Source organism: Xanthomonas sp. WHRI 8393 (assembly GCF_040203315.1).
GTDB classification, from domain to species: domain Bacteria; phylum Pseudomonadota; class Gammaproteobacteria; order Xanthomonadales; family Xanthomonadaceae; genus Xanthomonas; species Xanthomonas arboricola.
Window position 1 is genome coordinate 342107 of the sequence record NZ_JBEGGL010000002.1, and the last position, 452911, is coordinate 795017.

Sequence of the window (452911 nt, forward strand, 5' to 3'; positions counted from 1 at the left end):
GATGAAGATCCAGTACAAGGGGCGGCCGCTGCGCACCACGTGTACGCAGCAGGCGGCCTGCAATACCAGCGACAGCAGAAGTAGCGGGCTCATATCTGAACAGGTCCTTCCATGGTGGGCAATCGTCTTGCTGGCTGGCAATGCTGCGTGCAGCACCATCGCCCCGGCAGACCTCCGATCAGTTGCCTTCGTAGGCGCCGTAGCTGCGCAGGCGCTCGTAACGACGCTGCAGCAGGCCCTCAACCGGCAGCTTTTCCAGCGCTTCCAGCTCGTTGAGCAGCACCGCCTTGAGGCGCTTGCCCATCTGCTCGGGATTGCGGTGCGCACCGCCGGTGGGTTCGCGGATCACCTTGTCGACCAGGCCCAGGCCTTTCAGGCGCTTGGCGGTCAAGCCGAGCTGCTCGGCCGCGTCCTTGGCCTTGGCCGCGTCCTTCCACAGGATCGAGGCGCAGCCTTCGGGCGAAATCACCGAATAGGTGCCGTATTCCAGCATCAAGGTGCGGTCGCCCACGCCGATCGCCAGCGCGCCGCCGGAGCCGCCTTCGCCGATCACGGTGCAGATCACCGGGATCTTCAGTTCGGCCATCTCCAGCAGGTTGCGCGCGATCGCTTCGGACTGGCCGCGCTCTTCGGCGCCGATGCCCGGATAGGCGCCCGGGGTGTCGATGAAGGTCAGCAACGGCAGGCGGAAGCGCTCGGCCAGCTTCATCAGGCGCAGCGCCTTGCGGTAGCCCTCCGGGCGCGGCATGCCGAAATTGCGGGCAACCTTGCTCTTGGTGTCGCGGCCCTTCTGGTGGCCGATGATCACCACCGCGCGGCCATCGATACGGCCCAGGCCACCGACGATCGCCTTGTCGTCGGCATAGGCGCGGTCGCCGGCCAGTTCCTGGAATTCGTCGCAGATGGTGTTGATGTAGTCCAGCGTGTACGGGCGCTGCGGGTGGCGCGCCAGCTGCGAGACCTGCCAGGCCGACAGGTCGCGGAAGATCTGTGCGGTACGCACGCGCAGCTTGTCGCGCAGCGCGCGCACCTCGGTGTCCACGTTGACTGCAGGACCGGTGCTGGCCTTGCGCAGTTCCTGGATCTTTGCTTCCAGATCGGCGATGGGTTGCTCGAAGTCGAGGTAGTTAGGATTCATGCAGTGGTGTCGTCGACGTAAGGCGGGGAGTGTAGCTGAAGCGCTGCCTTCGACCCGTACGGGGCCGTTCGGATGCACGGCAGGGATTCGGGAGTGGGGATTCGGGATTGGCAACAGCGGCGCTGCTGCGTCCGGGCTGCTGTTGCCAACCCCGAATCCCGAATGTCCAATCCCCGCCCCTCAAGCCCATGGAGGGCTGTACTTGATCTTCAAGGTCCGCACCGCGGGATCGGCGCGCAGGTTGTCCATCAGCTGCTGGTCGATCCGCACCGAGTGGCTGCCGTTGAGGTCGAGCATGCCGGCCACGCCGCCGGTCGGGGCGCGCAGCAGCAGGTCCAGGCGCAGGGGGGTCTTGCCGGGGCGGTGCTTGGCCAGCAGCGCGTCGATGCGCTTCCAGGCCTGTTTCTCGCGCAGGTCCAGGCGCAGCGACAGGCGCTGTGCGTGGTCGGCGCAGATCTGCTCGTAGTCCCAGCATTGGCGGATGCGCAGGCTGTAGCCGCCGTTGAATTCGTCCTCGCGCAGGCCGCCCTTGACGATCAGGATGCGGTCGCGAGTGAGCAGATGCCCGAACTCGGCCATCGCATCGGAGAAAGCGCTGCATTCGACCCGGCCACGGCCGTCTTCGAGCTGCACGAATACCTGGCTGTCGCCCTTGCGCCGCACGCCGATCACCTGGCCGGCCAGGATCGCGCTGACTTCCGGGCGCCAGGCGCGTTTCTCGCCATCGCCACCGCCGCCACCGCCGCGTTGTTGCGAGGCGAGGATCTTCTCCAGCGCGCCCAGGTCGCAGCCGACCAGCTCGCGCACTTCGTCGCGGTGCGGGTCGAACGGGTGACCGCTGAGATAGAAGCCCAGCGTTTCGCGCTCGCCGGTGAGCAACTGGCCCAGCGGCCATTCCTTGCTTTCGGGCAGGTCCAGACGCAGCGCCGGCGCGCTCGGGTCCGGCCCGCCGAACAGCGAGTTCTGGCCCGAGGCGCGTTCGCGCGCCAGCTGCTCGGTGGCCTTGACCACTTCCGGCAGCTGCAGCATCAGCGAGGCGCGGTTCTTGCCCAGCCCGTCCATCGCGCCGGCGTTGATCATCGCTTCCAGCGTGCGCCGGTTGAGCTTGGCGGTGCCCACGCGCGTGCAGAAATCCAGCAAGGTGGTGTAGGGGCCGCCGCGCTGGCGTTCTTCGACGATCGCCTCGCAGGCGCCCTGGCCGACGCCCTTGATCGCGCCCAGGCCGTACTGGATGGTGTCCGGGCTGGCGGCCTCGAACATGTAGGCCGACTCGTTGACGCGCGGCGGCTTGACGGTCAGGCCAAGATTGCGCACCTCGTCGAGAAAGCCCACCACCTTGTCGGTGTTGTCCATGTCCGAGGACAGCGTCGCGGCCATGAATTCGGCCGGGTAATGCCGTTTCAGCCAGGCGGTCTGGTAGCTGACCAGCGCGTAGGCGGCGGCGTGCGACTTGTTGAAGCCGTAGCCGGCGAACTTCTCCATCAGGTCGAAGATTTCGTCGGCCTTGGCCGCGCTCACTCCGCCCTTGGCCGCGCCTTCGCGGAAGATCTCGCGGTGCTTGGCCATTTCGGCCGGCACCTTCTTGCCCATCGCGCGGCGCAGCAGGTCGGCGCCGCCCAGCGAATAATCGCCGACGATCTGCGCCATCTGCATCACCTGCTCCTGGTACACCATGATGCCGTAGGTGTCCTTGAGGATGACTTCGGTGCGCGGATCCGGGTAGACGATCTCCTGCTGGCCGTGCTTACGCGCGTTGAAGTCCGGGATCAGGTCCATCGGGCCGGGGCGGTACAGCGACACCAGCGCGATCAGGTCTTCGAAACGGTCCGGGCGCGCGTCCTTGAGCAGGCGGCGCATGCCCGAGGATTCGAACTGGAACACCGCGCCGGTATTGCCCGAGGCGAATACGCCCTTGTAGGTGGGGGCATCGTCGAGCGGAATGGCGCTGATGTCGACCGGGTCGATGCCGGCGCGTGCGTGGCGCACGTTGATCGCCTTGACCGCCCAATCGATGATGGTCAGCGTGCGCAGGCCGAGGAAGTCGAACTTGACCAGGCCGACCGCTTCGACGTCGTCCTTGTCGAACTGGGTGACCTGGTTCTTGCCGCGTCCGTCTTGGTCGTGTTCGGCGAACAGCGGGCAGAACTCGGAGAGCGGCTCGGGCGCGATCACCACGCCGCCGGCGTGCTTGCCGGCGTTGCGGGTGAGGTCCTCGAGCTGACGGGCCAGATCCATCAGGTCGCGCACGTCGTCCTCGACCTGATAGCGCTGGATCAGGTCCGGCGAGGCCATCTCCGAGTCCTTGCCTTCGCCCATCGCATCCTTGAGCGTGATGCCCAGGATGTTGGGGATCAGCTTGGCGACGCTGTCGACCAGACCGTAGCTGAAGCCGAGCACGCGCCCGGCGTCGCGCACCACCGCCTTGGCCGCCATGGTGCCGTAGGTGATGATCTGGCTGACCCGGTCGCGGCCGTACTTGCGCGCCACGTAGTCGATCACCTCGTCGCGGCGATCCATGCAGAAGTCGATGTCGAAGTCGGGCATCGACACGCGTTCCGGGTTGAGGAAGCGCTCGAACAGCAGGTTGTACGGCAGCGGATCCAGATCGGTGATCTGCAGCGCCCAGGCCACCAGCGAGCCGGCACCGGAACCGCGGCCCGGGCCGATCGGAATGCCCTGGTTCTTGCCCCACTGGATGAAGTCGGCCACGATCAGGAAGTAGCCGGGAAAGCCCATCTTGATGATGGTGTCCAGCTCGAATTCCAGCCGGTCGACATAGTCCTGGCGGGTCTTGCCGGGCGCGATCGGGTTCTTTTCCAGGCGTGCGGCCAGGCCCGCGCGCGACTGGCTGCGGATCCAGCTGTCCAGCGTCTCGTCTTCCGGCACCGGGTAGGCGGGCAGGAAGTAGGTACCCAGGCGCATCTCGATGTTGCAGCGCTGTGCCAGCGCCAGCGTGTTGTCGATCGCGTCGGGCACGTCGGCGAACAGCGCGGCCATTTCGTCGCCGGACTTCAGGTACTGCTGGTCGCTGTACTCGCGCGGACGTTTGGGATCGTCGAGCACGCGGCCGGAGGAAATGCACACCCGCGCCTCGTGGGCATTGAAGTCGCTGGCGTACAGGAAGCGCACATCGTTGCTGGCCACCACCGGCAGGCCGCGCACACCGGCCGCATGCAGCGCGAACTGGTTGAAGCGTTCCTCGCCCTCGCGCCCGGTGCGGGTCAGTTCCAGGTGCAGGCCATCGCCGAACACGCGCTGCCAGTCGGCCAGTTGCTGCTCGGCCAGGTCGGCGCGGCCCTCGCCGAACAGGCGCCCGGCCAGGCTGTCGCGCCCGGCCAGGGCGAACAGGTTGGCGTGGCCGCTCTGCAGCCACTCCGGGTGGATCGCCACGCCGCCTTCGGGGCGGTGGCCTTCCATCCAGGCGCGGGTCAGCAGGCGCGACAGGCTCAGGTAGCCTTCGCGGTCCCGGCATAGCAGGGTCATGCGCCAGGGCGTCATGTCCGGGGTGGCGATCATCACGTCGGCGCCGGCGATCGGCTTGATGCCCACGCCTTCGGCGGCCTTGTAGAACTTGACCAGCGCGAACAGGTTGTTGAGGTCGGTGACCGCCAGCGCGGGCATGTCGAGTTCGACCGCGCGGCTCAGCAGGTTGGCCTGCTTGGCCTTTTTCGGGTCAGCCTGATCCGGTTTCTCGGGCACACGGATGGTGGAATCCGCCAGCGAGAACTCGGTGTGGACGTGCAGATGGACGAAGCGGGAAGTGGACATGCGAGACCGGAATAATGCGTGGTCAGGGTAGCGAGCGTGGTCGGGTCGAACAAGGCTTGACAGCGCCGGCGCAGGGCCGCGGCCAGCTGCCACGGGGGCTGGGCGGTGCGGCCGATTCAGGCTTTGGCTAGCTGCGCGCAGCGCGACGGTGGCGATTGCGCGGATCGGCAGGCGTGCGGGGCTGCGTATGCGGGACGCGACGCTCCAGGCCATGGCCGCAGCGGCGGCATGCGCGCCAAGCGATGGGAGGACGCCATTACCGTTCCAGGTTCACCTGGAGGGCGGTCGGTCAGTCGGCCAGCAGCAGGTCATCGGCCGGGGCCGCGCAGGGCACGTCCCACGGCGACTGCGTCGCCTCGATGCCCAACGCACGCCGCACCGGGGCGAAGCTGCGGCGGTGCTGCGGGCAGGGTCCGTGGCTGCGCAGCGCGGCCAGATGCACCGGCGTGGCGTAGCCCTTGTGCTGGTCGAAGCGGTATTCCGGATGCTGGGCGTGCAGGGCGTGCATCAGGCGGTCGCGGGTGACCTTGGCCACGATCGAGGCGGCCATGATGGCGCGATCGAGCGCATCGCCGCCGATCAAGGCCTCGGCCGGGCAGGGCAGGCCCTTGGGCACCCGGTTGCCGTCGATGCGCGCAAACCCGGCCACATGCGACACGCCCTCCACCGCACGCCGCATGCCCAGCATGGTCGCCTGGTAGATGTTGATGCGGTCGATCTCCTCGCTGTCGATCAGCACCACCGACCACGCCAGCGCCCGCTCGACGATGCGCGCATACAACTGCTCGCGCCGCTGCGCGCTCAGCTGCTTGGAATCGTCCAGCCCGTTGATGCGCGGCTTGCTCGGGTCGAACACCACCGCCGCCACCGCCACCGGCCCGGCAAGCGGGCCGCGGCCCGCTTCGTCGACACCGGCAATCAAACGCCGGGATTCGGCATTCGGGATTTGGGATTGGCCGAACAAGGGCGACTGGCGCGCCTCGGCTTGAGCGCCCGCAGCGATGATCTTCATGCCTTTGCTCCTGCCGAATCCGCAATCCCCACTCCCGAATCCCGGCCCTCCAGCAGCCCAGCCACCGCATCGGCTGCGCGTGCCGATGCGTCGCGGCGCAGTTCGGCGTGCAGGGCGAGATAGCGCGGTTGCAGGGCGGCGACCTTTTCCGGGTGCTTGAACCAGTCCAGCAGGGCCACGCACAGCCGTTCCGGGGTGCAGTCGTCCTGCATCAGCTCGGGGGCGAGATCGTCGTTGGCCAGGATGTTCGGCAGCGCGTAGCGGTTGACTTTGAGCAGGCCCAGCGTCTTGACGATGCGGTAGGTGAGCGGGGCGACCTTGTAGCCGACCACCATCGGGCGCTTGACCAGCATCGCCTCCAGCGTGGCGGTGCCCGACGCCAGCAGCACCACGTCGGCGGCCAGCATCGCGGTGCGCGCCTGGCCATCGAGCAGGTGCGAACGCAGCACCGGCAGCGACGACCGCGACAATTGTTCGGCCAGCAGCTGCTTGCAGCCGGGGTTGGCCGCGGGAACCAGCACGTGCAGGTTGGGCAGGTGCTCGGACACCAGCCAGGCGGCCTGGAAGAAGGTATCGCCGAGCTTGCTGATTTCGCCATGCCGGCTGCCGGGCAACACCGCCAGCACGGTGCTGGACGCGGACAGGCCCAGCTTGGCGCGCGCGGCTGCGCGATCGGCCTGGTAGGCGATGTCGTCGGCCATCGGGTGGCCGACAAAGCGCGCATCGATGCCGTGCCTGGCATAGATCGGCGGTTCCATCGGAAACAGGCACAGCACCAAGTCGGCGCTGGCGCCGATCTTTTCCGCACGCTTCTCGCGCCAGGCCCAGACCGACGGGCTGACGTAATGCACGGTACGCACGCCGCGCTGCTTGAGCCAGCGCTCGACCGACAGATTGAAATCGGGTGCGTCGATGCCGATGAACACGTCCGGCTTCCACGCCAGCACCCGCTCGCGGAAGGCCCGGCGCAGCTTCAACAGCCGCGGCAGATGCTGCAGCACTTCGGTCAGCCCCATCACCGCCAGTTCGCTGGCATCGAACCAGGTCTGGCAGCCGGCACCACGCATCGCATCGCCACCGATGCCGACGAATTCAGCGCCCGGATAGCGGCGCCGCAGATGTTCGATCAGGCCCGCACCCAGGATGTCGCCGGAGGCTTCGCCGGCGATCAGCGCGATGCGTGGAGAGCGGAGATTGGGGATTGGGGATTGGGGATTGGCCAGCGCGTCGTGCACGACTTCGCCCGGTGTGGTGTGGACGCTTTGCATCCCCAATCCCGAATCCCGAATCCCGGCCTTCATCGCAACAACGGCCTTTCCGCCGCCTCGATGAACTCGAGTAGCCCGCGCACGTCTTCGCTGCTCTTGGCCTGTTCGGCCAGTTGCAGTTTGGCTTCGGCCAGCGGCAGGCCGGCGACGTACAGCGTGCGGTAGGCGCGCTTGATCGCAGTGATGCGCTCGGCATCGAAGCCGCGCCGCTTGAGCCCTTCGCTGTTGATGCCGCGCGGGCGGCCCAGCGATTCGCTGCCGACCATGGTGAACGGCGGCACGTCGCCGTTGGTCAGCGCGCCCATGCCCAGGAAGGCGTGCGCGCCGATCCGGCAGAACTGATGCGCGCCGGCAAAGCCGCTGATGATCACGTAGTCGCCCACGGTGACATGGCCGGCCAGCGTGGTGTTGTTGGAGAACACGCAGTGGTTGCCGACATGGCAGTCGTGCGCCACGTGGGTGTAGGCCAGCATCCAGTTGTCGTTGCCAACAACGGTGATGCCACCGCCGCCACCAGTGCCGCGATTGATGGTGACGAATTCGCGGATCACGTTGCCGTCGCCGATCACCAGCTCGGTGCGCTCGCCGGCGTACTTCTTGTCCTGCGGTTCGCCGCCGATCGCGGCGTGGCCGATGAAGCGGTTGTTGCGGCCGATCCGGGTCGGGCCGTGGATCGAGCAATGCGGCCCCACCTCGGTGCCCGCATCGATCTGCACATCGGCGCCGATCAGTGAAAACGCGCCCACGCGCACATCGCTGGCCAGTTGCGCCGACGGATCGATGACGGCGGTGGGATGAATCAAGGGTGCTTGATCACGCATCGTGTCTCACCTCCAAAACGGTTATTCCTTGGCGCCGGCGCACATGACTTCGGCACTGGCCACGACTTCGCCGTTGACCTTGGCCTCGCCGTAATAGCATCCCATGTTGCGGATCAGGCGCTTCATCTGCACTTCCAGCATCAGCACGTCGCCCGGCACCACCTGCTTGTTGAAGCGGGCGTTGTCGACCTTGACCATGTAGAACAGCTTGGACAGCGCGTCGCGCCCCAGGCCGAGCTGGGTCATCACGCCGCCGGCCTGCGCCAGTGCCTCGATGATCAGCACGCCGGGCATCACCGGGCGGGTGGGGAAATGGCCCTGAAAAAATGGCTCGTTGATGCTGACGTTCTTCTGCCCGACGATGCGCTTGGCATCCAGGTCGAGCTCGATGACCCGGTCGATCAGCAGGAACGGATAGCGGTGCGGGATCAGCGTCTGGATCTGGTTGACGTCGATCGGCAGCTCGTAAGTGGGGTGACTCATTCTTTCTCCTTGCCCACAGCCAGGATGCGCCTTGCCAGCACATCGAGTTGTTTGAAGCGCGCGGCATTCTTGCGCCACGTGCGATTGTCGGTGAGAGGGGTGCCGGACGAATACTCGCCCGGCTCATGGATGGAATTGCGCACTACCGACTTGCCGGTGATCACCACCTTGTCGCAGATCTCCAGATGCCCGACCACGCCGACATGCCCGCCGAGCAGGCAGTAACGACCGATCTTGGCGCTGCCGGCGATCCCGGTACAGCCGGCGATGGCGCTATGCGCGCCGATGTGGCAGTTGTGCGCGATCTGCACCAGGTTATCCACGCGCACGTCTTCTTCCAGCACGGTGTCTTCCAGTGCACCGCGGTCGATGCAGGTGTTGGCGCCGATCTCGCAGTCGTCGCCGATCACCACGCCGCCCAGTTGCGGGACCTTGATCCAGTGCCCGGCATCCATCGCCAGGCCGAAGCCGTCGGCACCGATTACCGCACCGGGATGGATACGCACGCGCTTGCCCAGGCGCACCCGGGTGACCAGGGTGACGCGGGCGAGCAGCTCGCTGCCGTCCTCGACCACGCAGTCTTCGCCGATGATGCTGCCGGTGCCGATCACGCAGCCATCGCCCACGCGGCTGCGCGCACCGATGCTGACGAACGGGCCGACGTGGGCGTTCGGCGAAACCTGTGCGCTGGGATCGATCACCGCGGAAGGGTGGATCCCCGGTTCGCGCACCGGCGCCACATCGAACAAGGCCGCGATCTTGGCAAAGGCGGTATAGGGATCCTTGGCGACCAGCGCGGTGCCGCGTGCATCCGCCGCATCGTCGGCGCGCAGGACCACCACGGCCGCCTGGCTCTGGCCCAGTTGCGGCCGGTAGCGCGGATTGGACAAAAAGCTCAGTTGCCTGGCGCCGGCATGCGCCAGGGTGGCGACGCCACTGACTTCGACGGCGCCATCGCCAACGACGGTCAACCCAAATTGTTCGGCAATTGCACTGGCGGTCAAGCGCATCGGGGTGAACCTCTTGTAAATGTGGGAGCGCCGCTTTAACGGGGAAAAAACACCATTAAACAGTTCCCAACAAAGCCTGCGTATCTAGGGTCCTGTCGCAATCAAGCGGCGAATCCAGGAGCAAGCATATGAAAACCGTTCTTTCCATCCTTGGTGGTCTGGTCATGATGGGCGCGGTCGCGAGTGCATCGGCCCAATCCTTCGATATCGAGCAGGGCAAGGCGATCGGTGAGCAGCAGCTGCAGTGTCTCAGCCTGCCTGCCGGCGACATCGCCAGCTGCCTGTCCAACACCGTGTCCACCTGGTTCGACAGCTGGTTCTGACCGGCCGACACCCCACCTGCGATACACGGGCGGCCCGCACGCGCGGGCCGCCTTTTTGTTGCCGTTGGCTGTTAGAACTGGCCGCCGAAGGTGAACTGCAGACGTTCGATCTCGTCGTTGTCTTCCTTCTTCAGCGGGAACGCGTAGCTGATCGAGATGGGGCCGACCGGTGCGCGCCACAACAGCGCCACGCCGGTGGACGCACGCAGCTCGTTGGCCTTGAAGTTGTCCACGCCGTCGTAAACGTTACCGAAGTCGAAGAACGCCGATACGCGTGCCGACGGGCTGTCGAACAGCTTGGGGAAATACATTTCCACCGAACCGACGGTCTTGAACGAACCACCCAGCGGCTGGCCGCGCGAATAGTTCACCGTCCGTTCCGAACGCGGACCCAGCGTGTTGTCTTCGAAGCCGCGTACCGAATTGGTACCGCCGGCGTAGAAGTTCTCGTAGAACGGCAGGCCGGTGGCGGTGATGGTGCGCGACACGCCATTGGCGTCGGTCACCACGCGCGTGCTGTCATTGCCGTAGCTGTCGCCATAGCCCAGCTCGAAGCGGGTGTTCAACACGATCGCCGGGATGATCGGCCAATAGTTGGAGATCTGGTAGTTGAGCTTGTAGTACTCGACCGTGGAGCCGGGCAGGGTGGTCTCCAGGCCGACGCGCTGGTACATGCCGCGGGTCGGCATGAAGAAGTCGTTGCGGGTGTCGCGTGCCCAACCCAGCTCGGTGCGCCAGGCATGGAAGGTGCGCGTGCCGACCGCATCGATGTAGTCGATGATCGCCTGCGGGGTCTGGCCCTGGAACGTGTTGATCTGGTTGCTGTCGATGCCGACCATCGCCGAGACGGTGTCGTTCTCGGTGATCGGCACGCCGAACACCACCTGCGCCGAGCCATTCTTGCTGTTGTACTGCGCGGTGTTGAAGTCCGAGTAGTCCAGCGAGCGCCACGACAGGTTGTAGCCCAGCGACACGCCGTCGTCGGTAAAGAACGGGTTGGTATAGGAGAACGCGTAGCGCTGCTGGTAGCTGCTGCGCGAGGCTTCCACCGCCACCCGGTTGCCGCCGCCCAGGAAGTTGTTCTGCGACAACTGCACCGAGGTGGTCACACCGAAGCTCTGCGAGTAGCCCAGGCCGAACACGAAGCTGCCGGAGGTGGTTTCCTTGACGTTGTAGACCACGTCGACCTGGTCGTTGCTGCCCGGCACCGCCGGCGTTTCCACGTCCACGCTCTCGAAGTAGCCCAGGCGCTGCAGACGGATCTTGGAACGGTCGATCGCCGCCTGCGAGTACCAGGTATTTTCGAACTGGCGCATTTCGCGGCGCAACACCTCATCGGAGGTGCGGCTATTGCCCTTGTACAGGATGCGGCGCACGGTCACGCGCGGTCCCGGCACCACCTGCAGGTTCACCGCAACGGTGCGGTCCTCGCGGTTCGGAGTCGGGATCGGGTTGACCTTGGCGAACGCGTAACCGACGTTGCTCAGCGTGTTGGTGATCGCATCGGAGGTGTACTCCAGCAGCGCACGCGAGAAGATGTCGCCGGCCTTGGGGATGACCAGACGCTCGATGTCCGCCTGCGGCAGCACGGTGTCGCCGGTGACCTTGATCTCGGAAATCTTGTACTGCTCGCCCTCGGTGACGCCGGCGCTGACGAACATGTCGCGCTTGTCGGGGCTGATCGACACCTGGGTGGAGTCGATGCTGAAGTCCACGTAGCCGCGGTCCAGGTACCAGGAGTTGAGCTTCTCCAGGTCGCCGGACATCTTTTCCTTGGAGTACTGGTCGTCGCGGCGGTACCACGAGGCCCAGTTGTGCTCCTTGGATTCCCAGTTTTCCAGGATGTCCTCGTTGGCGAACTTCTCGGTGCCGATCAGGTTGACATGGCGGATCTTGGCCGCCTTGCCTTCCTTGATCGCGATCGCCACATCCACGCGGTTACGGTCCAGCGGGCTCACCGTCGGGGTGATCTCGACGTTGTACTTGCCGCGGTTGTTGTACTGGCGGGTCAGTTCCTGGGTCACGCGGTCCAGGCTCAGGCGATCGAAGGTGCCGCCTTCGGTCAGGCCGATGTCGCCCAGGCCCTTGAGCAGCTCCTCGGACTTGATGTCCTTGTTGCCGGTCACGGTGAGCTTGTTGATCGCCGGACGCTCCTTCACGGTGATCACCAGGATGTTGCCCTGGCGATCCAGCTGCACGTCCTCGAAGAAGCCGGTGCGGTACAGCGCACGGATCGAGTCGGCGACCTTGGCATCGTCCACGGTGTCGCCGCGGTTCACCGGCAGATAGGTGAACACGGTGCCGGAGGCGATGCGCTGCAGGCCGTCGACGCGGATGTCGCTGGCAACGAACGGCTCTGCGGCCAGGGCAACGACTGGCAGGCTGAGGCCGGCGGCAAGAGCGAGGGCAAGCAGGCGGCGAGTGGGAAGACGCGTCATGTCACATCCGGTTGGAGTCGATTTCGGGTGTTGCTGGATGCCGACGTATGACGACGACAACAGGCGGAAAGAGTGGAGCAGCTTCATCGTGGAACCAGGCCGAGGATGTCGTTGTAGAACGCCAGTCCCATCAGCCCGGCCAGGACCGCCAGGCCGACATATTGCCCGGCAATCATGGCCCGTTCGCTGATCGGGCTGCCCTTGACCAACTCGATAAGGTAATACAGCAGATGCCCACCGTCCAAGATCGGGATCGGCATCAGGTTGATGATCGCCAGGCTGAGCGACAGCAATCCGAGGAAATACAGGAACCAGTCGAGCCCGCGTTCGGCCGAGGCGTTGGCCGCACGCGCGATCGTGACCGGTCCGGAGATGTTCTTGACCGAGGCCTGGCCGGTCAGCATGCGCTTCATCATGCCCAGCGAATCGGCGGTCATCCGGCCGGTTTCACGGATCGCCGCCGGCACCGCGGCGAACACGCCGTACTGCTGGCGGCTGTCGTAGGCCGGCGCCTGCGCTGCCGCAAATCCCACGCCCAGCAGCCACTGGCCCTGCGGCGACCGGCGCGGGGCGATTTCCAGCGCCAGCCGGTCTTCGCCGCGCGCGACCTCGATCATGCCGGTGCCGCCCTGCGCGCCCAGTGCCTGCAGCTGGGCGGGAATCTCGTCGGCCGAGCGGATCGGCTGGCCGTCGATGGCCACGATGCGGTCGCCCGGCTGCAGCAGCCCCTGCGCCGCAGAGCCGGCGACCACCTGGCCCACCACCGGCGGCTGTAGCATGAACTGCCAGCCGATGCCGGCCAGCGAGGCCACGCGGCGCTCGTCAAAGCCGGCCGGCAGCTGCGACAGCCGCAGCGTGTGCTCGCGGTTGCCGGCGCCGTCGGTGGCGGTCAGCACGCGGATATCGCGCTTGTCCATGGCTGCGGTGGTGAGCTGCATGCTGGCATCGCTCCAGCTGCTGACATCGCGCCCATCGATGCGCACGATGCGCTCGCCCGGGGTCAGGCCGGCTTCGGCGGCCAGGCCATCGGCACGGCCGACGGTGGCCGAGTAATCCTGTTTGCCGACCACGAACATCGCCCACAGCATCGCCATGCACAGCAGCAGGTTGGCGATCGGGCCGGCGGCCACGATGGCGATGCGCTGCCACACCGTCTTGCGGTTGAAGGCCTGGTCCTGCTCGGCCGGATGCACGTCGCCTTCGCGCTCGTCGAGCATCCTGACATAGCCGCCCAGCGGGATGGCCGCCACTACGAACTCGGTGCCGTGACGGTCGCGCCGCATCCACAGGGGTTTGCCGAATCCCACCGAAAAGCGCAGCACCTTGACGCCGCAGCGGCGCGCGACCCAGAAGTGGCCGAATTCGTGGAAGGTCACCAACACGCCCAGGCTGACGATCATCCACCAGACCGAACCGATGAAATCACCCATGGATGCAACTCGTCTGCGTAAATCGATCAGGCATGAAGGCGGTGATGGGCGAGGGCGCGTTCGGTGATCTGCCGCGCTTGCGCATCGGCAGAAAGCAGGGTGTCGAGGGAGTCGGCATTGTGCCGTGGGAGCGTTGCCAGTGTGTGTTCGACCAACGCGGGAATCGCTAGGAAACCCACCTGGCCCTGAAGAAACGCTGAAACAGCCACTTCATTGGCCGCGTTCAGGATCGCAGGGGCGGTTCCACCGGCCTCCAGCGCCTCCCAGGCCAGGCGCAGGCACGGAAATGCGGCGGTGTCCGGCGCCTCGAAATCCAGCCGCCCTTGGGTCAGCAGGTCCAGCCCTGCAACCCCGGACTCGACCCGCTCCGGCCACGCCAGGCCGACCGCCAGCGTGGTGCGCATGTCCGGCAGGCCGAGCTGGGCAAGGGTGGAGCCGTCGACGAATTCCACCAGCGAGTGCACCAGGCTCTGCGGGTGCACCAGTACATCGATCTGCGCACCGGGCAGGCCGAACAGGTGATGCGCTTCCATCACTTCCAGGCCCTTGTTCATCAGCGTCGCCGAATCCACCGAGATCTTCGGCCCCATCGACCATTTGGGATGGGCGACCGCCTGCGCGGGCGTGACGGCGCCCAGCGCGGCGCGGTCCCAGCCGCGGAACGGCCCGCCGGACGCGGTCAGGATCACCCGGCGCACGCCGCGACTGGCGTCGCAGGACCGCAGGCACTGGAAGATCGCGCTGTGTTCGCTGTCGATCGGGATGATCTCGGCGCCGGCCGCCGCCGCGGTACGGGTCAGCAGCTCGCCGGCCAGTACCAGCGATTCCTTGTTGGCCAGCAGCAGGCGCTTGCCGGCGCGGGCCGCGGCCAGCGTGGAGGGCAGGCCGGCCGCTCCCACGATCGCCGCGACCACGGTGTCGCACGCATCGCTGGCGGCCAGCGCGTCCAGGGCGTCGGAGCCGGCGTGCGCCTGGGTGGCCAATCCGGCCGCGCGCAGACCGTCGCGCAGTGCCGGATACAGGAATGGGTCGGCGATCACCGCGTGCGCAGGGCGATGGGTGACGCAGAGCGCCAGCAGCTCGTCGACCTTGCTGCCGGCCGACAGCACGCTGGCGCGCAGCCGCTGCGGATGACGGGCGATCACATCCAGTGCCGACGCACCGATCGAGCCGGTGGCGCCGAACACGGCGACCTGACGGAGAGGGGAGCCAGCCATGCCTAGAATCCGAGAATTTCCTTGCCGAGTGCGAACACCGGCAGGGCGGCGAGCACGCCGTCGATACGATCCAGCACGCCGCCATGGCCCGGAATCACCGCACCCGAGTCCTTGGCGCCGGCGTGGCGCTTGAGCAGGCTCTCGAACAGATCGCCCAGCACCGAGGCCAGCACCGCCACCGCCGAGACCAGCACCAGCTGCGGCACATGCGCCAGGGTCAGCCCGGCCAGCCAGCCGAATGCGCAGGCGACCACGATGCCGGCGACCATGCCGCCGAGCAGGCCTTCGATGGTCTTGTTGGGGCTGACCCGCGGCGCCAGCTTGTGCTTGCCGAACGCGCGGCCAGCGAAATAGGCGCCCGAATCGGCCGCCCACACCATGGTCAGCGCGGTCAGCAGCCACAGGTTGCCCTTGTCCGGGTTGGCGTGCAGCAGCACCAGCGCGGCCCAGGCCGGCAGGACCGCCAACGTGCCGGCGGCGAGCTTGAGCGCGCGCGCCTGACCGTTGCCGTGATCGGCACCGAAGGTGAAAAAGCGCAGCCACAACAACGCCAGCAGCCACCAGACCACCCCCACCAGGGCGGCGATCTGGAACAGCACCATGGAGCCGGCCGAGGCCCACACCATCAGCACCATCAGCAGCAGATTGAGCATCAGCAGCACGGTACGCGGCAGGCTGTCGTCGATGCCGGAGAGCTTGAGCCACTCCCACAGGCCGGTCAGGAACAGGACCGCCGCCAGCGCCGCCAGCCATTGCGTGGGCAGCAGCACGATCGCGCAGATGGCGAGCGGCGCCATGATCAGCGCGGCAATCACGCGGGTCTTGGTCATGCGGAGGAGCTCTCCGTCGCCTTGTCGGCGATCTGGGCGCTGGTCAGGCCGAAGCGACGTTCGCGCCCGGCATAGTCATCCAGTGCCTGCTGCAGTACGCCGGCATCGAACTCCGGCCACAGGGTTTCGGTGAACCACAGTTCGGTATAAGCCAGCTGCCACAGCAGGAAATTGCTGATGCGGGTGTCGCCGCCGGTGCGGATGAACAGGTCCGGCGCCGGCAGATCGGCCAGCGCAACGCGGCTGGCCAGCAGCGCTTCGTCGATCTGCTGCGGCTGCAGACGGCCGGCGGCCACTTCTTCGGCCAATGCCCGCGCGGCCAGTGCAATGTCCTGGCGGCCGCCATAGCTGGCGGCGATGCTCAGCACCAGCCGCGCATTGGCGGCGGTCATGCGCTCGGCGGTAGCCATGCGCTCGCGCAATGGCGCCGCGAAACGGCTGCGATCGCCGATGAAGCGCACCTGCACGCCGCGCCGCTGCAGTTCGTCGACCTCGCGATCGAGCGCATGCAGGAACAGCTTCATCAGTGCATCGACTTCCTCCTGCGGACGGCCCCAGTTTTCACTGGAAAACGCGAACAGGGTGAGCGCCGAGACGCCTTTTTCCAGGCAGAAATCGATGGTGCGATTGACCGCGCGCGCGCCGGCGCGATGACCGATCATGCGCGGACGCCGCCGACGCTGCGCCCAACGCCCGTTGCCATCCATGATGATGGCAATGTGGCGCGGCACGGCGGCAGCGGAAGGTGCTGGATGCATGGCAGGCGATGCCACGATCAGACCGTCATCAGTTCCTGTTCCTTGGCCTTGACGACCTCATCCACATCCTTGATGGCCTTGTCGGTGAGCTTCTGGATGTCGTCTTCGGCGCTGCGTGCCTCGTCCTCGGTGACCGCCTTGTCCTTGAGCAGGTCCTTGACCTGCTGATTGGCGTCGCGACGGATGTTGCGGATGGCCACCTTGCTGTCTTCGCCCTCGCCATGCACGGCCTTGCTGAGCTCCTTGCGGCGCTCCTCGGTCAGCGGCGGCAGGTTCAGACGGATCACGGTGCCGACCACGGTCGGGGTCAGGCCCAGATCCGAGGCGTAAATCGCCTTTTCCACGTCCTTGATCATTCCCTTGTCGAACAGGCTGATGACCAGCGAGCGGCCTTCGGAGACGCTGATGCTGGCGACCTGGTTGAGGGGGGTGTCGGTGCCGTAAGCCTTGACCTTGATGCCGTCCAGCAGCGCCGGAGAGGCGCGGCCGGTGCGCACGGTGGTCAGGGAATGGCGCAGAGCATCGATGCTCTTGGTCATGCGCGTCTGCGCGTCTTGTTTGATCTGGTTGAGCATCGCCGGAATCCGTGTGGAGCTGAATCCGGAGATTATAGCCGGGACTGCGTTTTGAGACTTGCCGGCCGGCAGAGTCCTGCGCAGCCGGTTCACCTGGGGTGCCACTCCACGCCCGGCATCGCCATCGGTCAGGCGTCAGCGCAGTCTCCGGGACCGCGCCTTTGCGATTCCCGAATCCCGATTCCCCACTCCCGGCCTCAACTCCGACCCTGCACCAACGTGCCGATCTGCTCGCCATGCAGGATGCGCAGCAGCACCCCGGGCTCGCTCATGCCGAAGATGCGCAGCGGCAGGTCGCTGTCGCGCGCCAGCGCGAAGGCGGCAGTGTCCATCACTTCCAGGCCCTGCAGGATGACTTGGTCGTAGGTCAGGCTGTCGTAACGCACTGCGTCAGAATGCTTCTTCGGGTCCTTGTCGTACACGCCGTCGACCTTGGTTGCCTTGAGCAGCAGGTCGGCGCCGATCTCGATCGCGCGCAGCGCCGCGCCCGAGTCGGTGGTGAAGAACGGATTGCCGGTACCGGCGGCGAAGATCGCGATGCGACCCTTTTCCAGATGGCGGATCGCGCGCCGGCGGATGAAGTCCTCGCAGACATCGTTGATCTTGATCGCGCTCATCACGCGCACCTTGGCGCCGAGCTTTTCCAGCGCGTCCTGCATCGCCAGCGCGTTGATCACGGTGGCCAGCATGCCCATGTGGTCGCCGGTGACGCGGTCCATGCCGCTGGCGGCCAGGCCGGCGCCGCGGAAGATGTTGCCGCCGCCGATCACCAGCGCGACCTGCGCACCGGCCTGCTGAGCTTCGATCACTTCATGGGCGAGGCGGTTGATGACCTTGGGATCGATGCCGTAATCCCCGTCCCCCATCAGCGCCTCCCCGGAAAGTTTGAGAAGAATGCGGCGATAGGCAAGTTCAGACATGGGGGAGACCTCGGTGTGGGGAATCGGCAAACGCCGGCAAGTCTAGCGGAAGCCTGTCACCGGGCGTGGTAAAAATTCGGTAGTTGGCGATGCCGTGATGCGTTGCTCAGTGCGCGCGCGGAGGTTGCGGCGTCGGCATGTCGGTCGCATCGTAGGCGGTGACGCGGTTGCGGCCGCGATGTTTGGAGCGATACAGCGTGCTGTCGGCGGCCTGCAGCAGATGCTCGATGCTCTCGAACTGCCGGTCGCCACCGCCGTGGGTGGCCAATCCCGCCGAGAAGGTGATGTGCAGCGGGCCGCCCTGCAGTTGCGCCATCGGCGTGCGTGCGGTCTCGGCCAGGATGCGCTCGACCACCATCAACGCCGCCTCGGCCGCGGTGTTGGGCAGGATCACCAGGAATTCCTCGCCGCCATAGCGGGCGACCAGGTCGCTGGTGCGCACCATGCGCTGCAGCGTCTGCGCGAAGTTGCGCAGCACCTCGTCGCCGACCAGATGGCCATGCGCATCGTTGACGCGCTTGAAGTCGTCCAGATCGATGAAGGCGATCGACAGCGGCCAGTTCTGGCGCGATGCCAGCTCGAACTCGTGCGCGAGCGCGGTGCCGAGCTGGTGGCGATTGAACACGCCGGTTAATGCATCGCGGCTGGCCTGTTCGGCCAGATGGCGCATGCGGTTTTCCGATTCGTCGGCATGCCGGCGCGCTTCGGCCACGTCCTGCAGCTCGCGCAGGCTGCGCAGCATCGCCAGCTCGCGGGCCTGCTCGAAGATCATCTGGATGTGCTCGGGCTGCGGCACGCGGATGTCGAACAGGGCTTCCAGTTCCGGCAGCGACTCGGCGATGCGTTCGATCACCTTTTCGAAGCGTTCGGCATCCAGTTCCAGCACGTCCTGCGCCTGGCGCTGCGCGTGTTCGGTGGCGGCCACGGCACTGGCCGACAGCCAGATGTCCGCCAGGCGTCCGGACAGCGCGACACAGGCCATGAACGGCTCCAGGCTGGCGGGCTCTTCCTCGCTCTGCGCGATGGCGTTCTGCAGGTAAGGCGGCAGTTGCCATTGATGCGCGAGCCAGGCGCCGACTTCGGCATGGGTGGCGCCCAGATGCGCGCGTTCGGCCTCGATCAGCGCGGCGTTGTCGGGCGCCTGTTCCAGCAGCGGCGCATACAGCTCGGGCGCGCCCTGCAGCAGGGCGAGCTTGCCGATGTCCTGCAACAGGCCGGCCAGCATGAGTTCTTCGGGTTTGCGGATGCCGTAGGCCTGGCCGAGGATGCGGCTGGCCAGCGCGCATAGGCCGGCACGGCGCCAGATGCGCTCATGCAGCGGATGCGCGGTAAAGGTGCTGCGCACGCCATGCACCATCGAAAACCCCAGCGCCAGGCTCAGGGTCGCGTTGAGGCCGAGCATGGTCAGTGCCTGGCCGAGGTTGTCGATGCGGCGGCGGCTGGCGTACAGCGGCGAATTGGCAACCCGCAGCATGCGCGCGCTCAGGGCCATGTCCATGCCGATGACGTTGGCCGTGGTGGTCATGTCCACGTCGGGGTCCTGCGCCAGCTCGATGACGCGTAGCGCAACGCCCGGGGGCGATGGCAGGTTGCGGCAGTAGTGCAGGGCGGCCTGTAGATCTGGTTGCATGGGTCATCGCCGACGGTGGGCGCAAGCATACCGCTGCGCTCGTTAATGGGGCACGCCATGCTCCGCCGTCGCCGCGCGGCAACGCGTGCGCGATAGGGGCGGAAAAGCCTGGTCGGCATCCAGTTCTAGCGGCAACCGCCACGACATCTGTAGAGTTGAGGCCGGTCGCGGGCCCGGCGGATGCGTTCGCTTCAGCTTCGCGCTTTCATGGGCCTGCGCGACAGTGTCGGGCCCAAAAAAAAAGCCGCGGCAGGCCGCGGCTTTCTCTATGCAGTGGCGAGGATCAGGCCAGGCCGGCCTGCTTCATCACTTCGGCGGCGTAGTCTTCCACCACCTTCTCGATGCCCTCGCCAACGGCCAGGCGCTGGAAGCCGACCACTTCGGCACCGGCAGCCTTGACGGCCTGCTCGACAGTCTGGTCGGTGTTCAGCACGTACGGCTGGCCGTACAGGGTCACTTCGTTGACGATCTTGCTGATCTTGCCGCTGATGATCTTTTCCAGGATCTCGGCCGGCTTGGCCTTGTCCTTCTCGGACATCTTGGCCAGTTCGATTTCCTTTTCCTTGGCGACGAACTCGGCCGGGACATCGGAGGCCTTGACGTGCGGCGGGTTCATCGCGGCGATGTGCATGGCGATGCCGCGTGCCAGCTCGATGTCGCCACCCTTCAGCTCGACCAGCACGCCGATGCGGCCGCCGTGCACATAGGCCGCGACGTTGTTGGCGCTGTCGATGCGGACCAGGCGACGCACCTGCAGGTTCTCGCCGACCTTGGCGATGACTGCGGCGCGACGCTCTTCGATGGTCTCGCCGCTGTCGAGCTTGACGCTCTTGAGCGCTTCGGCATCGGCGGCATCCGAGTTCAGCGCGGCGGTGGCCACGGTCTCGGTGAAGGCCAGGAAGTTCTCGTCCTTGGCGACGAAGTCGGTTTCGGAGTTGACTTCGACCAGCACGGCCTTGCCGCCGGCCTGTGCGGTGGCGATGCGGCCTTCGGCGGCAACGCGGTCAGCCTTCTTGTCGGCCTTGGCCAGACCCGACTTGCGCAGCCATTCGGCAGCGGCGTCGATGTCGCCTGCGTTTTCGACGAGTGCCTTCTTGCACTCCATCATGCCGGCGCCGGTGCGCTCGCGCAGTTCCTTGACCAGGGAAGCAGTGATTTCCATGGAATTACCTCATATGGACGAATGCGTGCGGCGGAGGGTTCCGCCAGTAGGGGGCGGCGCAGCCAGGCCGGCCGCCCCCCGTAGAAATGTTCAGTGGCCTCGGCGACGGGCCGCGCTGGACCCGTCGGGGCTGCGGCCGCACAGCATGGTGCGGCCGCATTGCAGGCCGATTACTCGGCAGCCGGAGCGGCAGCGTCGGCCGGTGCGTCAGCCTTCTTGTCGCCCTTCTTGGCCGGAGCGCGACGGCCCTTGCCTTCGTCGGCGGATTCGGCCGAGAACTCTTCTTCGCGGACCGAAGCGGAGTTCGGCGCAGCAGCCTTGCCTTCCAGCACGGCGTCGGCAGCGGCGCGTGCATACAGCTGCACGGCACGGATGGCGTCGTCGTTGCCCGGGATGGCGTAGTCGACCAGGGCCGGGTCGTAGTTGGTGTCGACCACTGCGATCACCGGGATGCCGAGCTTCTTGGCTTCCTTGATGGCGATGTCTTCATGGCCGATGTCGATCACGAAGATCGCGTCGGGCAGGCGGTTCATTTCCTTGATGCCGCCCAGCGAGGCGTCCAGCTTCTCGCGCTCGCGACGCAGGCCCAGCACTTCGTGCTTGACCAGCTTGTCGAAGGTGCCGTCGGTCTCGGCCGACTCCAGTTCCTTCAGGCGGGCAACCGACTGCTTGACGGTACGGAAGTTGGTCAGCGTGCCGCCCAGCCAGCGCTGGGTCATGAACGGCATGCCGCAACGCTCGGCTTCTTCCTTGATGGACTCGCGCGCGCTGCGCTTGGTGCCCAGGAACAGCACGGTGCCGCGCTTCTGCGCGATCGAGGAGAGGAAGTTCATCGCGTCATTGAAGAGCGGAACGGTCTTCTCGAGGTTGATGATGTGGATCTTGCCGCGCGCGCCGAAGATGTACGGCGCCATCTTGGGGTTCCAGTAGCGGGTCTGGTGACCGAAATGGACGCCGGCTTCCAGCATCTGACGCATGGTGACTTGGGGCATTGAAGTAACTCCTGATAGCGGAATCTACGTGCGCGGACTGGACTTTGAAGAGTCCGCGCATGGATGTGCGGGCCCTTGCGAAAGGATGCGCACAAACGATTCCGGGGTTGGGCTTCCCTGTCGCCTCCGTGACGAACCCCTTGCGAGGCACCCCGGCACGGATGGCGGCGGCAGGTGTGAATTCGTCGGTGACGTCCGACGTGAACGACGCAATGCGCAAGAGACGCAAAACAGCCGGCGGAGTATAGCCGGCTGAGCGGGCGGGCGCAATTGGCGAATCGGGATTGGGGAATAGGGATTCGGGATTCGTGATTGGCGGGCCGTGTGTCGCGGCAGTTGTTCGCTGTCGGTCCAGGATGGTCAAAGCGCCAGCACTTGCGAATCCCCAATCCCGAATTCCCAATCCCCAGAGCTCACGGCTCCAACGCCAGCGTCGTCTCGATATCGCTGTTGATCCGCGCCACGAAGCGGCCATTGCCGGCGGCCACGTTGGCGGGCAGCGACCATTGGCGGGTCTGGCCGGGAAGCACATAGCCGGCAAGGTCGTCGCGGATGCTGCGGCGGGTGCCGCCGGCATCGATGTAGGCCAGGTCGGCCAGCCTGGCATGGCCGAGCCCGGCGTTATGGACCTTCAGCGCGCGGCCGCTGCCCTGGCCGGACAGGCTGGCCTGCAGCAGCGGGCGAAGGTCGCCGGGCTGGCTTGGCAGGGCGAACACCGGCGTGGAATAACGCAGCAGTGCGGTGTCGCTACCGGAGGCATGCTGGGTCACTACCAGGCGGTAGCTGTCTTCGCTCTGCACCGGGCTGGGGCCCAGGCGGATCACCCGCAGCAATTGCCGGCCTTGCGGAGGAATTTCGAATTGCGCCGGGCTGACGGTGGCGGCGGTGGCCGGTTCAAGCAGTTCGCGGTCGCCATCCTGGCGCCAGCGGTAGAGTTTGGCTTCGGCGCGCCATGGCAGGGCTGCCTGGTTGTAGAGCCAGACGGTGGTCTGGTCGCTGTCGGCGGGAATGCGGGCGGTGGTCGGGGCGATGGCGATCTCGGCGGCAACGGCGCTGCCACCGATGGCAAGGCCGGCGAGTGTCAGTGCCAGCAGGCCGCGACAGGAGCGGGACGCGGCCATGGTCAGAACGCGATCGTGGTGATGGGCGCGTTGCCGGCAGGCGTTGGCCCGGCGAGTGCGCTGGCATCCTGCCCGGTGCTGGCGGCGGTTGGGGTGTCGGCGCTGCCGGCCGGCGGGGCGATCGCCATCGGCGTGCCCCTGGAGCAGCTGGCGCGCGGCGGCGCAGTGCGCAGTTCGCAGCCGCTGAGCAGACGCAGGCCGATGTGCAGGGTGAAGTTTTCCGGGCCCGGAGCGGTGGCCGCGTTGGCCGCGGTAGAGCTCGCGCTGCAGACGAGGGCGACCAGCGTCAGGCGCTTCAACAAAGTGACCAGCGTCATGAAGGCAATCGTTTGCATTGGAGACGTAACAAATAGCGACGCCCCCAATGCGAACTTTATTAACTGTCAGTAAGTGATCGAGACGGTCACCGTGTCGTTGTAGGCACCCGCGATGGGCTGTTGCGGTGCCGGCGCGCGGCCATAGACGGTCACCGTCTGCGCGACTCCGTTGCCGGTGCCGCTGAGCGTATCGACGCCGATGCTGGTGCCCCAGCGGTTGCCGCGGCCGGCGTCCCGATACAGTTCATAGGCGATGTAGTTGGCACTGCTGGCGTGGCGCATGCGCCGGACGTTGCCGGCGGCATTGATGCCATCGCCCAGCCCGATATTCCAGGCAGTGCGGTTGGTGCATGACAGACTGATGGTGGAGGTGCGGTCGATGGCGGTATCGATGGTGCCGGCGATGCTGCCGAAATCCAGGTCGGTGGTGACGTAGGTACTGCAGCGTGCCGGCACGTTGGCCGAGGCCGTGAACGGAAAGGCGTTGCTGGCGGTCTTGGCACCGCTGCCGCCGGCCGTGCAACTGCTCGGCGCCGGCGGCATACCGATGACGCTTTCGTTGTAGGAGTAGCGCAGCACGGTGTCGGCACCGCCGAAGCTGCTGCTGTGGTTGCCGACCGACAGCGTCTGGTTGGCCGGAATGCGCCCGTACAGGGTAATGCTGGCCGTCTGCGAGCCGCCGGTGACCACCGGAACGCCGTAGGACAGTGTCACCAGGCGCGGCGAGGGTGTCGTCGACCCGGTGGCGCCCCAGACCTGGGTCCGCGTGGCCTCGCTGTAGATCTGGAAGTCCAGGCTGTCGCTGGTGGGGTTGAGCATGCGGCGTGGCGCGTACAGCCCGTTGCTGGCGCTGCCCGGCCCGAGGTCCAGGCACAGACTCACCTGGGCATAGCCGAGCACGCTGAGCGCTGCGGTCGCGCAGGAGACGTTGAGCGTTGCCACCGCATCGGTGGTGCCGTTGGCCGCCACGTTGCCGAACGCCAGCGGGGTACCGAGGGTGACGCTGCAGGTGGTGTCCGCGTGCGCGCCCTGGCAGGGGGCAAGCCACAACGTTGCGATCGCCAGCGCAACGACCAGGCGCCACAGTGCGGGCAGGCTCATGGGGTTTGCTGCTCGAGAACGCAGGGCAGCGGGCCGACCCGCGGGATGCCGCCGGGGTTGATCGGGTAGGTGAAGCGCGCGCTGCAGCGGCCATCCGGCAGCTCCACCAGGATGCGGTTGTCGATCTGCAGATTGTCCAGATAGGTTTCGCCGTCGTAGCCGACCACCACGCGTTCGGCGTTGCCCTCGCGTTGCACCACGCTGCCGACCGGCAACGGCACGCCCTGGGCGTCGTGCAGCACGATCATGGCCGCGCGCACCCGGGTGATGCCGAAGCGCACCGCCACCCCGGACTGCTGGCGCGGTGTCACCGCGGTATCGACGCGGTCCACGCGCAGGTCCGCCGGCAGGTTCAGGGTGTCGATGGACAACTGGTTGCGCTGCCAAGACTGCAGCGGGGTGACCAGCAGCATCCCGCGCGCATCGGTGACGCCGATCAGGCGATTCTCCAGCCGCACCGGAATGCCGGGCTGGCCGTCGGTGGAGACCACCGCAAAGGCATCCTGGATATCGCGCGCGGCAAAGCCGCGGCCATTCATCCACACCAGGCTGCCGCTGGCGCTGGCATAGCCGAAGTTGGCGCCATCCTGGTTGGCGACGCCGAGGTTGTAGCGGCCGATGCGGTTCAACCACCCCAGCTCGGCCAGGCCGCCGTTGGCATCGTCGCCGGCACGCCCTTGCAGGCGCCAACCGATCCCGCCCAGGTCGCCGTCGCCGGGCAGCGGCTGGCTCAGATCGGCCACGAACCCGGTGCGGTTGCCGTTGCGTTGCATCGAGGCGCTGGCCTGGCGCAGCTCGCCGAACGTGGTCGACAGCGACAGGTACAGGCTGCGGTCGCTGCGCACATCCAGGTTCTGGTTGCCGGACAGATTGGCCGCCCAGTTGCGCCCGAAACTGCGCGACCAGAACAGGCTCGCATACCGCGAGGTGTCGCCTTGCGGGTAGCTCAGCCGCACATAGCTGGTGCCCAGCGAGCCGATCGGATTGACGTTGACGCCGAACACCGCGCGGTCGCTGATGCGCGCCGGCAACGCGCCCTGCAGTGCGCCCAGGTCGCGATAGTCGCCGTGGGTGCGCTGGGTGCCGGCAGTGAAGTTGAAACGACGGTTGTTCCAGGCATACCCCAGCACGTACTGCCCGCCGCGCAGCGCATCCATCCGGCTATGCGCGTAGGCCGCGTTGACCACGCCGCCTGCGCCGAGCAGCCACACGCCGCCGGCACCGGCGTTGACCACGCCGCCGCCGGCCTCGGTATGCGCTTCGATGGTGAAGTCATCGCGTAGGCCCTTGCGCAACGTGGCGCTGGCGACCGTGCGCGACTCGTAGGAAAACGAGCGCACGCCGTAGTCCTGGCGCAGATGGCCGATGCCGGCCGACCATTCGGAAATGCCGCGCGCCAGCAGTTGCGGCGTGCCATAGAAGGCGAAGTCCAGCCGGCGCACCTGGCCGAACGCATCGGTCACCACGATCTGCGCCTGCCCGGTGCCGCTGATGCCGGGTTGCGCGGCCAGCTGGAACGGGCCGGCCGGCACCTGGCCGCTGTACTGGCGCAGCCCATCGACGTAGAGCTCCACCGTCGACGGCACCACCGCCTCGCCCAGGAAGCTTGGTGTGGGGGTGAGCACGCGGTACGGCTGCAGGGCGTAATTGCGGCCGATCTGTATCCCGCCCAGGCGGATCGAGCGGCTCCAGTCGACAAAGCCGCTGTAGAAATCGCCGACCGTCAGGCTGGTGGCGCTGTCGGGGAAATCCATCTGCCAGGCGCTGTCCAGACGCACCGCTTCGCTGCGCCAGCGCTGGTCCTGCGGGCGGTCGTAGGCCAGGAACACCGCGGTGGTGTCGACCATGCCGCGGCCGATGCCGAAGCCGCGCACTTCGGTGGCCAGCGACACGCTGCTGGCCCCGGCATTGCGCGTGGCATAGAAGTCGTAATTGAGCAGCATGCCCGGCGAGGCAGTGGCGCTGGGCGGTGAGACCTGTTCGGCCTTGAGTACCGTGGTGGAGAGCGACAGCTGCGCCAGCGGCACCTGCAACGCAAGCCGTTGCAGCGCAGCGTCGTAGCGCACCTCCACATCGGGCAGGCGATCCAGATCGACCAGCTCGCTGGCGGGGCGGTCGGCCAGGAGGAAGCCCAGCTTGCGCAGCGTGTCGACGGAGCCGCGCAGGTGGCCGTCCACCAGTTCGAACGGTGCCAGGCCGCGCTCGGCCTGGTTGAGGCTGACATCCAGGTACAGCGTCTGCGGCAGGGCCGCCACGTTCTGCGGCGCCTGATCGGACAGTGGCGCCATGTCGGCCAGATCGCCGGAGGCGGCGTGTGCCAGGCAGGTGGCGGCCGCAAGCAGCGTCATCGCCAGCCGGCCCGCATCACGGCGCTGCTGGCGCGGCCAACAAGGTGCGTTCGTCCGCCTCACCATTGATCCTTGCGATGATGGTGCCGCGGCCGAACTGGGCCAGCGGTGCCCCCAGCGACCAGCGCATGGTCTGGCCGGGCAGGACATAACCCACCAGCCCGTTCAATGCCGTCCTGGTCGTGCCATCGACCCGATGCTGCAGGTCGGCGACCTGGGCGTGCCCATTGCCGGTGTTGCTGATCTGGATCTGCGCATTGCCGTCGCTGCCGGCAATCACCTGCGTGCTCAGGGTCGGGGTGGATTCGGTCTTGCCCGGCGGCAGCAGGAAGATCGGCACCGAGTAGCGCAACACGAACTGCATGCCCTTGCGATCCGCATCGGCGTTGGGCAATTCGTCGACGATGATGCGGTAGCAGGCTTCCTCGCCGGTCGGCGCGGGCCCGGCGCGAATCACCCGAATCAGCTGGCGCTCGCCGGCGGCCAGCGTGCGCATCGGCGGGCTGACCAGCAGTTCCTGGGTGGGGTCGAGTTGATCCTTGCCGTCACGCTGGGTCCAGCGATAGGCGCGGGTCTGCACCTGCACCGGCGCGCTGCCGCTGTTGCTCAGCCAGAGCCCGTCGGCGGACTGCTGTGCGCTCAGCGTCAGCGAGGTCGGCGCCAGCTGCAGGCTGGCCGCATGGGCCGGCTGCAACGGCACGCCGCTGCCAAGCGCCAGCATCAGGCTCAATCCGGCCGTGACCAGCCAGGCCGGCATCCGGTACGACAGGCGGTGGTGCAGTGGCATGCGCGCGCTCAGTAGACGATCGTGGCGGTGATGGTGTCTTGGTAGGTACCGGTCGCGGGATTGTTGGCCGACGGGTTGGTCACGCGGCCGTAGACCGGATAGACCTGGTTGATGCCGGTGGCGGTGCGGCTCAGCGTATTGGTGCCGGTGGTGCTGCCCCATACCGTGCTGCGGCCCAGATCCTGGTACAGCTGGTAGGCGATGAAGTTGTTGGTGGTGACCAGCGCATCGGTGTTCTTCATGCGGCGGGTGGTGACGTCGTTGGCGGTGCCGGCATTGCTGCCCGCGCTCAACGCAATGTTGTACGGCGTCAGTGCGGTGCATTGCGCGGTCACGCTGCCGTTGGCGTCGGCATTGGCGGTGGAGGTGGACAACACCGAGCCGAAGTCGACGTCCGTCGCCGAGGCAGCGGTGATGGTGCAGGCCTTGGTGACGGCGATCTTGACGTTGAATGTGGTGGTATCTGCTGCGGTGGCAACGCCAATGGTCGAGAGCAGGCCGAGGGACAGCAGGACAGGGCGGACAGTACGCATGGACATTTCCTTGACCGGTCTGGTCATTGGTGACGCGACGACTCGTCGCCCTGCCTCCAATGCATCAGCTGTGCCAAAGATTACCCTGAATGATTTGGCTATCTCGCTGTTTATCCTCAGAGTTTTCCCGAAATTGCGATGTCTCTCGGATGACCCCGTTCATTGAGTTTTTGACGCGCGCGGTAGTGCGTCACACATGAATGCGCGGTGCCGCCAGATTCTTGCTGCCCGGTCCGTCTGGGCGCTTGATCGGCTGCGGCATGAAAAACAACCGCGCGGGTCGTTCAGATTCAGCCCGAATCGGCGATAATCGCTGCCATGAGCGTCAATCTGAAAACCAAAGAAGAAATCGAACTGATGCGCGTCGCCGGCCGCCTGGCCGCCGAGGTGCTCGATGTCGTGGCGCCGTATGTGCAGGCGGGCGTGACCACGGCCGAGCTGGACCGCATCTGCCACGACCACATCGTCAACGTGCAGGGCACCATTCCTGCCAACGTCGGCTACCGCGGCTTTCCCAAGAGCGTGTGCACTTCGGTCAACAACGTGATCTGTCACGGCATCCCGAGCGCGGCCAAGGTCCTGAAGGACGGCGACATCGTCAATATCGATGTCACCGTCATCAAGGACGGCTGGCATGGCGACACCAGCCGCATGTATTACGTCGGCACGCCGTCGGTGATGGCCAAGCGGCTGGTGGAAACCACCTACGAGGCGATGTGGCGCGGCATCCGTGCGGTCAAGCCGGGCGCAACGCTGGGCGATGTCGGCCACGCGATCCAGAAGTTTGCCGAAGCCGAGCGCTTCAGCGTGGTGCGCGACTACTGCGGCCACGGCATCGGCAAGGTCTACCACGACGAGCCGCAGGTGATGCATTACGGCCGTCCCGGCGAAGGCCTGGTGCTCAAGCCCGGCATGACCTTCACCATCGAACCGATGATCAACGAAGGCACCTACCACCATAAGACCCTGCCGGACGGCTGGACCGTGGTGACCAAGGACCGCAAGTTGTCCGCGCAGTGGGAACACATGGTCGCGGTGACCGAAGACGGCGTGGATGTGCTGACGCTGTCGCCGAACGCTCCCGCTCCGGTATGACGGCCACGCCGGCGGACCGACCCGACCCGGGTGTCGCCGGCGATGCCGAGTGGGCCGCGCAAGCGCGCCCGCTGCTGGTGCATGCCGACATGCGGCTGTGCAAGCGCTTCGACCAGGGCGAGCCGATCGAACGCCTGGTGGCCTTGCGCGCCCGCGCGGTCGATCAATTGATGCGCAATGCGTGGACGCGCTGCATCCCGGCCGATGCCGGGCTGTCGTTGCATGCCGTCGGCGGTTACGGGCGCGGCGAACTGTTCCCGCGCTCGGATGTGGATGTGCTGGTACTGGGCGAGACCGGCGTGCAGCAACAGCTCGAGCAGGCCCTGGCGCGGCTGTTCGCCTTGCTGTGGGATGTGGGCCTGCCGATCAGCCACGCGGTGCGCTCGCCGGCGCAGTGCACCGCCGCGGCGGCCGATCAGACGGTGCTGACCGCCTTGATCGAGTCGCGCCCGCTGGTGGCCGGCAGCCAGGCGCGCGCCGCGCTGGCGGCAGCGATCTCGCCGCAACTGGTGTGGCCGGCGCGCGAATTCTTTCAGGCCAAGCGCGAAGAGCTGCTGGCGCGGCATCAGCGCTTCGGCGATACCGCCGACAATCTGGAGCCGGACATCAAGGACGGCCCCGGCGGCCTGCGCGACCTGCAGACGCTGGGCTGGATGGCGCTGCGCGCGTTCGGGGTCAAGGATCTGGAGGCCCTGGTCGGGCTGGGCCATGTCGGTTTCGACGAGGCCGTAGCGCTGCGACGCGAGCGCGAGGAGCTGGCGCGCTTGCGCTTCGGCCTGCACCTGGTGGCCAACCGGGCGGAAGAGCGGTTGGGGTTCGATTACCAGAAGACGCTTGCCGAGCGGCTGGGCTTTGCCGACGACCCGGAAAGCCTGGGCGTGGAAAAGATGATGCAGCGCTTCTACCGCAGCGCTGCATTGATCCGCCGCATCAGCGACCGCCTGCTGCAGCGTTTCGAAGAACAGTTCGACGGCGAGGCGGTGCCGGAGCCGCTCGGGGAGGGCTTCAGTCTGCGCCGCGGCTATCTGGCTGCGGATGCAGAGGACTGGCCGGCCGGCGACGTGCTGCAGGTCTTTGCGCTGTTTGCGCAGTGGGCGGCGCATCGCGAGGTACGCGGGCTGCATTCGCTGACCGCGCGCGCGCTGGCCGAGGTGCTGCGCGATTTGCCCGCCTACGACGTCGCCGACGCGACCGCGCGCGACCGCTTCATGGCGCTGCTGCGCGGCCCTCGGGCGGTGGAGTCGCTCAACCGCATGGCGCGTTTGGGCGTGCTGGGCCAGTGGATTCCGGCATTCGCCAGCGTGTCCGGGCGCATGCAGTTCGACCTGTTCCATGTCTACACGGTGGACCAGCACACCTTGATGGTGCTGCGGAACATCTCGCTGTTTGCCGCCGGTCGCGCCGACGAGCGTTTTTCGATCACCCATGAAGTCTGGCCGCGCCTGCGCAAGCCGGAATTGCTGCTGCTGGCCGGCCTGTTTCATGACATCGCCAAGGGCCGCGGCGGCGATCATTCCGAGCTGGGCGCGGTGGATGCGCGCGCGTTCTGCCAGGCGCACCGGCTCAGCGAAGGCGATACCGCGTTGGTGGCCTGGCTGGTCGAACAGCATCTGCGCATGTCGGTCACCGCGCAGAAGCAGGACATCTCCGACCCGGAGGTGATCCACCGTTTCGCCACCCTGGTCGGCACGCGCGAGCGCCTGGATTACCTGTACCTGCTGACCTGCGCCGATATCGCCGGCACCAGCCCCAAGCTGTGGAACGCGTGGAAGGACCGGCTGCTGGCCGACCTGTATTTCGCCGCGCGGCGCGCACTGCGCGAGGGCCTGGAGCATCCGCCGCCGCGCGAAGAGCGCCTGCGCGAAGCGCGCGAGTCCGCCCGCGCGCTGATGCAGGCGCAAGGCCACGACGATGCCACCATCGACCGCCAGTTCGCCGGCATGCCGGATGAAAACTTCCTGCGCTTCCGTCCCGAGCAACTGGCCTGGCAGGCGGTGTCGCTGATCGAGGTGCAGATCGGCCAGACCCTGGTCAAGGCGCGGCGCGCGGTACCGGACAACGACGCGCTGGAAGTGTTCGTGTATTCGCCCGATCGCGACGGTTTGTTCTCCGCGATCGTCGCCACGCTGGATCGCAAGGGGTATGGCATCCATCGCGCCCGCGTGCTGGATGCGCCGCACGATGCGATCTTCGACGTGTTCGAGGTGCTGCCGCAGGACAGTTCCGCCGATGGCGACCCGCAGCGCCTGGCCGCGGCCTTGCGCCAAGTGCTGGCCGGCGACCTGCACAAGGTGCGTCCCTCGCGGCGTGCGGTGCCGCGCCAGCTGCGCCACTTCCGCTTTGCGCCGCGCGTGGAATTCAGCGAAAGCGCCGGTGGCCGCCGCACCCGCATCAGTCTGGTTGCGCCCGATCGCCCAGGCTTGCTGGCCGATGTGGCCAATGTGCTGCGCCTGCAACACCTGCGTGTGCATGATGCGCGCATCGCCACCTTCGGTGAGCGCGCCGAAGACCAGTTCCAGATCACCGACGAGCACGACCGCCCGTTGCCCGAATCCGCCCGGCAGGCGCTGCGCGATGCGCTGTGCGCCTGCCTCGATCCCACCTGAGTAGTCCGTTCGGAGACCCCCATGGCCACCAGCAAGAAGACCGCGCGCAAGCAGGGCGCGACCCCCACCGGCGCAGCGCCCAAGCGCGCGCCGAGCAAGAGCGGCAAGGCGCCTCAGGCACCGGCCGTCGACAGGCGCAAGGCTCCCGCGGCTGCTGCTAAGCCGGTGGCCGCCAGCAAAAGCGTTACCAAGCAGGTGACCAGGAAAAGCGCGACCAAGCCGGCGACCAGTGCGGCCCCGCGCGTGGCCAGGCAGCCGGCCAGCGTGGTGTCCGCACCGGCCGCCAAGAAGGCTGCAGCCGCGAAGAAACTGCCGATCGCCGAAAAGACCGTGCGCGGCGCTGCAACGCCGGTGGGCAGTGACGAGCTCAAGTTCGGCATCGAAAGCGCCTTCGAGCGCCGCGCCAGCCTGACCGTCGACGAGATCGACGGCTCCACCCGTGCCATCGTCACCCGCGTCATCGACGGCCTGGAGACTGGTGAGTTCCGCGTCGCCGAGCCGGACGGTCAGGGCGGCTGGAGCGTCAACGAGTGGTTGAAGAAGGCCGTACTGCTGTATTTCCGCGTCAACGAGATGGCCGTGATCGACGCGCAGCCGGCACCGTTCTGGGACAAGGTGGAGTCGCGTTTTGCCGGCTTCGGCGAAGCCGAGTTCCGCAAGGCCGGCGTGCGCGTGGTGCCGGGTGCGGTGGCGCGGCGCGGCAGCTACTTCGGCAAGGACGTGGTGCTGATGCCGAGCTTCACCAATATCGGCGCGTATGTAGGCGAAGGCACCATGGTCGATACCTGGGCCACGGTGGGGTCGTGTGCGCAGATCGGCGCGCACTGCCATCTGTCCGGCGGCGCCGGCATCGGCGGCGTGCTCGAACCGCTGCAGGCCAGCCCGACCATCATCGAGGATCATTGCTTCATCGGTGCGCGGTCGGAAGTGGTCGAAGGCGTGGTCATCGGGCACCACAGCGTGATCGGCATGGGCGTGTTCATCGGCCAGAGCACACGCATCTACAACCGCGCCACCGGCGAGATTTCCTACGGCTACGTGCCGCCTTACAGCGTGGTGGTGTCCGGCCAGCTGCCGTCGAAAGATGGCTCGCACTCGCTGTATTGCGCGGTGATCGTCAAGCAGGTGGATGCCAAGACGCGCAGCAAGACCAGCGTCAACGAATTGCTGCGCGGCCTGGCCGATTGAGCACTGCGCAGCCTGCACGCGGCACCATGCTGTCGCGGCCGCTCAGTGGCTGGGTGCGTTGGGGCATCCCGGCCCTGTGGTTGGGATGGGTGGCGCTCTACGTGGCCGGCTCGCTGGCGCGCGATGGCGTGCCGCAGCAGCTGGAGGTCCTGCGGTGGCTGGCGCCTGCGCTGGTGGTGCTGATGACCCTGCGTCTGGCATGGGCATCCAGCCGCTGGGCACAGGTCCGCGATGCGGGCGATGCGCTGGAGATCGTGCAGCAAGGACGATCGCAGCGTGTGGACCTGGCCGAGCTGCGCTCGGTCGATGCCGCATGGCTGATCCCGCCACGGCGGATGGCGCTGAAATTCCACGGCACACGTGCCGATGTGGTGTTCCTGCCCGCCCATGGGCAGGAACACAATCAACTGGTAACCACCCTGTTGGCGCGTGCAAGCGCGCGCCGCGGAGTCGAAAAGGCGACGACATGACCACGCTCTACGGATTGAAGAACTGCGACACCTGCAAGAAGGCGACCAAGTGGCTGGACCGCTTCGGCGTGGCCTACAGCTTCGTCGATTACCGCGAGCACACGCCCGCGCCGGAGACATTGGTGGATTGGGCCAGCAAGGCCGGCGGATTCGAGGCCTTGATCAACAAGTCCTCGACCACCTGGCGCCAGTTGCCCGACAACAAGAAGACACCGGGTTCGGACGCCGAATGGAAGCTGCTGCTGCGCGAATACCCGCAATTGATCCGCCGCCCGTTGGTGGTGAGCGACGATGGCGCGCTCAGCCAGGGCTTCTCTGACAACGGGTTCAAGGCACGCTTCAACATCGCCTGATGGCGCCATCGCGTCATCGGTCCGTACAGGCCTGTGCGGGGCGGGCGCATGGACGGCGGGCGACCTGCCGATCCGGCAGCCCAGGTGCATTTTTACCGGAAGGACGAACATGACCAGCGACGTACTGCAACTGACCTGCGAGCTGATCGCGCGCGCCTCGGTCACACCGGACGACGCCGGCTGTCAGGTGCTGCTTGCGCAACGCCTGGAGGCTGCCGGATTCGCTTGCGAGCATCTGCGCCTGGGCCAGGTCGACAATCTGTGGGCCACGCATGGCAGCGGTGCGCCGGTGCTGGTGCTGCTTGGCCACACCGATGTGGTGCCGCCGGGGCCGCGCGAGGCCTGGACCAGCGATCCGTTTGATCCGCAGATCCGCGATGGTGTGCTGTACGGACGCGGCACGGCCGACATGAAGGGCAGCGTGGCCGCCTTCGCGATCGCTGCCGAACAGTTCGTCGCCGCCCATCCGCAGCATGCCGGCACGCTGGCGGTGTTGCTGACCTCCGATGAAGAAGGCGATGCCATCGACGGCGTGCGGCGCGTGGCCGAGCTTTTCCGTGCGCGCGGGCAGGCGATCGACTGGTGCATCACTGGCGAGCCGTCGTCCACCGAACGGCTGGGCGACCTGCTGCGCGTGGGCCGCCGCGGCAGTCTGTCCGGCACGCTGACGGTGAAAGGCGTGCAGGGGCACGTGGCGTATCCGCATAAAGCGCGCAATCCGATCCATCTGGCCGCGCCGGCCTTGGCCGAGCTGGTGGCGCGGCAGTGGGACGAGGGCTTCGAAAGTTTTCCGCCGACCAGCCTGCAGGTGTCGAACATCCATGCCGGCACCGGCGCCAATAACGTGATTCCGGGCGAGCTGCAGGTGGCCTTCAATCTGCGCTACACCCCGCTGTGGGATGCGCCGCGGCTGGAAGCGGAAATCACCGCATTGCTGGATCGCCACGGGCTGGACTATGCGCTGCGCTGGCATCGCAGCGGCGAGCCGTTCTACACCCCGGAAGGCCGCCTGCGCAGCGTCGCACGCGAGGTGCTGGGCCAGTTCGCCGGCGCACCGCCGGAAGAAAGCACCGGCGGCGGCACCTCCGATGCCCGCTTCATCGCGCCGCTGGGCGCGCAATGCATCGAGGTCGGCCCGGTCAACGCCAGCATCCATCAGGTCGACGAGCATGTGCGCGTGGCCGATCTGCAAGCCTTGCCGGCGCTGTACTGCACGCTGATCGAACGCCTGCTGGTCTGAGTTGCCAGGACATGCCCAATGCCACGCGCTGGTTTGCACACTACGCAGTCAGCGCACTGCATGCGTTCACTTGCGGCGGCATGCCGATGCTGCTGCGCGACGCGGGCATCGCCAAGCTGCACTAAGACCTTTTGGATTGCAGCAGCATCGCGCTTGCATTGCATTGCATTGCATTGCGCTGCCAGGCGGCATGGACGCACAAGGCTCGGGGGGCTAGTCGAACGTCCAGAACGGCGGTTTGATCGCCTCGCGCCAATGCGATTCGTCCGCGATATAGAACGTCTGTGCGGACGCCTTGGCAAACCAGGTTGCCGCCGTCTCCACGTCGCGCGTCACGCCGCTGCTGCCGCGTCCGAGCAGCAGACCAGAGAAATACTGACCATACACATTGCCCTGGTCCGCCGCGCGCCGGTACCAGCGCAGCGCCTCCGTACCATCTCTGTCCACGCCACCCATTCCTTTTTCATGGAGTGCGCCAAGATCGACCTGCGCCTCGGCATCGCCGTTACGGGCGCGGCGCTGGATGTCGCGTACCAGCGGGTGCAATGCACTTTCACTTGGCGCGATGGCGGCGGGAAGCCCCGACGATCCTGATGCGGAGCGCTCATAGATCGTCGCGCGCAGATCCCAGCGCAACGCCGCAGCCGCCTCCCCACGGTCGCGGTGAAACTTGGCGAGCTCGGCGATGGCATACGGGTTTCCATGCATGGCCGCTGCCAGGTACCAGTGCTCGCCCTTGCGCGGCGACGCACGTAATGCGACGCGTTGGTCGATGTACGGGCTGTCGGGATGGAAGAGCGTCCCGCTTGCCCAGATCCGTCCCAGCGCCAGTTCGGCGCGGGTGTTGCGGAACGTCCACGGGGCGATCGCAGCGGCACGTTCGTACCAGTGGATGGCGCGCGGGTCGTTGCGTGCCTCCAGGCGTTCGGCCGCATTCCACGCGCTATCGAAACTGCCATCGGCCGCGTGTTGTTCCAACTGCTGCAGATAGACTGGATCGGTGCGCGGAGGGGCGCTGCTGCACGCCTGCAGCAACACTGCAAGCAACAGGGCCAGGGGCGGCATGCGTCCGATGCGTGGGGTCATTCCATTACTGCCGATTGTTGGGGCGGTCATTATCCTCGCAATACGCCGGTGCGAACGCGGCGTGGTCTGCGATGCCTGGCTTGGTTGCTATCGCAACAGTTGCGCCGCCGTCGAAAGCGGGATACGGTCGAGTCATGTCATCGCTCCTGCCCAACCTCGTCAATAACGCCAACCGCAACAATCTGCGCGCGAACAATCGTGCGCGGCCGATGCGGGTCTGCGACTAGGCGAAGTAAAACCAAACGCCCAGGAATCAGAAAACCCGCATCGGCCGATGCGGGTTTTTTTATGGGTGTCATTCTCGTGCAGCACGCTTGCCACCGGCCGCCAACCCCCGCAGTTTCATCCAGGAGTGTTTCCATGTGTTCCATCTTCGGTATTTTCGGCCTGCAACCCGGTGACGATCTGCAGGCATTGCGCCGGCAGGCGCTGGAATGTTCGCAGCGGCAACGTCACCGTGGCCCGGACTGGAGCGGCGTGTATGTCGACACCGGTGCGATCCTGGTGCACGAGCGCTTGGCCATCGTCGACCCGGCCGGCGGCTCGCAGCCCTTGTTGTCCGAAGATGGCGCGCTTGCGCTCGCGGTGAATGGCGAGATCTACAACCATCGCGAGCTCAAGCAGGAGCTGGTGCAGCCATACGCCTTCCAGACCGGCTCCGATTGCGAGGTGATCAATGCGCTGTACCGGGAGGATGCGCCGGCCTCCTACCTCAACCGCCTCAACGGCATCTTTGCATTCGCGCTATGGGACAAGGCGGCTGGGCGGGTGCTCATCGCGCGCGACCCGATCGGCGTGGTGCCGCTGTATTGGGGCCACGACCGCGAAGGCCGCTTGCGGGTGGCTTCCGAACTGAAATCGCTGGTGGACGATTGCGCCGATGCGGCGCAGTTCCCGCCCGGCCATTGGTACGACAGCGCCACCGGTGCACTGAGTCGCTACTACGAGCGCTCCTGGCGCGAATACGCCGAGGTGGAAGGCGTGCAGGTGCAGTTGCAGGAATTGCGCGAGGCCTTCGAGCGCGCGGTGCACCGCCAGTTGATGACCGATGTGCCGTACGGCGTGCTGCTGTCCGGCGGGCTGGATTCGTCGCTGGTCGCCGCGGTGGCGGCACGCTACGCACGCCATCGCATCGAGGAGAACGACACCACCGAAGCCTGGTGGCCGCGCCTGCATTCGTTCGCGATCGGCTTGAAAGGCTCGCCGGACCTGGCCGCGGCCGAAGTCGCCGCCGCCGCACTGGGCACCGTGCATCACGGCTTCGAGTACAGCTTCGAGGAGGGCCTGGATGCGCTGCCGGAGGTCATCCGCCATATCGAGACTTACGACGTCACCACCATTCGCGCGTCCACGCCGATGTTCCTGCTGGCGCGACGCATCAAGGCGATGGGCGTGAAGATGGTGCTGTCGGGCGAAGGCAGCGACGAAATCTTCGGTGGCTACCTGTATTTCCACAAGGCACCCAGCGCACGCGAATTCCACGAGGAACTGGTACGCAAGCTGGATGCGCTCAACAATTACGATTGCCTGCGCGCCAACAAGTCGATGATGGCCTGGGGCGTGGAGCCGCGCGTGCCGTTCCTGGATCGCGAGTTCCTGGATGTGGCCATGCGCATGGACGCCAGTTTCAAGATGATCGACAAGACCAGCAGCGGCGCCACGCGGATGGAAAAGGGCGTGTTGCGCGAAGCGTTTGCCGGCTATCTGCCCGAGTCGATCCTGTGGCGGCAGAAGGAGCAGTTCAGCGATGGCGTGGGCTATGGCTGGATCGATGGACTCAAGGCGCACGCCGCCGCGCATGTCAGCGACCGCGAGCTGGCTGCCGCCTCCAGACGCTTTCCGGTCAATCCGCCGCAGACCAAGGAAGCCTATTTCTATCGCACGCTGTTCGAGCAGTTCTTTCCCAGCCAGGCGGCTGCGGAGACGGTGCCGGGCGGCAAGTCGATCGCGTGTTCGTCGCCGACCGCGATCGCCTGGGATGCCAGCTTCGCCGCGATGGCCGACCCGTCCGGCCGTGCGATTGCCGGCGTGCACGCACAGGCCTTGGCGTCGTAACGCTGCTGCATCGAAGTTGAAACTCCAGCGGCCGGCATGCGCTCACGCGCTGCCGGCCGCGGCTGCGATCACTCGTGGCGCACGCAGTATCCGTAGCGTTGCGGCTCGATATCCACACCGGCCACGTCGGCCTGGTTGTTGCGCCACAGGTTCGGCTTGAAGTCGGCCGCCGTGCAGTTGGCAGCGCGGTCCACACCGATGGTGTAGGTGAACGGCGTATTGGAGAAGCGGTTGTTCTCGAACACGTTGTCCTGGCTCATGCTGTTGTCCCAGCAAAGGATTTCCGGTGTGCGGTAGCGGATGGCGCAGGCCAGGAACACACCGGCGACCTTGTTGCCGTCGAACTGATTGTTGCTGAAGCGGTTGCGGCGCGCGTCGGACAGATAGATGCCCTGGCTGCCGTTGCGCTCGAAGCGGTTGTTGCGGATCTCGCTGTCTTCCAGATGCTCGGTGGTCAGGCCTGCAGCCACGTTGTCGTGGATGTAGTTGTTGACCATGGTGACCTTGGCGGTGCGGTTGAACGACACGCCGTCCCAGATCGCGCCGGACACATCGTTGTTTTCGATGGTGATCTCGCGGGTGTCGTACTCGCTCAGCAGGCAGGCGCTGCGGCACTTGTTGACCTGCAGGCCGGCGAGCCGGATGCCCTGGCCGGAACGCACCACCACCGCGCTGTTGCTCAGGTACGGACGCTCGGGCATGAATTCCTTGTCGCCGGTGCTGGCGACGATCTGCATGTCTTCGATGCTGACATTGCGGATCACGCCGGTCGGCTGCTGGTTTTCGTAGTCGCCGACCACCAGCGCAGGTTGCTGCACGCCATCGGCCATGCGCAGCACCGTGGTCGGGCCCTTGCCGCGCAAGACGAGATTGCCGCGGTGGATCGAGACCAGCCCATTGAGCGGAAATTCGCCTTTTTCCAGGCACAGCACCGCAGGCGCATCGCCTTGCGGGAGCTTGTCGATGGCTTTCTGCAGATCCTGCCCGGGGCGCAGCTTGGCGGTACAGGCGGCGACCGGCGCATCCGGCGGGCCGGATTTGGCGGGCGGCGCTGCCGAGCAGGCAGTGGCAACGAGCAGGGGCAACAGGGCGGAAACGGAGCGGGCAAGCTGAGGCATGCGGATTCCGGTCAGTGGGGGGAGGAGGGCGATCGTGCGCAGATACGCTGCAGATCGCGACGGCCTCTAGTGTGTCCCACCGGACGTTAAAGTCTGGCTGATTCCGGCCTGCCTGATTCGGCGCAGGTTCATTGCACTGCCTTGGTCAGGGCCGCAACTGTGCGTGCAGTGGCCGCTTTGGCCGACCAGCGTCACAGTTGCGGCATTGCTCAAGGCTCGGGCAGGCGCCCGTTCGCCCCGCTTAAAAACTGTAGGCCAGCTGCGCGTAGATACGGCGCGGTTCGCCAGGAAAGTGCCCGGTGCGTTCGGTGAACCCGCTGGCAGCGTAGACCTTGTCGAACAGGTTCTTGACGTTGACCTGCAGTTTCCAGGCATCCCACTGCGTCTGCCAGCTGATGTCGAAGATGGCGTACGGCTTGACGCGCTGGCCTTCCAGGCTGACCCGCTCGCCCACGTAGTCGGCACCGAAAGCAATTGCCGAATTCCAGGCCGGCAGGTCGTAGCGCGTCCACAGACCGAAGGTGTTGCGCGGTGCATTGGCGAAGCGGTCGCCGGACGCATTGGTGATGCCGTTGGTGCCGGCATCGAGCACGCGTGCATCGTTGTAGGCGTACGTCAGGTTGAGCACCCAGCGTTCGGTGAGGTCGGCCAGCAGATCCACCTCCAGGCCTTCGCTGCGTACCAGGCCGAGCGCGGAGAGCTGATTGACGCCATCGACGATACTGCCGTTGGCCTGCACGATATTGCTGCGTTCGATGCGATACAGCGCGGTGTTGAGCGTCAGCCCGCCATCGTTGAGCGCGGTCTTCAGGCCCACTTCCCACTGTGTGCTGCGCTCGGGATCGAACGGCCCGCCGACGCTGCTGTCCTGATTGGCCGCATCCTGCGGCAGGAAGCCGCTGGCATAACTCGCGTACGCGTTGATGCCATCGCGCAGCACGAAGGTGCTGCCCACACGCCAGCTGAGATCGTTGCCGGTGACGCGCGAGCCGTCCAGACGGTTGTCGTCCTTGAAGCCGTCCCAACGCAGTCCGGCCATCGCAAACCAGCGCGGCGTCAGCGTGAGTTCGTCCTGCAGATACGCGCCATAGCGCTGGCTGCGGGTGCTGGTGGCGCGCCAGGGCAGGCTGTCCAGGCCGTAGTCGTAGAAGCCGCTGCGGCCATACACCGGGTTGAACAGCTCGATGCCCGGCACCGGCCCACGCACGCGGCCGGTGTCTGCGGTGTTGGCGGTCTGCGCGCGGAAATCCGCATCCAGCCGATAGTAGTCCGCGCCCATCAGCAGCTTGTGCTCGATCGCGCCGATGCGGGTGCGAAACACCGCGTTGACGTTGCTGGAGATCGCATCGTTGTCGCGGAACTGGTTGCGCAGCTGCCGCGTCATCCATTCGGCGGTGCCGTCGCCATCGCGGTCGATCAGGCCCATCGGCTCGTGATAGATCTGATGCTCGTCGTTCTTGAACCAGCGCATCGCCATGTCCACATCCCACGCATCCGATGGCGCAAAGCGGTACTGCGCGAACGCCACCTTGGCGCGCATGTCGAGGAAATCGGTGGGCTCGTTGTGGTTCCAGCGACGGTCGGTGAGGAAGTTGCCGTCGTCGTCCACCGGCACGCCGCGCAGGCGATTGCCGCCCAGGTTCTGGGTGATGTCGGTGTACTGCAGCGTGAGCTCGCCGGTCTGGCCGATGTCGAACGCCACCGACGCATCGCCGATCTGGCTCTGGCTATCGGTGTTGCGGCGAAAGCCATCCTCGCCATCGGCATAGGCGCCAACGCGGTAGCGAATGCGCCCGTCCGCGCGTGCCGGCCCGGTGGCCTCGAACGAGGCCGCCCCGAAGGATTGATTGCCCACCTGCAGCTCCACCCGACGCGCGGCCTGATGGCCGGGCTTGCGGGTGACGTAATTGATGACGCCACCGGGTTCGCCGCCGCCGTACAACGCACCGGCCGGGCCCTTGAGCACTTCCACGCGTTCGATATTGAACAGCTGCGGCACCGAGAAGCCGGCATACGGATCGCCACGCAATCCGTCGTAGAGCACGTTTTCCTGGCGGAATCCGCGCAGGGTGACGCCGGCATAGCTGAAGAAACTGATGCCGCTGATGCTGCGATACAGATCGGTGATCTGGCGCGCGGCCTGGTCGTCGATCAGTTCGCGCGGCAGCACCTGCACCGACTGCGGCACCAGCGACAACGGCGTATCGGTGCGTGTGGCCACTGCGGCATCGTCGGATTTGTACAGCGTCTGCGCACGGCCGACGACGTCGACGCCATCGAGGTCGGTGACGGTTGCAGAGGTGCTGGTGTGTTGCTGGGCGAAGGCGCGGGGCGAGGGTAACGCCAAGACAGCGGCGAGCGCGGTGACAAGGAGCGTGGGGCGCATTGGTCACTAATGGGAATGGTTATCAAATGCATCTTAGCATGTTGTGCTCGCTTGATTGGGCAGATCGGTGGGCGGGCGTGGTTGCGGATACTTGGGTATCCAGATGTGCCAGGTGCAAGGTGCGGGGTGCGATCTGCAGAACGCAGACACCGATTTTGCGTTCGTCCAGCCCCCCAACGACGGTCGAAACCTGTGTCGACACTCGAAACATCAATGACCCCGCCTACTTCGGCTGCAGTTGCAACGTATAGCGGGTCGCGGTCGGCAGGAACGGGGTCGGCCGGCCGTGTACCCAGTCGTCGTGGCCTGCGCCCCAGAACGGCGACAACGGGTGTCCGCTCTGGCCGCCTGGCATGTGCACGATGCCGTCCTGTTCGTGGCCGGGCGACACCACCATGCGTTCGGAGGCGCCGAAGGCCGGGCCTTGCACGCGCGGCATGTCGCGATCGCCTGGCAGTTGGTCGGGCGGCATGCACAGCCAGCGCTTGGCGAGCGCAGGCAATGCCCGCGCGATCGGGTGACAGATGGCGGCGGTGTTGCGTTCGCCCCAGGTGCGTTCGCTCAAGGCGCCGTCCTGCGCAGCGAGATCGGTCTGCGCATTGCGTGCAGCCGCGGCAAGCAGCTGATCCCAGTTCGCATAGGCGGGCGGCAGCAGATGCGCCGGGCGCTGCTGCAGCAACGGCCAGACGATGCCTTCCAGCTGCGCGCGACGCGGCGGCAGGAAGTCCTTGCCAAGCGCGGCTTTTGCCGGCGCCAGCAGGCCGGCTTCCACTGCGTCGATGGTCATGCCGCGAAAGCCGCGCACGATGCGGTAGCTGGTCGAGCGGGTGGATGCGTGCCCGTCCCACTGCCGGGTGGCGGCTTCGATCTGCTGCAAGGCCGGGTCCTTGCTGTGCTCGACCACGCTGCGCAACAACTGCCACCACCGCGTGAGCAGCACGGCGCGATCGTCGAGCTGGATGGCGAGCAGGTCCAGCTCGTTGAAACGTTGCCTGGCGAACAAGTCGTCGCGGATCTGCTGCGCACGCGCACCCAGGTCGTAGCCGGCATTGCCGAGCGTGGCCAACTGCTGCGCATCGACGACGCGGCTGTTTGCGGTCCACAGCCGGTGCGAGGGAGGATCGATCAGGGCGGGGGCAGCGTCGCTGCGCACCGGCCAGGGCAGGCAGCCGCCCTGCGCCGATGCCGCCGTTGCCGCAACCGAAGGCGATGCCGCGTCCGCACCCTGCGCCGAGCTTGCCAGTTCGGCGATGCCGCTCGGGCCACAGCCGGCATTGCGCACCGGGCGCGCACCGATCAAGCGCCAGGCGATGCGCCCGCTGCGATCGGCCAGCAACAGGTTCTGTGCCGGAATGCCAGAGCGATCCGCCACCGCGAAGGCGGCCTGCACGTCGGCCGCCGTACTCATCTGCGCAAAGTCCAGCCGGATCGCGCCGGGCAGCTGCGCGGCCCAGCGCAGTGCGAGCAGGCTGCCATCAGCGTTGTCGTGCAGGACCGGGCCCCAGGCGCTCTCGCGCACCGCAAAGCGCACCGGCGCGGCGCCGGCCACGCGAATGGTCTCGACATGGGTGGTGAGCGCTTGCGGATGACCTGGCATGGCCGGCGCAATCCGCGCAAAGTCGGCGGTGTCGATGTAGCTGTTGGTAAAGGCCCAGGCCACATGCCCGTTGCTGCCGACCACCACCGCCGGCAAGCCGGGCAGGGTGAAACCGGTGACGTCCACCTTGCCGTCGGGCGCACTGGTGTCCGGGTAACGCAGGCGTGCGCGGAACCAGATGTTGGGCGCGCGCAGGCCCAGGTGCATGTCGTCGGCGACGATGGCGCGGCCGTCGCTGGTGAGGCTGCCGTCCACGGCGAAGTTGTTGCTGCCCGGCGTCGGCGGCTCGGCGCCTGCGGTGGCGGCTGCATGCGGCAGGCGGCGCAGATCCAGCATGGCGGCGTCGGGCAGCACGGCGTCGCCTTGCGCGGGGCCGAACAGCGGCGCATCCCAGCTGGAGCCTTGATGGTCGAGCAATGCCGCCAGCGCCGCCGGCACCACCGCACGGATGCGGGCGGCTGCCAGTTCGGTCTGGTTGTCGTTGTCCTGCAGGTCGGCATACATCGCCATGCCGGTGAGGATGGAGTCGTCCAGCGTCCACGCGCGCGGTGTCTGCCGCAGCAACAGGTACGGCCAAGGGCGCACGCGCAGTGCAGCCAGCCCGGCATTGACGCCCTCGGTATAGGCCTGCAGCGCGGCGCGCTGGCTGCCGGCGGCGACATCCAGGCTGGCATGCACGCGCGCGCGCAGCCGGTGCACGCGATTGCGTTTGTCCAGGTCCAGCGCTGCGGCGCCGAACAGCTCGGACAACTCGCCGGCCGGTGCGCGGCGCATCAGGTCCATCTCGAAGTAGCGCTCCTGCGCGTGCACATAGCCGAGTGCGCGCATGGCATCGACCTGGCTGGCCGCATCGATGGTGACCACGCCACGCCGGTCGCGTTGCACGCTGACCGGTGCCGCCAGGCCCTGCAATGCGCTGTTGCCATCCAGCTGCGGCAGGCTGCCACGCATCAGCAGATACACGGCCAGCACGGCCGCCACGATCAACACCACGATTGCCAGCAGCAGCCGGCCCAGCCATTTGCGCATTGTCGAGTCCTTGAGTTCGGTCACAGTGTGGCGGCCGCTCATGACCATGGCGGGTCTGGCCGCAAGCGCAACTGAAAGTGATTCCGATTAGATCATTGCGCTGCGGCTTAGGGCACCATGCGCGCATTGCGTCGCTGGAGCACATCATGAAAGGCCATCCCGAAGTCGTCGACTACCTCAAGCAGCTGCTGCGCGGCGAACTGGCGGCACGCGACCAGTATTTCCTGCACTCGCGCCGTTACGAGGACCAGGGCCTGATGGCGCTGTACGAGCGCATCAACCACGAAATGGAAGAGGAGACCGAGCACGCCGATGCGCTGCTGCGGCGCATCCTGTTCCTGGAAGGCGACCCGGACATGCGGCCGGCCGAGTTTGCGCCAGGCAAGACCGTGGTGGAGATGCTCGAGCGCGATCTGGTGGTGGAATACGAAGTGCGCGCCAATCTCGCCGCTGGCATGAAGCTGTGCGAAGAGCACGGCGATTACGTCAGCCGCGACATCCTGCTCAAGCAGCTGCAGGACACCGAAGAAGACCACGCCTGGTGGCTGGAGCAGCAGTTGGGTCTGATCAAGCGGATCGGCCTGGAGCTGTATCAGACCTCGAAGATCGACAAGGGCCACGTCGCCGGCTGAGCCCGGTGACTGGGCGCTGCGCAGCCGCCGAACAGGCGCAGCGCAGGTTTTGCAATCGGCAGGTGCCGCCCGGTGCGTTGCCTTGCTGCGTGGTCTGCGTCAGCTGCCGGCGGTCTGCGGCGGTGTTGCTCGCGCATTTCGCTGTTGTGCGAACCATTGCGTGGCGCAACGCCGCGCGGTCCTGAGCGGCTCGCGCGGCGCTAGCTGTGCGACGCCTGCGTCGCCCGACTGGGGCGTCGGCAGCGCTCGCCGATGACAAAGTTCGCCCGCGACCGTCAGTTGCGTTGCAGACGATAGACGCCGGTCGACAGGGCAGTGACGCCATCGGCGCGGAAGCGCGGCTCCTGATCGAGGATGTCGCGGCGTTCCAGTGGCTGCACCCGCCATTGCGTGTCGAACAGTGCGTGCACCGCGGCAGCGTCCACCGAAAACGGCGGCCCGGCCTTTTCGGCCTGCGGGTATTCCAGGGTGATCAACAGCCCGCGGCATCCCGCAGGCAGGCGCGCGTACGTGGTGTGCAGATACTGCTGGCGCAAGCCGGCCGGCAGGGCGATCAATGCGGCGCGGTCGTAGACGGCGCTGCAATCGGCCAGCACGCTTGGCTCCAGTGCAAACGCGTCGCCGCAGATGATTTCGATCGGGCCGGCGATAAAGTGCTCGCCCGCGCGGCTGCTGTGGCGCTGCGGTTGCAGGCCGGCATCAGCGAAGAATTGCGTCACCGCCAGCGGCGATATCTCCACGCCCAGCACGCGATGGCCTTGTGCGGCCAACCAGTGCAGGTCCAGCGTCTTGCCGCATAACGGCACCAGCACGCGGGCAGCCTTCGGCAGCTGCAACGCCGGCCAGTGCTTTTGCAGCAACGGCATCACCTGGTCCTGATGGAAGCCGGTCTGACCGTTCTGCCAACGCTGCAGCCAGAAATCTGTGTCCATGATGTTGTCTTGTTGGTTTGCGTTGACGAGTGACGTGATGCAGGCAATGGCAATGGCACTGCAGATCGAAAGGAACCGCTCAGACCACACCGCACCGCCGCGCGACATGCACTGCGCACAACCACGCACGCCGCGCTCGCAACCACCCATACCGACCATCTCGACCGGTCCTTGTCCGCCCACCGTCGCGGGACCTTACGCGGCATGGATGCCGCGTAAGAGCCTACAGGGATGTACTTGCGGCGTGTCCTGCGATGGTGGGCGGGCAAGGGCCCCGCAGCAAGGCCGCAGTCTCTCGCTCTACAGCCGACGCATCCGCACCGTTCGATTACCTCTCAAGGCGATGCAGAGCTTGAGCCTAGCGTAGCCTCGCCGTTGCAAGCCAACCTGGCCGAGGGCACGATGCCGTAACGCCGGCAGCGTCCAGCTGGCGGTAGTTTTGTGGGTCGCTCAAAACCGCACGGCAAACGCGCCATCGCGCGGTGCGTCAGCGAATCACCGTTACTGCACTTCCAGCCCGTCCACCTTTTGCCGCGCCTCAGTAAATCGAGGCAGCGGCAGCGTCGAACGCGCCGCTGCGCGCCACGTCGGTGAACAGCCGTTACTGCACTTCCAGCCCGTCCACCTTTTGCCACCCTCGCGGCAACAATGCACCGCGACTCGCACGCGCGCCCACATAGCTATCCAGATCCTTGAACGACAGGCTCATGGTGCGTGCACCGCTGCGCACCAGCAGCGTGTTGCCCGGAGCCACCGCCACCACCGCGACCACGCGCTCGGTGCCGAGCTTGGCCTTGGGGATGTCGATGATCTTGTTGCCTTTGCCCTTGTCCAGCTCGGGCACATCGCTGGCGGTCACCGCCAGCAGATTGCCGGCACTGGTGACAGCGACGATGCGGTCGCTCTGCGGATTGGTCACCTGCGCAGGCGTCAGCACATGCGCGCCGGTGGTCAGGTTGAGCATCGCCTTGCCGGCCTTGTTGCGGCCGGTGAGGTTTTCGAAGCGGGTGACGAAGCCATAGCCGTGCGATGACGCCAGCACGAAGCGGGTGGCGTTGTCGGCGCTGGCCATGACCTGGAACGCCGCGCCCGAGGCCGGCGAGAAACGTCCGGTCAACGGTTCGCCGTTGCCGCGTGCCGAGGGCAGGGTATGCACGGCGGTCGAATAGGCGCGTCCTTCCGAATCCAGGAACGCCACCTGATGGGTGCTGCGGCTGCGCACCGCCGCCAGCAGGCTGTCGCCTTCGCGGTAGGACATGCCGGCCGGGTCGACCTCGTGGCCCTTGGCCGCGCGTACCCAGCCCTTCTCCGACAGCACCACGGTCATCGGTTCGCTGGCGACCATCTCGGTTTCGTCGATCGCCTGCGCGGCGCCACGCTGCACCAGCGGCGAGCGGCGTGCGTCGCCGAACTTCTTGGCGTCGGCGGTCAGCTCGTCCTTGATCAACTTCTTCAGCTTGGTCTTGCTTTCCAGGATGGCCAGGATCTGCGCGCGTTCCTTGGCCAGCGCCTCCTGCTCGCCGCGGATCTTCATTTCTTCCAGGCGCGCCAGCTGGCGCAGCTTGGTTTCCAGGATGTATTCGGCCTGTTCCTCGCTGAGCGCGAAGCGCGCGATCAGCACCGGCTTGGGTTCGTCCTCGCTGCGGACGATGCGAATCACTTCGTCCAGGTTGAGGAAGGCGATCAATAACCCTTCCAACAGGTGCAGACGGCGCTCGACCTTCTGCAGGCGATGGTTGAGGCGGCGGGTGACGGTGTCGCTGCGGAAGCTCAGCCACTCGCTCAGCAAATGCCTGAGGTTCTTGACCTGCGGGCGGCCATCCAGGCCGATCACGTTGAGATTGACGCGGTAGCTGCGCTCAAGGTCGGTGGTGACGAACAGGTGCCCCATCAGCTGCTCGGCATCGACACGGTTGGAGCGCGGCACCAGCACCACCCGCACCGGGCTGGTGTGGTCGGACTCGTCGCGGATGTCTTCCAGCCATGGCAGCTTCTTGGCGCGCATCTGCTGGGCGATCTGTTCGATCACCTTGGACGGCGAGACCTGGTACGGCAACGCATCGATGACGATGTTGGCGTGTTCTTTCTTGTAGGTGGCGCGTGCGCGCACGCTGCCGTGGCCGGTCTCGTAGATTGCGCGCAGATCGGCCGCCGGGGTGATGATCTCGGCGGTGGTCGGGTAGTCCGGGCCGAGCACGTGTTCGCACAGCTCGGCGACCGTGGCATCGGGGTTGTCGAGCAGGCGCAGCAGCGCGCTGACGATCTCGTTGAGGTTATGCGGCGGCACGTCGGTGGCCATGCCCACCGCGATGCCGGTGGTGCCGTTGAGCAGCAGGTGCGGCAGGCGCGCCGGCAGCCAGGTCGGCTCTTCCAGGGTGCCGTCGAAGTTGGGCGCCCAATCGGTGGTGCCCTGGCCGATTTCGCCCAGCAGCACCTCGGCGATCGGGGTCAGCTTGGATTCGGTGTAGCGCATCGCCGCGAACGACTTGGGGTCGTCGGTGGAGCCGAAGTTGCCCTGGCCCTCGATCAGCGGGTAGCGATACGAGAACGGCTGCGCCATCAGCACCAGTGCTTCATAGCAGGCGCTGTCGCCGTGCGGATGGTACTTACCGATCACATCGCCCACGGTGCGCGCGGATTTCTTCGGCTTGGCAGCGGCATTCAGGCCCAGCTCGCTCATCGCGAAGATGATGCGCCGCTGCACCGGCTTCAGGCCGTCACCCAGGAACGGCAGGGCGCGGTCGAGCACCACGTACATCGAATAGTCGAGATAGGCGCGTTCGGCGTACTCGCGCAGCGGCAGCTGCTCGAAGCCGTGGAAGGTGGGGCGGGTCAGATCGGTCATGTAAAGCCAGGTCCTACGAAAGAGGAGCCCGCGCCGTGGCGCGAGCTCGAAGAGCGCCGATTATCCGGATGCGGCGGGGGATGCCAAGCCGCGCGCATGCGTGCCGGCCAGATAACGCGTGGGTGGAGCGCCGAAATGGCGGTGGAACACACTGACGAAGGCGCTGGGGCTGCTGTATCCGAGCTGGTCGGCGACCTGGGCGACCGGGCTGCCCTGGCTGAGCCGCCGCAGCGCCTCTGCCAGCCGGGCCTGCTGCCGCCACTGCGCGAAACTCAGCCCGGTCTCGCTGCGGAAATGCCGGCTCAGGCTGCGCGCCGACAGCCCGCCCCAGTCGGCCCAGGCGTCCAGCGGGCGCGGGTCGGCCGGGGTATCGAGCAACTGCCGGGCGATGCGCAGCAGCCGCCGGTCGGCCGGCATCGGCAGGTGCAGGTGGTCGATCTGCACCTGGTGCAGTTCGTCCAGCAGCACCGCGGCCAGGCGTTGCCGGGCGGGGTCGAGCGGCTGGCCCAGCGGCCAGTCGGCCGCGCGCATGATCACCTCGCGGGCGAGCCCGGTCAGGCGGATCACCCCGCCTTGCGCGGGCAACGCGGCGCAGGCGTCCGGCCGGACCACCACGCCCCAGCCGCGCAGCGGCCCGGCCAGTTCCACGGTGTGCTGCTGGCCGGGCGGCATCCAGCCGGCGCAGCCCGGCGGCAGCGACAGGGTTCCCTGCTCGGTGTGCACCGTCAGCACGCCGTGCTCCACATACATCAGCTGCCCGCGGACATGCGCATGCCGAACCGTCTCCGGCGCCCATACCGCGCGCAGGTCGGCCAGGAACGCGATCACCTCCGGTCCATCGGCCCATTCGAAGCTGTCGCGCACGCCGGGCGGCAGGGCATCGCGTGTGGTTGGCGGATTTTCGACAGTCATTGGCGCAATTGTATTACCAGGCCAGCGCCACAGGCACGTAAGGTGACGATCCTTGCTGGCGGTTTAATCCCGTTAGAAATATTTGCGTTGACAAATATATTTTTCGGAAGAAAATAGCCCGCCATGAATGACCTCTCCACCGCCTCGCCGTCGTTCGGCCTGCTGTTGCGCCAGGTGCGCGATGCGCTGATGCGTCAGCTCGATGCCGAAATGAAGGGCGAGCTGCCGGACTTCGGCTTTAGCCACTACGTCGGCCTGAAGATCCTGGCGGTGCGCTCGCCCTGCACGGCCAACGAACTGGCGCTGGCGCTGGACCAGACCCCGAGCGCGGTCACCCGCCTGCTCGACAAGCTCGAAGCGCTCGGTGCGGTGCGACGCGAGCCACACGCGCAGGACCGGCGCGCGCTGCAGATCGTCATGACCGAACAGGGCGTGGCGCTTTGGGAGCGCCTGAAGCTGCGCGGCGAGCGCGCCATCGAGCATGGCTTGCGCGATCTGGCCCCGCCCGAGCGCGAGCAACTCACCTCTCTTCTCATCCGTGTCCGCGATGCACTCAACTCATGAACGCTGCTAGTTCCCCGATCCAGATACTGCGCCTGCGGTCCACGCAGCTTGCGCGGCCGCTCGTCCTCACTGCGCTGACGCTGGCGCTGGCCGCCTGCGCCAGCAGCCGCGGGCTTGCCCCGCAGGGCACCATGCTGGAGCCGGGCGCAGTGCATGCCGAGCGCACCCTCGCGCAGGCCAACCTGAGCCCGGCCGCCTGGCCGGCCAGCGACTGGTGGCGCGCCCTGGGCGATGCGCAATTGAACGCGCTGATCGCCGAAGGCCTGCAGCACAGTCCCAGCCTGGCGGCGGCCGATGCGCGCCTGCGTCAGGCGCAGGCACGCATCGGTAGCGCGCAGGCCGATCGCGGCCCCAGCCTGTCGGTGTCCGGTGGCTATGCGGGCGTGCAGTTGCCCGAATCGATGGTGGGCGATGAGCGCGGCGGCAAGTTCGGCGGCAACGGCCAACTGGTGCTGGACTTCCGCTATGGCGTGGACCTGTGGGGCGGCAAGCGCGCCACCTGGGAAGCGGCGGTGGACCAGGCGCATGCGGCCGAGGTGGACGCACAGGCGGCACGCCTGAACCTGTCGGCGGCGATCGCCGAAGCCTATGCGCAGCTCGACTACGCATGGCGCCTGCACGACGTGGCCAACGATGAGTTGACCCGCGTACAGAAGACCCTGGAGCTCACCCGGCAACGCCGCGGCGCCGGCATCGACAGCGATCTGCAGGTGCGCCAGGCGCAGGCCCGCGTACCGTCGGCGCAGCAGCAGCTGCAGTCCGCGCAGCAGCAGATCGACGAGGCCCGCAACGCCCTGGCCGCGCTGGCCGGGCAGGGCCCGGATCGCGGGCTGGAGATCGCGCGCCCGACGCTGGGGGCGGCCATCGCCACGCAGCTGCCGAGCAACCTGCCTGCCGACCTGTTGGGCCGCCGCCCCGACGTGGTCGCCGCGCGCTGGCGCGTGGAGGCCGCCGATCAGGATATCGCCGCCGCCAAGACCCGCTTCTACCCCAGCTTCAACATCACGGCGCTGGGCGGTGTGGTGAATCGCGATGTCGGCCAGTTGCTGGAAAGCGCCTCGGTGTTCGGCGTGGTTGCGCCGGCGCTGAGCCTGCCGATCTTCGATGGCGGCAAGCTGCGCGCCAATCTGGCCGGCAGCGATGCGCAATACGACCTGGCGGTGGCCGATTACAACCAGAAAGTGATCGACGCCCTGCGCGAGGTAGCCGACCAGGTCAACGCCGTGCGTTCGCTGGAGCAGCGTGCGCGCGCGCAGGACGACGCGGTGCAGACCGTAACCGCCGCCTTCGAACTGGCGCAGCAGCGCTACCGCGCCGGCATCGGCAGCTACCTGGAAGTGCTCAGCGTGCAGGAGCAATTGCTGCTCGCACGCCAGCGCATGGCCAGCCTGCAATCGCAACAACTGTTGGCCTCGGTGAGGTTGCAGCGTGCCCTGGGCGGCGGATTCACGCCGGAACCTGCGCGCGATACCGCACACGCCGCGACCACTTCCGCACAACCGAATTCCTGAGACAGCGACGATGAGCCAGACGACTCCAACTTCTTCCCAACCTGCGCCGGCCGCGCCCAGCAAGCGCCGTGCGGCGCTGCGCATCGTGGCCATTGTGGTGATCCTGGCGATCATCGGTCTTGTGGTGTGGTACTTCCTGGTCGGCCGCTGGCACGAGGACACCGACGACGCCTACGTGCAGGGCAATCAGGTGCAGATCACCCCGATGGTCGGCGGCACCGTGGTCAGCATTGGCGCCGAAGACGGCATGCGCGTGGAGCGCGGTCAGTTGCTGGTGCAGCTGGACCCGGCCGACACCGCAGTCGCGTTGCAGCAGGCCGAGGCCAATCTGGCCAAGACCGTGCGCCAGGTGCGTGGTCTGTACCGCAGCGTGGAAGGCGCGCAGGCCGAACTGTCCTCGCGCGAGGTGAGCTTGCGCAGCGCACGTGCCGACTTCGCACGCCGCAAGGATCTGGCCGCCAGCGGCGCGATCTCCAACGAAGAACTGGCGCATGCCCGCGAGGAACTGGCCGCGGCCGAAGCGGCGGTGAGCGGTTCGCGCGAGAGCTTCGAACGCAACCGCGCGCTGGTGGACGACAGTGCGGTGGCCAACCAGCCGGACGTGCAGACTGCCGCCGCGCAGCTGCGTCAGGCCTATCTCAACCATGCGCGCACCGGTGTCATCGCGCCGGTGTCCGGCTACGTGGCGCGTCGCTCGGCGCAGCTGGGCCAGCGCGTGCAGCCCGGCAGCGTGCTGATGGCGGTGGTGCCGCTGGAGCAGGTGTGGGTGGAAGCCAACTTCAAGGAAACCCAGCTCAAGCACATGCGCCTGGGCCAGGAAGTGGAACTGCATTCGGATCTGTACGGCGGCGGCGTGGACTACACCGGCCGCATCGAAAGCCTGGGCCTGGGCACCGGCAGCGCGTTCTCGCTGTTGCCGGCGCAAAACGCCAGCGGCAACTGGATCAAGATCGTGCAGCGCGTGCCGGTGCGCATCGCGGTCGATGCCAAGCAACTGGCCGGTAATCCGCTGCGCATCGGTTTGTCGATGAAGGTCGACGTCAACCTGCACGACCAGCAGGGCAGCGTGCTGCCGACCAAGTTCGCCAATGGCGCGGTGTTCTCCACCGACGTGTATGCGCAGCAGTTGCAGGCCGCCGACGCGGACATCCAACGCATCATCCAGGACAACCTGCCTGCGCAGGCTGCGTCCAAGGCGGGCTAAGCCAGCATGTCTTCGCAAGCTCCCACCGCGCCAGGCGGTCCCTCGGCACCTGCGCCCGCCGCCGGCTTTCGTCCGGCGAGCGTGGCGCTGTGCACCGTGGGCCTGGCGATGGCCTCGTTCATGCAGGTGCTGGACACCACGATCGCCAACGTCTCGTTGCCGACCATCGCCGGCAATCTCGGCGCCAGCTCGCAGCAGGCCACCTGGGTCATCACCTCGTTCGCGGTCAGCACCGCGATCGCCCTGCCGCTGACCGGCTGGCTGAGCCGCCGCTTCGGTGAGACCAAGTTGTTCGTGTGGTCGACGCTGGCCTTTACCGTGGCCTCATTGCTGTGCGGCCTGGCCCAGAGCATGGGCATGCTGGTAGTGTCGCGCGCGCTGCAGGGGTTTGTTGCCGGGCCGATGTACCCGATCACCCAGAGCCTGCTGGTGTCGATCTACCCGCGCGAAAAACGCGGGCAGGCGCTCGCCTTGCTGGCGATGATCACCGTGGTGGCGCCGATCGCCGGGCCGATCCTGGGTGGCTGGATCACCGACAACTACAGCTGGGAATGGATCTTCCTGATCAATGTGCCGTTGGGCATCATCGCCAGCAGTATCGTCGGTTCGCAGTTGCGCCATCGCCCCGAGCAGCTGGAAAAGCCGCGCATGGACTACATCGGCCTGATCCTGCTGGTGGTCGGCGTCGGTGCGCTGCAGCTGGTGCTGGACCTGGGCAACGACGAGGACTGGTTCTCTTCCGACAAGATCGTGGTGCTGGCCTGCGTCGCTGCCGTGGCGCTGGTGGTGTTCGTGATCTGGGAACTCACCGACAAGGATCCCATCGTCGATCTCAAGCTGTTCCGGCATCGCAACTTCCGCGCCGGCACGCTGGCGATGGTGGTGGCCTATGCGGCGTTTTTCAGCGTGAGCCTGCTGATCCCGCAATGGCTGCAACGCGACATGGGCTACACCGCGATCTGGGCCGGCCTTGCCACCGCGCCGATCGGCATCCTGCCGGTGCTGATGACGCCATTCGTGGGCAAGTACGCGCTGCGTTTCGACCTGCGCATGCTCGCCACCGTCGCCTTTATCTTCCTGTCGTTCACCAGCTTCCTGCGCTCCAACTTCAACCTGCAGGTGGACTTCAGCCATGTGGCCACCGTGCAATTGGTGATGGGCGTGGGTGTGGCCTTGTTCTTCATGCCGGTGCTGCAGATTCTGCTCTCGGACCTGGACGGTCGCGAGATCGCGGCAGGTTCCGGCCTGGCCACCTTCCTGCGCACCCTGGGCGGCAGCTTCGCCGCATCGCTGACCACCTATCTGTGGGCACGCCGCACCCAGGTGCACCACGCGCACATTACCGAACACATCTCGGTCTACACCCCGGGCATGCAGGAGCAGGTCACCGCGATGGGGCAGGGCGACCTGCAACGCGGCGCGGCCTCGCTCAACAACATGATCAACCACCAGGCCTCGCAGATGGGCTTCAACGACATCTTCTACCTGCTCGGCTGGACCTTCCTTGCGATCATCTTCTTCCTGTGGCTGGCCAAACCGCCGTTCGGTGCGGGCGCAGGTGGCGCAGCGGCGGCGGGTGGGCATTGAGCGCGGGTGACAAGGTGCTTGGCCGCTCTAACATCGGCTAAGACCACGACTTCATGCCGGTGGAGTGCAGAGCGGGTGATCTGCGACTTGGCTGCAGGGCCCTTGCCCGCCCACCCTCGCAGGACACGCCGCAAGTACGTCCATGTAGGCGCTTATGCGGCATCCATGCCGCGTAAGGTCCCGCGCCGGTGGGCGGGCAAGAGCCAGTCGGGATGGTCGGTGTGCGTAGTGCTTTTTGAAGCAACCAACGAACCGTTTGGAGCGGTGAGGGCGCTGCGGCTTCGACCGGCGCAGATGCGGCGATTCGTGTGTTCGCGCTTAATGTGTTGCTGTTTCCGGCGTTCCGCAATGCGCTGGACAGCCTTGCCGAGGCGTATGAGGCAAGCGGAGATCTCGCCCGTTCGAGTGCCATCCGGAAGGGCATCAAGGACATGCCCGCCCCGCCCAGGAAACGATGATCAGACCGAGGGCGTGAGGCCTCAGCTGTTTGTTGCTGGTTGCAGCCCGACTGCGCGGTTCGGTGGCGCGTCGCCGTTGTCGGGCTTCGGTTCGGCCTGTTCGGTGTCATGGCGCGGCGTGTCGTCCTGCAGGGGTGCGAGCAGTTGCAGCCGCTTGCCCTGGTAACGGAATTCGAGCGCGTCCTCTAACTGACGCAGTGCTTGCACCTGGGTGCATAGCGCGTTGGCGCTAGCCTCGATGGTGGACGCCTGGGCATCCAGCCTTGCATCCAGTTGGCCCTCCATTTGTTGGGCGCGTTTGTCGATTCCGTCCGAACGCCCGGTGACGATCTGCCAGAGCATGTGGCGCGCGATGCTGCCCTTGAATTGCTCGGCTTCGTGTTCGACGTAGTTTGCGAAGTTGCCGTCGAAGGCCTTCTGCTCCCAACGCCCCTTGCCCAGGGTGCCGTCGACATATGCGCGTGCGCGTTTGCGCAGCCGTTCGATCTTGCGGGCGTTGAGCGCACTGCCGGTCATGACCTCGATGACACCGCCGAGTGCGTCGTAACTGAGGTCGATCACCTGATAGGCAATGCCGGCAACCTGCGGCATCAGTGCGCGGGTGCGCTGTTCCATCTCCCCAAGGCGTCGTGCATCGGCCGTGCTGGTCTGCTGCAGCTTGTGGTCGATGCTCAGCTCGCCGCCGTGGAAGAAAATTTCGCGTGGCCAATCGCTGTCGCGGTAAAGCCAGATGCCGCCGCTGTCGGCGAGCACGTTGAACGGCGTGCCCAGACCGCATTGCTGCGAAGACACCTGCGCGCGATGGCGCGGGGCATCGTGTTTGTCGGTCTGCTGTGCCCGTGCATGCGGACTGACAACGGCCGGCAGCAGGGCAAGCCAGAGGAGGATGCGCATGGGGCGTGCTGCCGTCGTGGAGGCGTTGCGCATGGTCGCCACAGCGGCAACAGGTGGTCGCGTGTCGAAAGTCACTGACGCCGCGCCCTTGCGACGCTGCCGATCTGCAGACATCACCGATGCCGCACACCATCGTGCAATCGTATGGCCCAGACGCAAAAAACCCCGCCAGAGCGGGGTTTTTTACGATCTACCGTGAGTCGTGGTGCCCAGGAGAGGACTCGAACCTCCACGAAGTTGCCCTCGCTAGCACCTGAAGCTAGTGCGTCTACCAATTCCGCCACCTGGGCGACTCAGGAGGCGAATTGTGCAAGTTGCGCGCGACGCTGTCAACGCATCCGGCACAAATTTTTCGTGGTGGCCGGTGCCTGCCGGCGACGGGAGAAGACAGCGTGGCGGACATGCGCACTGCATGCCCGCCACCACACCGGATTACGGCAGCTGCGCCGCCTGCAAGCTGACCTCCGCACTCTGCACCGGTTCGCCTGCCGAACGTGCCAGCTGCACGCGATAGGTGCCGGCGGCAATCGTCCAGTGACGCGCCTTGGCATCGAAGTCGGCCAGCGTCTTGGGTTCGGCGATCACCTGCACGGCGCGCTTTTCGCCCGGCTTGAGCGTGAGCTTCTGCCAGCCGATCAGGCGCAGCGGGGTGGCATGGCCGTCGGGCAGGGTGACGTAGAGCTGCGGCACGGCGGCGCCTTCGCGCTGGCCGATGTTTTCCACCTCGAAGTTCGCCTTGAGCTGGCTGCCGTTGGCTTCCACGCGCAGCCCGCCCATGCGGAACTGCGTGTACGACAGGCCATGGCCGAATGGATAACGCGGGGTCAGCTTGCGGGCGGCAAACCACTTGTAGCCGACGTTGGCGCCTTCGATGGCGTAGTCGATGCTGTCTTCGCCCGGCTTGGCCGGCTTGAAGCCCAGGCCCGGGATCGAGGGACGCGGCAGCTGCGATTCGTCCACCGGCCAGGTCACCGGCAGATGGCCGGAAGGGTTCACCGCGCCGGTCAGCAGGTTGGCGATCGCCTCACCGCCGCCGATGCCGGGATACCACGCCTGCAATACCGCCGGCACGCGCTCGGCCCAGGGCATGCGCACCGGGCCGTTGGTTTCCAGCACCACGGTGGTCTTGGGGTTGGCCTTGGCCACCGCCTCGATCAAGGCATCCTGGTTGTCAGGCAATTGCATGTCCGGCAGGTCCACCGATTCGGCCGACCATTGGGTGGCGAACACGATCGCCACATCGGCGGCCTTGGCCGCGCGTGCCGCGGCAGCGCGGTCCTTGCCGTCGACATAATCGATCTGCACGTTCGGCAACGCGGCGCGCAGCGCCTGCAGCGGCGAGGACGGATGGATGATCACCGGGCCGGGCCAGGTGGTCGGGTTGAGGCCGGGTACGGCGTTGCCACCGTTGATGGTGTAGTCCACACGCGAGGAACCGCCGCCGGACATCACGCCCTTGTCGGCATACCCACCGATCACCGCGATGCGGCGCACCTCCTTGGATAGCGGCAAGGTGGCCTGCTCGTTACGCAGCAGCACGCTGCCTTCCTCGGCAACATGCTGCGCGGACAGCTGCCCGGCCTTGCCATCGATCGGCTGGCGCTGGGTGGGATGATCGAACGCGCCATGCGCGAACAGGCTGCGCAGCACGCGCTTGACCATGTCGTCAAAGCGCGCGCGCGGCACCACGCCGGCCGACACCGCCATGCGCAACGGCGCGTCGAAGAACACCGCCGCATCGAACACTTCGCCAGCCGATTGCTGATCCAGCCCGGCCAGGGCCGCCTTGGAGCCGCTGTGCACGCCGCCCCAGTCGGACATCACGTAGCCGGGGTATTTCCACTCCTGCTTGAGCACCTGGTTGAGCAGGTAATCGTGCTCGCAGCCGTAGATGCCGTTGATCTTGTTGTAGGAGCACATCACCGAGGCCGGGTCGCCGATCTTCAAGGCGATCTCGAACGCCAGCAGGTCCGATTCGTGCATCGCCTGCTCGCCGATCTCGGCGCTGTGGAAATTGCGTCGCGTCTCCATATCGTTGAGCGCGTAGTGCTTCATCGTCGACAGCACGTGCTCGCTCTGCACGCCGCGGATCGACTCGCCGACCATGGTGCCGGCCAGCAGCGGGTCTTCGCCGGCATATTCGAAATTGCGTCCGTTGCGCGGGTCGCGCTGCAGGTTGACGCTGCCGGCCAGCAGCACATTGAAGCCCTGCTGCCAGGATTCGCGGCCCATGGTCTTGCCGCCGGCATAGGCCAGCTGCGGATTCCAGCTCGACGCGGTCGAGGGGCCGGACGGCATCGCGGTGGCGGAGTCGCCCTTGCGGATGCCGCCGGGATTGGTCACGCCCACGCCGGCATCGGCCAGTTGCTGCGCCGGGATGCCCAGCCGTGGGACGCCGGGGACATAGCCGGCCGAGCCCAGCGCGCCCTCGGGCTTGGGAATCTTGTCGGTGCCCAGGCCGAAGTAGCTGCGCAGCATCTGGAATTTTTCGTCCTCGCTCATCTGCGCGAGCAGGCGGTCGGCGCGCTGGTCCGCGGTCAGCGCGGTGTCCATCCACGGCTGCGTTGCAGCGGTCTGTGCGCCGAGCGGGGCGGCAAACGCGGTACTGACGCCAAGGGCGATGGCCAGCGCAAGACGGCGTGGACTGGAGGGTGTAAACGGTTTCATATCGAGATGTGGCACGGTGGTCCTTGTGGTGCGGTTGCAATCAGGGAGGGCACCGCGGTGCCCGGGTTCGAAAGGCGCGCGTGCGCGCCGAATCAGGTGCTTGCCGGAAGCGGGTGCCGGCTCAGAACTGCGTCTGTGCCGTGCGGAGTACCGGATACAGGCGGTAGCGCTCGTCCCAGGAGGCGTGCAGGCGCGCGAAGAATTCCAGGCGTGCCTTCGGGTCGGCCGCGAAGGCCGCATCGCTGGCCAGACGCTGTTCGAATTGCGCCTTCACTGCCGGGTCGCGCTCGAGCATGTCGCGCGCGACCTCTTCGGCGACGTAGTCCTCCATGTATTCCTTGCGCTCGAATGCGGTGTTGAACAGGCCCCACTGCAGCAGCGAATCCGGCGCCTGCGGTTCCAGCATCGCCATCACCAGGCGCGACCTGGCCTGGGCGATCGGCACGAACAAGGAGCCGGCCGGCACGGTGCGGGTTTCATCGCGCCATTGCCCGGTGATCTCCAGGTTCTGGTGGCCTTCGTTGGAACGCGCGGCAAACGTTGCCTTGTCGGCACGGAAGCTCTGCACCGGATGGGCGGCAGTGGTGGCGATGGTGTCGAAGGCGATGCCGTGCAGGCGCAGTTTCTCCGCCACCAGCGCCGCTTGCGCGGCAGGCACCAGGTAGCCGCCGCGTGGCGCATCGACCACCACGTCCGGCTTGATCTGATCGCGTAACGGCACCTTCCAGAGTTGTGGCCTGGTCTCGTCGTAGCGCGTCATCAACGCGCCGGAAATCGGCGAGGGCGTCCGCGTGTAGGCGTAACCACGGAAGGCCACGGTGCGTGCGGCCGGGCCGGCAGCGAAGCTCAACGGCTCCATCTCGCCGGCCAGCCTGGTGGCGCGCTGATCGGCCGCCAGCGCATCGGCGCGCCAGCGGGCGCCGTTGCGCGCGGCCTGCTGCAGCACCGACACGATGGCGTTGCGGGTGACGCGTACGCGCACCGGGTAGGTCTTCCACGAGTGCGTTTCCACCAGCATGCCGAAGCGGTTGCGCAGCAGGAAATAGCCATGCGAAAACCGCGGCGGCGACACGTCGTCGGCAAAGCCCGAGGTCGGGTCGTCCTCGTGCACGAACGAGGGGTAATACGGCAGCGGCAGCGAGCCCTGTCTGGACAGGTCGGCAATCACCGCATCGCGCCAGCGCGTGCCGTCGCGTTGCAGCGTGGCATCGCCGGCGTGCACGGGCTCCACCTGCACCGATACGTCGTGCTCGAACTTGGCACCATCGGTGACGTGCAGGTCCACGTACATCAACGGATCCCACTGCTGCACCAGTCGCAGCATCGCCTGCATTTCCGGCGCGTCGGCCTTGAGGTAGTCGCGATTGAGATTGAGGTTCTGCGCAGTGGTGCGCCAGCCCATCTGCTCGGGGCCGCGCTGATTGGGTCGGTTCCAGGCGCCGAAGCGCTCATGGCCGTCGACGTTGAACACCGGCACGAACACCCAGACCAGTTTGTCGAGCACGCCTTTGCCGGTTTTGCCGTCCAGCAATTCGCGCAGGGCCAGAAAGCCCGCGTCCTTGCCGTCGATCTCGCCGGCATGGATGCCGCCTTGCACCAGCACCACCGGTAACTTGCGCTGCGCAGCGCTGTCGGCATCCAGTGCGCCGCTGGTGGAGACGATCAGCGCCTTCATCGGCCGGCCTTCCGGGGTGGTACCGAACTCGATGCAGCGCACCGCCTGCGGGTAGCGCTGCGCAAAGGCATCGCAGAGCGCGATGACTTCATCGTAGCGTCCGGTCTGCGCGAACCCGCTGCGCTCGGCCTGGGTGGTCAGCGGTTCGGCGGCCAGTGCGGCAGGGGCGGTGGTCAGCAGCAACAGGCTCAGGGCCAGGCGGGTGAAGCGGGGCATCCAGCGGTCCAGTGTTCCAGGAAAACGTTTGCAATGTAGCCGAGCCGGCGCAGCAGGCCAATCTGCACTGCGTCATGACTTGCGTGTGATCGGCGTGGTTGCGGCGTACCGACAGCGGTTTTCTCGGCGCGCCTGGGCCGGACGGCGTGTCAGGCGCACCGCAACGGCGGCAACGTGCGCAGCGGCGTCGATGCATGCAGCGCGCATCCAAGGCCTTATCCCATGGTCGCGATGGCGGCCAACCGGCGGCCGCCGGTACGATAGCGCGTGTTTTCTGCTCGACCGGACTGCCATTGACCACTTCCACCTTGCCGGGCCCGACTGCCGGTGCGCGGCTGCCGCGCCAGATTCCCTTCATCATCGGCAACGAAGCCTGCGAGCGTTTCAGCTTCTACGGGATGCGAAACATCCTGGTGCAGTTCCTGATCACCTCGCTGCTGCTGCAAGAGGTCAGCGGACCCGGCCGCGAGGCCGAGGCCAAGCACATCCTGCACAGCTTCATGATCGGGGTGTTTTTCTTCCCGTTGCTCGGCGGTTGGCTGGCCGATCGCTTCTTCGGCAAGTACAACACCATCCTGTGGTTCAGCCTGGTGTATTGCGCCGGGCATGCCTGCCTGGCGCTGTTCGAAGGCAGCCGCAACGGCTTCTTCCTCGGGCTGGGCCTGATCGCGCTGGGTGCGGGCGGCATCAAGCCGTTGGTGGCCTCGTTCATGGGCGACCAGTTCGACCAGTCCAACAAGCACCTGGCCAGGGTGGTGTTCGACGGCTTCTACTGGATCATCAACTTCGGCTCGTTGTTCGCCTCGTTGTTGATCCCGCTGGCGCTGAAGAACCTGGGCCCGGCGTGGGCATTTGGCATTCCCGGCATCCTGATGTTCGTGGCCACGCTGGTGTTCTGGCTGGGCCGCAGGCGCTATGTGCGGGTGCCGTTGCCGCCGAAGGACCCGCACGGCTTCGGTGCGGTGGTGCGCACCGCATTGCTGACACAGGCGCCGGGGCAGGGCCGTCCGGGCCTGATGCTGGCAGTGGTCTCGGTGCTGCTGGCGCTGGCCTGCTTTGCGCTGGTCGACCAGCTCGGCATCGTCATCTGCCTGTGCATGGCGCTGGTGCTGTTGCTGGCCGGCATCGGCGGCGGCACCTGGTGGCAGCTGGAGCGCGCGCGCGGCATCCATCCCGATACCGCGGTCGAAGGCGTGCGCGCGCTGCTGCGGGTGCTGGTGATCTTCGCGCTGGTGACGCCGTTCTTTTCGCTGTTCGACCAGAAGGCCTCGACCTGGGTCCTGCAGGGGCGCGAGATGACGATGCCGGCCTGGTTCACCGCCTCACAGATGCAGGCGCTCAATCCGCTGCTGGTGATGCTGCTGATCCCGTTCAACAATCTGGTGCTGTACCCGCTGCTGCGGCGTGGCGGCTGGGAGCCCACCGCGCTGCGCCGCATGACCTGCGGCATCGCGTTCAGCGGCCTGGCCTGGATCGCGGTCGGTGCCATCCAGATCAGCATGGACGGCGGCGAGCCGATGCATATCGCCTGGCAGATCCTGCCCTATGCGCTGCTGACCTTCGGCGAGGTGCTGGTGTCGGCCACCGGGATCGAGTTCGCCTACAGCCAGGCGCCGCCGTCCATGAAGGGCGTGGTGATGAGCTTCTGGTATCTGACCACCACGGTGGGCAATCTATGGGTGCTGCTGTCGAACGTGGCGGTGCGCAACGCCACGGTGACCTCCCACATCGCCGATACTGGGCTCAGCGAAGCGGCATTTCTGATGTTCTTCTTCGCGGCCTTCGCGTTCCTGGCGGCACTGGCCTTCGGCCTGTACGCGCGCGGGTATCGCATGGTCGACAATTACCGTTCTGCCTGAGGTCCGCATGATTACCCTGATCCTGATCGCCATCACCGGCATCGTCTCGTGGATGGCGTTCAACAACCGCAAGCTGGCCGACCGCCTGATCCTGTGGCCGCCGGCGCTGGACAAGCACAAGCAGTACGACCGCCTGGTCACCTACGGTTTCATCCATGCCGACCTGGGCCACCTGGTCTTCAACATGATCACGCTGTTCTTCTTCGGCCGGGTGATCGAAAACGTGATGACCCAGCTGACCGGCAGCGTGCTGACCTATCCGCTGTTCTATCTGGCAGCGCTGGTGGTCTCGATCCTGCCCAGCTATCTGAAGAACCAGAAGAACCCGAACTATCTCAGCCTGGGCGCCTCCGGCGCGGTGTCGGCGGTGTTGTTCGCCTTCATCCTGCTGCAGCCGTGGACCATCATCCTGGTGCTGTTCATTCCGGCGCCGGCGATCATCTACGCGGTGTTCTATGTCGGCTACAGCCTGTGGATGGACCGCCGCGGCGGCGATCGCATCAACCACAGCGCGCACCTGGCCGGTGCCGCGTTCGGCGTGATGTTCATGCTGATCATGGAGCCGCGCGTGCTGCAGGTATTCCTGGAGCAGCTGTCCCATCCGCGTTTCGGCTGACCGGTTGGCAAACCGAGCGCCGGTCGCCGGTGGCACGCGCGGTTAGGTCAAAGGTGTCGGGATGGGCGGGTCGCCTTCGGCGACCGGACCAGGACCATCGCGGCGAGTGCGCGAGCGGTCCTGGCGAGTGATGCGATGCCGGCTCAGGCCGCGTCGCGGTTCTGGTCGCCAGCGACGCTGCCGGTGGGCACCGACCCGTAGGCCTGCTGCAGGCGCTGGTACACCGTGTCGTTGAGCTGCGCGAAGTCGGGGTTGTGGGTGTCGCCCTTGATGGCGAACTGGAACAGGCCTTCCAGCAGCGAGCTATCGCTGTCTGCGCCGTGTCCTGCCGAATCGTTGTGCATGCGGTGACTCCTCGTAGATAAGGCGAAGGCATCGGCGGTCGCGCCGGCCCGGCTTGCAACGGGCGCCTTCGGCTCAGCTATCGGCGCGGTGCGAGCGAACTTAAGTGCCGGTTCGGCAGGCTGCGCGTGCGGTCACAGCATCGATTCATTTTCACGCAGGCGCGGCGCCGCGCTGGTCACACTGCTTGCCATCGTCACTGCCTCGTGCAGACCACCATGGAGGCAGCGACAGTGCAGGCAGACCACGATTCCACGCAGCAGCGCTTCAGCGTAGACACCGATGGACAGCATGCCGAACTGGCATACCGTCTGGAAGGTGAGCGCATGACCATCACCCATACGCATGTGCCCGACGCGATCGGTGGACGCGGTATTGCCGCAGTGCTGGTGGAGGCTGCCTTGGCACATGCGCGCCAGCAGGGCTACAAGGTCGTGCCTGCCTGCAGTTACGCCGAGGCGTATGTCCGGCGGCACCAACAGTTTCAGGATCTGCTGGCCTGATCGCCGGCAGCGTGTCTTTGCAGATGTATCGATGGGGAGCAGGTGGGAATGGGGCGGTTGTCAGGAGTGAACGCAGTCCGGGGCTTGCTGGTGCTGGCCGTGTTGGCAGGATGTACGCAGCGCGAGCCGACGACGGCCGAATCGGCACAGCCGGCCGCTGACGCCGCCGCCGCTGCGGCACCGCCGGCCGAGCCCGTGCTGGTGCAAAGCGGCCCGCTGGAGGATGTGATCGAGCACGCGCCCGCCTATATGGTGGGTATCAGTTATCCGCGCGGGCTGGACGCGTTTCCCGAGCTGACCGCACTGATCCGCAGCTATGCGCAGGCAGCACGTACCGAGCTCATGGAAGCGGTCTCCGGGCTCGGCAACGACAAGCCGGCCGCACCCTACGAGTTGTCGCTGGCGTTCGAGACCGTGTTGCAGACACCGGACCTGATCGTCGTATCCGCCGACGGCAGCCGCTATACCGGTGGTGCACATGGCGAGCCGTTGGTGGCGCGCTTCGTCTGGCTGGTCAAGGAGCGCAAGCAATTGACCGCGCAGGCCTTGATTCCGGATCCGGCAGGCTGGGAAAGGATCGGGCGCGAGGTGGCCGTGCAATTGCACAACGCCGCCAGCCAGCGCGTGGAGGCCGATCACGTGCCGGTCGAAGAACAGGCCGAGCAGCTGGCCTCTGCCGATCGCATGATTGCCGAAGGCACTGCCGCGCAGGTCGACAACTTTGCCCAGTTCGTACCGGTGCTCAATCCGGCAGGGCAGATCACCGCGCTTCGGTTCGTGTTTCCGCCATATCAGGTGGGGCCGTATTCGGATGGGACGCAAACGGCCGAGGTCGCTGCCTCGACAGTGTTGGCCTCGGTCGCGCCGGAATATGTACATCTCTTCGCACGCTGAGGTGTCACCCCACAGATGATGTGATTGAATGGCTTGGCCATTCAGTAATGTAAGCAAACGGGTGATATGAGTAGTTTCGATCCAACCGCAAGTCGCGTGGACCACACCTGTGTGCGCTATCCGGCGTTTCCGCGTGAACCGGCCGTCCTGGTGCGGCTGATCAAGCACCTCTACAAGCGACTGCATACGCAGGGGTGCGCGCGGTTGAAGCCATACGGCATCAGCCCGCCGGAATACGAGATTCTGATGATGCTCTACGGCACCCCGGAGCAGGCGATCACGCCCACCGAAGTGGCCGAAGCCGCCAGCGAAAAGCCGGCCAACATTACCCGGCTCACCGACCAGTTGTGCGAGAAGGGCCTGATCGCGCGTGGCAGCAGCCCGGACGATCGGCGCAAGATCATGCTGACCTTGCAGCCGGCAGGCCTGGCGTTGATCAACAGCCTGCTTCCCGACGCCTGCACGCTGCTCAATGCAGAGACCTCCAGCATCAGTGATGCCGAGCAGGTGCGGCTGGAAAAGCTGTTGAGGAAATTGCTCGACGGCGTGGATTCGGTCGAGCTCTGAGTGCGGCGGCTGCGGCTCGCGCAGCACGTTTCAGCGCGACCATCAAAAACGCCGCCCGGATCGCTCCGGGCGGCGTCTTGGTTTCAACGCAGTGCGATTACGGCTTGGACTGCGGCGCTTCCGGCGTGGCGCCATCGCCACCTTGCGCACTCAGGCCGCGCTTCTCGAGCAGGGGCTCGATCTGCGGCGCATGGCCGGCAAAGTTCTGGAACAGTTCCATCGCATCGACGCTGCCGCCGCGCGATAGCAGGGTCTGACGGAAGCGGTCGCCGTTGGCGCGGCTCAGCCCGCCGTGCTGCTTGAACCATTGCTGGGTGTTGGCGTCGAGCACTTCCGACCAGATGTAAGCGTAATAGCCGGCCGCGTAACCGCCCATGATGTGGCTGAAATACGGGGTCTTGTAGCGCGGCGGCACCGGCGCATAGGCGATGCCGTCCTGCTGCAGGGCCTTGGCTTCGAATGCCATCACGCCGGCTGCGTCGGGCACCTGGCTGGCGCTGATCTGGTGCCAGTTCTGATCGAGCATGGCCGCACCCAGATACTCGGTGGTGGCAAAGCCCTGGTTGAACTTGGAGGCGGCAATCACCTTGTCCAGCAGCGCCTGCGGCATCGGCGTGCCGTTCTGGTAATGCTTGGCGTAGTTCTTCAGGATCGACGGCTCGTCGGCCCACATCTCGTTGACCTGCGAGGGGAACTCGACGAAGTCGCGCGGCACGCTGGTGCCGGAGAAATACGGGTATTTGACGTCCGAGAACATGCCGTGCAGCGCATGGCCGAACTCATGGAACATGGTGGTCACCTCGTCCCAGGTCAGCAGCGTCGGCTGGCCGGCCGGCGGCTTGGGGATGTTGAGGTGATTGGCGACCACCGGCTTGAAACCGGTCAGCGCCGACTGCGACACGTAGGAGTTCATCCAGGCACCGCCGCGCTTGGATTCGCGTGCATACATGTCGGCGATGAAGATAGCCAGCTGCTTGCCGTCGGCGTCGAACACGTCATAGACGGTGATGTCGTCGCGGTAGGTCGGCAGGTCGGTGCGCTGCTTGAAGGTCAGGCCGTATTCCTGATTGGCCGCATAGAACACGCCGTTTTCCAGCACGTTCTTCAGCTCGAAGTACGGCTTGAGCTGGGATTCGTCGAAGTTGTACTTGGCCTGGCGCACCTTCTCGCTGTAGTAGGCCCAGTCCCAGGCTTCGAGCTTGAACGTCGGCTTGCGCGCGGCCTTCTGCTCCTTGTCGATCATCGCCTGCAGATCGGCCGCCTCGCGCTTGGCATTGGCCACCGCCGCCGGCGCCAGCTTGCCCAGCATCGCGTTGACCGCCTCCGGTGTCTTGGCGGTCTGGTTTTCCAGCGAATAGGCAGCGTAGGTCGGGAAGCCGAGCAGCTTGGCCTTATCGGCACGCAGCTTCATGATGCGCGCCACCAGTGCGGTGTTGTCGTACTGGCCACCGTGGCTGCCACGCGACACCGAGGCGTCGTAGATCTTCTTGCGTAGTTCGCGATTCTTCAGCTGCGTCAGCGGCGGCTGGCCGGTGGTGTTGAGCAGCGCGATCACGTACTTGCCGTCGAGCTTGCGCGCCTTGGCGGCTTCGGCGGCAGCCGCAATCTGCTCCTCGGACAGGCCATCGAGCTGCTTGACGTCATCGACGACAACGGCGGCGGCATTCACTTCCGCCAGCACGTTCTGGCTGAAGGTGGTGCCCAGGTTGGCCAGCTCGGCATTCATCGCCTTGAGCGTGGTCTTGTCGGCATCGGAGAGCTTGGCGCCGTCGCGTACGAAATCGCTGTAGTACTTCTCGACCAGGCGCACGCCCTGGGCGTCCAGGCCCAGCTTGCTGCGTTGGTCGTACAGGGTCTGGATACGCGCGAACAGCTTGCCATTGAGCGAGATCGCATCGCGGTGCGCGGCGAACTTCGCCGAATAGTCGGCCTGCAGTTTCTTGCGCGCGTCGTTGGTGTCGGCACCGACCAGGTTGAAGAACACCGTGGTGGCGCGATCCAGCGTGGCGCCGCTTTTTTCCAGCGCGATGAGGGTGTTGTCGAAGCTCGGCTTGGCCTTCTGGTTGGCGATCTTTTCCACTTCCTTCAACTGCTCGGTCATGCCGGCGTCGAAGGCGGGTGCGAAATCGCTGTCCTTGATCTTGTCGAACTGCGGGTAGTGCAGCGGCAGCGTGCTGTCGGCAAAGAAGGGGTTGGCTTGGGTGGCGGCCTGCGTGGTGGCGGGTGCGGCGATGCTGTAGGACGGCATGGCAAGTCCCAGGGAGGCGGCCAGGGCAAAGGCGAGACGGGTGGTCAAGAGGATGGCTCCAAAGTGCGAACCGCCGAGGCTACCCCAGCCGGGCCGGACAGGCGTGTGACAAAAGGCATGGCTGCACGGTCATTACGATGCCATCAGGCGGGCACGAGCGGTGCTGGTCTTGTGGGCACACGACCGATGACACCATGCGCGTGCCGCCGCCGGGCGGGCGCTGCCTGTCTACGGTGCGGCGTGTTCCACCCGGCTGCATTCCGGCTGCTCGGCGGGCAGCGATGTCTCGATCGGTCTGCCTGACGGATGCTGGCCGGTAGCGCGCCGTGGCAACGGCCGGGACCAGCAGGAAGGGTCAGCTGGCTGCGGCGACGCATCCGTTGAAAACCGCCTCTCCCGGCTGACGCGCTCGGCGACCGCGATGCGACGCTGCCGGCTGCTGGGTTACGCTGCCCACCTCGCATACTTCAGGGCAGCCATGAGCGATATCTCCACGTTCGAATTCACCGACCTGGAAGGCCGGCCCCGCTCGATGCGCGATTACGCCGGCAAGGTGGTGCTGGTGGTCAATGTCGCTTCGAAATGCGGATTTACTCCGCAGTACGCAGGCCTGCAGGCGCTGTGGCAGCGCTATCGCGAGCGTGGTCTGGTGGTGATCGGGTTTCCCTGCGATCAGTTCGGTCATCAGGAGCCGGGCGATGCCGCGCAGATCCGCCAGTTCTGCTCGCTCGATTACGCGGTGGATTTTCCGCTGGCCGAGAAGGTCGAAGTCAATGGCAGCGGCGCGCATCCGCTGTGGCAATGGCTCAAGCGCGAACAGCGCGGCGTGCTGGGATCGGAGGCGATCAAGTGGAATTTCACCAAGTTCCTGATCGGCCGCGATGGCACGGTGCTGGAGCGTTACGCCCCGACCACCAAACCGGACGCGCTGGCTGCGGACATCGAGCGCGCGCTAGTTGAATCGTAGGAGCGCACCTGGGCGCGATGAAGCCTTCCCGCGAACGCTTCGTCTCGCCCGGGTGCGCTCCTACGACAGTGCATGCCGGCGTCGCGGTCTGCGTAAACGCCGCATCGCGCTGACTTCTCACTCGCGCCGCATCACTTCTCGACGAAGGCGCGCTCGAACACGTAATGCCCCGGCGTGCCGATGCGCGGCGAGGTCTGGAAGCCACGTGCATCCAGCAGGCTGCGCAGGTCGGCCAGCATCTGCGGGCTGCCGCAGATCATGAAGCGGTCGTTGGCCGGATCCAGCGGCGGCAACCCGAGCGTCTGCTGCATGCGGCCGTCGGCCATCAGCTCGGTCAGGCGGCCCTGGTTGGCGAACGCCTCACGCGTCACCGCCGGGTAGTACAGCAACTTCTCGCGCAGGATGTCGCCGAGGAATTCGTGCTGCGGCAGCTCGCGCTCGAAGTAGTCGCGATAGGCCAGATCCTGCACGAAGCGCACGCCCTGGGTCAGGATCACCTTGTCGAAACGCTCGTAGGTTTCCGGGTCCTTGATCACCGACAACCACGGCGCCAGACCGGTACCGGTGCCCAGCAGGTACAGGTTGCGGCCTGGGTGCAGGTCGCTGATCAGCAGCGTGCCGGTGGGCTTCTTGCCGACCAGTACCTTGTCGCCCGGCTGGATGTGCTGCAGCCGCGAGGTCAGCGGGCCGTCCGGCACCTTGATGCTGAAGAACTCCAGGTGTTCTTCCCAGTTGGCGCTGGCGATCGAGTACGCACGCAGCAGCGGCCGCGTCTCGGTCTCCAGACCGATCATCACGAACTGCCCGTTCTCGAAGCGGAAGCCGGCATCGCGGGTGGTGGTGAAGCTGAAGTAGGCATCGGTCCAGTGGCGGACCTCAAGCACCGTTTCGGCGCCGAAAGCGGAAGACATACCGGTAAGTGTCGTGGGAAGAGTACCCGGCAATTCTACCTCAAGCCGGCCAAATGAGAGGGGCTCTCATTTGGCCGGCTGGGATTCGGGAGTCGGGATTGGGGATTCGCAAGAGCAGATCCTGGGTCCCGGACGCGCCGGGCTCGCGCATGAGCCAGCAGCTCTTACCAATCCCCAATCCCGAATGCCCAATCCCCGGCCTCACCGATACCCCGCCGCCTGCAATTCGAACAGCTCCGCATAGCGCCCGCCCTGGGCCATCAGTTCGGCATGGGTGCCGTTGGCCTCGATGCGGCCCGCGGCCAGCACCAGGATGCGGTCGGCCATGCGCACGCTGGAGAAGCGGTGCGAGATCAGCACCGCGGTGCGGTTGTCCGACAGCTCCTTGAAGCGCTGGAACACCTCGAACTCGCTGCGCGCATCCAGGGCGGCGGTGGGTTCGTCCAGGATCATCAGCTGCGCATCGCGCATGTAGGCGCGCGCGATGGCGATCTTCTGCCATTGCCCGCCGGACAGGTCCACGCTGTTCTTGAAACGGCGCCCGACCAGTTGGTCGTAGCCATCGGGCAGGCTGTCGATCAGCTCGCCGGCCATCGCACGCTGCGCGGCGGCGCGGATGCGTGGCGCATCGTCCATCGCATCGACCTGGCCGACACCGATGTTCTCGCCCACGCTCAGGTGATAGCGCACGAAGTCCTGAAAGATCACGCCCAGGTTGGCGCGCACATCGTCCAGGTCGTAGTCGCGCAGGTCGCGGCCATCGAGCAGGATGCGGCCCTCGTCCGGGTCGTACAGCCGCGCCAGCAGCTTGACCAGGGTGGTCTTGCCGGCGCCGTTTTCGCCGACCAGCGCCAGCACTTCGCCGGCACGCAGCTCGAAATCCAGATGCCGCACCGTCCACTGTTCAGCATCCGGGTAGCGGAAGCCCACGTCCTCGAACACGAAGCCCTGGCGGATCGGTCGCGGCACCGGCAGCGCGTTCGGGCGCGAGCGGATCTCCGGCACGATGTTGAAGAACGAATACAGATCGTCCAGATACAAGGCCTGGCCGGCGACCTGCGAGAACCCGATCAGCAGGCCTTCCAGCAACTGGCGCAGGCGCAGGAAACTGCCGGCCAGGAAAGTCAGATCGCCGATGCTGAAATCGCCGCGCACGGTGCGCCAGGCGATGTAGCCATAGGCCATGTAGTAGCCCAGCGTGCCCAGCGCAGCCAGCAATGCGCCCCACAGCGCACGCTTGCGCGCCAGCGCGCGATTGGCCTGGAAGAACTTGTCGGCCAGCCGGCGATAACGCGCGATCAGGAAGCGGTGCAGGTTGAGGATCTTGACTTCCTTGGCGGTCTCGACGCTCGCGCCGACCTGGCGCAGGTAGTCGAGCTGGCGCCGCTCCGGTGTCCACTGGAAGTTGAGCGAATAGCCCAGCGCATTGAAATGCGCCTCGCCGATGAAGGCCGGGATCAGCGCGATCGCCAGCAGCAGGATCAACCATGGCGCGTACACCACCAGGCCCACCGCCAGGCTGACCACGGTGATGGCGTCCTGCACCTGGCCGAACAGCTGGCTCATCAGGTTCATGCGGTTCATGGTCTGGCGCCGCGCGCGATCCAGCTTGTCCTGCCGGTCGGGGTCTTCGAAGTCCTCCAGATCCAGCTGCGCGGCATGCTCCATCAGGCGCACGCTGGCGGCGTTGTTGAACAGCTCCGACAACAAGGCATCGGCGTAGCCGACCAGCCGGCCGAGCAGGTCCGAGCCGATCGCCAGGGCCAGTTCCAGCGCCAGCAATTCCAGCAGCCGGTTCAGCCGGCCGCTGCCCAGCGCCTGCGTCAGCGAGTCGAAGGCCGGCGGTTGACCGACCAGGTGGATCGCCTCGTCGATGATCAGTTTGCCGATATACAACGAGGCCACCGGCATCAACGCGCGCAACACGCGCAAGCCGATGCTGCTGGCGCTCAGCCAGCGGCTGGTCTGCCAGATCTGGCGCAGGAAGGGCGGCAGGTTGCGCAGCGCATCCAGGCGCTCGCGCAGGGTGGGGCCGGTACGGGGAGCGGCAGGCGCAGGGGCGCCGGAACGGGAGGCTGACATCGGCTTAGTGTGCAGCGCCACGCGTCGGCGCGGGGTGTTGGTGGTGCGCCGCGCCCACGGCGGAATGGGTGCGCTGCCGACTGCACGCGTGCAAGGCAATGCGGTCGATGGCCTGCAGCGTGCCCATACTGCAGGGCAGCTACGCGCGCGACCGCAGGCCCGATCAATCGCCTCGATTGACGCAACGCCCGGACACGCCGGGAGTTTCGACTAAAATGGCCGGATTGCCCCCGCCAGCCGTAGAGCCAGCCGTGACCTCGATCAAGCAGGAAGACCTCATCCAGTCCGTCGCCGACGCGTTGCAGTACATCAGCTACTACCACCCGGTCGACTACATCAGGAACCTGTCCGCTGCCTACGAGCGCGAAGAATCGCCGGCGGCCAAGGACGCCATCGCGCAGATCCTGATCAACTCGCGCATGTGCGCCGAAGGCCATCGCCCGATCTGCCAGGACACCGGCATCGTCACCGTGTTCCTGGAGATCGGCATGCAGGTACGCTGGGACGACGCCACGATGGGTGTGGAAGACATGGTTAACGAAGGCGTGCGCCGCGCCTACAACCACCCCGACAACAAGCTGCGCGCCAGCGTGCTGGCCGACCCGGCCGGCAAGCGCAGCAACACCCGCGACAATACCCCGGCGGTGGTCAACACCAAGATCGTGCCTGGCCACCATGTCGAAGTGATCGTCGCGGCCAAGGGCGGCGGTTCGGAGGCCAAGAGCAAGTTCGCCATGCTCAACCCGTCCGACTCCATCGTCGACTGGGTGCTCAAGACCGTGCCGACCATGGGCGCCGGCTGGTGCCCGCCGGGCATGCTCGGCATCGGCATCGGCGGCACTGCCGAAAAGGCCATGCTGTTGGCCAAGGAAGCGCTGATGGAGCCGATCGACATCGTCGACCTGCAGGCGCGCGGCGCCTCCAATCGCGCCGAAGAGCTGCGGCTGGAACTCTACGAAAAGGTCAACGCGCTCGGCATTGGCGCGCAAGGCCTGGGCGGCCTGACCACGGTGCTGGACATCAAGGTCAAGGATTACCCGACCCACGCCGCCAACCTGCCGGTGGCGCTGATTCCCAACTGCGCGGCCACCCGCCATGCGCACTTCACCCTCGACGGCAGCGGCCCGGTGATGCTGGACCCGCCGTCGCTGGAAGACTGGCCCAAGCTCACCTACAACCCGACCAACGCGCGCCGGGTCAACCTGGACACCATCACCCGTGAGGAAGTGGCCAGCTTCAAGCCGGGCGAGGTGGTGCTGCTCAACGGCAAGCTGCTGACCGGCCGCGACGCCGCGCACAAGCGCATGATCGACATGCTCAACAAGGGCGAAACCTTGCCGGTCGACTTCACCAACCGCTTCATCTATTACGTCGGCCCGGTCGACCCGGTGCGCGATGAGGTGGTCGGCCCGGCCGGCCCGACCACCGCCACGCGCATGGACAAGTTCACCCGCCAGATGCTGGAGCAGACCGGCCTGCTGGGCATGGTCGGCAAGTCCGAGCGCGGCGATGCGGCGATCGAGGCGATCCGCGACAACAAGGCCGTGTATCTGATGGCGGTCGGCGGCTCGGCCTATCTGGTGTCCAAGGCGATCAAGGCCGCACGCGTGCTGGCATTCGAAGACCTCGGCATGGAAGCGATCTACGAATTCGAGGTCAAGGACATGCCGGTCACCGTGGCGGTGGATTCCACCGGCGAATCGGTGCACAAGACCGGCCCGCGGCAATGGCAATCGCGCATCGGCAAGATTCCGGTGGTGGTGGAATAAGGGCGCCAGCCAGCGCGCTCGCAGTGGCGGGCTATTGCATCGCGCAGTGCAACCAGAGTGCCAGGCAATGCCGCGCCGACCGGGCCGGCGAGCGCAGGTGCAGCGCCTTGGTGGCGCCGCGCCGAAACCGCTGCGACGATGTACGGAATCCGTCGCAGCGGGCCAACTGCTCCCGCCCGGATCTTCGATGGCATCCACCAGGGCGAGGACAATCGCTGTGAACCACGCAAGCTCGCCTGCACCAACCGACTCAGGAATCCGTATGAGCGCCACGCTGTACCACACCCCCAGCACCGCAGCCCTGGTCGTGCATTGGCTGCTGATCGAACTCGACGTACCGCACGTACTGCATCCGCTGGATTTCGAACGCGCCGAGCAGAAATCGCCGCAGTATCTGGCGCTCAATCCGGCCGGCGTGGTGCCGACGCTGGTGCTCGACGGACACGTGCTGACCGAGGCGGCCGCGATCGTGCTGCATCTGGCCGACCTGCATCCGCAGGCAGGGCTGGCACCGCCGCTCGGCACTCCCGAGCGTGCGGCGTACTACCAGTGGATGTTCTTCTGCGCCAACACCTTGCAGCCGGCGTACCGGGCCTGGTTCTATCCGGACGAGCCGGCCGGTGCCGCGCACGCCGAAGCCGCGCAATCCCAGGCGCGCGCCAGACTGGAGGCGGCCTGGGCCCGGGTCGATACGCACCTGCAGGCCAACGGCCCGTATCTGCTCGGCCAGACCCTGTCGGCGGCCGATTTCATGCTGACCATGATGATGCGTTGGTCGCGCAACATGCCCCGTCCCAGCGATAGCTGGCCGGCCTTGCAGGCGCATGCGCAGCGAATGAAAGCCCGCCCGGCATTTCAGGAAACCTATCGCCGCGAGGGGCTGACGGACTGGACCTGAACCCGGGGGGCGCGGGCTGCGAAATCGTGTCGACATAAGCTCCAGCCGTGCCGTGGTGCCGCGCCTGCCGCGGTGTACGATCGCGCCACAACCAGAGAGCAGGGGCTCGTCCATGTCGCATTCCGCATCCCGTCGAAAACTGCTGCAATGTGCCTGTTGTGCGCCGATCGCGGCCGCCGCCGCGTCACTGCCGTTCGCCGCAGGCGCGGCGCCGTCGAAGAAGACCGATCTCAATGCCGAGCAGGCATTGCAGGTGCTGCGTGACGGCAACGCCGCCTTCGTGGAAAACCGCCCCAAGAAGGTCATTTCCGACAGCAAGCGCCGTCTGGAACTGGCGCTGGGGCAGACCCCGTTCGTGATTCTGGTGTCGTGCTCGGATTCGCGCGTGCCGCCGGAGCTGCTGTTCGGGCGCGGCCTGGGCGAGATGTTCATCGTCCGCAATGCCGGCAATACCGTCGACACCACTGCATTGGGCTCGATCGAATACGCGGTCAGCCAGCTTGGCGTGCCGCTGGTGGTGGTGATGGGCCACGAGAGCTGTGGCGCGGTCGCTGCGGCGGTGTCGGTGGTGGAAAAGAACGCATTCTTCCCGGGCGCGATCGGCGCGATGATCGAGCCGATCGTCCCGGCCGTGCTGACCGCCAAGAGCAAGGGCGGCGACGACCTGCTGGCGGCCTCGGTCAAGGCTAACGTCAAGCGCACCGTCGACCGCCTGCGTGGCGCGTCTGAGCCGGCGCTGCTCGAACCGCTGCGCGCAGGCAATGTCCGTGTAGTCGGTGCGTACTACACCTTGAAAGATGGCAAGGTCGATTTCTTCGACGTCTGATCGCTGCCAAAACCGTTTCATGAAGACAGCGCAGGATGATCTCCTGCGCTGTCTTTTTTGTATGTGGGGAGTGTGCGGAGCAGCCTATATATATGCGGGGCAGCGTGATCGTCAGCGCTGCAGAACCTGAAGCGGCTATCAAGCTGCTGCTTTCACCGCCGGGCAGGCGTGGGCCGCGTCCTGAATCGGCATGCGCTGCAATTCCTGCGCGCCGAGCTGACGACTGCCTGCCACGTCTACCGCTCCAGGCCTGCAATCCGGACGCAAAAAAGCCGGCATGCGCGCATGCCGGCTTTTCAATGGTCTCGACGTTGCTCAGCGCAGCGGTGCGATGTGCTTAGAACCACTCCAGCAACGACACGCCCAGGCCGATGTAGGTGGCCTTGTGGTTGTAGTCGATCAGGCTTTCGCCGTAGCCGTCGAACACCTGCACGTGGCCGCGCAGCAGGTTGGTGATCGGGAAGCCGTAATCCAGCTGCACCGAGCCATGCGAGCGGTCGCCGCCGCGCAGCGAATGCCGCGCAATCAACGCCACTTCATGCCCGTCCTTGTTGTAGACCAGGGTGGCGTCGCCACGGCCCATGTAATCCTCGATATCGGGATTATTGTCGTCGGCGCGGTCTTCCTTGATGCGGAACCACGGGCGCAGCGTCAGTGCCCAGTTCTCGCGATCCAGCCCGATGTTGAGGATGACCCGGTTCCAGGAGCGCGACAGCGGATCTTCGCGGCCGTTGGACATGTGGTTGATGCTGATGCCGCTCATGCGGCCCTTCCAGCCGAACAGGCTGTAGTTGTTGCGGAACACCAGCATCGCTTCCGGCTCGTAATTGGTTTCGCGGAACGGGCGCGAGGCATCGGTGTTGTAGGCCTGCCAGCGCGAGCTCTGGGTGTAGCCCATCCAGATGTCGCCATTGTCGCCGAACAGATCCTCGACCACCTTGGTCTTGAAGCTGAGCTGGAACTTCAGTTCGGTGCTGTCCAGTTGCTGCGGGGTGGACACCGAGTTGGCCGGGTTCGGCGACTGCGGGGTGCGGTTGGAGTCGCTGGTCCAGAATGCCGGCAGCAGGTAGACCGGCTTGTAGCCGCGCAACTGGAAGGTGCCCAGCTTGGAGTCCTTGGCCAGCTCCCAGCGGCGGTCCAGCAACGAACCGCGGCCGGCATTGGCGACCGCCTCGGCCTTGGGCTGATCCTGGCCGTCGGCACGGAAGAAGTCGCCGACGCGGCTGATGGCGCGTTCGTCCTGCGGCTTGGACTCTTTTTGCTTGGCGATCTGCGCAGCGGCATCGGCCTCGGCGGTCAGCTGCGGGGTATAGCCGAGCGCCTGGTCATAGCAGGCCAGGCGTGCCGCGTCCGAGGTGACGGAGGTGCAGGCCTGCGGCGAAGCGGGGGTGGGGGCGATTTCCTGTGCGTGCGCCAGTGGCGCCGCCGCCAGGGCAATCAGCATCAAGGGACGGGTGCGGTGCTTGGACATGGGCAGTCTGGCCGAATAAAGGCGCCAGGCAGGCGCGTCAGATGCGAAGCTTAACGGTCGCGCCTGCATACGCGGTGTGTACACGGTGGCATAACATCCGGGCGACGCCTGCAATCGGCTGCTGTCTGCGAGCGTGTGGGCGGCTGGGTTGTCGTCGTCCAGGCGATCAACCGACCCAATCAGCCTCGGTGAGCGCTGGAAATCCGCTAGAAAAACCAGGCGATGGCGAACACGCCTAGCATGCACAGGCCCAGTGCCAGCTTGGTCGCGGTGCCGAATACGATGCCCAGCCAGGTGCCGAAGCCGACCTTGGTGGCCTGGTCGGATTTGCGGGTCTGCCAGTACTCGCCGAGCCACGCGCCGGCGAACGGGCCGACGAACAAGCCGATCGGCATGAAGAAGATGCCGACGACCGAGCCGATCACCGAGCCCCACAGTGCCGCCTTGCTGGCACCGACTCGCTGGGCGCCATACACGGTGGCCAGGAAGTCGATCGCAAACGACAACGCCGTCATCAGGCCCAGGATCACCAGCGCCACCCAGCCGATGTGGGCAAAGCCATCGGCCCAGGCGGCCACCAGCAGCCCCGCGAACACCAGTGGCAGGCCTGGCAGCGCCGGCAGGACCACCCCGGCAAGGCCGATCAGGACCAGCACGCCAGCCAGGACGTAGTAGACGACGGTGGTATCCATGATGTTTAAAAATGTCCTGTTTCAGGCTTGACAAAATTGCGCAAGGGCTGCTTGAAAATTCGTTTGGTGCGGGTTAAGTTGCCAGCGCTGCTGTTTGCAACGGTCACCGTGAATCGTGGCCTGATGCGGTAGATCGTTCGATCCGCTACATCCTTGTACCTCGCTTCCTCCTTGCAATCACAGCCATCACCGTCAGTCCATCACAGTGTCGTAGGGAGTCAGTCGAGATGTCCAATATCGAACGCGAGAATGGTGTCGTGAAGTGGTTCAACGATGCCAAGGGCTTTGGCTTCATCAGTCGCGAAAACGGCGAGGACGTCTTCGTCCATTTCCGTGCGATCCAGATCCAGGGCTTCAAGAGCCTTAAGGAAGGCCAGAAGGTCAGCTTCACCGTCGTGCAGGGACAGAAGGGCCTGCAGGCCGATGCGGTGCAGGTGGTCTGAGCGCGGCGCAACCCGGCAGGCCATCGCGCAGACAGCAGAAAGGCCCGTTGCCGGGCCTTTCTGTCATTCGCCAACACGGCGAATCGAACGTAGCGAGCAGGCGTCAGGCGGGCACGAAGAAATCGAAGTACACGTGGATGCATGTCGATTCCGGGCGCCGACTGCGCCGCCTGACGGTGAGCGCAGTGACTTACTGGCCGCTACTGGTAAGCGCGCCGATCAGCGCAGCACGACCTTGCCGTTGACCACGCGCACGTAGGCGTTTTCGCGCACGCCAGCCAGGTCGCGCTGGTTCACCACGATCACGCGGCCGTCGTCCATGCGCACTTGCACATCGAAGCTGTCGCTGGTGACGTTGTTCTGGATCGCGTTGCCCGCCAGCGCGCCGGCGGCGGCACCGGCCACGGCCGAGACGTTCTTGTTGCCCTTGCTGCCACCGGTCTCCTTGGAGATCTGGCGACCGGCCACTGCGCCGACGATGCCGCCGAGCACCGCACCGGTGCCGGTAGGGGCGCTGCGGGTCGGGCCGACTTCATCGATGCGGGTCACGATGCCGCAATCCACGCAGCGTGCCTGCGGCTGCGAATAGCCCTGGTCGTAGCCGCGGTCGCCGCGGTAGCTGCCGTACTGGGGCTGGGAGGTGGCGCAGCCAACCAGCGTCGCGGTTGCAGCCAGGCCAATGACGAGCAGTCGAGTCTTCATGAGGTCTCTCCGGGGTGGTTCGAAAAAGCGGTCAGGGCCGCGGCGACGTCATCCTGTGTTGGTCAGGGTGAACGGTCTGCCAACTGGATCACTCCAGGCTTAACGAAACCCGAGCGTCCTGTACACCGCCGCTGCCGTGCGCGTCGATGCGGCGGTGCGATACCGGGTCAGCGGAAGTCGCGATGACAGGCCTCGCAGGCGTCATTGATCTGTGTCCTGACTGCGGCAAGCGCGGCGCAATCGGCTGGCGGCGTGCGCCGTGCCTGGTCCAGGACGGTGCGCAGGGCGCTGGCATGCTCTTCGAAGCGGCGGTCTTCGCCGATGTCCGGAAAGGCCGGTTCCAGTTCGCCGGCAAGCAGGCGCAACGATTGCAGTCTCGCTCGCTGCCGCGCCTGGTTGCAGCCGCCATCGGCATCGGGTTGCAGGGCGCGCAGCTGGTAAGCCATCACCTGCATCAGGCTGTCCGGCACCGGGTTGCGTCTGGCCTGCAGCACGCGCGCCACGATCACCGTGCACACCAGCCCGATCAGGATGCCCAGCACCAGCAGGAAGGCATAGCGGGACGCGCGCGATTGTTCGGTGGGCGGGGCGGGCATGGACGGAACTCCGGTGGGCGCGGACATCAGTATGTCGATGGGCGCGCGCTGAGCAGCGCGCGTAAAATAGGCTGATGAAAGCACAATGGCGTGAACGCTTTGCCGGTATCGACCGGCTGTACGGAGTCGGCACGGTGGAGCGGCTGGCCGCCTGCCGCGTGGCGGTGGTGGGGATGGGCGGCGTGGGCTCGTGGGTGGTCGAGGCGCTGGCGCGTACCGGCGTCGGCCATCTCCGCCTGATCGATGCCGACGACCTGTGCGTGTCCAACACCAACCGGCAGCTGCCGGCGCTGGCCGGGCAGTACGGACGCAACAAGGCGCGTGCGATGGCCGAGCGCTGCGTGGCGATCAACCCGGAAATCGAAGCCGATGCGGTGGAGTCGTTTCTCACCGCCGGCAATATCGAACAGCTGCTCGGCGATGCGTTCGACCTGGTGATCGATGCCTGCGACAGCTTCCGGGTGAAGGTGGAAACCATCGCCTGGTGCCGTCGACGCAAGCTGCCGCTTCTCACCGTGGGCGCCGCTGGCGGGCGCACCGATCCCACCCTGGTGCGGGTACGCGATGTCTCGCGCACCGAACACGACGCGATGCTGGCGCTGATCCGCAAGAAGCTGCGCAGCGAGTTCAACTTCCCCAAGAATCCGCAGCGCTATTTCGGCGTGCCGGCGGTGTACTCGCTGGAGAACGTCAAATACCCGCAGGCCGATGGCAGCGTCTGCGGCATCCGTCCGCAGCTGGATGCCGACGCCACGCTCAAGCTGGATTGCGGAGCCGGGCTGGGCGCAGCCACGCATATCACCGGCACCTTTGCGTTTGTCGCGGTGGGCAAGGCGCTGGAGATGTTGCTCAAGCCGAAGGTGGCTGCTGCCAGACCTGTTGCCGAGGCTGCCTCGGCGGGGTGAGTGCGCGTTGCCGTGTCATGCGGCAACGGGCAGTGCGCTCAGCCCGGCAACCCGAACAACCGCCGTGCGTTGGCGGTGGTCTGCGCGGCGATGTGCTCGGCCGCCTCGCCGCGTAGCTGTGCGATGCAGTCCAGCACCGTGCGCAGGTAGGCCGGCTCGTTGCGTTGGCCGCGGATGCTGGCGTCGGGCTGATCCGGCGCATCGGTTTCCAGCAGCAGCCAGTCCAGCGGCATCGTTGCGGCCAGGCCGCGCAGGCGATTGGCACGCGGGTAGGTCACCGGGCCGCCCAAGCCGATCATGAAATCCAGCTTCCACAATTGCTGCGCCTGTTCGGGGCTGCCGGCAAAGCTGTGCACCACACCACGCAGGCCGCCCACGGCCTTGATGCGGGCGATGACCTCTTCGGTGGCGCGCCGCGCATGCACGATCAGCGGCAGCTCGAAGCGCTTGGCCAGCTGCAGTTGCCCGTCGAAATAATCGCGCTGCGTCTGCGCGTCCAGCCCGTCCAGATAGAAGTCCAGCCCGCACTCGCCGATGGCGCAGGGCCGCTCGCGCTCGATCCACTCGGCCAGCAGCTCCAGATGCTCGGGGCGGTGCTGATCGAGAAAGATTGGGTGCAGCCCGTAGGCGGGGTGCAACCCGGGGGCCTGGGTGCAGACGGAGCGCAGCGCCGGCCAGCTGGCGGCGGTGATCGCCGGGATCACCTGCTGTACGACACCGGCCGCCTGCGCGCGTGCGATCACCGCGGCGCGGTCGTGGTCGAACTCGCCGGCATCCAGATGGCAGTGACTATCGACCAGCTGCATCAATCGCGGCGCACCGGCGCGGGCAGCGGTGCCTTGCGGGTCTTCCAGTTGGCGAGCAGCAGCGTGGTCAGGCCGAACAGCAGCTCGTCCAGGAACGGGATCGGATCGGGCATCACCAGGTCGACCAGAAACAGCGCCGCCGCCAGCTTGAACAAGGTGGGGTAGCGCAGGGTGCTGGCCCACTCCAGGGCGCGCGAGGTGACGGGATTGCGCATGCGGATGCTCCGGCTGTTAGAAGTGCATGAAATAACCGCTAGCTGAACTTAACTGCGGCGTTCATGAGCGAGGGCGTTTTTGTTCAGGGTTCGCGTGCTGGAATCACGCCGTCAACAACGCGGCGTGTCCGCACGGAGCTGGATCATGAAGAGCAATACGACAACTATACTGGTCGCTGCTGGTGCGTTGCTGGTTGGAGGCGTGGCCACGGCCGCCTTCATGAACAATCGCCCGTCGTCCGGCGATTTCGTCGCCAACGGCGAGCCGGCACCGCGTGGTCTGGAATATGCCGACGTGGTCAAGGTCGCCCCGATCACCGAGCGCGAGCCGCAGTATGCGCAGGTCGTCAACAGCGCGGCCATCCGCGAAACCACCACCAGCTCCTCGCCGCGCGAAGTCTGCCGCGACGTGGTGGTGCAGGAACGTCTGCCCGAGCGCGACGGCAATGTTGGCGGCACCGTCGCCGGTGCGGTGATCGGCGGTCTGCTCGGCAATCAGGTCGGCGGCGGCAACGGTCGCAAGCTGGCCACGGTGGCCGGTGCGGTCGGTGGCGGCATGGTCGGTAACCGGGTCGACCGCAACCATGTCGGCGGCCGCGTGGTGGATCGCACCGAGCGCCAGTGCCATACCGAAAATGCCAATTCGCAGTCCTCGCGCGTGGTCGGCTATGACGTGACCTACCGCAATGCCGACGGCACCACCGGCACCATGCGCATGGACAGCAAGCCGGGCGAGCGCATCTCGCTGGGCGATGCGGACAACGTGGTGGCCTACGACGTCACCTACCGCTACGACGGTTTCGAGAAGACCGTGCGCATGAACGACAAGCCGGCCAGCGATCGCCTGCCGGTGGTCGACGGTCAGCTGGTGACCCAGACCGCTTCGACCGCCGGTGACAGGGGCGTTCGTGTGGATGCGGGCAGCACGCGTCAGTAAACCGCTGGCAGCGATCCACCCAGGATCGCTGGTTGGCAAGAAAGGAGCCGGCATTGCCGGCTCTTTTCGTTTTCAGGCGCTGGTGACGACGTCCGTGCGCTGAACAAATCGCCGCCATGTTCGGCCGGCAACTGGCTGATAATCGCCACTTCTCCTGGAGTGGAAGCCGACATGCCGGTGCGCCCCGATGATCTGTTCGATGTGCGTGCGCTGCTGACCGACGAAGAGCGGGCAGTGCAGGATGCAGTGGCGCGCTTCACCGATACGCGGGTGCTGCCGGCGATCGGCGATGCCTTCGACGCAGGGCGCTTTCCGCGCGAATGGGTACCGGAACTGGCGGAGCTCGGCCTGCTGGGCGCCAGCCTGCCGGTCCGCGATGGCGGCGCGGGCCTGGGCGCGGTGGCGTACGGATTGATCTGCCAGGAACTGGAGCGCGGCGACAGCGGCCTGCGCAGCTTCGTCAGCGTGCAGTCCTCGCTGTGCATGTACCCGATCCATGCCTACGGCAGCGACGAGCAGCGCCAGCGCTGGTTGCCGGAGATGGCAGCCGGCCGTCTGATCGGCTGTTTCGGGCTGAGCGAAGCGCAGGGCGGCTCGGATCCGGCCGCGATGACCACGCGCGCGGTGCGGCAGGGCGACGGCTGGCGCTTGAACGGGGCCAAGATGTGGATCACCAACGGCAGCATTGCCGGCCTGGCGATCATCTGGGCGCATACCGATGACGGCGTGTGCGGCTTTCTGGTGGAGACCGGCAGCGCCGGCTTCAGTGCGCAGGACATCGCGCACAAGATGAGCCTGCGCGCATCGGTGACCTCGGGCTTGTTCCTGGACAACGTCTACGTGCCGGAGCAGATGCGCCTGCCGAACGCGGCCGGTCTGAAGGCGCCGCTGGGGTGCCTCAATCAGGCGCGCTACGGCATCGCCTGGGGCGCGATCGGCGCGGCGGTGGCCTGTCTGCGCGAGGCATTGGCTTACAGCGGGCAGCGCATCCTGTTCGGCCGGCCGCTGGCGGCCACGCAGAGCGCGCAGATCAAGCTGGCCGACATGGCGCGGCGGATTTCCACCGCGCAGCTGCTGGCGCTGCAGCTCGGGCGGCTGAAGCAGGCCGGCCAGCTGCGGCCAGAACAGATCTCGCTGGCAAAGTGGAATAATTGCCGCATGGCCCTGGATGTGGCGCGCGAGTGCCGCGATCTGCTGGGCGCGGCCGGCATCACCACCGAACATGTGGCGATCCGGCATGCGCTGAACCTGGAATCGGTGATCACCTACGAGGGGACCGAGACCGTGCATCAGTTGGTGGTCGGGCGTGCGCTGACGGGACTCAATGCGTTTTGACGAGGAGTGGGTGTTGATCGACAGGGATGGGAGGCGACGCCTGCGTGGCGTGTTCTGGATGAGTTGCGTGCTGGCCGTGGTTGCGAGCGTGATCGCACCGGCACAGGCCAGCGAGGCGCCGCGCATGGCGCCGCCACCGGACTGGGTCATCGCCGATGCGGTGCCCGACAAGGTGCCCGGTGCCAGCGGGCTGCGCTATGAGCTGGTATCCGACCAGGTCGATCTGACCGGCGCGGCGCCGCAGGCGTATCGCCGCCTCAGTTACACCGTGCAGCGTGCGAAAAGTCTGGACGAGGCCGGGCAGATCTCCATCGATTACCAGCCGCAGTACCAGCAGCTGGCGCTCAACAGCCTGGAGGTCTGGCGCGACGGCAAGCGTATCGACATGCGCAAACAGGCGCACTACGCCCGGTTGCGCCGCGAAAGCGGACTGGAAGACGGTCTGATCGATGGCGCGCTGACGCTGTCGATCACCTTGCCGGACCTGCGCGTGGGCGACCGGGTCGATTACGGCGTGACCATCACCGGCAGCAATCCGGTGTTCGGCAAGGGCTATTACGACGTGTTCGATGCGCGCTACGGCGTAGCGCTGGGCGAGCGCCGGGTGCGGGTGCGGCATCCGGCCGGCATGGGATTGCAGTGGCGGGTGACTGCGCCAGGCTTCAGCCGCAACGTCAGCCGCACCGGCGATGTGGCGACACTGGACATCGCCGCACGCGACCTGCCCGCCGTGCAGGAGGAAAAGGACACCCCGGAGGATGTCGATCCGTATGGCCGGATCGAAGTCTCCACTGCCGGCAACTGGGCGGCAGTGGCGGCATGGGCAGCGCAGTTGTATCCGCACGCGTTCAAGGACGCGCGCGTTGCCGACGGGATGGTGCAGAACCTGCAGCTGCGCCGCGACGATCCGCAGGGCGCACTGCTGCGTGCAGTGGCCTTCGTGCAGGGCGAGATCCGCTACGTCGGCCTGGACATGGGCGAGAACTCGCATGCGCCGCATACACCGGAAGTGACGCTGCGCAATCGCTACGGCGACTGCAAGGACAAGGCGACGCTGTTGATCGCGCTGCTGCAGCTGGCCGGCATCCGCGCCGAGCCGGTGCTGGTCAGCAGCGACAAGGGCCACGGGCTGGATCTGCGCTTGCCCAGCCCCTACGCGTTCGACCACGTGGTGGTGCGCGCGCACCTGCCGCAGGGCGAGGTATGGGTGGATGCCACACGCGACCGCGAAGAGGGCCCGCTGGCGCAACGCCGGCCGTTGCCGTTCGTGCGCGGCCTGCCGGTCGTGGCCGGGCAGCGCGACCTGGTGGCGGTGCCATCGCCGATGCCGACGCTGCCGCAGGTCGAGGTGGACGAGGAGGTCGTGATCTCGCTGCGCAAGCCGCAGCGCGTGGCGACCTTCACCGTGGACACCACGTATCGCCAGGGACGCGGCGAGCGCGTGGCGACCAGCTTCGACGACAACGGTGCGCAGGCGGTCGGCGAGCACTACCTGGAATTCATGCAGCAGTACTACACCGCGCTGACCCAGGTCGGCGTGCCGACCATCGACGCGACCGATGTGTTGAACGTGCGCACGCACGAGGCCTACCGCCTGGAGTGGCCGACCGACGAGGGCGACGAGCTGGGTTTTCCGCTGTTCCAGCTCGGCGAATGGATGGACGACCTGCCCACGGCGGCGCGCAAGAGCCCGCTGGCGCTGGGCGGCCCGCGGCTGGCGCGGCAGACGGTGCGGGTGCGGGTCGACCCGGCGGTGCGGGTGGAAGCCGATACGCAGGTGGTCGCCAACCCGTGGTTCCGGTTCTCGCGCACGGTCTCCACGCACGAAGGACGCATCGTCATCGTCGGCGAGTGGCAGCGGCTGTCCGACCGCATTCCCGCCAGCGGCGTGAAGCGTGCAGCCGCCGACATGGAGCGTGCCCGCGACCTGCTGTACTTCAATCACGACCTCAAGCCGCAGCCGCGCAGACAGCCGCTGGAGATGCACGTCTTCGTCTATCCGCTGGCCGCGCTGCTGGCGCTGATCGTGCTGGTGCTGGCATGCCTGGCCTGGTGGCGCGGCGGTGGCTTGGGCGGGATGCTGTTCGATCCGCACACCGTTGCGCAGCGCCTGCACACGCAGGCCGGCGCGCGCTGGAGCGCGTGGTGCGTGTTCGGCCTGATCCTGGTGCTCTCGAGCTGGATGTGGGTGTCTCCGCAGCCGTTGTGGGTGCACGCCATCGCCGTGGCGATCATGCTGGCCATTGCGCTGGTGGGCTGCGTGCTGTTGCATTGGATGCTGCGCTGGATGGGCGGCACTGCAGAGTTTGCGGTGTTGCTGCCGGCGCTGCTGGGCAGTGCCTTGCCATGGCTGGTCTGCCTGCTGGCGGCACTGGCCGCGCTTGGCGGCGATATCGTCCTGTTCGGAACCGGTGTGCATGATCCGGCCGGGCTGGCGCAGCTGACCATGGCGGTGCTGATGTTGCTGCTGGGCGGGCTGTGGTGGTCGATCGCTGCGGTCCAGGCGGTTGCCGGTGCGACCGGCTGCGCACGCGCGCGGGCCTTCGGTGCGCTGGCATTGACGTTGTCGGTGCTGGGCATGCTGGTCGCCGTGCTGGGTGTGCCGGTGGCGCTGGTGGTGATGCGCTGAGCCGCGCTGCCGGCAGCGCACGCAACCGCGGCCACGCCTTGCAGCAGAATCGGTGCAGGGCTTTGCAAAGGCCCCCGGGGCTGTGACACTGCCAGCCCCTCGTTGCTGCCGCGGAGCCAGCTTGATGTCGACCGTGCGTCCCCCGTTGACCGTCCATGGCATGTCCAGTTCCGGCAACTGCTACAAGGTGCGCCTGCTGCTGGAGCAACTGGGCAGCCGCTATCACTGGGTCGAGGTCGACAGCGTCGCCGGCGAAACCCGCACGCCCGCGTATCTGGCCAAGAATCCCAACGGCAAGGTGCCGATGGTGGAGCGCGACGACGGCCGCGTGCTGACCGAATCCAACGCGATCCTGTTCTGGCTGGCCGAAGGCACTCCGTATCTGCCCACCGACGCGTGGCAGCGCGCGCAGGCCTTGAGCTGGATGTTCTTCGAGCAATACAGCCATGAGCCGTACGTCGCGGTGGCGCGGTTCATCAGCCTGTGGACGCCGCGCGATGCCGCGCGCCGCGCCGAACTGCCGCAGCTGCGCGCCCGCGGCGAGCAGGCGCTGGCCGTGATGGAGCAGCATCTGCAGCAGCACCGCTGGTTTACCGGCAGCGACTACGGCATCGCCGATATCGCGCTGTTTGCCTACACCCATTGCGCCGAGGACGGCGGCTTCGATCTGGAGCGCTGGCCGGCGATCGGTGCCTGGCTGCAGCGCGTGCAGGCAGTACCCGGTTTTATCGCAATGCCGGCGCCTGCGCCCGGCGCGGTGACGGCATGAGCGGCATGCGCTGCCGGCAGGAGCACTGACGATGTGCGGATTGGCTGGACTGCTGCTGGCCTCGCCACGCATGCATGGCGAACAACTCGATGCGCTGGTGCGGCCGATGGGCGCGGCCTTGCGTCATCGCGGCCCCGACGATGCCGGCACCTGGTGCGATGCGCAGGCCGGCGTGGCGCTGGCGCATCAACGCTTGAGCATCCTGGATCTGTCTCCGCTGGGCCATCAGCCGATGCGCTCGGCCGATGGCCGGTATGTGCTGGCCTACAACGGCGAGATCTACAACTTCGCGCAGCTGCGCGCGGCGCTGTCCGCACTCGGGCACCGCTTCCGCGGTCATTCCGATACCGAAGTGCTGCTGGCGGCGGTGGTGGAGTGGGGGCTGGACGACACCCTGACCCGCTGCAACGGCATGTTCGCGCTGGCGTTGTGGGACGAGCGCGACAACTGCCTGTATCTGGCCCGCGACCGCGTCGGCAAGAAGCCGCTGTACTACGGCTGGGCCGGCGACACCCTGGTGTTCGGGTCCGAACTCAAGGCGCTGTGGCAGCATCCGGCGTTCGATAATGGGGTCGATCGCAATGCGCTGACCTTGCTGCTGCGGCTGGGCTACATCCCGGCGCCGGCCTGCATCCACGAGCGCACCTTCAAGTTGATGCCCGGGCGGGTGCTGCGGCTGGATGCGCAGATGGTGGCGGCCGGCGCGGCGGCGCATCGGCCGGACCAGGCGCAGCAGCCGTTCTGGAACGCGCGCGAGGCGATGCAGCGCGCGCTGGCGGCGCCGTTCACCGGCAGCGATGCACAGGCCGAGGAACAGCTCGACGCAGTGCTGCGCGATGCGGTGGCGTTGCGCATGGTGGCCGACGTGCCGGTGGGCGTGTTCCTGTCCGGCGGCACCGATTCGTCGATCGTCACCGCGATGATGCAGGCGCAGAGCACCCAGCCGGTGCATACCTTCAGCATCGGCTTCGAAGGTTCGCATCACGACGAGGCGCCGCTGGCGCGCGAAGTGGCCACGCATCTGCACACCGATCACACCGAGCTGTATGTCAGTGGCGCCGACGCGCTGGCGGTGGTGCCGACCCTGCCGGACATGTTCGACGAGCCCTTCGCCGATGCCTCGCAGGTGCCGACCGCGCTGGTCGCACGGCTGGCGCGTGGCGGGGTGACGGTGGCGTTGTCCGGCGATGGCGGCGACGAGTTGTTCTTCGGCTACGGCCGTTACCAGCGTGCGCTGCGCAACTGGCGCATGCATGGGCTGGTGCCAGGGCCGCTGCGGCGCTTGATGGCGCTGGCGGCGCGCCGCAACGGCGAGTCTTCGCGTACCGGCGGCCTGGCCGCGCTGGTGGCCGAGGCCGGCGCACGCGGCATCGGCGACATCTACCGCAACCGCATCTCGCGCTGGCGCGATCCGGCCGCGGTGGTGCTGGGCGCGACCGAGCCCGACAGTTTCTACAGCCTGGCCGACCCGCTGCACGGTTCCGGCACGCCGGCCGACGCGATGATGCTGGCCGACTTCGCCGCCTATCTGCCCGACGATCTGCTGTGCAAGGTGGACCGCACCACCATGGCGGTGGGGCTGGAAGCGCGCGCACCGTTGCTGGACTGGCGGGTGGCCGAGTTCGCTTGGTCGCTGCCGCTGTCGCTGAAATACCGCGACGGGGTCAGCAAGTACCTGCTCAAGCGCGTGCTGTGCCGCTATCTGCCCGATCCGATGGTCTACCGCGGAAAGCGCGGCTTCGGCGCGCCGGTCAGCGCGTGGCTGCGTGGCGACCTGCACGGCTGGGCCGACGATCTGCTGGCGCACGCCACGCTCGAGCGCGACGGCGTGTTCGCCGCCGACACCGTGGCCGGGCTGTGGCGCGACTTCAACGGCGGCGAGCGCAAATGGCATACGCACCTGTGGACGGTGCTGATGTTCCAGGCCTGGCAGGTGCATTGGCGCGCCCAACGCGCCGCGATCGGCCGCTGAGGCAGGCGCGTTTCACCGGGTCTGAGCGCCAGGCTGACTAGAGTCGGGCGCTGATTCCCCCAATGGAGCGTTCCCCATGAGCAAGATCACCATCGCCGTGCTGGTCGGCAGCCTGCGTGCCGCGTCCTACAACCGCCAACTGGCGCATGCGCTGGAGCATCTGGCCGGCGACAAGGCCGTGTTCGAGTATGTGGAGATCGGCGACATCCCGCTGTACAACCAGGACCACGATGGCGATTACCCGGCAGAGGGCACGCGGCTGAAGCAACAGATCCGGTCGGCTGACGCGGTGCTGTTCGTCACCCCGGAGTACAACCGCTCGATTCCCGGCGTGCTCAAGAACGCCCTCGATACCGGCTCGCGCCCCTACGGCGACAGCGCGTTTGCGGGCAAGCCGGCCGCCGTGGTCGGCATCTCGGTCGGGGCGATCGGCACCGCCACCGCGCAGCAGCACCTGCGCAATGTGCTGTCGTATCTGGACATGCGGGTGCTTGGCCAGCCGGAAGTCTTCCTGCAGTACAAGGACGGCCTGTTCGGCGCCGACGACCAGGTCGCCAACGCCGACAGCCGCAAGTTCCTGCAGGGCTTCGTCGACGCCTTCCTGGGCCTGGTCGAACAGTCTAAGCGCTGAGTTGACCACAGCGGCGTTGGGCCTGGAGACAGCCGCCAACCGGCACCGGTGACGCGGTGCAAACCCCGGCGCAGCAAGCGTCTCGGCGGTTGCGACAGCGGTCGCGTAGAACGGTGATGCACCGGCTGTCCACCAGTTATCCACAGAGTTGTGCATGGTCGTCGGCGCCGCCGATGACTATGCTTCCTGCCCTCGTCTCCCTCGCGTCAGGTCTGTTTGTCCATGTCCGCTCGTCCTGGTTTCCGTTCCAAGCGCAATCGCGATCGCGACGACGACGATTACGATCGTCCCGAGCCGCGACTTGACCAGTTGCGGGTACCGCCGCATTCGGTCGAGGCCGAGCAGGCCGTGCTCGGCGGGTTGATGCTGGCGCCGGATGCGTTCGACCGGGTCAATGACCAGCTGACCGAAAACGACTTTTACCGCCGCGATCACCGGCTGATCTACCGTGCGATTCGCGAACTGAACGAGAAGGACCGCCCCTTCGACGCGGTGACCCTGGGCGAGTGGTTCGAATCGCAGGGCAAGCTGGAGCAGGTCGGCGATGGCGCGTACCTGATCGAGCTGGCCAGCACCACGCCTTCGGCAGCCAATATCGCCGCATATGCGGAGATCGTGCGTGACAAGGCGGTGTTGCGGCAGCTGATCGAAGTGGGCACCACCATCGTCAACGACGGCTTCCAGCCGGAGGGGCGCGACAGCGTGGAGTTGCTGTCGTCGGCGGAAAAAGCGGTGTTCAAGATCGCCGAGGCCGGCGCGCGCGGGCGCACCGACTTCGTGGCGATGCCGGGCGCGCTGAAGGACGCCTTCGAGGAATTGCGCAGCCGTTTCGAAAACGGCGGCAACATCACCGGCCTGCCGACCGGCTACAACGATTTCGATGCGATGACTTCCGGTCTGCAGCCGACCGACCTGATCATCCTGGCCGCGCGTCCGGCAATGGGCAAGACCACGTTCGCGCTGAATATCGCCGAATATGCCGCGATCAAATCCAAGAAGGGCGTGGCGGTATTCTCGATGGAAATGTCGGCATCGCAGCTGGCGATGCGCCTGATCTCGTCCAATGGCCGCATCAATGCGCAACGCCTGCGTACCGGCGCGCTGGAAGACGAGGACTGGGCACGCGTGACCGGCGCGATCAAGATGCTGAAGGAAACCAAGATCTTCATCGACGACACGCCGGGCGTGTCACCGGAAGTGCTGCGCTCCAAGTGCCGCCGACTCAAGCGCGAGCACGACCTGGGCCTGATCGTCATCGACTACCTGCAGCTGATGTCGGTGCCGGGCAACAGTGAAAACCGCGCGACCGAAATCTCGGAAATCTCGCGTTCGCTCAAGGGCCTGGCCAAGGAGCTCAACGTGCCGGTGATTGCGTTGTCGCAGCTCAACCGCTCGCTGGAAACACGTACCGACAAGCGCCCGGTGATGGCCGACTTGCGCGAATCCGGCGCGATCGAGCAGGACGCGGACATGATCGTGTTCATCTATCGCGACGACTACTACAACAAGGAAAATTCGCCGGACAAGGGCCTGGCCGAGATCATCATCGGCAAGCACCGCGGTGGGCCGACCGGGTCGTGCAAGCTCAAGTTCTTCGGCGAATACACCCGGTTCGACAATCTGGCCCACGATTCGGTGGGCAGTTTCGAATAAACCTCCTGCGTGATGCCGGGCGACAATCCGTCGCTGCGGCATCGCGCCATCCTTGCATCTGCTGGCTTATGCTGCGCGCCTCATCGCCGCTGCCGAGCTTGTATGTCCTACGCCATCGTCTGGTTCCGTCGCGATCTGCGCCTGCAGGACAACCCGGCCTTGCAGGCTGCGCTGGATGCGGGGCACCAGCCGATTCCGCTGTATATCGATGCGCCGCACGAAGAGGGCGAGTGGACGCCTGGCGCCGCCTCGCGGAGCTGGCGGCATCGCTCGCTCGCGGCGCTGGATGCGGCCTTGCGCGCACTCGGCAGCGGTCTGGTGCTGCGCGCCGGTGACAGCGCGCAGGTGCTGGATGAGGTGATCGCGCAGACCAAGGCGGTGGCGGTGTACTGGAACCGCAAGTACGAGCCGGCCACGCAGCCGCGCGATGCGCAGATCAAGCGCAGCCTGCGCGAGCGCGGGATCGAAGTGCAGAGCTGCAACTCCGCACTGATGGTCGAACCATGGCAGTTGACGACGCAGCAGGGCGGCCCCTACAAGGTGTTCACCCCGTTCTGGCGCAATGCGCTTACGCAGCTGCAATTGCCGGCTGCCGTGCCGGCACCGCGCAGCCTGCCGCCGTTGCCTGCGCACTTGAAGAGCGCTGCGCTGGACACGCTGGGGCTGCTGCCGGCGCTGGACTGGGACCGAGGCTTCTGGGAGCACTGGCAGCCCGGCGAGGCCGGCGCGCACGAGATGCTGGAAATCTTCATCGATGGCGCGCTGTCCGGGTATCGCGAAAACCGCGACCGGCCCGACCGGGTCGGCACCTCGCAGTTGTCGCCGCATCTGCATTTCGGCGAGATCGCGCCGTGGCGGATCGCCGGCACGCTGGAAACCAATCGCAACGCACGCAACGGTGCCGAGATCGACGGCTACATCCGCCAGCTTGGCTGGCGCGATTTTGCGTATCACCTGCTGCACCATTTTCCCGACACCACCAACCAGAATCTCAACCCGCGTTTCGAAGGCTTTGACTGGGCCAAGCTGGACCCGGTCGCATTGCAGGCCTGGCAGCGGGGCCGCACCGGCATTCCGATCGTCGATGCCGGCATGCGCCAGCTCTGGCACACCGGCTGGATGCACAACCGCGTGCGCATGATCGTGGCGAGCCTGTTGTGCAAGCATCTGCGCGTGCACTGGATCGAAGGCGCGCGCTGGTTCTGGGACACGCTGGTGGATGCGGACCTGGCCAACAACACCCTGGGGTGGCAATGGGTGGCCGGTACCGGCGCCGATGCAGCGCCGTATTTCCGCGTGTTCAATCCGGTCACGCAGGCGGAGAAGTTCGATCCGCAGGCCGCCTACATCACGCGCTGGGTACCTGAGCTCGGCAAGCTTGCGGTCAAGGAACGCTTCGCGCCGTGGCTGCATCCGTTGTCGCTGGCGCGGCTGGCACCGGAGTATCCGCGCACGCCGATCATCGGCCTGGCCGAAGGCCGCGATGCGGCGCTGGCGGCGTATGCAAAAACGCGCGGCTAAGCGCGAGCGACATCCTGATTGCGTGGTCAGCTGATGCTCGCTTCTGCGTGTTCTCTTCTGCAAGGCTGCAGCGTTGCATGCGTGCGCTGCGACGCTTGTTTCGCACATCACCGAATGCGTTACGCGGATACATGGTGCTGTCCACGCAGAAAACGTTTTCCTGAATGCAGCACTAGCCGCGCGCGATCGGAGGTCGGTTTCATCATGCGCCAGTCGCGTTGGCCTGTTTATCCTCGCCGACACGATTGAGTGCCGGATGGTCCGGCCACAGGAGAACACCATGTCCCCAGCAGCCACCAAGAGCCTTGCCGTTGCCCTGGCCAGCGCCATTGCGTTGTCCGCCTGCGCCACCGGCGGCTCGTATGTGCAGCGCGACCAGTACGGCGAGCAGACCCAACAGCAGAACCGCACCGGCCGCAATGCGCTCATTGGCACAGCGATCGGCGTGGCCGCTGGTCTGCTGACCGGCGACAGCGCCACCGAGCGTCGCCAGCATGCGATGGTCGGCGCCGGCATCGGCGCGCTCAGCGGCGCGGCGGTTGGCCAGTATCAGGATCGCCAGGAGCGCGCACTGCGTGAGCGCACCGCCAACACCGGCATCGAAGTGCAGCGCCAGGGCGACAACATCACCCTGAACCTGCCCGACGGCATCACCTTCGACTTCGGCAAGTCTGCATTGAAGCCGCAGTTCTACAGCGCGCTCAATGGCGTGGCGTCCACACTGCGCGAGTACAACCAGACCATGGTGGAAGTGGTCGGTCACACCGACAGCGTCGGCAGCGACGCAGTCAACCAGCGCCTGTCCGAAGAACGCGCCGGCGCGGTCGCGCAATATCTGACCGCGCAAGGCGTGCAGCGTGAGCGCATGGAAACCATGGGCGCCGGCAAGCGTTACCCGATCGCCGACAACAGCACCGATGCCGGCCGCGCACAGAACCGCCGCGTCGAAATCCGCCTGATCCCGCTGCGCTCGGAGGGTGCCGGGAACAACACGGGCATGCGTTGAGTCTGCCTCACTGAATCGTGGCGAGTCGATTGACGAGCCGCGATGAGTAACCAAGACGGGCCGCGAAAGCGGCCTGTTTTTTTGCGCTGTGAATTTTTTTGATCAAGTGCGACGCGTCAGTCTCTTGATTGCTGTTTTGGCGGGTGCGGTGCCATTGCGGTTTTGCGGGATCCATGGGCGGCATGGAGCCTTCTGTGGATGGATTCACGGCGTGCATGAAGAAGCGAGGGGAGAGCATCGCGACCTTGGCTAACCGGCTTGAACATTCCATCACCGCAGAAGTTCGGGTTTTGGTCGCCTTTGTGGTGATTGGATGGTGGGATGCGTCGAGTGCGAAAGCTGCCGATCTGCGAGTTTTTTGCAGGGCCCTTGCCCGCCCACCATCGCAGGACACGCCGCAAGTACGTCCATGTAGGCTCTTACGCGGCATCCATGCCGCGTAAGGTCCCGCGACAGTGGGCGGGCAATGACCTGTCGGGATGGTCGGTGTGCGTGGTTGTAAGCAAGGCATGCCGTACGTTGTTCGGAGCACTAAGTGTTCGATCAACCTCTCATCATTTTCCCGTCGCAAGCCGAGCAGCAAACGGGCTTTCAACACGCAAGCTACAAACGTCGCATCTGCTATCGCAGGCCGAGTAACAATCTTTAAAAAGCAGCCGACCAACTTTCTGGTGCGGTGTCCTTGCCGGTTGCGGGACCCTCGGCGGCATGGATGCCGCCGAGGAGCCTCCACGGACGGATTCACGGCGTGTCCCGCAAGCGGTGAGGGCACCGCGCACTCGACCGACTGGTCTTTTGACTTGCAGCTGGACGTTATCGCTAGGCGTTGACCAACGCAGTTTCGGATCTCCAGACCACCCTAAAGCTCGCGCGTTCGGTCGCTTTAAGATTGCATCGGTCGATAGCGGTGTTGGTGATTCGCCACGACAAAAAGCACCGGCGCCGGATGGCACAACATTCCTGCAGCGATTCGGGAATGGAGAATGGAGATTTGTAGCAGCCAGGAAGTTTTCGCTCGTATGGGCAAAATGCCTCCTCATCCGCCATTCGGACACCTTCTCCCGAGAGGAGAAGGCTGCTCCATTGAGCGAATACTAGAGTGCAGACTACGCCGTGACGTTTTCCAGGATGCGCTTGCCTTCTGCACGCAGTTCCGCGTCTGCGCCGACCTCGATCTTTGCATCGTTGTCGGCCTTTTGCGCGGCCAGACGCGCGGGGCATTGCGCCATCATGTAGTCCGCGTCGAAGTTCATCCGCGTCACCAGGAAGTCCACGAAGGCGCGCACTTTCGGCGAGACCAGGCGGCCGCCGGCGAACACCGCGTTGAAGTCCACCTCCGGCCCGGTCCAACCCGCGAGCACCCGGCGCACCAGACCCGATTGCACGAAGGGCTTGGCCATCACATCGCCGGTCAACAGCAAGCCTTCGCCGCATAGCACCGCGCCATTGAGCGCAGCCGGATCGTTGGCCACCATCAACGGATTGACCGGGAAATCGCGCACATCGCTGCCGTCGCTGAGCGACCAGAAAAAGCGGTTGTTGTGCACGTTGCGGTTCTTGCGCAGCGCCAGCGTGCGATGGAACTGCAGCTCGTCCGGATGCAGCGGCTCGCCATAGCGCTCGATGTAGGACGGGCTGGCGAAGACCTGCGTGCGCAGGCTGCCGAGCTTGCGCGCCACCAGATTGGAATCGGGCAGCGCGCCGACGCGCAGTGCCAGATCGGCTTCGCCGCCGATCAGGTCCAGTTTCTCGTTGCCCAGATGCATGTCCAGCTGGATTTCCGGGTACTGCGCATGGAACTCGCCCAGCAACGGTGCGATCCAGGTGATGCCCAGCGAGTAGGGCACGGTGAAGCGCAGCCAGCCGCGCGGGCCGGACTGCAATTGCCCGACGGCGCTCTCGGCTTCTTCCAGTTCGCGTGCGATGCGCTGGCAATGTTCGTGATAGACCGAGCCGGCTTCGGTCAGGCCGATGCGGCGCGTGGTCCGGTGCAGCAGGCGGGCACCCAGGCGGGTTTCCAGTTCCTGCACCTTGCGGCTGACGGTGGTCTTGGGCAGGCCAAGCGCGTTGGCGGCTGCGATGAAGCTGCCTTGTTCGACCACCTTGACGAAGATCAGGGTGTCGTTGAGATCGTGAGTCATGGGGACTGCCTTCCGGGGGTCAGGAGGGATTAGACCGCTTACGGGACGATTATTCCCCTAAATCAGGACTAATCAAGTGCTGGTTTGGGGCCTAACTTATGCGGCATCCCCTCCATGCAGGAGCACGGCCATGTGGTTGTGCAATGTTTTCGGCTTGTCGTCGACATCGCGTAGCGCCATCGAAGGTGCCTTCGATCCAGTGGTTTCCACGGCGAGAAGCCCGCGTGCCGGCGTTTCGCGCGCTTTTTCGACATCGCCCCGGCGTCAGGCCGGCGGCGCTCCGACACAGCGGACTGGACTGTCGGCGCGTCTGGCGCAGCGCGGAATTGTCCCGATATCGGGAGTGAAAGTCCCATGACCGGGATGGTCCAATCCGAGACGGCCGTCATCGGCGGCGCGGGCAATGTCGGCGCCGGTATCGTCGCCGCCTTGCTCGATGCCCGGATGCCGGTGTTGGTGATTGGACGCGACGCCGCCAAGCTCGACGCGTTGCGCGCGCAGCATGGCCACACACCGCTGCTGGAGACCTTGCAGGGCTCGGTCGCCGACGACGCTTCGGCGCAGGCGCTGGCCGGCGAACTGGCCCAGCGCCCGCGTCCGCTGGCAGCGGTGATCGCCAGCGTGGGCAGCCCGCTCAAGGCCGGCCGCCTGCTGGACCGCCCGGTCACTGCGCTGCGTCGCCGCATCGAGCGCGACGTGCTGCCGCACCTGGCGGCCGCGCGGCATCTACTGCCGCTGCTGGCCGAGGCCGAGGGCGGCGGCCGCTATCTGCTGCTGGGTAGCCCCTGCGCGCTGCGTGCCTGGGCCGCGCACGGCGATACCTCGATTGCCGCTGCCGCCACCCGCATGCTCGCCCAGGTCCTGCACGAGGAAGCCAAGCCGCTCGGCGTCCGCGTGCACCTGCTGTCGGTCGAGCAGCCGGTGTGTACGCCGGGCCGTGCCAAGGATGCGTGTCCGGAATGGATCCGCGCCGTGGATGTCGGCCGCGCGGCGGTCTCGCTGATCGCCGGGCCTGGCCAGCCCGGGCAAGCCATCGTGACCGTCAGCCGTCGCCTGCACGCCGCTCCATCGGCCGACCGGCTCGCCGGTCTGCATTTTCCCATCCCCACCCGAGAGATTTCCCCATGACCCCGAACGCCACCCCGTTCCGTTTTCCCTTGCGTACTGTGTTGACGGGCGCCGTACTCGCGGTTGTGCTGGCCGGTTGCGGCAGCAAGGCTGCCGAGACCGGCGCGCCGCCGCCGCCCAGCGTCAGCGTCGCCCCGGTGTTGCTGAAGGAGATCAGCCAGTGGGACGAATTCAGCGGCCGCATCGAGCCGGTGGAAAGCGTCGAGCTGCGCCCGCGCGTGTCCGGCTATATCGACAAGGTCAACTACGTCGAAGGCGCCGAAGTGAAGAAGGGCGATGTGCTCTTCAGCATCGACGACCGCAGCTACCGTGCCGAATTCGCGCGCGCCAACGCGGCGCTGGTGCGTGCACGCACGCAGTCCACGCTGGCCCGCAGCGAAGCGGCACGCGCCCGCAAATTGTCCGACCAGCAGGCCATTTCGACCGAGACCTGGGAGCAGCGCCGCGCTGCCGCCGATCAGGCCGATGCCGATCTGCTGGCCGCGCAGGCCGCGCTGGATACCGCCAAGCTCAACCTGGACTGGACCCGCGTGCGTGCGCCGATCGATGGCCGCGCCGGGCGTGCGATGGTCACCGCCGGCAATCTGGTCACCGCCAGCGACAGCGCCAGCGTGCTGACCACGCTGGTGTCGCTGGACAAGGTGTTCGTGTACTTCGATGCCGACGAAGGCACCTTCCTGCGTTATTCGCAGATGGCCCGCAACGGCGAGCGTCCGGATGCGCGCGGCGGCGAGTTGCCGGTGCGCATCGGCCTGGTCGGCGAGCAGGGCTTTCCGCACACCGGGCGTGTGGATTTCCTGGATAACCAGGTGACCCGCAGCACCGGCACCATCCGCGTGCGCGCGGTGCTGGACAACGCGCAGCGCCAGTTCACGCCGGGCCTGTATGCACACGTGCAGTTGCTGGGCAGCGGCCAGTTCAAGGCCATGCTGGTCGACGAAAAGGCCGTGCTGACCGATCAGGACCGCAAGTACGTGTACGTGGTCGACAAGGACGGCAAGGCGCAACGGCGCGACATCGAGCTGGGCCGCAATGCCGACGGCCTGCGCATCGTGCGCAAGGGACTGGCCGCCGGCGACCGCGTGGTGGTCGATGGCGTGCAGAAGATCTTCATGCCTGGCATGCCGGTCGATGCCAAGACCGTGGCCATGGCCGCCGCACCGGACAAGCGCACCGCGTCGAACTGATTCATCGCTGCATCGCGTCCGTGACCACCGGCCTTGAAACAAGGCCGGTCCGGGGCCGCTGTGCCGCGCCGCCACCCGGCGGCAACCTCTTTCAGGACCACCCCAATGGACTTTTCCCGTTTTTTCATCGACCGGCCGATCTTTGCCGCGGTGCTGTCGATCATCATCTTCGCTGCCGGCCTGATCGCCATGCCGCTGCTGCCCATCAGCGAGTACCCGGAAGTGGTACCGCCGAGCGTGCAGGTGCGTGCGGTCTATCCGGGCGCCAACCCCAAGGTCATCGCCGAGACCGTCGCCACGCCGCTTGAGGAAGCCATCAACGGCGTGGAAGACATGATGTACATGAAGTCGGTCGCCGGCTCCGATGGCGTGCTGGTGGTCACCGTGACCTTCAAGCCGGGCACCGATCCGGACCAGGCGCAGGTGCAGGTGCAGAACCGCGTCAGTCAGGCGCAGGCGCGTCTGCCCGAGGACGTACGGCGCCAGGGCGTGACCACGCAGAAGCAGTCGCCGACGCTGACCATGGTCGTGCATCTGACCTCGCCCAAGGGCAAGTACGACTCGCTGTACCTGAGCAACTACGCCACCTTGAAGGTCAAGGACGAACTGTCGCGCCTGCCGGGCGTGGGCCAGATTCAGATCTTCGGTGCCGGCGATTACGCCATGCGCATCTGGCTGGATCCGGACAAGGTCGCCGCGCGCGGGCTGACCGCCAGCGACGTTGTGGCGGCCATCCGCGAGCAGAACGTGCAGGTTTCTGCCGGCCAGCTCGGTGCCGAGCCGATGCCCAACAAGAGCGACTTCCTGCTGTCGATCAATGCGCAGGGCCGCCTGACCACCGAAGAAGAGTTCGGCAACATCGTGATCCGCAGCGGCAACAGCGGCGAGATCGTGCGCCTGTCGGATGTGGCGCGTCTGGAACTGGGTGCGGGCAACTACACCCTGCGCTCGCAGCTGGACAACAAGAACGCGGTCGGCATGGGCGTGTTCCAGTCGCCGGGTGCCAACGCGATCGAATTGTCCGATGCGGTGCGCGCCAAGATGGCCGAGCTGGAAAAGCAGTTCCCGCAGGACATGGCGTGGTCGGCTGCGTACGACCCGACCGTGTTCGTGCGCGACTCGATCAGCGCGGTGGTGCACACGCTGCTGGAAGCGGTGCTGCTGGTGGTGCTGGTGGTGATCCTGTTCCTGCAGACCTGGCGCGCCTCGATCATTCCGTTGCTGGCGGTGCCGGTGTCGGTGGTCGGTACGTTCGCCGCGCTCTACCTGCTGGGTTTTTCGATCAACACGCTGAGCCTGTTCGGCCTGGTGCTGGCGATCGGCATCGTGGTCGACGATGCGATCGTGGTGGTGGAAAACGTCGAGCGCAACATCGAAGAAGGGCTGGCCCCATTGGCTGCTGCGCATCAGGCGATGCGCGAGGTGTCCGGGCCGATCATCGCCATCGCGCTGGTGCTGTGCGCGGTGTTCGTGCCGATGGCGTTCCTGTCGGGCGTGACCGGCCAGTTCTACAAGCAGTTCGCGGTGACCATCGCCATTTCCACGGTGATTTCGGCGATCAATTCGCTGACCCTGTCGCCGGCACTGGCCGCCATGCTGCTCAAGCCGCATGACGCACCGAAGGATGGCCCGTCGCGGTTGATCGATCGCTTGTTCGGCTGGTTGTTCCGTCCGTTCAATCGCTTCTTCAACAGCAGTTCGCACAAGTACCAGGGCGCGGTCTCGCGCACCCTGGGCAAGCGTGGCGCGGTGTTCGCGGTGTATGTGCTGCTGCTGGTGGTCACCGGCTTCATGTTCAAGGTGGTGCCGGGCGGCTTCATCCCGACCCAGGACAAGCTGTACCTGATTGCCGGTACCAAGTTGCCGGAAGGCGCCTCGCTGGAACGCACCAACGAAGTGATCCGTCAGATCACCCAGATCGCGCTGCAGACCGAAGGCGTGGACCACGCGATTGCGTTCCCGGGCCTGAACCCGCTGCAGTTCACCAACACGCCCAATACCGGCACGGTGTTCCTGACGCTCAAGCCGTTCAGCCAGCGCAGCCGCACTGCGGCGCAGATCAACGCGGAGATCAACGCCCGCATCAGCCAGATCCAGCAGGGCTTTGCGTTTGCGTTCATGCCGCCGCCGATCCTGGGCCTGGGGCAGGGCTCGGGCTACTCGCTGTACATCCAGGACCGCGCCGGCCTGGGCTATGGCCAGTTGCAGAGTGCGGTCAATGCGATGTCCGGTGCGATCTCGCAGACGCCGGGCATGCAGTTCCCGATCGGCACGTATCAGGCCAATGTGCCGCAGCTCGACGCCAAGGTCGATCGTGACAAGGCCAAGGCGCAGGGCGTGCCGCTGACCAACCTGTTCGACACCTTGCAGACCTATCTAGGTTCGTCCTACATCAACGACTTCAATCGCTTCGGTCGCACCTATCAGGTGATCGCCCAGGCCGACGGACAGTTCCGCGACAGCGTCGAAGACATCGCCAACCTGCGCACCCGCAACGATCGCGGGCAGATGGTGCCGATCGGCAGCATGGTCACGCTGGGCCAGACCTACGGCCCGGATCCGGTGATCCGCTACAACGGCTACCCGGCCGCCGACCTGATCGGTGAAGCGGACCCGCGCGTGCTCTCCTCCACCCAGGCGATGCAGACGCTGTCCGGCATGGCGCCGAAGGTGTTGCCTAACGGCATGAATATCGAGTGGACCGACCTGAGCTATCAGCAGTCCACCCAGGGCAACTCGGCGCTGATCGTGTTCCCGATGGCGGTGCTGCTGGCGTTCCTGGTGCTGGCTGCGTTGTACGAGAGCTGGACGCTGCCGCTGGCGGTGATCCTGATCGTGCCGATGACCTTGCTGTCGGCCTTGTTCGGCGTGTGGCTCACCGGCGGCGACAACAACGTGTTCGTGCAGGTGGGGTTGGTGGTACTGATGGGCCTGGCGTGCAAGAACGCGATCCTGATCGTGGAGTTCGCCCGCGAACTCGAAATGCACGGCAAGGGCATCGTCGAGGCCGCGCTCGAAGCCTGCCGCCTGCGTCTGCGTCCGATCGTGATGACCTCCATCGCCTTCATCGCCGGCACCGTGCCGCTGGTGTTCGGGCATGGCGCCGGCGCCGAAGTGCGCTCGGTCACCGGCATCACCGTGTTCGCCGGCATGCTCGGTGTGACCTTGTTCGGCCTGTTCCTGACCCCGGTGTTCTACGTGGCGCTGCGCAAGTGGGTCACCCGTCGCGAACCCGCTGCACCGGCCACCGTCGCGCACGATCACGTCAAGGCGTGAGTGCGTCGTCCCCAATTCCCATTCGCAGTACAAGGACATTGAAATGAGCAACCACAAGATCGCATTGGTCACCGGCGCCACCCGCGGCATCGGCCTGGAAACCGTTCGGCAACTGGCCCAGGCCGGCGTGCATACGCTGCTGGCCGGGCGCAAGCGCGACGATGCCGTCGCCGCCGCACTCAAGCTGCAGGCCGAAGGCCTGCCGGTGGAAGCCATCCAGCTCGACGTCAACGACGACATCAGCATCGCTGCGGCAGTCGGCACGGTGGAGCAGCGCCATGGCCACCTGGACATCCTGATCAACAACGCCGGCATCATGATCGAGGACATGCAGCGCACGCCGTCGCAGCAGAGCCTGGAGGTGTGGAAGCGCACCTTCGACACCAACCTGTTCGCGGTCGTCAGCGTCACCAAGGCGTTCCTGCCGCTGCTGCGTCGCTCGCTGGCCGGGCGCATCGTCAATGTGTCCAGCATGCTCGGCTCGCTGACCCTGCACACCCAGCCCGGTTCGCCGATCTACGACTTCAAGATTCCCGCCTACGACGCCTCCAAGAGCGCGGTCAACAGCTGGACGGTGCACCTGGCCCATGAGCTGCGCGACACCGCCATCAAGGTCAACACCGTGCATCCGGGCTACGTCAAAACCGACATGAACGGTGGCGGCGGCGAGATCGAGGTGGAGCAGGGCGCGCACAGCAGCGTGCAAATGGCATTGCTCGACGCGCACGGCGCCACCGGCAGCTTTACGCATCTGGGAGAAGTGTTGCCATGGTAAGAACCTTTCTGAGCGTGGCACTGGCTGCGCTGGTGCTCAGCGGCTGCGCGGTGGGGCCGGATTACCGGCCCGACCCGCCGGCCGCGGTGACCTTGCAGGGCGCGCAGGATGCGGCCTTCAGCGGCGAATCGCCGGTCGGTAATTGGTGGTCGCAGTTCGACGACCCGGTGCTGGAACAACTGGTGCGCGATGCCTTGTTCGCCAACCACGATCTGCGCATCGCCGTGTCGCGCGTCAAGCAGGCACGCGCGGTGTTCGTCGAGCGTCGCCTCGACCAGGCCCCGCACATCACCGCGCAGGGCAGCTTCGATCGACGCGAACAACAGCAGGTGGTTGCCGGCAACCAGCGCTTCCTCACCGAGCAGACCACCCTGGGCCTGGATGCGGCCTGGGAGCTGGATCTGTTCGGCCGTCAGCGGCGTGCCTCGGAAGCGGCGCGTGCGGATCTGGAAGCCGAGCAGGCCGGCCTGCTCGACGTGCAGGTCACCGTCGCTGCCGAAGTGGCGCGCAACTACTTCGAGTTGCGCGGCACGCAAAAGCAGCTGGAGGTGTCCAAGCGCACGCTGACCAACCTGCACGACACCCAGCGGCTGACGCAGACGCGTTGGGACCTGGGCGCCGGCAGCGAACTGGATGTGCAGAGCAGCCTGGCGCGCCTGAAGGCGATCGAGGCGGACATTCCGTTGCTGGAAACCGCCGAGGCGCAGTACCGCCATCGCCTGGCGGTGCTGCTCGGCCAGCCGCCCAATGCCCTGGACGCCACCCTGGTGGCGCGCACCACGCCCGCGTTCGCACGTGCATTACCGCTGGGCGATACCGCCGGCTTGTTGCGTCAGCGCCCGGACGTGCGCAGCGCCGAACGTCGCCTGGCAGCGGCCACCGCGCAGGTCGGCGTGGCCACCGCGGATCTGTTCCCGCGCATCAGCGTCAGCGGCTTTGTCGGCTTCCTGTCCGGCGACGCGGCCAGGCTGACCGAGGGCAGCGGCAAGGCCTGGTCGATCACCCCGTCGATCAGCTGGGCGGCATTCGACTTTGGCACCGTGCGTGCCCGCCTGCGTGCCAGCAAGGCGCAGGCCGACGGTGCCTTGGCGCAATACCAGCAGACCGTGTTGCTGGCGCTGGAAGACACCGAGAACGCCTTGATCGGCTACGGCCGCCAGCAGGCACGCCTGGCGATCGTGGTGGAGCAGGCCAATGCGGCGCGACGTGCCGAACAACTGGCGCAGATCCGCTACCGCGAGGGTTCGGAAGACTTCCTGACCCTGCTGGACGCGCAACGCACCCAGCTGGCCGCCGACGATGCATTGGCGCAGGCCGAGGCCGCGGTGAATGTCGGGGTGGTCGGTGTGTACAAGGCGCTGGGCGGCTGGAAGCAGGGCGAAGCACCTGCGGCACCGGTGGCCGTGCTCAATCGGTAAGGCAGGCCTGCAGGGCGGCCGTCAGGTCGCCCTGCAGGGACCCGGCTGCGCCAACGCCTCGTCGGCCGATACGGCGGCTGGATTCCGGGCGACGGTCGGCATGCCTGCCGACCGGCTGATCACACGAGGGCTGCGCTCAGTCGGCCACCCGCACGCTGTCGCGGCCGCCGTTCTTGGCCAGATACAGCGCCGCATCGGCACGCGAAAACCAGTCCTGCCAATGCGTTTCGCCATCGTGGCGCGCCGCGCCCAGCGACACTGTGATCCGCCCACCCGGGCCACGCAGCCCGTTGCGGATCACCTTGCGCAAGCGCTCGGTGGCCGCTTCCAGTTCCTGCAGGGAGCCGGCACGCAACAGCACCACGAATTCTTCGCCGCCGAAGCGGAACACCTGGTGTGGCTCGCGCACTTCGAAGCGCAGGATGGTGGCCAGATCCGACAACGCGGCGTCGCCTGCGGCGTGCCCGTAGAGATCATTGACCTCCTTGAAATGGTCCAGATCCAGAATGATCAGGCTGTTGAGCCGTTCATTCGGCTGGCGTCGGTCGATCTGATGGGTGAGCGCACGCTCGAGCATGCGCCGGTTTGGCAGGCCGGTCAGCGCATCCAGCGAGGCCAGCTCTTCCAGATGCACGCGGTCGTCCTGCATGCGCAGCGAGAACGCGTACCCCACCGCCAGCGTCACCAGCGTCACCACGACCGTCGACACGCCCTGGCCGGGGCTGACGATCAGGCCCGGCAACAGCAGCAGCGCCGCCAGCAGCGGCAGGCTCAGCAGCACGGCGCGTTGCGGGCCGCACAGGAAGTAATTGGTGGCCAGCACCGGAAACAGCCAGGGCAGGGCGCCATCGCCGCCGGTCCAGCAGGCCACCAGACAGCCACCCACATTGATCGAGGCCAGCCACACGCCGCCGGCGCCGGTGCGCTCTGCATCGCGCATCTTCCAGCCACGCCATATCGCAAGCACACCGAGCGATGCGGTGATCAGGCAGGCCAGCGCCTGACCGGTAATGGCCAGGTACACCGCATAGAGGCAAAGCAACAGCGCGGTGATCGGCCCCAGCATCTTGACGATGCCGAGACGGAAATCCCGCCGCAGGTGGAGGATCACAGGGAAGGTTCTATAGGAGTCGGCATCATTATCGGCGGAGCCTTGCGAAAGTTGAGCGTGCACGCGCCGCGGCAGCGGGTCGGAAAATGAAGCGTTGCCGGGTCGGGCTTCGCACATCCTTGACGGCCGTGCCGCAACCGTAGCGTCTTTGCCGTCGGAGTCTGCCATGCCCACACGCGAAGAACTCGACATGCGCCTGGACGCGCTGCAGGACGAACTGCCGCAGCTATCGGCCGATGAAGACGCGGATTTCGACTATCTCGATTTTCAGGCGCGTGCCCAGGCCGTGCTCAGCAGTGCCGCGGCCGAGGACGCGGCCTATGTGCGGACCCGCGTCGACAACATGCTGGCGGGTGCCGGCCTGATTCCAACCGATGCGGATGGGCGCAGTTGCGCTTGATGCCCGCTACGCGCGGTCAGTGCAACGCCTGCATTGCGGGCGCGCGTGGCGCGACGGTATGCCCGCAGACGCAGGTCCAATCTGATAAAGGCATGTCTCAGCCTGCGGCTGCGGCGCCCGCACTCACTACCTGATTGCGTCCGGCCTGCTTGGCGCGGTACAGCGCCTCGTCCGCGCGACGCAGCAACTGCGCCATATTGCCCGCATGTTGGGGAAAGCTGGCCGCACCGAACGAGGCGCTGACCTTCGGCAACGACACGCCATCGGCCATCACCTGCAGCGTTTCGATGCCGGCACGCAGCTTCTCGGCCATCCTGCAGGCGGTCGCCAGATCCACTTCCGGCAGGATGATCGTCAACTCCTCGCCGCCATAGCGGCAGCAGATGTCTTCGCCGCGCGTCTGCGCCAGCAGGAATTCGCCGATCGCCGCCAGCACGCGGTCGCCGCCGCTGTGGCCGTGCAGATCGTTGAACTGCTTGAAGTGGTCCACGTCCAGCATCAGCACCGACAAAGGGAGGGCCCGCCGCGTGCAGCGCGCCAGTTCGTGATTGAGCGCTTCTTCGAGATAACGGCGGTTGTACAGACCGGTCAACGGATCGCGAATGGATTGCTGGCGCAGCGTCTCGCGCAGGCGCAGGTTGTGCAACGCCAGCGACAATTGTTCGGCTGCGGCCTCGGCCACGGTCAACGAGGCCAGATCGCGCGGATCCTCGCTGCGTAGCGCCAGCATCCCCAGTTGCGTGCCTTGAGCCGATAGCGGGATGCAGGCGGTGCTCGCATGCGCCGGAAGATTGGCGCCGACGTGTTGGCAGAGCATGCCCTGGCTGGCGTCTTCCACCACATGCGTGCGGTCGCGGCGCAAGGCCCAGCACGTGTCCGGGGCGATGCTGGCGCTGTCGTCGTCGGCCATCGTGCCCCAGGCCACCACCTGTTCGGCACGATCGCGCGAGGCGCGCAGCAAATAGACCGCGCCGGCCGCGCCCGGGATCAGCGGGGCGATCGTGCGGGCGGTGATTTCCAGCGCTTCCTCGGCATTGCGGCAGTTCTGCAGCAGGCCCGAGTAACGTGCCAGCGCCTCCAGCCCGGCCGACGTGCGTTCGAGCGTGGCGAACGATTCGATCAGGCGTTCGCTGGTCGTGCTGGCCGCGTCTTCGGCGAGCACGCGTCGTTCCAGTTCGCGCGACAGCAACCGGTAGGCCAGCAACATCACCAGCAAGCCGCTGAAAATCCCGACCACGGTCACCCACAGCACCCACTGCGCGCTGCGCGCATTGGTGTCGGTACGCTTCACCAGTTGCTGGCGCTCCAGTTCCGTCATGGTCTGCACCTGGCGGCGCAGCGACGACGAGGTCTGGAACACGCCGCGTGCGATCGAGGCGCGCGCGCCATCCAGGCCCTGCTTGCGATAGCTGTGCAACAGGTCATTGATCTGGACCAGGCGCATGTCCACCAGGCGTCCGAGCGCCACGACGTTGCGCCGCTGCACCGGGTTGTCCTGCACCAGGGCATCCAGTCGCACGATGCGCTCGGGAAGCCGCCCGATCGCATCAGCGTACACCCCGAGAAACGCTTCATTGTCGGTCAGGACATAGCCACGCACCGACGACTCTGCCGACAGCATCCCGGCCTGGATCTCGTCGATGCTGGCGATCACTTCCTGCGTATGCGTCACCCAGCCGGCATCGGCCAGCGAGCGCTGCGTGGTGAAATAACCGCCCACCCCGATCAGGACGAAGATCACCCCGCCAAGCAACAAGGCGCCGGCGGCGTGACGTTTTGCGTTCCTGGTTAACACCGTGTTCCCCTGACATCGATTGTCTGGTTGAGGCTGATGCAAGTCGCGTGCCCATGCTCCACTTCGCTTGTCAGTCAGCTGCGGGACGGGCTTGAGGTCGCTCCGGCGCCGGCACGACGGTATCCTTCATGCTCGTCACCGAGCCGGGCAACAGAGTGGTCATTTTCCTTGGTAGCTATCGATTGACCTGTCGCGCTGCCCGGGGCGATGGCCCCAGCCGCGGCTGGGTCGCCGACTGGCAGATCGCCCAGATTGGGGCCGGCAGCGCCGGCGACCTGGCGGGCAGCGCCCTGTCGGCCACGTTTCCCGACCACCGCAGCGCCATGGCCGCCGCCCGGGTTGCCGGCATGGTGACGCTGGAAGCGATGCATGCCGAAGCGCAGCGGCAGCTCGAGTCCGCGTGAGCGGCATGCGTGCCCGGTCGCATCGACCACGCCGGCACCGCACCAGCTGGCATACGGTTTGCTTCCAGCCCTGAGCAACGCTGGGGAGCGTCTTGGACGGAAGCGACATGCAAGAGCCCAACAAAAGTGCCCTGGCCCTGCTGCAGCAGGAAGCCACCGAACTGCTCGCGCTATTCGATCAACTGCGTGGCGATGCAGTGCCGGCGCATGACGCGGACAGCGTCGTCGCAACCGCATCCACCGAATGCACCGAACAGACCGCCCACGTCACTAATTGACTCAGCAGGTAAGCCCGCCGACGTCTGCGATGCAGGGGCTGTCGGGCGAGACGCGATGCGACATTCTGTCAGCGCGATGTCGCTGCCGATCATGCGTCACCACGGCAGGGTATCGCCCATGAAAAAGGCCGGAAGCCCTCTGCATCGAGGAGTCCCGGCCTTAGTCGGTCGTCTTAGGACCGTTGTTTGGTGGAGGTGGGCTCTACGTCCGATTAGCCGTAAGGCATTGAATGGAAAGGCGTTGGCCTATCCAATGCGGGCCAGATGCCCCCACAGATACCCCCAGCTCAAGCGGCCTTGTCCCGCTGGGCGATTTGTTGGTTGATCCAGTCGGCGACCTCGGACTCCACCCATACCGACGATGTGCCCAAGTGGAGGGGCTGCGGGAAGGTCTTATCCCGGATGCGGCTATAGAGAGTGGACTTCGACATGCCGACGCGCTGAAGCACGTCGCGCAGCCGGAGCAGCCGCTGGGTGGCGGTCGGGGTGTTGCTCATCGTTTGGTCTCCTGTTGGTATGCCTGCCAGGCGGACTGCACCCGCTGGAAGGTATCGGCGTTGCCGCGATTGTCGGGATGGTGCTGCGAACGCAGCCGGCGGTAGCTGCCCTCCGGGTCGGCCGGGTCCAGGACATCGCGCCAGGACAGCGCAACCGGCGCGGGCAGGGCCGCGAAGCCGGTAAATGCCCGCTCCATCATGTCGGAGCTGCCCCAGCGCTCAATGCCGCGAATCGCGCCGATCGTAAGGGTGATGGCCCGCAGATTGGCCTCGCGCTTGGCGAACTTGTCGCAGGCCAGGACCATCTCCACACCCTTGCGGGTGAAGTAGACGGCGATCCCCTCGTCGTCGTTGCGAGGCTGCTGGCTGTACGGCATGCCGTCCTGGCGCAGCTTGAGGTTGCTGCTGACGATGATGTTGCGCGCGCCGAGCCTGCCAAGCTCGTCTACAAGGTCGCGGAATGCGCGGTCGGTGCTCTGCGCCTTGAACGGACTGTGCGCGCGGAGGTGGCCGGGCGTGCACGGCCATCCCGCCGGCCACGTCAGCGGGTAGCGCTGGTCGGGGCGCTCAGCCATTGCAGCCTCCCAGCACGCCGCGCTCGGCACTGCGCAGTGCTCGCGCCAGCTTTGGCGCCCACCAGGCCGGCTTGCCGATGATGGTGCCGGGGGGCATCTCGCGCTCCAGCCACTGGACGAACAATTCCGGCACGCCCGCGGCAGCAGGGGCTGCCTGCAGCTCGGAGAGGGCTTCCAGCATCTCGATCCAGTTGCGGATGGCGACCGGCGCATGGCCTTGCGTGACTTCGCAATCCTCTGCGACGCCAGCATAGTTGCGCATCGACGCGATGATGTCGGACAGAGTCGGCGTCTCGGGGGTGATGGTCGGGGTCATGCTGCTTTCTCCTGTTTCGCCAGCGCGGCGCGAAGCTGCTCGGCCTGGCCCTGGCATGTGTTAATGGCTTCTGCGCAGATGGCACGCAGAGCCTGGTTCTCGGCGGTGACCCGCTCGATGTGGTCGGCGGCCATGGCCAGCTGCTGGCGCAGCAGATCCTTGGCCGGCTGTTTCATCCGGCGGGGCTCGCGCGGGAAGAGCTGGGGCTTCATGGCTGCCTACCGCTGGAATAAGCGAGCGGCTTCGATATAGGCTCTGCCGTATGGACGAAAAGAATCTCTATCTCGCGCTCGCTTGCGTGGCCGGTAATGCTCCAAGCCACTCGCCAATCGTTATCCCAGATCTGATCTCTGCGCGTTGGGTGGCCCCCGGCGGCCCGCCACATAGGCTGACGGCTGCGGGTAAAAGCGAGCTGCGGCGCCTGCGTCCGATTTACGGTGGATCTAGCCCGATGGGTGCCATTTTTTAAAAGGACTATCTGAGCTGTCGGCGTGGCCGCTGCTAGAATCCTGGAGCGGCACGATGCCGTCTTAAATGCCGAGGAATGGTCATGCTGTGCAATCTCTGCGAGAAAATTAAGGCGCAACCGGAGCGCGACCATTACTACGATCACTTGGAAGACCAAGGCACACCGCGTGCGCCTATCGGACGAGAAATTGCCTCTCTTGTTTGCGCGGATTGCGGAAGTAGCTGGACAAGGGCTCTGTACAAGCCAACTGGTCAAGTGAGCTGGACTCTTCAGGCCGAGGCATAGCACATTTCTTTGGCCAATTCTTTCGGCCGGGCGATAGTCGGGGGGGGCGTAGCCAGGCATGTTCGTGATGTAGATCAGCACCACGTTGCCAGCCTTACTCGCCAGGACGCTGGGGCAGTCGCCGACGTGGATCATGCGGCGTCCCTCAGCAGCGTCATGGCAAGCGCCTTCGCAGTGCGGTTCGGCACCGCATTGCCGATTTGCTTCGTGATCTCGGTGGCATTCCCTGCGAAGTCGTAGACCTCGCCCTCGTCGTCGAATGACGTTGCGCGCGCCAGCTCTCGCCAATGCAGCATCCGATAATTGATGTCGATGCGGACCTCGTCGCACTCCTGCGTGGCCGGCTGAGCTAGGCCCAGTTCGCCACGGTTGGCACCGGTGATTGTCGGCAGCGGTTCGTCCATGCCATGGGTGCGCGTGTCGCCGTGATGGGTCACGGGCAAGGCGAATGCCAGCGATTCGGATGTCGTGATCGTCGGCAGAGGGTCGGTTGCGCTGCGCATGTCGCGCGTGCGGCCGATGCCTACGTTGCCCCGCATGACGATCGGCTGGGCGATGGCCACTTCGTTGGAGCCGGTCAACGCGGGCACCGGCGCGTCGGGATTGAGGATGCGGCTGGCTGGATCGCGACCGTCGCTGTCCCCGTGGCCTGCACGCATCAGCACAGGCTCGGCCAGGCCGAAACGTGCTTTCGTGGTCACGCTGGGCACTGGCTCGCTGACCGCAGCAGCGGTAAGGCCTGAGCCTCCACCGTAGTAGGGCGCCACGAGCGGCACTGCCATTGCCTGATCGCCGCCCTTCGCGGTGGTAACTGTGCGCAGCGGTTCCTCGGTGCTGCGCGGCGGCGCCTTGTTGCTGCTGTTCGACACCGGGACGATCAGCGGGTCAGCGAGGAAGCCGCCACCGGCGGTGCAGATCGTGGGCAGCGGCTCATCGATAGGACGCGAGGTCCGCCCGCCATCGCTGTTGGTGCGCATCACGATAAGCGGCTCCACCAGCTGAGGACGTGCACACCCAGGGCGCGCGCCGCCGGCGCCGCCGGTGGTGATGGTTGGCAGTGGCTGGTCGAGATCTCGCGCGACGCCACCGCTGGCCGTGGCTAACACTATCCCCATGCCATCCGGCGCGACCAGACCGCGTTCGATCGCCTCGGCGCGCGGGAATGTCAGGCGCGGCACGCTACCATCGAACAGCGCCTGGAGCGCTTCGACGTAAGGCGCGGGCCAGCTGTATTTCACCGCTCCTGCCAATATCCGGCGGATCGTGTTGGGCTTCAGCGGCTTCTTGCGAGTGAAGATGCTTGCGCCGGTCATGCTCCAGTCGATGACCTCGCGCGCACCGCGCCACTTCGCGCGTGTGCCGACCAGATCAGAGGATGCTGAACGGGCGTGCGACGGCTCTGGCCATTCGAGCGGGCCGCGATCGCTGCGACCGATCAGGAAGAACCGGCGGCGGGTGGTCGGGTCGCCATAGTCCGCGCAGCAGAGAATGCGCCAATCCAGGCGGAAGCCGATTGCTTCGAGCGCGGCGACCCATGCGCGGAAGTACTCGCCTTTGCGGCTCGGGATCGGCCTGCCGGTCACCAGCGAGCACGGACCCCAGTCCATGAACTCGGGCACGTTCTCTACTTCCAGCCGCTTGACCCTCAACTCAGTGCACCAGCGCACCACATGCCACGGGTCCATGCGCTGCTGGTCGTGCACGGGCCGGCCACCACGTGCGCGGCTATGGAACACGCACGACGGCGCCGCGATGAGCAGATCCAGATAGCCCTCGGGTACATGATCCAGCGGCAGTGCCGTCTCTAGGTTCGCGCAGGCGATGCGTGCAGCGTGCTCGGGATGGTTGCGCCGGTTCGTCTCGATCGCGACATCCCAGTGGTTCACGCCCACCAGCTTCATGCGCAGGCCGAGCTCGCGCACCGCGCGTGCCACTCCATTGCTCATGCCGCCGGCGCCGCAGAACAGATCGGCCACCAGCAGGGGACGCGTGCGCACGCGTGGCTGCACCTCAATGTGTGCGGGGTAAGAGCCGTCAGCCACCGCGAGACTCCCGCTGCGCTTCGTCGCGCAGCTGCTGTAGCGCCGGCAGGTGGGTGAGCCGGATCAGCTCATCGCTTGCGGCTGCTTCGCGCGCGCGGCTCAGCGCCCAGTCCAGCGCGGCGAGCTTGTCGTTCGGGTGCAGATTGGTCATGGCAGAATGCCCACGTCACGAGGGGGCAGATGAATGGAACTTGATTGGGTAAGCGGTGTTACACAGTGCGTTCGCCTGGGAAGCCAGTGCACAGTGTGGTGGGAAGCCTGGAGTGCGATTGCAGGATTAGCTGGGTTATTCGTTGCCATTGCAGCGCTTTTTATTTCGCTTGCCTCGACGCTCGTCCTCGCATACATCGCATATCGAGCAAACTCGATTGCGCGAAATGCCCATCGAGAGACTGCCGAGCTAGTGCATCGTGAAGCCCAATTGCTCATGCTGTTGCTTGAGCCTGAAACAACTTTCGTTGCCAATAGGCTTCGGGCCTTGGTGGACCAGTTGAGTTCCGATCCTCCTTGTAAGCACGAAAACGTTGAGGCTTTACTCACGAGCCTCAGTAGATTGAATATGCAGCTCGTGACCCCCTCCATGGACCTGAGAATTGAACGCCTGCATGTGCTACCAAACGACCTGGCCAATCGGTTAGCTCGCTTGAAAGGTTTAGTCTCCACGGTTCTTATGGGCTTGCCGCTCTGCGACGAGACGAGCTTGACCACTGCGGGGGATAAGGACGTAGCGCTGTTTCGGAGAGCTGTCCAAGTTGCATTCGATTTATCGCTGACGGTCAAAAAAGATGTGCAAAATGCTCGATTTATTCTTGTGCCTAATGACGGCGCATAAGGCGAAGAGCTTCTAGAAATTAGGTGTCGCCTGTAGAGCTTCCATACTGTCTTAGTCATGCGAAGTTCCTCAGCAGGTGAGTGCGCTGCACCGGGCCATGCCACAGCGCAGCGACGTTGTTGAGCCGGATCTGCTCGGGGTCACGGCGGATCGGTGCGAGCCTGGTCTGCGCCCGCTTGATATCGTTCCGGCAGAGCACGCAGACGTTGACGACGCGCCCGTTCTGCACCGGAAACTCCGAATCGCTGAGCGACCTTTCACAGCTGGAGCAGACGCGCGACATCAGGCGGCCTGCTGGTAGCGGTCGGCGGCCGCACGGGCGAACACCTGCTGCATGGCGTTGAACATGGCCGGCAACTGGGCCGCGTCGTACAGCTTCGAGGCGCGCTCGATGGTCACCGGCTGGAAGCCGAGCTGCGCCAGGCCATCGGCGGTGATCGTCAGCGGTGCGATCTTTGCGTTGATGTCGCCGAGCTTGATGCGCACTACCTGGGCCGGTGCCGGTGCGGCCAATGACTTGACCGCTTGAGCGAGGGCAGGGGAGAGGTCAGCAGGAGCCGCAGCCACCGGTGCCGGTGCCGGTGACGACACTACGGCCGGGGCGGGAGCAGCAGCGGCGGGCGCCGGCGCAGCAGCAGCGTTACGTGCTGCCTCGGCCTGTGCATCGGCGCGGCGCTGTTCTTCCTCGCGCTCCTGCTGCTCGCGCGCCAGCTTGTCCGCTTCCTCCTGACGGATCTTCTCGCGCTGGGATTCCAGTCGCTGCTCGTCGACACGCTTCTGCTCCGTGATGCGCGCGGTGATCAGGTTGCGCAGATCCTCCGGCGACTTCGTGGCGCACAGCTGCACGCGGTCATGGAACAGGCCGGCGAAGGTGCCCATTTCCATTTCCAGCACGCGCACGTTCGCGCGCACGCGCTCGGCCTGCTGGCTGGCGGCGATCTTGGCGTTGGCGGCAGCGGTGCCGACGGCATCCTGCATGCTGCTGATCGACTTCTTGCCCTTAATCACCGCGCCGATGTCGGCCTGCAGCGAAGCCGGTATCGCCAGCGCATGCGCATCGAGTCCCGCGTTGATGGACGCGTAGTGATCCCGCACCGCCTGCACGCCGTTGGCGACGATCTGGGTGCGGCGGTTGTCCTTCTCGACCTTGACCAGCTTGTCCAGCTCCAGGCGGACGCGGCGCGCTTCAGCGGCGACGTCATCCATGGTCCGGAACACCGCATCGATGTCGGCGGTTTGGCCGAGGATCTGCTGCTTTGTCGCCTCCAGCCGCTCCTCGACGCCCTTGCACCACTTCACCGTCTGCTCGGCATTGGCGAAGTCGTCGTCGGTCTGCAGGTCGCGGTTGATGCCGCTCAGCACGGCCATTGCCGATGCCTTGAACTCGGCGAGGTTGGACGCGGTCACCATGCCGGTTACGGCGATGTGCAGTGACGGCAACGTTTCGGGCGCGCGGCCGCTGACGGCCGGTTCCGCTTTCTCGACATGTTCGTAGGCGGCGACATCGGCCTCGAACTGCTCCCAGCCAGCGACCAGCTCGGCGCGCAGATCCGGATTGCTGGCGTACCAGCAGTGCCGTTCTTCGACCAACTCATCGCCGTGCCACTTCGACGCCATGAACAGCACACGCGCCGCGCCGGAGACCAGAAGCTGCTGCTCCATCTGCACCTGGTAATGCTTTGGCAGGCTCCAGCCGTTGCCCTCGTCACGCATGCAGGCACGCAAGTCGTTGTTGAGGCTCTTGTGCTCGAACGCGGTTTCCTCGAGCAGCGTCAGGCCGTCGAAGCTGGCCGAGTACTTGCCCTCGGTGCCGACGCACGGGTACAGATCCTCGCCGATGATCTGCTCTGCGATCGGACGTGCGAGGGCTTCGTAGCGGTGGCCATCGGCAAAGCGCTGCAGGGTGGCGTCGTCGTGTTCCTCACCGATGCCGGTAGCGACTTCGCGCACCAGCTGCGCGCGCGTCTTGTACGGGCTGCAGCCAAGCATCGCCGGTGCGTCGCTGGCGTTGAGGTGCGTGGCACGGTGGGCATGCCATTCCGGCGTGCCCTGGATCAGGTTGACCATCTTCATGCTTGATCTCCGGTTGCTTCGGCGGTGTGGGTGTCGGTACCGGCCGGCTTCTCGCACGCGTGGATTGCTGCGCGTTGTTCCGCAGTCAAAGCGCCCTTCGTTTCGGCCATCGCAATGATTTCGTCAGCAGACTTTTTGCCGGCCTGTATCGCGGCGCTCCACGTCTTCATGGACGCCGTGAAGGCTTCGGGGGTGTAGCCAGTGGGCTTTTGCGTGCTTGCAGTGGCGGTGCCTGCGAAGGCGTCTTCCGGAGTCGTGTCGCCTTCCTTGATCGCGGTCACGATGCCGCGCAGCAGGACCAGGTGCTCCAGGCCGATGTCCTCGACGCCAGCAACGTCCAGCTTGGCGCAGACCTGATCGGCCGAAACCCCAAACCGCTGGAAGTGCGCCAGCGCATCGGCGCGACGGTTCGCCAAGGTCTTGATGTCGCCCATGATCACCTTACGGGCCTCGACGTACATGTCCTCCCAGAACGCCTTCGGCACACCCTTAAGCACTGCGTTGCGCAGCGCGATCGAACAGGCAGCGTTTGCCGTCACACCGATCATGTCGGCCTTGAAGCGGCGCCCCTGGCGGTCGACGATCCGGCGCTGCACCTCGTAGGTGATTGCCACGTTACGCTCCAGGTCATGGAAGACGCCCTGCGCGGTGATGAACTCGCCCTTGTCGTCGATGACGCGTGCTCCTGCACGGTTGTTTCCCCACGCGGATGCGACGATCTCGGCGAAGCGTGCAGACGGGCCTTCGATCGTCTTGCCGTCTCGAGGCAGGGCGTAGACACACTGCTCGGCGATGCTCTGGCTCAGCGTGACCATCTGGATGGCCTCGTCGCGGAAGCGCTTGAGCGAGCGCGGGAATCGGCGTGCGGTGGAGATCTGCTGCTCGATCTCCGAGCGGCTGATCATGGCGGCCATGCCTTCCTCGGGGACGAGCTGGCCTTCTTGTACTTGTGCGTTCATTGCGTGCTTGCTCCAGCCGGCGATTCCGGCGAGGTGGGAATGAGGTGCCCCGTCAAGCCGGGGCCACGCTGGGCTCGCTCGCGCCCTACGCGTCGGGGTGTGGTGGAGGGGCCGGTGGTGTTATCCCGGCGGCGGCTTACCAGGTGTCCGCCTCAGTCGTGCCATCGCTTTTGCGGATGTGCTGGTGTCACGTTTGAGCGCATCACCACTGCGCATTCCCTCCATAGCGGAGCGGCCTGGTCTTCGATACGCAAGACATGGACGCTCGTTGATCGCAAGCCGCTCCGCTATGGATAGAGGCCGGTCTTTCCCGGCGGTCAGCGGCGTTGCATCCGCACCACTCGTTCACCCATGAGCTTTCGCTGGGGCCGGTCTTTCCCGGCTGCATAGGCTCTCGCCTCCCGCTCCTTCTCGCGCACATATCGGCGGTGCGTGCGGTTCCCTTCCTGCCTTTAACGTCTGACCTTCGAGAGTCAATGCGCGGTGCGATCGCGTCCGTGGACACCTGCCACGGATCAGGGTTTGGGATCAGGCCGCGTCGGAGAGCGGACGGTCTTCGACCTTGCGGTAGGGCCAGCGCACAGGGTCGGCTTTGATCACCTTGTTGAAGTGGCCGCCCTTCGACTCGGCCGCCTGCAGCGCGGCGTAGTCCTCAGCGGTGACGTTGTCGTAGTGGTAGAGCGAGGTGATCTCGGCCTTCCAGTTCTTGAAGCGCACGGCCAATGTCTGGCTGGCGGCGTCGTGGCCGATCGCCGCGATCTGGCGGCTTTCCACGTCAATCAGCGGGATGCGGACGGGCGCGTTCATGCCGCCACCTTCTTGCCGGCGTCGATCAGGCTCGCGGCTTCGGCAGCAGCTGCCGCGGTGTCCTGCGCATCCAGGGTGTCGCCGCCTTCGGTCAGATCCTCGGCAGCCTGGCCGGCGCGCTTCGGCGCGATCAGCGACAACAGCACGTCTTCGCGGATCAGCGCTTCCGACAATTCGGCCAGTTCCTGCGGGTCTACCTCAGACGAGGCGGTAAATGACATCGCCAAGCTGCCGCCTTCCTTCGGCTCGATCACGAAGCGCTTGAGCTTCACGTCGACCAAGACGATGGGATCCCCGGCTTCCAGCAGGCCGGCCAGGTGCATCTCGTAGCCGGTGAACTCGTGGCTCAGCTTCAGCGGCTCCAGTGCCGGATGCTTCACTGCGGTCAGGCCATCACCGCCGATCTGCGGCAGATCCTGCTGCTCGCCCTTCGCCGGCTTGCGGAACAGGTCGTGCCGCAGCGTGGAGTCGAACGAATCGAGCGCTTCGTTGCTGACACTCAGGACGAACTTGATGTCGGCGGCCAGCTGGCGTTCTTCGCCGTGCCGTTGGATGCGTTGGTTGACGTTGGCGATGGACGCCTCGTGCCTTTCGAGCTGAAACATTGGATACCTCGTCGGTGGTGCCGGCGGACCGGCGGGGATCAGCGGATGCCGCGGCGCGGCGGTTCCTGAAAATCGGGCGTGCTGCCGGTGGCCGGCTGCGCCTGGTCGCGATGGGCACGTGCTCGGGCATTGCGCCAGCTCTCCGGCACGTGCAGCGACAGCACGAAGGCAACAATCAGCAGGGCGGAGCAGATCGCGTGCGCGCCCTGTTCGTAGGCAAAGATCGCCAGCGCGGCCAAGAACAAAATCGACTCGCCGAGGAACAGGAAGCGGTAGTAGTGGCGGCCAGTCACGAGAACACCGCCTGGGCCAGCAGCGTCAGCACAGCGCCCACAACCATGCAGACGATCGCGAACGGAATGTCCTCGCGCAGCATGTGGCGTTGAAATTCTTTGTCAGTCACGGCTGCACTTCCTTTGCCTTCAACTTGGCGATGAATGCGTTGACCTTGCGGTGGCCGTAGACCATTTCCCTGCCGTTGATCTGTGCCTTGCCAGCGCTAGGCCACCAGTCGATACGCTTGGCGCCGAACATCCGGGAGAAGTGCCACGGTGTGTGCTGCTTCCAACCGGTCGTATCTGCCTTGCCCAGCATCTCGGCACGATGTTCTTTCGTTGCCGCGCGTTGCGCGTTGAAGATGTCGCCCATGTCTCCCATCACGCAGCCTCCGGGCCGTCGAAGTAGGTCGTTGCCGACTCGCCCGGATCGCGCACGTGCTGCGATGCCTGCACGCGCAGAGGGCGCACGTTGTCGGGATTGAAGGTGCGCACCAGCTGCGCCACGGTGATCGCGCCATAGCCACGATCAAGCGCGATGTCGCGCACCAGGTCGGCGCCGCGCGCAGCGGTGGGGAAGGGGATGACGGCGCTCATGCGGTGCGCTCCATCGCCGAGTTCATCCAGCGATCCCAAACGCGTTGCGGTATTTCGAATACCGCTCGCTTCGCCTCTCCATACCAGTGGGTGCCGCAGGTCAGGCACATGCGGTTGACCATCGGGGTGCAGTCAAGGTTGCCGCTGCCCACCGTGTGGTCCATGTTTGCGATTGCGGGGCGTCTGCAGTCGTGAAAGGCGCTCATGCGGCCACCCGCCACGGCATCACGGCGACCGGCGCCGGCTTGGCTTCGTACACCGTCAGGTAGTGCTGCACCGCCTCGATGCGCGAGCAGTCCACGTCGTCCATGCGGCCGGTGATCAGCTGCGACAGGTAGTCGGTGACTGCGGCGCGCAGGATCTCGGCAGCGCCTTCGTCGTTGCCTTGGGCTAGGTGGCCGGCGATCGGGGCCAGCTGCTCGGTCGTCAGCTCGCCCAGCGCCTCGCTCAGTACGCTGCCATCGCGGTGCAGGGCCAGCGCCAGAACGTCGGCGCGCTCGTCGGACAGCTCATGCCGGCTGCAGGTCGCGCAGCCGCATTGCGGGTGGTACGGGTGGCAGCGGGTGCTGGACATCTACGTTCTCCGTCGCACGTCCCCGGCGGGATCCGGGTGGTTCGTTGCGATGGACGTAGATTACCAAACGGTAATTGCATGTCAATACCAGATGGTAATTATTTTTGGCGCGGCTTAGCCCGCTTCAGGGGAGCGTCGACGGGAGTTAGAACGTTCCTGGCTTCTGTGGGGCAGGAGCCGAGCGCTGTAGCCACTCTTTGTAGGAGGTCGACCTGGCGACGATCCTTACCTTGTAGGGCATTGGGGCTGGGTAGTAGATGACGTCCATGTTTGGTTGATGCCAGTACACATCCCGCTCCGAGGTAAACCCCGCGAGCTGGCCGTACTTTTTACTAAGCAATGGGATGAATGCCTTCCTGTCATCGTAGGAGGCATCAGCAGACTGCTCGACGGCTACCTCGGCCAATCTGCCGGCCTGGATAATTCCAGCTGCTCTCGTGTCTATGCCTGCCGGAACCTGCTCTGCTCGAAACAGGATGGCGATGTTCTTGGGGAAGTCCGCCGGTCGCTTTACCTCAACACCATCAATAGCAACTACTTCATTGAGGGGCGGTATAAAGCACGGAGTGACAGGCTGCAGGCTTGCCACTTGATAATCCCCGTCTGGGGTATACCGAGCGCATTCCGGCATGGTGTTTGATGAGCCGATCTCGAGCCCAACGAAGCTCGTTGCGGCTGGGAGCGGTCCAGGCGGCGAGGCGTTGCTGCTGTCCTGCCTGCTGCAGCCGAGTATGCACATGCAGGCCAGAGCGCTCGTTATCAACTTCATTTTGTTGCCTTGCTCCTAATCTCTAGAACCTGCGAAACCCGGCGTGTACCAGCGCTTTTCCGCGAACGGCCAGATCCATCGGATCACAGCGCCACTCTTTAAATTCAGGATTCGCGCTCACTACATACAGACCATCGCTTCTCTTTTGCAGCATCTTGATCTGTGTCTCACCGTCGTAGCTGATCAGGTAGTAGTCGTCACCGTCGAAGTAGTCGATTGACGTGTCGATCCATACGATGTCGCCATCTTCAATCTTGGGACGCATTGAGGGCCCGCGGCCAGTGATGATTTGGATTCGCCCAGGTTTTGGGAGAAAGCCGAGCTTTCGGCGCACCTCCCATTCGGCCACCTCCATGACCTTCATAACCTCAGGAAAATCTTGGTTCACCACCCCTTGCCCCATACCTGCTGCTCCTTCAAAAAGCTGGAAGCGAAGGTAGCCCTGAGGGGTCTCAGCAGCTAAGACGGTTGAGGTCGGCGACGTGGACGTCGCATCACTGTCGAGGTAGCCACTTGGCATGCCGGCGGCTTGCTCGAGCGACCTGGCCTTCTTCTCCCCAAACGACTTCTTCCCGTTGAGCAGTCCTGACAGCTCGCCTTGGTTGATGCCAACGGCGCCTACGAATGATGCCTGTACGCCAGCATGGCGGTCATCGATCCAAGCACGCAGACGGGCGCGACGCAGCGCAACGATGGTGGGGTCTGTAGAGGTCATGACCGATTTTCCCTTACCTATCGGTAATTGACCAAAAGGTATTGACTCAGAATTACCAAAGAGTAATATTTGGCGCATGGACACTCTGCGCAGCTACCTCACGACCTTGACCCCAGCCGAGCAGGCCGACTATGCCGCTCGCGCTGGCACTTCCATTGGCTATCTCCGCAAGGCGATGAGCAAAGGCCAGCGTTTCGATGGCGGCCTGGTGCGCCAGCTGCACGTTCAGAGCCAGGGAGCCGTCTCTCTGACCGAACTGCGGCCTGATATCTGGCCGCCGGCCAGCCCCGCTGGGGAGGTGGCCGATGCTGCCTGACCGCTTCAACCCGCGAGTGCGGCTGCGTGACTGGCTCAACAAGCCCAGCCGCGCCGACAAGGCACGCCCGTCGCTGCAGGAACTGATCATCTCGACGGTTGCCAACGACATCGCTGTTGCTGGTCGCGTCAACCAGGCGCTCAGGAGCAGGTTCACGGTCGCTGTCGATCCTAACAACGGCCGTGTGGTGGGCACCCGCATTCTTGGGGGCACTGACATCAACTTCTCTCTGCCCGAAGGGGTGGAAGCCCGCCGGCACAAAGCAGCCGACGGGACCATCCACATCGATTTAGTCGAGCGCGCGCGGCCCGAGGGGTTCTCCGCCCATGACGTCCACCTCGAACGAGGTGATGTCGCCCTGAGACACGACAGTGACCGTACCGGTGGGAGGGAGGACGACACGAATGGTTGATCCGCCCTTGCTCGTTAGGCGCACTGCCAAGGCTGTGGGGTGGTGATTGTTGATAGTGCACGACTCTCCGATCTCCATCGGATACGACGTTACTGAGTTCGCTTCCATGTCGCCCTCCTTGCGGGCTGCTCGTGTGGAAACAGCAGCCTACCGCAAGGGGGGCGACACCTTCCCCGGCCATGTCTTACCCCTTCCGCAACAGCTTCACGAGCATGCGGCCGTCCACCCACCGCAGCCCAAACACGTTGCCGCCCACACGCACGATCGTCGTGACGTTTGGGGCCCTTCTTCTCGCTGACTTTATCCGTCGTTGCAGTGCGTCCATGGCGCAAAGCGTGGCGGATGTTCCCTTCACGTTCCCCGTTCAGGTGTCCCGCCAATGAACATCTCCGATGCAGCACACAAGACCGTCAAAGACTATCCCGGCGGCAGCCTTGCCCTGGCTACACGCCTGATCTCGATCAACGACAAGGGCGAGGAAAAGCAGATGTCTGCGGCTGTCCTCCGCAGCAAGGTCAACCCGAACACGCGCACGCACCACCTGACCCTGGCCGAAGCCAGCGAGATCATGGGGCTGAGCGGCGACTTTCGGATCCTGCACGCGCTCGCCGCCGAGCACGATTTCATCGTCCAGCGCGCCGACGTGACGCTGGCCGGCGGCGTTGTCGAATCGCTGCTGGATGCCGGCGAGCTGAAGGGCAAGCTCTGCAAGCTCATCGCCGATTCGTACGCAGACCAGGTGCTCACGCTCAACGAGGCGAAGGCACTGGCAACGCTGTGCGGCCAGCTGCAGGCGATCTTCGGCCAGATGGCGCAGGCCGCATTCGCCGAGGCCAAGGTCACGAGGGCCGCAGCATGATCCTGCAGCTGCTCGAGGACTGGCGCCGTGAGCGCCGCATTCGCCGCTTGGCCGAGCTGCCGCGGCAGGCGCAGGGGGCCGGCAAGAAGGGCCTCGCACGCGCCTACTGGCTGGACCTCAAGAGCGAGTGCGAGGGCCGCAGCGACCGTCAGGTAAAGCGCATGGAGCGGGCGGGCGGGATTGTCTGATGGCCAGGATCCGCACCATCAAGCCCGAATTCTGGAAGCACGAGGATCTGAGCGCACTGCCAGAGATCACACACATGCTTGCCGCCGCGTTGCTCAACCACGCGGATGACGAGGGCTACTTCAACGCCAACCCGGCACTGGTTAAAGCCGAGTGCTTACCGCTCCGTGAGTCCTCAGTGAGTACTCACGACAGCCTCCAATCGTTGGCAAAAGTCGGCTTCATCGAGCTCGGCGTCGGCGAAGACGGGAAGCGCTATGGCCGCGTCGTGAAATTCGATGAGCACCAGCGGGTCAACAGGCCAACACCCAGCAAAATCAAGGCGATGCAGGTTGTGTGGGAGTCCTCAGTTACGACTCACGCACAACTCAGTGAGTCCTCACCACCTGAAAGGAAAGGAACAGGGAAGGGAAAGGAACAGGGAAGGGAAGAGGAAACATCCTCGCTTCGCTCGGATTCGTCCGCGTCGTTGACGCTGACCCCGCCTGGTCCCCCACCTGCAGACCTGAGCAAACGCAAAGCCGAGCGGATCCAGCAGATCGCCGAGGAAGCACAGGCCGCCTACAACCGCGTGCTGGCCAAGCCCAACGGCGAACTGACCGCATGCACCGTGCTGAACAAGCCGCGGCTCAAGGCCGTCGAGAAGGCCCTGCCGACCGTCCGGGCGATCTGCCGGCAGCTCTACGGCAACGAGCGTGTCACGGCCGAATTCTGGACCGCGCTGTTCGAGACCGCCGCTGACGACGAGTTCCATTCCGGCCGCAAGCCTGGCGGTGCCGGCCATGAAAACTGGAAGCCCGACTTCGAGTACCTGCTGCGCGAGAACGTCATCGCGAAGCTGTTCGATCGAGCGATGACGGAGAACGCCGCATGAGCACGAGCTACGACTACGACCACCACGCCGACGAGTCGCAATTTCTCGACCAGCTGGACGCCGAGCGCGCCGAGAGCGCGTCTATGTGGCACGACCGGCCTTCGGAGGCACTGCGCATGCCGCCGCACAGCGTGGAAGCCGAGCAGGCTGTGCTCGGTGGTCTGATGCTGGTCAACCGCGCATGGGACGACATCGCCGACCTGGTGGAGGAGGGCGACTTCTACCGCCGCGACCATGTGCTGATCTTCCGCGCCATCCGCGAGATGGCGACAGCGAACCCGCGCCGGCCGTTCGACATGGTGACCATGGGCGACTGGTTCAAAGCGCAGGGTCTGCTGGAGCAGGTGGCCGATGGCGCGTACCTGATCGAGCTGGCCAGTACCACGCCGTCGGCGGCCAACATCCGAGCCTATGCGGAGATCGTGGCGGACAAAGCGCGGCTTCGCCGGCTGATCCAAGTCGGCACCGACATCGCCAACGCAGGCTACAACCCGGAGGGGCAGAGCAGCATCGAGCTGATCGGCGCCGCCCAGTCGCGCATCGGCTCGCTCATGGACAGCCAGCCGTGCGAGCTGGAAGCGGTCGCTCCAGTGATGGATCGCGTGTTCGAGCGCCTGGGCGAGCGCTCCCGCGACGGCGGCGGTATCCACGGCATCACCACCGGCATCGACGACCTGGATGACCTGCTGGGTGGCCTGAAGCCGGGCGGCGTGTACGTTCTGGCGGCGCGCCCGAAAATGGGAAAGACCACGCTGGCGCTGAACATCGCCGAGCACGTCGCACTGCACCTGCGCAAAGCGGTCGCGGTCTTCAGCTTCGAGATGCAGGCCGAGGAGCTGGGCGACCGCATGCTGGCGTCGGTCGGCGGCATCGATGGCAACCGGATCCGCTCCGGCGACCTGGACGACGTGGACTGGACGAACGTCACCAGCGCGATGCGCAAGCTGCGCGCGGCGGACATCTTCGTCAGCCGGCCGCGCCGCGCACGCGTCGAGCACGTCAGCTCGCAGGCACGCCGGCAGCACGCCCGCAAGCCGCTGGGCTTGATCGTCATTGACTACCTGCAGCTGATGGAGATCCAGGGCGACAACCGCGCCAACGGCGTAGGCGATATCAGCCGCGGCCTGAAGCTGCTGGCCGGCGAGCTGGGCGTGCCGGTGCTGCTGCTATCGCAGCTCAATCGCAAGCTGGAGGACCGCCCCGACAAGCGCCCGCAGCCTGCGGATCTGCGTGACTCCGGATCGATCGAGCAGGACGCCGATGCGGTGATCTTCATCTACCGCGACGAGGTGTACCACCGCGACAGCCGCTGGAAGGGCACCGCCGAGCTGCTGGTTCCGCTGCAGCGCAGTGGCCCTCCTGGCGAGGTGCGCGTGCTCTACATGCCGGAGCGCTTCAAGTTCCAGAACCTGCCCGAGTACTGGGAGCCGGCGCCGATCGAAAGCGACGACGGAAAGCCGGTCCCGCGCTCGCGCGGCTTCCGCAACCTTAAGCCGCGCGCGCCGCGGCAGGACGTCGACGCATGACCATGACCAAAGCCGCGAAGAAGGTGCGGGCCAAACGCGCTGCGCGCCCGATCTACCTGGTGGTGCGCAAGCTGATAGATCCCGACACCGGTGAGCTGGTCGGCGCGCTGGTACCAGCCAACCAGATCGATAGCCGGCTGCTGCGCGAGCGCCGCTTCAACGTCGGCCGCGAGATCCGCGCGGAGCTGAAGCAGCCGCGCAACCCGGCATTCCATCGCATGGTGCATGCGCTCGGGCATCTGCTGGTGGACGGCATCGAGGGCTTTGAGACGCTGACCGCGCATGACGCGATCAAGCGTGTGCAGACAGAGGCAGGCGTGTTCTGCGAGCCGTTCGAGATCGACCTGGGGCCGCTGGGCAAGGCGTCTGTCGCGCAGCCGCGCTCCATCGCATTCGACGAGATGGACGAGGGCGAACTCGGAGAGTTCTTCCGCGGCATCTGCGACCACATCGACAAGCGGTACCTGCCTGGACTGACGGACACGCTGCGCGCCGAGTATCTGCTGATGGCGGGCGAGGAAAGGAGGGCCGCCTGATGGCCGCCCCCTCAGACACCATGGACTTCCCGAAGCTTGGAGATAGCACGTGCCGCCGCACCTTTCGCCGCATCGAGATGCTCTTCAACGCTTGGGACGGGCTCTGGAATCGGGTACGCCTTGCCGTGCTCGTCGACATACTCGCCGCCGTACCGCCAATGGGCATCTTGCGTGTTCACAGCGTCGATAAGCCTGTTTGTGGCGACTATGGCGACGTGAATTGGTCGTGCGGCCTCGCCCAGAATGTGAAGGTCGACGAGACGCTCGGTCAGTGCGTCAGGAAGAACCAAGGCCACTCCGTCACCTTGGACGAACCTGACCGGCGACTCTTGCCACTGCCCTGCCGCTTGGGAAAGAGTTCCTCGGAGATTTTCCAACGCCGGTTCCAAGACGAACGCCAGGCTGCTGGCACGGTAGGCGTTCTCTCTTTCGATCCGACGCCGGTCCTTCTTGGCGATGCTTGCAGGGATCCAAACCGCCACCAATATGGCCAGGACCGAACCCGCTGCTTGCCACCATGCCGCCCACACCTCCGGCTTCATGCACGGTGCGCCGAGGATCCAGGGGCAGTAGGTTGGGTCGGCCATGGCAGTCCTTTTAGGCTTGGACCTGCATCGTGCCGCGCGGCCGGCAGGCAGGCAAGCGCAAGGGTTGAAAGCTGATGCGCCGCGCTATCAGAACCGCCAACAGGGCAGAGCAGGCCTACCAGGATGCCGCACGCGCCCTCGGCTGCGTCGTCTGCCGCTGGCGCATCGCCGCCGGCCTGCAGCGCGCCATCCAGTGCGGCCAGACGCAGATCCATCACCGCAACCTCGGCGACCTGCACGGCCAGAAGCAGATTGGCCAGCACGCGGTCGTCGCGCTCGGCGCTTGGCACCACGACGGCGACCAGATGCCCGGCATGACCCGCGACCGCATGCGCGAGGTCTTCGGACCCAGTTTCAAGCACCACGCCCGCGAGTTCCGCATCTGGACGTTCGATGTCCTGGGCGGCCGCGGCACTGAAGCCTGGCAGACCTACCAGGACCACCTACTCAACATCCCGAGGGCAGCATGAACCAGCAGCAATGCGAGAACGCCCGGCTCGCCGGCCACCGCGCGCGTCAGGCCAGCAAGAAGCGCGACGACTCACCGAAGTACGCCATGGGCGAGGAGGGCGCGCTGCTACGCGAGGCGTGGCGCGAAGGGTGGGACGAAGCCGATGAAGAGCGGAGGAAGGCGGCATGAGCATCCAGCAATCAGCGAAGCTGATCTCGAACGGCGATCAGCGCGTGGATACTCTGACCAAGCGCGAAGAGTTCGCGAAGGCAGCAATGCAGGGGATCGTCGGCAGCATCCAGAGCGAGGACGGCTACAACCGTTTGGCGCGGCATGCGGCCGTGAACGACATGAAGGTCAGCCAGTGGATTGCGCACGACGCGGTGAAGCAGGCCGACGCGCTGCTGGCCGAACTGGAGAAGCGGCCATGACCGCCACCCCGATCCGATTCGAGGGCAAGGTGTTCGCCAGCGTCGCAGAGTTCTCGCGCACCTATCCGGCATATGCGCGGTGCATCGACGCAATCCGCGACGGCGCCGAGACGATTGCCGAGGTGGAACGGCGAGTCGCCGTCGGTAAGCAGAAGGCGATCTCCAGTACACGCGAGCGGGCGCAGCAGGCCTATGCGCTGAAGGCAGGTGCACGATGACGCTGCGCGTGGTGTTCGGAATTGACCCCGGCATGTTCGGCGCCGTGGCCGCGCTGATCGACGGCGAGGCTGGCCCGATCCTGGACATGCCGACAATGACGGTCGGCAAGAAGCAGGAAGTCGATGCGCGTGCGATCGCGGTCTTCATCCGCGAGGTCCGTAGCCAGCACCCCGGAGCGGTATTCGCCGGCTGCGTGGAACGGGTGCGCGCGATGCCGCCAAAGGACGGCCGGCAGGCCGGCGCGCAATCCTCGATGAACTTCGGCGAGAGCTACGCGAAGGCGAAGGCCGTGCTCGAGGTGATGGGCATACCTTTCAGCTTGGCTGAGCCGCAGAGCTGGAAGCGCCATTTCGGGCTGATCGGCCAGGACAAGGATGCATCGCGGCAGCTGGCCATCCGCCGCTTCCCGTCCGCCGCGCCGCAGCTGCAGCGCAAGAAGGACGACGGCCGTGCCGAGGCGCTGCTGCTGGCCCTGTGGCACGAGCAGAAGAGCCAGCCGGGAGCCCTCGTTGCATGAAGCTCAACCCGACGAACCTGAGCCGGCCCGAGGCCTATTACGAAAAGCTGCTGCGGAAGCGGTACGCGGCGGCAGTCCGCAAGCGCGGGCTATGCGCGTTCTGCAGCTGCCGCGACCGGACGCTGGGGATCGTGCACTGCCAGGGCAACGAGAGCCGGCAGATGGGGATGTGCCAGGACGACGGCAGGCTGCCGCAGTTCCGGTTGGATGATGAAACGTTGGAGGAATTTCGCCATGCGGCGTAATGAAGATCCGCTGCTCGCTGAGCTGCGCAGGTGGGGATACGCCCATGCAAACCGCTACACCCTGAGCCGCGCCGACCGCAGCCGGCACGTGCTGGAGAACGCCAAGGACTATGCGCCGAAGACGGTGGAGCAGGCCTTCTGCCAGTTGGTCGAGCGCGATGGCCGGCAGCGGCGGCGCTTCATGGCCGAGCGGGCTGGGCTGACAGCGCTGGGCGAGATACCGGCCTGGGCCGTTGATCCGGTGCGTGCCCGGAACGACGCCGACCGGCCGCACGACAATCCGGAGGTTGCCGTCGACATCGGCATCCCCGATGACCTGCGCTGGATCGACCGCGCCCTGGCATCCATGTCCAGGCAGTTCCCGCTGCGGGTGCTGGTGATACGTACCGAGTTCACCGTGGCGGCAAGCCAGGCGGTAAAGACTCGAATGGTGGCTGAGCAATACGGCGGAGATCTGACTTTGAGGCAGTATCGATACGAGTTGGCTAAAGCCTTAGACTGGACCAGGGGCCGCGCCGCGGCATAGGGGAGGGAGTGCTGAAATGCTTGAATCTAAGGATGGCGTGGCCGCAAGTCTCGCAAAAAAAGAGACGCTTGTTATCGGTCCTTGGGGCCGTTTTTGGAAGCTGATGAGTGAGCCTTGGACATTAAGCCTTTTGTTTGCGTCAATCGGCCTATTTGTGCTCGGACAGCAGAAATATTCCGCAGGTGTTATGGCACTTGTGCAGATCCTATTGGCTGTTTCTTCGGGTGTGTTGGGTGCGCGCGTCACAAATCAATTGGAGGCTGCAACTGGTAAAACAATTCTCGAGGCGAGAGGCCGGGTTGCAGTCCGCGGACTCAAGTTGATGTTGGTCCAGACGGGTGCTTTTCAGCGACGACTTCAGAAGTTTCTCGCAAATAGGGGGCACATTGAGTTGCATCCCGAAGTGACCGAAAGAAACTATGAAGAGGCCATCGAATTCTGCCGTCGAATCCAGGAAGAAGCTGCGAGTGCCATGGAGAATTGGGCAGACATCGTGCCGAGCGCTGATCTATCGTCACTAATTGGCCGAATTACCGAGGCGGAAGATGAGCATGAGGTGACAAAAATTGAGTTGTCGGCTGCTCGGAAACTGTTGGAGTCTGCTAAGGAGGGCGCTGAAGACACCAAGAAATTGCAGGGTGTTATCGAGACACTTGAAGGTAAGTTGGCCGATTCGGAAGGTCGGATAATGACTTTGAACAGGCGTTTGATTGGGCGAGCCGTAAGTGACATTGCTACATCAAAAGCCCAAGCAGGTACTCAATCCCGGTTTACTAAGGCGATGTTCGACGCGCAGAAGCGGCAGATTGATGCTCTGTCGAAAAAGCACTCCGCGGATGCGTTGCAGGCTTTGGCAGAAGATCCTATTGACAGTGACGATAAGAAATGAGCTAATTCTGCAACTGTCAAAAGTTCCCCCTGAAACCCGGCCCAGCGCCGGGTTTTCGCGTTTCTGGGGCCCCAATACCGACCGCTGCCAGCGTGCCAGGTCCTCGTCGAGAAGCGAGGCGCTGCGCGCCGGGATCGCGCACGGGCGGCGTCATGTCGCCGCCCACCAATCCGCCGGCGGCGGTCGGTACCTATCGGAGAGCACTGCCGCGATCTACCCACCTGGGCGGGACCAGCGCGGCGTAGCGGACCTGCTGAAGAGACAAGTCCACGCGGCGGTGCTCGCCGTACTAAGTAGAGCCACCGATCTGCTCTGAGATCGCCGCGACGATCGGGACCAGAAACTGCATATGGATTAGCCATGCGATCAGTACTGATCCGGCCAACGCGCCGAAGAATAAATATTTTTGCGTGGCTCGCTTTCTGGGTGCATCAGTGAGGCGCATCACAACCAACGTAATGCCGCTAGTGACGTACGCATAAAGGGCGAGGACGAATATGACCATTGCCACAGCTGCGTGCGGTGAGCCGTACTTCTTTGCAATGAGTTGAAACAGGCCGGCTAGACCCGCTAGCTCTGCGCTTGTTTTTAAAAAGTTGATGACTCCGTTCACTGCGAGGTCACCGAAGGGTCGCGCGAAGCGGTCTTTGAAGCGTTTTTCGTCATCTTCCATCGCTCTACCTCTCAAGTCTGCTGAAGGCACCTTATCGGCCAACAGTAGCTGTGGTTTAGCGCACAGCACTTTGCAGCGCCGCTCGTAGGTCGGTATCCCAGGTATGAGCCTTTATGGCTGGCGGCTGGGGCGCTGCATTTATTCCAAGCCTCGCCATTCGGCGGGGCTTCTTCGTTTATGGAGAAGGTCATGGCGGTCATCACGCCCGAACAAGCCGGTGGCCGCAACGTCGTGGCTTTCCTGGACATGCTGGCGCATTCCGAGAGCACGTCCACCAGCCCGGCTACGAAAAACGACGGGTATGACGTCATCGTCACCGGAGCCGATCGCAAGCCGGAGGTCTTCACCGACTACAGCCGGCATCCGTTCGCCGGCGGCCGCAAGTCGAAAGCGATCAACTCGAAGGGGCTGACCAGCAACGCGTCTGGCCGCTACCAGTTCATGCTCAAGGATTACGCGCACTACCGCGACCTGCTGAAGCTGCCGGACTTCGGCCCGCTCTCGCAGGACCGGTGGGCGCTGCAGCTGATCAAGGAGCGGCGCGCGATCGCCGACATCCAGGCCGGTCGCTTCGTGGAAGCGGTGGCGAAGGTGCGCAACCTGTGGGCCAGCCTACCGGGTGCCGGCTACGGCCAGCCCGAGCACGCGATCGAGAAGCTCATCGCCGCGTACAAGAAGGCCGGCGGCAAGGTTGGGAGCGCATGACGATGCCGGACCTGGACGACGAAGCCCTGCTGATCGCAGAGCGCGAATCGCTCAACGAGGCCGTGCTGCTGCTGCAGGAATGCTGGGGCCGGACAACCCGCCCACGTCGCGACAGCCGGCACGTGCTGCGTCTGGGCTACGGCCGGGCGATCGAAACCCGTGAGCAGAGTGAGCGCGCCGCCACCCTGGAGCTGACCGAGGACGTCATGGAAGCCCAGGAGACATTGCGCGGTCGATTCTTCGAGCTGCTGGCGGTGCACCCGGAAATGCGCGGCTCGCTGCCGTACATCATCGCCATCGCCGACATCATCGGCGCCACCGTGGTGCGCGACAGCGCCGACCTGTGGGCAGCTGCACGCAAGGGCGACTGGCTTGAGTTCGGCTCAGTGATCCAGGAGTTCCGCTGGGAGATGTTCAGCGATGCCACCGAGCGCGATAAGCGCGCAGTGTCGCGCCTGGTCATGCGCCTGGTGATGGGAGCATCGGCGGTCACGCCATGACCTTCATCACCCGAAACATGGGCACAGCACGACTCGGCATCGCCCTGATCGTGTTCCTGCTCTACGGCTTGGCCATCGCGGTGCTCGTCAACTCGGAAATCCCGGCGGGCAATAAGGACGTGCTGATGCTGCTCCTGGGCAACCTGGGCCCGCTGATGGGTGCCATCGGTGGCTACTACTACCGGGCGCAGCGAGAGGCTGGCTCCTGACATGGCCGACAACTGGGACCGCGGCCTGCCGCCGCCACGCGATCCACCCGGCTGGCTGATCACCACGCTGTGCGGCCTGCTGCTGGCCGCGCTGGCCTGGATCTGGATCACCTACACCAACACGAGGATCTGAGCATGTACGGGAACTCATTCGACGGAATGATCGGATGCTTCGCGACCGCCTGTGCCTTGGCTGGTGGCGCCATTTTCGCAGTGGCCTTCTGGCTGATTCCATGGCTTTGGGAGCTGCTGAAGCCCTGGCTGCACACGGTGACCGCATGAACCGCATAGCGATCGCCATCATCGCCGCGCTGCTGTGGTCGGCCGCCATGTTCGGTGCCGGCTGGGCCTGGCGCGGCGACCGTGCCGAGACGGCAGTCGCCACCGATGAGGCGGCAACTGGTAAGCAGGCCTTACAAGTTGAGCAGGCCGCGCGTGCCACCGAACACCAACAGGCCGAGGCACTGGCCGACATTGGAGCCAAGCATGAAGAAGACCGGCAGGCGGCCCAGGCCGTCCCTGATGCTGTTGTGGCTGACCTGCGCAGTGGTGCTCTCAGGCTGCGGGACGGGTGGGCCAGCTGTGAAACCCAGCGCCTCACCGAGGCTTCCGCCGGCGCCGCCGAACGTGATGCGGCCGCCGAGCGCCGAGACGAGTTTGCGGGCGCTGTTGTTCGAGTCGGGCGGGATGCGGACGATCAGCTTGCCGCCTGTCAAGCAGTGATCAGGCAACTCTGACGCCACTCGGGGAGCGTTTACGAGCAGGCAGCTGAGGCCGACCGAAGAATTGAGTACGTGTATGATCCGACAACAACTTCAGCTTGGACGCGGAACCATGCCCTACTCTTACGGCGACCCTTCTCTGCACACCCGTTCCGCTGTGAGGCGAGCCGGAGAGCGGGTTGCGCAAGACGCAGGGAATATGGAAGACGAAGAGATTGTCCGAAATTGGCGCAATTCGCATGCTTTCGTCATGACAACGTTTCGTAATACTTTGACTCGTTACATAAATAATCAGGATGAGTTCTCAGTAATCTTTGCGCAGCGCCTGAAACGCCTTAACACTATTATAGACAAGTTGAAAACGGGTCGCGCCCGCGATCTCTCAACCATGCACGATCTGGCTGGGTGTCGATTAATTTTCGATCGAGTGGAAGATCTGGCCGAATTCCGTGAGAAATTTCATCAAAGTCGCGCTAGACACAAGCGGTTACATCCGGAGAAGTACGACTATATCGCGACGCCTAAAGAGACCGGCTATCGTGGTATTCACGATGTATTTTCTTATCATGTGGATGAGAGTAGCAACGGTAGCGCATATAACGGCCTTCGAATCGAAATTCAGTATCGGACCAAAGCTCAGCATGCTTGGGCGACGGCTGTCGAAATTAGCGATTTGCTTGACGGGCATCGAATTAAGTTCGACAAGGGTGTCAATGTGCAGCGCGAGCGACTGTTTGTGCTGGCTAGTGAATACATCGCCCGGACTAAAGAGGATCGACGTGGCTTTTGTCCGACGCTATCCGACGCCGATCTAGTCCATGAGATGCAGGAAATTGAATCGAGCCTGCACACTATTTCGAATCTGTCTCTTGCGCGCAGGATTACGACGGAAATCCCGCGGCAAGCCAACATTGTATTGCACTTCACTGGCGACGAGTTGCGTGTTCAAGGATTTACAAAAAGTCGTGCAGCTCTCGCGCATCGAGATCGCATGGAAAAGCAGTATCCTGAAGATGATGTGGTCTACGTAAGCGGCGAAAATCCTGCTGCAATTCAAAACGCTTTCCGCAACTACTTTAAGAATGCAGCAGACTTTGTGGATATGCTTGCGCCGGCATTCGAAGGGCGGATACGTTTGGGTTAACTGTTTAATAAATGGAATGCAGAAGGGTCCCGCAAGGGACCCTTTTTTATTAGGCACTCTTTCGTGCGCACAATGAAAACGAACCTGACCCCTAAGCAGCAGCGCTTCGTCGCCGAGTACTTGAAGGACCAGAACGCCGCGCAGGCGGCGATCCGTACGGGCTACAGCGAGAAGACGGCCAAGCAGCAGGGGTCCCGTTTACTGACTGTCCCGGCCATCGCCGCAGCAGTGCGCGCGGGACAGAAGCGCGCGGCCACCAAGGCGGAGGTAACGGTTGATAGCTTGATGGCGGAGCTCGAGCAGGCGCGCCGCATGGCGCTGAAGGAGAAGCAGCCCAGCGCGGCAGTCACCGCGACCATGGGCAAGGGCAAGCTCGCCGGCCTGCTGGTCGAGAAGCGGCATCACACCGGGGCGATCGGCACCTACGACCTGAGCAAGATCACTGACGATGAACTCGACCGCCTCGAACAGATCCTCGGTCCGCTTGCCGACGCTGGCGGAGATCCGAGCGGAGAGGGCCAGGCGGGCAGCTGAGCGCGAGCGCCAGCGTATTGCCGAGGATGTCGAAGGGATCAGGGCACGCTCGCAGTCGCTGGAGGGTTTCATCCGCGAGCACTGGCGGGTGCTTGAACCGACCCGGCCGCTCAAGATCGGCTGGGCACTGCGGGCGATGTGCCTGCACCTGGAGGCGGTCACAGAGGGTCGCATCCAGTTCCTGCTGATCACCGTGCCGCCGGGCATGATGAAGTCGCTGGTGCTGGTGTTCTGGACTGCCTGGGAATGGGGTCCATGCGGTCGCGCCGACCTGCAGACGCTGGCCACCTCCTACAGCCAGCCAAACGTCCTGCGCGACAACCTGAAGCTGCGGCGCCTCATCGAGAGCGACCAGTACCAAGCGGCGTGGCCGCTGAAGCTGCGCGGCGACCAGAACGCCAAGGGCAAGTTCGAGAACACCGGCAACGGCTTCAGTGAGGCCCGACCCTTCAGCTCGATGACGGGCGGACGCGGCGACCGGGTCAAGGTCGACGATCCGCACTCGACCGAAACAGCCGAGAGCGATGCCGAGCGCAAGACCGCCGTCCGCATCTTCCGCGAGGGCATCACCGACCGCCTCAACGACATCACGTCGTCGGCCATGGTCATCATCATGCAGCGCCTTCACCAGCAGGACATTGCTGCGGTGGCGATGGAGCTGGACCTGGGCTTCGTCCACCTCAATCTCCCGATGGAGTTCGAGGAGGAGCGGACGGACAAGGACGGCAAGAAGACCGGCGGTCCGTGCCGCACCTACGTCGACGGCAAGCTGTTCTTCGAGGATCCGCGCACCCAGGAGGGTGAGCTGCTGTTTCCGGAGCGCTTCCCCCGCGCCGAGATCGAACGGCTGAAGCGCGCCAAAGGCACCTACGCGTATGCCGGCCAGTACCAGCAGCGGCCAACACCGCGCGACGGTGGCTCGTTCAAGCGGGATTGGTTCGAGGTCGTGGAAGCGGCGCCGGCCATCTCGACCGCGCGCAAGGTTCGGCGCTGGGACTTTGCCGCCACCGATCCGAAGGAGAAGACCAGCAGCGATCCCGACTACACGGTCGGCCTGCTGCTGGGCGAGGCCGGCGGCATCTACTACGTGCTCGACGTGGTGCGCGACCAGGTGTCGCCCGCCGGCGTGGAGCGGATGCTGACGAACACCGCGCGGCAGGACGGCAGAACAGTCAAGGTGCGCATCCCGCAGGATCCTGGCGCCGCCGGCAAGTCCAACGCCGCGCACCAGGTCAAGCTGCTGGCCGGCTGGGACATCAAGGCCGCGATCGAATCCGGATCGAAGGAAGTCCGCGCAACACCGGTGGAGGCACAGGCCGAGGCCGGGAACATCAAGCTGGTGAATGGCCCATGGGTGGCCGCCTTCCTCGACGAGATCGCCGAGTTCCCCAACGCCAAACACGACGACCAGGTCAACGCGCTTTCTGGCGCATTCGCTGAGCTAGTCACAGGCAGCACCTACAACCTTGGAAACGCACTCTGATGGGCAAGCTCGCACAACTGAAAGACGGGCTGGTCAATCTCGTGGCCAACCTGGGCACCTCGCGCGACAAGGCGCTGCACAGCCACTACACGCTCGCGCCGCTGAGCGACATTGATGCCAGCAACGCCTATCGCGGCACGTGGCTCGCTCGCAAGATTATCGACATCCCTGCACTCGACGGCTGCCGCAACTGGCGGACATGGAACGCCGATCAGAGCCAGATCAGCGCCATCGAAGCGGAGGAGAAGCGGCTGGGGCTGCAGGTGAAGCTGCTTCAGGCGCACACCAAAGCACGGCTGTTCGGTGGCGCTGCGATTTACATCGGTACCGGCGACTCGGATGTCAGCAAGCCGCTGGACCCGACGCGCGTGAGGAAGGAGGGCGTCAAGCACCTCAACGTGCTGACCAAGCGCATCCTGAGCGCAGGCGAGCTGGATCGCGACGCTGAGTCGCCCAGCTTCGGCCAGCCTGCGTTCTACACGCTCACCTCAGCCCGAGCTGGCCAGGTCCAGATTCATCCCTCGCGGCTGGTCATCCTGCACGGTGCCAATCGGCCGGATCCGGATATCGATCACGGTGACGGCTGGGGCGACTCGGTTCTGATGGCGACCAGCGACGCGGTGAAGCAGGCGGACAGCACGAGCGCCAACATCGCCAGCCTGGTATTCGAGGCGAAGGTCGATGTGTTGAACATCCCGAACCTCATGTCGCAGCTGGCAGATCCAGTGTATGAGGCGCAGCTGCTCCAGCGCCTGCAGCTCGCGGCGATGGCCAAGGGCATCAACGGCATGCTGGTGCTGGATGGGGAGGAGACCTACACGCAGAAGTCGGCGTCCTTCAGCGGATTGGTCGATGTGATGCTGGCCTTCCTGCAGCAGGTGTCGGGCGCGGCGGATATCCCGCTAACGCGTCTGCTGGGCCAGTCGCCCGGTGGCTTGAACAGCACCGGCGACAACGACATCCGGAACTACTACGACCGCATCAAGTCAGGCCAGGAGCTGATCTACACGCCTGCCATGTCGGTGCTGGATGAATGCCTGATCTACTCGGCGCTCGGCAGCCGACCGAAGGACGTGTTCTACTGCTGGCGCAGCCTGTGGCAGACCAGCGACACCGAGCGCGCCACCAACGGCAAGACCACGGCCGACACGATCAAGACCCTCGCCGACACCAAGCTCATTCCCGACGAGGTGCTGGCCGAGGTGGCGGTGAACATGCTGACCGAGGCAGGCGTGGCGCCTGGCCTGGAGTCGGCGATGGACGACTTCACCAGGGCGAATCCGGACTGGCAGGAGGATCAGGACGAGGAGGAGCGTGCAGCGGCCGCGCTGGCAGCCACGCAGGGCAACCAGGGCAATCCGCTGACCGACGCCGAGCCTCGCTCGCTGTATGTGCGCCGGGACGTGCTCAACGCGGCGGAGATCGAAGCCTGGGCACGGGAGCAGGGCATCACGGACGTCGCTGACGACCTGCACGTGACGGTGGCTTATTCGTGCCAGCGTTTCGACTGGATCAAGGCGGGCAACGCGAGTGAGTGGAGCAGCGATAGCAGCGGTGAGCTGATCATTCCGCGCGGTGGCCCGCGTGCCATCGAGCCGTTGGGCGGTATGTCGGCGGTGATCCTGTTCGCGTCCACGCAGCTCGCTTGGCGCCATGAGGAGATCGTCCGGGCAGGCGCCTCGCACGACTTCCCGGACTACACCCCGCACATCAGCCTGACCAAGGCGCCCATCGACCTGTCGAAGGTTGAGCCGTACCGGGGCCGCATCGTGCTGGGCCCGGAAATCTTCGAAGAGCTCCGCGAGGACTGAACCATGTTTCTGAAAGATCGAGTCTCGGTGTCGGCGCCACGCCGCACCGCGGACGGCTACCTCGTGGCCGAAGCATTCGTCGCGCGCACGGGCATCCAAGACTACCTGGGCAGCGAGCTCGGGCGGCCTGACCTGGAGGTGGTGCGGTTGTATCGACCGCCGGAGGAGGTGTTCTCCGACGAGACGCTGCGCAGCTATGCGCATCGGCCCATGACGAACGACCACCCGCCGGAACAGGTCAACGCTGACAACTGGAAGAAGTACGCGGTAGGGCAGACCGGCGACGAAGTTGCCCACGACCAGACGCGCGTTCGCGTGCCCTTGGTCTTGATGGATCAACAGGCCATCACCGACTACGAGGCCGGCAAGCGCGAGCTGTCGCAGGGCTATTCGGCCGAGATCGACTGGACAGCTGGAACCACGCCGGAAGGCGAGCACTACGACGCGGTGCAGCGAAACATCCGCAACAACCACCTGGCCCTGGTCCGCCGTGGCCGGGCCGGCTCTCAGTTTCGCATCGGGGATGGGCGCGCCCCCGGTGGAAAGGATCGCGCCGACAACCCAACGAGGAACAACACCATGAGCAACACCAACACCCGGACCGTCATGGTCGATGGGCTGCCGGTCGAATGCACCGACGCCAGCGCCATCGCCATCGACAAGCTGCAGCGCCAGCTCTCCGACTCCAACGCAGTTGCCGCGCGCCAGGCGACCGAGCACACCGCAGCCCTGGCGCTGAAGGATGCTGAGATCGCCAAGCGCGATGCCCAGATCGACACGCTGCAGGGCCAGGTCATGAGCGATGCCGCCCTCGACGCAAGGGTGCAGGCCCGCTCGGCGCTGGTCACCAAGGCCAAGTCGCTGCACGACGCCGACTACACCGGCAAGTCCGACATGGACATCCGCAAGGCCGTGCTGGTCGCCAAGCTTGGCGATGCCGCGGTGGCCGGCAAGTCCGACGCCTACATCGAGGCGCGCTTCGATGGCCTGACCGACAGCGTGCAGCCCTTCGACCCGGTCGCGCGCGCACTGAGCGATGGCGCCGCACACCGCACCGTCGTGCGGGACAACGGCTACGGCGCGTCCGTCGCCGGCCTCGATTACCGCACCAAGACCCAGGAGGCCTAAGACATGGCACTGCAAACCAACTATCCGGACATCCAGCCCGCAGCCACGCTCGGCATGCAGGCCACGATGATCCCGGCCACCGTCATCTCCCGCACCGTCGAGGACGTCGCCGGTCTCGCCTTCGGCCGTGCCGTGGCACAGGGTGCGGCGGAGAAGGGCATCGTCGCGTTCGGCGGCGCCAACCTGAAGTACGTCGGCATCACGCTGCTGGATCGTTCGGCCACGGGCCTGGACCTGTTCCCGCAGCGTGCATCGGCGCGCGTCATCACCAAGGGCGACATCTGGGTGACCGCTTCGGTTGCCGTCGCCGCTGGCGATCCGCTGTACCTCACCGCAGCCGGCGCGTTCACCAACGTCGCCACCAACAACACCGCCATCACCGGCGCCCGCTGGGACACCAGCACCACCGCGGCGGGCCAGTTGGCTGTCGTCCGTCTCGGCTAAGGAGCTAGAGCAAGATGAGCGCAATTCCATTGTTGGACGCCCAGGTCACCCTGGGTTTCATGGTCGCGCAGACGACCATCATCGAGCCTGGTGTCTATCGCACTGTCTACCCGGACATCCAGTACCGCGAGCTGATTCCGGTGGATACGTCTGGCAGCGAGTTCGCCACCTCGGTGACGTATTACTCGCAGGACCAGTACGGCAAGGCCGACTGGATCAACGGCAACGCCGACGATGTCCCGAAGGCGGGCACCAACCGCTCGCAGTTCCAGACCGGCGTGCACCTGGCCGGTATCGGCTATGGCTACGGCTGGCAGGAAATCGGCCGCGCTCAGCTGCTGGGCATCAATCTGCCGACCGAGGATGCCGCCGCCGCGCGCCGTGCATCGGAGGAGATGGTGGATCGCGTGGCGCTGCTGGGCGACAGCAGCAAGGGTTTCAGCGGCCTGTTCAATGCCGCTGGCGTGACGCCGTCTGCCGCGCCGACTGGCAATTGGGGCACCCTGCAGGCCGCCGGTACTGCCACGCCCGACCAGATCGTCGCGGACATGAACTCGGCAATCCTCAACGTATTCAACGGCACGAACACCACCGCGATCGCCGATCGCCTGCTGCTGCCGTGGTCGAAGTTCATGCTCATCTCTACCAAGAAGATGAGCGACTACAGCGACATGACCATCCTGCAGTACTTCCTGGCCAACAACGTCTACACCGCGACGACCGGCCAGCAGCTGACGGTGCGCGGCTTGCGCGGCCTGGATAACGCCGGCGTCGGCAATGTGGCGCGCATGGTCGCGTACCGCTACGACGCCAACGTGCTGAAGCTGCACATGCCGATGCCGCACCGCTTCCTGCCGGTGTACCAGAGCGGCCCACTGCGCTGGGATGTGCCTGGCGTGATGAGCCTGGGCGGCCTGGACGTGCGCCTCCCGAAGCAGGTCGTCTACGTCGACGGCATCTGATCCACAACGGCCCCGCGCGTCACCGGCGGGGCCACACCGGAGCATGCAATGAAGATCAGCAACAACCACAAGACGCCGCTGGCGTTGCCGGACGGCACCGAGATCATTCCCGGCTCGCCGGCCACCGTGCCGAACTGGCCGGCCATCAAGAAGAACGCCGTCGTGCAGGCGTGGCTCGCCGCGAACATCCTCAGCGAGTCGGAGGACGACGCCGCGCCGTTCCTGCTCGGCACGTTCAACCTGCCCGACAGCATCCTGCTCATCGAAGGCGGCGATAGCGTCACGCGCGACGACGTCGTGCAGCACGCGTTCAAGGCCTCGGCGCTGTCGCTGGAGGACTGGAATTCGCTGGACGAGGTGGACCGCGAGGCACGTATCAGCGCATCGCTCGACGCGCTGAAGGCCGAATCCGCTGCTGCCGCTCAGGCAGTGATCGACGCGAAGGCCGCCGATGACCAGAAGAAGGTCGATCTGATCGCCAAGCTGGAAGCCGGCGGCATCAAGCACGACAAGCGCTGGGGCGTGGAGAAGCTGCAGGCCGCGCTGGACGACGCCGAGAAGTCCAAGACCGGGAGCTGACCATGTACGGCACGCTGGAAGGAGCAGACGCGTATCACCTGGTCCGTGGCAACGCGGCATGGGCGGCAGGCAGTGAGGAGGCCCGCAGGGCGTCCCTGGTGCGCGGTACCGACTACATCGACGGACGGTACCGGGTGCTGCTGTCTTCGGGCCGGTGGCAGTCGATGTTCCCCGGCGTGCGTACTGACGGGCGGGGCCAGCCGAACGAATGGCCCCGCACAGGCGCAGTGGATTACGACGGCAACCCGATTGCCGCCAACGTGGTGCCGATCGAGGTTGAGCACGCGGCGTACGAAGCAGCGCTGCGCGAGCTGATCGAGCCCGGCAGCCTATCGCCGGACTACGTTGCGAGCGCGCAGGTCACGCGCGAGAAGGTCGGCCCGATCGAAGTCTCATACGGTGCCAGTACCGCTGCAGGCAGCACGCCAAACCGTCCGGTCATTCCGGGCATCGACGAGATCCTGGCGTCGCTGCTGCGTCGCCCGATGGTGATGCCAGCCGTGAGGGTGGTCTGATGGCCGCCGCGCTCTATGCACGACTGGAAGCGACCGCTCGCAGGCTGATCGGTGCCTATGGCTACCTCACACAGCTGGAGCGCGACGGCGCCATCACCGGGCCGCCGCACAACCCGCAGCAGGGGCCGCCAACGCGACACGACTGCAAGGTGGTGGAGCTGGAATACAGCCTCACCAATCGGGATGCCACCCTGGTGCTCAAGGGCGACAAGCTGGGACTGATCAGCACCGCGAGCGAAGTGGCGCCGACCCTGAGCGACCGCATTGTGCTGGGTAACGATCTGTTTACCTTTATTGACCTGCAGCCGCTGTCCCCTGGCGGGCAGGTGCTGCTCTACGAATTCCACGCGAGACGCTGATGGCCGCAACGACTTCCCGCCAACTTGAACAGCTGGCGGCGAAGCTGGAGCCGGCCATCGCGCGCGCCTTCCTCAAGGCGATATCCGAGGTCACCAGTCAGGCAGGCGTGCAGCTCATCGCGGACCTGCTGCAGGCCGGACGGATCGACGACGTGCTCACCGTCATGGGGCTGAACGAGCCGCGCTTTGCGGATCTGGGCGAAGCGCTGCGCAACGCCTACGCGGCAGGCGGACAGCAGGGTGTGTCGGAAATGCCGAAGATGCGGCTCAGCCTGGATCCGATCATCACCGGCAACTACAAGCCACGGCAGGACGTGCGTTCGCCCGCGCTGCGCCCGAGCTTCGACCTGCGCAACCCCACCGCCGAGGCCTGGCTGCGCGACAAGTCCAGCAACCTCATCACCGGCATCGTCAACGACCAGCGAACGCTGATCCGCAACGTGCTGGAGAGCGGCATGGTCGCTGGCCGCAATCCGCGTCAGAGCGCGCTGGACATCGTGGGGCGCGTAGGAGACACGGGCCGGCGCACCGGGGGCGTGCTGGGCCTGACATCGCAGCAGGGCCAGTTCGTGCAGAGCATGCGCGGGGAGCTGGCCAGCGGTGACCCGAAGGAGATGGCGAAGTACTTTGGCCGTAAGCGCCGCGACAAGCGCCTCGACGGCATCGTCAAGCGGGCCATCGCCGCCGGCAAGCCGGTATCGCAGGCGGACATCGACAAGATCGCTGGACGCTACGCCGACCGGCTGCTGCAGCTGCGTGGCGAGATGATTGCGCGCACCGAGTCAATCACCAGCATGAATGCCGGACGCGAAGAAGCGTATCGGCAGCAGATCGAATCCGGCGCGCTGGCGCCGGAGAACGTAGTCGGCACGTGGTCGGACACAGGCGACAAGCGGACCCGGCACACGCACAAGGCAATGAACGGTCAGAAGCGGGCATTCGGCCAGCCGTTCCAGTCGCCGAGCGGTGCGCTGATGAACTACCCGGGCGATACGAGTCTCGGCGCCGGCCCGGAAGAGATTGTCGGCTGCCGCTGCACGAAGCAGTACCGGATCGACATGACGGCGGAGGTGCTACGTGGCAAGCAAGTTCGGTGACCAAGTGCGGGCCTTCGCGGAGAAGGCGAAGCAGCGGCAGACGGCGATCTTCCGCGAGTCCGCGCAGGCGGTGATGGACCAGGCGAACACGCCGAAGGCCAAGGGCGGCAAGATGCCGATCGATACAGGCACGCTGCTCAACTCCAGGGCTGCGTCGAAGGACGGCCCGGCGACATCGGAGAGCGGCGACCCTGCGCTGATCTTTGCAGCCCTGCAGCTGGGCGAGGCCGTCTGGGCCGGCTGGACCGCCGCCTATGCGATGCGCATGGAGCATGGATTCAGCGGCAAGGACAGCCTGGGCCGGCAGTACGAACAGGCCGGCAATGGCTTCATGCGAGCCGCCGCGCAGAATTGGGACTTCATCGTCAACGAGGTCACCGCGAAGGTGAAGGCACGCATTCCATGAGCGACACCGCAATCTACGACGCCTTCGCCGGCCTGGTTGGCGCCTTCGCCGCGAGTATCGGCCTGCCGTGCTCCTATCCCGGCATCAGCTTCACTCCGCCCGCAGCCGGATCCTGGCTTGAGCTGCAGTGGTTCCCCAACCAGACGCAGAATTACGGCATGGAGGACGACGGGCCGTCGCTGATGCAGGGCTTCGGCCAGCTGGCGGCATGCTATCGGCCAGGCGCTGGCATCATGGTCGGCACGCAGCTCACCGACCAGATCATCGCGGCATTCGGCAAGGGCACGACCTTCGCCGGCGTGCGCGTGTACCGAAAGCCGTGGACCTCAACCATCATCCAAGACCCGGAGCGGCACATGCATCCCGTGACCATCATGTGGCGCGGCCTCTCTGAAGGTTGAGCTACTTGCAAAAGGCAATGAAGGCCTGGCACGTTTGAGCTTAAACCGTGCCGAGGATTCAGATTTGGAATACAGAATTCGACTACGTCACCAGCTGGCTGACGACGACCACGCAGCGGAGACCCTTGTCTTTCGGATGGAGCGCCTTACCATGCCTACCATGCTGCAGCAATGGGATGGAGCATCCGGCGTCTACACCCCCGACTATCCGCCTGATGTGTCTACGCTGGTGCAGCTCGCAGTTGATCCAAGCGACAAGCATAACGCCACCATTTCGAGCGTCCCCGGCGTGACAATTACCATTCCGTCACAGCGCTTAGTACTCGCCGGAGATTTCATCGTCGGAGCCGAGGTTTATATATCTGCCGAAGATGGTGAGAACTCAAACCAAAGACTGTTTCGTGTGACTGCTTTGGGACCACTAAGGTAGCAATGGACTAATTTCAACGAGATGTCCGAACCCGCCAAATGGCGGGTTTTTTTTATTTCCAACGCGAGGAGATATCAGCAATGGCTGAGGCACAAACCAACAGCGGTTCCAAGCTTTACATCTGCGCCACGCCGAAGAACGAGGATCTGACCCAGACCCAGTTCGCGGCGCTGACCTGGGTGCAGGTCAAGAAGGTCGGCAGCGTGGGTGAGCGCGGTCTGACGACCAACATCGTCACCTACGACACGTGGGACACCGCCGTCGCACTGAAGGGCAAGGGCATCTCGAATGCCGGTGATCCCGAAGTGGAAGTGGCACGCGTGTTGGACGATCCGGGCCAGGTCGCCATGCGCGCGGCCGGCTTGCCGTCGGTCACCGACGCGTATGCCTTCAAGGTCGAGCGCCCATCGGGCGAAATCGAGTACCTGCGCGGCTTGGTCACCGGCCCCCGCACGCCTGGTGGTCGCAACGAGGACTTCGTGCTGCACGTCTATTCGCTGGCGCTGAACCAGGTGCCAGTGGAGGTGCCGGCGCCAGTGGTGCCCTGACAGAGAGTCCAATCTGTTGGCCAACTTCTGCAGGCACACAGCAGGAGCGGGGGCGGCAGTAGTTAAACCCCTCCCTATTCCCTAAGATGGTGAAAAAAGGGGGGGGTATGTCAGACGAAGCCAATAACGCGCTATCTGAGTTCAAGAACGAGTTGAAGGGGGCAATAAATGTCAGGCTGCGCAGCCCCGTTGCTGGCTTGTTCGCACTAAGTTGGTTACTAATTAACCATAGGGTTGTTTTTGTACTATTTTCTGATCTCAAGGTTGGAAAGAAGTTTAACTTTATCGATGACGAGATTTATGGCACCCCAGGTGCCTGGATTTCCATGAACGTTGTCTTGCCTCTAATGTCAACTGCATTTTTTTTATTGGTGATGCCATGGGTAAGTGCGCTGGTGCATCGATGGAATCTGTGGCACCACCGCAGGCAGCGTGCCATCGAATTGCGGTCAGATGGATTGTCGCTATTGACAGAAGAACAAACCAGGGACTTAAGAGGATCCCTGGCCGTCAGAGACCAAAAGATTTTTGAACTTAAGGCAAAAGTTGGGGAATTGGCAGCCCGCAGCGCTCGGTATGCATCAATGTCGCTTGTCCTGGGAAGCAATTCATCCGACGAGATATCGGAAGCTTTGCGCAGCTATTTAATTCTTCATCGCTTCTCTTTGGAGCTGGCTAATCGCGAATTTGTCAGGCAGATTCACACCTTTGATGACGATGGTTTCGTGGAGACAGAATGGAAGCAAGGGAGAGACGCGTCCAAGCCAGATACGTGGTCCGTTAATGGGCCTCAATTGACATTGTTTGTGGGGAATGAAGTTTATTTTTCAGCCGATTTTAATGGAAGGGCGGGTTGTTTCGAAGGAGTTCTTAATGGCTTTACATTCGTGATGAAATCGATCCCGCGGAAGTGATATCAATCGTTATCTATTTGTTACCACCCGCTTTCCGGCGGGTTTTTTTTTGGAGATTTTTATGACCGAATTAACTAGCATCGTGGCCGCCGAGCGCGCCATCGATGTCAAACACCCCGCCACCGAAGCTCCTGTGGGGCTGCGCATCACGCTGCTGCCCGACAGCCACCCGAAGGTGCGCGAGGCCAGCCGCAAGGCGCTGGATGACCGCCTGATGGGCAAGGGCAAGCTCACCGCCGCGAAGATGGAACAGGGTCGCACCGACATGCTCGTCGCGTCTGTGGGCGGCTGGGAGTGGAAAGAGGATCTCACCTTCCACGGCAGCAAGCCGGATCTGACCGACGAAGCCCTGCGCAAGGTGCTGAAGGAGCTGCCGTGGATCAGCGACCAGCTTGAGGTGGAGCTGGGGAACCGCGCGGAGTTTTTTCGCAGCCCTGAAGGCGAGGATCTCTGACGCCACGTATCTCACCGTCCGGTACGACATGCCGGACGCGAAGGGCGAGACGCGGCGGCAGCGCAACGCCCGCTTCGACGAACCGGCGCCCGCGGTCGACATGCCAGAAGAAGCCACCCACGTGTGGGACTGGTTCTGGTTGATCTCAGGCCGGCGCCGATCCGGCCCTGAGGCGCTGTCCTACGCCGAACTCGACGCGTGGCAGCGACTGCTGCTGCGCGATGTGCTTCCCGAAGAGGTGGAGATGCTCATGGCGATGGACGACGCCTACCTGCGTGCCGTGCGCGAAGAACAAGCAGCGGCGCGCGAGCGGCCGCCGGAACCGAGCAACACCTGGAGCTGATTGATGGATATCGCCGAACTTGGCTTTAAGGTCGATTCGAGTGGCCTGGTCGAAAGCACCAGGGCGCTGGACCAGAACGCCGCCGCCGCCGACAAGGCCAGTGGATCAGCAGATCGGCTGGAGCGTTACTTCCAGTCGATGTCCCGCTCGATCGACCGCTCAGCCGTCGCGCTGGGCGACCGTTTGGGTGGAGCGCTTGAGCGGATCGGCGTCTGTACTGGCACGGTAATCACCGAGCTGCAGGCGATGAACCGCGCGCAGGCGGAGATTGTCTCGGCGTTGGCAGCCATGGAAGGCCGTCTCACCGGCGCGGCGGCTGGACTGCAGGCCTACAGTGCGGCGGGCAAGAGTGCCGCTGCCGATGCGAGTGCGTCTGCCGCGGCGTCGGAGAAGCTGGAACGGCAGCTGGCCGAGCAGGAGGCGCGCTACCGCAGCGTCGCGCAGCAGGCGATGGCCTATGCCGAAGCAGGCCGCACGACGAACCTGTCGGATCGTGCCCTGGCTGAGGCTGCGCGCGATGCGGCGGCGGGCATCGACGTGCAGGCTGCGGCGATGTCGCGCGCCGGTACCGAGCAGGAACGCATGGTGGCGCGTGCGCGTGCGCTGCAGGAGGCCGAGGCACGCACCGCCAACCAGGCACGTGCAGCAGCTGAGGCGGCGCAGGCGCAGGAGATCAACCTGAAGCGTCTGCTCGCGCAGATCGATCCCACCGTTGCCGGTTTGAACCGGCTGGCCGAGATGGAGGAGCGGTTGGAGCGTGCCGGCGACCTGGGGCTGATCAAGCCGCAGGTGATGCAGCAATACCAGGCGCAGATCGAGGCAAGCCGGCAGGCGCTGCTGAAGTCCAAGAACACCACCGAGCAGTACGGCATGACCGCGCGCCAGACGGCTGCGGCGATGCGCATGATCCCGGCGCAGATGACGGACATCGTCACCAGCGTGGTCGCCGGACAGCCGATCTGGATGGTGGCGATCCAGCAGGGTGGACAGCTGAAGGACCAGCTCGGCGGCATCGGCCCGGCTGCGAAGGCTGTGTCCTCGTATGTGCTGGGCATGGTCAATCCGATGACCGTGTCGGCTGCCGCTGCACTCGCGCTGGCGGTCGCGCTGAAGCAGAGCCAGGACGAGCTGTTCGAGTTCCAGAAGAACCTGATCCTCACCGGCCGCAATGCGGATATCAGCGGTGGCCAGTTCCGCGGCTTGGTTTCGGAGCTGGACAATCTGAAGGGCGTGACGCGAGGCGGGGCGCTTGATGCGCTGAATGCTGTCGCTGCTTCCGGCCAGTTCGCCGGCAAGCAGTTCACGATGGTGGCCGAGGCAGCCGCACGCATGGAGGCGTCCACCGGCCAGGCCACCAGCAAGACCGTCGAGGCGTTCCAGCGCATCGCACGTGATCCTGTGGATGCGTTGGTGGAGCTCAACAAGCAGGAAGGCTTTCTCAACACCGCACAGCTGCAGCGCATCATCACGTTGCAGGAAGAGGGGCGGCAGCAGGAGGCCGTGGCCGAAGCGCTGCAGCTGTACTACGAGCGATCCATCAACGTCGCGAACCAGACCGAGGCCGTCATGCCCGGGATGGCGCAAGGGTGGCGCACCATCAAGGACGAGATCAGCGGCGCCTGGGGAGCACTGGTCAATTTCAGCGGCGCGCTCACGGATGTTGGCCGGAACAGCGGGCTGCAAGATTCCTGGATCGCGAAGCTGGCCAGCACAGGTCCGCGTGCCGGCTTCGCCCTCTTGGCCGGCCTGAAGGATGAGATGGGCCGGCTGTCGGCTGAGGCGCGCAATCCATACGGACTGCCGGCGGCCGTCAACGAAGGGGCTCCCGACAACCGTAAGGCGGTCGAGGACTACAACAAGGTTTTGCACGACAGCCAAGCAGCTGAGAAGGCTGCGTCCGAGGCTCTGAACGCTCGAATGGCAGGCTTGGATCGGGCGAGCGCAAAGCAGGCGGCGCTCAACAAGATCATCGAGATCTACAACAAGCTTCCAGACAGCGACGCACGCCACTTCGACGGATCGATGCAACGGCTGATCGCGCAGTCGAATGCGCAGGTGGACAAGCAGTTCAACCAGCGTGAGGGCATCGGCAAGGCGAACACAGACGACAACGCGGCGCAGAGCTTCATCGCCAGCGTGCAGCGGCAGATCACCGCCAACCAGCAACTGGCGGAGAGCGGCGACAAGGTGTCGGCCAGTGATCGCATGGTGATCCAAGCGCGGCAATTGCTGGCCGACAAGACCAACACGATGACGGCGGCGAGCAAGCAGCTGCTACAGGCGATGATTCCGCAGCTGCAGGCGAGCGATGCGCAGGCCGAGAAGGCGAAGCAGACACAGCGTGATCTGGTGGCGCAGGCGGCTTTGACCGAGCGGCTGGCGCAGCTGGAGAAGCAACGGCAGGAGCAGTCTGATGTCGATCTGATGGGCATCGGCCGCGGCGCTGATGCCACGCAGATGCTGCAGCGGCAGTTGGACATCCAGCGGGAGTACTTGCGCGAGCGGGAGAAGCTGGAGAAGGAGCAGCGCGGGCAGAACCCGCTCAGCCAAGGCGAGTACCAGAACGAGATCGCGATGCTCGAGGCGAGCAGGGAGCGCTCGCTGGAGATCGAGCGGAGCTACCAGCAGCAGCGCATGCAGTTGCTCGGTGACTGGCGCACGGGTTTCACCCGCGTGTGGGAGGACTACGTCTTCGCCGCGCAGAACGCATCAGAGCAAGCTGGATCGCTTCTCGTGAATGGCCTTAGCGCCGGCGAAGACGCGTTCGTGCGGTTGGCGCAAACCGGGAAGCTGTCCTTCAGCAGCTTGATTGATTCGATGATCGCTGACTTGGCGCGCTACGCGTTCAAGCAGCGGGCGGTCGGTCTGATCGGTGCGTTTATGGGTGGTGGAGTTGGAGCAGCAGGATCCGCAGCCGTCACTGGCGGCACGCAGTCGATCACCAGCAGCCTGGGTGAGTCGCTGGTCGGTGGCGTCAGCTTTGGCGGTGGCCGCGCCAACGGCGGCCCAGTCGCACCGGGCTCGCTGTACGAAGTGGGCGAAGGCGGCGATCCGGAGCTGTTCCAGCAGGGTGGCCGCAGCTACTTGATTCCCGGCAACCGCGGGCAAGTGGTTCCGGCCGCGCCAATGGCTTCGGGCAGCGCAAGCTCCGCGAGCTCCGAAGCGAAGATCGAAATCAACAATTACGGAGGTGCGCAGGTGCAAGCGCGCGAGCAGCGATCAACGATGCCCGACGGGACCGAGCTGAAGAAATTCGTCATCGATATTGTCGCTGGTGACATGTCGAGCGGCGGACGCACGGCCGGCGCAACGAAGAGCCGATTTGACGTGAGGGAGCGACGCTGATGGCCACCTTCCCAGCGGGAGTGCGACTGCTCACGGGGGATCTCGGCGAAGAGCCGGATCCGTCCGTGCAGCGCACCGAGATGGAGCGCGGCCCGGCCAAGCAGGCAATCATCAACACGCGCGTCATGGTGGAGCTGCCGATCACCATGGTGTTCCTGACGGCTGAGTCGATGGTCGCGTTCGACGGCTTTTACTTCGACGAAATCGGTCGCGTGGGCTACTTCGACATGGTGCATCCGCGTACTCGCAAGCAGATCTCCGCGCGCTTCAAGGGTGGCGCCATCGGTCGGCTTCAAGCCACCAATTCGGCTTTCACCCAGGGAACGCGGCAGGCCGTCGTGGAGTACCTGCGATGAGCAACTTCCTTGAACGCCGGCAGCGCGTCACGGATCCTGATGGGCCGCTTGAGCTGCTGGAGATGACGGCACCCTCTTTCGGCGCGGTTCTGCGCATCGCCAACGACACGCAGGATTGGGTGAGCAACGGAAACACCTACGTCGGGTATCCGTTCCGCTTCACGCCGCCAGCTGACCAGGCCGGCCAAACGCCACGCGCACAGCTCGAAGTGGACAACGTGGGGCGCGGGATCACCGATGACCTGGAGCGCATGCAGCCTAACGAAATGGTGATGTGCCGTGTCCTGGTCACGGACCGTGTGCAGCCCGACGTCATCGCCCGGAGGTTCTATCTGCCGCTGACACAGGTGCGTGCTGCCGGCCCGCTGATCACCGCGCAGATCGGCGTGGACTTCTTCATGCGACAGCAGGCAGTGAAGCTCCGCGCCAATCCACACACGCTGCCGGGGATTTTCTGATGCGCATCAGCGAGGTTGAGCGTTTCCTCAACATCCCCTACGACGCCGAAACCTACGACTGCGCAGACCTGGTGGTGCAGGTGCAGCGCGAGCTGTTCGGCCGCGACGTGCAGATGCCGGCGCGGCGCCCACGTGGTGCTGTCGGGCAGGTGGCGCTCGGCGAGTTGTCCCGGGCGTACGCCGTGCCCACCGATAAGCCGGTCGACGGCGACCTGGTGCTGATGTTCGACAAGGGCCAGAGCCGGCCCGGACACGTCGGCATCTTCTTCTACCTGGCCCACGAGGGTTGGGTGCTTCACACAACCAGCGCGCTCGGCAGCAGCTGGCTGCACCGGGTGCGCGAGCTGCCGGATTACGGCGCACGGATCGAGGGGTATTACACATGGGTCTGATGACCACGCCTGCCAATAACGGCCAGTTGGTGCTGACGCCGCATCCGGTCACGCTGGATGGGCAGCGCCACATTGCGATGGACCTGCAGCCGGGCGAGCGCCTGTGCGATTTTCTGCATCGGCATGTGATCGATCTGGATCAGAGCGACTGGACCGTACACATAGGCGGTCGCGCGGTGCCGCGCCACCTGTGGGCCTATGTCTATCCGAAGGATCGTCAGGTCATTGAGGTGCGCGGCGCCGTCGGCAGGAACGCGCTGTACATCGTGGCAATGGCCGCGCTGATCTACTTCACCGGTGGCGCGGGTGCGACGTGGGCCGCAGGGCTGGGCACCACCGGTGCGGCTGTCGCGTACACCGCAGCCTTTGTGGCTGGCTCGCTCCTGATCAATAAGACACTCGGGCCGAAGGTTGAAAGTCCGACCGGCCCGAGTACCGCCGGCACGGTTTACAGCCTGGCAGCGCCGCGGAACCGTCTGCGCCCGTATGAGCCGGTGGGCCTGCTGTTTGGTCGCATGCCGATCGCCCCCGACTTCGCCAGCAAGCCCTACACGTTTTACGAGGGCGACAATCAGTACATCGGCATGGTGCTCACGCCGGGTATCGGCGTCGGCCGCGTGGGCGCGTTCACCAATGCCGGCACACCACTGTCCAGCTACGAGGGCGTGAGCGTCTACCACTCCGGCTATAGCCAGATGCCGGATGAAACCATCCCGCTTTACAGCAACGTAGACACCACCGATGGGGGCGAGCTGCCGGATACGGCCGACTTCGTCACGCGTACCACCAGCGCAGACACCGTGCGCATCCAGATCAACCTGGAATACGTGCTGGGCGGTGTGGGAACCTCGGGCAAGGCGTACAACGTCTCCGAAACAGTGCAGGTGCAATATGCGCCGGCCGGCACCGGCATCTGGGCCACGCTGGCCACGCAGACGTTCACTGGTGACAAGCTGGACGTCAGCAAGCGCGCGACGCTGTCGGCGGATGTGGCCAAGGGCCAGTACGACGTGCGCGTGCGCATCCTGGGGCAGGGCAACTACGAGGGCGATAACACCCAGCGAAACGACTTTCAGTGGTCGACGATGGGCAGTGTGCAGGCCGACACCGCGACGTACGCCGGCCTTGCGCGCAGCGGCATCCTGATGAAGGGCACGGGCCAGCTCAATGGCCAACCCGATGAGTTGGTGGCCGAGCACATCGCTGCGCCGATCCCTGTGTGGCGTAACGGCTCCTGGGTCAACGAAGAGACCAGCAACAACGGCGCCCACATCCTCAAGTACGCCCGCGGCTATTACGACCAGAACGGCAAGCTCATCGCCGGAATGGGCAAGAGTGACGAGGAGATCGACATTGAGTCGCTGCAGGGCTTCATGGGCCACTGCGAGGCAAACGGCTACACCTACGACTACTGGCTGACCGAAGAGCGCAACCACGACGAGGTGCTGCAGGCGATCGCGCTGGCGGGCATGGGGCAGGTTACCTGGGCCGGCGGTCGACTTTCTGTGGTGTGGGCCGCCGATGAGCAGCCGCTCTCGGGCGTGGTCAACATGGCGGAGATGAAGAAGGGCAGCTTCAGCGTGGACTACACGCTGGCCAGCGCTGCCGACGGCATTGAGTACAGCTACTTCGACAGCACGACCAAGAAGGTCGAAATGCTGCGTGTGCCGGCACCGGGCATCAAGGTCGAAGACATGATCAGCCCGGCGCGGCTGACCGGTGAGGGCATTGGACGTGAGGCACATGCGGCTGAGATGGCGCGTTACCACCTCGCGCAGAGCCTGTTCCAGTACAAGGACATCGGCTTCGCGCAGGATCTGCAGTACCTGTCCTATCGCCGCATGTCGATGCTGTCGATCTCCCACGACCTCACGCAGTGGGGATTCGGCGGGCGCATCGTGGCGGCAGAGCGGAGCGCGCTGCTGGGCACCGTCACGCTGACGCTGGACGAGCCAGTCCCGCCTCCAGATGCGCGCAGCGCCTTTATCGGCCTGCGCATCCCGGGCGAGGCGGTGTATCGCACCTTCCGCGTGCGCAACTTCACCGAGGCGACGGACACCATCCAGCTGATCGAAGAGTGGCCGGACGATGCGCCGCTGCCGGGTGAGGGTTATGAGGATTCGATGGTGCAGGGGGGCTGGCAGGACAACCCGGCCCATGACACGGTGTGGATCTACGACTTCAAGGCCACTCCCGGCCTTCGCGCGCGCGTGGTGGTGATCGAGCCGGAGAGTGATCTCAAAGGCGCAAGCATCAACGTGGTGCCGGAGGGCCCCGAGTTCTGGATTTACGTCAAGACCGGACAGTACATTCGGCCGGAGAATGGGTCATCGCTTGCAACCCGGTCGATCCTCAGCAACCTGGCAATCAACGAGGACCTGATCACCACCGGCGACGTCACGGCCACCGATCTGGTGGCCAGCTTCGACATCACCGGCCCGTTCGATCACGCGGTGGTGTACGCCTCGGCGTCGGACGGCAATGGCGAGCTCGTGGAAGTGGCACAGACGCGTACCCGCACGGCGCGGTGGCGCATCCCGCGCGCCGGCACCTACACGCTCAACGTGCGCCCGTTCGGCCCGGATGGGCAGATGGGCGTGGGCGCCTCGCTGATCTACACGACCATCGGCGCCGACGCACCGCCAGTGAACTACGACCTGTTCGACGTGGAGGAGATCTCCGGCGGCATCCGGCGGTACACCTGGGGCTTCTTCAACGACACCATCCAGTCGGCCAACCTGGCCGGCGCGGAGATCCGCTACGCTCAGGCCCCGGAGCAGGGCGCGCCGATGCCGGCGTGGGACGCCATGACGCCGGTCGGCGACAGCGGTTACCACACCGGTGCATTCGATTCGCCGATCCCGTCCTCGGGCAAGTGGACGTTTGCCATCCGCGCGCGCAATACCAACGGCACGCTGTCGGTGGCGGCCAAGTACGTCACGAAAACGCTGGGCAAGAACCTGGGCGAGCTGCAAGAGGAGATGCAGCAGGCGATCGACAAGACGACCGAGGAAATCCGGCAGGGCTTCCTGGAAGCGGCGGAGCGCGACAGGCAGATCGCAGAGCAGGCACTGGCTGCGGCGAACAAAGCTCGCGATGACGCCATCGCACACGCCGACGCGCTGAACGCTGCTTTGGGCGATCTGGTCAATGCGGACGAGTGGACCTCGACCGCGTCGTACCCGGAGGGCGACTTCGTGCGCTACGACGGGCGCCTGTATCGGGCGCGGGCGGCCAATTCCGGAGTGATGCCGGCCGACAATCCGTCGACCTGGCAGAACGTGGGCAACTACTCAAGCGCGGGTGAAGCAGTCGCCGCTGCCCTTGATATCGCCAACCAGACGGCAAACGAGCTTGAGGCGGAATCCACCCGCCTAGCAGCCGTGGTCGCGCGCCTGCCCGCCGGGAACGGACAGCTCGCAACGTCCTCATCCGTGAGCGACGAGGCGACCGCGCGGGCAAATGCGGATGGTGCGTTGGGACAGCGCACCAGCGTCGTCGAGGCGCGGATGCCGGCCGGGAATGGAGGCCTCGCCACGGCGGCAAGCGTGACGTCCGAGGCAACCGCACGCACGAACGCAGATAGCGCGCTGGGTCAGAGAATCGGCGTGGTGGAGGCGCGCATGCCGACCGGCACAGGCTCGCTGGCAACATCGGCGAGCGTGACGTCGGTCGAGACCGCAAGCGCAGACCGGGATACTGCGCTTGGTCAGCGAATTGACAGCACGAATGCCGCGATAGCGGGGAAGGCCGACACTAACGCGCTGAATGCTCTGCAATCGCAAGTGACGCAGGTTGGTAATCAAACGACCGCAAACAGCACTGCTATTACCCAAGTCTCCGCCTCCGCAAGGAACGGAGATAATTTTATCAAGACGACTGTCTTTGATTCTGGCGCGGGCACTTGGTTGAGTCCTGCCTACACAGAAGCTGTGAATACAGGCATTCCGCAAACGGCCAACACGTTCTATGGTGCCAAGCTGGTTCTTGGTCCTGGCGCCGGAACGTATGACAACTTTTGGACTGACGTCACTCCGGGCGATGTGCTGGATATTTCGGCAAACGTCTACAACACATCAGCCGCCACTGGGGTATTTGGGGTGCATGTGGTTGATGCTTCCGGCAACAACGTAACGTGGTTGACTGCGCCCGGAGTGAATTCGGTGGGCAGCTGGACAAAAGTTGCTACCAGTGTCGTTGTGCCTCCTAATGGCCGGCGTGTGCGAGGTTTTTTCAATAATCCAGGGAACAACTACGCCCTACTGACTCAGCCGAAGGTCACACGCCAGTCCGTTAGCGACTCTGTGAACGCATCCGCGACACAATCTCTGACGGCGCGAATGACCGTTAACGAAAATGGCGTTGCAAGCTACTACGCGTCTTACACCTGGGCGCTGGATGTGAATAAGAAGGTGGTCGGCATGCGATCAGTAAACGACGGTGTGCTGGGCAAGATCACCTTCTCTGCGGACGTGGTCGAAATCATCGGCGCCACACCTGGAGGTGGTCGCAACGAGTTCGTCGGCGGGAAGTTCTACGCCTATGCGCCCAACGGCCGCCGTGTGGTGGCGCTTGGCTATGGAGTGACATGACCAACGTCCTGATCATCAACGACGCTGACACCGGCGTCGTGCTGTTGCAGATCACCGATCAGCCCGACTCGGACCTGTTGACGCAGCACATGGGAGCCATTGCGATCGCCAGCGGTAGCAATGGCTCGGTGCCGGTACCGGTCACCGGAAGCGCCAACCAGTTGTACTACTGGTTCGTAGCCGACACCGGCGCAGGCAACAGCCTGCTTCCGTACTTCAGTGACGACGGCAACACCATCAGCTGGGTGTCGCCTTCTGCAACGTTGACGGCACGCGCCGGCGGCACCCTGTTTTATGGGAGGTTCTGATGGCCTATGCAATTTTCGAGGCCGGCCCCAACCGCGTTGTCATCTCTGAGACCTGGAAGAACTTGGCGCTGGCGTCGAAGCAGACGATCACACCCACAGGCAGCGGCGTGCTCAAAACCTGGAACCTGACGGTCGCCGGCACCAATCCTGCCCTCGCGTTTCTGGGGGAGAGCAATGCCGTGCTCGCCACGCGCACCCAGAGCGGGAACAGTTTCACGTTCACCGGCTTCACCACCAGCGGCAGCTTCACCGCCTACGTCTTCGACGAGCCGAACTTCGGCCGCCGGGACTACCTGGTGATCACAAACCCCGATACGGATCAGGTGCATTTCGACGCAACGCTCAAGTACATGAAGGTGCGTGCGTTGCTGCAGGGCAATGCCAACCAAGGCGGATCGATCACGCTGCCCGAAGGTCGTACCTATGCCGCGCTGGCCGGCTCTACCGGCAACATTATGCTGGCCATCGGTGGCCTGATCGGCGGCGGCCCGCAGTGGCAGGTGCAGGTGCTTTGGCGCAAGGGCGTGGTCAACATCAACGGCAACGTCGCATCTATCTCTGCCATCGATACTGCACAGGATTTGCGCACCGGCACCGACCGAAATCCGCAACCGCCCCCTGGTAATTACGGCCAGGCCTGGGTGCGCGCTCCCATCCTCGATGTTACAGGCTACTGACATGCTCATCAGCGAAAACCAAACCTTCGGCACGCAGACCAGAATCGTGTCGCCGCGCATCGAGATCCGATGGAACCCGGCCACCAACGACGGGCCGGTCGAGTTCCACCTTGAGCAGATGACCACCAAGCCGCACCCGGACGGCTGGACGCAGACGCTGGAGCGCTTCTTCCTGCGCGTGCTGTCGGTGCAGATCAGCGACCTGATCGGCCGCAGCTACGAGATCACCGCGCCCTCGACGACCCAGGCTGACCCAGCCACCGGCGTGGTCGTGGAGGTGCCGGGCGAGGCGGTCAACGAGCCTGGCGCGCATCTGTTGCTGGGCATCAAGGCGGCTACTCGCGCCGCCTACGATGCCAACGTGGTGGCGCCGGACCCGGATGCGGACCCGCTTGCGCAGCAGATCACCATCATCTGGAACCCGATCAACGACACCGGCACTGTGACGTTTCAGGTTGAGGACCGCGGCGCCGCCCTCGGCGTGCTGGCGGCGCCGATCGCCGAGCTGATCGCGCCCACCTACGCCATCCGCTATCCCGGCGCGGAGGCGACCCAGGCGCTGGAGGGCTGGAAACTCCAGGCGTTGATCAAGGCGGCAACGAACAGTGCGATCGCAGCCAGTCTGGCGCAAGCCGAGCGCGCCGCTGCCTGACCAGCTGGAGCGCTCTCTCAGCGTCCGACGGCGTCGACCTTGCGCACGCTGCTGCGGTCCTGGAACTTGATGGACCACGGTGTGACCAGATAGCCGGGACGGAACCGGTTTTCGATCGAGAAGTGGTCGGCGCGCGCATCCTTCGCGATGCCGTTCACCAGTAAATACGGCGCGGCGGTTTTCGGCACGCGGCAGTCGTCGGGATACCCATCGGTCTTGAGTGCCACGGTGTAGGGGCCGCTGCCCAGGATCTCGCCGCAAACGATCGCTCGCGTGCTGACGGATGCAGCGCGTGCGCGCGGTGCGATGCGGGTGACGAAGGCATCCAGCGTCTCGCCGGTGGCCGACGTTTCCTGGTACAGCTGGGCGGCGCGGCCGAATTGACTGGGTTCGCTGGCGGCGGCAGGGATGGCGACGCCAATAAGCGCCGCGGCGGCGGTGATCAGCAGTGCGTGCATTACGTTCTCCGAATGCGCTGCGCCGGTCACTGCCGGCGGCCCGAGGTCATCTCGGCGCAGGGCCAAGATGCATGGCCAGCACACGCAAAAAAACGTTCATTTGAGCTATGCCTGGACGCTTCGCTTGCTCAGGGAAAACCTGATGCACCTCACGATCGCGGCCTATCAATTCGATAAGATTCCACTGCCCGCTGCTCACGGAGACGGCCATGGAATGGATCAAGATCGAAGCTGGTTGTGAGATGCCTGCGGAGGAGGAGACTGTCCTAGCGCTGGATAGCCACCGTTTCTGGAGCGAAGCAGTGCACTCTGCCGCCAGGTTCTACTGGGACGAACACAACGAGATCGAAGGCGTTACCCATTGGATGAGGATCGAGCTTCCTGCATGAGAGCGGTCAGGCAAATCTGACGCCACCATGCGGCACAAGCCGATATGGGAAATCCCATATCGCTGCCAATCTTCAGTTGCCGGACCCGGGACCGCTGGTCGCTCAACCCGGGGGCGCCTGAGCAACGCTAGGCCGGCCCCTATTTCCGTGTGATCGGGGAGAAACCTATGGATCGCTTCGTAGTCGCAAACGGATAGCGACAATCACGCTAATGCCATGCAGATGCGTAATGCTGCTTATGGAGTCGGCCAGAAGCTGAACTTCTGGCCGACGCAACCCAAACAGAATTCAGCTCAGGACTCGCGACTGCGATGAATATAAATCAAAGCCAGACATAGCCCATAATTCCGTCCATCACTGTGTTCGGGCGGCCTTCGCACCTTGCATCAGTTGTATCGAAATGGTCGATCCAGTTGTTAGGCTTCAGGCCGCCACGATAGCAACGGTAAAGCGGAACTGTGCCAGGCAGCTGTGTGTTGGCGATATAGCCAGTAAAGAAAAGGTCACGCTGGCGCATTTGCCCTTCGCAGCCCGGATCTCTTGATGAAAAAGAGTCCAGGTAATTCGTCATCAGGCAAGAATATAGCTCGACAGATCCTTCAAACGGGGTGCTGGAAATGAATCCCAAAAGCCCTTGACGGGTTCCGGCGTGCTGCATGTAGTAGTCCCGCGGAAGGGGATACACCGACTTCATGTCGTCTCGAAATATCCGGCGTTCCAGTTCACGAAGCGTGACGCCTGGTGGAACAACTGCCGGCTGTGCGCGTGCTTCGGCAGCCACTGCTGGGGTCAGGCCAAGATAATCGGGTCTATCTGTTGCGGTACAGTTAGATGCAGCCAGCAACAGTCCTACAGTGGCGGTAAAAAAAAACTTCATCTTCAACTCCGTTCGTTGATTGAAGAAGACCTAGGTCTTCCGTGGGCATCTTGCCCACGCGCAATTGTACGGTGTTCGGCACCCATAGTTTCACGCGTAACCCCAGGGGCTTCGGGGTGGCAAATGCGCGACGGCAGGTCGGGCGAGCTTGTGATTGCCGGACGCGCGCAACGAGGCAGCTCACGCGAGAGGCACCTGAGCAGTGCCAAGCCGGCACCCTAGACGTAGCCTTGAAGGTCGTCGTGTGTGAGCACGCCCAGACGATGCCCCCAGGACGCGACCAGCTCAATAATCACCGTCGCCTCGGCAGGGAACGCGTACAGCAGCTCCGCTTCGAACTGGTTGAGCACTTCCAGTGGCTCGGAAGCGCACGCCAGACGCTGCTGCAGCTGTTCGAAGAGGCTGGGGGTGGTGGTGTCCATGCATGCAGTCTACGGCCACCTGTCTCACGCCCTGAGACAGCCCTGCCGATACTGCGGGCATGGACAGATCCCGACTCCGCACCCATCTGGAAAACCTTGATGCCGCAGTGCCGGCGCTGCTGAAGAGCAGCCCCGACCGTTGCCACTTCTGGCAGGCCTTTGCCGGCATGGCAGACGTCATTGAGGACGGCGCCATCACGGGCGAGGATGCCCAATTCGTCTCCCGGCGGCTCGATGAGATCTTGGCCTGGCATGGCCTCCAAGATCCCGACCGCGACTGTGAGAGGCGGCCATGTGTTACTCCGCGCTGATCCGAGCCGAGTTCAAAGAGTTCCAGCGGGCATTTGGCGCCGTGATGGACATCGATACATACGTGAAAACCTTCTGGTGGGGCGATGGCGCCCAGGCGCGCCGGATCAAGGCGCCGCGCGCGATGGTGCGTGAGCTGCTGGAGATCGGCCCGCCCGAGCTGCAGGAGAACCTGCGCGCGGCGGATGCGGCAGAGGCTGACACGCTCACCCGTGAGATCTTCGACCAGAAGCGCCGTGTCGGCGAAGCCGAGCGGGCGCTGCAGGTCAGGGAGACGAAGAAGGCACGCGAGGACGTGCGCATCGGCACGAACAAGATCCAGCAGGCCCAGCGGCGCCTCGATACGCTCAAGGGCACGCGCGGCCAGGACGACAGCCGGATATTCCCGGGCGTCTACTGCCCGGTGCTGGTGGTGGAGAACGGCCAGCGTGTCGTCAAGCCGATGCGCTACCAGTGCCGTCCGGCCGGCACGCCGTCGGTCTACGACCGGAAATTCCCCGGCACCTACAACGCCCGCCGGGACAACCTGCAAGGGTTCTGGCGCCGGCAGTTCGGCTACACCCACGGGCTGATGGTGGCCGACCGATTCTACGAGAACGTCGAAGGCCCAGACGGGCAGAACCAGCGCATCGAGTTCGTGCCGCGCACCGGCGAGCCGATGCTGGTGGCGTGCCTTTGGTCGCACTGGCGCGATCCTGCAGGCGTCGAACCCGACCTGCTGTCGTTCGCCGCGATCACCGATGAGCCAGAACCCGAGGTCGCCGCCGCTGGCCACGACCGCACGATCATCAACATCAAGCCCGAGCACGTCGACGCCTGGCTCAATCCGGATCCCCGCAACCTGGATGCGCTGCACGCCATCTTCGACGACAAGCGGCACCCGTTCTACGAGCACCGGCTAGCAGCGTGACCAGCAGCAGCCACAACCAGGATAGATAGCCATGCCATCCCGATCTGCGCACCGCGCTGCGCTTCAGCGATCTAAGGAGCCGAGCGTCATTGCTCCCGAAGGTGTGACGCTGCCGCCTCTCCCTCCCAACATGACCTGGCACAACCCCGTCATCGGCGGGGACGTCGATCGAGGTGAATGGTGCCTTTTGCGTGTCGGTCCAGGAGGGGCTGATGTCCTGGCAAGGGTTCGGCGTAATGGGGAAGCTGAGGCAGCTGTGTGGCTGACGATCGCCGGAAGCCCAGTAATACCGCCGCCTGTGACGCTGCCAATCGCTCAGGCCTTCGAAGTGGCGGCCGAGTTCGCGCGCAACTCGTCCAGGTAATCGGCCCATCGCTGCATCATTCGCACGCGCTCCGCGAGGTGTGTCGTGCGGTTGTAAGCCCGGCCGTTGGGATCCTTCACTGCATGCGCCAGCTGGTGCTCAATGATGTCCGGCCGAAATCCCAGGACCTCGTCGAGGATCGTGCGGGCTGTGGCGCGGAAGCCGTGGCCGGTCACCGTGCCTACCTCGTAGCCCATGCGGCGCAGCGCCGCGTTCACCGCGTTATCCGACATCGGCCGCAGCTTCGTCCTGGTGCTGGGGAAGAGGTAGCGGCCGGCACCGGTGAGCCTCTGCAGGTCTGCCAGAACAGTCAGCGCCTGGCGCGAGAGCGGGACAACATGGGGCTGGCGCATCTTCATCTTGTCGGCGGGGATGTTCCACCTGGCGGCCTCGATATCGAGCTCTGACCACTCGGCCTGCCGCAGCTCACCCGGGCGCACGAATAGCAGGGGTGCCAGCACAAGAGCGCAGCGCGTGACGTGGCTGCCCTTGTAGCCGTCCATGGCGCGCAGCAGCGGCCCCAGCTCGTCCGGATCGGTCACCGCCGGAAGGTGGCGTTCGGGCGTTGGCTTCAGCGCGCCGCGCAGATCCGCCACTGGGTTGCGGCTGGCACGCCCGGTGGCGATGGCGTATCGCATGACCTGGCCGCAGTTCTGCATGATCCGATGCGCCGACTCGAAGGCGCCGCGCTTCTCGATGCGTCTGGCCACGGCCAGGAATTCGGGCGCTTCCAGTTCCGCCGCCGGCCGCGCGCCGATGTAGGGGAACACGTCGTTCGTGAACCACCCGACGACTTTCACGCGGTACCCATCCACCCAGTTGCGCTTCTCCAGCCACTCGTTGGCGATCACCTCGAAAGTGTTGGCGCCGAGGATTGCACGCGCAGCCGTTGCTGCTTTCCGGTGCTCGCCCGGATCGATACCCTGAGCCACCAACTGGCGTGCTTCGTCCCGCCGCTGCCTGGCCAGTGCTAGCGGCACCTCTGGGTAGACGCCAAGGGCCAGCCGCTTTTCCTTGCCACCGAATCGATACTTCAGGCGGAACCAGCGCCCCCCCTTGGGCGAGAGCTCCAAGTACAACCCGTCGCTGTCGTACAAGCGCTGGGTCTTCGCGGTAGGTTTGGCGCGGCGTATTGCGAGATCGGTCAGTGGGGGCATCTGTTCGGCAGTTGGGGGCAAGTGCCCCAAAATATGCCCCCAGAGTCTCCGATCCTGCGACGTTCACGTGCGCACCGCAGTGCACATAAAAAAGGCCGAGAACCCTTGATTTACGGGGGTTCCCGGCCTTCTTCGGATCTTCAAGATCCGCTCATTGGTGGAGGTGGGCGGAGCCTGAAGACACCCTTTCGCAAGCCATTGACCCTAAAGCATTTCGGGTCTTGCAGCTGAGCCTGCTTTGATACCTCGAATGATACCTAAAGTCCTGAGCTGAGTGAGTGGGGAGTGGCGCTGCTGATCGGGTGCAGCAAGCCAGCCGGCTGCACCGCTTGGTCGGTAGCCCCTTCTAATCGGACTAGGGCGAGCACCAGAAGGTCAAAACCGAAACGAGTCTACACACGGTGCCGCTGCATCCGGATCTGCTGGCACTAGGGTTTTGGGACTGGGTGGAAGGCCGAAAGACTGCTGGTCACAAGCGCTTGTTTCCCAGGCCAGAGCAGACGCATATTGATGGACCCTTGATACGAGATGTCGCGCCACCGTGCACTGGTCACCCGAACGAGTGGGCTCGCCTGCGTTAGTATTGGTGCAGGGAGCCTTAGCGGCCTTGGCTGGCAAAGGGTATGTCCAAAAGAGGGCAAGGAAAGCTAGGCGTGACAACTATTTCTGTCGAATACGTAGATATGTCGTCCGGGGATATCCTGGGGCGAGAAGATTATTCAGAAATCCTTGGGGTGACTATTCCTCATATTACTGGGAAAGTCACCATTTGCTGCAAGGCTTTCTCAGGGCAGCAGACAACGCGCTGGCAAGTCATGTCCATCGAACCTTGTGTAGGGGCTTCACCTACAGTCGTGCGTATTATCCTTCAGCGACACAATGCAGCAGTCAGGAATTTGGCGGAGACGGTCGCTAAAGTCGGCGTGAAGCTCAAGGAGTTAATGCACCCAGGAAAGTTAGTTGAAGTGGAGTATGGCCATATTCCCCAAGTCGTTGGGGTGGATGGTTTATTCGCCGGCAACACATCATTCTTCGATATGCACTTGCGAGGAGAGATGCACAAGCGACGCTTAGCTGTGGTTTTGAGTATTGGTAACGGAACTCTACAAGTAGCTCCGGTTACGTCCAAGGCAGGATATCCCGCAGACCCCACGCGAGTGCCCATTAGTCGGGACACTTTGGCAAGCTTGCCGTTTTACGCCAATAGCGGGTTAGAGAGCTGGGTGCTATGTGGGATGGTCACCAGTGTTGCATTCGCTCGCGTTTTGCCTCCCAGTTATGCTGGTCACAGAGGCGAGTCTCGGGACCACAGCTACCCGGCACGCGTCTCCTCGGCTGAGCGGCGTGAAATCATGTTGGGCGTGTCTCACTCTGTCGGAATGAGGCCAGAGAAGCCTCATAGAGGTGAAGTAAAGCGTGAGAAAAAGCTTGAGGGTAAAATCGCCGCTCTGGAACGGGAGCTTGAGTTGGTTCGCGAGGTGGCCCGAGGATGGGAAGAGGCGGTTAAACTCTCGCTGGATCAAGAGGTTGAGGAGCTTCGTAAGCTCAATGCTGAATAGCCTGTCCCATGTGCTTGACAGTGCGTTACGCGACCGTTATAGTCCTGTCACTTGGTGGAGGACGCGGTGCAGTGACGGCCTTCATGACGGCGTTAAATCGCCCACTGCGATGTGAAATTTAACAAAAAACCGCCTTAGGGCGGTTTTTTGTTAAATTTCACATGGAGTGTCGAATCTCCCAGGCTGGTCTTCTGGTGCTGCTGAGCAAGGCCTTTTACAGCCGCGTGCGTAAACAGCGGCGTGCGTAAATGGAGAAATGACCGACTTTGCGTATCCCTCAGCGCTTGGGCACCAAGGACACATCAGTCCACGACGCGGGACCGATGGTCGCTCACCTCACGAGACGCCTTGAACAGCGTCGTGCCGGCACACAGGCAGCCTCTGTCGTGGGAGTGCCTCCATTGGTGCTGGCTGCGTGGCTGTCTGGTGTAGCCAGGACAAGGTGATGCATCAAACCTTCACCTGTATCACTTCCTTACTTTACTGGGACTGGCATGTGTCTCAGCCGATGCGACAGGGGTGCTGATACTCATTGCAATGGACAGAGCTGAGTTGCGCATCCACCTTGATCACCTGGACGACGCAGTGCCCACGTTGAGGGCGTCGAGCTCCGACCGTTGACACTTCTTGCGAGCGTTCCCGGGCATGGCGCAGGTCGTTGAGGCAAAGGCTCTCACTGCTCAAGATGCTGAATTCGTCAGATGGCGTCTTGACGAATTCCTGGCTTGGCATGGGCTCACCAGCACTGACGAACCAAGCTAAAAGCGCAAATGACCAGGGCGCTGCACGTTAAACACGCTTGGCTAACGGCCACCCTTAAACGTGAAGCTGAAACGTGCGGTGGATGAAATAGCGGTGTCCCCGCTGATGGGCAGGGTATGGCGTCCACCAGCGTTAACATGCCATCGCCGACAGGCACCGGAACGCCAAGCGTGAGATCAATCTGCTTGGACCAGCCGCCGCCCATCACGGCCGCCCTGACGATCAACCGCCCGGCATGAATGCATTGAACATCGATCGGGCAACGGCTGTCTTCAATCACTTGGTCGGGACGCACCTTGGGACCGTCGACCGCTGCAATCTCGCTCAGACGCACGGGCCCTTCGATAGGCTTGATCTTGGCGGGGGCGGCCGCTGTGCATCCCGTAAGCGAGATGACCACCAGTGCTGCAAGCATTTGCACTCGCATTCAAGAAGCCAGGGTAGCTTTTCGTTGTTTGATTGGCATGGTTGGGGTCGGCTCTGAAGGTGGTCCGAATGTCCCATAACTCTGCGATGCACGGCTGAGATGCGCGCCATGGGCTATCGAATTTGACCGCTGTGAGCATAAGCACTCTCGGTGAGCGAACGCTAGCGACAGCAAGCAAGCAAGCAATCGAGCAAGCAAGCAGCCGGCAAAGTGCGCGAGGATTAGGAACAAAAGTTGCGCGCACACAGGACTCGGATCTCCTTGGCTTTTCGATCGCCGGCAGGGGAGTCGCCCATCAATGCTATCCACCAGCGCTGGGCCTCTGAAAGGGACCTTAGCTTCGCTGTCCCGACCGCAAGGGCAGGCCTCCTTCTCGACGCTGGCGCTTTGTTGCGGCCCTTCGCTGTGCGCCGTGCACGGTGCTCACTCCCGGGTGCGGTAGGGCCGGACGCTTCGCCTGTCGGGTCCCACGAGGCGCACAACGCGCTGGTGGAGAAGAACCGATGAAGCGCACCAGAGACATCAAAGCCCAATACCAAATTCAGATGGACGAAAAGGGCATCTTGCTCGCAGCAGCCACCATCCTGGAACAACGCCTTCATCGGCAAGGTCGCATTGACAGCCCGGACCAAGCCGGCGACTACCTGATTGCCCGCTGCGCTCACCTGCCGCACGAAGTCTTCGGGGTCGTCTTCCTGGACATCAAGCATCAGATCTTGGCAACCGAACATCTCTTCTTCGGCACCATCGACGGCTGCGACGTGCACCCTCGGGTGGTCGCCAAGCGCGCCCTGGGCTTGAACGCCGCTGCCGTGATCCTTTTCCACAACCACCCGAGCGGCAATCCGGAGCCAAGTGAGGCCGACCGCAAGGTCACCGAGCGCCTGCAGCAGGCTCTGGGCCTTCTCGACATCCGGGTGCTGGACCACTTGGTGATCGGCGGGCGTCAGCACACCAGCCTTGCAGCAAGAGGGTGGGCGTAGCGCCCCTCTTTCATCGGTTGTTGGCATAGGACCACCAGTGCACCTGCTCTTGCAAGAGACATCACGCTGCGCTTGAGGCCGGTCGTCAGGCTTCTTTTGCTGCTTACGCCATTACGGCAAGATTCAAATGAGAAATCAAAGGAGGCGACTGCTGATGCGCCAGGATGCGATCCAACTGTTTCAATGCTTGGAGAAGCACGATGTCTGAGCCGGTTGAGAAGCTCTTTGATGGGTCTGACGCACTGTTGCAGGCATTGACATCGATCACCAAGCTTCCGGGCTTCCATCAAAGTGATCGACTGCAAGTCTGTCGCGCCCTTTGCCTGCTTTCCATTGAGCATGCCGTTGCGAGTCGCTGTCTTCTTGCGGTTCGTGCGGGACCATCGACGGTCATCATCCACCGTGCGCAGTTCGAAGCGCTGGTGAGAGCCGTCTGGGTCCTTTACTGTGCAAGCGATGATGAGGTGGCCTGCTTGAAGGAAGAGCTGACACCGACAAGTGAATCATTAGCTGCTCGCTTGCCGATGCTCTCCAAGATGCTCCAAGCTCTGGAAACAGTGAAGCAGGCAACCGAGCCGCTACGGGCGTTTTTGGAGTTCAAGAAATACTCTTGGGCGGCACTCAACTCGTTTGTCCACGCGGGTGCACATGCACTTCATCGGTTACGAACGGGCTTCCCGCTTGAACTCGTGGAACTAATCGTCAAACAAAGTAACGCGCTCGTAGTGATGGCTCACATGCAACTCGCGATCATAACTGGTAGTCAAGACGCGGTGCGCTGGGTCGCCAAGACGGCGGATGGCTTTTCCGATGTGCTTCCTCTGCGAACACGTTAGGCTATGCTCAATAGCATCGGTCGCGGACTTTAAGGCTGGCGAGTGGCAAAGCTTACGATGCAAAGTTCTCGCATTAAGGCCTGAACAAGTGAGGGGGGCGGATGACGAATATCAGCAAGGCGGAAAGCTTCGATGACGGATTTCTCCGCGCAGCACTTGAAGTCATCGCCAAGCGCGATGAGCGTAAAGTCACCATCGACAGCCAGGACTTCGATGGCCTGAAACAGCGACTTGATCGCTCACCGAGCACGACGCGCTTCACGCAGCCGATGGCCGAGTTCTACCTCGGTATCCCGAGACGACAGTTCGACAAGCTCAAACGAGAGCAGGGCAATCCCTTTGCAGCCAGCAAAAGCTCGCCACGATTCATCACCAAAGCCGAGCTTTTGACGTGGTATGCCAAAATCACGAAAGCACGCGAAAAGATCCAAGAGCCTATCTCGGGCAAGTTTGGCAGAACGGGGAAGGGCATTCCCTTCATTGTGATCCGCGAGTCCTCAGAAAAAATCAAGAGCGTGATCTCGCATGCGGGCATCACGGACCTTGATATGAGTGCGATTGAAGAAGCCTTCCGCGATGGGGCAACGGTGGTGGCTCTGACCATTGATCAAGCCTTAGCGCTACCTTGGCAGTCAAATGGCGAGAAGCAACTTTGGCGGAAGGCTTACAGAACCCACCTGATGGCGGTTCATGCAGCCCAGATGGCCTTGCTGGATCGCCAGGAGTTAGACGAAGACACGAAGCCCGTGTAGCGTGACCACCCACCCTACGTAACGGCTGCCTGGCGCATCTTATCGTCAGGATTGTAGGCAACGGATGAATGGTTGTTCAGCGACCCGGGACGACCTCGTCCTTTAGCTATCCGGGCCTGATGCATAGATTGCGTTCCGAAGCTTGGTGGGTTACCAGGCACGGAGAGCAGCATGAAATACACCATCGAGATTAATGCGTATGCCCAAATCGTCCACTGGGCAACGATTGAGGCGAGCTCGCCAGAGGAAGCACTTTCCAAATGCGATATCGACGCGATCGCTTACAGCGACTTTGATTTCGACCAATGGCACAGCGCGCCTGAGATCCTTCGCATCGAAGATGAAACCGGCTCGCTCATTGCGTGCGACTACGAGGATGATGTTCCTGACATCAATGATCTGTAAGTCCCGTTGGGCTTATCCAATCGACTGACGCCATCACGCTGTGATCTTGACGAAAGACGTGATGGCGTTAAGTTGAAGGGGGAGGAGAGAAAATGGACCAGGCACTTAAAAGAAAGATTAGACAGGCTGTGAAGCAGGGGAGTGAGACGTATGTGACGTCGCTTTGTCAGGCTCAAAGTGATAGCGATGCTGCGGCACGCTACGCCATTGAGGTAGTGATCAAGAGCGGCAAAGAAAGCTTGATTGATCAACTGGTGCCACTGTTGTCGAAGTCGTTTTCGGTCTATCCGCTTGATGTCGCTGCCAAGGCGGGTTCAGCGCGGGCAGTTGAGCAGCTCATGGCGTTTTGCGACGCAGAAGATGACGAGGCATTGGTGCTTGCTGCTAGGCGCGGGCACACGGAGTGCGTCAAACGACTGCTCAAAGAGTGCAGTCCTCTGCAACACGACTCACTTGCGCTGTATGAGGCTGCGCGCCATGGTCATGCAGATGTCGTCTTTCAATTGGTCCTGTTCTCAGATGCCAAAGCGCAGGACAGCCGGGCGCTGATCGCCGCTTGTCGAGAAGGCCACTTGGAAGTGGTCAAGCATCTGTTGCCTTATTCATCCAAGATCCAATGTGCGCAGCACGGCTTGGCAGCGGCAGCCGAGAACAACCATGTCGAGGTCGTTGAGTTCTTGATAGAAGCTGGTCTTCCGGATCCGGAAGATACCTTTTCGTTGGGTCTCAATGCTGCCGCCTCTAAGGGACATGCAACTTTGGTGGGGCGTCTGCTTTGGGCGATCGTCAAAACAGGCCACGCGCCTCGCGACTTTGGCGAGAAAGCACTGTTCGCTGCAGCAACGAAGGGCGATGCAGGAATGGTCAAGTCGATCTTGGAGTTCGCCCACAAGACCGCTTATCCGGAGGCAGGCTTGTTTGCTGCACTCCAAAATGGCCATGATGAAGTGGCGGATGTTCTGGTTCGCCGAGTGAACTTAGATCACGTGCGGGACCTGATCACAGACGAAGCGATTGAGGCGAAGCTTGATGAGGCGATTGCCAGAGTTGATACGGCCAAGCAGCGCAGGGAGCTTCAATCCAACGAGCGCAAAAGGGTGGCGCAGAGTGATACGGCAGGGCCGGTGATGATGAACTCATCTCGTAGCGTGCGCTTGTAAGCAGATGTTGCCGAGATAAGACCAGATGTTGCCAGCATCCTGACACCTATGCTTCTAAGGACCTACTCTTCGTATTTCCCAATCGCCACGCGATAGCGTTCGGACCTGATGGAGATCGATGTCGTAGATGGCGATCAGGTCAGAACTGCTGGCAATGATGTGGCCTCGGATCTTTCGCTCACCCTTTTCCCAGAGTTCTGAATCGCCTCGCGATACCGGACCAAGGAGTCGACCCTTTTCTGTGTTTGCGTCATCTTTACCAGCATGCTCGCCAAGCAAACCCGGCAGGGTCGCCACCAACAGGCCGACGAGAAATAGTGTCAGTGAGAGATAAACCCCCGAGGCAGCAATGCCGGCCGATGAGGAAATATGCTTGATCCATGGACGTCGCAAGAAAAATTCTTTAATTCGACCTTCGCCAACTGGTCGAGTGGGCAGCCGGTAGATCAAAACTGCGATCCACACAAAAACAAAGGCTGTTGCTACGGAAAACCAGGGGAACGAGCGAAACATTCCAAGCCCTTGCAGCACGATGGCATAGTAACCGCGAACAACCTTCCAGTCGGCCGATTGGGGAAATAGGTCGGCTTGAACGCCCCAGGCTTTGAGATAGCTTGTGTAGGCGACATGCCCACAGCCATGAAGCACGATCCCAGCCAGTGTTGTCACGGCAGCCAGACTACCGACGAAGCGGGTGATGGACCACGACCTCTTGGAAGATGCAGTGTTCGCGTCTTCTGGTGACGGGGTGGAACGCTTCGATCGGACAATTTCGATATGGCGCATAGTTTTCGTAGATCAACTTCGAGATGGGAAGGAGCTGCGTAGCCAACCCATCGCCTCATCAAGGTCTAGGTTAGAGCTGGCATAAGACACTTGAAGCAAGTGGGGCGAAAGCAAACTGTCCCACTTTTGGCTGGCCAGATTTTTCGCACCTGCCAATAGCACTTCAATGGACGGGGTTGGTGTAGCGGCAATCGCTCTGAGCGCTGTCTGGATGTTCTCAAGGGCATTCGGACCCCGCGTGATCTCGACCCCCAGGCGGCTACCCTGTGCCTTGAAGTTCCTAGCATTGAGTAAGCAAGCGATTGCATCGTTGGCCGCATCGCCCAGCCAAGTGAGAAGCAGGATGTCGCTTCCCCGATCCAGGAAAAGCTGGTCATCCAAGCCATGGTGCTGGTAGCTGGTCCGTCCTTCGTCGATGAAGCGCTGCGCACACGCATCCACAAAAGTCGGCGTCAGTGTTCCCTGATAGATCGCTCGCATGGTTTGACGCACTTTGGTATGCACGCGTCCGCCGCCGCCGCTGAACATCGGTGGCGCGCCACTCTTGGTGGCAGACACATAGATCGTCCTCTGGCCTTCGTCGATTTGCTCGACCAGCCAGGTGCGCCCACCAAACAAGATACGCTGGCCGGTTGTGAGCATCTGGGAAATGGGCAGGGTGCCAAGCGGTTTGCCAGCAGCGACAATCCGGAATTCTTCGTCGACCGTGAACGCTGCATAGAACGAGTAGTGGTTGACGATCCGGTCACCGGCAGGTCCGTGCAACAAGAGCCCAGATCCATCTTGGATCAAGATGTCTCTCTGACTCAAATGGCGCAGCAGCTCGACAAATGCATCACGAGACACTTGATTGAAAGGGGCATTGGGGGCACATAGCAACTGAAACGCCTGGGCTGCGGTCAAGCCGCCATACTGCGCAATGGTGGAAAGAAGCTGCTGGATGAAGGTGGAAAGATGCGCACCTTTGACCACAGGCGGCTCATACCATTTTTCGGTAAGCAGCATGACCACGGCCAAAGTCTGAAACGTATCGAGCCTCAGGCGTGTTCGAAGATCCGCCTGCGAGTCAATGGCATCTTCAATCACATAGCCGCGCAAGATCGCAGCTTCACCTTTGCGTCTTCCGGATCTGCCCATGCGTTGACGAAGACTGGCAATGGTAGGGGGCGTGCCAATCTGGGCAACGCTCTTGACCGCTCCGATATCGATGCCGAGTTCCAATGTGTTGGTGCAGACGGCAGTCGCTGGCTGATCCTTTTGTTTGAGCGCAGCCTCAGTGTCGTAGCGAATTTCTTTGGAAAGACTGCCATGGTGCGGCCAGAACTCGCGCGCCACACCACTTTTTTCGCAAAGCTCATTGAGCAGGTGGGTATAGCGCTCGACCTCACGGCGGCTGTTGGGAAAGACCAGATTGTTGCTGCCGCGAAGGGTTTTGAACAAATGCTCGGCCACAGCCAATGGTGCTAACTCTTGCTTCTCCTTCTTGTCATCAGCTTCGCCCTTCTGAGGCACAGGTTCTTCAAAGCCCTTGATGATAAGGAGAAGTTCTGACGCATCGGAAGGGGCGTCGACAATCGCGGCGGTCCCCGCTGGACGCAAAAAGCGCGCCGCCGCCTGCATATCACCCAGTGTTGCCGATAGCCCAATGCGAGGCACTTTGCGACCAACGACGGTATCGATCCTGTGCAGCAAGGATTGAAGCTGTTTGCCTCGCTCGCTGCCGATGAAGGCATGCAGCTCATCGATCACAAAGTAAGCCAGGTGCTTGAAGATGCCGGCAATCGAGGTGCCTCGGTTGCACAGCATTGCTTCTAACGACTCTGGCGTGATTAGAACGACGCCATGTGGTTTCTTGAAGAAGCGCTGTTTGCTTGTGCTGCTAATGTCGCCATGCCACGGCCACACAGGGATGTCGAGGTCTTCGCACAATCGCTCCAATCGCCCAAACTGATCATTGATCAAGGCCTTCAAGGGGCTGATGTAAACGATCAAGCCTACTGGGGTCTGCTGTTCAAGATAGGTCAGCGCCGGCAGGAAAGCAGCTTCCGTCTTGCCCGAGGCGGTGCTGGCGGCAACGATCACATCTTGATCGGCAGGCAGGATCAGTGGGATGGCCATTTCCTGCACATCCCGCAAGGCTTCCCATTGCTCCGCCCACAAGTAGCGCTGGATGCCTGGCGAAAGAAGAGAGAACGCGCTTGACTGGCTCATCGATCAGAGCTTGAACGAAGCCAGTTCGTCATCCGCTTGGACCGTTAGGTCTTCGTCGCCGCCATGGTCTTCCTTGACTTCAATCTCTCCGATCAAGGTTTGCCAAGCCGTGCCGGGATTTTGCTCCAAGACTGCCAAGAGATTGATGAACGCGGTAATCGTGGTGCGAGGCGTGCGGAAGAAGCTGTCACCAATCCGATTGGCGCAGTGTTCCATGAATTGCTGAATCGCTTCGTCAGGCAGCAGATATTTTTCCACATCACCGCTTGCGTAGACGTGGCGGATCTTGGTCAAAAGCACATAGAAGTCTTCCGCAGTGAGGCTCGAAAGGCGCACGACAGGCCCAGAGAAGTCGACCAGCCCTTCTTTGGCAAAGGTGTTTTGGGCCAAGCGGCTTTGGAGGGCTTGGTAGCTGTAAACGCCGCGACGGGGATCCATCAAGAATTCCGGCGTGCCACCCAGCACGAAGCCAAGACCGACCGCCGTTCCTTGGAAAGAGTCATTGAGCATGCGCAAGATCTGCTCGTAGTTCGAGTTGCGCGCCTGGGCGTTGGCAAGCTTGTAGAGATTAACGAGCTCGTCCAGGCAAACCAAAAGCCCGCTAAAGCCGGCCAGTCGCACGAAGCGTCCCATCAGTTTGAGCTGATCGTAGACCGAGGCATCATCAACAATCGAGCGCACACCAAGCGCAGCTTTGGCGTCGGTCTTGGTGGAGAACTCGCCACGCAACCAGCGAATGGCATCGGATTTCAGTTGCTCATTGCCTTGTTCAAAGCCCTTGCAATAAGCCGCAATGACATCGGCAAAGTCATAGCCATTAACGAGTTCCGTCAGCTGTTCAAGCTTGGCGCGGATGACTTGCTCGGTGGGAACATCCTTTGCTTTGGCTTCGGTCTTGGCGGTTGCGATGAATTTCTCAACGACTCCTGGCAGCGCGCCACCGTCAGGCTTGGTGCGCGTGGCCAAGTTGCGCATCAGCTCTGCATAAAGCGAACGGGCTTGGCCACCGGAGGCATGCAAACGCCGATCGGGATTGAGGTCAGCGCTTGCCACGACGAGCTTGCGCTCCATCGCGATGGCGCGCACCAGGTTGAGGAAGAAGGTCTTGCCAGCACCGTATTCACCAACGACCAGTCGGAACGAGGAGCCGCCATCGGCCAAGCGATCAATGTCGCTGACCAGCGTTTCAACTTCGCGAATGCGCCCGACCTGGATCAGGTGCTGACCAGCACGAGGCACGACACCTGCACGCAATGACTGAATGACCGCATCACGATCCTTGGCACGAATAGGGTTGCTCATTGCTCTATTTTCCCGATGAACTCTGGGTTGATCTCCACCGGATCGTCTCCTTCAGAGAATGGGATGTCATAAGCATCAAACGATGCATCATTGATGTGTTCAAGTGCGCCATCGAGCATCAGCTCCAGATCTGAAGCGCCATCTTCCAGTTCGGAGCGCGTCCAATTGGGTCGAGAGAGCATGAGGCGCAGCAGTGCGCTGTGTGCTTCATCCAAGCCCAACAGGCCGGGAGTAGCAGCAGGTTCTTGACTGGGGAGTATTGGTGCTTGGGGCTCGATGACGGGTTCGGCGACATCCTCTGTAAAGATGCCCGCCAAGAGGGCAGAGACCTTGGCGGTATCATGTTGGAGTTCGGCAATACGTTTGGGGTCCAGGCGAAACTGCTTGGCTGGCTCTACCTTGGTGGTGCTTCTTCCCGCGCTCACGGCATGGACGTCACTAAAGACACGCTTGGTCTCCACGCCGAGCGTCTTGTAGACCTTCTCCAAGAAGCGCATTTCGTCTGGCGAGACGGTGCCGTCACTTTGCGCAAGGCTTGCCATGGAGGCGGCGATCACTTCCTTGGTGGTTTGATCCAACGGATCAAGCTTTTTCTTGAGCGAGGTTAGGGTGATGGGCGCTTGGCTCAGCCAGACAAGATGCGCACGAAGACGCTTGTGGTCGGCGGGACTGAGGTGACTCCATGCATCAATCTCTCGGCCAAGATGGTCAATTTCGTGTGCACTGAAATCGCCATCGGCCTGTGCAACCGTGGAAGCAAGTTGCAAGGTCAACAGGGCGATTTGATACGCGCTGCTTTGGGCTTGATGGGTTTGGCCGGGCAACAACGCGAAGAGGACCACAGGATCAGTATCGCCAGGCGCCCGCGCGCCTTCGAGCACGTTAGGCTCCATGCCGATGTGAGCCGCTTCGAGCGTCCTGGCAAGATCTCGGATCTTTTCTCGGTTGAGCGACGCTCCACCATTGCCAAAGCGATCGGCAAGCTGAGTCAGGGGCAGGGTGATCGCACGATCTTGAACCTCGTCCACCAGCAATTGGAGCGCTGCTTTGCGCGGTGCCGGCCAAATGCTGGTTGGCAGGTGTAGCAAGCCATCCAGCGTATTCCGAGCCTCGGGGTTCTTGTTGATAAGGCGACTCAGCGGGCCGAGTTCATCCGTGCATTGCTGGACGATTTCGTTGAGTTTCTTGATGGGCGCGGTGAGCGCGGTGACATCAGGTGTTTCGCCAAAGGTCTTGGGTTTGAAGCTGCTGCCATAAAAGGCAGGGGAAAATGTTTGTCTCGAAAATTTCAGCTTGGTGCGGTTCTTGGGCAGGACCAACCCTGCATCAAAAAGCTCCCGGTAGCGCTCAACGAAGAGCTGATCGAATTCCTCTGCGCAGCGCGTTGTGGCAGTTCTGAGGGGGATTTCGGGGCTCAGGCGTGCCCATGCGAGGGCCAGTTGTGCTGGAATCGGGGCACGATCCAAGGAGCATTGACCCAACGCTAGGCGTAGGTAGAAGGGAAGTTCATGGGTGCGCTGAAAGCGGGGGAGCGGCTTGGTGTAAAGCTTTTCTCCAACGTCATCGAGTTCCATCCAGTCGAGCAAACTGTTGATCTGGAATCGGATAACGGTGTAGATCTTGCCGTAGGCGGCTTCTAGATGCCGCAGTGCTGCTTTGATGGCTGGCCAACCCTGCTTTGACTCTGGCTCATCGACCCCATCGATCAAGACCCGCCGTTCAATGCCATACAAGAACAACATCACGTATCGGTAGTTGCATTCGGGATCGGATCGATCAGAAGCGAGCCAATTGATGTAGGCGCGGCGCTCGGTTGCAGATAGGTCAGCGTAGTCTTCCTGGTAGCCGACTGGCTCGCGGTAGTTGCCAGTCGGTGCAACGGCGAGAACGCCATTGACCAAGCTGGGTTCAGTCCCTCCCCTTGGTGTGGCGAGCCTGACCCCAGAGTAGAACAGTCCGCCTGAGATTTTTACCCCACGAATTTCGATGATCTCGCCTGGCTGCACCCAGCGTGTTTTCTCCCAACCCTCAGGAGGCTTGGGCACAGAGAATTCTTTGGCGGGTGCACTGCCGGCGATGCTGGTGCGATGAAGCTCGTCCATGGTCCTGGGTGCTTCTGTGCGGGAGGCCTCAGGCAACGGTGGTGGGGTCGATGGCCCATGTGCCTCGCGCTGCAGAGCAGGAGCAGGAGTAGGCGGCACAGTAGGTGTCAGAGTCTGGATCGCCTCAATTCTTTCTGCAGATGGGCTTGGCTGGCTTGCGATCGGTGCGATCGCGCCCTGATCTTCAAGATTGGCGTCGGCAAAAGCTTGAGCTGGCCCAGGCATGGATGCTTTAGCGGCGACCGCACGCATGGCGTCGAGAAGATTGCTCTTCGGTTGCTGCGGCGATGACGTGGTTTCCGTAGGTGCAGAGGCGATGTTGTGGACGTCAGGTGTTGCGGTTACTCCCAGATCGCTTGGACTAGGCAAGGCAGTGGAGCGCGGGCGGCTCGGGGTGGGCACGATAATGCGCGGAGCGTCTAATGCGGCGTTAATGGCAGAGTTCGCTTGCCGACTTGTTGATGGTTGCTCAGCCACAGCGCGCATTGCTTCAAGCAAATTGCCGTTGGGCTGCCGGGAGACGGGACGATCCTGAGCATTTCCGGTAGCGCTCGGTTCAAGTGCGGCACGTGTGCCTGAAAGAATGATCGGAGACGTTTCCGCCTGCCCGGGAGGGGTAGGAGTCGGCGGTGCTATTGGCGTCGTCGGGCCGTGCTCGGCAATGTGTGCCATCGCGTTCCGTAAGTTCCCCAGCCGGTCGGTTTCAGCCAAAGCTGGGTTTTGTGGAATCGCCACCTGGGGAGCAGGGGGGACTGACTGGCTCAACGCTATGGTGGGGTCCGCGACGAACTCACTGGCAAGCCGGTTGCTCTGCGAAGGCGATGGAGCAATCGGCGATTGAGCTGCCTCTAGCATGGAAGACAGGATCTTCCGGTTGGCGCTGGCGAGAGCAGGCGCTGTAGAGCTGCGAGGTTTGCTTTGAGCTGACTTCAACCCAGTCAGTTCGGCGAGCGTCGGCTCACGCACGATCGGGGCTGCTGGCTTCCTCCGAGTCTGCCACTTAACGAAGAGGTAGAGCCCGAAAGCGACCACAACAGTAATGCCGAGGGCAATCCACACCTGTCTCGGCACCATCGCGATGATCGCTAATGCGATCATCAATGCGATCACGGTAAGGTCTGAGCCTTGCTTTTTCCTGCGTCTCGCCACGTGGCCCCCTGCCTACGGCGTATTCCTAAACCATTGTAGTGCGGAAAAAGCCGGATGGATTTGCTCGCCATATCATCCCTGTGCCCAAGGCAATGGGGACCAGCACCAGGTGCAGCACGCTCAGAAGCGATGAACGAGTGATGTGAGCATGTCGGGCAAGCGTGGCCATAGGAAGCGTGTCGGCAACACAAGCGAGAAGCACAGTGATCCCACTAAAAAGCCCTCAAGCAGCCGTAGCAGTTTAAAGGAATAAGTGATCTAATCAGATTAAAAATGGTAAGCGAGGATTGGAATGAAGCAACTCGACTTATATCTGCAGGGTCCACAGCCTGGCTACGCTATGCTGATTGGAGGAAGTTGGGGCGTGGGAAAGTCCTTTGTTTGGCAGCGATATGCTAGGCAACTTGAGGAAATCACACCAATTACGATTTCAGCCGCGGGTCTTCAGACAGCAGAAGATCTTGAGCGTGCTCTATTTCAGGCCTCAATCAGTGATTTGGGTCCAAAGCCAATGATTGAGTTAGGCTCAGTAGTGGGAAGAGCTCTGCTGCGCGTCGTGAAGGTCGATCCCAACGACATCAAGCTAAAGGCTGATGTGACAGGTGGACGTAGTGTCATATGTATAGACGATATTGAGCGGTTTGCAGGTGATTTCAACGTCATCTTCGGGTTTGTGGTTAATTTGATTGATGTTAATGGCGTTCACTGCGTGCTTATCGCCGATGAGGAGCGAGCCAATGAGCGATTTAAGAATGAGTATGGGAAATATAAGGAGAGGATTGTTGGCAAGACAATCGTGTTGCAGCCAAACATTCATGATTTTTGTGATCAGGTAATAAAAGGATTTGCTAATCAGCAAGTTCGCGAGGCAATGCTTGCTGGCGCTGAAAGACTCGTTGCCCTGATTGAAGGTGCTAAATTGAGAAATCTTCGGGCAGTTAGATTTTTTCTAACTGAAATGGAGATTGTGTTGAGGTCACTGTCGCCTGATCTTATAAGCCGCGCTATCGCGAGTTCTTTGCCAAGTGCTTTGCTCTTTTGGATTGGTGCAACAAGTAAGGATGCTGGCAATCTTAGAATTGTAGAAAAGGCGTTTTTAAGTCAGGGTATGGACCTGGCGCTGACTATGCGTGTATACGAAAAAAGAAAAAGAGACCAGCGAGATGGTGATGCTGATCCTGATGATATAGATAAATTTTCAGACTTGTTGAATGAGCTTGGACTATCCCAAGAGCATAATAATTGGCCGGCATCCTCCGCTTTTGTCGATCATATATTGGGTTTGGAACGAGTCGATTACGGCCAGTTGAGTATTGATTTTGGTTTGGCGGAGACGGCAGTTGAGACTTATGATCCTATTGCTGTAATCAATCATTATGCTAGTCATGATGATGAGGCTGTTCAGATGGCGATTAAGAGCGCGCACGAGGAATTCAATAGGAACCCCGCTGAACTCACGCGTCTTTTTGATATCTATCGAGCCTTGCACTACATGGCATCTCGCGAAATTTTTGCCATTACTAAAGATGCATGGAGAAGGGAGGTGGTGGACAGGTTGATCGGTCTAATTGCTGAGCCGCACTGGCTAACTCCGGAGGTATTTGAAATTTTCCCTGGAAGCTATGATCCGGAAGAACAGTCTGTCTTTGAGAAGTTTGAGCAAGTGCACAATGCGGCTCTTGATTTAAGAAAGGAAAATGATCGAAACGACGCCCTGGCTGCATTGCTGGATGGGACGACCATGGGCATTGACGCAACTATTAGCCCTCTTCTCGTGGCGGTAGAAGGCTCTGAGTCTGAGTTTTTAGCAAAGCTGCGCATGGCTGGCATGCATGCTGTTCTGCGCTTGAAAGAGATACTTCGCAAGCGGCTTAGTATAAGCAATGTTGCAGCCTACGTTAAGGCGGATCGTGTATCGGCGATCGCGCTTGCAGATCAGATCGACAAAAGCTTAAACGTAGCAAGTCCAATGCTCATATTGGAATCGGAACTCAAAGAACTTGCGTGGACACTAAGACGATTTGTGAGCTACATTGATGGAGATTGAGCTTGATGAGTATTCGGCGCCCTTTGAATTTTCTTCTAGCGCCGACTATTTTTCAAATTCTTTTTTTTTGAATCTTGACCGGCGCGTTTATTGCCTTACCTTCTGCGGTGAGGTTTGAAGATGAATATTAAATTTGAAGCGCAATTACTGGAAAACCTCGGATTTTTCGTCGCTCCCGACAATTTGAGTAATTCTTCGATTGGCGACGATCATGGTTGGATGGTTACACACCCGCAGTGGGATCATGGAAGACAGTGTGAGTCAAGAGCCGATATCGCGAAGTGGCTATATTCACGCGGGGTCAGTCTTTATCCTCAATATCTGGCCATTTTGCGTTTTCGAGAACTTTTGGGTTCTGCAGATGCAGAAACCATCAATGGACTGAAATCATGGTGCGAGGGTAGTCGGGTCCGAGGTGCAGCAGAGGTCGTTGTGGACGAGGTGCTACGTGTATCGCGCCAAGAAGTAGTTCTGGCCAAAAAAGATTGGCTAAGCCTTGCTTTGGAAATTCTTGCTCCCCACATGCAGCGAAGATATTTGCCACTAGGAACTCACATGGGCTTGGAACTTGATGCCTTCCTGGCCGCTCGTGCCCTAGACAGTCAGCGGTCCAAAGGCATAGTCTATGATCTTTGGAAAAGGACGCGAGATGGATTTCAGAGATTGGGTTGTCGCTTCTTTGGATTTGCCGAAAAACATTAACTCGGCAATTGAACTGAATTTGCAGCTAGCAGCTAAGACTGTAGAGGCTCTTAACGGTTCTTCTAGTCGCTTAGATGAAGAGACATTGACGGGTGCTATGATCGGGGCGCTGGTAGCCGCTCACCCGATGAGCGCAGCAAGCTTCCCATCAGATCAGGCATCGGCGATCCAATGGTCCGGCTACGCCAAGCATGGCAGTGGAATAAACAGCGAGCGCAGTTCCGGCGCTGACTTTGCACTGGTGATTTCTTTGCCAGATGGTCGATTACGCTTGGCTATTTTTCAAGCCAAGAGCGACTGGTCCGCATCCGCAACCAAAAATACGCTCGTTGTTGGGCAAATTAAGGAGGTGCCCGAAGAGAAGAATGTCGATGGTATCGTTATACATGATGCGTACTCCCGGAATCAGATCGAGGCGCTTGTTAAAACAGCCAATGGTATTGAATTAAAAGACAACAAGAGTATCTCGATCAGCAATCTTTCGTGGGTTCATTACCTTTGTCAGTTCCAATTGGGCATCGAAGCCGTTGCGCTTTCAAAAATCGAAAGTCACGTTCTGCAATCGATCGAATCCTGCAAGGAGGTGCGTTTGACGCTCACTTCCGATAAGGGGGTACAGCTGGATCTGCTTCTCAAAAGCAGCTGCAGCCAAAAGGCAGATGGATGGCTTGATCTTCCGACACTCGATGATGCGGGTTTGCCCGCCTCTATCGATCTCAGCGCTTTGGTTGAGCTGATGCCTGTCGTCGTTGCCCGAGAGGGCTCAGGCGGCCCGCAGCTGGAATTTGGGATGGGGATAGAGCGGGGGATGCTTAGTCGGCCCCTCTTGGATTTGCAAGAATCAACACCAGTCCCCGCGTCCATTAAAACGCACAGCATGTAGCCTCTGTGAAGGCGGCGCTGCTCAGCTCAATGGTTGAACAGACGCCTTTTACGCCGGTCTATGGATACATCCTCGCTCCCTTCCTCAGCCGCTCCCTAAATTGACCTCGCACATAGCCCGGCAGCTTCACAGCCGGCTGATAGTGGCCGAGCGCTTCGACCTGGATCCTCCGTGTGTTGCTGGCTGACTTGTGGACATAGTTGTCCTGCAGCACTGGCGCTTTCTTGTTGAGCGCATGACCCGTGATGAGGGCAATGTGCTCGACCCGCACGCCCTTGGCGTCCAGCTCGGTTGCAAGCGTGTGACGGAACGCATGCGATCCGATTCCTTTGCCAAAGCCTAAGCCCTTTAAGTAGGCAGCAAACTGGTTGACGAAGCCCTGGCTGTAGCGCCCGTTAGGCTCGCCGGTCTTGCGGCAGGTGCCAGCCGACAGGTTGGGGAAGAGGCGAGGGTGACCAGACGCCTTGATGTCGGCCAGGAAGTCGAGGAAGCCCGCCTGGATGAGGCTTGCGTGGATCGGCACCTTACGGATGGCGCTCTTTCCTTTCAGGCTTTGCCGACTTCGTTTGCCAGCGCTTTGCGCCAGGTCCTCGTCCACCGTCTTCTGGATCGAGAAGCACCACACGCCTTGGTCTTGCACGATGTCAGCCACTTTGAGCTGGGCGATCTCATTGATCCGGGCGCCCGTGTAAAGGGCGATGAGCGGGCACCACCAACGGTGCGGATACTTCTTGGCCCAGGGCAGGAAGGTCTCGGGGTTGAAGATCTTCTGGATTTCCTCTGGTGAGAGCAGCCGCTCGGGTTCATCCTGATCAGCCAGTAGCTCTTCTCTGGCCGGCTTGAACGCATCCATGGGCGAGTGTGGGATGGCACGTGCTTTGACCAGGGTGTTGAAGAAGGACGCGAGGAAGCGCCGATGCAGTTCCAAGGTGGCGTTGGCCGGTTGGGCCCGCCCTTGGCGTTGACCTTTGGCTATCAAGGCTTCTACGCTCAACCCTTGGTGCTTGGGGTTCGTCATGAAGTCTTCGGGTGCCCATCGCAGCAGATCCCACATTTGGTAGATGTGCGTGTGGTCGATCCGAGCAACAGAGGTGTTGCCGCTAACGCGTTGAAGGATGGCAAGCGTCCGACGATACGCATCGATCGTGGTGGTGCGAAGGTTCTGCCGCTCCTTGTCTTTGAGGAAGTCGTCGACCTCTTCAGAGAGGAGTCGCGCCGGGGTGGCCAAGGGCAGGGGCTCAGGATAGCGAGTTCCGGATCGGCGAAGTCGTCGGAGTTTTTCATGATGGTCGTAAGTCGCTTGGACCAGATCCTGAAGGTGAAGCGCGCCGGCTCGGTCTTGAACGACCATGTCAGTGAATTCGACTTTGCCGATGCGAATGCTTCGGATGAATAACTGACCTTTGGGGTGCTGCAAATATTGATGAAGTTGAGAATGTTTAAAGTGCATCTACGATCCAATTTTTGAGAAGGTAGACGTTTGATAAGGGGAGAGAATTTTCTGTCAATAATAAAATAGGACAGAAATTTCGTGCCGATGATTGCCTAAGGTGATCTCACCAATTGCCATTCAAACAGCTGGATTTTCAGTTCGACTTTCATAAAATATTTTATCGACAAGCTATATGGGGCAATGATTGCAGTGGTATAAATGAGTTTGAAACCATCAATGCGCTTGTAGAGTTTAAAATTAACAAAATGAAAAAAGTGAGAGATATATCATGCAAGTAAAATGAACGCGAGATAAATGATGTGGTTTTGCCTAATCCAAATATTCTTAAGAAGACAGTTAGGCAATCCGAATTTGGTCATACGAGGTCGACAGTGATGAGTTTGCGGGCCTCGCAGAATTTGAGACATAACTCGGCTGAGATCAGCCCTGGGCCAGGGGGCTGGCAAGCGGACCTCAGGAGCCCCTCAAACTCACTGAGGGGTATGCGCGTGGATAATTGGCTAGCGCAAACAGTAATCGGCGGCGTTGTGGCTTTAACGGACATCCACTTGGCGCGTTGGGCCTACGGCAAAGCAATTCAATGAACCTTGCCATCAATCGAGCTGAGCTGCGGAAAGTCGGACGCCTTGACCGGGCAAATCCTAAGTGAGTGTAGCACCCTCGCAGGGACAGCGGCCTTCGCTGACAGCGATCAAGCTTCTTTATAGAGGCGGCAGGAGAGCTGGTCGCGAGTGTCATGACAGGCTAATCTTGTAGTTGCTCAAATGACCTAAACGAGTTGTCTTGCGTGAACCTTGACCTTGCTGGAATCCCCGACGTTCTGGCCGACGAGAGCGAGTCCGCCAAGCAGTTTTCTACTGCGGGTGCCGACGAGCGAGGGGCGATTTTCACGCGGAGGGAGGTGGTCGAGTTCATCCTGGACCTGGTCGGCTACACAGAAGACCGGGACTTGGCCCAGACCAAGCTGCTCGAGCCTTCGGCTGGGCACGCAGACTTCCTGCTCCCGATCATTGGTCGGCTCGTCCGATCTTACGCGGCCCATGGGGGCGACCTGACCCGAGGCGGCCAGTCGTTGGGCCCCGCCATTCGCGCCTACGAGGTGCATGAGTCTAGCCTTGAAACTGCTCGCTCCGTGGTGGTGGCAGAACTCCTGCGCCTAGGTGTCAAGAAGGCGGCTGCCGACGGGTTGGGACGGACTTGGCTCGTTCGCGCCGACTTCCTCATGGCGCCGTTGCCGCACACGTTTGATTTCGTGGTGGGAAACCCTCCCTATGTCCGCCAAGAGCTGATCCCAGCGGCGTTGCTCGCTAGATACCGTGCGCGTTTCAAGACGCTCTACGACCGGGCCGACCTCTACATCCCCTTCTATGAGCGCTGCCTTCGTGTTCTGGCGCCTGGCGGGCGTTTAGGCTTCATCTGCACCGATCGCTGGACGAAGAACAAATACGGCGGCCCACTTCGAGCCATGGTGTCCGAGGAGTTCTCCCTGACGCACTTTGTGGACCTGGTGGATACGCAGGCATTTCTCTCGAACGTGATGACATATCCGGCTATCACAGTCATCGAGCGGCCGAAGCCGAAGTCCAAGGCTCGGCCTACGCGACTGGCCTATCGTCCAGCCATCTCTGCGGAGGTGCTCCGTCCGCTTGCGAAGGCAATGACGGGCACGAAGTTGAACCAGAAGGCGGGTGTGGTCGAGATGTCTGGGGTGGTCAATGGCTCGGAGCCTTGGATATTGCATCAAGCTGATCGCTTGGCGCTGGTGCGTCGACTTGAAGAGACACTACCCACGCTCGAAGAAGCAGGTTGCAAGGTAGGCATTGGTGTGGCGACCGGCAACGATGGTGTCTACATCGGCGATATGAAGACCCTCAATGTCGAGCAGAGCCGTAAGCTGCCCTTAGCCCGAACGCAAGACCTGCGTGGCGGGAGCATCGACTGGCAGGGTAAGGGCGTGCTCAATCCATTCGAAGAGGATGGACAGGTCGTAGACCTTGCGAGTTACCCGAAGTTCGCGGCCTACCTTCAAGAGCATGCGATACAAATCAAGGCGCGGCACGTCGCTAAGAAAAATCCGGAGCGATGGTTCCGCACGATCGACCGAATTTATCCTTCACTGGCCAAGACACCCAAGTTGTTGGTTCCAGACATAAAGGGAGATGCGCACATCGTCTATGAAGAAGGCAAGCTCTACCCGCATCACAATCTCTACTTCATCACAGCGAACGAGTGGGATCTTCGTGCGCTACAAGCCGTGCTGATGTCAGGAGTGGCACGGCTGTTTGTCGGCACCTACTCGACCACAATGCGAGGAGGATTTTTGCGTTTTCAGGCGCAGTATCTGCGCCGAATCCGTGTGCCACACTGGAAAAATGTGCCGAAGCATTTGCAGGAGGCATTGCGTGACGCGGCAGTCGCCGGGGACCGTGAAGCCGCGAACGGCGCCACCTATCAACTTTACGGATTGAACGAGGCCGAGCGAGACATCGTCGCTACGGTCTGAGGGGAACGAGCATGGCATTGGATCTGGCCGACTATGACGGCTTGGCACGGCTGGGCGTTGCGCAATTCTGGCAAGGCAGGAGCAGTGCTCTCGAAAACGATGAGGGGCGCAGCCAGGGAGGGGAGCGTGCCGGCGTGCTGGGTGGTCGGAACCTGGATGGCTTTCTGGCCATGATTGAAGTTCTAGTTCGTAGGAATGGACTGCCAAACGCCCACATTTGCGTCAAAGGTCGACCCAACCTTACGTTGCCCGGATATTACCGGCCAACGAAATTGTGGGATGTGCTGGTCTTTGATGGCAAAAAGCTTGTCGTTGCCGTCGAGTTGAAAAGCCACGTTGGCCCGTCCTTCGGCAACAACTTCAATAACCGCGCCGAAGAATCGATCGGCACTGCTCATGATCTTGCAACCGCTATGCGGGAGGGCATTCTGGGCCAACAGCTTCCCCCCTTCACAGGCTGGCTAATCCTGGTTGAAGATTGTGAGAAGTCAAATCGATCAGTGCGTGACATTTCACCTCATTTCCCAGTTTTCCCTGTATTCAAAGGCGCATCCTACTTGGCGCGCTATGAAGTGCTTTGCCGGAAGCTGGTTCAGGAGGGGCTCTACACCCAAGCTACAGTCATTGCTTCGTCTCGCACTGCTTGTGTCGGCGGAGACTATCGCGAACTTTCGCAGGACACGGGCTTACGAGCATTCGCGGCACGGCTGGCCGGCCACGTATCCGGGTGGGCAGAGGCGCATCCGCGTTAGCCTCTCGCATGCTCCCGAGTGAGACAGGGATTGATAAATGAGTCTAACGGATCGACTAAACGACCAGCTGATTGACCAAGTCAATACGCCATTGGTAGAGCGTTTCGAAGACGGTTTCTAATACATGGGAAATCATCAATACCGCATGCAAGCGCGCCAGGCGACGAATCGGGCAATTGCTCTCTTGGCTTTTGGCATTGATGGACGGTCCGGGGATGCTGCGTTTTTGTAGTAGAGTTAGGCAGCAAGAAAATAGCAATTATCGTATCCTGCTTGTCGATCAGACTGCGGTAGAATGTTCCGGCACGCAGTTATCGTGGATGTGAAATTCTATGATTTTAACTGTACGGAGTGTGTTGCCATCTGGACGCTGCAAAGTATCGAGATGTCTGATTCGATTGAGGCGTAAATTGACCAACATGGAGAGTTTGTTATGGTGAATCAGAATTACTACGTATCTGCTATTAGCTACAACAGTGATGAAACGCACATCGCCAAGCTGCGGATTCATAAAATAATTGATGGTACATCGAAGTTTATTCCTCTAGAGTTCGAGGATGTCACGCGCCCGAAAGTTATTGAGCTTATTGAAAAAGGAAGTCGTTTCTCAACAATCATCAAGAAGTCTGATGGAGGCTGGTCTATTGGCGCGCCGCTTGAGATTGTCCCCGTGACGACAAAGTATGTTAAGACTAGGCGTGATGAATCAACAAAGGATAATTTGGAGAACTTGCCTTCCTTCTAATTAAGGCTTGGTATGACGGCTCCCATCTTAGTCGGGAGTCGTTTTCAATTTTCCGGGTTCCGCTCTGGATCAGAGGCGACGATAGGATTGAGTCGTTGGAAGCGCTGCAAGATATGCTGTCTTGTTGTGCCACAAGCAACCCCTATTCGGAGTTAGATTAAAAGTGAGAAAAAATTGGCCCGATGTATTGCTCGCTTGTGCTGCTATCGTGTTGCTTTCGCGCGCGGTGCTGTCGATACGAAAGTCGGCTGGTGCAACGAACTCTAAGATTTCGGCACCAATCAAAAAGCCACTGTCAAACTCAACTCCGGCTCTGCCTGTGCAGAAAAACTCGATCATTGGAAAAATACTCGCTGTAGCCAATCGAGCAGAGGTAAAACTTAACAGTGTTCTTGACTGTATCCCTGCTCGGGTGTCAGCAACTGTGGCCTTTGTGGCGCTTATTTTTGCCGCTGTTGTAGCGTTCGTAGTGAGAAAGTTGCCGCCTACTGGTCCAACCGCGCCGATGAACCTTGTTTTCCTTTCTGTAATATTATTCTTTGCTGCCGTAGGAATTGTTCCCAAAACCAATGCGCGTTTTTGGTCGCTCTTTGGTGCAATTGTTGGCATTTTTATGTGGATCATTGCATTATGCAATGATGGGAATTGCTGATTTCGGTATCAGAGAAGAGCCAATAGTGAGCAGGCGATGCCCGCCCCGATGCCAAGTAAAAAGAAGCACAAGCAAATGGCTGTAATAGCTAGTGAATAGCTTTCGGATTTTGGTGGTTTATCGCTCATCTTTATCTCCTTGAATTGTTTATTTCATAAGGGGTTTTCTTGGCTTGTCAAGGACGAAATTTAAATATGGACGTCCGGCGCGCGCAAGTTTGGCCTGATTCCATAACAGGCAAAGTAGAATCCTCGGAAATAGGCGTTTTACGCTCTTGAGCACTGCGAAATCTTGAGTCAGAACTGATGAACTCTGACTCAGGAAACACACATGGCCATCTATCACACCCGCATCAAAACTTACAGCCGAGCCAAAGGGCATTCGGCACTTGCCGCAGCGGCATATCGCGGTGGTTATCTGCTCACCGATCCCACCTCAGGTGCTCGCCACGACTACCGGGGTAGGGCAGGCATCATCCAGTCGCGTTGCCTGGCGCCACCTGGTTCGCCGGCATGGGCCGATGACCCGCAAGCACTTTGGGCCTCTGCAGAAGCTGCAGAGCGACGCTGCAACAGCACCGTTTGCCGCGACTTCGCGGTTGCGCTGCCGCACGAACTCGATGACCCCAAGCGTTGGGAGTTGGTGCTCGATATCGCACATCGCCTGATTGAGCGATATGGCTTTGCCCTGCAAGCGAGTCACCATCGCCCGATCAAAGATGATCCGCGATACTTCTATTGCCATCTGCTTACCACGACGCGAAAGATGGAAGCCTCTGGCTTGACCCAGAAGACGCGGGTGCTCGATGGGCGCATCAATGGCAAGGAGGAAATCGAATGGATCCGCGCCATGATCGCTGATCGGATCAATGCGCACCTTGCCGAGGCCGGTATCGCCAAGGCGGTTGAGCATCGGCCCTTGACGGACCGCTTGGAAGCGATGCGAGGCAACGGAATCTTTGTCCAAGGACAAGCAAGCTTCGAGCAGCTTCTGTCCCGCTACCGCCAAGAGGGACGACTGTTGAGCGTGCCGGATGGCCACACGGCGGAGCAGGCCCAGCGTGAGCACCAAGGGCCAGGCATGGAGCCTGACGACGCTCCGGAAAATTGGCAGTCCGTTGGCCGGTTCAGTTCAAGTAAGGACGGCGAAGCTCTGTCAGCAATCCAAGCAGATCGAAGCGGCCATCAAGATACGCATTGAGGGCGTTGGCCATGTGCTGGTCAACGCCAAAGCCAGCCGCATGCTGTTGGGCGATCCAGCCTTCAACATGGGCTTGGCGGAGTTGATGTTCTTGGTGGTCCAGAGGTAAGGCTTGCTGGCTGACGGAAGGAGGCATGGCGAAGAATCCAAGTGGCTGATGCACTTGATTCGTAGCACAAAGCGGCTCTTCGTCAAGCCGCCCCTAGCCGCTTGCAAAACGAGCGGTCAGAGCTTCTCGCCCTCATTGATCGCCTGACTCAAGATCTCATACCACTGGTTCATCTCGCGCTCGCTGCCGAACTTGATCGTCCAGACTGGATGATCCACATCTCGAACGCTGACCGTGATCGTTCCTTCCCTCCTTGAGTTGTGCCAGTGCTTCTCCCAAGAGCGAACATCCATCAACGGGTAGATCTTCACTGTCCTGCCGACACGAATCTTCAGCCGCGACCGCTCAATCGAAACCGCCAAAGCTCCTTGTCGCCTAAAATAGAAGCGATCAAACTCCCGACCAAAGACCTCCCGCTGGTTGCGCAATCGGTCAGCCCGATTGACGGCAAAGGCGACCAGCACCGCTGTGCCCAGGACAAGCAAGGTGAGAAACGTGCTAACGGTCATGTGAACTCCTGAGAACAGAATTGGACCATCGTGGATTGCCAACGGTGGCTATTGGACGCGGCCGGTGATCTTCCAAGTGCCGCCCACCTTGGTGAAGGTGTAGACCCCATCCATTTGATGACCAAAGTCCCGCTCCATGGCTTCAACCTTGGCACTTACGTCACAGGTGTAGCTGGGCGCACCTTCCGCCTTCGTGCACTGATTGCTCTCGAAGTCTTCGATGCGCGCCTCTTCATTGCTGTTCGCTTTGACGAACTGCAAAAAAGCGTGCTCCCGCTCAGTCTCAGCGGGGCCGCCGCCCGAGCAGCTGGCCAAACAGACCGACATCAGGCCAACCAGGGCCAAACAAAGCTTTGACATGTGCATCTCCAAAAGAGGAAGGGAAGAGCGCTGGGGATCCACCAGACCGACAGGTTCGGATGCCCTGATTGCCGGCATGCTCAATGACTGCAAGCCTCCGCACACCGGCAGGAATGACCGGTGTTGGTGCTTGGCAGTCGCAGTTGATTGGCTGACGGAACCATGTTACTGATAAAGTAACAGACAAGGCAAGTCGGAGACCTCATGCTCATTCATCACATTGCATGCTTGTGGTCACATTTTGGATCTGGACGACGCTCGTCTCATTTTTGCCAATCGCCTCCGTCATGCGCGCCAGAAGGCCGAGCTGACCCAGGAAGCCTTGGGGGTTGCCTCTGGACTCGCACCTGAGGTGGCCAGGACGCGCATCAATCGTTACGAGAAGGGCGTCAACGAGTGCGACTTGCGCACCGCCAAGCGCCTGGCCGATGCCCTCGGCATGCCACTGGCGGCCTTCTTCGCCGAGACCGATGAGGTCGCAGACGCCATCCAAGCGCTCGCCAAGCTTTCCGTCGAAGAGCAGCGAAAAGTCGTTGCCGAATTGCAGCTCAAGGCCCAGCGCAGCGATCCGCCTGGCTCATAGTGCATCGGGCCTCGCTGGTGTCTTGGGCCCGTCAGACAATTCCTACACAGATGCCAATGTGCAACTGATCTGAGCGGGCGGTGTGATCCTGTAATCTTGCGAGCGGACGGTCGTTTTCAAACAAGCCAGGGATCACAGATGGAAGGCAGCGCGTCATGACCGGCAAGATCAAGCTCAGTGTCGCCATCGCGCTCTTGCTCTTCGCCCTCACCTCAGGGGTCTACCTTTCGGGCCAGTTGATCTTGATGCTGTTGAAAGTGGCTGGGCCGCTTAGCGTCGGCACCTATTGGTCTTACGTCAAAGCACTCGACTTTCCGCAGTTCGCTCCCTACGCGACCAAAATCAAGCTGGCTGGCGCCTTCGGCTTCGGCGTGCCGCTCCTGGCCTGTATCGCACTGCTGATCCCGTTGTTCAAGCCAAAGGCCGCCGCCTTACACGGCGACGCACGCTTTGCCTCTGGCAGTGACCTCGCTAAAAAGGACATGCTCAAACCCTCGCCGACCGGCATCGTGGTTGGCAAGCACGGTGGCAAGTTGGTGCGCTTGCCCGGCCAGCAGTTTGTGATCCTGGCCGCGCCCACGCGTTCGGGCAAGGGTGTTGGCATCGTCATTCCCAATCTGCTCGACTACCAAGGCTCGGTGGTGGTTTTGGACATCAAGCAGGAAAACTTCGATCTGACTTCCGGCTGGCGCAAGAGCCAAGGCCAAGAGGTCTTTTTGTTCAACCCCTTTGCCGAAGACGGGCGCACCCACCGCTGGAATCCACTGAGCTACATCTCGCCCGATCCCGCCTTTCGCGTGTCGGACCTGATGAGTATCGCGGCCATGCTCTACCCAGATGGCTCCGACGCCCAGAAGTTCTGGGTGAGCCAAGCGCGCAACGCCTTCATGGCGTTTACGCTCTATCTGTTCGATAGCTTGGACGATCAGATCAAGCGCAAGCACCCGAAAGACACCTGGATGTTCCCAACCCTTGGGATGCTCTATCGCGTGTCGTCTGGGGATGGGAGCGACTTGAAGGGCTACCTTAAAAAGCTTTCTCAGCGCGACTTCCTGGGTCGCGATGCCAAGATGGCGTTTGACAATTTACTCTCGCAAGCCGAAGAGACGTTCGCCTCGATCATGGGCACGTTCAAAGAGCCGCTCAACCAGTTCATCAACCCAATCCTGGATGCGGCAACCGGTGGCAACGATTTCTTGCTGACCGATGTGCGCAAGAAGAAGATGAGCATCTACATTGGCATCCAGCCGAACAAGCTGGCCGAAAGTCGCCTTTTGATCAACCTGCTGTTTAGTCAGCTCATCAACCTCAACACCAAAGAGTTGCCGCAGAACAATCCGGCGCTCAAACACCAGTGCTTGCTGCTGATGGACGAATTCACGTCCATCGGCCGGGTCGACATCATTGCAAGCGCCGTGAGCTACATGGCTGGCTACAACATTCGCTTGCTGCCGATCATCCAGAGCATGGCGCAGCTGGATGCGACCTATGGCAAGGATGTCTCGCGCACCATCATCACGAACCATGCCTTGCAAATTGTCTATGCCCCGCGCGAACAGCAAGACGCCAACGACTACTCGGACATGCTCGGCTACACCACGGTGCGCAAGAAGAACAAGTCGCAAACCAGTGGCAAGCAAAGCAGCGTGTCCTACTCCGAGACCGAGCAACGTCGCGCATTGATGCTGCCACAGGAGTTGAAGGCGATGGGCTTTGACAAGGAGGTCTTCCTCTATGAAGGCATCCCAAGCCCGGTGCTCTGCGAGAAGATTAAGTATTACGAAGACACCTACTTCACCAAGCGCTTGTTGCCAAGGGTGAAGATTGAAGCCTTACAGATGGTCCCCGCATGAGTGATAGCACACCTTCCAATGTGCCTCAGAATCGATTGAAGGCTGATGGCAGTCACAGTCAACAGCTGCTGCGTAATCTGACATTAATCAATGCACGCACTGTGCAGCAGTTGGGTCCATTGCAACCAGGTGCAGCCGTGGCGCCACCCAAGCGCAAGCCCAATCTTCCACGTCCAATGCAACGCCTCAATCAGGATGCTTTTATGACTCAGACCAACGATTCTTCCCCTGATTCGGTCGGCAAACGACCGCCAGTGCCACAAGGCTTGCGCGAAAGCTTCAAGGATTACCCCGATCACATTGCGCGGTTAGAAAACGCGCTTCAGGATGCGGTCGATAAGCCATCGCCGATCACACCACCCTTGGAGTTTGCGATCTGGGCGATCGAGGGCTGTCTTGATACCTTTATCGACGAATCACGTGAAAAGCTCAGGGTTGCGGAACAAACGGGCGACCAAGAAGCAATCGCACTGGCGAAGGCAACGCATCTACTCATGCTTCATAGCGCCGCTAAGGGCACATGGAAGGAGCAGAATTTAATGGACTATTTTGGTTTCCCAAGTTCGAGTCATCGTCATGGCTGATGAAAGCGATGTGCTGCCGAAAGGGATCCACGAGCAGATCCTACGCGAGCAAATACTAACCGCCCCAGATTTCATCAATTCAACAGCCCAGCAGCAGCCGAAAGCAGTCATTCTGGGCGGCCAGCCTGGTGCGGGTAAGGGCGGCCTTGTCGCTCAGGCGAAGGCCGAGCTTGATCAAAATGCGGTCACAATCGACCCCGATGAGTTGCGTCGCTACCACCCGCGCGTTGCTGACTTTCGACGCGAAAATCCTTATGAATGGTCTGGTCGAACCCACAAGGACGCGAGCTCTTGGGCCGATGAGCTGCGCATGGCAGCGACTGCCGAAAAAAAGAACCTCATCTTCGACACCACGTTAAGCGATGGAAAGTGGGCATCGGAGACGCTAATCAAGGGCTTGCAAGAGCAGGGCTATGAGGTCGAGGTGCGTGCTGTTGCTTCTCCCAAGTTGGAGAGTGAGCATGGTGTCGATGAGCGTTTTACGGCCAACACCGACAGGCAAGGCTACGGTCGCCATGTGCCTGAGGGCGCGCGTGATGCAATCTACGGAAAGCTCCCTGTCAGTTTAGATACCATCCATACGAACAGCAACGTGCCCATCCGCATCTTCAATCGTGAGGGCATCGAGCTTTACGATAGTCGCACCGACGCACGCATGCCTGGTCAAGCGATGGAGGAAGCGCGCAACGCGCGGCTTAAAGATCCCGCTTTCACCGAGCATCTTCGGGAAGCCTGGCAAAAGCAAGTCGATTGGCACCGTGATCTACCGGAACACGTGCAGGCGATCCCGAAATCTGATCCTGCTGTCCAAGCAAAACTGCTTGAGGAGCATGCCAAGCTCCGGGTGAGCGATGTAGTTGCTAGTCGCATGGAAGGCATCGCCACCATTGATGAACTCGTGCGGCCGGGCGCTCCGCCTGCACGCGTGCCTGTGCCCGAGCTGGAGATCCCGGGCTTGCGTCGCGCCGGGATGACGGCAGGGCTCGCGGGCTTGGGCGTTGCCGCGACCGCCTACGACGCGTCGCAAGCCGGCGAGCGTGTTGGCACGCTGTTGGCACAAGACAACCTCACCGCAGCGCGCTCAGAAGCGTTGCACTTTGCTGCCCGAGGTGCGGGCGGCTGGGCGGGAGGTGCTGCTACCGCTGCTGTTGTTGGCACAACCGGTGCAGGCCCTGTCGCGCTGGTGGTGGCCGATGGTTATCTGTTCAGTGCCGCTGCCGACAAGGCCGTGACGCTTTGGGACAACCGTCACATCTATACACAAACCGACAAGCAGGGCGTGAGTTGGGAGTTCAATGGCAGCCAGTGGCTTCGCCAAGAAAAGGCAGACCTGCAAAACGATGGCGCGGATACCCCACAGAAGCAGGGCATGTTCGCGCTGCCAGAAAGAGCGCGCGAGCTGAACTATCACGCCAGTAGCGAAGCGACCGAGCAGGCGCTAGGCAAGGCGCAACCCAGTAATCCTTATGTGCAGCCATCCAGTGACGCAGATGCGGCGCATCTCTACGCACGGGATTGGCGGCATGATCCGGCAAGTGGCCAGTGGTCACGGATGATCGCCGACGAAGTCGATCGGAACGATCGACCTGTCTGGACGGTCGATCCGGCAAGTCCTGAGCGAAGTGCCGCGTTGAACCAGCAAGCAGCTCAGGTGGTGGACGCCAACATTGCCCGTGGCCCAGCTGCGATTGCCGCGACGTATCAAGCTGCTTATCAGCGCAATGGTTGGGACGACTTTGGCCCCTTGCCAGCGGCCGTGCAAGCCGCCTTAAACCCCGACTCACTGCAAGCATCGGACGGCAAGCAGTATCAGCGCGATACGCAAGGCCAGTGGCGGCATGACGGCGTTGCTGCCGAAGGCAATGTCCCGCTGGAACTCAATGCAACGCGCGAACGCTTGCAACCGGCCTTGGAGCAGCATGCGCAGGCAATGGCACAGATGCCGGCAAGGCAAACGCCAACGCTGCAGCAGCAGGATCAGGCCAATACCGAGGCGACTTATGCCGCCTATGGCGTTGCGCCCAATGCTCAGACTGCTGGCGCGATCCAGCTTGCGGTGCAAAAGACCCGTGAGGCAAACGGGATCGATGCAGCGACCAGCTCTTTGGCGTTGGAGCGTGATGCGACCGGTCAATATTCGGTGGACAGCCCCATCCAGCATTTGAGCCGTGGCGCCGATGGTGTGGTGCGTGTTGCAGCAACGACCAGCACTGATGAGATCCATCAGGCGCTTGGCGAAGTGCAATCGCTTCGGCAGGAGCAACCACCTTCGACGGGTGCACCCGAGCTGCGCATTGACGCGCAATCGCCCCAAGAACGTGACGCTTATGAGCAAGCTTTGCGGGAGGCCAATCGCCAAGGTGTTTCCACGCAAGAAGCGCAACAGGTCGCAAGCTTCGCAGCAACGACGGTCACCGCTCCGCGTGTAGACGAAAGCCAAGCGCCTCAGGCAGCCATTGACGTGCAGCGAGATCGAGACGTTGCACGCACACCCGACGCGCCTGCTGCTGCTGCGGAGATGGCAACGCCTGCTCCGGTCGTGATGCCTGCATCCGTCAACGCGCCGCTGCCAGAAGACGTGCGCCCGGTTGCCAAGCCTGCCGAACCGAAGCCCGAGTCTGTCCCGCAACGCGAATCCGAAGAAACCAGAACACCTGAGGTTGCCGCACCCTCGGCAGCCGACGCAGTCAAGCCTAAGGCAGAGGCAGTAGGCCCACCCACGGCAAGCGGATCTGCGCCGAGCGTAGGATCGCCTTCATCAGCTCTCACGTCTCGTGAGGAAACCCCAACCCAGGCAACTGTTCCAACGCCGCCTTCATTTCAGGAAGTGGAAGGGCTGCGCCTCGGCGACCGGGGACAAGAAGTCGAGTTCTTGCAATATCGCTTGCAGCAAGTGGATGCCCGGGGTCCGGATGGCCAGGCCGTGCCGCAAGACGGGCACTACGGTCCAGAGACAGAGCATGCCGTGCGGCAGTTCCAGCAGGACCAGGGTTTGCCTGCAACGGGCGTTGCCGGCCAAGACTTGGATGCAGCGCTGTCTCAGGCACAACACACGCGCCGAGAAGCCTTGAAACCCACAGCGCCGGCATCGGCAAATGGAGCAGTGGAGCAGGGTAGCGAGCAACAAGCCCGCGTAGTCACGCCACAGAACGAAGCGCCGTCGGCTGTTCCATTGCAGGCAACGCAGCCAGAGGTTGCGCAAGCGACATTGCCGGCAACGCCAACGCAGAGCGAAATGCCGGCACAGATCGTCTTGCCTGAGCGCACGACCTCCTCCTATGTGTCATCGCCGAGCTTCGGTGGGGCTGGCGGGCGTCCAAGCCCAGGTATGAACGACGAGGATCGGGTCGAGCAAGCGAGACCCTCCCAAGATGTCGCTCAGCAGGCGTTTCCCTCTGATCATCGGGACTACGCGTTGTTCTCTGCTATCCAGGCGCAGCTCCCGAAGGGCACCTCTGATGAGAAAACGACCGAGGTGCTCCATGCCGTCAAAGAGTCAGGGATCGAGCGCGCGGATCAACTCCGCAAAGTGACCATCCAAGATGATGTCGCCTTTGTTTTTGGCAAAACGCCGGGGTTCCACTCGGAAGTCGCACTCAACACGCCATCGCCTGGCATCAAGGAGACCTTGCAGAAGACGGAGGCATTGGATCAGCAACGGACGCAGGAGATGGTGCAATTCCAGCGCGAGCGCGGGGAGATCGACAAGAACCCAACAGGCCCTGTGATGACGCTTGCTGCGCGCTCTCAGCAGCAAATGATGTCAGACGCGTCCAGTGGTGATGGGGGCGGTGGCTGATGTGGTGGAAGCCTAGGATCGGCGTGATAACGATTGGGAGCAGCACGTGCTCTAAGTTGATGTTGACGCGTTCTCTGCGCTATCCGCCGTTGTCCGACTCCGCAATGTGTGGCTGCGCTTTGCGCAACGAACCTTCGCTTGACGCAAACCTTTGTTGCTGAAAAAGCAGTAGCGTGGGGCTTGCAACCTTAGGTTTGGCGCCAATGCCAACGCCAGATCAACAAGATGCAAATGTAATTTTAATGTCTGCGCGGGTAGCCTCAACTCACGCAAGTTGTGCAGTAGATCTCGAAGTGTAGGTGCTATGGATAGCGAGTCAGGTCAGACGGATGACGCAGAACAACCGCTCTTTCGCAAGCGAAAGGGGCCGGAGACAACTTCCACACTCGGCGACCTAAAAGATGCGTTTCCCTCGTCCATCCGAATCTGGATCGGCTGTGGCTGTGTGCTTTTCCTCTTGCTAGCCACGTTTGTTCTGACCGCGTCCTACTCCAAGCGAGAGCATGTATCAGGCCAGATCACTTCCACGCATGGGCGAGTGGACATCCGCAGTGGAACGCCTGGGCTCATCCTGTCAACGACATTGAAGCCCAATGCTTTGGTCAAGAAGGGCCAAGTGCTCGCGGAGCTGTCAGCCGACATTACCGATGAAGCGGGCCGCTCTCTGTCCGATGAGACGATCAAGCGTGCGCTCACCCGATCAGAAGAGCTGACCAGGGAGCAATTGCAGGCGCATGACTTTTCCGGCCAGCGCGAGCGGGAACTGACGCGTCAAGTCGAAGAAACGAGCGGTGCGATGCAGGAAGTCGCTCGCAAAATCTCAATCTTGGAAAAGAAATACGCCAAGAACAAAGAACTGTTGAAGACCATTGAGCCGCTGCTTGCTGAGAAGTATGTGTCCAAATACACCTACCTCACCTACGAAAATGCTCTCTTGGATGCAGAGGCGGAGATCCAGGATGCCCGCGCGCAGCAGTCCACACTTCGCAATCAACGTGCCGCATTGCTGGGTGAGATCACCGAGATAAAGACGACGGCCAGCAGACAAGCGAGTGAGATCGAGCGTGAGAAATCCACGATCGAAGATCAAGTGGCAAGAGCCAAGTCCGATCGTCTGCAAACCATCACCTCACCCTTGAGCGGCACCGTTGCAGCAATCTATGCATCCCAAGGTCAGCGCATTGGCACCGACTCGATCATCGCGTCCATCACCCCAAGCGAGTCGGTGTTCGAAGCTGAAATTCTTATTCCTTCCAGGGCCATCGGACATGTGAATGTCGGCACTGAGGTGCTGCTTAACATCGCCGCATTCCCGAAAGCAAAGTATGGCGCCATCCAGGGGCGCATCGCATCGCTGTCAACGCAAACCAGCCCCCTCGGTGAGTTGGAGCGCCGCTATGGTCGCCAGTCGCCCACTGAGCCGGTTTACACCGCCAAGGTGGCATTGCCCTCTCAAACCATCGGAGTCGCCCAAGAAGCAAAGTCCTTCCTGCCGGGGATGGAGGTGGACGCGGAGCTGATCTTGGAGGGCCGCAAGATCTGGGAGTGGATGTTTGACCCCTTCCAAACCATGGGATCACGCTTGACGGGTGAAAAGCGATGAAGGACGTCTTGACACCATCAGCCAATGGCGCTGCCGAGACGGATCGCTCTGCTGAACCAAGCCTGGTGTTCTCATCAAAGCGCCGTGTGCCGCATATCCGCCAGACGGAGTCCAGTGAGTGTGGTCTGGCCTGCATTGCGATGCTGCTTTCCTACTACGGTCATGAAACGAGCCTCGGGGAGCTTCGCAACCGCTTTACGGTGTCAACCAGTGGGGCAACGCTCGCTTCGCTGATTGAAATCGCTGATGCCAATGGGCTCACAACGCGTCCGCTTCGCTTGGAACTTTACGAACTGCCCAAGCTGTCGCTGCCTTGCATGGTCCATCTGCACCACGGACACTTTGTCGTGCTGACGGCTGTGCGGGGAGGGCATGTGCACATCAGCGATCCCGCAACAGGCGTCAAGAAGATCAAGCTCAACGAGTTCGATGAACTCTTTAGCGGCATTGCGTTGGAAGCGCATCCAGGCCCGGCCTTCAAGAAGATCAAGAGCGTGCCATCGGTGTCGCTTCGCGATCTTGCGGGCTCGCTTCGGTCCCTGGTGCCCGCGTTCTGGGTTGTGGGCATCTTGGCGCTTTTCTTGGAAGGTTGTGCGCTGATTGCGCCGCAGTATCTGCGACTGACCATGGATCAGGTGCTCAGCGTCAAAGACGATGGCTTGGTCACTACATTGGCGATCGGCTTTTCGATCGTGCTCTTGGTCCAACTCGTCTTGACCGTTGCCAGGAAGTGGACCTTGCTGTGGATCTCTTCCACCACCGGCTTGCGGTGGAGCAGCAACTTGTTCCGTCACCTGGTGTCGCTACCCCAGTCGTATTTTGTGAAACGGCATACCGGGGATATTTCAAGCCGCTTCCAGTCGATCTACTCCATCCAGCAGTCACTCACGACGAAGATGCTGGAAGCGGTCATCGATGGGGTGATGTCTTTCCTCATGTTGTTGCTCTTGATGAGCTACGACGCGCCGCTTTCCTTCGCCTTGTTGGCTTTCACCATCGCCTATGTGGGTTCGCGTTACGCCTACTACGCCAAGCTCAAAGAGGCCAACCTCGATCAGATCAACATCGATGCACGCCGACAAAGCTTGCTCTACGAAACGGTCCGAAGCATCCAGCCCATCAAGCTGTTCAACAAGTCAGCGCTCTGGGCGTCGCGCTTCACGAACTACAGCGCGAAAGCGACCAACGCGACCATCGGGGCCGAGCGGATCCGCATCGGGTTCGATTCTGTCCAGCTCCTCATCCAAGGCCTGTGCCGCATCTTTGTGATCTGGGAAGGCACCCGGTTGGTGCTCAGTGGGGATATGACACTCGGGGTGCTGACGGTCTTTTTGATCTACGCGACCCAGTTCAGCCAACGCAGCATCAACTTGGCCGACTACTTGATGCAGCTCCGGCTGCTTCGTTTGCACACAGAACGCATTTCAGACATCACCCACAGCGAGCCTGAGTCGTTTTTGCATGGTAACGGCGCGCTGGAGGATGCTGCGCCCGCTATTGCCATTGCTAACGGCTACTTCCGCTACTCATCCACCGACAAGTGGATCATGAGCGCCTTGCAGCTCAGGGCCCCGGCAGGCCAGGTGATTGCGATCGTCGGGAACTCAGGCGTGGGCAAGACCACACTCATCCGCGTTCTGGCGGGGCTTGAAGATCTTCAAGTCGGAGACTTCTTGGTCAATGGAGAGGATCTACGGAAGGTCGGTAAGTCGAGCTACCGGAGCAAGGTCAGCATCGTCATGCAGGGGGACAATCTGTTGTCGGGAACGCTGTCGGAAAACATCTCTATGTTCGATGAGCACATTGACCAGGAACGCCTCGTGCAGGCCGCGAAATTGGCATGCATTCACGATGATATTCAGCGTATGCCAATGGGCTTCAACACCAGAGTTGGCGACTTGGGAAATACGCTGTCAGGCGGACAAAAACAACGGATCTTCTTGGCCAGAGCCTTCTACAGGCGCACTAAGTTGTTGTTGATGGATGAGCCAACGACTGGGGTTGATGAGCAGATGGGCATACAGCTGATGAAGAACATCAAGAGCATCGGCGCGACTACAGTCATTGTGACGCACGACAAGAACATCTCTCGGATGTGCGACATGCACTATCTCTTCGTGGGCGGAACTCTAAGGCCCTTGATCAAAGAGCAGCCAAGAGCATCTGAAAAGAGCGATGCAGCGGAAACTACTGAAAAGTCCAAGCAACAATGAGCAATCAGTGCTTATGAATTAATTCAAAGGGAGGGGTGTTATTGAGAAGTCGATAGTGGGAATGACTAGGACAAAATTAAACACATAGTATGGAGTGCTGTAATGAGAGAGCTGAAAAATGAAGAGCTATTCTTAGTGGCAGGTGCCGCCGCCGCTGCGGATGTCGATCCAAGCGAGCCGCCCACGCTGCCGCCAGTGGTTGTTAACCCTCCGCCTTCGGGGCCACCGTCGCTTCCACCCTCTCCGCCGATTGAGTTCCCGACACCACCGCCCAGTGGTGGAGGCGGGGGTGGACTGCCGAATCCAACGGACAAAAATACGACGACTGATCTCGGAGCAGAGGTGGATATCCTCGTCAATAAGTCAGCAACCTTGGAAGGGCTGGTTCAGCTGGCGCAAGCGAAGGGTTTCAATATAGTGGCCACTGATGGTTATTCTCATACGGATCCTCTTGCTACTGGCGGTGGAACAGTTTACGTAAAAATGTATTCTAACCCCAGCGATACAGCATCCCAACTAACACATGAATTAGGGCATACGCTTTTCGATGGGGAGTGGAACACGGTTACAGATCGAGCATCAGCCATTAATATGGGTCTAGCAACTGAAGGTGAAGCAACAATCTACTCAATCGCGGTCCAGAGAGAGCTTACCGCACAGGGTGTCGCTTTCAACATTGCCGCAGATCCCGCCAATGTGGCTTCTTATAATGCGACATATGACGCATATCAGGCCGGTCAGATAAACTGGGACGCTGCTTCAGCGCAAATCGGCGAGTCTTTCAGGAATGGCGAGCATATTGATGTGAATGGAACTCCTGATAATAAGGCTGATGATATTAGCTATGAGCAATACTACGGGAACTATTGGGACAGTAGGAAACCCGCTGGGGGCTGATGGCATGGTGTATAGATATTAAATTTCAGAAGGTGGCTGGTATGTTTTTTTCAAAAAAAATGGCGTTTCTGGTAATCCTTAATTTTTCTGCGGCGATGAGTGCGCATGCTGAAAATAAGGACTCTCAATTGAATTTGGATGAGATCGTTAGTAAGTTTTATGATTCTGCTAAGCCGGTCAACTATGAAACTTTCCGTGATATCGGCCTCAGTGAATTTCGGCAAGTAAGTTCAAGCCGGTCATTGAACATTGCTTTTCGTTCAGCCGCGTTGAAGACAAAGGATCAATATGGAGTCTCCTTCGTTGAGTTCAGGGTTCCACCTGAGCTCGACAAAGGAGTGAGCTTTGCGTATATGGAATTGACGCCCGGACGCTGTTATGAGGTGTCTAAGATCAAGCAAAAATTTGCGCTCACTCCATACGTCTTGCCACCCAATCCCCATGCGCCACTCACCGACGTTAGTAAGGATGTCTTCTATAAAACCAATCTTGGTGAAACGTCGGTATATGTAAAGGCGAGCTCGAAGGGCGAGTGCTTGCTTGGTCTCACAAGAAGTCGAAACTAATAGGTTTTGCTGGCGCTAGCCAATTAGGCATCTATCTAGTTGGCTAGCGCTGAGATGAGCAACCAACATGTTTAGTGTGAAACGATGAGTTTAAGCACTACATAGTCATAAGCAGCCGCTGTGGCATGGGAGGCGATAGCGTGATGGCACTACGGCTCGGGCCGCTCTCTCAGGGTGTTGCGAATGATGCGCGAGTAGACGAGGAGGGCAGGCACGCACATCAGGCAGATGCCGATGAAGAAAGTGCCATAGCCCTGGCTTTGTCCATGGAGCGTGGTGAGATAAGCCACTGCAAGGCCTGAGAAGCCGGCAAGCACCCTGCCGAAGATCGAGTAGAAGCTTGTTAGCCAAGCGTAGTGCTCTCCTGCCCGTCCGAGTGTGACTAGCTTTGACATGTAAGCAACCAACGCGATGCCGGTATAGCTACTGGCAAGGTTTTGAAGAATAACGCTAGCCCAAAGCAGCTCAACAGACCGCTCGTTGGACGAAAGCAAGGCAAGACCGAGGAGGGCAAGGGCTTGGAGAGCTGCGCCAACAAGAATGGTCGTGCCCAGAGACATGCGTCTCAAGCTGGTGCCTGCGGCCAAAATTCCGAGGAAGGCAGCAGGGATGGCTAGCCAGATGTGCAATGATCCGACCGCACTCTTCCCGATGCCAAGGGCATAGAAAAAAGGATTGATCATGGGACCCAAAAGAATGTCCGGTAGGCGATAGCAGCCGATGAAGACGATCACCGCGATCCATCCTTGCATCGTGGAGGGTCGAAGCGACACCAACGGAGCCCTCTGCTTCTCCGCACTCGTGGCATCTGGGGTGCGGTCGCTATCGGGATGGGATTGCAGAAAGAGCGTTCCGCAGATGGGCACCAACATCAGTGGCAGCAGAAGGGCATAAGCAACTTGCCAAGACAGCCGCGCTGCGAGCAAGAACACCAGACCGTCGCTTAGCAGAAGAGCAATGCGGTAGCCAAACTGATAGGCAGTGAGGAGCTTGGCTGGCTGCTGGTGCACTGCCTCCTGTTCGATGCGAAATGCATCGACTGAGGCATCCAGGGTCGCACCGCCAAAGGCGGCTGCGATGGAGCTCAATGCAATGAGCGGCAGACTACCGGTGACGACGCTCAGGACAAGGCCCAGGAGAGAGAGGGCGACCATGACCGAAGACAAGACAATCCAGCCCTGACGGTGCGCCATGGTGCCTCCAACGACCGGTGCACGGCGTTGGTCGAGATGGCGGGCCCATAGGAATTTGAGGGAGTAGGGAAGTGCGGTCCAAGCCAAGGCACCGATGACTGCGATCGAAAGCGATTTTTCGCTGAGCCAATAGCCTAAGGTGCTGCCGATCAGCGGATAAGGCAAACCAGAACCGAAGCCCAGGAACAAAAATCCAGTCCAGGCCTTAGTCGGCCTTGATGTCACTTCATGCATGGGCTGCAACTGCCTTGTCGCTTCGGTTCGTCCATTCGTATCAAGGAAGCAACGTGTCTTCCTCAGCCATCTTTGCGAAGTGTGTAAGCCTTGGTTCCAAGCATAGCGCCCGTCTTATCTCGCACCAAGCGATGCGCTTGCTTGAAGTGAGGGCGCAAGCGGTGCCGTAGTGCTTTGGCCAGGCGTCGGTGATGCCCTGGCATAGCCACGAAATCCAGGATCCAGAGTTGATCACCTTCGTTCCAGTCACTAATCGGCAAGAACGGGGGATCTTGCAGAACCAAATGATTAGCGGTTTCAGGCGTCAGATAAGCCCATAAGGCGTAGCCGGTCCAGACTCCATCTTCGTCTTCGATCGTGACGAGCTGGCCTAGGCGAATCGCAGGCCATAGCCACACATAAGCTGCTGCGATACTGAACCTCTTGCGGTCAGTCTTGAACAGGAGTTGCATGGCCAAGCCAAGCGCTTGCGCATCAACGGCATTAGGTTGCATAAGCTGTGGTTGAGCTAAAGGTTTGCGCTGCAACGGCAGCGTCTGGGAAGGTGAGCAGTGCGGCAGGAATTGTTGCACGCCCGTTCAAGCCTAGACCTACGAGATAGCTGGTGGGTTCGCAGTCGACAAGCACGACGTTTCGATGGGCAGAACTAGTGATGCCGAGTGTCTCATCTGCGACTTGGGCACCGAAAAGCAGTGTTCCGCCACGCACGCGTGGCCCATCCAGCTGGACTGTATAGGCCACACGATGCGTATCAAAGAAATACAAAGCGGTGGACACGTGATCGCTTGCGTAGCCTAGGACAAGCCAGTGTGGTGGTAAGCCTCTCCAAACCCGTCGCGAGGCCGCTACCTCGGTTGCGATAAAGACCGAGACCCGCTCGGGTCCCGACGACCGATCGGCGAGGATCGACCGCACCAGCTTGATCGCGCGGCGCTTAGAGACGCGATAGGAAAGGCGTGGTCGTGGTCTCAGCCAGCGGTTGGCCGCACAAAGATGAAGATCTGAGTTCGGAAGTGCGCGCACGAAAGCTGCGATCTCCTCGCCAATCTGAGACCCCTGGGTTGCTTTGCCTCTGAGGTGGTCGGAGAGCCAATCGTGGCGTTCGTTGTGCTTTGTGGGCTGATCGAACGCATAGTCAATGCGCTGTTGCTCGCGGTAGTAGCGCGCAAGGAGCACTTTGAAATGAAACACCTCTGGGCTTGACTCAGGCAAAGCACACGCTTTTGCACAGTGATGGAGAAACGCAGCTTCCATGTGATGCTCGATCTGGATGAGCAGTTGATCGATGTTGGCGATTGTGTTGTCGAAGTGGGAATACTTCTTGAAGAAGTAGGCAAGCGATGGAAGCGAGTGGCGAACATCGCGCATCTCATTGCCGAAGAAATGACCATGTCCATCGGTGCCATGCTTCCAGCTGGGAACTGCGCGGAAGCCGCCGAAATCCAGGAACTGCGCGTTCAATGTGATGTTGTCGCTTGTCGGGCGCCCTGTCCAAAGGCGATGCGCGCGACTTGCGGCAATCTGCTCGGCAAGGCGGAGGTAGAGCTCAGACAAGTTAACGCCTAAGCCATTGGGATTGCCCGCATCGAGCTGCGCGTGTTCGTCGGCAAAGTGGATGGCATCTTTGACCCGCAGGCTATCTTGAAATTGATCGCTGTTTGCGCTGCCTGATGTTCCGAAATACAGGCTGCGCTCGAAATGCGCCAGGCGAAGGAAAGCGGGCCGGATTAGAATGGCGCAACGTTCCGGTTCGTCTGCATCGGTGCGTGCCAGGGAGAAGCCGGCATCGATGATGGCAACGATGGGGACTGCCCCGTGGGGGAGTTCTGCGTTGAGGATCTCGCTGGCGACTGCCTCGCGAATGGCATCGTAAAGATAGAGACAGCCATGCGAGTGCGACCAATCATGGGCCTCGGAGACCAATGGTGTGGGGCCGGTTCCTTTGGCGATGAGCATGCCATCGGAGCCACAGCGGCCACTCCCTCCGTGGATTGCCCCACCGCTCCCACCATAGCGATCAGCGCCCAGTGTCCGTCCGCCGAAGCTGCCGGCAACGCAGTGAGCTTCGAGGGAGGTCACGGCGAAGCGTTCAAGCAAGGACGCTGAGATGCTGGTCCGAGTGGGCTTGTCGTGGATGGCGATGCCCAAGTCATGAAACCAGCGCTCATTGAGCCAGAGCAAGGAAGCATCTACCAGCTTTCCCACTGGGAAGGGCACGAGCATCGAAGTGCCCACGCTGGCGAGGTTCAACAGGTTGGGGTCGTTCTTGTCATCCATGTCCCAGTAGTCATTGGGCATTTCGCGTCCTTCTTTCTGCAGTTGTTGCGACTTCGCGTTCGATCGGCTTTGGCGATGCTACCAACCTGACGGCAGTTCGTCCTGCTGCTGCTTGGATTTCCGAAAACCACGGGACATCACGGCTGCATAGACCATTGCCTTGAAATCGGCACAGGGCATTGCAAAATTAGATTCGTACAGGATCTATTCATCTTCTAGTATAAATATTAATCATACGTAGGGGGCGCAATTGCCGACCCAACCGTAGCGCGGAAATTCAAATAAATAATCAAACAGCAAGAGCGCACTTATGGTTTCTGCTTTGCAGAAACCGTGCGCCAACGCTCTGCGTTGGTGCGGTGGCTTTCGCCACCTCGTTGCTATGCTTCGCTAGGCAACACGGCCTCCTCAAAACCCTGAGATTCAAATCTCGTTGTTGTCGAGTTCGCTTATCTCTCGACAGGGGATGTTCTGCCGCTTCTTTGTGTGCTCCACAAACAGGAGTTTCACAATGGCGATTTATCACGCAACAATGAAGTCTTTCAGCCGAGCCAATGGCGACTCGTCGGTCGCAGCAGCAGCCTACCGAGCAGGGTTTGATCTGCTCGATACAAGCACGGGGCTTGGTCACAATTATTCCCACCGAGGCGGTGTCGATTTCCATCAGATGCTTGCACCGAAGGGCGCGCCTTCGTGGTGCTTCGATGCGCAGTATTTTTGGAACGCAAATGAATCAGCCGAAACCCGCAAGAACGCTCGCGTTTGCCGAGAAGTCGAGGTGTCGCTTCCGCATCAACTCGATCCACATCAACGAAGAGTGCTCGCTTTGGCGCTGGGTCAATTGCTCGTCGAGCGCTTCCAAGTCGCCGTGCTGGTTGCGGTGCACACGCCAAGCAAGCTTGGCGATCAACGCAACCACCATGTGCATTTGCTGATGTCAGCCAGAAAAGTCGGTCCGGGTGGGCTTGGTGAGCGCGCCTGCGCTGAGTTTGACGCCCGACAAGGCGGAGGAACGCGAGCGTTGCGGCAAATCCGCAAAGACATCGCAACGGTTATCAATGCGCATCTGAAAAATGCCGGCAACGCAGCTCGTGTGGATCATCGCAGTCTCCGAGCACAAGCGCAGGAGGCCGCGCGCAATGGGGAGTTTGAACGCGCCCGCGAACTCACGCGCCGGCCTGGCAAGCACTTGGGCAAAGCCAAAGTGGCGGTGATGCGCAAAACGAAGTTCACCGCAGAAGTCAAAGGTGCAGGTGGGAAAGCTGCGGCATTAGCGCTTTCAAGGGTTGTTGCTGAGCACATGAAAAAAAGTGGCAGCTTCGTGCATGAGGTGCCACCATCTCACAGTCATGCGGCTGCACTTCGGGATCGGGCCAATGCAAAAAAATCTGGATTAGAAGGGCGCACAGCGGTTGGGAGGGGTCGGTTGTCAGGCGCAGAGCGGGTGCGGCAGATCAAAGAGCGCTTGGCGCGTGCGCCAGCGCCAAGTTCAGGACTTTACACACCTTACAGCGGTCAGACCCGACATCTTGGTCGCGTGACGCGTCTGGCTCGGTCTTCGGGTCGGCCGGACTCGGAGGTCCTAAACCAAGAGGCGCAGCTCATCGAAGATTGGCTCGAAGCGCAACGGGAGGTCGCGCAGCAGTCTCTCGAAGTCTTGCGGCAGATCCCGGGTATCCAGATTGAAAACGAGTTCCAGCGGGCGCACTCCGCACTCATCTGCCGGCGGGTCGACAGCTACGCCACAAAGCCGTTCCTGTTCGAGGATACGGAGATGCTTGCTCGCTCAATCAGCAGGTATGCCCATACGCTGGTGCGACCCTACAAAGCGCGTGTGGCCGTGCTGGATGCGCAAGCCAAGCTTGTTGAGCAAGAAGGCAGCGGAGACGCGCAAGCGGTGGCGAGGGCACGCCAGCGTTTGGGGAGGGCGAAGGTGCATGTCTCTCCTCGCATCCAAGCCATTCAGCAATGGCGCATCAAGCGGGCTCGAAAGGCGATGGTGGAAGCGTCTGAGGCCTTGGAGAAGAATTTTGCCCCACAGCCGATCGAGGTGCTGACGCCTGAGGCATCTGGCGATGATGCGCTTCCACCACAGGCCGAAGGTGATGCCGGGCATTGGGAGTTGAAGTTTCGGCCACCGAAGCCAAGTCTATGACGGCTCAGATATTTCTGACCGTTGGCCGCGCAACAAACTGATGGCACGTCGGGGCGGCGAGCCTGAAGCTAGCGTTGTCGCAAAAAGTTCGCCAAATGATCGGAACAACGCCGACCGCCGTCGGCACCCGGCGCCGTGACTGAGGCTTCAACGCCAGCGACACAGGAGCCCTGCATGCAGGGCTCTTTTTCGTGTGCAGGACTCAGTAATTCGCTAGCCTTTAAGGCTTGCTTAAGGCGACTAACACACTAACCGTAGCGCCTGACGAACTCGTGGATGCGCAAGGAAATTCCACCGTGCTTGATCCAACCGGTGTAGGTCTTCTCCGCGCGCTCTACGAGTGGCCTCCATTCGGAGATGGTGCCGATCGTGTAGCCAGTGATCTTTTCTGGAAAGACCAGTTGGATCTTGCCTGGTTGCTTTTCTTCAGGCGTTCTAAACGTCGGTGGATCGTCTAGTTCAACTTTCTCGTTCTCATACTTTGTCAAACTAATGAGCGTTGCTGCTCGCGGTATGTCAGGCCAGTTTTCGTAAGCATAGATCTCAGGAGTTGGACTAGAAGAACGAGCTTCATTAAGCAGTTTTTGCCCTTCCAAACCTAGGTTGCGCGTCGCAACGACGACCCAAATTCGTGCATCCTTCCACGCATCGGGATCTTGCTTTACCGCTTGCAAAATGGAGAGGCCGCTTGGGTTGCTTGGAAGAAGCTTTGAGTTGCGTTCATTGATCAAGCGCTGGGCGGCATCTAGCATCGTTTTGGTGATGCGCTTTCCCCTGATCCAAGCCGCATCGAACCAGCTTTTCGCTTCGTGGAGGGGCCTTCTTCTGCCACCTTGACGCCTAACTCTGTCCAATGGACAGACTCTCTCCCTACGATGCCTAATCCTCCTGCAGAAGCATTGGCGCTTCCGACGATCATTTCTTCCTCGCCGATGTAAGCTTTGGCATGTAGTCGATCCAAAGTTTTTACTTCGACGTTAGGAAGCTTCATGAGCTGTCTGACCTCATCGGGCGATGAGCCACCTTGGCTCAGTTCAAGCAGAATGCGGGATGGCTGCGCGCGATCATGGAGCCCTAACTCCTTCGAAGCGCCCTTACCCCAAAATGCAACAGCTAAGTCGAGCTTCCCTGCTTGCTCGCGAACCCATGTCACAAGTTCCTGCTGATCCTTGATGAGCTTTGTCATCCGCTCCTCCTTGATAATGTCGTTTTTGAGAAATACACCCGTCGTTAAAGCATGCTCTTGAGCTTGGCTACATATGCTTATTGCGTGCACGCCATGGGGCACTGACTAGCCAGAACACCAACGCAAGACAATCAGAAAAAAGACAATGAGCGCGATCCAAGCTCCTGCGCCCATACGTTTAGGTGAGCTAGTTTTGCGAGGTCCCGGTGATACTTGATGAGAGCTGGGGCGGGGCGCGGACCCAGTTGGCCTTGGAACAGCCTGAGGCGTCTGTCGCTGCATCCTTTGAAGGACTTGAGCGTTAGGAGTGCTCGGCGGGGGAAGTGGCTTGGGAGCTTGTTGGCTCGTGCTCCGAGGAACTGTATTTCCCGCTCCACCCATACCCTTGAGGATGTTTTCATTTCGACCAGCGGTAACAACAGGTGCTTTCCCGCCGCGCAATCGGAAGCGTGCTTCTACCTCTGTAAGTTGCTTGATCTGACCTGGATTTTCGATGCTAATGCCGATGCTGACATACGATATCTTCCCAGCTTGACCGTGATAGGGCGGCTCTACCAGTCCAGTCACGCTGACCCAACGTCCATTCCAGCTGCTGTTGGGCTCCGAGGGGAACTGCCGCAATGCCTCAGACCAAATTGAAAGTTTTACGGACTTGCCTGTCCAATCGCCAAAATTGATGAAGATGAAAGGCTTTTTGTTCCTGCCGTATCGTTTTTGAGTGACATCAACGATCCTGCCAATCAACTCCACGCGGCTGCCGACCTGAGCTTCGACTTGGGCAAAGTTCGCCGCATCACAGACCGTATAAGGGCTTTGGTAGGCAATGTCTTTGGGCTTACCCTGTGGGTTGAACACAATTGTGTTCGGTCCCAGTCCGCGCTGAACACGGAAGTCGGCAAGTGTCGGAACTTGATCAAAAGGCCCATCCGCAAGCTGCGCAAGCGACTGCGCCGGGACCGTTAGCCCCGGAAGGCCTAGAACCTGATTGAAGATGACGGAGGTGCCGGGGTCAAGGAAGTCGTTCCGCCGAAAAACGATAGCGCTGGGTTCGGAGTTCGAGGCTTTCCAAAGTCCCGGAGATACGGCCAGGGCCTGTAAAGCGACATCAAGTGTGATGAAAGAAAAGCGATCAAGCTGCTCGTTGAAATTGGACGCCGTGCGCTTAGGGTGCTGGAAGTTGGCTTGGCCAAGTTCAGTTGCACCACTCCCACGTAGTGCTTCGACAAACATGCCGTCATAGTCAATGAGCTGGACGGAACTACCGTCTGCGTTGACCATCAGGTTCTCAGGCTGAATGTCGCCATGAGCAATCTGCTGTGCTTCCAAATACGCGGAAAGAGCTGCAAGCGCCTGACGAAGCTTGGTTAGCGCAGCAGCATTTCCGTGGTTGCGTTCCAAGAACTCGGCAAGCGTGGTGCCCTGAGCCCACTCCATTTTGACGATGGGGTAGAGGTTCCCATCGATCAGGATCCCGTTAGGGATGAAATCGAACGGCAGGAAGTAGGGACTCGCAAGTTGCTTGAGTCGGAGTGCAATGGCCTGATAGCGCTGTTCCAGATCGTTGGATTTTTTGTGAAAACAACGTAGCGCAAAACGCTTTCCGCCCGTATCAACCGTATAGGTAAGTGCAAAGCCGCCACACAAAGCCAATGGCAACCCCAGTCCGGTGGTCCGCAACTGCCCGGCTCTCAGCTGTGGATCTTGAATCGCACGCGCAGGCGCTTGTAGTGCTTCGTTGTATTTCTCAAGCGATGGATAGTTCATAGATGTCCGGCGCCAGTCAACGCGGCGATGATGAGGGTGGTGTCATCCCGCCTCATGCTCCCTTTGGTTCGCTCTTCTTCGACAAGGCTGACAAGCTCTTCCAACTCCCTGACAGCATGAAGTCGTTCAAGGGCAGTGGGATCACTGCGCTCCTGGTGTTCAAGCAGCCACGCGGCTAGCGCGTCTGTCATGCACAAGAGAAGCCGATATCCAGAGGTTTCGTACGGCCAAGCAACCTCAGTCCGGACCCCATTGCCATTTTCAAATAAGGGGGCATTGAGATCGGGCTTGGTGCTGATCAATGTTGGATGAAGGGAGAACTGCTCCGAGCTTTCATAGGGCGCGCACGCGAGCATCTGCTCACCATCTGTGAGTGCGGCAAACGAATCGCCAATCGCCGTGACCCTGATCTGTAGCTGTTCGGCCTCGTCTTGTGCAACAAGCAGGGTGCCGAAGCTGCCGCGCTCATAGGCAGCAGCCTTCGACCAAGACAGATTTGGCGCGTCATGGAGCGCTTCGTATTGCCGCGTGGATGTGGCTATCGCATCAGACAGATTGGCAGGGTGCTCTAAGAACTGGTCCACAAGAAGCGCGGCCCAGTTCTTGGCGTCGAATGATTCGGATGCACCGTCAGACAGCACGATGCGTCCGGACGCCGCTGCCAAACGGTAGGCGTCTTCATTGGCTTCCGGCGCGTCCAAATGTTTGGCAACAGAGCCGTCGAACAAGATCTGGATGGGCATGGTCAGCGCAGCTGGGCTGCTCGCGTTCCGATATCGAAGAAGTCCACGATCTCCGCAGTCTCTGCGTTGAACATGAAGCCGCGAGACTCCATGGTCGCCTTGATTCCCTTTTCCTGAGCAGCTTGCTGCAGGTGCGGGGGCAGGGGGCTCGACATCCGGAAAAGGAGTTTGGCGTAGTTGTCAGACAGACCAGCGTCCGAGATCGGGAACGTCACTGGATCGCCACCGCTAGCGCTTACGTGCAGGTTGAACAGCAAAACATTGCCGTCATTCGTGGCAATTTGTTGGAGTTGCTGGGCAAGGCCCTCCGGGTCACCGTCAGTGGATTCGCCGTCAGTGACATGGAGAACGGTGGGCGGATAGCTGTCTGGATGCGCATCGCACCAAGCCACCAGTTCAGCGGCTGCGCTCGTGATGGCGTTACACATCGGGGTGCCGCCAGAGGCGCGTGCTTCAAACCAGACAGGGAACTTGATGGACTGGCTGACCAAGCCACCTGCGCCATCGTCGACCCGCTTGACTCGGTCTTCAACGCGCAAAGGACTGGCTTCGATTTGAGAGATTGGGTGGAGCACGGTGTGCGAGAGCGCACCCGCCAGTCCATTCTGCGCGTCCGAGTTTGAGTAGCCAAGCACACCGACTTCGAAATAGTTGCGCGTTCCCTCCGATTTGGTGCAACGCGTGATCAAAGTTGCAAGTGTGCGGTTGAGCACGTCAGCGACGAACTGCGCTTTGGATTTCCCATTGGTCATCACTTCCTGCATGGAGCCGGATTGATCGACCAAAAACAAGAAGGCGGTTGGGCTAGTGCGACTAATCTCTGCGGTATAGCTCATCAGGACTCCTAAGTGCGAGCTAGAAGACTTCTAGCTCTTCCAAGCCACATCATAGCGTCAGACCTTCAAGATGTTCAGGCCAGACCTGTTGCCGGTGACTGTTATAGAGAAAAATGTGATCAATGCATGGAAAGAATCTGTTACGGCCTCCCAAAGACCTGAGCAAGTAGGTCCGACAAAAAACGCAGTAAATTGGCGTGGGCTGCGAGAGCTTCTTCCTTCGAAACTGCTTTTCCGTAGCTCACACTTGCATCTGTATAGAGAAAGGATGCCAGCTCAAGATCGACATGAAGATCGCCTTGGTCATTGAGTGCCTGTGCAAGCTTGACAAGTTCATGATTTGATTTGAAGGATAAACCTTTACTTGCGAGTAACCCTTTCATGACTTTCTCAGCACATGTGGCGATATCTCGCCTTGCTTTGCCATAGCTACGCTCAATGCTCGTCAATGCTTCGACGCTATGGTTGTAATCTGCGCGTGCTTGTCGAAAAAGCGGATCATCGCTCTGAGCGATTGCGTCTAAAAACGTCAATGCGTTTAGGCCCAAAAGAAAGCGTGACTCGATTTCATCGAATGCTTTTTCATCTAACGTATCAGCATACGACTGAGTCATTCCCTCAAAGCAATCGAGCATGTTCCCATCGATAGGGCCACGATTGATGATGTTTTCTTTGCTTCCTTGATGAAGGCGTCGATTACATACCAAGCGTAAGCTGCCGTTGCTGTAAGGTCCACGCACCTTCCATGCTCGGTGTTCAAGTGGAATGATGAAAAAGCCAAGGGAAGGCAGAATTTTGATGTCTTCCCCATATCGGTGCTCATACCAAGAATGAGCTCGTTGAGAGAGCCAGGTCGCAGAAAATGGTCGGCTGTCACCAGGCGGATCACCGCCAAAAAGAATGATTTTTTGCCCTTTTCCGTAAGTTTGGGCAATCAGAATGGCCGCATTGCCAGGACGTTGATGGATATGCAGGTCCAACCCATTGAAGTGCTCGTCCAGCCCCATCATCATCTGGTTGAAGTCGTGTTCTGACTCGGGCTTCGGTGGCGCGTTCCATTCCGATTCCAATGTAATTACTCCGTTATGATGAGGGTGTAGTGGTGGCGTCGTCACTTTGAACCAAGTAATTATAAAAAATCTCATCACTGGCGTTGCAGTTTAATTTTTAGAATTTTTCAATTTATGGATGGGGGTCATAATTGGATGGCGTCAATTAACTGTCGGCGCTCATAATGATTTTTGGCAGGTTGGTGATCTTGATGCTCATTGGCAACAGCTTCAAGCAATTCATCCAGTTCGACAGACAAGCTAAACAGTGCGTCAAGCTTTGCCTGGCTGTCGAAAATGCGTCGCGTGCCATCAGGGACATCGAGTAGTTTTGCCTCGTCAGGATGATGATAAAGATAATCGAGGTGGCGTTGAGTCTCTGCTAAAATGGCAAGTTCGAACGTATATCCCACGCGAAGGGCCGTCGGGTTGGCGTGGAACATGATTGCTGCGAGATCAAAGCTTGGCAGTGCAATGGTCCTATCTGAATCAGCTTTGACATTCTTGACCAGCCGTATAGATTTTTTAAGCGAGCCAAGTGTAAGACTATCTCGGTCTGACACCTGTTTGATGTGCTTGAAGGGGAAGTTTGTCATCGTAGAGTTTGTCTTTTTGTCTAAGATGATGACTCCGCGATCATGCATCGCGCCGCTTTGTTGGTAAGCGGCGGTCTCATACCAGTGGGACGGGACAACATCGACCGACCGGGCAAGCGATCCGCCGGAAATTTTGATTGCTTTACTTCCCGTTGTATCAACTTTCGCTGCCTGGAACGCGTTCCGTAACGCCAGCTCTTCCTCATTTCGAAGATCTTTTAGCTCCTGTAAGGAAGTCAGTTGCGTTGGCTGATAAGCCCCGGCCAAAGCGCGAATCCCGTTGAGATCATAGTTGTAGAATCGCTCATTAATGAGCGTAAGAAGATCTACATCGCTGACTCCCCGGATGTGAACATTTAGCGGGACGGATCCTTGAAGATGAAATTCCAGGTTAAATGCTTTCACCCGTTTTTCGAGCTGATTTGCTACTCGCGTTGCAGTCTCAGTGCTTATACGGGTGTAATCAGCATCCACTTCTTGCATTGCGCCTAAAGCATAACGCGTGTTGGGTTTATTAGACGCTTTCTTTTCCCATGCCTCCTCGCGCAGCATTTTGCCGATGTAGTTAGCCAAAGCCGCTTCGTCCTCTACCAAGAGATCAAATCGGTCCTCGCCACTGCGTCTTGATTTCAAGGCAGTGATACGCTCATTAATAGTCTTTGCCATCACTGCTTCCTTAATGTGAAATTGCCCGACGAGTGACGTCCATCACCGGTAAAGTAATCGCCGTTACCACTCTTCATGTCTTTTGCGAACACCAGTCGTGCAAAGCCACGATGAGCGTTGAGCTGTATTTCTCCAGCTTTGGGCTCATTGCGATAGCTGTAAAGCAGCACAAATCCTTCAATGGGATCCGAAACCAAGCCCGCAACGTCACTGTTAGATTTTGATAGGCCCGCATCTAGGTGGATCCGCACCCTGTCCCAATCCTGCGTGATCGTCATCGTTCCCTTCCAATTGACGGCGTGCGAATCAGGACGTGGGAAGGGATGGCCTTCGCAAATCCATGTGCCGGAGAGATCAGCAACCTTTAACCATTGCATGACGAGTGGGATGCGCCAGATCCAGCGACGAAAGATTAAGTAAAGAACGGCATACACCGTTCCTGCACCGAGCAGAGATAGGACAACGGGTGGTAGGTTTGCGCTAAGGCCAAGCCCCTTCGCGATGTCGACGGCTTGCAATAGGGTCCAGACCAATAGGCCTGAGACAATCGAAGCTGTTCTGGCGAGGTATTTCCCGATCTGTGCCCGGTTGATCCCGCCGAGCACTACATACTCATGATCCATTTGAGCCCCTGTTTTCCAGCCACCGTAGTGTGGTCGCTAATAGTCTCAAAGAATGCGACGGTTGAAATACGTCCGTAGTCGTGAATCGTTGAAATTATGTTGTTGGGTTCGCTTAGGTGTGGTCGCCACGAAGGAAGTCAGACTGAAGTGGGGAGGCAGGTGGCGGGACAAGAACGCTCAAGCTGCTTAATTCTTCCAACCGGTTGTCCGCGTCTTGGTCGTCCTCTTCTCTGCCGCCTGCTCACGTCGCCGTTCCATGTGGCGAACCTGCTTGAACGACCGATTAAATTGCCCTGGTGTGTAAGCAGGTAGAGGAAGTGGAGGGCCAAACTGCTCAATGGCTGAAAAGCGAGCGGGGACGGAAGGCGGATCGACGTAATGCTTCAAGCCTGGCGGAAGCGTCAACTCGTGCCCGGTGATTTGTTGGGAAATGGGAAGCGAGATGCCGTGCTCATTGACCAGCGAGTTGGACAATGTGTGCCGGAAGCAGTGAAAGCTTTTGAGCCGTTGGGTCAGCCCTTGCTTGATCGCATAGGCCCGGAACTGATCCCCAAGCGCGTCGCCGTAGCCGTTTTCGGCGTTGTAGGGCAGGTGCGGGAACAGTCGGTCAAAGCCTGCGCACTTGACCTCATCCACGTAGATCAAAAATCCGGCATCGATCAGGGATGTGGGTAGGGGCACAAAGCGGGAGGAGTGGGGGTTCTTCAAGCGTTGATCCGGCTTGGCTCCACGGAAATGCACACCCCAGAAGTCGCCGACCTTACCGATGTCGTCAACATAGAGCTGAGCGACCTCGTTGACCCGAGCACCGGTGGCAAATCCCAACAGCGTGCCAAACCATCGATGGGGATACTTCTTCGCCCAGGACGTGAATGCATTCAGTTCGAGCAGCGCTTCAAGCTCGGCTTGGCTAAACGGATCACGACTCGGCTCATCGGTGAGCGACTTGGCACGATTGAGGATGGCTTTGTGAGGCGCCTTGCTAATCAGGTCTTCGTTCGCCAAGGCGTTGAAGAAGGACGCAATGCGATCGCGATGCTTTTCCTTGGTGCGCATGCTTAGCAGTTCGTGACCACCTTGCCGCGCCTTGCTCAGGATTTCGACAGGGGTGAGGCCGGCGAACACCGCCTTCTTGGTGGCGTTGCTGGGGTAGTGCTCAAGCGCATCCAGGAACTTTCGGACGTCATCGGTCTTGTAGTCCTCGACCGGCTTGTCGCCGACAAGCGCTACAAACAGACCCAAGCTGTGTTCGGTATCGAGCACGTTTTTGGCGCTTCGCCCCACACGCCGCATCTCACTGATGTGGATGGTGGCGCGCTCTGACAGCAGCGGTCCGGCGCTCTTCACAGAAGCCAGTTGCTGAAGAGGGAGGTGTTTCAGCGCGTCCAGCAGCCGGGCGTGGTCTTCGGCCCCATCAGCAGACAGCTCCACGCCACCGACCTTGATGGTGTAGGGGCGGGCTTCGTTCCCTTGCAACGCGGCCAGCGCCTGGCTCAGCAAATCGTCCCGCATGCCCGCTCCCTGCCGCATCTGATCGAATGCTTCCGAGAGTGCCACAGCCGTTCGTGCCACGGCCAGACGGGCAGCATCACCCAGGGCCAAGCGAACGGGACGGACAAGGTAGCGCGAGCCAATGATGGCTTGCAGGTCGGTCGGGACGAAGAAGCGCACATAGAGCCCAGCAGGGCGGCGCAGAAAATAAGGCTTCGGCACGGGGTTTGATACCTCGTTTGATACCTAACGCAGGCTCAAACTGAACATCAAACCCCTTGCCTAACCTTCGCGAAATCAAGCACTTACTGCTCTCTTCCGCGATCAGATGGTGGAGGTGGGCGGAATCGAACCGCCGTCCGGAAGCACTCCATCCCCAGCACTACATGCTTAGCCCTCCGTTGGATCTCATTCCCAGGCAGCACGGTTGGCAAAGCGCACCTGGAAACCAGCCTGCTTTATCTAACCGGTAGCTGACAGGCAGCCACTACCGATGGTTCCGTGATAATGACCCTACACCTACGAGCACGGGCACAAGTAGGTTCGGGGGTTCGCCTTAGGCGGCTGTAGAACTACAACTAAAGCCAATTAAGCGGCGATAGCGAAGTCCGAACCGTAGTTGTCATCGTTGGCAACTAAAAGTTTGCTGCTGGATTAACGAGGAAAGCTGCCCCCTCGGCATGCGCCAAGCGACTTCGCGACCCCCGTCGAAACCAGTGCACCCCCGGGGAAAGCATCAAAACGCTGACCTGATCAGTGTAGGGATCGGAGCGCCCTGTCACAAGTGGTGAGACGTGCAGCGCTTACAGTGGCTTCAGTCCTATCGGACGGAAAAGTCTGGTAATCAAGGAGCCAAACGATGGCGACAGGCAAGCCCCCAGGTCCGCGGCAGGCACGCAGCACGCCCCGCAAACGCGCATCGGGCGTCGACGCCCCCAGGCCTCGACGCGCAGCCAAGGCTTCGCAGCAGCAGGCGCAGGCGCAGGACACCGTACTGACGCGCGTGCAGGGCAAGGCGCGCACCGTGATCTACATCCATGGCATCGGCAACAAACCGCCGGCCGAGGTGCTGCGCTGTCAGTGGGACAAGGCCTTGTTCGGGCGGCCGATGGGCGAGCGCACGCGCCTGGCGTACTGGGTCAATCGCGAGCGCTATCCGGTTGCCGAACCCGGTAACTGCGATGCGCGCGATGTCGGCCCGGCGCTCAATCAGAGCGTGCAGCGCGCCTTGAGCACGCTTGGGCTGGTGCCAGGCGAGCAGGATCTGCATTTGCTTGCCGATGCGTTGGCGCAGAGCGAGCAAGAGCGTGTCGATCTGCACCGCTTGCTGGACGAACTGGATGCCGCGCCCGCGATGCCGGCGGCGGGCCAGGTGCAGGCCAAAGGTCCGATCGATGCGATCAACCGCGTGCTGCTGCGGCTGATCTCCGCCGCACTGCTGCAGGACGTGCACGATTTGTTCTTCGTGCCCGAGCGTGCGGCGCTGATGCGCGAGAGCCTGACGCAGCGGTTGCGCTCGGGTGGCGGGCCGTTTGTGGTGGTGGCGCACAGCCAGGGCTCGATGATCGCCTTTGACGTGCTGCGTCAGCTCCAGGCGGCCGAGTGCGAGGTCAGCCTGTTCCTGACCCTGGGCTCGCCCTTGGGCCTGCCGCAGGTGCGCAGCATGTTCAAGCGCTGGACCGGCACACGCAAGCTGCCGTTTCCCGCGTGCGTACGGCGCTGGATCAACGTGGCCGACACGCGCGACCCGATCGCGCTGGATCCGGATCTCGGCGACGATATCGCCAACGCCAAGGGGCGTTTCGAAAACCTCGCGGGCGCGCGCCTGAATCCGGACTGGCAGCACAACGCGCATTCGGGCTCGGGCTATCTGTCGATTCCGCAGGTGCGCGCGGCGGTGCGCGAAGCGGTGGGCGTCGGCTTCGACCAACCGGTCTCCAATGCGGTGCTGATCAAGGATCTCAGCGAGCAGCTGGAAGCACATGGCGCCGAGTATCGGCACGAAGTGCTGATCGAGCTGGATCGCCGGTTGCTGGGCGACGACCCGGCCGCCACGCGTGCGCTGCTGTTGGCGCAGTTGCGCCAGACGGCTGCAGCGACCACCGGCTTGAGCGGCGATGCGCTGGACGAGGCGATCGAGCTGGAAGATGGCTTGCAGCGGTTCGTGTCGGCGCGGCTGACGCGGTTCGAGATCGAATCGCTGCAGGACCGCTACCGCGCGCTGGGATTCCGGCGCGTGTGGCGCGATGCCGGCAAGCGCGCGTTGATCAACGTGTCCGGCAACGTCCTGCATGCCGATGCGGCGCGCACCGCGTATCGCGCGCGCGGGCAACAGATCGGCTGGGCGGTGCTGGACACTGGTATCGCAGCCAGTCACCCGCATTTCTTCGCAAAGGGGGAGCGCGACACGGTGGTCGCGCAATGGGATTGCACGCGGCGGGGTGCAGCCAGGCGATTGACGCGCGCCGACGGCGATGCCTTCGCTCGGCTGGATCGGCACGGGCACGGCACGCATATCGCCGGGATCATCGCCGGCCATAGCCGCGCGGTGATTCCCGACGCGCAGGGCAACCTGGGCAAACCGCTGGAGTTTGCCGGCATGGCGCCGGACACCCAGCTGTACGGGTTCAAGGTGCTGGACGATGCCGGCAACGGCCGTGATTCCTGGATGATCAAGGCGGTGCAGCAGGTCGCAGCGATCAACGAGCGCGCCGGCGAGCTGGTCATCCACGGCGTCAATCTGAGCCTGGGCGGTTACTTCGATCCGGAGAGCTACGGCTGCGGTTTTACGCCGCTGTGCAACGAGTTGCGGCGGCTATGGCGGCAAGGCGTGCTGGTGGTGGTGGCCGCCGGCAACGAAGGCCTGGCCTGGTTGATGCGCAACGACGGCGATGCATATCCGGCCAACATGGATCTGTCGATCAGCGACCCGGGCAATCTGGAAGACGCCATCGTGGTCGGCTCGGTGCACAAGAGCAGCCCGCACAATTACGGCGTGTCGTATTTTTCGTCGCGCGGGCCGACCGCCGATGGACGCGGCAAGCCGGATGTCGTGGCGCCGGGCGAAAAGATCCTGTCGGCCTATTACGATTTCGACCCGAAAGATCCGGCCAGCCTGATGGTGGAGATGAGTGGCACCAGCATGGCCGCACCGCACGTCTCCGGCGTGCTGGCCGGCTTCCTCTCCGCCCGCCGCGAGTTCATCGGCTTTCCGGATCGGGTCAAGCAGCTGATGCTGGACACCAGCACCGACCTGCAACGCGATCGCTATGTGCAGGGCAGGGGAGTGCCGAATTTGATGCGGATGCTTGGAGCGACGTGATTCGGGATTAGGAATTGGGGATTCGCAAGAGCATGGGTTCTACGCGCCGCGTTGCTCGCCGGGGCCGAGAGCCATGCAAACGCCTGCTGCGAATGGATTTGCCGTTACCAATCCCCAATGCCGAATCCCCAATCCCGGCTACTCACGCATCCCGGTTATGCCGCCGCATCACGCGCTGCTTATCGCGTTGCCAGTCGCGGTCCTTGGCGGCGTCGCGCTTGTCGTGGTTCTGCTTGCCCTTGGCCAGCGCGATTTCCAGCTTGACCTTGTTGTTGCTCCAGTACAGCGCGGTGGGCACCAGGGTATAGCCGTCGCGTTCGACGCTGCTCAGCACCTTGTCGATTTCCCGGCGGTGCAGCAGCAGCTTGCGATCGCGGCGTTCCACCGGCACGGTGTGGCTGGAGGCCTGGATCAGCGGGGTGATCTGCGCGCCGATCAGGAAGATCTCGCCGGAGCGCACATAGGCGTAGCCGTCGATGATGTTGGCGCGGCCGGCGCGGATCGCCTTGACCTCCCAGCCCTGCAGGGCCAGGCCGGCTTCGTAGCGCTCTTCCAGGTGGTATTCATGGCGCGCACGCTTGTTCAGCGCGATGGTTTTCGTGGCCGTCGCGCCGTTTGCTTTATCCTTGGCTGGTTTCTTGCTCATGCCGCCATTGTCGCCGATTCGGCGTCATCAAACGATCTTCTGTCTTTCACAAGTTAGCGAATGCCTACCATCCGTCGCAGCGCCCTGGTCGAACACAGCGCCACCCGCATGTTCGATCTGGTCAATGATGTTGCCGCCTATCCGCGCCGTTTCGGCTGGTGTGATGCTGCGCAGGTGCTTGAACAGGACCAGGCGCATATCGTGGCGCGGCTGGATCTGGGGTTGGGGTCGTTCCGCACCTGGTTCACCACCGAAAACGTGCTCGAACGTCCGCAGCGCATCGTCATGCATCTGCGCGACGGGCCGTTCAAGCGCCTGGAAGGCCTGTGGGAGTTTCAGTCGCTGGGCGAGAACGCCTGCAAGGTCAGCCTGACCCTGGAGGTGGAAACCAGCTCGCGGCTGTTGGGTCCGGCGCTGGCGCTGGGCTTTCAAGGCCTGGCCGACCGCATGGTCAACGATTTCGTGCGGGTCGCCGATCGCGGCGACGTCTGAGCATGCGGGTCGACGTCGTGCTGGCCTGGCCGGACCGCTGCAGTTCGGTATCGCTGGAGCTGGCCGAGGGCGCCACCGTCGCCGAGGCGATTGCCGCCTCCGGTCTGGCATCGGATCGACCGCCTGCCGCGCAGGCGATCCATGGGCTGATTGCACGCGCGGATCAGGTGCTGCGTGACGGCGACCGGGTCGAATTGCTCAGGCCGCTGCTGCTGGACCCGAAGGAGGCACGGCGTCGCCGTGCCGGACCGAGCAAAAAGGCCGGTCCCAACGGATAGCTGTAGGCCGGCACTGCGACGTATGTGCGCTGTGCGCAACAGCGAGCTCTTCTGTTGAGCGATCTGGATAAGCGAGCGCAGCCGGTAGCTTGAACAGGCGCATGTCGCCGCAAGACGGCTGACGGAAAACCGCGGATGTCGATATCCAGATCAGCGCTGCAGTTCCTGACCGAACACGTCTCTGCGACCAGGCAAATAAAAAACGCATCCGTTCAAACGGATGCGTTTTCTGGTGCGGCGACACTCAGGCGATCGCGCAGTGCGCGACCGAGCGCATCAACGGCCGCGCTGCTTTTTCTTGTCGCGGGCCAGATTGCGACCGAACTGCTTGGGTGCCGACTTGGCCAGCTGCTCGTCCTGCGAGGGGAAATAATCGCCTTCCCAGCGAACGACCTGCTCGTTTTCGAAGAACACGGTGAAGTTCTTGATCTCGGTGCGCGCCAGACGGTCCACGCGCTGGGTGGAGGTGTAGTCCCAGCGCTGCGAATGGAATGGATCGGGGATCGAGGGGGTACCCAGCAACGCGCTGACCTGCTGCTTGCTCTGGCCTACCTGCAGTTGCTCCACGGCATTCTGTTTGATCAGATTGCCCTGGTAGATCGGCTGCTTGTAGATGATGCCGCAGCCAGCGGTGGAGAGAGCAACGGCGGCGACCAGCAGGAGATTACGCATCGGGGATTAAGTGCTGAGGAAATCACGCCGATGATACACTCCCGCCGGTCGCCGCGACCCGTTTGATGGCAGCTGGCGCTAAATCGCCAATGAACGGAGAACATATGGAAACCCACGACCTGCGCAAAGTCGGGCTCAAGGTGACCCATCCGCGGATGCGGATCCTGGAGTTGCTCGAGCAGAAGAGCAACCAGCACCACCTCAGCGCAGAAGACATCTATCGGCAGCTGCTCGACCATGGCGACGAAATCGGTCTGGCCACGGTGTATCGGGTGCTGACCCAGTTCGAGGCCGCCGGTCTGGTGCTGAAGCACAATTTCGAAGGCGGCCAGGCGGTCTATGAGCTGGATCGTGGCGGCCATCACGACCATATGGTGGACGTGGATACCGGTCACGTGATCGAGTTCGAGAGCGAAGAGATCGAGGCCTTGCAGCGGCAGATCGCCGCCCAGCATGGCTACGAGCTGGAAGAGCACTCGCTGGTGCTGTACGTGCGCAAGAAGCGTCCGCGCTGACGGCAAGCTGGTGGCATCGCGGTAACGACAAGGCGGCTTCGGCCGCCTTGTGCGTTTGCCGCCATCGGCTGCCTGGGCAACCCCGATGGCGGCCGAGACAGCGCCCGGCGGCTCAGGCGCTCTGCAGCAGCTTGCGTGCCGCCGCGCGGGCTTCCTTGCTGACTTCCACCCCGCCCAGCATGCGCGCCAGTTCTTCCTGGCGCGCCTGCGGGCCGAGCAGTTCGACCGCGCTCTGGGTCATGCCGTCCACCGGCGCCTTGCTGACCCGATAGTGCGCGTGGCCCTTGGCGGCCACCTGCGGCAAGTGGGTCACGCACAGCACCTGGCGCTCTTCGCCCAGGGCGCGCAGCTTTTGCCCGACGATGTCGGCCACTGCGCCGCCGATGCCGGAATCCACTTCGTCGAAGACCATGGTCGGCACGCTGTCCAGCCCGAGCGCGGCGACCTCGATCGCCAGCGAAATCCGTGACAGCTCGCCGCCGGAGGCGACCTTGCGCAATGCGCGCGGTGGCTGCCCGGCGTTGGCGGCGACCAGGAATTCCACCCGCTCGGCGCCGTTGGGGTCCGGGCGCAGGGTGTCCTGGGGCTGCAGCTGGATCAGGAACTGCCCGCCGCCCATGCCCAGCTCGCCGATCAGCGTGGTGGTGGCGGCCGACAAGGCCTCGGCAGCGGTGGTGCGGCTGGCGCTGAGGCTGCTGGCCGCGCTGCGCCAGACGCCGATCGCCGCCTCGATATGCTTGTCCAGCTGCTGCAGGCGCTCGTCGGCGCCGCGCAGGCTCTCCACTTCCAGGCTCATGCGGTCGCGCTGGGCGGCCAGTTCGTCCGGGGTGACGCGGTGCTTGCGGGCCAGATCGTGCAGGCGGCCGAGCCGGCGCTCCATCGCCTCGAACTGGGCCGGGTCGGCCTCCAGGTCGTCGCGTACGCGGTCGAGCAGGGCCAGCGCCTCCTCGATCTGGATGACCGCGCTGTCCAGCAGTGCATCGACCTCGCCCAGGCGCGGCTCGTGCTCGGCCACGCGCGCCAGGTCATGGCGGCTGTCCTGCAGCAGGCCCAGCGCGCAGGCGCCGTCGTCGCCGTTGAGCTGCAGGGCCACGCTGTCGCAGGCGCCGATCAATGCGGTGGCGTGCGCCTGGCGGCGATGATTGACGTCCAGCGCGGCGATCGCGGCCGGGTCCAGGTCCTCGCGTTCCAGTTCGCTGAGCTGGTGTTCCAGAAAGCCGATGCGGTCGGAGACATCGCCCTGCGCGGACAGCGCATCGCGTTCGTCCAGCAGGGCTTGCCAGCGCTGGCTGGCCTGGCGCACCTGCTCGCGCTGCGCGCCGTTGCGGGCGTAGGCGTCGAGCAGGGCGAGCTGGCTATGGCGGGCCATCAGGGCCTGGTGTTCGTGCTGGCCGTGAATCTCCACCAGCCGCGAGGCCAGCTCCGCCAGTTGCGAAGAGGTCACCGGGCGGCCGTTGATCCAGGCACGCGAGCCGCCATCGGCACGGATGATCCGGCGCAGCTGGCATTGCGCGTCGTCGTCGAGTTCGTTGTCCGACAGCCAGGTCAGGCCCGGGTGCTGGGCCGGTAGCTGGAATTCGGCCGACAGTTCGGCGCGGTCGGCACCGTGGCGGACCACGCCGCTGTCGGCGCGCAGCCCGGACAGGAAGCCTAGCGCGTCCACCATCAGCGACTTGCCGGCGCCGGTTTCGCCGGAAACCACGGTCATGCCTGGCCCGAATTCCAGTTCGGTGGCGCGGACGACGGCGAAATCCTTGATGGAGAGGTGTCTGAGCATGGGATCGAGTGTGAACGCTTTGGGGAAGCTTAGGGTGGGAGCGGCGGGCAGGGAATAAGACGCTTGCCAACCGCAGGGCCAGACATTATCTATGCCCAGTCTCACCGGATGATCCCATGCGCGCGTCACAGTCCCCAACGCTCGATCCCCGCGCACGCCAACTGCTGCGGACGCTGATTGCCCGCTATATCCGCGATGGCGAGCCGGTCGGCTCCAAGACGCTGGCCCAGCACGCCGGGCTGGACGTCAGCCCGGCCACCATCCGCAACATCCTGGCCGACCTGGAGGATGTGGGGCTGCTCAGCTCTCCGCATACCTCGGCCGGGCGGGTGCCCACCGCGCACGGTTACCGGGTGTTCGTCGACAGCCTGGTGCAGATGCAGCCGCCCGGCGAGGAAGAAGTGCGCCGCCTGCGCGCGGAGCTTGCCAGCGGCAACGGCACCCAGTCGCTGCTGGGCAGCGCCTCGCAGATGCTGTCGGCGATGAGCCATTTCGTCGGCGTGGTCAGCGCGCCGCGGCGCGAGCAGTTCGCGTTCCGGCATATCGACTTCGTGGCGCTGGACGCGCGCCGGGTGCTGGCGATCCTGGTGTTTGCCGACAACGAGGTGCAGAACCGGGTGATCGAGCCGCGCCGGGCCTACGAGCCGGCCGAGCTGGAGCGGGTGGCCAATTACCTCAATGCGCAATTTGCCGGGCGCGCGCTGTCGGACATCCGCGCCTCGCTGCTGCGCGAGCTGCGCATGGCCAAGAACGAGATGGAGCAGCTGCTGGCGCACAGCGTGGATCTGGCCAGCGAGGCGCTGGTGCCGGCCGACGCCGACGACATGGTGATGGCCGGGCAGACCCGCCTGATGGGCGTGCAGGACCTGTCGGACCTGGACCGGCTGCGCGAGCTGTTCGAGGCCTTCGCCAGCAAGCGCGAGATCCTGCAGCTGCTCGAACGCACCATCCAGGCGCCGGGCGTGCGCATCTTCATCGGCGAAGAGACCGGCATGCTGTCGCTGGACGATGTCTCGCTGGTCACCGCGCCGTATGCCGCCAATGGCCAGGTGCTGGGCGTGCTGGGCGTGATCGGGCCCAAACGCATGGCCTACGACCGGGTGATTCCGCTGGTGCAGACCGCCGCCCAGGTGCTGGGCGCTGCCATGGAACCGCCCGGCACGCGATAAGCGGCAGCGATCGATACGATCGTTTTGCTTGAAACGCGCGCGCGCGCCCACATACGGGGTGACGTTGGGGCGGGCGTTCCGCTTGCCCGGGAACTGCACATGAACCAAGACCACCCCGAATTCGACTCCGAAGACCTGTCCCAGAACCCACCCGAGACCGATCCGCTCAAGGCCGAGATCGAGTCGCTGCGCAGCGAGATCGCGCTGGTCAAGGCCGATGCCCTGCGCGAGCGGGCCGATCTGGAAAACCAGCGCAAGCGCATCGCCCGCGACGTCGAGAACGCGCGCAAGTTCGCCAACGAGAAGTTGCTGGGCGAGCTGCTGCCGGTGTTCGACAGCCTGGACGCCGGCCTGACCGCGGCCGGCACCGAACCCAGCCCGCTGCGCGATGGCCTGGACATGACCTACAAGCAGTTGCTCAAGGTCGCGGCCGACAACGGCCTGACCCTGCTCGACCCGGTCGGCCAGCCGTTCAACCCGGACCAGCACCAGGCGATCAGCCAGGGCGAGGCCGAGGGCATCGCCCCGGGCCACGTGGTGCAGGTGTTCCAGAAAGGCTATCTGCTCAACGAGCGTCTGCTGCGCCCGGCCCTGGTGGTCGTGGCCAAGCACGACTGAACCGCAGCGCCCGGCTGAACTGCCGGGCGCCTGCGCGAAACGCAGATTCGTGCAGGTGGCTTGAACACCTGCGCACCACCCCCACATCTCAGCCAGACCCGGCGTCGCCGGACACAGCTACAGAATCATCAGGAGCGTATCCATGGGCAAGATCATTGGTATTGACCTCGGCACCACGAACTCGTGCGTGTCGATCATGGACGGCGGCAAGGCCCGCGTCATCGAAAATTCCGAGGGCGACCGCACCACGCCTTCGATCGTCGCCTACACCAAGGACGGCGAAGTGCTGGTCGGTGCCTCGGCCAAGCGCCAGGCGGTGACCAACCCGAAGAACACCTTCTACGCGGTGAAGCGCCTGATCGGCCGCAAGTTCACCGACGCCGAAGTGCAGAAGGACATCTCGCACGTGCCGTACGGCATCCTTGCCCACGACAACGGCGATGCCTGGGTGCAGACCAGCGATGGCAAGCGCATGGCGCCGCAGGAAATCTCTGCGCGCGTGCTGGAAAAGATGAAGAAGACCGCCGAGGACTTCCTGGGCGAGAAGGTCACCGAGGCCGTGATCACGGTGCCGGCGTACTTCAACGACAGCCAGCGTCAGGCCACCAAGGACGCCGGCCGCATCGCCGGTCTGGACGTCAAGCGCATCATCAACGAGCCGACCGCGGCCGCCCTGGCCTATGGCCTGGACAAGAACGGCGGTGACCGCAAGATCGCCGTGTACGACCTGGGCGGCGGCACCTTCGACGTGTCGATCATCGAAATCGCTGAAGTCGATGGCGAGAAGCAGTTCGAAGTGCTGGCCACCAACGGCGACACCTTCCTGGGCGGCGAAGACTTCGACAACCGTGTCATCGAGTACCTGGTCGACGAATTCAACAAGGATCAGGGCATCGACCTGCGCAAGGATCCGTTGGCACTGCAGCGCCTGAAGGACGCCGCAGAGCGCGCCAAGATCGAGCTGTCGACCAGCCAGCAGACCGAAGTGAACCTGCCGTACGTCACCGCCGATGCCTCGGGCCCGAAGCACCTCAATATCAAGCTGACCCGTGCCAAGCTCGAAGCGCTGGTGGAAGACCTGGTCAAGAAGTCGATCGAGCCGTGCCGCACCGCGCTGAACGATGCCGGCCTGCGCGCCAGCGACATCAACGAAGTAATCCTGGTCGGCGGTCAGACCCGCATGCCGAAGGTGCAGCAGGCGGTTGCCGATTTCTTCGGCAAGGAACCGCGCAAGGACGTCAACCCGGACGAAGCCGTGGCCGTGGGCGCTGCGATCCAGGGCGGCGTGCTGGCCGGCGACGTCAAGGACGTGCTGCTGCTGGACGTGACCCCGCTGTCGCTGGGTATCGAAACCATGGGCGGCGTGTTCACCAAGATCATCGAAAAGAACACCACCATCCCGACCAAGGCCTCGCAGACCTTCTCCACCGCCGAGGACAACCAGTCGGCCGTGACCGTGCACGTGCTGCAGGGTGAGCGCGAGCAGGCCCGCTTCAACAAGTCGCTGGCCAAGTTCGACCTGTCCGGCATCGAGCCGGCGCCGCGCGGCATGCCGCAGGTGGAGGTGTCCTTCGACATCGACGCCAACGGCATCCTGCACGTGTCGGCCAAGGACAAGAAGACCAACAAGGAACAGAAGGTCGAGATCAAGGCCGGTTCGGGTCTGTCGGACGAAGAGATCCAGCGCATGGTCGCCGACGCGGAAGCCAACCGCGAGGAAGACAAGAAGTTCCAGGAACTGGTGCAGGCCCGTAACCAGGCCGATGGCCTGATCCACGCCACCCGCACCGCGATCACCGAGCATGGCAGCAAGGTCGGTGGCGATGTGATCGGCAAGGTGGAAGCGGCGCTGTCGGATCTGGAAACCGCCATGAAGAGCGACGACAAGGCGCAGATCGAGGCCCGCAGCAAGACCCTGGAAGAAGCCGGCCAGTCGCTGTACGCCGCCGCCGCCGCGGCAGAGCAGGGCGGCAACGCCGATGCGGCCAGCGGCAACGCGCAGGCCTCCAAGGCCGCCGACGACGTGGTGGACGCCGAGTTCACCGAGGTCAAGGACGACAAGAAGTAAGCCGTGATTTGGGAGTCGGGAGTGGGGATTGGCAGCCGCTAAAGCTGCCGATCCCCATCCCGATATCCTTTACGCGTCGCGTCGCCAAGGCGGACCAGCGCATGCTGTCCGCTTTTGCGTTTCAACGAATCTCAAATCACGAATCCCCAATACCGGCTTATGAGCAAACGCGATTACTATGAAGTGCTGGGCGTTGCCCGTGGCGCCAGCGACGAGGAGCTGAAGAAGGCGTATCGGCGCTGTGCGATGAAGCACCACCCGGACCGCAATCCAGGCGACGCTGCTGCCGAGGCGATGTTCAAGGAGTGCAAGGAAGCCTATGAAGTGTTGTCGGACGGCAACAAGCGTCGTGCCTACGATGCGCATGGCCACGCTGCGTTCGAGCACGGCATGGGCGGTGGTGGTGGGCCGGGTGGCCCGGACATGGGAGATATCTTTGGCGATATCTTCGGCAATATTTTCGGCGGTGGCGCCGCCGGTCCGCGCGCTGCGCGACGTGGCGCCGACGTCGGTTACGTGTTGGAACTGGATCTGGAAGAAGCCGTCGCCGGCATCGAGCGCCGCATCGAGATCCCGACCCTGATCGAGTGCGAGCCCTGCCACGGCAGCGGTTCGGAAGACGGCAAGGTGGAAGTGTGCGGGACCTGCCACGGACGCGGCCAGGTACGCATCCAGCGCGGCATCTTCGCCATGCAGCAGAGCTGCCCGCATTGCGACGGGCGCGGCACGTTGATCCAGAATCCGTGCAAGACCTGCCACGGCGCCGGTCGCGTGGAAGAAGACAAGGTGCTGTCGATCAAGGTGCCTGCCGGTGTGGATACCGGCGACCGCATCCGTCTGGCAGGCGAGGGCGAAGCCGGTCCGGCTGGCACGCCGCCGGGCGATCTGTATGTGGAGGTGCGCGTGCGCGAGCATGCGATCTTCCAGCGCGACGGCGACGACCTGCATTGCGAAGTGCCGATCCGCATCTCGCAGGCGGCGCTCGGCGACACCGTGCGTGTGGCGACCCTGGGCGGCGAGGCGGAAATCCGCATTCCGGCCGAAACCCAGACCGGCAAGCTGTTCCGGTTGCGCGGCAAGGGTGTGCGCTCGGTGCGTAGCCGTACCGAAGGCGACCTGTATTGCCGCGTGGTGGTCGAAACGCCGGTGAATCTGACCGCCGACCAGCGCACGTTGCTGCAGCAGTTCGAGGCCACGTTCACCGGTGAGGATGCCCGCAAGCATTCGCCCAAGTCGGCCACGTTCATCGATGGCGTCAAGGGCTTCTGGGATCGGATGACGTCCTGAGGCCGGGAGTCGGGAATCGGGATTGGGGAATCGTAAGGGCGGTGTGGCCCGGCCTGCCGGGGTAGTGCGCCAGTGTGGCGATTCGGGATTCGTGGGTGTGGATGCCCGCTCCGAATGTTTGCAGAGTTGCACGGCTGAGCGAGGTCCTCCCTATCAATGCCGGCCCCTGGGGCTGGCATTTACGTTTGTGCGGCGGGAGCCCGCAGAGGTAAGGGCGATAGCGACTGCTGCCGGCGCATAGACCAGCCTGGCGGCGGAGTGCGCAGCGGCGAGCGGACGGTGGGCGCATCGATCGACGCTGGGCGCGCGGTGGCGCTGGCGTAAAATGCGGCGATGAACAATGCCCCCGACAGTCACCTCGTCCACGGTCGCCGCCAGCGCCCGGATGGTCCTTCGCCGATCGATGTGATCTCGGTGCAATCGCAACTGGTCTACGGCCATGCCGGCAACAGCGCGGCGGTGCCGCCGTTGCGTGCGCTGGGCCTGCGGGTGGCGGAAGTGCCAACCACGCTGCTGAGCAACGCGCCGTTCTACGCCACCTTGCGCGGCCGCATCCTGCCGGCCGACTGGTTGGCTGACCTGTTGCTGGGTGCCACCGAGCGCGGCCTGCCGCAGCGTGCGCGCATGCTGGTCTCCGGCTACTTCGGCAGCCTGGCCAATGGCGAAGCATTCGCCGACTGGCTCGAGCAGACCTTGCCGCAGGCGCCGCAGCTGCGGTATTGCCTGGACCCGGTGATCGGTGACACGCACACCGGCCCGTATGTCGAGCCTGGACTGGAGCGCGTCTTCGCCGAGCGGCTGTTGCCGCATGCCTGGCTGGTGACACCGAATGCGTTCGAGCTCGGGCGCCTGACCGGTTTGCCGAGTCTGCAGCAGGACGATGCCATCGTCGCCGCGCGCGCATTGCTGGCGCGCGGCCCGCAATGGGTGCTTGCGCACAGCGTGGCCGGTGCGACCGGCGAACTGGTGACGTTGGCGGTCAGCAACGCGGCAGTGTATCGATGGGCCACGCCGCATCTGCCGGTGGATGTGGCCGGCACCGGCGATGTGCTGATGGCCTTGCTGATCGGTTTGCTGCTGCGCGAGGTGCCGTTCGAGCAGGCGGTGGGGCACGCGCTCAGCGGCGTGCACAGCGCGCTGGAAGCGACCCTGGCTGCAGGCTTCGAAGAGTTCGATGTGCTGGCCGCCGCGCCGGCCGCACTCGCGGCCGCACCGCGCTTTGCCGTCGAGCGGTTGGCATGATGGCGCAGCCGGTGGTCGGCATCGTCGGCATCGCCGGCGCTTACGGACGCTGGCTGGCGCAGTTCCTGCGCACGCGCATGCGGCTGGAGGTGATCGGCTTCGATCCGGCAGCTGACGGCGACATCGACGAAGCCACATTGGCGCAGCGAGCGGACGTGCTGATTTTCTCTGCACCGATCCGCCACACCGCCGGCTTGATCGAGCGCTATGTGGATCTTGCCGGCCCGCGCGCCGCGTCGCAGTTGTGGATGGATGTCACCTCGATCAAGCAGGCACCGGTGGCTGCGATGCTGGCCTCGCCGGCCGAGGTCGTCGGCCTGCATCCGATGACCGCACCGCCCAAATCGCCCACCTTGAAAGGTCGGGTGATGGTGGTCTGCCAGGCACGCGTGCAGCACTGGTCCACGTGGGTACAGGCTCTGTGTACCGCGTTGCAGGCCGAGTGCGTGTACGCCACGCCCGAGCACCACGACCGCGTGATGGCGCTGGTGCAGGCAATGGTGCACGCCACCCATCTGGCGCAGGCCGGCACCTTGCGCGACTACGCGCCACTGCTCGGCGAGCTGCGCGCGCTGATGCCGTATCGCTCGGCCTCGTTCGAGCTGGATACCGCGGTGATCGCACGCATCCTCTCGCTCAATCCGGCGATCTACGAAGACATCCAGTTCGGCAACCCCTATGTCGGCGAGATGCTCGATCGTTTGTTGCTGCAACTGCAGGAGCTGCGCGCCCTGGTCGCGCAGGGCGACGATGCGGCGCGCGCGCAGTTTCGCGCCCGGTTCCTGGACGACAACGCGCAGGCGCTGCAGGGCGAATCGCTCGCGGCCGGCAACTACACCTATGAGCGCGTGGGCTACCTGCTGGCTGACCTCACCGAACCGCTGACCTTGAGCGTGTATCTGCCGCAAGACCAGCCCGGCTCGTTGCGTGCCTTGCTGCATGTGTTCGAGCAGCATGGGGTGAACCTGTCGTCGATCCATTCCTCGCGCACGCCGGTGGGCGAGCTGCATTTCCGCATCGGGTTCGAGCCGGATAGCGATCGCGCGGCGCTGGCGCAGGCGGCCAGCGAAATCGACCGCAGCGGCATCGGACGGGTGCTGGAGCGTTCCGACCGCAACGGGTAGCAACAGTGCAGGGCGGCCGTGGGCTTGCCCACTGTCGATGGCCGCAGCAGGGTGCAGATGTCAGGCGCCGATCATGTGCTGGCCGAGCGATACCGCATGCGATGCATCGAGGGCGAGGGTGATTGTCGCTCGGCGCAATGCCAAATAACGCGCACCGGTTTCATCCACATAGGGTGTGGATGAAACCTGCACAAGCATGTGGATAACTGTGCGCAGCCTTTGCGCTGCAACGGCTACGGACGGGTTGGTCAAAAAATGACCAGTGCTATTTCAGGGCGTCGACAGGCGCAGCTCGCCACCATCGGTGATGAAGCGCTGGCCCTGCCGTTGCAGGCGGCGGCCATCGGGCAGTTCGTAGCGTGGCGCCGTATGCGCTTGCATGCGGCCTTGCTGCCCGTTGCGGGATTCGAGCTCGTCGCGGAATTCGATGATGACGTAGGACTCGCCATCTGCACCGATTGCGGGAAATTGCCGGAAAGACATACGCACCTCCGAAGGATTTCAGGGTCGCAGTGCGAGCCGCCAGGGACCGCACGCCCGGCGCCGGGCCGGTGCAGGCGAGCATGCGCAGGCAGGTGTTACCCGAGCGTCATTGCGCACTGCGGCACCGTTTGGCGAGCCGGCCAGAAGCCTGCTCAACGGCTCAGCTGCAACGCGTCCCGGTCGGCCGTTGCCGCTGCCAGCTCGGCACGCGCCGAGGCAATGCGCGCCTGCGCATCGATCAGGCGCACGCGGGCATCGTTGGCGGTTTCTTCGCGCTGATTGACCAGGAAGAAATCGCCCGACCCCAGTTCGAAGCGTCGGCGCTCGGCCACGGCCAGGCGGTCGGCCAGGCTGCGTTCTTCGTCGGCGATCTTGGCCAGCCGCTCGGCAGCGGTGAGCGAAATGACGATCGACTCGACCTCCACCGTGATCTGGTCGCGCAGGTAGCGGCTGCGCTGATCCAGCGCCTCGATCTCGGCGCGTGCTTCGGCGACCTTGCCCTTGGCGGTGCGGTTTTCCAGCGGCACGCTGAAGCGGAAGCCGATGATCGCATCGGTCGGCGAGCGGTTCGGGCCGCCCACACCGGGCGCCCCCAGGTCCTTGCTGACCTCGAAGGTGACGTCCAGGCGTGGTTTGAGATCGTTCTGCGCCAGCATCAGCCGCGCGGTGGCCTGGTCGATCCGGGTCAGCACCGCGCGGTAATCGGGGCGCTCCACCGGCGCGGTGATCCTGCTGGCACCGGCCAGACCTTCCAGCGCCGACGTATCGGCCGGCAGGCGCTCGGTGGAGACGATCAACGGCATGCCGGCATCGTCACGCAGGTACAGCGACAAGGCATTGGCGGCGTTGGCGAAGTCCTGCTCCGAGCGCACCACCAGGGCGCGCCGGCGGACCAGGTTCTGGTCGTTTTCGGTCAGCAGGATGGTGGGCCGCGCGCCCAGCGTCACCTGCCGGGAGATCGCATTGCGGCGCTGCTCGGCCAGCTGCAGCAGCTCGTTGTACGCGCGCAGCTTCAGGCCGGCCGCGACCCAGCTCTGGTAGGCATCCACCGCACGGCGTTGCACGCCGATGGCGACCATTTGCGCTTCGTACTGGGCGACATCGATATCGCCACCGGCAACGCTGCGGCGGGTGCGGCGTTCGTCGACCACGCGGTCGCGCAGCAACGCATACAGCGCGCCGACTTTCACTTCGCCGCCGCGGTCGGTGTAGGACTTGTCTTCGTACACCGGGAACGCGCCGCGCGAGGAACGATAACCGCCGTAGTAGTAGCCGCCGTTGTCATCGAAGGGACGCTTGACGGTGCTTTCGATCGTGCTGCCGTCGTAGTAGCCGGCCTCGCGCGAACGGCCGTCGAGATCGAACACGGTATCGAACGCACCATCGGCCGAGATGCCCTTGCCCTCGGCCTGGCGGACCTTGGCCAGCGCTTCGACGATCTGCGGGGAAGCGCGTGCAGAGGAGCGCAGCACTTCGTCCAGCGTCAGCGGGGTGGTCTGGGCGGCGACCACGCCCGGTACGAGCGCGATCAGCAAGGCGACAAGACGGCGGATCATTTCTTGCCGGTCTCGTCGTCTTCGGCCTTGGGTGCCGCCTTGGCCTTGCCCTCATCCTGCGTCGTCGTCGCTGCCGGACGGCGGCCAAACTCCAGCGGGAAATTGTTGAGCTGGCGCCACAGTTCGTAGCCCACCTTCACCGTTTCGCCCTGCACCCAGCCGCGCACCTTGCCGCCCTGGCGGGCGAATTCCTGCGCCGGCCAGGCCGGCTTGCCCGGCTGCGGTTCGACCAGGATGCGGAACAGGCCGTCGGGCGCGGCATTGGGGTCGATGGCGCGCACGCGGCCATCGAACATGCCGTGCGCCACCGACGGCCAGCCGCTGAACTGGATCGCCGGCCAGCCTTCGAACTCCAGCCGCACCGGGCGGCCGGGGCGGATCAGCGGCACGTCGCGGCCGTCGATATACAACTCGACCGCACGCTCCACCCGCTCCGGCGCGATCACCGCCAGCACCGTGCCGGGCGAGACCATCGCACTGCCGCTGGCGGCGTTGAGCTGCTGCACGCGGCCATCGCGCGGTGCACGCACCAGCTGCGCCGACTGGCGGTTCAACTGGATGTCGATGCGGGTCAACTTGGCGCGCGATTCGGCCAGCTTGGCATCGGCCTCGGCGACCTTGATCTGGGTCAGCTCGAAGTCGCGGCGGCCGGCCAGCCCTTCGGCGAGCAATTGCCTGCTGCGCGCCACATCGATGCTGGCAACCGCGCGCGATTGCTGGATCGCGGTGATTTCCGCCTGCACCTGGGCCCGCTCGCTGGCCAGGCGGGCGAGCAGATCCGGGTCCAGGTCGCCGACACGCGCGATCGGATCGCCGCGCGAGACATGCTGGCCGTCGTGCACATACCAGCGCTCGACCCGGCCGGGCACGAAGGCGGTGACCTGCTGCTGGCGGTCGCCCGGATCCAGCGCCACCACCTGGCCCTTGCCGCTGGCGGTCTGCACCCACGGCGCCAGCGCCAGGATCGCGCTGGCAATGACAATGCCGATCAGCAGCATCCAGGCCAGCGCCTTGGCAATGCTCGGTGGGCGCATCGCCGCCAGGGTGGGGAAGTGCGCGTTGCGATCAGTAGCGTGCTGCATCGTTTGCCTCCTGCGTGGAGGCGACCAGTTCGGCGCGGGTGGCAAAGCGCTGCTGTCGCTCGGGCTGCAGGTGGAACCAGCCATCCAGGGTGATGTCTTCCGGCCGCCCGGTGCACAGCAGCACCGTGGTGCCGGCCGCCTTCAGGCGTCGCAGCACGCCGGCCAGGCGGTCGGCGGGAATCAGGTCGTACAGCTGCGACAGCATCAGCACGCGCGGGCGCACCAGCAGCGCATTGGCCAGCTTCAAGGCCATCACTTCACCGATCCACAGCGGATAGCCGGAGGCGGCCAGCCGCGTGTCCAGGCCCTGCGGCAGCGCGGCGATACGGGTGCGCAAGCCCACCGCATCGATCGCCTCCAGCATCGCTTCGGAGTTCACATCGGCCGACGCCAGCGCCAGATATTCGCGGATGGTGACCTCGACAATGGTCGGCCGGTCGAGCACCGTCACTTCCGAGCGCAGCAGATACATGTCGAAGGTGGCCAGGTCCGCACCGCCCACCATGACCAGCCCGCGATCGGGGACCACGTGGCGCTTGAGGATCATCGCCAGCAGCCGCTCCGCGCCGCCATCGGCGATCGTCACCAACTGCTCGCCGGCAGCCAGCGAAAAATCGAAACGCGCGCCGTCGATCACCACCCCGTCCAGGCGCACCGCGCTGTTGCCGGGCGTCTTGCCGGGTGCCACGACCGCGCGTTCCTGCGGGATGGCGAACAGCAGCGACAGTTCCTCGGAGCTGGCCACCAGGTCGTAGAACGCGTCCAGGTACGCACCGAGTTGCGAGATGCCGTAAAAGACCGCGCTGAGGATCAGCTCGGCTGCCACCAGCTGGCCGATCGACAGCTCGCCCCGCAGGATCAGGTTGCCGCCCAGCGCCAGCAGCGCCGCGCTGGCGATCGCGTAGACCAGCAGGAACGCCACCGTCTGGGTGAAGCTGTAACGGAAGTGGCGCCGATGCCGGTCGACATAGGCGGCGGTGACGGACTCGGAGCGGTCCATCGCAAAGTTGAGGTGGCGGCTGGATTTATAGAAGCCGTTGGAGCCGCCGACGCTTTCCAGCCAGCGCGCGGCCTCGTGCTTGGCATGGCTCAGGTCGACCGCGGTGCGGATCGACCCGCGCGACCAGATCATCCAAATGCCGAAGATGACCAGCAGCAGCAAGGCATTGAAGCCCAGGAAGAACGGGTGGTAGAAGCTGGTGAGTATCAGCCCGACCGCCGATTGCAGCACGATGGTGAAGGCGCCGATGGCCAGGCTCGGCACCGCTTTCTGCACCACCACCAGATCGAAGTAGCGGTTGAACATGTCGCCGCGGTTCTGGTCGGCGAAGAACGGATTCTGCGCATGCACCGCGCGCACGGTGATTTCCGACACCACGCGTGCGAACAGCCGGCGCTCGAACAGCGCCATGATCCACACCCGCATCGCGCTCAGGCCGGCGACCAGCAGCAACAGGCCCAGCAACAGGCTCGACAGGGTCCACAGCGGCGCCGCCAGCGCGGTATTGGCCACGCTGTTGATCAGCAACTGCACCGAGATCGGCGTGGCCAGCGACAGCAGGCTGATCGCGACTCCGTACACCATGGCCAGGCGCACATAGGGCATGTCCGGCCCGACGATTTCCGCCAGCCAGGCTCCCGCTTCCCGCCATCCGATCTGCTTGCCCGCCATTCGATTTCCGTTGATGAGTTCAATGAAGCATTGACGAGTTGCAGCTGGCGAACAAGGCCGCAGCACTTATTCGAGGCATAGGATTTTCCTATGCGGCCACCGCACGCAGAAGATCGGCGATCAGGCCGAAGGCCGGTGCGCGGCCTGCGCCCTGCCGCCACAACAGCCCGATCTCCCTATAGTAGCGTCCGCCTTTGATCGGCCGGACCACGACATCGTCGCCCTCGCGGATTTCCTGGCGCACATACAGGTCTGGCAGCAGTGCAAGACCCATGCCCATCCCGGCCATCTGGCGGATCGCATCCAGGCTGGTGCCTTCGTAATCGCGCAGCACATTGGCGCCGACGTCCATGGCGATCGCCGCCACCTGTTCGGCCAAGCGGTACTCGGGCATCAAGGTGAGCAGGTTGGCGCCGCGCAGATCGGCCGGCGTGATGCAGGTCTTGGCCCGCAAGGGATGATCGGCGGCCATGGTCACGTGCAGCGGTTCGCGGAACAGCCGCTCGCTGTGCAGGCCGCGCCCGGCCACCGGCAATTGCGCCAGGATCAGGTCGTGCACGCCGCTGGCCAGGCCGCTGGCGAGCGCGGTCGGCAGGCCTTCGCGCACGTGCACGCGCAGCGCCGGGTGTTCGCGGTGCAGGCGCGCGACCAGGCTCGGCATCAGGTAGGCGCCCAGCGTGGGCGATACGCCCAGCCGGATGGTGCCGATCAAGGTATCGGCCGAGGTGGCGCGGATGTCTTCCAGATCGGCGACGTCCAGCAGGATGCTGCGCGCGCGTTCGAGCAGGTCGCGCCCCAACGGGGTCAGGATGGCCGGCACGCCACGTTCGAACAGCGCGGCGCCGACGATGGTTTCCAGCGCACGGATCTGCTGCGACAGCGAGGGTTGCGACACGCCCATCTGCTCGGCGGCGCGGGTGAAGCTGCCGGTGTCGGCGAGCGCGACGAAATAACTGAGTTGGCGAATGGTGGTTCTGGGGCGGGGCATGCGTGACGTCGTCAGGTGGGGGCGCGTGGGGGCGCAGGATCGGCCCGGGCCGCTGCCGCGGACACGCCGGCATGACAGCACACGCCGGTGTCACCCAGGCGTCATTGATCGATGAACTGCAGCCGCGCCAGCTCCGCGTACAGGCCGCCTTCGGCGATCAACTGCGCGTGCGTGCCCTGCGCGACGATGCGGCCGGCATCCATCACCACGATGCGGTCGGCCTTGAGCACGGTGGCCAGGCGATGGGCGATGACCAGCGTGGTGCGGCCTTCCATCAACCGGTCCAGCGCCTGCTGCACGGCGCGCTCGCTCTGCGCATCCAGCGCGCTGGTGGCCTCGTCCAGCAGCAGGATCGGCGCGTCCTTGAGCAAGGCGCGCGCGATCGCCACCCGTTGCTGCTGGCCGCCGGACAGGCGCGTGCCGCGTTCGCCGAGTTCGCTGGCGTAGCCCTGCGGCAGGGCGCGGATGAAACTGTCGGCCTCGGCGGCCGCGGCGGCGGCTTGCACCTCCGCATCGCTGGCGTCCAGGCGCCCATAGCGGATGTTGTCGGCGGCGCTGGCGGCAAACAGCGTGGGTTGCTGCGGCACCAGGGCGATGCGTTCGCGCAGCAGTACCGGGTCGGTATCGCGCAGGTCCACCTCGTCAATACGCAGGCTGCCGCTGACCGGGTCGTGGAAGCGCAGCAACATCGCCAGCACCGTGCTCTTGCCGGCGCCGGAGGGCCCGACCAGCGCCACGGTTTCGCCCGGATGGACATGCAGGTCGAAGCCATCCAGCGCCGGCGCATCGGGGCGCTGCGGATAATGGAACACCACCTGATCGAAATGGATCGCGCCGCGCAGCGGCTGCGGCAAGGGCTGCGGCGTGGCCGGCGCGATGATCGCCGGCCGCTCGTCGAGCAGTTCGCCGACCCGGCCCATGCCGCCGGCCGCGCGCTGCAACTCGTTCCAGACCTCGGCCAAGGCACCGACCGAGCCGCCGCCGATCAGCGCGTACAACACGAACTGTCCCAGCGTGCCGGGGGTCATGCGTCCGACGATGACATCGTGCGCGCCCAGCCACAGCACACCGACGATGGCGCCGAAGATCAGCATGATCGCCACCGCGGTGACCGTGGCCTGGGTGCGGATGCGCAGCCGTGCGGTATCGATCGCGGCGAACAGGGCCTGGCTGAAACGCTGGCTCTCGTAGCGCTCGCGCGCATGCGCCTGCACGGTGCGCACCGCGCCCAGCGTTTCGGCTGCCAGCGTGTTGGCATCGGCGACGCGGTCCTGGCTGGCGCGCGAGATCTTCTGCAGGCGGCGTGCGCCCAGCACGATCGGCAGGACCGCCAGCGGAATGCCGATCAGGGTGAAGCCGGCCAGCCGCGGGCTGGTGACGAACAACATCGCCATGCTGCCGATCACCGTGACCAAGCTGCGCAATGCCACCGACATGGTGGTGCCGATCATCCCGCGCAGCAACTCGCTGTCGGCCGACAGGCGCGACACCAGCTCGCCACTGCGGCTGCGATCATGGAAGCCGGCGTCCAGCCCGATCAGATGCGCATACAGGCGGCCGCGTAGGTCGGCCACCACTTTTTCGCCTAGCAGCTCGACGAAATAGAAGCGCGCGGCCGTTGCCACTGCCAGTACCGCAGCCACCGCTAACAACAGCGCGAAGGCGTGGTTGATCTGCGAGCCGCCGGAGAAACCATGGTCGATCATCTGCTTGACCGCCGCCGGCAGGCTCAATGTGGCGGCCGAGGAAATGGCCAGTGCGATCAGCCAGGCGGCGAACAGGCCACGCTGGCGCTGCACGAACGGCCACAAGGTGCGCAGGCTGCCAAGCTTCCGCAACGGGTTGGGCCTGGCGGCGGCTGGCTGGTTCATGCGGCTTCCGGTGATGAGAGATGGACACGGTTGCGAGTGGCGTCGCACAGGCGCGTTTTCAAGCCGGCCAGTTGATCGGCAGGCAGTTGCACGCGCAGTGCCGCGCCCTGCGCGTCGAAGCGCTCGTCCAGCTTGTCGGCGTGGAAGGCGCTCAGGGCAGCATGCACCAGGCCCAGGTCGTCGAACCGGCATTGCAGGTCGAGCAGCGACAACGCAATCAATGGCTGTCGCGCCGCCAGTCGCAGGCATTCGGCCGCGGCGCCGCCGTAGGCACGCACCAGCCCACCGGCACCGAGCTTGATGCCGCCATACCAGCGCGTGACCACCACCACCACGCGGTCGTAGCCCTGGCCATCGATGGCCGCGAGAATTGGCCGCCCGGCGGTGCCGCTGGGCTCGCCATCGTCGCTGGAACGGTAGTCCTGCCCGAATCGGTAGGCCCAGCAGTTGTGGGTGGCATCGGCAACGGACACGCGCTGCACGATCTCCAGCGCCTGCGCGGGAGAGTCCAGTGCCGCAGCATTGGCCAGAAAGCGACTGTGCTTGATGTCCAGGCTGTGGTGCGCGTCAGCGGCGAGGGTATCGAGCATCATCGCCATTCTATGCGAGCCGCTCGTGCCGGACGCTGCAGCCATCGTGACTGCCGTTGCAAGCTTGCAGATCGGCAGGGGGGGGGCAGCGCGTTGCGACCGGACGGATGCGCAATGAGCGCGCGCGCTCCCGGGCGGTTGCGCCAGGGCGCTGTCGTTACTCTGTCGACCTGGCGAGCAACGTGACGCGGTGCGTGACACGGCAGCGCCGCCGGGTGCGGCATCGCGCCGGAGCGATGCCCGCATAAGTGAGACATGGCCCGGTGCGTGGCTACTTCCACGCAGCTGACGTATGACTACAGCGCCGCTGCGCGCTTGCTGTTGCGCATGCCTGACCATGACGCCAGGCATGGCCCGCGATAGGGCAGGGAGCGGGCGTCGCCCCGCATCACACCAGCGTGGAGCGGCGCTTCTCGTCGATCCACTTGGAGGCCTGCGCCGGCGTGTAGTGCTGCATCCACTCCAGCATCTGTTCGATATCGGCGCCGTACCACAGGTCGCTGCGCTGGTCCGGATGCAGGAAGCGCTCTTCCACCATGCGATCGATCATGCCGATCAGCGGTGCGTAGAAGCCTTCGATATCCAGGAACGCACAGGGCTTGTTGCCGATGCCGAGCTGGCGCCAGGTCAGCATCTCGAAGATCTCTTCCATGGTGCCGAAGCCGCCGGGCAGGGCGACGAAGGCATCGGACAGCTCGAACATGCGCCTCTTGCGCTCATGCATGGAGCCAACGATTTCCAGCGTGGTCAGCCCACGGTGCGCCACTTCCCAATCGGCCAGCTGCTGCGGAATCACCCCGGTCACCTCGCCACCAGCCGCCAGCACCGCATTGGCCACGGTGCCCATCAGCCCGACATTGCCGCCGCCATACACCAGCCGCAGGCCCTGCTCGGCGATGCGCTGGCCCAGCGCAGTGGCGCGCTCGGCGTAGGCGGGTTTGTTGCCGGCATTGGAACCGCAGTAGACGCAGATGCTTTTCATGGGATTCGGGAGTTGGGATTGGGGATTGGTAAAAGCGAGGCAGCGCTGCTGATTGCAGGTGATGCCATCGGCAGGGGGCGCGCTGAATTGTTTGAGTTCTTGCCTGGCTTGAAAAACATAACGCCGGGTTTTCACCCGGCGCCATGTCATTGCCGGAGAGGGCCGGGACGGAGAGCCGCAGTTGCGAATCCCCAATCCCGAATCCACCAATCCCGGTCAGTTGGCCTTATGAATCGCGCGCTTGCTCACTGCCATCGCGGCATCGTGGATCGCTTCGGACAGCGTCGGATGGGCGTGGCAGATGCGCGCCAGGTCGTCGGCCGAGCCGTTGAACTCCATCGTCAGCACGCCTTCGTGGACCAGCTCGGACACACCCACGCCAACCAGGTGCATACCCAGCACGCGGTCGGTTTCGGCATCGGCGATGACCTTGACGAAGCCGGCCGGCTCGCCCATGGCCACGGCACGGCCGATCGCCGCGAACGGGAAGCTGCCGGCCTTGTAGGCGACGCCTTCGGCCTTCAACTGCTGCTCGGTCTTGCCGACCCAGGCAATCTCCGGCTCGGTGTAGATGACCCACGGAATGGTGTCGAAGTTGACGTGGCCGGGCAGGCCGGCGATCAGCTCGGCGACCGCGATGCCTTCCTCGAAGCCCTTGTGCGCCAGCATCGGGCCGCGCACGCAGTCGCCGATGGCCCACACGCCGTCGACGCCGGTATGGCAATGGCCATCGACCTCGATCTGGCCGCGGTCGGTCACCTTGACGCCGGTGCCGTCAGCCAGCAGGTTCTTGGTGGCGGCCTTGCGGCCCACGGCCACCAGCAGCTTGTCCACGGTCAGGGTCTGCTCGCCGGCGCTGTCGGTGTAGCTGAGCACCACCTGCTTGGCATCGCCGCTGCCGGTGATCTCGGTCTTGCTGACCTTGGCGCCCAGCTTGATGTCCAGGCCCTGCTTCTTGAATTCCTTCAGCGCGGTCTTGGCCACTTCGGCATCGGCCAGCGCCAGGAAATCCGGCAGCGCTTCGAGGATGGTGACCTCGGCGCCCAGGCGCTTCCACACGCTGCCCAGTTCCAGGCCGATCACGCCGGCGCCGATCACGGCCAGGCGCTTGGGCACGGCGGTGAAGTCCAGGCCGCCGACGTTGTCGACGATGGTGTCGCCGTCGAACTTGGCGAACGGCAGCTCGATCGATTCCGAGCCGGCCGCAAGGATCACGTTGGTGCCCTTGAGTTCGATCTCGCCGCCTTCGTGCTGTGCGACCTTGACGATGTTGCCCGGCAGCAGCTGGCCGAAGCCGTAATACGGGGTGATCTTGTTCGCCTTGAACAGCATCGCGATGCCGCCGGTGAACTGCTTTACGATCTTGTCCTTGCGGCCGATCATGGTGGGCACGTCCATCTTGGCGTCGTTGAAGCTGATGCCGTGGTCGCCGAACAGGTGGCCCATGTTCCAGAACTGGCGCGAGGAATCCAGCAGCGCCTTGGACGGAATGCAGCCTACGCGCAGGCAGGTACCGCCCAGCGCCGGCTTGCCATCCTTACCGATAGCCGCGTCGATGCAGGCGACCTTCATGCCCAGCTGGGCCGCGCGAATCGCAGCGTGATAACCGGCCGGACCGGCACCGATGACGACGACGTCGAATTGTTCTTGTTCGCTCATTCTTCGCTCACGAGATTGGGAATTGGGGATTGGGGATTCGTAAAAGCGGGATGCTCGGGAAAGGGCGGCTCTCGCCAATCCCCAATCCCGAATCCCCAATCCCGGCTTTCATCACAGACCGAACAACATCCGGCCCGGGTTTTCCAGCTGATTCTTGATGTCGACCAGGAACTGCACCGAGTCCTTGCCGTCGATGATGCGGTGGTCGTAGGACAGCGCCAGATACATCATCGGGGCGATCACGACCTGGCCGTTCTCGGCGATCGGGCGCTCCTTGATCGCGTGCATGCCCAGGATGGCGCTCTGCGGCGGGTTGATGATCGGGGTCGACAGCAGCGAGCCGAAGGTGCCGCCGTTGGTGATGGTGAAGGTGCCACCCTGCAGATCGTCCAGGCCCAGCTTGCCGGCGCGGGCCTTGGCGGCGTAGTCGGCAATGCCCTGTTCGACGTCGGCAAACGACTGGCGCTCGACGTTACGCAGCACCGGCGTGACCAGGCCCTTGTCGGTGGACACCGCGATGGAGATGTCGCTGTAGCCGTGATAGATGATGTCGTCGCCGTCGATCGAGGCGTTGACCAGCGGGAAGCGCTGCAGCGCGTTGGCGGCGGCCTTGACAAAGAAGCTCATGAAACCGAGCTTGATGCCGTGCGCCTTCTGGAACTCGTCCTGCAGTTCCTTGCGTGCGGCCGAGACCTTGGCCAGGTTGACCTCGTTGAAGGTGGTCAGCATCGCGGTGGAGTTCTTGGACTCCATCAGGCGCTTGGCGATGGTCTTGCGCACGCGGGTCATCGGCACGCGCTCTTCCGGACGGGCGCCGGACGCCTTGCCCACGCCGCCGGCCTTGGCGAAGTTGACGATGTCTTCCTTGGTCACCGCGCCACGACGGCCGGTGCCTTCGACCTGGGCCGGATCCACACCCTGGGTGATCGCGGAAAAACGCGCACCCGGCGGCAGCGCATCGGCAGCGGACTTGGATGCAGCCGCAGGCGCAGCGGCAGCAGCCGGGGCCGGCGCGGCGGCCGGGGCAGCAGCGGCCGGAGCCGGTGCCTCGGCCTTCTTCTCGTCGGCCGGTGCGGCCGCAGCCACGGCGCCTTCTTCGATGATCGCCAGGATCTGGTTGCTGGTGACGGTGCTGCCGGCTTCGAACTTGATTTCCTTCAGCACGCCGTCGACCGGCGAAGGAACTTCCAACACGACCTTGTCGGTTTCCAGGTCGACCAGATTCTCGTCGCGCTTGACCGCTTCACCGGCCTTCTTGTGCCAGCTGGCGATGGTGGCGTCGGAAACGGATTCGGGCAGTACCGGAACTTTGACTTCGGTGGCCATTCGGGGAGCGTCCTAGGGTTTTCGTTCTTTGGGGAAGGTGAGTTATTCAGCGACTTGGTCGTTGAACGGATTGAGGAGCGCATCGGCGACCAGCTTCTGCTGTTCGACGATGTGGTCGGCCATATGACCGGCGGCAGGCGAGGGCGAACGGGCACGGCCGGCGTAATGCAGGCTCTGGCCGCTGGCCAGGCAGAAGTTCAGGTGGTGGCGGATCTGATACCACGCACCCTGGTTCTGCGGTTCTTCCTGGCACCACACCACGTCGGTGGCGTTGGCATAGGCCTTGAGCTCGGCGGCCAGCTGCGCACGCGGGAACGGATACAGCTGCTCCACGCGCAGGATGGCGACGTCGTCCTGGCCACGCTTGGTCTGGTCTTCGAGCAGGTCGTAATAGACCTTGCCCGAGCACAGCACCACGCGCTTGACCTTGCCGGCATCGGCCTTGGCGTCGGGAATCAGATGCTGGAACTCGCCCTCGGCCAGTTCTTCCAGGCTCGATACCGCCAGCTTGTGGCGCAGCAACGACTTGGGCGTCATCACCACCAGCGGCTTGCGGGTGGTCATGCGCATCTGGCGGCGGATCATGTGGAAGCACTGCGCCGGGGTGGTCGGCACGCAGACCAGCATGTTCTCCAGCGCGCACAGCTGCAGGAAGCGCTCCAGACGCGCGGAGCTGTGCTCCGGGCCCTGGCCTTCGTAGCCGTGCGGCAGGAACAGCGACAGGCCCGCGATGCGGCCCCACTTGGCTTCGCCAGCGGCGATGAACTGGTCGATCACCACCTGCGCGCCATTGGCGAAGTCGCCGAACTGCGCTTCCCAGATGCACAGCGCATTCGGGTCGGTGGTGGAGTAGCCGTATTCGAAGCCCATCACCGCTTCTTCGCTGAGCAGCGAGTCGATGATGGTGGCGTCTTCGGGGTTCTGCACCAGCTGGCGCAGCGGCAGGTGGTAGCTGTCGGTCTTCTGGTCATGCAGGATCGCGTGACGGTGGAAGAACGTACCGCGACCGGCGTCCTGGCCGACCAGGCGCAGCTTGTGGCCTTCGGCCAGCAAGGTGGCATAGGCCAGGTTTTCGGCAAAGCCCCAGTCGCCGGCCTGCTCACCGGCGGCCATCTTGACGCGGTCGTCGTAGATCTTGCCGACGCGCGCATGCAGCTCGACGCCTTCCGGAATCGTGGTGATCAGCTTGGCCAGACGGTCCAGCTGCTCGCGCTTGACGCGGGTGTCGACCGGATCGGCAGCGGTGCCGACCAGATACTTGGACCAGTCGATGGCGAATTCGTCCGGCTTGCGCGTCGCCAGTTCGGTGGTGTATTCGCCCGAATCGAGCTTGTTGCGGTAACCGTCGACCAGCGCCTTGGCCTCGTCGGCGCTCAGCACGCCGTCGCTTTCCAGCTTGGCGGCGTACAGCTCGCGGGTGGTCTTGTGCTTGCGGATGGTCTGGTACATCACCGGCTGGGTCGCTGCCGGTTCGTCGGCCTCGTTATGGCCCCAACGGCGGTAGCAGACCAGGTCGATGACCACGTCCTTCTTGAACTGCTGGCGGAATTCGTAGGCCAGCTTGGACACGAACATCACCGCATCCGGGTCGTCGCCGTTCACGTGGAAGACCGGCGCGCCGATCATCTTGGCCACGTCGGTGCAGTACAGCGTGGAACGGGCGTCGTCGCGGGCGCTGGTGGTGAAGCCGATCTGGTTGTTGACCACGATGTGCACGGTGCCACCGACGGCGAAACCGCGCGCCTGCGACATCTGGAACAGTTCCATCACCACGCCCTGGCCGGCGAATGCGGCATCGCCGTGGATCAGGATCGGCAGCACGCTCTTGCGCTCGGCATCGCCGAAGCGCTCCTGACGCGAACGCACGCTGCCGACCACGACCGGGTCGACGATTTCCAGGTGCGAGGGGTTGAAGGCCAGCGCCAGATGCACCTGCTTGTCGCCACCGACCGCGATGTCGGCCGAGAAGCCCATGTGGTACTTGACGTCGCCGGTGTGGGCGCGGTCGTCGTGGGCGTGCTCGAACTTGCCTTCGAACTCGTCGAACAGCTTGCGCGGGTTCTTGCCCAGCGTATTGACCAGCACGTTGAGGCGGCCGCGGTGGGCCATGCCGATCACGATGTCCTTGACCTGATCGTTGCCGGACTGGCGAATGATCTCGTCCATCATCGGGATCAGCGCGTCGCCGCCTTCCAGCGAGAAGCGCTTCTGGCCGACGTACTTGGTGTGCAGGTAGCGCTCCAGGCCTTCGGCGGCGGTGAGCCGCTCCAGCGTGCGCTTGCGGCTGGCCGCGTCGCCGGCGATCTTGCCGCCGGCATCTTCCAGGCGCTTGTAGATCCACTGGCGCTGGTCGAATTCCTGGATGTGCATGAACTCTGCGCCGATGGTGCTGGCGTAGGTCGCCTTCAGGCGGGCCAGCAGGTCCTTCAGCTTCATGCGCGGCTGGCCGCCGACGCCGCCGGTGCTGAACTCGCTGTCCAGATCCGCCTGCGACAGGCTGTGGAACGGCAGGTCCAGGTCGGGCGGGTTGACCGGCGGGGTCAGGCCGAGCGGATCGAGCTGCGCGCCGAGGTGGCCACGCGCACGGTAGGCGGTGATCAGGCGGCCGACGTTGCGCTCGCGCTCGTCACTGGCCGCTGCGCCGGTGCCCGCGTTGGCAGCCTGCTTGGAGGCGGTGAGGATGTGGGCAATGGCTGCCGAGTGCGGCACATCACCGGCATCGCGACCCTTGAAGCCATCGAAATAGCTCTTCCACTTCGGGTCAACACTGTCCGGGGCGACGAGGTACTGCTCGTACAGATCCTCGATATAGGCGGCGTTGCCGCCGGCGAGCTGCGATGACTGTGCGAACTGCTTTAGGAGATTATCCACGATGGTAAGTCGGGTCTGCTGTGGGGATGATTGTGCGGAAGCGGCGGGGCGAGATGCCCTGTCGGTCGGTCTCAAATCTCGAAAAATTATACCCCCTTGCGCTAGTGAGGGGGCGTCTGCCAGCTGACCGGACGGGTAGGTGCAACCGCCTGGCGCCTACGTGCGAAGGGCGCTGCGGTCTCAGATGCCGAGTGCGCGTGGTTCGTTCCAAAGCGCGCTGCGCTCCCATATCTGCGCGAATTCGCGCTCCAGCTGGCGGCTGCGCGCCGCGCCCGACAGCCAGGTTTCGCCATCGTCGAAGCGATGGCCTGTTGGACGAAAGTAGTAGGCGTCATCGCCCACCACATAGGCCGACGCGTAGCTGGCATCGACCGGATCGCTGACCGCACGGAAGCGGAACACGCTGGGCAGGCGCTGGGCCAGCCGCAGCATCGCGCTGCTGTTAACGCCCGCGACGGCGGTGTCCTGCACCAGCACCTGCACGCGCTTGTCGTGGCGGGCGGTGGCAAAGCGGCGCAGCGCATCGAGCACTGCGGGGTTGTCGAACAGCGGTGGATCCAGTGCCCGCGTATAGATCAGCACCTGGCGGCGTGCGGCGTACAGCAGGCCGGTGGTGGCGGCCAGGGCCGCGCGCAGGTCGTCCACCGCCATCGGGCCGTCGAGACGGCGGTGCAGCGGCCTGCCCGGACGATCGTCCGCCGTTGCCGCGCTAGCGGGGTGCCGGTCGGAAGAGGTGTCCGGCAGGAAGCCCAGGCGTGCGAACACGGCCTCGGCGTCTGTGTTCACGCGGGTTTGCAGGCCGGGCCAGCCGCGTTGTTGCGCGCTGGCGACGGCGGCTGCGAGCAACCGGTCGGCCAGGCCGCGGCGGCGCCAGCCCGGCAGCACGCCGAGCCGGTCGATGCGCCGATCTGCCGTCAGCCGCACCGAGCCGATCAACTGGCCGTCCTCGCTGCGCAGCGCCAGGTGCAGGCTGAGCGGGTCCAGGGCGTCCCAGTCGGCAGCGCTGTCCTCGGTGCTGTCCTCGGTGCTGCCGGTGCCGCAGGCCAGGCGCAGCGCACGCAGGGTTGCGGCGTCGGACGCCGCATCCAGCGAAACGATCTGCAGCCCGGCCTGGGAACTCATGCGCGCTGGTCGGACCCGTCGTCGCCAGCGTCCGATGCCGCGTCGTCGTCGGCCAGCCCGCTGTCGTCGTCCTGGTCGGCATCCTCGCCTTGTTCGGCCTCCTCAGCCTGGGCCGGGCCGTCCGCGGCATCGGCGACCTGCTCGACGTCGGCCTCGGCGTCGATCTCGTCATCCGCGTCCGGCGTGTCGGCCCCGGCGTCGGCATCGTCGTGGTCGCCCGACAGGCTCAGGACGTGGCCCTGGTCGTCGTCGATGTCCTCAATGTCGTCTTCCGCGTCCTCGTGGGCGCGCTGGTAATGGCCCTGCGCCAGCAGCTCCAGCACCACCTCGCGGCCACGGTTGGACAGCTGCGCATACAGCGTGCCGTCGATCTCTTCGGCTGCGGCCAGACGTGCGGCGTCCTTGGCCGACAGCGGGAATTCCAGGCCGCTGCAGAACAGGGTGGCGCCACGCTTGGCACGCCGCCAGGCCAGCCGCGACCAGGGGTGACGGTGCAGCAGCACGCCTTCTTCCAGCGCCTGCTCGACCGCCTCGCGGGGAATCGGTTCGGGTGCCGGCACCACGTCGCCGGAGGCGCGGTAGGTGGTCATGAAGCGGCCGAACCAGTCGCCCAGGCGATCCGGGTCGTTCATGCGCAGCGCGTTGAGCGCTTCGACCACGCGGTTCATCGCGGTGACGTCGATCTCGTACGGATCGGCCGGCACCTTGAGGTCTTCGTCGTGATAGCGCACGGCCTCGTCGGCATCGGCGATCAAGGTGTCCAGGTAGTCGCCGATCAGCTCGGCCGAGGACGGCGCGCGGGTGCCGATGGAGAAGGTCAGGCAGGCGTCTTCGGCCACGCCGTGGTGCGGTACCAGCGGCGGCAGGTACAGCATGTCGCCCGGGCCCAGCACCCAGTCGTGGGTGGGCTTGAAGTCGCGCAGCAGCTTGAGCTCGACATCGTCGCGGAACGCCAGCGGCGCGGCCTTGCGGCCCTGCTGCGCGCGTGCGTCGATCTGCCAGCGGCGGTGGCCCTGGCCCTGCAGCAGGAACACGTCGTAATGGTCGACATGCGCGCCGACCGAGCCGCCGGTGGCGGCGAAGCTGATCATGATGTCGTCGATGCGCCAGCGCGGCAGGAAGCGGAACTGTTCCAGTAGCGCGCGGACGTCGGCGTCCCACTTGTCCACGTCCTGCACCAGCAGGGTCCAGTCATGGTCGGGCAGGCCGGGGAAGTCGGTTTCCTGGAACGGGCCGGTGCGCACGTTCCAGTCGTCGGTGGCGCGGTCGTGGCTGATCAGGCGTGCCAGCACGCCGTCTTCGCAGGCCAGACCGGCCAGGTCTTCGGGCTGCAGCGGGGACTGGAACTCCGCAAACGCGTTGCGGATCAGCAGCGGGTGCTTGTGCCAGTAGTTGCGCAGGAAGCGCTCGACCGGCATGCCCAGCGGCTGGTCGCGGGTGGCGTGGATCTCGAAGGGCAGTGGCGCGCCTTTCCTGGCGGCGATCTTTTTTGCGGGGGTCTTTTTCATGGTGTCACGGGTCCGACTGGAGGGCCGGCGCGGTGCGGCCGGCGAGGTGGCTTATTGTCGCCCAGCCCGCCATGCGCTGCCTTGCATGCGGGTGTCGCGGTGAGGTTCCGGTGCGCGTCCGGGCCATGCACGGCCGCGTATGCACCTGGGTGTCTCGGTGTCAGCAGATCAGCGGGTGGAGATCTGGTTGTTGCTGCCGTAGTCGTTGACCATCGCAGTGCCGGATTGCTGGGTGATGCGGTTGCCGCGGCCGTGCAGCGTGGCGGAGGCGATCGCCTGCGCCTGTACCTGGTTGTCGTCGCCCGGCACCAGCAGCGTGCCGATGCGGCCGGCCTTGAGCGTGGAGGTGCGGCTGAACAGTTCGATGGTGCTGGCATCGCCGGCGAGGGTGACCTGGGCATCGTTGCCGACCATGCGCACTGCCTCGGCGCGCTCGATCTGCACGATCGCATGCTGGCCCAGCACCGCGATCGTGCCGCAGTCACCCTTGAGGACCAGATTGGCGTTCTGGCCGGTCAGATCGACGTTATGGCCGTCGCAGCTGACCGTGCCGCTGGTCGAGGTGACCATCAGTGTCGGCCGCTCGCCATTGCTGGCGACCTGGGTGGCGCCGTCCATGCTCGGAACCGACGGAACCGACGGAACTGACGGAACAGACGGAACCGGTGCGGCCGTCACGCCGGCCGGCGCGCGCGGCGCGGCAGCGGCGGAGTCGGGCTGCGAGTCGGGAGTGGCCTGCTTCCCGCAGGCCAGCAATCCGCAGGCCACCGACGCAAGCAGGGAGACAGACAGCAGCGCGCGCAATGCCATGGCAATACTCCTGACAGCTGGATACAAGGGCGTGATACCGGTGGGTGGGTGCCGCTGCTTAGATCGCGCGCGCCAGCTGTTCGGCCAGCCCGGTGTAGGCACCCGGCGTCAGCGCCCGCAGCCGCTGCTTGTCCTGCTCCGGCAACTGCAGGCTCTCGACAAAGGCTTGCATGGACGCGGCAGTGATGCCCTGGCCGCGGGTCAGCGCCTTGAGCTGCTCGTAGGGGTTGGGCAGGCCGTGGCGACGCATCACCGTCTGCACGGCTTCGGCCAGTACTTCCCAGGCCGCATCCAGATCGGCATCCAGGCGTTCGGGATTGACGGTCAGCTTGCCCAGGCCCTTGGCCAGCGAATCCAGCGCGACCTGGGTATGGCCGAATGCGGTGCCGAGCGCACGCAGCACGGTGGAGTCGGTGAGGTCGCGCTGCCAGCGGCTGATCGGCAGCTTGGCGGAAAAATGCTCGAACAGCGCATTGGCGATGCCGAAGTTGCCTTCGGCATTTTCGAAGTCGATCGGGTTGACCTTGTGCGGCATGGTCGAGGAGCCGACTTCGCCCTCCTTGAGCTTCTGCTTGAAGTAGCCCAGCGAGATGTAGCCCCAGATGTCGCGCGACAGGTCGATCAGGATGGTGTTCACGCGGCGGCTGGCGTCGCCGATTTCGGCCACGTTGTCGTGCGGCTCGATCTGGGTGGTATAGGGGTTGAATACCAGGCCCAGGCTTTCGACGAAGCGCTGCGCGAACGCGGCCCAGTCCAGCTCCGGGTACGACACCAGGTGCGCGTTGTAGTTGCCGACCGCGCCGTTGATCTTGCCGGTGAGCTCGACCGCGGCGATCTGCTTGCGCTGCCGCTCCAGGCGCGCGACCACATTGGCGATTTCCTTGCCCAGCGTGGTGGGCGAGGCGGTCTGGCCATGCGTGCGCGACAGCATCGGCTGGCCGGCCTGGGCATGGGCGAGGGTGCGCAGGCTGGCGGTGATGCCGTCCAGCGTGGGCAGCAGCACCTCGCGGCGCGCCTGCTCCAGCATCAGGCCGTAGCTGAGGTTGTTGATGTCCTCGCTGGTGCAGGCGAAATGCACGAATTCCAGCGCCGGGCCCAGCTCGGCATCGTCCTTGAGCTGTTCCTTGATGAAGTATTCCACCGCCTTGACGTCGTGGTTGGTGGTGCGCTCGATCTGCTTGACCCGCGCGGCATCGCCGACGCTGAAGTCGTCTGCCAGGCGGCGCAGGGTCTGGGTGGCGGCGGCCGAGAACGGCGCCAGCTCGGCGATGCCCGGTTCGGCAGCCAATGCCAGCAGCCATTCGATCTCGACCTTGACCCGCGCCCTGATCAGGCCATATTCGGAGAAGATCGGGCGCAGCGCATCCACTTTGGAAGCGTAGCGGCCGTCGAGCGGGGACAGGGCGAGCAGGGCGGAATCCGACATGGGCAGGGCACTGGGAGGCTGGCGGGGGTGCGTATTCTACGCCGCCCCGGCGCCGGCTTCGCCGATCGGCCGCACCGTGATGGCCTGGATCCGGTGCCCGGCCATGCGCCGCACCGTCAGTGCGTGGCCGTCCAGCTCCAGGGTTTCGCCTTCTTCGGGCAGCCGCTGCAATTGGTGCACGATCAGCCCGCCGACCGAATTGACGTGGTCCGGCGCGCTCAGGTCCTGGCCCAGCAGACGTTCCAGGCGGAAGATCGAGGTGCTGCCGGCCACCAGCAGCGAGCCGTCCTGGCTGCGGATCGGGGCATCGCGCACCACGTGGCGGTGCTCGTCCTCGATCTCGCCGACCACCACTTCCAGCAGGTCTTCCAGGGTGAAGAAGCCCAGGATGCGGCCCTCCTCCTCCACGCACAGCGCCAGATGGGTGGTGCCGGTGCGGAACTGCTCCAGCGCGCTGGGGATCGGGGTTTCCAGGGTCAGCAGGGTGGGCGGGCGTAGCAACGGGCGCAGATCGTCCAGATCCTGGCTGCGTGCCATCGCCACCAGTAGATCCTTGGTATGCAGGATGCCCAGCACCTGCTCGCCATCGGCGTCGAACCACGGGTAGCGGCTGTAGCGCGACTCGCTGAACTCGGCCAGCACCGATTCCAGCGTCATGCCTTCGCGCAGGCTGCGCAGGTGCTCGCGCGGACGCATCAGGTCGCCGGCGACCAGGTCGGGCAGTTCCAGTGCATGGCTCATCAGGGCCAGCCCGTGATCGGGCGTGGCGGCGTTGGGATCCTGGCGGCCGACGATCAGCATCAGCTCCTCGCGCGAATAGCGATGCGACTGGTGCTCCACATCGCCCCAGCCCAGCACCCGCAGCAGGCGGTTGGCGCTGGTGTTGAGCACCCAGATCGCCGGGTACATCAGCCAATAGAACACGTAGAGCGGCGCGGCGGTCCACAGCGACATCCGCTCCGGGCGGCGGATCGCCATGGTCTTGGGCGCCAGTTCGCCCAGCACGATGTGCAGGAACGAAATCAGGCTGAAGGCGATTGCCAGTGCGGTGAACTGTGCCGCTTCCGGCGACAGGCCGGCGGTGTCGAACAGCGGCTGCAGCAGATGCGCGAAGGCCGGCTCGCCGACCCAGCCCAGGCCGAGCGAGGCCAGGGTGATGCCAAGCTGGCACGCCGACAGGTAGGCATCCAGATGCGCATGTACCCCGAGCAACAACCGCCCACGCCAACCGTTGTTCTGCGCCAGGCCCACCGCCTGCGTGTGGCGCAGCTTGACCAGCGCGAACTCGGCGGCGACGAAGAAGCCGTTCAACAGCACCAGCAGCAGTGCGACGAACAACAGCAGCACGTTACCCAACATGGCGTCTGCCTCCATGGCGCGTAGCGGCAGTGACGCGGTATGTCAGCGGCTGCGCGTCGGTGCCGGGGCAGTGTGCAAGCAAGCAAGACGCAAACGATGCGTTTCTACAGTCAGGGTCGTCGCCCATGGCGGCGTGGTACCTCGTATGGATCATTGGGCAGTCTAGCCCAGGGCTTGCGACGACACGGTCGCAACGCTGCGAGCGAGTATCGTAGGCAGCCTCGCCAGCGTGGGTACGCCCGCTGCCAGCCATCCATCACCACAAACCAACCATGTGCGGAGAGTGCAGATGAGCGAACGTTTCAGGACCGAACACGACAGCATGGGTGAGCTGCAGGTGCCTGCCGATGCCTTGTGGGGCGCGCAGACCCAACGTGCCGTGCAGAATTTCCCGGTGTCCGGCCAGCCGATGCCGCGCGGCTTCATCCGCGCGCTGGGGCTGATCAAGGCCGCTGCTGCTAGCGTCAATGCCGAACTCGGCCTGCTGCCCAAGTCGATCGGCAAGGCCGTGCAGGACGCAGCGCTGCAGGTCGCCGACGGCACGTATGACGCGCAGTTTCCGATCGACGTCTACCAGACCGGCTCGGGCACCTCGTCCAACATGAATGCTAACGAGGTGATCGCCACGCTGGCCACACGCGCCGGCAAGGACGCGGTGCATCCCAACGATCACGTCAATCTCGGGCAGAGTTCCAACGACGTGGTGCCCACCGCGATCCGGGTGTCGGCGCTGCTGGCGGTGCAGGAACACCTGCAGCCGGCGCTCAAGCATCTGCGCAAGACCATCGACAAGCGCGGCAAGGGGCTGGACAAGGTCGTCAAGACCGGGCGCACGCATCTGATGGATGCGATGCCGCTGACCTTTGGCCAGGAATTCGGTGCATGGTCGGCGCAGCTGAGTTCGGCGCAGGAGCGCATCGACGATGCCCTCAAGCGCCTACGCCGGCTGCCGCTGGGCGGCACCGCGATCGGCACCGGCATCAATGCCGATCCGCGTTTTGGCGGCAAGGTGGCCAAGGCCTTGTCGGGCCTGAGCAAGTTCAAGTTCGAGAGTGCCGACAACAAGTTCGAAGGCCTGGCTGCGCAGGACGACGCGGTGGAGTTGTCCGGTCAGCTCAATGCGCTGGCGGTGGCATTGATCAAGATCGCCAACGACCTGCGCTGGATGAATGCCGGCCCCCTGGCCGGGCTGGGCGAGATCGAGTTGCCGGCGCTACAACCGGGTAGTTCGATCATGCCGGGCAAGGTCAACCCGGTGATTCCCGAAGCCACCGTGATGGCCTGCGCACAGGTGATCGGCCACCACACCGCGATCACCGTGGCCGGGCAGACCGGCAACTTCCAGTTGAACGTGACGCTGCCGTTGATCGCCTACAACCTGCTGGATTCGATCAACTTGCTGGGCAATGTGGCGCGGCTGCTGGCCGATAGCGCGATTGCCGGGTTGAAGGTGCGCCAGGAGCGTGTGCGCGAGGCGCTGGACCGCAATCCGATCCTGGTCACCGCGCTCAACCCGATCATCGGCTACGAGAAGGCCGCGGCGATCGCCAAGCGTGCCTACAAGGAACAGCGCCCGGTGCTGGACGTGGCGCTGGAAGACAGCGGACTCAGCGAGGCGGATCTGCGCCGTTTGCTGGATCCGGCTGCGCTGACCCGCGGTGGCATCCAGGCCGGCAGCACGGGCGGCGGTGGCTGACCACCGCAGCGTGCGTGCGTAGGAGCGCACCTTGGGCGCGACGGGGCTTTATCGACAACGCCCGGTCGCGCCCAGGTGCGCTCCTACACGGCTTTGCGCGAATCCGCGGCTTCGCCGGGACTCAGTGCCGCTCGGCCTGCACGTTGCCGAAGCTTTCGCGATACGGCTGCAGCGACGGGATTTCATCGAGCAATTCGCCGCTGAGCTTCTGGATCTCCGGCGTGGCCGTCAGCTTGATCGACTTGTATTCCGGGTCCGCGCCAGCCTCGTTGACGGCCTGCTGGCGCAGCATCTGCAGGTGCCCGAACAGCAGTTGCAACTTGGCGCGCGTCGGCTCCTTTTGCGGCAGCGCGATATCGTCGATCTTCAGCGTGCCGTCGGGGGTGATTTCCGCATTGGCCGCGGGTGGGCGGCGGATCATCACCGACTGGGTGGTGATGGCAACGCGCGGCTTGCCGCGTTCGGCGCGCCGCGACGACTGGTCGCCGCAGGCGGTCAGGGCGCATAGCAGGAGCGCCATGCAGAGCATCACCAACTTGTTCATGGGGTCGCCGGGTTCAGGGAGCGCACTAGTGTAATCCCGCTCCGGCCAGCCGATCGGTGCCTGCGGCACATGGCGCGGCTGACAAGATGTCGCAGGCCGATGTTGGGTGCCTGGCGTGCGCGCAGCAATCGGCGTGACGATCCATCCGGTTCCGGTCAGCCGCTGCGCCCGTCGATGCGGGTGCAGCGGCGATCAAAGGCCGCGCTTACTTGCGGCAGTCGTCGATATCGTGCTGGGTGAGGGTCGAGTACGGCGCGAATGCCGGCACCAGTTGCGCGGCGGCGTCCTGCGCGTTGCGCAGCTTGGCCAGCTGATCGCAGATCTGCATCGCAGTGTGTTTGAAGGTTTCCGCCTGCGCTTCGATCTTGTCACCGATCTGGTCGGTGTTGCCGCTGAGCACGCCCTTGAGCGCTTCGCCGGCGGCATGCGCCCCGAAGGCCGCGCCCTGTGTGCCGATGTCGATGCCTTTATCGGCGACGCCCTGGATCTGCACGTAGAAACCGCGCATCGCCTGGCGCTGCGCATCGTTCAGGCTCACCGGCTTGCCGGCGATGCTGAGCGCGCCATCCGCGCCGATGGTGGCCGCGGGCAGGCCGTCGCGGTGGAGCGTCAGGCTCTTGCCGTTGAAGATCACCCCGTTCGCGTTGGTCTTGCCCGACACCACGACCGTGGGTTCGGACTTGCCGCAGCCGACCAGCAGTGCGCCCACCAGTACCGCACAAATCCACAGTTTCATCAGCCGTCCCTCTCTTGAATGGTCAATGCAGTGGTCAGTTGTCGGTCGGCACGCGGGTGGTGCCGGCCACATCGCTGACGTCGATATCGCCGCTGCCCTTGCGCGCGACGCTGACATCGCCGCGCACCTTGTGCACGCTCAGGGCGCCGGAGTTGACCGCTTCCACGCCGACATCGCCTTGCACATCGTCGATGTCGACATCGCCGGAGCCGATCGTGCCGAACTTGACGTTGCCTGCCACGCCGCGCAGCTTGACGTCGCCCGAACCGACCTTGCCGACCTCCGCCGCGCCATGCACCTGCCTGGCCTTGAGATCGCCCGAGCCGACCGCCAGCACGCGCAGCGACCCCATCTCTTCCAGTTCGATATCGCCGGAACCGACCTTGGCGGTGACCCGGCCCCTGGTGCGGCGGATGGCCATGTCGCCGGAACCGACATCGGCACTCACGGCCGCAGCGCCGCTGATCTCGGCGTCACCGGAGCCCACGTCGAACTGCACCAGCAGCGTGTCCGGCACGCTGCCGCGCAGGTCCAGGTACGAATAGCTGTCGCCGATGGAGATGCGCAGCGGGCGGTCATCGGCCAGCGTGACCACCAGCTTGTCGCCGACCCGCTTCTGGGTGACGGTCAGGCCCTTGAGCAGCTCGGCCCTGGCCGCGCAGGCGCGGCCGCCCAAACGCCCGCCGTTGCCCGGCGCAGCGTCCAGATGCAGGTCGTTGGAGCCGACCTCGAACAGCACCGACTTCACTCCGCTCAGTTTCAACTCCAGGCTGCGCGGTTCGGAGAACTTGCATTGCTCCTCGGCGAACGCAGCGCCGGGCACGGCGAACAGGATGGCCAGACTCAGCAGACGACGCATGGGATGTCCTTCAGGCTTCGGAGCGCCGACGGCGCAGGTAGATGGAGGCGGCGATCAGGGCAACGCCGATTGCAGCGCCGATCCAGATGTCCGGATTGCCGTAGACCCGTGCGCTGTCGGTGTGCTGCAGCGCCCACTGCACCAGATCGCTGGGGTTCTGCATCGCGCTGCTGTCGAGGTTGCCGCTGACCGCGCGCGGCGACCAGGTGCCGGGCAGGGCGCTGAGCAGGCCGCGGTAGCCGACGATGTACCAGATCCAGCCGATCGGCAGCGAGATACCCGGCATCGCCGAGAGGATGCTCAGCATCACGCAGGCCAGCAGCGGGAACAGCACCGCCCACAGGAACGGCTTGCTGGTGGCCCAGGCCGAGCAGAACATCAGCCAGCCCACCGTCGGCAATGCCCACAGCAGACTCATCGGCACGGTCTTCAGCAACAGCCACAGCAACGAGAACGGGTGCGAATGGGTCGCCAGTGCCCAGGGGCTGGGGACGCCGGCGATCGAGGCGCCCACGATGGCGATCAGCCACAGTGCCAGGCCGACCAGCACGCCGATCACGATGGCGATCAGCGGCGCCAGCAGCAGCGCCCAGGCGGCCTTGGACAGCACCGTCTGCACATCGGACACCGGCAGCGATTTCCAGAACAGTACGCTGCGGTCGCGACGGTCGTCGTACAGGCTGCCCAGCGAATAGAAGAACACCACGAACGCCAGGACCACCGAGGCGATGCCGATGCCGCCGAGCAGCAGGCCGTCGCCGACCTGGCCCAGGGTGCGCGTGTATTCGGCCAGATCGTCCATCGTGATGCTGTCGCCGATCATGTTGCGACGCGCGCTGATCGCGCCGATCACCGCGCCCAGCAGCGCGAAGAACACCGCGATGCCACCGGTGATGATCTGTGCCCAGACGAAACCTCCGCGGTGTTCCCAGTACTCGCGTTTGAGCAGCCAGCCAAACGTGCGTGCGGGAGAAGCTTGGTGGGTGAGTGCATTCATGCGTAGGTCCCCTTCATGACCGCAACGAACAGGTCGGCAAGGCCGGGATTGCGGGTTTCGCCAAAACGGGCGAGCTGCGCTTTCGGCACGCCATCGAACAGCATCACGGTCTTGCCAAACGGGAGGCTGCGCTCGTCGATCGGCTGCAGGCCTCTGGCGGCGTCGAGATGCTCGGCACCCACCAGCACTTCGGTGTACCGCTCGGCCACGTTTTCCATGTCAGCGGTCAGCACGATGCGGCCGTCGCGGATGAACATCACATCGGTGAGGATGTGTTCGATCTCTTCGACCTGGTGGGTGGTGACGATGATGGTCTTCTGCTCGTCGAAGTAGTCCTCCAGCAGGCGCTGGTAGAACTGCTTGCGATACAGGATGTCCAGGCCCAGGGTCGGCTCGTCCAGCACCAGGATGCGGGCATCGATGGCCATCACCAGCGCCAGGTGCAGCTGCACGATCATGCCCTTGGACAACTCGCGCACCCGCGACTTGCGGTTGAGCTGCGTATTGGCCAGGAAGCGCTCGCACTTGGCGCGATCGAAGCGCGGGTGCACGCCGGCGACGAAGTCGATCGCCTCGCCAACCCGCAGCCAGCGCGGCAGTACCGCCACGTCGGCGATGAAGCAGACCTCGTTCATCAGTGCGTTGCGCTGGGTGCGCGGATCCATGCCGAGCACGCTCAGGTCGCCATCGAAATCGGTCAGCCCCAGCACCGCCTTGAGCGCAGTGGTCTTGCCGGCGCCGTTGGGGCCGATCAGGCCGACGATGCGCCCGGCGGCGATGGTGAAGCTGGTGTTGTCCAGCGCGAGCCGATGCTTGTAAGCCTTGCGCAGGCCACGTGCGTCGACCACATGGTCGGAGGAGACGGCGGTCATGGTGTTTTTCCCTGTGGCAACAGATCGTCGATGGACAGTCCCAGGCGCTGGATGCGTTCCAGCACTGCGGGCCATTCTTCATTCAGGAAACGCTCGCGCTCGCTGCCGCGCAATTTCTGTGCGGCCTCCGGGGTCATGAACATGCCCAGGCCGCGGCGTTTCTCCACCAGGTTCTCGTCGGCCAGTTCCTGGTAGGCGCGCGAGACGGTGATGGGATTGAGTTGGTAGTCGGCCGCCACCTGCCGTACCGAGGGCAGGGCGTCGCCAGGCTTGAGGATTCCATCGAGCATCATGGCAATCACCCGTTCCTTGAGTTGGCGGTAGATGGGAGCGCCGTCGCTCCATTGGATGTCGTTCATGGTCAGCTCCGTGGGCGCAGAACCTGCGCGAAGGAGAAATAGGGCATCGACAGCGAAGCGCGCAGGTGCCGGCTGGGCCGGGTGCGCGCCTCGGGGGGAGTTGTCGCGTTTTCCGTAACCGCCTCCGACACGCCATAATCGGCGCCGGACTCCGTGACCTGACTGGAAGCGGCTCCCAGGCAACCAATGGCGAACAGGGCGCTGCCGAACAGCAGCAATGGAGCTGGTCGCGTGAAGCGTGTGCTGTTCATGCTTTCCCCTGCGTTGGATGACTGGTGTTGTATTCAACTATAACACCGACACGCAGGCAGTCAACTGCCTGTCATACCCAACTGATGGCACCCCGCGTCGGCGGGTGGCCCGGACCTATCGAAAGGGATCGCTCATGTTGCTCAAGCGTCTGCTGGTCGTTGTATTCGCTGGCTTTTTCTCCGTCTCGGCGCTGGCCGCCGGCGCGCCGGTGCTGGATCTGGATTACCGGCCGCTGGCCGGCAAGGCGCCAATCAACCTGAACCGTACCTACGGCGGCAAGGTCCTGATGGTGGTCAATACCGCCAGCAAGTGCGGCTACACCCCGCAGTACGAAGGGCTGGAGGCGCTCAACCAGCGCTTCGGCAGCCGCGGTTTTTCGGTGCTGGGCTTTCCGTCCAACGATTTCCAGGGGCAGGAACCCGGATCTGAGAAGCAGATCCAGGAATTCTGCACGCTGACCTATGGCGTCAAGTTCCCGATGTTTGAGAAGGTGCATGTGCTGGGTGCACAGGCCACGCCGCTGTATCAGCGCCTGACCCAGGCCACGGGTGTGGCGCCGGGCTGGAACTTCCACAAGTATCTGATCGGGCGCAATGGACGGGTGGTGGCGCAGTTCCCCAGCAAGATCAAACCGGACGATCCGAGCGTGCTGGCGGCAATCGAACGCGAGCTCAACGCGCCGTCGCGCTGAGCACGGCGCTCGCAAGGCCACGCGCACATGCGACAATGCGCATTCAGCGCCGGCGTCGGCGTGTCTTTTCACTTTCGGGAAGTGCATCGAATGAAGATGGGAAAGCGCGGCGCGGCGGCGTCGCTACTGATGGTGGCACTGTCGGCATCGATGCCGGCGATGTCGCAGCAACCGGCCGCAGCGGCCACCAAGGAGAAGCCAGTTTTGAATGCATCGTCTGAGAAGAGCACGCGCGACAACGTCAGCTACGCCATCGGTATGGACGTGGCACGTTCGTTCGAGCCGATTGCCCAGGACATCGATGTGAGCGCACTGCAACGCGCCATCGAGAATGCATTCAAGGGCGGCAAGCCGCTGTTGTCCGACGAGCAGACCCAGGCCACCGACACCGCACTGCGCACGGCGCTGGCGGCGCGTAACGGCCAGCAGGTTCCGGGCATGGCGCCGGGTAGCGCGCCGGCCGCGCCGTCCAAGGAAAATGTCGGCCTGATGCTCGGCGATCGCGCGGTCGGTCCGTCGCTGGCCGGCATCAAGGACGAGATCGACCTGTCGATCCTGATGGAAGCGGTGCGCACCGTGTTCGCCAAGGGCACCACGCGTCTGACCCAGCAGGAAGCCGCTGCCACCATGCAGGCGTTCGCCTCTGCCAAGCAGGGCGCCGCCGGTGCCAAGAATCGCGAGGAAGGCAATGCCTTCCTGGCCAAGAACAAGACCGAAAAGGGCGTGATCACCACCGCGTCGGGCCTGCAGTACATGGTGCTGCGCCAGGGCAGCGGCGAGCGTCCGATGCCCACCAACACGGTGCGCGTGAACTATGAAGGCAAGCTGCTCAACGGGCAGGTGTTCGACAGCTCCTACCAGCGCGGCCAGCCGGCGGAGTTCGGTCTGAATCAAGTCATTGCAGGTTGGACCGAGGGCGTCGCGTTGATGCCGGTCGGTTCGAAATACCGTTTCTGGATTCCATCCAACTTGGCCTATGGCCCGAACGGCACGCAGGGGGGGCCGATCGGACCAGACGCAACGTTGACGTTCGATGTCGAACTGATGGGTATCCTTCCCTGATCCCCCACAGGAGTACCCCCACCCATGCGAGTTGCGATCTTTGGTACCGGCTATGTTGGTCTTGTCACCGGTACCTGTCTGGCGGAAGTAGGTCATCACGTTATCTGCGTGGATATCGACCAGGCGAAAGTTGATGGTCTCAATCGTGGGGTGATTCCCATCTATGAACCCGGCCTGGAGCCGATGGTGAAAGCCAACCACGCCTCTGGCCGGTTGCGCTTCACCACCGATGCGGCCGAGGCGATTGCGCACGGCGAAATCACCTTCATCGCCGTGGGCACGCCGCCGGACGAGGATGGCAGTGCCGACCTGCAGTACGTGCTGGCGGTTGCGCGTACCGTCGGTCGCCATATCGATGGCCCCTCGGTGGTCGTCAACAAGTCCACCGTGCCGGTCGGCACCGCCGACAAGGTGCGCGTGGCGATCCAGGAAGAGCTGGACGCACGCGGCGTGGACCATGAGTTCGATGTGGTCTCAAACCCCGAGTTCCTCAAGGAAGGCGACGCCGTGGCCGACTGCATGCGTCCGGATCGCATCGTGATCGGCGCCAAGAAGCCGGCGGCCATTGCCCGTATGCGTCGTCTGTATGCGCCGTTCAACCGCAACCGCGACCGCATCGTGGAGATGGACGTGCGTTCGGCCGAGCTGACCAAGTACGCGGCCAACGCAATGCTGGCGACCAAGATCAGTTTCATGAACGAGATCGCCAATATTGCCGAGCGCGTCGGTGCGGACGTCGAGCACGTGCGTAACGGGATCGGCTCGGATCCGCGCATCGGCTGGCACTTCATCTATCCCGGCGCCGGTTATGGCGGCTCGTGCTTCCCGAAGGATGTGCAGGCACTGGCCAAGACCGCCGAGCAGTACGGCATGGAGCCGACCCTGCTCAACGCGGTGGAAAGAGTCAACAACGCGCAGAAGGGGCACCTGTTCGAACTGGTGCAGCGGCATTACGGCGCCGAAGGCACCGGCAGCATTGCCGGCAAGACCTTCGCGGTGTGGGGCCTGGCGTTCAAGCCCAATACCGACGACATGCGTGCCGCGTCCAGCCGCCGTTTGATGGAGCAGTTGTGGGAAGCCGGTGCCACCGTGCGTGCCTACGACCCGGAAGCGACCCATGAAGCCAAGCGCATCTTCGGCGAGCGCGACGACCTGACCTTCTGCGACGAGGCATTTGCCGCACTGGAAGGCGCCGACGCCCTGGTCGTGGTCACAGAGTGGAAGCAGTTCCGCAGCCCGGATTTCGGCAAGATCAAGCAGGCCTTGAAGGACGACGTAGTGTTCGACGGCCGCAACCTTTACGACCCGCAGGAAATCGAAGCCGCAGGTCTGGCCTACTACGCCATCGGACGAGGCCGTTCGTTGCATGCATGAGCAACTCTCGCCGCGCGACCAGGAACTGGACGCGCGGTTGGTTGAACTGGAAACGCGCCTGTCCTTTCAGGAGCAGGCGCTCAATGAACTGAGTGAAGCACTTGCGGACGCCCGTTTGACGGGCGCCCGCAATGCCGAACTGATCCGCCACCTGCTCGAGGATCTGGGCAAGGTGCGCTCCACGTTGTTTGCCGACGCAGCGGACGAACCGCCGCCTCCGCATTATTGATTGCAGATTGCCACCGCCATGAGCGATACCTTACGTGACCAGTTGCTTGGGTTGGGCTTCAAGTCCGCACCCAAGCCCGAACGCAAACCCGACGCACGGCCTGCCGCGCGTCAACATGGCAACGGTGGCAGGCCTGCGCCCGGCGGCAACAAGCCGGGTGGCCAGGGCAGGGGACCGCAGCGGCCGCATGCCGCTGCGGCGACCGACGGCAAGGGCGAGCGCAAACACGACGGCAGGCCGGAGCGTCGCAACGATGGCAAGCCGGCAGGATCGCAGCGTCCGCCGCAGTCCACGGCCGACCGCCGCGGACCCAGGCCGGCACGCACGCGTGAGGACATCGACCTGGCCAAGGCCTATGCGATCCGCGCGCAACGCGAGAAGGACGAGCGCATCGAAGCCGAGCGGCTGAAACAGGAAGAAGCACGCCTGCGTCGCGAAGCCAAGGCCAAGCTCGAAGAGCTGCTCAAGGACAAGGGGCTCAATCACGCCGATGCGGATATTGCCCGGCATTTCCCATATGGCGGCAAGATCAAGCGTATCTACGTGACTGCCGATCAGCTCAAGGCGCTCAACGCCGGCGAGCTCGGCGTGCTGCAGCTCAACGGTCGTTATCTATTGGTGACTGCCGAGGTACTGGCCGACGCCGAAGCGGTATTCGCACCGTCGGTGGCATTGAAGGTGGACCCGAATGCGCCGGCAGGCGAAGACCCGTATGCCGATCCCCAGTACCAGGTGCCCGACGACCTGGTCTGGTAACGCTGCGTAGATAGGTTTGCGTTGGCACATGGGCACCTGATGGGTGCCCATCTGTTGAGTGGTGGTCAACCCGATTGCGTGGCCGCCAAGTGGATGCGGTCGATGCGTCAAGGCGGGAGATCTAGTTCTCCTGCATGGCGGCCCGTATGCGTTTTAGAGTGCGCCGCTCGGCCGTTCGCGATGAGGGGCGGCCGCTTGTGTGCAAGTGACGAAACTTCGAGGATCAGGATGACGCGCTCGGCGACAGGGAATGCTTACTTCGCGCATATCGACGGATTGCGTGCATTGGCGGTGCTGTCGGTCATCGCCTATCACCTGGACGCCAGCTGGTTGCCCGGTGGTTTCACCGGCGTCGATATATTTTTCGTTATCTCGGGGTTTGTGGTCGGTGCGTCGGTCGATCGATTGCCGCGCATTGCGGTGGCCGCCGAGTTGGCGCGGTTTTATGCGCGCCGCTTGCGGCGTATCGCACCGGCCTTGCTGGTCTGCGTGCTGGTTACCGCGCTGTTTTCGACCTTGTTCATTCCCGAGTCGTGGCTGAGCGAAGCCAGCACCAAGACTGGACGCATGGCCTTGTTCGGGCTGAGCAACTGGGTGTTGGCCAGCGTCGGCCAGGATTATTTCTCGCCGCGTGCCGAGTTCAATCCGTATACGCAGACCTGGTCGCTGGGCGTGGAGGAGCAGTTCTATCTGCTGTTTCCGTGGATGTTCCTGGCCTGGATGCGTGGCGGTGCCGGACGTGCCTGGTCGCTAGGCCTGTTCGCGCTCGCCAGCGCGGCCTCGCTGGGCTATGCCTGGCAGCGCACGCAGGTGCCGGGACACGAGGTCACTTCCTTCTATCTGACCACCGCACGCTTTTGGCAACTGGGTGCCGGCGTGGTGTTGTTTCAGCTGATGGCACTGCTGCGCCGCCGCGACGGGCAGCGTGTGTTCGCAGCAGGCATCGGCCTGCCTGCACCGTTGCGCGCAGTGCTGTTGCTGTTGGCCTTGGCAGGCATCGGCAACGGACTGTGGAATGCGCGGCCTGGGCATTCGCCCTGGAGCGATGGCCTGTGGCCGGTGGTTGGCACGCTGGTGGTGTTGGCGTTGCTGCATCGGCACAGCGAGGGCTGGATCGGGCGCGTGTTGTCCGCCAGGCCGGTGGTGACGATCGGGCGCATCTCGTATTCGTTATATCTGTGGCACTGGCCGGTGCTGGTGCTGCTGCGCTGGACGATCGGGCTGGATGCGGTGGCGGCCAAGCTGCTGGCGCTGGTGCTGACGGTTGTTTGCGCGGCGGCGTCGTATCGCTGGGTGGAACTGCCTTGGCGCAATCGGCGTATGGGTGGCTGGTCGAACGTGCGCGTGGTGATGGCCGGCCTCGCTGCGTTGGTGCTGGCCTTCGGCGTGCAATCGGCAGTGATCAAGTCGACGCCGTATACCTCGTTGAGTGTGGTCAGCCGCCACCCGCTGAATTGGTATGCGTATGCGCGCGGCTTGCGCAAGGAGCTGCCGGACTGCCGCCTGATCGCCAGCAACGCATCGGTGGGCGGGCAGCCGGTGCGCATCTTCGCGCGCGGGCAGTGTTCGCGTCCTGCGGCCAGTCAGCGCCAGGTCTTTGTGATCGGCGATTCGCATGCGCTGGCCTACAACGAAATGCTGCGGCGTTTTCCGTTGCTGGAAGGCGGCAGCGTGCGCATGTATGGCGTGGCCGGGTGTGCGGTCGCATCGATGCAGCCGGGTGGTCAGGGCGCAGGTTGCGACGCGTTCCTGCGACCGGCGCTGGAGGACGTGGCGGGCAGGGCGCGTGCGGGCGATGTGCTGTTCCTGCCTGGTTTGCGGGTGCCGCGGCTGGCCGAGCAGGACGTGTTGTTCGACCTGCACGGCAATATCGCCACGCTGCAGAGCGAGCCGGCACAGCGCGAGCGCGATGCGACGGTGGCGGCGACGATCGCATTGCTGGCACCGGTGCAGGCGCGGGGCGTTCTGATTGTGTTCGAAGCGCCCAAACCGGTGCTCAGGGCACCGCCTTACCGATGTTCGGACTGGTTCAATCGTGGCAATGCGATCTGCGCCAACGGCATGCAGATCGAGCGCAAGGCGATGGAAGACTATCGCGCACCGGCACTTGATGGATTGCGTCGCATCGCATCCGGGCTAGGGGGCGCCAGCATCTGGGACCCGCTGCCGTCGCTGTGCGATGCGCAGGTGTGCGCGCCGACACAGCAGGGCCGGCCGCTGTTCTTCGATGCCGACCACTTGAGCGGGTATGGCAACCGTGTGCTGCTGCCGGGTTTCGCGGCGCATCTGCGTGGCTTGCCGGCGTCGGCACCGGTGGCTCAATAAAGGACCGGCTGCTCAGCAAAGGTTGACGTGCCGCTGGCGATACACGGGCCGGTCACGGCGCGCGCGGCACCATCGCCGCGTTATTGTCGACGCAGTCGGGCATGGTGCCCACTGCGTCACTGCCCACTTCTGCCGATGGTGCCGCGTATGTCCTTGTTGTCGAACGTGTTGAAGTCCCGTGCCGTTGCGTCGGTTGCCTCCACCGCGCGTGGCGCTTCGGGTTTGCAGGCGACGCGCGCCACGGTGTTGGCCGCTGCCATGTTTGGGTTATGCGGGATGAGTGGGCAGGCCGCTGCACAGACGGAGGATGCCCCTGCGTTTGACCGTCCCGGCATTCCGTTTGCCGCCGAAGTGCTGCAGCCCGGCGTGTTCGCCTGGGAGCAGGGTCTGCCGGATGCGAGTACCGATCGCAGCGACGGACAGCGAATCACCCAGTACACCGCCGATACGGTACTGCGCCTGGGCCTGTTCCAGAACGTGGAACTGCAGGTCGGCAGCGACAGCTACAACTGGCAGCACGGCGGCGGTGCGCATGTGCGTGGCGGAGGCGATAGCCATATCGGCCTGAAGGTGGCATTGCCGTCGCAGTCGGACAGCTTTCATTGGGCCGCGCTCGGCAGCTACAGCGTGCCGACCGGCAGCGCTGCCTTCAGCGATGGCTACGCGCGCGAGCTGGGCGTGACCGCGTCCTGGGATCTGGCCCAGCAGCGCGCACTGGCGCTATACGTCAACTATGCGCGCGACAGCGACGGGCATACCTGGACCTTCTCGCCCAACTACACGTTCTTTTCCGGCGAGCGTTTCAGCAGTTATGTCGAGGCAGGCTTCGATACCGGCAGCGAGCATTCGCGCGTGGCCGGCGCCGGCGGTGCCTGGCAGTTGCCGCATGCGATGCAGCTGGATGTCTCGGTGCTGCGCGGGCTGACCTCGGAGAGCCCGGACTGGCAGGGCGGGATCGGCCTGTCGATTGCCTTTCAGTGATGGGATGATGGAAGGCGGCGGCAGCGTCGCGGCCGCTTTCCATGTTGCACTGCCGCATGCATTGAGTGCCCGGAAAAGGCCTAATTGGATCGATCCAATCGACGCCAGATGCATGCGCACTTCTCCCATTGCAAGGTCGGCAACGTGACGCGTGCCAAACCGGCGCCCTCCGCTTCGGAGGATGGCGACGCGCGCCGCAGCGGACGCGGGGCGGTGACCCTGCGCGATATCGCCAGTGCCATCGGCGTATCGCGCGCGACGGTGTCGTTGGTGCTGCGCGGCAGCCCGCTGGTGCATGCGAGCACGCGCGCGCGCGTGGAGGCCGAACTGGATCGGCAGCACTACGTCTACAACCGTGCTGCGGCCAATCTGCGCTGCCGCACCTCATCCAGCATCGCGCTGGTCATCAACGATCTGTCCAACCCGTTCTTTGCCGAATTCGCCGCAGGCGTGGACGAAGCGCTGGGCGCGGCGGGTTATGTGACCCTGCTTGGTAGCACCGGCGAATCGACGCAGCGCCAGCAGGCGGTGCTGACCTCGTTGATGGAGCACACCCCTGCCGGCATCATCCTGTCGCCGGCCGAAGGCAGCCAGGCACAGGCGCTGACCCAGGTGCTGGGGCGACAACACAACGTGGTGTTGTTCAACCGCGAAGTGGAGGGCGCGGGCTGGGATCTGCTGGCGCTGGACAACGAGCAGGGCGCGTTGCTTGCCTGCGCGCATCTGATCGCGCAAGGCCACCGGCGCATCGTGTTCTTCGGTGGCCATGCCGAATCCAGTTCCTGCCGGCAACGCCGTGCCGGTTACGCGCGTGCGATGGCCGACGCCGGTCTGGCCGTGCATTACGTCGAATCCGCACCGAATCGACAGGATGCTGCGCTGTGCGCCGGTCGCATGTTGGACAGCGCCGAGCACGACCGCGCAACTGCGGCGGTCTGCTACAACGATAGCGTCGCGTTGGGCCTGATGGCGGCGCTGGCGATGCATGGCATCGTGCCGGGGCGCGACTTCGCGGTGACCGGCTTCGACGATATCGCCGAAGCCGCGTTGTTCACGCCCGCGCTGACCACGCTGGCCGCAGATCCGCGCGCGCGCGGGCGCCAGGCTGCGCAATTGGTGTTGCAGCGTATCGGGAGTCCCGCCCTTGCATCGCAGCGCCTGACCGCCGCAGTCGAATTGAAGATCCGCGCCAGCAGCGCCAGCAGCGCCAGCGCGTCAAGCTCCGTGGTTCCGCTTCACTCCCCCAGTGATTCTCCCGCCCATTCCCCCACCAAGGCCTCAGGCCGCTGACCAGGCAATTCCTATGGTTTCCCTTTCCACGCAGTCCACAGTGCCTAGCGGCAACAAGGCGCCCGTCAACAACGGCGTTGCGTTGTCGGTGGTCACCACGATCTTCTTCATGTGGGGCTTTCTCACCTGCCTCAACGACATCCTGATTCCGCATCTGAAGGCGGTGTTCGAGCTCAACTTCGCGCAGGCGATGCTGGTGCAGTTCACCTTCTTCGGCGCGTACTTCCTGATGTCGCTGCCGGCCGGTTGGCTGGTGGCCAAGCTTGGCTACAAGCAAGGCATCGTGGCCGGGCTGGCGGTTGCCGCGGTCGGTGCGCTGGGCTTCTGGCCTGCGGCGGAATTGCGCGTCTATGGCGCATTTCTCGGCGCGTTGTTCGTGCTGGCCACCGGCATCACCATCCTGCAGGTGGCGGCCAACCCGTATGTCGCGCTGCTGGGCCCGGAGCGCAGTGCGTCCAGCCGCTTGACCCTGGCGCAGGCGCTCAATTCGCTGGGTACTGCGATCGCGCCGCTGTTCGGTGGCTGGCTGATCCTGTCCAACACCGTGATGAGCGGCGACCAGCTCAAGGTGTTGCCGGAAGCCGAGCAACTGGCCTATCGCGTGCAGGAAGCGCAAGCCGTGCAGGGGCCGTACATCGGTCTGGGCATTGTGCTGTTTCTGCTGGCGATCTTCGTGTTCCTGTTCCGTCTGCCGGCCCTGACCGATGCGGGCGCGCAGAAGGATGAAAGCAGGCATTCGCTGCTGGATGCGCTGGCGCATCCGCATGTGCGCTTCGGTGTATTGGCGATCTTCTTCTATGTTGGTGCGGAAGTGGCGATCGGCAGCCTGATGGTCAACTATTTCTCGTTGCCGCAGATCGGCGGGTTCACCGAACGCGAAGCGACCCACTACGTGTCGGCGTACTGGACGCTGGCGATGATCGGCCGCTTCATCGGTTCGGCCTTGCTGGCCAAGTTGTCGCCGCGCGTGCTGTTGTCGGTGTTCGCCGGGATCAACGCACTGCTGCTGGGCCTGACCATGGCCAGCGGCGGCATGCTGGCGGTGTATGCGCTGGTGGCGATCGGCCTGTTCAATTCGATCATGTTCCCGACCATCTTTACGCTGGGCATCGAGCGGCTTGGCCCGCTGACCGGCCGCGCCTCGAGCCTGTTGATCATGGCCATTGTCGGCGGCGCCATCGTGCCGTATCTGCAAGGCCTGCTGGCCGACAGCATCGGTCTGCACGAGTCGTTCGTGCTGCCGCTGGTGTGCTACCTGTACATCGTGTTCTACGGCATCTGGGGTTCGCGTCTGCGCGGCGCACTGGCGGAGGCGCGCGCATGAGTGCCTTGAAGAACCGGGTGGTGTGTTTTGGCGAGGCCTTGATCGACATGCTGGCACTGCCACAGGCCGGTCCGGATGAGGCGCGCACGTTTGCGCAATACGCCGGCGGTGCGCCGGCCAATGTCGCGGTCGCGGTGGCGCGCCTGGGTGGCGCAGCGCATTTCGTCGGCATGCTGGGGCGCGACATGTTCGGCGATTTTCTGCTGCAGAGCCTGCAGCAGTCCGGTGTCGCCACCGATGGCATCGTGCGCACCGATGAGGCCAAGACCGCGCTGGCCTTCGTGGCGTTGGATGAAGCCGGCGAACGCAGTTTCAGTTTCTACCGTCCGCCTGCGGCGGATCTGCTGTTCCGGCCGGAGCATTTCGCCGCGGACGGCTTCACGCAGGCTGCCGTGCTGCATGTGTGTTCCAACAGCATGACCGAGCCTGCGATCGCGCAATGCACGCTGGACGGCATGCGCCGCGCACGCGCCGATGGCGCCATCGTCAGCCTGGATCTCAACCTGCGCCCGATGCTGTGGCCGCAGGATGTGGACCCGGCTGCACTGCTGTGGGAGGCGTTGGCGCTGGCCGATGTGGTCAAGCTCTCGCGCGAAGAACTCGATTACCTGGCCGGCACGCTCGATGGCGATGCCAGCGCGGTCACCCGCAAGCTCTGGCAGGGCCAGGCCAGCTGGTTGCTGGTCACCGACGGTGGTGGCCCGGTGCACTGGCAGACACGCACCGATTCGGGTCAGGTACCGGCCTTCCGCGTGCAGGTGCGCGACAGCACGGCAGCGGGCGATGCGTTCGTCGGTGGCTTGCTGTTTCAGCTGGCGACGCGTGCATCCACGCTGGAGCAGCTGTCCGGCGATGCCGCTGCGATCACCGAGGTGATCCGCTTTGCCGCGGCGGTCGGTGCGCTGGCGGTAACGCGCAAGGGCGCGTTTGCGGCCATGCCGAGCGTCGATGAAGTCCATTCCCTGATCCAGGAACAATCATGAGCCGTTTGCCTGCGAGCCCCGCACCCGATTTCCGTTCGGCCGATGTGCTGCGTCAGCATATCGCCGACACCATGGCGTTCTACCACCCGCGCGCGATCGACCCGGCGGGCGGGTTTTTCCAGTATTTCCGCGACGATGGTTCGATCTACGATGCCGGGCATCGGCATCTGGTCAGCAGCACGCGCTTCGTCTTCAACTACGCGATGGCGTATCGCGAATTCGGCGATGCGCAGTACCTGCACGCGGTGCGTCACGGCCTGGACTATCTGCGCAATGTGCATCGCAATCCGGCCACCGGCGGTTACGCATGGACCTTGCGTGACGGCGTGGTCGAAGACGACATGAATCACTGCTACGGTGTGGCCTTCGTGCTGCTGGCGTATTCGTGCGGCCTGAAGGCGGGTGTCGAGGAGGCGCGCGCATGGATGGACGAGACCTGGCAGCTGCTGGAAAAGTATTTCTGGGAGCCGGAATTCGGCCTGTACCGCGACGAGGCCGATGCGCAATTCAACTTCACCAGCTACCGCGGCCAGAACGCCAACATGCACATGTGCGAGGCGATGATCGCCGCGTACGAAGCCAGTGGCGAGCAACGCTACCTGGACCGTGCGCTGTCGCTGGCCGACACCATGACCCGGCGTCAGGCGGCCAAGGCCGACGGCCTGGTGTGGGAACACTACGATCTACAGTGGAACATCGACTGGGACTACAACCGCGACAACCCCAAGCACCTGTTCCGCCCCTGGGGTTTCCAGCCGGGCCATCAGACCGAATGGGCCAAGCTGCTGATGCTGCTGGATCGCTACGCACCGACCGACTGGTTGTTGCCGACCGCGCAACATCTGTTCGATGTGGCGGTGGAGCGCTCCTGGGATGCGCAGCGTGGCGGGCTGTATTACGGCTTCGACCCGGACGGCAAGGTCTGCGACGACGACAAGTATTTCTGGGTGCAGGCCGAATCGTTGGCGGCGGCGGCGTTGCTGGCGCAGCGCAGCGGCGAGTCGCGCTATTGGCAGTGGTACGACAAGCTTTGGGCGTATTCCTGGGAGCACATGATCGACCATCGCTATGGTGCGTGGTACCGCATTCTGGACGCGGACAACCGCAAGTACAGCGACGAAAAGAGCCCCGCCGGCAAGACCGATTACCACACCATGGGCGCCTGCTACGAGGTCTTGAACGTGTTGCGGCCGGCTGCTTGATGCTGGCGTGATCAAGGGCGCCGCCGCGCAATGCGTCGGCGCCACGTAGGAGCGCACCCGGGCGCGACGAGGCTTCACCCGGTAAAGCCTCGTCGCGCCCGGGTGCGCTCCTGCGATGTCTGTGGTCTGCGGCTGTGCTTATTCCGGGTCGTAATCCAGATTCGATGCCAGCCAACGTTCGGCCAGTGCCACGGTGATGCCCTTGCGTTTGGCGTAGTCGGCCACCTGTTCCTTGCCCAGGCGCCCGACCACGAAGTACTGGCTCTTGGGATGGCTGAAGTAATAGCCGGAGACCGCTGCGGTGGGCAGCATCGCGAAACTTTCGGTCAGCGTCATCGTGGTATGACGCTCGGCATCGAGCAGGTCGAACAGGGTGCGCTTTTCGCTGTGCTCGGGGCAGGCGGGATACCCCGGTGCCGGACGAATGCCGCGATAGCGCTCGGCGATCAGCGCCTCGTTGTCCAGCGTCTCATCCTCCACATAGCCCCAGAATTCGGTACGCACGCGTTGATGCAGGCGCTCGGCCAGCGCCTCGGCCATACGGTCGGCCAGGGCCTTGAGCAGAATCGCGTTGTAGTCGTCGTGCGCGGCTTCGAACCGCGCCACATGCGGCTCGATGCCGATGCCGGCGGTGACCGCAAACGCGCCGATCCAGTCCTGCTTGCCGCTGCTCTTGGGCGCGATGAAATCGGCCAGGCAGAAGTCGGGGCGGTCGATGGGTTTGTCGACTTGTTGGCGCAGGAAGTGCAGGGAATGGGGAATGGAGAATCGGGAATGGTCGGGCGCCGATGCATCGCCTTGCGATTCCCGATTCCCGATTCCCGATTCTGCAGGCGCGGTCAGCACGACAACATCATCGCCCACTGCATTGGCCGGCCACAGCCCGAACACCGCCTTCGCGGTCAGCCATTTTTCGGCGACGATGGTGCGCAGCATCTTGCGTGCATCGCGGTACAACTCGCTGGCCTGGGTGCCGACCACTTCGTCGCTGAGGATCGCCGGGAACTTGCCGGCCAGCTCCCAGGCCTGGAAGAACGGGGTCCAGTCGATCAGCTCGATCAACTCCTGCAGCGGATAGTCGTCGAACACGTGCAGGCCTGGCTGACGCGGGGCGGGCGGTGTGTAGGTGTCCCAATCACCGTCGAAACGCTGTGCGCGTGCCTTTTCCAGCGACACCAGGCGTTTGGCGTCGCCGCGGTTGCGATGGCGGGCGCGGATCTCTGCGTAGTCGGCATCGTTGGCGGCAACGAAGGCCTGGCGCAGGTCGCGCGAGATCAGTGATTGCGCAACGCCCACCGCGCGCGAGGCGTCCTTCACCCACACGGTGGGGGCGGTGTAATGCGGGTCGATCTTCAAGGCGGTGTGTGCGCGTGAGGTGGTGGCGCCACCGATCAACAGCGGAATCTCGAAGCCTTGCCGCTGCATCTCGCGTGCGACATGCGACATCTCTTCCAGCGACGGCGTGATCAGGCCGGACAAGCCGATCAGGTCCGCATTCTCTGCGCGTGCACGGTCCAGTATCACCTGCGCCGACACCATCACGCCCAGATCCACCACGTCGAAGTTGTTGCATGCCAGCACCACGCCGACGATGTTCTTGCCGATGTCGTGCACATCGCCCTTGACGGTGGCCATGATGATCTTGCCGTTGGACTTGCCGACATCGCCGGTCCGCAGCTTTTCCGCTTCGATGAAGGGCAGCAGGTACGCCACCGCCTTCTTCATCACACGCGCGGACTTGACCACCTGCGGCAGGAACATCTTGCCGGCGCCGAACAGGTCGCCGACCACGTTCATGCCGTCCATCAGCGGGCCTTCGATCACGTCCAGCGGGCGGGTGGACTGCTGGCGCGCTTCCTCGGTATCGGTTTCCACGAATGCGTCGATGCCGTGCACCAGCGCATGCGCCAGCCGCGCACGCACCGGCTTCTCGCGCCAGGCCAGGTCTTCGACTTTCGCCGCGCCCTTGCTGCCCTTGTAGCGCTCTGCAATTTCCAGCAAGCGTTCGGTGCCGTCCTTGCGGCGATTGAGGATCACATCCTCCACGCGTTCGCGCAGTTCCGGGTCGAGCTCGTCGTAGATCGGCATGCCGCCGGCGTTGACGATGCCCATGTCCATGCCGGCCTTGATCGCATGGAACAGGAACACCGAGTGGATTGCCTGGCGCACCATCTCGTTGCCGCGGAACGAGAACGACACGTTGGAAACGCCGCCGGAAACATGGCAGTGCGGCAGCGTGCGTTTGATCTGCCGGGTGGCTTCGATGAAGTCCACCGCGTAGTTGTCGTGCTCCTCGATGCCGGTGGCCACGGCAAAGATGTTCGGGTCGAAGATGATGTCTTCCGGCGGAAAGCCCACCTGCTCGGTCAGCACCTTGTAGGCGCGCGTGCAGATCTCGACCTTGCGCGCGCAGGTATCGGCCTGGCCCACTTCATCGAAGGCCATCACCACCGCGGCAGCGCCATAGCGCAGCACCTTGCGCGCCTGTTCGATGAACAGCGCCTCGCCTTCCTTGAGCGAGATCGAATTGACCACGCTCTTGCCTTGCAGGCACTTCAGGCCGGCTTCGATCACGCTCCACTTGGACGAATCCACCATCACCGGAATGCGCGCGATATCCGGTTCGGACATGATCAGGTTGAGAAAACGCGTCATCGCCTTTTCCGAATCGATCAGGCCCTCGTCCATGTTGACGTCGAGGATCTGCGCACCGTTGGCGACCTGCTGGCGCGCCACCTCCACCGCCTCTTCGTAGCGCTCTTCCTTGATCAGCTTGCGGAACTGCGCGCTGCCGGTAACGTTGGTGCGCTCGCCCACGTTGACGAACAACAGGTCCGGGGTGATGACCAGCGGTTCCAGGCCGGACAGGCGGGTGTGGCGGGGAGTGCTCATGCGATGCTCTGAAGAAGGGCGGCCGCGTTGCTAGCCCGGATCGGAAAAGGAAGTGACGGGACGCAGCCGTCCGCACTCATCCGGCGCTGCACGCCTGCTTCCCCCGCATGCGGATGAAGGTGCCCGAAGGACGGATGAGTGTCATCGCTCTGCATCACGCTGCCAGCTCCTGCGCGCCAGGCAATTGCCGCGGCGGCAGGTCGGCGACCGCTTCGGCGATCGCACGGATATGATCCGGCGAGGTGCCGCAGCAGCCGCCGACCAGATTGAGCAGGCCGGCCTGCGCAAATTCGCGCAGGGTTTCGGCCATTTCTTCCGGGGTTTCGTCGTACTCGCCGAAGGCATTCGGCAGGCCGGCATTGGGATGCGCGCTGACATAGGCGTCGGCAATCTGCGCCAGCGTTTCCACATGCGGGCGCAGGTCCTTGGCACCGAGCGCGCAGTTCAGGCCCACCGACAGCGGCCGCCCGTGCGCGACCGAGGCGTAGAACGCCTCGGCCGTCTGGCCGGACAAGGTGCGTCCGGAGGCATCGGTGATGGTGCCGGAGATCATCACCGGCAGGCGCCCGCCGCGCGCTTCGAACACTTCCTCGATGGCATACAGCGCGGCCTTGGCGTTGAGCGTGTCGAAGATGGTTTCCACCATCAGCGTGTCGGCACCGCCGTCGATCAGGCCGTCGATGGCCTCGCGGTAGGTGTCACGCAAGGCGTCGAAGCTGGTGTTGCGGTAGCCGGGGTCGTTGACGTCCGGGCTGATCGAAGCAGTGCGGCTGGTGGGGCCGAGCACGCCGATCACGAAGCGCGGCTTGTGCGGGGTCAGCGCCTCGACTTCGTCGCAGCAGGCGCGCGCAACCTGCGCGCCGGCTTTGTTCAATTCGTAGACCAGATGTTCCAGGTGATAGTCGGCCTGGCTCACCGAGGTGGCGTTGAAGGTATTGGTTTCCAGCAGGTCGGCACCGGCGTCCAGATAGGCGCGATGGATGCCGGCGATGATCTCCGGGCGCGACAGCAACAGCAGGTCGTTGTTGCCTTTCAGGTCGTGGCCTTCCGGCGCGTGTGCGTGATCGCAGCCCGGGCCATGCACGTGTACCTGCGCGCTGTCGTAACCGTCGGCAAAGCGGCTGCCGCGGTAGTCGCGCTCCTGCAGATCGTGGCGCTGGATCATCGTGCCCATCGCGCCATCGATGATGAGGATGCGTTCGGCGAGCGCGGCAGTGAGTCTGGCGGCGCGCTCGGGATGCAGCCAGGGCAGTGCAAACGGGATTGGAGATTGGGGATTGGATACCTGCGTCATGATTCAGCTCTCCGCGAAGCAGCGCCTTTGCTTTCAACGATTCCCGATTCCCGACTCCCAATTCCCGGCTTCACCGCAATCAATGAAATCACCTCGAAATGCGGCGGGCGCTTCTCGCGCGTCACCGTCTCCAGGCTGGACACGTCCAGCCCGGCTTTCTCGGCAAACCTGCGCAGTTCCTTGGCAGCAAAGCCGAGATTGACGTGGCCATAGGCATGCACCGCGGCACGGTGTTCGTGCTTGGCCAGGCTGCACAGCAACAGGCGGCCGCCGGGGCGCAGCACGCGCGCGGATTCGGCCACTGCCTGCGCCGGCTTGGCTGCGTAGGTGAGCGCATGCATCAGCACCACCAGGTCGAAGCTGGCATCGGGAAACGGCAGCGCATGCATGTCACCCTCGCGCACTTCCACATTGCGCAGCTTGCGCAGGCGCTCGCTGGCGGCGGCGACCACGCGTGCGCTGGTGTCGATGCAGATGTAGCGGGTGGCATGTGGGGCCACCAGCTCGGCCAGCACGCCGTCGCCGGAGGCGATGTCGAGCACGTCGCCGGTTTCCAGCAGGGGCAGGGCGGTGCGCGCCAGCGCCTCCCAGGTGCGCCCCGGGGAGTAGTGCCGCTCCATGTCGCCGGCCACCGAATCGGCCCAGTTCTGGTCGGCGGCGCGGTTGGCCAGTACTGCCGCCACGCGCTCGGCGTCCTGGCGCAGCAGCGGGTCGTCGCTGCCGGTGCTCAGTGCCAGCCACAGGGCGCGCTGCGCCGGGTCCAGCGACACCTCATCGAAACGGTAGTAAGCCGACACGCCGGCGCGGCGGTCGCGCACCAGGCCGGCTTCCTTGAGCTTGGCCAGGTGCGTGGACACGCGCGGCTGGGCCAGGCGGGTGATCGCCGACAGCTCGGCCACGGTGAGTTCTTCCTGCTCCAGCAAGGTCAGCAGGCGGACGCGGGTGGCGTCGGCAAATACCTTCAGGCGCGCCGACCAGTCTTCCAGATCCATGAATATCTCTATATCGCGATATGGAGATATTTTCGGCCGGGCAGGGTGTGGGGTCAACTACATACGCATGCGAATGGTTGGGGCTACAATGGGCGCTCAGCCTAGGCCTGGAGGGGTGCGACGTGGATTTCAGCTTTACCGAAGAACAATTGATGATCCAGGATGTGGCGCGCCGCATCGCCCAGGAAAAGATCGCCCCCAGCGCGGAGCAGTTCGATCGCAGCGGCGAGTTTCCGCTGGAGAACATCCGCCTGCTCGGCGAGAACGGCCTGATGGGCATCGAGGTGCCGGCCGAGTACGGTGGGGCCGGCATGGACCCGATCAGCTATGCGCTGGCAATGATCGAGATCGCCGCCGCCGACGGCGCGCATTCCACCATCGTGTCGGTCAACAACTCACTGTTTTGCACCGGCATCCTGAAGAACGGCAGCGAGGCGCAGAAACAGTTGTACGTGCGCGCGATCGCCGAAGGCGCGCAGATCGGCGCGTTCGCACTGACCGAGCCGCAGTCCGGTTCGGATGCCTCGGCGATGCGCTGCCGCGCGGTCAAGCAGGCCGATGGCAGCTTTGTGATCAACGGCAAGAAGAGCTGGATCACCTCCGGTCCGGTCGCCAAGTACATCGTGTTGTTTGCGGTGACCGAGCCGGACAAGGGCTCGCGCGGCATCACTGCCTTCATGGTCGACGCCGATCGCGCCGGCTTCCATCGCGGCAAGACCGAGCCCAAGCTCGGCATCCGTGCCTCGGCCACCTGCGAGATCGAGTTTGCCGATTACATCGCCCAGCCCGAGGAAGTGCTGGGCGTGGAAGGCGAGGGCTTCAAGACCGCGATGAGCGTGCTCGACGCCGGGCGCATCGGCATCGCTTCCCAGGCGGTCGGCATCGCGCGTGCCGCCTATGAAGCGACCCTGGCCTACGTCAAGGAGCGCAAGGCCTTCGGCGCGGCCATCGGCACCTTCCAGATGACCCAGGCCAAGATCGCCGACATGAAATGCAAGCTGGATGCAGCGCTGCTGCTGACGCTGCGCGCGGCCTGGTTGAAGGGGCAGGGCCAGAAGTTCGGTACCGAAGCGGCCGTGGCCAAGCTCACCGCCTCGGAGGCGGCGATGTGGATCACCCACCAGGCGGTGCAGATCCACGGCGGCATGGGCTATTCCAAGGAGATGCCGCTGGAGCGTTACTTCCGCGACGCCAAGATCACTGAAATCTACGAGGGCACCTCGGAAATCCAGCGCCTGGTGATCGCCCGTGGCGAGACCAGCTTGCGCTGAAGCGCCTGATCCGGCAGTACGTCGCGGTCGACACCATTGGCCCAAGCTGCGCAGCAGTCGATCCGGCATCTTGGCGCTGGCGAGTGCCTCGCACTGTGTAGGAGCGCGCTTGCGCGCGATGAGGCTTTATCGATAACGTCCCATCGCGCGCAAGCGCGCTCCTACGCAAACGTGAGCGGTCAGATATCGCGGAGGCGCCGTGTCAGCGGCCTGGCACCGGCACACCGCAAGCACCGTCACAGCCCTACATCGCACATGGTTGCGCCCGACCTTGTCGCGCGCGGCGCGCGCGGATCACAATCGCGGCTTCTCTGGCCTCTGGTGCGCGCATGCCCCGGTCCTTGCACGCTGTGTTTACCCGCCTTTCGTTGTCCGCCCGTGTTCCGGTGCTGGTGTGTTGGGTGCTGTTGCTGGTCTGTGCCGCGGCAAGTGCGCAAACGCCGCCGCCCTCGATCGTGCCCACCGACCGCCTGCAGGAAGCCTGGTGGGCGCAGCGGCATGCGCAGGTGCTGGAGCAGGTGAAGCAGCACGCCGACACGCCGCTGTTGTTGATCGGCGATTCGATCACCCAGAACTACGAAAAAGCCAAGGCGCCGGACGAGGATTTTCAGCCGACCTGGCAAACCTTCTACGGCAGCCGTGGCGCGCTCAACCTGGGCTTCAGCGGCGACGGCACCGAGAACGTGCTGTGGCGGCTGGCCAATGGTGAGGTCGATGGCCTGCAGCCCAAGGTCGCGCTGGTATTGATTGGTACCAACAACACCGGCCACCTCGGCCAGACCGCGGAGCAGGCCCAGCTCGGTATCGATGCGGTGGTGGCGGCGATCGAACAAAAATTGCCGCGCACCCAGATCTTGCTGGTGGGCGTGCTGCCCAGCGACATCTCCGGCGAGAAGTCGCGCCGCGATGCGCAGATCAACCAGGGCCTGGCGGTGCGCTATGGCGACAATCCACGCGTGACCTATCTGGATGTGGGGTCGATCTTCCAGCGCGACGGCAAGCTGCGCACCGAGCTGTTTTACGACACTCGCTTCCGTCCGCCGGCCGCTGCCCTGCATCCGGACACGCAAGGCCAGCGCATGCTGGCCGAGGCGATCGAGCCGACCCTGGCGCGCCTGCTGGGCGAGCCGCCAGTCAAGCCGGTTGCCGCGCTAGGTCGCGATTTTGCGACCTCGCTGATTCCGGTCGACCGGCTGGAGCAGGACTCTTACGACTGGTATGCGCGTCACCATGCGGCGCTGGCCGCAGCGCGCACGCTCAAGCCCGAGGTGGTGATGATCGGCGATTCGATCACGCACTTCTGGGCCGGCCCACCGCAGGCCACGCGTGTCAGTGGCCCCGAGTCCTGGAGCTGGTTGTACGGCAGGCGTCCGGTGCTGAATCTGGGCTTCGGCTGGGACCGCACCCAGAACGTGCTGTGGCGCATCCGCCAGGGCGAGCTCGACGGCCTGGATCCGCGCTGGGTGGTGCTGCATATCGGCACCAACAACCTCACCGGCACCGCGCAAGCGCGCGTCGCCACGCCGGCCGAGACCGCGCAGGGTGTGGAGGCGGTGGTGAGCGAGGTGCGTCGCCGTTTGCCCAGGAGTCAGCTGATCCTGATGGCGATCATGCCGCGCGGCCGCCATGCCGGGGATGCGCAGCGCGCGCCCATTGCCGAGACCAATCGGCTGCTGGCGGCGCGTTATGGCAAGGATCGGTCCGTGCGTCTGGTCGACATCGGCCCTCGGATGCTGCAGCCGGACGGGACCTTGCCCGAGGCGCTGATGCCGGACGGCACCCATCCCAGTGAGACCGGGTACGCGATCTGGGCCACGGCGCTGCGCGAGGCAGGCATCACGGCAACACCATAGGCCGTCCTGGGCTGCGGAGTCAGGGCAGCGGCGTCGAAGAGGGCGCTGCTGTCTTGTAGCAGGCTATCCGGTTGCACGGTTGCCGCGTCATGGCGTGAGCGGAATGAAGCGCCGGCCGCCGATCAATAGCGGGCTGCCATCGGCCGGCAACGCAAGCGCACGGCCACCAGCAGAACTTTCCGGACCCCAGAAACCAGAAGACCCCCGATCGCTCGGAGGTCTTTTTAAACTGGTGCCCAGAAGAGGACTCGAACCTCCACGAAGTTGCCCCCGCTAGCACCTGAAGCTAGTGCGTCTACCAATTCCGCCACCTGGGCAGGTGAGCCGCGAATTTTGCAGACTCCCGGCGGGCTTGTCAATGCCTGGCGGCCGGCAATTGCGACCGGCCGGGCGAGGCGTGCCGCCCATGGCGCGGCCGCAAGGGGTACCATGTAAGCAATGACAAAGAAAAACACCCCAGATTCCGATCGGCCCAGTCGCCGCAAGTCCACCAGCCCGGGCGAGTCCACCACCGCCGAAAAACAGAAGTTGCCGGGCTGGATGCCGGACTTCCTGGTCCGCGCCGCCGCCGGTGCGTCGACCAAGTCCGCCAACAAACGCGCTGCCGACAAGGCCGCCAACGCCTCGCCCGAGCTTCCGGTAGCGCCCGCGCTGCCCACGCCGCCGGCACCACGCGCACCGCATCCGCGCAAGAGCGGTCCGCCGGCGCCGCCGCCGGAACGCTTCCAGCAGGCGCCGACCGAAGCGCCCGCGCCGGCGGCGGAGTTCAAGGATCCGCATGCCGATCGCGAAGCACTGCGCTACGCCGAGCCGATCGCCAGCCGCGAAGCCATCCTGCAGTTGCTCGACGCCTGCGATGGCCCGCAGACCGCCGAGGAAATCGCCGAACAACTCAATCTCAGCGACCGCATCGACGCGCTGGGCAAGCGCCTGGCGGCGATGGTGCGCGAAGCGCAGCTGGTGCAGAACCGTCGCGGCGGCTACGCGCCGGTGCAGCAGACCAGCCTGATCGCCGGCGTGGTAATCGCCAATCCGGAAGGCTTCGGTTTCCTCAAGCCGGACGAAGGTGGCGATGACCTGTTCCTGCCGCCTTATGAAATGCGCAAGGTCATGCACGGCGATCGTGCGCTGGCCAACGTCACCGGCATCGACCGCCGCGGCCGTCGCGAAGGTGCGATCGCCCGCGTGCTCGAACGCCGCATGTCGCGCATGCTCGGACGCTTCTTCTACGAGCATGGCGTGGCCTATGTCGACCCGGACGACAAGCGCGTGCAACGCAACGTGCAGATCGCACCTGACGGTATCGGCGAGGCGCGCGAAGGGCAGTTGGTGGTGTGCGAACTGATCGCGCCGCCGGACGCGCGGCGCCCGGCGATCGGCAAGATCATCGCGGTGCTCGGTGACAAGCTCACCCCGTCGCTGGTGGTGGAGATGGCCATCCACGGCCATGAGCTGCCGCACGAATTTCCGCAGGAAGTGCTGGACGAGGCCGCGGCAGTGCCGTTGGTGGTCGAGCCGCAGATGATCGGCGGGCGCGTGGATCTGCGGCAGATGCCGCTGGTCACCATCGACGGCGAAGACGCCAAGGATTTCGACGACGCGGTGTATTGCGAGCCCAATGTCGACGGTTTCCGTCTGGTGGTGGCGATCGCCGACGTGTCCAACTATGTGCGTCCGGGCACGCCGCTGGACGATGAAGCACAGAAGCGTGCCACCTCGGTGTATTTCCCGGGGTTCGTGGTGCCGATGCTGCCGGAGACGCTGTCCAACGGCATCTGCTCGCTGATGCCCAAGGTCGACCGCATGTGCTTCGTCTGCGACATGCAGGTGGGGCGCGACGGCGAAGTCACCGGTTCGCGTTTCTACGAAGCAGTGATGAACTCGCATGCGCGCCTGACCTATAACCAGGTCTGGAAGGCGGTGGGCGAAGACGACGCCGACACCAAGGCCTTCATCGGCCCGTTGCTGCCGCAGGTGCAGCGCCTGCACCAGCTGTACAACGTGCTGTCCAAGGCGCGCACGCAGCGTGGCGCGATCGAGTTCGAAACCTCCGAAGTGCGCTTCGTGCTCGACAACACCGGCGAAGTCACCCAGGCCGGCATGCTGGTGCGCAACGATGCGCACAAGCTGATCGAAGAATGCATGATCGCCGCCAACGTCGAGGCCGCGCGTTACCTGCTGAGCATGCATGTGCCGGCGCCGTACCGCGTGCACGAGCGGCCGCCGGAGAGCAAGTACGAAGACCTGCTGGAGTTTCTCAAGGAATTCCAGCTGAGCCTGCCGGCATGGAGCAAGGTGCGCCCCGGCGACTACACCAAGTTGCTGAAGAAGGTGCGTGCGCGCCCGGATGCGGCGCTGCTGGAATCGGTGCTGCTGCGCAGCCAGAGCCTGGCGGTGTATTCGCCGGACAATAACGGTCACTTCGGTCTGGCGCTGGAGGCGTATGCGCACTTCACCTCGCCGATCCGGCGTTACCCGGACCTGCTGGTGCACCGCGCGATCAAGCACGCCCTGACTGGCGCCAGTCCGGAAAAATACATCTATACCCCGCGTCAGATGGCGGCCTTGTCGCTGCAGTGTTCCGAGCGTGGTCGGCGTGCCGACGAAGCCGAACGCGAAGTCGACGAGCGGTATCGCGCCGCGTGGATGGAAAAGCATGTCGGCGGCCAGTTCGATGGCGTGATCAGCGGCGTGACCGGGTTCGGCCTGTTCGTGGAGTTGACCCAGTCCAAGGTCAATGGCCTGGTGCATGTCACCCAGCTGCCGCAGGACTATTACCAGTTCGATCCGATCCGCAAGACGCTCAGTGGCGAGCGCCGTGGCCGCACGTTCCGTCTGGGCGATCCGGTACGGGTGCTGGTGCTGAAGGCCAGCATGGAGGAGCGCAAGATCGACTTCCGCCTGGCCGAGGATCGCGGCGATTCGCCCGAACCGCCGCCGCCGCCGAGTGCTCAGCCGGCCAAGCGCAAGAAGAAGCAGTACTAAGCGCGTCTTCAGGACCGCGAGCCGCCGTCCGGCGGCGGCCCGCGATGCGTGCGGACCGCCGGATATGAGCGGCAGGTCGTTGCGGGCAGACGCTCGCAACGCGCGCTGGGTGCCCACTTTCAAGGCTTGAGGCGACGATGGACGCAGCAATCGAGTACAGCGGTGGCTGCCAGTGCGGTGCCGTGCGTTTCCACGTGCGCGGCAGGCTGACGGACGCATCGATCTGCCATTGCCGCATGTGTCAAAAGGCCTTCGGTGCCTACTACGCGCCGTTGGTTTCGGTGCGCGGTGTCGAGTTCAGCTGGACACGCGGCGAGCCGAAGCGCTTCGCCTCTTCATCGATGGTGTTGCGTGGCTTCTGCGCCGAATGTGGAACGCCGCTGACCTACGAAGCGCCCGACGGCCTGGCGATTGCTGCCGGTGCGTTCGATACGCCCGAGCGGCTGCCTCCGGCAATCCAGTACGGGGTGGAGCGCAAGCTGCCCTTCGTCGATGCATTGGCCGATCTGCCGGCGCGCACCACCGAGGAAGATGTCGCCGCATTGGCGTTTCTGACCGATGTGGTGTCAAGGCAGCATCCGGATCACGATACCGCGCAGTGGCCAGTGTGAGTCCGCGCCCGCAGGCGTGAGCGCCTAACGCAGGGCGCGCGATAACGGGTGGGTCCAGGTGCCGGCACCATCACAACGGTGCGAGCGCCATCTTCGATCCCCACAATCGGCCGTACAGCGTGCTGAAGTTCTGGCCGTGGTCCAGGAACAACGCGATCTCCTTGCTGGCAGCGCCGTCTGCGCTCCGGCCGTGACGTGGCAGGCCGCAGGCCCTACCATTCCCCTTTATCTCTTCGTATCCGGCGCAATGAGCAGCAAGCAGAATCAGTGGATCGTCGGCGTCAACGCCGTCGCCTCGTCCGTCGAGAACGACGCCGACAACGTGCGCGAGGTCTTGATCGAGGCCGGCAGCAAGAATCCGCGCCTGATCGAAATCGAAGAGCAGGCCCGCCGCAAGGGCATCGACGTGCGCCGGGTCAACACCCAGGCACTCGATGGCGTCGGTGGGCAGGTGCGCCACCAGGGCGTGGTCGCGCGTTATGCCGCAGCGCGGCTGTGGGCCGAAAACGAGCTCGAAGCGCTGGTGACCGCAGCCGAGGGACGCGCCTTGCTGCTGATCCTCGATGGCGTGCAGGACCCGCACAATCTCGGTGCATGCCTGCGCAGCGCGGCCGCGGCCGGCGTCACTGCGGTGGTCATTCCCAAGGACAAGTCGGCCACCGTCAACGCGACCGTGCGCAAGACCTCGGCCGGTGCGGCCGACCGTATTCCGGTGGTCGCGGTGACCAATCTGGCGCGTTGCCTGCGCGATCTGCAGAAGCAGGGCGTGTGGCTGTATGGCCTGGCCGGCGAAGCCGAGGCGTCGCTGTACAGCGTGGACCTGCGCGGCAACGTCGGGCTGGTGCTCGGTGGCGAAGCCGACGGCCTGCGTCGTCTCACCCGCGAGCATTGCGATGGTCTGGTCAAGATTCCGATGCCGGGCGATATCGAAAGCCTCAACGTGTCGGTGGCCGCCGGCGTGACCCTGTTCGAAGCGGTACGCCAACGCCTGGGCGCCTGAAGCGGCGACCGAAACGGCTGCGCTCACCGCCAGGTGGGCGCGGGCGCGGCCGATGCCCGACTCGGCACGCACCCCACCGTGCACTGCGCTTGCTGCACGTCTTCCGCATCCAGCTGGCGACTGTTCGCCCTGTGTTGCCAACCACTCTGCATCGCACGTGCGTGCCAATGGCGAGCGCAGGTCGATCGGCATGGCGAGATCGCGCGTGCGGCGCGGTTTCGATCCGCGCACCCGCGCAGTGGCCGATCTGCGCAAACAATGGCGCTGGTGCGCTTGCCGCTGCAGTGCCGGGCGCGCAGGTGGCCCGCCGCGCATGACGTTGACCAAGGCGTGCGACGATTGACCGGCGCGCGCGCCCGTTTTTGCCTACCATATCGGCAGCGAACGGCGTGTTATGTCTGATGAGAGATGGGGCGGGGGCCTGGTCGACGGGCGAGAACGGATGCGATGCCAAGGCGTCGGCACGGGGAGACAAGCGGCCGCAGCGCTGGCTCGGTGCCATTATCTGCATGCTGCTGGCGCTGTGCTCGCTCGCGGCACTGGCTGCACCGGCCGGCACGGCGCCACTGCGCGACTACGCGATCGACAGCTGGAGCTCGCGTAACGGCCTGCCGCACAACTCCTTGCGCGATATCGCCCAGACCCGCGATGGCTATCTGTGGTTCGCCACCTGGGAAGGCCTGGTGCGTTACAACGGCCTGGAATTCGGCATCATCGACCGCAGCACGCGTCCCGGCCTGCCCGACAACGGCGTCGGCGCCTTGTACGTCGACCACGACGGGGCGCTGTGGCTCAGCGATGCGCGCGGCAATCTGGTGCGTCACGGCAGCGACGGGCAGTGGCGGCACTGGCAGCGGCAGGGACCGTGGCCGCAGGCGCTGATCCATGCAATGACCATGGATGCGCGCGGTCGCATGTGGTTGCTGTTCGAGGGCCACGGGCTGGGCTGCCTGTGGCCGGATGGGCGCTTCGAGTATTTTCCGCCGCGCGATGGCGTGCCGCTGCAGAGCAGCTTTCCGCGCATGGCATTCGACGACCAAGGCCGGCTGCTGATCGGCACGCTGGACGGCCTGATCTATCGCGAACCGGACGGACGCATGCATCGCGCCCCGGCCGCGTTCGGCCTGCCACCCGGGCTGGCGTGGCCATACCGCGCGCCGGACGGCACGCTGTGGGTCGTCGCCGGCGAGCAGCTGTATCGGCTGCGGGGCGAGACTGCCGAGCTGGTACGGCGGGTGCCCGGGCAGGGCCATTTCACCGCGATGCTGCAGGACCACCATGGCGACCTGTGGCTGGGCAGCGAAAATCAGGGGCTGCTGCGCATCGGCAGTCATGGAGTGGAGCATCTGCCGGCTGGTCGCAGCCTGCCGACCGGGCGCATCGTCAGCCTGCGCGAGGATGCCGAAGGCAGCATCTGGGTCGGCGCCAACGGCGGGCTGTTTCGGCTGCGCGAAACCCTGTTCAGCAGTTACAGCCAACGCGATGGGCTGAGCGGCGACTACGCCCGCGCGGTGCTGGAAGACCGCGACGGCAGCCTGTGGATCGCCAGCACCGCCGGCCTGGATCGGATGCTGCCGGACGGGCGCATCGTGCCGGTGGCGGTGACCACGCCATCCGGGCGCAAGCTCTCGGTGCTCAGCCTGGCGCTGGATCGGCACGGCGATCTGTGGGTGGGCACGTATGCCGATGGCGTCTTCGTGCTGCACGACGGACGCCTGCTGCGGCATTACGGCGACGCCGAGAGCATTCCCAGCGGGCATATCCGCGCCATCGTGATCGACGACTCAGGCGTGGTATGGCTGGCCACGCAGCGCGGCGTGGTGAAGCTGGTGAACGGCAAGCGGGTGCCCCTGGCGGTCGACGGCCTGCCCGATGGCGTGGTGACCGCGCTGGCCAGCATCGATGGCGCGCTGTGGATCGGCTCGGTCGACGGCGCGGCGGTACTGCGCGCCGGAAAATTGCAGCAACTGAATCTGGAAGCGCTGGGCGGCGCGCGGAGCGTGTTCGGTTTTCAGCGCATCGGTGACGCTGTCTGGATCTCGACCGATCGCGGCCTGTACCGGGTGCGCAACGGCAGACTCGCACGCGTGGGGCTGGAGCAGGGCATGCCGGTCGATACGGTGTTCCAGCTGGTCGGCGACCGGTTCGGCAATGCCTGGATCAGCAGCAATCGCGGCGTGCTGCGCACACAACTCACCCTGCTCGACGCGGTTGCCGATGGACGCGGCCGGCTGGTCATCGAACGCTATGGCGAGATCGACGGCATGGGCAACGCGCAGGCCAACGGCAGCTCCGGGCCGAGCATGATCGCGCGTGCCGATGGCTCGATCTGGGTGGTCACCGCCGGCGGCGTGAGTACGGTCGACCCGGCGCGCCTGCAGCGCTTTCGCGAGCGGCGCGCGCCGCCTGCGGTGATCGAAAGCGTGCAGCAGGACGCACGTCCGCTGACATGGCGGCAGCAGGCACGCCTGCCGGGCGGGCATCGCCTGAACGTGTCCTACGTCGGCATGAGCTTTCTGCTGCCGGAGCGGATCGAGTACCGCACGCGCCTGGAAGGCCTGGACAGCGACTGGACCGAGCGTGGCCGGCAACGCAGCGTGGAATTCATCGGCCTGCCGCCGGGGCGCTACCGTCTGCATGTGGCGGCCCGTCACCCGGGCGGTGCCTGGAGTCCGCACGAGGCGGTGTGGGCGTTCGAGGTGCTGCCGCTGTGGTGGCAGCGCCAGGACGTGCGTCTTGCCGCGGTACTGGGTGCGATTTTATTGCTGGCGCTGGTGTATCGGTTCCTGCTACGCCGCTACAAGAGCCATAACGCACGCCTGGCCGAACTGGTGCGCAAACGCACCGAAGATCTGCAACTGCAGGCGCAGCGTTTGCTGCAGGCCAACCAGGAAAAGAGCGAGCTGCTGACACGGCTGCGCATCAAGTCGGATGTCTTTGAGCGCCAGGCGCACGAGGACGCCCTGACCGGGCTGCCCAACCGCCGGCATTTCGACGAGGCGCTGGCGCGCGACATCAGCCGCGCACGCCGCAGCGGGCGGCCGTTGGTGCTGGCGATTCTGGATATCGATCATTTCAAGCGCATCAACGACCACTATTCGCACGCCAGTGGCGATGCGGTATTGCATGAAGTCGGTGTGCTGCTGACCGCCGCCGCGCGCGCGTCGGACCTGCCGGCACGCCTGGGCGGCGAAGAGTTCGCCCTGCTGCTGGCCGACACGACGCTGGAGGATGCACAGGCGCTGTGCCAGCGCATCCGCGCGCTGTTCCACGCGCGCCAAGGCTGGGGCGGCGTGGAAGGCCTGCAGGTGACCTTCAGTGCCGGCGTGGCCCAGTTGCGCGACGACGACACCGGCTCATCGCTGATGCAGCGCGCCGATCAGGCGCTGTACCAGGCCAAGAGCGCGGGGCGCGATCGCATCTGTGTGGGTTAGGTGCTGGGATTGGGGATTGGGGATTGGGGATTGGCAAGGGCAGTGTGTTGATCTGCTTTAGAACCCACCGACTGGCTGTGCCATTGCGTGCGGCGCATCGTGGCTCAGCAGAAGGGACGCGTCAGGCAGCGTGCCTTTGCGAATCCCCAATCCCCAATGCCCAATCCCCGCTCAAACAGGCCCCGGCCAGGCATTGGCGATCGTGCAGAACAGTCGCGCGGTCTGCTCGGTGTCGTAGACCGCGCTATGCGCATCGGCGGCATTCCATTCCAGGCCTGCGGCTTGTGCCGCGCGCGCCAGCACGGTCTGCCCGTAGGCCACGCCGGCCAGGGTCACGGTGTCGAACACGCTGAACGGATGGAACGGGTTGCGTTTGTGGCCCACGCGCGCAACTGCGGCGTTGAGGAAGTTCAGGTCGAAATGCGCGTTATGGCCGACCAGGATCGCGCGCTGGCAGCCGTATTTCTTCACTGCCGCACGCACCGGCGCGAACACATGGTCCAGCGCGTCCTTTTCCTGCTTTGCAAAGCGGAACGGGTGGTCGAGCACGATGCCGGTGATCTCCAGCGACTTCGGGTCGATCTCCAGTCCTGGCGCCGGCACCAGATGGGCACTGGCGGTGTCGCCGGGGAAAAACCGCCCGTCGGCATCCATTTCGATCGGCACGCAGGCAATTTCCAGCAGGGCGTGCTTGTTCCAGTCGAATCCTCCCGTTTCCACATCCACCACCACGGGCAGATAGCCGCGGAAGCGCCGCGACATGGGCAGGAAGGAGGGGGCAGGTTGCAGGTCGACCGGTTCGTTCATCGGCATAGCCTAGCAGGTCGTACGGCCGGCCCGATCGTGGCAGCTGGCGGCCTGCCCGCGTGTACTGAGCGGCGATCCGGCAAACAAAAGCCCGACCCGTGTTGCCACGGATTGGGCCCGGAAGCTGTGCTACACCGCTGGCGTCAGCGGGCGGCGACCACGCTTGCGATCAGCCCGGTGGCCACCGCAATCAGCACGTAGTTGTTGTCCACGCGGCGCCATTCGTGCCCGCGCTGCGGCGTGTTCAAGTGATGCTTGCGGTAGTCGGCCACCCGCGTGCCGCGATGGTCCGGTGCCAGACGTTCGCCACGCCGGTACGGCGGGCCGCGACGATCGTTGCGGTAGTCGTCGTTGTGCGCGCTGGGGCGGTGGTCACGCTTGTCATCGTGTCTGTCGTCGCGATGATCGTCGCGGCGGTCCGGGCCATGCGCGTCGTGGTGCTGCGCGCTGCGGTCGCGGTCGTCATGCTGTTGCGGCGTGGCGAACGCTGCGCCGGACGTGAGCAGCGATACAACCATGAGGGATCCGATGATGCGTTTCATCTGCCTACTCCTGCGTCACAGGAACAGCCTGTGCGAGTTCACCGTAGGCATTTGGAGCTGAATACGTAATGAAATAAGGCGTTGCGGCCTGTGCCAGCAAATGCCGCCGGCACACATTGACGATCAGATGACGCCGGTGGTGCTGGTGTCGTCGCGCTTCAGGCGCGGCGGCAGCGGCTGTTCGCCGTGGACCAGGAACCACACGTTCTCGGCGATGTTGGTGGCGTGGTCGCCGATGCGCTCCAGGTTCTTGGCCATGAACAGCAGGTGCGTGCAGGGAGTGATGTTGCGCGGGTCTTCCATCATGTAGGTCAGCAGTTCGCGGAACAGCGCGGTGTATTGCGCATCCAGGCGTGCATCTTCGTCGCGTACGCGGATGGCCGCATCGGCATCCTTGTTGCGGTATGCCTGCACCGCTTCGCGCACGGCATCGGCGGCCATCTGGCCGAGCGCACGCAGGCCCACCGTCTGCGGCAGCGGCGGTGCGGAATTGAGCGCGATCGAGCGCTTGGCGACATTGGCCGCGTAATCGCCGATGCGTTCGATATCGGCGGGAATGCGCAGGCCGGCCAGGATCTCGCGCAGGTCGCGCGCCATCGGCCCACGCAACGCCAGCCGCATCACGTCGTGGCTGATCGCATGCTCCAGCGCATCGATCGCCTCGTCGTTGACCACGATGCGATGCGCGGCGTTGTCGTCGCGACGCTCCACCACATCCAGTGCGGCTTCCAGCTGCGCCACCGCCGTGTCGCCCATGCGCACGATCTCGGCGACAAGACGGTGCTGCTCCTCGTCGTAGCTTTTGACGATATGGTCGTTGAGGTGCTGGTTCATCGTGATCTCGATTCGTGGCGGTGGTGGATGTCCGCCGTACCCCTGGCGGCATCGCAGACGATGCAAATGTCGTGCCGGGCAGTGCGGCGGAGCTACGTCAATGTGGCGTTGCGATGGCCCGCCTTACATCAACCGAAACGGCCGGTGATGTAGTCCTCGGTCTGCTGCTTGGACGGCTGGGAGAAAATCGTTTCGGTGCGGTCATGCTCGATCAGGTCGCCCAGGTACATGAAGGCGGTGTAGTCGGAGACACGCGCCGCCTGCTGCATGTTGTGGGTCACGATCACGATGGTGTATTCGCGCTTGAGCTCCTCCACCAGTTGCTCGATACGGCTGGTGGAAATCGGATCCAGCGCCGAGGTCGGTTCGTCCAGCAGCAGCACGTCCGGGCGGAGCGCCACCGCGCGTGCGATGCACAGCCGCTGCTGCTGGCCGCCGGACAGGCCCAGCGCGCTTTGCCCCAGCTTGTCCTTGACCTCGTCCCACAGCGCGCCCTGGCGCAGCGCCTGCTCGACCCGGTTCTGCATGTCGGCCTTGGACAGTTTTTCGTGGTGGCGGATGCCGTAGGCGACGTTTTCGAAGATCGTCATCGGGAACGGCACCGGCTTCTGGAACACCATGCCGACCTTGCTGCGCAGCCGGTTCATCGGGTACTTCGGCGACAGGATGTTTTCGTTGTCCAGCAGCACTTCGCCGCGCGCTTCCATCTTCGGATACAGCGCATAGATGCGGTTGAAGATGCGCAGCAGGGTGGACTTGCCGCAGCCCGACGGCCCGATCAGCGCAGTGACGCGCTTTTCCGGAATCTCGATGTTGATGCCCTTGAGCGCGTGGTACTTGTCGTAATAGAAGTCCAGATTGCGTGCGGCCACTTTCACCGGCGCCTGCGCGGCCGGTGCTCCCTTGGCGGCCGGAACGGCGATGCGATGCATCGGCATGGCGTTTTGGAGATCGTTCATGTCGGGTGTCCGGAGGGAGAGGTCAGTCATTGGAAATCTTGTTGCGCAATAGCAGGGCGCGCGCGCCCAGGCTCACCAGCAGCACGAACACGGTCAGCACCAGCGCGCCGGACCAGGCCAGGGTCTGCCAGGTCTCGTAGGGGCTGCCGGCGAACTGATTCATGATCACCGGCACGCTGGCCATCGGCTGGAACACGTTGCTGTTCCAGTACTGATTGCCGAAGGCGGTGAACAGCAACGGTGCGGTCTCGCCGCTGATGCGGGCCAGGGCCAGCAGGATGCCGGTGAGGATGCCGGCCGAGGCGGCGCGATACAGCACCTGCACGGTGACCTTCCACTGCGGGATGCCCAGCGACAACGCCGCTTCGCGCATCTGCGCCGGCACCAGGCGCAGCATTTCGTCGGTGGTGCGCACCACCACCGGCAGCACGATGAAGGCCAGCGACAGCGCGCCGGCAAACGCGGAGAAGCGCCCGCCGGTCTGCATCACGTACAGCGTGTAGACGAACAACCCCAGCACGATCGACGGTGCCGACAACAAGATGTCGTTGACGAAGCGCACCACCAACCCGGCCTTGCGTGCATTGCCGTATTCGGCCAGCCAGGTGCCGGCGGCAATGCCCAGTGGCGTGCCGATCGCCAGCGCCAGGCCGCACATCACCGCACTGCCGAAGAAGGCATTGAGCAGGCCGCCTTCCTGCATCGGCGGCGGTGTCATCTTGGTAAACAGGTTGACGTCGATGCCCGGCACGCCCTTGGACAACAGGGTCCACAGGATCCAGGCCAGGAAGAACAGGCCGAACACCGCGGTGACGCAGGACAGCAACAGTGCGATCGCGTTGGTCACGCGGCGGCGGTTGTACAACGATTGCGAGACCGAGGACATCAGTTGCCCTCCCGACGCGACAGCTGCATCAGCATGAAGCGCGCAATCGCCAGCACGATAAAGGTCACGATGAACAAGACAAAGCCCAGCAGCAGCAATGCCGAGCGATAGGTTTCGGTGGCCTCGCCGAAGTCATTGGCGATCAGTGCGGCGATGGTGGTGCCGGGCTCCAGCAGCGACGGCGACAGCCGCACCGTGTTGCCGACCACGAACGCCACTGCCATGGTTTCGCCCAGCGCACGGCCCAGGCCCAGGAACACGCCGCCGATCACCGCAGAGCGGGTATAGGGCAGCACGATGTCCCAGCTGACTTCCCACTTGGTCGACCCCAGCGCGTACGCCGATTCCTTCAGGCGCGTCGGCACGGTCAGGAACACCTCGCGCATCACCGAGGAGATGAACGGAATCACCATGATCGCCAGCACGAAGCCTGCGGTCAGCAACCCGATTCCCAACGGCGGGCCCTGGAACAACGGGCCGATCAAGGGCAGCGTGCCCAGGTGATCGTTGAGCCAGGGCGTCACGTGTTCGGTCATCACCGGCACCAGCACAAACAGGCCCCACATGCCGTAGATGATCGACGGGATGCCGGCCAGCAGTTCGATGGCGGTGCCGACCGGGCCGCGCAGCCAGCGCGGCGCCACCTCGGTGAGGAAGAACGCGATACCGAAACTCACCGGCACCGCAATCACCATCGCAATCAAGGCGGTGACCAGGGTGCCGTAGATCGGCGCCAGCGCGCCGTATTTGTTTTCCACCGGATTCCAGTCGGCGGAATAGAAAAAGCTCAGGCCCTGCATCTGCAAGGCATGGCGCCCGCCCCACAGCATCGACAGCGCGGCGCTGCCGAGCGCCAAGAGGACGAAGACGACCGTGGCGGCCAGCGCAAGCTTGAACAGGCGATCGGCACGTGCATCGCGCAGGTCGCGGCCGCGCGGGGCGGTCATCGCTTCGGGAATGGCGGTGGCATTCATTCGATTGGACTCGTCACCCGCGCACTGGCGGGAGCGTGAGACAGCAGGAACGGCGAGGCGCCCGCAGGCACCTCACCGCAGCGCAACCCGCCATGACAGCGGGTGCAGGGCATCACTTGAACTCGCTGGCCCAGTAGGCCTGGATCTGCTTGACCAGTTCCGGCGGCAGCGGCACGTAATGCAGTTCGCTGGCCTGAGCCTGGCCGTTGTCCAGCGCCCACTTGAAGAAGTCCAGCGTGGCCTTGCTGCGCGCCGCATCCTTGGGCTGCTTGTGCATCAGCATGAAGTTGGTCGCGGTGATCGGCCAGGCCTTCTCGCCCGGTGCGTTGGTGATCACCAGGTTGAAATCCTTGGCGTTGGCCCAGTCGGCGCTGGCGGCAGCGGCGGCGAAGCTTTCTGCATTCGGCTCCACCCACTGGCCGGCCGCATTCTGCAGCGAGGCGTAGGGCATCTTGTTCTGCAGGGCGTAGGCCAGTTCGACATAACCGATCGAACCCTTGATCTGCTGCACGTACGAGGCCACGCCTTCGTTGCCCTTGCCGCCGACGCCACCCGGCCACTGCACCGAGGTGCCTTCGCCGACCTTGCTCTTCCACTCCGGGCTGACCTTGGACAGGTAGTTGGAGAAGTTGAAGGTGGTGCCCGAACCGTCGGAGCGATGCACCAGGTTGATCTTGGTCGCCGGCAGGGTCACGCCCCGATTGGCCGCGACGATCGCCGCGTCGTTCCACATCGTGACCTTGCCCAGGAAGATGTCGCCCAGCAGCGCGCCGGTCAGGCGCAGCTTGCCCGGTGCGATGCCTTCCAGGTTCACCACCGGCACCACGCCGCCGATCGCCGACGGGAACTGGCCCAGGCCGGCCTGCTGCAGTTCGGCGCTGTCCAGCGGCTTGTCGGTCGAACCGAAGTCCACCGTGCCGGCCTTGATCTGCGCGATACCACCGCCGGAGCCGATCGACTGGTAGTTCACCTTGTTGCCGGTGGCGGCGTTGTAGTCGGCCGACCACTTGGAGACCAGCGGATAGATGAAGGAGGCACCGGCGCCGGAGATCTCGGCACTCTTGCTGTCGCCAGCGGTGGCACCTGCGGCGGTGGCACCCTTGGCGGTGTCGCCGGACTGCGCATCCTTGCCGGGCGAGCAGGCGGCCAGGGCGAGGGCGATGGTGAGGGACAGGGCGGTCAGGCTGGCCGACTGCAGTTTCATGGAAGCTCCGAGGCTGGGTTGGCCGGGGGACCCGGCAGACCACGCTATGAAATGATGTTTTTGTTACACGTGCATGACAGTGCCTTTTGGAGAAGGCATCACAAAAAAGACGCGACCCCGTGGGGGCCGCGTCCCGGTGCCGACGCCGGGGAGAGAGACGGCGTCGTTCCTGTCGCTGTGGCTGGCGTTACTTGGGCAGGTTCTTGGCCCAGTAGCTTTCGATCTGGGTTACTAGGCTGTCCGGCAGCGGCACGTAGTCCAGCTGCTTGGCCTGCGCATCGCCCTTGCTGTAGACCCAGCGGAAGAACTCCAGCGTGTTCTTGAGGCCGGCCGCGTTCTTGGGCTTCTTCTGCACCAGGATGAAGTTGGTGGCGGTAATCGGCCAGGCGTTGTCGCCGGAGGCATTGGTCATCACCAGGTAGAAGTCCTTGCTGTTGCCCCAGTCGGCGCTGTTGGCGGCGGCGGCAAAGGTCTCGTCGGACGGCTGCACGAACTTGCCGGCGGCGTTCTTCATCGCGGTGTAGGCCATCTTGTTCTGCAGCGCATACGACAGCTCGACGTAGCCGATGCCGCCCTTGATCTGCTTCACGTACGCGGCCACGCCCTCGTTGCCCTTGCCGCCGATGCCGGTCGGCCATTGCACCGCGGTGCCTTCGCCGACCTTGCCCTTCCAGTCCGGGTTGACCTTGGACAGGTAGTTGGTGAAGTTGAAGCTGGTGCCCGAACCGTCGGAGCGATGCACCACGGTGATCTTGCCGTCGGGCAGCTTGACGCCCGGGTTGAGCGCGGCGATCGCCGGGTCGTTCCAGGTGCTGACCTTGCCCAGGAAGATGTCGCCCAGGGTCTTGCCGTCCAGCTTCAGCGCGCCTGCCGCCACGCCGGGCACGTTGACCACCGGCACCACACCGCCGATCACCGACGGGAATTGCGCCAGGCCTGCCGCGGCCAGTTCTTCCGGCTTGAGCGGCGCATCGGACGAGCCGAAATCCACGCTGGCTGCCTTGATCTGGGCGATGCCGCCGCCCGAACCGATCGATTGGTAGTTGACCTGCTTCTTGGTGGCCGCGTTGTAGTCGGCCGACCACTTGGACATCACCGGGTAGATGAACGACGCACCGGCGCCGGTGACATCGGCGGCCTGGGCGCACAAGGCCAGCGAGGCGGTGAGCACGCCGACGGCCAGACGGGTCTTCAGAGAGTGGATCACGGAACAGCTCCTGTAGCGAAGGGATGAGGACGTCCCGCGGTCGTGCCATTGCAGGGCAGGGGCATGACGGCGCGATGTCCGGGAGATGACATGCAGATGACGGCGTTGCGGCGGGGCGCGTTGCCGGGTGGGATCAGGGTGATTGCCGCCGTGGCACGCTCACGGGAGCGCAGCACGGCAGCCGATCCAGCGCGCACTTACCAATAGAACTGCGCACGTGCCTCGATGATCGACGGGTTGTCGTCGACCAGGCCACGCGTGGCGCTGTTGTAGCGGGTGCTTTCCACCTTCGCGTAGTCGAGTGCGAACTTGAAGTTGGAGCGCCAGTACCAGTTGGCACCGATCGTCCACACATCCATCTTGCCGCCCAGCACGCCGTCCACGAACGGCGTGGTGCCGTTGGAGACCAGGTGGCCGTCGTTGAGGTCCAGGGTGTCGTAGCGCACCGCCAGCTGCCACATCCCCGAGGCCGGCGCGTTCGGCAGCGGGGTGGTCGGCACGCCGGCCTTGTAGCCCCAGGTCTCGCCGGTGATGTTCCAGACGCCGCTGACGTACCAGCCGTCACTCTTGTAATCGTTGGCGTTGTTGCCGATGCGCTTGGCGTTTTCCTGGAAGAACTCGCTCTGCAGCTTGAACGGGCCGGTGATCCACATTGCCTCGGCGCCGGCCACACCCACGCGGTCCACGTTGGTGATGGCGCCGCTGTCGATCAGGCGCACCGTGGTCAGGTCGGCGTCCGGGCGTGCGCGCAGGCGCAGGGTGTCGTCGTCGGTGTCGTAACCCAGGTAGCTCAGGCCGAAGTGCAGCACGTTGCCGCTCTCGTTGATCGGCGCCCAGGTGCCGCGCGCGCCGTAGCCGCTGCCGTGTGCCTGGTTGCGGGTCAGTTCGCGGCCGAACGCACTGGCGGTGATGCTCCAGTCGTTGTCGCCCATGCCGTAGGCCACGCCCAGCCGGCGCGAGATGCCGTAGGTGTTGGTCACTGCGGCCTTGGAGACGAAGTCGTTGTTCTTGGTGCTGGACAGCTCTTCCAGGCTGTTGGGCTGCTTGAACTGGCCGACCTGCAGGTAGTTGTTGGCGTTGCCGGCGAACTTGTACTTGATGTTGTTGTCGAGGAAACGCCCGGTGCTGCGGATGGTGGTGCCGCGGATGGTGACTTCCTTCAGCACGCTCGGATCGTAACCGGCCACCCATTCGAAATTGCCTGGGCCCTTGCCCTTGAGCACCAGCTCGGCACGGCGGATGCTGAATTCGGAATTGTCGCCGTTGGCACCGATCGGGCCATTGAGGTCCTGCACATCGTTGTGGAACCAGTTGCCGTCGGCCTGGACCAGGCCTTCGAGCGACATCTCCGAGCCGCCGATCACGTCGATGGCGATTTCGGCGTGCGCGGCGGGTGCGGCCAGCGCCAGCAGTAGGGCGGAGCCAAGCAGGGTGGGAGAAAGTTTCATATGTGCCTTGCGACCTGAGAAAGTGAGCGCAGGCTATGGCGTGAAAGTTGCGTTAATGTGACAACTTCAAATCGCGTTGCAATCTGATTTTTGTCAGCAAAGACAAAGATTTACGCGTGTTTGTTTTTTGTCAGTGTGTGTCATGAGTCTGAACAGGCCGCGTCGTATGACAGATGTGACAGCGGCGCAGTTCACCGTTTCAGCGAGCTCAAGCTTATTGCGACCTGAACCAACTAAGTGGAACTGCGGCGTATCAAGCGCTTTGTGCGTCGCACCACTTGCACAGGCGCGTTCTAAATTGTTAGTTTCGAGGCCATGTTTCCTCGATTCCTCCAGTTGCTGTTGGTCTGCCTGCTCGCGCTTACTGCGTGGTCGGCGGCCGATGCGCACAGCCGCATCCACGATGCGCTTGTGGGCGACGGCGTGGCGGTAATGGCGGACGCTGGCGAAGAACGTGATGCAGCCGATGATCTGCAGGGCGACGGGGACGCACAGACCCAGGTCGATACCCATTCTGCAGACGACATCCCCTTGCTCTCCCAGGCATGGCCGGTGGTTGCACGTTATTTCCCCTCTTGGTACGCGCATTACGCGCCGGCAACTCAAAAACGTGACTTGATCCCGCAACTGCGTCCTCCCAACGCAGTGCGCGCCTGATCCTCCCAGTGCGCGCCTGATCCTCCGTTAGTCGCGTCAACCGGTGCAGCGCACCGGATTCCTTTGACTTGTTCGTCTTTGCACTTCGCGGTTTGCGCCGCGGAGAGCCATCCGTTGCCTAGAGGTATCTCCCATGGAAAGTTTGCTAGAAGGTTTTCGTCATTTCCGTAAGGAAGTGTATCCGCGCCAGAGTGCGCGCTTTCAGGAACTGGCCGGTGGCCAGAGTCCGCATACGTTGTTCATCACCTGCGCCGATTCGCGTGTCATGCCGGAGCTGATCTTCTCCGCACAGCCGGGCGAACTGTTCGTCTATCGCAACATCGGCAATGTGGTGCCGCCTTACTCTCAGCACGTCAGCGGCGTGGTTGCGGCGATCGAATACGCCATCGCCGTGCTGGGCGTGCGGCACATCGTGATCTGCGGTCATACCGACTGCGGCGCAATGAAGGCGGTGCTCAAGCCGGAATCGCTGGAAGACGTGCCGTCCGTGGCGGCCTGGCTCAAGCACACCGATGCAGCGCGTCATGTCACTGCCCATCACGGACACGATCCGCACAGCCAGGAAGCGCTGAGCTGCATGACCGAAGAGAACGTGGTCTCGCAGCTGGACCATCTGCGGACGCAGCCGGTGGTCGCCGCGCGTCTGGCGGCCGGCACCTTGCGCATCCATGGCTGGATCTATGACATCGCCCATGGCGAGATCCGCGCCTTCGATGCCGAGAAGGGTGGCTTCCGTCCGTTGTTGGCGGACAACACCCCCGAAGCCACCCCACGTCCGCGACTGCAGCAAGTCGTGCGCGCTGAACTCGCCTGACGGAGCACATCATGAACACATCAGGTATCGGCGGATATTTCCGCCAGGGACTGTTCGGACGTGATTTGTTGTCGTCTGTCGTGGTCTTCCTCGTCGCGCTCCCGTTGTGTATGGGCATTGCGATCGCTTCCGGCATGCCGCCGGCCGCAGGTCTGATCACCGGCATCATCGGTGGGCTGGTCGTCGGCTTCCTGGCGGGCTCTCCTCTGCAGGTGAGTGGACCGGCCGCCGGCCTGGCTGTGTTGGTGTTCGAGCTGGTTCGCGAGCATGGCGTTGCCGCCCTGGGTCCGGTGATCCTGCTGGCCGGTGCGATTCAGTTGATCGCTGGTCTGTGCCGCGCAGGCGTGTGGTTCCGGATGACGTCGCCAGCCGTGGTGGCCGGCATGTTGTCGGGTATCGGCATCCTGATCGTGGCCTCGCAGGCGCATGTGCTGATGGACGCCGCTCCCAAGGCGCGCGGTCTGGAAAACTTCGCTGCATTGCCGGCCGTAGTGTGGCAGGCGATCACCGAAGGGACCGGCCGTACCGCGTTGTTCGTGGGCCTGGCCACCATCGGCATCATCCTGGCCTGGGACAAGCTGCGTCCCCAGCGTCTGCGCTTTTTGCCGGGTGCGTTGATCGCGGTGGTGGTGGTCACGGCGACGGTGCAGTTGCAGGGCCTGAACGTCAACAAGGTCGACGTGCCGACCAATCTGTTCTCGGCGATCAGCATCCCCAGCGTCGCGGACATCTTCGGCGTGTTCAATGCGACCTTGCTGGTGTCGGCGGTGACCTTTGCCTTCATCGCCAGCGCAGAGACCTTGCTGTCGGCGGCGGCGGTGGATCGCATGCATCAGGGCGCGCGTACGCAGTACGACCGTGAGCTGGCGGCGCAGGGCGTGGGCAATATGCTGTGCGGCTTCCTGGGCGCATTGCCGATGACCGGCGTGATCGTGCGTAGCGCGGCCAATGTGCAGGCCGGTGCGGCCACGCGCATGTCCACGGTGCTGCATGGCGGCTGGTTGCTGGTGTTCGCAATGCTGCTGCCGTGGCTATTGCGGATGACGCCGGTGGCGTGTCTGGCCGGCATCCTGGTCTACACGGGCGTGAAGATGATCAAGATCGGGCAGGTCAAGGAGCTGGCGACCTATGGCCGTGGCACCGCGGCGATCTACCTGGCGACCACCTTCGCGATCGTGGCGACCGACCTGCTGACCGGCGTGCTGATCGGCTTCGGCCTGTCGTTGTTCCGTCTGGCCCTGCATTCTTCGCGCCTGAAGGTGGACGTGCGTGAGCACGAGCACAAGAAGGACGAGATGCATCTGACCCTGCAGGGTTCGGCGACGTTCCTGAAGGTGCCGGCGATGGCGCGTACGCTGGAAAGCGTGCCGCCGAACACCGCACTGCACCTGGACGTGGCCAAGCTGCATCACGTCGACCACGCCTGCATCGAGTTGCTGCGCGACTGGAGCCGGAACGCGGCCTCGCGCGGCTGCGAGCTGGTGGTGGACTGGAAAGAGCTGGATCGACGCGTGGAAGGCCAGCCGACGGTGGAAAGCGCGCTGGTCGAACAGCGCGTGGAGCAAGCCAAGGCGGCGTAGACCTGCTGCAGACGCCCGGCGCTCGCGCCGGGTGACATCTATCGTGACCGGGTGATGCATGGCGCCGCAAGACGCATCATCCCGGTCGCGATTTTTTTTGGGCGGGGATTGGGGAGTCGGGATTTGGGATTCGTAAAAGCGCACGCATGCTTTGCCGGCATGATTGCTTGGCGTTGGTTTTGCGGGTTCGTTGCTGTGACGGCTGGTTAGCCTTTTGCTGCTGTCGGCTTTTCGGCGGGTGCGGGGGTCTTGTCGCGGTAGCGGCACAGGTCGTGGATCACACAGCCTGGGCAATCGGGTTTGCGTGCCTTGCAGACGTAGCGGCCATGCAGGATGAGCCAGTGGTGTGCGTCGTGCAGGAATTCGGCCGGAATGACCTTGATCAGCTTGTCCTCGACCACGCGCACGTCCTTGCCCGGTGCAAGACCGGTGCGGTTGGCGACGCGGAAGATATGTGTATCCACCGCCATGGTGGGCTCGCCGAACGCGGTGTTGAGCACGACGTTGGCGGTCTTGCGGCCGACGCCGGGTAAGGCCTCCAGTGCAGCGCGATCGTGCGGCACCTCGCCGCCGTATTGCTCCAGCAGGATCCTGCAGGTGGCAATGACGTTCTTGGCCTTGGCGTTGAACAGGCCAATCGTGGCGATGTAGCGCTTCAGGCCTTCTTCGCCCAGATCGAGAATGTCGCGCGGGGTATTGGCCACCGGGTACAGCTTGCGGGTGGCCTTGTTGACGCCGACATCGGTGGCTTGTGCCGACAGCAGCACCGCGATCAGCAACTCGAACGGCGTGGTGTATTCCAGTTCGGTGGTCGGGTGCGGATTGAGCTCGCGCAGGCGCGCGAACATCTCCTGTATTTCGGGCTTGCGCATGTTGCTGCCGCGCCGTGCCGGCGCGGTGACGTGGATCGCGTTCATGGCTGTGCTCCACCAGCGGCCTTGGCCTTGGCGCGCGCCAGGATGGCCGCAGCCAGCGGCGGTAATGCGGCGGCCGCCGGTTGGCTGGGCGCCGCTGCAGGCGTCCGGCGTGCATCGCGTTCGGCAGCGCGACGTTGCAGGCGCGCGGCGCGTGCACGGTAGCGGTCGCGTGCTGCCCAGGCGTCGCGTAGCCGTTGTTGTGCGGCCAGCAGCACCGCGCTCAGTTGCGGGCAGGCCGGATCCAGCAGGTCGTCGCGTGGATCGGGCCGGTACTCCATCAGGCCCAGTGCCAACGCACGATCGAGATCGTCGGCGTGGACGCAGTCGAACAACTGCAGGGCCAGTGGACGTGGTGCCGGTGTGGGGTCGAACGTCATGGCAGGCCGATCAGCGGTTGAGAAAGTGCGCGGGGCGTTTTTCGAGAAAGGCGCCGGTGCCTTCGCGCATGTCGTCGCTGGCGAACAACAGTGCAAATTGCGCGGTTTCCAGCTGCAGGCCTTCTTCGATGGCGCATTCGCCACCGAACACCACCGCATCCAGGATGCCGCGCAGCGCGAGCGGTGCGGCGGCGGCCAGGCGTTGTGCCAGGGCGAGGGTTTCGTCCTGCAATGCCTCCGGCTCGACCACGCGATTGACCAGACCCAACTGGAACGCGCGCGCAGCATCGATCGGCAGGCCGAGCAGGCACAGTTCCAGCGCTGCCGCTCGCCCGGTCAGACGCAACAGCCGTTGCGTGCCGCCGAAGCCGGGGATCAGGCCAAGATTGATTTCCGGCTGCCCCAGGCGCGCGCTGGATGCGGCGACGCGCAGATGGCAGGCCATCGCCAGCTCCAGCCCGCCGCCGAGTGCAAAGCCATTGACCATGGCGATCACCGGCTTGGGCATGCGCTCGATCCGGCGCATCAGCTGCTGGCCGAGCAGCGAGAACTCGCGGCCCTGCATCGCCGACAGATCGCGCATTTCGGCGATGTCCGCGCCGGCGACAAACGCCTTGGGGCCGGCACCGGTCAGTATCACCACGCGGATGTCGTCCGCGCTCGCTGCCTCGGCGAAGGCGTGATCCAGCGCCTGCAGCGTTTCCTGGTTCAAGGCGTTCAGTTTGTCCGGTCGATTGACCGTGATCGTCCGTACACTGGCGTGGTCGGCGATCAGAATGACGTGATTGGACATGGAAATCCTTACGAACGTAAAAAATTAGTAAATGCGGAACTTCCGAAAGCCTTGCTGGTCATAGCTTTCGTGATAAGTAGCGGTTCGCTATCGCGGCCGCTATCCTAGCGCGTCATCTCAGGCGGCAGACCCGTCCTGTGCCACCACCCTGGAGAATTGTTTGATGAAGTTGCGTTCTATCGCGGTCGCTGTGGCGGCCCTGGCCCTGACGGGCAATGCACTGGCCCAGGACACGACGTCCGAGAAGGGCAAGTTGAGCTACTACTTCGGCTATGACTACGGCAACAACCTTGCCGAACTCTCCGGCCGCGGCGAGCAGCTCGACATCAACTCGGTGGTAAAGGGTCTGCAGGACGCCTATGCCAAGAAGCAGCCGGCGATCACCGCCGACCAGCTGAAGCCGGCTGTCGAAGCGTTCCAGAAGCGTGAGCAAGGCCGTGCCCAGCAGGCCAAGGCCGAATACGACAAGGCCGCTGCTGCCAACAAGACCAAGAGCGACCAGTTCCTGGCCAAGAACAAGGGCACCGCTGGCGTGCAGACGCTGCCGAGCGGCGTGCAGTACCGCGTGATCGAAGCCGGCAAGGGCGCCAAGCCGACCCAGGCCAGCACCGTGCAGCTGGAAGTGGCCGGGCCGTTCCCGTTCGGCGACCGCGAGAAGGCCCGTCCTGCGCAGCAGATCCCGGCCATCAAGGTCAGCGAAGTCGAAATGCAGGCCATGCGCGACACGCTGCTGCAGATGCCGGCCGGCTCGAAGTGGGAAGTGACCCTGCCGCCGGAGAAGGCCTACGGTGCCGACCCGCGTACCCCGTTCCCGCCGAACGTGGCCGTGCAGTTCGAGATCAAGCTGGTCAGCGTCAAGTAATTGCGTTTGCTGTTGCTGTGACAACGCCGGCCACCAGGCCGGCGTTGTCGTTTGGGTCCACCGGATGCGCGACAGGATGGACGGACGGCGTGAGGATGCGGTGCGGCGGGAGCCAGCGATGAGCGACACGGATTCGAACCGCAGTGGCCTGCCCAGCCCGTGTATCGGTGTATGTTCGTTGGACGCGCAGGCGCACTGTGTCGGCTGCCTGCGCAGCCTGGATGAAATTGCACGCTGGATGAGCATGAGCGACGGCGAACGTCAGGAGTATCTGCACACGGTTCTGCCCGCGCGCGCGTTGGCCGCGCGGCTGCCCGAATGTGCGCAGCTGCAGCGTGCGTTGTATGCGCTGGACACCGCGCCCGACGGGCCGGGCTGGAATCATGCCGAATTGATCGACCTGACCGAAGGCGGCGCGTCTGCCGAGGCCGCGGTGCTGTGCGGTCTGGTGCCGCGCGCGCAGGGCACCATGGTGCTGCTGACCCGACGCACCGACAGCCTGCGTCACCATGCCGGGCAGGTCAGTTTTCCCGGTGGCCGGGTCGAGCCGTCGGATGCGGATGCGGCCGCTGCGGCCTTGCGCGAGAGCTGCGAGGAAATCGCGCTCGGCGCCGGCCAGGTGCATGCGCTGGGATATCTGGATCCGTTTCTGACCGTGAGCGGGTTTCGCGTCATCCCGGTGGTGGCGGTGATCGACCCGGCGTTCGTGGCGGTGCCGCAGCCGGATGAGGTGGCCGAGGTGTTCGAGGTGCCGTTGGCCTATCTGATGGACCCGGACAATCTGCGCAGCGTGGAGCTGGAGTTTCGCGGCAGGCCACGCCGCGTGCTGGAATACGCCTGGCCGGGCCACCGCATCTGGGGCGCCACCGCGGCCATTCTCCTCAATCTTCGTCGTCGTCTGGAGCAGGTTGCATGAGTGAGGACCCCCACTGGACCACGCTGGTCGACAGCGCCACGCTGGCCGCGGCATTGCCGCATCCGCAGTTGCGACTGCTGGACGCGCGCGCTGCGCCACCGACTGCGCCCGACCCGGATGCAGCGCGCAAGGCCTATGCACAGGGGCATCTGCCAGGCGCGCACTACGCCGATCTCGACGAGGATCTGGCCGATCTGTCGCAGCCTGCGCAAGGGCGGCATCCGCTCCCGCAAAGCGCGGCATTTGCCAGGCGGCTGGGCGAGTGGGGGATCGACCCGGACAGCCAGGTGGTGATCTACGACGCCGCCGACGGCAGCATGGCCGCGGCGCGGGCATGGTGGATGCTGCGGTTGTTGGGGCATCGCCGCGTGGCGGTGCTCGATGGCGGGCTGGCCGCCTGGCGCGCGGCGGGGTTGCCGGAAAGCACCGAGCCGCCGGCACTGCACGATGGCGCGGCATACCCGGGCAGCTTCGATGGCGATGCCGTGGTCGAGGCCGGGCAGATCCTGGCGCGGCTGGATCAGGCGCCGGGCTGGTTGCTGGATGCACGCGCCGCCGAGCGGTTTCGCGGCGAGGTGGAGCCGGTCGATCCGGTGGCCGGGCATGTGCCCGGTGCGGTGAGTCGTCCGCTGGGTGTGAGCCTGCGCGATGGTCGCTTCAAGCCGGCCGAGGAACTACGCAGCGAGTTGTCTGCGCTGCTGGGCGCGTATCGCCCCGAGCAGGCAGTGGTGATGTGCGGCTCGGGCGTGACCGCCTGCCATCTGCTGCTGGCGCTGGAAGTGGCCGGCTTGTCGGGCGCGCGCGTTTACGCCGGCTCCTGGAGCGGTTGGTTGCAGGATGCGACACGTCCGGTCGCGACAGGCCCCTGATTGCAGGCACAATGGCGGCAGGAACGGTGACCTGTGGGGACGCAGGTTCGCTGCGCGGAGCGCAGTTTCTCGCAGTGCTGGGTGACTCATGCGGTTGCAGTTGCAGGTCGGCGCGCTGTGCGTCGCCATGCTGTCGATGGCGGCCTGTTCGGCGGGATCGACCGCCGACGCCAACGGTGCGCGCATTGCCGGTCGCGGACAGAGCGACCGCCATGCGGTGTATCAGGTCGAACTCAAACGTGCACGCGCCGAGCGCTTGCAGCGCTTGCGCGCGCCCGACGGTTGGCTGAGCTACACCGGCTCCGGGCGTGTGCGTGCAGGCCGTTACCAGGTGGGCAGCGATCCGCGCAGCGATCTGGTATTGCCGGCCGGTCCTGCGCAACTGGGGCAGCTGACGCTGGATGGCGACGGCCGCGTCCACTTCGACGCCGCCGCACATGTACCGGTGCACTTGAACGGGCAGCGCGTCGATCGCGTCCGCCTGGAGCCGGAGCGCGCAGGGCAGCGGGGCGATCGCCTCGATGTGGACGGGCGGCAGTTCTATCTGGTGCAGACCGGCAGCTTGTTCGGCTGGCGTTTCCGTGACCCGGCAGCGCCGTTGCTGAGCCATTTCGCCGGGCTGGAATATTTTCCGACCGATCCGCACTGGCGCATCCAGGCGCGCTGGCAGGCGTATCCCACCCCGCGCACGACCACGCTGCTGACGTCGATCGGCACGCCGCTTACCGTCGAGATACCGGGCGAGGCGGTGTTCTCGCGCAATGGCCACGAGTACCGCTTGCAGCCGATCGTCAGCGACGACGGGCAGGGCCTGTTCTTCCTGTTCGCCGATCGCACCAGCGGCAAGGAAAGTTATGGCGGCGCGCGCTATCTCTACACCGCGCCGCCACACGATGGCCGGCTCGTGCTCGACTTCAATCTGGCCGAAAATCCGCCCTGCGCGCTGACGCCGCACGTGGTCTGCCCGATCGCATCGCCGGAAAATCGCCTGGATCTAGCGGTGAATGCAGGCGAGAAGACCTACCGCGCCGCAGAGCGCTGATCGCTGCGCCAGCCAAGGCAGAATGCTGTTTCGATGGGGTGGCGTGCACCGCTGCTAGCGCGGCGTATGCGACCAGCTCACCGCCGCTTCGATCTGCGGCCACGGAAACAGCGGGCCGGGGTCGAGCTTGCGCTGGATCTTGCGCGACGGGTCGTCGCTGGCCGCTTCCTGGGTGGTGTCCAGTGCCTGGTGGCCGGCAATCCGGCGTACCGACGGCAACTGTTGTTGCAGCCATTGCAGCAGCGTGATCAGCGCGTTGATCTGCACCTGCGGGTACGGTTCGTTCATGCACTGATGGCGCGAGTCCAGCCAGTGCGGATAACGGCCGCTGTTGACCAGTTCGATGCCCAGCGTATGCGGGTTGTGGCCGCGCACGTGGTGGGCGACGCGCTCCAGCGCAACGTATTGCTGGATGCTGCCGTTGCGGTCGATGTAGTAATGCCCACTGTTGCCGGTGCCGCTGTCGTAGAGCACGCGTTCGCCGTATTCGCGCGCCATCGCCATGTCGGGCAATTCGGTGCAATGGATGACCACCATGTCGATCTGCGTGAGCGCGCGTCGCGCCAGCCGCGATTCGTAGGACAACGGCGCGTAGGTGATCGGTGGCGACGGCAGGACGGCATCGGACATGGGGCGGATGCTAGCATTCGACGATGGCTTTGAATCCCGACAGCCCTTTGGGCAAATTGATGGCAACCCTGCCGCAGACCGGCCAGGTGACCTGGATCGGCGTGCGCCCGGCGCGCGATGTGGACATGATTGAGGTGGACGCGGCGCAGGCCACCACCGGTATCGGCCTGGTCGGCGACCGCTACAAGGGCGGCAGCGGCAAGCGCGGCGTGACCCTGATCCAGGCCGAGCATCTGCCGGTGATCGCAGCGCTGGCCGGCCACCCCGCGATTGCGCCGGCCACCTTGCGCCGCAACCTGGTGGTGTCCGGCATCCCACTGATCGCCTTGAAGGGGCGGCGCTTCCGCATCGGCGATGTCGAGCTGGAAGGCACCGACCCCTGCGATCCGTGCTCGCGCATGGAAGATGCGCTGGGCGCGGGTGGCTATAACGCCATGCGCGGCCATGGCGGCTTGTGCGCGCGCATCCTGCGTGGCGGCGTACTGCGCATCGGCGATACGGTGCAGGCGCTATGAGCCGCGGTCACTGCATCCTGTCGCACGGCTTCGAGAGCGGCCCGGATGCGCTGAAGGTCACCGCCCTGGCCGATGTCGCCGGGCAGCTGGGCTGGACCCACGAGCGCCCGGACTACACCGATCTGGACGCACGCCGCGATGTCAGTTCGCTCGGCGACGTGCAGGGCCGGCTGCAACGCCTGCTGGAGATCGCGCGGGCGGCGGCCGACGAGGGCCCGCTGGTGCTGGTCGGCTCCAGCCTGGGCTCGTACATCGCTGCGCAGGTGTCGTTGCAGGTGCCCACGCGCGGACTGTTCCTGATGGTGCCGCCGACCCGGATGGGGCCGTTGCCGGCACTGGATGCGGCGCGCGTGCCGATTTCCATCGTGCATGCCTGGCGCGATGAATTGATTCCGGCCGGCGAGGTGATCGCCTGGGCGCAGGCGCGGCATGCGCGCTTGCTGCTGGTCGACGACGAACACCGGCTGGCGTCGCATGTGGATGCGTCGGCGCGCGCCTTCGCCGAACTGTTGCAGAGCCTGTGATGCGCAATGGTCTGAAGACGAGCGGGCTGCGGGGCCTGCGATGAACGTGCTGATTCGCGAAGCCAGCGATGGTGATGCTGCGGCGATAGAACTGCTGACGATGGTCGCGTTCATGCGCGACGAACATAGCCGCCACGACGAGCAACACGTGATCGCCGCCTTGCGCAACGACGGCGCGCTGGCGCTGTCGCTGGTGGCCGACCACGACGGGTATGTGGTCGGGCACCTGGCGGTATCGCCGGTGTCGCTGTCGGACGATTCGCCTGGCTGGTATGCGTTGGGGCCGCTGGCGATCGGGCCGGGGCATCAGCGCCAGGGACTGGGCACGCGCCTGGTGCAGGCGGCGCTGGGCAGCTTGCGCGAGCGTGGCGCCGCCGGTTGCCTGGCATTGGGCGAGCCGGCCTTTTTCCGGCATCTGGGCTTTGCGGTGGAACCGGGGCTGGTGTTGCCCGGCGTGCCGGCATCCGAGCTGCAGGCGCTGGCGTTCGGCGACCGTCTGCTGCCGCTGGCCGATGTCGCCTATCACCCGGCCTTCGGGCTGGGTTGAGTCCAGCTGCTGGCGACCGCTTGGCGTGATCCACGCCAGGCACTGGGTCGGCAGGGGACGGTTTTCGCGGGATTGAGGACGCAGGGACGCCGGATCCCGGCAATTGCGTACCGGCGAGCGCTCGCCGCGGTTTCCGGGGGCGCCTGGAGGTCGGCGAGGTGCTGGCCTGCAGGAGCATGAAACGCCATGAACGCCGGTGCTCGCCATGCTGGGCTTGACCGCGGCCACGCCTGCGATTTGGCCTGGCTCGCAGGCTGACCTACACTTTGCCGCATTGCCCACTGTCTGAGGATTGGTCCAATGCGCCATTGATGCCGCCGTCGTGATGACGGCCTTACCCGCTGCCGGTCCGGCTGGATCGGTGCGTGTGCTGGCATGCAATGGAGACCCGTATGACCTGTCCGTCGCTGACGCTGGAAAGCGTTGCGTATGTGCTGCCCGATGGCAGCCCGCTATTTTCCGATCTGTCCATCCACATCGACCAACGTGCCACCGGCCTGGTCGGGCGCAATGGCGTGGGCAAGAGCGTGCTTGCGCGCCTGCTGGCCGGCGAGGTGCTGCCCAGCGCCGGGCGTTGCGTGCGCAACGGCAGCGTGCATTACCTGCCGCAGCGCGTGCGCGTGGCGCCGGGGCAGAGCATTGCCGAACTGGCCGGTGTCGCGCCGCTGCTGGATGCGCTGGACCGTATCGCCGCCGGCAGCGTTGCGCCCGCCGATTTTGAACTGGTCAGCGAGCGCTGGACCGCCCATGCGCAATTTGCCGCAGAACTCGAACGACAAGGTCTGGGTGGGCGCGATCCGCGTGCACCGGCCGCGCAGTTCAGCGGCGGCGAAGCGACGCGCGTGGCACTGGCCGGTGCGTTTCTGACCCGGCCGGACCTGTTGATTCTGGACGAGCCCAGCAATCACCTGGATGGCCCGCAACGGCAGCGGCTGATGGATCAGTTACTGGCGTGGAGCGGTGGCTTGCTGGTGATCAGCCACGACCGCGACCTGCTCGATGCGATGCAGCGCATCGTTGAATTGTCCGCGCAGGGGCTGCGCAGCTACGGCGGCAATTACACGTTCTATGCGCAGCAGCGCGCCATCGAACAGCAGGCGGCCAGCACGTTGCTGGCCCAGCGCAAACAGGCGCGTTCACGCGGTGAGCAGGCGCTGCGCGAACAGCAGCAGCGTCAACAGCAACGCCAGGCACGCGGCGCGCGTGCCGCAGGACAGGCCAACCAGGCCGCGATCCTGCTCGGCGCGCAGAAGCAGCGCAGCGAGCTCAGCGCGGGGCGGCTGCAACAGCAACGCCAGGCCGAACAGGCGCGGCTGAGCGAGGCGGTGGTGCAGGCCGCAGCGCTGGTGCAGGACGACCCCACGATCGCGCTCCTGGCGCCGACATCGCCCGCCGGTGCATCGCGGCAGCTGGCCACGCTGCAGCAGGTGGAGCTGGCCGACGGACGGCTGGGCGGGCGGCGGGTGGACCTGCTGCTGCATGGGCAGCCGCGGATCGGCCTGGTCGGCCCCAATGGCAGCGGCAAGTCGTCGTTGCTGCAGCTGCTGGCCGGGCGCCTGCAACCCAGCGCGGGGCGTTGCCAGGTGCATGTGCCGGTGGCGTACCTGGATCAGCACCTGGGGCTGCTGGATCCGGCGCGCTCGGCCGCTGCGCAGCTGCAGGATGCAGACCCGGACGCGCCAGCCCACGCGCAGCGGCTGCGGCTGGCGCTGCTGGGGCTGGACCAGCAGCGTGCCGACCTGCCCACCGGCCAGCTCAGCGGCGGCCAACGGCTCAAGGCGGCACTGGCCTGTGCGCTGTACCGGGCGCAGCCGGCGCAACTGCTGTTGCTGGACGAGCCGACCAACCACCTGGACCTGGCCGCGGTGGAAGCGATCGAGGCGCTGCTGCGCAGCTACCAGGGGGCGCTGATCGTCGCCTCGCACGATGCCGCCTTCCTGCAGCGGCTGGGCCTGCGGCAGCGCCTGGAGACTGCGCAGCCGCAGTGGCGGCTGGCGCCGTGGTGAACCGCGCGGTGGGCGATCCGGCCGGCGGGCTGGTAAAGCCGGCTCCGATGGCCGACCATTTGCGCCCCGCCCGCGGCGGCCACGGCTTTGCCCTCCCGGGCGCCGGCCCAGCGTCCTGCTCCCACGCTCGCCCCCACGGCCAGCGTCTCCATCGATACCTGCCTACGTGAAATTCTTCGCATCCTGTGCCAAGGGCCTGGAATACCTGCTTGCCGACGAGCTGCTGTCGCTCGGGGCCAGCAAGGCCACCGCCACCATCTCCGGCGTCAACGTCGAAGGCGACCTGCGCGACGCGCAGCGCGCCGTGCTGTGGTCGCGCCTGGCCAGCCGCGTGTTGTGGCCGCTGAGCGAATTCGATTGCCCGGACGAGGACGCGCTGTATGCCGGGGTGGCCGAATTGCCGTGGGACGAGCACCTGTCCGTCGGCCACACGCTGTCGGTGGACGCGCATGTCTCCGGCACCGCGATCACGCATGCCCGTTACGCGGCGCAGCGGATCAAGGACGCGGTGGTCGACACCATGCGCCGGCAGGGCCTGGAGCGTCCATCGGTGGATGTGGACAGCCCGGATCTGCGTTTGAACCTGTCGCTGCGCAAGGGCCGCGCCACCATTTCGGTGGATCTGGGCGGCGGCCCGCTGCACCGGCGCGGTTGGCGCATGGCGCAGAACGATGCGCCGCTCAAGGAAAATCTGGCCGCGGCGGTGTTGCTGCGCGCCGGTTGGCCGCGCGCCTACGCCGATGGCGGCGGCCTGCTGGATCCGATGTGCGGCAGCGGCACCCTGCTGATCGAAGGCGCGCTGATGGCCGCCGACGTGGCGCCCGGCCTGCAGCGCTATGGCAGCGATCTCCCCAGCCGCTGGCGCGGCTTCGACCGCGAGGGCTGGCAGCAACTGGTGGGCGAAGCGCGCGAGCGCGACAGTCTCGGCCGCGCCGCGCTCCGGCAGGTGATCCACGGCAGCGACATGGACCCGCATGCGATCCGCGCCGCGAAAGAAAATGCGCAAGTGGCTGGCGTGGCCGAGGCGATCTGGTTCGGCGTGCGCGAGGTGGGCGACCTGCAGACCCCGCCGCAGGCCACCGGCGTGGTGGTGTGCAATCCGCCTTACGACGAACGTCTGGCCGCCGATGCGGCGCTGTATCGCCGCCTGGGCGATACCCTGCAGCGCGCCGTGCCGCAATGGCGGGCCAGCCTGCTGTGCGGCAACGCCGAGCTGGCGTATGCCACCGGCCTGCGCGCGGGCAAGAAATACCAGCTGTTCAATGGCGCAATCGAATGCGCGTTGATCGTCTGCGACCCGATCGCGGTGCCGCGGCGCACCCCGCTGGCGGCGCCGACCGCGCTCAGCGAAGGCGCACAGATGGTTGCCAACCGCCTGCGCAAGAACCTGCAGAAGTTCAAGAAGTGGCGCGCACGCGAAGGCATCGAATGCTTCCGCGTCTACGACGCCGATCTGCCGGAATACTCCGCCGCCATCGACGTGTACCAGCAAGCCGATGGCGATCGCCGCGTGTTTCTGCATGTGCAGGAATACGCGGCGCCGGCGACGATTCCGGAAGCCGACGTGCGCCGCCGTCTGGGCGAACTGCTGGCCGCCGCACGCGAGGTGTTCGAGGTGCCGGGCGAACGCGTGGCGCTCAAATCGCGCGAGCGCGGCAAGGGCGGCAGCAAGTACGGCCGCTTCGAGCAGCGCAACGAATTCATCAACGTGCGCGAACATGGCGCGCTGCTGCGGGTGAATCTGTTCGATTACCTGGATACCGGCCTGTTCCTGGATCATCGCCCGTTGCGCGGCACCATGGCCACGCAATCGAAGGGGCGGCGCTTCCTCAACCTGTTCTGCTACACCGGCGTGGCCAGCGTGGAAGCGGCGGTGGCCGGCGCGAGCTCGACCACCAGCGTGGACCTGTCCGGTACCTATCTGCAGTGGTGCGCCGACAACCTGGCCCTGAACGGCCAGGCCGGCAGCAAGCACAAGCTGGTGCAGGCCGACGCGCTGGCCTGGCTGGAAGCCGAGCGCGCGCATTTCGACGTGATCTTCTGCGACCCGCCGACCTTCTCCAACTCCGCACGCGCCGAAGACTTCGACATCCAGCGCGAGCATGTGCGGCTGTTACGCGCGGCAGTGGCGCGCCTGGCGCCGGGTGGGGTGCTGTATTTCTCCAACAACTTCCGCCGCTTCAAGCTGGACGAGGAACTGGTGGCCGAGTTTGCGCAGTGCGAGGAAATCAGCCCGCGCACCATCGACCCGGATTTCGAGCGGCATGCGCGCATCCATCGCGCCTGGCGGTTGACCGCCTGAGGAAGTGGCCCGGTGACGTCTGGCCGGGCAGTACGCGCAGGGCGCGCGCGGGATTGCCGCGCCCGTTGCGCTGACGTGCGCCGTGTCACCGGTGGCGCCCGATCGCGCAGGCGCGTCCGCGCAGGCGAGGGCGGGGCGGCTAGCCAACAAGCCCACCACAGCGCTGCGGTATGCTGATTCGCATGCTCTGGAGTCAACGATGACCGCACCACCCCGGATTGCCTTTCTCGCCAGTCACGCCGAGCCGGCGGTGACCGCGCGCGCGCGTCTTGTGCAGCGCTATGGCGATCATGCGCTGGACACCGCCGACATCGTCTGTGCCCTGGGCGGGGACGGCTTCATGCTGCAGACCCTGCACCGGCACGGCGCTGCCAGCAAGCCGGTGTTCGGCATGAAGCTGGGCTCGGTCGGGTTCTTGATGAACCAGTACCGCGACGACGAGGACGACCTGCTCGCGCGTCTGCAACGTGCCGAACCGGCGCACCTGCGCCCGCTGGAAATGCAGGTGCAGACCGAGTCCGGTGCCAGCACGGTGTCGCTGGCCTACAACGAGGTCTCGCTGCTGCGCCAGACCCGCCAGGCCGCGCACCTGAGCGTGGATCTCAATGGCCAGACCCGCATCGCCGAGCTGATCGGCGACGGTGTCATGGTCGCCACGCCAGCCGGCAGCACCGCCTACAACTATTCCGCGCACGGGCCGATCCTGCCGCTGGGCTCGCACACGCTGGCGCTGACCCCGATCGCCCCGTATCGCCCGCGCCGCTGGCGTGGCGCGATCCTCAAGGCCGACACCGAAGTGTGCTTCCGCGTGCTGGACCCGTACAAGCGCCCGGTCAGCGTCACCGCCGACTCGCACGAGATCCGCGATGTGGTCGAAGTGACCATCCGCGAATCCACCCAGCGCCAGGTGACGCTGCTGTTCGATCCCGAACACAATCTGGAAGAACGCATCTTCAGCGAACAGTTTGCGGTTTGAGGAGCGGGGATTGGGGAGTGGGGATTGGGGATTGGCAACGGCAGCAGCGCGACGTGCAGCCGAGCCTGCGCGTGCCCAAGGTACGATGCAGTGCAAGTAACCATCTCAAATCCCAGAACATTCGTTGTTGCTCCAACCCATTCCCCAATCCCGATTCCCCATTCCCGGCACCCCTATGGCTGATAACTCCCCAAGACTCCTGACCGTCGCAGTGACCTCGCGCGCGCTGTTCGATCTCGAAGAAGGCCACGCGCTGTTCGAGGCCGATGGCGTGGAGGCGTATTCGGCGTTCCAGCGCGAGCATGAGGACGACATCCTGGAGCCGGGCGTGGCCTTTCCGGTGGTGCGCAAGCTGCTGGCGCTCAACCACGATGTGCCCGAAGAAACCCCGCGTGTGGAAGTGATCCTGCTGTCGCGCAATTCCGCCGACACCGGGCTGCGCATCTTCAATTCGATCCAGCACTACAACCTGGGCATCGTGCGGGCGACCTTCACCTCGGGTCAGCCGACCTGGCCGTACGTGAAGCCGTTCGGCACCGACCTGTTCCTGTCGGCCAACCCGGAGTCGGTACGGCGTGCGCTCACCCATGGCATTGCGGCGGCGACCATCATGCCGCGCGCGCCGGGCGAACGCGCCGAGGCCGCCGCGGCGATCGTGGACAACGACGAAAGCCGCCTGTCGACGCAGCTGCGCATCGCCTTCGACGGCGATGCGGTGATCTTCGGCGACGAGAGCGAACGCATCTCGCGCGAGCAGGGCGTGGAGGCATTCGGGCGCCACGAGCGCGAACGAGCGCGCGAGCCGTTGTCGGTGGGGCCGTTCCGCAATTTCCTGTCGGCGCTGCATGCGCTGCAGGCGGCATTCCCGCCGGGCGAGTCCTCGCCGATCCGCACCGCGCTGGTCACCGCGCGCTCGGCGCCGGCGCACGAACGGGTGATCCGCACCCTGCGCGAGTGGGGCGTGCGTCTGGACGAGGCGCTGTTCCTCGGTGGGCGGCACAAGGGGCCGTTCCTGGAGGCGTTTGGCGCGGACATCTTCTTCGACGACTCGCAGCACAACATCGACAGTGCGCGCCAACATCAGCACGTGGCGGCCGGCCACGTACCGCATGGCGTGGCCAACGATCCGCCGGGTAGGTGAGCGAGGCACCGAAGCCGGCCGGACGCGCCGCGCTGCGCTCCAGCTGGCGCCAGCTGGAGTTGTACTTCGCCGACGACACCGTGCAGACCCGCATGTCGCGCTGGGCGCCGTACCGGCTGATGCTGCCGTATACGCGCGGCATGCTGGCGGCGCTATGGCTGCAGCCGCGGCCCGAACGCATCGGCCTGATCGGCTTCGGCGGCGGCGCGCAGGCCAAGTTCTGCCACCGCTATCTGCGCAGCACGCGCATCGAGGCGGTGGACGCCGATGCGCAGGTGCTGGCGTTGCGCGATGCGTTTGGCGTGCCGCGCGACGATGCGCGGCTTGAGGTTACGCACGGCGACGGTGCGCAATGGATCGGCACGCGTGCCGGGCGCTACGACCTGTTGCTGCTGGATGCCTACGATGCCGATGGCATCCCACCGGCGTTGTGCACGCCCGAGTTCTACGCCGATTGCCGCGCTGCGCTGACGCCCGGCGGTGTGCTGGCGCTGAACCTGTTCCAGGTGCCGCTGGCCGGGCATCTGGCCGCGCTGCGCGAGGTATTCGATGGGCGGGTGCTGCTGTTGCCCGAGCCGGATCCGCGCAACCAGTTGCTGTATGCCTGGAACGGCAAACGCACGCCGGGCACTGCGGAGCAGGTGCTGGCGACGTTGCCGTGGCCGGCGCGCCGGCAGCTGCGGCCGTCGATGCTGCGGCTGCAGGCAGCGTGGATGGAGCGGGCCTGGCGGTTTTCGTAAGCCGCTGTCCGGCGCGCGGCGTCAGCCTGCGAAGGAGAACACTTCGACCGCGTTCGCAGGTGCGCGGTCATGGGGGCAGCGGAGTTTCCGCATCTGCCAGCGGCAGCTGGATATCGGTCAGCCGCCAGCGCAGCCCTTGGCGGGTCAGCACGAACACCACCGGCGCTCCGGTCGCGGTGCGGGTGGTGGCGGTGAAGCGGCGGGTGGATTCGAAGCGCTGCTCGGCGCCTTGCAGCGGACGCGCCGGCGCCGGGGCCGCATAGGTGTCCGGGCTGACGGTGGTGCCGGTGATGCGATTCCACACGCTATGGCCTTGCAGCAGCGCGCCGATGCCCAGCGGCGTCACCAGCGTGTCCACGCCGGCACCGCTGATACCGCTGGCGAGCTGCAGGGCGAACCCGCCGAGCAGGCTCGATTGCATGCGGCTGCCGGCCTGGCGAACCAGGTAATCGTCCAGCTGCGCCTTGAGGTTGACCCGCAGGCTGGGGAAATCCACATGGCGTTCCAGCTGCGCGGCGTCGCGATTGGCGACGGCCTGGCTGATGCCGCGAATGGCCAGGTACGGGCCTGCAACCACATAGCTGACAAGCAGCAGCACGGCCAGTACGGGCAATAGCAACCAGCGTTTGTTCATGGTGTGCAGTCCATCGCGGTGGTTGGTGCAAGACGCAGCGATGCACAGCGCCGCGCAGCGAGAGATCGCTTCGGTGTGCCGGTCGCCGGCGCCGCGTCGATGGCCGTCGGCGCCGCGCGATCCATCAAAATTCCAGATCCAGCGCGGCGCACAGGTAATCGACGAACGGCGCCAGCACCACCAGGTCGGCCTCGATGGTCTGGCGCAGGCGCGGGCCGGTCATGACGGCATCGTCGAGATGACGCAGGTACGCCCAGTTGCGATGCTTGAGATCGTCGATGAACTCGAACTCGTTGGGAAAACCGCGCGGTGCGCGCACCAGTTTCTCGCTGTCGTCCAGCGCGAACTTGCGGCGCAGTCTGGGTTCGTAGGCGGCCGCTTTCCAGTTGGCGGGATTGTCGAAGATGAACTGGCGCAGCTTGCGCTGGGTGTCCGGCTCCGGATGCCACAGCCCGGCACCGACGAAGCTTTCGCCCGGCTGCAGATGGATGTAGAACGACGGCGCCGGCACCTGGCGGCGGCGCTCATGGAACAGGCGCGCGCCCTGCCAGTTCTTGTACGGCGACTTGTCGTTGGAAAAACGCGCATCGCGGTAGATGCGAAACAGCGAGCCGCCCTGGGTCTTGGGATCGGCGCGATAGTGCTCGCTGACCTCGGCCAGGGCCGGCTGCAGGTCGGTGATGAGCTGCAGGAACGGCTGGCGCACATGCGCCTCGTACTGATGCCGGTGATCGTTGAACCAGGTCTTGTCGTTGTGGCGCGCCAGGGCGCGCAGGAACTTGAAACTGGCGTCGGAGAAATAGGTGGTCATAGCGTGCGTTGGAGGTCCAAACCCCAGGCGGCGAGCTGATCGAGCAGGGACTGCTTGGTAGCATCGCCGGGGTGAGCAAGCCGTAAATCCGCGATCTGCGCATGGAACTGATCGAGCGTGACCTCGCCCAGGCCACGGTCTTCGAGCAGGCGCTGGCGACGGTAGACGTTCCAGCGTTCCTGCTCTTCGAACGACAGCGTCTGCGGCCAGTTGCGCGCGCGGTAGCGGAACAGCAACTCGACCAGGCGCGGGTCGCGAAAGCGCGACTCCAGCGCGCCCAGTTCGGCCGGCGCACTGGCGCGCACCTGCGCCAGCAGGCGCTTGTCGCCTTCGGCCAGGAAGCCGTCGTAGAGCGAGGCATCGGCATCGTTGACCGCCGGCGCGGCAGCGCGCTCGTTGCCGTACACCTGGCGCACTTTTTCGGCCAGCTCAGGGCCGAGCTCGCGCAGGCGTGCAGCCTTGGCCAGCACCGCGTCGTGGTCGATGCCCAGGCGCTGAAAATCCGCTGCGCGCAGATGCTGCCAGGCCACCAGTGCCGGCGACTTGTTCAAGTGCACTTCCTTGAGCGGAATGCGCTGCTCGCCTTCGGGCAGGTCGGCGGCTCGGATATACAGCCGGTCGGCGATCTCGTCGGGGCTCAGGCGCAACAGCACTTCAGGATCGCCGTCCAGATCGAACACGATCACGCGGCTGTCGATGCGCGGATGGCGCGTCAACGGCAGCACCGCGGCGGCGCACATGCGCGAGGCGGGATAGCGCTGCGAGATATGCAGCACCGGCTGCATCGCGATGACGTCCAGCAGCGTCGCCGCAAAGCGCTTGTCGCGCAGGCGCAGTGCGTAGTCCCACAACTTGGGTTGATGTTGCTGGAACCTGCGCGCCATGCCGATGGTGGCGTACACGTCCGACAGCGCCTCGTGCGCGTCGCCTTCGCGCACTGCGTTGGCATCGGCCAGGTGTTCGAGCTTGAACGAGGTGGCGCCGTCTTCGCGCTGCGGCCAGACGATGCCGTCAGGGCGCAGCGCATGCACCAGCCGCAACACGTCGAGCAGGTCCCAGCGCGAATTGCCGCCGCGCCACTCGCGCTCGTACGGGTCGTAGAAATTGCGGAACAGCCCGCAGCGCACGAACTCGTCGTCGAAGCGGATCGAGTTGTAGCCCAGCGTGCAGGTCTGCGGCCGGCTCATCTGCTCGGAGATGCGCGCGAACGCTTCGGCCTCGCTCACGCCTTCGCGCAGTGCGTGTTGCGGGGTGATGCCGGTGACCATGGTCGCGTACGGCGAGGGCAGCAGATCGTCGGCCGGTTGCACATAGAAACTGATCGGCTCTTCGATCACGCGCAGTTGCGCATCGGTACGCACCGCGGCGAACTGTGCGATGCGCGTGCGGCGTGGATCCTGGCCGAAGGTTTCCAGGTCGTAGAAGAGAAAGCTGTCAGGCATGCCGTATGAAATCCAGATCCGCGGCGCGCTGCGCAGGGCGCCGCCAGTGCTGCCTAGTATCTCTTATCCGCACCTACGCCTGCTGACGCCGGCCTGTGCGGGTGGATCAGTGCGCGCCTTCCAGCGGCTGCAGGCGCGCATGCACGACCGTTTCCAGCGCGGCCCAGTCGATGTGCGACAGGTCGCTGTGCCCGCGCGTGGCCTCGACCAGGATCTGACGCTGGATCTCGCTGCGCGCCAGGGCGATCGAGTAGCGCGTGCGCAGGAAGGTCACCATCGTGTAATGCGGCACGAAACGGGTGGGCCAGCGCGCCTGCAATTGCTGTTCGAGCGCGCGTTGCAGCAGGAAATCGGGATCGTCGACGCGGTCGCGCATCTCCAGGTAATTCTCCAGCGCCATTTGCTGGATCGCTGCGGCGTCGTCACGGCGTGCGGCCTGGAATGCGGCAAACGCGGTCTCCAGATCCTCGTGCGCATCCAGCTGCTCTGCCAGCGCCACGCAATCTTCGAAGGCGCAGTTCATGCCCTGGCCGTGGAACGGCACCATCGCATGCGCGGCGTCGCCGATCAGCAGTGCGCGGCCGCCCAGATGCCAGCGGTCCAGGGTGAGGGTGCCGAGCAGGCCGGGCGGATGTTCTTCCCAATGCTCCTTGAGCTGCGGGATCAGCGGCAGGGCATCGGGAAAATCACGCGCAAACAGGGCCAGCGCTTCGTCGCCGGTACGCGTGGTGGCAAAGCTGGGCTCGCCGGCGTTGGGCAGGAATAGCGTGACGGTGAAGGTGCCGCCGTCGTTGGGCAGCGCGATGCACATGTAGCGCCCGCGCGGCCAGATGTGCAGCGCATTGCCTTCGATGCGGAAACCGCCACCAGGCAACGGCGGAATTTCCAGCTCCTTGTAGGAGTGATCGAGGAATTCGGTGCGCTCACCCAGCGGCGACTTGCGCTGCATCGCCGCGCGCAACGCCGAGCCGGCGCCATCGCTGCCGATCAGGCTCTGGAAGTGGATTTCGTGCGGCTGGTCGTCGCGGTCGTCGATGAAGCGCGCATAGCCGGCATCGAAGTCCACCGTGTGCAGGCGGCGATAGAAATGCACGCGTGCGCCGGCGCGTTCGGCCAGATCCAGCAGTGCGACATTCAATGCGGCGCGGTGGATCGACCAGATCACCTCGCTGTCGTCGCGTCCGTAGCGTTGCAGCTGCGTTTCGCCGATCAACGGATGCACCATGCGCCCGCGCATCATCACCGCCTTGGCCATCACCGCGTCTTCGGCACCGGCCTGGCGCAGCGCATGGCGGCCGCGCTCGGCCAGCGCCAGGTTGATCGAGCGGCCGGACTCGTAGCCCTTGATGCGCGGATCGCCGCGGCGCTCGTAGACGGTGACCTGCCAGCCGCGACGCGACAACAGGATGGCCAGCAGGCAACCGGCCAGGCCAGCGCCGATCAAGGTCAGGGAACGGGGAGAGACTGCGCTCAATGCGGTATCCGGCAGCGGCCGGACGCAAGTGCCGGCGAAGGGGGGGGACGGGGATGGCTGGCAACGGCACCTGCCGCGATCAGCCAGGTGCGGGTTCGGAGTGTACGTGCGCGTGTGCCGGTTCCGGCCCACGCACCGATCTGGTCGATGGCACGGTCTGTGCCGTGCGTACTCAGGCGCTGGTCCAGGTTTCCACCTGTTCGACCAACCGATGCAGATCGCTGAAGCGGTTGTACAGCGGCACCGGCGCGATGCGGATCACGTCCGGTTCGCGCCAGTCGCCGAGCACGCCGACCGACTGCAGGTACTCGAACAGCGAGCGCCCCTGCGCGCGGCCACCGGCCACCCGCAACGACAACTGGCAGCCGCGTTGCGCCGGCTCGGCCGGGGTGATGATCTGCAGCACCTGCGGCACGCGGGCGTGGATCAGCTGTTCCAGGTGCCCGGTGAGTTGTTCGGACTTGGCGCGCAGCGCCGGCATGCCGGCCTGATCGAACAGCTCCAGCGACGCACGCAGCGGCGCCAGCGCCAGCACCGGCGGATTGCTCAGCTGCCAGCCTTCGGCGCCAGGCGAGGGCACGAACTGCGGTTCCATGCGGAAGCGGCTCTGCTGCTCATGTCCCCACCAACCGGCCATGCGCGGCAGGTCGCTGTTGGCATGGCGTGCGTGCACGAAACAGCCACCCACCGCGCCGGGGCCGGCGTTGAGATATTTGTAGTGGCACCACACCGCGAAATCCGCGCCGTCGTCGTGCAGCGTCAACGCGATATTGCCGACCGCATGCGCCAGGTCGAAACCCACCATCGCGCCCTGCGCGCGTGCCAGGCGCACGATTTCGCCCAGCTCGAAGGCCTGGCCGGTGCGGTACTGGATGCCGGGCCACAGCACCAGCGCCAGCCGCGGACCGTGCCGTGCGATGGCATCGGCGATCGCCGCCATCGATACCGTGCCATTGGGTTGGTCGGCTTCCACTTCGATCAGCTGCGTGGCCGGATCCAGCCCATGCAGGCGCAGTTGCGATTCCACCGCATGGCGGTCGGACGGAAACGCGCCGGCTTCGATCAGGATGGCGCCACGCTCGGGCGTGGGCCGGTAGAAGCTGGCCATCATCAGATGCAGGTTGACGCTCAGCGTGTTCATCGCGACCACCTCGCCGGGCTGCGCGCCGACCACGCGCGCCAGGCCATCGCGCACCAGCTGGTGATAGGTCAGCCACTGGGTGGGACCGGTGAAGTGGCCTTCCACCGCGAGCGCGCCCCACTGGTCGAGCACTTCGGCCACCATCGCGCGCGCGCCGCGCGGCTGCAGGCCCAGCGAATTGCCGACGAAATAGGTCTGGTCCTGGCCGGCATGCTGCGGGAACACGAAGTCATCGCGCAGGTGGCGCAGCGGGTCGGCGGCGTCCAGGGCAACGGCATGGGCGCGGGACAGCAGGTCGGTCATGATCACGGCTCGCAACGCAGGTCAGTGACGCAGTTTACCCGCCGGCACCGTGTGCGCCGTCATGCGCGGCCGCTGCCTCGGCTGCAGCGGTGGTCGAGGCTGGCCGGGCAGGGCGCAGTAGATGCGTCAAGGTGCCGATACTGTCGGTGATGCGGTCGATGGTGTCGGCCAGTGCGGCGGTGGCGGGCGAGCCGTCGGGCAGGGCGGCCAATGCATCGGACAGCTGGCGCTCGGCGCTGCGCAAGGTGGCCGCGGCGGGAATGCCGCCGTCGACCAGGCAGGCGATCAGCTCGGACAATGCCTGGTCGGCCTGTTGCGCGAAGGCGGGCAGCGCTTCCAGCGCAGGCAGGGGATGGCCGTCGCGCAGCACCGCCTCCAGCGACAGGGTGGCGCGGATCAGCCGGTTGCCGTTGGCCAGCAAGGATTCGGCGAGTTTGAGCTCGTGCAGATTGCGTCGGCTGCGTGGCTCGCCGCGCAGGCGTTCGATCGAGGCCTGCGCGTTGGTGCGCGCCACGCGTGCGGCAGCGCGGGTGTCGCCCAGATCGTCCATCCTGCCGAGCAGCAGATTGCGCAGATGATCGCGATAGGCGCTCAGCAACTGTGCCAGTGACGCGCGGATATGCCGGCGCTCGCGCGTGGGCCACACCGCGTAGGCGATCAACGCCCAGGCACTGCCGGCGACCGTGGCCTGCAGACGCGCACCGATGGCCTCGCCCGGTGCCACGCCTTCGAAGGACAGCAGCAGCACCAGCATGCCGGTCAGAAACGCCACGCCGATGCCGTAGTTCACCTGCGTCAGCAGGCGGAAGCCCAGGCAGAACAGCGCCAGCAACGCCAGGCGGACGTTGGCGCCGTCCATCGCCAGGTGCGCCAGCAAGGTCGCCACCAGCAGGCCGACGAAGGTGCCGGCCACGCGCAAGGCGCCGAAGCTGAAAGTGCCGCCGAAATCCGGCTTGAGCACGATGGCGGTGGTCATCGGAATCCAGAAGCCGTGCGGGATCTGCTGCCAGCGCTGGAAGGCGATCGCCAGCGCCAGGCACACGCCGCAACGCAAGGCATGCCGGAACGCCACCGAGGACAGATCCAGGTTCGCGCGCAGCGTGGCCCAGGTCGCCGCGGGCCTGAGTGCCGCCGGCAGGCGCGCTTCGGCCAGCTGCGCCTGGATCTCGCCACGGCTGCTGGCCCAATGCGCGTTGCGGATCAGGGCGCGCAGCTGGCCGCCCAGGCCTTGCGCGCGCGCCACCGCCACGCGCACCAGCCGGCGCTCGCGGGTATCGGCGTTGTCGTGCTGGAACTGCGCCAGTGCGGCGACCAGATCGTCGAAGCCGGTCATCGAGGCATTGGCGGCGAGCGGGTCTTCGCCCACCGTCATCGCATGCGCGAGCTGCTCCAGCACGATGGCGCTGCGTTCGAGCACGCGCTCGATCGCCGGGCGCGCCTGCGAGTCGGTCAGGCGGGTATCGACATCGGCCAGCGACAGCAACTCCAGCCGTACGCGCTCGCACAGCTCGGCGATGATGCGGAAGCTCTGCACGGCGATCGCGCGCGAGCGATGCTCGCCATGCAGCATCACCATCGCATCGAGCACTTCCTGGGTGGCCGGTGGCGGGGCGCTGGCTTCCGGACGCTGGCGTGCGATGCCGGCCAGTTGACGCATCAGGTCGGCCAGCGCGAAGCGCTCCGGGCGATAGCGTTGCAATGGCCAGGCCGCCAGTGCCAGCACTACCTGGAGCAGGCCGCCGGCGAAGATCAATGCCGCCACGCCCGCGGCCTGCTGCACCGGCAGGCGCATGTCGGCGCTGACCACCAGCAGGATCATGCTGGTCAGCCCCACCCGCGCTGCCACCGGGCCAAGCGCCACCAGCAAGCCGCCGCCAAGACCGAGCAGCAGCCCGGCGATCACCAATGCCGGCGTGTTGTGGCCGACCCAGATGCCGAGCAACGCGGCCAGGCCCGCTGCCAGCGCGGCCATCAGCATGCGCTGCAGGCGCGCACGGTACGGGCCGGGCTGGTCGGTGAACATGGTGTTGAGCGCGCCGGTACACACGGCCAGACCGGCGGCGACATGCCCGGTGGCCACACCGACCGCCAGCGGCAGCACCACCGCGGCGGTGTTACGCAACGCAACGCGCAATGGCACGTCGCGCGGCTTGAGGTCGATCAGCGTGCGCAGCATGGCATGGGGTTCAACGCGGACGCACGGCGCAGCTGCGGCGCGTGCACACGCCCGACACACGGCGCGCTGCGCGCAGCTGCATCGTCATTGCGTTGCGCGGCATTGCGAGGGCGCGGCGGCGCGCCGATGGCCACCGCCGAGCGATTGCGCTCGAAGACCTGCGCGACGCGTGCCTGGAATTGCCCCTGCCATCGCCCACTCATGCCTCGACAGTGGCATAGCGCTCCGGCGCAGGGTGCAGATGCCCGCACTGGCTGCAGGTGCGCAGCGCGAGCGAACGGTAGAAATGATCGAACACCGGCGGAAAATCGGTTTCGATGTCCTGCAGCGGAAACATCGCCTCGTACAGTTTGTGATTGCACTGCGGGCAATACCACTGCAGGCCGTCCTGCTCGTTGGGCAAGCGCTCGCGTTCGATCACCAGGCCGATCGAGCCGGCCGCGCGTTGCGGCGAATGCGGCACCTTCGGCGGCAGCAGGAAGATTTCGCCGGCGCGGATCGGGATGTCGCGTGCCACGCCTTCGTCCTGCACCTTCAGCACCATCTCGCCTTCGAGCTGGAAGAACCACTCCGGGCCTTCGTCGTAGTGATAGTCGGTGCGCGCGTTCGGCCCACCGACGATCATGATGATGAAGCCGTCCTGCTGGATGCATTTGTTGCCCACCGGCGGCTTGAGCAGGTGGCGGTGTTGCTCGATCCAGGCTTGCAGGTTGATCGGCGGGACCAGCATCGACGTTCCTCGGCAAAGAAGACGTCCAGCATAGCCAACCGACGGCGCCGATGGGCGCCGCGGCTGGCTGGCGTGCGGGTGCGGCTCAGCGTTCGGCGTGATCGGCCTGGATGCGCGCCAGTGCGGCGTCGTAACGTTCCTGCAGCAGCTCCGGGCGGTCGATCGACATGCCCAGGTCGTGCGCACGTCCGTCGCGCAGGCTGTAGACCCAGCCATGCACCTGCAGTGCCTGGCCGCGGTCCCAGGCGTCGCGCACGATGGTGGTACGGCAGACATTGACCACCTGCTCGAGCACGTTGAGCTCGCACAGGCGCGCGTGCTGCACCGGCAGGTCGCCCGCGTCGTGCAGGCAGGCCTCGTGCTTGTCGGCCACATCGGTGACATGGCGGATCCAGTTGTCGACCAGTCCCATGCGCTTCTGGGTCAGGCTGGCGAACACGCCGCCGCAGCCGTAATGGCCGACCACCAGGATGTGCTTGACCTTGAGCACGTCGACGGCGAACTGGATCACCGACAGGCAGTTCAGGTCGGTATGCACCACCACGTTGGCGATATTGCGGTGGACGAACACCTCGCCCGGGGCCATGTCGATGATCTGGTTGGCCGGCACGCGCGAGTCCGAGCAGCCGATCCACAGGTACTCGGGCGTCTGCTGGGTGGACAGCTTGGAGAAGAATTCCGGGTCCTCGCGGCGGATGCGCTCGGACCAGGCACGGTTGTTTTCAAGCAAATGGTTGAGCTCGTTCATGCGCGCAGTATTCCAGAGGAAGGAGGGCAGTGTGTGATCGACAGATGAGCGAGAAGCGGTGTTGCAGAAATCGGGGGTGTGCCGCGCCGCTCAGACCGCGCGGTCGCGTACAAGCAGGGCATCGCGCATCAGCGACGCCACCTCGCGGGAGTCGGCCGATGCCTGTTGCTGCAATGCATCGCTCACGGCCGCCACATTAGCGGCCGGATGGTTCTGGCTGAGCTTGAAGGTCAGCTCGATGCGGCTGGGAACGAAGCGGAAGCCAACCAGGCCGCGTAACTGGCGGCGGTGGCTGTCGCGCTGCATCTCGAACAGCCAGTCGCTGCCGACGCGTTGTTCGAAGTGGGTGCTCATGCGGCCGATCAGCTCGCCCAGCGCCGCCTCATCGCTCACCTGCTCGCAGCGTCCATGCAGATGCGCCACGGCGTAGTTCCAGGTCGGCACGCGTGCGGCCGCTTCCTTGTCCGGATACCAGCTGGGCGACACATAGGCATGCGGGCCCTGCACCACGAGTACCGCGTCGCCGGGGCTGCGTGCCTGCGGATTGGGGCGCGCCCAGTGGCCTTCGATGACAACTGCCTGGTCATCGCGTCGGTACAGCACCGGCAGATGCGAGATCGCCGGCTGTCCGTCCTCGCCCTGGCTGATCAGGGTGACGAACGGGTCGCGCGCGATCAGCCAGTCCAGCAAGGCCAGATCGGTCTGCGCGAACGCGCGTGGGGCGTACATGTCAGGCGCGACCGCCCAGGGTCAGCACCATGCGTTCGCGCAGGTCCGCATCGTCGTCGCCACGCGGCGGCGAGACCTCATCGAGCGAGAAGCCACGCATCAGCGCGTCTTCTTCGTCCAGCCCGTCGAGCGCGACGAATTCGGCATCGAACAAGGCCGCGCGGGCGCTGTCTTCGCTGTCGTAAGGCAGGATCTTGCCGTCGCTGTCCAGGACTTCGGCGGTACCGGCCTGCTTCACGCGCAGGCGCGCCCAGATCAGCGTGCGGCCGATCGTGGCCAGCCACCACGAATCGTGGTCGTCATGTGCGGTGTCTTGCGGTGTATTCATGGCATTACCTTGGAAAGCAGGCCGAGCAGGGCTGCCATGCCCAGGCCGAAGAAGATGGTCAGCAGCGACAGCCAGGCCGGCGTGGCCAGGCCGGACAGCGCACCGTCGCGATGGCTGCGGTAGCGCCGCGCCAGCAACCAGCGCAGCGCCGCAGGACTGATGAAGGCCGGCTCGCCGAAGCTGGCCAGCGCCTCGGGATGTCGGTCGCGCAGGTGCACCAGCGTCAGCGGCCAGAAGATCAGCAAGGCGGTGAGGCCGGCAACGGCCACACCGACAAAACACAGCGCGAAGAACAGGGTCATGTGCCCGCCAGCATCAGTGCGAGTTGGGGAAGTGCTGCGCCGATCACCAGCGCAGTGATGGTCCACCATAAGGGACGCACGGCGTGGATGATCGCCCTGCGTGCCGTGTCACCCTGCCACCAGGCGCTTGCACCGGGATGTGCGGCTGCCCGCTGCGCCAGTCGGACGCCGCGCACGCCGGCGATGTCGGCGCCCGGCAACGCCGCCGCGAAGGCCAGCAACTGCAGCGTGGCGGCGGCCAGCAGGCTCACATCAGAACTCGGCGCTGCCCGGCGCGCGCGGGTAGGGGATGGCGTCGCGGATATTGCTCAGCCCGCACACGTACACCACCAGGCGCTCGAAGCCCAGGCCGAAGCCGGCATGCGGCACCGAGCCGTAGCGGCGGAAATCGCGGTACCAGCTGTAGTGCTCCTGGTCCAGGCCGAATTGCGCCATGCGTGCATCCAGCACATCCAGGCGCTCTTCGCGCTGGCTGCCGCCGATGATCTCGCCGATGCCCGGCGCCAGCACGTCCATCGCCGCGACGGTCTTGCCGTCATCGTTCAGGCGCATGTAGAAGGCCTTGATGTGCTCGGGGTAGTTGGTCACCACCACCGGGCGGCCGATATGCTCTTCGGTCAGCCAGCGCTCGTGCTCGGTCTGCAGGTCCAGCCCCCATTCGACCGGGAAGTCGAACTTCTTGCCCGAGTTCTGCAGCAGCTTCACCGCTTCGGTGTAGTCGATCTGCTCGAACGGGGCATTGATGAAGGCCTCGAGTTTGGCGATCGCGTTCTTGTCCACGCGCTCGGCCAGGAATGCCAGATCGTCGCCACGCTCATCGAGCACCGCGCGGAACAGGTACTTGAGGAACTGCTCGGCCAGGCGCGCGTCTTCGGCCAGATCGGCAAAGGCGATTTCCGGCTCGATCATCCAGAATTCGGCCAGATGGCGCGTGGTGTGGCTGTTCTCGGCGCGGAAGGTCGGGCCGAAGGTGTAGACCTTGCTCAGCGCCAGGCAGTAGGCCTCCACGTTGAGCTGGCCGGACACGGTCAGGAAGGTTTCCTTGCCGAAGAAGTCGCGGCTGAAATCCACCGCGCCGCTGGCATCGCGCGGCAGGTTGACCATGTCCAGCGTGGAGACGCGGAACATCTGCCCGGCGCCTTCGGCGTCGGAGGTGGTGATGATCGGGGTGCTGATCCAGTTGAAGCCGTTCTGGTGGAAGAAGCGGTGCACCGCCTGCGCCAGGCAGTTGCGGATGCGGGTGACTGCGCCGAACAGGTTGGTGCGCGGGCGCAGGTGCGCCACTTCGCGCAGGAACTCCGGCGACATCGGCTTGGGCTGGATCGGGTAGGTCAGCGGGTCTTCGACCCAGCCGACGATCTCCACGCCGCTGGCCTGGATCTCGAACGACTGACCCTTGCCCTGCGACTTCACCAGCACGCCCTTGGCGATCAGCGAGCAGCCGCTGGTCAGGCGCTTGATCTCGTCGAAGTTGGGCAGGGTGTCGTTGGCCACCACCTGGATCGGAGCGAAGCACGAGCCATCGGTCACGTTGATGAAGGCCAGTCCGGCAGATCCGCGCAGTGTGCGCACCCACCCCCGTACCGTGACTTCGCCGCCTTCCGGGAGTTTTCCCGCAAGCGCATGTTCAACGCTGACCACCGTCATGACTTGTCCTCGCCGTAGCGACTTTGAATGGTCTGCGAGTTTACTGGCTGCGGGCGCGCCGGCGCGAGCATCTGAACCGCTTGCGGATGGTTGCGCTTGTCCAAGGCCGGATATGGCCCCATCTGGGGAACACGTCGTCGCAGCGGCTGCAGCCCCGGTGATTGCTGCCTCGCTATACTTGCCACCATCGTTTCCGGAGCATCCCCCATGGCCATCAGCCTCACCCCCGCCGCGCTGGAGCGCGTGCAGCGTTTCGTGCAGCAGACCCCGGGGACGCTGGGTCTGCGCTTTGGCGTGACCAAGACAGGTTGCTCGGGCTGGGGCCATGTCACCGACCTGGCGCGCGAGAAACGCGACGACGACGCGGTGTTCGAGCAGGAGGGCGTGCGCATCTTCGTCGACCCGGTCAGCCTGCCGCTGGTCGACGGCACCTGCATCGATTTCGGCAAGCACGGCCTGAGCGAGACCTTCACCTTCCGCAATCCCAACGCGACTGCCGAGTGCGGCTGCGGGGAGAGCTTTACGACCGAAGCCGAGCATCGCTGAGCTCGCTGGTGCGCGCTATTCCTTCTCCCTGCGGGAGGAGGTGCCAGAATGGCGGATGAGGGTAAGGGGCGAAGCCTCGCGCGGTTAGACGTCACCAGTGGCTTGGCCGCGGACCCTCACCCCAACCCCCGCGCCCCGGCCCGCGCTTGCGGCGCGGGCGTTCCAAGGCACGCGCGCCAGTGGCGCGCCGGCGGTGCCTTATCGCCCCGGTGGGAGACGGGCTCAAGCAGTCGCTGCGCAGATGTCCTGTTTGTGGGCTCGCCCGCTGGCTCGGCCAGGTTGCGGCTAAGCGCCTGAACTGCCATACTTTCCTGCTTCCTGCCCGGTTCCGGGCGGGAATCCTTGCTCCACCGGCCGCCTTTCGCGGGTCACCGGGGAGCTGTCCGGCCCACGTGGCCACATCCGAAAGGTAATACAACATGAGTCGTCATTACGAAGTCGTGTTCCTGGTCCACCCGGATCAGAGCGAGCAGGTCCCGGCCATGATCGAGCGCTACAAGTCGCTGATCGAGGGCGGTAACGGCACCATCCACCGTCTGGAAGACTGGGGCCGTCGTCAGCTGGCCTACCCGATCCAGAACCTGGTGAAGGCGCACTACGTGCTGCTCAACATTGAAGTCGACCAGGCCGTGCTGAGCGAGCTGGTGGAAAGCTTCCGCTTCAACGATGCGGTGCTGCGTCACCTGGTCGTCAAGCGCGATGGCCCGGACACCGAGCAGTCGCTGATCATGAAGAGCAAGGACGAGAAGGGCGACAAGCCCGAGCGTAGCGAGCGTCGTCGTCGCGATGACGATGAGGGCGATGCTGCACCTGCCGCCACCGATACCGACGGCGACAACGCCGAAGCCGCTTAAGGAGCGCTGTCATGTCCAAGTTCTTCCGTCGTCGCAAGTTCTGCAAGTTCACCGCCGAGGGCGTGAAAGAGATCGATTACAAGGATCTCAACACGCTGCGTCAGTACCTCACCGAGAACGGCAAGATCGTGCCGAGCCGCGTGACCGGTACCAAGTCCAAGTACCAGCGTCAGCTGGCCACGGCCGTCAAGCGCTCGCGTTTCCTGGCGCTGATCCCGTACACGGACAATCACGACGTTTAATCCGAGTCGTTGATGTGAGTTCCTCACAAGAGCCCGCACGGTTGTATGTGAGTCCCTCACAAGAGCCCGCACATCCATGTGCGGGTTATTAAAAATATAGAGGCCGGTCATTCGAGATGCGGTGTTGATCGTGCTCTTGCGATTCCCAAATCCCGATTCCCGAATCCCGTCTTTTCGGACAGCAAACGTTGCGTCGGCCAAAGTGCCGGCGCTAACGAATAACGGAGCACCACCATGGATCTGATTCTTCTGCAGAAAGTGACCAACCTCGGCGGCCTGGGCGACAAGGTCAGCGTCAAGCCGGGTTACGGCCGCAACTTCCTCGTGCCGCAGGGCAAGGCCGTTCCGGCCACCGCTGCCAACGTCGAAGCATTTGAAGCCAAGCGTGCCGATTACGAAGCCAAGGCCAACACCATCCTGGCCGATGCACAGAGCCGCGCCGGCAAGTTCGAAGGCGCCAGCGTCACCATCGGCGCGCATGCGTCGACCGAAGGCAAGCTGTACGGCTCGGTCGGCCCGCGCGACATCGCCGAGGCGTTCACCGCCGCCGGCCTGCCGCTGGAAAAGAGCGAAGTGATCCTGGGCGAAGGCGCATTCCGCAATGTCGGCGAGTACGACGTTGTGCTGCACCTGCACGCCGATGTGGAAACCTCGGTCAAGGTCATCGTCGAATCCGACGCCTGATCCACGCTGTACGCTATACCCGAAGGGCGCCTGGTTAGGCGCCCTTCGTCTTTCTGCGGCCACGCCAGCGATGCCAGGCCCGCTATACTCATGCTCCATTGCCGGTTCCACGGCCCATAGATCTTGTGGATCAAGGGCTTAGGGGCGGCTTCACAGGAAAAAGCGCCTGCCGGCCCCGCCCGTGCGGTGCCCGGAACCTTCAGTCCCATGCGCCTGTCCACGATCAAACTGTCCGGTTTCAAGTCGTTCGTCGACCCGACCACGTTGCACCTGCCCACCAACATGACCGGCATCGTCGGTCCCAATGGCTGCGGCAAGTCCAACATCATCGACGCGGTGCGCTGGGTGATGGGCGAAAGTTCGGCCAGCCGCCTGCGTGGCGACTCGCTGACCGACGTGATCTTCTCCGGCTCCTCGGCGCGCAAGCCGGTGTCGCAGGCGACGGTGGAGCTGATCTTCGACAATTCCGATCACACCATCAGCGGCGAGTTCGCCTCGTTCAACGAGATCTCGGTCAAGCGCCTGGTCAGCCGCGACGGCAACAGCGCCTACTATCTCAACGGCACCAAGTGCCGGCGCCGCGACATCACCGACCTGTTCCTGGGCACCGGCCTGGGGCCGCGCAGCTACTCGATCATCGAGCAGGGCATGATCAGCCAGATCATCGAGGCGCGCCCGGAAGACCTGCGCGTGTACCTGGAAGAAGCCGCCGGCATTTCCAAGTACAAGGAGCGCCGCAAAGAAACCGAAACGCGCATCCGGCATACCCGCGAGAACCTCGATCGCCTGGGCGACCTGCGCGAAGAGATCACCAAGCAGCTGGCGCATCTGCAGCGCCAGGCGCGCCAGGCCGAGCAGTATCAGGCCTTGCAGGAAGAGCGCCGGATCAAGGACGCCGAGTGGAAGGCGCTGGAGTACCGCGGCCTGGATGGCCGGCTGCAGGGCCTGCGCGAAAAACTGAATCAGGAAGAGACCCGGCTGCAGCAATTGATCGCCGAACAGCGCGATGCCGAGGCGCGGATCGAAACCGGGCGCGCGCGTCGCGAGGAAGCCGCCGAAGCGGTGGCCAAGGCGCAGGCCGATGTCTATCAGGTCGGTGGTGCGCTGGCGCGCATCGAGCAGCAGATCCAGCATCAGCGCGAACTCTCGCATCGCCTGCACAAGGCGCGCGACGAGGCGCAGAGCCAGTTGCAGGAGCTGACCCAGCACATCAGCGGCGATTCGGCCAGGCTGGCGGTGTTGCGCGAGGCGGTGGACGCTGCCGAACCGCAACTGGAACAGCTGCGCGAAGACCACGAATTCCGCCAGGAGTCGCTACGCGAGGCCGAAGCGCGTCTGGCCGACTGGCAGCAGCGCTGGGAAACCCATAATCGCGACACCGGCGAAGCCTCGCGTGCCGGCGAAGTGGAGCGCACGCGCGTCGATTATCTCGATCGCCAGTCGCTGGAGGCCGAGCGCCGCCGCGAAGCGCTGGTCAACGAGCGCGCCGGGCTGGACCTGGATGCGCTGGCCGAGGCGTTCGAGCAGATCGAGCTGCGCCACGAAACCCAGAAGACCTCGCTGGACGGGCTGACCGAGCAGGTCGAAGCGCGCAAGCACGCGCTCGGCGGGCTACAGGAACAACAGCGCGCCAGCCAGGGCGAACTGGCCGACGTGCGCAAGCAGGCGCAGGCTGCGCGTGGCCGGCTGTCGTCGCTGGAAACCCTGCAGCAGGCCGCACTCGGCCAGGAGCAGGGCGCCGCAGTGGCGTGGCTGAAGTCACGCGGGCTGGATTCTGCCGCACGTGTCGGCGAGCGCATCACGGTCGAAAGCGGCTGGGAAAACGCGGTGGAAGGCGCGTTGGGGCAGTTGATCGAAGGCGTGCTGGTGGATGCGCCGGAACAACTGGTCGATGCGCTGGGCGAATTGGGCGAGGGCCGCATCGCGCTGGTGTCCGGTGCCAGCGACAACGCGAGCTTCGCGCCGACCTCGCTGGCGGCCAAGGTGCAGGGGCCGATCGCGATCCGTCGCCTGCTCGCGCGCCTGCACGCGGCCGAGGATCTGGACGCCGCGCGCACGCTGCAGCGCAGCCTGCCCGAAGGCGATTCGGTCATCACCCGCAGCGGCGAGCGACTGGGCGAGGGCTGGGTGCGGGTGTCGCGCTCCGGTGCCGCCAAGCAGGGCGCCTTGCTGCGCGAGCGCGAGATCCAGGAGCTGCGTGCGCAGATCGAAATGCTGCAGGAGCGCGAGGCCGAACTCGAGCAGCGCCTGGGTAGCTTCCGCGAGCAACTGCTGGCGGCCGAGCAGCAACGCGAAGATGCGCAGCGCCAGTTGTACATGGCGCACCGCAGCGTGTCCGAGCTGGCCGGCCAGCTGCAGAGCCAGCAGGGCAAGGTCGATGCCGCGCGCACGCGCATCGAACGCATCGAAAACGAATTGTCGCAGCTGCTGGAAACGCTGGACACCAGCCGCGAGCAGGCACGCGAGGCACGCGCCAAGCTCGAAGACGCGGTGACCCTGATGGGCGACCTGCAAGGCACGCGCGAAGCGCTGGAGAACGAACGCCGTCAGCTCACCGATGCGCGCGATCAGGCCCGCGATGCCGCACGTGGCGTGCGCGATGCGATGCATGCATTGGCGCTGACGCTGGAATCGCAACGCACCCAGATCACCTCCCTGAGCCAGACGCTGGAGCGCATGGACAGCCAGCGCGGCCAGCTCGATACGCGTCTGGAGGACCTGGTCGCCCAGCTCAGCGACGGCGACTCGCCGGTGGAAACGCTGGAGCACGAGCACCAGGCCGCGTTGAGCGAGCGTGTACGCACCGAGCGTGTGCTGAGCGAAGCGCGCACCATGCTCGAGAGCATCGATGGCGAGCTGCGCAGCTATGAGCAGACCCGCCAGCAGCGCGACGAACAGGCGCTGGCCCAGCGCGAGCGCATCTCGCAGCGCAAGCTCGATCAGCAGGCGCTGGTGCTCAGCGCAGAGCAACTGGAGGCCGCCGTGGTGAAAGCCGGCTTTGTGCTCGAAGACGTCGTCAATGGGTTGCCGGAAGCCGCGAACGTGGCCGAGTGGGAAGCGGCGGTCGGCCAGATCGACGGCCGCATGCGGCGGCTGGAACCGGTCAACCTGGCCGCGATCCAGGAGTACGGCGAAGCGGCGCAGCGTTCGGAATATCTGGACGCGCAGAATCTGGATCTCAACACCGCACTGGAGACGCTGGAAGAGGCGATCCGCAAGATCGACCGCGAAACCCGCGGCCGCTTCAAGGACACCTTCGACCGGGTCAATTCCGGCGTCCAGGCGCTGTATCCGCGCCTGTTCGGCGGTGGCCACGCCTATCTGGAGCTCACCGGCGAAGATCTGCTCGATACCGGCGTGACCATCATGGCGCGCCCGCCGGGCAAGCGCGTGTCCAGCATCTCGCTGCTGTCCGGTGGCGAGAAGGCGATGACCGCGGTGGCGCTGGTGTTTGCGATCTTCCAGCTCAATCCCGCGCCGTTCTGCCTGCTCGACGAGGTGGACGCGCCGCTGGACGAAGCCAATGTCGGCCGCCTGGCCAATATGGTGCGGGAAATGAGCGAGAAGGTGCAGTTCCTGTTCGTCAGCCATAACAAGGCGACGATGGAAGCTGCGCGCCAGCTTTCCGGCGTGACCATGCGCGAGCCGGGTGTCAGTCGCCTGGTCAGCGTGGACCTGGAAGAGGCCGCACGTTTGGCGGGTGCGGCATGACGTGCCATGCTTGTCGGAATATCGACACCTGTCACTCTTATGCGGAGGCACGCTGAATGTCCGACATGGCCATGATCCGGATCGGGATCCTGATCGCTGGACTGCTGCTGGTCGCGGCCATCTTCCTGTTTGGTCGCCCGAAAAAATCGCCGCAAGGGCGCCGGGTCGACAAGGACGACGGGCAACCGCGCGAGCGCCGCGAGCCGGTGATCTCCAGCGAGCCTGGCGTGGAGGGCGACCCGTTCGAGCGCAATGAAGGCGCCGAGCAAAGCGAACTGAACCTGGACGATGCCGATGCGGCCGGCGGCAACGATGTCGGCAAGCGGCCCAACCAGGATTTCGACAAGATCGTCTCGCTGTTCGTGGCCGCCAAGGCCGGCCAGGTGCTGCGCGGCGAAGACGTGGTGGTCGCTGCGGAGAAGACCGGGCTGGTGTTCGGTCACATGAATGTCTTCCACCGTTTGGTGGAAGGGCATCCGGAGCGCGGGCCGATCTTCAGCATGGCCAGCATCCTCAAGCCCGGCAGCTTCGACATGGCCAACATCCGCGAGATGCAGACCCCGGCGATTGCGTTCTTCCTCACCTTGCCAGCGCCGATGACCGCACTGGATGCCTGGGAAAAAATGCTGCCGACCGTGCAGCGCATGGCCGAACTGCTCGACGGCGTGGTGCTGGACGACAGCCGCAATGCGCTGGGCCGCCAGCGCGTGGCGCATATCCGCGACGAACTGCGCGCCTACGATCGCCAGCACCAGGCACCGCCGCTGACCAAGTCGCCGCGCTGGTGAGTGCGTATTGCTTTTAAGTGCGCGCTGCTGGTGATGCGCGTCAGTGGTGATGTGCGTCAGTGGTGATTGCGCACCGCTCGTGATCGAGCGTCGCTGAGCCAGTGATTGCGAGCCATTGACCGTGAGCCATCCCGACCGCGAGTCATCCATACGCAGTCTGAGTCGCGACCTGCCGCAGGACGCGTTCTAGCGTGAGGTGAATGATGTGGAGCTTGCAGGGCGCGCTGGCGATGCTGATGTTGCTGGCGGTGTGGGCCATCCTGGCCGCACCGCTGCTATGGCTGGCGTCGCGCATTGCGCTGCGTTTGCGCAAAGGCGCGTCGACAAGTCCAGGTCGCGCGCAATGGAGCTCGATCGGGTTTGCTGTTGCGGTGACGCTGCTGGTTGCGCCAGTGCCAACGCCTATCGTCACTGTCTTCCTGCCGCATGCGATCGCGCTGTTGGATGCAAGCTACTACGCACGTATCTTTCAGGGCCCGCCGATGATGCGCCAGCTCCTGGTGTGGATTGCGGTGTCGATGGCGCTGACGTTTGCGCTCAGCTACGTGTGGATCCGGCGTGTGCTGCGTCCGAATGCTGCCGCGCCTCTTTCAACTCCCGCGCGATAGGAAATCAACGCCCCTCGCCGGCGAGAGAGGGGTGAGGGTACGGAGGCGAAGCAGTGGAGCAGTCGGTGATTCAGGTCTGACGGCGCGTGGCGACGCGTTTGTCATTACAGGTGATGGCAGATCTCCGAGGCGCACCCTCATCCGCCGCTTCGGGGCACCTTCTCCCGAGGGGAGAAGGGATGGCCATTCTGTGCTTGGCGATCAGCGCTTGGCCTTGGTAAACGCCTCGCGAAAGCGCAGCATCTCCGCCTCGGTGCCGACGCTCACGCGCACGCGCTTGGGCCAGATCGGCCAGCTGCGGCCGACGATGACGCCCTGTTTCTGCATCGAATCGGCGAACACGCCAGCGTCGCGCTTGACGTCGAGCAGGAGGCAATTGGCCTGCGTGGGCAGGCAGGTGTAGCCCTTGCTCTTGAGCCAGGCGATGGTGTCGTCGCGCACGCGGGCGTTCTCCGCGCGGCGGGTCTGCACCAGCTGCGGGTCGCGCAGGCTGGCGATGCCGGCGGCCATTGCCGGTACCGACAACGGGTTGCTGCCCAGGCTGGCGAGCTTGGTCTGCAGCCCCGGCGGCGCCAGCGCGGCGCCCAGGCGCAGGCCAGCCATGCCGTAGAGCTTGGAGAAGCTGCGCAGCACGATCAGGTCCTGGCGCTGGCGCACCAGGTCCGCCATGGACGGCTCGTTGCTGTAGTGGATATACGCCTCGTCGACCACCAGCACTGCGCTAGCCGGCTTGTTGGCCAGCAGCCACTCGATGTCGGCGCGCGGGGTGATGGCGCCGCTGGCGTTGCCGGGGTTGCACAGGTAGATCAGGCCGGCGGACGGGTCGGCCTTGGCCATCGCCTTGACGTCGTGCGCGCCATCGGCCCGCAGCGGCACCTTGCGTACCGGCACGCCGCGGGCGGTGGCGCTGTCGATGATCGGGTCGAAGCTCGGGTCGGCCACCACCAGCCCGGCACGTGCCGAGGTGAACAGGCTGCCGGCACGCAGCAGTGCGTCCCTGGAGCCGGGAAAGAACGCCAGATGATCGCCGGGCAGTTGCAGCTCGCCGGTCATCAGGTTGCGCAGGTCCTGCTCCATCTCGAACTGATAGCGGCCCGCACGTGCCAGCGAGCGCGTTGCCGCGTCCAGTGCGGCGGGCGAGGGGCCGAGCGGATGCTCGTTGAGATTGAGAAACACCGCGCCCGCTGCCGGCGCCACACCGGGCTTGGCCGGCGCAGCGGCACGCTTGCGGGCTGCCTCGGCCGCGGGTGCCAGTCCCAGTGCGGAGATCGCCACGCCAACGCTGGCAAGGCTGAGAAACGAACGGCGCGAAACGGGCAACGGCACGGTGAGCTCCAGGCGAGCAGGCAAAGAGGGCGCCACGCTAGCGGGTTTGTGCCTGTCTGCCTATCGGGAAATCGCTGCCGGGCTCGCTGTCGCGCGGTTTGGTCGGCGGTCGGGCAGCACTTGCACACCGGCACGGCCCGTTAGAATGGGCGGCCCAGAGCCAGCCCAGCGATCGTATGACTGTCAGCCCGGATCCCGCTCAGCGCATCGACGCCCTGCGTCATCGTATCGAGGACGCCAACTACCGCTATCACGTGCTCGACGAGCCGCAGATGGCCGACGTCGACTACGACCGCCTGATGCGTGAACTTGAGGCTCTGGAGGCGGCGCACCCGGAGCTGGCCAGCGCCGATTCGCCGACCCAGCGCGTCGGCCACCTGGCCGCGTCGCGCTTTGCCGAAGTGCGCCATGCCCTGCCGATGCTGTCGTTGGGCAATGCCTTCAGCGACGAGGAAGTGACCGAGTTCGTACGGCGGATCAGCGAGCGGCTGGAGGTGAAGCAGCCGCTGTTCTCGGCCGAGCCCAAGCTCGATGGCCTGGCGATCAGCCTGCGCTACGAAAACGGCGAGTTCGTGCAGGGCGCAACGCGGGGCGACGGCGCCACCGGTGAGGATGTCAGCGCCAATCTGCGCACCGTCAAGGCGATTCCGCTGCGCCTGCGTGGTGAAGGCTGGCCGCAGGTACTGGAGGTGCGCGGCGAGGTGTACATGCCGCGCGCCGCCTTCGAGACCTACAACGCGCAGATGCGCCTGCAGGGCGGCAAGGTGCTGGCCAATCCGCGCAATGGCGCTGCAGGCTCGCTGCGTCAGTTGGATGCGCGCATCACGGCGCAGCGCCCGCTGAGTTTCTTTGCGTATGGCGTGGGCGAAGTGAGTGAAGGTGCGTTGCCGCAGACGCATTCGGCGATCCTGGCGCAGTTGCGCGCATGGGGTTTCCCGGTCAGCGCCCTGGTCGAGGTGGTGCAGGGTAGCGACGGCCTGTTGGCGTACTACCAACGCATCGGTGAGGCGCGCGACGGCTTGCCCTTCGATATCGACGGCGTGGTCTACAAACTCGACGATCTGGCCGGGCAGCGCGAGATGGGCTTTGTCTCGCGCGCGCCGCGCTGGGCGATCGCGCACAAGTTCCCGGCGCAGGAGCAGTCCACCACGGTGGAGGCGATCGAGATCCAGATTGGCCGTACCGGTGCGGCCACGCCGGTGGCGCGGCTCAAGCCGGTGCATGTGGCCGGGGTCATCGTCACCAACGCCACGCTGCACAACGCCGACCAGATCGCGCGGCTGGATGTGCGCGTGGGCGATACGGTGATCGTGCGGCGTGCCGGCGATGTGATTCCCGAAGTGGCCGGCGTGGTTGCCGAGCAACGGCCGCCCGGCACCCAGCCATGGCAGATGCCCACGCACTGCCCGGTCTGCGGGTCGGAGATCGTGCGCGAGGAAGGCGAGGCGGTGTGGCGCTGCTCCGGCGAGCTGACCTGCTCGGCGCAGCGCAAGGAAGCGTTCCGGCATTTCGTCTCGCGCCGCGCGATGGATGTCGATGGCCTGGGCGAAAAATTCATCGAGGTGCTGGTCGACAGCGGCGTGGTGCAGGGCGTGGCCGATCTGTATCTGCTCAACGTGGACCAGCTGCTGCAATTGCGCATGATCAGCACCGCCGAAAGCCCGCACGCATTCCTGCGCGAGGCGCGCGAGCACCTGGCCAGCGGTGCGTACGGCCAGCTGGAGAACACCGTGGTCGGCATCGGTGTGGACCTGGCCGGCGAGCGCGAGGCGCCGCACACCTGGCAGGCCGATCTGTTGCGCGCCGGGCTGCCGGCGTTCGACTGGAACCGCAAAAAGATCGCCACCAAGTGGGCGGAAAACCTGATCGAGGCGATCGAGCAATCGCGCGATACCACGCTGGAGCGTTTCCTGTTTGCGCTCGGCATCGAGCATGTCGGCGAGAGCACCGCCAAGGCCTTGTCGGCGTGGTTCGGTGATCTGGAGCTGATCCGCCATCTGCCGTGGCCGCTGTTCAAGCGCGTGCCCGACATCGGTGGCGAGGTGGCGCGCTCGCTCGGGCACTCCTTCGACCAGCCCGGCAATCAGCAGGCCATCGACGACCTGCTGCAGCGTGGCGTGCGCATCGGCGATGCGCATCCGCCATCACCTAAACTGCGCGAGGCGCTGAGCTTTGCCAGCGTGCTGCAGGACATGGATATCCCCAAGGTGACGCCGGTGCGTGCGCAGCAGCTGGCTGCCGCGGTGGCCTCCTTCGATGCGCTGCGCAGCGCCGGGTCCGATGCCTTGTTACAGGCCGGCGTTCCCGCGCCGGTGGTGGCGTCGCTGCTGCAATGGCTGGAGCGGCCGGAAAATGCGGCCTTGGCAAGCGCTGCGCAGCAGGCGATGGAAACGGTGCTGTCGCGTCTGCCCGACGCCGACGCGCTGCAAACCGGCCCGCTCGACGGCCAGACCGTGGTGATCACCGGGACCCTGGCCGCGCTCACCCGCGATGCGGCCAAGCAACGGCTGGAAGCGCTGGGCGCCAAGGTCGCCGGCAGCGTCTCCAAGAAAACCGCGTTTCTGGTGGCCGGCGAAGAAGCCGGGTCAAAGCTGGACAAGGCGCAGTCGCTGGGCGTGGAGATCTGGGACGAGGTGCGCTTGCTGGCCTTCCTCGACGAGCACGGCCAGCAACCATGAGCGCGATGCAGGTCGATCTGGACGCGTTGCGGTTGCGCGCGCGGCTCAACGCGCTGATCCGCGCTTTCTTCGCCGAGCGCGACGTGCTGGAAGTGGAGACGCCGGTGCTGTCGGAGGCTGGCAACACCGAGCCGAATATCGACAGTTTCAGCACGCGCTTCAGCGGCCATGTCGATGCCGGCGCGCCGGTGCGCTGGTTGCGCACCTCGCCGGAATATCCGCTCAAGCGGCTGCTGGCGGCCGGGGTGGGCGATTGCTACGAGCTGGGTCGGGTGTTCCGCAATGGCGAGGCCGGCGGCCGCCACAATCCCGAGTTCAGCATGCTCGAGTGGTACCGGTTGGGTTGGGACGATCGCGCCCTGGCGCAGGAGACCGTTGAGTTGGTGCGCCGCGCGCTTGCGCTGGTCGGGCGCCAGGCGCAGGTGCAGGTGCTGAGCTATCGCGCGCTGTTCGTGCAGGCGCTGGGCATCGACCCGTTGCACGATCCGATCGAAACGCTGCGCGCACCGCTACACGACATCGCCATCGATCCGGATGGCCTGACCCGCGACGACTGGCTGGATCTGCTGATGACCCATCGCCTCCAGCCGGGCTTTGCCAGCGACACGCTGACCGTGGTGCACGACTGGCCTGCCAGCCAGTGCGCGTTGGCGCGCATCCGCCCCGACGAGCCGCCGGTGGCCGAGCGCTTCGAGCTGTATCTGGGCGCCTACGAGGTCGCAAACGGGTACCACGAGCTCAACGATGCGCAGGAGCAGCGGGCGCGTTTCATGCGCGATAACGCGGTGCGTGCGGCGCGCGGATTGCCGCAGCTGCCGGTGGATGAGCGGCTGCTGGCGGTGTTGTCGCAACTGCCCGATTGTGCGGGGGTGGCGGTCGGTGTGGACCGGCTGTTGATGGCCATGCGCGGCACCACGCAGATTGCCGATGTGCTGGCCTTCGCCTTCGCCCGCGCCTGACCCACGGCGGTACCCAGTGTCTGCGCGGCACCGGGCGCGCGCCGGTTGCCATCCCGCTGTCATCGCCACCGTATTGCTATCTTCACATCGATGATGCTCTCATCGTGGCGTCCACGGGGGCGCGGCGCAGAGTGTGTTTGGGTGAGGATTGTCGGCATGAAGTGGCTGATCAGCTTATGCGGTTTGTGGTGCTTGCCGCTGCTGATGCTGGCCGATGCGCGTGCAGCGGATCGCGCCGCCGGCGTGGTGCGCTGCGAGTCCAAGGACATGGCGCGCGTGCATTGTGCGATGGATACCGAGCACGGCGTCCAGCTGGTACGCCAGCTGTCCGAGACCAGTTGCATCCGTGGCAGCGAGTGGGACATCGAACGCGGTGGCGTCTGGGTCGAACAGGGCTGCCGTGCAGAGTTTGCGACCGCACGGGCGCTGAGCGCTCCGCAGATGCGCCGCGTGGTGCGCTGCGATTCCAACGGCGGCAAGGTGGTATGCCCGGTGGTGCTGCGTGGTGCGCCTGTGCGCCTGCTGCGCCAGCGCTCGGTGTGGCCGTGCAAGGAAGGCCGCAGCTGGGGTGCGCGCCGTAACGAAATCTGGGTCTCGCGCGGCTGCGATGGCGAATTCGAGGTCGCTGCCGAGGACGGTTCCGGGTTCGTGGCCATGCCTCGCATGGTGACCTGCGAATCGAAGAAGGGCGCACGCCGCACCTGCGGGATCTCGGTGGAGCGCCAGGTGCGGGTAGGCCGGCAGATCTCCAAGAAGGAATGCGTGGAAGGCCAGACCTGGGGCTGGAGCCGCGACGGCGTGTGGGTCAACGACGGCTGCCGCGCCGAGTTCATCGTCGACTGAGACGCTCAAGCTTTCGGTTGTCCTGAGATGTGATTTAACGGGGTGCGGATGCGTCGCGTGTGGAGCGGGCGATCTGCGGCTTGGCCGCGGGGCCCTTGCCTGCCCACCATCGCGGGACACGCTGCAAGTACGTCCTTGTAGGCTCTTACGCGGCATCCATGCCGCGTAAGGTCCCGCGACGGTAGGCGGGCAAGGACCCGTCGGGATGGTCGGTGTGCATGGTGCAAGCTGGGCATGACGTGCGCTAGTTGGAGCACTGTGCGTCGGCCAGCTTCTCTTTGCCTTGCCATTGCAAGCCCGGCAACTGAAAGGCGTTCAACACGCCACCTGCCAACTTCTCATCCGCCTCGCGCAGGCTGCGCAACGGGCTTCCAAGAAGCGGCCGGCCAACGTTCTGGCGCGGTGCGGGCACCGCGCACTCGACCAGTTCGGTTTGCGGCATCGCCGGCGGGCCGAGCGATGCGGCCACTGACTGGGCTGCCCGGGCGCCTTACAATGTCCGGATGAACGACAGCGCCCATATCGATTACGCCCGCTACGACCATATCCGCCCGCTGCTGTGGACGGGCGATGCCCTGGAACTGCTCGACCAGCGCAAGCTGCCCTTCGTGGTCGAGCATGTGCGTTGCGACAGCAGCGACGCCGTGGCCGAGGCGATCCATTCGCTGGCCGTACGCGGCGCGCCGGCGATCGGCATTGCGGCCGGGTGGGGCGTGGTGCTGGCCGCGCGCGACGTCGCTGCCGACGACGGCAGTGCGGCCCTGCAGAAGCTCGAACCGGCGCTGTTGCGGCTCAATGCCGCGCGTCCGACCGCGGTCAACCTGGCCTGGGCGCTGATGCGCATGCGTCGCGTGCTGGGCGCTGCCGGCGCCGACTGGCGCGAGGTGATCGCGCGCGAGGCGCAGGCCATCGCCGACGAAGACCTGGCGGCCAACCGGCATATGGGCGCGCTGGGTGCATCGTTGATCGAGACCGGCAGCGGCGTGTTGACCCATTGCAATACCGGTTCGCTGGCCACCGCCGGTTTCGGCACCGCGCTGGGCGTGATCCGTGCCGGCATGGCGCAGCAGCGCATCGCCAAGGTGTTTGCCGGCGAGACCCGGCCGTGGTTGCAGGGCGCGCGCCTGACCGTGTGGGAGCTGCAGCAGGATGGCATCGACGCGACCCTGATCGCCGATTCGGCCGCCGCGCATCTGATGAAGTCCGGGCTGGTGCAGTGGGTCATCGTCGGCGCCGACCGCATCTGCGCCAACGGCGATACCGCCAACAAGATCGGCACCTATCAGCTGGCGATCGCCGCGCGCCACCACGGCGTCAAGTTCATGGTGGTGGCACCGTCGTCCACGGTGGACATGGACACCGCCAGCGGCGATCAGATCGAGATCGAGCAGCGCGATCCGGGCGAATTGTTCGGGGTCGGCGGCGTGCGCACGGTGGCCGATGGCATCAATGCCTGGAATCCGGTGTTCGATGTCACCCCCGGCAGCCTGATCGATGCGATCGTCACCGAACGCGGGGTGATCGCGCAGCCGGACCTGGCGCGCATGCAGGCGGCGTTCGGCGGCTGAGGCCAGTGCGGCGCACTATCGCCGCATCGTCCCGTCAAAATCCTGCAAGTGCTTGTTTCTGGCCGGTAAACCGGCGGCATCGTGGTGCCCCTTCGTGATACAATCCGGGGCTTGAATCGATCGGCGGGAGCGTGGGGTCGGCAGCCTGTTGTCAGGGCGCCCCCGACGCGGCTTTCCGGCTCGCCCGCCACCTCACTTACGGAACCCGAATGGCAGAAACCGCCAAGGAAATCATCCAGGTCAATCTGGAAGACGAGATGCGCAAGAGCTATCTCGATTACGCGATGAGCGTGATCGTGGGCCGCGCACTCCCCGATGCCCGTGATGGCCTCAAACCCGTGCACCGCCGCGTCCTGTACGCCATGCACGAGCTGGGCGCACACAGCAACAAGGCCTACTTCAAGTCGGCGCGTATCGTCGGCGACGTCATCGGTAAATACCACCCGCACGGCGACCAGTCGGTGTATGACACCCTGGTGCGCATGGCGCAGCCGTTCTCGCTGCGCTACATGATGGTGGACGGCCAGGGTAACTTCGGTTCGGTCGATGGCGACTCCGCCGCGGCGATGCGTTACACCGAGTCGCGCATGTCGCGGCTGGCGCATGAGCTGATGGCCGACATCGACAAGGAAACCGTCGATTTCCAACCCAATTACGACGAAAAGGAACAGGAACCGACGGTCATGCCGACCCGGTTCCCGAGCCTGCTGGTCAACGGCTCGGCCGGTATCGCGGTGGGCATGGCCACCAATATCCCGCCACATAATCTGACCGAGGCGATCAACGCCTGCATCGCCTTGATCGACACGCCGGAGCTGGATGTCGAAGGCCTGATGGAATACATCCCCGGCCCGGATTTCCCCACCGCCGGCATCATCAACGGCACCGCCGGCATCGCTGCCGGTTACCGCACCGGCCGTGGCCGCGTGCGCATGCGCGCCAAGGCCGATGTGGAAGTGGCCGACAACGGCCGCGAAGCGATCATCGTCACCGAGATTCCGTATCAGGTGAACAAGGCGCGGCTGATCGAGAAGATCGCCGAGCTGGTCAAGGAAAAGAAGCTCGAAGGCATCAGCGAGCTGCGCGACGAGTCCGACAAGGACGGCATGCGCGTCTACATCGAGGTCAAGCGCGGCGAGTCGGCCGAGGTTGTGCTCAACAACCTGTATCAGCAGACCCAGATGGAGTCGGTGTTCGGCATCAACATGGTGGCGCTGATCGACGGCCGCCCGCAGTTGATGAACCTCAAGCAGATGCTGCAGGCGTTCATCCGCCACCGCCGCGAAGTGGTCACCCGCCGCACTATCTTTGAACTGCGCAAGGCGCGTGCGCGTGCGCACGTGCTAGAAGGCCTGACCGTCGCGTTGGCCAACATCGACGAGATGATCGAGCTGATCAAGACCTCGGCCAACCCGCAGGAAGCGCGCGAGCGCATGCTGGCCAAGACCTGGGAACCGGGTCTGGTCGGCGCGCTGCTGGGCGCCGCCGGTGCCGAAGCCTCCAAGCCGGAAGATCTGGCGCCGGGCGTGGGCCTGGCCAACGGCTTCTATCAGCTCAGTGAAGTGCAGGCCTCGCAGATCCTGGAAATGCGCCTGCATCGCCTGACCGGGTTGGAGCAGGAAAAGCTGACCGACGAGTACAAGCAGTTGCTTGAGGTCATCCAGGGCCTGATCCGCATCCTGGAAAACCCCGACGTGCTGCTGCAGGTGATCCGCGACGAGCTGATCAATATCCGCGAGGAGTACGGCGACGAACGCCGCACCGAGATCCGTCACAGCGAAGAAGATCTGGACATCCTGGACCTGATTTCGCCGGAAGACGTGGTGGTGACGCTCTCGCATGCCGGCTATGCCAAGCGCCAGCCGGTCAGCGCGTATCGTGCGCAGCGCCGTGGTGGCCGCGGCCGGTCTGCGGCGGCGACCAAGGAAGAGGATTTCATTGACCAGCTGTGGCTGGTCAACACGCACGACACGCTGCTGACCTTCACCAGCAGCGGCAAGGTGTTCTGGCTGCCGGTGTACCAGTTGCCGGAGGCCGGCTCCAATGCGCGTGGCCGTCCGATCATCAACTGGATTCCGCTGGAACCCGGCGAGCGTGTGCAGGCGGTGCTGCCGGTGCGCGAATACGCCGACAACCGCTATGTGTTCTTTGCCACGCGCAACGGCACGGTCAAGAAGACCCCGCTGAGCGAATTCGCGTTCCGCCTGGCACGCGGCAAGATCGCGATCAACCTCGATGAGGGCGATGCGCTGGTCGGTGTGGCCTTGACCGATGGCGATCGCGACGTGTTGCTGTTCGCCTCCAACGGCAAGACCGTGCGCTTTGGCGAATCCACCGTGCGTTCGATGGGCCGGACCGCCACCGGCGTGCGCGGCATCCGTCTGACCAAGGGCGAAGAGGTGGTCAGCCTGATCGTGGCCGAGCGTGCCGGCGGCATCGAAGGCGATGTCGAGGACGAGGGTGTCGAAGACGTGGTGGAGAGCACGGACGGTGTCGAGGCAGAGGTGATCGACGTCGCCGAGAGCGACGACATGGCCTACATCCTTACCGCCACCGAGAACGGCTACGGCAAGCGCACCCCGCTGACCGAGTACCCGCGCAAGGGCCGCGGCACGCAGGGCGTGATCGGCATCCAGACCACCGAGCGCAACGGCAAGTTGGTGCGTGCGGTGCTGCTGGGCGCCACCGACGAAGTGCTGCTGATTTCCGATGGCGGTACGCTGGTGCGCACCCGCGGTTCGGAGATCTCGCGCGTGGGTCGCAATACCCAGGGCGTGACCTTGATCCGCTTGTCCAAGGGCGAAAAGCTGCAGGCGGTCGAACGCCTGGATGCCTCGCTGGATGAGGCCGAGGACGTGCTGGACGATGCAGCGGTTGCACCGGCAGCAAGTGCAGGCGACCTGCCACCGACCGAAGCGTGATCGCAGCAGGCGAGCAACGCAGCTGAAGAAAAACGCCGGCGCACAGCCGGCGTTTTTTATTGCACGCGGTGACATCTGCAACGCAGTGTTTTTCGACGGCGTTCGCAAAGAACGCGGTTTTTTCACCGCGGCGGGTCGAAGGTTGGGGGTGGTGCGGCGGCGTTGCGTCGCCGCAGATCGAAGAGGAACAACTGATGACGACATTGCATCGTCCTTCCCGTCGCGGCCACTGGGCGCTGGCGACGTTGGGAGGCGTGATTGGAGTGCTGGGCGCCGTGCTGCTGGCAGGCGGCGTGAGGCTGGCCGCGCTGGGCGGCTCCTGGTATTACGCGCCTGCGGGCGCGGCCTTGCTGATCGCCGGCGTATTGCTGTTTCGCGGTCGCAATGCGGGCGCGTGGTGGTTTGCCGCAGTGGTGGCGGCAACGTTGCCGTGGACGTGGTGGGAATCGGGCAGCGACTACTGGCGTTGGGTACCGCGGCTGGGCTTGATCGTCGGCTTGGCATTCGTGCTGGCGCTGCTGCTGCCGAAGCTGGAGCGCCCGGTGTCGCGTGCGGTGTCGCGCAGCGTGGCCGGCGTTCTGGCGGCGGTGTTCGTGGTGGCCTTCGCGCTCGCCTTCGTGCCGTTTGGGGTGACCGAGGCCGATGGCGCGCTGGCACACGCCGCCGGCATGGCCGCGGGCCTGGTCAAGCACAGCGCGTCTGCAGCGCCGGCCGCCGCCGACGCGCAGCCGGGCAATGCGCCTGCCGACGACGACTGGGCCGCGTATGGACGCAGCCAGGCCGGGCAGCGCTATTCGCCGTTGCAGCAGATCAACCGCGACAACGTTGCGCAATTGAAGCAGGCCTGGGTCTTCCACACCGGCGACCTGCCGAGCAAGCGCTGGGGTGCGGAAACCACGCCGCTGAAGGTGGGCGACAGCCTGTATCTGTGTACTGCGCGCAATCAGGTGATCGCGCTGGATGCCGCCAGTGGCAAGGAGCGTTGGCGTTACGATCCCAAGGTCAAGGACGAGGCGATTCCGTATACGGCCGCCTGCCGCGGTGTGTCGTACTACCAGGTGCCGGTGGCAGCCAACCACGCCGCCGCAGCAGTGGCAGCGGAGGGGGCGCCGCTGTGCCGCACGCGCATCATCGAAGGCACGCTGGATGGCCGCCTGATCGCGCTGGATGCGCGTAGCGGCAAGCCGTGCACGGATTTCGGCAACAACGGCCAGGTCGACATCACCGTCGGCATGGGGCAGACGCCGCCGGGCTATGTGTCGATCAATTCGCCGCCCGCCATCGTGCGCGGGGTGGTGGTCACCGGCCATCAGGTGCTGGACGGGCAGAAGCGTTACGAGCCGTCCGGTGTGATCGAAGGTTTCGATGCGGTGACCGGCCAATTGCGCTGGGCCTGGGACATGACCCATCCGGACTGGAACGGCGCACCGCCGCCGGGCCAGACCTGGACGCGTGGCACGCCGAACATGTGGACCACCGCCGCGGCCGACGAACAGCTGGGCTATGTGTATCTGCCGATGGGCAACTCCACCGCCGATTACTGGAGCAGCTCGCGCACGCCGCAGGAGAATCGCTATGCGACCTCGCTGGTGGCGCTGGATGTCACCACCGGCAAGCCGGTGTGGAATTTCCAGACCACGCATATCGATGCGTGGGATTACGACCTGGGCTCGCAGCCGAGCCTGATCGACTTCCCCAAGAACGGCGTCAACGTGCCGGCAGTGTTGTTGCCGAGCAAGCAGGGCGAGTTGTACGTGCTGGATCGGCGTACCGGCAAGCCGCTGGTGGGCGTGGAAGAACGCGCAGTGCCAGGCGGTGGCGTGGAGCCGCAGATGCGTGCCAAGACGCAGCCGTTTTCGCTGTACCACACGCTGCGCAAGCCGGATCTGACCGAGCGCGACATGTGGGGGATGACGCCGATCGATCAGCTGGTCTGCCGCATCCAGTTCCGCAAGGCCAGCTACAAGGGCATCTACACGCCGCCGGAAGCCGACCGCCATTCGATCGAATACCCCGGCTACAACGGTGGTTCGGACTGGGGCAGTGTGTCGGTGGATCCGCAGCGCGGCGTGATCGTGGCCAACTACAACGACATGCCCAACTACAACCTGCTGGTGCCGCGCGCCAAGGCCGACAAACTGGGCTGGGCACCGCGCGATGAAGCGCGCGGCGATGCCGGTGGCGCGGAAGGTGCAGGCGATCCGCAGGCCGGTACGCCGTATGCGATCAACGTCAATGCCGGCTGGCGCCTGCCGTTCACCAAGCTGCTGTGCAAGCAGCCGCCGTATGGCGGCATCCGTGCGATCGATCTGGCCAGCGGCAAGACCCTTTGGGACCGCCCGTTCGGCAGCGCACGCGGCAATGGTCCGTTCGGCATCCGCTCTGGTCTGCCGATCGAGATCGGCACGCCCAACAACGGCGGTTCGGTGGTGACGGCCAGTGGCTTGATCTTCATTGCCGCAGCCACCGACGACCTGATCCGCGCCATCGATCTGGCCACCGGCAAGGAACTGTGGCACGCCAAGCTGCCGGCCGGCGGCCAGGCCAACCCGATGGTCTACGCCTACAACGGCCGCGAGTATCTGGTGATCATGGCCGGCGGCCACCACTTCATGGAAACGCCCGCAGGCGATGCCGTGGTGGCCTACGCGCTGCCGCAGCAGGCACCATGACGCAGGCAGGGACCAAGCCCGCCAACCAAGGCAAGCCGGCCATTCCCGAGGCCTGAAACGAAAAAGCGCACCGCAAGCGGTGCGCTTTTTTTATGGGCAATCGCATCACAGCACTCGCTGCATCGGGAAGCGGTCAAACAGCATGCATCTACCTGTTGACCCAACAGAACCCCGCACCCACGCTCTTACGATTCCCGATTCCCGATTCCCGATTCCCGATTCCCGATTCCCGATTCCCGATTCCCGACTCACCCAACATTAGCCGCAACCGCATCCTCCATCACCGCATCGCGCACATCCTGCGCCAGCGTCGCCTTGACGATGATCGAGCGGATGGCATCGGTGGCATCCGACAGCGGCACATCGCTGCTCAGGCGCTGGAAGGTGTCGCGGCTGTTGTAGCCGGACCCGTCCTTCAGATAGTGGTCGTACATCGACAGCAGGTCCTGGCAGGCGGTGATCAGCGCCGCGACGTTGCCGCGCAACAGGGCATAGCCGATCTGGTCGAAGCTGTGCAGGCAATCGGCCAGCCAGTGCAGGTCGTAACGGGCGGTGGCCGGTTCCGGCGCAGTGTGGCCGCGGCTGTAGGCGCTGTAGCGGCGCAGGCTGCGTGCCACCCGTGCGACGTGCGCGAACAACGTGCCGATCTCGTTGGCGATATCCAGCCGCTGCACCATCACCATCGGAATCACCTGGCTGTCGGCAGCCGGCGCCTGTTCGGCGGCCGTCTGTTCCTGCTGCTCCAGCGATTGCTTGAGGACGGTGTAGCTGCGCTGCAGCGATTCCAGCTCCAGCACGCTGGCGGCCGCACGCGCCTTCGCCTGCGAGAGCGCGGCCTGGTAGCGCGCAAGGCTGTCCTGGGTGCTGGCGAGCTGGCCGGATTCGGCGCGCAGCTGCCGGCCACGCACGAACGCCAGCACGGTGGCAATCAGCGCCCAGAGCGCGAATGCAGGCACCAGGTAGATCAAGATGCCCATGGAGAGTCCTCGAAACGTTGCATACCTTGTCGGCCTGCACGCGGCGGACTTGAGGGCAATCGCCGAGAATGTGATGGGCAACGATGTCCTCGCTTGCAACCCGACGCCGGAAGCTGTCGCGCCCCCTGACCAAAGGCACGTGGCGGGCGGTATCCCGGCATGCTCGAATCAGCGCACCCGCCAGCCCGGAGCCTTGCATGCGCAGATGGATCGATCGCTGGCCGCCAACGCTGCGGCGCGTCCGCTCAGCCGGACTGATCTGGGTCGTGATGTGTGCCACCGTGCAGGCCGCGCCGGCCATGCCGTCATCGGCACCCGTGCAGGTGGATTACAGCGAGGCCACGGACCTGTTCAACCTGCTGGATAACCTGTCGGACTGGTTGCCGGGCTATACGGCGCCCGTCTATCGCAGCTATTTCGAAACCCATGGCGGGCTGGACCCGGCCGATCGTGCAGCACTTGTGGCCTACGCAGATTTCCGTCGGCGCACCTCGGGGCTGGCAAAGGACGACGATCTGGAGATGCTCGACCGCGTGTTTGCGCCAGATACCACCCGTGAGGTGGATCCTTTCTCCCGGCATTTCCTCGGGAATGCGGGATTCGAGGCCTCAGCGGACGCCGCCATTACGGAGCAGTCGGCAGACGACCAGGCGATGTTGCGCGCGTATTTTGCCCGCTTCATTCCGCGCGCCAGGCACCTGGTCGCCGTTGCACCGCGTTTCGAGCAACAGGCGCGCGAGCTGGGCGAAGAACTGTCCAACCCCGCCGTCTCGCGGTTGGCAGCGCAGATGCGGGCGTTCTTTGCAGTGCCGGAGCCTGCGGTGTTCCAGGCAAGATTCGTCTGGTGGCCGGAGCCGGACACCACCCAGGCCAAGGTGCGCGGACGCACCATGCTGCTGTATTCGCAGCATGATGCGCGTACCGGCACGGCCTCGATGGACTGGGCGCCGATCGTGTTGCATGAATTGAGTCACTACCTGTCTGCGGGGCAGCCATCGGCGCGCAAACGCATGCTCGCTGCCAACTTCGTGCGGCTGTGTCCGGGTGCGGCCACCTTGCGTAACCCGCTCAATGCGCTGGAAGAGCCGTTGGCGATCTACTGGGGACAGTATCGCTTCGAGCAGGCGGTGCGCGGGCGTTCGCTGCCGCCGTCGTCGCAGTGGTATATCCAGGCGGACGCCGATCGCGCGGCGAAGGCGATCGCAGCCGCCTATCCCGCAAGCGGGGCGGCACCGGTGCTCGATGACAGCGCATTGCTGGCCGCTGCTGCATCGGCCTGCAAGTAGACCGTAATGGAGCTGGAAGCCGCCGGAAGAACGCAGCGGATCGTCGTCGCCTGCTGCGGATGGTGCGCTCACAACCGGTGATCTCCGCGTGCTGCATGCCGACCGCGTGTGGCGTGCACGCGGTCGGCGAAACAGCCGGGGCCGAGAATCCTCAGCCGAGAATGCCCGGCAAATCCAGGCCTTTTTGCTTCGCGCAGTCGGTGGCGATGGCGTAGCCGGCATCGGCGTGGCGCATCACGCCGGTGGCCGGGTCGTTCCAGAGCACGCGCTCCAGGCGTCTGTCGGCTGCCTCGCTGCCGTCGCAGACGATGACCATGCCGGCGTGTTGCGAGAAGCCCATGCCGACGCCGCCGCCATGATGCAGCGACACCCAGGTCGCACCGGACGCGGTGTTGAGCAAGGCGTTGAGCAGCGGCCAGTCGGAGACCGCATCCGAGCCGTCGGCCATGGCCTCAGTCTCGCGGTTGGGCGAGGCGACGCTGCCCGAATCCAGATGATCGCGGCCGATCACCACCGGCGCCTTCAATTCACCGCTGCGCACCATCGCATTGAAGGCCAGGCCGAGCCGATGGCGGTCGCCCAGACCGACCCAGCAGATCCGCGCAGGCAGGCCCTGGAAGGCGATCTTTTCGGCAGCCATGTCCAGCCAGCGGTGTAGGTGCGCATCGTCGGGAATGAGCTCCTTGACCTTGGCATCGGTCTTGGCGATGTCGTCCGGATCGCCACTGAGCGCGACCCAGCGGAACGGGCCGATGCCACGGCAGAACAGCGGCCGGATATAGGCGGGCACGAAGCCGGGGAAGTCGAACGCGTTCTCGACGCCTGCTTCCAGCGCCATCTGGCGCAGGTTGTTGCCGTAATCCACGGTGGGCACGCCGAGTGCGTGGAAGGTGAGCATGGCGCGGATGTGGTTGGCCATCGAGTCGCGCGCGGCCGCTTCCACTTCTTTCGGTGCGCTCACGCGTTTCGCGTCCCATTCCTCCACCGTCCAGCCCTGCGGCAGGTAGCCGTTGATCGGGTCGTGCGCGGAGGTCTGGTCGGTCAGCAGGTCCGGCTTGACTCCACGTAGCAGCAGTTCGTCCAGCACGTCTGCGACATTGCCGAGCAGGCCGACCGACAGCGGCTTCTTCGCCGTGCACGACTCCTCGATCAGGCGCAGCGCTTCGTCCAGGTCGTCGGTCCAGGTGTCCAGGTAGCCGGTGCGCAGGCGCATGTCGATGCTGGAACGGCGGCATTCCACCGCCAGGCACGAGGCGCCGGCCATCACCGCGGCCAGCGGTTGCGCGCCGCCCATGCCGCCCAGGCCACCGGTGAACAGCCACTTGCCGGCCAGGCTGCCGCCGTAATGCTGGCGGCCCATCTCCACGAAGGTTTCGTAGGTGCCTTGCACGATGCCCTGCGCGCCGATGTAGATCCAGCTGCCGGCGGTCATCTGGCCGTACATCGCCAGACCCTTGCGATCGAGTTCGTTGAAATGCTCCCAGCTGGCCCAGCGCGGCACCAGGTTGGAGTTGGCGATCAGCACGCGCGGCGCATCGGCATGCGTGCGGAACACCCCGACCGGCTTGCCGGACTGCACCAGCAGGGTCTGGTCGTCGTCCAGGCGGGTCAGCGCGGCGACGATCGCATCGAAGGACTCCCAGTCGCGCGCGGCGCGGCCGATCCCGCCATAGACCACCAGTTCCTGCGGGCGCTCGGCCACGTCCGGGTCCAGGTTGTTCATCAGCATGCGCAGCGGCGCTTCGGTGAGCCAGCTTTTTGCGGTGAGCGTGGTGCCGGTGGCGGCGCGGATGACGCGGGTTGCATCGTGACGGGTCATGCCGGTTTCCTTGCAATCAACGGTGCGCCGCAGGCGGCGTGGTGGCGGAGGAGTGAGCGGTGGTATCGGCAAACTGCAGGCAGGCCAGCAGCACGTGACGCAGCACCGCGCGTAGTGCGACCGCATGCGCGGGGAGCCAGGGCGTGGGCCAGTTCTGCGGGGTGATGGTGTCCGGCTCGCGCATATAGCCGCGGCACGCCAGCTCCATCTGCAGCGTATGCACGCCATGCCCGGGCTGCGCATAGTGGCGTGTGATCCAGCCGCCCTTGAAGCGCCCGTTGCGCACGGTGCTCGAGCCGCTGCTGCGGCACAGCTGCTCCACGGCATCGGCCAGGGCCGGATCGCAACTGCGGTCGTCGTTGCTGCCGATGTTGAACTGCGGCAGCTCGCCATCGAACAGATGCGGAATATGCGAGCGGATCGAATGCGCGTCGTAGACCACGATGCTGGCGTGCTGCGTGCGCAGGCGCGCGATCTCGGCAGCGAGCGCAGCGTGATAGGGGTCGAACCACTGCGTGCGGCGCCAGGCGATCTGCGCTTGGTCGGGTTCGGCGCCGTCGGCATACAGCGGCTGGTTGTCGAAGGTGGTCAGCGGGCACAGGCCGGTGGTGTTCTGGCCCGGGTACAGGGACGCTCCGCTGGGATCGCGGTTGACGTCGATCACCGAGCGCGAGATCGCGGTGCGCACGGTGGTGGCGCCGAGCGATTGCGCGAAGTCGTACAGCTGATGCACCCACCAATCGGCATCGCGGCGTGCCAGCCAGGGCGAGACGAACTGGTCGACCATCTGCTCGGGCAGCTCGGTGCCGGTATGCGGAAAGCTGAGGATCAACGGCGCATCGCCGCGGTGGATCTCGAGCCAGGGCAGGGCGCTCATCGCGGTGCGCCTTGTGCTGGTGCGATCGTCATGACGCGACGATGTCGTGCCTGCATCCGGTCGGCACACGGCGCGCAAGCGCGCAGCATGGCCTGACGCGCAAGCAGTCCGCGCGCGCGTATCGGCCGCAGTGCATGGTCGTCGCGCAGATGCGCGCTCGGCAGTGACGCAAAACCTTGCGCGTGCGGACACCACGTTGTCGAGATCATTCCAGCGGCTGCGAGGTGGCGCGTCATGCGTGCTGCTCCACGCCTGGCAAGGCGATGGCAACCGCCTGCGCGAGCGCGCCTGAACGCACCAACGCACTGGCCGCTAGCATGTCGGGGTGGAAATAGCGGTCGTCCTGCAGGGTCGGTACCTGCGCGCGCAGCAGGGCACGTGCCGCTTCCAGCGCGGCGCTGGAGCGCAGCGGGGCATGGAAGTCGCAGCCTTGCACGGCCGCCAGCAATTCGATGCCGATCACGTGCGCGGCGTTCTCGGCCATCGCCAGCAGACGCCGCGCGCCATGCGCGGCCATCGACACATGATCTTCCTGATTGGCCGAGGTCGGAATCGAATCGACACTGGCCGGATACGCGCGTTGCTTGTTCTCCGACACCAGGGCCGCAGCGGTGACCTGCGGAATCATGAAGCCGGAATTCAGGCCCGGGCGCGGGGTGAGGAACGCCGGCAGGCCCGACAAGGCCGGGTCGACCAGCATCGCGGTGCGGCGTTCGCTGATCGAGCCGATTTCGCAGACCGCCATCGCCAGCATGTCGGCTGCGAAGGCCACCGGCTCGGCGTGGAAGTTGCCGCCGGACAACGCCTCGCCGGTATCGCTGAACACCAGCGGGTTATCCGAGACGCCATTGGCCTCGATCTCCAGCGTGCGTGCGGCCTGACGCATGATGTCCAGCGCCGCGCCCATCACCTGCGGCTGGCAGCGCAGGCAGTACGGATCCTGCACGCGCACATCGCCGAGCCGGTGCGATTCGCGGATGCTCGAATCGGCCATCAGCGCGCGCAGCGCGGCAGCGATGGCGATCTGCCCCGGTTGGCCGCGCAAGGCATGGATGCGCGCATCGAATGGCGTGTCCGAGCCCTTGGCCGCTTCCACCGACAGCGCGCCGGTGACCAGCGCGGCCTGCAACACGGTTTCGATCTCGAACAGGCCGGCCAAGGCGCAGGCGGTGGAGAACTGGGTGCCGTTGAGCAGCGCCAGGCCTTCCTTGGCGCCCAGCACGCGCGGCTGCAGCTGCGCCTGCGCCAGCGCGTCGGCGGCAGGCAGGCGTTGCCCGCCGACGAAGGCTTCGCCGACGCCGATCATCACCGCGGCCAGGTGCGACAGCGGTGCCAGATCGCCGGAGGCACCGACCGAGCCCTGGCACGGCACCACCGGCGTGATGCCCAGGCGCAGCATCGCGTCCAGCAATGCCAGCGTCTGCGGCTGTACCCCGGAAGCACCCTGGGCCAGGCTGGTGAGCTTGAGCGCCATCATCAGCCGCACCACCGGCACCGGCGTGGGCTCGCCGACGCCGGCGGCGTGCGAGAGCACGATATTGCGCTGCAGGGTCTGCAGGTCCTCGCGTTCGATGCGCACGCTGGCCAGCTTGCCGAAGCCGGTATTGACCCCATACACCGGCTCGCCGCGCGCCACGATGGCCTCCACCGTCTGCGCGCTGCGCAGCACCGCGGCCGCGCAGGCGTCGTCCAGCACGATGTCGGCGCCGCGATACAGCGCACGCCACTGCGCCAGCGTGACCTGGCCGGGCTGCAAGACAATAGAAGCACTCATGACGACTCCGGATTCAGCAGGAATGCCCGCGCCAGACGCGGGCATGAAGAGGGTTGAAGCCCATGCGGTAGACCAAGTCGGCTGGCGCATCGATGTCCCAGATCGCCAGGTCGCAGTGCAGGCCGGCGCGCAGCCGGCCCAGTCGCTCGCCGCGCCCGAGCGCGCGTGCGGCTTCGCGGGTGAACCCGGCGATGCACTCGTCCACGGTCATGCGGAACAGCGTGGCGGCCATGTTCATCGCCAGCAGTGGGCTGGTCAGCGGCGAGGTGCCCGGGTTGCAGTCGGTGGCCAGGGCCAGCGGCACGCCGGCGGCGCGCAACGCCGCGATCGGCGGCAGCTGGGTGTCGCGGGTGAAATAGAACGCGCCCGGCAACAGCACCGCGACGGTGCCGGCGCCGGCCATCGCGGCAATGCCGGCGTCATCCAGGTATTCGATGTGATCGGCCGACAACGCGCCATGGCGTGCGGCCAGTTGCGCGCCATGCTGATTGCTCAGTTGCTCGGCATGGATCTTGATGTCCAGGCCATGTGCCTGCGCGGCACGGAAGACCTGTTCGGCCTGCGCGGGCGAGAACGCCAGATGCTCGCAGAACACGTCCACCGCCTCGGCAAGCCCTTGCGCGGCGATCGCCGGAATCATCTGCGTGCAGACGGCGTCGATATAGCTCTGCGCATCGCCGCCCGGCGGCACCGCATGCGCACCGAGGAAGGTCGGTACCACTTCGACCTTGCGCAGTGCCGCGAGCTGGCGTGCCACGCGCAGCTGCTTGGTTTCGTCCTCCAGCGTCAGCCCGTAGCCGGATTTGATTTCCAGCGTGGTCACGCCTTCGGCGAGCATGGCGTCCAGGCGCGGCAGGCTGGCGGCCAGCAGCGCTGCGTCGTCGGCAGCGCGAGTGGCGCGCACCGTGGCCACGATGCCACCGCCGGCTGCGGCAATCTCGGCATAACTGGCACCGCGCAGGCGTTGCTCGAATTCGTTGGCGCGATTGCCTGCATACACCAGATGGGTATGGCAATCGATCAGGCCGGGGCTGATCCAGCGGCGCCGGCAATCGTGCGCAATGTCCGGTGTCAGCGCGGGGGCCTGCGCGGCCGGGCCGGCATAGGTGATGCGGCCGTCCTGGCAGGCCAGAACGCCATCGTCCACGATGCCCAGGCCACCGTCTGCTGCGTCCAGGGTCATCAGCTGTGCGTTGTGCCAGAGGACGTCGCAATGCATGGCGCAGGCTCGTGGTGTCTGATATGTATATACAATAGAACCGGCAATCGAGGGTGTCCAGTGGCAGACCAACAGGTGCAGGCGTTGTGGGCGGCGCGGGCTCTCCTGCCCGATGGCTGGGCGGGCGATGTGCGGATCACGCTGGCCCAGGGGCGCATCGCCTCGGTGCAGCCCGGCACCGCACCCGCTGCCGACGACAGCCGGGTCGAGTGGCTGCTGCCCGGGCTGGGCAACCTGCATAGCCACGCATTCCAGCGCGGTATGGCCGGGCTGACCGAAGTGGGCGGGCGCAGCGGCGACAGTTTCTGGAGCTGGCGCGAGTTGATGTACCGCTTCGTCGACCGGCTCGATCCGGACAGCCTGCAGGCGATCGCCGAACAGGCCTATGTGGAGATGCTCGAAAGCGGCTTCACCCGCGTCGGCGAATTCCATTACCTGCACCACAGCCCCGGCGGCGCGGCGTATGCGCAGGCCGGCGAAATGTCCGGGCGCATCGCCGCTGCCGCCGCCAACACCGGCATCGGGCTGACGCTGTTGCCGGTGTTCTATGCGCATGCGGATTTCGGTGGCGTCGCGCCCAGCGCAGCGCAGCGTCGTTTGATCCACGACCTCGACGGCTTCGCGCGGTTGCTGGACGACTGCAAGGGCAGCCTGAAACCATTGCCGGATGCCGTGCTCGGGCTGGCGCCACACAGCCTGCGCGCGGTCACGCCGGAGCAGTTGGCGGCGTTGGTGCCGCTCACCGATGGCCCGATCCATATCCATATCGCCGAGCAGCAGCGCGAGGTCCAGGCCTGCCTGGCCTGGTCCGGCCAGCGCCCGCTGCAGTGGCTGCTGGCCAACGCGCCGGTGGATGCGCGCTGGTGCCTGGTGCATGCCACGCATGTGGACGCGAGCGAGCTGCAGGGTATCGTCGGCAGCGGCGCGGTGGTCGGGCTGTGCCCGATCACCGAGGCGAATCTGGGCGACGGCCTGTTCCCGATGCAGGCATTTGCCGCTGCGGGCGGGCGCTTTGGTGTCGGCTCGGATTCGAATGTGTTGATCGACGCGGCCGAAGAACTGCGCCTGCTCGAATACGGCCAGCGTCTGCAGCTGCAGGCACGCAATGTGCTGGCGCAGGCGGGCGCCTCCAGCGGGCGTTGGTTGTTCGAGCAGGCGGGCGAGGGTGCGGCGCAGGCCCTGGGCATTGCGCGCAGCGGCATCCGGGTCGGCGCATCGGCCGATCTGCTCGAACTGGACCCGACCCATCCGGCGCTGCTGGCGCGCAACGACGATGCGCTGCTGGACAGTTGGCTGTTCGCCGCGCGCGGCGGTGCGGTGCGCACCGTCTGGCGCGCCGGGCAACCGGTGGTGCGCGACGGGCGCCATGTGGATCGCACGCGGATTGCCGCGCGTTTTGCCGGGGTTCTGCGATCGCTGCTGAGCAAATGAGTGGATGCGCGCACAATGCGGGTCTGACCGGAGACCTGTTTTGACCGCCACCCCCACCGCCGCGCCCGGCACCCTGCATCAACGCATCCGGCAGGATCTGGAACGCCGCATCCACAGTGGCGACTGGCCGCCCGGTCACCGGGTGCCGCCCGAGCACGAGCTGATGGCGCAATACGGCTGTTCGCGCATGACCGTGAACAAGGTACTCGGCCTGCTTGCCGATGCCGGCATGATCGAACGCCGGCGCCGCACCGGCTCGTTCGTGGCGCGCCCGCATCCGCATCTGGAGCAGGTCGCGTTGTCGATCCCCGACATCGAAGTGGAAATGACCGCGCGCGGCCACCTCTACCGGTTCGCGCTGTTGTCGCGTCGACTGCGCAGCCCGCGCCTGCGCGTGCCGCAGGAGCGGGCCCTGGGCAGCAGCGGCAAGGTGCTGGCGCTGGAAAGCGTGCACCTGGCAGACGGCCGCCCGTTCGCGCTGGAACAGCGGGTGATCGACATCACCACCGTGCCCGAGGCATTGCTGCAGGCGTTCACCGACGTGGCGCCGGGCAGTTGGTTGTTGCGCAACGTGCCGTGGACGCGCGCCGAACACCGCATCAGCGCCGTCAATGCGGACGCCGCACAAGCCGAACGCCTGCAGGTGGATGATGGCGCGGCCTGCCTGGTCATCGACCGCCACACCTGGCGCGGCGACCAGCCGGTCACCTATGTGCGTCAGCTGTTCCTGGGCGGATCCTACGACCTGGTGGCGCGGTTCGCGCCGGGAATGCGCTGACCCTCAAACCTCGCGCGCAGGCGCATGGGGTGATGCGTGAATCAGATCGTCGTGCACTGCCGCCAGCGTACCGCTTCGTCCACGCCGGGGCGCGGATTGAGTTGCACGCGCACGGTGCGCAGGTAGGGATAGCGCTGCAGTTCGCGGCAGATCAACGGCCACGCCGCCGCATCGTCAACCGAGCGATCCACCGCCAGCGTTGCCTGGGTGATCCAGATGCCGCGCACCAGGCCGGGCGTCTGTGCCAGCGCCTTGGACACCTCGCGCTGATAGCCCTGCATGGTTGCCGCATCCGGTTCGGCATCGCCTGCCAGTGGCGTCAGTGCAGGCGGTGCCGCTGATGGCGGCGCGGCCTGCGGCGAGCTCGCGCCCTGCGGTGCAGGTGTTGCAGCGACCGCTGCGGCAGCGCCTGGGGCGGCCACCACCGCTGCCTGCTGCGCAGGCGCAGGTGGCTGCACCGGTTGCAAGGCCAGCACCGCGACCAGCGCCAGGGTCGCCAGCGCTGCACCGGCAATAAGGCTGTGACGGATCGCGCGACGGCGCGCCATGCCGACCACGCCGGTTTCCACATCGCCCGGCAGATACGGTTTGAGCAAGGGCCACAGGCGCACGCCATCCAGCACTTCGATGGACTGCTTCTCTGCGGCCGCCAGGCCTTCGCGTTCCATGCGGCCCTCGGTCACCATCACGCCGCCGCCCGCGCCGGCCAGCCGCGCCATCGCCCCCAGCTCGTTCACCGCTGCCACGCCGATGCGGTAGCCGCGCCCGTGCTTGCAGGCCACCAGGCGCGTGCCTTGCTCGGTCTGCATCATGAAGTCGGCCGTCGGCAGGCCGTCCTGCGGCACCTGGGTGGGTTGCCAGCCGCGTTGCTCCTGCAGCACGCGCTGCACCACGGCGGAAAAGTCGCGCCAGTGCATCGCCGCCAACGCACGCACGCCCTCGCTGGTTTCGTTGGCACGGCGGCGCACCAGCCACACATACGCACACACTCCCAGCCAGAGCAGCAGGGAAGCCACAAGCGCCACAATCCAGGAAGGCATGAGCATCAAGCGAAGGTATGGAACGTATGACGAAGCGGTACGCCTAGAAGAATCTTTCGCCGCAGATTCGTCAATGGATCGCGAGCGGCGATACCACGCACCGTGATCCAGATAGCGAAAGACCCGCCAGTCCGAAGCCGTGAGGGGAGGGGAGCAAACGGACTTCGTATTACAGGACTGGCGGGTCCTTCCCGATTGTCTAAAAAATCATGCTGCTTTGCAACATTGTCGGGCCGGCTTATTCACCATCGAACGCAGCGCTGCCAGGACTGGAGTTGCCGCTGGTCGAGCCGGTGGTGTCGCTGCTGGCGGCCTGCGCGGCCTGATTGGCGGTGCGGTTGGCGCGCTTGGTCGCGGCGGTATTGGCGCGTACCTGGGCCTTGAGCGATTCCACCTCGCGGCGCAGGTTTTCCAGTTCGTCCTGCTCGGGGATATTGAGCGTGCGCAGCACGCCCTTGACGCGTTCGTCGAAGGCCTTGCCCAGCTTGTCCCAGCCGCGCACGGCAGTGTCGCGTGCCTGCTCGAACTGGGTCTCCACCTCTTCGCGCAGCTCATCGACGCTTTCGGCCGCCTTGCGCTGGCCGCTGCGCTCGTAGGCTGCGCCTTCGCGCACCAGCGAATCGAACAACTTGCCACCCTCGCTCTGTACCCGTCCCAGCGCACCGAGCCCGGCCAGCCACACCGTCTGCGCCGATTCGCCGAGCCGGCGCGAAATCTGTTCTGCCTGCGCCTGGAAGCCGTGCGCGGCATCGTCGCGCTTGCCGTTCTGATCGTATCCGGTCGTCATGGAATGCTCCTGTGGGTTGCCAAAGTGACGTTGCCTTCACCCTAGTCCCGGCACTGCATCGAGCAGGTGAAGCACGTCCAGAGCATCCGCCTGCAATGGGCCGCGCGGGTGACTTGTCGCTGAAGCACCGGTGCGGTCAGGGCATGGCCGGGCGATCAGGCCCGGACCAACGACGCTGCGGCTCAGACGAGTTTTTCGGCCAGCAGGCGCCGGATCTCCGATTCCACCATCGGCTGCATCGCCGACAACAGGAAGCCGAGCTCGGCGGTGACATGTACCTGCTGCGGCAGCAGGGTGATCGCCCCATCCACGCCGGCCCGCGCGATGCGCAAGGTATCGCCTTCCCAATGCGAGGCGACGCCATAGCGATCGGTCAACTTGCGCGCCGCCGCGTCGATCGCTGCGCGGGCCTGGGCCGGCGGCAAGGCATGGTCGTGGCGGATATCGATGCTGGACATGGGTTCCATGGGGAAGACGAAAGAAGCGTGCATTGTGCGCATACGCGGGCCAGGCTCCAAGTGCGGCGCGCGTGTGGCCGAGCAGCGACGCACCTCGGTGCCGTACCTGCGTCGGCCGGACGCCGGTCACATTGTTGGCCGCGGCGCGGGGCAAACCTGCTAGGCTGCGGCGGGTGCGCGATCTGCAAGTTCATTTCACCCACCGGCAGCAGCCGGATCATTCCCTGAAGCCCGGCGTCCACCGGATCGTCCGCCATGCCTCCGGCAGTGTGCGGGTGGTTGCCGATGCGCAGGGAGCGTTGCTGTTGGCGCAGTTCTGCCTGGACCAGCGCGGGCTGTGGCTGCAGGTGGCCAACGGGATCCGCGGCATCCACGTCAACGGACGTCCGGTGCGGCGCATGGCGCTGTTGCGCCCCGGCGATGCGATCTACGCCGACGGCGTGGAGATGCTGCTGCGCAGTGCGCCGTCGAGCGCGCCGGCCAACGACGTTGCAGACGACGATGCCGGCCTGAGCGAGGTCTGCCTGTTGTTACGCGGGCTGGGCGGACGCCATCACGGGCGCAGCTTCACCCTGGACCGCTCACGCCTGGTCGGCAGCGACCCGGCGGCGGACATCGTCATCGACGACCCAGCCTTCGCCGCGCAGCACGCGCGTCTGGAACGCCACGGCGACCGCGTGCTGATCCGCGACCTGGGTTCGGAAGAAGGCAGCTGGATCAACGGCGTGCAGGTGCGCGACGGCTGGCTGCAGGCCGGCGACCAGGTCGTGTTTGATGCCCGCCATCGCTTTGTCGTGGAGGTGCCGCGCACCCATCACGGCACCACCTGGGACCTTCCCGAGTCGGAGCCGTTGCCGCCACCACGCGCGCCCGGCGAACCGGCACGTGCGCCTGTCAAAGTGGCGCGCTGGCCGTGGCTGCTGCTCAGCGCGGTGTTGCTGGCGGCGGCGTTGAGCGCCTTGCTGTGGTTCGGCGCGCGCTGAGTTTCTTCCAGATCCGCCAGCCCAACAGCACCGCCAGAATGCCGGCATACAGCGCCGGTTCGCGGATGTCGGATTTCACCAGCCACCAGAAATGCAGTACCGCCAGCAAGCCGATCGGGTAGATCAGCATGTGCAGGCGGCCCCAGTTGCGCTTGAGCCGCCGCATCCAGCCCTGGGTGGAGGTGATCGCCAGCGGCACCAGCAGCAGCCATGCCGCAAAGCCGACCGTGATGTAGGGGCGCTTGAGGATCTCCTCGAAGATCTGCGTCCAGAAGCCGCGCAGATCCAGGCTCAGGTAGGCCGCCAGATGCACGCTGGCGTAGAAGAATGCGTACAGCCCGAGCATGCGCCGGAATCGGATCAGCGTCGCCTGGCCGGTGAGCTGGCGCAGCGGCGTGATCGCCAGGGTGATCAACAGGAAGCGCAGCGCCCACAGCCCGGTGCGGTGCTCGATTTCGGCCACCGGATCGGCGCCCAGCGCATCGCTGCCGGTTTGCCATACCTGCCAGAACTGCCAGCCGAGCAAGGCGATCGGGGTCAGCGCGGCGACATGCACCAGGGTCTTGGCGGCGATCAGGGATGCGGAGGTCTTGGCCATGCGATCTCGAAGAAGGGAGCGATGCCGCGCGGGCATCAACATGCATCGTAGGAGCGCACCCGGGCGCGACTGGCATTCCTGGTAACGCCCGTCGCGCCCGGGTGCGCTCCTACGCGGGGGAAATCACTGCCTAGAACCACTTCTTCAGGTCCATCCCGGCGTATAGCGAGGCGACCTGGTCCGCGTAGCCGTTGAACGGCTTGGTCGCGATGCGCTCGGCGAACAACTTGCTCGCGGTGCCGGCGATCCGGCGCTCGGTCTTCTGGCTCCAGCGTGGGTGATCCACCGCCGGATTGACGTTGGAAAAGAAGCCGTACTCGGACGGCTGCAGATCGTGCCACGCGGTTTCGGGCATCTTCTCGACAAAGCGGATTTCCACGATCGACTTGATGCTTTTGAAGCCGTACTTCCACGGCACCACCAGCCGCAGAGGCGCGCCGTTCTGCTGCGGCAGCGGCTTGCCATACAGGCCGGTGGCCAGCAGGGTCAGTGGATGCATCGCTTCGTCGATGCGCAGGCCCTCGCGGTACGGCCAGTTGATCGAGCGGTAGCGCACGCCCGGCATCTGCTGCGGATCGGCCAGCGTGGTGAATGCCACGTACTTGGCCTTGGAGGTCGGCGCGAAGCGCTTGAGCACCTCGCCCAGCGGCACGCCCGTCCACGGGATCACCATCGACCAGCCTTCCACGCAGCGCAGCCGGTAGATGCGTTCCTCCGCGCTGATGCCCTTGAGCAACTCGTCCAGCGACAGACTGCCGGGCTTTTCGCATTCGCCGCTGACCTTCACCGACCACGGCGACAGCTTCAGGGTCTTGGCGGCCTTGGACGGGTCGGTCTTGTCGGTGCCGAACTCGTAGAAGTTGTTGTAGCTGGTGACGTCTTCCAGCCGGGTCAGTTCCTCGGCGGTACGGAAGCCGCTGCGCGCCTGCGCCGGGGTCACCACGGTCTTGGGCGGAGGCGGCGGATCGGCCTCGGCGCAGCCGGCCACGCCCAGCGCCGGGGTCAGCGCAAACAGCTGCAGCAGCCGGCGTCGGTCGCGGTAGACGGCCTCATCGGTGATCTCGCTGGACGGCGTCTTCAAGACATCGCGAAGGGACATGGCTCGCTCCTGACAGTGGCTGCTGATGAGAATACCGGACCATGGTGATGACGCTGCCGATGGCCTACGCAAACCATACGTCGCCGTGGGTGAGAAGGATGCACATGCAACTTTTCTGCAACGCTGCCAAGGCCGGTGCGCTGCGGCATACTAGAAGGCTAGCTCGACAAGGTGTGCCATGACACGCGCGTTCAATTTCAGTGCCGGCCCTGCGACATTGCCGGAATCGGTCCTGCGCCAGGCGCAGGAAGAGATGGTCGAGTGGAACGGCGTCGGCGCCTCGATCGTGGAAATCAGCCACCGCAGCGCCGATTTCATGGCCGTGGCGGCCGCGGCCGAAGCCGATCTGCGCACCCTGTTGTCGATTCCCAACGATTACGCGGTGCTGTTCACTGCCGGTGGCGCCACCACCATCCAGGCGCTGCTGCCGCTGAATTTCGCCGCACCCGGCCAGGCTGCCGACTACGTGATCACCGGCCACTGGGGCAAGACCGCGATCAAGCAGGCGTCCACCTATGTGGATGCGCGCATTGCCGCAGACGGCCAGGCGGGCGGCTTCACCGACATTCCGCCGGTGGCCAGCTGGACCTTGTCGCCGCACTCGGCCTACGTGCACATCACCGCCAACGAAACCATCCACGGCGTCGAGTTCCGCGACACCCCGGCAGTGGGTACCTTGCCGCTGTTTGCCGATTTCAGTTCGTCGATCGCCTCCGAGCCGCTGGATGTCTCGCGCTACGGGCTGATCTATGCCGGCGCGCAGAAGAATCTGGGCCCGGTCGGCATCTCGGTGCTGATCGTGCGGCGCGAGTTGCTCGAACGCGCCGGCCAGCCGCGTGCGGACATCTTCAACTACGCCTCGCATGCCGCCCGCGATTCGATGCTCAATACTCCGCCGACCTGGAACTGGTATCTGCTCGGACTCACCGTGAAGTGGATGCTGGAGCAGGGCGGGGTGGACGAGTTCGCCCGCCGCAACGCCGAAAAGGCCGCGCTGGTGTATGGCGCGATCGATGGTTCCGGCGGGTTCTACCGCAACCTGGTCAAGCCGGCGGTGCGTTCGCGCATGAACATCCCGTTCTTCCTGGCCGACGAGCAGCTGGATGCGTTGTTCGTCAGCGAATCCAAGGCAGCCGGTCTGTTGGCGCTGAAGGGGCACAAGGCGGTCGGCGGCATTCGCGCGTCCTTGTACAACGCGATGCCGGTGGCGGGCGCGCAGGCGCTGGCGGGCTTCATGCACGACTTCCAGCAGCGTCACGGCTGAGTCTTTCATTCGACCGCGGCGCATGCCGCGCAGGCGCATGCGCCGCAATTTCAAGGAATGCCGAGCGATGGCTCCCAAGTCCAGCAAGCCCAGTGCCGCCACCGGCGGCAAGACCAAACCGCCAGGCAAGTCCGCCGCCAAGTCCGCGGCCAACGCCTCAGACAAGCGCGCGACCAAGCCGGCCACGGCTGCGCCGGTGCTGGCCGATGTGCGCGCCAAGATCGACGAGATCGACCGCACCATCCAGGCGTTGATCGCCGAACGCGCCAACTTCGCCCATCAGGTCGGCAAGGCCAAGGGCAAGCTCGCCGCAGCGGTGGATTACTACCGGCCCGAGCGCGAGGCGCAGGTACTGCGCATGGTGGTGGACCGCAACGAAGGCCCGCTCAGCGATGAAGTGCTGGTGCACGTGTACCGCGAAATCATGTCCGCGTGCCTGGCCCAGCAGGAGCCGTTGAAGATCGGCTATCTCGGCCCGGAAGGCACCTTCAGCCAGCAGGCGGTGCTCAAGCACTTCGGCCGTTCGGCAGTCGGCCTGCCGATGGCAACCATCGAGGAAGTGTTCCAGGAAGTGGAAGCCGGCAATGCCGATTTCGGCGTGGTGCCGGTGGAAAATTCCGGCCAGGGCACCATCCAGGTCACCCTGGACATGTTCCTGACCTCCAACCTGAAAATCTGCGGCGAAGTCGAGTTGCGCGTGCACCAGTACCTGCTCTCGCGCAACGGCCGGCTGGAAGACATCGAGCGCATCTACGCGCATTCGCAGTCGTTTGCGCAGACCGCCGGTTGGCTGCGTTCGCACCTGCCCAAGGTCGAGAAGATCGCCGTCTCCAGCAATGCCGAAGGCGCACGCCGCGCCCGCAATGCCGAGGACGCCGCGGCGATCGGCGGCGAGAGCGCCGCGCATGTGTATGGCTTGAAGAAAGTCATCATGAAGTCGATCGAAGACGACGATGACAACACCACGCGTTTTCTGGTGATCGGCCGGCAGATCTTCCCCACCTCCGGGCATGACCGCACCTCGGTGCTGGTGTTCATCCACGACAAGCCGGGTGCGTTGTTCGACGTGCTCAGCCCGTTCGCGCGGCATGGCATCAGCATGAACCGCATCGAGTCGCGTCCCTCGCACCAGGCCAAGTGGGAATACGGCTTCTTCATCGACCTGGCCGGCCACGTGGAAGACGAAGCGATGAAGCAGGCGCTGGCCGAACTGGAAGCGCACTCGGCGCAGATCAAGGTGCTGGGCTCGTACCCGGTCGCCATTCCCTGAGCGCCGGGCGTCACGCCAGCGCCGTCCTAAAGGGCGCGCCGTCACCGGCCGAGGTGACGGCAGCGCCACGACACTCTTCAACGCGCATCGCCGCACAGGGCGATGCCGCAGCAATCGGATCACACGCATGAGCAGCAGCACGCACCACTGGATCGCCCGGCAGGGCAGCGCATTGCAGGGCAGCCTGAACATTCCCGGCGACAAGTCGGTCTCGCACCGCGCGGTGATGTTCGCCGCGCTGGCCGATGGCGTCTCGCAGATCGACGGCTTTCTCGAAGGCGAAGACACGCGCTCTACCGCGGCCATTTTCGCCCAGCTCGGTGTGCGCATCGACACGCCGTCGGCGTCGCAGCGCATCGTGCACGGCGTCGGCGTGGATGGCCTGCAGCCGCCCAGCCAGGCGCTGGACTGTGGCAATGCCGGCACCGGCATGCGTCTGCTCGCCGGCCTGCTGGCGGCGCAGCGTTTCGATAGCGAGTTGGTCGGCGATGCGTCGCTGTCCAAGCGTCCGATGCGGCGCGTGACCGGCCCGCTGGCACAGATGGGCGCGCGCATCGACACCGAGGACGATGGCACCCCGCCGCTGCGTGTGCATGGTGGTCAGGCCTTGCATGGCATCGACTTCGTCTCGCCGGTGGCCAGTGCGCAGGTCAAATCCGCGGTGTTGCTGGCAGGCCTGTATGCGCAGGGAGAGACGTCGGTCAGCGAGCCGCATCCCACCCGCGATTACACCGAGCGCATGTTGTCCGCGTTTGGCGTTGAGATCGATTTCTCGCCCGGCAAGGCGCGGTTGCGCGGTGGTCAGCGTCTGCGCGCCACCGATATCGCGGTGCCTGCCGATTTCTCGTCGGCGGCGTTCTTCATCGTGGCAGCCAGCATCATTCCCGGTTCGGAGGTGCTGCTGCGTGCAGTGGGCCTGAATCCACGTCGCACCGGGTTGCTGGCGGCACTGCGGCTGATGGGCGCAAATATCGCCGAAGAACGTCATGCCGAACATGGCGGCGAGCCGGTGGCGGATCTGCGCGTGCGCTATGCGCCGTTGCGGAGCGCACAGATTCCCGAAGCGCTGGTACCGGACATGATCGACGAATTCCCGGCGCTGTTTGTGGCCGCCGCTGCCGCAACCGGGCAGACGGTGGTCACCGGCGCTGCCGAACTGCGGGTCAAGGAATCCGACCGCCTTGCAGCCATGGCCACGGGGCTGCGCGCGCTGGGCGTGCGAGTGGACGAAACCCCGGATGGCGCCACCATTCATGGCGGCAGCATCGGCAGCGGCGTGATCGAAAGCCACGGCGACCACCGCATCGCGATGGCGTTTGCCATTGCCGGGCAGCTGTCCACCGGCAGCGTGCGGGTCAACGACGTGGCCAATGTCGCAACCTCGTTCCCGGGCTTCGACAGCCTGGCGCGGGGCGCTGGTTTCGGGCTTGAAACGGCCTGAGTAGTGAAACGGCTTCAGTAGGAAAGGCGGGCAGTTGTCTTGCTGGTTGAGGGCTGCTCTTCGGATGAGGAGCGGTCGACCAAAGGCGTCGTAACGCCTGTCAGTCAACGCTTGGATACCGCATTGCAGCCAGCACGGCGCCACTGCGATCCGACTTGGTTGATGATCCCGCTCAGTGCTCGGCGGTGAACTCCACCGGCACCTGCACGCTGCTGACGACGGCGTGGCCATCGCGGGTGGCTGGCTCGAAACGCCACTGACGCAAGCTGTCCATCACCGCTGCATCCAGGCGCGGGTCATTGCTGCCGCTGCGATCGACGATGCTCACATCGCTCACCCGGCCTTGCACGTCCAGCTGCAGTCGCGCGGTGCGGCTGCCTGCGATCCCGGCCTGCGCGATGTCCGACGGGTAGCTCGGCACCGCATTGCCCGGCAGCGGAATCGCTTCTTGGGTGCTGATCGCCGCGCGCGCGGGTTGGTGCGCGATCATGGTCATCGCACGCGGACCCTCCGAGGTCGGCAGGATCTGGCGACTGGCCGCAGGCGCGGGGCGCGTGTCGGTCGCAAACGATTCATCGCTATGGCGGGCCCACCACCAGGTCGGCACCACCACCAGCAACGCCAGCAGGGTCGCCCACAGCCATGGCGAGGCGCCGTCGGCCGTGTCGTCGCCCGCACTGTCTTGCGCATGCACGGGGCGGGGCGGTAGTGCCTGGGTAGGGTGTGACGAAGGATTGGAGATGAAGGACATGGCCGGCCTCCTGGCGCATCTTTGGGATGACGTGGCCAGTCTGGTCGGCCTTGCCTGAGGGCCAGCTAAGGCAGGGCGCTCGGGAAGGTTTAAACGGCGGTAGACATTCAGCTTGGTCAAGCCGAGTCGGGGGCTGGTTCGCCCCGCCTTGTCCGGTTAACGCGCAGTGGTGTTCGTCGATTGCGGCAGTCTGGCCGCCGTCGTGTGCGGTGCGCACGACGCGGCGTATCGGCGGGGCTTACTGCGCCGGCTTGAACTCGAACGGGATATCCAGACTGCCGGCAATCGGCTGGCCGTTGCGCTGCGCCGGATGGAAGCGCCAGTGACGCACCGCTTCCATCGCGGCGCGGTCCAGATCGCGCGAGCCGCTGCGTTGCACCAGCGTCACCCCGCCCGGATTGCCCGCCGCGTCCACGTCCACCCGCACCACCACATCGCCGGCATCGCCGCGACGCAGGGCAGCCGAGGGATAGCGCGGCGGCGGCATCTGGCCCTGCATCGGCACCGGGCGATCTCCGCCTGCAGCCGCCGCGGTGTTTGCCGGTGCTGCGCCCGGCGCGCCGGGAACCGCGTCCTCCGGCAAGGGCGTCGGCGCGGGCGGGGCTGGCGGTGCAGTTTCCACCAGTGTCGGGGTTTCTTCGGGTGGTTTGGCCTGTGGCATGTCGCTGGCGCCGTCCTGGGCCGGCAGCGGCGCGGGCAGCGGCTGGATGTTGTCGTCGGCCTGCGCACCCGCAGCCGGTTGCGCCGGCGAGGCCTTGTAGAAGTCGTCCTTGCGGCCGGTGGCCCACACCAGCAGGAACAGCAGCAGGCCGGCAACGAAGGCGATACCGGCAATTTTCAGGGTGTGGCGGGGCAGACGCAGGACGATCTGACGATCGGACGCAGGGCGGGGCGCGGGCATAGGGCTCACCTGAAGGATCGGGCCAATTCTGGCATAGCGGCGGTGAATCGATCGCAGCAGGTGGCGGAACAGGCGATAATCTCGCGCTTCCTACCGACACACAGACTCCCGATGCTAGATCCGGCCCTGCTTCGCCAACATCCCGCCGACCTTGCCGAGCGCCTGCGCAGCACGCGCAGTTTCTCCCTGGACACCGCGGAACTGGAGTCGCTGGAAAGCGAGCGCAAGCGCATCCAAGTGCGCACGCAGGAGCTGCAGAGTCAGCGCAACTCCAAGTCCAAGGCGATCGGGCAGGCCAAGGCCAAGGGCGAGGATGTCACTGCGCTGATGGCCGAAGTGGCCGGTTTCGGCGATGAGCTCAAGGCCTCCGAAGACGCGTTGGAGGCGATTCGCGCCAAGCTGGAGACCATCGCGCTGGGCCTGCCCAATCTGCCGGCCGACGACGTGCCGCAGGGCAAGGACGAGAGCGAGAATGTCGAGCAGTCGCGCTGGGGCACGCCGCGCCAGTTCGACTTCCCGGTCAAGGACCATGTGGAACTCGGTGCGCCGCACGGCTGGTTGGACGGCGAGACTGCCGCCAAGCTGTCGGGTGCGCGTTTCACCGTGCTGCGCGGGCCGGTCGCGCGGCTGCACCGCGCGCTGGCGCAATTCATGCTCGACCTGCATGTCGGCGAGCATGGCTACGAAGAAACCAACGTGCCGCTGCTGGTCAATGCCGAATCGATGCGCGGCACCGGGCAACTGCCCAAATTCGAGGACGACCTGTTTCAGACCGAAGTGGGCGAGTCGCGCCGCTATCTGATCCCCACCTCGGAAGTGCCGCTGACCAATATCGTGCGCGACGAAATCGTCGATGCCGAGCGTCTGCCATTGCGCATGACCGCGCATTCGATGTGCTTCCGCGCCGAAGCCGGCAGCGGTGGCCGCGACACGCGCGGCATGATCCGCCAGCACCAGTTCGAAAAAGTCGAACTGGTCACCGCCTGCGCACCGGAACACAGCGATGCCGAGCATCAGCGCATGACCCGCTGCGCCGAAGTGGTGCTGGAAAAACTCGGCCTGCCGTATCGCAAGGTGCTGCTGTGCACCGGCGACATGGGCTTCTCGGCGATCAAGACCTACGATCTGGAGGTGTGGCTGCCGTCGCAGGACACCTATCGCGAGATTTCGTCGTGCTCGAACTGCGGCGATTTCCAGGCGCGGCGCATGCAGGCGCGCTGGCGTAACCCGGCCAGCGGCAAACCGGAGCTGCTGCACACGCTCAACGGCTCCGGCACTGCCGTGGGACGCGCGATGATCGCGGTGATGGAGAACTACCAGAACGCCGACGGCTCGATCGATGTGCCCGAGGTGCTGCGTCCATACATGGGCGGGCTCGAGCGGATCGGATAAGAGCGGCGGAGGCTTCGGCTGCGCAGCATCCAGGCGGGCGCGGCCGATGCCTGGAATGGGCGTGCATCTTCTTGCTCGATGTCGGGCGGGCAGGCAGCCTCGACTGGCGACTGCCAGCTCCGGCTCGCTCGTCAGCCTTGTTGAGCGCCGTTGCTGGCGCGGCCGCTCAGCTACCCAAGTTGCGGTGGCGTAGCTGTTAAACATATTGATCAAGAACGGGGCCATCACTGGCCCCGTTTGCATTTTCATGGTGCACGGCCTGTTGCGGCGCCTGGAAGACCCCGGCGGATCTAGCGAGCGCTACCTGCCGACATCTGTGCCGGGTGCTGGGCGTTGCCTTGGTAAAAAAGATGGAGCTCCGTGCATAAGAGTTCGATGTTCTGGCCGCAAGGAACTACATTTCTGATGTATCAGGTCGTTGCTCTGTTGGAATAAAGGTGATTAAATATCACTTATCGTTCTATCCATGGATGCCTGCGCCATGCACGACCTGAATGACCTGTACTACTTCGCGATGGTGGTGGACCACGGCGGCTTCGCCGCGGCCGAGCGTGCGCTCGGGATCCCCAAGTCGCGCCTGAGCCGCCGTATCAGCCAGCTCGAAACGGATCTTGGCGTGCGCCTGCTGCAGCGCTCCACGCGCCGCTTTGCGGTCACCGACGTCGGCACCAGCGTGCATCGGCACGCGCAGACCATGCTGGCCGAAGCCCAGGCCGCGCGCGAGGTGGTGGATCGTCTCAGTGCCGAGCCGCGCGGTCTTGTACGTGTGAGCGTTCCGGTCTCGCTGGCGCAGATCCAGCTGCCCAAGCTGTTGCCGGAATTCCTGGCCAAGTACCCCAAGGTGCGGCTGCAGCTCAACATCAGCAATCGCCGCGTCGACGTCATCAACGAGGGCTACGACATCGCGCTGCGTGTGCGTTCGCGCCTGGACGACGACGGCAGCCTGGTGATGCGCAGCTTTGGCCAGGTGCAGGAGTTGCTGGTGGCCAGCCCCAAATACCTGGACCGCGCCGGGCGTCCCAAGGACCCGAGCGAGCTGGCCAACCACACCACCATGAGCACCAGCGAAGACGAAGCGCACCAGCGCTGGGAACTGCACGGCCCCAACGGCGAGATGCGCCGCGTGGACCTGCAGCCGCGTCTGGCCGGCTTCGATTTCCCGCTGCTGCAGTCGATGGCGCGCGATGGCTTCGGCATCACCATGCTGCCGGAAACCGTGTGTGCCCAGGCAGTGCGCAGCGGCGAGCTGGAAGTGGTGCTGCCGCACTGGTCGCTGCCGCAAGGCATCTGCCACGCGGTGTTCGCCTCGCGCCGCGGCCTGCTGCCGGCGGTGCGGGTGTTCATCGACTTCCTGGCCGAGCACCTGCCGCAGGAAATCGAACGTTCGCGCCTGGATTGCGGCGGTAACTGCGCCGAGCTGGCCGAAAAGCTCAAGCGTGCGGCCGCGACCGCACCGCGCCTGGCCGTGGCGGAAGCCGGCTGAGCGCCGTGCCTGTTCGTGGCTGAAGCCGGCCAAGCGCTGCGCCTGGTCGTCGAGGTCCTGGTTGTCGACGTCGGCACATCAGCGCTGCGCCGCCTGGCAAGGCCGCGTCGTCGGGAACGCTGCGTACCTGGCAAGCGGAACCCCTTTGCAAAGCCTGGCAGCTCGGCAAGACGCAGCGCTTAGCAAAGCGCGTCCGGGCATGCGAGAATGCGCGCCCGGGAGCAATCCCGGGTCGATGGCAGCGCGCAATGCGGCGTCCATCGACATGCGTCACCCGCATCGCGCGTGGCGCAAGTGTGATCACCCGACGTCTTCGGCGGTCACGCAAGGCAGCATCGGAGAGATGGCCGAGCGGTTTAAGGCACCGGTCTTGAAAACCGGCGAAGGGTCAAACCTTCCGTGGGTTCGAATCCCACTCTCTCCGCCATATGTCGCTGCAGAGCACTAAGGCGCCCGCTTTTTTCAAGACCCGCCGATTCGTCCCATCGCCTGTCCGGTACTTGGCGCCGCGGTCCGTTCGTCATCGCGGTCACTGAGTTGTCGAGCCGTGGACAGCCGGAGGGTTTCTTCATGGCACTGCGGTGTGTTGATGCCTGCTCGCGTGTGTTGGGGCTTGAAGTGTGTGTCATCCGATCGCCGGGCGGCGATCAGCGACGTTCATGCCCATCGTATTAATCAGGCGCGGGGCAGCCGCCAACCGATACGGCCAACGCGTGTGCAAATCTCTGCCGTCTGTCTCGGCGCAGCAGCTGGTTTATGGCCATCATCTGCTTGCCGTCTCCGCGATCGCTGCGGCCGTTGCTGGGTAGCGCCGGGACGGCCTTTTCACTCGGTCAAATTCGCCATGGGGGCTTCCAATGTCTGCTCGACATCATCGTCTGCGTCGCATCTTTCGCATGATTTCGGCGCTCGCGCTTTGCCTGGTGCTGCCTGCAGCACCGGCTGCTGCGGCTGACAGCATTCCGCCCGGGGATTGGCGCGGAATCCTGTCCACCCGCGGCGGCACCGGGCCGGTTTATGTCGTTCTGAGAGCGCGTGCAGCAGGAGCCGATGGCATGCAGGGTGCGGACCTGCGATTCGGGCCCCCGTTCAATTGCGCACTGGAGCTGCGTGCGCAAGCAGACGATTACGCGCTGCAGTCGCGCAATGGTGGCAAGTTCTGCGATGCGCTCTCCGGCGGGCGTGCCCAGCTCCAGGCAGGGGATGGGATGGCATCAGGCATTCAGCTCACGCTGCTGGGTCGCGAGGCGCCGCTTGTCATTGCCCTGGACCAGAAGGCCGATGCAGCGTTGACCGAAGCAGGGCGCTGGCGCTCAAACGGCCTGACGTCGGCGCAGCTGGACCTGGTGGCGACGGCGGTCCGGCCGGGTGATGTGGTCGGTCGCCTGCGCTATGGCGCTCCTCGGGACTGCCAAGTGGAATTGCGCTATGCCGGGCATGAGGCAGGTGCTTTGACTGCCTGGATCGGTGCCAACGATAGAGGCTACTGCCGGGGGCTCAGCGACAGCCAAGCCAGGATGCAGATGCGTCCGGATGGCAGCGCCGTGCTTTCGCTGCTCTTGCATGGTCAACGCGATATGGTGTCGTTTGAGCGAGTGCCCTGACCTCGGTGCAGGTGCAGGTGCAGGCTGCCAGTGCGACAACACCGCCGTCTTTCAAACAGTGATTACTGTGTGTCGGCGTGCTGATGGAAGTTAATCCTTGCGGCAGCGAACGAGGAAAAACATCAGGGGCGTGGCCTGGCTATAAATTGTTCATGAAATGAGCAAGATCAGCCGCCTGCGAGGACTGCCGCGGGTTTCTCCAACGAAGCGGCAGCTTCGACCAGAAAAGCGAATGGAATGCCGGGCGTAGGCTGCATCGCCCGTCTATTAGCCATTGCCATTGCAAGGGCGGGCCAGAGTAGGCGTGCGGCCCTCGACAAGTGGCTGCCTACGGCTTCGACGGAGCGTAAACAGCGGGTGTAGCACATTGGCCTGACCAGCCATAAAGCCAGGAACCTCATGAACGCGCCCGTCGAATATCGCCCCGATCTGGAAACGCCCAGCGTCAGCGAGCAGGAAACCATTCGTTCCCTGGAAGCGCTGTTCGTCGACATGGCAACGACGGTGGCGGAAAAGGAAGGGCATGCGCACCGCGCAGTCCATGCGAAAGGGCAGGGCCTGTTCACCGCCAGGCTCAGCGTATTCAACGATCTGCCCGAAGAGCTGCGACAAGGCCTGTTCGCAGGGCCTGGGCAATACGATGCTTACATCCGCCTGTCATCGCCACCTGCAGAACAACTGAGCGATGCTGTGTCGACTCCGCGTGCCCTGGCGTTGAAGGTGTTGGGTGTCAGCGGCGAGCGCGTCGAGGGCGGAGACGAGAAGCACAGCCAGGATTTCTTGATGGTCAATGGCCCTTCCTTCACCACCCCCGGTCCCGACGGGTTCCTGCGTAATTTCCGCGTGCTGGCGACGACCACTGAAAAGGCGCCGGGCGCCAAGGCGGCACTTTCGAAAGTGCTTCGAGGTGTCGAGCACACGCTTGAAAAGATCGGCGGGGGAAGCGGCAGCATCAAGCAGATGGGCGGACAGCCGCAGGTTCATCCGCTGGGCGAGACGTTTTTCTCGCAGGTGCCGTATCTCTACGGGCGTTACATCGCCAAGTTCTCGCTGGCGCCGATATCCAGCAATCTCGTTGAACTCGATGGGCAGGAAGTTGGCGACTCCCCGGATGCGCAGCGCGAGGCCGTTCATCACGCCATCAGCACCCTGGATAGCCCGGCCGAGTGGGAGCTGCGCGTGCAGCTGTGCCGGGACGTGGAGAAGATGCCGGTCGAGGATGCGTCGATAGAATGGCCGCAATCCATCAGCCCCTTTGTGGCAGTCGCGCGCGTGGTGGTCGAGCGCCAGGCCGGTTGGGACGGAGAGAACTCGCAGCAGCTGGAAGACCGCATCGCCTTCTCGCCGTGGCATGCCTTGGCCGCGCACCGGCCGCTGGGCGCCATCAACCGGGCGCGCCGTATCGTGATGGCAGCCTCGCGCCGATTCCGCTCCGAGTTCAATCGCTGCCCGATCCACGAGCCGACTGGCGTCTAGCTGCTCCTGCTGCGTGCACGTGTCGTGCAGCACGCCTGTATCCGGGGGGCCGGAGTGCCCCTGGATCGCAGCTGCCAGGCGAGGATTTTGATCAGTCGTTGAGCGACTGCGTCGACTCGCGTGGCATGCCAGGGTGACCGCCGCTGCGTTTGGCGAGGACTAGCAGACAGCGGACTCGATCCACCGGGACTGCTGCTGTCTAGCTGAATGCTCGACTCACCCAGGGTGATGGATCGGGAAAGGACCATCAAGAACGACCGATCGCTGCCGCTAGGGACGCATCCCCAACGCAAGCAGCAGAGGCCGCTATGTTTTTCTCCGACAGCCACAAGGTGGACGCACTGACCAAGGCGGTTGATGCCACGTTGAAAGGTGGCAGTGCGCAGTGGCCCAATAACGGATCGGCTCTGCTGCTCAAGAAAATGGCCGAGCGTTTGTATGCGGCCCAGCAGGAGCGTGATCTGGCCAAGGCCCAGGCGGAAGACGCGACGACCGCGTTACGCCATCTGGAGGGCCGTTTCGAGCTGGTCGCCAGTGGTACGACCGACGGGCTCTGGGATATTGGTGTCATTGCCGGGGATCCCAGCCACCCCGACAGCCCGGTGTGGTGGTCGCCGCAGATGCGCCGGCTACTGGGCTTTGCCTCTGAACAGGATTTTCCCAATGTCCTGGACAGTTGGGTCGCATGCCTGCACCCGGATGACAAGCAGCCGACGCTGGATGCCTTTGCGGCGCACCTTGCCGATCGCAGCGGTCGAACTCCTTACGACGTCGAAAACCGCCTGCGTCTGAAGTCCGGCGAATATCGCTGGTTCCGCGCATTTGGCACTACCGAGCGCGATGCGCAGGGCTTGCCGCTCCGTGTGGCGGGTTCGCTCACCGACATCACCGAGCGTCGCGAGCGCGAGCAGTTCCTCGACATCACGCTGACGCGCTTCGAGCTCGGCTCGCAGATGCTCAGCGACGGCTTGTGGGACATGAGCGTGATCGCGGGTGACCCGATCAATCCGAACAACGAGTTCTGGTGGTCGCAGCAGTTCCGCCATCTGCTCGGCTTCGAGTCCGAGCAGGACTTCCCCAACGTGCTCGATAGCTGGGCGTCACGGCTGCACCCGGAAGACAAGGAGCGTTCTTTGAACGCGTTCGCGGCGCATTTGAACGACCGCAGTGGCCGCACCAACTTCGATATCGAGTATCGCCTGCAGCTCAAGAACGGCCAGTACCGCTGGTTCCGCGCACGCGGCCTGACCAAGCGCGCTGCCGATGGCACGCCGTTGCGCGCGGTTGGAGCATTGATGGACGTGGAAGCCGGGCGTCAGCTGGGCGAGGTGGCAAATACGCTCAGCAGTGCGGCAGGCGACATCGTGCGCAGCAACGATGACCTGTCGCGGCGCACGGAGCAGCAGGCGGCGGCGCTCGAGGAGACTGCAAGCTCCATGGAGGAGATGACCAGCATCGTTCGCAAGAACGCCGAAGGTGCGCGTCAGGCCAATTCGCTGGCGAGCAAGGCCGCAGAGACCGCGTTGCATGGCGGTGAGCTGGTCAATGGTGTCGTCAGCACCATGGCGGCAATCCAGGCGTCGTCGCGGAAGATCGGCGAAATCATCACCGTCATCGATGGCATCGCGTTCCAGACCAATATCCTTGCCTTGAACGCGGCCGTGGAAGCGGCGCGGGCTGGCGAGCAGGGACGTGGCTTTGCGGTCGTCGCGTCCGAGGTACGCAGCCTCGCGCAGCGCTGCACCATGGCGGCCAAGGAGATCCGCGACCTGATCGCCGACTCGGGTGCGAAGGTGGGGCAGGGCGCGGAGCAGGTCAACGTGGCGGGCAAGGCCATGGAAGAACTGCTTTCCTCGGTGCGGCAGGTCAACGACATCATGAGCGGCATTGCCGCGGCCAGTCATGAGCAGAGCGCTGGCATCGAGCAGATCAACCAAACCATCTCGCAGATGGATGCAGCGACCCAGCAAAATTCCGCTCTTGTTGACACCATGGCATCATCGGCCCGCGCACTTGAGGATCAGGCGACTGCGTTGGTGGAGAGTGTTGCCAACAGCTCACGCAGCGCCTCCGGCAAGACGAAGCTCGCATTGGCTGCATAACGCGTGTAGCCAGTGCCGCCCTGTGACCCGGTAATGCCGGGAAGCAGGGCGGTGCACTGGAAACCAGAATGCGTTCAATGGCTTTTCTACGCCTGGCCTGAAAAGGCGCCCGGTCTAGGCCGATCGCCTGAAATGTTTCATCGAGCAGATGCGGTGTCGATGCGTGCGCCGGTCGCGAATGATGCTCTCTGGATTTTTCCGTCGACCACCTCGTAGATGCATAGCATCTCAACAAGGCCGATCCCGTCAGGAAAGTTGCGGGTGATGCGCTCCGCGTCGGCGACGATGTTGCCGACGACGGTCCGCGACAACAGCTGCGCATGCAGGTCCGGCTCCTGAAAGCGGGCCAGAAACCGCTCGCGAAGCATGGCATGCCCCTGGACCAGCTGTGGTCCGTGCAAGGTGTAATGCTCGGCATCGTCAGCATAGGTGGCCAGCAACGCGTCGATATCCTTGGCGTTGTAGGCATCCAGCTGCGCTTGAACGATCGAGAGCACGCTATCGGTGGTCATGTCTGGACAATCTGCTCATGCAGCGGAGGACAAGGCGCTATCGTCCAGCATCCGTGGATGACGTGACAAGGATTTGTTGGCAGTGAGGCACACCGAAGCAAGCGGGGTCCTGGTAGGTACTTGCTAGTACCAACCCAGATACAGCGTCGCAATGCCCCAGGTATCGATCAAGCCATGCGCCAGGATCATCGCCCAGAGGTTGCGTCGTGATCGCAGATAGACATAGCCGAACAACGCGCCGACAAGCCCGGTCAGCAGCACCCCCGAGATGCCTTGGGTCAGGTGCATCGCGCCAAACAGGGCTCCCCCTGCCACTGCCGCCATCACGCGTCCGCCACGATAGTGGCACAGCAGGTGATCGAGGTGGTGCATCAGGAACGCACGGAAGACCAGTTCCTCGCCAAGCGCCGCGCTGAGCCAGGCGCCGCCTGCCAGGTGGGCGGCCGCGTTGACGTTGCCAAGCAGTGCGCCGTAGCCGCTGTAGTCGGCCTTGGTCCCGGTCAGCGCATCGATCAGCGGTTGCACGAACGGATTGATGACGCCGATGACCAGCGCGAGCAGCAGCAGCGTCCAGCCGAGCAAGGCGCGAGACGACTGAGGCTTTAATCCGCAGGCACTCAGCGAGCGCGTTTCCAGCCAGACCAAGGCAATCCCTAAAATGCCGACAAGCGGCATCCGCCAGGGAAACTGCACCCAGCGGTAGTGCGCCAGTGCGAGGAGGACAGCGATCCCTGCGATGCGTGCCAGAGGATGTCCCAGTACAGGAATGCCCGGGCGGGGATATGCGCTTGAGGAGCCTTGTTGAAACATGCTGGACGAAGGATCGAGTAGGTGCTCGAACGGTAGCCACGGGAGCGGCAAGCGTCCTGTGCCAGAGGGCATGGGTTAGTGACTACGAAGAGGGATGGAGGCATGTGCTGTTTCAGGCGCTCGAACGTGATCCACACATTGAAGTGGGGCCGGCCGATGTCGCCGTGTGCGGTGAAGACGCTGCTGGCAGCGCCTGGATTTCAACCTTCATTGCTGGCAGGTTTGCATTGAGTTCAAGCAAGGTCTGCATCAGCGCAGTTTTTCAGTTGGCAGCTGCTCCACGCTCTCATTTCATTTTCTGGTGGCGTGGTGGCTGGGGATTCGTTTCAGCTTGGACTGCACATCGCTCCGAAATGACGATGTTCTTGGTGCCTTCGCCATCCGGCTTGAGTTGCCTGATCACCGCTTGAGCCTTGATTGCTGGGCTCAACGTCAGCTGGTATCGATCATCGACCAACCAGCGTGGTTTCGTCCTGGCATGCATCTCTTCAAGCCATGGTTCTACGTTGCAGAAACTAGGTTAGCTAGTGGTAACCGCTGACGTCTGTCATGCAGTGCTCTGCTTGAACTCGGCATCACCTTGCTTGTTCAGCTGTGTTTGCGCCGACTGGCAAAACGCACCACCAAGGACATGTGGATCCGGATACGCTATGCGCTTCCCACAGCGTTGTTGAAAGGTATGGAGCAGTTGAACGAGCAATGGATGACAGCGGTTGTGGATGCCTTGAGCGACCTGCAGGCAGCAAGGGTGGCTCAGGGCGCGGTGCTTGAGGCCCTGGTTGCTTCGCATCCATCCCCGGTGCTGCTGATGCGTTGTTGGGATCGCCTTTCCTCCTCCTTGGTTGCGACCGTTTCGCAACACAAGGCCTCCTCGACAATGGCAAAGCCGATCGAGGCGTATACGCTTGAGCAGTTGGCAGCGTGGACGGATCGAATGGAGCGCTGTTTTCCCCAGGCCAGAGGGCAATCCTAGCCCGGGCTACTGCAAGGCAGCGCTTGCCATTCCGCTCGACGCACAGCACCTGGCCATCCAGTACGTAGCGTAGTCATACGCCGTGCCTGGATCAGCAAAGGCAACAATGAGCAGTCGCCAGCAGTGCAGTGTGCTGGCGCCGGACGCTAGCCGGCCGTCAAGCTCCTGTTCTGAGCCTTGGCGGCTATCAGCGTTGCGAGACAGGGCGGGCGGTCTGCATTGACGCGCTGGACTTTACTGACGCATGCCAATCGCCAAACGATTGAATGCGGCCATCAGCGCGATGGCAAAGCTCAGGTCAGCGATCTCGGCGTCACTGAAATGGGCTTTTAGAAGAGCAAAGTCATCGTCAGGGGCTCGGCTGTTTGCGATATCTGTCAATGACTCGGTCCACCCCAGGGCCAGGCGCTCACGGTCGCTGAAATGCGGACTCACCCGCCACCCGGCCAGGCTGTCCAACTCGATGCGCTGCTGGCGCAGGCCGCCCAAGCACACGGACTGCCACTCCAGGCATTGAGCAGGTGGCGAATGCGCCCCTCACCGTCCGGCGGTTTGCTGATGGGATTCTCAGGCTTTGCAACGCGAGAACAAGCGTACGCCTCGGTTCAACGGCTACGAGCAGCGCTGGATGACGTGTGGGCGCCTGCAGGGCCTCGCGTTCGTGCTGCATCGCCCCGGGCCTGAAGCACTTTGATCAACGGCCACCCTGAAAGCGGAAGGTGAAGCGCATGTCCGACGCGGCGGCCGTTGCCGAGTCTGCTGGCGGGGCAGTGGCGGCGACCAACGTCAACTGGCCATCGGCCACAGCCACCGGGATGCCAAGCGTGAGATCGATCTGTTTGGACCAGCCGCCGCCAAGCACGGTTGCCCTGACGATCAACCGGCCCGCCACGACGCATTGCACCTCGGCCGGGCAACGGCTGTCTTCGATGACGCGGTCGGGACGTACCTTGGGGCCATCGACCGCCGCGATTTCTCCCAGCCGCACCGGGCCTTCGATGGGCTGGCTGGCAATGGGTCCTGCCGCCGCGCACGCGGCAAGCCAGGCGACCAGAAGCGTTGCAAGCATCAGCGTGCGGAAGGGGCGGAGGCGTTCCATTGCGGCAATCATGCCCGTGTGTTGTGGAGATGCAAGCTGATGTTTCGGTGCGCTGTGCGGATGTAGCGACCACATCAATGCGATGCAGCGTCACTTCGCCGTGACGCGCTCGCGCAAGTGCGCAGCATTGCGCGAGCGCAGGCAGCAACAAGGCCAGTCACTAAGGATCGCGCTACCCGGCCAGTCAGATCACCGAGGCATTGACCTTGAACACCTCGACCGCCTGCGTCAGCTGGGTCGAATGCGCTTCCAGCGAGCGCGCCGCCGTGCTTGCGGCTTCTACCAAGCTGACGTTCTGCTGCGTGGTTTCATCCATCTGGGCGATGGTCAGGTTGACCTGTTCGATGCCGCCGGCCTGTTCCTGCGAGGCGGCGGAGATGTGGCCCATGATGTCAGTGACATGCTGGACGCTGGTGACGACCTCGCCCATGGTGGTGCCGGCCTTGTGCACCAGCGTTGCACCGTCGGCGACGCGCTGCACGGAGTCGTCGATCAGGCGTTTGATCTCCTTGGCGGCGTCCGATGAGCGGTGCGAGAGGGTGCGCACTTCCGATGCGACCACGGCAAAACCGCGGCCTTGTTCGCCGGCGCGTGCGGCCTCGACGGCGGCATTGAGCGCGAGGATGTTGGTCTGGAAGGCGATGCCGTCGATGACCGAGATGATGTCGGCAATACGCCTGGACGAGGCCTCGATGCCGGACATCTGCTCGATGACCTGGCCAACCACGTCGCGTCCCTCCGAGGCAATGGCGGCGGCGCCCAGCGCGAGCTGATTGGCACGGCCGGCGTGCTCGGCATTCTGCTTGACGGTGGAGGTCAGCTCTTCCATCGAGGCGGCGGTTTCTTCCAGGCTGGCGGCCTGTTGTTCGCTGCGGCGGGACAGTTCCTGGTTGCCACTGGCGATGTCTTCGGCGGCAAAACCGATGCTGTTGGAGGTGGTCTGGATATGCGTGACGATGTCGGTCAGGCGATGCACGGTGCTGTTGGCATCGTCGCGCATGGAGGCGAACACGCCGTGGAAGTTGCCGGTCATGCGCACGGTCAGGTCACCATCGGCGATGCACCGCAGCAGGTCGGAAAACCTGGCCAGGTTGGTGTCGGAAGTGGCCATCATGGTGTTGAGGTTTTCGACCATCAGGCGGAAGTCGTGTTCGAACTTTTCCGGCTGGCCGCGCAGCGCGAAGTTGCCGGCGCAGGCAGCCTGGGTGAGCTGCTGGATCTGCGCGTTGATGGCGCGCAGGTTCTGTTTGACCTGCTGCATGGTGGCGGTGATGGCGGCCTTTTCGCCGGGGTATTGCTCGATTTCGGGAGCCAGGTCGCCGATGGCGTAGCTGCCCATGACCTCGGTCATGCGCAGCTGGGTCTGCACGTGCGCATGCACCAGGGCGTTGGTGTCCTGCACCATGTGCCCGTATTCGCCGGGGAACTGCTGGGCGTCGGTGCGGTAGCTGATCTCGCCGGCATCGTGGCGGGCCGCCATGTTGCGTTGGGCGGAGATCACATCCTGCAGGCGGCGCTGCATCTGTTGCATGGCGCGCAGCAACTGGCCGGATTCGTCCTTGCTGGTGGGCAGGTCCTGGCTGCGCAGGTCGCCGTCGTTGATGCGTTCGGCCAGCCGCAGCGATTGGCGCAAGGGCAGCACCACGCTGCGGGTCAGCAACCACGCAATGGCGGCGCCCAGCAGCAAGGCGATGACGGTGGAGACCACCATCAGCATTGCAAAGCCGCGCGCGGTGGTCACCGCGTCCTTGGCGGCCGCGCGGTTCTTGGCTTCCTGCAGGTCGATGAAGGCGTTGATGCTGGCCAGCCAGGCGACGAAGGCGGGGCGCGCCTGCTGCAGCAGGCGTTGTTCGGCATGCGGCTTGTCGGCGCCATCGCGGAACGCGCGCACCTGCGCGATCAACGGCATGGTGCGCTGCTCGATGGCCTTGATCCGCTGGAGGATGGCCTTTTCTTCCGCGTCCGTGGAGGCCGCGATCATGTCGTCCAGTGGCTTGGCGGAGCGGGCGTAGTCCGCGGCGAGCTTGTCGATCGATTGCTCTGCCGTGTGCCGCTCAGCCGGGTCGTCCAGCAGCACGACATCGCGCAGGGCGATCGCGCGGTCGTGCACGCTGCCGCGGAAATTGATCGCATAGCGTTGCTTGACGCTGTTCACTTCGTTGATGGCGGTGAGCTGCTGGTCGATGCTGCGTACGCGCTGGATGCCGACGACGGTGAGGATCACCATCAGGACAATGATCGCGAGGAAGCCGAGGGCCAAGCGCTGACCGATGCGCAGATTCGAAAGCAGGGACATAGGGAGTTTGATCGGTGATCCGGCGAGCGGAAGAGCGGGGGAGAATCCCAGCAACAGCTGGGAGGCGATGCGCCCGGGACACCGATGGGGTCGGCAGCGTTGCCGCTGCACGAAGGATGTCTCGACCTGTTCGTTAGCGGCCTGCGTCAGCGGAAATGAAACCGCCGGCGGTGGAAGGATTCATCCACGGTTGGCTTCGCAATGCCGTCAGCCATGGCGATCAGAACGCAAGCCAGTGGTCGCGGCCCCAGCGCAGCGCTTTGGTACCGTTCAGCGCCGGGGCAGAAGCGGATTCAGGCACGGCAAGTGACCGAGGCGTGGAGACGGCTGCGGCGCCGGTGCTGCGGCCGATGGCAGGCGTCGATCAGCATGCATCGTGCCGCCACCGCAGCACGGCCGCCATTCAGGCGGCCTCAGTCATAGCGCGACAGATCCGGCGCCTTCATCGACGGCGTCATCAGCTTGGCGGCAATGTTCTGGATGCTGGGTTGGCTGGCGAATTTCAGTGCGCCGTGCAGCAGCTGGATGCCGAGCCGGCTGTGCGGATTCATCAGGCGCGGGCCGATCTTCGGCACGCCCTGGCCTTGTTCCACCATCGGCCGCATGGCGTCGGCGTAGGCGGCGAAGGCCTGTTCCAGCGTTGCGGCGCGTGCGATCTCGTTGGCCAGCACATAGCCGCCGGTGACCGCAAGAGTGGCGCCGATGCCGGCCAGCGGGGTTGCGCACCAGGCGGCGTCGCCGGTCAGCACGACGCGGCCGGCGTGCCAGCGCGGCATGCGCACCTGCCGCAAGGCATCGAAGTAGAAATCGTCGGTGGTGTCCATGCCGTCCAGCACCCGCGCAGCCTGCCAGCCGGCGTCGGCGAAGCGTTCGCGCAGATAGGCCTTCTGGGTCGCCAGGTCCCAGTCCTGCTCGCCCTCGGGGGCTTTCTGCAGCGACAGCATCGCGCGCGTGGTGCCGTGCTGGTCCGGGCGCAACGAGATGCTGCGCCCGCCGGTGGTGTGATACCAGCGCCACAGGCGGTCGTCGTCGGCGGTGCGTGCGATGGTGAAGTAGGCAATGGTCAGATCCATCCAGCGCGGGTCGTTCTCGCCGGGAAACACCAGCTCGCGTGTGGCCGAGCCGACGCCTTCGGCGACGATGACGGCATCGAAGTGGTCGCTGCGTCCGCTCTGGAAGCGGACGGTGGCAGCCTCGCCGTCGTCGTCGATGCTGGCGATGCGGTCGCCGAACCGGTACTCGGCTGTCTGGCGTGCGGCGTCGTAGAGCAGGCGGGCGAGGTCGCCGCGCAGGATTTCCAGCTCTGCGGTCGGGCCATCGCCATCGATGTCGTCGGTCTTGAAGGTCGCCACCGCATGGCCGTGGTCGTCGACCCAGGCAGTACCTTCCTCGCCGGTGCCATGATCGAGTGCGGCCTGCTCCAGGCCCATGCGCTGCATGACCTCGCGGCCGACCCCGCGCACGTCGATGTTCTGGCCGCCATCGCGAAACTGCGCGGCCTGCTCGACGACGCTGACGTCGAATCCCTGCCGGGCGAGCGCCCAGGCCACGGTGTTGCCGGCGACGCTTGCGCCGGTGATGAGGATGCGACGCGCCATGACAGATCACCCGAAAGAAGAAATATCAGGAGTGATATTACATGTCCTGGTCGCGCTGCTCCAGGTTGGCGATCAGGCGCTGCATGAATGCAACAGTCTGCTGCGCCTCCTCGGGGGAGAAGTCCTTCAGCGCATCGGCATTGAGATCGATCAGTATCTTGCCGCCGATCTCGGCGATCTTGCGCCCGCGCGACGTGAGCGAGACCACTGCGGCGCGGCGGTCCTGCGGCGCCGGGGCGCGCTCGATCAGCTGCAGGCCCTCCAGCTTGTCCAGCAGGGCCACCATTGCCGGCTGCTTCACCGCCGAGTCGATCACCAGGTCGCGTTGCAGCATCGGCCCTTTCCAGGACAGCAGCATGATCGGCCCGAGCAGTGCCAGCGACATCCCATGCGGGCGCAGTTGCGCATCCACCAGACGGTTGAAGACCCGTGCAGCATGGTTGGCCAGATACCCCGGGGCCACCGCAGCCAGCGGGTGAATGAGTGCATCGCGATCCTGCATTTGCGTCATCGTGCCACGCCGTTGGGCCATTTCGCGATTTTATCCGGGCACGCGCACCGCCGGGCATCGCCGGCGCGCCGCGGCGCGGCATCCATGCCGGCTGCCGCGCCAACACGCCATGGTGGGGCCGGCGCGCAGTCGGCAGGCATCGTCACCTGAGTGTTGTAACGTAGGCGGGCGCTGCACGCCTTGCAGGGCGCCACCGGCAACGCCGGATGGCGCTGGCAGGTCCGGCCGGCAACTCGGCCCGTTCCGTTCCTGCCAGCCGGCGCTGCGCGGCGTTTGATCCTGGTTCTTCTTCAATGGTTCGTCAAAGATGCTTGTTTGGGTGATTGGTAAGCCGTCCGCGCACCGCGTTGCGTATTGTCCGCATGACGACTGCCGCTGGGCGGCAGCGCGCCTGGGCACCACGTGAGCGCGCCGTTTCCGTATGGCGACAGCGCCATGGCGCAGGCCGTGCGCGCCTACGACTGGGCCGCAACACCGCTGGGGCCGACCACGCAGTGGCCGTCGCCGCTGCGCAATGCGGTCAGCCTGATGCTCAGCTCGCCGGAAAGCATGTATGTGGTGTGGGGCGATGCGCTGACCTTCTTCTACAACGATGCCTATACGCCGATCCTTGGGCCGCGGCAGCCGCATGCGCTGGGTGCGCCGCTGCGGGAATTGTGGGCCGATGCCTGGGAGGCGGTACGTGCGCCGATCGAGGCCGCGTTCGCGGGGCGCGCCTCGCGCTTCGAGGAAGTGCCGATCGGCATGAACCGCTACGGCACGCCGGAAGACACCTGGTGGACATTCTCGTTCTCGCCGATCTATCTGGACGATGGGCGTGTGGGCGGCGCGTTCTGCGTCACCAACGAAGTCACCGACCGCAAGGTGGCGCAAAACCGGCTTGCCGATGAGCACGAGCGGCTGATCCGGTTGTTTGAGCAGGCGCCGATGTTCATGGCGTTTCTGAGCGGTCCGCAGCATCGGGTGGAGTTCGCCAACCCGTGCTATTCGCGATTGATCGGGCACCGCGACGTGATCGGCAAGCCGCTGGCCGAGGCCCTGCCGGATCTGGTCGAGCAGGGGCATCTGCATCGCCTGGATGAGGTGTATCAGTCCGGGCGTGCCTATGCGGCCAGTGCGCTGGCCTACAACGTGCAGGCCGAGCCGGGCGGCCCGATGGAGCGACGCCTGCTGGATCTGGTCTACCAGCCGATCGCCGGTGCCGACGGCACCGTCTCCGGCATCTTCGTGCAGGGCCTGGACATCACCGACCGCATCGGCCTGGAACGCGCGGTGCGCGAGGCGGAAGTGCGCAACCGGCAGATCCTGGACAGCGTGATGGACTACGCAATCATCGCCACCGACCTGCACGGCCTGGTCACGTCCTGGAACGAGGGCGCGCAGCGCATTCTGGGCTGGAGCGAGGCCGAGATGCTGGGCCAGACCCTGGAGCGCACCTTCACCCCGGAAGATGTGGAGCGCCGGCAGATCCTGATCGAGGCGGCGGCGGCGCTGGAAAGCGGCAGCGGCATGGACGAGCGCTGGCATGTGCGCAAGTCCGGCCAGCGTTTCTGGGCGAACGGGTCGCTGATGGTGCTGCGCGACGAAACCGGTGCGGCGATCGGCTTTGTCAAGGTGTTGCGCGACCGCACCGCCGAGCGGCTGGCCAGCGAAGCCCTGCGCGAGAGCGAGCGCCGGCTGGATGCGCTGGTGCGCGCGTCCTCGCAGTCGATCTTCTCGGCCAGCGCCGACTGGCGCGAGCTTCGCCAACTGGTTGGCGAGGGGGCGCTGAGCGATGCGCTCTCGGCAAGCCTGAACTGGCAGCAGGAGATGGTGCACCCGGACGATCGCGCGCGGCTGGCCGAGGCCATTGCGCATTCGATCGTCAACAAGACCGGGCTGGATGTGGAATACCGCGTGCTGGATGCCGATCAGCGGGTGGGCTGGACCCTGATGCGCGCGATCCCCTTGCTGGACGAGGGCGAGCAGATCGTGGAGTGGTTCGGCACTGCGGCCGACATCACCGACAAGCGGCTGGCCGAACAGCAGCTGCGCCAACTGACCGAAACGTTGGAAGAGCGCGTGCGCGAACGCAGCGCGGCGCTGCTGCTGGCCGAGGAAAAGCTGCGCCAGAGCCAGAAGATGGAGGCGGTCGGCCAGCTGACCGGCGGGCTGGCGCACGACTTCAACAATCTGCTGACGGCGATCAGCGTCGGTCTGGAGCTGTTGCAGACGCGCATCGAACAGGGCAAGTACGACCGCCTCGAGCGCTATGTGGAAATGGCGCAGTCCAGCGCCGCGCGCGCCACCGCACTGACCCAGCGGCTGCTGGCGTTTTCGCGCCGGCAGACCCTGGCGCCGACCGCGCTGGAGGTGCAGGCACTGGTGCAGGGCATGCACGACATCATCGCGCGCACGCTGGGGCCTTCGATCGCCTTGCAGCTGCGCCCTGCAGCCGACCCGTGGAAGGTGCTGGTGGATGCGCCGCAGCTGGAAAACGCGCTATTGAACCTGTGCATCAACGCGCGCGACGCGATGCCCGATGGCGGCGAGCTCACCATCGCCGTCGCCAACCGGGTGCTGGACGCCGGCGCCGCCCAGCAGCTGGACCTGCCGATCGGCGAGTACGTGTGCCTGAGCGTGCAGGACACCGGCACCGGCATGAGCGCCGACGTGATGTCCAAGGTGTTCGAGCCGTTCTTCACCACCAAGCCGATCGGGCAGGGCACCGGTCTGGGCTTGTCGATGATCTACGGATTCACCCGCCAGTCCGGCGGCCACGTGCGCATCGATTCGGAGGTGGGCGTCGGCACGACCATGGCGCTGTACCTGCCGCGCTTCGATGGCGTGCTGGCGCAGGACGAGGCAGTGCCGGCGACCGAGCAACCGCTGCGCTCGACCGCGCCAAGCTGCACGGTACTGCTGGTGGAAGACGAAACCGCGATCCGCGTGCTGATGTCCGAAGTGCTGAGCGAAGCGGGCTACCGCGTCATCGAGACCGCCGAAGGCAGCGCCGCAGTGGAGCGCCTGCGCTCGCAGGAGACGATCGATCTGCTGGTGACCGACGTCGGCCTGACCGGCGGATTGAACGGACGTCAGGTCGCCGACGCGGGGCGGCAGTCGCGGCCGACGCTGCCGGTGCTGTTCGTCACCGGCTACGCGGCAACCGCGGCGGTGGGCGCCGGGCAACTGGAGGACGGCATGGAGGTGCTGACCAAGCCGTTTCTGGCCGTGGACCTGGAACGTCGCGTGGCGCAGTTGCTGGAACGCAAATCGCACTGAGGCCTGCGTGCAGGCTTGGCGATGATTCGGTCGGGGTTGCTTACAGCGCGGTCTGCACGATGCCCAGCAGGTCGCGCAACGAAAACGGCTTGGTCAACAGACGCATGCCGGTATCGAGAAAATCCGCACGCTTGGCGATGGACCCGGCATAGCCGGTCATGAACACGATGGGCAGGGCGGGATACAGACGGCGCGCATTGTCGGCGAGGTCGCGCCCGTTCATACCGGGCAGGCAGATATCGGACAGCAGCAGATCGAACGGACGCGCCTGGTTGAGCTGCTCCAGCGCCTGCTCGGCGTCTGGCGACGCGATGACCTGGTAGCCCTCGTCACCCAGGATATCTGCGGTCATCGCACGAATGGCATCGTCGTCTTCGACCAGCAAGATACGGGCGTTACATGATGCGTGGTTCACCGCAGTCCTCGAGCGATCGCAACCATGCGATGCACTTCAGGTGCAACGCTAGGCCCACGCGCGTGACGAACGTGTCGGAACTGTCATAAAGCGCGGCGCACGTCACAGCACGCTACCGATATCGCGGGGGCTCAGCTCGCGCCAAGCAAGCTGATCGATTCAGTGGTGCGCAGCGGGCAGTGATTCGCCCGTGATAAATTTAAGCCTATGGGAAATCTGAAGCCGATGATCGCAAACCGCATTACGACTGGTACGACGGGGCTTGACACCATCCTGCGCGGCGGCCTGCCGCCCAATCGCCTGTACCTGCTGGAGGGCCAGCCGGGCTCGGGCAAGACCACCGCATCGCTGCAGTTCCTGCTCGATGGCGCTGCCAAGGGCGAGAGCTGCCTGTACGTGACCTTGTCGGAAACCATCGACGAGCTCAACGAAGTGGCCGCCTCGCACAACTGGTCGCTGGAGGCGCTGCATATCTTCGAGCTGGCATCGGCCGAGGCGTTTCTGGGCGATGGACGCCAGCAGTCCATCCTGCATCCGTGGGAAATGGAGCTGGACGGCACCATCAAGCTGATCCAGGCCGAGGTGGACCGGGTCAAGCCGACGCGTGTGGTGTTCGACTCGCTGTCCGAGTTGCGCCTGCTGGCGCAGGATTCGTTGCGCTACCGGCGTCAGGTGCTGGCGCTCAAGCAGTTCTTTGCGCCGCGCAACATCACCGTGTTCCTGGTCGACGACCTCACCGGCGAAAACGGCGAACGCGATGCGCATCTGCACAGCCTGTGCCATGGGGTGATTTCGCTGGAACGCATGACGCTGGATTTCGGCGCGGCGCGGCGGCGCATGCAGGTGCAGAAGTTGCGCGGCGTGGATTTCATCGCCGGCTACCACGACATCACCATCACCACCGGCGGCATGCGGATCTTTCCGCGGCTGATCGCCTCCGATCACCATGTGCCGTTCATCGGCGATGCGGTGTCCAGTGGCGTGGCGCGTGTCGATGCGCTGCTGCACGGCGGGCCGCTGCGCGGTACCAGCACCCTGCTGACCGGGCCTGCCGGTTCGGGCAAGACCAATATCGCGCTGCAATACGTGACCGCTGCCTGCGAGCGCGGCGAGCATTGCTGCATCCTGGAATTCGACGAGCGCACCGGCACCTTGCTGACGCGTGCCGAGAGCCTGGGCATGGATCTGCGCAAGTATCTGGACGCGGGCCTGCTGGAACTGCATCAGATGGATCCGGCCGAGCTGACCCCGGGCGAGTTCGCCTGGGCGGTGCGCGCCAGCGTGGAACAGCGCAACTGCCGCGTGCTGGTGATCGACAGCCTCAACGGCTATCTCACCTCGATGCCGCAGGAAAAGCAGCTGATGCTGCAGATGCACGAGCTGCTGTCCTACCTCAACCAGAGCGGCGTGACCACGTTCCTGGTCAATCCGCAGCACGGCCTGGTCGGCACCATGTCCACCGGCAACCTCAATATCTCCTACATGGCCGACACCGTCATCCTGTTCCGCTTCTTCGAGGCTCAGGGGCGCATCCGCAAGGCCGTGTCGGTGATCAAGAACCGCAGTGGCGCGCATGAGGATTCGATCCGCGAGTTGCGCATCGGGACGGGCGGTATCCATCTGAGCGAGCCGCTGGAGAAATTCCACGGCGTGCTGACCGGTACTCCGCATTTTGTTGGGGACGACACGCCGTTGCTGGATCGTCCACTTGACTACCTGTGACCCGGATGGGTCCATCGTCCACATCATCGCGCCGTTCGGCCGCGATGCGGAGAGCATTGCCGGCATCGTCGGTCAGCGCGGACTGACGCGCCGGGTGTATGGGTCGCTGGCTGCGCTGGCGGACGACCTGCTCGATGCCTCCGGCGTGGTGGTGTTGACCGAGGAAGCGGTGGGCGGGGATCTGCGTCAGTTCTCGCATGCCCTGCAGAGCCAGGCCGCCTGGTCGGATATTCCGTTCGTGCTGCTGCGTGCGCCGCGCGGCAGCCACAACGGGCGCCAGGCCACGCTGCCGGCGGAAGTGACCAACGTCATCGAGCTGGAACGGCCGCTGAGCTCGTCGTCGTTGTTGAGCGCGATCTCCACTGCGTTGCGCTCGCGCCAGAAGCAGTTCGTGATTCGCGACCAGATGGCGCAGTTGGCCGAAAGCAAGACGGCCCTGATGTCGAGCGAGGCCGAGCTGCGTCGCGTCACCGACGCACTGCCGGTGCTGATTGCCTTCATCGACAAGGATCTGGTGTACCGCTTCGCCAACCGCTCGTATGAAGACTGGATCGGCATCCCGCCTGCCGAGGTGATCGGGCGGTCCATGGTGGATGTGGTGGGACCGGCGATGGTGCAGCAGCGCCGCGCCTGGATCGAGGCCGCACTGGCCGGGCAGGCGTTGACGGTGGAGGCCAGTTGGCCGCACGCCGACGGACGCCGGCGCGATGCGGAGATCCGCTACATGCCGCGCCTGGATGCGGACGGCCAAGTGGACGGCTTTCATGTGTTTGCCACTGACATCACCGCGCGCGCGCTGGCGCTGGAATCGATCCAGCAGCAGGCCAGCCTGCTCGAGGTCAAGGTGGCCGAACGCACCGCCGAGCTGCAGCAGCAGATGCTGGCACGCGAGTCCAGCGAAGCGGCATTGCGCCAGGCGCAGAAGATGGAGGCGGTGGGCCAGCTCACCGGCGGCATCGCACACGACTTCAACAACATGCTGACCGGCATCCTGTCGGCGCTGGATCTGGCGCGCCTGCGCATCGACCAGGGCCGCACCGAAGGGCTGGGCCGCTTTCTGGATGTGGCGTCGGCCTCGGCCCTGCGCGCGGCCGCACTGACGCAACGGCTGCTGGCGTTCTCGCGACGGCAATCGCTGGAAGCGCGGCATCTGCATCTGAACGACCTGGTGGTATCGCTGCAGGAATTGCTGGCGCGCACGCTGGGCGAATCGGTGCATCTGGAAACCGATCTGCAGGCCGACCTGCCGCAGGCGTATGTCGACGAAAACCAGCTGGAAAGCGCGCTGCTCAATCTGGCGATCAATGCCCGCGACGCCATGCCCGACGGCGGGCAGTTGCGCATCGCCACCCGGCAGTTGCAGGTCCAAGCGCAGCCGCTGGAACTCGGGCGCGGGGTGACGCTGGCGCCGGGCAATTACGTGGTGGTGTCGGTGACCGACAGCGGCGCGGGTATGCCGGCCGACGTGCTGGAGCGTGTGTTCGAACCGTTCTACACCACCAAGCCGATCGGGCAGGGCACCGGCCTGGGCATGTCGATGATCTACGGCTTCATGCAGCAGTCCAACGGGCAGGTGTGGGTGGAGTCCGAGCTGGGCAAGGGCACCACGGTGAGCCTGTATCTGCCCGCCGGTCTCCATCCGCAGGCGCTGTCGCCGCAACCGCAAGCCGGTGCCGTGGTGTCCGGACGCGGCCAGCAGGTGCTGGTGGTGGAAGATGACGAACAGGTGCGGCTGCTGGTCACCGAACTGCTCAACGAGTTGGGCTATGAAGCCGATGTGGTGGCCGACGCCGATGCGGCGCTGCCGATCCTGGCTTCGCAACGGCGCATCGATCTGCTGGTGACCGATGTGGGCCTGCCCGGGCTCAACGGGCGCCAGTTGGCGGAGATCGCGCGGCAGTCGCGGCGGGATCTGCCGGTGATCTTCATGACCGGCTATGCGGAAACCGCGCGCGATCGCGGCGAGTTTCTTGCCGACGGCATGAGCATGATCGCCAAGCCGTTTACGCTGGGCGAGTTCAGCGGAAAGCTGCACGAGGTGTTGGGGCCGTCGGCCTGATGGCGTTGGGCGGTCAATCGCGCCTGACACCACGACGGCGCTGCCGTCGGCTGGCACCGGGGCGGCCTTGATGAGGGATGCAGCCTGAGGTTGGCGTCAGGGCGCTGCGCGCCCGGCCTGCCGCGCGCTGGCCAGCGACTCGGCCACGGCGATCTTGTCGGCCACCGCCTTCTGCATCGGCGAGCCGGCGTCGAGCAAGCCATGCAAATGCCGCCAGTGCTCGCTGGCAGCGCGGTAGTCCTGCTGCTGAAAGTCGCTGATGCCCAGCAGCCACAGGCCGCGCTGATGGTCCGGCTCGCGTGCGACCACCTGTTGCAGGCGGCTGCGTGAGTTGGCGTCGATGGCGAAATCGCTGCGCGTGGCCATGTCCGCGGCCACCCAGCCGACGATGGCGGCGCTGAGATCCGGCGCGATTTTGAGCGCTTGCGCATAGGCCTCACGCGCATCGGCGGGGCGGTTGTCCTGCTCGTGGGTCCTGGCTTGCTGCATCCACGACTCCAGCGCCTGCTCCTGCGCAGCGTCGGCATTGGCCTCTGCGGCCCGGGCCTGCTCACCCGCGGCGGCGACGGCAGGCGCGTCTGCCGGTTGTACCTGGGGCTGCGCCGTCGCATACACACGCCGTGCGATTGCATCCGGCGCGCCGACCAGCCGATACAAGCCGGCCGTGGCGATCGGCAAGCCGAGCACCAGCACAATCGGCAGGCTGTAGCGTGCATTGCCCTTGCGCGCGGGCTGGCGCAGCAGAGGCACCAGTACCAACAGCAAGGCGACGACCAGCAGCGCGGCGCTTGCGACATAGAAACCGGTCATCACCATTCTTCCTCCGCCTGCGGCACCACCGGCGTGCCGGCGCGCGCACGTTTGCGCACGGTATGGATCACCACGCCCGCACCGGCACCCAGCAGCAGCAACGGACCGAACCACAGCAGCCAGGTGCCGCGCTTGACCGGCGGGTCGTACAGCACGAAGTCCGAATAGCGATCGACCATGTATTGCTTGATCTGCGCATCGCTCCTGCCGGCCTGCAACTGCGCGAACACCTGGTGGCGCAGATCGCGCGCAAGCTCGGCGTTGGAGTCGGCCAGGTTCTCGTTCTGGCACACCAGGCAGCGCAACTGCGCGGTCAGGCGCTGATAACGCGCTTCGTCACTGCGGTTCTTGAACGGCAGCGGGTCCACCGCCTGCGCCGCCAGCGGCGGCGCAAGCAGCACGCCCAGCAGCAGCACCAGCAGCAGACGCAGTTGCCGGCCGTGCATGCGCCGGTACCAGCGCCAAACCCAGCGCGCCGCCATCAGCGCGTGCCCCCGGGCAGTGCGGCGATGGCGGGCAGCAGCTCGTCGTTGATGACCGCGGGCGTGAGCACGCCGATGTGCTTGTAGCGGATCACGCCTTGCGCATCGATCAGGAAACTCTCCGGCGCACCGTAGACACCGAAATCGATCGCGGTCTGGCCGGCTTCGTCGGCAATCACCAACGCATACGGATTGCCGTACTGCGCAAGCCAGGCCGTGGCGTCGGCAGGCGCGTCCTTGTAGTTGTAGCCGATCAACGCCACCCCGAGCCGGCTGGCCTGCGCCATCAGCACCGGATGTTCGTGCACGCATTCGGCGCACCAGCTGCCGAAGACATTGAGGACGTAAGGCTTGCCCAGCAGCTGATCGCGGCTGACGCGTTGCTCGGGCTGATCCAGCCGCGGCAGAGAGAACGCCGGTGCCGGCTTGCCGATCAACGGCGAGGGCACATCGCGCGGGTTGTGCTGCATCGTCCAGTAGATGCCGAAGCCGAACAGCGCCGCCAGCAACAAAAAACCCAGCAAGGGCAGCAGACGGTTCATGCGTGCGATTCCTGCGCGGTGACACTGGTGCCGTGTGCCGGTGCCGTGGCCGCCGTCGTGGCGAGCGCCGGCGCACGAAACCGGCGGGCACAGGCGCTGACGAAGCCGCCCAGCATCATCAGCAGGCCACCGGCCCAGATCCAGCGGATGAAGGGTTTGTAGTACAGCCGCAGCGTCCAGTCGTATTCGATGTGTTGATCGTCCAGCGGCTCGCCGAGCGCGACATACAGATCGCGGGTGATACCGGGGTCGATCGCCGATTCGGTCTGGATGCGCTCGCTGCTGTACAGGCGTTTTTGCGGATGCAGTTGCGCGACCAACTGGCCATCGCGGCTGACCTGCACGCTGCCTTGTTCGGCCTTCCAGTTCGGCCCGTCGATCAGTTGCACGCCGTCGAAGCGGAAGGCGTAACCCGCGATCTCGGCGGTCTGCCCGGGCGACAGCCGCACGTCGCGTTCGACCGACAGGCTTTCCGACACCAGCACGCCGGCCACGAACACCGCCACGCCCGCATGCGCGAGCAGCATGCCGGCCATTTCCGCCGGAAACCGCCGGCCGCGCGGCATCTCGCGCCAGCGCTTGTACATGTACAGCGCGGTGCCGGCCGCCACCCATGCGGCGACGCCGATGCCGGCGATCGCCCTGGGCTGGCCCTCGGCAAACAGGCTGCCGACCAGCGCGCAGGCGATCGCGGCGATGCCGGCGCGCGTGCCCAGTGCCTGCAACGGCGCCGCCTCGGCCTTGCCCCAGCGCAGGTACGGGCCGAACGGCAGCAACAGCATCACCGGCAACATCAGCAGCGGGAACAGCAAGCCGAAGTAGGGCGGCCCCACCGACACCTTGCCCAGGCCGAAGGCATCGGCCACCAGCGGAAACAAGGTGCCCAGCAACACCATCGCCGCCGCCACGGTGAGCAGCAGGTTGCCGATCAGGATCGCGGTCTCGCGCGAGGCGGCGGCGAACGGTTTGCCGCTGGCGATCCGGGGCGCGCGCAGCGCATACAGTAGCAGCGAGCCGCCGACCACCGCGACTAAAAAGATCAGGATGTACAGGCCACGGCGCGGATCGGCGGCGAAGGCGTGCACCGAGGTCAGCACGCCCGAGCGCACCAGGAAGGTTCCCAGCAACGACAGCGAGAACGCCAGGATCGACAGCAGGATGGTCCAGGCGCGCAGGCTGCCGCGTTTTTCGGTGACCGCCTGGGTGTGGATCAGCGCGGTGCCGACCAGCCACGGCATGAAGCTGGCGTTTTCCACCGGGTCCCAGAACCACCAGCCGCCCCAGCCCAGTTCCGCATACGCCCACCAGCTGCCGGCGACGATACCGGCGGTGAGGCAGGCCCAGGCCACATTGGTCCACGGTCGCGCCCAGCGCACCCAGGCCTGTTCCAGTTCGCCACCCAGCAAGGCCGCCACCGCAAACGCAAACGCCACCGAGAAGCCGACATAGCCGGTGTACAGCACCGGCGGGTGGAAGGTCATGCCCGGGTCCTGCAGCACCGGATTGAGTTCGTTGCCATCCAGCGGAATCGGCGACAGCCGCGCGAACGGATTGGAGGTCAGCAGGATGAAGGCCAGAAAGCCCACCGACACCAGCCCCAGCACCGCCAGCACGCGCGCGGCAAAATGCTGCGGCAGATGCCGGCTGAAGGCGGCCAGCAACAGCGTCCAGGTCGACAGGATTGCGATCCACAGCAGCAACGAGCCTTCGTGCGCGCCCCACACCGCGGCAAAGCGGTAGTACCAGGGCAGGGCGATGTTGGCGTTGTCGGCGACATAGCGCACCGAAAAATCCAGCGACAGCAGCGACCAGGCGAGCAGGCCGAACGCCATCCACACGAACAGCGCCTGACCGACCGCGGCAGGCCGCGCAACGCCCATCAACGCGCCACTGCCGCGCCAGGCGCCGATCAGCGGCAGTACGCCCTGGGCAAGCGAAAGCAGTAACGCCAGGATCAGGGCGATCTGGCCGAGTTCAGGTGTCATGGGCGAATCGCATCGTGCAGCGAAGAGGCATCATTGAGGGAAGGAACAAGCTGCGCGCCGCATCAGCGCGGCGCAGGCAGCGGCACCGCGGCGGCGGGAATCGGCTTGCCGACATGGCCTTCGGCCATCGCGTCCTTCAGTTCCTTCGGCATATAGGTTTCGTCGTGCTTGGCCAGCACTTCGTTGGCGACGAAGCGCCCGCCCTGCATGCGCCCGTTGGCGATCACCGACTGGTTGTCGCGGAACAGGTCGGGAAGAATGCCGGTGTACTCGACCTGCGTCGCTGCGTGCTTGTCGATCACGGTGAAGTGGACGGTGAGGCTGTCGCTGGCGCGCTGGATCGAGCCGGCCTTGACCATGCCGCCGAGGCGGAATTGCCGGTAGCTGGCCGCCTCGCCGGCATGCAGCTGGCTGGGCGTGAACAGGTAGCTCATGTTCCGCTGCAGCGCGAGCACGATCAGCGTGACCGCCAATGCCGCAGCGGCGAGTGCGCCGATCACCAGCCACAGGCGTTGCTTGCGGGTGGCGTTCATGAGGCGTCACGCTCCAGCGGCGCTGTTGCCGACAACTCGCGCGTGCGCCGCGGCGTTTGCCGTTGCAGCTGGCCGCGCAGCTCGCGCGGCAGGCGGCGACGACGCAACCATGGCGATGCCAGGTCGGCCAGCAGCACCAGCACGAACAGCGCGTACGCGGTCCACACGTATTGCCCGTAACCGCCCATCGCCAGCAGGGTCGTCATGCGGTGCGCTCCGTCAACACGATGCGGCGCGCCCAGTCCTTGCCGCTTTCCAGGGCGAGCAGGTCCACGCGCACGCGGCCGAACAGGCTGGCCAGGTAATAGCACTTGGTCGCCAGCGTCATCGTCAGCAGCGGCCACAGCATGTCCGCGCTCATCGTGGAGGGGCCGAGCAGGCGCACGGTGGAGCCCTGGTGCAATGTGTTCCACCACACCACCGAGTAATGCACGATCGGCAGATTCACCAGGCCCACCAATGCCAGCAAGCCGGCCGCACGCATCGCCTGACGGCGGTCTTCCACCGCGTGGTACAGGCCGAGCACCCCCAGATACAGGAATAGCAGCAGCAACTCGGAGGTCAGCCGCGCATCCCAGGTCCACCAGGTGCCCCACATCGGCTTGCCCCACAGCGAGCCGGTGCACAAGGTGATGAAGGTGAAGGCCGCGCCGATCGGCGCCGAGGCCATGGTCACCACCTCGGCCAGCTTGATCCGCCAGACCAGTGCGATGAACGCGGATACGCCCATCGCCGCGTAGATGAACAGGCTCATCCAGGCGCTGGGTACGTGGATGAAGATGATGCGGTAGGCATCGTGCTGCTGGTAATCCGGCGGCGCCAGCACCAGCCCACCGTAGGCGGCCACCGCACCAAGCAACAACGCCAGGCCCAACGCCCACGGACGCACGCGTCCGGCCACGCGATAGAAGGTCGGCGGCGAGCTGAGTCTGTGCAGCCACAAGGGAATCCACTTGGCCATGCCGGTGTCGTCAGTTGGAATGTCTGGCGGGAGGCGCCAGCGCCTGCACGGCGGCACCGGCGTTGACCTGCAACTGGCCGTCGGAGAGCTTGCTGGTGCGCTGCATCAGCTCGCGCAATGCGGTGGCGTCCAGCGACGGCGACAGCGACAACAGCAGCGCGACCACGCCGCTGACATGCGCGGTGGCCATCGACGAGCCGGAGGTGAAGTCGTAGCGGCCGTTCGGCTGGGTGGTCAGGATGTCCTTGCCGGGGGCGCTGAGCACGCCGGGCATGGCCGCGGTGGGGCTGCTGCTGCGTACCACCAGCACGCCCGGCACATCGTTGGGAAAACCGTCCAGCCGGCCGTTGGGCGGCATCGCGGCGACCACGATGCGGCCCTGCTGCACCAGGTGCTGCAGCATCTTGCTCAGCAGCGGGTCGGCCGGGCCGCCCAGGCTCAGGTTGATCACGCGCGCGGAGCTGTTGTTGATCGCCGCCAGCGCCTTGGCCAGGGTGAAGGTGTTGCAGCGTGCGGTGGCGCCGACCGTGGGCGCATACCAGCAGGCCTTGTAGATGCTCAGCATGGCCTTGGGCGCCATGCCGACGATGCCTTGATGGTTGTTGCTGCCGGCGGCGATGATGCCGGCCACTTCGGTGCCGTGCGAGTCGCTGCTGGTCATCACCGGCGAGTCGTCGACCAGGTCGTGCACGTCGCGGATGCGCGCCTTCAGGTCGGCATGCGTGGTGTCCACGCCGGTGTCGACCACCGCCACCACCACGCCGCGGCCCTGGGTGACGGTCTGCGCGCTGGCCGCATCGGTGGCGATGAAGCCGCGCTGCAGATCCACATAGGGGTCGTTGTAGCCGGACAGCGCGGTGGTCTTTTCCGATGCGTCGGCGGAAAACACCGAGAAATCCTGCACCGGTTGCACCAGCTCCACGCCGTCGTCGTCGGCCAGCGCGCTGACCAGTTCGTCGCGCGACACGCCCGGCGGCGGCTGCAGCACGGCGCAATACAGGCCCAGCGAGGTGATCGGCCAGCCGGAGACTTCGCGCAGCTTGTAGCGCTGCTTGAGTGCTTCCATGCGCACGGCGGCCTTCTGGCCGGCGCCGTAATAACTGGAGGCGTAGCCGATCAGGCTGGAACCGGCGCGGGCCGGCGGCGCGCTGAGTGGGTTGGCCACCGCCAGCAGGATGTCGCGGCTGCTGTCGGGCGTATGCGCATCGGCCGCCGGTGGCGTGCTGGCGCTGGCGGCGGCCTGCGCCGGCTCCTGCGCGGCGGCCTGCGGGCCAAGGCCGATGCAGGCGGCGATGATGCCGATGGCGAGCAGGCGCTTCATGGTGCGGACACGATCTCGGCCATGCGGATGCCCGGGTTGGCGCGCAGCTGCTGCACGGTCTGCTGCGGCTGGGCCGGCGGTTGCGGCTGGGCCGGCACCACGGTGTAGGCGCCCACCCCGTTGGGCCCGCCGATCACCTGCAACTGCTGTGCATGCAGCAGGCGGTCCCAGTCGGCCACGGTCATCTTGGCGTCTGGCACCACCCGGATGGCGCCTTGCGGCACCGGCTGGGCGGTGGCGCTGCTGAGCGTGCGGTAGTCGTGCGAGGGCGCGGGCGCGGCCAGCCTGACGCCCATGACGCCCAGGCCAATCGCCTGCACCAGCGCCGCGGCTGCCAACGCGCGCACGGTCCAGCTACCGGAGCGGCGCGCTGGCGGCGGCGCGGGCGCACTGGCCTGCTCCGGCGCGTCCAGGCGGCCGAGCAGGCGCTGCAGGCCGGCGTTGGCGTCCAGCTTTACCGCCGACGGCAGCGCCAGCGCCTGGCGCAGGCGGTTCTGCTGGGCAAACTCGGCACTGCACGAGGCGCACTTGGCCACGTGCGCGATCAGCCAGGTGTTCTCTTCCTCGGTGGCGCTGTCGAGCAGGACCGCGGGCATCAGTTCCCAGGCGTGCGAGCATTCCTTGCCAGGCGCGATGAAAAACGTCTTCATTGCATGGTCTCCGTATAGGGGGCGCCGCCGGCCAGGCCGGGCAGCACATTGCGTAATTTGACCCGCGCATGGAACAGCCGGGCCTTGATGGTGCCTACCGGGCACTGCATGATCTCGGCCACTTCTTCCAGCTTGTGGCCGATGCCATAGACCAGTTCGATCACCAGGCGCTGGTCCGGCGACAGCCGTTCCATGCCCTTGTCGAGCCAGTCGCGCAGCTCGCGGTCGTCGTTGTCGTCGGCGCTGGGGGCGTGGTCTTCCACCACCGCTGTATCGTCGATGGCCTCGCCGTCGTGCTGGCGCAGGCATTTGAGGCCGCAGCGATAGGCGATGCCCATGATCCAGGTCGAAACCTGCGAATCGCCGCGGAAGTCGCCGGCCTTCTGCCAGGCGATCCAGAAACAGTCGTTGATGGCTTCTTCGATGATGTCCGGGCGCCGGGTCAGGCGCGACAGGAAGCGGCACAGCCGGCCGTGATAGCTGGTGTACATGGTGGACAACGCGGCGCGATCGCCCGCCGCCATGCGGCGCAGCAGCATGCGATCGGTGGCATCACCCAGGGTGTCGGAATCATTCATCGAGGCAGGCACGGCTTAGGACGCATGTCAGTGCCCGCGGGCGGGCAAAAGGTTGCGTGGGGATCAGAAGGTGACCGACGCGGTACTCAGCCAGGGCGTTTCGCCGGGGCCGCCCTGCAGGCGTGGGGTGTTGTCGCTGGTGACGATGCGTTCCAGCTTCAGCGTCCATCGGTCCCGACTCCAGCGCAGGCCGAATTGCCCATACTGATAGCGGCCGGACCGGGCGGCGCCGTAGGCCATCGCCGGGAAACGTGACGAGCCGGCGCCGACTGTCAGGCTGAGGTCCTCGCGCAGCGGGACATTGGCGGTGACGTCGATGGCGACATTCCACGGCGACTGGTCGGCACGTGGGAAATTGAAGGTCGACACCGAGAAGGTCAGCACGTCGCGATAGGACCAGGCCAGGCTGGCCTCCTGGCGGTCGAAGGTGCGCGTGGCCTGGTTGGTCGGGTAGCCGTAATACAACGCGCTGGCCTGCATCTGCCAGCGGTCGCCCAGCATCCAGGCGCGTGCGGCCTGGGCGGTCACCGCCACCGGCCGGCTCAGCGAGGGCGATTGCAGCGCGACCGACGCCGACATCGACCAGCCCGGTGCGGGCAGCCAGTAGCCGGCGGTCTGCAGGGTGGCCTTGTTGGGCGCGATCGAGATGCCGCGGTCGATCAACTGCGAGGTCAGCGCCACCGCGCCACCGACCGTGCCGGCGATGGCGTTGCCCGGGCCCAACACCAGGGCCAGCAGCAGGCAGTGGCGCAACGCGGCGCGTCGGCGCGCGGCCTGCGCATGCCGGCAGTGCGGCATGCCCCGGGGCGTGTGGCAGCGTCGCCGGCCCGCCCAGTGGCCGCTCGCGAGCCACGGCTGCCCGTCGCAGGCGCAGCTGCGTCGCGTCCGGAGCGGGTAGGGCCTGGCAGTCAAGGCATTCGGCAATGGGGTAAGCGTCTACATGGAACAGGGGCGCGATAGTGACCCATCACGCAAGACGAGACCGCTGCGACGGCGGTTGTTCCGTCCGTATACGCGAAGGAACCGGCACAGGCAACGCGCACCCGTGCCGGTATGCGCCGGCGAGCGCGCTTCCGGATGCCAACCGGCAGCGCTGGCGCCAGCACGCCGGTGGCGATCAGTGCAGGGTGTTGAGGTAGGCGATCAGCGCGTCGAGCTCCTTTTGATCTTCCAGGCCTTCGTACTTCATCTTGGTGCCAGGCAAGGCCTTGGAGGACGACTGCGACAAATAGGTCTTGAGCTGGGCAGGCGTCCACTGCCACTTGCTTGCCTTGAGCGCATCGGAGTAATTGCTGTAGTCGGCCAGGCTGGCGGCCGGGCGCCCGGCCACGCCGAACATCGACGGGCCCTTCTTGTTCTTGCCCTGGGCGGCGCTATGGCATTCGGCGCATTCGGTCATGAAAACGCCTTTGCCGTCGGCCGCGTGCGCAGGCGGGGCAAGCAGGGCGCCGGCCAGCAGCAGGCCGGCCAGCGGGGCACACAACAGGGTCTGGTGGAATGACTTCATGGGGGTCCTTACGCGTGCGGGGGATCAGAACGAGACATTGACCGACAGCGCGAAGCTGTCGAGATCGCGCGGGTTGGTGATGGGTATGCCGCCACCGAACACATTGGTGGTGCTGCCGTTGAACTTGTCGAAGCGGAACCAGGTGGCCGCGAACCGCACGTTGGCATTGGTGGTGTAGGTGCCTTCCTTGCCGAACGGGGTCCAGTACAGCAGGATCAGATTGGCGGTGGTGTCGGGGATGCCGTAGGGCTGATAGCGCGCCACATCGAACGAGCCGCTGTTGATCAGATGCGCCGCCAGCACGCCGTAGGTCTGCTTGAACGCGTAGTTCATGCTGATGTTCTGATCGCGCACGCTGCCGCGATCGCGCGGGGACATGCTCGGGTCGGTCGGCAGCAGCGGGCTGCCGTATTTGCGGCGCTCGTAGATGTTGACGTAGGCCAGCGACAGCACGTGCTCGCGGGTGCCGAGGAACTGATAGGTCAGGTCGTAGCCCAGGTCGGTGAGGTCATCGCTGGGGCCGCCGCTGCGCAGCCGCTGGCGGCGCGTGGTCATGGCGGTCAGGCCGGCGGAGAAGAACTGCCGCTTCATGTCCTTCATGTAGGCAAGGCGCGCATAGCCGGTGTCGCTGAGCTTGCCCGGGTCGCCGTTGGGGTTCCAGCCCAGGTGGTCCTGCGCGTCGGTGGACAGCGCGCTGTAGCTGCCGACTTCGCCGTACCAGTTGCGGTCGAACAGGCCGTACACGGTGGCGCCGATCACGCGGTTGGAGAGCGAGGACGAACTGAGCATGCTGGCCGAGCCGGCGTTGGACACCGGGCTCAACGTCGATGCATTGGGCAGCACCTGGATCGGGTCGGACACACCGGGATTGTTGTTGATGCTGACGCCGACCATCGCGTCCTTGCCGGCCAGCTGGAACGGCTTGCTGACAAAGCGCAGATCCACATCGTCGAGCTGGGTGTTGAAGGTGTCGTTGCCGCCGTTGTTGGAGCGGATCTTGGAGTAACCGCCGACATGGTCGTTGACCCGTCCGGCCAGATACAGGTCCGCTTCGTTGATGCGTGCGCTGCTGTCGCCGCGGCTGGGATTGCGCCGGGTCCAGGTGACCTGGCCGGAGGCCGGAATCTTGGTGCCGTTGCCGTCGGTATCGGTGAAGCCGCCGAGCTTGAAGCGCATGCCGTATGGCGTCAGCGACGGACCGTAGGAGCCGACATGGCAGTCCGCGCACGACGAACCGGTCTGGCGTGCGAACGAGGGAATCGCCTGCGCCTGGGTGCTGGCCAGCAGCAGCAACGGGCCGGACACGCACAACAAGGAGGTCAGGGAAGCGGTGCGCGTGGCAGTGGTGCGACGCGGAGCGGGCTGGGGAGTAGGCATGGAAAGTCCTTGTTCGACGGTACGGGGGTCGGCGCTGCGGGAGCGGGGGACAGCGGGCAACACGGCGGAGCTCATCGGCGTGTTCCCGGCAGCACGCGGTGCAGCAGGCCATCGCGCAACACCAGGTGATGCCAGAGGGCGGCGCCGATATGCGCGATCACCAAGGCCAGCAACACCCAGGCGGCATTCAAGTGCCAGGTGCTCAGGGTGTCGGCCAGGTCTTCGTCCGGCGCAACCAGGTTCGGCAGCGTCAGTCCGAACAGATAGACCGGTTTGGCGTAGGCATTGCTCAACGACCAGCCGATCAGCGGCAGGGCGACCATCAAGCCGTACAGCGCGAGGTGGGTGGCGCCTGCAGCCAGCCGCATCGGCAGCGGCGATGGCGGGCCGGGCGGCAACGCGCGCAGGCGGATGCGCAGGCCCACCCGCAGGACGAACAGCAGCAGCACCATCAAACCGAAGTGGCGATGGCCTTCCATCAGCCACTGTCGCAGTGCGCGTCCTTCCAGCTCGGCGCGCAGCAGGATCAGCGCGGCCGCCATGGCCAGGCAGAACACCGTCAGCCAATGCAATACGCGCATCGGTCTGGGCAGCGGAATGACGCGCGCCGGCAGTGCGGCCTGCTCCGGCAGCGCCGTGGCACTGTCGGCTGCAACCGCATCGGGCGCGTGGGGGGATGAACTCATCGATCGGTGTCCTGCGCTGGTGTCGTTGGATCCGGCAGTGCGCGGTGCGCTGCCAGGCCTGGCTCCCCACGCCGGCCGAGCTGCGGCCACGTGAACGTGCAGCGATATGTGCGGTGCGGCCGCCGAAAGGTTGCATCGCCGTACGCGGATGACGTGCCTTGGCACGGTGTTGGCGGCAGCGACTGCGCTTGCGCGCACCTGGGTTCGCAGCGCCGTGACGCCGCGCAACCTTTCGCGCATGCCGGCGCACTCAGGCATGTCGCACTACGTGCAGTCAGCGGTTACGCCCTTCCGATCATGGCCATCGAACGCATCCAGTTGCATACCCACGGCGACGATCGCGGGCTGCTCATCTCGTTGGAGCAGCAGCGCAATGTCCCGTTCGAGATACGTCGTGTGTATTACCTGTTCGGCACCCGCAACGGCGTCCATCGTGGACAGCATGCACACCGTCGGCTCAACCAGCTGGCGGTGGCCTTGCATGGCTCGGTGACGATCCTGCTGGATCAGGGCGACGGCCACGGCCAGCAGGAAGTAGTGCTGGACGATCCATCGCAGGGCCTGCTGCTCGGCCGCATGGTGTGGCGCGACCTGCATCGCTTCAGCCCCGACTGCGTGCTGATGGTGCTGGCCGACCAGTTCTACGATCCCGCCGACTACATTCTCGATTACGACCAGTTCCTCAGCGAAGTGCGCGCTGGCAAAAAGGCATTGAATATGCGTGAAGACATCGCTGCTCACTCTGATGCGTTTTTGGGAGTTCGACCCTAAATGCGTGTGCCGATGGATGTGCCGTTCTTGAATTTGCGCGCGGTCAATGCGCGGTATGCGGATGAGCTGAAGCTGGCTGCGGCGCGGGTGATCGATGCCGGCTGGTATGTGCTTGGGCAGGAGCTGGCCGCCTTCGAGGAAGAATTCGCCAGCTACTGCGGCGCTGCGCAGGCGGTGGGTGTGGGCAACGGGCTGGATGCGCTGTCGCTGATCCTGCGCGGCTATCGCGAGCTGGGCGTATTGCGCGAGGGCGACGAAATCATCGTGCCCGCCAATACCTTCATTGCCACCTTTCTTGCGATCAGTCAGAACCACCTGGTGCTGGTACCGGTGGAGCCGGACCCCGCGACCTTCAACATCGACCCGGCCAGTGTGGAGAAGGCGATCGGCCCGCGCACGCGCGCCATCATGGCGGTGCATCTGTATGGGCAGTTGGTGGATGTGGCGGCGCTACAGACGCTGGCGCATCGCTACGGGCTGCTGCTGATCGAAGATGCCGCGCAGGCGCATGGTGCAAGTGCGAACGGGCGACGTGCCGGCGCCTTTGGCGATGCGGCAGCGTTCAGTTTTTTCCCGACCAAGAACCTGGGCGCACTCGGCGACGGCGGCGCAATAGTGACCTCGGATGAGCGCCTGGCCGAGCGCATCCGCGCGCTGCGCAACTACGGTTCGCAGGTGAAGTATCACCACCTCTGCCAGGGCGTGAATTCGCGGCTGGACGAGATGCAGGCGGCGTTCCTGCGGGTCAAGCTGGGCTATCTGGACGATGAGATCGCCCGTCGCCGCGCAGTGGCGCAGCGCTACCTGCACGGCATCGACAACCCTCTGATCACCTTGCCGACGGTGGTGGCCGAAGTGCAGCACGTCTGGCATCTATTCGTGGTGCGCAGCGCCCAGCGCGATGCCTTGCAGGCGCATCTGCTGCGCTCGGGCATCCATACCCAGATCCATTACCCGGTGCCGCCGCATCGGCAGCCGGCCTACACCACCTTGGGCGATGCCTGCCTGCCGGTGAGCGAGCGGCTGCACCGTGAAGTGCTGAGCCTGCCGATGGGGCCGGCGCTGGACGATGCGTCGGTTGCACGCGTGATTGCCGCATGCCAGTCGTTTGGCGCCCCCGCATGAATGTCGTGCGCAGCAGCGCCTACACCGGCGTTGCGACGCTGGCCAAGCTGCTGGCTGCGCTGGTGGTGGTGAAGCTGGTGGCGGTCTACGCCGGCCCGCAAGGGGTCGGCCGGCTGGGCCAGTTCCTCAATCTGATGTCGGTGCTGGCGGTGCTGGCAGGCGGCGGCATCAGTGCCGGCATCGTCAAGTACGTGGCTGAGTACCGCGACGACGCGGCTGCGCTGGCACGTCTGCTCAGCGCGGCGCTGTGGTACGCGTTTTGCGCGGCCTGCGTGATGGCGGTGCTGGCGTTGCTGTTCAGTGGTGCCATCGCTGAGCGCCTGCTTGGCGATGCGGCGTACCGGCCGCTGATCTGCGTGGCGGCGGTGGCGCAGATGGGCATCGCACTAGTCAACTACATCCTGGCGGTGATCAACGGCTTCATGGACGTGCGCCGCCTGGCATTCGTGCAGGTCAGCGGTGCGGTGCTGAGCACGGCACTGGTGGCATGGTTGTCCAGCCGGGCACAGCTGCAGGGCGCCTTGCTGGCGCTGGTGCTGGGCCAGGTGCTGTGGCTGCTGGCCGGCGTGCCGGCGCTGCGGCGCAGCGGTTATTTTCGGCGCGAGATGTTGCGCATGCGCTTCGATGCGCAGATGACGCGCAGGCTGGCGGCGTTCTCGGTGATGACGCTGACCTCCACGCTGGTGCCGCAGCTGGTGGCCATGCTGGTGCGCGACCATCTGGCGCTGCAGTTCGGCTGGCAGCAGGTGGGGTACTGGCAGGCGGTGAGCCGGGTGTCGGATGCGTATCTGCTGTTCTTCACGACCGCGATCAACGTGTATTACCTGCCCAAGCTGGCATCGCTGCAGGAGCGCGCAGCGCTCGGGCGCGAGCTGCGTGCCGCGTATCGCCATGTGCTGCCGGCGGTGGTCGTGATGGCGCTGGGCGTCTACCTGTGTCGCGATTGGCTGACCTGGCTGCTGTTCGACGCCCGGTTTGCCCAGGCCACCCCGCTGTACGCTCCGCAGCTGCTGGGCGATGTGATCAAGATCGCCGCCTTCGTGCTGTCGTACGTGATGCTGGCCAAGGCGATGACGCGTCTGTTCGTGATCTCCGAATGCGTGTTTGCCGCCAGCTATCTGGCGCTGGTGTATCTGTTCACCGCGCAATGGGGGCTGATCGGCGCGATGTATGCCTTCGTCGCCAACTACGTGCTGTATCTGCTGTTCAACATCGTGGTGGTGCGGCGCTATCTGGTGCAGCCGGCATGAGCGATTCCTCCCAACCCCTCGGGCGTGCACGCTGGCCGCTGGTCTCGGTGCTGATCCCGGCCTTCAACCACGAACGCTTCGTGCAACGCTGTCTGGACAGCGTGCTGGAGGACCCGTACCCGTGCAAGGAGCTGGTCATCATCGACGATGGCTCCAGCGATGCGACCGGAGAGAAGATTGCGCAGTGGATCGCCAGCCATGGCCACCGGCTGCCGGTACAGTTCGTGCAGCGTGCCAATCGCGGGGTGGCGGCCACACTCAACGAGCTGGCGCTGCGTGCGCGCGGTGAGTATTTGCGCGTCGTCGCCAGTGATGATTATTTAGTTCCAGGAAGTTTGAAAGTTCAGGTTGGCTACCTGGAATTGAATCTTGGTAAAGACGTCGTGGTCGGTGATGCGTTTGTTATTAATTCTGAAGGGCAGCAATTGTACGAAAGCGCTATGTGCGATCTCCATGGCGCCAATAAAAAATCATATCTTTCTGATGCGGGGGTTCGTCGTGCCGTGATCCGTAATTGGGCGATCAGTGGCGCTGTCACAATGCTAAGGCGTAGCGCGTTTAAAATGGGGGCTGTATGGGATGAAGCTCTGAGGATTGAAGATTGGGATTTTTTTCTTAGACTTGTCGCACGTGATGCTCTTGGTTTTATTGACATCAAGGTCTGCGCATATAGGTTGCATGAAACCAACGTCAGCAAGACAAGGGATGTTTCCAGGAGGCTGGACAACCTAGCTGAATTCGGGCTTGTGGCGTCGCGTAATTCTACGCTCTTTGAAGGGTGTGAAAATTGGTTGTTGCGAGCTCAGAAGAGTTTAATTGGTGCAAAAATATTTTTCTTAAAAAGGCAGTATTTTAGAGCGTCGATGCATCTGCTGGCGTATTTTGCCAAGTCTATAGTTGCCTGGCGTCCGTATCGTGGCGGGAGGGTTCGGTGATATCGGTGACGGGCGAAGTTCTACGCAGGCCTGCAACTTATCTGTTTCCGTCGCTGGTGATCAGTTGCTTGGTCACTGTGGGAATCTATCAGATCCCTATTGATTATATCAAAGGTATTTTTTGGTTGCTTTTCGCGGCTTGGCAGGTGTTTGTTTTAGACTTGCTGATTGGAATTCGGTTGCCATCATTCGAGCGCTTTCGCGCCTACCGTTACGCCGGCACCCGTGATGCGTTCCTGGTGATGACGCTGGCGGCGGTGGTGACGCTGTTCTGCATCGTGGATGTGGCGCTGTTTCCGATTCCGCTGTTCAGCGATCCGTCCTCGTATGCCACCTTGAGCCCGCTGCGCGCGCATGTGCGGCACATCTCCAACATGTGCTGGATCCTGCCGCCGATCGCGTTGCTGTGCGTGCGCCATCGCGGGCTGCGTGCGGCGATGCTGACGCTGGGATTCGTGTTTCCGATCGTGGTGATCGACCGCAACCGCATCTTTGCGGGGCTGTTTTCGTTCGTGCTGGTGATGCTGTTGCGCCGCGATCCGGCACGTCGCCTGCCGTGGAAGACCATCGGCCTGCTGGCGCTGGCCGGTGGCGGGGTGTTTTCCATCCTCGGCGCATTGCGTTCCGGCTCGCTGGCCACGGTCGCCCTGCCGTTCAGTGCCTTGTATCGCGCCATGCCGCAGGGCGTGCAGTGGTTGCTGCTGTACATCAGCGCCGGGCCGTACAACTTCGGCGCGATCCTGGCCAAGGGCTATGTCAACGCCAGCTTCCTGGTCAATCAGCTGGTGCCGTTCAGTGGCTCGATCGCCACTGCCGGCACCAGCATTCCGCTGGATGCGCCCAACATCAATGTGGGGACCGAATTCTTTCCGTTCCTGATGGCCTGGGGGGCGCCGGGTGCGTTGCTGGCGCTGCTGGCGTTGTATGCAGGGCTGGTGTGGAGCGTGCGCCTGCTCAACCGCTCGCTGTCGATCTTCCATGTGCTGATCTTCCTGCGCATCGCCTATGCCTGCCTGATGTCGCCGTTCGCGCCGCAGGCCTTCACCTGGACCAATTTCGGCTTCGTCGCGCTGTGCCTGGTGTTGCATGCCTGCACGGTGCTGTTGCCTGTCCGCAATGCCGTACCCACCGCTGCTGCGTAATGCGCGGCCGCTCCGCTTCACCCTGTTCCAGAGCCGGTGCACCATGACTCAACACGACGATATCTATCTGATCGACCTGTGGCGCATCCTGCGCCGCGAATGGCGCTGGGCGCTGGCCGCACTGCTGGTGGTGCTTGCATTGACCTTTGCCTTTACCCGCCTGGCCCGGCCGCAGTGGGAGGCCACCGCCTGGATCCAGGTCGGCGAGATTGGCCCCACGCCGGCCGGACGCGACCCCAAGGTCGAACCGTTCCAGCGCGTGATCGACCGCATGAAGACGCGGCTGTTCCAGGATGCGGTGCTGCGCCAGGCCGGCGTGCCGCTGAAAAGCCGCGCTGCGCAGCTGTACCGCGGCAGCCTCAAGCCGGACCCGGACCCGTATGCCAATCTGATCGGGGTGACCATCCGGGCCGAATCGTCGGCGCAGGCGCGCAAGCTGGCGATGGCGACGGTGAGCGCCTTGCAGGGCCTGCACGGCGACACCAACGCCGTGGCGCTCGCACTGGCGCGTACACGCCTGCAAGGCCTCACCGACGATCTGCGCGTGGCTACCCGCAACCGCGATCGGCTGCAGCAGCAGGTGCAGGCCGGGCAGGGCGCCGCCGCGGCCACGCCGGCCCAGGTTCTGGCAGGCGTGCTGTTGACCGACAGCAACACCACCGTGCGCGCATTGAAGAGCGAACGCGACGATCTGATTGCCCGCCTGACCACGCGCTACACCTACCAGACCTCGCTGGCATGGCCGTTGTACGTGCCCGAGCAGCAGGCGTTTCCCAACGCCGCCACCGCCTGGGCCGCCGGCCTGCTCGGCGGGGCGGGGCTGGCGGTGCTGGTGGCGGTGTTGCGCAATGCATGGCGGCGCCGCAGGGTTGCCGCACCGCGCGCTGCCGGCTGATCTGCGCAGCGCCGTGCGGCACGCTGCGCAAGGCTGCCCACGCTGCAACCAAACCGCCGGCGCATGGCACTCACCGGTCAATCAAGCGGTGCCGCGTTGGCGGTATCGCGCCTGGAGAGTGTCGTGAGAACAGTTGGATCGGTATGGGAGGCTGCGCATGTCGGTGGTCAATGAGCATGCGGCGCGCGGTGGCACGGTGGCCCCGGAGCGCTTGCTGGAGACGCAACGCGCGTTCGACAGCGTTGCGCCCGACTACGACGGCCCACGCGGCAACAACGCGCTGATCCAGCGCATGCGCAGCACGTTGTGGGACACCGTCGCGGCCGAACTGCCGGTGGGCTCGCATCTGGTGGACCTGGGCTGCGGTACCGGCCTGGATGCCGGCGAATTCGCACGTCGCGGTTACCACGTGCTGGCCACCGACTGGTCGCCGGCGATGGTCGAGCGCACCCGCCATCGCGCGGCAGCGCAGGGCCTGCAAGAGCGCCTGAGCGCGGCCCATGTCGGCATCCAGCAGCTCGACCAGCTGCAGGGCAGCTTCGACGGCATGTATTCCAACTTCGGCCCGCTCAACTGCGCGCCGGATCTGCCGGCGGTGGCGGCCGAATGCGCGCGTCTGCTGCGCGCCGATGGCTGCCTGGTGTTCTCGGTGATCGGGCGCATCTGCCCCTGGGAAATCGGCCATTACAGCGTGCGCGGGCGGTTCAAACGCGCCGCGGTGCGCGCCGCGCGCGGGGTCACCGCGGTGGGCATGAACGGCCACACCATCTGGACCTGGTACCACCTGCCGCGCGAGTTCTACCGCGCCTTCGCCAAGCACTTCGTCCTGGACCGCTATTGCGCGTTGAGCCTGTTCCTGCCGCCGCCGTACCTGGTGGATTTTTGCGAACGGCATCCGCGCCTGTCCGCGCGCCTGGGCCAGTGCGACGACCGGCTGGGCGGCCTGCCGTTGCTGCGCGACATGGGCGACCACTTCCTGATCGTGATGCGCAAGCGCTGAGTGGAGACGCCGATGTCCATGGCCGATGTCTGTCTGCAGGGCGGGCGCTCGATCACTCTGGCCGGCCCCTCGCGCCCGCCGCTGACCATCCGCGCGGGGCGCTTCGGCGGCACGCTTGGCACGCGCAGCCTGCGCCTGGACCTGCAGGGGCATGTGCTGGCGCCCGGCCTGATCAATGCGCACGATCATCTGCAGGTCAACTGCGTGCCGCCGCTGCCGCAGGGCGCGGCGTTTCCCAACAGCTATGCGTGGATCGAGGCATTCCAGGCGCATTTCCAGCATCCCGAGGTGGCCGCCGCCCTGCGTGTGCCCAAGGCGGTGCGTTTGCGTCACGGTGGATTGAAGAATCTGCTGGCCGGCGTCACCTGCGTGGCGCAGCACGACCCGTGGCACGCCACCCTGGACGAGCCCGGCTTTCCGGTTGGCCTGCTGCGTGAGTTCGGCTGGAGCTATGCGCTGGGGTGGACCGGCTATGGCCCACCGGTGCAGGGCAGCTTTGCCGCCACCTCGCCCGAGCACCCCTGGATGATCCACCTGGCCGAAGGCACCGACGCGGTGGCGGCCGCCGAGCTGGAGGAACTGGATCGGCTCGGTTGCCTGGCCTCCAACAGCGTGCTGATCCACGGCGTGGGCATGGGCGAGTACGATATCGAGCAGGTGATCGCACGCGGCGCGGCGGTGGTGTGGTGCCCGTCGAGCAATCTTGCGCTGCTGGGTCGCACGCTCGACCCCTGGCGCCTGTGCATGGCGGGCCGGCTTGCGTTGGGCAACGATTCGCGCGTCAGCGGTTCGCGCGATCTGCTGGAAGAACTGCGCATCGCCGCCAGCAGCGGCTTGGCCGCGGATCTGTTGCTCGGCCTGGTCACCCATCAATCGGCGCGCATCCTGCGCATGGCCACGCGTGGACGCCTGGCGCCGGGGGCGGCGGCGGATCTGGTGATCGTGCGCGACCGCGGTGGCGACCCGGCCGACAGCGTGGTGGGCTGCACACGTAGCGACCTGCGTGCGGTGATACGTGATGGCGTCCCGCGCATCGCCGACCCGGATTTTGCCGACTGGTTCGACGCTGCAGGCGTCCCGACCGTGCCGGTACTGCTGGATGGCCGGCCCAAGCTGCTCGATGCCACGCTGGCCGATCCGGCGGTGCTGGCACTGGAACCCGGCCTGCAGCGCCTGGCGCAGGCTGCGCACCGGCCCGGCATGGCCATGGCCATGGCCGCCAGCGGTGCGCTGTCGTGAGCGCAGTGCCGACGCTGGAGCCGGCAGCGGCGTATGCGCTGTGGGCGCAGGCGTATCCGCCGCATGCGCACAATCCGGTGATGCTGGCCGAGGAGCGCGCCATGCTCGCGCTGATGCCGAGCGTGTTGCAGGGCCAGCACGTGCTGGATGCCGGCTGCGGTAGCGGCCGCTACATGCTGCATGCCTTGCGGCGCGGCGCGCTGCAGGTCACCGGCGTGGATCTGTCGCCGCAGATGCTGCAGCGTGCGCACACCGAGCTGTCGCAGCACTGGCCAGCGGCGCGGATGCGCCTGCAACAGGGCAGCCTGGAGCAGCTGCCGCTGGACGATGCAGTGGCCGATCTCAGCGTCTGCGGCCTGGTGGTCGGCCATCTGCAGCGGCTGTGGCCGGCGCTGGAAGAACTGCATCGGGTCACCCGCGTCGGCGGCATCGTGCTGTGCAGCGACGTGCATCCGATCGGGCATGCGCTGGGCTGGCGGCGCGACTTCAAGGCCGATGGCCAGCAGTACGCGGTGCGGCATACGCAACATCTCTACAGCCATTGGCATGCGGCCTGTGCGGCGCTGGGGATGGAGATCGAAGCGGTGGCCGAGCCGATGCTGGACCCGGCCGACATCGCGCCCGGTGCACGGTTCGATCAGGCCGCGCTGCAGGTGCCGGTTGCGCTGGTGTTGCGGCTGCGGCGCATCGCGTGAGCGCCGTGGCGGTCATGCTGGCGTGTGCCTGCAGCACCTCGGCCGCGGGCAAGCCTTGCCGCTCGCGCACCGCGCAGTGCGCGGCAAGTAGCGGGATCGCGATTGCAGGCCGTGTAATCCGTGCGTGGTCGCTGTCATGAGCTTGCGGGTGGCGCAACTCAATCTAGTGCCGACGCCGGCCGGCCTGACCGCGGAGCAGGTGTTCGCGCAATGGCCATCGCTGGCCGATATCGCCGAGGCCGTCGCCAGCGCCGGGGTGTGCGTGGCGGTGGTCCAGGCATCTGCATTGAACCTGCGGCTCACCCGCCAGGGCGTGGACTACCGCTTCGTCGAGCTGGGTGCGCGCGGCAGTGCGCAGCGCGCAACGCTGCTTGCGGCGATGCTGCACAAGATCGGTGCCGATGTGGTCCATGTCCACGGTCTGGAATTTGCCGGCGATGCACGTCGTCTCGCGCGCCTGCTGCCGCATACGCCGATCCTGCTGCAGGATCACGCCAACCGCCTGCCGCGCTGGTGGGCCCGGAGTGTGTGGCGGCGTCGCTACGCTGCCGCCGCCGGGATCGCGTTCACCTCGCTGGACATGGCGCATCCGTTCGCACAGGCGCGCCTGTTCAAGGCCAGGACGCAGCTGTTTGCGATTCCCGAATCGAGCAGCCGCTTCTCGCCGGGCGATCGCCTGCAGGCACGCGAGCACACCCGCCTGCATGGCGACCCCTGCGTGTTGTGGGTCGGGCATCTGAGCGCGGCCAAGGATCCGCTGTGCGTGCTCGATGCCGTCGCCCTGGCCGCGCGCGTGTTGCCGGGGCTGCGGCTGTGGTGCGTGTTCGACCAGGCGCCCTTGCTGGAGCAGGTACAGCAGCGCCTGCGCGCCGATCCGTCGCTGGCGCGCTGCGTGCAGCTGCTGGGCAAGGTGCCGCATGCGCGCGTGGAAACGCTGCTGCGTGCCTGCGACCTGTTCGTCTCCGCCAGCCATGCGGAGAGCTGCGGTTATGCCGCAGTGGAGGCGTATGCCTGCGGCACCTTGCCGCTCTTGACCGATATCCCGGCCTTTCGTGCGCTCAGCGATGGCGGCGCAGTCGGCGCGTTGTGGCCGGTGGGCGATGCCTCGGCCCTGGCGGAACTGCTGTTGCGGCTCTTCCGGCAACGCCCCGACCGCGCACAGGTGCGCGCGCATTTCGAGGCACGGCTGTCGTTTGCCGCGGTGGGGCAACGCTGGAAGCATGCGTACACCCGGTTGCTGGCCGCGTCAGGGCGGGGCGCATGAAGCTGGCCCTGGTGGTCCCGGGTGGCGTGGACCGCAGCGGCGAGGTCCGCGTGATCCCGGTGTTCCTGACCCTGATCGAATGGCTGGCGCGCCATCACCAGGTGCATGTGTTCGTGCTGCACCAGGAGCCGCTGCCCGGGACCTGGGCATTGCGCGGCGCCACCGTGCACAACATCGGCGCCAGGCGCACCCGCACGCGCGCGATCGCCGCCATTGCCAGCGAGCACCGGCGTGCTCCCTTCGATGTGATCCAGGCGATCTTTTCCGGCTATTGCAGTCTGATCGCGGTCGCCGCGGCAAGGCTGTTGCGCCGTCCAAGCGTGGTGCATATCGCCGGTGGCGAGCTGGTCGCGTTGCGTGGCATCGGCTACGGCGGCCGGCAGCGCTGGCGCGGGCGTTTACGCGAAGCGGTGATCCTGCGCCTGGCCGACCGCGTCACTGCGCCCAGCGCGCCCATCCTGGAGTCGCTGAAGGCGCTCGGCATCCACGCCCAGCGGGTGCCGCTGGGCGTGGATCTGCGGGCCTGGCCGGCGGCCGCGCCACGTGCACGCAGCGGCGGCATCGCCCGCTTGCTGCATGTGGCCAGCCTCAATCCGGTCAAGGACCAGACCACCTTGCTGCAGGCGATGGCGGCGCTCAAACGCGCCGGTGTCGCCTTTACCCTGGACATGGTCGGCGTCGATACGCTGGATGGTGCCATGCAGCGCCTGGTGCACCAGCTGGACCTGGGCGCGCAGGTGCGTTTTCTCGGTTTCAAGACCCAGCGCGAGTTGCGCCCGATCATGCAGACGGCCGACCTGCTGGTGCTGTCGTCCTTGCACGAAGCCGGCCCGCTGGTGCTGCTGGAAGCGGCGGTCGCCGGCGTGCCCACCGTCGGTACCTCAGTCGGGCATCTGGTCGAGTGGGCACCGGTGTGTGCGCTCGCTGTGCCGCCGGGCGACTGGGCCGGGCTGGCAGAAGCCGTCCGCCAGGTCTTGGCCGACGACGAGTTGCGGCTGCGCCTGGCCTGGGCAGCGCAATGCCGTGCGGTGCGCGAGGACGCGGCGTTGACCACGCGGTTGTTCGAGCAGCTGTATCGGCAACTGTGCGAGGCGCGGCCGCTGCGCTGACTGCGCCTGCAAGGACGCAGCCTGCAGCGGCCACCATGCAACGCGCGTGGTGCATCAACGAGGTTGCCAGGCCGAACGCGGTGACATCCTCGCAAGGACGATCGGCTGAACAAGCAGGCCACTTGCCCGGGCTTGCTACAGGCCTGGAATGGCCAACAAGACGTCGCCAGCGGCCGATGGATGGAGGCTGACGGCGCGCGGAATCGGATATGCGGCTGATACCTGCCGCCTCCGGGCATCGGCCGCGCCGGCGCGGCAGTGAGCGCAGCAGCGTTGTCGGTCGCGCTCAGGCTGGTTGCAGATAGCCGTCCAGCGCTGCACGCACCACATACAGCATGTCGGTGCGCGGCACCGGCCGGGTCAGGCGCGTCATTATCCGGCGCAGCTGGGTCTGCCGCACCCATGGCTGGTCCTGAAGCCACAACTGGGTCTGCAGCATGTCGGCACGTTCCTTGCGGCTCTCGGCCGACGGCACCACCCGTTTGCGCAGGTACTGGCGCGCTTCGCCCAGCGAGCGTAACCATTCGATGCCGGGCAGGGCCGACAACCACAGGTTGGAACACGAAGCAGTGGTCAGGGTCTGGCGAGCCGCACGCATGCGCAGCAGGCGCGGGCAATCGGCCTGCAGCCGCGCCATCACTGCCGGCGGCACCACGCTGCGGTAATAGCGTTGCAACAGCAGCAGCGGCGGCAACGCCCACCACGGCGCCATGGCCGAGTCGTCCCACAACTGTTCCCAGTCGCGCAGGCCCATGCGCGTGGCCAGCAATGCCAGGTCATGCAGATGCATCAGGCGGATGCTGCGCTGGCAGATGCCGCCGGCCGCATGCAGCAGCAGATGGCACATCAGCGCGCCGACCGACGGGTAGGGGTTCAATCCCGGCTGCGGACGCTCCGGCAGGATGCGCGCGGTGATGTCCACGCTGCTCAGCGGCAGGCGTTCCTGGATGCGGGTATGCAGCTCGAGATTGATCGGCGCATCGCGATGCTCGCCCAGTCCCGCAACCGCCTCGCCCTGCAGCGGCTTGAACACCTGGTGCTTCCATTGTTCGAAGGAGGCCACGTAGCCAAGCTCGCACAACAGTGCCGCCGCCACGGGCGCATCCTCCGGCGCCACCAGCAGGTCGATATCGGCCATCGGGCGATCGCCGGGCAGATAGACGCCGAGCCGATGCAAGGCGGTGCCCTTGAGACCGACCAGGGCGATGCCCGCCGCACGCGCCGCCGCGTCGATGCGCGTCAGCAGCAGCGCGATGCGCCGATGGCGGTCTTCGACATGGCTACGTTGCTCGTGCAGGAACGCGGTCCAGTCGGCGTCCTGCCACAGCGAACGGCGTTGCAGCAGCGGCGACACCCCATGCGCGGCCGCCGCGGCCGCGGCCAGCTGCCATTGCAGCCGGTCCCACTGCGGCACCGCCTCGCCGGGCTGCGCCAATTCCCGGGCCAGCCGTTCGGTGGCCGTCTGCAGGCCGTGCTTGATGGTGCGAAGGGAAGGCTGCATGCGGCGGAGATTCCGAGAAAGGCAACGTGATGTCGGGAAGTGAGGTCGGCGGGTTGCGCGTCAGCCGACCAGCACGCTGGCCAACTGGCGCGGTTGGCGTTCGGCAGCGCCGGCAAGCGGCGCGGTGCGATGTTGCCGTTCGCTGGCGATCAAGGCGGACCAGCGCGCTTCCAGCGTGTCCGAGGCCTGTGCAAACGCATCGGCGCCCAGCGTGGCGCGCGCCTGTTGCAGGTCCACCTGCGTATGCAGCAGATCGCGCACGCTGCGGTAGAACTCCGAGTCGTACGCACCATGGAACATCATCGCCAGGTCGTCGCTGTCCTGCCAATGGGTCTTGCCGCCCAGCTGGTTTTTCACCTCTTCGTAGAACTTGGTGCCGGGCAGCGGGTAGGACACGCTGACGCCGATGATGTCCGGGTTGGCCTGCGTCACCAGTGCGCGCGTGGCCAGGATGTCTTCGAGTTCTTCGCCCAGGTAGCCGAGTTGAATGAAGAAGCCCACGCGGATTCCGTGCGCGCCCAGGCGCCGGCGTGCGGCGATCACCTCGCCAACCTCGGTGCCCTTGGTCATTTTGTCCAGGATGCGCTGGCTGCCGCTTTCGGCACCCAGCCAGGCCTCGGCGCAGCCGGCGCGCGCCAGCGCGGCAGCCATGCGCTCGCTGGCCAGGTCGGCGCGGGTCTGGATGGTGAACGGGATCGCGCCATCGGCATCGCTCAGGCGCTGCGCAAAGGTTTCCACCCAATCGATATGGAAGCCGAAGATGTCATCGGCCATCCAGAGGTGATCGGGCTGGAAGCTGCGCTTGAGATGGATCATCTCGGCAGCCACGTCTTCCGCATCGCGGCGCTTGTAGTGATTGCCCCAGATCGGTTTGGCGCACCAGTTGCAGCGGAACGGACAACCGCGCGAGGCGGCCATGTTGAGGCTGAAATAGCCGTGCCGTTGCCGCCAGAACCGCTGATAGCGCGGCATGTCGACCAGGTCCCAGGCCGTCAGGCCGCTCAGGCGCGCGTCCGGCGGTTGTGCGCCACGATGCACGTGTGCTGCAGCAGATGAGCTGACGGCGATACGTGCAACGCCCGCGAGCCAGGCGTCTGTATCGATGATGGGATCTTGTTCGACGCGCGCCACCAGTTCGAGCAGTGGTGCAATGCCTTCGCCGATCAACACCGCGTGCGCGCCGGCAGCCAGAAACACATCCGGGTTGTCGGATGCATCGGAGCCGGCGACCAGCACGCGGCAGCCGGCCGCGCGCGCTTGCCCAATCATCTGGCAAGCCGCTTCGCGCATGCGGCTCAGGCACATCTTGGTGAGGAAGTTGAAGTTGTCTTCGTAGAACACCACCAGATCCGGCTGCGCCTGCTGCAAGGCACCGGTGTAGTCCTGCACATCGTCGGCCAGCATCGCGTCGAACAGGCTCAGCGCATGGCCGCGCTCGCGCAATAACGCGGCAACCTGCAGCGTCGCCAGCGGTGGGTACGGCTTGCCGCGCTCCCATTGCTTAAGGTCGTAACGCAGGAAATACGAATGACTGACCTGGATCTTTAGCATCTGCACAAGGCTCTCGTTCTGTCGCCAGGTGCGCGCAGCGGCGGCGTGCGCAGGCACCGGCATTCGGCTCGGCAGTAGGTGCGGATGCAGGTGGCTTTGGTTGCGCCGATCGGCATGCCGTCGTTGGCGTGCATGGGGCACGCGTGCCGATGTCGATGCGGCAACCTTTCCGTTGCCGTTCGGCACACACCGGCTGATCGATGCAATGGATGGAAAGGCATGCCGCAGTCGGCTGCGTTGGCGCAATTGATGCCGGTGGGCGATGACGCACGCACTGGTGCGCCGGATGCGGTGGCAGTGGCAGCAGATCCGTTCGGCGAACATCGGCCGCGTCGGCAGTGCGTGCGCCGGCAGATCCTCGGCGCACTGTTCCACTTCGAAAGCGACAGCGAGGCGCTGCTGGCATTGGTGGACCTGGCCTACGCCGGCCTGCCCGCGCATCGCCTGCCGGGTGCGTCGGAATTCCATATCACGCTGGATCTGGTGGCGCGTGGTCACGCGGCTTCGAGCGCACAGCCGCCACCGGTGCGCACCCATGCCAGCGGCGGCTTGCTGTGCGGCGTCATGGATGCCTGCAATTACCTGATGCTGTCGGTGCCCGCGCGACGCGCCATGCTGGTGGTTTCCGACGACATGCTCGCCCACGCCTATCACGTGCGTTATGAGCTGATCGAATTTTCGGTGTTCCTGCTGGCGGCACGCGGCATGGGCCTGGTGCCGTTGCATGGCGCCTGCGTGGGGCGCCAGGGACGCTGTGTGCTGTTGCTCGGCGCCAGTGGTGCCGGCAAATCGACCCTGGCGCTGCACAGCCTGCTGCATGGCCTGGACTTCATCGCCGAAGACGGCGTGTTCGTGGCGCCGGAGAGTCTGCTCACCACCGGCGTTGCCAACTTCCTGCATCTGCGCGCCGACGCGCTGGGCCTGGTCGATGCGGACACCCGCGCGTGGATCAGCGCCTCGCCAACCATCCGTCGCCGCAGCGGCGTGGAAAAGTTCGAGATCGACATCCGTCACGGCCGTGCGCAGCTGGCGCGCGCGCCCTTGCAACTGTGTGCGGTGGTGATGCTGTCGGCAATGCCGGCGAGCGATCCCGCGCAGCCATTGCTGGCGATGCCCGCCGAACGCATCGCCGCTTGCCTGGCAAATGATCAACCGTATGCGGCCGGGCAACCGGGCTGGCAGCGCTTTGTCCAACAGGTACAGCGCATCGGCATGTTCACCCTGCGCCGCGGGGCGCATCCGCAGGCCGCGCTGGATGCGCTGCTGCAGGTGTTGCGGTGAGCGCGCCGGCAGCGCGGCAGCAGCGCGTCCTCTTTCAAGCCGACGCCATGCCGTATCCCACAGTGAGCGTCAGGCGTGACTGAGATACTCGCGGCTGCAGATCGCAAGCCCATGCGCACGCTATGGCGCGATTTCGTCGGCACGCTGGTGCCGGCGGATGTGTCGACCATCGCGCTCTACGTGGGCTTGTCGCTGCTGGCCGCACTGGCCGGCAGCCTGGTCGCGGTCAGCCTGGTGCCGCTGGTGCAGCCTGGTCATGCCGTCCGCCTGGCCGGCTACGCGCTGGCTTCAGCGGATGGTCTGGCGATGCAGGTGGCGCTGTTTGCCGGTGTCAGCCTGGTGTTTGCCGCACTGCGCTGGCATGGCGCACGGCTGGCCGCACGGCTGACCAGCCGCTACGCGATCGGGTTGCGGCAGCGCGTGCATGCGGCGTTGATCGATACGCCGCTGCCGGCCCTGTCCGGTGCCAGCTCGGCGGAAATCGCCAATGTGCTGACCTACAACATCGAGATCGCCACCCAGGGCTTCAGTGCGGCCTTGCAGCTGCTGGTGGCCGGCATGACAGCTTTGGTGAGCATCTGCATCGCGGTCATGATCGCCCCCGCGTTGCTGATGGCGACGCCGCTGCTGCTGGCACTGGCGTGGCTGGGCTTGCGCATCTCCAGCAGCGACACCCAGGCGCGCATCAGCCGCGATTACGTGGCCGACATGACGCAGCTGTTCTGGTTGAGCGAAGATTTCCCGCGTCGCCTGCGGCATGTGCGTTCGTTCCAGCGCGAAGCGCTGGAAACCCGCCACTACGAGCGCATTTCGGCTCGGCTGGGGCAGGGCTATGCGCAGCAGCAGGCGCTGGTGGCGGGCAGCCGGCTGATGCTCGAGGCCACCGCAGTGGCTGCGATCGCCGGCATCCTGGTGCTGGCCAACCTGTGGCAGGGCGCGGACCGCGCTGCGTTGATCACCGTCAGCCTGCTGCTCGGGCGCCTGCTGCCGTATCTGGTCAGCACCCGGCAGAGCGTGCAGCAGCTGCGCTCGGCCTGGCCGGCGTTGCAGCTGTGGCGGCGCTATGTGGCGCTGGGCACGACGCGTCCGCCGGCGTCGGCCGCACCGGCACAACCGTTGCCGGCCGCCCTGCATCTCGAACACATCGGCCTGGCACCGCCGTTGCCCAGGCTCGCTCTCGATCCGCTGCTGTTGCTGCCCGGCGAACTGACCTTGGTCGTCGGTCCCTCCGGCATCGGCAAGAGCAGTCTGATGGACGTGCTCTCGGGTCAGACCACGCCTGCGCAGTTCACCGCGCACATGGCCGGGCGCCGGCTGGATTTCGCCGCGTATCGCGCCCTGGTGCGGCATGGCGCCTACCTCGGTCAGGGGGTGCGGCCGTGGCAGCGCACGGTCCGCGCCTGTCTGGACTGGGCATTGCCCGGCACCAGCGATGCACGCATGTGGCAGGTGCTGGCCGACGTCGGCCTGGGCGCGCGTCTGCAGCGCGCCGGGCAGGGATTGGATACCCCGATCAACGGCCCGGATGGGCGCCTGTCCGGTGGCGAAGCGCAGCGCCTGCTGCTGGCGCAGGTGCTGTTGCGCAAGCCGACCCTGGCGGTGCTGGACGAGGCCACCAGCGCACTGGATGCCGAGGCCGAACAGCAGGTGTTGTGCATGCTGCGGCAACGCCTGCGGCAGACCGTGCTGGTGGTGGTCTCGCATCGCACCAGCCTGGCCGCAGTGGCCGATCGCACGGTTGTCTTGGGCATTGCAGTGGCGGCGCAGACCGCTACCCGTGCCGATGCGGTTGCACGCTCAGACGCGTGATGTCACGTGGCGTGCTCGCGTCGGCGCCGCGATCAGCCGGCAATCTCTTCCAGCGCCCGATTGCGCGTGCGCGGGCCCAATAGCGCAATCACCCCGGCCACGATCGACATGCTGATCACGATAAAGGCCAGCACGCCATGGCTGCCGACCTGGGCGAGCAGCCAACCGATCAGCACGCTGCTCACCGCCGTGGAAAGGCGGCTGAAGGAATAGCAAATGCCCACCGCCCGCGCGCGCAAGCCGGTGGGGAACAGCTCGGCCTGATAGCCGTGATAGGCAAAGCTCATCCAGGCATTGCAGAACGCGATCATCGCCCCGCACAGCACCATGCCGATCGCCTGATGCTGCAGCGAAAACAGCACGCCGAACAGCACCGCGCCCAGGGCCGATGCGGTGATCTGCCATTTGTTCTCCCAGCGCTGCGCAAAGCGCAGCAACAGCAGCGGCGCCAGCGGGTAGGCCAGCGAGATCGCAAAGGAATACCCCAGGCTCCTGGTCACGCCGGTGCCTTGCGCCGAGATCAGTGCCGGCAACCAGTTGCCGAAGCCGAAGAAGCCGATCGCCTGAAAGATATGGAATACCACCAGCATGCCGATGCGCCCGCAATACGGCGCACGCCACAGCATTGCGGTCTGCATGTCGCCGGCCGGCGAGGGGGCAACCGGCTGCGGTGCGGCCAGGGGCGCACCCAGATCGCGCACGCAGCGCGTTTCGAGCTGGGTCAAGACCGCATCGGCTTCGGCATGACGTCCCTGCGCCGCCAGCCAGCGGGCGGATTCCGGCAACCGGCTACGCAGCCACCAGATCGCAAGCGCAAATACCCCGCTCAGCAGCACCACCCAGCGCCAGCCGCTCACCCCCAGCGGTGCATGCGGCACCAGCAGCCAGGCAGTCAGCGCCACCGCAGGCACCGCCAGAAACTGCACGAAGAATGCAAACGCGAATGCCGCACTGCGCATATGCCGCGGCACCAGCTCGGACAGATAGGTGTCGATGGTGACCAGCTCGATGCCCAGGCCGATCCCGACCACCAAGCGCAGCACGATGACCCCGGTGGCGGTGTGCTGCAGGCCCATCGCCACGGTCGCGGCGGTGTACCAGATCAGGGCGAAGGTGAACACCGGACGGCGCCCGAAGCGGTCGGCGAACGGACTCAGCAGGGCCGCGCCGACGAACAGGCCCAGAAACGTCGCCGCCGCGAACGCGGCCTGGTCGGACATGCCGAACGCGCCATCGGCAGCGCTGGCGAAGATGCCGTCGCGGATCAGCCCCGGGCTGATGTAGGCGGTCTGGAACAGGTCGTACAACTCGAAAAATCCACCCAGCGCGAGCAGGCCGACCAGCCGCCACAGCGTGGCGCTGGCCGGCAGCCGGTCGATCCGCGCGGCGATGTGCAGGGTGGCGGAAGCGGGGTCGAGCGGAGCGGTCGAAGCCATCGTCATGCAGGCGCTGCCAGTGCGGTGTCCATCATAGCCAGCAGCCCTGTCACCCGGCGCCCGCGCTTCGCGGTCAGGCAACTGCATTCGCAGGCGATCCGGCGAGCGCCAGACATCAACAGCCATCGCGCATGGCCCGAAGGCCCGCTCTCCGGGGCGCATGCATGGCTTGCACGCCATTGCCGCGCCTGCGTTGCAGCGCCTGTGCAACGAGGCGCGGGCCTGGGCACGGAGCGGGGGAGTGGCCAGCTGCAGATCCTCACGTTGTTTGACCACTGGAATGCTGTAATCCCCCCAGCGCCACCTGGGCAGGTGGCAAAGCCGCCTGGCCAGCCCCATCTCTTGCACATCATTCATTCCCCGGAGTCATCCGATGACGCCCATTTCCGTGCTCGACCTGGCGCCGGTCTGCGAAGGCAGCGACACCACCCACGCCTTCGCCAACATGCTCGATCTGGCCCAGCACGCCGAGCGCTGGGGCTACCAGCGTTACTGGCTGGCCGAGCACCACAACATGCCGGGCATCGCCAGCGCCGCCACCGCGGTGCTGATCGGCCATGTCGCCGGTGGCACCAAGACCATCCGCGTCGGCGCCGGCGGCATCATGCTGCCCAACCATGCGCCGCTGCAGGTGGCCGAACAGTTCGGCACGCTGGCCTCGCTGTATCCGCAGCGCATCGACCTGGGCCTGGGCCGCGCGCCCGGCACCGACCAGCCGACCGCGCGCGCCCTGCGCCGCTATTTCGACAGCGCCGACCATTTCCCGCAGGACGTGGCCGAGTTGCTGCGCTACTTCGCGCCGGTGGTGCCGGGGCAACTGGTGCAGGCAGTGCCGGGGGGCGGTCTCGACGTGCCGGTGTGGCTGCTGGGTTCCAGCCTGTTCAGTGCGCGGCTGGCCGCGGCGATGGGCTTGTCGTTCGCGTTCGCCTCGCATTTTGCGCCCGATGCGATGGACGAGGCGGTGGCGATCTACCGCCGCGAGTTCCGTCCGTCCGCGCAGTTGGCCAAGCCGCACGTGATGCTGGCCTTGAATGTGGTGGCTGCAGAGACCGAAGCGCAGGCACGCCGCCTGTTCACCACCCAGCAGCAGAGCTTCGTCAACCTGCGCCGCGGCAAGCCGGGCAAGATTCCCGCGCCGATCGACGATATCGACAGCTTCTGGCAGCCGCACGAGCGTGCCGGCGTGGAGCGTGCGTTGGCATGCACGGTGCTGGGCGATGCCGAGCAGATCGCGCGGGGCGTGGCCGAGTTCATCGAGCGCCACACCCCGGACGAACTGCTGTTCACCGCCAACATCTACGACCATGCCGCGCGTTTGCGTTCGTTCGAAATCGCCGCCATGGCCTGCCGCGAGCTGGACGTGACTCCTGCGTGATTCACGTCGCTTTGCGCGGCGATCCGCTCAGATGCATGCACCTCCATTGGGAACACCAGCATGCAATTTCAGGAACGCAGCGAGAGCATCAAGCAGTTGGCGGAATTGATCCGCGGCGTGGACATCGCGATGTTCACGACCGTGTCGGCCGACGGCAAGTTGGTGAGCCGGCCGTTGGGGACGCAGGAAGTCGAATTCGATGGCGACCTGTGGTTCGCCACCGCCGCCGACAGCCCGAAGGTGGCTGAAATCGCCGCCGATCCGCGCGTCAACGTGGCCTATGCCTCGGCCTCGAAGAACAGCTACGTCTCGGTCGCCGGTACCGCACGCGTGGTCGATGACCGCGCCAAGATCGAACAGCTGTGGTCGCCGGCGATGAAGGTGTTCTTCCCCGGTGGCAAGGACGACCCCAACCTGCGCCTGATCCATGTGCGCGCCGAGTCGGCCGAGTACTGGGATGGCCCGAGCGGGCTGCTCGGCAAGGCGCTGTACTTCGTGATGACGGCCGTGACCGACGATACCGGCAGCCTGTCGGACAACCGCGTGGTCGATCTGAAGTAACTGCGCTCAAGGTGCGCCGGCCGTCGCGTGCTCAGCGCCAGGCGGCCGGCCACCAACCGCGGATCAGGTCCAGCAACTGGTCCGAGGTGACGCCGAACACCGCCACCGAGATCAGCGCAGCGGCCCAGCCCACCAGCAGCAATGCGCCGTCGCGCTCGAGCAGGGCCAGCGCAAACAGCAGCAGGATCAGCCCGAAGATGTAGTTGGTGAACGGAATCGGCAGCGTCAACAGGATGCCGACCAGCACCAGCAGCACGCCGGTGACCATCTGCGCCGGCATCCGGTCCAGCATGCCGTGCAGGCGCGGCTTGAGCAGCCGGTCCAGGCGTTGCAGCGTCGGCGCAAGCCGCGCGACGAAACGCTGGCTGGTACTGCGGCGGGGCCCGCGATCGCCGATGAAACGCGGCACCCACGGCTTGCGCAGGCAGCACATCATCTGCAGCCCGATCAATACCGTCAGCGGGCCACTGATGCCGCCGGCCAGGCCGGGAATCGGAATGAACGACGGCAGGATCGCCAGGAACAGGAACACCCCGAATGCGCTCTGCTGCAGATCGGCCAGGATCTCGCGCACCCGCAGCACATGCTCCGGATCGCCCTCGCTGAAGGCCGCCAGCAGGCTACGGATGCCTTCGCTGCGATAGCGCATCTGCGCGCCGTCCGCTCCATCCGATGGCGGTACGCGGTTATCCGACGATGTCATCGCTGCCCTCGTCGCTGACGCGGCTCAGCAGCAGCTTGTCCACGCGTGCGCCATCCAGATCGACGATCTCGATGCGCCAGCCGGCCCAATCGAAGAATTCGCCCGCCTGCGGAATGCGCCCGAAGTAGTAAATGCACAGGCCGGCGAGCGTGTGGTAGTCGCCTTCATCAGCTTCCGGCAGTTCGGCGCCCAGCACTTCGCGCAGTTCCTCCACCGGCAGCGAGCCGTCGATCAGCAGCGAGCCGTCGGCGCGCGTGACCACCAGCGCATCCTCGTCGGTGTTTTCCACCGCCTGCAGGCGGCCGACCACCGCGCCCATCAGGTCGCTGATGGTCACCAGCCCGCGGATTTCGCCGTATTCGTCCACCACCAGCGCCATCGACTGCTGTTCTTCGCGGAAGATCTCCAGCAGCTTCATCGCATGCGTGGATTCAGACACGAACAAGGTGTCGCGCAGCGCCTGGAACAGCTGCGCGCCGTGTCCGTCCATGCGCGTGACCAGCGACTTGACCTCCAGCACGCCGGCGATGTCCTGGTCGCTGCCGCGGTAGACCGGATAACGCGAGAATTCGTGTTCGCGCATCACCAGCAGATTGCGTTCCGGCTCGGCATTGGCATCCAGCCAGGCGATGCGGTTGCGGGGCGTCATCAGGCTGTCGGCGGTGCGGTCGCCCAGCCGCATTACGCGGTTCATCATGTCGCGCTCGTGCGCATCGATCACGCCGGCCTCGTGGCTTTCGGCCACCAGCATGCGGATCTCCTCTTCGGTCACCGATGCCGATTCGTCCTTGCCCATGCCGAGCATGCGCAGCACCAGCCGGGTCGAGCGCGCCAGCACCCACACGCCGGGCGCGGCGATCTTTGCCAGCCACGCCATCGGCACCGCCACCACCCCGGCGATGTCCTCGGAGTTGCGCAGCGCCAGCCGCTTGGGCACCAGCTCGCCGAAGATCAGCGTCAGGAAGGTGATCAGGGCCACCGCCAGCGTGCTGCCGATCACCACCGAATACGGGCGCGGCTTGCCGACCAGCTCGAACGAGGCCGACAGCGCCGGGAACAGCCCCTGCAGCCAGCTGCTGATGGCCTCGCCGATCGCCTCGCCACCGAACACGCCGGTCAGGATGCCGATCAGGGTGATGCCGATCTGCACCGTGGACAGGAAGTTTTCCGGGCTTTCGGCCAGCGCCAGGGCGCGGGCGGCGCGCTTGCTGGAGCCGGCCATCTGCTTCAGCCGGCTCTTGCGCGAGGTCATCAGGGACATTTCCGACATCGCGAAGAAGCCGTTCAACAGGATCAGCGCGATGACGATCAGAAACTCAACCACGGGCGTCTTCCCCGGTCAGTGAAGGGGAGGGCGGGCGAGCACTGGGTTGGCCGGCGCGCACGGGGGCGGGGCGGCAACGGGGGAATATAGGGTCGTCTTCCATAGGGTGCACCCGAGGGCGCGGGAGCATGTTAGCAAACCACAGGGTGGTTCGAGCCGGGAAATGCCGATGTGAAGGCCGCCTGCGCCGCCGAGATACCCAGACAGGTCATGGAACGGTCATAATTCGCGCTTGGCGTCCGTCTCTCCCTCGACGGCAGGAAGTTTTCCACCCATGTTCTCGTTGCAGACCATCTTCGGCTCCGGCAAGCAGTTCTATGCGCTTCTGAACGAAGCGGCGCAGGCCGCCTACGACAGCACCAAGGCCTTGCACGCCATGATGCGCACGTCCGACCGCCAACCAGCGCTGGACGCCTTCAAGCTGGCCCGCCTGCGCGAACGCGCCGCCTCGGACAAGATCGGCCAGGCGCTGGTGGACAGCTTCATGACCCCGATCGAGCGCGAGGACATCGAAGCGCTGGGCTCGGCGCTGTACAAGATTCCCAAGCAGGTCGAGAAATTCGCCGACCGCTACTCGCTGGCCACCAAGCATCTGGAGCACATCGACTTTGCCCCGCGCGCGGCGATGCTGGAACAGGCCGCCGCGGTGGTGGTGGAGATGGTGGCCGACCTGCCGCAGATGAACATCGATCGCATGACCGCGCTCAACGACAAGCTGCGCATGCTGGAAAACGAGGCCGACCGGCTGATGCTCGAGCTGTATCGCGACATCTATTCCGGTCGCCTGGACACGCTGCAGATGTTCCTGCTCAAGGAATTCTTCGAGATTCTGGAGAAGGCCATCGACCGTTGCCGCGAGGCAGGGGTGGTGGTGTACCAGATCGTATTGAAGAACAGCTGAGGTCGCCGCGTGCTTACCCTAGTTCTGGTGGTGATCCTGGCGGCGTTGGTGTTCGAGTTCATCAACGGCTTCCACGACACCGCCAACTCCATCGCCACCGTGGTCGCCACCAAGGTGCTGTCGCCGGGCTGGGCGGTGATGCTGGCCGCCGGCATGAACCTGATCGGCGCGCTCACCGGCACCGCAGTGGCATTGACGATCGCCTCCGGCCTGCTCAACACCGAGGTGGTCGAAGTCACCCCGCAGGTGATCCTGTGCGCGCTGCTGGGCGGCATCATCTGGAACCTGATCACCTGGTGGAAGGGCCTGCCGTCGTCGTCCTCGCACGCCTTGATCGGCGGGCTGTGCGGCGCCGGCCTGGCCGCCGCGCACAACAACTGGAACGCCTTGATCTGGTCGGAGAACATCGGCAACTGGGCCAAGAACAAGGGCCTGTTGTGGAAGGTGTTCGTGCCGATGATCACCTCGCCGATCGCCGGCTTCCTGCTCGGCATCGTGGTGATGCTGTTGCTGTGGGCGATCATCGCCGGCATGGCCCGGCTGGGCGGGCCGATCGGGCGGCTGGCGCGTCCGCGCTGGGTCAATGCGTTCTTCGGCAAGGCGCAGATCGCTTCGGCCGCCTACATGGGCTATGCCCACGGCCATAACGACGCGCAGAAGACCATGGGCATCATCGCGATGACCCTGATCGGCGCGCAGTCGGCCGGTGCGCTGGACGATCTGCCGAGCTGGCTGTCGTTCCTGCATCCGGGCACCGGCCTGGCCGCGGGTGCCGGCATTCCGATGTGGATCGTGCTGACCTGTGCAGTGGTGATGGCCGCCGGCACCGCCTCGGGCGGCTGGAAGATCATCAAGACCCTCGGCCACAAGATGGTCAAGCTGCATCCCATCCACGGTTTTGCCGCAGAAACCAGCTCGGCCACCGTGCTGACCGTGGCCGCGCACTTCGGCATGCCGGTGTCGACCACGCACAGCATTTCCACCGCGATCATGGGCGTGGGCTTTGCCAAGAACCCGCGCTCGCTGCGGCTGGGTGTGATCGAGCGCATCGTCTGGGCCTGGATCCTGACCATCCCGGCCGCAGGCGGAGTGGCGTATCTGATCCTGCGCTGCTTCGAATGGTTCGGCTGGACCTGAGCGATGTCGCGCTGTGGTCACCTCGATGGGCGAGCATGCACGTCAACCGCGGCGTGCCCTGTTGCAGGCCGTCCCATTCGACCCTGATGTGCCAACGCGTCCTGCCTGAGGAAACGCGCCGATGATGCTTGCGCTGGTGTGCGTGCTGTTCTTGCTGTCCTGGCTGATCGGCCGCCGGCGCTGGCTGCGCAGTGCGCGTGCGCTGGCAGCGGCCACATTGGCGTTGCTGCTGCTGGTGGGCTGCGGCCCGTTGGCGAGCTGGATGCTGCACGGGCTGCAGCAGACCGGCGTCAACGATTTCAACGACTGGCGCGCGCGCAACATCATCGTGCTGCTGGGCGCGGGCACGGTGCGGCCGGATGGCCCCGACGCCACCGCCGAGGCCAACATGTTCGCCTACGGCCGCATCGTCGAGTCGGCGCGGCTGTACCGGCAGTGCCGTGCGCATGGCGGCGACTGCAAGATCGAGATCAGCGGCGGCGACGCGCGCGGGCTGGGGCTGTCCGAGGCGGTGGTGTATCGAAAGGTGCTGATCGGGCTGGGCATCGCGCAGGCCGATCTGATCATGGAGCCGTCCAGCATGAACACCTGGCAGAACGCGCAGTTCAGCCAGCCGTTGCTGCGCCAGTACCGCCCCGAGCGGGTGGTGCTGGTGTCCTCGGCCACGCATCTGCGGCGTGCCGAGCTGTACTTCCGCCACTTCGGCATCGACGCCACGCCGGTGCGCTCGGACTGGTTGACCGCGTCCTGGGCGTGGTTGCCGCAGAGCTACAACTTCACCGTGGCCGATGTCGCCTTGCACGAGTACCTGGGCATTGCGCGCTATCGCGTTTACGAGTGGCTGGGGTGGAATGTGGAGGCTGTTCGGGCTGGGGCGTTGTGAATGGGGAATGGGGAATGGGGAATCGGGATTCGAGATTCGAGATTCGGGATTCGTAGCAGCTGGTGCGCTGCTTGGTATGTGCGGCTGATTTGATTCAGCGGCGCCTGGTGCCCCTTCGGATTGGCGGTGCAATGCGTGTGCGCGGCGGTCGGGAGGGTGATTGCGCTGCTTGGTGGCAGCGTGGCTGGTTGCGCGTTTAGTTGCCGCTGGCGTGATGCATCGCCCGCCGCGTGTGCGGCCGGCGATGGTGGTGCTCAGCGGGTTTCGTACATCGTCTTGACGTCGTTGCGGAATGCGGCCTGGCTGTCGGTGCGGTTGTAGAACATGTGGCCGCCGGGATATTCGCGCACCTGTACGCGCTTGGGGTCGCTGCCCATCGTCGGCATCTGGTCCACCGTCAGCACCGAGCCCATGAACGGGCAGGAGAGGTCGTTCCAGCCATGCGCGATCAACACACGTAGCTTGGGGTCGATCGCCACCGACTGGCGCAGCTGGGTGACCGCGCCCTTGCGCAGTTCGTCGTTCCAGTCCCATAGCGTGTTGACGTCGTAATTGAGCGCCTGATAACGCGCATCGACCTTCCAGCCAACCACGCGGGTGACGAAGTCCACCATCGCGGTGGTGGTCGGCGCGATGATGCTGTCCAGCAGCGGGTCGTTGGCGCGCTGCTCGGGATCGTTGGGGAAGGGGTCGAACGCGGTCACGTTGGCGTCGTAGCGGCTGCCCAGCTCGCCCTTGTCGCGGAACACTTCGCGCAGATACGCCTGGGTCTCCAGGCGCCCGCCGGAGCGGCGCACATAGGTCGCGTCCAGCCCGGTCATGCGGGTGACCTGCTGCAGCATCGCCTCGGTCGCCTGCGGGTCGGTGCGGCCCCTCATCAGCGCCACCGCGTAGTCGCCGCGGGTGTAATCGATCACCTGGCGCATCGCCGTGTCGCTGAGCTGGCCCTGGCGTTCCAGGTGTGCGGCGGCGATCGAGGGCAGCGTCATCATCCAGGCCAGCGGCGACACATCGCTGTTGTCGTCGAGGGTGGGATTGAGATACGGCGACACCAGCACCACGCCGTTCATCGCCACGCCCAACCGGGTCTGCAGGTACTGGGTGATGCGCGGGCCGCGGAAGCCGCCGTAGCTTTCGCCGACCAGGTACTTGCGTGCCTGCAGGCGGCGGTTCTTCAGCAGCCAGTCGTAGACCACACGCGAGAGATATTCCACGTCGGCCTGCGGGTTGTAGAACTGTTTTTTGGCCTCGTCGTCGCCGATCAGGGCGCGGCTGAAGCCGGTGCCGACCGGGTCGATGAACACCAGGTCGGTGAAGTCCAGCCAGGTGCCGGGGTTATCGCGCAGCGCCGCCGGCGCGGAGGCGCTGTCGCCTTCGGCGCCGAAACCGACCACCTTGGGTCCGATCGCGCCCATGTTCAGATACACCGACGACGCACCGGGGCCGCCATTCAGCGCGAAGGTCACCGGGCGGTCCTTGCCATCGACGGTGTAGGCGGTGAACACCACCTCGCCGGTGGTCTTGCCCTGCGCATCGCGCACCGGCAGCGTGCCGACGGTTGCGGTGTAACTCAGCGTGCGCCCGCCCACGCGGGTGCTTTGCCGCACGCTGGCATCGGCCGGCAGTGGCGCGGGTTCGGCGGCCGCGGCATCGGATTTGGTGTCGGTTTTTGCAGCGTTCTTGTCGGGCGCGTCGGCCAGCGCGGTTCCGCTGAGCAGGGCGCAGGCCAGCAGGCTGGCACGGAGGAAGCAGGGCATGAGCATCGGAAGGTTCGGCAGGGGAGCGACGATGCTAGGCCGCCGATGGCGTCGGATGGATGTGCACAAAGGCATGTGTGTCGCGTTGGCCGACGTGGCCTGCCTGGCTAGAAGCAGCATGTGCCACTGCAGGCAGCCGTCTGAGCCGAAGGGTGGGGATCGGCTTCACCCTCACCCCAACTTCCGCTTCGCCCCCCCGGGCCCGGGCTGGCAGTGCGGGCGCTTGAAGAGGCCTGCGCACGCAGTGCCTTCTCGCCCCGCTGAGGGGGGCGACGCTTTCGCTGCTTGGTGTTTTCAGACTTTCAGCGAACTCAAACCTCCAGCGACGCCAGATCGCCCTTGGTCTCCAACCACTGCTTGCGATCGCCGGCGCGCTTTTTCGCCAGCAGCATGTCCATCAGCGAGCGGGTCTGTTCGCCATCGTCGATGGTCAGCTGCACCAGGCGACGCGTATCCGGGTGGATGGTCGATTCGCGCAGCTGTTGCGGATTCATCTCGCCCAGGCCCTTGAAGCGGGTGACGCTGACCTGGCCCTTGAGCTTCTCGCGCGCGATCTTGTCCAGCAGCGTGGTCTTTTCCTCTTCGTCCAGCGCGTAGAACACCTGCTTGCCCACGTCCACGCGGAACAGCGGCGGCATTGCCACGAACACGTGGCCGGCCGCGACCAGCGCAGGGAAATGCTGCAGGAACAGCGCGGTCAGCAAGGTCGCGATATGCAGGCCGTCGGAGTCCGCATCGGCCAGGATCACCACCTTGCCGTAACGCAGCCCGGTGATGTCGTCCTTGCCCGGGTCGCAGCCGATCGCGATCGCCAGGTTGTGCACTTCCTCGGAGGCCAGCACGCTGCCCGATGCCACTTCCCAGGTGTTGAGGATCTTGCCGCGCAGCGGCAGGATCGCCTGGAAGTCCTTGTCGCGGGCCTGCTTGGCCGAGCCGCCGGCCGAGTCGCCCTCGACCAGGAACAGTTCGGTGCGCGACAGATCCTGGCTGATGCAGTCGGCCAGCTTGCCGGGCAGGGCCGGACCCTGGGTGACCTTCTTGCGGACGATCTGCTTTTCGGTCTTCAGGCGCGCACTGGCGCGGTCGATGGCGATCTGCGCGATCTTCTCGCCGATCTCCACGTTCTGATTCAGATACAGGCTGAAGGCATCGTGCGCGGCGCCTTCGATGAAGCCGGCGGCCTGGCGCGAGGACAGGCGTTCCTTGGTCTGCCCGGAGAACTGCGGGTCGGTCATCTTCAGGCTGAGCACGAAGGTGACCCGGTCCCATACGTCTTCCGGCGCCAGCTTGACCCCGCGCGGCAGCAGGTTGCGGAAGTCGCAGAACTCGCGCAACGCATCGGTCAGGCCCGAACGCAGGCCGTTGACGTGGGTGCCGTGCTGCGCGGTCGGGATCAGGTTGACGTAGCTTTCCTGCACCAACTCGCCTTCCGGCACCCAGGCCGCGGCCCAGTCGACGATCTCGGTGTCCTTCTTCAGGCTGCCCACAAACAGGTCGGCCGGCAGCATCTCGTGCGCGGCCATCTCGCCCTTGAGGTAGTCGCGCAGGCCGTTCTCGAAGTACCAGCTGTCCTGCTCGCCGGTGGCCTCGTCGTGGAGCTTCACAGTCAGGCCCGGGCACAGCACCGCCTTGGCGCGCAGCAGATGGCGCAGCGCGCGCACGTTGAACTTGGGGGTGTCGAAGTACTTCGGATCGGCCCAGAAGCGCAGGCGCGTGCCGGTGTTCTTCTTGCCGACGGTGCCGACCACTTCCAGCTTGGAGGCGGCGTGGCCGTCGCGGAACTCCATGCGGTGCTCGCTGCCTTCGCGCTTGATGAACAGCTCGACCTTGGTCGACAGCGCATTGACCACGCTCACGCCCACGCCATGCAGGCCGCCGGAGAAGGTGTAGTTGCGGTTGCTGAACTTGCCGCCGGCATGCAGCCGGGTCAGGATCAGCTCGACACCGGGAATCTTTTCTTCCGGGTGCATGTCCACCGGCATGCCGCGGCCGTCGTCGGACACCTCGCAGCTGCCGTCCTTGTACAGGGTCACTTCGACCTGCCTGGCGTGACCGGCCAGCGCCTCGTCGACCGAGTTGTCGATCACTTCCTGCGCCAGATGGTTCGGGCGCGCAGTGTCGGTATACATGCCAGGGCGGCGTTTGACCGGGTCCAGGCCCGACAGCACTTCAATATCGGCGGCGTTATAACGGGTGTTCATGCATCTCGTTGGCACGTGAAACGACGCGCAAGTGTGGGGGTTGGGCCGATTTTTTGCACGCGACAGGCGTTCAGTGCAGGGCGGGGTGCGGCTGGATACCCTGGCGTTGGATTCGGAACCAAACGTCCCCACCTGAGGATGTCACCGAACCCGGAGGACACCATGAAGTTCAAGCACATCCTGATGCTCACCCTCGGTGCTGCCGCAGTGGCCGCGCTTCCTGCCATGGCCCAGGCCGCTCCTCAGCAGACCGGGCAGGGCGCCGGCGCCAGCGCGCAGAAGGCCGATGACGCCAAGGCCAAGACCGAAGCCGAGCGCAAGGCCGAGCGCCGCGCCGCTGCTGCGGCACACAAGCCCAAGGCCGACGCCGCCACGCGCGAGGAAGAGGAAGAAGAAAAGCCGGCGCGCTGATTCCATCGCGCGACGGCATAACGCCACACGGACGCCCCGGCCTTGGTCGGGGCGTCTGCATTTGCGCGCCAGGCGCAGCGCGTTTTTCGCCGCTGTGACGACATGATCGTCACGCAACCCTTGGGCATTCGCCCGACACCCGCTAAACTATGGCTTTCCGGGAGGCTTCAAGCCCCATGACCCCCCTGATTTTTGTTACCGGCGGCGTAGTGTCCTCGCTAGGCAAGGGCATAGCCGCCGCTTCGCTTGCCTCCATTCTGGAAGCGCGTGGCCTGAAGGTCACGATGATGAAGCTGGACCCGTACATCAATGTGGACCCGGGCACGATGAGCCCGTTCCAGCATGGCGAGGTCTACGTCACCGACGACGGCGCCGAGACCGATCTGGATCTGGGTCACTACGAGCGCTACGTGCGCACGCGGCTGTCGCGCAAGAACTCGGTCACCACCGGCCGGATCTACGAGAACGTGATCCGCAAGGAGCGTCGCGGCGATTACCTGGGCGCCACCGTGCAGGTGATCCCGCATATCACCGACGAGATCCGCCGTTGCATCGACGAGGCCACCGCCGGGTTCGACGTGGCGCTGATCGAGATCGGCGGCACCGTCGGCGATATCGAGTCGCTGCCGTTCCTGGAAGCGATCCGCCAGGTGCGCACCGAGCGTGGTGCCGAAAAGGCCATGTTCATGCACCTCACCCTGGTGCCGTACATCGCCGCCGCCGGTGAGTTGAAGACCAAGCCGACCCAGCATTCGGTCAAGGAACTGCGCTCGATCGGCATCCAGCCGGACGTGCTGCTGTGCCGTTCCGAGCAGGCGGTACCGGATTCGGAGCGCCGCAAGATCGCGCTGTTCACCAATGTCTCCGAGCGCGCGGTGATCAGCTGCCCCGATATCGACGTGCTGTACGGCATGCCGCTGGAGCTGCGTCGCCAGGGCCTGGACGAACTGGTCATCGATCAGTTCAAGCTGCGCGACAAGGTGGCTGCGCCCGACCTGTCCGAATGGGCTGCGGTGGTGGATGCGGTCAAGCACCCGCTGGACGAGGTCACCATTGCGGTGGTCGGCAAGTACGTCGACCACCAGGACGCCTACAAGTCGGTGGCCGAAGCGCTGCGTCACGGCGGTCTGCGCCAGCGCACCAAGGTCAACCTGAAGTGGCTGGAAGCGCAGGATCTGGAAGGCAGCGACATGGCTGCGCTGCAGGATATCGACGGCATCCTGGTGCCGGGCGGCTTCGGCGACCGTGGTTTCGAAGGCAAGGTGCTCACCTCCAAGTACGCGCGCGAGCACAAGGTGCCGTACTTCGGCATCTGCTATGGCATGCAGGCGGCGGTGGTGGACTATGCCCGCCACGTGGCCGATCTGGACGCAGCCAATAGCACCGAGAACGATCGCCAGTCGCCGCACCCGGTGATCGGCCTGATCACCGAATGGCGCACCGCCACCGGCGAAGTGGAAAAGCGCGACGAGAAGTCCGACCTGGGCGGCACCATGCGGCTGGGTCTGCAGGAGCAGCGGCTCAAGCCGGGCACGCTGGCGCGCGAGGTGTACGGCAAGGACGTGGTCGCCGAGCGTCACCGTCACCGCTACGAGTTCAACAACCGCTACCGCACCCAGCTGGAAGACGCCGGCCTGGTGATCTCCGGCAAGTCGATGGACGACACGCTGGTGGAGATGGTGGAGCTGCCGCGCGATGCGCACCCGTGGTTCCTGGCCTGCCAGGCGCATCCGGAATTCCTGTCCACCCCGCGCGACGGGCATCCGCTGTTCATCGGCTTCGTGCGCGCTGCGCGCGAGAAGAAGGCGGGCGGAAAACTGCTGAAGGAAGCGCGTGCCTGAGCCACTCCTTCTCCCGTCGGGAGAAGCTGGCGCGCAGCGCCGGATGAGGGGCGTCGCAACGCACCGGAAGATGGCCGCCATGACGAACGCGTCGCCACGCGTCAGCCAGGGCAAACCATCGCACTTCAGCAGCGCTTCGCAACCGTACCCGCACACCAGCCCCTCTCCCGACGGGAGAGGGGCTTTAATCAATAGGTGACCTGATGAAACTGTGTGACTTTGACGTTGGGCTGGATCAGCCGTTGTTCCTGATCGCCGGCCCCTGCGTGATCGAGTCGATGCAGCTGCAGCTCGACGTGGCCGGCAAGCTCAAGGAGATCACCGGCAAGCTGGGGATCAACTTCATCTTCAAGTCGAGCTTCGACAAGGCCAACCGCACCTCCGGCACCAGCTTCCGCGGTCCGGGCCTGGAAGAGGGCCTGAAGGTGCTGGCTGCGGTAAAGCAGCAGATCGGCGTGCCGGTGCTGACCGACGTGCACGAATACACCCCGATGAACGAGGTCGCCGCCGTCGTCGACGTGCTGCAGACCCCGGCCTTCCTGGTGCGCCAGACCGATTTCATCAAGAACGTCTGCGCCGCCGGCAAGCCGGTCAACATCAAGAAGGGCCAGTTCCTGGCGCCGTGGGACATGAAGCCGGTGGTGGACAAGGCCAAGTCGACCGGCAACGAGCAGATCATGGTCTGCGAACGTGGCGCCTCGTTCGGCTACAACAACCTGGTCAGCGACATGCGCTCGCTGAGCGTGATGCGCGACACCGGCTGCCCGGTGGTGTTCGATGCCACCCATTCGGTGCAGTTGCCGGGCGGGCAGGGCAGCAGTTCCGGCGGCCAGCGCGAATTCGTGCCGGTGCTGGCGCGCGCGGCGGTGGCGGTGGGCATTTCCGGCCTGTTTGCCGAAACCCATCCGGATCCGTCCAAGGCCTTGTCGGACGGCCCCAACGCCTGGCCGCTGGACCGCATGGAAGAGCTGCTCGAGACCCTGATGGAACTGGATGCCGTCACCAAGAAGCACGGGTTCGCGCGCTTCGCATGAGTTCCGATCCCTGGGCGCTGGCCGCGTCGCAGCGCCAGCGTCGGCAGTGGCGCCACTGGCCCTGGGGCTGGATCGCGCTGGTCGCATCGATCGCCGCGTGGGCGTGTATGGCCGCAATGGTGTTTCTGGTCGCTGCCAGCATCGGCATGCCGGGTGACGGCGACCATGCCATGCAGGCCACGCGGGTGCCAATGCTGGTTACGCTGCTGCTGGCCGCGGTGGCGATCACAAGTTGCCTGATCGCCGGCCCGCTGGCGTTGCGGCTGGCTCGCCAATCCGGCGCAGCGATCTTTGCGTTGGTGTTGCTGTCGGTCTTGCTGCTGCTGTCTGGGCTACCGCTGCTGGGCTTGATGGCCTAGCGGCATGTGTGCCGGCCTGTTGCGTGCGGCAGCTTCACGCGATTTGGCAATGTGCCGGTGTGCGGCGATAATCCCGCAGCTTGTTTCCGGTGTACTTCCCCCTTACTGGTAACCGATCGACCTATGACCACTATCGCCAAGATCCTCGCCCGCGAAATCCTCGACTCCCGCGGCAACCCCACGCTGGAGGCCGAAGTCACGCTGGACGACGGCTCGTTCGGCCGCGCTGCCGTGCCCTCGGGCGCCTCGACCGGCACCAAGGAAGCGGTGGAACTGCGCGATGGCGACAAGACCCGCTACCTGGGCAAGGGCGTGCTGCATGCGGTGCAGAACGTCAACGGCACCATCGCCGAGACGCTCAAGGGCTTTGACGCGGCCGACCAGCAGGGTCTGGACCGCCGCCTGATCGACCTGGACGGCACCGAGAACAAGGGCCGCCTGGGCGCGAATGCGCTGCTGGGTGTTTCTCTGGCCGCCGCGCATGCCGTGGCCGCCTCGCGCAAGCAGCCGCTGTGGCAGTACCTGTCCACCATCACCGAGTCCGACGTGGCACTGCCGGTGCCGATGATGAACATCATCAACGGCGGCGCGCATGCCGACAACAACGTCGACTTCCAGGAGTTCATGGTGCTGCCGGTCGGCTGCAGCTCGTTCTCCGAAGCGCTGCGTGCCGGCACCGAAATCTTCCACGCGCTCAAGTCGGTGCTCAAGGGCCACGGCCTGAGCACGGCAGTGGGCGACGAAGGCGGCTTTGCGCCGGACTTCCGCAGCAATGTCGAAGCGCTGGACACCATCCTCGAGGCGATCGGCAAGGCCGGCTACACCGCCGGCGAAGACGTGCTGCTGGGCCTGGACGTGGCCTCCAGCGAGTTCTACGACAACGGCAAGTACAACCTGGTTGGCGAAAACAAGCGCCTGACCAGCGAGCAGTTCGTCGACTTCCTGGCCGACTGGGTTGCGCAGTACCCGATCATCAGCATCGAAGACGGCCTGGCCGAGGACGACTGGGCCGGCTGGAAGCTGCTCACCGACCGCGTCGGCAAGAAGGTGCAACTGGTCGGCGACGATCTGTTCGTCACCAATCCGAAGATCTTCAAGCAGGGCATCGACTCGGGCACCGCCAACGCGATCCTGATCAAGGTCAACCAGATCGGCACGCTGACCGAGACGCTGGAAGCCATTGCGATGGCGCATGCGGCCAACTATGCCTCGATCGTCTCGCACCGCTCGGGCGAAACCGAAGACACCACCATCGCCGACATCGCCGTGGCCACCACCGCCACGCAGATCAAGACCGGCTCGCTGTGCCGCAGCGACCGCGTCGCCAAGTACAACCAGTTGCTGCGCATCGAGCAGGCGCTGGGCTCCGGCGCGCGTTACGCCGGCCGCGACGCGTTCGTTTCGCTCAAGCGCTAAGCCGTGCGCAACTGGCGCTGGCTACTGCTGGTGCTGGCGGTGCTGCTGGCTTGGCTGCAGTACCGCTTCTGGTTCGGGCCTGGGAATTCCGGTGAAGTGATGATGCTGGAAGCCCAGGTCGCGCATCAGACACAGGACAACGAAGGTCTGCGCCAACGCAACCAGGCGTTGGCAGCAGAGGTGAAGGATTTGAAGGACGGCGAGGCGGCAATCGAAGAGCGCGCGCGCAGCGAACTGGGCATGATCAAACCGGGCGAGACGTTCTATCGCGTGGTCGAGGATGCACCGCCGCTGCCGCCTGCAGTGGCCGCACCTTCCGCTGCGCCCGTCGAGCCTGACGCTCCGGCGGAACAGCCATGACCGGTTCGATCTGGGCGATCGTGCCGGCCGCCGGGCGCGGCACGCGCTTCGGTGGGCAGACCCCCAAGCAATATCTGTCCGCTGCCGGGCAACCGCTGATGGCCTATACGCTGGCGGCGCTTGCCGCGCATCCGGTGGTGGCCGGCATTGTGGTGGCCATCGCGCCCGACGATGCGGATTGGCCTGGCTGGACCTCGGTGCAGGGCAAGCCGGTGCTGACCTGCGTCGGCGGGGGGACACGTGCGGCATCGGTACTGGCCGGATTGCTGGCCTTGCCGGAGAGCGTGCGGGCCGATGACTTTGTGCTGGTGCACGATGCCGCGCGGCCCAATCTGGCGCTGGCCGATCTGGAGCGTCTGCTGGAAATCGGCCGCGGCGATCCGGTCGGCGCGATCCTGGCTGCACCGGTGCGCGACACGCTCAAGCGGGCCGGCGACGATGGCGGCATCGATGCCACCGAGCCACGCGAGCGGCTGTGGCGCGCACTGACCCCGCAGCTGTTCCGTCGCCATCAACTGATCCGCGGCCTCACCGAGGCGTCGGCGGCCGGGGTGGACGTGACCGACGAGGCGATGGCGATGGAGCGGCTGGGATTGCGCCCGTTGCTGGTGGAAGGTGCCGAAGACAACTTCAAGGTGACCACGCCAACGGATCTGGCGCGCTTCGAATTCGAACTGGCGCGCCGAGGTGTTGCAGTGGATGCCCAGTCGCCTGCAACCGACCCGCGCGCCGGCGCGGTCGTTGGTCACACCGATGCGCTGTCCGCTGGTGCGCACCACGACGCCGACGCTCCCTAATCACCACGGATTACCATGTCTTTCAATTTTCGAATCGGTCAGGGCTACGACGTGCACGCGTTCGGTGCGGGCGACCACGTGATGCTGGGCGGCGTGCGCGTCGCGCACAGCCATGGCGTGCTCGCGCACAGCGATGGCGACGTGGTGCTGCACGCGCTATGCGATGCGATGCTGGGCGCGCTGGCGCTGGGCGATATCGGTCAGCACTTTCCGCCGTCCGACGCGCGCTGGAAGGATGCCGACAGCGCGCAGTTCCTGCAGCATTGTGATCACTTGCTGCGCGAGCGTGGCTGGCGCGTTGGCAATGCCGATGTCACCGTGATCTGCGAGCGCCCCAAGATCGGCCCGCATGCGCTGGCGATGCGCGAACGCATCGCCAGCCTGCTGGCGATCGAACTCGATGCGGTCAGCGTCAAGGCCACCACCAGCGAAAAACTCGGCTTCACCGGCCGCAGCGAGGGCATCGCTGCGCAAGCGGCAGTCTTGCTCGGCAGGATCGCCGGCTGACCGCGGCTCACAGACGCCTGCGCACCGTCGGTGGCATGGACGGTGCCGGGCATGGCGATCATCCCGCATACCCTGCAGTGCTGAGCCTGCCGTCCACACGCATCCGATGCCGGCCAGGTGTTCCAGCCGCTCCCGATCGCGGTTACCTGCGCCGGGCTCGTCTTGGCGTCGCACCGCGACACCACCGCGCCGAGGCATTCGGCACATAGCGCACGACCTGTCGGCGCGAAGGTAAATCACAGCATGAGCGACACCTCTGTTCTGCCGCGCGCGCAGGGCGCTGCGGTCCTCGGCGCGGCAATGCGCAGCACGCCCGACGATTTTCAGGTCGATGAGCTGCCCGCCTTCGAGCCAACCGGCGAGGGCGAGCACCTGTTGCTCACCATCCGCAAGCGTGGGCAGAACACCGCCTATATCGCTAAGAAACTCGCGCAGTGGGCCGGAATCGCCGAGATGGGCGTCAGCTACGCCGGGCTAAAGGACCGCCATGCGGTGACCACGCAGCGCTTCAGCGTGCATCTGCCCAAGCGCATCGCGCCGGAGCTCGCCGCGCTCGACGACGATGAGATGCAGGTCATCGCCAGTACCTGGCACAACCGCAAGCTGCAACGCGGCGCACTGCTGGGCAATCGTTTCGTGTTGACGTTACGCCAGGTGCAGGGCGAGCACGCGGCGATCGAACAGCGCCTGCAGGCGATCGCCGCGCGTGGTATCCCGAACTGGTTTGGCGAACAGCGTTTCGGCCGCGATGGTGGCAATGTGGCCTCCGCACTGGCGATGTTCGGTTATGTGTCCAATGCCGACGGCACCTTGTCGGCGGCGCCGGCATCCCGGCGGCGGCTGCGCAACGACCAACGCTCGATGCTGCTGTCGGCGGCGCGCTCGGCGTTGTTCAACCGGGTGCTCACCGCGCGCGTGGAGCAGGGCAGCTGGGACACCGCGCTGGATGGCGAGGCGTGGATGCTGGATGGCTCGCGCAGCGTGTTCGGCCCCGAACCGTTCACCGATGTACTGGCAGAGCGTCTGGCGCGCTTCGATATCCATCCCAGCGGGCCGTTGTGGGGCGCCGGTGAGCTGCGTTCGACCGGGCAGGCCGCGGCGGTGGAGCAGGGCGCGTTGTCCGATCCGCAATCGGAGGTGCTGCGACAAGGCCTGGAGGCCGCGGGCTTGAAGCAGGAGCGCCGCGCACTGCGCTTGCGTCCGCAACAGTTGGAGTATCGCTGGCTGGATGCGGATAGCCTGCAGATCGAATTCGCACTGCCGCCGGGCTGCTACGCCACCGCGGTGCTGTGGGAACTCGGCGAGGTCAGCGACGCCGGCCGTCTCAACGCCGGCACGCGTCCCGACGCCTAGGTCTATCCAGTGGTCGTCGGCTGCCCGGCAAACACGTCACCGCCGTAGGAGCGGACCTGGCCGCGACAGGCCTGCCCATCAACGCGTCCTTTGCGCAAGCGCATGCCTGCACCAGCGACCCGTCGCCCAATCGGCGCTAACGCCGTGCCAGCAACACCAGCAATGCTCCGGTGCCACCTTGCGTGGCCGGCGCGGAATGAAACGCCAGCACTTCGTTGCGCTGACGCAGCAGGCGATCCATCAGGTTTTTCAACACCGGCGCGCCGTTGTCCGACTGCAGCCCCTTGCCGTGGATGATGCGCACGCAGCCATGGTCGTGCGCATGCGCTTCCAGCAGGAACTGCCGCAGCAGCGATTCCGCCTGCGCGGCGGTGGCGCCATGCAGGTCCAGTTCGTCCTGGATCGAGAACTGACCGCGCTTGAGCCGCTGAAACAATCGGGTGGGAAGATTCTCGCGCCGGTAGCTGGCGGTATCGCCCGCCTCCAGCGGCGCACTGTCGCGCAGCAGACGCGCGAATTCGGTGTGCGCTTCCGCATCGTCGCGCTCGGCCATGCGTGCGCGCGGCTTGGGGCGCGGCTTGGCATTGGCCGGTGGGGCGACTTCACGAATCGGCTTGACCGCGCCGATCGCTGCGCGGAACAGCGCGCCGTCGTCTTCGTCTTCAGGATGCGACATGCTCACAGCCTAACCTGCCCAACCTCAGGCGCAAGCGAAGATCAAGCGCGAAGGGCGCGGACGCATCCGGTATCATGACCCGGTTTTCCGAGGAGTCCCATGCGCGTACTGGTTAGCAACGACGACGGTGTCGACGCCCCCGGCATCCAGATTTTGGCCGAGGCGCTGCGCCATGCCGGTCATGAAGTGATGGTGGTCGCGCCCGACCGCGACCGCTCCGGCGCCAGCAACTCGCTGACGCTGGATGTGCCGATCCGCACCCGCCGCATCGACGCGCAGACCTGCGCGGTTGCCGGCACGCCGACCGACTGCGTGCATCTGGCGCTGACCGGCATGCTCGATTACGACCCGGACATCGTGGTCTCCGGCATCAACAACTCGGCCAATCTCGGCGACGACGTGATCTATTCGGGCACCGTGTCCGCCGCGATGGAAGGCCGCTTCCTCGGCCTGCCGGCGGTGGCGGTCTCGCTGGTGACGCACAATCACGAGGCGCATCACTACGAAACCGCCGCGCGCGCCGCGGTGGAGATCGTGGCACGGCTGAAGTCCGACCCGTTGCCCGCCGATACCATCCTCAACGTCAACGTGCCGGACCTGGCCTGGTCGGAGGTGCTCGGTTTCGAGGTCACCCGGCTGGGCAACCGCCATCGGTCCGAGCCCTGCGTGCCGCAGCGCGACCCGCGCGGCCGCACCGTGTACTGGATCGGCCCGGCCGGGCCGGAGCAGGACGCTGGCGCCGGCACCGACTTCCATGCCGTGCGCACCGGGCATATCTCGATCACCCCGATCCATGTCGACCTGACCCGCTATCAGGCGCTGGAGACGGTGGCCGGCTGGGTGGGCGGCCTGACCGCCGCGCTGGATACGCCGGCATGACGCCGAGGCTGCGGCTGCAACCGGAATCGGTCGGGATCGGCATGACCTCGCAACGCGTGCGCGACCGGCTGGTCGAGCGCCTGCGCGAGGCCGGTATCCAGGACGAGGCCACGCTCAACGCGGTGCGCACCGTGCCGCGCCATCTGTTCATCGACGAAGCGCTGGCCTCGCGTGCCTATGAAGACACTGCCTTGCCGATCGGCCACGGCCAGACCATCTCGCAGCCCTGGGTGGTCGCACGCATGACTGAGGCGGTGCTGCAGGTTGGCCCGACCAAAGTGCTCGAAGTGGGCACCGGCTCCGGCTACCAGGGCGCGATCCTCGCCGCGCTGGGGCTGGAGGTGTACACCGTCGAGCGCATCGGCGACCTGCTGCGGCAGGCGCGCAAGCGCTTCCGCCATCTGGGAATGAACGTGCGCAGCAAGCACGACGACGGCCGCATCGGCTGGCCCGAACATGGCCCCTACGATGCCATCGTGGTCACCGCCGCCGCCCCGGCGCTGGTCGACGCGCTGGTCGATCAGCTGGCGGTCGGCGGGCGGCTGGTCGCCCCGGTCGGTGGCGCCTCGTCGCAATCACTGGTGCAACTCACGCGCGCTGCCGACGGCGCGATCGAGCAGCAGGTTCTGGCGCCGGTCACGTTCGTCCCGCTGTTGTCGGGCATGCTGGATTGAATCCATGAGAGTTTTTCGATGAAGATCTTCGGGCCGTTGTACGACGTGGCCATTCGCTGGTCGCGCAATCGCCGCGCTCCGGCGCTGCTGACCGGCCTCAGTTTCGTGGAGGGCTTCATCTTCCCGGTACCGCCGGAGGTGATGCTGGCGCCGATGTCGCTGGCCGAACCCAGGCGCGCCCTGTGGTTCGCCACCTTGAGCCTGATCGGCTCGGTCTGCGGCGCGCTGGTCGGTTATCTGCTGGGCCATTTCGCCTTCGCCGCCTTGCAGCCGCTGATCGAATGGCTGGGCTGGAGCGCCAAGATCCAGGCGCAGATCGAGACGTTGCGCACGCTGGTCGCCGATTCGCCGTGGAAGGCCTTCTGGGCGCTGGTGCTGGTGGGCTTCACCCCGATCCCGTTGAAGATCTTTACCTGGGCCTCGGGCGTGGTCGGCGTGCCGATCCTGCCCTTCATTGCCAGCATGCTGGTGGGGCGCGGCAAGCGCGTGTATCTGGTGGCCGGCGCGATCCGGCTGGGTGGGGCGCGTGCCGAGGCCGCGTTGCATCGCTGGATCGAGCCGCTGGGCTGGGTGGCCATGGCCGTCCTGGCGGTGGGAGCAGGCTGGCTGGTGTGGAAGACAACCAACGGATGAGCAAGTTGCAGATGAATTCGGTACGTAAGACAGCAGTCCTGCTCGCAGTCGCCGTCGGGCTGGGCGCCTGCAGCAGCGCCACGGTGGTGCGCTCGCCCGGAGCCGGCGGTGGTTCGGCGTCCGCGCGTCCGTCCGCGGCGCCGCGTCCATCGGTGCCGCGCCCGGGTGCGACCGTCACCGTGCAGCGCGGCGACACGCTATACGCCATCTCGCGCCGCACCAACATCACCGCGCCGGACCTGGCGGCCTGGAATGGCCTGTCCTCGCCGAACACCATCTATCCCGGCCAGACCCTCAAGCTCTATCCGCCCGGAGCCAGCAGGCCGGGCGGCAGCAGCTCCAGTGCCGGCACGGTGGTTCCGCCGCGCCCGAGTGCCCCGATCGCAGCACCGGTCAGCAGCGGATTTCCGTGGCGCTGGCCGGCCGATGGCGTGGTGGTCGGCACCTTCGTCAGCGGCGAGACCACCAAGCAGGGCGTGGACATCGCCGGTGCCAGCGGGCAGGCGGTGCGTGCCGCGGCCGACGGTGTGGTGGTGTACTCCGGCGCCGGCCTGGTCGGCTACGGCGAGCTGATCATCATCAAGCACAACGACCAGTGGCTGTCCGCCTACGGACACAACCGCAAGCGCCTGCTCAACGAAGGCCAGAGCGTCAAGGCCGGCCAGCAGATCGCCGAGATGGGCCGCAGCGGCGCGGCCCGCGACATGCTGCACTTCGAGATCCGCTACAACGGCAAGCCGGTGGATCCGTTGCTGTATCTGCCTAAGAAGTGATTCGGGATTCGGGATTTGGGATTCGCAACGGCAACGGCGCTGGGCTGATGCTGCCGCGTGGAAGATGCGTTCTAGCGGCCTGAAGATTGCTCGGGGTGTCGCTCCTGCTGTTGGCATGAGAGCGACACCTGCTCCAGCCCGCAGTTGCAAATCCCCAATCCCGACTCCCTAATCCCGGCCTTCCAGGATCATCGCCAGTGCCACCCGGCGGCCTTCGCTGGCCAGCACGTTGTAGGTGCGTGCCGCGGCCGCATTGGTCATCGCTTCCAGGCCGATGCCGCGGGTCAGGCAGGCTGCCAACACGTCCGTCTTCGGGAACTGCTGCCGCTCGCCGGTGCCGAGCAGGATCACCGCCGGGGCGAGCGCCAGCACCGCGTCCATATGCGCGACCTGGAGCTGTTCCAGGCCGGAGACCGGCCAGCCTTCCACCAGCTCGTCGGGCATCAGGATGAAGCTGCGCTGCAGAATCTGATCGTTCACCTTGGCGTGGCGGCCATCGGCCGCGCGCAGCGCATAGGTGTAGTCGGGGTGTTCCTGGCTTAAGGGCATGTCGAACTCGTTGGGTCAGCCGCGCGGCAGCACGATCTGACGCTTTTCCTTGCTGGGGCGGTACAGGATGGCGACATGGCCGATCCGCTGCACCAGCGCGCTGCCGGTCTGCTCGGTCAGTTCGGCAATCATGGCGTCACGGGCCTCGCGATCCTCCGATGTCACCTTCACCTTGATCAGTTCGTGGCGCTCGAGCACTTCCTCGAGTTCGGCCAGAAATGCTGGCGTGACCCCTTTGCCGCCGGTTTGCAGCAGTGCCTTGAGATCGTGGGCCTGGCCGCGCAGGAAACGGTTCTGGGCGGAGGTGAGAACAATGGACATGCAGGATCAAAGGGCAGCAAAGGGTGTTCAGGGTATCATGGCGACCCGTTCAGACCCCTTTGCCGATGCCTTCCCGTAGTAAAAGCAGCCAGCGCTGGCTCAAGGAACACTTCGCCGATCCGTTCGTCAAGAAGGCGCAGGCCGAAGGCATGCGCTCGCGTGCGGCCTACAAGCTGGAAGAACTGCTCCAGCGCGACCGCCTGCTCAAGCCGGGCATGGTGGTGGTCGACCTGGGCGCGGCGCCAGGCGGTTGGTCGCAACAGGTGCGCAAGTCCATGGGCGACAGCGGCCGGGTGGTGGCGCTGGATATCCTGGAGATGCCGCCGCTGGCTGGCGTGGAGTTCCTTCACGGCGACTTCAGGGAGCAAACCGTCCTATCGGAATTCGAGGCGATGCTGGGCGATGTGCCGGTGGACCTTGTGCTGTCCGATATGGCCCCCAATAAGAGTGGCATGGATGCGGTCGACCAACCGCGGATGATGCACCTGGCGGAACTGGCGATGGAATTTGCCGATACCCACCTCAAACCGGGCGGGGCGTTCCTGATCAAGCTGTTCCAGGGTGTCGGGTCCGACGATTACATTCGTGAGCTTCGCCGCCGCTATGACAAGGTGACGATTCGCAAGCCGGCGGCCTCGCGCAAGCGCTCCCCGGAAGTTTATGCGCTCGGTCAGGGCAAGCGTGCCCAGATCAAGTAAGCTGCCAATGACCACCGTGTTTCAAGAATTTGAAGAGTAGAGGGCACCGGAGCCAATGAGGATGAACGACTTGACCAAGAATCTGCTGCTGTGGGTGGTCGTCGCGGTTGTGCTGATGGTCGTCTTCCAGAGCTTCTCGCCGCGGATGGCGGGCGGTGTCGGCCCCGACTCGATCACCTACACCCAGTTCCTGAAGGAAGTGGACTCGGGCCGCGTGAAGTCGGTGGACTACACCGACGAGACCAACCTGGCGGTCAACGCGATCCGCTTCAAGCGCACCGACGGCAGTGAAGCCACCGTCTACGGTCCGCGCGACGACAAGCTGGTCGACGTGCTGTATAGCAAGAACATCGAAATGACCCGCCAGAAGCCCTCCACCGGGCCCGGCTTCTGGTCGTTGGTGCTCAATTTCCTGCCGGTCATCCTGATCATCGGCTTCTGGCTGTTCATCATGCGCCAGATGCAGGGCGGTGGCGGTGGCGCCAAGGGCGCAATGAGCTTCGGCAAGTCGCGCGCCAAGCTGCAGGGCGAGGACCAGGTCAAGATCACCTTCGCCGACGTCGCCGGCTGCGACGAGGCCAAGGAAGAAGTCGGCGAGCTGGTCGACTTCCTGCGCGACCCGACCAAGTTCACCAAGCTGGGCGGCAAGATCCCGCGCGGCGTGTTGATGGTCGGCCCGCCCGGTACCGGTAAGACGCTGCTCGCCAAGGCGATCGCCGGCGAGGCCAAGGTGCCGTTCTTCAGCATCTCGGGCTCGGACTTCGTGGAAATGTTTGTCGGCGTGGGTGCCAGCCGCGTGCGCGACATGTTCGAGCAGGCCAAGAAGCATGCGCCGTGCATCATCTTCATCGACGAAATCGATGCGGTGGGCCGTCATCGCGGCGCCGGTCTCGGCGGCGGGCATGACGAGCGCGAGCAGACCCTGAACCAGTTGCTGGTTGAGATGGACGGTTTCGAAGGCGGCGAAGGCGTGATTGTCATCGCGGCGACCAACCGTCCCGACGTGCTGGATCCGGCGCTGCTGCGTCCAGGCCGTTTCGACCGCCAGGTCGTGGTCGGCCTGCCGGACGTCAAGGGGCGCGAGCAGATCCTGCGTGTGCACATGCGCAAGCTGCCGCTGGCCGACGACGTGGTGCCGATGGTCATCGCACGCGGTACGCCGGGCTTCTCCGGTGCCGACCTGGCCAACCTGTGCAACGAGGCGGCGTTGTTTGCCGCACGCGGCAGCGAGAAGGAAGTCCGCATGGACCACTTCGATCGTGCCCGCGACAAGATCCTGATGGGTGCCGAGCGCCGCTCGATGGCCATGAGCGAGGACGAGAAGACGCTCACCGCTTACCACGAGGCAGGCCATGCCATCGTCGGCCGTCTGGTGCCCGAGCATGACCCGGTCTACAAGGTCACCATCATTCCGCGTGGTCGTGCGCTGGGCGTGACCATGTACCTGCCCGAGGGCGACCGCTACTCGATGAATCGCGTGGCGATCGAGTCGCAGCTGTGCTCGCTGTACGGCGGCCGCGTTGCCGAAGAACTGATCTTTGGTGGCGACAAGGTCACCACCGGCGCGTCCAACGACATCGAGCGTGCGACCAAGATGGCACGCAACATGGTGACCAAGTGGGGCCTGTCCGACGAGCTCGGCCCGGTGGCCTACGGTGAGGAGGAGGATGAGGTGTTCCTGGGGCGCTCGGTCACCCAGCACAAGAACGTGTCCGACGAAACCGCGCGCAAGATCGACGAAGTGGTGCGCTCGATTCTGGACAAGGCTTACAGCAAGACCAAGGCCATCCTCACCGAGAACCTGGACAAGCTGCACGCGATGTCGCAGCTGCTGCTGCAGTACGAGACCATCGACGTGCCGCAGATCGACGCCATCATGGAAGGCCGCGAGCCGCCGCCGCCGGCGGGTTGGGGCAAGTCCGACAAGGACGGTGGCAACAACAACGACAAGGGTAGCCCGCGTCCGTTGCCGCCGATCGCCGGGCCGGCCGAGCAGCTGTAACCCGAGCAGCTGTAACCAGAGCATCGGTCAGCTGCAGCAGCATCCATCAAGGCCGGGAAGCGATTCCCGGCCTTGATGCGTTGTAGCGACGCCTCGCCCCGGCGGCGCTGATCGCAACCATCCAAGGAGACACCACCGATGTTCGATACTGCCCTCAAGCTGGATTGCGCCGGTCGCGCGCTGCGACTGGATGCGCCGCAGGTGATGGGAATCGTCAATGTCACGCCGGATTCGTTTTCCGATGGCGGCCAGCACGCCAGCTGCGACGCCGCCATCGCGCATGGTTTGAGGCTGGTCGAGCAGGGCGCTGCGGTGCTGGATATCGGTGGCGAATCCACCCGCCCCGGTGCCACGCCGGTATCGCTGGAGGAAGAGCTGCAGCGCGTGGTCCCGGTGATCCAGGCATTGGCGCAGCAGACCACTGTTCCGATCAGCGTGGATACCTACAAGCCGGAGGTGATGCGCGCGGCGGTCGCGGCCGGCGCCGGCATGATCAACGACGTGCATGCGCTGCGCTCGCCGGGGGCGCTGGATGCGGCAGCCGAATTGCGGGTGCCGGTGGTGTTGATGCATGCACGCAGCGCGCCGCATGCGATGCAGGACGCGCCGCACTATGACGACGTGGTGGCCGAGGTGCATCGCTTCCTGGCCGAGCGCATCTTCGCGGCCGAAATGGCCGGGATCGACAAGTGCCGCTTGATCCTCGACCCGGGGTTCGGCTTCGACAAGACCACCACGCACAATCTGACCGTGCTGGCGCAGTTGCAGCGCCTGCAAGAGTTCGGTCTGCCGGTGCTGGCGGGGCTGTCGCGCAAGCGCAGCATCGGTGAGTTGACCGGGCACCAGCTCGCCGCAGAGCGCGTATACGGCTCGGTCGCCGCGCATCTGATCGCCGCCCAACACGGCGCGATGTTGCTGCGCGTGCATGATGTGGCCGCCACCGTGGATGCCCTGAAGGTGTGGAGCGCGATGACGGCGATTCCGCTGCCGCGCGTGAGCGCGCCTGCGGCACCGAGCATTCGCTGGCCGGGCGAGGACTGATGCCGGCCGACCGCCGCCCGCTGGCGATTGCGCTGATGGGGCCGACCGCCAGCGGCAAGACCGCGCTGGCACTGGACGCCGCGCAGCGCTGGAACGGCGAGATCGTCAGTGTCGATTCGGCGCTGGTGTATCGCGGCCTGGACATCGGCGCGGCCAAGCCGGATGCGGCGATGCGCGCGGCAGTGCCGCATCACCTGATCGATCTGCGCGAGCCCTGGCAGATCTATTCGGCGGCGGAATTCGCCAGCGATGCGCGGCAGGCGATCGAGCAGATCGTGGCGCGCGGCAAGCTGCCGATCCTGGCCGGCGGCACCGGGCTGTACTTCCGCGCCTTGCTGGAAGGGCTGTCGCAGTTGCCCGAGGCCGACCCGGCGGTGCGCGCGGCAATCGCAGCCGAAGCCGGCGAACTTGGCTGGGCGCGGATGCACGCACAACTGGCGGACGTCGACCCGGTCGCGGCGGCGCGCATCCACACCACCGATCCGCAGCGGATCCAGCGTGCGCTGGAGGTCTACCGCATCAGCGGCAGGCCGATCAGCTACTGGCAGGCGCTGCCTTCGGGTCCCCGTTTGCCGGTGCGGGTGCTGAAGGTGGTGCTGGCGCCGCGCGAGCGCGCGGTGCTGCATGCACGCATCGAGCAGCGCCTGGACACGATGCTGGCACAGGACTTCCTGGCCGAGGTGGAACGTCTGCGGGCACTGCCGCAACTGCGTGCAGTCTCCGCGCCGCTGGATCTGCCCGCAGTGCGCGCGGTGGGGTATCGCCAGGCCTGGGAGTACCTGGATGGGGCCGGTCGCCTGGCCGACTTTCGCGACAAGGCGGTGCAGGCCACCCGTCAACTGGCCAAGCGGCAGCTCACCTGGCTGCGTGGCGAGCTCGACGCGCGCTGGTTCGACCCGGAGCATGACCGCCAACGATTGGAAAGTGCACTTGTCGGCTTCCTCGGCCAACGTCCCGCTGTACGGCAGGCTTCAGGCGTGTAACATCCCGTTTCCGGGGCCGGCTGGGGATGGCAGGTGTCGACCGGGACTATAAGAACAATAATGAAGAGGAGTTTTCGATGGCTAAGGGGCAATCTTTACAGGACCCATTCCTCAACGCGCTGCGGCGCGAGCGGGTGCCGGTTTCTGTGTATCTGGTCAACGGCATCAAGCTGCAGGGCACGATCGAGTCGTTCGACCAGTTCGTGGTCCTGCTGCGCAATACCGTGAGTCAGATGGTCTACAAGCACGCCATCTCCACGGTCGTGCCGGCGCGCAATGTGCGCGTGGGACCGGGTGGTGGGTATGTGCAATCCAATGAAGGCAACCAGGCGGAAGATGACGACGTCGAGCAGTAATGGAGTAGTGCGTGTTTGATCGCTCACGCAAGGGTGAACACGCGTTGTTGATTCAGACCCACTCCGGTGGGCCTGCCGAAGAGGATGTGCTGGAGGAGTTCGCCGACCTTGCCAAGTCGGCGGGCGCCACGGTGGCGGCCACGCTCACCGCGCGCATCGACAAACCGAACCCGTCGACCTTGATCGGCAGCGGCAAGCTGGAAGAGATCAAGGCCGCCGCCGAGGCCACCGGTGCGGATCTGGTGTTGGTCAATCACACCTTGTCGCCCGGCCAGGAGCGCAATCTGGAGCGCTATCTGGAGCGGCGCGTGATCGACCGCACCGGCCTGATCCTGGACATCTTCGCGCAACGGGCACGCAGCCACGAGGGCAAGCTGCAGGTGGAGCTGGCGCAGTTGCGGCATATGGCCACCCGGCTGGTCCGCGGCTGGACCCACCTGGAACGTCAGCGCGGCGGCTCGATCGGCCTGCGCGGCCCTGGCGAAACCCAGCTGGAAACCGACCGTCGCCTGCTGCAGAAGCGGGTGGAGCAGTTGCAGCAGCGGCTGGAAAAGGTCGAGGTGCAGCGCACCCAGATGCGGCGTGCGCGCATGCGCAGCGAACTGCCGCGGATTGCGTTGGTCGGTTACACCAATGCCGGCAAATCCACGCTGTTCAACGCCTTGACCGGTGCGGAGGCCTACGTGGCCGACCAGTTGTTCGCCACGCTCGATCCCACCGTGCGCCGCATCGCGCTGCCGGGCGGCAGTGCGATCCTGGCCGACACGGTCGGCTTCGTGCGCGACCTGCCGCACCAACTGGTCGCCGCATTCCGTTCGACCTTGTCCGAGGCGCGCGACGCCGATCTGCTGTTGCATATCGTCGATGCGGCCGACCCGCTGCGCGAGGAACGCATCCAGCAGGTCGATGAGGTGTTGCATGCGGTGGGTGCGGGCGATCTGCCGCAGCTGCTGGTATTCAACAAGATCGACAAGATCGAAGGCGCGCAGGTGCGTCACGATGCGCAGGACGGCATTCCCGACCAGGCGCGGCGTGAGCGCGTGTGGGTCTCCGCGCGCGACGGACGCGGGCTGCAGGAATTGCAGCATGCGCTCGGGCAGCGACTGGACCTGCGCCATGTGACCGGGCAACTGCGGTTGCCGCCGTCGGCCGGCCGCCTGCGCTCGAAGTTGCATCAACTGGAAGTGGTGCGCGGCGAGCAGTCCGACGAGTACGGCTGGTTGCTGGAGGTCGACCTGCCGATGGTCGAGGCCGAGCGCCTGGCTGCCGGCGACGACGGTGCGCCACTGCGGGCGATGCTGCCCGATCGTCGTGAAGACTGGGAGTCGTGAGCGGCGCTGCACGGTCGGCTTGTGCCAGCCGTGCAGATCGCCGTTGTCGGTGCAGGCCGATATCTGCCGGCGGTGTGGCGATCGCGCTGGGTGACGGTGGGTTCTGTTGCTGGCGCGACCGAATGCGTGTCTGCAGCAGTCGTGCAGGCGTGAGAATGTCCGCCAGCCGCCGATATCCTTGCGATCCGGTTACCAGCGCAGCCGATGCCCGTTGCCATCGGCTGCACACCGCCACTGAACCTCGGCCACGTCGTCGCTGGCGCGGATTGGGCGCCAGCGCAGACAGGCGCGGCGAATTCGGCTAAAACGTCGGTTGCTCCTTCACTCGCCGTGCCCATGTCCATGTCCGCCGATTCCGAACTGCAGCAGCTGGCCGAACGCCTCGGTCAACAGCTGCTTGCCGCGCGCGAGCGCCTGGTCACTGCCGAGAGCTGCACCGGTGGCTGGATCGCCAAGGCAGTCACCGATGTGGCGGGGTCCTCGCACTGGTTCGATTGCGGCATGGCCGCCTACAGCTACGAGGCCAAGCAGGCCTTGCTGGGCGTGCGGCCGCAGACGCTGGAAGTGCATGGTGCGGTCAGCCGCGAAACGGTGATCGAAATGGTGTCGGGCGCGCTGGTCAATTCCGGTGCGAGCATCGCGGTGGCGGTGACCGGCATCGCCGGCCCGGGTGGCGGCAGTGAGGACAAGCCGGTCGGCACGGTATGGATCGGCTGGAAGCGGCGCGGCGGCTATGCCACTGCGCAGTTGTTCCAGTTCGCTGGTGATCGCGATGCAGTGCGGCGTCAGACCGTGGTTGCCGCGCTGCAGGGCTTGAGCGCACTGCTCTAATTCCGGCGAATCCGTCGACCGCTACGAGCTCGGCGCCAGGGCCAGCTGGCTAGGTGACAACCGTCTGCTCAATGCCGCGCTGTCCTACCAGGACTTCAGCGACTTTCAGCGCAGTCATTTCCTCGCAACCAGCTCCTGGTGGGTGCCATTCCCAGCGTGGTGTCGCGCGACATCGATACCGAACTGCTGCGGCAGGGCGTCATCCCAGGCCTGATGCGGCAGGGCGGGCTCAGCTACAAGGATGCTGCGTTTGGTCGCGATCCGCTGCTGCCCGGCAGTCTTGATTGTCTGGGCGCGCCGCGCACGTATGGGGTGACCTTGCGATTACGGGATGAAGGCTTGAAGACCTGGGCACGCCCTTGCCAAGCCACCAGGATGCAAGCGTAGGCGCAACCTCGGCTAAGCCGGCAAACGTCCATGACGCGACAGGCTGGTGCAGATCGGCTACAAACAAGGTCCCGTCTTCAACCCGCATGCCGATGCTTCCGCTGTTTGCTCATGCGTTGTTTTTGTCCGTACCGTGCCGATCTGCTGGCGATGTCCCGGTGTTGCCCGATGGCCTGCGCGCATCCGGCAGGCAACCGATGCCGGAGGCGGCCGCTCGGTGCGCCATCGTGTGCGCAAGCGATCATGCCGCCATGGCGGTTGCGCGTGGTCGTGCATGCTCAATGGGTGCGCGCAGCGACGGCACACATGCAGCGATGCACGTTAACGCCATTTGTCCTGTTGCCGCAGCGCGATCGCAGGCGGTGTGCTGATGTGGGAAGCGCTCGGCACCGTTCGGGACCTGGGGCGGCTGCAGGAAATCGCCGCGGTGCTGATCCGTTACGGATTCGGCGATGTGGTGCGGCGCATCGGGCTTGCCGACGTGCTCGAACGTGCCGGCAAGCTGCTGCACTGGCATAACGCCGAGGGCCGCCTGCGCATGTCCGCCGCGACGCGGGTGCGGCGCGCGCTCGAGGAACTCGGGCCGACCTTCGTCAAGCTGGGGCAGGTGCTGGCCACGCGTGTGGACCTGCTGCCGCCGGAGTGGATCGAGGAGCTGAGTGAGCTGCAGAACGCGGTGCCCGCGCTGCCGTTCGAACAGATCCGCCCGCAACTGGTGGCAGCCCTGGGCGCGGAGCCGGAAAGCGTGTTCGCACGCCTGGACGAGCAGCCTCTGGCTGCGGCATCGCTGGCGCAGACGCATCGCGCCTGGCTGGCCGATGGCACGCCGGTGGTATTAAAGATCCGCCGCCCCGGCATTGGCGATGTCATCGATGCGGATCTGCGCCTGTTGGCACGCCTGGCGGAAATCGTGGAAACGCGTGCTCCCGATCTCAAGCGCTATCGCCCCGCCGAGGTGGTGCAGCAGTTCACCGTCTCCCTGCGGCGCGAACTCGATTTCGCCGCCGAGTGCCGCAATGCCGAGCGCATCGCAGCCAATTTCGTCAACGACCCCCAGGTGGTGGTGCCGTCTGTCTATTGGCAGTGGACCTGCGAATCGCTCAACGTGCAGGAATTCATCGACGGCATCCCGGGGCGGGATCTGGTCGCCGTGGATGCGGCCGGCCTGGACCGCAAGGCGCTCGCACGCACCGGCGCCGGGATCGTGTTGAAGATGGTGCTGCAGGATGGCTGCTTTCACGCCGACCCGCATCCGGGCAATATTTTTTATCTGCGCGACGGGCGCATCGCCGTCATCGATTTCGGCATGGTCGGACGCGTTTCCGAGCAGCGCCGCTTCCAGGTCGCACAACTGCTGCATGGCATGGTCAGCTACGACGCCGAAGCGGTCATCGACGTACTGCTGGAGTGGGCCGGTACCAGCCTGGAAATCGATGAGTCGCGGCTGCAGCAGGATATCGGTGCCTTCGTCGACGAGTACCGTGGGGTGCCGCTGAAGGAGCTGCGCATCGGCGCGATGCTGGGCGATGTGACCTCGATCCTGCGCGATCACGGGCTGACCCTGCCGTCGGATCTGGCGTTGATGATCAAGGCGTTTCTGACGCTCGAAGGCATGGGACGCCAGCTCGATCCGGATTTCGACATGGCCACCGAGGCGCGCCCGTATCTCGAACGCGTGGTGCTGCAGCGTTATGCGCCCAGCGCAATGCTGCGGCGCAGCCGTCGCACCGTGACCGGCGCGATCGACCTGATCGGCGATCTGCCGCGCGACCTCAAACGGCTGCTGCAGGCCGCGCGGCGCGGCAAGCTGCAACTGCAGATCGAAACGCGTGCATTGCGCGAGTTCGGCGAGCAGGTCGATCGCGCGGCCAACCGGCTCACCATGGGGATCGTGACTGCCGCGCTGGTGATCGGCTCGTCGATCGTCATGAACAGTGTCGGGGGCAGTGCCAGCCGCTGGCTGCTCGCGTTGGGCGTCGGCGGGTTCATCGGTGCAGCCCTGTGCGGCGTCTGGATACTGTTCTCCATCTGGCGCAGCCGATGCTAAACGCGGCACGCGTGCCGACTCCGGTGGCTGCCTCGTGCCTAGCCAGCGACACGGCTATTGCGCAGGCGTCAGTTAGTAGTAATACTACTAACCATGGACCTGACCGATACCCAGCAAGCAATCCTGGCCTTGATCGCCGAGCGCATCGATGCAGACGGCGTACCTCCCTCGCAGACCGAGATCGCGCGCGCCTTCGGCTTCAAGGGTGTGCGCGGCGCGCAATACCATCTGGAGGCATTGGAGCAGGCCGGTGCGATCCGTCGCGTGCCCGGCCAGGCCCGCGGCATCCGTCTGGCCGGGCAGGGCGCCCAGTCGCGCACCCCGCCTGCCGCTGCAGGCGAGCCGGTGCGCGATGATGTGCTGCGCCTGCCGGTGCTGGGACGCGTGGCGGCAGGCCTGCCGATTGGCGCGGATATCGGCTCGGACGACTTCGTGGTGCTGGACCGGGTGTTCTTCTCGCCGTCGCCGGACTATCTGCTCAAGGTGCAGGGCGACTCGATGCGCGACGAAGGTATTTTCAACGGCGACCTGATCGGTGTGCACCGCACCCGCGACGCGCGTTCGGGGCAGATCGTGGTGGCGCGCATCGATGAGGAGATCACGGTCAAGCTGTTGAAGATCGGCAAGGACCGCATCCGCCTGCTGCCGCGCAACCCGGACTACGCGCCGATCGAAGTGTTGCCGGATCAGGATTTCGCGATCGAGGGCCTGTACTGCGGGCTGTTGAGGCCGAATCGTTGAGTACTGCGCCGATGGCCCCACTGG

Annotated in this window: 423 protein-coding genes, 3 tRNA genes, 2 other RNA genes and 4 pseudogenes (1 of these 432 only partly in view); 234 read left to right on the top strand and 198 right to left on the bottom strand. The window is 64.7% G+C overall.

The annotated features are described in order from the left end of the window. The 8 genes from ABQ137_RS07395 to lpxD form a co-directional block, all read right to left on the bottom strand. Nucleotides 1-93, bottom strand: partial view of a tetratricopeptide repeat protein gene (locus ABQ137_RS07395; RefSeq protein ID WP_046342159.1) — the 5' portion only. Its footprint begins 663 nt before the window's first position; 93 of the gene's 756 nt are visible here — the first part of the coding sequence; the start codon lies at nt 91-93; the stop codon falls past the left edge of the window. Between the two features lie 85 nt (nt 94-178). After that, on the bottom strand, nt 179-1138 hold the full coding sequence (locus ABQ137_RS07400) for an acetyl-CoA carboxylase carboxyltransferase subunit alpha (protein ID WP_016902405.1): 960 nt from the start codon (nt 1136-1138) through the stop codon (nt 179-181). A gap of 180 nt (nt 1139-1318) precedes the next feature. Further along, complete coding sequence (gene dnaE / locus ABQ137_RS07405; protein ID WP_065031798.1) at nt 1319-4906, bottom strand: DNA polymerase III subunit alpha; 3588 nt, start codon at nt 4904-4906, stop codon at nt 1319-1321. A gap of 289 nt (nt 4907-5195) precedes the next feature. Then, nucleotides 5196-5918 carry a ribonuclease HII gene (gene rnhB, locus ABQ137_RS07410; RefSeq protein WP_349781786.1) on the bottom strand — a complete coding sequence of 241 codons (723 nt, stop codon included), beginning with the start codon at nt 5916-5918 and terminating at the stop codon, nt 5196-5198. Beyond that, nucleotides 5915-7186: a lipid-A-disaccharide synthase gene (gene lpxB / locus ABQ137_RS07415; protein ID WP_349781788.1), complete on the bottom strand. Its 1272-nt coding sequence runs from the start codon at nt 7184-7186 to the stop codon at nt 5915-5917. Before lpxB ends, rnhB begins: the two co-directional genes overlap by 4 nt. A 29-nt stretch (nt 7187-7215) precedes the next feature. Further along, a complete protein-coding gene (lpxA, locus tag ABQ137_RS07420) occupies nt 7216-8007 on the bottom strand; it encodes an acyl-ACP--UDP-N-acetylglucosamine O-acyltransferase (protein ID WP_054591616.1) in 792 nt (263 codons plus the stop codon). A gap of 21 nt (nt 8008-8028) precedes the next feature. Next, nucleotides 8029-8490, bottom strand: a complete 462-nt coding sequence (gene fabZ / locus ABQ137_RS07425) for a 3-hydroxyacyl-ACP dehydratase FabZ (RefSeq protein WP_016902400.1) — start codon at nt 8488-8490, stop codon at nt 8029-8031. Continuing rightward, nucleotides 8487-9500 (bottom strand): UDP-3-O-(3-hydroxymyristoyl)glucosamine N-acyltransferase, encoded by a 1014-nt coding sequence (gene lpxD / locus ABQ137_RS07430; RefSeq protein ID WP_349781790.1) that lies wholly within the window; start codon nt 9498-9500, stop codon nt 8487-8489. The genes fabZ and lpxD overlap by 4 nt, the downstream gene beginning before the upstream one ends. Before the next feature lie 128 nt (nt 9501-9628). Here lpxD and ABQ137_RS07435 point away from each other — a divergent pair, with 128 nt between their 5' ends. Next, nucleotides 9629-9823, top strand: coding sequence for a hypothetical protein (locus tag ABQ137_RS07435; RefSeq protein WP_046342163.1), 195 nt, complete (start codon nt 9629-9631; stop codon nt 9821-9823). Between the two features lie 71 nt (nt 9824-9894). Here ABQ137_RS07435 and bamA read toward each other — a convergent pair whose 3' ends face one another. From bamA to ABQ137_RS07515, 16 genes are all read right to left on the bottom strand, one after another. After that, nucleotides 9895-12261, bottom strand: coding sequence for an outer membrane protein assembly factor BamA (bamA, locus tag ABQ137_RS07440; protein ID WP_024940379.1), 2367 nt, complete (start codon nt 12259-12261; stop codon nt 9895-9897). A gap of 83 nt (nt 12262-12344) precedes the next feature. Next, nucleotides 12345-13691 (bottom strand): RIP metalloprotease RseP, encoded by a 1347-nt coding sequence (rseP, locus tag ABQ137_RS07445; RefSeq protein WP_039528268.1) that lies wholly within the window; start codon nt 13689-13691, stop codon nt 12345-12347. 26 nt (nt 13692-13717) lie between these two features. After that, nucleotides 13718-14908 carry a 1-deoxy-D-xylulose-5-phosphate reductoisomerase gene (locus ABQ137_RS07450; RefSeq protein WP_349781793.1) on the bottom strand — a complete coding sequence of 397 codons (1191 nt, stop codon included), beginning with the start codon at nt 14906-14908 and terminating at the stop codon, nt 13718-13720. Between the two features lie 2 nt (nt 14909-14910). Further along, the gene (locus tag ABQ137_RS07455; RefSeq protein WP_046342166.1) at nt 14911-15738 is read right to left on the bottom strand and encodes a phosphatidate cytidylyltransferase; all 828 of its coding nucleotides are present in this window, start codon (nt 15736-15738) and stop codon (nt 14911-14913) included. Then, nucleotides 15735-16496: a polyprenyl diphosphate synthase gene (gene uppS, locus ABQ137_RS07460; protein ID WP_026064296.1), complete on the bottom strand. Its 762-nt coding sequence runs from the start codon at nt 16494-16496 to the stop codon at nt 15735-15737. Before uppS ends, ABQ137_RS07455 begins: the two co-directional genes overlap by 4 nt. A 17-nt stretch (nt 16497-16513) precedes the next feature. Then, nucleotides 16514-17071, bottom strand: a complete 558-nt coding sequence (gene frr / locus ABQ137_RS07465; RefSeq protein WP_016902392.1) for a ribosome recycling factor — start codon at nt 17069-17071, stop codon at nt 16514-16516. Nucleotides 17072-17268: 197 nt separating this feature from the next. Further along, nucleotides 17269-17991, bottom strand: coding sequence for a UMP kinase (gene pyrH, locus ABQ137_RS07470; protein WP_024940374.1), 723 nt, complete (start codon nt 17989-17991; stop codon nt 17269-17271). Between the two features lie 106 nt (nt 17992-18097). After that, nucleotides 18098-19621 (bottom strand): sensor domain-containing diguanylate cyclase, encoded by a 1524-nt coding sequence (locus ABQ137_RS07475; protein ID WP_024940373.1) that lies wholly within the window; start codon nt 19619-19621, stop codon nt 18098-18100. 283 nt (nt 19622-19904) lie between these two features. Beyond that, nucleotides 19905-20783, bottom strand: a complete 879-nt coding sequence (gene tsf / locus ABQ137_RS07480) for a translation elongation factor Ts (protein WP_016902389.1) — start codon at nt 20781-20783, stop codon at nt 19905-19907. A 170-nt stretch (nt 20784-20953) separates the two neighbouring features. After that, nucleotides 20954-21775 carry a 30S ribosomal protein S2 gene (gene rpsB / locus ABQ137_RS07485; protein ID WP_026064294.1) on the bottom strand — a complete coding sequence of 274 codons (822 nt, stop codon included), beginning with the start codon at nt 21773-21775 and terminating at the stop codon, nt 20954-20956. 413 nt (nt 21776-22188) lie between these two features. Further along, nucleotides 22189-22896 (bottom strand): fimbrial biogenesis chaperone, encoded by a 708-nt coding sequence (locus tag ABQ137_RS07490; protein ID WP_046342168.1) that lies wholly within the window; start codon nt 22894-22896, stop codon nt 22189-22191. Nucleotides 22897-22898: 2 nt separating this feature from the next. After that, complete coding sequence (locus tag ABQ137_RS07495; RefSeq protein WP_046342169.1) at nt 22899-23231, bottom strand: hypothetical protein; 333 nt, start codon at nt 23229-23231, stop codon at nt 22899-22901. A 48-nt stretch (nt 23232-23279) separates the two neighbouring features. Beyond that, nucleotides 23280-24314, bottom strand: coding sequence for a Csu type fimbrial protein (locus ABQ137_RS07500; RefSeq protein ID WP_054591607.1), 1035 nt, complete (start codon nt 24312-24314; stop codon nt 23280-23282). After that, entirely contained in the window at nt 24311-26662 is a 2352-nt protein-coding gene (locus tag ABQ137_RS07505) for a fimbria/pilus outer membrane usher protein (protein ID WP_349781797.1), read from the bottom strand. The genes ABQ137_RS07500 and ABQ137_RS07505 overlap by 4 nt, the downstream gene beginning before the upstream one ends. Before the next feature lie 16 nt (nt 26663-26678). Beyond that, nucleotides 26679-27449 carry a fimbrial biogenesis chaperone gene (locus ABQ137_RS07510; RefSeq protein WP_046342172.1) on the bottom strand — a complete coding sequence of 257 codons (771 nt, stop codon included), beginning with the start codon at nt 27447-27449 and terminating at the stop codon, nt 26679-26681. 8 nt (nt 27450-27457) lie between these two features. Beyond that, a complete protein-coding gene (locus ABQ137_RS07515; RefSeq protein WP_039530071.1) occupies nt 27458-27982 on the bottom strand; it encodes a Csu type fimbrial protein in 525 nt (174 codons plus the stop codon). 318 nt (nt 27983-28300) lie between these two features. Here ABQ137_RS07515 and map point away from each other — a divergent pair, with 318 nt between their 5' ends. From map to dapE, 6 genes are all read left to right on the top strand, one after another. After that, the gene (gene map, locus ABQ137_RS07520; protein WP_039520326.1) at nt 28301-29077 is read left to right on the top strand and encodes a type I methionyl aminopeptidase; all 777 of its coding nucleotides are present in this window, start codon (nt 28301-28303) and stop codon (nt 29075-29077) included. Beyond that, nucleotides 29074-31683, top strand: coding sequence for a [protein-PII] uridylyltransferase (locus tag ABQ137_RS07525; protein WP_349781800.1), 2610 nt, complete (start codon nt 29074-29076; stop codon nt 31681-31683). Before map ends, ABQ137_RS07525 begins: the two co-directional genes overlap by 4 nt. Nucleotides 31684-31704: 21 nt before the next feature. Beyond that, nucleotides 31705-32871, top strand: a complete 1167-nt coding sequence (dapD, locus tag ABQ137_RS07530; RefSeq protein WP_349781802.1) for a 2,3,4,5-tetrahydropyridine-2,6-dicarboxylate N-succinyltransferase — start codon at nt 31705-31707, stop codon at nt 32869-32871. Further along, the gene (locus ABQ137_RS07535; RefSeq protein WP_349781804.1) at nt 32868-33341 is read left to right on the top strand and encodes a hypothetical protein; all 474 of its coding nucleotides are present in this window, start codon (nt 32868-32870) and stop codon (nt 33339-33341) included. Before dapD ends, ABQ137_RS07535 begins: the two co-directional genes overlap by 4 nt. After that, entirely contained in the window at nt 33338-33694 is a 357-nt protein-coding gene (locus ABQ137_RS07540) for an arsenate reductase (RefSeq protein WP_349781806.1), read from the top strand. The genes ABQ137_RS07535 and ABQ137_RS07540 overlap by 4 nt, the downstream gene beginning before the upstream one ends. 109 nt (nt 33695-33803) lie before the next feature. Next, nucleotides 33804-34934, top strand: coding sequence for a succinyl-diaminopimelate desuccinylase (dapE, locus tag ABQ137_RS07545; protein WP_349781808.1), 1131 nt, complete (start codon nt 33804-33806; stop codon nt 34932-34934). Between the two features lie 213 nt (nt 34935-35147). On the opposite strand, the gene ABQ137_RS07550 is transcribed toward dapE, so the two are convergent. Next, nucleotides 35148-36020, bottom strand: a complete 873-nt coding sequence (locus ABQ137_RS07550; protein WP_349781810.1) for a tetratricopeptide repeat protein — start codon at nt 36018-36020, stop codon at nt 35148-35150. A 360-nt stretch (nt 36021-36380) separates the two neighbouring features. Between ABQ137_RS07550 and asnB (ABQ137_RS07555) the strand changes: the two genes are divergently transcribed. Then, nucleotides 36381-38075, top strand: a complete 1695-nt coding sequence (gene asnB, locus ABQ137_RS07555; RefSeq protein ID WP_349781812.1) for an asparagine synthase B — start codon at nt 36381-36383, stop codon at nt 38073-38075. Nucleotides 38076-38143: 68 nt separating this feature from the next. Here asnB (ABQ137_RS07555) and hpaM read toward each other — a convergent pair whose 3' ends face one another. From hpaM to ABQ137_RS07570, 3 genes are all read right to left on the bottom strand, one after another. Next, nucleotides 38144-39193 (bottom strand): type III secretion-associated outer membrane-bound protein HpaM, encoded by a 1050-nt coding sequence (hpaM, locus tag ABQ137_RS07560; RefSeq protein ID WP_046342179.1) that lies wholly within the window; start codon nt 39191-39193, stop codon nt 38144-38146. A 241-nt stretch (nt 39194-39434) separates the two neighbouring features. Then, nucleotides 39435-41579, bottom strand: a complete 2145-nt coding sequence (locus ABQ137_RS07565) for a TonB-dependent siderophore receptor (protein WP_184516764.1) — start codon at nt 41577-41579, stop codon at nt 39435-39437. A 223-nt stretch (nt 41580-41802) separates the two neighbouring features. Continuing rightward, the gene (locus ABQ137_RS07570; RefSeq protein ID WP_349781815.1) at nt 41803-44205 is read right to left on the bottom strand and encodes a penicillin acylase family protein; all 2403 of its coding nucleotides are present in this window, start codon (nt 44203-44205) and stop codon (nt 41803-41805) included. Nucleotides 44206-44351: 146 nt separating this feature from the next. Between ABQ137_RS07570 and bfr the strand changes: the two genes are divergently transcribed. Then, a complete protein-coding gene (bfr, locus tag ABQ137_RS07575) occupies nt 44352-44837 on the top strand; it encodes a bacterioferritin (protein ID WP_039511630.1) in 486 nt (161 codons plus the stop codon). 275 nt (nt 44838-45112) lie between these two features. On the opposite strand, the gene ABQ137_RS07580 is transcribed toward bfr, so the two are convergent. The 3 genes from ABQ137_RS07580 to ABQ137_RS07590 all read right to left on the bottom strand — a co-directional run bounded on the left by ABQ137_RS07580 (nt 45113) and on the right by ABQ137_RS07590 (nt 49526). Then, a complete protein-coding gene (locus tag ABQ137_RS07580) occupies nt 45113-45769 on the bottom strand; it encodes a thiopurine S-methyltransferase (RefSeq protein WP_184434042.1) in 657 nt (218 codons plus the stop codon). A gap of 601 nt (nt 45770-46370) precedes the next feature. After that, nucleotides 46371-48614: a DNA topoisomerase IV subunit A gene (parC, locus tag ABQ137_RS07585; RefSeq protein ID WP_065031781.1), complete on the bottom strand. Its 2244-nt coding sequence runs from the start codon at nt 48612-48614 to the stop codon at nt 46371-46373. A 60-nt stretch (nt 48615-48674) separates the two neighbouring features. After that, the gene (locus ABQ137_RS07590; RefSeq protein WP_024938904.1) at nt 48675-49526 is read right to left on the bottom strand and encodes an AraC family transcriptional regulator; all 852 of its coding nucleotides are present in this window, start codon (nt 49524-49526) and stop codon (nt 48675-48677) included. A 123-nt stretch (nt 49527-49649) separates the two neighbouring features. Between ABQ137_RS07590 and ABQ137_RS07595 the strand changes: the two genes are divergently transcribed. The 4 genes from ABQ137_RS07595 to ABQ137_RS07610 are packed head-to-tail and all read left to right on the top strand — an operon-like array spanning nt 49650 to nt 54392. Beyond that, nucleotides 49650-50090, top strand: coding sequence for a MarR family winged helix-turn-helix transcriptional regulator (locus ABQ137_RS07595; protein WP_016904051.1), 441 nt, complete (start codon nt 49650-49652; stop codon nt 50088-50090). A gap of 23 nt (nt 50091-50113) precedes the next feature. Next, a complete protein-coding gene (locus ABQ137_RS07600) occupies nt 50114-51601 on the top strand; it encodes an AdeC/AdeK/OprM family multidrug efflux complex outer membrane factor (protein ID WP_308632372.1) in 1488 nt (495 codons plus the stop codon). Nucleotides 51602-51611: 10 nt separating this feature from the next. Then, nucleotides 51612-52805, top strand: coding sequence for an HlyD family secretion protein (locus tag ABQ137_RS07605; RefSeq protein ID WP_024938906.1), 1194 nt, complete (start codon nt 51612-51614; stop codon nt 52803-52805). A gap of 6 nt (nt 52806-52811) precedes the next feature. Beyond that, nucleotides 52812-54392 (top strand): DHA2 family efflux MFS transporter permease subunit, encoded by a 1581-nt coding sequence (locus ABQ137_RS07610; RefSeq protein ID WP_024938907.1) that lies wholly within the window; start codon nt 52812-52814, stop codon nt 54390-54392. Between the two features lie 479 nt (nt 54393-54871). Here the strand turns inward: ABQ137_RS07610 and ABQ137_RS07615 are convergent, their stop codons facing one another. The 4 genes from ABQ137_RS07615 to ABQ137_RS07630 all read right to left on the bottom strand — a co-directional run bounded on the left by ABQ137_RS07615 (nt 54872) and on the right by ABQ137_RS07630 (nt 60302). Then, nucleotides 54872-55744 carry a DUF2884 family protein gene (locus tag ABQ137_RS07615; protein ID WP_184516779.1) on the bottom strand — a complete coding sequence of 291 codons (873 nt, stop codon included), beginning with the start codon at nt 55742-55744 and terminating at the stop codon, nt 54872-54874. A 203-nt stretch (nt 55745-55947) separates the two neighbouring features. Beyond that, nucleotides 55948-56034 (bottom strand) — tRNA-Leu (locus ABQ137_RS07620). A gap of 142 nt (nt 56035-56176) precedes the next feature. After that, nucleotides 56177-58411, bottom strand: a complete 2235-nt coding sequence (locus ABQ137_RS07625) for a beta-glucosidase family protein (protein ID WP_349781818.1) — start codon at nt 58409-58411, stop codon at nt 56177-56179. A gap of 121 nt (nt 58412-58532) precedes the next feature. After that, nucleotides 58533-60302, bottom strand: a complete 1770-nt coding sequence (locus ABQ137_RS07630) for a M14 family metallopeptidase (RefSeq protein ID WP_046342187.1) — start codon at nt 60300-60302, stop codon at nt 58533-58535. A gap of 293 nt (nt 60303-60595) precedes the next feature. On the opposite strand from ABQ137_RS07630, the gene ABQ137_RS07635 reads away from it, so the two are divergent. Together ABQ137_RS07635 and ABQ137_RS07640 are read left to right on the top strand one after the other, a co-directional pair. Further along, the gene (locus ABQ137_RS07635; RefSeq protein ID WP_184516785.1) at nt 60596-62161 is read left to right on the top strand and encodes a POT-type proton-dependent oligopeptide transporter; all 1566 of its coding nucleotides are present in this window, start codon (nt 60596-60598) and stop codon (nt 62159-62161) included. Between the two features lie 7 nt (nt 62162-62168). Further along, nucleotides 62169-62777, top strand: coding sequence for a rhomboid family intramembrane serine protease (locus ABQ137_RS07640; protein WP_046342189.1), 609 nt, complete (start codon nt 62169-62171; stop codon nt 62775-62777). A gap of 143 nt (nt 62778-62920) precedes the next feature. Here ABQ137_RS07640 and ABQ137_RS07645 read toward each other — a convergent pair whose 3' ends face one another. Beyond that, nucleotides 62921-63121 carry a hypothetical protein gene (locus tag ABQ137_RS07645; protein WP_046342190.1) on the bottom strand — a complete coding sequence of 67 codons (201 nt, stop codon included), beginning with the start codon at nt 63119-63121 and terminating at the stop codon, nt 62921-62923. A 216-nt stretch (nt 63122-63337) separates the two neighbouring features. On the opposite strand from ABQ137_RS07645, the gene ABQ137_RS07650 reads away from it, so the two are divergent. The 3 genes from ABQ137_RS07650 to ABQ137_RS07660 all read left to right on the top strand — a co-directional run bounded on the left by ABQ137_RS07650 (nt 63338) and on the right by ABQ137_RS07660 (nt 65083). Beyond that, a complete protein-coding gene (locus tag ABQ137_RS07650) occupies nt 63338-63622 on the top strand; it encodes a GNAT family N-acetyltransferase (protein ID WP_024938914.1) in 285 nt (94 codons plus the stop codon). A gap of 48 nt (nt 63623-63670) precedes the next feature. Beyond that, the gene (locus ABQ137_RS07655; protein WP_184516788.1) at nt 63671-64516 is read left to right on the top strand and encodes a DUF3298 and DUF4163 domain-containing protein; all 846 of its coding nucleotides are present in this window, start codon (nt 63671-63673) and stop codon (nt 64514-64516) included. A 66-nt stretch (nt 64517-64582) separates the two neighbouring features. Beyond that, nucleotides 64583-65083, top strand: coding sequence for a MarR family winged helix-turn-helix transcriptional regulator (locus ABQ137_RS07660; RefSeq protein WP_024938916.1), 501 nt, complete (start codon nt 64583-64585; stop codon nt 65081-65083). A 97-nt stretch (nt 65084-65180) separates the two neighbouring features. Here the strand turns inward: ABQ137_RS07660 and ABQ137_RS07665 are convergent, their stop codons facing one another. Further along, the gene (locus ABQ137_RS07665) at nt 65181-67379 is read right to left on the bottom strand and encodes a M3 family metallopeptidase (RefSeq protein ID WP_172837930.1); all 2199 of its coding nucleotides are present in this window, start codon (nt 67377-67379) and stop codon (nt 65181-65183) included. Nucleotides 67380-67809: 430 nt separating this feature from the next. On the opposite strand from ABQ137_RS07665, the gene ABQ137_RS07670 reads away from it, so the two are divergent. After that, nucleotides 67810-68298, top strand: a complete 489-nt coding sequence (locus ABQ137_RS07670) for a glutathione peroxidase (RefSeq protein WP_102581006.1) — start codon at nt 67810-67812, stop codon at nt 68296-68298. A gap of 131 nt (nt 68299-68429) precedes the next feature. Here the strand turns inward: ABQ137_RS07670 and ABQ137_RS07675 are convergent, their stop codons facing one another. Next, a complete protein-coding gene (locus tag ABQ137_RS07675) occupies nt 68430-69209 on the bottom strand; it encodes a ferredoxin--NADP reductase (RefSeq protein ID WP_024938919.1) in 780 nt (259 codons plus the stop codon). Between the two features lie 201 nt (nt 69210-69410). Continuing rightward, entirely contained in the window at nt 69411-71291 is a 1881-nt protein-coding gene (locus ABQ137_RS07680) for an ABC transporter ATP-binding protein (RefSeq protein WP_054591591.1), read from the bottom strand. A gap of 251 nt (nt 71292-71542) precedes the next feature. On the opposite strand from ABQ137_RS07680, the gene ABQ137_RS07685 reads away from it, so the two are divergent. From ABQ137_RS07685 to ABQ137_RS07695, 3 genes are all read left to right on the top strand, one after another. Continuing rightward, a complete protein-coding gene (locus tag ABQ137_RS07685) occupies nt 71543-73060 on the top strand; it encodes a fumarate hydratase (RefSeq protein ID WP_024938921.1) in 1518 nt (505 codons plus the stop codon). Nucleotides 73061-73322: 262 nt separating this feature from the next. Then, the gene (locus ABQ137_RS07690) at nt 73323-73958 is read left to right on the top strand and encodes a glutathione S-transferase family protein (protein ID WP_024938922.1); all 636 of its coding nucleotides are present in this window, start codon (nt 73323-73325) and stop codon (nt 73956-73958) included. A 187-nt stretch (nt 73959-74145) separates the two neighbouring features. Next, entirely contained in the window at nt 74146-74784 is a 639-nt protein-coding gene (locus ABQ137_RS07695) for a carbonic anhydrase (protein WP_180969661.1), read from the top strand. A 337-nt stretch (nt 74785-75121) separates the two neighbouring features. Here ABQ137_RS07695 and ABQ137_RS07700 read toward each other — a convergent pair whose 3' ends face one another. Together ABQ137_RS07700 and ABQ137_RS07705 are read right to left on the bottom strand one after the other, a co-directional pair. Beyond that, entirely contained in the window at nt 75122-76255 is a 1134-nt protein-coding gene (locus ABQ137_RS07700; RefSeq protein ID WP_016902704.1) for a phospholipase A, read from the bottom strand. A gap of 206 nt (nt 76256-76461) precedes the next feature. After that, nucleotides 76462-76947: a DUF456 domain-containing protein gene (locus ABQ137_RS07705; protein ID WP_184516791.1), complete on the bottom strand. Its 486-nt coding sequence runs from the start codon at nt 76945-76947 to the stop codon at nt 76462-76464. Nucleotides 76948-77174: 227 nt separating this feature from the next. Between ABQ137_RS07705 and ABQ137_RS07710 the strand changes: the two genes are divergently transcribed. Beyond that, complete coding sequence (locus tag ABQ137_RS07710; protein WP_003483561.1) at nt 77175-77390, top strand: cold-shock protein; 216 nt, start codon at nt 77175-77177, stop codon at nt 77388-77390. A gap of 219 nt (nt 77391-77609) precedes the next feature. Here ABQ137_RS07710 and ABQ137_RS07715 read toward each other — a convergent pair whose 3' ends face one another. Further along, nucleotides 77610-78092 carry a glycine zipper 2TM domain-containing protein gene (locus ABQ137_RS07715; RefSeq protein WP_016902706.1) on the bottom strand — a complete coding sequence of 161 codons (483 nt, stop codon included), beginning with the start codon at nt 78090-78092 and terminating at the stop codon, nt 77610-77612. A 167-nt stretch (nt 78093-78259) separates the two neighbouring features. Next, nucleotides 78260-78688: a hypothetical protein gene (locus tag ABQ137_RS07720; RefSeq protein ID WP_184516794.1), complete on the bottom strand. Its 429-nt coding sequence runs from the start codon at nt 78686-78688 to the stop codon at nt 78260-78262. A 74-nt stretch (nt 78689-78762) separates the two neighbouring features. On the opposite strand from ABQ137_RS07720, the gene ABQ137_RS07725 reads away from it, so the two are divergent. Beyond that, on the top strand, nt 78763-79593 hold the full coding sequence (locus tag ABQ137_RS07725; RefSeq protein WP_102253983.1) for a tRNA threonylcarbamoyladenosine dehydratase: 831 nt from the start codon (nt 78763-78765) through the stop codon (nt 79591-79593). A 38-nt stretch (nt 79594-79631) separates the two neighbouring features. Here the strand turns inward: ABQ137_RS07725 and ABQ137_RS07730 are convergent, their stop codons facing one another. Together ABQ137_RS07730 and ABQ137_RS07735 are read right to left on the bottom strand one after the other, a co-directional pair. Then, nucleotides 79632-80399, bottom strand: coding sequence for a TatD family hydrolase (locus ABQ137_RS07730; RefSeq protein ID WP_047124234.1), 768 nt, complete (start codon nt 80397-80399; stop codon nt 79632-79634). Further along, nucleotides 80399-80614 carry a DUF6116 family protein gene (locus ABQ137_RS07735; protein ID WP_039528164.1) on the bottom strand — a complete coding sequence of 72 codons (216 nt, stop codon included), beginning with the start codon at nt 80612-80614 and terminating at the stop codon, nt 80399-80401. The genes ABQ137_RS07730 and ABQ137_RS07735 overlap by 1 nt, the downstream gene beginning before the upstream one ends. Nucleotides 80615-80759: 145 nt before the next feature. Here ABQ137_RS07735 and ABQ137_RS07740 point away from each other — a divergent pair, with 145 nt between their 5' ends. The 9 genes from ABQ137_RS07740 to ABQ137_RS07780 all read left to right on the top strand — a co-directional run bounded on the left by ABQ137_RS07740 (nt 80760) and on the right by ABQ137_RS07780 (nt 93067). After that, nucleotides 80760-81551: a glycine zipper 2TM domain-containing protein gene (locus ABQ137_RS07740; protein WP_006451921.1), complete on the top strand. Its 792-nt coding sequence runs from the start codon at nt 80760-80762 to the stop codon at nt 81549-81551. 159 nt (nt 81552-81710) lie between these two features. Further along, nucleotides 81711-82886, top strand: coding sequence for an acyl-CoA dehydrogenase family protein (locus ABQ137_RS07745; protein ID WP_016902712.1), 1176 nt, complete (start codon nt 81711-81713; stop codon nt 82884-82886). A 58-nt stretch (nt 82887-82944) separates the two neighbouring features. Continuing rightward, nucleotides 82945-85515, top strand: coding sequence for a DUF3857 domain-containing protein (locus ABQ137_RS07750; protein ID WP_184517782.1), 2571 nt, complete (start codon nt 82945-82947; stop codon nt 85513-85515). Between the two features lie 124 nt (nt 85516-85639). After that, nucleotides 85640-86284, top strand: coding sequence for a glutathione S-transferase family protein (locus ABQ137_RS07755; RefSeq protein WP_054591584.1), 645 nt, complete (start codon nt 85640-85642; stop codon nt 86282-86284). Between the two features lie 31 nt (nt 86285-86315). Further along, entirely contained in the window at nt 86316-88256 is a 1941-nt protein-coding gene (asnB, locus tag ABQ137_RS07760; RefSeq protein WP_349781824.1) for an asparagine synthase (glutamine-hydrolyzing), read from the top strand. A gap of 76 nt (nt 88257-88332) precedes the next feature. Continuing rightward, the gene (locus ABQ137_RS07765; protein ID WP_054591582.1) at nt 88333-88887 is read left to right on the top strand and encodes an NADPH-dependent FMN reductase; all 555 of its coding nucleotides are present in this window, start codon (nt 88333-88335) and stop codon (nt 88885-88887) included. Between the two features lie 222 nt (nt 88888-89109). Then, a complete protein-coding gene (locus ABQ137_RS07770) occupies nt 89110-90540 on the top strand; it encodes a replicative DNA helicase (protein WP_047130779.1) in 1431 nt (476 codons plus the stop codon). 102 nt (nt 90541-90642) lie between these two features. Next, the gene (locus ABQ137_RS07775; protein WP_349781826.1) at nt 90643-92061 is read left to right on the top strand and encodes a cryptochrome/photolyase family protein; all 1419 of its coding nucleotides are present in this window, start codon (nt 90643-90645) and stop codon (nt 92059-92061) included. Nucleotides 92062-92341: 280 nt separating this feature from the next. Further along, nucleotides 92342-93067 (top strand): YiaD family glycine zipper/OmpA-like lipoprotein, encoded by a 726-nt coding sequence (locus ABQ137_RS07780; RefSeq protein ID WP_016902719.1) that lies wholly within the window; start codon nt 92342-92344, stop codon nt 93065-93067. A 7-nt stretch (nt 93068-93074) separates the two neighbouring features. Here ABQ137_RS07780 and ABQ137_RS07785 read toward each other — a convergent pair whose 3' ends face one another. Continuing rightward, the gene (locus ABQ137_RS07785; RefSeq protein WP_349781828.1) at nt 93075-93461 is read right to left on the bottom strand and encodes a hypothetical protein; all 387 of its coding nucleotides are present in this window, start codon (nt 93459-93461) and stop codon (nt 93075-93077) included. A gap of 712 nt (nt 93462-94173) precedes the next feature. After that, a complete protein-coding gene (locus tag ABQ137_RS07790; protein ID WP_054592674.1) occupies nt 94174-95208 on the bottom strand; it encodes an XC_2801 family transcriptional regulator in 1035 nt (344 codons plus the stop codon). Between the two features lie 130 nt (nt 95209-95338). On the opposite strand from ABQ137_RS07790, the gene ABQ137_RS07795 reads away from it, so the two are divergent. The 6 genes from ABQ137_RS07795 to ABQ137_RS07820 all read left to right on the top strand — a co-directional run bounded on the left by ABQ137_RS07795 (nt 95339) and on the right by ABQ137_RS07820 (nt 102992). Further along, nucleotides 95339-95566 carry a hypothetical protein gene (locus tag ABQ137_RS07795; RefSeq protein WP_349781830.1) on the top strand — a complete coding sequence of 76 codons (228 nt, stop codon included), beginning with the start codon at nt 95339-95341 and terminating at the stop codon, nt 95564-95566. Continuing rightward, entirely contained in the window at nt 95563-96336 is a 774-nt protein-coding gene (locus ABQ137_RS07800) for an SDR family NAD(P)-dependent oxidoreductase (protein WP_039520429.1), read from the top strand. Before ABQ137_RS07795 ends, ABQ137_RS07800 begins: the two co-directional genes overlap by 4 nt. Beyond that, complete coding sequence (locus ABQ137_RS07805) at nt 96333-97523, top strand: efflux RND transporter periplasmic adaptor subunit (protein ID WP_039514498.1); 1191 nt, start codon at nt 96333-96335, stop codon at nt 97521-97523. The genes ABQ137_RS07800 and ABQ137_RS07805 overlap by 4 nt, the downstream gene beginning before the upstream one ends. Before the next feature lie 105 nt (nt 97524-97628). Further along, entirely contained in the window at nt 97629-100799 is a 3171-nt protein-coding gene (locus ABQ137_RS07810) for an efflux RND transporter permease subunit (protein WP_065032449.1), read from the top strand. Between the two features lie 43 nt (nt 100800-100842). Continuing rightward, nucleotides 100843-101574: an SDR family oxidoreductase gene (locus ABQ137_RS07815; protein WP_016904913.1), complete on the top strand. Its 732-nt coding sequence runs from the start codon at nt 100843-100845 to the stop codon at nt 101572-101574. Then, on the top strand, nt 101568-102992 hold the full coding sequence (locus ABQ137_RS07820; protein ID WP_102580995.1) for an efflux transporter outer membrane subunit: 1425 nt from the start codon (nt 101568-101570) through the stop codon (nt 102990-102992). Before ABQ137_RS07815 ends, ABQ137_RS07820 begins: the two co-directional genes overlap by 7 nt. Before the next feature lie 136 nt (nt 102993-103128). On the opposite strand, the gene ABQ137_RS07825 is transcribed toward ABQ137_RS07820, so the two are convergent. Further along, nucleotides 103129-104103: a GGDEF domain-containing protein gene (locus ABQ137_RS07825; RefSeq protein ID WP_065032447.1), complete on the bottom strand. Its 975-nt coding sequence runs from the start codon at nt 104101-104103 to the stop codon at nt 103129-103131. Between the two features lie 94 nt (nt 104104-104197). Here ABQ137_RS07825 and ABQ137_RS07830 point away from each other — a divergent pair, with 94 nt between their 5' ends. Beyond that, nucleotides 104198-104503, top strand: a complete 306-nt coding sequence (locus ABQ137_RS07830; protein ID WP_046342210.1) for a hypothetical protein — start codon at nt 104198-104200, stop codon at nt 104501-104503. Between the two features lie 97 nt (nt 104504-104600). Here the strand turns inward: ABQ137_RS07830 and ABQ137_RS07835 are convergent, their stop codons facing one another. After that, complete coding sequence (locus ABQ137_RS07835; protein WP_349781834.1) at nt 104601-106298, bottom strand: sensor domain-containing diguanylate cyclase; 1698 nt, start codon at nt 106296-106298, stop codon at nt 104601-104603. Between the two features lie 155 nt (nt 106299-106453). Here ABQ137_RS07835 and ABQ137_RS07840 point away from each other — a divergent pair, with 155 nt between their 5' ends. Continuing rightward, nucleotides 106454-106702, top strand: a complete 249-nt coding sequence (locus tag ABQ137_RS07840) for a hypothetical protein (protein ID WP_065032450.1) — start codon at nt 106454-106456, stop codon at nt 106700-106702. Between the two features lie 107 nt (nt 106703-106809). Beyond that, nucleotides 106810-106980, top strand: coding sequence for a hypothetical protein (locus ABQ137_RS07845; RefSeq protein WP_166771132.1), 171 nt, complete (start codon nt 106810-106812; stop codon nt 106978-106980). 287 nt (nt 106981-107267) lie between these two features. On the opposite strand, the gene ABQ137_RS07850 is transcribed toward ABQ137_RS07845, so the two are convergent. The 6 genes from ABQ137_RS07850 to ABQ137_RS07875 form a co-directional block, all read right to left on the bottom strand. Then, nucleotides 107268-107477 carry a helix-turn-helix transcriptional regulator gene (locus ABQ137_RS07850; protein ID WP_349781836.1) on the bottom strand — a complete coding sequence of 70 codons (210 nt, stop codon included), beginning with the start codon at nt 107475-107477 and terminating at the stop codon, nt 107268-107270. Beyond that, nucleotides 107474-108052 carry a J domain-containing protein gene (locus tag ABQ137_RS07855; protein ID WP_349781838.1) on the bottom strand — a complete coding sequence of 193 codons (579 nt, stop codon included), beginning with the start codon at nt 108050-108052 and terminating at the stop codon, nt 107474-107476. The genes ABQ137_RS07850 and ABQ137_RS07855 overlap by 4 nt, the downstream gene beginning before the upstream one ends. Continuing rightward, on the bottom strand, nt 108045-108368 hold the full coding sequence (locus tag ABQ137_RS07860) for a hypothetical protein (protein WP_065031523.1): 324 nt from the start codon (nt 108366-108368) through the stop codon (nt 108045-108047). Before ABQ137_RS07860 ends, ABQ137_RS07855 begins: the two co-directional genes overlap by 8 nt. Further along, the gene (locus ABQ137_RS07865; RefSeq protein WP_104605286.1) at nt 108365-108580 is read right to left on the bottom strand and encodes a hypothetical protein; all 216 of its coding nucleotides are present in this window, start codon (nt 108578-108580) and stop codon (nt 108365-108367) included. Before ABQ137_RS07865 ends, ABQ137_RS07860 begins: the two co-directional genes overlap by 4 nt. 673 nt (nt 108581-109253) lie before the next feature. Then, complete coding sequence (locus tag ABQ137_RS07870) at nt 109254-111119, bottom strand: DNA cytosine methyltransferase (RefSeq protein ID WP_349781841.1); 1866 nt, start codon at nt 111117-111119, stop codon at nt 109254-109256. A gap of 37 nt (nt 111120-111156) precedes the next feature. Next, nucleotides 111157-111315 (bottom strand): hypothetical protein, encoded by a 159-nt coding sequence (locus tag ABQ137_RS07875; protein WP_349781843.1) that lies wholly within the window; start codon nt 111313-111315, stop codon nt 111157-111159. Nucleotides 111316-111348: 33 nt separating this feature from the next. Here ABQ137_RS07875 and ABQ137_RS07880 point away from each other — a divergent pair, with 33 nt between their 5' ends. After that, a complete protein-coding gene (locus ABQ137_RS07880; RefSeq protein WP_349781845.1) occupies nt 111349-111996 on the top strand; it encodes a hypothetical protein in 648 nt (215 codons plus the stop codon). A gap of 55 nt (nt 111997-112051) precedes the next feature. Here ABQ137_RS07880 and ABQ137_RS07885 read toward each other — a convergent pair whose 3' ends face one another. From ABQ137_RS07885 to ABQ137_RS07940, 12 genes are all read right to left on the bottom strand, one after another. Then, nucleotides 112052-112279 carry a hypothetical protein gene (locus ABQ137_RS07885; RefSeq protein WP_349781847.1) on the bottom strand — a complete coding sequence of 76 codons (228 nt, stop codon included), beginning with the start codon at nt 112277-112279 and terminating at the stop codon, nt 112052-112054. Beyond that, nucleotides 112279-114069 carry a lambda-exonuclease family protein gene (locus tag ABQ137_RS07890; RefSeq protein ID WP_349781849.1) on the bottom strand — a complete coding sequence of 597 codons (1791 nt, stop codon included), beginning with the start codon at nt 114067-114069 and terminating at the stop codon, nt 112279-112281. Before ABQ137_RS07890 ends, ABQ137_RS07885 begins: the two co-directional genes overlap by 1 nt. After that, a complete protein-coding gene (locus ABQ137_RS07895; RefSeq protein WP_349781851.1) occupies nt 114066-115028 on the bottom strand; it encodes a hypothetical protein in 963 nt (320 codons plus the stop codon). The genes ABQ137_RS07890 and ABQ137_RS07895 overlap by 4 nt, the downstream gene beginning before the upstream one ends. A 528-nt stretch (nt 115029-115556) precedes the next feature. Continuing rightward, a complete protein-coding gene (locus ABQ137_RS07900) occupies nt 115557-115835 on the bottom strand; it encodes a KTSC domain-containing protein (protein WP_349781853.1) in 279 nt (92 codons plus the stop codon). Continuing rightward, nucleotides 115832-116440: a hypothetical protein gene (locus ABQ137_RS07905; RefSeq protein WP_047124364.1), complete on the bottom strand. Its 609-nt coding sequence runs from the start codon at nt 116438-116440 to the stop codon at nt 115832-115834. Before ABQ137_RS07905 ends, ABQ137_RS07900 begins: the two co-directional genes overlap by 4 nt. Nucleotides 116441-116478: 38 nt before the next feature. Next, entirely contained in the window at nt 116479-116733 is a 255-nt protein-coding gene (locus ABQ137_RS07910; protein ID WP_349781855.1) for a hypothetical protein, read from the bottom strand. A 106-nt stretch (nt 116734-116839) separates the two neighbouring features. Further along, nucleotides 116840-117088 (bottom strand): hypothetical protein, encoded by a 249-nt coding sequence (locus tag ABQ137_RS07915; protein ID WP_349781857.1) that lies wholly within the window; start codon nt 117086-117088, stop codon nt 116840-116842. Between the two features lie 8 nt (nt 117089-117096). Then, nucleotides 117097-117312: a hypothetical protein gene (locus tag ABQ137_RS07920; RefSeq protein WP_349781859.1), complete on the bottom strand. Its 216-nt coding sequence runs from the start codon at nt 117310-117312 to the stop codon at nt 117097-117099. Further along, nucleotides 117309-117476: a hypothetical protein gene (locus tag ABQ137_RS07925; protein WP_349781861.1), complete on the bottom strand. Its 168-nt coding sequence runs from the start codon at nt 117474-117476 to the stop codon at nt 117309-117311. The genes ABQ137_RS07920 and ABQ137_RS07925 overlap by 4 nt, the downstream gene beginning before the upstream one ends. A 38-nt stretch (nt 117477-117514) precedes the next feature. Continuing rightward, nucleotides 117515-117886 carry a hypothetical protein gene (locus ABQ137_RS07930; protein WP_349781863.1) on the bottom strand — a complete coding sequence of 124 codons (372 nt, stop codon included), beginning with the start codon at nt 117884-117886 and terminating at the stop codon, nt 117515-117517. 145 nt (nt 117887-118031) lie between these two features. Then, complete coding sequence (locus ABQ137_RS07935) at nt 118032-118655, bottom strand: hypothetical protein (protein WP_349781865.1); 624 nt, start codon at nt 118653-118655, stop codon at nt 118032-118034. Nucleotides 118656-118677: 22 nt separating this feature from the next. Beyond that, complete coding sequence (locus ABQ137_RS07940) at nt 118678-119370, bottom strand: S24 family peptidase (protein ID WP_349781867.1); 693 nt, start codon at nt 119368-119370, stop codon at nt 118678-118680. A 76-nt stretch (nt 119371-119446) separates the two neighbouring features. On the opposite strand from ABQ137_RS07940, the gene ABQ137_RS07945 reads away from it, so the two are divergent. The 7 genes and pseudogenes from ABQ137_RS07945 to ABQ137_RS07975 all read left to right on the top strand — a co-directional run bounded on the left by ABQ137_RS07945 (nt 119447) and on the right by ABQ137_RS07975 (nt 124079). Further along, nucleotides 119447-119686: a hypothetical protein gene (locus ABQ137_RS07945; RefSeq protein ID WP_349781869.1), complete on the top strand. Its 240-nt coding sequence runs from the start codon at nt 119447-119449 to the stop codon at nt 119684-119686. Then, the gene (locus ABQ137_RS07950) at nt 119676-120098 is read left to right on the top strand and encodes a hypothetical protein (protein ID WP_349781871.1); all 423 of its coding nucleotides are present in this window, start codon (nt 119676-119678) and stop codon (nt 120096-120098) included. Before ABQ137_RS07945 ends, ABQ137_RS07950 begins: the two co-directional genes overlap by 11 nt. A 379-nt stretch (nt 120099-120477) precedes the next feature. After that, on the top strand, nt 120478-120957 hold the full coding sequence (locus ABQ137_RS07955) for a phage regulatory CII family protein (protein WP_047130269.1): 480 nt from the start codon (nt 120478-120480) through the stop codon (nt 120955-120957). Then, nucleotides 120954-121145, top strand: a complete 192-nt coding sequence (locus ABQ137_RS07960) for a hypothetical protein (protein WP_349781873.1) — start codon at nt 120954-120956, stop codon at nt 121143-121145. Before ABQ137_RS07955 ends, ABQ137_RS07960 begins: the two co-directional genes overlap by 4 nt. Beyond that, nucleotides 121145-122017 (top strand): hypothetical protein, encoded by an 873-nt coding sequence (locus tag ABQ137_RS07965; RefSeq protein WP_349781875.1) that lies wholly within the window; start codon nt 121145-121147, stop codon nt 122015-122017. Before ABQ137_RS07960 ends, ABQ137_RS07965 begins: the two co-directional genes overlap by 1 nt. After that, nucleotides 122014-123429 (top strand): annotated as a pseudogene (gene dnaB / locus ABQ137_RS07970) (replicative DNA helicase); the annotation flags it as partial. The gene ABQ137_RS07965 and the pseudogene dnaB, both read left to right, overlap by 4 nt. Before the next feature lie 173 nt (nt 123430-123602). After that, complete coding sequence (locus tag ABQ137_RS07975) at nt 123603-124079, top strand: hypothetical protein (RefSeq protein WP_349781879.1); 477 nt, start codon at nt 123603-123605, stop codon at nt 124077-124079. A gap of 11 nt (nt 124080-124090) precedes the next feature. Here ABQ137_RS07975 and ABQ137_RS07980 read toward each other — a convergent pair whose 3' ends face one another. After that, nucleotides 124091-124666 (bottom strand): hypothetical protein, encoded by a 576-nt coding sequence (locus ABQ137_RS07980; RefSeq protein WP_349781881.1) that lies wholly within the window; start codon nt 124664-124666, stop codon nt 124091-124093. Nucleotides 124667-124740: 74 nt separating this feature from the next. Here ABQ137_RS07980 and ABQ137_RS07985 point away from each other — a divergent pair, with 74 nt between their 5' ends. The 8 genes from ABQ137_RS07985 to ABQ137_RS08020 are packed head-to-tail and all read left to right on the top strand — an operon-like array spanning nt 124741 to nt 127944. Then, complete coding sequence (locus ABQ137_RS07985) at nt 124741-125136, top strand: hypothetical protein (RefSeq protein ID WP_349781883.1); 396 nt, start codon at nt 124741-124743, stop codon at nt 125134-125136. Beyond that, the gene (locus ABQ137_RS07990) at nt 125133-125306 is read left to right on the top strand and encodes a hypothetical protein (RefSeq protein WP_349781885.1); all 174 of its coding nucleotides are present in this window, start codon (nt 125133-125135) and stop codon (nt 125304-125306) included. Before ABQ137_RS07985 ends, ABQ137_RS07990 begins: the two co-directional genes overlap by 4 nt. After that, nucleotides 125303-125548 carry a hypothetical protein gene (locus ABQ137_RS07995; protein WP_349781887.1) on the top strand — a complete coding sequence of 82 codons (246 nt, stop codon included), beginning with the start codon at nt 125303-125305 and terminating at the stop codon, nt 125546-125548. The genes ABQ137_RS07990 and ABQ137_RS07995 overlap by 4 nt, the downstream gene beginning before the upstream one ends. Beyond that, on the top strand, nt 125545-125766 hold the full coding sequence (locus ABQ137_RS08000; protein WP_349781889.1) for a hypothetical protein: 222 nt from the start codon (nt 125545-125547) through the stop codon (nt 125764-125766). The genes ABQ137_RS07995 and ABQ137_RS08000 overlap by 4 nt, the downstream gene beginning before the upstream one ends. Further along, a complete protein-coding gene (locus ABQ137_RS08005; protein WP_349781891.1) occupies nt 125763-126284 on the top strand; it encodes a RuvC family protein in 522 nt (173 codons plus the stop codon). The genes ABQ137_RS08000 and ABQ137_RS08005 overlap by 4 nt, the downstream gene beginning before the upstream one ends. Continuing rightward, nucleotides 126281-126529 carry a hypothetical protein gene (locus ABQ137_RS08010; RefSeq protein ID WP_349781893.1) on the top strand — a complete coding sequence of 83 codons (249 nt, stop codon included), beginning with the start codon at nt 126281-126283 and terminating at the stop codon, nt 126527-126529. The genes ABQ137_RS08005 and ABQ137_RS08010 overlap by 4 nt, the downstream gene beginning before the upstream one ends. Beyond that, nucleotides 126519-127055, top strand: a complete 537-nt coding sequence (locus ABQ137_RS08015) for a hypothetical protein (RefSeq protein WP_349781895.1) — start codon at nt 126519-126521, stop codon at nt 127053-127055. The genes ABQ137_RS08010 and ABQ137_RS08015 overlap by 11 nt, the downstream gene beginning before the upstream one ends. Before the next feature lie 16 nt (nt 127056-127071). Further along, a complete protein-coding gene (locus ABQ137_RS08020) occupies nt 127072-127944 on the top strand; it encodes a hypothetical protein (protein ID WP_349781897.1) in 873 nt (290 codons plus the stop codon). A 289-nt stretch (nt 127945-128233) separates the two neighbouring features. On the opposite strand, the gene ABQ137_RS08025 is transcribed toward ABQ137_RS08020, so the two are convergent. Then, entirely contained in the window at nt 128234-128617 is a 384-nt protein-coding gene (locus ABQ137_RS08025) for a hypothetical protein (protein WP_104600753.1), read from the bottom strand. 189 nt (nt 128618-128806) lie between these two features. Here ABQ137_RS08025 and ABQ137_RS08030 point away from each other — a divergent pair, with 189 nt between their 5' ends. The 31 genes from ABQ137_RS08030 (at nt 128807) to ABQ137_RS08180 (ending at nt 155085) form a co-directional block, all read left to right on the top strand. Next, entirely contained in the window at nt 128807-129322 is a 516-nt protein-coding gene (locus ABQ137_RS08030) for a glycoside hydrolase family 24 protein (RefSeq protein WP_349781899.1), read from the top strand. Continuing rightward, entirely contained in the window at nt 129319-129822 is a 504-nt protein-coding gene (locus ABQ137_RS08035) for a hypothetical protein (RefSeq protein ID WP_349781901.1), read from the top strand. The genes ABQ137_RS08030 and ABQ137_RS08035 overlap by 4 nt, the downstream gene beginning before the upstream one ends. Next, nucleotides 129819-130031, top strand: a complete 213-nt coding sequence (locus ABQ137_RS08040; protein WP_047130278.1) for a hypothetical protein — start codon at nt 129819-129821, stop codon at nt 130029-130031. The genes ABQ137_RS08035 and ABQ137_RS08040 overlap by 4 nt, the downstream gene beginning before the upstream one ends. Nucleotide 130032: 1 nt before the next feature. Continuing rightward, the gene (locus ABQ137_RS08045; RefSeq protein ID WP_260817372.1) at nt 130033-130164 is read left to right on the top strand and encodes a hypothetical protein; all 132 of its coding nucleotides are present in this window, start codon (nt 130033-130035) and stop codon (nt 130162-130164) included. 34 nt (nt 130165-130198) lie between these two features. Then, nucleotides 130199-130768 carry a lysis system i-spanin subunit Rz gene (locus ABQ137_RS08050; protein WP_349781904.1) on the top strand — a complete coding sequence of 190 codons (570 nt, stop codon included), beginning with the start codon at nt 130199-130201 and terminating at the stop codon, nt 130766-130768. Nucleotides 130769-130865: 97 nt separating this feature from the next. After that, nucleotides 130866-131897 (top strand): RelA/SpoT-related domain-containing protein, encoded by a 1032-nt coding sequence (locus tag ABQ137_RS08055; protein ID WP_349781906.1) that lies wholly within the window; start codon nt 130866-130868, stop codon nt 131895-131897. Between the two features lie 72 nt (nt 131898-131969). Further along, nucleotides 131970-132431 carry a terminase small subunit gene (locus ABQ137_RS08060; protein ID WP_349781908.1) on the top strand — a complete coding sequence of 154 codons (462 nt, stop codon included), beginning with the start codon at nt 131970-131972 and terminating at the stop codon, nt 132429-132431. Beyond that, nucleotides 132346-133914 (top strand): phage terminase large subunit, encoded by a 1569-nt coding sequence (terL, locus tag ABQ137_RS08065; RefSeq protein ID WP_349781910.1) that lies wholly within the window; start codon nt 132346-132348, stop codon nt 133912-133914. Before ABQ137_RS08060 ends, terL begins: the two co-directional genes overlap by 86 nt. After that, the gene (locus tag ABQ137_RS08070) at nt 133914-135725 is read left to right on the top strand and encodes an anti-CBASS protein Acb1 family protein (protein ID WP_349781912.1); all 1812 of its coding nucleotides are present in this window, start codon (nt 133914-133916) and stop codon (nt 135723-135725) included. Before terL ends, ABQ137_RS08070 begins: the two co-directional genes overlap by 1 nt. Nucleotides 135726-135728: 3 nt before the next feature. Beyond that, nucleotides 135729-136853, top strand: a complete 1125-nt coding sequence (locus tag ABQ137_RS08075) for a DUF2213 domain-containing protein (RefSeq protein ID WP_349781914.1) — start codon at nt 135729-135731, stop codon at nt 136851-136853. A 3-nt stretch (nt 136854-136856) separates the two neighbouring features. Further along, the gene (locus tag ABQ137_RS08080) at nt 136857-137297 is read left to right on the top strand and encodes a structural cement protein Gp24 (RefSeq protein ID WP_349781916.1); all 441 of its coding nucleotides are present in this window, start codon (nt 136857-136859) and stop codon (nt 137295-137297) included. A gap of 14 nt (nt 137298-137311) precedes the next feature. Further along, the gene (locus tag ABQ137_RS08085; protein WP_349781918.1) at nt 137312-138259 is read left to right on the top strand and encodes a DUF2184 domain-containing protein; all 948 of its coding nucleotides are present in this window, start codon (nt 137312-137314) and stop codon (nt 138257-138259) included. Nucleotides 138260-138307: 48 nt separating this feature from the next. After that, nucleotides 138308-138838, top strand: coding sequence for a hypothetical protein (locus ABQ137_RS08090; RefSeq protein WP_349781920.1), 531 nt, complete (start codon nt 138308-138310; stop codon nt 138836-138838). 2 nt (nt 138839-138840) lie between these two features. Further along, the gene (locus tag ABQ137_RS08095; protein ID WP_349781921.1) at nt 138841-139353 is read left to right on the top strand and encodes a DnaT-like ssDNA-binding protein; all 513 of its coding nucleotides are present in this window, start codon (nt 138841-138843) and stop codon (nt 139351-139353) included. Beyond that, nucleotides 139353-139712, top strand: a complete 360-nt coding sequence (locus tag ABQ137_RS08100) for a hypothetical protein (RefSeq protein WP_349781922.1) — start codon at nt 139353-139355, stop codon at nt 139710-139712. The genes ABQ137_RS08095 and ABQ137_RS08100 overlap by 1 nt, the downstream gene beginning before the upstream one ends. Beyond that, nucleotides 139712-140809, top strand: coding sequence for a phage minor head protein (locus ABQ137_RS08105; protein ID WP_349781923.1), 1098 nt, complete (start codon nt 139712-139714; stop codon nt 140807-140809). The genes ABQ137_RS08100 and ABQ137_RS08105 overlap by 1 nt, the downstream gene beginning before the upstream one ends. Beyond that, nucleotides 140790-141215 (top strand): hypothetical protein, encoded by a 426-nt coding sequence (locus ABQ137_RS08110; RefSeq protein ID WP_349781924.1) that lies wholly within the window; start codon nt 140790-140792, stop codon nt 141213-141215. Before ABQ137_RS08105 ends, ABQ137_RS08110 begins: the two co-directional genes overlap by 20 nt. Next, nucleotides 141212-141616 carry a phage tail terminator-like protein gene (locus tag ABQ137_RS08115; RefSeq protein WP_349781925.1) on the top strand — a complete coding sequence of 135 codons (405 nt, stop codon included), beginning with the start codon at nt 141212-141214 and terminating at the stop codon, nt 141614-141616. Before ABQ137_RS08110 ends, ABQ137_RS08115 begins: the two co-directional genes overlap by 4 nt. 151 nt (nt 141617-141767) lie before the next feature. Beyond that, entirely contained in the window at nt 141768-142046 is a 279-nt protein-coding gene (locus ABQ137_RS08120; RefSeq protein WP_349781926.1) for a hypothetical protein, read from the top strand. Nucleotides 142047-142126: 80 nt separating this feature from the next. After that, entirely contained in the window at nt 142127-142594 is a 468-nt protein-coding gene (locus ABQ137_RS08125) for a hypothetical protein (protein ID WP_349781927.1), read from the top strand. Nucleotides 142595-142701: 107 nt separating this feature from the next. Further along, nucleotides 142702-143508, top strand: coding sequence for a hypothetical protein (locus ABQ137_RS08130; RefSeq protein WP_349781928.1), 807 nt, complete (start codon nt 142702-142704; stop codon nt 143506-143508). A gap of 61 nt (nt 143509-143569) precedes the next feature. Next, a complete protein-coding gene (locus ABQ137_RS08135; protein WP_349781929.1) occupies nt 143570-143962 on the top strand; it encodes a hypothetical protein in 393 nt (130 codons plus the stop codon). Between the two features lie 28 nt (nt 143963-143990). Beyond that, on the top strand, nt 143991-144305 hold the full coding sequence (locus ABQ137_RS08140) for a phage tail assembly chaperone (protein ID WP_065031480.1): 315 nt from the start codon (nt 143991-143993) through the stop codon (nt 144303-144305). 3 nt (nt 144306-144308) lie between these two features. Then, complete coding sequence (locus ABQ137_RS08145) at nt 144309-147650, top strand: phage tail length tape measure family protein (protein WP_349781930.1); 3342 nt, start codon at nt 144309-144311, stop codon at nt 147648-147650. Then, nucleotides 147650-148006, top strand: a complete 357-nt coding sequence (locus ABQ137_RS08150) for a hypothetical protein (RefSeq protein WP_349781931.1) — start codon at nt 147650-147652, stop codon at nt 148004-148006. Before ABQ137_RS08145 ends, ABQ137_RS08150 begins: the two co-directional genes overlap by 1 nt. Beyond that, nucleotides 148003-148464: a DUF1833 family protein gene (locus ABQ137_RS08155; RefSeq protein WP_065031476.1), complete on the top strand. Its 462-nt coding sequence runs from the start codon at nt 148003-148005 to the stop codon at nt 148462-148464. The genes ABQ137_RS08150 and ABQ137_RS08155 overlap by 4 nt, the downstream gene beginning before the upstream one ends. Continuing rightward, nucleotides 148464-148856 (top strand): NlpC/P60 family protein, encoded by a 393-nt coding sequence (locus tag ABQ137_RS08160; protein WP_349781932.1) that lies wholly within the window; start codon nt 148464-148466, stop codon nt 148854-148856. Before ABQ137_RS08155 ends, ABQ137_RS08160 begins: the two co-directional genes overlap by 1 nt. Then, nucleotides 148847-153448, top strand: coding sequence for a TipJ family phage tail tip protein (gene gpJ, locus ABQ137_RS08165; RefSeq protein WP_503021204.1), 4602 nt, complete (start codon nt 148847-148849; stop codon nt 153446-153448). The genes ABQ137_RS08160 and gpJ overlap by 10 nt, the downstream gene beginning before the upstream one ends. Then, on the top strand, nt 153445-153756 hold the full coding sequence (locus tag ABQ137_RS08170) for a hypothetical protein (protein ID WP_104568544.1): 312 nt from the start codon (nt 153445-153447) through the stop codon (nt 153754-153756). Before gpJ ends, ABQ137_RS08170 begins: the two co-directional genes overlap by 4 nt. After that, complete coding sequence (locus ABQ137_RS08175) at nt 153756-154433, top strand: hypothetical protein (RefSeq protein WP_349781935.1); 678 nt, start codon at nt 153756-153758, stop codon at nt 154431-154433. The genes ABQ137_RS08170 and ABQ137_RS08175 overlap by 1 nt, the downstream gene beginning before the upstream one ends. A gap of 1 nt (nt 154434) precedes the next feature. Then, a complete protein-coding gene (locus ABQ137_RS08180) occupies nt 154435-155085 on the top strand; it encodes a hypothetical protein (RefSeq protein WP_349781937.1) in 651 nt (216 codons plus the stop codon). A 17-nt stretch (nt 155086-155102) separates the two neighbouring features. Here the strand turns inward: ABQ137_RS08180 and ABQ137_RS08185 are convergent, their stop codons facing one another. Then, on the bottom strand, nt 155103-155573 hold the full coding sequence (locus ABQ137_RS08185) for a hypothetical protein (RefSeq protein WP_349781939.1): 471 nt from the start codon (nt 155571-155573) through the stop codon (nt 155103-155105). A 179-nt stretch (nt 155574-155752) separates the two neighbouring features. Between ABQ137_RS08185 and ABQ137_RS08190 the strand changes: the two genes are divergently transcribed. After that, nucleotides 155753-155932, top strand: coding sequence for a DUF551 domain-containing protein (locus ABQ137_RS08190; RefSeq protein ID WP_104568540.1), 180 nt, complete (start codon nt 155753-155755; stop codon nt 155930-155932). A 322-nt stretch (nt 155933-156254) separates the two neighbouring features. On the opposite strand, the gene ABQ137_RS08195 is transcribed toward ABQ137_RS08190, so the two are convergent. Together ABQ137_RS08195 and ABQ137_RS08200 are read right to left on the bottom strand one after the other, a co-directional pair. Beyond that, a complete protein-coding gene (locus ABQ137_RS08195; protein ID WP_349781941.1) occupies nt 156255-156809 on the bottom strand; it encodes a hypothetical protein in 555 nt (184 codons plus the stop codon). A gap of 218 nt (nt 156810-157027) precedes the next feature. Next, nucleotides 157028-157231 (bottom strand): hypothetical protein, encoded by a 204-nt coding sequence (locus ABQ137_RS08200; RefSeq protein ID WP_349781943.1) that lies wholly within the window; start codon nt 157229-157231, stop codon nt 157028-157030. A gap of 59 nt (nt 157232-157290) precedes the next feature. Between ABQ137_RS08200 and ABQ137_RS08205 the strand changes: the two genes are divergently transcribed. Together ABQ137_RS08205 and ABQ137_RS08210 are read left to right on the top strand one after the other, a co-directional pair. Further along, a complete protein-coding gene (locus tag ABQ137_RS08205) occupies nt 157291-157542 on the top strand; it encodes a hypothetical protein (protein ID WP_349781945.1) in 252 nt (83 codons plus the stop codon). After that, nucleotides 157524-158450, top strand: coding sequence for an SOS response-associated peptidase family protein (locus ABQ137_RS08210; protein WP_349781947.1), 927 nt, complete (start codon nt 157524-157526; stop codon nt 158448-158450). Before ABQ137_RS08205 ends, ABQ137_RS08210 begins: the two co-directional genes overlap by 19 nt. A 315-nt stretch (nt 158451-158765) precedes the next feature. Here ABQ137_RS08210 and ABQ137_RS08215 read toward each other — a convergent pair whose 3' ends face one another. Then, a complete protein-coding gene (locus ABQ137_RS08215) occupies nt 158766-159971 on the bottom strand; it encodes a tyrosine-type recombinase/integrase (protein WP_349781949.1) in 1206 nt (401 codons plus the stop codon). A gap of 359 nt (nt 159972-160330) precedes the next feature. Here ABQ137_RS08215 and ABQ137_RS08220 point away from each other — a divergent pair. The 3 genes and pseudogenes from ABQ137_RS08220 to ABQ137_RS08230 all read left to right on the top strand — a co-directional run. Beyond that, nucleotides 160331-160486 (top strand): annotated as a pseudogene (locus ABQ137_RS08220) (integrase); the annotation flags it as partial. Between the two features lie 138 nt (nt 160487-160624). Continuing rightward, nucleotides 160625-161530 (top strand): type II toxin-antitoxin system PemK/MazF family toxin, encoded by a 906-nt coding sequence (locus tag ABQ137_RS08225; protein ID WP_252163556.1) that lies wholly within the window; start codon nt 160625-160627, stop codon nt 161528-161530. 537 nt (nt 161531-162067) lie between these two features. Beyond that, nucleotides 162068-162292, top strand: a pseudogene (locus ABQ137_RS08230) (hypothetical protein). Nucleotides 162293-162333: 41 nt separating this feature from the next. On the opposite strand, the pseudogene ABQ137_RS08235 reads toward ABQ137_RS08230, so the two are convergent. Continuing rightward, a pseudogene (locus tag ABQ137_RS08235) lies at nt 162334-162719 on the bottom strand (hypothetical protein). Between the two features lie 503 nt (nt 162720-163222). Here ABQ137_RS08235 and ABQ137_RS08240 point away from each other — a divergent pair. From ABQ137_RS08240 to ABQ137_RS08260, 5 genes are all read left to right on the top strand, one after another. Next, nucleotides 163223-163702 (top strand): JAB domain-containing protein, encoded by a 480-nt coding sequence (locus ABQ137_RS08240; RefSeq protein WP_425510708.1) that lies wholly within the window; start codon nt 163223-163225, stop codon nt 163700-163702. A 200-nt stretch (nt 163703-163902) separates the two neighbouring features. Next, on the top strand, nt 163903-164538 hold the full coding sequence (locus tag ABQ137_RS08245; RefSeq protein WP_349781952.1) for a DUF6988 family protein: 636 nt from the start codon (nt 163903-163905) through the stop codon (nt 164536-164538). A 101-nt stretch (nt 164539-164639) separates the two neighbouring features. After that, nucleotides 164640-165290, top strand: coding sequence for a hypothetical protein (locus ABQ137_RS08250; protein ID WP_025989244.1), 651 nt, complete (start codon nt 164640-164642; stop codon nt 165288-165290). Nucleotides 165291-165461: 171 nt separating this feature from the next. Further along, complete coding sequence (locus ABQ137_RS08255) at nt 165462-165695, top strand: hypothetical protein (RefSeq protein ID WP_252163553.1); 234 nt, start codon at nt 165462-165464, stop codon at nt 165693-165695. Between the two features lie 92 nt (nt 165696-165787). Further along, a complete protein-coding gene (locus ABQ137_RS08260; protein WP_252163552.1) occupies nt 165788-166855 on the top strand; it encodes an ankyrin repeat domain-containing protein in 1068 nt (355 codons plus the stop codon). A gap of 54 nt (nt 166856-166909) precedes the next feature. Here the strand turns inward: ABQ137_RS08260 and ABQ137_RS08265 are convergent, their stop codons facing one another. Genes ABQ137_RS08265 through ABQ137_RS08280 form a run of 4 tightly spaced genes read right to left on the bottom strand, consistent with a single transcriptional unit; the run spans nt 166910 to nt 174366 of the window. Then, on the bottom strand, nt 166910-167641 hold the full coding sequence (locus ABQ137_RS08265; RefSeq protein WP_349781956.1) for a hypothetical protein: 732 nt from the start codon (nt 167639-167641) through the stop codon (nt 166910-166912). A 12-nt stretch (nt 167642-167653) separates the two neighbouring features. After that, on the bottom strand, nt 167654-169852 hold the full coding sequence (locus ABQ137_RS08270) for a DEAD/DEAH box helicase (RefSeq protein WP_349781958.1): 2199 nt from the start codon (nt 169850-169852) through the stop codon (nt 167654-167656). A gap of 3 nt (nt 169853-169855) precedes the next feature. Continuing rightward, the gene (locus ABQ137_RS08275; protein WP_349781960.1) at nt 169856-171154 is read right to left on the bottom strand and encodes an ATP-binding protein; all 1299 of its coding nucleotides are present in this window, start codon (nt 171152-171154) and stop codon (nt 169856-169858) included. Next, nucleotides 171151-174366 carry a TerB N-terminal domain-containing protein gene (locus ABQ137_RS08280; RefSeq protein ID WP_349781962.1) on the bottom strand — a complete coding sequence of 1072 codons (3216 nt, stop codon included), beginning with the start codon at nt 174364-174366 and terminating at the stop codon, nt 171151-171153. Before ABQ137_RS08280 ends, ABQ137_RS08275 begins: the two co-directional genes overlap by 4 nt. 331 nt (nt 174367-174697) lie before the next feature. Between ABQ137_RS08280 and ABQ137_RS08285 the strand changes: the two genes are divergently transcribed. From ABQ137_RS08285 to ABQ137_RS08295, 3 genes are all read left to right on the top strand, one after another. Continuing rightward, nucleotides 174698-176452, top strand: coding sequence for a P-loop NTPase fold protein (locus ABQ137_RS08285; RefSeq protein WP_260807928.1), 1755 nt, complete (start codon nt 174698-174700; stop codon nt 176450-176452). Between the two features lie 120 nt (nt 176453-176572). Next, nucleotides 176573-177154: a hypothetical protein gene (locus tag ABQ137_RS08290; RefSeq protein ID WP_252163546.1), complete on the top strand. Its 582-nt coding sequence runs from the start codon at nt 176573-176575 to the stop codon at nt 177152-177154. After that, nucleotides 177102-178037 carry a hypothetical protein gene (locus ABQ137_RS08295; RefSeq protein WP_252163545.1) on the top strand — a complete coding sequence of 312 codons (936 nt, stop codon included), beginning with the start codon at nt 177102-177104 and terminating at the stop codon, nt 178035-178037. Before ABQ137_RS08290 ends, ABQ137_RS08295 begins: the two co-directional genes overlap by 53 nt. Before the next feature lie 58 nt (nt 178038-178095). Here the strand turns inward: ABQ137_RS08295 and ABQ137_RS08300 are convergent, their stop codons facing one another. Then, nucleotides 178096-179265 carry a tyrosine-type recombinase/integrase gene (locus ABQ137_RS08300; RefSeq protein ID WP_313905551.1) on the bottom strand — a complete coding sequence of 390 codons (1170 nt, stop codon included), beginning with the start codon at nt 179263-179265 and terminating at the stop codon, nt 178096-178098. Between the two features lie 1012 nt (nt 179266-180277). On the opposite strand from ABQ137_RS08300, the gene ABQ137_RS08305 reads away from it, so the two are divergent. The 5 genes from ABQ137_RS08305 (at nt 180278) to ABQ137_RS08325 (ending at nt 185342) form a co-directional block, all read left to right on the top strand. Next, nucleotides 180278-181993, top strand: a complete 1716-nt coding sequence (locus ABQ137_RS08305) for an Eco57I restriction-modification methylase domain-containing protein (protein ID WP_349781966.1) — start codon at nt 180278-180280, stop codon at nt 181991-181993. Nucleotides 181994-182004: 11 nt separating this feature from the next. Beyond that, nucleotides 182005-182745, top strand: a complete 741-nt coding sequence (locus tag ABQ137_RS08310; RefSeq protein ID WP_349781968.1) for a PaeR7I family type II restriction endonuclease — start codon at nt 182005-182007, stop codon at nt 182743-182745. 433 nt (nt 182746-183178) lie between these two features. Continuing rightward, entirely contained in the window at nt 183179-183490 is a 312-nt protein-coding gene (locus ABQ137_RS08315) for a DUF3892 domain-containing protein (protein WP_349781970.1), read from the top strand. A gap of 163 nt (nt 183491-183653) precedes the next feature. Then, nucleotides 183654-184142, top strand: a complete 489-nt coding sequence (locus ABQ137_RS08320) for a hypothetical protein (protein ID WP_349781972.1) — start codon at nt 183654-183656, stop codon at nt 184140-184142. A gap of 330 nt (nt 184143-184472) precedes the next feature. Then, complete coding sequence (locus tag ABQ137_RS08325) at nt 184473-185342, top strand: MobA/MobL family protein (protein WP_349781974.1); 870 nt, start codon at nt 184473-184475, stop codon at nt 185340-185342. Between the two features lie 225 nt (nt 185343-185567). Here ABQ137_RS08325 and ABQ137_RS08330 read toward each other — a convergent pair whose 3' ends face one another. Both ABQ137_RS08330 and ABQ137_RS08335 read right to left on the bottom strand, forming a co-directional pair. Next, nucleotides 185568-185960 carry a hypothetical protein gene (locus ABQ137_RS08330; RefSeq protein WP_349781976.1) on the bottom strand — a complete coding sequence of 131 codons (393 nt, stop codon included), beginning with the start codon at nt 185958-185960 and terminating at the stop codon, nt 185568-185570. Between the two features lie 48 nt (nt 185961-186008). Then, nucleotides 186009-186326: a hypothetical protein gene (locus ABQ137_RS08335; RefSeq protein WP_006449057.1), complete on the bottom strand. Its 318-nt coding sequence runs from the start codon at nt 186324-186326 to the stop codon at nt 186009-186011. 235 nt (nt 186327-186561) lie between these two features. Here ABQ137_RS08335 and ABQ137_RS08340 point away from each other — a divergent pair, with 235 nt between their 5' ends. The 8 genes from ABQ137_RS08340 (at nt 186562) to ABQ137_RS08375 (ending at nt 198418) form a co-directional block, all read left to right on the top strand. Beyond that, nucleotides 186562-186903 carry a helix-turn-helix domain-containing protein gene (locus ABQ137_RS08340; RefSeq protein ID WP_349781978.1) on the top strand — a complete coding sequence of 114 codons (342 nt, stop codon included), beginning with the start codon at nt 186562-186564 and terminating at the stop codon, nt 186901-186903. A gap of 155 nt (nt 186904-187058) precedes the next feature. Continuing rightward, nucleotides 187059-188756: a type IV secretory system conjugative DNA transfer family protein gene (locus tag ABQ137_RS08345; protein WP_349781980.1), complete on the top strand. Its 1698-nt coding sequence runs from the start codon at nt 187059-187061 to the stop codon at nt 188754-188756. 266 nt (nt 188757-189022) lie between these two features. Further along, entirely contained in the window at nt 189023-189340 is a 318-nt protein-coding gene (locus tag ABQ137_RS08350) for a hypothetical protein (RefSeq protein ID WP_349782348.1), read from the top strand. Then, entirely contained in the window at nt 189333-193139 is a 3807-nt protein-coding gene (locus ABQ137_RS08355; RefSeq protein ID WP_349781982.1) for a zeta toxin family protein, read from the top strand. Before ABQ137_RS08350 ends, ABQ137_RS08355 begins: the two co-directional genes overlap by 8 nt. A gap of 304 nt (nt 193140-193443) precedes the next feature. Then, complete coding sequence (locus ABQ137_RS08360) at nt 193444-194742, top strand: HlyD family secretion protein (RefSeq protein ID WP_349781984.1); 1299 nt, start codon at nt 193444-193446, stop codon at nt 194740-194742. Continuing rightward, nucleotides 194739-196955: a peptidase domain-containing ABC transporter gene (locus ABQ137_RS08365; RefSeq protein ID WP_349781986.1), complete on the top strand. Its 2217-nt coding sequence runs from the start codon at nt 194739-194741 to the stop codon at nt 196953-196955. Before ABQ137_RS08360 ends, ABQ137_RS08365 begins: the two co-directional genes overlap by 4 nt. 102 nt (nt 196956-197057) lie before the next feature. After that, nucleotides 197058-197852 (top strand): hypothetical protein, encoded by a 795-nt coding sequence (locus ABQ137_RS08370; RefSeq protein ID WP_150114915.1) that lies wholly within the window; start codon nt 197058-197060, stop codon nt 197850-197852. A gap of 41 nt (nt 197853-197893) precedes the next feature. Beyond that, on the top strand, nt 197894-198418 hold the full coding sequence (locus ABQ137_RS08375) for a hypothetical protein (RefSeq protein WP_074053159.1): 525 nt from the start codon (nt 197894-197896) through the stop codon (nt 198416-198418). Nucleotides 198419-198567: 149 nt separating this feature from the next. On the opposite strand, the gene ABQ137_RS08380 is transcribed toward ABQ137_RS08375, so the two are convergent. The 3 genes from ABQ137_RS08380 to ABQ137_RS08390 form a co-directional block, all read right to left on the bottom strand. Further along, nucleotides 198568-199845 carry an MFS transporter gene (locus ABQ137_RS08380; protein ID WP_029221016.1) on the bottom strand — a complete coding sequence of 426 codons (1278 nt, stop codon included), beginning with the start codon at nt 199843-199845 and terminating at the stop codon, nt 198568-198570. A 62-nt stretch (nt 199846-199907) separates the two neighbouring features. Next, a complete protein-coding gene (locus tag ABQ137_RS08385; protein WP_126215781.1) occupies nt 199908-200339 on the bottom strand; it encodes a toxin-activating lysine-acyltransferase in 432 nt (143 codons plus the stop codon). Then, nucleotides 200329-202143, bottom strand: coding sequence for a protein adenylyltransferase SelO family protein (locus ABQ137_RS08390; RefSeq protein WP_252163534.1), 1815 nt, complete (start codon nt 202141-202143; stop codon nt 200329-200331). Before ABQ137_RS08390 ends, ABQ137_RS08385 begins: the two co-directional genes overlap by 11 nt. Before the next feature lie 490 nt (nt 202144-202633). Between ABQ137_RS08390 and ABQ137_RS08395 the strand changes: the two genes are divergently transcribed. Continuing rightward, nucleotides 202634-204277 carry a MobA/MobL family protein gene (locus tag ABQ137_RS08395; RefSeq protein WP_252163533.1) on the top strand — a complete coding sequence of 548 codons (1644 nt, stop codon included), beginning with the start codon at nt 202634-202636 and terminating at the stop codon, nt 204275-204277. A gap of 248 nt (nt 204278-204525) precedes the next feature. Here ABQ137_RS08395 and ABQ137_RS08400 read toward each other — a convergent pair whose 3' ends face one another. From ABQ137_RS08400 to ssrA, 10 genes are all read right to left on the bottom strand, one after another. After that, nucleotides 204526-205029, bottom strand: coding sequence for a hypothetical protein (locus tag ABQ137_RS08400; protein ID WP_349781990.1), 504 nt, complete (start codon nt 205027-205029; stop codon nt 204526-204528). After that, nucleotides 205023-205463: a phospholipase D family protein gene (locus ABQ137_RS08405; protein ID WP_349781992.1), complete on the bottom strand. Its 441-nt coding sequence runs from the start codon at nt 205461-205463 to the stop codon at nt 205023-205025. Before ABQ137_RS08405 ends, ABQ137_RS08400 begins: the two co-directional genes overlap by 7 nt. Nucleotides 205464-205568: 105 nt before the next feature. Continuing rightward, nucleotides 205569-207227, bottom strand: coding sequence for a protein kinase family protein (locus tag ABQ137_RS08410; RefSeq protein WP_252163531.1), 1659 nt, complete (start codon nt 207225-207227; stop codon nt 205569-205571). Beyond that, complete coding sequence (locus tag ABQ137_RS08415) at nt 207224-207970, bottom strand: hypothetical protein (protein WP_252163530.1); 747 nt, start codon at nt 207968-207970, stop codon at nt 207224-207226. Before ABQ137_RS08415 ends, ABQ137_RS08410 begins: the two co-directional genes overlap by 4 nt. A 2-nt stretch (nt 207971-207972) precedes the next feature. Further along, nucleotides 207973-208806 carry a vWA domain-containing protein gene (locus ABQ137_RS08420; RefSeq protein WP_104591936.1) on the bottom strand — a complete coding sequence of 278 codons (834 nt, stop codon included), beginning with the start codon at nt 208804-208806 and terminating at the stop codon, nt 207973-207975. A 140-nt stretch (nt 208807-208946) separates the two neighbouring features. Next, nucleotides 208947-209876, bottom strand: coding sequence for a HEPN domain-containing protein (locus tag ABQ137_RS08425; RefSeq protein ID WP_252163529.1), 930 nt, complete (start codon nt 209874-209876; stop codon nt 208947-208949). A 125-nt stretch (nt 209877-210001) separates the two neighbouring features. Next, the gene (locus tag ABQ137_RS08430) at nt 210002-211117 is read right to left on the bottom strand and encodes a nucleotidyltransferase family protein (protein WP_252163528.1); all 1116 of its coding nucleotides are present in this window, start codon (nt 211115-211117) and stop codon (nt 210002-210004) included. Further along, nucleotides 211117-211740 (bottom strand): Cap15 family cyclic dinucleotide receptor domain-containing protein, encoded by a 624-nt coding sequence (locus ABQ137_RS08435; RefSeq protein ID WP_080581432.1) that lies wholly within the window; start codon nt 211738-211740, stop codon nt 211117-211119. The genes ABQ137_RS08430 and ABQ137_RS08435 overlap by 1 nt, the downstream gene beginning before the upstream one ends. Before the next feature lie 186 nt (nt 211741-211926). Further along, a complete protein-coding gene (locus ABQ137_RS08440) occupies nt 211927-213453 on the bottom strand; it encodes a site-specific integrase (protein ID WP_252163527.1) in 1527 nt (508 codons plus the stop codon). A gap of 107 nt (nt 213454-213560) precedes the next feature. Then, nucleotides 213561-213957, bottom strand: a transfer-messenger RNA (tmRNA) gene (ssrA, locus tag ABQ137_RS08445). Between the two features lie 133 nt (nt 213958-214090). On the opposite strand from ssrA, the gene ABQ137_RS08450 reads away from it, so the two are divergent. Further along, nucleotides 214091-216553 carry a S8 family peptidase gene (locus ABQ137_RS08450; protein ID WP_349781997.1) on the top strand — a complete coding sequence of 821 codons (2463 nt, stop codon included), beginning with the start codon at nt 214091-214093 and terminating at the stop codon, nt 216551-216553. A gap of 142 nt (nt 216554-216695) precedes the next feature. Here ABQ137_RS08450 and smpB read toward each other — a convergent pair whose 3' ends face one another. Then, nucleotides 216696-217199, bottom strand: a complete 504-nt coding sequence (gene smpB, locus ABQ137_RS08455; RefSeq protein WP_006449452.1) for an SsrA-binding protein SmpB — start codon at nt 217197-217199, stop codon at nt 216696-216698. 60 nt (nt 217200-217259) lie between these two features. On the opposite strand from smpB, the gene ABQ137_RS08460 reads away from it, so the two are divergent. After that, complete coding sequence (locus tag ABQ137_RS08460) at nt 217260-217691, top strand: type II toxin-antitoxin system RatA family toxin (protein ID WP_016901567.1); 432 nt, start codon at nt 217260-217262, stop codon at nt 217689-217691. A gap of 2 nt (nt 217692-217693) precedes the next feature. Further along, on the top strand, nt 217694-217969 hold the full coding sequence (locus ABQ137_RS08465) for an RnfH family protein (protein WP_167708715.1): 276 nt from the start codon (nt 217694-217696) through the stop codon (nt 217967-217969). A 276-nt stretch (nt 217970-218245) separates the two neighbouring features. On the opposite strand, the gene ABQ137_RS08470 is transcribed toward ABQ137_RS08465, so the two are convergent. Beyond that, nucleotides 218246-218641, bottom strand: coding sequence for an outer membrane protein assembly factor BamE (locus ABQ137_RS08470; RefSeq protein WP_039528130.1), 396 nt, complete (start codon nt 218639-218641; stop codon nt 218246-218248). Nucleotides 218642-218745: 104 nt separating this feature from the next. On the opposite strand from ABQ137_RS08470, the gene fur reads away from it, so the two are divergent. Beyond that, nucleotides 218746-219156, top strand: a complete 411-nt coding sequence (gene fur / locus ABQ137_RS08475) for a ferric iron uptake transcriptional regulator (protein ID WP_016901564.1) — start codon at nt 218746-218748, stop codon at nt 219154-219156. 112 nt (nt 219157-219268) lie between these two features. Here fur and recN read toward each other — a convergent pair whose 3' ends face one another. After that, entirely contained in the window at nt 219269-220933 is a 1665-nt protein-coding gene (recN, locus tag ABQ137_RS08480; protein WP_046342240.1) for a DNA repair protein RecN, read from the bottom strand. A 116-nt stretch (nt 220934-221049) separates the two neighbouring features. Between recN and hrcA the strand changes: the two genes are divergently transcribed. From hrcA to ABQ137_RS08510, 6 genes are all read left to right on the top strand, one after another. Beyond that, complete coding sequence (hrcA, locus tag ABQ137_RS08485; RefSeq protein WP_024939315.1) at nt 221050-222102, top strand: heat-inducible transcriptional repressor HrcA; 1053 nt, start codon at nt 221050-221052, stop codon at nt 222100-222102. A gap of 99 nt (nt 222103-222201) precedes the next feature. Further along, on the top strand, nt 222202-222720 hold the full coding sequence (gene grpE / locus ABQ137_RS08490) for a nucleotide exchange factor GrpE (RefSeq protein WP_010366360.1): 519 nt from the start codon (nt 222202-222204) through the stop codon (nt 222718-222720). A 142-nt stretch (nt 222721-222862) separates the two neighbouring features. Next, a complete protein-coding gene (gene dnaK / locus ABQ137_RS08495; RefSeq protein ID WP_016901561.1) occupies nt 222863-224788 on the top strand; it encodes a molecular chaperone DnaK in 1926 nt (641 codons plus the stop codon). Nucleotides 224789-224947: 159 nt separating this feature from the next. After that, nucleotides 224948-226075, top strand: coding sequence for a molecular chaperone DnaJ (gene dnaJ, locus ABQ137_RS08500; protein ID WP_102580991.1), 1128 nt, complete (start codon nt 224948-224950; stop codon nt 226073-226075). Between the two features lie 333 nt (nt 226076-226408). Then, nucleotides 226409-227317 carry a pyridoxal kinase gene (pdxY, locus tag ABQ137_RS08505; RefSeq protein ID WP_102580990.1) on the top strand — a complete coding sequence of 303 codons (909 nt, stop codon included), beginning with the start codon at nt 226409-226411 and terminating at the stop codon, nt 227315-227317. Next, nucleotides 227314-228441: a prephenate dehydrogenase gene (locus ABQ137_RS08510; RefSeq protein ID WP_349782001.1), complete on the top strand. Its 1128-nt coding sequence runs from the start codon at nt 227314-227316 to the stop codon at nt 228439-228441. Before pdxY ends, ABQ137_RS08510 begins: the two co-directional genes overlap by 4 nt. Before the next feature lie 60 nt (nt 228442-228501). Here ABQ137_RS08510 and ABQ137_RS08515 read toward each other — a convergent pair whose 3' ends face one another. From ABQ137_RS08515 to ABQ137_RS08595, 17 genes are all read right to left on the bottom strand, one after another. Then, a complete protein-coding gene (locus ABQ137_RS08515) occupies nt 228502-228693 on the bottom strand; it encodes a hypothetical protein (protein ID WP_160954873.1) in 192 nt (63 codons plus the stop codon). Nucleotides 228694-228711: 18 nt separating this feature from the next. Next, complete coding sequence (locus ABQ137_RS08520; protein WP_024939320.1) at nt 228712-228924, bottom strand: hypothetical protein; 213 nt, start codon at nt 228922-228924, stop codon at nt 228712-228714. Between the two features lie 152 nt (nt 228925-229076). After that, the gene (locus tag ABQ137_RS08525; RefSeq protein ID WP_102252176.1) at nt 229077-230480 is read right to left on the bottom strand and encodes a TolC family protein; all 1404 of its coding nucleotides are present in this window, start codon (nt 230478-230480) and stop codon (nt 229077-229079) included. Further along, nucleotides 230477-231562: an HlyD family secretion protein gene (locus ABQ137_RS08530; RefSeq protein WP_024939322.1), complete on the bottom strand. Its 1086-nt coding sequence runs from the start codon at nt 231560-231562 to the stop codon at nt 230477-230479. Before ABQ137_RS08530 ends, ABQ137_RS08525 begins: the two co-directional genes overlap by 4 nt. Next, nucleotides 231546-233234 (bottom strand): ATP-binding cassette domain-containing protein, encoded by a 1689-nt coding sequence (locus ABQ137_RS08535; RefSeq protein WP_065032440.1) that lies wholly within the window; start codon nt 233232-233234, stop codon nt 231546-231548. Before ABQ137_RS08535 ends, ABQ137_RS08530 begins: the two co-directional genes overlap by 17 nt. Before the next feature lie 88 nt (nt 233235-233322). Then, nucleotides 233323-234222: a hydrogen peroxide-inducible genes activator gene (locus tag ABQ137_RS08540; protein ID WP_349782007.1), complete on the bottom strand. Its 900-nt coding sequence runs from the start codon at nt 234220-234222 to the stop codon at nt 233323-233325. A 101-nt stretch (nt 234223-234323) separates the two neighbouring features. Further along, nucleotides 234324-236093: an ABC transporter transmembrane domain-containing protein gene (locus ABQ137_RS08545; RefSeq protein WP_349782009.1), complete on the bottom strand. Its 1770-nt coding sequence runs from the start codon at nt 236091-236093 to the stop codon at nt 234324-234326. Beyond that, a complete protein-coding gene (locus ABQ137_RS08550; protein WP_349782011.1) occupies nt 236090-236692 on the bottom strand; it encodes an IMPACT family protein in 603 nt (200 codons plus the stop codon). The genes ABQ137_RS08545 and ABQ137_RS08550 overlap by 4 nt, the downstream gene beginning before the upstream one ends. A gap of 379 nt (nt 236693-237071) precedes the next feature. After that, complete coding sequence (locus ABQ137_RS08555; protein ID WP_349782013.1) at nt 237072-237665, bottom strand: LOG family protein; 594 nt, start codon at nt 237663-237665, stop codon at nt 237072-237074. Between the two features lie 216 nt (nt 237666-237881). Further along, nucleotides 237882-239324, bottom strand: a complete 1443-nt coding sequence (lpdA, locus tag ABQ137_RS08560; RefSeq protein ID WP_104608029.1) for a dihydrolipoyl dehydrogenase — start codon at nt 239322-239324, stop codon at nt 237882-237884. A gap of 111 nt (nt 239325-239435) precedes the next feature. Next, nucleotides 239436-240650, bottom strand: coding sequence for a dihydrolipoyllysine-residue succinyltransferase (gene sucB, locus ABQ137_RS08565; protein WP_065048889.1), 1215 nt, complete (start codon nt 240648-240650; stop codon nt 239436-239438). A 42-nt stretch (nt 240651-240692) separates the two neighbouring features. Continuing rightward, complete coding sequence (locus ABQ137_RS08570; RefSeq protein WP_065032436.1) at nt 240693-243521, bottom strand: 2-oxoglutarate dehydrogenase E1 component; 2829 nt, start codon at nt 243519-243521, stop codon at nt 240693-240695. A 180-nt stretch (nt 243522-243701) separates the two neighbouring features. Then, nucleotides 243702-244643, bottom strand: coding sequence for a GNAT family N-acetyltransferase (locus tag ABQ137_RS08575; RefSeq protein ID WP_349782016.1), 942 nt, complete (start codon nt 244641-244643; stop codon nt 243702-243704). Beyond that, nucleotides 244640-246127: a ribosomal protein uL16 3-hydroxylase gene (locus ABQ137_RS08580; RefSeq protein WP_349782350.1), complete on the bottom strand. Its 1488-nt coding sequence runs from the start codon at nt 246125-246127 to the stop codon at nt 244640-244642. Before ABQ137_RS08580 ends, ABQ137_RS08575 begins: the two co-directional genes overlap by 4 nt. 192 nt (nt 246128-246319) lie before the next feature. Then, the gene (locus ABQ137_RS08585; RefSeq protein WP_349782018.1) at nt 246320-246961 is read right to left on the bottom strand and encodes a DUF3060 domain-containing protein; all 642 of its coding nucleotides are present in this window, start codon (nt 246959-246961) and stop codon (nt 246320-246322) included. Between the two features lie 58 nt (nt 246962-247019). Further along, entirely contained in the window at nt 247020-248387 is a 1368-nt protein-coding gene (gene purB / locus ABQ137_RS08590; protein WP_016901541.1) for an adenylosuccinate lyase, read from the bottom strand. A 36-nt stretch (nt 248388-248423) separates the two neighbouring features. Continuing rightward, nucleotides 248424-249746: a hemolysin family protein gene (locus ABQ137_RS08595; protein ID WP_054591704.1), complete on the bottom strand. Its 1323-nt coding sequence runs from the start codon at nt 249744-249746 to the stop codon at nt 248424-248426. A 289-nt stretch (nt 249747-250035) separates the two neighbouring features. Here ABQ137_RS08595 and ABQ137_RS08600 point away from each other — a divergent pair, with 289 nt between their 5' ends. Then, the gene (locus ABQ137_RS08600) at nt 250036-251442 is read left to right on the top strand and encodes a class II fumarate hydratase (RefSeq protein ID WP_102252181.1); all 1407 of its coding nucleotides are present in this window, start codon (nt 250036-250038) and stop codon (nt 251440-251442) included. Nucleotides 251443-251563: 121 nt separating this feature from the next. On the opposite strand, the gene ABQ137_RS08605 is transcribed toward ABQ137_RS08600, so the two are convergent. The 7 genes from ABQ137_RS08605 to ABQ137_RS08635 form a co-directional block, all read right to left on the bottom strand. Then, on the bottom strand, nt 251564-251986 hold the full coding sequence (locus tag ABQ137_RS08605) for a hypothetical protein (protein WP_016901538.1): 423 nt from the start codon (nt 251984-251986) through the stop codon (nt 251564-251566). Between the two features lie 205 nt (nt 251987-252191). Beyond that, nucleotides 252192-252722, bottom strand: a complete 531-nt coding sequence (locus tag ABQ137_RS08610; RefSeq protein WP_184380033.1) for a DUF2884 family protein — start codon at nt 252720-252722, stop codon at nt 252192-252194. Nucleotides 252723-252756: 34 nt separating this feature from the next. Then, entirely contained in the window at nt 252757-253581 is an 825-nt protein-coding gene (locus tag ABQ137_RS08615) for a DUF4097 family beta strand repeat-containing protein (RefSeq protein WP_039528077.1), read from the bottom strand. 10 nt (nt 253582-253591) lie between these two features. After that, a complete protein-coding gene (locus tag ABQ137_RS08620; RefSeq protein WP_039528074.1) occupies nt 253592-254578 on the bottom strand; it encodes an ABC transporter permease in 987 nt (328 codons plus the stop codon). Continuing rightward, nucleotides 254575-255450 (bottom strand): ABC transporter ATP-binding protein, encoded by an 876-nt coding sequence (locus ABQ137_RS08625; RefSeq protein WP_046342254.1) that lies wholly within the window; start codon nt 255448-255450, stop codon nt 254575-254577. The genes ABQ137_RS08620 and ABQ137_RS08625 overlap by 4 nt, the downstream gene beginning before the upstream one ends. Beyond that, the gene (locus ABQ137_RS08630; protein ID WP_003483692.1) at nt 255447-255809 is read right to left on the bottom strand and encodes a GntR family transcriptional regulator; all 363 of its coding nucleotides are present in this window, start codon (nt 255807-255809) and stop codon (nt 255447-255449) included. The genes ABQ137_RS08625 and ABQ137_RS08630 overlap by 4 nt, the downstream gene beginning before the upstream one ends. Nucleotides 255810-255811: 2 nt before the next feature. Continuing rightward, nucleotides 255812-256060, bottom strand: a complete 249-nt coding sequence (locus ABQ137_RS08635) for a hypothetical protein (protein ID WP_024939341.1) — start codon at nt 256058-256060, stop codon at nt 255812-255814. A gap of 134 nt (nt 256061-256194) precedes the next feature. On the opposite strand from ABQ137_RS08635, the gene ABQ137_RS08640 reads away from it, so the two are divergent. From ABQ137_RS08640 to ABQ137_RS08690, 11 genes are all read left to right on the top strand, one after another. Next, nucleotides 256195-256752 (top strand): glutathione peroxidase, encoded by a 558-nt coding sequence (locus tag ABQ137_RS08640; RefSeq protein ID WP_024939342.1) that lies wholly within the window; start codon nt 256195-256197, stop codon nt 256750-256752. Between the two features lie 90 nt (nt 256753-256842). Continuing rightward, nucleotides 256843-257814, top strand: a complete 972-nt coding sequence (locus ABQ137_RS08645) for an FKBP-type peptidyl-prolyl cis-trans isomerase (RefSeq protein ID WP_016901531.1) — start codon at nt 256843-256845, stop codon at nt 257812-257814. 24 nt (nt 257815-257838) lie between these two features. Then, a complete protein-coding gene (locus tag ABQ137_RS08650; protein ID WP_349782021.1) occupies nt 257839-259188 on the top strand; it encodes a UDP-glucose dehydrogenase family protein in 1350 nt (449 codons plus the stop codon). Continuing rightward, nucleotides 259181-259417, top strand: coding sequence for a SlyX family protein (locus tag ABQ137_RS08655; RefSeq protein WP_024939344.1), 237 nt, complete (start codon nt 259181-259183; stop codon nt 259415-259417). The genes ABQ137_RS08650 and ABQ137_RS08655 overlap by 8 nt, the downstream gene beginning before the upstream one ends. An 18-nt stretch (nt 259418-259435) precedes the next feature. Beyond that, nucleotides 259436-260173, top strand: coding sequence for a DUF2058 domain-containing protein (locus ABQ137_RS08660; RefSeq protein WP_323808440.1), 738 nt, complete (start codon nt 259436-259438; stop codon nt 260171-260173). A 228-nt stretch (nt 260174-260401) separates the two neighbouring features. Further along, nucleotides 260402-262498: an acyltransferase family protein gene (locus ABQ137_RS08665; protein ID WP_349782023.1), complete on the top strand. Its 2097-nt coding sequence runs from the start codon at nt 260402-260404 to the stop codon at nt 262496-262498. Between the two features lie 135 nt (nt 262499-262633). Continuing rightward, on the top strand, nt 262634-263479 hold the full coding sequence (locus ABQ137_RS08670; RefSeq protein WP_167708729.1) for a transporter: 846 nt from the start codon (nt 262634-262636) through the stop codon (nt 263477-263479). Between the two features lie 108 nt (nt 263480-263587). Continuing rightward, complete coding sequence (locus tag ABQ137_RS08675) at nt 263588-264769, top strand: LacI family DNA-binding transcriptional regulator (RefSeq protein WP_349782026.1); 1182 nt, start codon at nt 263588-263590, stop codon at nt 264767-264769. Between the two features lie 13 nt (nt 264770-264782). Further along, complete coding sequence (gene fucP / locus ABQ137_RS08680) at nt 264783-266093, top strand: L-fucose:H+ symporter permease (RefSeq protein ID WP_046342259.1); 1311 nt, start codon at nt 264783-264785, stop codon at nt 266091-266093. Further along, on the top strand, nt 266090-267076 hold the full coding sequence (locus ABQ137_RS08685) for a carbohydrate kinase family protein (protein WP_349782028.1): 987 nt from the start codon (nt 266090-266092) through the stop codon (nt 267074-267076). The genes fucP and ABQ137_RS08685 overlap by 4 nt, the downstream gene beginning before the upstream one ends. Continuing rightward, the gene (locus ABQ137_RS08690) at nt 267073-268278 is read left to right on the top strand and encodes an AGE family epimerase/isomerase (RefSeq protein ID WP_349782030.1); all 1206 of its coding nucleotides are present in this window, start codon (nt 267073-267075) and stop codon (nt 268276-268278) included. The genes ABQ137_RS08685 and ABQ137_RS08690 overlap by 4 nt, the downstream gene beginning before the upstream one ends. A 138-nt stretch (nt 268279-268416) precedes the next feature. On the opposite strand, the gene metH is transcribed toward ABQ137_RS08690, so the two are convergent. The 3 genes from metH to ABQ137_RS08705 all read right to left on the bottom strand — a co-directional run bounded on the left by metH (nt 268417) and on the right by ABQ137_RS08705 (nt 273456). Continuing rightward, nucleotides 268417-271170: a methionine synthase gene (gene metH, locus ABQ137_RS08695; RefSeq protein WP_349782032.1), complete on the bottom strand. Its 2754-nt coding sequence runs from the start codon at nt 271168-271170 to the stop codon at nt 268417-268419. A gap of 154 nt (nt 271171-271324) precedes the next feature. Beyond that, nucleotides 271325-272464, bottom strand: a complete 1140-nt coding sequence (locus ABQ137_RS08700) for a homocysteine S-methyltransferase family protein (RefSeq protein ID WP_349782034.1) — start codon at nt 272462-272464, stop codon at nt 271325-271327. Further along, entirely contained in the window at nt 272461-273456 is a 996-nt protein-coding gene (locus ABQ137_RS08705) for an ArsR/SmtB family transcription factor (RefSeq protein ID WP_016904295.1), read from the bottom strand. The genes ABQ137_RS08700 and ABQ137_RS08705 overlap by 4 nt, the downstream gene beginning before the upstream one ends. 152 nt (nt 273457-273608) lie before the next feature. Between ABQ137_RS08705 and ABQ137_RS08710 the strand changes: the two genes are divergently transcribed. Together ABQ137_RS08710 and ABQ137_RS08715 are read left to right on the top strand one after the other, a co-directional pair. Beyond that, entirely contained in the window at nt 273609-274727 is a 1119-nt protein-coding gene (locus tag ABQ137_RS08710) for an acyl-CoA dehydrogenase family protein (protein ID WP_349782353.1), read from the top strand. A gap of 329 nt (nt 274728-275056) precedes the next feature. Then, nucleotides 275057-276580, top strand: a complete 1524-nt coding sequence (locus tag ABQ137_RS08715; protein ID WP_349782036.1) for a platelet-activating factor acetylhydrolase IB subunit — start codon at nt 275057-275059, stop codon at nt 276578-276580. 230 nt (nt 276581-276810) lie between these two features. Here ABQ137_RS08715 and ABQ137_RS08720 read toward each other — a convergent pair. Continuing rightward, a tRNA-Leu gene (locus ABQ137_RS08720) sits at nt 276811-276897 on the bottom strand. Nucleotides 276898-277018: 121 nt separating this feature from the next. Between ABQ137_RS08720 and rnr the strand changes: the two genes are divergently transcribed. From rnr to ABQ137_RS08745, 5 genes are all read left to right on the top strand, one after another. Beyond that, nucleotides 277019-279565, top strand: coding sequence for a ribonuclease R (rnr, locus tag ABQ137_RS08725; RefSeq protein WP_047128508.1), 2547 nt, complete (start codon nt 277019-277021; stop codon nt 279563-279565). Between the two features lie 137 nt (nt 279566-279702). Continuing rightward, nucleotides 279703-280176 (top strand): GFA family protein, encoded by a 474-nt coding sequence (locus ABQ137_RS08730; RefSeq protein WP_349782039.1) that lies wholly within the window; start codon nt 279703-279705, stop codon nt 280174-280176. A 247-nt stretch (nt 280177-280423) separates the two neighbouring features. Continuing rightward, nucleotides 280424-281176, top strand: a complete 753-nt coding sequence (gene rlmB / locus ABQ137_RS08735; protein ID WP_024940443.1) for a 23S rRNA (guanosine(2251)-2'-O)-methyltransferase RlmB — start codon at nt 280424-280426, stop codon at nt 281174-281176. A 66-nt stretch (nt 281177-281242) separates the two neighbouring features. Then, nucleotides 281243-281319: non-coding RNA, sX9 sRNA (locus ABQ137_RS08740), on the top strand. Between the two features lie 258 nt (nt 281320-281577). Then, nucleotides 281578-284610, top strand: a complete 3033-nt coding sequence (locus ABQ137_RS08745; RefSeq protein ID WP_349782041.1) for a diguanylate cyclase domain-containing protein — start codon at nt 281578-281580, stop codon at nt 284608-284610. Between the two features lie 171 nt (nt 284611-284781). Here the strand turns inward: ABQ137_RS08745 and rnt are convergent, their stop codons facing one another. The 10 genes from rnt to ABQ137_RS08795 form a co-directional block, all read right to left on the bottom strand. Beyond that, nucleotides 284782-285423 (bottom strand): ribonuclease T, encoded by a 642-nt coding sequence (gene rnt, locus ABQ137_RS08750; protein WP_102584351.1) that lies wholly within the window; start codon nt 285421-285423, stop codon nt 284782-284784. A 137-nt stretch (nt 285424-285560) separates the two neighbouring features. Next, nucleotides 285561-285959, bottom strand: a complete 399-nt coding sequence (locus tag ABQ137_RS08755; RefSeq protein ID WP_349782044.1) for an RcnB family protein — start codon at nt 285957-285959, stop codon at nt 285561-285563. Nucleotides 285960-286082: 123 nt separating this feature from the next. After that, on the bottom strand, nt 286083-286793 hold the full coding sequence (gene phoU, locus ABQ137_RS08760) for a phosphate signaling complex protein PhoU (protein WP_005994733.1): 711 nt from the start codon (nt 286791-286793) through the stop codon (nt 286083-286085). A 128-nt stretch (nt 286794-286921) separates the two neighbouring features. Further along, a complete protein-coding gene (gene pstB, locus ABQ137_RS08765; protein ID WP_016902480.1) occupies nt 286922-287752 on the bottom strand; it encodes a phosphate ABC transporter ATP-binding protein PstB in 831 nt (276 codons plus the stop codon). A 22-nt stretch (nt 287753-287774) separates the two neighbouring features. Further along, entirely contained in the window at nt 287775-288638 is an 864-nt protein-coding gene (pstA, locus tag ABQ137_RS08770) for a phosphate ABC transporter permease PstA (RefSeq protein WP_039511726.1), read from the bottom strand. Next, the gene (gene pstC, locus ABQ137_RS08775) at nt 288638-289612 is read right to left on the bottom strand and encodes a phosphate ABC transporter permease subunit PstC (RefSeq protein WP_006450306.1); all 975 of its coding nucleotides are present in this window, start codon (nt 289610-289612) and stop codon (nt 288638-288640) included. The genes pstA and pstC overlap by 1 nt, the downstream gene beginning before the upstream one ends. A 112-nt stretch (nt 289613-289724) precedes the next feature. Continuing rightward, nucleotides 289725-290816 carry a phosphate ABC transporter substrate-binding protein PstS gene (gene pstS, locus ABQ137_RS08780; RefSeq protein WP_349782046.1) on the bottom strand — a complete coding sequence of 364 codons (1092 nt, stop codon included), beginning with the start codon at nt 290814-290816 and terminating at the stop codon, nt 289725-289727. 187 nt (nt 290817-291003) lie between these two features. After that, complete coding sequence (gene pstS / locus ABQ137_RS08785; protein ID WP_024940437.1) at nt 291004-292023, bottom strand: phosphate ABC transporter substrate-binding protein PstS; 1020 nt, start codon at nt 292021-292023, stop codon at nt 291004-291006. Nucleotides 292024-292220: 197 nt separating this feature from the next. Further along, a complete protein-coding gene (locus ABQ137_RS08790; protein WP_024940436.1) occupies nt 292221-293471 on the bottom strand; it encodes an OprO/OprP family phosphate-selective porin in 1251 nt (416 codons plus the stop codon). A 93-nt stretch (nt 293472-293564) separates the two neighbouring features. Next, nucleotides 293565-293984: a hypothetical protein gene (locus ABQ137_RS08795; RefSeq protein ID WP_311548426.1), complete on the bottom strand. Its 420-nt coding sequence runs from the start codon at nt 293982-293984 to the stop codon at nt 293565-293567. Here ABQ137_RS08795 and ABQ137_RS08800 point away from each other — a divergent pair. The 3 genes from ABQ137_RS08800 to ABQ137_RS08810 all read left to right on the top strand — a co-directional run bounded on the left by ABQ137_RS08800 (nt 293883) and on the right by ABQ137_RS08810 (nt 296522). Next, on the top strand, nt 293883-294128 hold the full coding sequence (locus tag ABQ137_RS08800; protein WP_226427117.1) for a hypothetical protein: 246 nt from the start codon (nt 293883-293885) through the stop codon (nt 294126-294128). The genes ABQ137_RS08795 and ABQ137_RS08800 overlap by 102 nt on opposite strands. A gap of 133 nt (nt 294129-294261) precedes the next feature. Then, on the top strand, nt 294262-294942 hold the full coding sequence (locus ABQ137_RS08805; RefSeq protein WP_016902474.1) for a carbonic anhydrase: 681 nt from the start codon (nt 294262-294264) through the stop codon (nt 294940-294942). Nucleotides 294943-294953: 11 nt separating this feature from the next. Continuing rightward, nucleotides 294954-296522 carry a SulP family inorganic anion transporter gene (locus ABQ137_RS08810; RefSeq protein WP_024940435.1) on the top strand — a complete coding sequence of 523 codons (1569 nt, stop codon included), beginning with the start codon at nt 294954-294956 and terminating at the stop codon, nt 296520-296522. 206 nt (nt 296523-296728) lie between these two features. Here ABQ137_RS08810 and nth read toward each other — a convergent pair whose 3' ends face one another. From nth to ABQ137_RS08825, 3 genes are read right to left on the bottom strand one after another with little or no spacing between them, the layout of a single operon-like run. Beyond that, entirely contained in the window at nt 296729-297439 is a 711-nt protein-coding gene (nth, locus tag ABQ137_RS08815; RefSeq protein ID WP_184610753.1) for an endonuclease III, read from the bottom strand. Next, nucleotides 297436-297816: a hypothetical protein gene (locus ABQ137_RS08820; protein WP_046342273.1), complete on the bottom strand. Its 381-nt coding sequence runs from the start codon at nt 297814-297816 to the stop codon at nt 297436-297438. The genes nth and ABQ137_RS08820 overlap by 4 nt, the downstream gene beginning before the upstream one ends. 10 nt (nt 297817-297826) lie before the next feature. Next, nucleotides 297827-298609, bottom strand: coding sequence for an enoyl-CoA hydratase-related protein (locus ABQ137_RS08825; protein WP_104574984.1), 783 nt, complete (start codon nt 298607-298609; stop codon nt 297827-297829). Nucleotides 298610-298772: 163 nt separating this feature from the next. Here ABQ137_RS08825 and ABQ137_RS08830 point away from each other — a divergent pair, with 163 nt between their 5' ends. The 4 genes from ABQ137_RS08830 to ABQ137_RS08845 all read left to right on the top strand — a co-directional run bounded on the left by ABQ137_RS08830 (nt 298773) and on the right by ABQ137_RS08845 (nt 302298). Continuing rightward, nucleotides 298773-299471 (top strand): FKBP-type peptidyl-prolyl cis-trans isomerase, encoded by a 699-nt coding sequence (locus tag ABQ137_RS08830; RefSeq protein WP_349782050.1) that lies wholly within the window; start codon nt 298773-298775, stop codon nt 299469-299471. Between the two features lie 118 nt (nt 299472-299589). Next, nucleotides 299590-300387, top strand: coding sequence for a CoA pyrophosphatase (locus tag ABQ137_RS08835; RefSeq protein ID WP_349782052.1), 798 nt, complete (start codon nt 299590-299592; stop codon nt 300385-300387). Next, nucleotides 300384-301256: a sulfurtransferase gene (locus ABQ137_RS08840; RefSeq protein WP_349782054.1), complete on the top strand. Its 873-nt coding sequence runs from the start codon at nt 300384-300386 to the stop codon at nt 301254-301256. The genes ABQ137_RS08835 and ABQ137_RS08840 overlap by 4 nt, the downstream gene beginning before the upstream one ends. Before the next feature lie 88 nt (nt 301257-301344). Further along, nucleotides 301345-302298: a DUF1684 domain-containing protein gene (locus tag ABQ137_RS08845; protein ID WP_349782056.1), complete on the top strand. Its 954-nt coding sequence runs from the start codon at nt 301345-301347 to the stop codon at nt 302296-302298. Nucleotides 302299-302352: 54 nt separating this feature from the next. On the opposite strand, the gene ABQ137_RS08850 is transcribed toward ABQ137_RS08845, so the two are convergent. Continuing rightward, a complete protein-coding gene (locus ABQ137_RS08850; protein WP_102256275.1) occupies nt 302353-302928 on the bottom strand; it encodes an N-acetylmuramoyl-L-alanine amidase in 576 nt (191 codons plus the stop codon). Between the two features lie 23 nt (nt 302929-302951). Here ABQ137_RS08850 and ABQ137_RS08855 point away from each other — a divergent pair, with 23 nt between their 5' ends. From ABQ137_RS08855 to ABQ137_RS08895, 9 genes are all read left to right on the top strand, one after another. Further along, a complete protein-coding gene (locus ABQ137_RS08855; protein WP_039528007.1) occupies nt 302952-303443 on the top strand; it encodes an MOSC domain-containing protein in 492 nt (163 codons plus the stop codon). Then, nucleotides 303440-303967 carry a YqiA/YcfP family alpha/beta fold hydrolase gene (locus tag ABQ137_RS08860; protein WP_349782059.1) on the top strand — a complete coding sequence of 176 codons (528 nt, stop codon included), beginning with the start codon at nt 303440-303442 and terminating at the stop codon, nt 303965-303967. The genes ABQ137_RS08855 and ABQ137_RS08860 overlap by 4 nt, the downstream gene beginning before the upstream one ends. A 40-nt stretch (nt 303968-304007) precedes the next feature. Next, complete coding sequence (locus tag ABQ137_RS08865; RefSeq protein WP_054592278.1) at nt 304008-304514, top strand: GNAT family N-acetyltransferase; 507 nt, start codon at nt 304008-304010, stop codon at nt 304512-304514. A gap of 392 nt (nt 304515-304906) precedes the next feature. Further along, nucleotides 304907-306520, top strand: a complete 1614-nt coding sequence (locus ABQ137_RS08870; protein WP_167708746.1) for an ABC-F family ATP-binding cassette domain-containing protein — start codon at nt 304907-304909, stop codon at nt 306518-306520. After that, nucleotides 306499-306690, top strand: coding sequence for a hypothetical protein (locus ABQ137_RS08875; protein WP_081008586.1), 192 nt, complete (start codon nt 306499-306501; stop codon nt 306688-306690). The genes ABQ137_RS08870 and ABQ137_RS08875 overlap by 22 nt, the downstream gene beginning before the upstream one ends. Further along, nucleotides 306687-308822: a bifunctional 23S rRNA (guanine(2069)-N(7))-methyltransferase RlmK/23S rRNA (guanine(2445)-N(2))-methyltransferase RlmL gene (rlmKL, locus tag ABQ137_RS08880; RefSeq protein WP_016902459.1), complete on the top strand. Its 2136-nt coding sequence runs from the start codon at nt 306687-306689 to the stop codon at nt 308820-308822. The genes ABQ137_RS08875 and rlmKL overlap by 4 nt, the downstream gene beginning before the upstream one ends. Nucleotides 308823-309021: 199 nt before the next feature. After that, nucleotides 309022-309798, top strand: coding sequence for an NAD kinase (locus ABQ137_RS08885; RefSeq protein WP_016902458.1), 777 nt, complete (start codon nt 309022-309024; stop codon nt 309796-309798). Nucleotides 309799-309973: 175 nt separating this feature from the next. Continuing rightward, the gene (locus tag ABQ137_RS08890) at nt 309974-310939 is read left to right on the top strand and encodes a 5'-nucleotidase (RefSeq protein WP_349782062.1); all 966 of its coding nucleotides are present in this window, start codon (nt 309974-309976) and stop codon (nt 310937-310939) included. Then, a complete protein-coding gene (locus tag ABQ137_RS08895) occupies nt 310936-311679 on the top strand; it encodes a spermine/spermidine synthase domain-containing protein (protein WP_047124991.1) in 744 nt (247 codons plus the stop codon). Before ABQ137_RS08890 ends, ABQ137_RS08895 begins: the two co-directional genes overlap by 4 nt. Nucleotides 311680-311746: 67 nt before the next feature. Here ABQ137_RS08895 and ABQ137_RS08900 read toward each other — a convergent pair whose 3' ends face one another. The 13 genes from ABQ137_RS08900 to asnS form a co-directional block, all read right to left on the bottom strand. Next, on the bottom strand, nt 311747-312313 hold the full coding sequence (locus ABQ137_RS08900; protein WP_349782064.1) for a DUF2939 domain-containing protein: 567 nt from the start codon (nt 312311-312313) through the stop codon (nt 311747-311749). Nucleotides 312314-312437: 124 nt separating this feature from the next. Further along, nucleotides 312438-313124: a DUF2461 domain-containing protein gene (locus ABQ137_RS08905; protein ID WP_024940671.1), complete on the bottom strand. Its 687-nt coding sequence runs from the start codon at nt 313122-313124 to the stop codon at nt 312438-312440. Beyond that, the gene (sbcB, locus tag ABQ137_RS08910; protein WP_349782066.1) at nt 313121-314566 is read right to left on the bottom strand and encodes an exodeoxyribonuclease I; all 1446 of its coding nucleotides are present in this window, start codon (nt 314564-314566) and stop codon (nt 313121-313123) included. Before sbcB ends, ABQ137_RS08905 begins: the two co-directional genes overlap by 4 nt. Before the next feature lie 106 nt (nt 314567-314672). Then, nucleotides 314673-316040: an FAD-dependent oxidoreductase gene (locus tag ABQ137_RS08915; RefSeq protein WP_349782068.1), complete on the bottom strand. Its 1368-nt coding sequence runs from the start codon at nt 316038-316040 to the stop codon at nt 314673-314675. Between the two features lie 172 nt (nt 316041-316212). Next, the gene (gene kynU, locus ABQ137_RS08920) at nt 316213-317484 is read right to left on the bottom strand and encodes a kynureninase (protein ID WP_349782070.1); all 1272 of its coding nucleotides are present in this window, start codon (nt 317482-317484) and stop codon (nt 316213-316215) included. Nucleotides 317485-317518: 34 nt separating this feature from the next. Beyond that, entirely contained in the window at nt 317519-319660 is a 2142-nt protein-coding gene (locus ABQ137_RS08925) for an FUSC family protein (protein ID WP_184610739.1), read from the bottom strand. Between the two features lie 199 nt (nt 319661-319859). Further along, on the bottom strand, nt 319860-320390 hold the full coding sequence (locus ABQ137_RS08930) for a 3-hydroxyanthranilate 3,4-dioxygenase (protein WP_024939857.1): 531 nt from the start codon (nt 320388-320390) through the stop codon (nt 319860-319862). Between the two features lie 85 nt (nt 320391-320475). Beyond that, entirely contained in the window at nt 320476-321138 is a 663-nt protein-coding gene (gene can, locus ABQ137_RS08935) for a carbonate dehydratase (RefSeq protein WP_016902447.1), read from the bottom strand. Between the two features lie 90 nt (nt 321139-321228). Next, nucleotides 321229-321867, bottom strand: a complete 639-nt coding sequence (locus ABQ137_RS08940; protein ID WP_349782073.1) for an FMN-binding negative transcriptional regulator — start codon at nt 321865-321867, stop codon at nt 321229-321231. A 1-nt stretch (nt 321868) separates the two neighbouring features. Continuing rightward, complete coding sequence (locus ABQ137_RS08945) at nt 321869-322195, bottom strand: hypothetical protein (protein WP_024939855.1); 327 nt, start codon at nt 322193-322195, stop codon at nt 321869-321871. Beyond that, the gene (locus ABQ137_RS08950; RefSeq protein WP_065032404.1) at nt 322192-322497 is read right to left on the bottom strand and encodes a hypothetical protein; all 306 of its coding nucleotides are present in this window, start codon (nt 322495-322497) and stop codon (nt 322192-322194) included. The genes ABQ137_RS08945 and ABQ137_RS08950 overlap by 4 nt, the downstream gene beginning before the upstream one ends. Next, on the bottom strand, nt 322494-322748 hold the full coding sequence (locus ABQ137_RS08955; protein ID WP_166771171.1) for a hypothetical protein: 255 nt from the start codon (nt 322746-322748) through the stop codon (nt 322494-322496). The genes ABQ137_RS08950 and ABQ137_RS08955 overlap by 4 nt, the downstream gene beginning before the upstream one ends. A gap of 1 nt (nt 322749) precedes the next feature. Continuing rightward, on the bottom strand, nt 322750-324144 hold the full coding sequence (gene asnS, locus ABQ137_RS08960) for an asparagine--tRNA ligase (protein WP_039511777.1): 1395 nt from the start codon (nt 324142-324144) through the stop codon (nt 322750-322752). A gap of 207 nt (nt 324145-324351) precedes the next feature. Between asnS and ABQ137_RS08965 the strand changes: the two genes are divergently transcribed. From ABQ137_RS08965 to ABQ137_RS08995, 7 genes are all read left to right on the top strand, one after another. Further along, nucleotides 324352-324690, top strand: a complete 339-nt coding sequence (locus ABQ137_RS08965; RefSeq protein ID WP_016904198.1) for a HesB/IscA family protein — start codon at nt 324352-324354, stop codon at nt 324688-324690. A gap of 419 nt (nt 324691-325109) precedes the next feature. Beyond that, a complete protein-coding gene (gene rpsF / locus ABQ137_RS08970; protein ID WP_006451585.1) occupies nt 325110-325544 on the top strand; it encodes a 30S ribosomal protein S6 in 435 nt (144 codons plus the stop codon). An 11-nt stretch (nt 325545-325555) separates the two neighbouring features. Further along, a complete protein-coding gene (gene rpsR, locus ABQ137_RS08975; protein WP_005991243.1) occupies nt 325556-325786 on the top strand; it encodes a 30S ribosomal protein S18 in 231 nt (76 codons plus the stop codon). Nucleotides 325787-326020: 234 nt separating this feature from the next. Then, nucleotides 326021-326470 carry a 50S ribosomal protein L9 gene (gene rplI / locus ABQ137_RS08980; protein ID WP_016904199.1) on the top strand — a complete coding sequence of 150 codons (450 nt, stop codon included), beginning with the start codon at nt 326021-326023 and terminating at the stop codon, nt 326468-326470. A gap of 207 nt (nt 326471-326677) precedes the next feature. Further along, nucleotides 326678-330181 carry a chromosome segregation protein SMC gene (gene smc, locus ABQ137_RS08985; RefSeq protein WP_184610727.1) on the top strand — a complete coding sequence of 1168 codons (3504 nt, stop codon included), beginning with the start codon at nt 326678-326680 and terminating at the stop codon, nt 330179-330181. 56 nt (nt 330182-330237) lie between these two features. After that, the gene (gene zipA, locus ABQ137_RS08990) at nt 330238-330969 is read left to right on the top strand and encodes a cell division protein ZipA (protein ID WP_102584325.1); all 732 of its coding nucleotides are present in this window, start codon (nt 330238-330240) and stop codon (nt 330967-330969) included. A gap of 203 nt (nt 330970-331172) precedes the next feature. Continuing rightward, nucleotides 331173-331577, top strand: coding sequence for a hypothetical protein (locus tag ABQ137_RS08995; protein ID WP_349782076.1), 405 nt, complete (start codon nt 331173-331175; stop codon nt 331575-331577). A 201-nt stretch (nt 331578-331778) separates the two neighbouring features. Here ABQ137_RS08995 and ABQ137_RS09000 read toward each other — a convergent pair whose 3' ends face one another. Further along, nucleotides 331779-332903, bottom strand: a complete 1125-nt coding sequence (locus ABQ137_RS09000; RefSeq protein WP_184380091.1) for a pyridoxal phosphate-dependent aminotransferase — start codon at nt 332901-332903, stop codon at nt 331779-331781. A gap of 176 nt (nt 332904-333079) precedes the next feature. Between ABQ137_RS09000 and ligA the strand changes: the two genes are divergently transcribed. The 3 genes from ligA (at nt 333080) to ABQ137_RS09015 (ending at nt 337383) form a co-directional block, all read left to right on the top strand. After that, complete coding sequence (gene ligA, locus ABQ137_RS09005) at nt 333080-335581, top strand: NAD-dependent DNA ligase LigA (RefSeq protein ID WP_349782078.1); 2502 nt, start codon at nt 333080-333082, stop codon at nt 335579-335581. Beyond that, entirely contained in the window at nt 335578-336540 is a 963-nt protein-coding gene (gene epmA, locus ABQ137_RS09010) for an EF-P lysine aminoacylase EpmA (protein WP_349782080.1), read from the top strand. The genes ligA and epmA overlap by 4 nt, the downstream gene beginning before the upstream one ends. 156 nt (nt 336541-336696) lie before the next feature. Next, nucleotides 336697-337383, top strand: coding sequence for a DUF3011 domain-containing protein (locus tag ABQ137_RS09015; protein ID WP_024939845.1), 687 nt, complete (start codon nt 336697-336699; stop codon nt 337381-337383). Between the two features lie 244 nt (nt 337384-337627). Here the strand turns inward: ABQ137_RS09015 and ABQ137_RS09020 are convergent, their stop codons facing one another. Then, nucleotides 337628-337852: a hypothetical protein gene (locus ABQ137_RS09020; protein ID WP_184380097.1), complete on the bottom strand. Its 225-nt coding sequence runs from the start codon at nt 337850-337852 to the stop codon at nt 337628-337630. Between the two features lie 34 nt (nt 337853-337886). On the opposite strand from ABQ137_RS09020, the gene mtnA reads away from it, so the two are divergent. The 3 genes from mtnA (at nt 337887) to ABQ137_RS09035 (ending at nt 344544) form a co-directional block, all read left to right on the top strand. Next, nucleotides 337887-338951: an S-methyl-5-thioribose-1-phosphate isomerase gene (gene mtnA, locus ABQ137_RS09025; protein WP_184380099.1), complete on the top strand. Its 1065-nt coding sequence runs from the start codon at nt 337887-337889 to the stop codon at nt 338949-338951. A gap of 209 nt (nt 338952-339160) precedes the next feature. Beyond that, on the top strand, nt 339161-341872 hold the full coding sequence (gyrA, locus tag ABQ137_RS09030) for a DNA gyrase subunit A (protein ID WP_349782082.1): 2712 nt from the start codon (nt 339161-339163) through the stop codon (nt 341870-341872). Between the two features lie 194 nt (nt 341873-342066). Continuing rightward, nucleotides 342067-344544 carry a membrane-bound PQQ-dependent dehydrogenase, glucose/quinate/shikimate family gene (locus tag ABQ137_RS09035; RefSeq protein WP_349782085.1) on the top strand — a complete coding sequence of 826 codons (2478 nt, stop codon included), beginning with the start codon at nt 342067-342069 and terminating at the stop codon, nt 344542-344544. A gap of 248 nt (nt 344545-344792) precedes the next feature. Here the strand turns inward: ABQ137_RS09035 and ABQ137_RS09040 are convergent, their stop codons facing one another. Beyond that, on the bottom strand, nt 344793-345521 hold the full coding sequence (locus ABQ137_RS09040; protein ID WP_039514302.1) for a hypothetical protein: 729 nt from the start codon (nt 345519-345521) through the stop codon (nt 344793-344795). Between the two features lie 197 nt (nt 345522-345718). On the opposite strand from ABQ137_RS09040, the gene ABQ137_RS09045 reads away from it, so the two are divergent. Continuing rightward, nucleotides 345719-346807, top strand: a complete 1089-nt coding sequence (locus tag ABQ137_RS09045) for a hypothetical protein (protein WP_349782087.1) — start codon at nt 345719-345721, stop codon at nt 346805-346807. Nucleotides 346808-346958: 151 nt separating this feature from the next. Here ABQ137_RS09045 and hutU read toward each other — a convergent pair whose 3' ends face one another. From hutU to hutI, 4 genes are all read right to left on the bottom strand, one after another. Beyond that, entirely contained in the window at nt 346959-348626 is a 1668-nt protein-coding gene (gene hutU, locus ABQ137_RS09050; RefSeq protein WP_349782089.1) for a urocanate hydratase, read from the bottom strand. A gap of 16 nt (nt 348627-348642) precedes the next feature. Further along, nucleotides 348643-349503 carry an N-formylglutamate deformylase gene (gene hutG, locus ABQ137_RS09055; RefSeq protein WP_349782091.1) on the bottom strand — a complete coding sequence of 287 codons (861 nt, stop codon included), beginning with the start codon at nt 349501-349503 and terminating at the stop codon, nt 348643-348645. 232 nt (nt 349504-349735) lie between these two features. Continuing rightward, nucleotides 349736-351277, bottom strand: a complete 1542-nt coding sequence (hutH, locus tag ABQ137_RS09060; protein WP_349782093.1) for a histidine ammonia-lyase — start codon at nt 351275-351277, stop codon at nt 349736-349738. 13 nt (nt 351278-351290) lie between these two features. After that, on the bottom strand, nt 351291-352496 hold the full coding sequence (gene hutI / locus ABQ137_RS09065) for an imidazolonepropionase (RefSeq protein WP_104608076.1): 1206 nt from the start codon (nt 352494-352496) through the stop codon (nt 351291-351293). Nucleotides 352497-352556: 60 nt separating this feature from the next. On the opposite strand from hutI, the gene ABQ137_RS09070 reads away from it, so the two are divergent. Together ABQ137_RS09070 and hutC are read left to right on the top strand one after the other, a co-directional pair. After that, nucleotides 352557-353927 carry a formimidoylglutamate deiminase gene (locus ABQ137_RS09070; protein ID WP_349782096.1) on the top strand — a complete coding sequence of 457 codons (1371 nt, stop codon included), beginning with the start codon at nt 352557-352559 and terminating at the stop codon, nt 353925-353927. A gap of 4 nt (nt 353928-353931) precedes the next feature. After that, nucleotides 353932-354705: a histidine utilization transcriptional repressor HutC gene (hutC, locus tag ABQ137_RS09075; protein ID WP_228912388.1), complete on the top strand. Its 774-nt coding sequence runs from the start codon at nt 353932-353934 to the stop codon at nt 354703-354705. Nucleotides 354706-354746: 41 nt separating this feature from the next. On the opposite strand, the gene ABQ137_RS09080 is transcribed toward hutC, so the two are convergent. The 3 genes from ABQ137_RS09080 to ABQ137_RS09090 form a co-directional block, all read right to left on the bottom strand. Next, on the bottom strand, nt 354747-355751 hold the full coding sequence (locus ABQ137_RS09080; protein ID WP_349782099.1) for a restriction endonuclease: 1005 nt from the start codon (nt 355749-355751) through the stop codon (nt 354747-354749). Between the two features lie 232 nt (nt 355752-355983). Further along, nucleotides 355984-356532 (bottom strand): phasin family protein, encoded by a 549-nt coding sequence (locus ABQ137_RS09085; protein ID WP_046342310.1) that lies wholly within the window; start codon nt 356530-356532, stop codon nt 355984-355986. A 182-nt stretch (nt 356533-356714) separates the two neighbouring features. Further along, on the bottom strand, nt 356715-356990 hold the full coding sequence (locus tag ABQ137_RS09090) for a polyhydroxyalkanoic acid system family protein (RefSeq protein WP_054592843.1): 276 nt from the start codon (nt 356988-356990) through the stop codon (nt 356715-356717). Nucleotides 356991-357163: 173 nt separating this feature from the next. Here ABQ137_RS09090 and ABQ137_RS09095 point away from each other — a divergent pair, with 173 nt between their 5' ends. After that, nucleotides 357164-357973, top strand: coding sequence for an FHA domain-containing protein (locus tag ABQ137_RS09095; RefSeq protein ID WP_065032371.1), 810 nt, complete (start codon nt 357164-357166; stop codon nt 357971-357973). Here the strand turns inward: ABQ137_RS09095 and msrQ are convergent. Beyond that, complete coding sequence (gene msrQ / locus ABQ137_RS09100; RefSeq protein ID WP_065032370.1) at nt 357915-358571, bottom strand: protein-methionine-sulfoxide reductase heme-binding subunit MsrQ; 657 nt, start codon at nt 358569-358571, stop codon at nt 357915-357917. The two genes, ABQ137_RS09095 and msrQ, sit on opposite strands and share 59 nt — an antisense overlap. 130 nt (nt 358572-358701) lie before the next feature. Then, nucleotides 358702-359670, bottom strand: a complete 969-nt coding sequence (gene msrP / locus ABQ137_RS09105) for a protein-methionine-sulfoxide reductase catalytic subunit MsrP (RefSeq protein WP_024940184.1) — start codon at nt 359668-359670, stop codon at nt 358702-358704. A 178-nt stretch (nt 359671-359848) separates the two neighbouring features. On the opposite strand from msrP, the gene serC reads away from it, so the two are divergent. The 3 genes from serC (at nt 359849) to aroA (ending at nt 363645) form a co-directional block, all read left to right on the top strand. Beyond that, on the top strand, nt 359849-360934 hold the full coding sequence (serC, locus tag ABQ137_RS09110; RefSeq protein ID WP_102580939.1) for a phosphoserine transaminase: 1086 nt from the start codon (nt 359849-359851) through the stop codon (nt 360932-360934). A 67-nt stretch (nt 360935-361001) separates the two neighbouring features. Continuing rightward, nucleotides 361002-362204 (top strand): prephenate dehydratase, encoded by a 1203-nt coding sequence (pheA, locus tag ABQ137_RS09115; RefSeq protein ID WP_349782103.1) that lies wholly within the window; start codon nt 361002-361004, stop codon nt 362202-362204. Between the two features lie 127 nt (nt 362205-362331). Then, on the top strand, nt 362332-363645 hold the full coding sequence (gene aroA, locus ABQ137_RS09120) for a 3-phosphoshikimate 1-carboxyvinyltransferase (RefSeq protein ID WP_349782105.1): 1314 nt from the start codon (nt 362332-362334) through the stop codon (nt 363643-363645). Between the two features lie 172 nt (nt 363646-363817). Here aroA and ABQ137_RS09125 read toward each other — a convergent pair whose 3' ends face one another. Next, complete coding sequence (locus ABQ137_RS09125; RefSeq protein WP_065032393.1) at nt 363818-364285, bottom strand: energy transducer TonB; 468 nt, start codon at nt 364283-364285, stop codon at nt 363818-363820. A 349-nt stretch (nt 364286-364634) separates the two neighbouring features. Then, nucleotides 364635-365297, bottom strand: coding sequence for an energy transducer TonB (locus tag ABQ137_RS09130; RefSeq protein WP_039520685.1), 663 nt, complete (start codon nt 365295-365297; stop codon nt 364635-364637). A 111-nt stretch (nt 365298-365408) separates the two neighbouring features. Between ABQ137_RS09130 and serS the strand changes: the two genes are divergently transcribed. From serS to ABQ137_RS09160, 6 genes are all read left to right on the top strand, one after another. After that, complete coding sequence (serS, locus tag ABQ137_RS09135) at nt 365409-366689, top strand: serine--tRNA ligase (RefSeq protein ID WP_349782108.1); 1281 nt, start codon at nt 365409-365411, stop codon at nt 366687-366689. 466 nt (nt 366690-367155) lie between these two features. Further along, on the top strand, nt 367156-368172 hold the full coding sequence (locus ABQ137_RS09140) for a LysR family transcriptional regulator (protein ID WP_016903391.1): 1017 nt from the start codon (nt 367156-367158) through the stop codon (nt 368170-368172). 337 nt (nt 368173-368509) lie between these two features. Further along, nucleotides 368510-368599 (top strand) — tRNA-Ser (locus tag ABQ137_RS09145). 430 nt (nt 368600-369029) lie between these two features. Continuing rightward, complete coding sequence (locus ABQ137_RS09150) at nt 369030-369776, top strand: hypothetical protein (protein ID WP_349782110.1); 747 nt, start codon at nt 369030-369032, stop codon at nt 369774-369776. Between the two features lie 399 nt (nt 369777-370175). Further along, nucleotides 370176-371252: a catalase family protein gene (locus ABQ137_RS09155; RefSeq protein ID WP_184380119.1), complete on the top strand. Its 1077-nt coding sequence runs from the start codon at nt 370176-370178 to the stop codon at nt 371250-371252. A gap of 308 nt (nt 371253-371560) precedes the next feature. After that, on the top strand, nt 371561-373354 hold the full coding sequence (locus ABQ137_RS09160; RefSeq protein ID WP_154831792.1) for a methyl-accepting chemotaxis protein: 1794 nt from the start codon (nt 371561-371563) through the stop codon (nt 373352-373354). A gap of 137 nt (nt 373355-373491) precedes the next feature. Here ABQ137_RS09160 and ABQ137_RS09165 read toward each other — a convergent pair whose 3' ends face one another. Then, entirely contained in the window at nt 373492-373866 is a 375-nt protein-coding gene (locus ABQ137_RS09165; protein ID WP_184517080.1) for a nuclear transport factor 2 family protein, read from the bottom strand. A gap of 123 nt (nt 373867-373989) precedes the next feature. Next, nucleotides 373990-374541: a CPBP family intramembrane glutamic endopeptidase gene (locus tag ABQ137_RS09170; protein ID WP_349782355.1), complete on the bottom strand. Its 552-nt coding sequence runs from the start codon at nt 374539-374541 to the stop codon at nt 373990-373992. 239 nt (nt 374542-374780) lie between these two features. Between ABQ137_RS09170 and ABQ137_RS09175 the strand changes: the two genes are divergently transcribed. Together ABQ137_RS09175 and ABQ137_RS09180 are read left to right on the top strand one after the other, a co-directional pair. Next, the gene (locus ABQ137_RS09175; protein ID WP_349782112.1) at nt 374781-375086 is read left to right on the top strand and encodes a hypothetical protein; all 306 of its coding nucleotides are present in this window, start codon (nt 374781-374783) and stop codon (nt 375084-375086) included. Nucleotides 375087-375256: 170 nt separating this feature from the next. Continuing rightward, nucleotides 375257-375649: a hypothetical protein gene (locus tag ABQ137_RS09180; protein ID WP_374057720.1), complete on the top strand. Its 393-nt coding sequence runs from the start codon at nt 375257-375259 to the stop codon at nt 375647-375649. A 234-nt stretch (nt 375650-375883) separates the two neighbouring features. On the opposite strand, the gene ABQ137_RS09185 is transcribed toward ABQ137_RS09180, so the two are convergent. The 5 genes from ABQ137_RS09185 to ABQ137_RS09205 form a co-directional block, all read right to left on the bottom strand. Beyond that, on the bottom strand, nt 375884-376138 hold the full coding sequence (locus ABQ137_RS09185; RefSeq protein WP_202975120.1) for a carboxymuconolactone decarboxylase family protein: 255 nt from the start codon (nt 376136-376138) through the stop codon (nt 375884-375886). 205 nt (nt 376139-376343) lie between these two features. Next, entirely contained in the window at nt 376344-376748 is a 405-nt protein-coding gene (locus ABQ137_RS09190; protein WP_349782115.1) for a hypothetical protein, read from the bottom strand. A 184-nt stretch (nt 376749-376932) separates the two neighbouring features. Further along, nucleotides 376933-379044: a methyl-accepting chemotaxis protein gene (locus tag ABQ137_RS09195; RefSeq protein WP_104575145.1), complete on the bottom strand. Its 2112-nt coding sequence runs from the start codon at nt 379042-379044 to the stop codon at nt 376933-376935. Nucleotides 379045-379457: 413 nt separating this feature from the next. Continuing rightward, nucleotides 379458-380642: an FAD-dependent monooxygenase gene (locus ABQ137_RS09200; RefSeq protein ID WP_349782117.1), complete on the bottom strand. Its 1185-nt coding sequence runs from the start codon at nt 380640-380642 to the stop codon at nt 379458-379460. A gap of 37 nt (nt 380643-380679) precedes the next feature. Continuing rightward, nucleotides 380680-381144: a MarR family winged helix-turn-helix transcriptional regulator gene (locus tag ABQ137_RS09205; protein ID WP_046345906.1), complete on the bottom strand. Its 465-nt coding sequence runs from the start codon at nt 381142-381144 to the stop codon at nt 380680-380682. 444 nt (nt 381145-381588) lie between these two features. Here ABQ137_RS09205 and ABQ137_RS09210 point away from each other — a divergent pair, with 444 nt between their 5' ends. Continuing rightward, nucleotides 381589-384414, top strand: coding sequence for a hybrid sensor histidine kinase/response regulator (locus ABQ137_RS09210; protein ID WP_503021210.1), 2826 nt, complete (start codon nt 381589-381591; stop codon nt 384412-384414). Between the two features lie 40 nt (nt 384415-384454). Here the strand turns inward: ABQ137_RS09210 and ABQ137_RS09215 are convergent, their stop codons facing one another. Next, nucleotides 384455-384799 carry a response regulator gene (locus ABQ137_RS09215; RefSeq protein ID WP_016903378.1) on the bottom strand — a complete coding sequence of 115 codons (345 nt, stop codon included), beginning with the start codon at nt 384797-384799 and terminating at the stop codon, nt 384455-384457. A 237-nt stretch (nt 384800-385036) separates the two neighbouring features. Here ABQ137_RS09215 and ABQ137_RS09220 point away from each other — a divergent pair, with 237 nt between their 5' ends. Both ABQ137_RS09220 and ABQ137_RS09225 read left to right on the top strand, forming a co-directional pair. Beyond that, nucleotides 385037-386551 carry an ATPase domain-containing protein gene (locus ABQ137_RS09220; RefSeq protein ID WP_024940164.1) on the top strand — a complete coding sequence of 505 codons (1515 nt, stop codon included), beginning with the start codon at nt 385037-385039 and terminating at the stop codon, nt 386549-386551. Beyond that, nucleotides 386538-388610, top strand: coding sequence for a PAS domain-containing hybrid sensor histidine kinase/response regulator family protein (locus ABQ137_RS09225; protein WP_065032359.1), 2073 nt, complete (start codon nt 386538-386540; stop codon nt 388608-388610). The genes ABQ137_RS09220 and ABQ137_RS09225 overlap by 14 nt, the downstream gene beginning before the upstream one ends. A gap of 96 nt (nt 388611-388706) precedes the next feature. On the opposite strand, the gene ABQ137_RS09230 is transcribed toward ABQ137_RS09225, so the two are convergent. The 14 genes from ABQ137_RS09230 to ABQ137_RS09295 all read right to left on the bottom strand — a co-directional run bounded on the left by ABQ137_RS09230 (nt 388707) and on the right by ABQ137_RS09295 (nt 400042). Beyond that, a complete protein-coding gene (locus ABQ137_RS09230) occupies nt 388707-389426 on the bottom strand; it encodes a tetratricopeptide repeat protein (RefSeq protein ID WP_349782122.1) in 720 nt (239 codons plus the stop codon). After that, nucleotides 389420-389902, bottom strand: coding sequence for a cytochrome c-type biogenesis protein (locus ABQ137_RS09235; RefSeq protein WP_349782124.1), 483 nt, complete (start codon nt 389900-389902; stop codon nt 389420-389422). The genes ABQ137_RS09230 and ABQ137_RS09235 overlap by 7 nt, the downstream gene beginning before the upstream one ends. Beyond that, nucleotides 389902-390444, bottom strand: coding sequence for a DsbE family thiol:disulfide interchange protein (locus tag ABQ137_RS09240; protein ID WP_349782126.1), 543 nt, complete (start codon nt 390442-390444; stop codon nt 389902-389904). The genes ABQ137_RS09235 and ABQ137_RS09240 overlap by 1 nt, the downstream gene beginning before the upstream one ends. After that, nucleotides 390441-392429 carry a heme lyase CcmF/NrfE family subunit gene (locus ABQ137_RS09245; RefSeq protein ID WP_349782128.1) on the bottom strand — a complete coding sequence of 663 codons (1989 nt, stop codon included), beginning with the start codon at nt 392427-392429 and terminating at the stop codon, nt 390441-390443. The genes ABQ137_RS09240 and ABQ137_RS09245 overlap by 4 nt, the downstream gene beginning before the upstream one ends. A gap of 62 nt (nt 392430-392491) precedes the next feature. Beyond that, nucleotides 392492-392962 carry a cytochrome c maturation protein CcmE gene (gene ccmE, locus ABQ137_RS09250; RefSeq protein WP_349782130.1) on the bottom strand — a complete coding sequence of 157 codons (471 nt, stop codon included), beginning with the start codon at nt 392960-392962 and terminating at the stop codon, nt 392492-392494. Next, entirely contained in the window at nt 392959-393168 is a 210-nt protein-coding gene (ccmD, locus tag ABQ137_RS09255; protein ID WP_104594717.1) for a heme exporter protein CcmD, read from the bottom strand. Before ccmD ends, ccmE begins: the two co-directional genes overlap by 4 nt. Further along, nucleotides 393165-393923, bottom strand: a complete 759-nt coding sequence (ccmC, locus tag ABQ137_RS09260) for a heme ABC transporter permease CcmC (protein WP_065032354.1) — start codon at nt 393921-393923, stop codon at nt 393165-393167. Before ccmC ends, ccmD begins: the two co-directional genes overlap by 4 nt. 10 nt (nt 393924-393933) lie before the next feature. Further along, entirely contained in the window at nt 393934-395244 is a 1311-nt protein-coding gene (locus ABQ137_RS09265) for a S8 family serine peptidase (protein WP_104552731.1), read from the bottom strand. Then, nucleotides 395241-395894 (bottom strand): zf-HC2 domain-containing protein, encoded by a 654-nt coding sequence (locus tag ABQ137_RS09270; protein ID WP_184517098.1) that lies wholly within the window; start codon nt 395892-395894, stop codon nt 395241-395243. Before ABQ137_RS09270 ends, ABQ137_RS09265 begins: the two co-directional genes overlap by 4 nt. Further along, nucleotides 395891-396472, bottom strand: a complete 582-nt coding sequence (locus ABQ137_RS09275; RefSeq protein WP_046342333.1) for a sigma-70 family RNA polymerase sigma factor — start codon at nt 396470-396472, stop codon at nt 395891-395893. The genes ABQ137_RS09270 and ABQ137_RS09275 overlap by 4 nt, the downstream gene beginning before the upstream one ends. A 63-nt stretch (nt 396473-396535) precedes the next feature. Continuing rightward, nucleotides 396536-397270: a TorF family putative porin gene (locus ABQ137_RS09280; protein ID WP_349782133.1), complete on the bottom strand. Its 735-nt coding sequence runs from the start codon at nt 397268-397270 to the stop codon at nt 396536-396538. Between the two features lie 319 nt (nt 397271-397589). Further along, nucleotides 397590-397979: a c-type cytochrome gene (locus ABQ137_RS09285; RefSeq protein WP_016902092.1), complete on the bottom strand. Its 390-nt coding sequence runs from the start codon at nt 397977-397979 to the stop codon at nt 397590-397592. A 24-nt stretch (nt 397980-398003) separates the two neighbouring features. Continuing rightward, nucleotides 398004-399356: a cytochrome C gene (locus ABQ137_RS09290; RefSeq protein WP_184517099.1), complete on the bottom strand. Its 1353-nt coding sequence runs from the start codon at nt 399354-399356 to the stop codon at nt 398004-398006. 71 nt (nt 399357-399427) lie between these two features. Then, the gene (locus tag ABQ137_RS09295; protein ID WP_104552729.1) at nt 399428-400042 is read right to left on the bottom strand and encodes a cytochrome b; all 615 of its coding nucleotides are present in this window, start codon (nt 400040-400042) and stop codon (nt 399428-399430) included. A gap of 297 nt (nt 400043-400339) precedes the next feature. Between ABQ137_RS09295 and ABQ137_RS09300 the strand changes: the two genes are divergently transcribed. The 11 genes from ABQ137_RS09300 to ABQ137_RS09350 all read left to right on the top strand — a co-directional run bounded on the left by ABQ137_RS09300 (nt 400340) and on the right by ABQ137_RS09350 (nt 411467). Further along, on the top strand, nt 400340-400813 hold the full coding sequence (locus ABQ137_RS09300; protein WP_184517796.1) for a sugar 3,4-ketoisomerase: 474 nt from the start codon (nt 400340-400342) through the stop codon (nt 400811-400813). 12 nt (nt 400814-400825) lie between these two features. After that, complete coding sequence (locus tag ABQ137_RS09305) at nt 400826-401938, top strand: DegT/DnrJ/EryC1/StrS family aminotransferase (protein ID WP_374057861.1); 1113 nt, start codon at nt 400826-400828, stop codon at nt 401936-401938. Further along, entirely contained in the window at nt 401935-403188 is a 1254-nt protein-coding gene (locus ABQ137_RS09310; protein WP_184517104.1) for an O-antigen translocase, read from the top strand. Before ABQ137_RS09305 ends, ABQ137_RS09310 begins: the two co-directional genes overlap by 4 nt. Further along, nucleotides 403185-404123: a glycosyltransferase family 2 protein gene (locus ABQ137_RS09315; RefSeq protein WP_184517107.1), complete on the top strand. Its 939-nt coding sequence runs from the start codon at nt 403185-403187 to the stop codon at nt 404121-404123. Before ABQ137_RS09310 ends, ABQ137_RS09315 begins: the two co-directional genes overlap by 4 nt. A gap of 5 nt (nt 404124-404128) precedes the next feature. Beyond that, complete coding sequence (locus tag ABQ137_RS09320) at nt 404129-405265, top strand: hypothetical protein (RefSeq protein WP_184517110.1); 1137 nt, start codon at nt 404129-404131, stop codon at nt 405263-405265. A 43-nt stretch (nt 405266-405308) separates the two neighbouring features. Next, nucleotides 405309-406160, top strand: a complete 852-nt coding sequence (locus tag ABQ137_RS09325) for a Wzz/FepE/Etk N-terminal domain-containing protein (protein ID WP_184517113.1) — start codon at nt 405309-405311, stop codon at nt 406158-406160. A 157-nt stretch (nt 406161-406317) separates the two neighbouring features. Further along, nucleotides 406318-407160 carry a class I SAM-dependent methyltransferase gene (locus tag ABQ137_RS09330; RefSeq protein ID WP_102253890.1) on the top strand — a complete coding sequence of 281 codons (843 nt, stop codon included), beginning with the start codon at nt 406318-406320 and terminating at the stop codon, nt 407158-407160. A gap of 12 nt (nt 407161-407172) precedes the next feature. Further along, nucleotides 407173-408399: an amidohydrolase family protein gene (locus tag ABQ137_RS09335; RefSeq protein ID WP_349782138.1), complete on the top strand. Its 1227-nt coding sequence runs from the start codon at nt 407173-407175 to the stop codon at nt 408397-408399. Next, a complete protein-coding gene (locus ABQ137_RS09340) occupies nt 408396-409094 on the top strand; it encodes a class I SAM-dependent methyltransferase (RefSeq protein WP_047125534.1) in 699 nt (232 codons plus the stop codon). The genes ABQ137_RS09335 and ABQ137_RS09340 overlap by 4 nt, the downstream gene beginning before the upstream one ends. Before the next feature lie 136 nt (nt 409095-409230). After that, a complete protein-coding gene (locus ABQ137_RS09345; RefSeq protein WP_349782140.1) occupies nt 409231-410358 on the top strand; it encodes a glycosyltransferase family 4 protein in 1128 nt (375 codons plus the stop codon). After that, nucleotides 410355-411467, top strand: coding sequence for a glycosyltransferase family 4 protein (locus ABQ137_RS09350; RefSeq protein ID WP_349782142.1), 1113 nt, complete (start codon nt 410355-410357; stop codon nt 411465-411467). Before ABQ137_RS09345 ends, ABQ137_RS09350 begins: the two co-directional genes overlap by 4 nt. Nucleotides 411468-411753: 286 nt before the next feature. Here ABQ137_RS09350 and ABQ137_RS09355 read toward each other — a convergent pair whose 3' ends face one another. Together ABQ137_RS09355 and ABQ137_RS09360 are read right to left on the bottom strand one after the other, a co-directional pair. After that, complete coding sequence (locus tag ABQ137_RS09355; RefSeq protein WP_349782144.1) at nt 411754-412968, bottom strand: nucleotidyltransferase family protein; 1215 nt, start codon at nt 412966-412968, stop codon at nt 411754-411756. A 60-nt stretch (nt 412969-413028) separates the two neighbouring features. After that, nucleotides 413029-414582, bottom strand: a complete 1554-nt coding sequence (locus tag ABQ137_RS09360) for a B12-binding domain-containing radical SAM protein (RefSeq protein ID WP_349782146.1) — start codon at nt 414580-414582, stop codon at nt 413029-413031. 156 nt (nt 414583-414738) lie between these two features. Between ABQ137_RS09360 and ABQ137_RS09365 the strand changes: the two genes are divergently transcribed. Beyond that, nucleotides 414739-415800 (top strand): phosphoenolpyruvate carboxykinase (ATP), encoded by a 1062-nt coding sequence (locus ABQ137_RS09365; protein ID WP_349782148.1) that lies wholly within the window; start codon nt 414739-414741, stop codon nt 415798-415800. A gap of 111 nt (nt 415801-415911) precedes the next feature. Then, nucleotides 415912-417609 (top strand): ATP-binding cassette domain-containing protein, encoded by a 1698-nt coding sequence (locus ABQ137_RS09370; protein WP_349782150.1) that lies wholly within the window; start codon nt 415912-415914, stop codon nt 417607-417609. A gap of 32 nt (nt 417610-417641) precedes the next feature. On the opposite strand, the gene ABQ137_RS09375 is transcribed toward ABQ137_RS09370, so the two are convergent. Next, the gene (locus ABQ137_RS09375; protein ID WP_349782152.1) at nt 417642-419051 is read right to left on the bottom strand and encodes an MFS transporter; all 1410 of its coding nucleotides are present in this window, start codon (nt 419049-419051) and stop codon (nt 417642-417644) included. Between the two features lie 367 nt (nt 419052-419418). Here ABQ137_RS09375 and ABQ137_RS09380 point away from each other — a divergent pair, with 367 nt between their 5' ends. Next, the gene (locus ABQ137_RS09380; RefSeq protein WP_039527837.1) at nt 419419-420420 is read left to right on the top strand and encodes an LLM class flavin-dependent oxidoreductase; all 1002 of its coding nucleotides are present in this window, start codon (nt 419419-419421) and stop codon (nt 420418-420420) included. 60 nt (nt 420421-420480) lie between these two features. Further along, the gene (locus tag ABQ137_RS09385) at nt 420481-420981 is read left to right on the top strand and encodes a pyridoxamine 5'-phosphate oxidase family protein (protein WP_016902069.1); all 501 of its coding nucleotides are present in this window, start codon (nt 420481-420483) and stop codon (nt 420979-420981) included. Nucleotides 420982-421012: 31 nt separating this feature from the next. Here the strand turns inward: ABQ137_RS09385 and ABQ137_RS09390 are convergent, their stop codons facing one another. Both ABQ137_RS09390 and ABQ137_RS09395 read right to left on the bottom strand, forming a co-directional pair. Further along, nucleotides 421013-421684, bottom strand: a complete 672-nt coding sequence (locus ABQ137_RS09390) for an exopolysaccharide biosynthesis protein (RefSeq protein ID WP_184614305.1) — start codon at nt 421682-421684, stop codon at nt 421013-421015. Further along, a complete protein-coding gene (locus tag ABQ137_RS09395) occupies nt 421668-423008 on the bottom strand; it encodes a hemolysin family protein (protein WP_016902067.1) in 1341 nt (446 codons plus the stop codon). Before ABQ137_RS09395 ends, ABQ137_RS09390 begins: the two co-directional genes overlap by 17 nt. Nucleotides 423009-423282: 274 nt before the next feature. On the opposite strand from ABQ137_RS09395, the gene ABQ137_RS09400 reads away from it, so the two are divergent. From ABQ137_RS09400 to ABQ137_RS09410, 3 genes are all read left to right on the top strand, one after another. Beyond that, complete coding sequence (locus tag ABQ137_RS09400; protein WP_016902066.1) at nt 423283-423909, top strand: DUF47 domain-containing protein; 627 nt, start codon at nt 423283-423285, stop codon at nt 423907-423909. Nucleotides 423910-423918: 9 nt separating this feature from the next. After that, complete coding sequence (locus ABQ137_RS09405) at nt 423919-425046, top strand: inorganic phosphate transporter (protein ID WP_024939559.1); 1128 nt, start codon at nt 423919-423921, stop codon at nt 425044-425046. Between the two features lie 121 nt (nt 425047-425167). Then, the gene (locus tag ABQ137_RS09410; RefSeq protein ID WP_349782155.1) at nt 425168-425929 is read left to right on the top strand and encodes a YdcF family protein; all 762 of its coding nucleotides are present in this window, start codon (nt 425168-425170) and stop codon (nt 425927-425929) included. Between the two features lie 254 nt (nt 425930-426183). On the opposite strand, the gene ABQ137_RS09415 is transcribed toward ABQ137_RS09410, so the two are convergent. Further along, nucleotides 426184-427686: a S10 family peptidase gene (locus ABQ137_RS09415; protein WP_349782157.1), complete on the bottom strand. Its 1503-nt coding sequence runs from the start codon at nt 427684-427686 to the stop codon at nt 426184-426186. A gap of 311 nt (nt 427687-427997) precedes the next feature. After that, entirely contained in the window at nt 427998-429887 is a 1890-nt protein-coding gene (gene parE, locus ABQ137_RS09420; protein WP_046342354.1) for a DNA topoisomerase IV subunit B, read from the bottom strand. A 162-nt stretch (nt 429888-430049) separates the two neighbouring features. Here parE and ABQ137_RS09425 point away from each other — a divergent pair, with 162 nt between their 5' ends. From ABQ137_RS09425 to truD, 9 genes are all read left to right on the top strand, one after another. After that, a complete protein-coding gene (locus ABQ137_RS09425; RefSeq protein ID WP_024939563.1) occupies nt 430050-430298 on the top strand; it encodes a hypothetical protein in 249 nt (82 codons plus the stop codon). A gap of 176 nt (nt 430299-430474) precedes the next feature. Next, nucleotides 430475-432139: a CTP synthase gene (gene pyrG, locus ABQ137_RS09430; protein WP_024939564.1), complete on the top strand. Its 1665-nt coding sequence runs from the start codon at nt 430475-430477 to the stop codon at nt 432137-432139. Between the two features lie 203 nt (nt 432140-432342). Then, nucleotides 432343-433173, top strand: coding sequence for a 3-deoxy-8-phosphooctulonate synthase (kdsA, locus tag ABQ137_RS09435; RefSeq protein ID WP_006453321.1), 831 nt, complete (start codon nt 432343-432345; stop codon nt 433171-433173). Nucleotides 433174-433289: 116 nt separating this feature from the next. Continuing rightward, the gene (locus ABQ137_RS09440; RefSeq protein ID WP_024939566.1) at nt 433290-433532 is read left to right on the top strand and encodes a hypothetical protein; all 243 of its coding nucleotides are present in this window, start codon (nt 433290-433292) and stop codon (nt 433530-433532) included. Nucleotides 433533-433655: 123 nt separating this feature from the next. Next, nucleotides 433656-434948: a phosphopyruvate hydratase gene (gene eno, locus ABQ137_RS09445; RefSeq protein WP_016904017.1), complete on the top strand. Its 1293-nt coding sequence runs from the start codon at nt 433656-433658 to the stop codon at nt 434946-434948. A 3-nt stretch (nt 434949-434951) separates the two neighbouring features. Continuing rightward, nucleotides 434952-435308 (top strand): cell division protein FtsB, encoded by a 357-nt coding sequence (gene ftsB / locus ABQ137_RS09450; RefSeq protein ID WP_016904016.1) that lies wholly within the window; start codon nt 434952-434954, stop codon nt 435306-435308. Further along, the gene (gene ispD / locus ABQ137_RS09455) at nt 435305-436105 is read left to right on the top strand and encodes a 2-C-methyl-D-erythritol 4-phosphate cytidylyltransferase (RefSeq protein ID WP_065032328.1); all 801 of its coding nucleotides are present in this window, start codon (nt 435305-435307) and stop codon (nt 436103-436105) included. Before ftsB ends, ispD begins: the two co-directional genes overlap by 4 nt. Before the next feature lie 15 nt (nt 436106-436120). Continuing rightward, the gene (ispF, locus tag ABQ137_RS09460) at nt 436121-436612 is read left to right on the top strand and encodes a 2-C-methyl-D-erythritol 2,4-cyclodiphosphate synthase (protein WP_046342357.1); all 492 of its coding nucleotides are present in this window, start codon (nt 436121-436123) and stop codon (nt 436610-436612) included. Nucleotides 436613-436855: 243 nt separating this feature from the next. Beyond that, on the top strand, nt 436856-437965 hold the full coding sequence (truD, locus tag ABQ137_RS09465; protein ID WP_349782160.1) for a tRNA pseudouridine(13) synthase TruD: 1110 nt from the start codon (nt 436856-436858) through the stop codon (nt 437963-437965). A 136-nt stretch (nt 437966-438101) separates the two neighbouring features. Here truD and ABQ137_RS09470 read toward each other — a convergent pair whose 3' ends face one another. Beyond that, entirely contained in the window at nt 438102-438641 is a 540-nt protein-coding gene (locus ABQ137_RS09470) for a Smr/MutS family protein (RefSeq protein WP_349782162.1), read from the bottom strand. Between the two features lie 99 nt (nt 438642-438740). Here ABQ137_RS09470 and surE point away from each other — a divergent pair, with 99 nt between their 5' ends. From surE to ABQ137_RS09490, 4 genes are read left to right on the top strand one after another with little or no spacing between them, the layout of a single operon-like run. After that, nucleotides 438741-439520 carry a 5'/3'-nucleotidase SurE gene (gene surE / locus ABQ137_RS09475; RefSeq protein ID WP_024939572.1) on the top strand — a complete coding sequence of 260 codons (780 nt, stop codon included), beginning with the start codon at nt 438741-438743 and terminating at the stop codon, nt 439518-439520. Further along, nucleotides 439517-440194, top strand: a complete 678-nt coding sequence (locus ABQ137_RS09480) for a protein-L-isoaspartate(D-aspartate) O-methyltransferase (RefSeq protein WP_016904010.1) — start codon at nt 439517-439519, stop codon at nt 440192-440194. Before surE ends, ABQ137_RS09480 begins: the two co-directional genes overlap by 4 nt. Before the next feature lie 18 nt (nt 440195-440212). Then, nucleotides 440213-440827, top strand: a complete 615-nt coding sequence (locus ABQ137_RS09485) for a YqaA family protein (protein ID WP_016904009.1) — start codon at nt 440213-440215, stop codon at nt 440825-440827. Next, nucleotides 440824-441600: a peptidoglycan DD-metalloendopeptidase family protein gene (locus ABQ137_RS09490; RefSeq protein WP_054592808.1), complete on the top strand. Its 777-nt coding sequence runs from the start codon at nt 440824-440826 to the stop codon at nt 441598-441600. The genes ABQ137_RS09485 and ABQ137_RS09490 overlap by 4 nt, the downstream gene beginning before the upstream one ends. A 168-nt stretch (nt 441601-441768) precedes the next feature. On the opposite strand, the gene ABQ137_RS09495 is transcribed toward ABQ137_RS09490, so the two are convergent. After that, nucleotides 441769-442149, bottom strand: coding sequence for an Mth938-like domain-containing protein (locus tag ABQ137_RS09495; protein ID WP_016904007.1), 381 nt, complete (start codon nt 442147-442149; stop codon nt 441769-441771). 15 nt (nt 442150-442164) lie between these two features. Further along, complete coding sequence (gene yhbY / locus ABQ137_RS09500; protein WP_024939574.1) at nt 442165-442470, bottom strand: ribosome assembly RNA-binding protein YhbY; 306 nt, start codon at nt 442468-442470, stop codon at nt 442165-442167. 65 nt (nt 442471-442535) lie between these two features. Between yhbY and rlmE the strand changes: the two genes are divergently transcribed. The 10 genes from rlmE to lexA all read left to right on the top strand — a co-directional run bounded on the left by rlmE (nt 442536) and on the right by lexA (nt 452887). Then, nucleotides 442536-443168 carry a 23S rRNA (uridine(2552)-2'-O)-methyltransferase RlmE gene (gene rlmE, locus ABQ137_RS09505; RefSeq protein WP_016904005.1) on the top strand — a complete coding sequence of 211 codons (633 nt, stop codon included), beginning with the start codon at nt 442536-442538 and terminating at the stop codon, nt 443166-443168. A 61-nt stretch (nt 443169-443229) separates the two neighbouring features. Continuing rightward, entirely contained in the window at nt 443230-445170 is a 1941-nt protein-coding gene (gene ftsH / locus ABQ137_RS09510) for an ATP-dependent zinc metalloprotease FtsH (RefSeq protein WP_024939575.1), read from the top strand. A 138-nt stretch (nt 445171-445308) separates the two neighbouring features. Beyond that, the gene (folP, locus tag ABQ137_RS09515; protein ID WP_349782165.1) at nt 445309-446211 is read left to right on the top strand and encodes a dihydropteroate synthase; all 903 of its coding nucleotides are present in this window, start codon (nt 445309-445311) and stop codon (nt 446209-446211) included. Further along, complete coding sequence (miaA, locus tag ABQ137_RS09520; RefSeq protein WP_024939577.1) at nt 446211-447194, top strand: tRNA (adenosine(37)-N6)-dimethylallyltransferase MiaA; 984 nt, start codon at nt 446211-446213, stop codon at nt 447192-447194. The genes folP and miaA overlap by 1 nt, the downstream gene beginning before the upstream one ends. 77 nt (nt 447195-447271) lie before the next feature. Beyond that, nucleotides 447272-447550 (top strand): RNA chaperone Hfq, encoded by a 279-nt coding sequence (gene hfq, locus ABQ137_RS09525; RefSeq protein ID WP_005915027.1) that lies wholly within the window; start codon nt 447272-447274, stop codon nt 447548-447550. Between the two features lie 11 nt (nt 447551-447561). Continuing rightward, complete coding sequence (gene hflX / locus ABQ137_RS09530) at nt 447562-448881, top strand: ribosome rescue GTPase HflX (RefSeq protein ID WP_054591128.1); 1320 nt, start codon at nt 447562-447564, stop codon at nt 448879-448881. Between the two features lie 336 nt (nt 448882-449217). Beyond that, the gene (locus ABQ137_RS09535; RefSeq protein WP_039515969.1) at nt 449218-449712 is read left to right on the top strand and encodes a CinA family protein; all 495 of its coding nucleotides are present in this window, start codon (nt 449218-449220) and stop codon (nt 449710-449712) included. Between the two features lie 138 nt (nt 449713-449850). After that, on the top strand, nt 449851-450099 hold the full coding sequence (locus ABQ137_RS09540; protein WP_146091078.1) for a hypothetical protein: 249 nt from the start codon (nt 449851-449853) through the stop codon (nt 450097-450099). A gap of 370 nt (nt 450100-450469) precedes the next feature. After that, nucleotides 450470-452146, top strand: a complete 1677-nt coding sequence (ubiB, locus tag ABQ137_RS09545) for a 2-polyprenylphenol 6-hydroxylase (RefSeq protein ID WP_349782168.1) — start codon at nt 450470-450472, stop codon at nt 452144-452146. 93 nt (nt 452147-452239) lie between these two features. Beyond that, nucleotides 452240-452887: a transcriptional repressor LexA gene (gene lexA / locus ABQ137_RS09550; protein ID WP_102256348.1), complete on the top strand. Its 648-nt coding sequence runs from the start codon at nt 452240-452242 to the stop codon at nt 452885-452887. Nucleotides 452888-452911 lie beyond the last annotated feature (24 nt).

Bases quoted from the DNA above. Each gene is read 5' to 3' on its own strand.
- ABQ137_RS08535 (WP_065032440.1), bottom strand. From the start codon at position 233,234: ATGGCGGGCAAGCAGATCGGATGGCGGGAAGCGGGAGCCTGGCTGGCG.
- ABQ137_RS08660 (WP_323808440.1), top strand. From the start codon at position 259,436: ATGAGCGATACCTTACGTGACCAGTTGCTTGGGTTGGGCTTCAAGTCC.
- ABQ137_RS08615 (WP_039528077.1), bottom strand. From the start codon at position 253,581: ATGCGTCGTCTGCTGAGTCTGGCCATCCTGTTCGCCGTGCCCGGCGCT.
- terL (WP_349781910.1), top strand. From the start codon at position 132,346: ATGAACTCGACCGCCTCGAACAGATCCTCGGTCCGCTTGCCGACGCTG.
- ABQ137_RS09295 (WP_104552729.1), bottom strand. From the start codon at position 400,042: ATGAGTTCATCCCCCCACGCGCCCGATGCGGTTGCAGCCGACAGTGCC.
- ABQ137_RS08675 (WP_349782026.1), top strand. From the start codon at position 263,588: ATGCATGCGCACTTCTCCCATTGCAAGGTCGGCAACGTGACGCGTGCC.
- ABQ137_RS08850 (WP_102256275.1), bottom strand. From the start codon at position 302,928: ATGTCCGATGCCGTCCTGCCGTCGCCACCGATCACCTACGCGCCGTTG.
- parE (WP_046342354.1), bottom strand. From the start codon at position 429,887: ATGAACACCCGTTATAACGCCGCCGATATTGAAGTGCTGTCGGGCCTG.
- ABQ137_RS08310 (WP_349781968.1), top strand. From the start codon at position 182,005: ATGGCATTGGATCTGGCCGACTATGACGGCTTGGCACGGCTGGGCGTT.
- ABQ137_RS08870 (WP_167708746.1), top strand. From the start codon at position 304,907: ATGACCTGTCCGTCGCTGACGCTGGAAAGCGTTGCGTATGTGCTGCCC.
- ABQ137_RS09380 (WP_039527837.1), top strand. From the start codon at position 419,419: ATGACGCCCATTTCCGTGCTCGACCTGGCGCCGGTCTGCGAAGGCAGC.
- ABQ137_RS08030 (WP_349781899.1), top strand. From the start codon at position 128,807: ATGGCGGTCATCACGCCCGAACAAGCCGGTGGCCGCAACGTCGTGGCT.
- ABQ137_RS09470 (WP_349782162.1), bottom strand. From the start codon at position 438,641: ATGTCGCATCCTGAAGACGAAGACGACGGCGCGCTGTTCCGCGCAGCG.
- ABQ137_RS07855 (WP_349781838.1), bottom strand. From the start codon at position 108,052: ATGGCTGAGCGCCCCGACCAGCGCTACCCGCTGACGTGGCCGGCGGGA.
- rnr (WP_047128508.1), top strand. From the start codon at position 277,019: ATGACAAAGAAAAACACCCCAGATTCCGATCGGCCCAGTCGCCGCAAG.
- ABQ137_RS09325 (WP_184517113.1), top strand. From the start codon at position 405,309: ATGACTCAACACGACGATATCTATCTGATCGACCTGTGGCGCATCCTG.
- pyrG (WP_024939564.1), top strand. From the start codon at position 430,475: ATGACCCCCCTGATTTTTGTTACCGGCGGCGTAGTGTCCTCGCTAGGC.
- ABQ137_RS09200 (WP_349782117.1), bottom strand. From the start codon at position 380,642: ATGGCGCGTCGCATCCTCATCACCGGCGCAAGCGTCGCCGGCAACACC.
- ABQ137_RS08755 (WP_349782044.1), bottom strand. From the start codon at position 285,959: ATGAAACGCATCATCGGATCCCTCATGGTTGTATCGCTGCTCACGTCC.
- ABQ137_RS08555 (WP_349782013.1), bottom strand. From the start codon at position 237,665: ATGAAAAGCATCTGCGTCTACTGCGGTTCCAATGCCGGCAACAAACCC.
- ABQ137_RS08585 (WP_349782018.1), bottom strand. From the start codon at position 246,961: ATGGCATTGCGCGCGCTGCTGTCTGTCTCCCTGCTTGCGTCGGTGGCC.
- sucB (WP_065048889.1), bottom strand. From the start codon at position 240,650: ATGGCCACCGAAGTCAAAGTTCCGGTACTGCCCGAATCCGTTTCCGAC.
- ABQ137_RS07900 (WP_349781853.1), bottom strand. From the start codon at position 115,835: ATGAACGCGCCCGTCCGCATCCCGCTGATTGACGTGGAAAGCCGCCAG.
- ABQ137_RS09150 (WP_349782110.1), top strand. From the start codon at position 369,030: ATGTCTGCTCGACATCATCGTCTGCGTCGCATCTTTCGCATGATTTCG.
- can (WP_016902447.1), bottom strand. From the start codon at position 321,138: ATGAACGAGCTCAACCATTTGCTTGAAAACAACCGTGCCTGGTCCGAG.
- ABQ137_RS08905 (WP_024940671.1), bottom strand. From the start codon at position 313,124: ATGACCACCTATTTCTCCGACGCCAGTTTCAAGTTCCTGCGCGCCCTG.
- ABQ137_RS08520 (WP_024939320.1), bottom strand. From the start codon at position 228,924: ATGTCTTTCCGGCAATTTCCCGCAATCGGTGCAGATGGCGAGTCCTAC.
- ABQ137_RS07450 (WP_349781793.1), bottom strand. From the start codon at position 14,908: ATGGCTGGCTCCCCTCTCCGTCAGGTCGCCGTGTTCGGCGCCACCGGC.
- ABQ137_RS07645 (WP_046342190.1), bottom strand. From the start codon at position 63,121: ATGCACAACGATTCGGCAGGACACGGCGCAGACAGCGATAGCTCGCTG.
- ABQ137_RS07740 (WP_006451921.1), top strand. From the start codon at position 80,760: ATGAAGAGCAATACGACAACTATACTGGTCGCTGCTGGTGCGTTGCTG.
- ABQ137_RS09220 (WP_024940164.1), top strand. From the start codon at position 385,037: ATGGGAAATCTGAAGCCGATGATCGCAAACCGCATTACGACTGGTACG.
- ABQ137_RS08190 (WP_104568540.1), top strand. From the start codon at position 155,753: ATGGAATGGATCAAGATCGAAGCTGGTTGTGAGATGCCTGCGGAGGAG.
- ABQ137_RS08620 (WP_039528074.1), bottom strand. From the start codon at position 254,578: ATGAATGCACTCACCCACCAAGCTTCTCCCGCACGCACGTTTGGCTGG.
- ABQ137_RS08965 (WP_016904198.1), top strand. From the start codon at position 324,352: ATGGCCATCAGCCTCACCCCCGCCGCGCTGGAGCGCGTGCAGCGTTTC.
- pheA (WP_349782103.1), top strand. From the start codon at position 361,002: ATGGCTCCCAAGTCCAGCAAGCCCAGTGCCGCCACCGGCGGCAAGACC.
- ABQ137_RS08700 (WP_349782034.1), bottom strand. From the start codon at position 272,464: ATGACGCAGGTATCCAATCCCCAATCTCCAATCCCGTTTGCACTGCCC.
- lexA (WP_102256348.1), top strand. From the start codon at position 452,240: ATGGACCTGACCGATACCCAGCAAGCAATCCTGGCCTTGATCGCCGAG.
- ABQ137_RS07960 (WP_349781873.1), top strand. From the start codon at position 120,954: ATGATCCTGCAGCTGCTCGAGGACTGGCGCCGTGAGCGCCGCATTCGC.
- ABQ137_RS07670 (WP_102581006.1), top strand. From the start codon at position 67,810: ATGAGCGATATCTCCACGTTCGAATTCACCGACCTGGAAGGCCGGCCC.
- ABQ137_RS08650 (WP_349782021.1), top strand. From the start codon at position 257,839: ATGCGAGTTGCGATCTTTGGTACCGGCTATGTTGGTCTTGTCACCGGT.
- ABQ137_RS08345 (WP_349781980.1), top strand. From the start codon at position 187,059: ATGACCGGCAAGATCAAGCTCAGTGTCGCCATCGCGCTCTTGCTCTTC.
- ABQ137_RS08605 (WP_016901538.1), bottom strand. From the start codon at position 251,986: ATGAACAAGTTGGTGATGCTCTGCATGGCGCTCCTGCTATGCGCCCTG.
- ABQ137_RS09305 (WP_374057861.1), top strand. From the start codon at position 400,826: ATGGATGTGCCGTTCTTGAATTTGCGCGCGGTCAATGCGCGGTATGCG.
- ABQ137_RS08710 (WP_349782353.1), top strand. From the start codon at position 273,609: ATGATCCAGGATGTGGCGCGCCGCATCGCCCAGGAAAAGATCGCCCCC.
- ABQ137_RS07990 (WP_349781885.1), top strand. From the start codon at position 125,133: ATGAACCAGCAGCAATGCGAGAACGCCCGGCTCGCCGGCCACCGCGCG.
- ABQ137_RS09190 (WP_349782115.1), bottom strand. From the start codon at position 376,748: ATGGAACGCCTCCGCCCCTTCCGCACGCTGATGCTTGCAACGCTTCTG.
- ABQ137_RS07720 (WP_184516794.1), bottom strand. From the start codon at position 78,688: ATGCCCGCCCCGCCCACCGAACAATCGCGCGCGTCCCGCTATGCCTTC.
- ABQ137_RS07940 (WP_349781867.1), bottom strand. From the start codon at position 119,370: ATGACCTCTACAGACCCCACCATCGTTGCGCTGCGTCGCGCCCGTCTG.
- ABQ137_RS07795 (WP_349781830.1), top strand. From the start codon at position 95,339: ATGTGGTTGTGCAATGTTTTCGGCTTGTCGTCGACATCGCGTAGCGCC.
- ABQ137_RS07735 (WP_039528164.1), bottom strand. From the start codon at position 80,614: ATGCGCAATCCCGTCACCTCGCGCGCCCTGGAGTGGGCCAGCACCCTG.
- pyrH (WP_024940374.1), bottom strand. From the start codon at position 17,991: ATGTCTGAACTTGCCTATCGCCGCATTCTTCTCAAACTTTCCGGGGAG.
- ABQ137_RS08045 (WP_260817372.1), top strand. From the start codon at position 130,033: ATGGCCGACAACTGGGACCGCGGCCTGCCGCCGCCACGCGATCCACCC.
- ABQ137_RS09355 (WP_349782144.1), bottom strand. From the start codon at position 412,968: ATGCAGCCTTCCCTTCGCACCATCAAGCACGGCCTGCAGACGGCCACC.
- ABQ137_RS09085 (WP_046342310.1), bottom strand. From the start codon at position 356,532: ATGACGACCGGATACGATCAGAACGGCAAGCGCGACGATGCCGCGCAC.
- ABQ137_RS09415 (WP_349782157.1), bottom strand. From the start codon at position 427,686: ATGCCCTGCTTCCTCCGTGCCAGCCTGCTGGCCTGCGCCCTGCTCAGC.
- ABQ137_RS07550 (WP_349781810.1), bottom strand. From the start codon at position 36,020: ATGACCCCACGCATCGGACGCATGCCGCCCCTGGCCCTGTTGCTTGCA.
- ABQ137_RS08420 (WP_104591936.1), bottom strand. From the start codon at position 208,806: ATGAGCTATACCGCAGAGATTAGTCGCACTAGCCCAACCGCCTTCTTG.
- ABQ137_RS08820 (WP_046342273.1), bottom strand. From the start codon at position 297,816: ATGACGTTCGACCCCACACCGGCACCACGTCCACTGGCCCTGCAGTTG.
- ABQ137_RS07640 (WP_046342189.1), top strand. From the start codon at position 62,169: ATGATTACCCTGATCCTGATCGCCATCACCGGCATCGTCTCGTGGATG.
- ABQ137_RS09240 (WP_349782126.1), bottom strand. From the start codon at position 390,444: ATGAACCGTCTGCTGCCCTTGCTGGGTTTTTTGTTGCTGGCGGCGCTG.
- fucP (WP_046342259.1), top strand. From the start codon at position 264,783: ATGGTTTCCCTTTCCACGCAGTCCACAGTGCCTAGCGGCAACAAGGCG.
- ABQ137_RS08885 (WP_016902458.1), top strand. From the start codon at position 309,022: ATGACCGCACCACCCCGGATTGCCTTTCTCGCCAGTCACGCCGAGCCG.
- gpJ (WP_503021204.1), top strand. From the start codon at position 148,847: ATGGGTCTGATGACCACGCCTGCCAATAACGGCCAGTTGGTGCTGACG.
- lpxB (WP_349781788.1), bottom strand. From the start codon at position 7,186: ATGCAAAGCGTCCACACCACACCGGGCGAAGTCGTGCACGACGCGCTG.
- ABQ137_RS08610 (WP_184380033.1), bottom strand. From the start codon at position 252,722: ATGAAACTGTGGATTTGTGCGGTACTGGTGGGCGCACTGCTGGTCGGC.
- serS (WP_349782108.1), top strand. From the start codon at position 365,409: ATGCTAGATCCGGCCCTGCTTCGCCAACATCCCGCCGACCTTGCCGAG.
- ABQ137_RS08120 (WP_349781926.1), top strand. From the start codon at position 141,768: ATGCCTACCATGCTGCAGCAATGGGATGGAGCATCCGGCGTCTACACC.
- ABQ137_RS07865 (WP_104605286.1), bottom strand. From the start codon at position 108,580: ATGAAGCCCCAGCTCTTCCCGCGCGAGCCCCGCCGGATGAAACAGCCG.
- ABQ137_RS08160 (WP_349781932.1), top strand. From the start codon at position 148,464: ATGCGCATCAGCGAGGTTGAGCGTTTCCTCAACATCCCCTACGACGCC.
- rpsF (WP_006451585.1), top strand. From the start codon at position 325,110: ATGAGTCGTCATTACGAAGTCGTGTTCCTGGTCCACCCGGATCAGAGC.
- ABQ137_RS07905 (WP_047124364.1), bottom strand. From the start codon at position 116,440: ATGTTTCAGCTCGAAAGGCACGAGGCGTCCATCGCCAACGTCAACCAA.
- ABQ137_RS08240 (WP_425510708.1), top strand. From the start codon at position 163,223: ATGAAGCGCACCAGAGACATCAAAGCCCAATACCAAATTCAGATGGAC.
- ABQ137_RS07765 (WP_054591582.1), top strand. From the start codon at position 88,333: ATGAGCAAGATCACCATCGCCGTGCTGGTCGGCAGCCTGCGTGCCGCG.
- ABQ137_RS08530 (WP_024939322.1), bottom strand. From the start codon at position 231,562: ATGCAGCACGCTACTGATCGCAACGCGCACTTCCCCACCCTGGCGGCG.
- ABQ137_RS08640 (WP_024939342.1), top strand. From the start codon at position 256,195: ATGTTGCTCAAGCGTCTGCTGGTCGTTGTATTCGCTGGCTTTTTCTCC.
- pstS (WP_349782046.1), bottom strand. From the start codon at position 290,816: ATGAAACTGCAGTCGGCCAGCCTGACCGCCCTGTCCCTCACCATCGCC.
- ABQ137_RS08095 (WP_349781921.1), top strand. From the start codon at position 138,841: ATGTACGGCACGCTGGAAGGAGCAGACGCGTATCACCTGGTCCGTGGC.
- truD (WP_349782160.1), top strand. From the start codon at position 436,856: ATGAGCGACACCTCTGTTCTGCCGCGCGCGCAGGGCGCTGCGGTCCTC.
- msrP (WP_024940184.1), bottom strand. From the start codon at position 359,670: ATGTCCCTTCGCGATGTCTTGAAGACGCCGTCCAGCGAGATCACCGAT.
- epmA (WP_349782080.1), top strand. From the start codon at position 335,578: ATGAGCGCGATGCAGGTCGATCTGGACGCGTTGCGGTTGCGCGCGCGG.
- ABQ137_RS07815 (WP_016904913.1), top strand. From the start codon at position 100,843: ATGAGCAACCACAAGATCGCATTGGTCACCGGCGCCACCCGCGGCATC.
- ABQ137_RS07540 (WP_349781806.1), top strand. From the start codon at position 33,338: ATGACCACGCTCTACGGATTGAAGAACTGCGACACCTGCAAGAAGGCG.
- ABQ137_RS09535 (WP_039515969.1), top strand. From the start codon at position 449,218: ATGTCCATGTCCGCCGATTCCGAACTGCAGCAGCTGGCCGAACGCCTC.
- ABQ137_RS08930 (WP_024939857.1), bottom strand. From the start codon at position 320,390: ATGCTGGTCCCGCCGATCAACCTGCAAGCCTGGATCGAGCAACACCGC.
- ABQ137_RS07660 (WP_024938916.1), top strand. From the start codon at position 64,583: ATGAGTAGTTTCGATCCAACCGCAAGTCGCGTGGACCACACCTGTGTG.
- ABQ137_RS08940 (WP_349782073.1), bottom strand. From the start codon at position 321,867: ATGTACGCCCCACGCGCGTTCGCGCAGACCGATCTGGCCTTGCTGGAC.
- ABQ137_RS08925 (WP_184610739.1), bottom strand. From the start codon at position 319,660: ATGCTGCGCACGCTGATCGACCTCAAGCCGCGCGACGTGCCATTGCGC.
- ABQ137_RS08405 (WP_349781992.1), bottom strand. From the start codon at position 205,463: ATGACAAAGCTCATCAAGGATCAGCAGGAACTTGTGACATGGGTTCGC.
- ABQ137_RS08015 (WP_349781895.1), top strand. From the start codon at position 126,519: ATGCGGCGTAATGAAGATCCGCTGCTCGCTGAGCTGCGCAGGTGGGGA.
- ABQ137_RS09400 (WP_016902066.1), top strand. From the start codon at position 423,283: ATGTTCTCGTTGCAGACCATCTTCGGCTCCGGCAAGCAGTTCTATGCG.
- mtnA (WP_184380099.1), top strand. From the start codon at position 337,887: ATGAACGACAGCGCCCATATCGATTACGCCCGCTACGACCATATCCGC.
- hrcA (WP_024939315.1), top strand. From the start codon at position 221,050: ATGCGCGCGTCACAGTCCCCAACGCTCGATCCCCGCGCACGCCAACTG.
- ABQ137_RS07780 (WP_016902719.1), top strand. From the start codon at position 92,342: ATGTCCCCAGCAGCCACCAAGAGCCTTGCCGTTGCCCTGGCCAGCGCC.
- ABQ137_RS07475 (WP_024940373.1), bottom strand. From the start codon at position 19,621: ATGCAACCAGATCTACAGGCCGCCCTGCACTACTGCCGCAACCTGCCA.
- ABQ137_RS07800 (WP_039520429.1), top strand. From the start codon at position 95,563: ATGACCGGGATGGTCCAATCCGAGACGGCCGTCATCGGCGGCGCGGGC.
- ABQ137_RS08600 (WP_102252181.1), top strand. From the start codon at position 250,036: ATGAGCGAACGTTTCAGGACCGAACACGACAGCATGGGTGAGCTGCAG.
- ABQ137_RS08205 (WP_349781945.1), top strand. From the start codon at position 157,291: ATGGACAGATCCCGACTCCGCACCCATCTGGAAAACCTTGATGCCGCA.
- ABQ137_RS07790 (WP_054592674.1), bottom strand. From the start codon at position 95,208: ATGACTCACGATCTCAACGACACCCTGATCTTCGTCAAGGTGGTCGAA.
- ABQ137_RS08945 (WP_024939855.1), bottom strand. From the start codon at position 322,195: ATGAATACACCGCAAGACACCGCACATGACGACCACGATTCGTGGTGG.
- ABQ137_RS08245 (WP_349781952.1), top strand. From the start codon at position 163,903: ATGTCTGAGCCGGTTGAGAAGCTCTTTGATGGGTCTGACGCACTGTTG.
- ABQ137_RS09440 (WP_024939566.1), top strand. From the start codon at position 433,290: ATGGTGTTTCTGGTCGCTGCCAGCATCGGCATGCCGGGTGACGGCGAC.
- ABQ137_RS08285 (WP_260807928.1), top strand. From the start codon at position 174,698: ATGAAGCAACTCGACTTATATCTGCAGGGTCCACAGCCTGGCTACGCT.
- ABQ137_RS08395 (WP_252163533.1), top strand. From the start codon at position 202,634: ATGGCGATTTATCACGCAACAATGAAGTCTTTCAGCCGAGCCAATGGC.
- ABQ137_RS08890 (WP_349782062.1), top strand. From the start codon at position 309,974: ATGGCTGATAACTCCCCAAGACTCCTGACCGTCGCAGTGACCTCGCGC.
- ABQ137_RS08010 (WP_349781893.1), top strand. From the start codon at position 126,281: ATGAAGCTCAACCCGACGAACCTGAGCCGGCCCGAGGCCTATTACGAA.
- gyrA (WP_349782082.1), top strand. From the start codon at position 339,161: ATGGCAGAAACCGCCAAGGAAATCATCCAGGTCAATCTGGAAGACGAG.
- ABQ137_RS08645 (WP_016901531.1), top strand. From the start codon at position 256,843: ATGAAGATGGGAAAGCGCGGCGCGGCGGCGTCGCTACTGATGGTGGCA.
- lpxD (WP_349781790.1), bottom strand. From the start codon at position 9,500: ATGCGCTTGACCGCCAGTGCAATTGCCGAACAATTTGGGTTGACCGTC.
- sbcB (WP_349782066.1), bottom strand. From the start codon at position 314,566: ATGCCTGACAGCTTTCTCTTCTACGACCTGGAAACCTTCGGCCAGGAT.
- ABQ137_RS08265 (WP_349781956.1), bottom strand. From the start codon at position 167,641: ATGCGCCATATCGAAATTGTCCGATCGAAGCGTTCCACCCCGTCACCA.
- tsf (WP_016902389.1), bottom strand. From the start codon at position 20,783: ATGGAAATCACTGCTTCCCTGGTCAAGGAACTGCGCGAGCGCACCGGC.
- smc (WP_184610727.1), top strand. From the start codon at position 326,678: ATGCGCCTGTCCACGATCAAACTGTCCGGTTTCAAGTCGTTCGTCGAC.
- ABQ137_RS09090 (WP_054592843.1), bottom strand. From the start codon at position 356,990: ATGTCCAGCATCGATATCCGCCACGACCATGCCTTGCCGCCGGCCCAG.
- ispF (WP_046342357.1), top strand. From the start codon at position 436,121: ATGTCTTTCAATTTTCGAATCGGTCAGGGCTACGACGTGCACGCGTTC.
- ABQ137_RS08470 (WP_039528130.1), bottom strand. From the start codon at position 218,641: ATGCGTAATCTCCTGCTGGTCGCCGCCGTTGCTCTCTCCACCGCTGGC.
- ABQ137_RS07565 (WP_184516764.1), bottom strand. From the start codon at position 41,579: ATGCGCCCCACGCTCCTTGTCACCGCGCTCGCCGCTGTCTTGGCGTTA.
- metH (WP_349782032.1), bottom strand. From the start codon at position 271,170: ATGAGCACTCCCCGCCACACCCGCCTGTCCGGCCTGGAACCGCTGGTC.
- msrQ (WP_065032370.1), bottom strand. From the start codon at position 358,571: ATGGCCAAGACCTCCGCATCCCTGATCGCCGCCAAGACCCTGGTGCAT.
- ABQ137_RS07915 (WP_349781857.1), bottom strand. From the start codon at position 117,088: ATGGGCGACATCTTCAACGCGCAACGCGCGGCAACGAAAGAACATCGT.
- dnaE (WP_065031798.1), bottom strand. From the start codon at position 4,906: ATGTCCACTTCCCGCTTCGTCCATCTGCACGTCCACACCGAGTTCTCG.
- ABQ137_RS09330 (WP_102253890.1), top strand. From the start codon at position 406,318: ATGTCGGTGGTCAATGAGCATGCGGCGCGCGGTGGCACGGTGGCCCCG.
- ABQ137_RS08595 (WP_054591704.1), bottom strand. From the start codon at position 249,746: ATGTTGGGTAACGTGCTGCTGTTGTTCGTCGCACTGCTGCTGGTGCTG.
- ABQ137_RS08315 (WP_349781970.1), top strand. From the start codon at position 183,179: ATGGTGAATCAGAATTACTACGTATCTGCTATTAGCTACAACAGTGAT.
- ABQ137_RS08335 (WP_006449057.1), bottom strand. From the start codon at position 186,326: ATGCACATGTCAAAGCTTTGTTTGGCCCTGGTTGGCCTGATGTCGGTC.
- ABQ137_RS09165 (WP_184517080.1), bottom strand. From the start codon at position 373,866: ATGACCACCGATAGCGTGCTCTCGATCGTTCAAGCGCAGCTGGATGCC.
- ABQ137_RS08835 (WP_349782052.1), top strand. From the start codon at position 299,590: ATGAGCGACACGGATTCGAACCGCAGTGGCCTGCCCAGCCCGTGTATC.
- hfq (WP_005915027.1), top strand. From the start codon at position 447,272: ATGGCTAAGGGGCAATCTTTACAGGACCCATTCCTCAACGCGCTGCGG.
- ABQ137_RS08805 (WP_016902474.1), top strand. From the start codon at position 294,262: ATGGAAAGTTTGCTAGAAGGTTTTCGTCATTTCCGTAAGGAAGTGTAT.
- ABQ137_RS07710 (WP_003483561.1), top strand. From the start codon at position 77,175: ATGTCCAATATCGAACGCGAGAATGGTGTCGTGAAGTGGTTCAACGAT.
- ABQ137_RS09385 (WP_016902069.1), top strand. From the start codon at position 420,481: ATGCAATTTCAGGAACGCAGCGAGAGCATCAAGCAGTTGGCGGAATTG.
- ABQ137_RS09360 (WP_349782146.1), bottom strand. From the start codon at position 414,582: ATGCCGGTGCCTGCGCACGCCGCCGCTGCGCGCACCTGGCGACAGAAC.
- ABQ137_RS09310 (WP_184517104.1), top strand. From the start codon at position 401,935: ATGAATGTCGTGCGCAGCAGCGCCTACACCGGCGTTGCGACGCTGGCC.
- ABQ137_RS07925 (WP_349781861.1), bottom strand. From the start codon at position 117,476: ATGGACCACACGGTGGGCAGCGGCAACCTTGACTGCACCCCGATGGTC.
- grpE (WP_010366360.1), top strand. From the start codon at position 222,202: ATGAACCAAGACCACCCCGAATTCGACTCCGAAGACCTGTCCCAGAAC.
- dapE (WP_349781808.1), top strand. From the start codon at position 33,804: ATGACCAGCGACGTACTGCAACTGACCTGCGAGCTGATCGCGCGCGCC.
- ABQ137_RS07400 (WP_016902405.1), bottom strand. From the start codon at position 1,138: ATGAATCCTAACTACCTCGACTTCGAGCAACCCATCGCCGATCTGGAA.
- ABQ137_RS07950 (WP_349781871.1), top strand. From the start codon at position 119,676: ATGCTGCCTGACCGCTTCAACCCGCGAGTGCGGCTGCGTGACTGGCTC.
- ccmE (WP_349782130.1), bottom strand. From the start codon at position 392,962: ATGAACGCCACCCGCAAGCAACGCCTGTGGCTGGTGATCGGCGCACTC.
- ABQ137_RS07700 (WP_016902704.1), bottom strand. From the start codon at position 76,255: ATGTCCAAGCACCGCACCCGTCCCTTGATGCTGATTGCCCTGGCGGCG.
- ABQ137_RS08050 (WP_349781904.1), top strand. From the start codon at position 130,199: ATGCTTCGCGACCGCCTGTGCCTTGGCTGGTGGCGCCATTTTCGCAGT.
- ABQ137_RS09265 (WP_104552731.1), bottom strand. From the start codon at position 395,244: ATGAAGCGCCTGCTCGCCATCGGCATCATCGCCGCCTGCATCGGCCTT.
- lpxA (WP_054591616.1), bottom strand. From the start codon at position 8,007: ATGCGTGATCAAGCACCCTTGATTCATCCCACCGCCGTCATCGATCCG.
- ABQ137_RS08845 (WP_349782056.1), top strand. From the start codon at position 301,345: ATGCGGTTGCAGTTGCAGGTCGGCGCGCTGTGCGTCGCCATGCTGTCG.
- ABQ137_RS07625 (WP_349781818.1), bottom strand. From the start codon at position 58,411: ATGAAACCGTTTACACCCTCCAGTCCACGCCGTCTTGCGCTGGCCATC.
- ABQ137_RS07930 (WP_349781863.1), bottom strand. From the start codon at position 117,886: ATGTCCAGCACCCGCTGCCACCCGTACCACCCGCAATGCGGCTGCGCG.
- ABQ137_RS08415 (WP_252163530.1), bottom strand. From the start codon at position 207,970: ATGCCCATCCAGATCTTGTTCGACGGCTCTGTTGCCAAACATTTGGAC.
- ABQ137_RS07805 (WP_039514498.1), top strand. From the start codon at position 96,333: ATGACCCCGAACGCCACCCCGTTCCGTTTTCCCTTGCGTACTGTGTTG.
- ABQ137_RS09335 (WP_349782138.1), top strand. From the start codon at position 407,173: ATGTCCATGGCCGATGTCTGTCTGCAGGGCGGGCGCTCGATCACTCTG.
- ABQ137_RS08055 (WP_349781906.1), top strand. From the start codon at position 130,866: ATGCCCTACTCTTACGGCGACCCTTCTCTGCACACCCGTTCCGCTGTG.
- ABQ137_RS07845 (WP_166771132.1), top strand. From the start codon at position 106,810: ATGCAAGAGCCCAACAAAAGTGCCCTGGCCCTGCTGCAGCAGGAAGCC.
- folP (WP_349782165.1), top strand. From the start codon at position 445,309: ATGTTCGATACTGCCCTCAAGCTGGATTGCGCCGGTCGCGCGCTGCGA.
- ABQ137_RS07455 (WP_046342166.1), bottom strand. From the start codon at position 15,738: ATGACCAAGACCCGCGTGATTGCCGCGCTGATCATGGCGCCGCTCGCC.
- ccmD (WP_104594717.1), bottom strand. From the start codon at position 393,168: ATGACGACCCTGCTGGCGATGGGCGGTTACGGGCAATACGTGTGGACC.
- ABQ137_RS08375 (WP_074053159.1), top strand. From the start codon at position 197,894: ATGTTTTTTTCAAAAAAAATGGCGTTTCTGGTAATCCTTAATTTTTCT.
- ABQ137_RS08075 (WP_349781914.1), top strand. From the start codon at position 135,729: ATGTTTCTGAAAGATCGAGTCTCGGTGTCGGCGCCACGCCGCACCGCG.
- ABQ137_RS08355 (WP_349781982.1), top strand. From the start codon at position 189,333: ATGGCTGATGAAAGCGATGTGCTGCCGAAAGGGATCCACGAGCAGATC.
- ABQ137_RS08460 (WP_016901567.1), top strand. From the start codon at position 217,260: ATGCCTACCATCCGTCGCAGCGCCCTGGTCGAACACAGCGCCACCCGC.
- ABQ137_RS08810 (WP_024940435.1), top strand. From the start codon at position 294,954: ATGAACACATCAGGTATCGGCGGATATTTCCGCCAGGGACTGTTCGGA.
- ABQ137_RS08390 (WP_252163534.1), bottom strand. From the start codon at position 202,143: ATGCCCAATGACTACTGGGACATGGATGACAAGAACGACCCCAACCTG.
- ABQ137_RS08385 (WP_126215781.1), bottom strand. From the start codon at position 200,339: ATGCAACCTAATGCCGTTGATGCGCAAGCGCTTGGCTTGGCCATGCAA.
- ABQ137_RS09495 (WP_016904007.1), bottom strand. From the start codon at position 442,149: ATGCCCTTAAGCCAGGAACACCCCGACTACACCTATGCGCTGCGCGCG.
- ABQ137_RS08575 (WP_349782016.1), bottom strand. From the start codon at position 244,643: ATGAGTTCCCAGGCCGGGCTGCAGATCGTTTCGCTGGATGCGGCGTCC.
- ABQ137_RS09045 (WP_349782087.1), top strand. From the start codon at position 345,719: ATGCGCAGATGGATCGATCGCTGGCCGCCAACGCTGCGGCGCGTCCGC.
- dnaJ (WP_102580991.1), top strand. From the start codon at position 224,948: ATGAGCAAACGCGATTACTATGAAGTGCTGGGCGTTGCCCGTGGCGCC.
- hutI (WP_104608076.1), bottom strand. From the start codon at position 352,496: ATGCATTGCGACGTCCTCTGGCACAACGCACAGCTGATGACCCTGGAC.
- rnt (WP_102584351.1), bottom strand. From the start codon at position 285,423: ATGCCGATGAACGAACCGGTCGACCTGCAACCTGCCCCCTCCTTCCTG.
- ABQ137_RS08665 (WP_349782023.1), top strand. From the start codon at position 260,402: ATGACGCGCTCGGCGACAGGGAATGCTTACTTCGCGCATATCGACGGA.
- ABQ137_RS07985 (WP_349781883.1), top strand. From the start codon at position 124,741: ATGCGCCGCGCTATCAGAACCGCCAACAGGGCAGAGCAGGCCTACCAG.
- serC (WP_102580939.1), top strand. From the start codon at position 359,849: ATGACACGCGCGTTCAATTTCAGTGCCGGCCCTGCGACATTGCCGGAA.
- ABQ137_RS08450 (WP_349781997.1), top strand. From the start codon at position 214,091: ATGGCGACAGGCAAGCCCCCAGGTCCGCGGCAGGCACGCAGCACGCCC.
- ABQ137_RS07875 (WP_349781843.1), bottom strand. From the start codon at position 111,315: ATGACCAATCTGCACCCGAACGACAAGCTCGCCGCGCTGGACTGGGCG.
- ABQ137_RS08295 (WP_252163545.1), top strand. From the start codon at position 177,102: ATGGATTTCAGAGATTGGGTTGTCGCTTCTTTGGATTTGCCGAAAAAC.
- ABQ137_RS08100 (WP_349781922.1), top strand. From the start codon at position 139,353: ATGGCCGCCGCGCTCTATGCACGACTGGAAGCGACCGCTCGCAGGCTG.
- pstC (WP_006450306.1), bottom strand. From the start codon at position 289,612: ATGAATGCCACCGCCATTCCCGAAGCGATGACCGCCCCGCGCGGCCGC.
- ABQ137_RS08115 (WP_349781925.1), top strand. From the start codon at position 141,212: ATGAGCGACACCGCAATCTACGACGCCTTCGCCGGCCTGGTTGGCGCC.
- ABQ137_RS08705 (WP_016904295.1), bottom strand. From the start codon at position 273,456: ATGGATCTGGAAGACTGGTCGGCGCGCCTGAAGGTATTTGCCGACGCC.
- ABQ137_RS07500 (WP_054591607.1), bottom strand. From the start codon at position 24,314: ATGAGCCTGCCCGCACTGTGGCGCCTGGTCGTTGCGCTGGCGATCGCA.
- fabZ (WP_016902400.1), bottom strand. From the start codon at position 8,490: ATGAGTCACCCCACTTACGAGCTGCCGATCGACGTCAACCAGATCCAG.
- fur (WP_016901564.1), top strand. From the start codon at position 218,746: ATGGAAACCCACGACCTGCGCAAAGTCGGGCTCAAGGTGACCCATCCG.
- asnB (WP_349781824.1), top strand. From the start codon at position 86,316: ATGTGCGGATTGGCTGGACTGCTGCTGGCCTCGCCACGCATGCATGGC.
- ABQ137_RS08730 (WP_349782039.1), top strand. From the start codon at position 279,703: ATGGACGCAGCAATCGAGTACAGCGGTGGCTGCCAGTGCGGTGCCGTG.
- rplI (WP_016904199.1), top strand. From the start codon at position 326,021: ATGGATCTGATTCTTCTGCAGAAAGTGACCAACCTCGGCGGCCTGGGC.
- ABQ137_RS07655 (WP_184516788.1), top strand. From the start codon at position 63,671: ATGGGGCGGTTGTCAGGAGTGAACGCAGTCCGGGGCTTGCTGGTGCTG.
- ABQ137_RS08825 (WP_104574984.1), bottom strand. From the start codon at position 298,609: ATGTCCAATCACGTCATTCTGATCGCCGACCACGCCAGTGTACGGACG.
- ABQ137_RS08855 (WP_039528007.1), top strand. From the start codon at position 302,952: ATGGCTTTGAATCCCGACAGCCCTTTGGGCAAATTGATGGCAACCCTG.
- ABQ137_RS07750 (WP_184517782.1), top strand. From the start codon at position 82,945: ATGAGTTGCGTGCTGGCCGTGGTTGCGAGCGTGATCGCACCGGCACAG.
- ABQ137_RS07510 (WP_046342172.1), bottom strand. From the start codon at position 27,449: ATGCCACTGCACCACCGCCTGTCGTACCGGATGCCGGCCTGGCTGGTC.
- ABQ137_RS09350 (WP_349782142.1), top strand. From the start codon at position 410,355: ATGAAGCTGGCCCTGGTGGTCCCGGGTGGCGTGGACCGCAGCGGCGAG.
- ABQ137_RS08830 (WP_349782050.1), top strand. From the start codon at position 298,773: ATGAAGTTGCGTTCTATCGCGGTCGCTGTGGCGGCCCTGGCCCTGACG.
- ABQ137_RS09485 (WP_016904009.1), top strand. From the start codon at position 440,213: ATGAAGATCTTCGGGCCGTTGTACGACGTGGCCATTCGCTGGTCGCGC.
- ispD (WP_065032328.1), top strand. From the start codon at position 435,305: ATGACCGGTTCGATCTGGGCGATCGTGCCGGCCGCCGGGCGCGGCACG.
- ABQ137_RS09315 (WP_184517107.1), top strand. From the start codon at position 403,185: ATGAGCGATTCCTCCCAACCCCTCGGGCGTGCACGCTGGCCGCTGGTC.
- ABQ137_RS07715 (WP_016902706.1), bottom strand. From the start codon at position 78,092: ATGAAGACTCGACTGCTCGTCATTGGCCTGGCTGCAACCGCGACGCTG.
- ABQ137_RS07630 (WP_046342187.1), bottom strand. From the start codon at position 60,302: ATGCCCCGCTTCACCCGCCTGGCCCTGAGCCTGTTGCTGCTGACCACC.
- ABQ137_RS08125 (WP_349781927.1), top strand. From the start codon at position 142,127: ATGGCTGAGGCACAAACCAACAGCGGTTCCAAGCTTTACATCTGCGCC.
- dnaK (WP_016901561.1), top strand. From the start codon at position 222,863: ATGGGCAAGATCATTGGTATTGACCTCGGCACCACGAACTCGTGCGTG.
- rnhB (WP_349781786.1), bottom strand. From the start codon at position 5,918: ATGAAGATCATCGCTGCGGGCGCTCAAGCCGAGGCGCGCCAGTCGCCC.
- ABQ137_RS08020 (WP_349781897.1), top strand. From the start codon at position 127,072: ATGCTTGAATCTAAGGATGGCGTGGCCGCAAGTCTCGCAAAAAAAGAG.
- ABQ137_RS07605 (WP_024938906.1), top strand. From the start codon at position 51,612: ATGAGCCAGACGACTCCAACTTCTTCCCAACCTGCGCCGGCCGCGCCC.
- ABQ137_RS08025 (WP_104600753.1), bottom strand. From the start codon at position 128,617: ATGGAAGATGACGAAAAACGCTTCAAAGACCGCTTCGCGCGACCCTTC.
- ABQ137_RS08130 (WP_349781928.1), top strand. From the start codon at position 142,702: ATGTCAGACGAAGCCAATAACGCGCTATCTGAGTTCAAGAACGAGTTG.
- ABQ137_RS09410 (WP_349782155.1), top strand. From the start codon at position 425,168: ATGATGCTTGCGCTGGTGTGCGTGCTGTTCTTGCTGTCCTGGCTGATC.
- recN (WP_046342240.1), bottom strand. From the start codon at position 220,933: ATGCTCAGACACCTCTCCATCAAGGATTTCGCCGTCGTCCGCGCCACC.
- ABQ137_RS08170 (WP_104568544.1), top strand. From the start codon at position 153,445: ATGACCAACGTCCTGATCATCAACGACGCTGACACCGGCGTCGTGCTG.
- rseP (WP_039528268.1), bottom strand. From the start codon at position 13,691: ATGGGTGATTTCATCGGTTCGGTCTGGTGGATGATCGTCAGCCTGGGC.
- ABQ137_RS08180 (WP_349781937.1), top strand. From the start codon at position 154,435: ATGCTCATCAGCGAAAACCAAACCTTCGGCACGCAGACCAGAATCGTG.
- ABQ137_RS07920 (WP_349781859.1), bottom strand. From the start codon at position 117,312: ATGAGCGCCGTCATCCCCTTCCCCACCGCTGCGCGCGGCGCCGACCTG.
- ABQ137_RS08365 (WP_349781986.1), top strand. From the start codon at position 194,739: ATGAAGGACGTCTTGACACCATCAGCCAATGGCGCTGCCGAGACGGAT.
- ABQ137_RS07505 (WP_349781797.1), bottom strand. From the start codon at position 26,662: ATGACGCTGCTTGCGGCCGCCACCTGCCTGGCACACGCCGCCTCCGGC.
- ABQ137_RS07705 (WP_184516791.1), bottom strand. From the start codon at position 76,947: ATGGATACCACCGTCGTCTACTACGTCCTGGCTGGCGTGCTGGTCCTG.
- ABQ137_RS09370 (WP_349782150.1), top strand. From the start codon at position 415,912: ATGCGCACGCTATGGCGCGATTTCGTCGGCACGCTGGTGCCGGCGGAT.
- ABQ137_RS07775 (WP_349781826.1), top strand. From the start codon at position 90,643: ATGTCCTACGCCATCGTCTGGTTCCGTCGCGATCTGCGCCTGCAGGAC.
- ABQ137_RS08275 (WP_349781960.1), bottom strand. From the start codon at position 171,154: ATGAGCAACCCTATTCGTGCCAAGGATCGTGATGCGGTCATTCAGTCA.
- ABQ137_RS09035 (WP_349782085.1), top strand. From the start codon at position 342,067: ATGACGACATTGCATCGTCCTTCCCGTCGCGGCCACTGGGCGCTGGCG.
- lpdA (WP_104608029.1), bottom strand. From the start codon at position 239,324: ATGAGCGAACAAGAACAATTCGACGTCGTCGTCATCGGTGCCGGTCCG.
- ligA (WP_349782078.1), top strand. From the start codon at position 333,080: ATGACTGTCAGCCCGGATCCCGCTCAGCGCATCGACGCCCTGCGTCAT.
- ABQ137_RS08135 (WP_349781929.1), top strand. From the start codon at position 143,570: ATGACCGAATTAACTAGCATCGTGGCCGCCGAGCGCGCCATCGATGTC.
- yhbY (WP_024939574.1), bottom strand. From the start codon at position 442,470: ATGTCCATTGTTCTCACCTCCGCCCAGAACCGTTTCCTGCGCGGCCAG.
- ABQ137_RS09345 (WP_349782140.1), top strand. From the start codon at position 409,231: ATGAGCTTGCGGGTGGCGCAACTCAATCTAGTGCCGACGCCGGCCGGC.
- ABQ137_RS09155 (WP_184380119.1), top strand. From the start codon at position 370,176: ATGAACGCGCCCGTCGAATATCGCCCCGATCTGGAAACGCCCAGCGTC.
- ABQ137_RS08150 (WP_349781931.1), top strand. From the start codon at position 147,650: ATGGCCACCTTCCCAGCGGGAGTGCGACTGCTCACGGGGGATCTCGGC.
- pstA (WP_039511726.1), bottom strand. From the start codon at position 288,638: ATGTCCTCGGTCTCGCAATCGTTGTACAACCGCCGCCGCGTGACCAAC.
- ABQ137_RS08545 (WP_349782009.1), bottom strand. From the start codon at position 236,093: ATGAACCAGCCAGCCGCCGCCAGGCCCAACCCGTTGCGGAAGCTTGGC.
- ABQ137_RS07880 (WP_349781845.1), top strand. From the start codon at position 111,349: ATGGAACTTGATTGGGTAAGCGGTGTTACACAGTGCGTTCGCCTGGGA.
- ABQ137_RS07890 (WP_349781849.1), bottom strand. From the start codon at position 114,069: ATGAAGATGGTCAACCTGATCCAGGGCACGCCGGAATGGCATGCCCAC.
- ABQ137_RS07525 (WP_349781800.1), top strand. From the start codon at position 29,074: ATGACGGCCACGCCGGCGGACCGACCCGACCCGGGTGTCGCCGGCGAT.
- ABQ137_RS07810 (WP_065032449.1), top strand. From the start codon at position 97,629: ATGGACTTTTCCCGTTTTTTCATCGACCGGCCGATCTTTGCCGCGGTG.
- ABQ137_RS08670 (WP_167708729.1), top strand. From the start codon at position 262,634: ATGGTGCCGCGTATGTCCTTGTTGTCGAACGTGTTGAAGTCCCGTGCC.
- ABQ137_RS09300 (WP_184517796.1), top strand. From the start codon at position 400,340: ATGGCCATCGAACGCATCCAGTTGCATACCCACGGCGACGATCGCGGG.
- ccmC (WP_065032354.1), bottom strand. From the start codon at position 393,923: ATGGCCAAGTGGATTCCCTTGTGGCTGCACAGACTCAGCTCGCCGCCG.
- ABQ137_RS07435 (WP_046342163.1), top strand. From the start codon at position 9,629: ATGAAAACCGTTCTTTCCATCCTTGGTGGTCTGGTCATGATGGGCGCG.
- ABQ137_RS08690 (WP_349782030.1), top strand. From the start codon at position 267,073: ATGAGCCGTTTGCCTGCGAGCCCCGCACCCGATTTCCGTTCGGCCGAT.
- ABQ137_RS08795 (WP_311548426.1), bottom strand. From the start codon at position 293,984: ATGGGTATCGACCTGGGTCTGTGCGTCCCCGTCGCCCTGCAGATCATC.
- ABQ137_RS09270 (WP_184517098.1), bottom strand. From the start codon at position 395,894: ATGAAGACGTTTTTCATCGCGCCTGGCAAGGAATGCTCGCACGCCTGG.
- ABQ137_RS08435 (WP_080581432.1), bottom strand. From the start codon at position 211,740: ATGGATCATGAGTATGTAGTGCTCGGCGGGATCAACCGGGCACAGATC.
- ABQ137_RS08995 (WP_349782076.1), top strand. From the start codon at position 331,173: ATGTGGAGCTTGCAGGGCGCGCTGGCGATGCTGATGTTGCTGGCGGTG.
- rpsB (WP_026064294.1), bottom strand. From the start codon at position 21,775: ATGCCCCAAGTCACCATGCGTCAGATGCTGGAAGCCGGCGTCCATTTC.
- ABQ137_RS09210 (WP_503021210.1), top strand. From the start codon at position 381,589: ATGGCGCAGGCCGTGCGCGCCTACGACTGGGCCGCAACACCGCTGGGG.
- ABQ137_RS08410 (WP_252163531.1), bottom strand. From the start codon at position 207,227: ATGAACTATCCATCGCTTGAGAAATACAACGAAGCACTACAAGCGCCT.
- ABQ137_RS09425 (WP_024939563.1), top strand. From the start codon at position 430,050: ATGAAGTTCAAGCACATCCTGATGCTCACCCTCGGTGCTGCCGCAGTG.
- ABQ137_RS07515 (WP_039530071.1), bottom strand. From the start codon at position 27,982: ATGCGTACTGTCCGCCCTGTCCTGCTGTCCCTCGGCCTGCTCTCGACC.
- ABQ137_RS08625 (WP_046342254.1), bottom strand. From the start codon at position 255,450: ATGACCGCCGTCTCCTCCGACCATGTGGTCGACGCACGTGGCCTGCGC.
- parC (WP_065031781.1), bottom strand. From the start codon at position 48,614: ATGACCGATCTGACCCGCCCCACCTTCCACGGCTTCGAGCAGCTGCCG.
- ABQ137_RS08430 (WP_252163528.1), bottom strand. From the start codon at position 211,117: ATGGCAAAGACTATTAATGAGCGTATCACTGCCTTGAAATCAAGACGC.
- ABQ137_RS09130 (WP_039520685.1), bottom strand. From the start codon at position 365,297: ATGCCCGCGCCCCGCCCTGCGTCCGATCGTCAGATCGTCCTGCGTCTG.
- ABQ137_RS07995 (WP_349781887.1), top strand. From the start codon at position 125,303: ATGAGCATCCAGCAATCAGCGAAGCTGATCTCGAACGGCGATCAGCGC.
- ABQ137_RS07675 (WP_024938919.1), bottom strand. From the start codon at position 69,209: ATGTCTTCCGCTTTCGGCGCCGAAACGGTGCTTGAGGTCCGCCACTGG.
- ABQ137_RS09375 (WP_349782152.1), bottom strand. From the start codon at position 419,051: ATGACGATGGCTTCGACCGCTCCGCTCGACCCCGCTTCCGCCACCCTG.
- ABQ137_RS07980 (WP_349781881.1), bottom strand. From the start codon at position 124,666: ATGGCCGACCCAACCTACTGCCCCTGGATCCTCGGCGCACCGTGCATG.
- ABQ137_RS08210 (WP_349781947.1), top strand. From the start codon at position 157,524: ATGTGTTACTCCGCGCTGATCCGAGCCGAGTTCAAAGAGTTCCAGCGG.
- ABQ137_RS08270 (WP_349781958.1), bottom strand. From the start codon at position 169,852: ATGAGCCAGTCAAGCGCGTTCTCTCTTCTTTCGCCAGGCATCCAGCGC.
- ABQ137_RS09195 (WP_104575145.1), bottom strand. From the start codon at position 379,044: ATGTCCCTGCTTTCGAATCTGCGCATCGGTCAGCGCTTGGCCCTCGGC.
- asnS (WP_039511777.1), bottom strand. From the start codon at position 324,144: ATGACGGTGGTCAGCGTTGAACATGCGCTTGCGGGAAAACTCCCGGAA.
- ABQ137_RS07850 (WP_349781836.1), bottom strand. From the start codon at position 107,477: ATGAGCAACACCCCGACCGCCACCCAGCGGCTGCTCCGGCTGCGCGAC.
- ABQ137_RS07725 (WP_102253983.1), top strand. From the start codon at position 78,763: ATGAAAGCACAATGGCGTGAACGCTTTGCCGGTATCGACCGGCTGTAC.
- ABQ137_RS07955 (WP_047130269.1), top strand. From the start codon at position 120,478: ATGAACATCTCCGATGCAGCACACAAGACCGTCAAAGACTATCCCGGC.
- ABQ137_RS07580 (WP_184434042.1), bottom strand. From the start codon at position 45,769: ATGGACACAGATTTCTGGCTGCAGCGTTGGCAGAACGGTCAGACCGGC.
- ABQ137_RS09275 (WP_046342333.1), bottom strand. From the start codon at position 396,472: ATGAATGATTCCGACACCCTGGGTGATGCCACCGATCGCATGCTGCTG.
- ABQ137_RS08215 (WP_349781949.1), bottom strand. From the start codon at position 159,971: ATGCCCCCACTGACCGATCTCGCAATACGCCGCGCCAAACCTACCGCG.
- ABQ137_RS08715 (WP_349782036.1), top strand. From the start codon at position 275,057: ATGCCCCGGTCCTTGCACGCTGTGTTTACCCGCCTTTCGTTGTCCGCC.
- hutU (WP_349782089.1), bottom strand. From the start codon at position 348,626: ATGACCCGTCACGATGCAACCCGCGTCATCCGCGCCGCCACCGGCACC.
- ABQ137_RS08005 (WP_349781891.1), top strand. From the start codon at position 125,763: ATGACGCTGCGCGTGGTGTTCGGAATTGACCCCGGCATGTTCGGCGCC.
- ABQ137_RS09015 (WP_024939845.1), top strand. From the start codon at position 336,697: ATGAAGTGGCTGATCAGCTTATGCGGTTTGTGGTGCTTGCCGCTGCTG.
- uppS (WP_026064296.1), bottom strand. From the start codon at position 16,496: ATGCATCCAGCACCTTCCGCTGCCGCCGTGCCGCGCCACATTGCCATC.
- hutC (WP_228912388.1), top strand. From the start codon at position 353,932: ATGCGCGCACAATGCGGGTCTGACCGGAGACCTGTTTTGACCGCCACC.
- ABQ137_RS07945 (WP_349781869.1), top strand. From the start codon at position 119,447: ATGGACACTCTGCGCAGCTACCTCACGACCTTGACCCCAGCCGAGCAG.
- ABQ137_RS07770 (WP_047130779.1), top strand. From the start codon at position 89,110: ATGTCCGCTCGTCCTGGTTTCCGTTCCAAGCGCAATCGCGATCGCGAC.
- ABQ137_RS07570 (WP_349781815.1), bottom strand. From the start codon at position 44,205: ATGCGCAAATGGCTGGGCCGGCTGCTGCTGGCAATCGTGGTGTTGATC.
- ABQ137_RS09160 (WP_154831792.1), top strand. From the start codon at position 371,561: ATGTTTTTCTCCGACAGCCACAAGGTGGACGCACTGACCAAGGCGGTT.
- ABQ137_RS07820 (WP_102580995.1), top strand. From the start codon at position 101,568: ATGGTAAGAACCTTTCTGAGCGTGGCACTGGCTGCGCTGGTGCTCAGC.
- ubiB (WP_349782168.1), top strand. From the start codon at position 450,470: ATGTGGGAAGCGCTCGGCACCGTTCGGGACCTGGGGCGGCTGCAGGAA.
- rlmE (WP_016904005.1), top strand. From the start codon at position 442,536: ATGCCTTCCCGTAGTAAAAGCAGCCAGCGCTGGCTCAAGGAACACTTC.
- rlmB (WP_024940443.1), top strand. From the start codon at position 280,424: ATGAGCAGCAAGCAGAATCAGTGGATCGTCGGCGTCAACGCCGTCGCC.
- ABQ137_RS07895 (WP_349781851.1), bottom strand. From the start codon at position 115,028: ATGAACGCACAAGTACAAGAAGGCCAGCTCGTCCCCGAGGAAGGCATG.
- ABQ137_RS08840 (WP_349782054.1), top strand. From the start codon at position 300,384: ATGAGTGAGGACCCCCACTGGACCACGCTGGTCGACAGCGCCACGCTG.
- hpaM (WP_046342179.1), bottom strand. From the start codon at position 39,193: ATGCCTCAGCTTGCCCGCTCCGTTTCCGCCCTGTTGCCCCTGCTCGTT.
- ABQ137_RS08370 (WP_150114915.1), top strand. From the start codon at position 197,058: ATGAGAGAGCTGAAAAATGAAGAGCTATTCTTAGTGGCAGGTGCCGCC.
- ABQ137_RS07650 (WP_024938914.1), top strand. From the start codon at position 63,338: ATGGAGGCAGCGACAGTGCAGGCAGACCACGATTCCACGCAGCAGCGC.
- ABQ137_RS08105 (WP_349781923.1), top strand. From the start codon at position 139,712: ATGGCCGCAACGACTTCCCGCCAACTTGAACAGCTGGCGGCGAAGCTG.
- asnB (WP_349781812.1), top strand. From the start codon at position 36,381: ATGTGTTCCATCTTCGGTATTTTCGGCCTGCAACCCGGTGACGATCTG.
- ABQ137_RS08195 (WP_349781941.1), bottom strand. From the start codon at position 156,809: ATGAAGTTTTTTTTTACCGCCACTGTAGGACTGTTGCTGGCTGCATCT.
- ABQ137_RS08525 (WP_102252176.1), bottom strand. From the start codon at position 230,480: ATGATCCGCCGTCTTGTCGCCTTGCTGATCGCGCTCGTACCGGGCGTG.
- ABQ137_RS09040 (WP_039514302.1), bottom strand. From the start codon at position 345,521: ATGGGCATCTTGATCTACCTGGTGCCTGCATTCGCGCTCTGGGCGCTG.
- ABQ137_RS08630 (WP_003483692.1), bottom strand. From the start codon at position 255,809: ATGAACGACATCCAATGGAGCGACGGCGCTCCCATCTACCGCCAACTC.
- ABQ137_RS07730 (WP_047124234.1), bottom strand. From the start codon at position 80,399: ATGCAGCTGGTCGATAGTCACTGCCATCTGGATGCCGGCGAGTTCGAC.
- ABQ137_RS07615 (WP_184516779.1), bottom strand. From the start codon at position 55,744: ATGCGCATCCTCCTCTGGCTTGCCCTGCTGCCGGCCGTTGTCAGTCCG.
- ABQ137_RS08255 (WP_252163553.1), top strand. From the start codon at position 165,462: ATGAAATACACCATCGAGATTAATGCGTATGCCCAAATCGTCCACTGG.
- ABQ137_RS07590 (WP_024938904.1), bottom strand. From the start codon at position 49,526: ATGACTGTCGAAAATCCGCCAACCACACGCGATGCCCTGCCGCCCGGC.
- surE (WP_024939572.1), top strand. From the start codon at position 438,741: ATGCGCGTACTGGTTAGCAACGACGACGGTGTCGACGCCCCCGGCATC.
- ABQ137_RS09490 (WP_054592808.1), top strand. From the start codon at position 440,824: ATGAGCAAGTTGCAGATGAATTCGGTACGTAAGACAGCAGTCCTGCTC.
- ABQ137_RS08550 (WP_349782011.1), bottom strand. From the start codon at position 236,692: ATGGCGATGATGCTCGATACCCTCGCCGCTGACGCGCACCACAGCCTG.
- ABQ137_RS08360 (WP_349781984.1), top strand. From the start codon at position 193,444: ATGGATAGCGAGTCAGGTCAGACGGATGACGCAGAACAACCGCTCTTT.
- kdsA (WP_006453321.1), top strand. From the start codon at position 432,343: ATGAAACTGTGTGACTTTGACGTTGGGCTGGATCAGCCGTTGTTCCTG.
- ABQ137_RS08790 (WP_024940436.1), bottom strand. From the start codon at position 293,471: ATGAAACTTTCTCCCACCCTGCTTGGCTCCGCCCTACTGCTGGCGCTG.
- phoU (WP_005994733.1), bottom strand. From the start codon at position 286,793: ATGAACCAGCACCTCAACGACCATATCGTCAAAAGCTACGACGAGGAG.
- ABQ137_RS08465 (WP_167708715.1), top strand. From the start codon at position 217,694: ATGCGGGTCGACGTCGTGCTGGCCTGGCCGGACCGCTGCAGTTCGGTA.
- ABQ137_RS08330 (WP_349781976.1), bottom strand. From the start codon at position 185,960: ATGACCGTTAGCACGTTTCTCACCTTGCTTGTCCTGGGCACAGCGGTG.
- ABQ137_RS07595 (WP_016904051.1), top strand. From the start codon at position 49,650: ATGAATGACCTCTCCACCGCCTCGCCGTCGTTCGGCCTGCTGTTGCGC.
- ABQ137_RS07690 (WP_024938922.1), top strand. From the start codon at position 73,323: ATGAGCGCCACGCTGTACCACACCCCCAGCACCGCAGCCCTGGTCGTG.
- ABQ137_RS08250 (WP_025989244.1), top strand. From the start codon at position 164,640: ATGACGAATATCAGCAAGGCGGAAAGCTTCGATGACGGATTTCTCCGC.
- ABQ137_RS07495 (WP_046342169.1), bottom strand. From the start codon at position 23,231: ATGCAAACGATTGCCTTCATGACGCTGGTCACTTTGTTGAAGCGCCTG.
- ftsH (WP_024939575.1), top strand. From the start codon at position 443,230: ATGAACGACTTGACCAAGAATCTGCTGCTGTGGGTGGTCGTCGCGGTT.
- ABQ137_RS08685 (WP_349782028.1), top strand. From the start codon at position 266,090: ATGAGTGCCTTGAAGAACCGGGTGGTGTGTTTTGGCGAGGCCTTGATC.
- ABQ137_RS07680 (WP_054591591.1), bottom strand. From the start codon at position 71,291: ATGTCAGCCTCCCGTTCCGGCGCCCCTGCGCCTGCCGCTCCCCGTACC.
- ABQ137_RS09235 (WP_349782124.1), bottom strand. From the start codon at position 389,902: ATGGCGGCGCGCTGGGTTTGGCGCTGGTACCGGCGCATGCACGGCCGG.
- ABQ137_RS07965 (WP_349781875.1), top strand. From the start codon at position 121,145: ATGGCCAGGATCCGCACCATCAAGCCCGAATTCTGGAAGCACGAGGAT.
- ABQ137_RS08400 (WP_349781990.1), bottom strand. From the start codon at position 205,029: ATGCTAGATGCCGCCCAGCGCTTGATCAATGAACGCAACTCAAAGCTT.
- ABQ137_RS08635 (WP_024939341.1), bottom strand. From the start codon at position 256,060: ATGAACAGCACACGCTTCACGCGACCAGCTCCATTGCTGCTGTTCGGC.
- ABQ137_RS08090 (WP_349781920.1), top strand. From the start codon at position 138,308: ATGAAGATCAGCAACAACCACAAGACGCCGCTGGCGTTGCCGGACGGC.
- nth (WP_184610753.1), bottom strand. From the start codon at position 297,439: ATGAACGCGATCCACGTCACCGCGCCGGCACGGCGCGGCAGCAACATG.
- smpB (WP_006449452.1), bottom strand. From the start codon at position 217,199: ATGAGCAAGAAACCAGCCAAGGATAAAGCAAACGGCGCGACGGCCACG.
- ABQ137_RS08540 (WP_349782007.1), bottom strand. From the start codon at position 234,222: ATGCCCCGCCCCAGAACCACCATTCGCCAACTCAGTTATTTCGTCGCG.
- ABQ137_RS09140 (WP_016903391.1), top strand. From the start codon at position 367,156: ATGGATGCCTGCGCCATGCACGACCTGAATGACCTGTACTACTTCGCG.
- ABQ137_RS08035 (WP_349781901.1), top strand. From the start codon at position 129,319: ATGACGATGCCGGACCTGGACGACGAAGCCCTGCTGATCGCAGAGCGC.
- ABQ137_RS08200 (WP_349781943.1), bottom strand. From the start codon at position 157,231: ATGGACACCACCACCCCCAGCCTCTTCGAACAGCTGCAGCAGCGTCTG.
- ABQ137_RS08900 (WP_349782064.1), bottom strand. From the start codon at position 312,313: ATGAACAAACGCTGGTTGCTATTGCCCGTACTGGCCGTGCTGCTGCTT.
- ABQ137_RS08155 (WP_065031476.1), top strand. From the start codon at position 148,003: ATGAGCAACTTCCTTGAACGCCGGCAGCGCGTCACGGATCCTGATGGG.
- ABQ137_RS09170 (WP_349782355.1), bottom strand. From the start codon at position 374,541: ATGCCGCTTGTCGGCATTTTAGGGATTGCCTTGGTCTGGCTGGAAACG.
- bamA (WP_024940379.1), bottom strand. From the start codon at position 12,261: ATGACGCGTCTTCCCACTCGCCGCCTGCTTGCCCTCGCTCTTGCCGCC.
- ABQ137_RS07860 (WP_065031523.1), bottom strand. From the start codon at position 108,368: ATGACCCCGACCATCACCCCCGAGACGCCGACTCTGTCCGACATCATC.
- ABQ137_RS08380 (WP_029221016.1), bottom strand. From the start codon at position 199,845: ATGCATGAAGTGACATCAAGGCCGACTAAGGCCTGGACTGGATTTTTG.
- ABQ137_RS09365 (WP_349782148.1), top strand. From the start codon at position 414,739: ATGCCGCAGTCGGCTGCGTTGGCGCAATTGATGCCGGTGGGCGATGAC.
- pstB (WP_016902480.1), bottom strand. From the start codon at position 287,752: ATGAACGATCTCCAAAACGCCATGCCGATGCATCGCATCGCCGTTCCG.
- ABQ137_RS08145 (WP_349781930.1), top strand. From the start codon at position 144,309: ATGGATATCGCCGAACTTGGCTTTAAGGTCGATTCGAGTGGCCTGGTC.
- dapD (WP_349781802.1), top strand. From the start codon at position 31,705: ATGGCCACCAGCAAGAAGACCGCGCGCAAGCAGGGCGCGACCCCCACC.
- rpsR (WP_005991243.1), top strand. From the start codon at position 325,556: ATGTCCAAGTTCTTCCGTCGTCGCAAGTTCTGCAAGTTCACCGCCGAG.
- ABQ137_RS09205 (WP_046345906.1), bottom strand. From the start codon at position 381,144: ATGCAGGATCGCGATGCACTCATTCACCCGCTGGCTGCGGTGGCCCCG.
- ABQ137_RS08070 (WP_349781912.1), top strand. From the start codon at position 133,914: ATGGGCAAGCTCGCACAACTGAAAGACGGGCTGGTCAATCTCGTGGCC.
- ABQ137_RS08260 (WP_252163552.1), top strand. From the start codon at position 165,788: ATGGACCAGGCACTTAAAAGAAAGATTAGACAGGCTGTGAAGCAGGGG.
- ABQ137_RS08865 (WP_054592278.1), top strand. From the start codon at position 304,008: ATGAACGTGCTGATTCGCGAAGCCAGCGATGGTGATGCTGCGGCGATA.
- ABQ137_RS08325 (WP_349781974.1), top strand. From the start codon at position 184,473: ATGGCCATCTATCACACCCGCATCAAAACTTACAGCCGAGCCAAAGGG.
- miaA (WP_024939577.1), top strand. From the start codon at position 446,211: ATGCCGGCCGACCGCCGCCCGCTGGCGATTGCGCTGATGGGGCCGACC.
- ABQ137_RS09285 (WP_016902092.1), bottom strand. From the start codon at position 397,979: ATGAAGTCATTCCACCAGACCCTGTTGTGTGCCCCGCTGGCCGGCCTG.
- ABQ137_RS07935 (WP_349781865.1), bottom strand. From the start codon at position 118,655: ATGAAGTTGATAACGAGCGCTCTGGCCTGCATGTGCATACTCGGCTGC.
- ABQ137_RS09480 (WP_016904010.1), top strand. From the start codon at position 439,517: ATGACGCCGAGGCTGCGGCTGCAACCGGAATCGGTCGGGATCGGCATG.
- ABQ137_RS07610 (WP_024938907.1), top strand. From the start codon at position 52,812: ATGTCTTCGCAAGCTCCCACCGCGCCAGGCGGTCCCTCGGCACCTGCG.
- hutH (WP_349782093.1), bottom strand. From the start codon at position 351,277: ATGAGTGCTTCTATTGTCTTGCAGCCCGGCCAGGTCACGCTGGCGCAG.
- ABQ137_RS08950 (WP_065032404.1), bottom strand. From the start codon at position 322,497: ATGACCCTGTTCTTCGCGCTGTGTTTTGTCGGTGTGGCCGTTGCCGGC.
- ABQ137_RS09230 (WP_349782122.1), bottom strand. From the start codon at position 389,426: ATGGTGATGACCGGTTTCTATGTCGCAAGCGCCGCGCTGCTGGTCGTC.
- purB (WP_016901541.1), bottom strand. From the start codon at position 248,387: ATGTCGGATTCCGCCCTGCTCGCCCTGTCCCCGCTCGACGGCCGCTAC.
- eno (WP_016904017.1), top strand. From the start codon at position 433,656: ATGACCACTATCGCCAAGATCCTCGCCCGCGAAATCCTCGACTCCCGC.
- ABQ137_RS09080 (WP_349782099.1), bottom strand. From the start codon at position 355,751: ATGCTCATGCCTTCCTGGATTGTGGCGCTTGTGGCTTCCCTGCTGCTC.
- ABQ137_RS08510 (WP_349782001.1), top strand. From the start codon at position 227,314: ATGATGGCGCAGCCGGTGGTCGGCATCGTCGGCATCGCCGGCGCTTAC.
- ABQ137_RS09390 (WP_184614305.1), bottom strand. From the start codon at position 421,684: ATGACATCGTCGGATAACCGCGTACCGCCATCGGATGGAGCGGACGGC.
- ABQ137_RS08080 (WP_349781916.1), top strand. From the start codon at position 136,857: ATGGCACTGCAAACCAACTATCCGGACATCCAGCCCGCAGCCACGCTC.
- bfr (WP_039511630.1), top strand. From the start codon at position 44,352: ATGAAAGGCCATCCCGAAGTCGTCGACTACCTCAAGCAGCTGCTGCGC.
- map (WP_039520326.1), top strand. From the start codon at position 28,301: ATGAGCGTCAATCTGAAAACCAAAGAAGAAATCGAACTGATGCGCGTC.
- ABQ137_RS08655 (WP_024939344.1), top strand. From the start codon at position 259,181: ATGCATGAGCAACTCTCGCCGCGCGACCAGGAACTGGACGCGCGGTTG.
- ABQ137_RS09245 (WP_349782128.1), bottom strand. From the start codon at position 392,429: ATGACACCTGAACTCGGCCAGATCGCCCTGATCCTGGCGTTACTGCTT.
- hutG (WP_349782091.1), bottom strand. From the start codon at position 349,503: ATGAGCGCCCTGCCCTGGCTCGAGATCCACCGCGGCGATGCGCCGTTG.
- ABQ137_RS08140 (WP_065031480.1), top strand. From the start codon at position 143,991: ATGCCGGACGCGAAGGGCGAGACGCGGCGGCAGCGCAACGCCCGCTTC.
- frr (WP_016902392.1), bottom strand. From the start codon at position 17,071: ATGCTCAACCAGATCAAACAAGACGCGCAGACGCGCATGACCAAGAGC.
- ABQ137_RS08860 (WP_349782059.1), top strand. From the start codon at position 303,440: ATGAGCCGCGGTCACTGCATCCTGTCGCACGGCTTCGAGAGCGGCCCG.
- ABQ137_RS09290 (WP_184517099.1), bottom strand. From the start codon at position 399,356: ATGCCTACTCCCCAGCCCGCTCCGCGTCGCACCACTGCCACGCGCACC.
- ABQ137_RS08060 (WP_349781908.1), top strand. From the start codon at position 131,970: ATGAAAACGAACCTGACCCCTAAGCAGCAGCGCTTCGTCGCCGAGTAC.
- ABQ137_RS08040 (WP_047130278.1), top strand. From the start codon at position 129,819: ATGACCTTCATCACCCGAAACATGGGCACAGCACGACTCGGCATCGCC.
- ABQ137_RS07755 (WP_054591584.1), top strand. From the start codon at position 85,640: ATGTCGACCGTGCGTCCCCCGTTGACCGTCCATGGCATGTCCAGTTCC.
- zipA (WP_102584325.1), top strand. From the start codon at position 330,238: ATGTCCGACATGGCCATGATCCGGATCGGGATCCTGATCGCTGGACTG.
- ABQ137_RS08000 (WP_349781889.1), top strand. From the start codon at position 125,545: ATGACCGCCACCCCGATCCGATTCGAGGGCAAGGTGTTCGCCAGCGTC.
- ABQ137_RS08085 (WP_349781918.1), top strand. From the start codon at position 137,312: ATGAGCGCAATTCCATTGTTGGACGCCCAGGTCACCCTGGGTTTCATG.
- ABQ137_RS08175 (WP_349781935.1), top strand. From the start codon at position 153,756: ATGGCCTATGCAATTTTCGAGGCCGGCCCCAACCGCGTTGTCATCTCT.
- pdxY (WP_102580990.1), top strand. From the start codon at position 226,409: ATGAACAATGCCCCCGACAGTCACCTCGTCCACGGTCGCCGCCAGCGC.
- ABQ137_RS07885 (WP_349781847.1), bottom strand. From the start codon at position 112,279: ATGTCGCGCGTCTGCTCCAGCTGTGAAAGGTCGCTCAGCGATTCGGAG.
- ABQ137_RS09280 (WP_349782133.1), bottom strand. From the start codon at position 397,270: ATGCCGCACTGCCGGCATGCGCAGGCCGCGCGCCGACGCGCCGCGTTG.
- ABQ137_RS08290 (WP_252163546.1), top strand. From the start codon at position 176,573: ATGAATATTAAATTTGAAGCGCAATTACTGGAAAACCTCGGATTTTTC.
- ABQ137_RS07490 (WP_046342168.1), bottom strand. From the start codon at position 22,896: ATGGCCGCGTCCCGCTCCTGTCGCGGCCTGCTGGCACTGACACTCGCC.
- ABQ137_RS08745 (WP_349782041.1), top strand. From the start codon at position 281,578: ATGAGAGATGGGGCGGGGGCCTGGTCGACGGGCGAGAACGGATGCGAT.
- kynU (WP_349782070.1), bottom strand. From the start codon at position 317,484: ATGACCGACCTGCTGTCCCGCGCCCATGCCGTTGCCCTGGACGCCGCC.
- aroA (WP_349782105.1), top strand. From the start codon at position 362,332: ATGAGCAGCAGCACGCACCACTGGATCGCCCGGCAGGGCAGCGCATTG.